This window comes from Pseudomonas muyukensis (genome assembly GCF_019139535.1).
GTDB classification, from domain to species: domain Bacteria; phylum Pseudomonadota; class Gammaproteobacteria; order Pseudomonadales; family Pseudomonadaceae; genus Aquipseudomonas; species Aquipseudomonas muyukensis.
The window spans coordinates 2911494-3372866 of record NZ_CP077073.1; the positions used below are offsets into that span (position 1 = coordinate 2911494).

The following is a 461373-nucleotide window of genomic DNA, read 5'->3' on the forward strand; positions in this document are numbered from 1 at the left end:
TGGTTGCCGGCCTGCAGCTGGCTGTCGGGGATGCAGCTGATGCCGACCCCATTCAGCAGGTAGCAGGTGACGCCGCGCTGGCTGTCGTGCTGAACGTCGATGACGTTTTCAGTGGCGCTGGCGCCGGTGGCCAGCAGCAGGAGGCAGAGGGCGAGGCGGGTCATGGCTGCACCGCCGGGAACTCAATCAACGTCGTACTTCCTTCCTCCGGGTACCTGCGTAACAGCTCGTTGAAGAATCTCGGCATCTACTGCGAAGTCAATGCAGGGCATGGCGTCAACATCAAGCTCGGCGCAACGCTGAATCGCTTCGAAGACGTCAACATCACGGTGCTGAACCCGACGAAGTCCTGCTACCTCGGCATCTGGTCTGGGATCGCACTCGGGCAGCCGCAGGGCGTGTTCGATACCACCTGGGAAGGTGGCGACCTTTACATCACCAGCGCCCACACCGTGTTCGGAATCGACTTCGTTACCAACGGGACGACGTTCAACGAGAACAACTTCCGCCGCATGCGCTGGAACAACGGCAACACGCTGCAGTTCGCGCGGTTCACGAACGTCGACACGGCGACATACCTGGAAGGCAACACCATTGACGGTGTGAACTTCGAGATCTGCTCCGGTGGCGGGATCTTCGCCACGAACATGAAGGGCTGGATCATCAGGACGTGTAAGTTCTGGGATCAAGGCGGGGCATACAAGAACCACCTGGTCCACATGGGTGCCAACTCCGGCCTCCCAAGCATCGGCAACACGCTTGAGACTGTTATGCGAAATGGCGACACGATGACGGCAGGCAAGCGCGACATCTTCATCGAGTCCGGTAACGACACGACGCTCATCAACTGCTACACCGACCCTGGCAACTCGCCGTCGTACGACTTCAACGGGCAGCGAGTGCTGATCATCGGGCCGGCGCTGTCGAACGTATCGAACAGCCAGCGCATGGCTATCGCCAATCCGCGCAATGCGATTACCGCCAGCGCCACTTTTGCCGGTACAACGTCGGCCTGATCACGCGGAGCTCAACCGGCCTGTATCGAGTCACGTTCACTAACCCAAGGACCGATATCAACTACCGGGTTTACACGCAGCTCACTTCCGAAGTTGCCGCCTGGGCACAAGTTTCTAAAACCGCAAGTTACTTCGATATCAAAGTTGTTCGATTCGATGGCGCCGCGGTTGATATGGCGGAAATCGACTTCGACGTGTTTGGCTGATTAGGAGAAAACCATGGATGTCAATGCAAACACTTCCGGCTGGGTGAGCGTCTATGCGTCCAGCGGCATCACTGTCGGTACCGGCCTGGAGGTCCAGAACAAGAATTCCAACCTGCTGACTATCCAGGAGAGCGCGAGCGCGCCTTCGGTCGATGACTTCTCCGGGCGTCTTCTGCGCTACTGTGATGTCGTTGAGGTCTGGCCGGGGTCGCCCGGCGTATGGGTTCGCGGCGCGATGAACGTCATCCAGATCAACGTCCAGGCGGTGCCGGCATGATTACATACCCGAACCGCCTGGCGCGGCAGGCTATGGCCAGGGCTCAGCAGAGCCCGACCACCGCGCAGATGAACGCTGCTGTGGCCACGGCTGGCGTGACGGCCATCAGGTTGACAGCCACGCTGGGCGCCGGTGGTGCGGTGACGCTGACATTCCCGGCGGCCTATTCATCGCCGCCCACGGTTGTCGGTACTGGCCGATTCGTTGGTGACCGTGGCTACTTCGCTGTACCGGGCGTGGTAACCGCCACCACCGTGGCTCTGACTGGGAAGCGGAACAAGGGAACGCTGCTGCTGAGCGATGGGCCGAACGAGGCAGCTACGTCTGGCGATGTGGTGGAGGTGCTGGTGATCGGACGGCTGGCCTGACCGGGGGACAATCTGGGGACACTGGTTGTCCCAAATGGGCCTGAACTACCAGCACCAGGACTTAAGGCCTGGGCTAGTGATTACGCGGGGTTCAGGCTGTAGCCCGCGATTTAATTGAGGTGCTGACCGGATTGCAAATCCGTCTACGCCGGTTCGATTCCGACCTCGGCCTCCACCATTCGAAACCCCGCAGATCTAGGTCTGCGGGGTTTTTCTTTGTGCGCCGGAAACTTTCGAAGTCGCAAAACAAATTACACACAGTCCCAGAACTGGATCACTTGGGGCTTGGCGATGGCACCGGCGCGCGGGGCACTGCAAGGCATGCCAAGCATTCGCGGTCAGGCATGTGTCACTTGCGCGTACTTAGCCAGTGATCAGCAACCTCACCCATGGTGGTCGCGGCCCCGCTCTTGATCCACGCCATGAACGCACGGTCGAACTTGAAGGCCTCGCCGCATTCGCCGACGAGAAACTGCCTGACCTTTTGCGTGTTGCGGTAGTGTGGGTCCAGCGGCGTTGTACGGGTGATCGGGCCTGCGTGCCAATCGAAGCTCATGACCTTCTCCCTGGTGAGCGACATGCCCGGATGAGCGTAGCAGCACTCGCCGTGGGCTACAGTGCAAGCTGTCTCCCTGCGGCCAAGGATCAGCACATGAGCCCGAATCAAACAATTGTTGCATGCGCGACCACCATACTGCTGGCGCTGACCCCCTGCGTGTCGTTTGCCGATCCCGGTAACGGCAAGGGCCATGGCCAGCAACAGCATGGCAACTCAGGTGGCAAGCACGATCCTGGCACCCGGCACGGCGGGCCTTCGGTCGATCGGGGCTATGTGCTCGGTATCCTCGATGGCCACCGTGGCTATTGGCGCTCGAACCCGGCACTGCCGCCCGGCATCCAGAAAAACCTCGCGCGCGGCAAGCCGTTGCCACCCGGCATCGCCAAAAAGCTGGATGGCCGGCTGCTAGGCCAGTTGCCGCGTTATCAAGGGTATGAGTGGATGCAGGCGGGGGTCGACCTGATCCTGGTCGCGGTCGCGACGGGCCTTGTTTACGAAGTGCTCGAGGGGGCATTCGATTAGAGGCTGTGCGACGGGCAAGAAAAGGCCCGCTGGGGAGGGCGGGCCAAGTGTTTCACGGATGAGCCTTCAGCATGCCACGGCCCAGGTGAAAAAGTTGTCAACGCTCAGCCCTTTCACAAAGAAAACTGCAAAAAAAAGAAAACCCGCCAAGGTGGCGGGTTGAACAGAACGTATCGAAGCCAGGCCAGTCTGCCTTCACGAATGTCAGAATTTCGTGAAGGCCATGGCTTTCAGGCCTCAATAACCGTTACTGAATTTTTCATCGATCTTGCGCTTCTCCATGGCGTATTGCCGTGGGTCGATCTCTTCCGAGATCAGTCGGTTGTCGAGCGCGTCCATCTGGCTTTTCTTCAGGCGCGAGACGTGGGCCCGGGTGGCCTGGTAGTTGATCGACTCGGCAGCGTTGTAGCCGCTGATCGGGTCCCACAGGATCGACACCGGCCACAGCAGCAGGTTGGCGATGCCATAGCCGTATGCCCGGCCATAGAAGGAACCGCCCCCAGGCAGCAGGCCCAATGCTGCAGCGCCGCCTGGGCTCTTTTCGCGCACATCGAGGTTCTGTGCGCGGTAATAGCCCAGTTCTTGCTCTTGCACGGAATTCAGGCCGCTGGCGCACCCCGTGGTCAGGAGGATGAAAGCGGCGGCGAGCAGGTGGCGAGCGACGGGCATTGCGGTTTCCTTGATTTTTCAGTGGCTTGCCTCGCATTCCGAAGCGAGGGGCGCGCATCCTACAACAAGTGATGGCATATTGCCTTGCTCTTTATCACGCAAATGAATGGAAGTTGCCCGCGTTACAGGATGGGCGAGTGCGCTCACTGGTGGCTCAAGTCCAGCTGGCTGATCACGCACGCCGAAGCGTCCTCGGCCGGCGTGCTCTCGCTGAAGTCCAGCTGGTTGTACACCCCACCGTGAAAATTGAAGGTACGACCGCTCCAGCTCGGCGCCAACGACAAGGTCCCGGTGCTGGCGCTGCGGCCATTGCAGGCGGCTGTCACCGTCGCCGCGCCTGCCGCGGTCACTTCGATGGTGATATCGAACGGGGCGCCGAGCGGCACCTCGGCCAGCAGGGTGCTGTTGACGGGTGTCACCTGGTTGTAGTCCTGGCGAAAGCCGAGGGTGATCTTGCCCTTGTTCCAGAACACCTTGATCGCCGGGCTGTCGTCGTCTTTCACGTGCATCTGGGCGATCACCACCTTCTGCGCGGCGTTGACTTGCTGCAGCAGCATGCGTTGGTGGTTGCGGTGGTGCGCGGCACTGCCCAGGGCCCAGTAGCCGGGCTCTTTCCATTCGCAGCGGGTGCGGTGGGTGCTCTTGCTTGCGGCGCCACGGGTCGGCGCCACCAGGCGTACAGCGCCATCGGCCAGGCGGCTGACCACCTGTGGCAAGGTCGCCAAGGCCTGGGCGCCTGTCAGTTCGAGGGCGACGGGGTTGGTGGCCGACTTGGCGACCGGGGTGGTGATGGTCAGGTTGTCGATGTTCACGGCCATTGCGGTTTCTCCTTTTTGCAAAGACAGGTCCTACTCTTGTGCGAACCCCTGAGCGGGCGAGCAAGTTCAAGGAAAGCGGCGACGAGCCGACAGGGGCGCTTGCGGGCGCAAAAAAAAGCCCGCCGGGGTGGCGGGCAAGAACGTTTTTGAAGGGAGAGCCTCTAACCTGCGCCTTGTCGGTTAAGTCAGGGTTAACGGTGGGAAAGATTGACCGGCCATGCTGAACGGCCTATACAGGCGGCCTGTTGTTACTGGAGCCTGCGATGCGCGACGAAGACGATCTGCCCGAACCTGAGCACGACCACTTGCTCGATCACGAATTCCACGACCCTTTCGACCCTGAGGCGGATGCCCACGGCGCGATGGATGATGTGGAAGAGGACGAGGAACTGCTCGACGACTTCGATGATGATGAGCACCCGGCCTGGCACGACGACCTCGACGACTGAGGTCGCGGCCATCGACCATGGGCAGCCGCTCAACGGCGGTCGAGGGAGAAGCGCCCAGCGCCGGAAACCGCCAGGGCCAGCAGCCCGCCGACGATGCTCAGGTTCTTCAGGAACTGGGTCATGTTGGCGCTGCGCTCGGGGTCGACCATGTTCCAGAACGGGTGGCCAAGCAGCGCAGTGCCGAGCACGAACAGGGCGAACAGCAGGGCCAGCGGGCGGGTATAGAAGCCGAGAATCAGCAGGATGCCGACCGCGAACTCCATGATCACCGCCACGCCTGCCGCCAGCGTTGGCGCCGGGGCGCCAAGCGAGGCCATGTAGCCGACCGTGCCTTCGAAGCCGGTCAGCTTGCCCCAACCGGACAGCACGAACAGGATCATCAGCAGGATGCGGGCAAGCAGGAGAACGAGATCGCGTTGACCTTCGAGCAGGGTATAGCGCATGGCGGCGCTCCAATGGACAGGGACATTGTCCACTCTAGCAGCTGGATGGCGCATTGCTGGCAGGCCGGCTCAGGCAAAAGACCCACCCACGAAAAAGGCGCCTGACAAGGCGCCTTCGTCGACAGAAGATGGTGCGAGTGGCGGGACTCGAACCCGCAAGGCTCACGCCGACAGATTTTAAGTCTGCTGTGTATACCAATTCCACCACACTCGCACGTTTGACCGCTGCGCTTCATGGGCAGAAGGGCCTGCAAATCAAGGCGGCTTTATAACCCATTGTTATAGAAGCGTCAACCGGGCGCCGACTTCAGGGTTCGATGGCGTCGGCGATCTGGCGCATGTCGTCGGCGCTGTGGCGCAGGTCCTCGGCATGGCTGTGCATGGCCGTGGCATCGGCCTGGTGCACCGAGTGGCGCAGGTACTGGGCATGTCCGTCCAAGGCTTGGCACAGCGTGTCCAGCTCGCCGGCGGTGCGCAGCAGGTCGTCCTGCAAGCCTTGCATGCGAAGGTTCGACATGATCTCGGGTTCCGGGCTGTTGGAGGCGAGGGCACTATAGGCCAATTGACACATTGCCGCCATTGCGCCACTGTTGGCCATTGGATCCAATTGAGCATGCCACCATGTCAGGGACTCCCCCCAACTCCGTCGGGCGTGCCGTGCGTCCCAAGTGGTTCTGGCGACTGCTGTTCATCCAGGTGTGCCTGGTGGGAGCGTTCCTGTATGCCGGTTTCATCAGCCTGGGCGCTTACCTGCTGATGCTGGGCTTCGACCCGCAGCACCCCGAGCCACAGCGTTTCATGGCCCTGGGCGGCGGCGGGTTGATCCTGCTGGTCGGCCTGTGGCTGCTGAAAGTGGCGATGCCGCGCCGCCTGATGCCATCGCTGGTAGAGCGCGACCACTGACGGTCGTCGCCTGACACCCGGCCTTGGCGGGACTTTTTGACTACGCTCAATATGTCCTTTCGCGGTGCTTGCGGAGCTCGCATGGTTGCAACAGGCCGCACCTCCCCATCGGTCATGTCCGAGGCACGCTATGAACAGCTGGTTCAGGCGGTGGTCGACTACGCCATCTACATGCTCGACCCCTGTGGCCATGTGGTGTCGTGGAACGCGGGCGCCGAACGTATCAAGGGCTATCGCGCCGATGAGGTGATCGGGCGGCATTTCTCGCTGTTCTTCACCGCCCAGGACTGCGTCGATGGGCGCCCGCAACGCTTGTTGCAGCAGGCCCTCGAGCAGGGCGGCGCCCAGGATGAGGGCTGGCGGGTGCGCAAGGACGGCACGCAGTTCTGGGCCCTGGCGGCGCTCGATGTCATTCGCGATGCCCAGGGCCAGGTCATTGGCCTGGCCAAGGTCACCCGTGACATCACCGACCGCCGTGAGTCGGCATTGCAACTCGATGCCATGCGCGCCCAGCTGTTTCAGGCGCAGAAGCTCGAGGCCCTGGGGCAGTTGACCGGCGGCCTGGCCCACGACTTCAACAACCTGTTGACCATCATCCTCAGTTCCGCCCGGCTGGCGCTCAACAGCCAGGACCCGGCGCGCATCCAGCGCTTGCTCGAACATGTCCTCGATGCCGGCCAGCGCGGCACGCAACTGACCCGGCAATTGCTCAGCTTCGCTCGCCATCGCCAGTTGAGCGTTACCCGACTGGCACCGGCCGAGGTCATCGCCGCGACCCGCGGCTTGCTCGAACATGCCTTGCCCCGGGATATCGAACTGCAGCAGCAGGTCGCGGATAACCTGCCGATGATCGAGGTGGACGCCGGGCAGTTGCAGATGGTCCTGCTCAACCTGATGTTCAACGCCCGTGATGCAATCGAGGGCGCCGGGTGCATCCGCCTGGTGGTCGAGTGCGTGCAGTTGGCCGGGGAGGTCGAAGGCCTGCAGGGGCGTTTCGTGCGTTTCGAGGTGCATGACGATGGCCAGGGCATCGACCCACAGGTGCTGCCGCGAATATTCGAGCCGTTCTTCACCACCAAGGCCTTCGGCAAGGGCACCGGCCTGGGCCTGAGCCAGGCCTATGGTTTCGCCCGGCAAAGCCTGGGTGCCATTGGCGTGACCAGCCAACCCGGAGTCGGCACCTGCATGAGCCTGTACCTGCCGGCGTGTGCCGACCCGCTGGCGACTGAGGAATAGACTGCCATGGTAGAGCCTCTCAAACGCCTGCCCACCGGAATCGAAGGGCTCGATGCGCTGCTCAAGGGCGGCCTGGTCGCGGGCGCCTCGTATATCGTCCAGGGCCATCCAGGCGCGGGCAAGACCATCCTGGCCAACCAGTTGGCCTGCAACCATGTGCGCGATGGCGGGCGGGTGCTGGTGGCCACGCTGCTCAGCGAGTCCCATGAGCGCCTGTTCCAGTACCTGTCGACGCTGAGCTTCTTCGACCCGACGCTGGTCGGCGACAGCATCCAGTTCGTCAGTGCCTTCGACACGCTGGAGCAGGAGGGCCTGGATGCCGTGGTGCGCTTGTTGCGCCAGGAGATCGCCCGGCAGCAGGCGACGTTGCTGGTGGTCGACGGCCTGCTCAATGCCCGTTCGCGCGCCGAAACCAGCCTCGACACCAAGAAGTTCGTCTCCGAACTGCAAGGCCACGCCGCCTTTGCCGGCTGTACCCTGCTGTTGCTGACCAGCGCATGCCTGGAGGAGGGCAGCCCGGAGCACACCATGGTCGACGGGGTGATCGAGTTGAGTGAGCAGTTGCTCGGCAGCACTGCGCTGCGCCAGCTGCAGTTGCGCAAGACGCGGGGCAGCGCGGCGCTGTCGGGGCGTCACGAATGCCAGATCGACGACAATGGGCTGCAGGTGTATCCGCGCCTGGAAGCGCTCTACAGCCGGCCAAGTCGAATGGGCGTGCAGACCCTGAACCGGGTCGCCAGCGGTGTACCCGACCTGGATGCGATGCTCGGTGGTGGCCTGGCCGAGGCCTCGGTGACCCTGTTGATGGGGCCGTCCGGGGTCGGCAAGACGGCGCTGGGCATCGCTTTTCTTGCGGCCTCCAGCAAGGCGGCGCCTGGCTTGCATTTCGGTTTTTACGAAACACCTGCGCGCTTGCGCCTGAAGGCCTCGGCCCTGGGCTACGACCTGGCTGCGCTGGAAAGCCGTGGCATGGCTCAGCTGAGCTGGCAGCCGACCACCGAGGGGCTGCTGGACCAGGTCGGTGCCCGGCTGCTGGACCAGGTGAGCGCGATGGGCGCCAGGCGCGTGGTGATCGACAGCCTGGGCGCATTCGGCCGCCTGGCCATGGAGCCGGCACGGCTGAACGCGTTCTTCCGCGCACTGACCAGCGAGTTGCGTGGCCGCGGCGTCACTGTGCTGCTGACTTGGGAAATGCGCGATATCTTTGGGGCGGAAATCACCGCGCCGGCCCCGGATCTGTCCAGTATCGTCGACAACCTGGTGCTGATGCGGTTCGCCGAGCTCGACGCGCAACTGCACCGGGCGCTGTCGATCGTCAAGGTGCGTGACAGCGACCACGACCCGGCCTTGCAGGCATTGAACCTGGGTGCAACGGGCATCAGCCTGGCCAGGGCGTTCGACGGTGCCAGCGGGGTGCTCAGCGGTTCGGCGACCACTCCAGGAGATCGCTGATGGGATGAACACCATCCTGATCGTCGACGACGAGTACCTGATTGTCGATATCCTCGGCTTCGCCCTGGAGGATGCAGGCTACCTGGTGGAAAAGGCCGGTGATGGGGAGAAGGCCCTTGAGGCGTTGGCGCAAAAGCGTGTGGACCTGGTGATCACCGACTACATGATGCCCAGGAAGAACGGCGAAGAACTGCTGCATGCGATCCGCGCTAACGCGCTGTTCAAAGACCTGCCGGTCATTCTCATGAGCGGCGCCCAGGCCAGCCAGGGGCGGGTCAGCCCAGACGCGTTCGCGGCCGTGTTCGACAAGCCGTTCGACATCGATCGGATGATCGCCACGGTGCGGGAACTGCTGGAGCGCTGAGGCTCGAAGTGGCACCCCGCGTGGGCGGGCAAGGGATCAGGCGCATCCGTGCGGCATGATGTGGCAGGCTTCAGTGTTGCTCGTCGTTGCCTTTCTCTGGCGCGGGGCTGCCGGCCTGGATTCGCTTGTAGATCTCTTCACGGTGCACCTGGACATCCTTGGGTGCATCGATACCGATCCTCACTTGCATCCCCTTGACGCCCAGAATGGTGACTTTGATGTCATCGTCGATGACGATGCTTTCGCCAACCTTGCGGGTGAGTATCAGCATGTAGTTCTCCTTGGTGGTGTAGAAAACCGCGGGGCCACTGTGCCCAGCGGTGGGAGCCTGTCCCTCTTCCTTCTCATTAAAGACGCTTTCGGCGGATAGTAATTCCCCGGCAGACAAATTCTGTAGCCGGTCTTTAGTCGCAGGGGCCGAACGACATGCGGCGATGGCCGTCGGCGAAGGTGCTCGGTGGCAAGGATAGGGGGCTTGGCCTCATATGGGAAATTTCTCTGCTCGATAGGGTAAATAGGCGGCGTCAATGATCGTCTAGGGCTCCAGCGCTTGCAGGAAGCGCAGCAGCGCCACCTCCTCGCGTTCCAGGCGCTGGCGCTGGCGGGCGCGGGGCAGCGCGGCCAGGCGCCCCAGGTGAAAGTGCTCGAGCACGGCCGGGTGGATATAGCTGCGCCGGCACACTGCCGGGGTGTTGCCCAGGCGCGCGGCCACTTGCCGCACGGTCGCGGCGACCTGGCGCCTGGCTTCGCTGTCCGGTTGCCAGGCCAGCGGCGTCAGCAGCGCCAACGCCAGGCTACTGCCGGCCCAGGTGCGGTAGTCCTTGGCGGTGAAGTCGGCGCCGGTGAGTTGCTGCAGGAACTGGTTGACCTCGGTGGAGCCGACGCTGTGACGCTGCCCCTGTTCGTCGAGGTACTGGAACAGCGCCTGGCCGGGCAGCTCCATGCAGCGCTTGACCAGCCCGGCCAGGCGCCGATCGCGCAGGGTGACGTTGTGCTCCACCCCGCGCTTGCCACGGAACTGGAAGCGCAAGGTGCTGCCCTTGACCTGCACATGGCGGGTATTGAGGGTGGTCAGCCCGTACGAGCGGTTGTCGCGCAGGTACTGGCGGTTGCCGATGCGAATCAGGGTGCTGTCGAGCAGGCTGATCACCAGCGCCATGACTTTCTCCCGGTCCAGGCCGGGGCGGGCGAGGTGGGCGTCCAGTTGCCTGCGCAGTGTCGGCAGGGCCTCGGCGAACGCTAGCATGCGCCCGTACTTGTGCTGGTCGCGCAGCGTGCGCCATTGCTCATGGTAGCGGTACTGCTTGCGCCCGCGGGCGTCTCGCCCGGTAGCCTGCAGGTGACCTTGCGGGTCGGCGCAGATCCACACATCGGTATAGGCCGGGGGAATCACCAGGGCGGCGATGCGGGCCAGGGTCTGCGCGTCGCGCACCCGTTGGCCCTGGGCATCGTAGTAATGGAAGCGCTCACGCCAGCGCCGCCGGCTGAGCCCAGGCTGGGTGTCATCGACATAGTGCAGCGCGGCGGGCAGCGGGCAGTCGGGCATGGGCGCGATCCAGGCAGGGGTGGTGCTGCAATGGACAACAGCCGCCTCGTTGTTGCTCAGCCGAGCAGCGCCACCGATTTGATCTGCGCCCACAGCCGCTGGCCGGGCTGCACGCCAAGCTGCTCAGCCGAGTAGCGGGTGATGCGCGCCAGCAGGGCATTGCCGTTGGCTTCCAGGCTCACCAGCACATGGGCTGGGTTGTCCGCGGCGCGGCACTCGCGCACCCGAACCGGCAGGCGGTTGAGGATGCTCGAGGCGGTGTCCGCGGTCAGCGCCAGGCTGACGTCACGGGCCTGGACCTTGAGCCGCAGGGTGCTGCCGACATGCAGCTCGGGGTGGGCGATGCGCAGCAGTGGGCCATCGCTGCCGGGCAGGCGCAGGTCGAACAGTCCGTAGTGCCGGTCATGGCCGACCACCACGCCTTCGAGCACCACGCCGGCGTCCTCGCCCTGGGCCAGCGACAGGTCGAGGCGGGCCAGGGTCTGGCCGATCGGCCCGCTGGCCAGGGCCTGGCCTTGCTCCAGCAGCACCAGGTGGTCGGCCAGGCGAGCCACTTCGTCCTGGGCATGGCTGACATAGATCAGCGGAATGTCCAGCTCGTCGTGCAGGCGCTCAAGGTACGGCAGGATTTCGCGTTTGCGGGCGCTGTCCAGGGCCGCCAGGGGTTCGTCCATCAACAGCAGGCGCGGGCTGCTGAGCAGGGCCCGGGCGATGCCGACCCGTTGCGCTTCGCCGCCGGACAACGTGGCCGGCTTGCGCGCCAGCAGGTGGCCGATCCCCAGTAGTTGGCAGGCGTGTTCCTGGCTGATCTTGCGCGCCTCGGGCGCGATCCGGCGCCAGCCGAATTCCAGGTTGCCGCGCACCGACAGGTGCGGGAACAGGCTGGCCTCCTGGAACACATAGCCCACCGGGCGCTTGTGCGGGGCCAGGAAAAAACCACGGGCGCTGTCTTCCCAGACCTCGCCGTTGACCTCGATGTAGGCGCTGGCGGCGCGCTCCAGCCCGGCCAGGCAGCGCAGGCAGGAAGTCTTGCCCGAGCCGGAATGGCCGAACAGCGCGCTGATGCCGCGCCCCGGCAGTTGCAGGTCGACACCCAGGGTGAAGTCGTCGCGCGCCAGTTTCAGGCGCGCCTGTATCGATGCACTCATCTCAGCTCCAGCCAGCCTTGCCGCGGCGGCCAGCGTAGAGCATCAGCAGCACCAGGAAGGAGAACACCAGCATGGCCCCGGCCAGCCAATGGGCCTGGGCGTATTCCATGGCCTCGACGTGATCGAAGATCTGCACCGAGACCACACGGGTCTTGTCGGGGATATTGCCACCGATCATCAGCACCACGCCGAACTCGCCCACGGTATGGGCGAAGCCGAGGATGCTGGCGGTGATGAAGCCGGGGCGGGCCAGCGGCAGCACCACGTGAATGAAGCTGTCCCAGGGGCTGGCGCGCAGGGTGGCGGCCACTTCCAGCGGGCGCTGGCCGATGGCGCCGAAGGCGTTCTGCAGCGGTTGCACCACGAATGGCATGGAGTACACCACCGAGCCGATCACCAGGCCGGTGAAACTGAACACCACGCTGCCCAGGCCCAGGGCCTGGGTTGCCTGGCCAATCCAGCCATGGGGCCCGAGGGCCAGCAGCAGGTAGAAGCCGATCACCGTCGGCGGCAGCACCAGGGGCAGGGCCACCACCGCGCCGATCGGCCCGCGCAGCCAGGAGCGGGTGCGCGCCAGCCACCAGGCGATGGGCGTGCCCAGCACCAGCAGAATGGCGGTGGTCAGGCTGGCCAGCTTGATGGTCAGCCAGATCGCGCCCAGGTCACTGGCGTCCAGCGGCATCAGATTTCATAGCCGTAGGACTTGATCACGGCAGCGGCCTTCGGGCCCTTGAGGTAGTCCACCAGGGCCTTGGCGGCGGGGTTGTCCTTGCCCTTGTCGAGGATGACCGCGTCCTGGCGGATGGGGTCGTGCAGCGCGGCGGGGACGATCCATGCCGAACCTTCGCTGACCTTGCCATCCTTGTAGATCTGCGACAGGGCGACGAAGCCCAGTTCGGCATTGCCAGTGGAGACGAACTGGAACGCCTGGGTGATGTTCTGGCCCTCGACGATCTTGGCCTTGGTGGCTTCGGTCAGGTTCAGCTTGGCCAGTACCTGGGTGGCGGCCAGGCCATACGGGGCGGCCTTAGGGTTGGCGATGGACAGGTGCTGGAAGTCGTTGTGCTTGAGCACTTCGCCCTTGGCGTCGACGTAACCCGGCTTGGCCGACCACAGCGCCAGGGTGCCGATGGCGTAGGTGAAGCGCGAGCCGGCGACGATTGCTTTTTCCTGCTCGAGCTTGGCCGGGGTGCTGTCGTCGGCGGCGAGGAAGACTTCGAATGGCGCGCCGTTCTTGATTTGCGCGTAGAACTGGCCGGTGGCGCCATAGGCGGCGACCAGCTTGTGGCCGGTGTCTTTCTCGAAGTCCTTGGCGATGGCCTGGATCGGCGCTGTAAAGTTGGCCGCCACGGCGACCTGGACTTCGTCGGCCCAGGCACTGTTGAGGCAGATAAGGCTGGCGAGGGTGCTGGCGGCCAGGTGGGACAGGCGAATGCGCATGCGAACGGCTCCTGAGGGCGGGGTTATCGTTATGGTTCGAAATATATAGCGATAACCGCCTGTCGGGAAGGCCTCGCCCCTGCAACGCCAGCAAGAGTGACGCCTAGCAGGCGCAAGGGTGGCAGAGATCACCTCGCAGGAACCGGCCTTGCCGACGAACACCGGCGTAGCCGGTGCCATCCACCGCGTTGCGTGGTTCGCCAGCAAGGCTGGCGCCTACGGGTGTTGCAGGCCGTAATCGGCGTAGGAGCCGGCCTTGCCGGCGAACACCGGCGCAGCCGGTGCCATCTTCCGCGTTGCCTGGTTCGCCAGCAAGCTGGCTCCTACGGGTGGGCAGGTCGCAGACGGCGTAGGAGCCGGCCTTGCCGGCGAACACCGGCGCAGCCGGTGCCATCCACCGCGTTGCCTGGTTCGCCAGCAAGGCTGGCGCCTACGGGTGGGCAGGTCGCAGACGGCGTAGGAGCCGGCCTTGCCGGCGAACACCGGCGCAGCCGGTGCCATCCACCGCGTTGCCTGGTTCGCCAGCAAGGCTGGCGCCTACGGGTGTTGCAGGCCGTAATCGGCGTAGGAGCCGGCCTTGCCGGCGAACACCGGCGCAGCCGGTGCCATCTTCCGCGTTGCCTGGTTCGCCAGCAAGGCTGGCTCCTACGGGTGGGCAGGTCGCAGACGGCGTAGGAGCCGGCCTTGCCGGCGAACACCGGCGCAGCCGGTGCCATCCACCGCGGCGCCTGGTTCGCCAGCAGGGCTGGTGTCGGTCGCTCAATTGTAGGCGCCGGCCTTGCTGGCGATCTCCCGGGTCAGTTCGCCAGCGCCCATGTGCCGGCCAAGGCGCAAGGCCTGGCCCGACCACAGGTTGCTGAAATCGCTGTTGCCCTGTGGGTCGGTGATAGCCCGCAGTGGCATCAGCGCGCCGCCGGCCAACGGGAACTGGGGGGCCAGCGCGCTCATCGGCCCCAGTTCGCGCATGATGCGGTTGTTGATGCCCCGCGCCGGGCGGCCGGTGAACAGGTTGGTCAGCGCGGTATCGCTGGCCGCCGCGCTGTCCAGGGCGCGACGGTGGGCGGCGCCGACCTTGGCCTCGGGGCAGAACAGGTAGGCGGTGCCGATCTGCACCGCCGCGGCACCCAGCGCCAGGGCGGCGCGCAGGCCACGGTGGTCGGCGATGCCGCCAGCGGCAATCACCGGCACTGTCACCGCATCGACCACCTGCGGCACCAGGGCGAAGGTGCCGATCTGGCTGGTGATGTCGCTGCTCAAGAACATGCCCCGGTGGCCACCGGCCTCGTAGCCCATGGCGATGATCGCGTCGCAGCCGTGCTGCTCCAGCCAGACAGCCTCCGCCACGGTGGTGGCGCTGGACAGCACTGTGGCGCCACTGGCCTTCACCCGTTGCAGCAGTGCCGGCGCGGGCAGGCCAAAGTGGAAGCTGACCACCTGCGGGCGCAGTTGCTCGACCAACCGGCAACTCTGCTCATCGAATGGCGCGCGGTTGGACACCGGCGTCGCGGCCTCGAAATCGGCACCGACTTCGTCGTAGTAAGGCTTGAGCGCCTGCTTCCAGCGGGCATCGCGTTCGGGGTCGGGGGCGGGCGGCTGGTGGCAGAAAAAATTGAGGTTGAGCGGGCCCTGGCAGGCGGCGCGGAACGCTTCGATCTCGCGCCTGACCTGCTCTGCAGTGAGCATGGCGCAGGGCAGGGCGCCCAGGCCGCCGGCGTTGCCGACGGCGATGGCCATCGCCGAGCCCGTGGCACCGGCCATGGGCGCCTGGAGAATGGGCACCTCGATGCCCAGCAGGTCGAGGATGCGGCGGTCTTGCCAGGTGCTCATGGGCGACTCCTTGAGTGCGACGTCTCGGGCGTGATTACAGGGCCTTGCTGACCTGGATGTCGCTGATCTTCTCGGCGTCCTCGCCATGGATCTTGCGCAGCGCTTGCTGGGCCTGTTCCAGGGAGGCGTCGGGCATCTGCGCGAAATCCCAGCGGCGCTGGCCGTCGAGCTTGTACTTGATCACGTATTTGGTGGTCTGGGTCATGCTGTGGTTATCCGAGTTTCGACGACGAGCGACGAATGATCTTGATCTTGTGGGTCAGGGTCGGTTTGCGCGTGACCGAAATAGGGCGTGTGGTCACGGTGTCGATGGTGATGTTCCAGAAGCCTGTGCTGGGCACGGTGATCTTGGCCGGGAACTTATCGAAATGGCCACCGTGATAGGTGTGTCGACCGCCGTTCTTGAAGCTGCGGAAATTGGCGTCGTTCATCAGGCGGATGTTGCAGCGCTGGGAGCACTCGATGACGACGATGTCGTCCTCGTTCAGATGCTCGCGCTGGTGTACGAATTTCATGGGGTGCTCCGCAAGGATTGGTTCTGCAAACGCGCACGATATCACGATGTGCGGTTACACTTGCGCCCGGCTGGCCTCGCCAGGGAGATTTCTGCCATACCAGGGAGCAAATCGGCATGGATGTGGTCACAGGATGACTTTGAAGGTGGAGAGAGCAGCAATGAAATGGGTGGTAGCAGCAGTGTCGCTGGCGTTGGGTGGTTGTGTCAGCGTTTCTGAGTTGGAGCAGTCCCACGCGACGCTGGACGTGATGTCCGGCAAATCGCCGCGCGAATATGCCGAGTGCGTGAAACGCAAGCTGGCCGATAGCCGCGATCCCTTGCAGGAAGAAGTGCGCGATGACGGCTTGCGCCTGATCGTGCCGCAAAAACTCTCGTCCGGTGCCGGCCCGGCGGCGTTGCTGGACATCGACAAGCGTGGCAGCGGTAGCGCCATCAAGGTCTACGAGCGGCTGAACAACTTCCCGCTGCGCCTGGGCGACGTGCGTACTGCCGCCACCCAGTGCATCTCCGGTTCTTGATCTGGCTCAGTTAAAAAGCGATTAACTGGCTCATTGCCACTTTCCTTCCCGGCGGCACGTTGTCGCAGGCCGGGGAATAAGCCTAGTATTTCTGGGCTTATATCGTTTAAGCCTAAGCTTATAACAAGGAAAATGGAGCCTCCGTCATGAAACTCCTGAGCCCCGTCGTGATTGGCAGCTTGCTGATCCTGGCCTGGCCCTCGGCGCACGCCGCCGACGGCCAGACAATCTTCAACCAGGGCGGGCAGAACCCCGCCGCCATGGCCTGCATGGGCTGCCATGGGCCGGATGGCAAAGGCATCGCCGCCGCCGGTTTTCCCCGCCTGGCCGGCTTGTCAGCCGGTTATCTCGCCAAGCAACTGGACGATTTTCGCAACGGCAGCCGCCAGCAGGCGGTGATGGAGCCCTTGGCCAAGGCCATGGCGCCTGCGGAAATCGAGGCGGTCAGCGCTTATCTGAGCAGCTTGCCCGCCGATGCCGCGCCCGACGTGCGCCGCCAGCAGATCGCCAACGACCCGGTGACCCGCCTGGCGCTGTATGGCGACTGGAGCAGGCAGATCCCCGGTTGCGTGCAATGCCACGGGCCGGGCGGCAGCGGCATCGGCGAGCACTTTCCGCCCCTGGCCGGGCAACCGGCTGGCTACCTGGTGGCCCAGCTCAATGCCTGGCGCGACGGCAGCCGCCGCAACGACCCCAACCAGTTGATGGTCAACGTGGCCAAGGCCATGACCGACACCGAGGTCAAGGAAGTCGCCGATTACTTCGCCAAGCTGTCCAGCCCGGAGGTCAAGCCATGAAGCCGATGATCCCAACCCTGTTGCTGCTGGCCATCGGCAGCGTCCAGGGCGCGCCTATCGCCATGGAAGACCAGTCCCAGCTCAAGGTCCCCGGTGTGCAGGCCGCGCCGCAATTTACCCCGCCGGCGGAAACCGCGATTCCGGACAACGCCTTTGGCAAGATGGTCCGCGAGGGCCATGCGCTGTTCGTCGATACCCGGCGGTTGATGCCCGAAGCTGCGAAAAATGGCCTGAACTGCAGCAACTGCCACCTGGACCAGGGGCGCATGGCGCATTCGGCGCCGCTGTGGGGCGCCTACCCGATGTACCCGGCGTATCGCAAGAAGAACGACAAGGTCAATACCTTCGCCGAGCGTATCCAGGGTTGCTTCACCTTCAGCATGAACGGCAAGCCACCGGCGGCCGACAGCCCGCAGATGACGGCCTTGAGCGTATACGCCTATTGGCTGTCGACCCAGGCGCCGACGGGCGTGGAGATTGCCGGGCGTGGCTACCCCGAGGTGCCCAGGCCGGCAGCTGGCTACGACTTCAAGCGGGGCCAGCAGGTGTACCAGCAGCAGTGCGCAATCTGCCATGGCGACAACGGCGAAGGGCAGAAGGTGGCCGGGGAGTACGTGATGCCGCCGTTGTGGGGCAAGGACTCCTACAACTGGGGTGCCGGCATGCACCGGATCAACACCGCCGCGTCGTTCATCAAGTACAACATGCCGCTGGGCAAGCCTGGCAGCCTGAGCGACCAGCAGGCCTGGGACGTGGCCGCCTGGATCAACCGCCATGAGCGGCCGCAGGATCCTCGCCTGGTGGAGGGCTCGATCGAGAAGACCCGGCTGAAGTTCCATGCCAACGATGGGGTCAACCTGTATGGGCAGAAGGTCGATGGCGTGTTGATCGGGCAGGGCATCGGCGGCTGAGGTGCAGGCCTGTCATCACCTTGCCCCAGCCTTGTCACCGCCCTGCAATCCCCGCTGATGTTCCATGGCCGCAACCTACAAAGGAGCGTGGCCATGGAACTGTGTGTGATCGGGGCGGGTTACGTGGGGCTGGTGACTGCCGCCTGTTTCGCCGAGATGGGCAACCGCGTGGTCTGCCTGGAACACGACAAGGCACGCCTGGCACAACTGCGCGAGGGTCAGTGCCCGATCTATGAGCCCGGCCTGCAGGCGCTGCTGCAAGCCGGCCTGCGCAGCGCCCAGCTGAGTTTCAGCGATGACTGCAGCCTGGCCCTGGCGCGGGCCGAGGTGGTGTTCATCGCCGTCGGCACGCCCAGCCATGAGGACGGTTCGGCCGACCTGCAGCAGGTGCTGGCGGTGGCCGACAGCCTGGGTCGTCACCTGCAACGCGCCTGCCTGGTGGTGAACAAGTCGACGGTGCCGGTCGGGACCGCCGAGCGCGTGGCCAAGCAGATTGCCGCTGGCTTGCGCAGCCGTGGTGCCCGCTTTGTCGTCGAGGTGGCGAGCAACCCTGAGTTTCTCAAGGAGGGTAGCGCCGTCGATGATTTCCTGCGCCCGGACCGGATCATCATCGGCAGTGACAGCGCGCAGGCCATGCAGTGCCTGCAGCGGCTGTACGCGCCTTTTGTGCGCAATCGCGAGCGAATCCTGCTGATGTCGCCGCGGGCCGCAGAATTCAGCAAGTACGCCGCCAACGCCTTCCTGGCCACCAAGATCTCCTTCGTCAACGAACTGGCCGGGCTGTGCAGCCACCTGGGCGTGGATATCGAGCAGGTGCGCCGCGGCATCGGCAGCGATAGCCGCATTGGCAGCCACTTCATCTATGCCGGTTGTGGCTACGGAGGCTCCTGCTTCCCCAAGGACGTGCGGGCCCTGGTGCATTGCGCCGAGCAGCAGGGTTACCAGCCGGCGATCCTCCAGGCCGTGCAGGCGCGCAACAGCGAGCAGAAGACCCTGCTGTTCCAGGCCCTGCGCGAACATTTCGGCGGCGTGCTGCGTGGTCGTCACGTGGCGGTGTGGGGGTTGGCCTTCAAACCCGGCACCGACGACCTGCGCGAGGCGCCAAGCCTGGTGCTGCTGGACGCCTTGCTGGCCGCCGGCGCGCAGGTCCAGGCCTGCGACCCGGCAGCGCTGGCCGGGGTGGCAGGGCGTTATCCGCAGGCCTTGGCCAGTGGCCAGCTGCGCCTGAGCGAGGACCCCTACAGTTGCGTCGAAGGGGCCGATGCGCTGGTGCTGGTGACCGAATGGAAGCAGTTCCGCCAGCCCGATTTCATCCGTGTCAGGGGGCTGATGCGCAGGCCGGTGCTGTTCGACGGACGCAATATTTACGATCCCTCGGAACTATCTACACTGGGATATCTCTATCATGGCATCGGCCGACCACGGGTGGGGCATTGTAAGGTGACCGCCGCCTGATTAGACTGCGCCGAATTTCGTACGCAAAGCCCTTGTTAAGGACGTATATGATCAAGAAATGCTTGTTCCCGGCAGCCGGTTACGGCACCCGCTTCCTGCCCGCTACCAAAGCCATGCCCAAGGAAATGCTGCCGGTGGTCAACAAGCCACTGATCCAGTATGGCGTTGAAGAGGCACTGGACGCCGGCCTGAACGAGATCTCCATCGTCACCGGTCGCGGCAAGCGCGCCCTGGAAGACCACTTCGACATCAGCTACGAGCTGGAAACCCAGATCAAGGGCACCGACAAGGAAAAATACCTGGTCGGCATCCGCCGCCTGCTCGACGAGTGCTCGTTCTCCTACACCCGCCAGACCGAAATGAAAGGCCTGGGCCATGCGATCCTCACCGGCCGTCCGCTGATCGGCGACGAGCCGTTCGCCGTGGTGCTGGCGGACGACCTGTGCGTCAACCTTGAAGGTGACGGCGTGCTTGCGCAGATGGTTGCGCTGTACAAGAAGTACCGCTGCTCGATCGTCGCCATCCAGGAAGTCGACCCGCAGGAAACCAACAAGTACGGCGTCATCGCCGGTGAAGAGATCAAGGACGGCATCTTCCGTGTCGACGCCATGGTCGAGAAACCGAAGCCCGAAGACGCCCCGTCCAACCTGGCGATCATCGGTCGCTACATCCTCACCCCGGACATCTTCGAGAAGATCGAGCAGACCGAGCCGGGCAAGGGTGGCGAGATCCAGATCACCGACGCGCTGATGAAACAGGCTGCCGAAGGCAACGTGATCGCCTACAAGTTCAAGGGCAAGCGTTTCGACTGCGGTGGCGCCGAAGGCTACATCGAGGCGACCAACTTCTGCTTCGAGCACTTCTACAAGGCCGGCAAGGCGTACTGATACGCCCATGCGGGTCCAAGGAGCCACCCTTCGGGGTGGCTTTTTTGTTTGCGGCGGGCAACGGCGGTATGCTGGGCGCCTGCCTAGGAGAGTGAATACATGGCCTACGATTTTGATCTGTTCGTGATTGGCGCCGGTTCTGGCGGTGTGCGCGCGGCGCGCTTCGCCGCGGGCTTTGGCGCAAAAGTGGCAGTGGCCGAGAGCCGCTACCTGGGTGGCACCTGCGTCAACGTCGGTTGCGTGCCAAAGAAACTGCTGGTGTACGGCGCCCACGTCGCCGATGAACTGGAACAAGCCGCCGGTTTCGGCTGGACCCTCGAAGAGGGCCACTTCGACTGGGGCACGCTGATCGCCAACAAGAACCGCGAGATCGAGCGCCTCAATGGCATCTACCGCAACCTGCTGGTCAACAGCGGCGTGACCTTGCTCACCGGCCATGCGCGTATCACCGGCGCCCATGAGGTGGAAGTCGAAGGCCAGCGCTACAGCGCGGCCAACATCCTTATCGCCACCGGCGGCTGGCCGCAGGTGCCGGACATCCCGGGCAAGGAGCTGGCGATCACCTCCAACGAGGCGTTCTACCTCAAGGACCTGCCGCGCCGCGTGCTGGTGGTGGGCGGTGGCTACATCGCCGTGGAGTTCGCCGGCATCTTCCAGGGCCTGGGCGCCGACACCTGCTTGCTCTATCGCGGTGACCTGTTCCTGCGTGGCTTCGACGGTTCGGTGCGCACCCACCTGAAGGAAGAACTGGAAAAGCGCGGCATGAACCTTGAGTTCAACGCCGACATCCAGCGCATCGACAAGCTCGACGACGGCAGCCTCAAGGCCACCCTCAAGGATGGCCGCGTGCTGCTTGCCGATTGCATCTTCTACGCCACCGGGCGCCGGCCGATGCTGGACAACCTGGGCCTGGAGAACACCGGCGTCGAACTGGATCCGCGTGGTTTCATCCGCGTCGACGCGCAGTACCAGACCACCGAGCCGTCGATCCTGGCCATTGGCGACGTCATCGGCCGTGTGCAGCTCACCCCGGTGGCCCTGGCCGAAGGCATGGCCGTGGCGCGGCGCTTGTTCAAGCCCGAGCAGTACCGCGCGGTCGACTACCAGAACATCCCCACCGCGGTGTTCAGCCAGCCGCCGATCGGCACCGTGGGCCTGACCGAGGAGCAGGCGCTGGCGGCGGGGCACAAGGTGCAGATCTTCGAGAGCCGTTTCCGGGCGATGAAGCTGACCCTCACCGATATCCAGGAGAAGACCCTGATGAAGCTGGTGGTGGATGCCGACACCGACAAGGTACTGGGCTGCCACATGGTCGGGCCGGATGCCGGCGAGATCATCCAGGGCCTGGGCATCGCGCTGAAGGCCGGGGCGACCAAGCAGCAATTCGACGAGACCATCGGCGTGCACCCGACCGCCGCGGAAGAGTTCGTGACCATGCGCACCGTCACCCGCTGAGCGCCTCTGTCGCTGGCCTTTGCAGGAGCGGCCTTGCGTCGCGAAAGGGCCGCAAAGCGGCCCCAGGATATCGGCGAGCAAGCTGATGTTGCTGGGGCTGCTCTGCAGCCCTTTCGCGACACAAGGCCGCTCCTACAAGCGTGGGGTCCGCCGGCGCAATCCTTTGCTCAGCCCAATCCCTTCTATTAATAATCCCGCCTTATAGCCAAAACCAATCAGCAGCATGAGCTTTGCCAATGAGCCTTTGGCCGGAGCAATCGGTAGGATTCACTCCATCAACTGATTCCAACCCCATGAAGGAGCGTCTCTCATGCCAATCATCAACAGCCAGGTCAAACCGTTCAACGCCACCGCCTACCACAAGGGCGAATTCGTCCAGGTCAGCGAAGCCGACCTGAAAGGCAAGTGGTCCGTCGTGTTCTTCTACCCGGCCGACTTCACCTTCGTCTGCCCGACCGAACTGGGCGACCTGGCCGACAACTACGCCGAGTTCCAGAAGCTGGGCGTCGAGATCTACGGCGTGTCCACCGACACCCACTTCACCCACAAAGCCTGGCACGACACCTCGGACACCATCGGCAAGATCCAGTACCCACTGATCGGTGACCCGACCCACATCATCTCGCGCAACTTCGACGTGCTGATCGAGGAAGCCGGCCTGGCCGATCGCGGTACCTTCGTGATCAACCCGGAAGGTCAGATCAAGATCGTCGAACTGAACGACGGCGGTGTAGGCCGTGACGCCACCGAGCTTCTGCGCAAGGTCAAGGCCGCCCAGTACGTTGCCGCCCACCCGGGCGAAGTCTGCCCGGCCAAGTGGAAAGAAGGCGAAGCCACCCTGGCACCGTCGCTGGACCTGGTCGGCAAGATCTAAGCCGATGCACAGCCCGCGGGCGGTAGACAGCCGCCAAAGCTGAAGCAGTTACCGCCCCGTAAAAACGCCCGGGCGACCTCGCCTGGGCGTTTTTGTATCCGAGTTTTGTAAAAGGAATCGCCCGTATGTTGGACGCCACGCTTAAATCGCAACTGAAAACCTACCTGGAGCGGGTCACCCAGCCGATCGAGATCGTTGCCTCCCTCGACGACGGCGCGAAGTCCCGCGAATTGCACGACCTGCTGGTGGAAATCGCCGGCCTGTCGAACCTCATTACCTTCAGCGCGGACGGCAGCGATGCCCGTCGCCCGTCATTCTCGCTGAACCGCCCGGGGGGCGATATCAGCCTGCGCTTCGCCGGCATCCCCATGGGCCATGAATTCACTTCCCTGGTGCTGGCGCTGCTGCAAGTCGGCGGCCACCCGTCCAAGGCCAGTGCCGAGGTGATCGAGCAGATCCAGGCCCTGGAAGGTGAGTTCACCTTCGAGACCTACTTCTCGCTGTCGTGCCAGAACTGCCCGGACGTGGTCCAGGCGCTGAACCTGATGGCGGTGCTCAACCCCAACGTGCGCCATGTGGCCATCGACGGCGCGCTGTTCCAGGACGAAGTCGACGCCCGCAAGATCATGGCGGTGCCAAGCATCTACCTGAACGGCGAGTTGTTCGGCCAGGGCCGCATGGGCCTGGAAGAGATCCTCGGCAAGCTCGACACCAATGCCGGTGCCCGCCAGGCCGAGAAGATCAACGCCAAGGACGCTTTCGACGTGCTGGTGGTCGGCGGTGGCCCCGCCGGCGCGGCGGCGGCCATCTATGCCGCGCGTAAAGGCATCCGCACCGGTGTTGCCGCCGAGCGTTTCGGCGGCCAGGTACTCGACACCCTGGCCATCGAGAACTTCATCTCGGTGCAGGAGACCGAAGGGCCGAAACTGGCCAGCGCATTGGAAGAGCACGTCAAGCAGTACGACGTCGACATCATGAACCTGCAGCGCGGCGAGGCGCTGATCCCGGCCACCGCTGGCGGCCTGCACGAAGTACGCCTGGCCGGCGGCGCCTCGCTCAAGGCCAAGACCGTGATCCTCGCCACCGGTGCCCGCTGGCGCGAAATGAACGTGCCGGGCGAGCAGGAATACCGCGCCCGTGGCGTTGCCTACTGCCCGCACTGCGACGGCCCGCTGTTCAAGGGCAAGCGCGTGGCGGTGATCGGCGGCGGCAACTCTGGCGTGGAAGCGGCCATCGACCTGGCGGGCATCGTCGCCCAGGTGACCCTGATCGAGTTCGACGGCCAGCTGCGTGCCGATGCCGTGCTGCAACGCAAGCTGCACAGCCTGGCGAACGTCAAGGTGATCACCAGCGCGCTGACCACCGAAGTGCTGGGCAATGGCGAGAAGGTCACCGGCCTGCGCTACAAGGACCGCAGCACCGAGCAGGTCCACGACCTGGCGCTGGAAGGCATCTTCGTGCAGATCGGCCTGTTGCCCAACACCGATTGGCTCAAGGGCACCGTCGAGCTGTCGCCGCGCGGCGAGATCATCGTCGACGCCAAGGGCCAGACCAGCATCCCAGGGGTGTTCGCTGCCGGTGACGTGACCACGGTGCCGTACAAGCAGATCGTGATCGCCGTGGGCGAAGGCGCCAAGGCCTCGCTGGCTGCCTTCGACCACCTGATCCGCAGCTCGGCGCCAGCGTGAGCCGAACGCCGTAGGTGAAAGCGCCGCCATGCCCTTGGGCTGGCGGCGTTTTCGTATTACTGTTTTGACCGATTCCCACGACATACCCTGCAACCTTCCACTATCGCCGTACCCCTGCGGCCAGCCCCCGCGCTCATGCTAGAATCCGCCCCTTCGAATCTGGAGGTAGACGCGTGCGCAATCTGGCGGTGGTAATGGCGGTGCTGGCCCTGGCGGGCTGTGACAACGAGGTCGAAGGCGTGCACAAGCAGGTGGCCGAACATCTGCACAACCCCAAGACGGCCAAGTTCGCCAACGTGCGCTTCGACACCCAGGGTTCCATCTGCGGCCAGGTGCGTGGCAAGGACGACAGCGGCCAGTACGAGCCTTATCGCAGCTACGTGGCGATCAAGCACGACGGCCGGTACGAGATTCTCATCGACCAGACCGGCAACAACCTGCGCATTCGTGAAGTCTGCGGCGGTGCCGAGCTGCAGCGCCGTGCCGATGAGCTGGCCGAGCAGCCGGCACCGCAAGGCTGGGATGTGGAAGTGATTCAGGGCCCGAACATGGGCGCGCTGAGCGACATGACCGCACGGCTGATCGAGAAGGGCATCCCGTCGTCGGTGGAGTATCGCGAGGGCAAGCCGGTGGTGTTGATGGGGCCGTTCCCGAGCAAGGCCGAGGCCGAGGCGCGCAAGGCCGAGGTAATGGGCAAGCTGGGCACCGATTCGATCGTCATCCAGCACGGCGCCAAGCGCTGAGCCCGCGCGACCTGGGGAACCCGCCTCGGCCCTGCAGGCGCCAGCCTTGCCGGCCAACCAGGTCATGCGCTGGAACACGTGGCCCGGCCCCGCTGTCACAGCTATGCTGACAAGGGCAGGGGCGAGCGGGGGAACACCTCATGGCAACGCTGGAACGGGCCATCGCGGTGGCCATCAAGGCACATGAAGGGCAGTACGACAAAGGCGGGGCGGCCTACATCCTCCACCCGTTGCGGGTGATGGAACGGGTGGTCACCCCCGAGCAACGCATCGTCGCGGTGTTGCACGATGTGCTGGAAGACACCCCGTTCACCCTCTCCGACCTGGCCCGAGAAGGCTTCCCGCTGAAGATCCTCGCCGCGCTGCTGGCCCTGAGCCGTCGTGAAGGGGAGAGCTACGAGGCCTTCGTGATCCGCCTGGGCGTCGATCCCTTGGCACGCCAGGTCAAGTTGGCCGACCTTGCCGACAACAGCGACCTGTCGCGCATTGCCCATCCCGGCCCCGCGGACTTGGCCCGCTTGAGCCGCTACCAGCAAGCCAGCGCCTACCTGCAGGCGCTGGCCTGACCGGCATCAGCCACAGGCCTTGAGGTTGACCGGCCCGACGAACGCGTTGCCATGCCCCATCACGCATGCCACCTGCTGGTTGCGTTGCAGCTCCCAGGCCTGCGGCGGGTAGGTCTTGTTCCAGGCCTCGAACAGTTGCCGGTCCTGCTTGGACAGGCGCAGGTCGTACTGTTTGCTCATGTAGAAGTAGGTGCGTGCGATCATGCCGCGAATCGAGGGTCGCGGCATGACCTTCTTGGCCTTGAAGTCGACCTGGGTCAGGCAGCTGCCGTACTGGCCGTGCTGCTCGGGCAGCCAACCGAAGCTGTAGTTGCTGCGGTCGCCGTTGACCTCGCCAATGCTGGGCACCAGGTTGTGCAGATCAGCCTCGGCGCGCTGGTAGACCTTGTCGTTGCGCGAGCAGTTCTTGCGCCCGCCGCTTTGCCAGCACTGGCGCTGGTGGCCGATCTGCCAGGCCGGGACTATGTGTTCCCACTCGATGCGCGAGGCGCGGTTGAGGTTTTTGCGCGGCGCGTAGCCACATGAGGCGAGGTCGACTTTGTTGCCCTTGTACTTGCAACCGCAATAGAACTCGGTGGACTGCGGCGCGTACAGCTTCCAGGCGACCTTCTTGGCCTCCTGGAAGGTGCGCGGGGCATCGGCGTGGGCGAGCGGGGTGGTCAACAGCAGGCAGGCGACAGCGAAAAGCGAAACTCTCATGCGGGGTCAGTCTTCCTTGGGCACGGTCCAGAAAATCTGCACGCCACCGTCGTCGCGGTGGGCGAGGGTGACGTTGTCGTTCTCGGCGATTTCCTCGAGCAGGGTTGCCCAGTCGTCGGGCGACTCGTGGTCGAGGCGGAAGATCAAGGCGGCGCGGCTGCGCTGGGCGGTGGGGCTGTTGATGATCTTCTGGATGCGCTGACCCAGTTGTTCATAACTGCTCGGCGACGCGGAGGCGGGTTTGGCCACGGGGCTATTCCTTGTTTTGCTGTATGCGCATACAGTATTTCACTGTAAGCCGTTTCGCAACAGCAGGTAGGATGAAAGCCGTATAAGACCGTGGTGGCGGGATTGGTTCCCTGAAGGCAATGTTCGCCGGCAAGCCGGCTCCTACAGTGGATTGCGCCATACCTGCAGGAGCCGGCCGCGAATCAACCGGAACCCCATGGTTCCGGTTGCACTCAAGCGCCGATCAATATTCCCAGAAGATCCGCTGCAGCTCCTTGCTGTCCTGGGTCTTGGTCATTGCGACCATGGCCAGGATTCGCGCTTTCTGCGGGTTCAGGTCGTGGGCCACGACCCAGTCGTTCTTGTCGTCAGGCTGTTCGGCGTTGCGCAGCACGAAGCCACCCTGGTTGACGTGGGACGAGCGAATGATCTGCACGCCGTTCTTGCGCAGCTCCTGCAGGGCAGGGACCACTCGCGAGGACACCGAACCGTTGCCGGTACCGGCATGGATGATTGCCTTGGCGCCAGCCTGGGCCAGGGCCTTGTAGGCGGTGTCGGTCACGTTGCCGTAGCCGTAGGCGATGTCCACGGCCGGCAGCTGGCTGATCTGCTTGATGTCGAACTCGGAGTTGACGGTGTGGCGCTTGGCCGGCAGGCGGAAGAAGTACGACTTGCCTTCCACCACCATGCCCAGCGGGCCCCACTGGCTCTTGAAGGCTTCGGTCTTGATGTTGACCGACTTGCTGACGTCGCGACCCGACTGGATCTCGTCGTTCATGGTCACCAGCACGCCCTTGCCGCGAGCGTCCTTGCTGCTGGCCACGGCCACGGCGTTGTACAGGTTGAGCATGCCGTCGGCGGACATGGCGGTGCCCGGACGCATCGAGCCGACCACGATGATCGGCTTGTCGGTCTTTTCCACCAGGTTGAGGAAGTAGGCGGTCTCTTCCAGGGTGTCGGTGCCGTGGGTGATGACGATGCCGTCGACGTCCTTGCTGTCGGCCAGTTCGGCGACGCGCTTGCCCAGTTTCAGCAGGTCGTCGTTGCCGATGCTCTCGGAGGCGACCTGCATCACCTGCTCGCCGCGCACGTTGGCCAGGTCCTTCAGCTCTGGCACGCCGGCGATCAGCTTGTCGATGCCTACCTTGGCAGCCTGGTAGGTGGCGCTGTTGGCGGCGCTGGCGCCAGCGCCGGCGATGGTGCCGCCGGTGGCCAGGATCACCACGTTGGCCAGCTTCTGTTGTTGCGCGGCTTCCTTGGCGGAAACGGCGGTCGGCAGCACCAGCAGCAGCGCCAGGGCGCTCGGTGCGAAGGTGTTCAGGGCGAATTTCATCATTTCTGCTTCTCTCTTCCTGGGTGAGATGTTCTCGATGTCGCGCAGATACAAAGGCAGGTTTCGTACCAGCAACTACCGTTCGTCGCATTTCATCTTGAGCCCCCCGAAACCGTGGGGTTTTGCGCTCGGCCCGGTACAGGCGCCATGGCCTGTCGTTCGGCAGGCCGAACAAGCGTAGGAAAGGTGTTCGGTTTTTCGGATAAATTGCGGATAATCCGACAGGCGTATCCTTGGCCAGGGCGCGCGAATGGATTTGACAAAAGCGGGGCCTGTTTCCATAGTGAGCTACCGCAAACGTTTGCGATCCGATAAAAACCACAAGATTCGGAGTCATTTCCATGAAGCTGCCGTTTTCCGGCCGTCCCCTGGCCCTCGCCGTCGTTTCTTCGTTGCTGTTCACCCTCCCGGCCGCCCATGCCGAAGACAAGCCCAAGGTTGCGCTGGTGATGAAATCCCTGGCCAACGAGTTCTTCCGCACCATGGAGGACGGCGCCAAGGCCTACCAGAAAGACCACGCCACCGAGTTCGACCTGGTCGCCAACGGCATCAAGGACGAGACCGATACCGGCAACCAGATCCGTATCGTCGAGCAGATGATCGCCACGGGCGCCAAGGCCCTGGTGATTGCCCCGGCCGACTCCAAGGCCCTGGTGCCGGTGGTGAAGAAAGCCATGGACGCGGGCATTACCGTGGTCAACATCGACAACCGCCTCGACCCCGACGTGCTCAAGAGCAAAGGCATCAGCGTGCCCTTCGTCGGCCCCGACAACCGCAAGGGCGCGCGCCTGGTGGGCGACTACCTGGCCCAGCACAAGCTCAAGGCCGGCGACCAGGTCGGCATCATCGAGGGCGTGCCGACCACCACCAATGCCCAGCAGCGCACCGCCGGCTTCAAGGACGCCATGCAAGCGGCGCAGATGAAGATCGTCTCGGTGCAGTCGGGCAACTGGGAAATCGACAAGGGCAACGCCGTGGCCGCCTCGATGCTCAATGAATACCCCGAGCTCAAGGCGCTGCTGGCCGGTAACGACAGCATGGCCCTGGGCGCGGTCTCGGCCGTGCGCGCCGCCGGCAAGACGGGCCAGGTGCAGGTGGTCGGCTACGACAACATCAATGCCATCAAGCCGATGCTCAAGGACGGTCGGGTGCTTGCCACCCTCGACCAGGCGGCCAGCCAGCAAGCGGTGTACGGCATCCAGGCGGCGCTGAAGATGGTCAAGGGCGAGCAGCCGGGCGTGGATGCCGACAATGTCATCCAGACGCCGGTCGAGCTGATCACCCAGTGAAGTGATATCGCGGGGCGTCGCAAGGCGCGGCAAGTGTGTCTGCCCCGACGCTATCGCGGGGCAAGCCCGCGCTCACGAATGCCCGCCTCATGAACGCGTCATGCTTCGTCCTAGGAGAGAATGGCCATGTCAGTAACGGCCAATGAAACCGTGCTAGCCGTCAGCGGCCTGGGCAAGACCTACGCCCAACCGGTGCTCGGCGACGTCACCCTTGAGCTGCGCGGCGGCGAGGTGCTGGCCCTGACCGGCGAGAACGGCGCCGGCAAGTCGACCCTGTCCAAGCTGATCAGTGGCCTGGAAACGCCCAGCGCCGGGCACATGCACTACCGTGGCCAACCCTACAGCCCGGGCAGTCGTGCCCAAGCCGAGCGCCTGGGCGTGCGCATGGTGATGCAGGAGCTCAACCTGCTGCCCACCCTGACCGTGGCCGAGAACCTGTTTCTCGACAACCTGCCCAGCCGTCTCGGCTGGGTCAACCAGAAGCGCCTGCGCCAGCTGGCCAGCGCGGCCATGGCCCAGGTCGGCCTGGACGCCATCGACCCGGACACACCCGTGGGTGAACTGGGCATCGGCCACCAGCAGATGGTCGAGATTGCCCGCAACCTGATCGGCGACTGCCATGTGCTGATCTTCGACGAGCCCACCGCGATGCTCACCGCCCGCGAAGTGGAGCTGCTGTTCACCCAGATCGAGCGCCTGCGCCAGCGCGGCGTGGCCATCGTGTATATCTCCCATCGCCTCGAAGAGCTGCAGCGCGTGGCCCAGCGCATCGCCGTGCTGCGCGACGGCAAGCTGGTGTGTGCCGAGCCGATCCTGCGCTACAACAGCGAGCAACTGGTCAACCTCATGGTCGGCCGCGAGCTGGGCGAGCACATCGACCTCGGCCAGCGCAGCATCGGTGCGCCGCTGCTCAAGGTCGACAAGCTCAGCCGTGGCGACAAGGTGCGCGAAGTGTCGTTCGAGGTCAGGGCAGGGGAGATCTTCGGCATCTCCGGCCTGATCGGTGCCGGGCGAACCGAACTGCTGCGCCTGATCTACGGCGCCGACCGCGCCGACAGTGGCCAGGTCGCCCTCGGCCAGCCACCGGTGCCGGTGACCATCGATTCGCCCAAGGCCGCGGTCAAGGCCGGTATTGCCCTGATCACCGAGGATCGCAAGGGCGAAGGCCTGTTGCTGAGCCAGTCGATCAGCGCCAATATCGCCCTGGGCAACCTTGGCGCGGTGTCCCGCGTCGGGGTGCTCGACCGGGACGCCGAGCGTGCCCTGGCCGAACGCCAGATCAGCGCCATGCGCATCCGCAGCGCCAGCCCTGCCCAGGCGGTCGGCGAGTTGTCCGGTGGCAACCAGCAGAAGGTGGTGATTGGCCGTTGGCTGGAGCGCGACTGCCAGGTGCTGCTGTTCGACGAACCCACCCGCGGTATCGATGTCGGCGCCAAGTTCGACATCTATGGCCTGCTCGCCGAGCTGGCACGCCAGGGCAAGGCCCTGGTGGTGGTGTCCAGCGACCTGCGCGAGCTGATGCTGATCTGCGACCGCATCGCCGTGCTCAGCGCCGGCCGCCTGATCGACACCTTCGACCGCGATCACTGGACCCAGGACCAGCTGCTTGCCGCAGCCTTCGCCGGCTACCAGAAACGTGATGCCCTGCTGCACGACGCAGCTCCCAGGATGGATGCATGAAAACCACAACAAACACCTCGGTCGCCGCGCCCGTGCGCCGCGGCGCCACCTATTTCGGCCTGGGCACCTACCTGGGCCTGGCCGGCGCCTTGCTGGCGATGATCGTGCTGTTCTCGCTGCTGAGCAGCCACTTCCTGTCCTATGCCACCTTCAGCACCCTGGCCAACCAGATCCCCGACCTGATGGTGCTGGCGGTGGGCATGACCTTCGTGCTGATCATCGGCGGCATCGACCTGTCGGTAGGCTCGGTGCTGGCCCTGGCCGCCTCGACGGTCAGCGTGGCGATCCTCGGCTGGGGCTGGAGCGTGCTGCCCGCCGCGCTGCTGGGCATGGCCGTGGCGGCCCTGGCCGGCACTGTCACCGGCAGCATCACCGTCGCCTGGCGCATCCCCTCGTTCATCGTCTCGCTGGGCGTGCTGGAGATGGCCCGGGGCCTGGCCTATCAATTCACCGACTCGCGCACCGCCTATATCGGCGATGCGTTCGCCTGGTTCTCCAACCCCGTCGCCTTCGGCATCTCGCCGGCCTTCATCATCGCCTTGCTGGTGATCGTGCTGGCCCAACTGGTGCTGACCCGCAGCGTGTTCGGCCGCTACCTGATCGGCATCGGCACCAACGAAGAGGCCGTGCGCCTGGCCGGCATCGACCCACGCCCTTACAAGATCCTGGTGTTCGCCCTGATGGGCGTGCTCGCAGGCCTCGCCGCGCTGTTCCAGATCTCCCGGCTGGAAGCCGCCGACCCCAACGCCGGCGCCGGCCTCGAGCTGCAGGTGATCGCCGCCGTGGTGATCGGCGGCACCAGCCTGATGGGCGGGCGCGGCTCGGTCATCAGCACCTTCTTCGGTGTGCTGATCATTTCGGTACTGGCCGCAGGCCTTGCGCAGATCGGCGCTTCGGAACCCACCAAACGCATCATCACCGGGGCGGTCATCGTCGTCGCCGTGGTGCTCGACACTTACCGCAGCCGGCGCGCGAGTCGGCGGAACTGAACCCATGGCTACCATCAAAGACGTCGCGGCACTGGCGGGTATTTCCTACACCACCGTGTCCCATGTATTGAACAAGACCCGTCCGGTCAGCGAGCCGGTGCGGCTCAAGGTCGAGGCGGCGATCGCCGAGCTCGACTACGTGCCCAGCGCCGTGGCCCGCTCGCTGAAGGCGCGCAGCACTGCCACCATCGGCTTGCTGGTGCCCAATAGCGTCAACCCGTACTTCGCCGAGCTGGCCCGGGGAATCGAGGACGCCTGCGAGCGCAATGGTTATTGCGTGATCCTGTGCAACTCCGACGACAACCCGCAGAAGCAGCGCAGCTACCTGAGGGTGCTGCTGGAAAAGCGCATCGACGGCTTGATCGTCGCCTCGGTGGGTGAGGACCAGGACCTGCTCGCCAGCCTCGGCAGCGTGCGCACGCCAATGGTCATCGTCGACCGCGCCCTGGATGGCGTGGCCGCCGACCTGGTGCGCATCGACCACGAGCAGGGTGCCTACCTCGCCACCCGCCACCTGCTGGAACTTGGCCATCGCCAGATCGCCACCATCGCCGGCCCGGTCGATACCGGCGTCAGCCAGCTGCGCCTTGCCGGGTTTCGCCGGGCCATGGCCGAGGCGGGTGCGCCCATCGCCGCCGGCCATGTGCTGCACAGCGACTTCACCAGCCCCGGCGGCCATGCCGCGGCGGCGCGCCTGCTCGATGGCGAGCGGCCCACGGCGATCTTCGCCGGCAACGACATGATCGGCTTCGGCGTGCTGCGCGCCGCCGCCGAGCGCAACATCGATGTGCCTGGCGAGCTGTCGGTGATCGGCTTCGACGATATCGAGCTGAGCCGCTACGTGTACCCGGCGCTGACCACGGTCGGCCAGTCGATCCGCGAGCTGGGCGAAAGCGCCGCCGGGCTGTTGCTGTCGCGCATCGGCACGCCCAGCCGCGGCGAGGCCGAGCAACGCATCGTCGCCCCGCGCATCGTGCTGCGTGAATCCACCGGGCCGCGCCCGGACCTGTTCAACGATTACCGGTAAGGAATAACCATGAATGCCAAGGTGGTTGTGGTCGGCAGCCTCAACATGGACCTGGTGGCCCGCGCCCAGCGCTTGCCCCGCGGCGGCGAGACCCTGGCCGGCGAAAGCTTCTTCACCGTGCCGGGCGGCAAGGGCGCCAACCAGGCGGTGGCGGCCGCCCGGTTGGGCGCCAGCGTGGCGATGGTCGGCAATGTCGGTGACGATGCCTATGGCCAGCAATTGCGCCGCGCCCTGGAGGTAGAGGGCATCGACTGCCAGGGTGTCGGCGTGTGCCGCGGGGTTTCCAGCGGCGTGGCGCTGATCGTGGTGGATGCCGCCAGCCAGAACGCCATCGTGATCATCCCCGGCGGCAATGGCCTGCTTGGGCCTGAGTCGGTGCGCCGCTTCGACGGCCTGCTGCAGCAGGCCGAGGTGATCATCTGCCAGCTGGAAGTGCCTGCCGCCACCGTGGCCTGGACCCTGGCCCGTGGTCGTGAGCTGGGCAAGACGGTGATCCTCAATCCGGCGCCGGCCAGCGGCCCATTGCCGGCGCAATGGTTCGCCCATATCGATTACCTGATCCCCAACGAGAGCGAGGCCGAGGCCCTGTCTGGGTTGCAGGTCCACGATCAGGACAGTGCCCGGCGTGCCGCCGAACGTTTGCGCAAGATGGGCGCGGGCAAGGTGATCGTCACCCTCGGCGCCGAGGGGGCGTTGCGGGTCGATGAAGCCGGGGCGCGGCATTTTCCGACGGACAAGGTCCAGCCGCTGGATACCACGGCGGCCGGGGATACCTTTGTCGGCGGCTTTGCCGCTGGCCTGGCGTGCGGCCTGTCGGAAGAGCAAGCCATTGGCTTTGGCCAGCGCGCCGCCGCATTGTCGGTGACCCGTGCCGGTGCGCAGCCGTCGATACCCTACCTGAAGGAGTTGGCACCATGAAAAAGACGCCGCTGCTGAATATCGCCCTGTCGCGGACCATCGCCGGCCTGGGGCATGGCGACATCCTGGTGATCGGCGATGCCGGCTTGCCGGTGCCGCCTGGCGTGGAACTCATCGACCTGGCGCTGACCCCTGGCATCCCGGATTTCACCCGCGTGCTGCGCGTGGTGCTGAGCGAGATGCAGGTGGAGCGGCATGTGCTGGCCGAGGAAATGTTCCAGGCCGCGCCGCTGGGCCTGGTCGACGTCGAACAGATGCATGCCCGTGGCGAGATCGGCCAGCGTGAAGTGATGAACCATGCCGACTTCAAGGCGCTGTGCCGGCAGGCGCGGGCCGTGGTTCGTACCGGTGAGTGCCGGCCCTACAGCAATATCGCGCTGGTGGCTGGCGTCACTTTCTAACCAGGTACGGTCGCCGCAGGAGCCCCGTTTGCCTGAAACCCTAGCAACAAGGAGTGCTGAATGTCCCTCAAAACCTTGCTCCAAGGAGCCGTGCTCATGTCCGCGCTGGCCGCTACCGCCGTCATGGCCGCCCCGCGCGACCTGATCATCGACACTGACCCCGGTGCCGACGACGTGGTAGCGCTGCTGCTGGCCATGGCTTCCCCTGACGAGCTGAAGATCCGCGCCATCACCACCGTCGCCGGCAACGTGCGCCTGGAGAAAACCTCGCGCAACGCCCGCCTGGCCCGTGAGTGGGGTGGTCGCGAAGAGATCCCGGTCTATGCCGGGGCAGGGCGCCCGCTGGTGCGCACGCCGATCTACGCGGCCAACGTGCATGGCGAGGAAGGCCTCACCGGCGTGCAGGTGCACGAGCCGAAGAAGCCCTTGGCCAAAGGCAACGCGGTGCAGTACCTGATCGACACCCTGGGCGCCGCCGAGCCCCACAGCATCACCATTGCCATGCTCGGCCCGCAGACCAACCTGGCCCTGGCGCTGATCCAGAAGCCCGAGATCGCCAACGGCATCAAGGAAGTGGTGGTGATGGGCGGCGCCCACTTCAATGGCGGCAACATCACCCCGGCGGCGGAGTTCAACCTCTACGCCGACCCCCATGCCGCCGAGGTGGTGCTGAGCAGTGGCGTCAAGCTGACCTACCTGCCGCTGGACGTGACCCACAAGGTGCTCACCAGCGACGCTCGCCTTGAGCAGTTGGCGGCGGTGAACAACAAGGCCAGCAAGCTGGTGGTGGACATCCTCAACGCCTACATCAAGTTCGACATGGACAACTACGGCATGCCTGGCGGCCCGGTGCACGATGCCAGTGTGATCGCCTACCTGCTCAAGCCCGAGCTGTTCAAGGGCAAGCCGGTGCATATGGTCGTCGACAGCCGCGAAGGCCCAACCTTCGGCCAGACCGTGACCGACTGGTACGGCGTGCTCAAGCAGCCGGCCAACGTGACGTGGATCAAGGAGGGCGATGCCCAGGGCTTCTTCGACCTGCTCAGCGCGCGCCTGGCCCGATTGCAATAGCCTCGAGTGGCGCGTGGCGCTCGAGCACCTGCTCGATGAAGCTGCGCGCCGCCTCACCGCCGCGGTCGCGCACCAGCAGGTCGACGGCGATCAGCATCAGCTCTTCGGGGGTGCTGGGGCTGTAGGCGCTCTGGCCCTCGTCCCACTTGACCTTGATATCGGCGTCGATGCTGTGGCTGCTCATGGGGCGGTTCTCGCTGGGGCCTGGGGAATAGGTCGAATACCGCGTCCTGGCGTTCGAAGGGGAGGCGTTTCGCGCTCCGCTTCTTGCAGTAAATCATGCCTTTGCCGCAGGGGCCCTGCGACTTAAGCATAAGCGCAGGCCCGGGCCGAACCGCCGGTTCGGTGCAAAATCCAGTCACGATTGCGTTTCGCGTCTAGCACCGCGGTCAGGCAGAATTGTGCGGTTTTGCAACAAACAGTTGGCGGAACTGTCCGATAGTGCAGTTCCCAGATCGATTTAGGAGGATTCATGTTCCGTACCCGCGCTTCCCTGGCGACCCTGCTGGTGGCTTCCGTCCTGGCAGGTTGCAGCACTGGCGGCTCTTCGGGTGGCAGCAGCAGCGCCCCCGCCGCCCCGGCCGACAACCACGGCCGCTGCGAAGCCAGTGGCGCCGACTTCACCATCGGCAAGCCGGCCAGCCCTGCGCTGCTGGAGCAGGCGCGCAAGGCCAGTGGCTCGCAGATGGCGCGCATCCTCACGCCGCACGATGTGATCACCCTGGAATACCGCTCCGAGCGCCTCAACCTGAACGTCGACGACAAGGGTGTGGTCACCCGCGTCAACTGCGGCTGATCCAAGCCCGGAATTGGCCCCTTGTAGGCGCGGCCTTGTGTCGCGATAGGGGCGCGCAACGGCCCCAGGTTCGTTGCCACAACACAGATCGCCGGGGCCGCTTTGCGGCCCTTTCGCGACGCAAGGCCGCTCCTGCGCAGGCGCTGCGTTGTTCTGTCGGCCCATAAAAAAACCCGCCACAAGTGGCGGGTTTTTTACAGCTATCCGAAATTACTCCGGACGAACCTGTGCAGCCTGCATGCCCTTCTGGCCTTTCTCGGCAACGAAGGAAACGGTCTGGCCTTCTTTCAGGCTCTTGAAGCCGTCGGATTCGATGGCCTTGAAGTGTACGAACAGGTCGTCGCCGCCGCCTTGAGGAGTGATGAAGCCGTAGCCTTTTTCATCATTGAACCATTTGACGGTGCCGGTTTGGCGATTGGACATGAGGTGAATCTCCAGAAACATGATTTTTTATCGGGGTGCAACGTTGCCGAGGCTACAGGAGCACCGGCAACATCATAGTGCATTTCTACGAATCTAGCGCCTTTTACCTTCGCAGGATGTTGATCCAGGGCAAAAGATGCCTATCCAGGGCCTGCGCGCCCCTGTTACTTCGGCTTGCAGGCGGCCTGAACAGCGGTCTGGGCCTTCTGCATCAGGTTGGCGTCGACGCCATCCTTGCTGTCGAGGTCCTCGATCTCCTTGTCGGTGAAATTCTTTTTGATGGCCTGGGCGCCGCACTCGCAGTGCTTTTTCGCCATTGCCGCGTCTACGCCCTGGCCGCTCGCCACTTGTTGGCATTGCGCCATGTAGGCGGCTTCTTTGCCTGCGGGGAAATTGCCTGCGTTGGCCGCCAGAGGCAGCAGCAGGGCGCTCACGGCACAGGCGGCCAGAAGAGACTGAAATCGCATAACCGGACACTCCTTGGTTAAAGGTCTCATCAAGAGTAGGTTGCTTCAGAAGGTCTGATAGGAAATTTTCCGTAAGAGTTCACCGGCAAAGCGCAATTTCCAAATATTTCTGCGAGCCGCACAACCTGCGTGCTAGCATGCCCGGCTTGCAGCTCGCCACTTGCGGCTTGCAGCTTTTACCTTCCAGTCACTCTGGTTCGTCCCTGGCAGGCCGAAAGGTCTCTGCCACTGTGAGGCAGGCTTTCCCGCGGGAAAGGCAGGGCGGATCTTGTACTGGCTCATCCCAACCCACGTGACCTTTGGTAGGGGTCACCACTAGGAGAGGAGGCGCCATGCCCGTTATTACTCTTCCCGATGGCAGTCAACGTACGTTCGACCAGCCGGTATCCGTAGCCGAAGTCGCCGCCTCGATCGGCGCGGGCCTGGCCAAGGCCACCCTGGCCGGCAAGGTCGACGGCAAGCTCGTCGATGCCTGCGACAAGATCGACCACGACGCCACCCTGCAGATCATCACCCCTAAAGATGAAGAGGGACTGGAGATCATCCGTCACTCGTGCGCCCACCTGATCGGCCACGCCGTGAAACAGCTGTACCCGACCGCCAAGATGGTGATCGGCCCGGTGATCGACGAGGGTTTCTACTACGACATCGCCTACGAGCGTCCTTTCACCCCCGAGGACCTCGCCGCCATCGAAAAGCGCATGCAGCAGCTGATCGAGAAGGACTACGACGTCGTCAAGAAGATGACCCCGCGCGCCGATGTCATCGACGTGTTCACCCAGCGTGGCGAAGACTACAAGCTGCGCCTGGTCGAGGACATGCCCGACGAGCAGGCCATGGGCCTGTACTACCATGAAGAATACGTCGACATGTGCCGTGGCCCGCACGTGCCGAACACCCGCTTCCTCAAGGCGTTCAAGCTGACCAAGCTCAGCGGCGCCTACTGGCGCGGCGATGCCAAGAACGAGCAGCTGCAGCGCGTGTACGGCACCGCCTGGGCCGACAAGAAGCAGCTGGCGGCGTACATCCAGCGCATCGAAGAAGCCGAAAAACGCGACCACCGCAAGATCGGCAAGCAGCTCGACCTGTTCCACCTGCAGGAAGAGGCGCCGGGCATGGTGTTCTGGCACGCCAATGGCTGGACCGTGTACCAGGTGCTCGAGCAGTACATGCGTAAAGTGCAGCGCGAGAACGGCTACCAGGAGATCAAGACCCCGCAGGTGGTCGATCGTATTCTCTGGGAGCGTTCCGGCCACTGGACCAACTACGCCGAGAACATGTTCACCACTGCCTCGGAAAGCCGCGACTACGCGGTGAAGCCGATGAACTGCCCTTGCCACGTGCAGGTGTTCAACCAGGGCCTCAAGTCCTACCGCGACCTGCCGCTGCGCCTGGCCGAATTCGGTGCCTGCCACCGCAACGAGCCGTCCGGCGCCCTGCATGGCATCATGCGCGTGCGTGGCTTCGTGCAGGACGATGCGCACATCTTCTGCACCGAAGACCAGGTCAAGAAGGAAGCCGCCGACTTCATCAAGCTGACCCTGGACGTCTACAAGGACTTCGGTTTCACCGATGTTGCCATGAAGCTGTCGACCCGTCCGGCCAAGCGCGTGGGTTCCGAAGAACTGTGGGATCGTGCCGAAGGCGCCCTGGCCGACGCCCTGAACGACTCGGGCCTGGAGTGGGAATACCAGCCGGGCGAGGGCGCGTTCTACGGTCCGAAGATCGAGTTCACCCTGCGCGACTGCCTCGGCCGTAACTGGCAGTGCGGTACCTTGCAGTACGATCCGAACCTTCCAGAGCGTCTGGATGCCAGCTATATCGCCGAAGATAACAGCCGAGTTCGCCCGGTAATGCTGCACCGCGCCATCCTCGGTTCGTTCGAGCGCTTCATCGGCATGCTCATCGAGCACTACGCTGGCGTGTTCCCGGCCTGGCTCGCGCCGACCCAGGCGGTGATCATGAACATCACCGACAAGCAGGCCGATTTCGCCCTCGAGGTGGAAAAAGCCCTGAACGGTAGCGGATTCCGTGCCAAGTCGGACTTGAGAAATGAGAAGATCGGCTTTAAAATCCGCGAGCATACGTTGCTGCGGGTCCCTTACCTTTTGGTTATAGGGGATCGCGAAGTCGAAACGCAAACCGTCGCTGTGCGCACCCGTGAAGGCGCAGACCTGGGCTCGATGCCCGTCGCGCAATTCACTGAGCTGCTGTCGCAAGCGGTTTCCCGGCGTGGTCGCCAAGAATCGGAGTAAAGATTATTAAGCGTGAAATGAGAAACGATAAACGAACTGCACCGAAAGCCCCGATCAACGAGAATATCTCGGCACGCGAGGTTCGGTTAATTGGTGCTGACGGCGAGCAGATTGGCATCGTCTCGATTGATGAAGCGCTGCGTATCGCTGATGAAGCGAAGCTGGATCTGGTGGAAATCTCTGCAGACGCGCAACCGCCCGTCTGCAAGGTGATGGACTACGGCAAGCACCTCTTCGAGAAGAAGAAGCAGGCCAACGAAGCCAAGAAAAACCAGAAGCAGATCCAGATCAAAGAAATCAAGTTTCGTCCAGGGACGGAAGAAGGGGATTACCAGGTAAAACTACGCAACCTGGTACGTTTCCTTAGCGATGGGGACAAGGCCAAGATCTCTCTGAGATTCCGCGGCCGTGAGATGGCCCACCAGGAGCTGGGCATGGAGCTGTTGAAGCGGGTTGAAGCTGACCTCGTGGAATACGGCACCGTTGAGCAGCATCCGAAGATGGAAGGACGCCAGCTTATGATGGTCATCGCCCCCAAAAAGAAGAAGTAATCTCCCGGGCACGGCAGGCCTGATGATTATTGTGTAATTTTTATTCGAATGCGGAGTTCCAACATGCCAAAGATGAAAACCAAGAGCGGTGCTGCGAAGCGCTTCCTGAAGACGGCTTCCGGCTTCAAGCACAAGCACGCTTTCAAGAGCCACATCCTGACCAAAATGTCGACCAAGCGTAAGCGTCAACTGCGCGGTGCCAGCTTGCTGCACCCGTCCGACGTGGCGAAAGTCGAGCGCATGCTGCGCGTTCGTTAATTCTGGTTAAGATAGAGGAAGTTACTCATGGCTCGTGTTAAGCGCGGCGTTATCGCTCGTAAGCGTCACAAAAAAATTCTGAAACTGGCTAAAGGTTACTACGGTGCACGTTCGCGCGTATTCCGTGTAGCCAAGCAAGCGGTCATCAAGGCAGGCCAATACGCCTACCGCGACCGTCGCCAGAAGAAGCGTCAGTTCCGCGCACTGTGGATCGCTCGTATCAACGCCGGTGCCCGCACCAACGGTCTGTCCTACAGCCGTCTGATTGCTGGCCTGAAAAAAGCGTCGATCGAAATCGACCGCAAGGTTCTGGCTGATCTGGCAGTGAACGAAAAAGCGGCGTTTGCTGCGATTGTCGAGAAGGCTAAAGCCGTACTGGCTTAAGTACCCACGACAATCATCCGGCGGCGCCTGCGCCGTCGGGTGTAAAACGTCATCGGATAGGGGAAGAGCCTTCAAAAGCTCTTCCCCTATTTTCGTATCTGGAGTCTGTACATGGAAAACCTGGACGCGCTGGTCGCCCAAGCCCTTGAGGCCGTGGAACGCGCTGAAGACATCACTACCCTGGAACAGATCCGGGTCCAATATCTCGGCAAGAAAGGCGAGCTGACCCAGGTGATGAAGACCCTGGGCAACCTGCCAGCCGAGGAGCGCCCCAAGGTCGGCGCGCTGATCAACGACGCCAAGGAACGCGTCACCGACGTGCTCAACGCACGCAAGGCCGCCTTCGAAGAAGCCGAGCTCAACGCTCGCCTGGCCGCCGAATGCATCGATGTGACCCTGCCAGGCCGTGGCCAGACCACCGGCGGGCTGCACCCGATCACCCGTACCCTCGAGCGCATCGAGCAGTTCTTCACCCACATCGGCTACGGCATCGCCGAAGGCCCCGAGGTCGAAGACGACTACCACAACTTCGAAGCGCTCAACATCCCCGGCCACCACCCGGCCCGGGCGATGCACGACACCTTCTATTTCAATGCCAACATGCTGCTGCGCACCCACACCTCGCCGGTGCAGGTGCGCACCATGGAAAGCACCCAGCCGCCGATCCGCATCGTCTGCCCGGGCCGTGTATACCGCTGCGACTCGGATATCACCCACTCGCCGATGTTCCACCAGGTCGAAGGCCTGCTGATCGACCGCGGCATCAACTTCGCCGACCTCAAGGGCACCATCGAGGAGTTCCTGCGGGTGTTCTTCGAGAAAGAACTGGCCGTGCGCTTCCGCCCGTCGTTCTTCCCCTTCACCGAGCCTTCCGCCGAAGTCGACATCCAGTGCGTGATGTGTTCCGGCAAGGGCTGCCGCGTGTGCAAGCAGACCGGCTGGCTGGAAGTGATGGGCTGCGGCATGGTCCACCCGAACGTGCTGCGCATGTCCGGCATCGACCCGGAAGAGTTCCAGGGCTTCGCCTTCGGCATGGGCGCCGAGCGCCTGGCCATGCTGCGCTATGGCGTCAACGATTTGCGTCTGTTCTTCGACAACGACCTGCGGTTCTTGGCTCAATTCCGCTAGGCCCAATCGACGCAACTTTCAGGAGAACAGCATGAAATTCAGTGAACAGTGGCTGCGCGGTTGGGTAAACCCGCAAGTCTCCCGTGACGAACTGGTCGCCCGCCTGTCCATGGCCGGCCTCGAAGTCGACAGCGTGACCCCCGCTGCCGGCCAGTTCAGCGGCATCGTGGTGGGCGAGATCCTCACCACCGAACAACACCCGGACGCCGACAAGCTGCGCGTGTGCCAGGTGAGCAACGGCGCGGAAACCTTCCAGGTCGTCTGCGGTGCCCCGAATGCCCGCCCAGGCATCAAGATTCCGTTCGCCATGATCGGCGCCGAGCTGCCGGGCGACTTCAAGATCAAGAAGGCCAAGCTGCGCGGTGTCGAATCGTTCGGCATGCTTTGCTCGGCGGCTGAACTGCAGATCAGCGAAGAGAACGACGGCCTGCTGGAACTGGCGGCCGACGCCCCGGTTGGCCAGGACATCCGTCAGTACCTGAACCTGGACGACGCCAGCATCGAGATCGGCCTGACCCCGAACCGCGGTGACTGCCTGTCCATCGCCGGCCTGGCCCGTGACGTCAGCGCCTTGTACGACGTACCGGTCATCCGCCCGACGGTGCCAGCCGTGCCGGCTGCCCACGACGAAGTGCGCCCGGTCGAAGTCAGCGCCCCGGCCGCCTGCCCACGCTACCTGGGCCGCGTGATCCGCAACGTCGACCTGAGCAAGCCGACCCCGCTGTGGATGGTCGAGCGCCTGCGCCGCAGCGACGTGCGCAGCATCGACGCCGCTGTCGACATCACCAACTACGTGATGCTCGAACTCGGCCAGCCGATGCACGCCTTCGACCTCGCCGAAATCAACGGCGGCATCCGCGTGCGCATGGCCGAGGAGGGCGAAAAGCTCGTCCTGCTGGACGGCCAGGAAGTTGCCCTGCGCGCCGACACCCTGGTGATCGCCGACCACACCCGCGCCCTGGCCATTGCCGGCGTGATGGGTGGCGAGCACAGCGGCGTCAACACCGAGAAGACCCGCGACCTGTTCCTCGAGAGCGCCTTCTTCGAGCCGATTTCCGTTGCTGGCAAGGCCCGTTCCTACGGCCTGCACACCGATGCCTCGCACCGCTACGAGCGCGGCGTCGATTCGCAACTGGCCCGTGAAGCCATGGAGCGCGCCACCGCGCTGGTGCTGGAGATCGTCGGCGGCGAAGCAGGCCCCGTAGTCGAGGCCGTGAGCGAGCAGCACCTGCCGAACATCGCGCCGATTACCCTGCGCGACGACCGCATCACCCAGATGCTCGGCATGCAGATGGAAGCCGCCCAGGTCGAGCAACTGCTCAACGCTTTGGAACTGAAAACCAGCGCAAGTGGGGCAGGGCAGTGGACTGTCACCGTCCCAAGCCACCGCTTCGACGTCAGCCTGGAAGTCGACCTGATCGAAGAGCTGGCCCGCCTGTACGGCTACAACAACCTGCCGGTCCGCTACCCGCAAGCCCGCCTGGCCCCGCAAGCCCGCCCGGAAACCCGCGGCGAGCTGCCGAACCTGCGCCGCCTGCTGGTCGCCCGCGGCTACCAGGAAGCCATCACCTACAGCTTCATCGACCCGAAACTGTTCGAGCTGTTCACCCCAGGCGTCGAGCCGCTGCTGCTGGCCAACCCCATCTCCAACGACATGGCCGCCATGCGCGCCTCGTTGTGGCCGGGCCTGGTCAAGGCAATGCAGCACAACCTCAACCGCCAGCAAGACCGCGTGCGCCTGTTCGAAAGCGGCCTGCGCTTCGTCGGCCAGCTCGGTGACCTCAAGCAGCAGCCGATGATCGCCGGCGTCGTCACCGGCAGCCGCCAGCCAGAAGGCTGGGCCAACGGTCGCGACGGCATCGACTTCTTCGATGTCAAAGCCGATGTCGAGGCCCTGCTGGGTTACTCGGGCGCCCTGGGCGACTTCAGCTTCGTCGCCGGCAAGCACCCAGCCCTGCACCCCGGCCAGACCGCCCGCATCGAGCGCGACGGCAAGGAAGTCGGCTACCTCGGTGCCATCCACCCGGAGCTGGCCAAGACCCTCGGCCTCGAGCGCCCGGTATTCGTCTTCGAGCTGGTGCTCAGCGATGTCGTGGAAGGCCGCCTGCCGAAGTTCAGCGAGCTGTCCAAGTTCCCGGAAACCCGTCGTGACCTGGCCTTGATCGCAGGTCGTGATGTGGCTTCTAGCTCGGTGCTTGAAGTAATTCGTGACAATGCAGGCGAATGGCTCACAGACCTCAGGCTGTTTGACGTCTACCAGGGTAAAGGCATTGATCCTGATAGAAAAAGCCTGGCCGTCGGCTTGACCTGGCAACATCCATCGCGCACTCTTAACGACGATGAGGTGAATGAAACCCTGCAAACTATCCTCACCTCGCTTGAACAAAGGTTGAACACCACGTTAAGGAAATAACGGCATGGGTGCTCTGACGAAAGCTGAGATGGCCGAAAGGCTGTACGAGGAGCTGGGGCTCAACAAGCGCGAGGCCAAGGAGCTGGTCGAGCTGTTTTTCGAAGAAATTCGGCACGCGCTTGAAGACAACGAGCAGGTCAAGTTGTCCGGTTTCGGCAACTTCGACCTTCGCGACAAACGCCAGCGGCCGGGCCGCAACCCCAAGACAGGGGAAGAGATCCCGATCACCGCGCGCCGCGTCGTCACCTTTCGTCCAGGGCAGAAGCTGAAAGCCCGGGTAGAGGCCTATGCTGGAACCAAGCCATAACGACGAGCTGCCCCCCATCCCGGGCAAACGCTACTTCACCATCGGTGAAGTCAGCGAGCTCTGTGCGGTAAAACCGCACGTGCTGCGCTACTGGGAGCAGGAATTCCCGCAGCTCAACCCGGTGAAGCGCCGTGGCAACCGGCGGTACTATCAGCGCCAAGACGTGCTGATGATCCGCCAGATCCGCGCTTTGCTGTATGACCAGGGCTTTACCATTGGCGGGGCGCGGTTGCGGCTCTCCAGTGATGAGGTCAAGGATGAGTCCAGCCAGTACAAGCAGCTGATTCGGCAGATGATTACCGAGTTGGAGGATGTGTTGGTTGTGCTGAAGAAGTGACCTGTTGGCGACGAGTGGAAATTTTTGAAAAAAAGCTTCCATTATTCAAAAGGTTAGGTTAAATTCTTCAACGTTCTCAGCGGTATCGAGAATGATGTCGGGGCGTAGCGCAGCCCGGTAGCGCACTTGCATGGGGTGCAAGGGGTCGAGTGTTCGAATCACTCCGTCCCGACCAAAATACTCCAAAGAATCCAGTCACTTAACGGTGGCTGGATTTTTTTATGGTTGTACGATTTATCAATTTGCAAATTTTTACCCCACTTTTACCCCACCGTACTCCAGTTGTATGTTCAGGCTGTTGGGATCATCAGGCTTTGGATTCCTATCTGCCAGAGGGCACCTTCCGACTCTGAGGGGCCGCCTTCCTCTGGCTTGGCTTGGTTGAGCCTTCCAGGGCTCCGCTAGGCTCGAGTTTGATCGAGGGCTCTATGTCGTATATGGGTTGCAGGCATGGGGTGTAGCGAGATAAGCCCCGGTTCGGGCCCCAACTTTTCCGCATCTACCCCCCAGGCAAAGACTGCCGTAGGTGGTGCAGCAGGTAAGGTGAAACGCTGGTTAAGACCGCGCGCTTGGAGGCTAGGGGGGTGAGTTCTCGTCTGAGCAAAAAAAAGGACGCGGCGCCAAGGGGCATGCACCGCGCCAAGAGCAAAGCTTAGAACTGATCGGCGTCTAGTACGTAGAGGCAGGCGCTACCTGCGCGAGCGGCACTGCTTAGTGACTCGATACGCGGTAGGAGGCGGTCGAAATAGAAGTGAGCGGTGGCTAACTTAGCTTGGTAGAAACTGTCTGCCTTGCCAGAAGCGGCTCGTGCCATGCGTGCCCACATGTACGCGTAGGCGATGTAACCAAATACATGCAGGTAGTCGACGGCGGCGGCGCCGGCTTCGTAAGGGTTTGAACTGGCTGTTTCGAGAAGATGAGAGGTGAGGGCCTCCAACTGCCCCAGCGCTTCTGCTAGACGACGACTGAATGCTTCGTGCGGCGATGTTTCGACGAAACTGCGGATCTCGCTTGCGAAAATAGAGAAAAACTCTCCGCCGTTAGCCAAGACCTTGCGTGTTATCAAATCCAGCGCCTGGATGCCATTGGTGCCTTCATAGATTTGAGCAATGCGAACATCGCGAACCAACTGCTCCTGGCCCCACTCGCGAATGTAGCCATGGCCTCCAAATACCTGCTGGCCGTGCACGCAGCACTCTAGCCCGGCATCGGTAAAGAATGCCTTGGCCACCGGCGTAAGCAGCGCTACCAATGCCTCGGCGCGAGCACGCTGCTCGACTTGGGGGGAGTACTTGGCTATGTCAAGCTGCTGCCCGAGATAGGTAGCGAACGCCCGGCCACCTTCGGTCATGGCTTTCATTGTCAGCAACATGCGGCGTACATCGGGGTGGACAATGATCGGGTCGGCGGCAGCATTCTTCAGTTGTGCCCCCTGTGGGGCTCGGCTTTGCTTGCGCTCACAAGCATAGTCCACTGCAGCCTGGTAGGACCTTGCTGCACAGCCGATGCCTTGGATACCAATGGACAGGCGCTCATAGTTCATCATGGTGAACATGGCGGCCAACCCCTTGTTCGGTTCACCCACCAACCAGCCAGTGGCACCGTCGAAGTTCATCACACAAGTGGCTGACGCCTTAATACCCATCTTGTGTTCAATGGAGCCGCAGGCCACCGTATTGCGCAAGCCGAGCTTGCCGTGGTCGTCGACCAATACTTTGGGCACGAGGAAAAGTGAAATACCGCGTGAGCCGGCCGGTGCGTCAGGTAGCTTGGCCAGCACCAGATGGATAATATTTTCAGTAAGGTCCTGCTCTCCGCCGGTGATGAAGATCTTGGTGCCGGTAATGGCATAGCTGCCGTCGGCATTGACCGTTGCCTTCGTGCGGATCAGTCCTAGGTCGCTGCCAGCATGTGGTTCGGTCAGGCACATGGAGCCCGCCCAGCGACCTTCGTACATTGCCGGCAAGTACTTGGACTTGAGTGCGGCACTGGCGTGAGCGTCAAGGGCCAGGCAGGCACCCGCGGACAGCGTGGAATACAGTGCGAAACTGGCATTGGCCGCGTAGGCCATCTCCTCGCACTGTACCGAGAGCATTTTAGGCATGCCCATTCCACCGTACTCAGGATTGCCGGCCAGCCCCACCCAGCCGCCTTCGGCATACGTACCGTATGCTTCACGAAAACCTGCTGGGGTCGTCACTAGGCCGTTTTCCCACTGTGCACCTTGTTCGTCGCCGCTGCGATTAAGAGGGGCGATCAGGCCTGCGGCGAGTTTTGCAGCCTCCTCGAGGATGGCATCAGCCATTGTGCTATCAATGCGTTCAGTCAGTGCTGGTAGCGTCTGCCAGAGGGCTGGAGCATCGAACACTTCGTTGAGCAGGAAGCGCATGTCACGTAATGGCGCCTTGTAATCGTGCATGGTCTGAACCTCTTGGAGAAATATGTAGCGGAAGGTAGGGCGGGCGTAGACGGCCGACGCCGATAAGTCAGTGGTGATGGCTGACCGCGATCCTCTGGCCGTTCTGTATGTGGGTCAGTTGATCGTCGAAGTCGTCTCGGTCTTTCACCGCTCTTACGCCACGGTCGAGATCAGAGACCGCTGCGATGGCCAGGGATGCCAATGACATAGACCGCAGCGCAAGGTAGTCATAGCGTTGGGGCTGACGGGTATTGGAGGTGGTACTGCTCATGCTGGTTCTGCTTGATTTGGTCGTAAGATCGCCCCGTGACTCGCTCAGGAGCTAGTCATTGGGGCAATGGCGCGCAGGCGCTTCGGTCAGTGCTGAACGCAGGTGGCAAAGCGCTCTCGCAGTGCCTTCTTGCTGACTTTGCCGGTTGCGGTATGAGGAAGTTTTTCCAGATATTCACAGCCATCCGGCATCCACCATTTCGGAATCTTGCCGTCCAAAAACGCCACAAGTTCCTCATGAGAGGGAGGGGTTGCCGCATGTCTCGGGACAATGATCAAGAGTGGGCGCTCGCTCCAGCGAGCATGTGGGATAGCAATGACGGCCGCCTCCGCAACCTGCGGATGTGCCATGACTGCATTCTCGATTTCCACCGAGCATATCCATTCACCTCCCGACTTGATCACGTCCTTGATCCGGTCGGTGATCAACATGTAGCCGCGGTGATCGATGGTCGCTACATCGCCGGTGTCGAACCAACCTTCGCAGGGTTCTTCTCCGAAGTATCCATTGCGTACCCAGGGGCCGCGGACTTGCAGCGAACCAGAGGCTTGGCCGTCGTGAGGTAGAGGGCGCAAGGCTTCGTCGACGATGCGCATCTCAACGCCAAACAATGCCCGTCCTGACTTGAGCAACTGCTTTGCACAGTCCTTATCCGATAGCGCGCCATACCAGGGTTGGTGTCGGTTATAACTGCCCATTGGGCTCAGCTCGGTCATCCCCCAGCCGTTTTCCAGCGCCACGCCGTAGTGTTGCATGGCGTTGATCAGTGAAAGCGGGCATGCGGCGCCACCACTGACAGCGCGTTGCAAAGAGGGGATTGTGCCGCCCTGGGCATCGAGATGCTGTGAAATGTTGGCCCAAAGCGTCGGAACTCCCAGAGAGAAGCTGACCTTTTCATCATTGATCAATTTGACCATGGTGCCGGCATCGCCCACCCGAGGCCCAGGGAGGACCAGTTTGGCTCCGACCATTGCTGCGTTGTAGGGCATCCCCCAAGCATTGACATGGAACATCGGCACCATTGGCATTACGACATCAAGCGCCCGTAGTCCTACATTGTCAGCCATGTTCTGGGCCATGCCATGCAGAACCGTGCTGCGATGGCTCGCCAGTACGCCTTTGGGGTTGCCCGTGGTGCCGGAGGTGTAGCATAGCCCGCTGCTTCGATGTTCATCGAGATCGGGCCAGTCATAGGTTTCATCGTGCGACAGCAGCAATGCCTCGTAGCTGACAAGATTGGGCAGTGTGCTGGCGGGTAATGCTTCCGCTGGGCAAAGTACGATGTAGCGGCGCACGCTGCTGATTTCATGCTGAATACTTTCCAGCAGTGGCACGAACTGCGGGTCGACGAATAGCAGATCGTCCTCGGCATGGCGAATGATGTAGCTGATCTGCTCGGGGAACAGCTTGGGGTTGATGGTGTGACAAATACGCCCTGAGCATGGAATTGCATAATGCAGCTCGAAATGCCGATGATCGTTCCAGGCTAGGGTGCCGACCCGTGCATCCATAGGGCAATCCAGCGTATCCAGCACATTGGCTAGGCGGCCTACGCGAGCGAATGCTTCGGCATAGGTGTATCTATGTACTTGGCTATCGGAAAGCAGCGAGACAATTTCGGTGTCGGCAGCAACCATGAGAGCCTGCCGCATGATGGCAGTGATATTCAGGTTGAAGTTCATCATCATGCCTAGCACAGGCACCTCCTGTTTTGTTTTTGTATTTGAATAGGGTTGCGCACCCACTGGGTGCCAAGCCGAAACAGGAGAAAGCAAGCAGCATGCCAAAACTTTGGGGTGGTTTATTATTTTAAGAAAACACTTTTAAATCAGAGGTTTGTATTGATGTTGAAGTAAAGATTCATCCTTGAAGGGGCATTCGGTGGGTTGTTTTTATTTCATTTTTGAAATTAATTTCAGAGTTGAATTTAGGTCTGCTAGTGTGGTCCCATTCTGCATCGGAAAGTTCGTATCGCTTGGGTATGGCAGAATCCTTCGCCTAAAAAGCGAGAACTCTACGGGCAATCAGGCTTCCAGAGGCCTCGGTGAGGTTTCAAAGATTTCATACAGAACCTAGCGGGGCTTTGCTTCGCGCAGCCGTCTCCAGAGCGTGGTACGGCTGATGCCCAGGCGCTTGGCGGCTTCGTCCATATCGCCTTCACAACGTTCAACCATTTCACTGACGCGGGCGCTTTCTTGTGCGCGACTGAGGCTTCGCAAGTCCTGGGCCAAGTGCGGCGCAACCGCTTGGGGCGATGGGATTGATGGCGGTTCGAACAGTTCATCGAACAGCGTTTGCAGTTCCAGAGCGGTACTCGCGTCCTGGAGCACATTGGCCGAAAGCACGGCTCGTTCGACGATGTTCTCCAGCTCGCGAATGTTGCCGGGCCAACTGTACTGTTGAAGGTAAGGCATGAGGCGCTCAAGCAGGACATGGGGAGCAGTGCTAGTCGGCGTCCGCGCCGATAGCTTCGTCAGCAAGAATTGGGCAAGCATTGGTATGTCTTCAGGACGTTCACGCAGGGGGGGGATGACCAAGCGTAAAATGTTAACCCGGTAATAAAGGTCCTCTCGGAACTCACCATCGCGGACACGTGCGCGCAGATCACGATGCGTGGCGGCAATCACACGAATATCTATAGGGGTGGGTTCAGCGGCGCCTAAGCGAAGTACTTCACGCTCCTGCAGCACCCGCAGAAGGCGCGTTTGCAGCGTCACTGGCATGTCGCCTATCTCATCGAGGAATAGGGTCCCCGTGTGGGCGTTTTCTATCAGGCCCGCCTTTCCGCCCTTGCGTGATCCGGTGAAGGCGCCTTCTTCGTAACCAAACAATTCGCTTTCTAGCAATGACTCAGGAAAGGCGGCGCAGTTGATGGCGACGAAAGGCCCGGACTGGCGAGGGCTGGCGTTATGGATGCTTTGCGCCAAGAGTTCCTTGCCGGTCCCACTTTCACCATGGACTAGCACAGTGGCGTCGGCAGATGCATAGCGTTGAGCGAGGTCCAACATGACGCGAAAACCTGAGGCCTGACCAAGCATCTGTTCGAAGCGATAGCGGGCGGTGAATTGCCTTGGCTTGACCTGGCTGCGAATGCGTCGCTCCGTTCGCTGAATCGCGTTCGCCTCCTGGCAGGTAATCACGAGCCCGTCAGGTTTGCCGTTTTCGATGATGGGGGAGACGTTAGCTGCCAGTGTACAGTCAGCTATCTTGAAGATATGGCTTTCTTCCCCTTCAGCGCTGAAATGAACATTGCCGATATCGAGGCCGGGAACGATCTCGTTTATCGGCCGTCCGCGCGCCCAATCGCCAGCAATGCCTAACAGGGACGCCATGCGTGGGTTCAGTGATTGAACGATGCCCTCGGCGTCCACGGCTATCACGCCATCGGATAGATTGCGCAACACTGTATTGAGGCGTTGTTGCTGAATGAGGCTTTGTTGGCGGCTTCGACAAATCGCAAGAGCATCCTCCAGGGCGCGCCGCACGGTATCGGCGTTAAGTGCCAAGACACCCCGTGCACCCGCCGCCTCGGCAGTTTCCACCGCGGTGGAGGAGCCCACCACTACGCGATAACCGTCATCGACCAAGTGATGAATCTGTTGGCGAACACCCTCGTAACTGCTGTAGGTAGCTTGGCGGATGTCGACGGTGAATAACGACGACATGGCCTGAAGTTCGGGGTGCTCGTGCTGGAAGCTGACGATGCCTACTTTGGTGGCCTGCGCCCGAGCAAGGTCGAGCGCACGAATAAGATCGTACTCCCCCATGCGAATTGCCAGGATGGCTATCGAGAGCTGCCGCCTGAGGAACTCGGACGTTGCCCCCGAGCAGATGATTACATCGACGTCATTTCTGGCCTCCAAGGCGTGCCCGGTATCGAGCAGCAGGTCTACCGTTGTCTCGACGACCTCTACCCGGGCTCGGCCGTGATAGTCCGGGATCACCTGTTCGACTATCTGGGCCATCCGACTAGGCCCGTCAGGCAGGCGAAGATGAGTGATCAGCGCAACCACTCTTGGCAGGTACTCTTCGATGTGCATATCCCGCATCCATGATTTTTTCTATATTGAAAAATAAATTTCAAACTTGCAACGGCTGATCCAGCCAGCTCGCAAGACAGATTTCCAATAAAAGACATAACTCATTGATACTAAACGAATTATATGGATTTTAATGAATGTGGCATACCTCTTGCTCTTGAGCTTCGCCTCCCTCCAAATGAGGTTGAGGGCACGATGGACAATGCTCATTCACAGGAGCAGACCAGGACCCTGAGTACCCGTAGCAACACGCTAGGTATCACTCGCGCCCTCGAAGGAGTTTTGGGCAGCGGCCCATCGCCTGAGCAGCAGCGGCACAGCAGGCCGCGGCGTCATGTGGCGACCGGTCGACACCCTTCGCCCCGGCCGCTACCAATCGAACCAGCAACACAAAAAAGGTACACCCATGAATTATCTGCCCACGACGGCGATCGACGCGCTGTTTTCAGCCCAAAAGGCCTTCTTCGCCACTCGCGCAACAGCGGATGTCGGCTTTAGAAAAAATGCGTTGAAGCAGCTCCGAGCCGCAGTAGTCAAGAACCAGGAAGCCCTCTATTTGGCTTTAGCTGAAGACTTGGGTAAAACCAGGGAAGTGGTTGACCTGGCCGAGATCGGTGAGGTTCTGCATGAAATAGATTTCGCTCTGGCGAACCTGGATGAATGGGTCGTTCCGGAACCTGTCCCGACTCCGGAGATCATCGCTCCATCGGAGTGCTACATCGTCCAGGAGCCTTACGGAGTGGCCTACATCATTGGCCCGTTCAACTATCCGGTAAACCTCACACTGACGCCGCTCATTGGTGCCATCGTTGGCGGTAATACCTGCATCATCAAGCCGTCGGAGACCACCCCCGAGACCTCTTGTGTCATCGAGAAAATCATTGCTGAGGCATTCGCCCCAGAATATGTCACTGTCGTTCAAGGTGGGCGGGACGAGAATACCCATCTGTTGAGCCTACCTTTCGACTTCATCTTCTTCACGGGTAGCCCAAACGTGGGGAAGGTGGTCATGAAGGCGGCAGCGGAGCACTTGACACCCGTTGTGCTAGAGCTCGGGGGCAAGTGTCCGCTTATGGTGCTGCCTGATGCTGACCTCGACCACACGGTCGATCAGTTGATGTTCGGTAAATTCATCAATAGCGGCCAAACCTGCATCGCTCCCGATTACCTCTATGTCCACAGCAGCGTCAAAGACGCCCTGCTGCAGCGCCTAGTGGACAGGGTCAAGGTCGAACTACCAGAGGTCAACTCGACCGGCAAGATCGTGACCGCACACCAGGTTGCACGCTTGGATTCTTTGGTTAAGGAGACACGTGGTAAGGTTCTAGTCGGCGCTCAGGCCGACCTAGACAAGCGCGCGTTCAGTGCCACGGTAGTGGACAAGGTTCAATGGAATGACCCGCTGATGGCTGAAGAGCTATTCGGGCCAATTTTGCCAGTGCTTGAGTACGATGACGTTCCCACCGCTGTAAATCTGATTAACCAGCATCACCCGAAGCCGTTGGCAGTGTATGTGTTCGGCAAGGACATTGAGCTTGCCAAGGGCATTATCGACCAGATCCAGTCTGGGGATGCGCAGGTGAACGGCGTGATAGTGCACGCGTTCTCTCCGCACCTTCCTTTTGGTGGTATCGGCGCATCCGGCATGGGCGAGTACCACGGCCGCTTTAGCTACCTCACCTTCACTCACAAAAAATCCGTTCGCGTAGCTCCCTAGGTCTAACCGGCAGTAGGACGCAGCTTTAGTTGCGTCCTTACGGTTCGCCTCAATTGAGCCGTACCTAGTGTGGTGTTTCAGAAATACCCCTGAAAATCATTTGCCCAGCGCTCGCGCCGCGCGAGCGACTGAGGCAAGGATGTCCTCGGCCTTTTTGTGCCACCGAAATGGCTTCGGGTTCTGGTTGTCGGTTTCCAGGTAGTACTCGATCGACGCCTCCAGGTCCTTAACGCTGACATGTGCCTGCCGCTTGATCCACTTCTCGCTCAGTGTTGAGAAAAACCGCCTGTGCCATCCTCCGTTTCGCTTACTCCAAAGCTACGTTGCTCGCCCTCAGACCGCCCGTTCCAACAGTTGGGCTTCAGCGATCTGCCCGTTCTCATAACGCAGCAGTACCTGACGCTCCCCTTGATCGAACAGCGACTGCTGCAGTTGCTGGGTGTCTCGCGGGCCTTGGGTCAACGCGCTGGTCAGGCTGTCCAGTTGCGCCGTGAAGCGCTGTTTCAGCGAGGCGTCCAGGCTGAACATGCGTGAGCTGGTCAGTTCCATCTGCGAGTTGTAGATGCTCCGGCCCTGGTTGCTGATTTCCTCCAGCTGGTCGAGGCTTGCGAGCGCCTTGGCCGCCTGGGCGCGATAGCGTTGCAGTGGCTCGGCCAGGTAGCGCAAGGCACTACTGACCACTTGCAATTGTGCGGTTTGCAGGTAACCGCTGACCCAGCCTTCCATCTTCGTCAGGCTGTCCTGCAATGCCTGGCGGGTGCTGTCCACACCGAACAGCTTGTCAGCCTGCACAGCCTGGGCGCGCTTCAGTTCTTCGTTCATCTTGCGAGCGAAATACTGGGCCAGGGAGGTGATCTGGCTATGGTGATTTTCCAATGTCTGGCGGGCAGTGCTGTCGATGCCTTCTTGCGGATAATGATCGAGCACGCCTTGGGTGTACTCGAACATCCCGGTCAGCTTTTCCCACTGCTTTTCGTCCAGATCGTGCTGCACGGCATCCAGTTGACGCTTGATGGCGTTCAGCTTTTCGTTGATGTCGTGCAGGTGTTTCTGGCCCACCGCCGAGGACACCGCGTTCCACACCGCGCCACTGAGCAGCACGTTCTGCAGGTCTTCAGGCAGCGACAGGCTGGCCTGTTCACTGATCTTGCCGCCGGTACGCACGAAGGCCCGGACGCTGCCGTCGCCGTTGGCGTTCTTGGTCAGTGTCTCGAATGGCAGGCTGCACATCACGTAATTGCCGCTGGCCAGCTCGCCCATGGCGGCCAGGCCGGGCACATTTGCCAGCAGCGGGTTTAGCGCACTGATCTGGTCGGTTGGTAGTGGGCGGTGGGTACCTGCGGGCGGGCGTTGCAGCAGGTTGAGCGTGAGCAATGTGCCACCCTGGCCGTCCTGGATCTCCAGGTCGGCCGTGGTCTGGGAAGCGGTGGCCGCTGGCTGGGTGTCGGGGCCTGTGGCCGGGGGCGCGGCGGGCGTTTCCCGGCGCAGGCGGATCCAGCCCATCTGGGCAACGAAGGGCACGGTCACGCGGTAGGCTTCAGCCACGCTGCTGTGCAGGCCCACGCCCGCTGTGAAGGCGGCGCCAAAGGGGTTCAGGCGCAACCCGGTGGTCGCGGCCATGGTGAACAGTGCCGCGCTGCGCGAGGCGGAAAGGCCGATCACGCTGGCGGCCCCTTTGGGCAGCGCTTCTTCAAGTTTGAACAGCCCGGTCAGCACCTTGGTGCTGGTGGCCCGTTCGAAACGCTCGCTGGCCGGTAGCTCCCGCCAGCCTGCACCGAACAGCGCCAGGGCGATCTGGCGTTCCTTGTCCGCCACGCTGGTTGCGCCGCTGCCATTGAGCTTCTGGTACACGTCGTTGACGATTTCGGCGTAGGGCACCGCCGATTTCTTTAACAGGCGGCGGGCCAGGTTCATTGCCGAATGCCCGCCGAACTGCTGCAGCTCATGGCCCAGCAGATCGAGTTGCTGCTCGGTATAGCCCGCAGGTCGCGAGCTGTGCTTGGCCTGTACCAGTTGCTTCTTGATGTCTGCATCCAGGCCGGCGCGGCCCCGGGAGAAGTCGGTGATGATGTCCACCAGGATGTCCACTTCTTCGGGCGTGGCGCTGATGAGGCTGGTGAACAAGTCGTCGTCGCAATCGATTCCTGAGGTTGCCATCGTGTGTCCTTACCTTCTGAACGGTGTATCGGGAAGAGGGAGCGGGCGCCCCGTGCGGGTTGGGGGGTGTTCAAGGCACCAGCCAGGTGCTGGTCGGCCTGGCCTCTCGCTGAATGGCGACAGCCTGGTAGTGCTCCAGTATCGGCAGGATGTAGGTGATGACGACGGTGCCTGGGCGGCCATTGGGTTGGCGTCGAGCGGCGTGGCAAAGTGGGCCGGCGTTATCTGGTGCTTTATTGGAGCGAATCTCCACAGCGTGTGCTTCACCGAAGTGTCGGTTGCTGGCCAGGTAATCCAGCGTTTGCTGGAAGGCCGCGCGGGTCAGGGTGATCGAGCTGTTGTTTGCGCCGGTTACCACGCGTACGTGGTTGTCGTTGACCGCCGCGATTCTGAAACGGGTATTGCTGGCGTTGCAGGGCGTTTGCAGCTCCGTGCCTTGCAAGCGGCTGATCAGTGCCCAGAGAGTGTTATCGACCTGGGTAATGTGCTGCATGGCGTCACTCCGTGTTGTTCGCTGGCCGTCTTCCTAGCGTAGCGTGGCTTGATGTCCTAATGACATCATCCTTTGGACTTATCCGTGTGACGGTCCAAGGGGGCCTGTAACCGTAATTAGCGTTGCCAAGGGGCCAGACCGCGTGCCGCCTGCAGCGCGGGGCAAGTCCTCTCCCACGATGATTCCCTGTACTGCCGACGGCGCTAGCGCCAATCTGGCAGGCCTGTATCCTTGCCTTCCATCAGCCCGCACGGACCTCTGCCGTCCGTGTCAGGCAATGTAATCAGGGATGATCAATGGAATGCAGCAAAGATGACTACCGAAGCTTTTGCCCCCTTCCAGCACTTGGCTGCTGACCTGTTCAAGCATTTATCGACGGACCAGGAGGATGGCTCCCACGACCTGTCCCATATCCATCGTGTCTGGGTCAATGCGCAGCGGATCCAGCGCGTGGAAGGTGGTGATCTGGAAGTGTTGCTCGCAGCGACGGTGCTGCATGATTGTGTCGCGGTAGAAAAGAACTCGCCGTTGCGGGGGCAGGCATCAACGCTGTCCGCGCAAAAGGCATCGTCGATTCTGGCTGAGAGAGGCTGGCCCTTGCCGCGAATCGAGCAGGTGGCGCATGCCATCAAGACTCACAGTTACTCGGCAGGTTTCCAGCCCTTGACCCTCGAGGCCAGGATTCTGCAAGACAGTGATCGGCTGGACGCGATTGGTGCTGTGGGGATTGCCCGGTGTTTCTACGTTTCCGGGCGAATGGGGGCGGCGCTGTATGATTTCCAGAATCCCAGCGCGCAAGGTAGGGATTACCAAGATGCAAGGTATACGCTCGAGCACTTCCATACCAAATTGCTCAGGCTGGCATCAGGTTTTACAACCCGTGAAGGGGCTCGCCTTGCGGCTGAGCGGCATGCGCGGCTTGAAGTGTTTGTTGCGGATTTCATGGATGAAATCGCGGGGCAGGGCTGAAAATACCGGGACCGTTCGCGATCCTTGCGCGACGCAAGGCCGCCCCTGCAATCAGGGCGGCGTTTAGTGCCTGGTCACGAAAAGCCCGGCGCTTGGCCGGGCTTGGGGACCGCTTTCAAAGCAGTCTTCACCGAAATGCTGCCTGTCTATCTCACCAGAGCAGGCTCCCGAGATTATCGAGCCCCGGCGAGCTGACGATTACTGCTGACATCGTACGAAATACCAACGCCGGGCAACGGCTGTAGCGTTCCTACATAGTGCATTCCGGTGTTGCTGTAGGTCATTTCCTAAAGGCCCATTTCCACCCGTTTGGCCATTGTGGCGGGGTGAGTCCGGGCTTTAGTCTCGCCTTGCCCGTCGCGCTCCAGCGGCAGGGGTCGACCCGGCTACTGGGCAGAGCATCACGCACGGATCGCGTGGTCTGGCCTGGTCGGCTCCAGGCGCTGGGCGTGGCGGGCTCTTGAATTTCCTAGCGGGTATTACAGGGGGCAGCGAGTGAACAAGGACGATTGGCCGCAAGGCCAGGGGCAATTGAAGATCGTCAGCCTGGCGGCACGTGCCGGGCGACATTCGATTCGCAACTGGGTACAGGCGATACCGGGCTTGCCAACGCGGGAGGTGCTGCAGGAAACCTCGGTCATCCTCGGCGTGATCACGGGCCTCACGCAGCAGGCACTGGTCAAGCCACGCGAGGCACAGACGCTGATGCGCGCCACCTACTACCTCAGCGGGCTGGCCAAGGCGATGATCGATGGCCAGCTGTCGGTGGTGCGGGGCGAAAAGGGCGAAGGGGAGTGAGCACCTTTCGATAGCCGCTTTCGAGCAAACGAAAGCGGCTTTTCTGTTGAGTCAGTTCACTGTGGCTTGCCTGGGAGCGGGCTTGCCCCGCGATTGCAGTGTCGGCCGCCATGGCGGGGCAAATCTTGCCATGTGCCAATCGGTGGCTCAGGCCCGGCGCAAGGCTGCGGCCAGGGCAACGGTCAACAGCACCGCCAGCAGCATCGCCAGGGTAATGGTCACGGCAACCCCCAGCGGCTCGAGCAGTGCTGCCACGGCCAGGTAGAACGCAATCACCCCCACCGCGCCAATCGCATTGCCCCGCACCATCGCCGCCATGCCTGCCCGGCCGGCCTGCAGATGGGCGAACACCATCAACGGCCAGGCAATCACCGGGATGGGCGCGAGCATGCCGCTGGTGGCTGGCCCCAGCCAACTGGCCAGGCTGGTGGTGACCATCAGCAAGGTGGTGGCGGACACCATGCGCAAGGGGATTTCCCAATAGCGGTGGCGCGCTCGGGCCAGGGTGTCGGGCTTGGGTTCGCGGCCGCTGGCGCGGATCAGCACACCGATCAGCAGCAGTGCCACGGCCACCGACACATACAGGTTGCCCCAATGGGTAAAGGCATAGGCCGCCAGCCCGTAGAACAGCACTGCCAGCAGCACCGCCGGGGCCAGCTCGACCTTGCGCGTGGCGTACAGGTAGAAGGCATAGGTGGCCTGCACCGCCGCCAGGCCGCCCAGCGCGCCGGGTACCGCGTTCAGGGCGAATGCGCTGCCCTGTTCCAGGCTCAGGAAGGTCATCACCAACCCCGAAGTGATCGGCAGGCCGGACAGCAGGCCGCCCAGCAGGCTGCCCCAGCGGCGCGCGGCGAGGGAGATGGCCCACATCAGCAGCGGGGTGACCAGCAGTTTCAGGTAAAGCAGGGTCATTGCGGGGTATCCAGGCTTGCAGAACGTGCGCCCGCCGTTGGCATTGGGCGGGCGCGGATGGCTCGGCCGCGGCTGGCCCCCAATGCCTGGGCCAGGTCGGCGATGATGTCGTCGCTGTGTTCGATGCCCATCGACAGGCGCGCCATGTCCCGCGGCACACCGGCCTTGGCCAGCGCTGGGTCGTTGAGCTGGCGGTGCGGGGTGGAGGCGGGGTGGCAGGCCAGAGGCTTGGCGTCGCCGATATTGACCAGTCGCATCACCAGTTGCAATGCATCGATGCAGCGCGCGCCGGCCGCCTGGCCGCCCTGGATGCCGCACAAGAGGATCGACGCGGTCTTGCCCGCGTCCATCGCGGTTGCGCTTGCAGGTAATGGGCTGCCGAGGCATGGCCGCGACACCCCGCTAACCTGGCCAAGCGCTTATTCAGTTGGGGCATCAGCACTGGCTTTGGTCAGGCGCGACAAACCCCGCAAGAGGCGCTGCCTGATGCCGTGATGAAGCAACAGTGGCAGGATATTCACCAGCAATACCGCGCCCAGATAGCTTGCCGACAGCGAGGTCGCGCGCAGATGGATGGCAATCGACAGCAGGGCGATCAGCACCAGGGCCCCGCGCCTGACGGGGGTGACCGCTGGGTTGTCGTTCAATAGGTAGCCGCCTAGCGCCAGCAGGAACGCAACGACGAAACCGAGCAGGGCGCCCACATACTGCGCCTGGCACGGTATGGCAATGAAATCGCGGCTGGCCGCGATCGTCAGGCCAACCACGCCAGCCAATGACGACATCATCACGAAGCAAAACAGCGCAGGCAGGTTTCGCCTTAGCCACGCGTACGCCAATGTTTCTTCCTGGGCTTCCCTTCGACGCGACTTGTTGGTGGTGACAAAGGCCGCCAACAGGCCGGCACCATAGCCACCTAGGGTCATGGCGGCGAAGTTGGTCAGCACCCCGGCCAGGTCGATGCGGATGGTATGGTCGTCGGCTTGATCCAACTTGCTCTTTTTCGTTCCGAGCAGGGCGCTGCGAACTTCATCGCTGATGTCTTCGCGCTTGAGTTTTTCATTGATCGCTGTGACTTCCTCCGCAATCACCGTCAAGGCCCGTTTGGCTTGGAGGCTGTCGGCTGTTACCGAGAAGAAGATGAACAGGGCACCTATCGTGGCGATCATGAAGCCCGCGAGATAACTCCAGGAAGTTCTGAGCTTGTACGGGATTGCGGCCGCGACAATCGCGAACAATGCCCAGACCAGGATAACTTGCAGATGGAATGCAGGCCCAGCGTCACTGAGCAATGGGGTAAGCAGGTACTGCTTGAGCACACTTGAAAGTGATAGGGGGCAGCCAGTCGGGATTACGTGCATCGTGCTTGTCTGGTACGCGTGGATACCAGGTTGCTCCTCAGTAGGTGACGCGCTAGCTTAGCGCGAGGTGCTGGCTAAATGATATTGGCTGACGCAGCGTATTGACGCTCGTGGGCGCTCAACGCTGCGCCGAAGGGGTTTGTCGACGCTGGGTTTCCTCGTCGAGATAGCTGAGCAGCGCAGATACTTCGATTTCCCCCAGGCGCATGTTCGGCATCGCCAGCTGGTTGTACTGCGCGTATAGCAACATGGCCAACGGGTCTTTCTCTGCCAGCATCCGGTCCGGTTCCATCAGCCAGCGTTTCAACCAGGCCTCGTCGCGCTGGCGGGTGACCCCGAGCAGGTCCGGGCCAATTGCGCGGGTGGCCCCGGGCTCGGCATCGCCGAGGGTGTGACACGATGAACAGCGGGTCCTGAACAGTTGCTCGCCGGCACTGGGTGGGCGGATCTGCGGGGCCTGGGCCTGGCTGTAGTCGTGGTGCTGGGCGCTGGCGGTCTTCCAGTTGTGCAGGCTGTTGGCCAGGCGATCGGCGAGGATGTACGGGCTTTCGAACGGCGAGGCTTTCATCCAGCGGCCGGTGGCCTGGTTGCCGATGATCAGGCTGAGGTTGTGGTCCTTGCTGCGGCCGTTCTGCAGGCCCTCGATGTACAGGCCCAGGCTGCGGCGCAGTTGCTCGATGTCGGCGGCCTCACCGGTGAGCAGGGTCCAGCCGGGGCCGATGGCGAACTTCTGGGCGTAGCGCTTGAGGGTGGCGGGGGTGTCGTTGTAGGGGTCGATGCTGATGGAGTAGAAGAAGATGTCCTGGCCGACGCGCTCGCCCAGCAGCTTCTGCACCTGGCGCAGGCGCGCGGTCTCCACCGGGCAGGAGTCGCCGCAGCCGGTGAAGATGAAATTGATGGCCACCACCTTGTCCTTGATCAGGTCGTCGAAGAAACGCACCTTGTCGCCGTCCTGGGTGAGCAGGGTGATGTTGGGGAAGTAGTCGGCGCCCCAGGGCGTGGCTTGCGCGGGCGTGGGAGGCAGCGAGCAGGGCAGGCAGAGCATCACCAGCAGCAGGCACAGCAGGCGGCACAGGCGGGGCATGATTCGACCCTCTCGATCGACAAGGACCAGGTGCAAGCGGGATGACCTGGGAGCAGGATGGCGTGGAGCGGGCTTGCCGCGCACGCCGGCAAGCCCGCTCCACGCCCGTCACAACATCAGCGCACGCTCACCGGCACGGTCACGCTCTGCCCCAGTGCCGATTTCACCGTCACCGAGGGTGGCGAGGCCGGGCCGCTGCCGGTGGTGGTCACCGACAACCGCCAACGGCCGCCGCTGCCGCTGGCACTCAGGGTGGCGACGCCCAGCTCCAGCGGGCCGCTGGTGGTGTTGGTGGCCACACGGATGCTGTTGCCGCTGTACACCGTGGTGGTGCCGGCGATCTCCCAGGTCCAGCGGCTGTTGCTGCGCAATTGCACGCTGGCGCTGCTGACCTGGATCTCATCCATCGGCAGCGCTGGCGACACCGCGATGCTCACCGTGGCCGGGGCCGCCGACTCGAGGCCTTTGGCATCGCGGGCGGCGTAGGTGAAGCTGGCGGTGAACGGGCTGGCGACCGTGGCTGGCGGGGTGTAGGTCACTTGGGTGCCGTTGCTGCTGGTTACGCCCTGGCCGGAATCGGGTTGGGCCAGGCTGCTGACGCTCAGCGGCAGGTTGCCGTCGGGGTCGGTGTCGTTGGCCAGCACGTTGAGCACCAGCGGCTTGCCCGCGGTAGTGGCGGCGCTGTCGTTGACGGCCACCGGTGGCTTGTTGGCGTCGTTGCCCGGGCCGCTGCTTGAGGTGCGGAAGCTCGGCAGGGCCGCGGAGTTGACGTATTGCACGCCATCCCAGCCCGGCAGCGGGGTCGGCATCAGCTGGAACTGGCCAGGGTGCTCCAGGTCCCAGCGCAGGAGCATGGACGTATCCTCGTGCTGGGTATTATGGCAGTGCTCCATGTAGGTGCCGGCGAACTCACGGAACCGAATGGCCATTTCCACTTCTTCCGAGGAGTCGGTGTCCGGGCCGATGCGGTAGACGTCCTTGCGCGCCCACTTTTCCCATTCCGGCGGCGCCTTGCCGTCGCGGCTGAGGATCACGCCTTCCTCGAAGTGCACATGCACCGGGTGGCTCCAACCGTTGCCGCCGTTCTTGATCTTCCACACTTCCAGCGTGCCGTCGCCGCTGAAGCCGCCGTCGGTGGCTTCGTTGGCCAGTTGCGGGGCGGCGCTGATACGCCGCGGGTCCATGCTGTAGCCGAAGCCACCGTCGGTCTTGATGGTCCAGGGGGCGCTGTCGGTGCCGTCGGAGCGGCCGAACAGGAACTCGCGATGGCGCGCGGCCTTGATCTTGGCCTGGTCGCTGGCGCTGTTGCGGTCGATCGGCAGCGGGATCATGGTCAGGCCGGCGGCCTTGCCTGGTTTGGCTGGTTCATACAGGGCCGGGTTCATGCTGACATCCTGGCCGCTGTAGGGTTGCACGATCAGTTGCAGGAACTTGCCGACCACCGGGTCGCCGCCGTCCCATTCCGGGCCCTTGCTGGTCTGCTTGATCACCGCCTTGTACTGCCCGGACAGCACGTCGGCCAGGGGGATGGCCCGGTTCGGGCCTTTGCCGCTTTCGTGCTCCATCAGGTTGACGAAATACAGTTTGTCGCCGACGGCAATGCCATTGCGGGCGAAGTTGATGATGATGTCGTAGCGCTCGGCAATGCCTTGCAGCGGCAGGATGGCGTTGTTGTCCTGCAGGTCGCCGTTGCCGTTGAGGTCCATGCTGCCGTCGAACGGCACGGCGTGTTCCATGATGTTGCCGTCGTTGCCGATCATGTGGAACGGCACGCGGTTATAGGACAGGTTGGAGCCGGCCGGGCCCTTGAACTCGCCGCTGTTGCCGGCCACTTCACGGACCACGGCGAACTTGAAGTAGCGCGACACCGAGCCGTTGAGGATACGAAAGCGATAGCTGCGCGCGCGCACCTTCAACTTGGGCTGGTACTGCCAGTTGACCAGGATCTGGTCACCGAGGAAGCCGTCGGTGTTGAACGGGTTGAACCACAGTTGGCCGGCGGCGTCCCAGGCCTTGTCGGCCACCACCAGGTTGACGTCGTAGTCGCGGTTGCCCCAGGGCATGGCGCTACCGCTGGGGAAACGCAGGTTGACGCCGTCCTGCAAGGCTTCGTTGCCGCGGTCCAGCGCCGAGTAGTAGTTCATCATCACCGCGTTGCCCTTGTAGACGTTCTGCGCGGTGAAATCGAGCATGTGGTCGTGGAACCAGTGGCTGCTCATGGTCTCGCGCCAGTCGCCGCGAATCTTGATGCTGCCGTTCTCGCAGGTTTTCAGGCCGGGCGAGGTGTCGTTGACGTACAGGGTTTCGCCCGGCGCGCAGGGGAACGCCGCGCGCGGGTCCTGGGCGCGGGTGTTGATGGTGTCGTAGCCGGCCAGCTGGATCGGCCAGCGGTAGTCGTAGTACTGGCCTGGGAAGAAGTAGGCGTTGGCGAAGCCGTCGCTCTCGGCCGGCGAGTGACCGTTGTGTTCGTGGGTAGAGATGGTGTGCAGGCCGAAGCCATTGTTGGCCGAGGGGTCGATGGGCAGGGCGTTGTAGTGGCGCATCAGCAGCGGCTGGCCGTAGCGCACCATCAGCAGCTTGACCGGGAAGGTGCCGTCGAAGGTCCACAGCGCCTTGTGGTTCTGTAGCGGCATCCTGGGGTGGAAGCGCGTGTCGATGCCCTTGGTGGTCCCCAGGGTGGTGGGGATGTCGGAGGTCTGGTAGTACAGGCCGCCGGGGGCGAATTCGCCCTTGGCGTAGTTGTGCAGTTGCTTGCGGTCGCGCAGGCCCTGGTTGATGCGCGCGCCGGCCTGGGCGGTCTTGAACGCGGCCTGCGGGTAGAACTCGTTCCAGCGCTGGTGCGACCAGCCTTTTCCTGGCGGCCGCCCTTCGGCGGGCGAACCGACGCCGCTGCGGTTGAGGAACATCTCGATCTGCGCTTTCCATGGGTTGCGGTCGAGCACGTTGGCGTACTGCGACGGGAACGGCGTCAGCCCCGGCTGGGTGAGGAAGGCCTCCAGGGCATTGCCGTTGGGGCTGCTGCGCGCGGCGTAGTCGGGGTCTTGCGCGGGCGCGGCACCGATCACGGGGGGCGGGAACGTCAGCGCGTAGGGCGGGGTGGCCGGGTCGAGCTTCTCCGGGCCGAACTCCTCGAACAGCAGCAGTTGCTGGGTGAACGGCTCGGCGCCGAACAGTGGGCTGGGCTTGCCGTTGGTGGGGTATTTGCGCGAGGTCTGCAACGTGGGGGGCAGCACGTTGTTGCTGGTCACCGTGGCCCGGTCGCCATAGGCGCCGTTGCTGAGTTCCAGCGAGCCCTGGTTGGCCTCGGGCATGGTCTTCAGTGCGTCCAGCGCCGCCGCCGCATCCACCGGGTTGGCTGGCGGATCGCTGTAGGCGGACGGGTCGGTGGGTGGTGGCGGGCTCACGTCGTCGAGCGACCCCGCGACCGCGCTGGCCAGCCCGAGGCTGAGCAGCAGTGCCGTGAGGGAGGACAACCTGAACACTGGGAAGGAGGTTGCTGCTGGTTTTTTCATTGCCGTATGCCCCGTGTTGTGCAGACCGGCATCTGGGCCACCGCACGGGGTGGCGATGTGCCTTGTAGGGGCTTGAGCAACGGCTGTGCCAAGAGGAAAATGGCGAAAAGCCACATGTTTCAAGATGTTGCAATAATGCGAAAGAGAGACGCTTCGCGGTTTGCCGCAAAGCTGGGGACAGGCACCCACTCCTGGGTGGGGAATGCCCCCCACATGGCCTTGCCATACCGGTGCCGCCTGCGGCCAAAAGGGGCGACATCATCTGTCGCCCCTTCGCGCTCAAGGCCTCAGCCCGCGTTGCCCAGCTGCTTGAGCAAGGCCTGCAATGTCGCCTTGCCCGAATCATCCAAACCGAACACTGGCCGACGTGGCTCGCCCACCGCCAATCCGGTCATCGCCAAACCGGCCTTGATGGTCGCTGGCAAGCCGCCCTTGAGGATGAACTCGAGCAAGGGCAACTGGCGGTAGAACAGGGCCTTGGCCTGTTCCAGCTCGCCGGCCAGCACGGCCTTGTACAACTGCTGGTTCAGTTCGGGAATCAGGTTGGCCGCCGCGGTGCACCAGCCCGCGGCACCGGCGACGAAGGCCTCCAGCGCCAGCGGGTTGCAGCCGTTGTAGAACGGCACCTGGCCTTCACCGAGCAACTGCAGCTTGTGCATGCGCTGGATGTCGCCGGTGCTCTCCTTGACCATGGTCACGTTGTCCACTTCGCGCACGATGCGCAGGATCAGCTCCACCGGCATGTCGGTGCCGCTGGTGGCCGGGTTGTTGTAGAGCATGATCGGGACATCGACAGCCGCGCCGATGGCGCGGTAGTGCTGGAGGATCTCCGCTTCGCTGAGCTTCCAGTAGGCCGCCGGCAGCACCATCAGCGCATCGGCGCCATGTTGCTGGGCAAAGCGTGCGCGGCGCACCGCGCCGGCAGTGGTCAGGTCGGAAACGCTGACGATGCTCGGCACGCGCTTGCCGATGCGCTCCAGGCTGTATTGCGCCACCTGCTGCCATTCACTGTCGCTCAGGTAGGCGCCTTCGCCGGTGCTGCCCAGCGGGGCGATGGCGTGGACGCCGCCTGCGACCAGGCGGTCGATGGACTGCCCCAGCGCGGGCAGGTCGAGCTGTTCGCCGTCGGCGCTGAACGGGGTGATGGTGTAGCCGATGATGCCGTGGAATCGATTAGTCATTGTGCAAGGCTCCGCAAGCAAGGCGTAAAGGGATCAGTTCAGGCAATCGGCGTGGCTGCGCAGCGCCTGCCGGGCGTAATAGTTGAAGGCGGCGCCGTGGCGCTTGGGCCGGTCGATCCAGTCGTGGGCGTCGCGGCCCAGCGCCGGGGCGATCGGCTTGATGGTGCCGGCGGCCATCGCCAGCAGTTGCAGGCGCGCGGCGCGCTCGATCAGCTGGGCGTAGACGCAGGCCTGCTCGATGCTGGCGCCGGTGGACAGCTGGCCATGGTGCGAGAGCAGGATGGCGCGCTTGTCGCCCAGCGCGGTGCTGATGATCTCGCCTTCCTCGTTGCCCACCGGCACGCCTGGCCAGGCTTCAAGGAACGCGCAGTCCTCGTAGAGTGGGCACAGGTCCATGTGCGAGACCTGCAACGGCACTTCGAGCATCGACAGGGCGGCCACGTGAGTGGGGTGGGTGTGGATGATGCAGTCGACATCCGGGCGAGCGCGGTACACCCAGCTGTGGAAGCGGTTGGCCGGGTTGGGCATGCCCTGGCCTTCGAGCACCTCGAGGTCTTCGTTGACCAGCAGCAGGTTGCTGGCGCTGATTTCGTCGAAGCCCAGGCCCAGTTGCTGGGTGTAGAAGGTGCCAGGTTGCGGGCCGCGGGCGCTGATCTGCCCGGCCAGGCCCGAGTCGTGGCCATGGTCGAAGAGAATTCGGCAGGTCAGGGCCAGCTTTTCGCGCACAGTCCACGTATTATCGGCGAGCGAGCCTTGCATCTGCGTCAGTGCCTTTTGCACCAGCTGGTCTTTGCTGAGGGTAAGGGTGTTGGCCATGGGGTTCTTCCTCTGTGGCGTGATGTTGGGTGCCAGGGCTGGCTCGCCCCCGAGCTTTGGACGGTGAGGGGGCGAACCATCAGATGACACAAATTATCCTATATGACACAAAGTGTCATGCGCAAGTGCGTTTGTTCGGGAAACCCGCGTCACATGTCTATCCGACTGAAACTGCTGAGAAAGAAACTGGGCATCACCCTTGAGCAGCTGGCTGAGAAATCCGGCATGACCAAGAGCTACCTGTCCAAGGTCGAGCGTGGCCTCAACACGCCGTCGATCGCTGCTGCGCTGAAGCTGGCGCGGGCGCTGAACGTCAATGTCGAGGAGCTGTTCGACGGTGAACACGACGGCCAGGCGCGCTACAGCCTGGTGCGCCGTGGCGAGCGCCAGGCGCTGGTGGGCGGTGGCGAGGGGCCGGGCTATGCGGTGTTGACCTCGCAGGTGGGCCAGCGCAGCCTGCTGCCGTTCCTGATCCAGCCGCCGAGCGCGTTCAGCGACCCGACCTTCAAGGAGCACGAGGGAGAGGAGTTCCTGTTCGTTCACGCTGGGCAGGTGGAGGTCGACTTCATGAGCGAGCGGGTGTTGCTGGAGGCCGGCGACGCCCTGCATTTCAATGCCCAGACCCCCCACCGCCTGCGTTCGGTGGGCGAGCACCAGGCGCAGTTGCTGGTGGTGGTGCAGGGCGGCGAAGGCTGAGGGCCGGGCGATGATCGAGGCCTCGCGGTTCTGGCGTGATCCGGCATTGCCCTTTGTCGAGGCCCGGCGTGTCGGCGACGGCCGCCAGGTGTGCTATGCGGCGCATTCCCACGAGAGCTTTTCGATCGGCCTGATCACTGGCGGGCGCAGCCGCTACCTGACCGGCAACGCCCGGCACGAGGTGGCGGCGGGCACCACGGTGTTGATGAACCCGGGGGTGGTGCACAGCTGCAACCCGATCGACGGCCAGCCGTGGTCGTACCTGATGCTGTTCGTCGACATGCCTTGGTTGTGGGCGCGAGGTTTCCAGTTGCCCTCGGCGGCCTTGAGCACGTCGACGGCGTTGTACGGGCAGTTGCTGGGGCTGTTCGCCGCGCTGTTCGAGCCCGGGGGCGAGGGCCGGGAAGCGCAGCTGGAGGGGTTCTTCAGGGCCTTGCCGCAGCTGCTGGAGGCCGATGCGAGCCGCCTGCCGGCAGGTCATCCGCGCCTTGAGCTGGCCGCCGCGTTCATTCGTGCCCATCGCCTCGACCCGCTGACACTGGAGGACATCTGCGCCGCCGCGGGGCTGTCGCGGGCCTACCTGATCCGCGCGTTCTCCAAGCGCTTCGGCCTGACGCCCCATGCCTACCTGCTCGACCAACGGGTGCAGCATGCCCGGGCGCAACTGCGCGCCGGCAGGCCGATCGCCGAGGTGGCGCTGGAGGCGGGTTTCGCCGACCAGGCCCATCTGCAGCGAGCATTCAAGCGACACCTGGCGGCCACGCCGGGGCACTATCGCAACGGCTGAGCCCCGCGATTGGGCCCTGACCGCCCACCTCACACCATCAGGTACAACGCGCTCGCCACCAGCAACCCCGCCAGCAGCCGATTGAGCAAGCGCATTCGCCACGGCTCGCCCAGGTACTGGCGGATCATGCTGCCGGCCCAGGCCCAGCTGGCCACGGAGACAAAGCAGATCGGCGCGTAGATCCAGGTGAACAGCCACAGCAACGGCTGCTCGCCCGCCGTGTAGGCGCCAATGCCGGCCACGGCTGCCAACCAGGCCTTGGGGCTCAGCCACTGCATGGCTGCGCCATGCCATGCGTTGGGTGCCTGTCGGCTATCGTCGCTGCCAAGCCGACCATCGTCACTGGCCAGCTTCCAGGCCATGTACAGCAGAAACAGCACCCCACCCCAGTGCAGCAGGCGTCCCAGCAGTGGCCAGCGCAGCAGCAACTCGTGCACGCCCAGCCCCACCAGCACCAGCAGCAGGCAAAACCCCAGGGTGGCACCTGCCGCATGCCCGAGGCTGGCACGCAGGCCATGGCGGGCACCGCTGCCCAGGGCGACGATATTGACCGGGCCAGGTGAGATGGAGGCAGCCAGGGCGAAGGCGGCCATGGACAATGTCAGGCTCATTGACGGATTCCTTGATTGGGTGGGTGGCGTGGCTAGCCTGGCCGAGGCCTGAGCGTGGGTATTGAACGAAAATGCCCTCTGGCCCATCGAGGTTACAGCGCAAACCCGAGACATGGCAGGGGCCCTGTAGCCGTCGGCTTGCCAGCGAAAGGCTGCAAGGCAGGGCGCAGGCCAGGTGGTGCAACTGCTACAGCTTTTGTAATAGTTTTGCGCTATCAGAGAATTCTGCTTCGATTGTAGGATCGTCATCCCTATTTTCTATCAAGGTCTATATGAGCACCTTCGCGGAGCCCCCCAGTCCCTGGCCATCCCGGCCTTCCTCCCCGCGTCCCCGTGACGCTTCCCCAGTGAGTACCCGCTAATGGAATGGCTAGCCGACCCCACGGCCTGGCTGGGCCTGTTGACGCTTATCGTCCTCGAGCTGGTGCTGGGTATCGACAACCTGGTGTTCATCGCCATCCTGGCCGACAAACTGCCACCCCACCAGCGTGACCGCGCCCGGGTGATCGGCTTGTCGCTGGCGCTGATCATGCGCCTGGGCCTGCTGGCCAGCATCTCGTGGATGGTGACGCTGACCGCGCCGCTGTTCGAGGTCTTCGGCAAGAGCTTCTCTGGCCGTGACCTGATCATGCTGTTTGGTGGTGTGTTCCTGCTGTTCAAGGCCACCATGGAGCTGCACGAGCGCCTCGAGGGCCATGTGGCCCAGGCCGGCGGCGCGGTGCGTCATGCCGCCTTCTGGCCCATCGTCGCGCAGATCGTGGTGCTGGATGCGGTGTTCTCCCTGGACGCGGTGATCACTGCCGTGGGCATGGTCGAGCATTTGTCGGTGATGATGATCGCGGTGATCTTCTCCATCGGCATCATGATCGTCGCCAGCAAGCCGCTGACCCGTTTCGTCAACGAACACCCGACAGTGATCATGCTGTGCCTGGGCTTCTTGATGATGATCGGCTTCAGCCTCACCGCCGAGGGCCTGGGCTTCCATATCCCCAAAGGCTACCTGTACGCGGCCATCGGCTTCTCGCTGCTGATCGAGCTGTTCAACCAGCTGGCCCGCGCCCGCCGCAAGCGCAGCGTGCAGCAGCATCGGCCGCTGCGCGAGCGCACCGCCCATGCCGTGTTGCGCCTGATGGGCGGGCGCCGGGTAGAGGCTGATGAAGTGGGTGAGGAAATCGCCGACCTGGTGGCAGGTGGCGACGAGCAAGTGGTGTTCGACCGCCGTGAGCGGGTGATGATCAGTGGCGTGCTGAACCTGGCCGAACGGCCGATCCGCACGGTGATGACGGTGCGCGCCAAGGTCGATGCCATCGACCTGTCGCAGCCGGCCGAAGTGATTACCCAGGCCCTGGTCAACTCGCCGTACTCACGCCTGCCGTTGATTCGCGATGGCCGTATCGAGGAACCGCTGGGCTTCGTGCACAAGAAGGAGCTGCTCAAGGAGTTGCTGGCCGGCAACCAGCCCGAGCTGGAAACCCTGGCCCGTGCCCCGCTGAACCTGCTGGAGAGTTTCAGCATTCTCAACGCCCTGGAGCAGATGCGCGGGCAGTCGACGCACATCGCCTTCGTGGTCAACGAGTTCGGTGATTTTACCGGCGTATTGACCATGACCGACATCCTCGAGTCGATTGCCGGCGAACTGCCGGACGCCAGCGAGGTGGAGGGCCCGGGCGTGGTCGAGGAGGAGGGTGGTTTTGTCGTCAGCGGCGCCCTGAACCTGGCCCAGGTGCAGGCCCGTACTGGCTTCGTGGCGCGCGCCACCGAGGACTACCAGACCCTTGCGGGCCTGGTGATGAGCTTGCTGGACCGCCTGCCGGTGGTCGGTGATCGGCTGGCCTGGAATGGCTGGGTCATGACCGTGGTCGCGGTGGAGGAGCGCCGGGTGCGCCAGGTGCGTCTTACACCGGGCGCCGACGTTGACGCAGCAGGTGCTTGAAGCCTTCGAGCACCAGCACCAGCACCGCGGCCCAGATCGGCAGGTAGGTCAGCCACTGGTCCGGGCCGATGGTTTCGCCCAGCAGCAGGGCCACTGCCACCAGCAGCACCGGCTCGACGTAGCTGAGCAGGCCGAACAGGCTGAACGGCAATAGCCGGCTGGCCAGCACGTAGGCGATCAGGGCGCTGGCGCTGATCGCCCCGAGCAGCGGGATCAGCCCGTACAGGCCCGGGTGCTCGGCCAGGTCCGCGGCTGACAACGGGCCCTGGATGACGAAGTACAGGGCCCACGGCAGCAGCAGGCACATGTCGCACCACAACCCCCCCAGGTGGTCGGTGCGGCAGCGTCGGCGCAGCACGAAATAGATCGGGTAGCCGATCATCACCAGCAGCGTCTCCCAGGCGAAGCTGCCATGTTGGTACAGCTCGTGGCCGACCCCCAGGGCCGCGCAGCCGACCGCCACCTTCTGCAGGCGCGACAGTCGCTCGCCGTAGACCAGGCGTCCGGTCAGGACCATGGCCAGCGGCAGCAGGAAATAGCCCATCGACACTTCCAGGCTGCGCCCATGCAAGGGGGCCCAGAGGAACAACCACAGCTGCACGCCCATCAGCCACGAGGTGCCGAGCATGCCCAGCAGCAGGATCGGGCTGCGGCGCACCCGGCCAAGCAGTTCGCCGACCCGTTTCCAGTCCTTGGACACCAGCATGAACAGGGTCAGGCAGGGCAGGGTCAGCAGGGTTCGCCAGCCGAAGATCTCCTCGCCGTCGAGGGGCTTGAGGAAGGAGGTATAGAAATACATCACGGCGAACAGACAGGACGCCATGACCGACGAAAGAATGCCTTTTGACACGAATGCCTCGGAAACGGGAAGTGGGCGGGTGGATCAGCCGCGCATGATCTCAGGGGTGTTGCCTTGCGGCAACCGTGGGCTGCCGGGACGCGCGGCCAGGGCCAGGAGCAGCTCGTGGGCGGGCATCGGCCGGGCGAACAGGTAGCCCTGCTGGAAGTCCACCCCGTGGCGCGCCAGGTAGTCGCGCTGCACCTCGGTTTCCACGCCTTCGGCGACGATGCCCAGGCCCAGCTTGGTCGACAGTTCGATGATGGTGTCGAGGATATGCTGGGACAGCGCGTCGCCGCCGATCATGGCGACGAAGCTCTGGTCGATCTTCAGGTAATCGACCTTGAACTGGCGCAGGTAGTTGAGGCTGGACACACCGGTGCCGAAGTCGTCGAGGGCGATCATCACCCCCAGCGCGTGCAGTTTTTCGAACAACTCGAGGGTCACCGGCGTGGGTTCGAGCAACTTGCGCTCGGTCAGCTCCAGGGTCAGCACCACCCGTGCGGGCGGGAAGTGCTGGAGGAAGGTCTGGCAGTCGTCGAGCAGGCTCAGGTCGCGGCAATGGTCGGCGGTGATGTTGACGCCGACATGAAAGCCGTCCTCCAGCAGTGCGACGTGAGGGGCCAGGGCCTGGGCCGTGGCCAGCATCAGGCTGCGGGTCATGGCGACGATCTGGCCGCTGTGCTCGGCATAGGGAATGAACAGGTCGGGGCGCACCAGGCCTTCGCGTGGGTGCTGCCAGCGCATCAGCACCTCGATGCCGGCCCAGTGGTAGTCGCCGTTGCGCACCACGGGCTGGAAGTAGGGCACGAACTCGTTGGCCTCCAGCGCCCGCTCCAGTTCGGCGCGTGGGGAGCTGGCCCTGCGCAGTTGCCAGCGGCAGGCAGCGCCGGCGAGCACGCCCAGTACCAGCAGCAGGCTCAGCAGCGCCGGGTAGCGCGCGCGCATCACCTCGCCGGGCTTGCTGGCGGCATAGCCGCCGTGCACGCTGAACGGATAGCGGGTGGAGGAGAAGGTCACCGCGGCGCTGGCGGCTATCGGCGGGGTGCCGGGGTGAACCTTGCCATTTGCGCCCATCCAGTGGTTGCCCACCTGCACCTGCAGTTCGTCGTCCTCGCCGATCAGGCGCAGGGCGGTGAGCAGGTGGCCGCCGTCCACGGTGCTGATCGCCCCGCGATCCCCCGTGCTCACCCGGTAGACCAGCAGCGGGTGGCCTGGGGTGACCGAGTTGCCGTCCATCAGCCACAGTTGCCCGTCGGTATAGTCACGGGCATCCACCGGCTCGTCGAAATCACCGAACAAGGACGAGCAATAAAGGGTGTCGTGGTCGAACAGGTTGGTCGAGCGCACGAAGGCGTTGCGGGTGACCTCCCCGCGCAGCGCCAATTGCACCTGTTCGCAGGGCAGGCCGGCCATGGGCAGCAGGTGGTTGGCGGCGGTGGAGAGGCTGTCGAGGATCTGCTCGATATGCCCGACCACCTCTTTGGCGGTGGTCTGGCTACTGACGCGCAGGTCATGTTCGGTCTGCCAGCGCATCACCAGTAGCCCGCAGAGCAGCGGCAGCACGCCTACCACCCAGGGCAGCAACGAGCGCCAGCTCCAGCGGGCAGGGCGTTTGGCGGTCAGTGGCATGGGCAGGTAAACCTTGTGGCTCGCAGGCGTGATGAAGCGAAGGATAGCCGTTTGTCGACGCAGGCGGCCAACTAAAGCGCGACAAAGCCATTTACGCCCTGTAGAATCGGTTTACGAATAAAACAATAAGGTTCTCCGCTTCCCGGGGAATCAAGCCCGCCGAGAATGGGTCCATATGACATACCATGGGTTCAAGCTGATCATTGGTGACTTCCTTGCCCGTAGCGTGCGCGGCATTCCCTGCTCACCTCCACCCCTGTTCGACATCCAAAGCAACTAATCAACCGTTATTCGCTGCAGATGAGGACACGAACATGGCAGATATCTTCGAAAACCCGATGGGCCTGGAAGGCTTCGAATTCATCGAGCTCGCCTCGCCGACCCCAGGCGTGCTGGAGCCGGTATTCCAGATACTCGGTTTCACCAAGGTGGCCAGCCACCGCTCCAAGGATGTGCACCTGTATCGCCAGGGTGGCATCAACCTGATTCTCAACAACGAACCCAACAGCATCGCCTCGTACTTCGCCGCCGAGCACGGCCCGTCGGTGTGCGGCATGGCGTTCCGCGTGCGCAACGCCCATGAGGCCTACGCCCGCGCCCTGGAGCTGGGTGCTCAGCCGGTAGAGATCGAAACCGGCCCGATGGAACTGCGCCTGCCGGCGATCAAGGGTATCGGTGGCGCGCCGCTGTACCTGATCGATCGCTACGAAGACGGCAGCTCGATCTACGACATCGACTTCAAGTTCATCGAAGGCGTCGACCGCAACCCGGTCGGTGCAGGCCTGAAGATCATCGACCACCTGACCCATAACGTCTATCGCGGGCGCATGGCTTATTGGGCCGGTTTCTACGAGAAACTGTTCAACTTCCGCGAAATCCGTTACTTCGACATCAAGGGCGAGTACACCGGCCTGACCTCCAAGGCCATGACCGCCCCGGACGGCATGATCCGCATCCCGCTGAACGAGGAATCGTCCAAGGGCGCCGGGCAGATCGAAGAGTTCCTGATGCAGTTCAACGGCGAAGGCATCCAGCACGTGGCCTTCCTCACCGACGACCTGCTCAAGACCTGGGATGCGCTCAAGGCGTGCGGCATGCGCTTCATGACCGCGCCACCGCAGACCTACTACGAAATGCTCGAAGAGCGTCTGCCGGGTCACGGTGAGCCGGTTGACCAGCTGCAAGCGCGCGGCATCCTGCTCGATGGCGCGTCCGAGGCCGGCGACAAGCGCCTGCTGCTGCAGATTTTCTCGGAAACCCTGCTGGGCCCAGTCTTCTTCGAGTTCATCCAGCGCAAGGGTGACGATGGCTTCGGCGAAGGCAACTTCAAGGCGCTGTTCGAGTCGATCGAGCGCGACCAGGTGCGCCGTGGCGTGCTGAGCGTCGAGTAACCCGCTTCAGGCTGCACGCTATCGCGGGGCAAACCCGCTCCCTCAGTCAGGTGGGAGCGGGTTTGCCCCGCGATGCGTTTGTGCAGGTTATCGGTTGTCCAGGAAGCGAATGACGGCTTCGCCAACCTGGCGGGTGGAGGCGGGGTTCTGCCCGGTGATCAGGCTGCCATCCTCGACCACAAAGGCTGCCCAGGGATCATCGGCCTGGTGGTATTCGCCGCCACGGGCAATGAGCTCGTTTTCGGTCAGGAACGGCACCACTTTATCCAGTTCGGCCAGTTTCTCTTCAGTGTTGGAGAAGCCGGTTACCTTGCGTCCCTTGAGCAGTAGGCTGTTGTCGCTGAGCTTGATGTTGAGCAGCCCGACCACGCCATGGCACACCGCCGCCACCGCACCGCCGCGCTCATGGATACGCCGCGCCAGCTCCTGCAAGGGTTGGTTGTCGGGGAAATCCCACATCACCCCATGCCCGCCGGTGTAGTAGATCGCACTGTAGTGCTCGGCCTTGGCCTGGCCGGGGCTCAGGGTGGTACCCAGGCGGTTCATGAAGGCCCGGTCGTTGTACCACTGCCAGTCCAGCTCCGGCGCCATCTGCAAGCTGTGCGGGTCGATGGGCACGTAGCCACCGGCCGGGCTGACATAGTCGACGCTGTAGCCGGCCTGCTGCACCTTGTCGACGAAGTGCACGGCTTCACCCAGCCACAGCCCGGTGGCGCGCTTCAAGTCTGGATATTTGGCGGTGTTGGTCAGCACGACCAGGATCTTCTTGTTCATGTGTGCATACCCGTCGAACCCATGGGAAACGGATGGCCAGGCCAGCGAAAGCCTATAGAGCATAGCCGTGCTATGGCGAGTGTTGTGCTAGTCTGCTGCAAAACAATTGCACCCCCAGGGAAAGACCATGGATCAGGCAACTTGCGCCTTTATGCAGGCCGCTATCGACGAGGCCCGCAAAGGGTTGGAAGAGGGCGGTATACCGATCGGGTCGGTGCTGGTGCACGACGGCAAGATCATCGGTCGCGGACACAATCGACGGGTACAGCAAGGCAGCGCCATCCTGCATGGCGAAATGGATGCCCTGGAAAATGCCGGGCGCCAGCCCGCACGCGTTTACCAGGAGGCCACCCTCTATACCACCCTGTCGCCCTGCGCCATGTGCAGCGGGGCCATCCTCTTGTACGGCATCAAGCAGGTGGTCATAGGCGAGCACGACACCTTCATGGGTGAAGAGCAGTTGCTCAGCGGCCGTGGCGTGAAGCTCGAGGTGCGCCATGACCAGACCTGCAAGACGCTGATGCGCGAGTTCATCGCCCGCAAGCCTGAACTGTGGGACGAAGACATTGGCCGCTGAGCAGGACCCTTTTGCCGAGCAAGTCATCCAATTGCAGCGCTCGGCGGCGAGGGTGAGCGGGCCGAACGAAGTGGTCACCGGTTTCGACTGGAGCACGACCCCCCTCGGGCCTCTGGTGCTGTGGCCCGCGGCCTTGCGTATTGCCGTGGACATGCTGTTGTTGTCGCCGTTTCCCTGCGCGTTGATCTGGGGGCCGGAGCTGACCTTGGTCCACAACCAGGGTTACAAGCTACTGCTGGGCGAAGCCGCGGACATTCAGGGCCAGCGCTTCGATCAGCTGTGGGCGCATGCCTGGGACAGCCTGGGGCCATCGGTGTTCATGGCCCTCGAAGGGCGCGGCAGCCTGCTGGCGGACGCGCCGTTGCCGATCGAGCGTCAAGGCGGGGTGGCAACGGTCTGGGTCACGGGTAGTTTTTCACCCTTGCATGATGACCGCCAGGAGATAGCCGGGTTCCTGCATACCTTGATCGAGACCACCGCCAGTGTCGAAACGACTCGGCAGTGGCGGGAGCTGGCGCAGTCCTTCGAGGCCCGGTTGGCGCATCACCTGGCCAACCCCACGCCCACTTGGCCTTGGTCTGGCGACTTGATGCTGTTGCTCGATGCCGACTTCCGGATCCGTATGGCCAACCCAGCCTGGCAGCGTTTGTTGGGTTGGTCCGAGGACGAATCGCGGGTGTTCGCGTTGCCGGAACTGTTCCACCCCGCCGATCGCACCGAGGCCATGCTTGGGCTGAGCGCGCTGCGCCAGGGCGCCGAAATGGACCACTTCGATGGCCGGGTGCGTCATCGCGACGGCCATTACCTGTGGTTTCGCTGGCGGGGTGCCTGCGACCAGGGTTTGCCGGCCCTGGTCGGGCGCAACCTCACCGAGGAGCGGCAAACCGTGCAGCGCCTGGCACAGGCCACGGTGCTCGATAGCCAGCGCATGGAGCCGCTGGTCAAGGTGGCCGGTGGCATGGGCCATGAAATGAACAACGTGCTTTCCGGGGTCAGCAGCAGCCTGGAGCTGCTGGACCGGCGTCTGGCCCAGGGCCGCCTGGAGAACCTGGCCGCCTACGTGGCCATGGCCCGCGAGGCTGCCGAACGGGCCATAGGCCTGACCCGCAACCTGTTGGCATTTGCCCGCAGCCAGCCGCTTTGCCCCAAGGCGCTGGACATCAAGCCTGTGCTCGAATCGATGGCGCCATTGTTGCAACAGACGCTCGGTAGCGGCATACAGCTGCGCTGGGAGATGGACGTGGCCCCCTGGACACTGAAACTTGATCCAGACCTGTTTCGCAACGCGTTGCTGCACCTGTGCAGCAATGCCCATGACGCCTGCCTCGGCCAGGGTAACGTGACGATCCGCATCGCCAATGAGCGGGTCGAGCAGGGCAATACCGGCCACGCCGAGTTGCTGGCAGGCGACTACGTCATGCTGCAGATCGACGACGATGGGCAGGGCATGTCGGCGCAAGACATGCAGCGCGCGTTCGACCCGTTCTTTACCAGCAAACCCCTCGGTCAAGGCGCCGGCCTGGGTTTGCCGATGGTCCATGGCTTTGTGCGTCAGTCGGGGGGGCAGGCCTGGATCGACTCGAGGCTTGAGCAAGGCACCCGGGTCGTACTGATGCTCCCGCGCTGCCTGGACAGCGTGGCAGAACCGGAACTGCCCACCGATGCCCAGGTCACGGGGGCGCGGCTGCTGGTGGTGGATGACGAAGCCGGCCTGCGGCGGGTGATGACGGAAATGCTCAGCGACCGAGGCTTCGAGGTCTGCGACGTGGCTGACGCCAACAGCGCCTTGGCTGAGTATCGACACCATGGCCCGTTCGACCTGGTGGTGACCGACATCGGATTACCCGGCGGTTTCAGTGGCCGACAAGTCGCCAAGGCCTTGCGCTTGATCGATGCGGATCAGAAGATCCTGTTCATCACCGGTTTCAACGACGATCCGGTAGAGCCGTCGCTGCTCGCCGAGCCAGGTATCGATCTACTGCTCAAGCCCTTCTCGCTGGAGACCCTGGTTGAGCGGATTCGACGCCTGTTGCAGGTGTGAGCGCCTGGCCAGTGCGCGGCCGTCCTCTCAGAGCCCCTGTTGCAGGTAAGGGTCGTCGGGGTTCTGGCGCTCCAGTTCGGCCAGCAGCACCTGGACATTCTGCAATTGTCCGGTTTCTTTCCAGTACTGGATCAGCAGCACCCGCGCCCGGCGATTGGCAGGTTCGCGGCTGAGCACGGCCTCCAGTTGCTTTTGCGCGGCATCCACCTGTTCGAGCTGGTGCAAAGTAGTGGCGAGGGTGTAGCGGTAATCGTTGTTCTCCGGTTCCAGCTCCACGGCGCGGGCGAGGGCCAGCAGGGCGTATTCCTGCTGCTCGTGGCGGCTCAGCCACAACCCCAGTTCATATTGCAGGAACGCCGAATCCGGACGCAGGGCCAAGGCCTTGGCCAGTACCGCGCGCGAAGCGTCGTGCTGCCCCTGGCGCTCCAGCAGGCGGACCTGGGTGGCCAGGGCATCGAGGTTGTCGGGCGCCACCGCCAGGCTGCGCTGCAGGGCCCGGGCAGCGGCATCGAACGCTTGCTCGTGCATGTACAGCCTGGCCAGGTGCACCTGCGCCGCGGCGTCGTCGGGTTGTTGTTCCAAGGTTTGCTCGTATTGCTCCAGGGTGCCCTGCAAGGGGCCGAAGTACAGGCCGATGGCATCGGGATCGAGGCCGAGCAGGGCGTCGACCACGGCGAAGCGCACGCTTTGCTCGTCGTCTTCGAGCAGGGGACCGAGCACCAGGCTGCGCTGGGCGGCCGGCAACAGGCGACGCACGGCGGCGATCGCGGCCCGGCGCACCATTGGCTCATCGTGCTCGAGGTCCTGCTTGGCCAGTTTCAAGGCTTGTGGCGAGGGATAATTGGGCAGCTCGGCATACAGGGCCGCGCGGCGAATCGGCGCCAGGTCGTCGCGCTGTAGTTGTTGGTACAACACCCGCGCGGCACCTGGCTGGCCCTCATGGGCCTGGCGCAGGGCCTTGGCATAACTGTGCGGGGGCAGGTTGGGCACGCTGGGTTGCGGGTCGCGCCACAGGTAGCCGATCACGACGGGCACCAGTACCGCGAGCAGCAGGGCGAGCAGGTAGCGGTGGCGTGTGGGCATCGTGCGCGAGGGTCCGTGGCGAGGGAAGGCAGAGCTTGGGGCACAATGGCCTGGGCTGCAAGCGGCAAGCTCTTGGCCACGTGCCGCCGCGATGGTTGCAGGCGCCAGCCTTGCTGGCGCAGAAGGCGCCGCGGTGCATGGCAGCGGCTTTACGGGGGGCATCGTTCAGGCCGGCTTTTGCCGGTTCATCCTCGAAAAAAAGCCCCGCGGGCCAAGGCCTGCGGGGCAAACGGTTGGGGGAGGAACCAACCAAAGGAGTCTTTACATCACAAGGCAATTACTGCGCGGTGGCGACCACCTCCGGCTGCCAGCCGCCGCCGAGCGCCTTGTAGATTGCCACGATGCCGCTGTACAGCTCGACCTCGCCCTGGGCCTGGGCATCCTCGGCGCTCAGGCGCTCGCGTTCGGCGTCGAGCAGCACCAGGTAATCCACCGTGCCTTCGCGGTAGCGTATCGAGGCCAGCTCGGCCGCCTTGCGGCTGGCATCGCTCTGGCGCATCAACGCCAGCAGGCGCTGCTGGCGCTTGCCATAGTCGCTGAAGGCGTTGGAGGACTCTTCCAGGGCCAGCAGCACCTGTTGTTCGTAGTTGGCCAGCGCCCCTTCGGCATCTGCCTTGGCGCCGCGCAGGCGGGCGCGCACGCTGCCCAGGTCGAACGCCGCCCAGGTAATGCTCGGGCCCAGCGCCCAGGCGTTGGCCGCCGAAGAGCCGATCTGCGAACCGCGTGCGGCGGTGAAGCCAAGGAAGCCGCTGAGGCTGACCCGGGGGAACAGGTCGGCGGTGGCCACGCCGACATTGGCGGTGGCGGCGGCCAGCTGGCGCTCGGCGCTGCGGATGTCCGGGCGGCGGCGCAGCAGCTCGCCGGGGTCGCCCACCGGCAGGGCCTTGGCGATCGCCGGCAGGGCCTTGGGCGACAGATCGACGGCCAGGGCGTCCGGGCGCTGGCCGAGCAGGGTGGCGATGCGGTTCTTCGCCCGCACCTGCGCGGCCTGCAACTGCGGCACGCTGGCTTCGACACCCGCCAGGCGGGCGTCGGCGCGAACCACGTCGAGTTCGTTGCCGACCCCGGTGTCGCGCAGGGTCACGGTGATGTCCCGCGACTGCTGCTGGGTCTTGAGGTTGGCCACGGCGATCTGCTCGCGCAGCTGGGCGCCGCGCAGTTGGCCGTAGGCGTCGACCAGCTCGGCGATCAGGCTGACCTGCAACTGCTGCAGGTCGGCTTCGGCCGCCGCTTCCTGGGCTTCGCTGGCCTCGATCTGGCGCTGGATGCGGCCGAACAGGTCGAGCTCCCAGGCCATGTCCAGGCCCAGGTCATAGCGCTCGCTGTTGACCCGGCGTTCGGTCTGGCCAGGGACCTGGCCCTTGCCCAGGTCGCTGCTGGCGCGGCTGGTGACCACGGGGATCTGGTCGTTGGACACGTCCTCGCGAATCGACCGCGCCGCTTTCAGGCGGGCGAAGGCCACGCGCAGGTCGCGGTTGCCGTCCAGCGATGCCTGCACCAACTGGTTCAGCACCGGGTCGTCGAACTGTTTCCACCACAGGCTCTCGAAGCGGCTGCGGTCATAGGCTTTGGCTTCAAGGCCGGCGTCCAGCTTGGCCGGCTCGGTCAGCGGGGCCTGGTAGTCCGGGCCCACCGCGCAGGCCGCCAGGGCCAGCGCCAGCAGGCTCGGGGTCAGGGGCTTGAGCAGCTTCATGCGTGATTCTCCAGCGGCAGAGCAGGCGTGGCCTTGCGGGCCTGGCGTCGTTCGACGAAACGGCGGATCAGGAAGAAGAACACCGGGGTCAGGAACAGGCCGAACACGGTCACCCCGATCATCCCCGAGAACACCGCCACACCCATGGCGTGACGCATCTCGGCGCCGGCGCCGGAGGAAAACACCAGCGGCACCACGCCCATGATGAAGGCGATCGAGGTCATCAGGATCGGCCGCAGGCGCAGGCGGCAAGCTTCCAGCACAGCGGCCAGCGGGTCGAGGCCCTTGGCCTGTTCATCCTTGGCGAACTCGACGATCAGGATCGCGTTCTTGCACGCCAGGCCCACCAGTACGATCAGGCCGATCTGGGTGAAGATGTTGTTGTCGCCGCCGGAGACGATCACCCCGGTGATGGCCGACAGCAGGGTCATCGGCACGATCAGGATCACCGCCAGCGGCAGGCTCCAGCTTTCGTACTGGGCGGCCAGCACCAGGAAGGCCAGCAGCACGCACAGCGGGAACACGAACAGCGCGGTGTTGCCCGAGAGGATCTGCTGGTAGGTCAGGTCGGTCCACTCGAAGGTCATGCCGTTGGGCAGTTCCTCTTTCAGCAGTTTTTCGATGGCCGCCTCGGCCTGGCCGGAGCTGTAGCCGGGGGCAGCGGCGCCGTTGATTTCAGCGGTGATGAAGCCGTTGTAGTGCATGACACGGTCTGGCCCGGAGGTGTCGCTGACCTTGAGGAAGGTCGCCAGCGGGATCATCTCGCCCAGGTTGTTGCGCACCTTCAGCTGGCCGATCTGCTCGGCATCGAGGCGGAACTGCTGCTCGGCCTGGACGTTGACCTGGTAGGTGCGGCCAAAGCGGTTGAAGTCGTTGGTGTACAGCGAGCCCAGGTAGACCTGCAGGGTGTCGAAGATATCGTTGATCGCCACGCCGTGGGTCTTGGCCTTTTCCCGGTCGATGGCAGCATCGACCTGGGGCACGTTGACCTGGTAGCTGGTGAACAGGCCCGCCAGCTCCGGCACGTTGTGGCTCTTGGCGATGATGTTCTGGGTTTCCTTGTACAGCGCTTCGTAGCCCAGGTTGCCGCGGTCCTCGATCTGCAGGCGGAAGCCGCCGATGGTGCCCAGCCCTTGTACCGGCGGTGGCGGGAAGATCGCGATGTAGGCGTCCTGGATGTCGGCGAACTGTGCGTTCAGCGCGGCGGCGATGGCGCCGGCCGACTGGCTCGGGTCCTTGCGCTCGTCGAACGGCTTGAGCGGGGTGAACACGATGCCGCTGTTCGGGCTGTTGGTGAAACCGTTGATCGATAGGCCCGGGAAGGCCACCGAGTCGGCCACGCCCGGTTGTTTCAGGGCAATTTCGCTCATGCGCTTGATCACCGCCTCGGTGCGGTCGAGGCTGGCGGCGTCAGGCAGTTGGGCGAAGGCCACCAGGTACTGCTTGTCCTGGGCCGGAACGAAGCCGGTCGGGGTGGACGAGAAGCCCAGGTAGGTCAGGCCCATCAGGCCGGCATAGACGAACAGGGCGATGCCGCTGGAGCGGATGACCCGGCGCACGCCGCCGACGTAGCGATGGCTGGCACGGTCGAAGAAGCGGTTGAACGGCGCGAACAGCCAGCTGCCCAGCAGCTTCTCCAGGATCCGCGAGAAACGGTCCTTGGGTGCGTGATGGTCCTTGAGCAGCACCGCGGCCAGGGCCGGCGACAGGGTCAGCGAGTTGAACGCCGAGATCACGGTCGAAATGGCGATGGTCAGGGCGAACTGCTTGTAGAACTGCCCGGTAAGCCCCGAGATGAACGCCGCCGGCACGAATACCGCGCACAGCACCAGGGCGGTGGCGATGATCGGGCCGGTCACTTCGCTCATGGCCTTCTGCGTCGCTTCCAGCGGTTTCAGGCCAAGCCCGATGTTGCGTTCGACGTTCTCCACCACGACGATGGCGTCGTCCACCACGATACCGATGGCCAGCACCAGGCCGAACAACGACAGCGCGTTGAGCGAGAAGCCGAACAGGTGCATGACCGCGAAGGTGCCGATCAGCGACACCGGCACGGCCATCAGCGGGATGATCGAGGCGCGCCAGGTCTGCAGGAACAGGATGACTACCAGGACCACCAGGATCAGCGCTTCGAACAGTGTGTGCACCACCGCCTCGATGGAGCCGCGGACGAACACGGTTGGGTCATAGACGATGCTGTAGTCCATGCCCTCGGGGAAGTCCTTCTTCAGCTCGGCCATCTTCGCCCGGACTTGGTCGGAGATCTCGATGGCGTTCGAGCCTGGGCGCTGGAAGATCGGCAGGGCCACCGCCGGCTGGTTGTTCAGCAGCGAACGCAGGGCGTACTGGCTGGAACCGAGCTCGACCCGGGCGATGTCTTTCAGGCGGGTGATCTCGCCGTCGGCGCCGGCGCGGATGATGATGTTCTCGAACTCTTCCTCGTTGACCAGGCGGCCCTGGGTGTTGATCGACAGCTGGAAGCTGGTCGAGCCCGGGGCGGGCGGGGCACCCAGCTGGCCGGCGGCGACCTGGCGATTCTGCTCGCGGATCGCTGCCACCACGTCGCTGGCGGTGAGGTTGCGCGAGGCGGTCTTGTTCGGGTCGAGCCACACCCGCAGCGAGTAGTCGCCCATGCCGAACAGCTGCACATCGCCCACGCCGCCCAGGCGCGCCAGCTCGTCCTTGATGTTGAGGATGGCGTAGTTGGACAGGTAGAGCATGTCGTAGCGGTTGTCCGGCGAGGTCAGGTGCACGACCATGGTCAGGTCGGGCGAGGCCTTGTCGACGGTGATACCGATGCGCGTCACTTCTTCGGGCAGCTTGGGCTGGGTGCGGGTCACGCGGTTCTGCACCTGCACCTGGGCGTTGTCCAGGTCGGTGCCCAGGGCGAAGGTGATGGTCAGGGTCAGCTTGCCGTCGGCGGTGGACTGCGAGGACATGTACAGCATGTTCTCGACACCGGTGATGGCTTGCTCAAGCGGCGCGGCGACGGTTTCGCCGATGACCTTGGGGTTGGCGCCGGGGAAGTTGGCGCGCACCACCACGGTGGGCGGCACCACTTCGGGGTATTCGCTGATCGGCAGCTGGAACAGCGAGATGGAACCCGCGATCAGCAGCACCAGCGACAGCACCGCGGCGAAGATCGGCCGGGTAATGAAGAATTTCGAAAAGTTCATCGGTGTCGTCCCTTAACCGCGCGGCGCTTGGGCGCTGGCGACTTTTACATTGGCCCCGGCCACTTTCGGCGTCGGGTTGCTGGCCTCCAGGGCCTGGCGCTGCTGGGCGAGGGCGGCGAGGGTCTGCTCGCTGGCCATCGGCGTTTCCTCAGGCGTCACCGGCGAGCCTGGACGGACTCGCTGCAGGCCCTTGACCACGATGCGGTCGTCCTTGCCCAGGCCGCTGCGCACGATGCGCAGGCCTTCGAGCTTGGGCCCCAGTTCCACGGCGCGGTAGGCGGCCTTGTTGTCCTTGTCCATGACCAGCACGAACTTCTTGCCAAGGTCGGTGCCGACCGCTTCGTCGTTGATCAGCACGGCGTCGTACTGGGCGCTGCCGACCAGCTTCAGGCGCGCATACAGGCCGGGGGTGAACTGGCCGTCGCGGTTGTCGAACACGGCGCGGCCACGGATGGTGCCGGTGCGCGGGTTGACCTGGTTGTCGACGAAGTTCATCTGGCCCAGGTGCGGGTTGCCGGTTTCGCTGGTCAGGCCCAGGTACACCGGGGTGCTCTGGCCGCGCTGGCCTTCGCGGGCCAGCTGGGTGTACTTGAGGTACACGCGCTCGTCGGCGTCGAAGTAGGCGTAGACCTTGTCGGTGGAGACCACGCTGGTCAATGGGGTGACGTCGGCCGTGACGATGTTGCCGGCGGTGAACTGGGCGCGGCTGACGCGGCCGCTGATTGGCGCGCTGACCCGGGTGAAGCTCAGGTTCAGCCGGGCCAGGTCCAGTTGTGCCTGGATCGCATCGACCCCGGCACGGGCTTCGGCGGCGGCGCTGCTGCGCGACTCGGCCAGTTCCGCGGAGATCGCGTTGCTGTCGCGCAGGCGCTCGCCGCGGCGCGCCTCGTTGGCACTGCGAATGGCGGTGGCCTTGGCCTGTTGCAGCTGGGCTTCGAGGCGGCGCACTTCGGCCTGGAACGGGCGAGGGTCGATCTGGAACAGTAGGTCGCCTTTCTTCACCTGAGCACCTTCGGTGAAGGCTACCAGGTCGATCTGGCCGGACACGCGGGGGCGTATCTCGACGGTTTCCGGAGCTTCGAGGCGGCCGGTGAACTCGTCCCATTCATTGATTGGCTGTTCGATGACCTTGGCGACGCTGACTTTGGGCGCGGCGGGAGCCTGCACGGCGTCGGGTGTGCGGCCACAAGCGCTGAGCACCACCACCGCCAGGGCAGCGAGGGGGAAGCGCAAGGGTTTGAGTGAGTGATCCATGGAGAACTCCGCCAATGTATTAGTAGTGGGGCGGAGTGTGAGTGTCTTGCGCGTGACGCACGAATCAAACGGAGCGAAGGTTATTATCACGCGCAATGATGGGTCACCTGCCATCATCGATCGTTGCGCATGATTGCAGAGCGGCATCGTACTGTGTAGGAGCGGCCTCGTGTCGCGAAAGGGCTGCGCAGCGGCCCCAGGGTTTCAGCGTTAACACATAGATCGCCGGGGCCGCGACGCAGCCCTTGCCGACCGGTCCGACGCCTCGGCAAGGCCGCGCCTACAGGGGGACGGTGTAGTCAGCGTGGCCCGCCGGATGCCTTTTCGCGCAACGCCTTGGCCACCTGCGCCTCGACCTCGTAGGCCGGCCCTTCCAGCGCCTGGTAGTCGCGGCTATAGCGCCGGGCGAATTCCTCGACCCCCAGTTCCTTGTATTGCTGCACGTGCTTGAGTTCATGGGCCCAGAGCGCCACGTTGTCCTGGGCATCGGCGGTGCGGCGGAAGATGATGGTGTCGATCAGGGTCAGCGCATTGACGTCCGGGTTTTGCAGCAAGGCATTGGCGGCGCTGATCTGTTGTTCGTCACCCACCCGGTAGCGTGCCGCGTCGAGCACGGCGAAGTCATACCAGGGTTCGAGCTGGGCGCGGATGTGCAAGGGAATGGGTTGGGTGCCACTGGCCGTGGCTTCCTCATGGGCCTGGCGCAGGGCGAACACCAGGCTGCCAGTGGCCATGCGCTCGACATCCTGCAGTACCTGGCCGCCTGGTCCAGGGTCCAGGGGCGCGCAGAAGCACACCACCAGGCACACCTGATACTGCCCGGCCGGGCAGCTGTCCTGGGCGCAGGCGGGCAGGGCCAGCAGCAGGCCGAGCAGGGTGCTAGCGAACCTCATCGAAGACGCGCCCGACCAGCTTGCGGCTGGCGGCCAGCACCTGCGCCTGCACGGGCTCGCTGGCCAGCATGCGGCCCACCACCAGTGCGCCGACGCACTGGCTGAGCAGCGCCCAGGCCAGTTCGGGGTCGTCGAGGGTCTCGCTCCACGCCTGATGCAGCGCCACCAACCAGTGCTCGGCCTGCTCGCGCAGCGGTTGCTCGGCGCGGGCGATTTCCACCCCCAGTGGCGGCAGCGGGCAGCCACCTTCGGCATTGTGCAGGTGGGCCAGGCTCAGGTACTGCTCCAGCAGGCGCTTGAGCCGCGCGCGGTCGATGCCATGCTCGGCCTGCCGGCCCAGGGGGCTGTTGCTCAGTTCGCGGCGCACGATTTCGCCGAACAGGTCGTCCTTGGAGGGGAAGTGGTTGTAGAAGGCCCCGCCGGTCAGGCCGATGGCCTTCATCAGTTCGGCCACGCCGGTGGCGGCGAAACCGCCGCGCTTGGCCAGCGCGCCGCTGCTGATCAGCAGTTTTTCGCGGGTCTGTTGTTTATGGTCGGTGGCGTAGCGCATGCGCGAAACCTCGTGGCGCGGGCTTGACGATGAGGTGATCGTAGCATAGCGTTCGTTTACTAAACGATCATTTACCAATGGGGCAATCCATGGCAGAACAACAAAAGGTCGTGCTGGTGATTGGTGCGGGCGACGCTACCGGTGGCGAGATCGCCAAGCGTTTTGCCCGCGAGGGCTACATCGCGTGTGTGACCCGGCGCCAGGCCGAGAAGCTGCAGCCTCTGCTCGACCAGATCCGTGCCGAAGGCGGGCAGGCCCATGGCTTTGGCTCTGATGCGCGCAAGGAAGAGGAGGTGGCCGAACTGGTGGAAACCATCGAGCGCGACATCGGCCCGATCGAAGCCTTTGTCTTCAACATTGGCGCCAATGTGCCCTGCAGCATCCTCGAGGAAACCCCGCGCAAGTACTTCAAGATCTGGGAGATGGCCTGCTTTGCCGGATTTCTCACCGCCCAGGCGGTGGCCCGGCGCATGGTCACCCGCGAGCGCGGCAGCATCCTGTTCACCGGCGCCACCGCCGGTACCCGTGGCGCGGCGGGGTTCGCCGCTTTCGCCGGGGCCAAGCACGGCCTGCGCGCCTTGGCCCAGAGCATGGCGCGGGAACTGGGGCCACGTAACATCCATGTCGCCCATGTGGTGGTCGATGGCGCCATCGACACCGCGTTCATCCGCGACAGCTTCCCCGAACGCTTCGCGCTCAAGGACCAGGACGGCATCCTCGATCCTGCGCATATCGCCGACAGCTACTGGTTCCTGCACGCCCAGCCGCGGGATGCCTGGACCTTCGAACTTGACCTGCGCCCGTGGCTTGAGCGCTGGTAAGCCCCCCTCATACAAGGATCGAATCATGAGCAAGACCGTCGAGTTCTACCTGGACCTGGGCAGCCCGGCCACCTACCTGGCCTGGACCCAACTACCTGGCCTGTGCGCGCGCCACGCAGCGCAACTGGTGTACAAGCCGATTCTGCTGGGCGGCGTGTTCCAGGCCACCGGCAATGTTTCGCCGATCACGGTGCCGGCCAAGGGGCGCTACGTGTTCATCGACCTCGCGCGCTACGCCTGTCGCTACGGTGTGCCGCTGACCCTGCCACCCGGCTTCCCGGTCAACACCCTGACCCTGATGCGCGGGCTGACCGGTGTCCAGTTGTTTGCCAACGAGCGTTTCGAGGCGCTGCTGAAGGTGCTGTTCACAGGGCTGTTCGAGCACGGGCGCAATCTGGCAGATCCTGCGGTTCTGGAGCAGACCCTGACTGACGGTGGCTTCGAGGCCGAGGTGTTCCACCAGCTGGCCGCCCGGCCTGAGGTCAAGGACGCCTTGCGCAAAGCCACCGAGGAGGCGGTGGAACGTGGCTTGTTTGGCGCGCCGACGTTCTTTGTCGACGGGCAGATGTTCTTCGGCCAGGACCGGCTGGATTTCGTCGAAGAGGCGTTGGTCAGGCAGGCATGAAGTTGCGCCTGTGAGATCGAGCGCCGCCCGCGCGGCGCTCGATCTCACAGGCGCCGAGACCCTTTTGGCGAATCAGAAGTTCGCCGGGGTATTGGCGCTGATGATCTCGGCCTCGTCCGGGCCGATGTTCTTGAAACTGTGGGGCAGGGTGGTGGGGATGTAGTAGCCATCGCCGGCGTTGAGCACGCTGACCTGGCCGTCGACCCACAGCTCCAGGGTACCCCGGGTGACCAGGCCGCATTCCTCGCCTTCGGCATGCACGATCGGCTCGCCAGAGTCGGCGCCGGGGGCGTACAACTCGCGCAGCATGCGCATCTGCCGGCCTTCGACGCTGGCGCCGACCAACAGCATGCGCAGGCCGTTGCGGCCCAGGTCCGGCTGCTCGCCGCCACGGAACACATAGCGCTCTTCGCGCACCGGCTCGTCGAAGCTGAAAAATTCCGCCAGGGACATGGGGATCCCTTCGAGCAGCTTCTTCAGGGAACTGACCGAAGGGCTGACCCGGTTCTGCTCGATCTGCGAGATCGTCGAGTTGGTCAGGCCGCTGCGGCGGGCCAGCTCCCGCTGGGAGAGGTTGTTGCGTTCACGCACCAGTTTGAGTCGTGTCCCCGTGTCCATAGCCGCCTTGTTTGCAGAGGTGTCAAAAATAATGGGCGACGCATTAAAACATACTCTGCACGCTTGCGCGCTGTGCGCATCAGTGGCGTTGGTCGGCCGCTGTCGGCCATAGCCCGACCACCAGCAACAGCAGGCCCACGGCCAGGAACGGCAAGCGCGGATCGAGGGCATAGACCAGGGTGCCGGCCAGTGGCCCGACCACCGCGCCCATGCCCTGCGCCGCGCCGATCGAACCGGCGGTGGCGCCCTGTTCGCCGGCCTGCATGGCATTGGCGGCCAGGGCAGAGAAGGCCGGGAAGACGAAGCCCATGCCGAACGCGGCGACGAAGAACGCGCCCCACAGCCAGGATGCCTGGGTGGCCAGCGCCGCAGCAGCGAAACCCAGCCCGGAAACGCTGGCGCCGATGCGGATCATTTTTGCCGGTGGCCACTCCAGCTTGCGCAGGAACACCTGGGCCAGCATCAGCGCCACGCCCACGCAGGTCAGGGCGACACCGGCAGCCTGGGCGGCGGCCCCGGCCTCGAGCTGCAAGCGGTCAAGGGCAAAAAAGCCGACCGCGATCTGCGACACGGTGATGCTGAGCATCGCGCTGAAGGCCACCAGCAAGGGGCGGCGCAGGCGCGGGTCGGACAGCCGCACCGGATTGGGCGCATGGGTTTGTGCCAGTGGCTGCGGCTTGAGCTTGAACAGCAGCACCACGAACGCGCTGGCCGGCAACAGCGACATGGCATAGAACGGCAGGCTCAGGCTGTAGCGCGACAGCAGCGCGGCCAGCGCCGGGCCCACCACCAGGCCGACGGCGTTGGCCGCACCCAGCGATGCCATGGCCCGGGCCCGGCGTTGCGGCTCGACATGGTCGGCGATCAGCGCATTGCCGCCTACCGGCAGCGCGGCATAGAAGGCACCGATCAGGCCACGGGCCAGCATCAAGCCAAAGAACGCCAGGGTCGCGCCCGGCAGCCAGCGCAAGGCGCCGTCGATGAACAGGCACAGCACCCAGTAGGCCAGGGTGAAACCACCGCTGCCCAGCAGCAGCACCCGACGCCGGCCATAACGGTCGGCCAGGCGCCCCCAGGGCCGCGCCAGGATCACCCAGACCACGCCGGCCACGGTCACCGCGGCGCCGGCCTGCCAGGTGGCCATGCCCAGCAGGCGGGCGATTGGGCCGATCAGGGCGACGAAGGCCATCATCGACATGGTGCAGGCCATGTTGACCAGCATCAGCGGACGCAAGTCCAGGGTGCTGGCTGGGGTGAATGCGGCAGGATCCTTTGCGACGTTCATGGGGCAGTCCGGGGCAGTTCGGCGAATTGAGTGCCGATGTTAGTAATAATTATTTACAGTTGTCGACCCCGGCAGTGCTCATTCACCACCACGCAACGGGCCTGGCCACATGCTACGCAAGACGCCGTCGCGGTGCACCAGGGCGTGCAGCAGTGCCGCGCCCAGGTGCAGCAGCACAGTGGCGAACAGCAGGTAGCCGGCCCAGCCGTGGGCCTGGCGCAGCAGGGCATACAACTGTAGATCGTGTGGCGCGATGGCCGGCAATTGCAGCGGGCGTGGATAGCCGCCGGCCGAGAGCATGGCCCAGCCCAGCAGCGGCATGCCCAGCATCAGGGCATAGAGCAACAGGTGCGATGCCCCGGCGGCCAGGCGTTGCGCGGTCGGCAGTTGGCGTGGCAGTGGCGGGTGCGCCAGGGTCAGGCGCAGGCCGATGCGCAGGACCACCAGCACCAGCAGGGCCAGGCCCGTGGCCTTGTGCAGCTCGACCAGCAGCGGGTGGCGAGGCGACAGGTCGGCAACCATGGAGACGCCGATGAACAACATGGCCAGGATCAGCAGCGCCATCAGCCAGTGCAGCAGGCGCGCCAGGGGGTGGAAGGCGGTAACGGTCATGGCTGGGCTCCTTCGCTCAGCGATTCGTGGCTGCGGCGGTTGAACGACACCGAGTAGGCGGCCGAGCGGGCCGCCAGGATCGGGTCGGCGGAGGGCTCGATACCCTGGGGCAGGATCAGCGGATCGAAGTTGAGGTCGCGGCAGGCGCCTTGCTCGGGTCCATCGACCTGTTCCAGGACCAGGGTGCCGGCATCCAGGCTGCGGCGCTCGGCAGGCCAGGGGCGTGCCGGGTCGTCCACCGGGTCGCCCGGCTCGGCCAGGGTCAGGCGCAGGGTCCAGCGCAACGGGCCTTGGGCCAGGCGTTGGTGCAGGTCGTGCTGGAGGAATTGCTTGTCGTCGATTTGCGCGGGCAGGGCGGCGAAGGGGGCCTGGGGCTCCAGGGCCCAGCGCACCGGTTGCGCCTTGCCGTCGGCGGCAATCAGGCGAAAGGCGTTGATGCTGTGGTAGGCGGTGCTGGCGAAGCTGTCGCTGGGCGTGTAGCTGGCCGCCCACTGGCGAAATGCCGCGCTCTCGGGATGGCTGGCGAAGAAGGCTTGCAGCCTTGCCGGGTCGGGCTTGCCGGTGGCCGGATCGGGGGCGCCGGCCAGGACCTGGGCGTAGAACCCTTCGGGGGTGCTGACCGCCAGTACCGGTGGGTTGTTCATGCCGGTGCGCCAGACCTGGCCATCGTCGCTGGTCAGTTGCAGCGCCAGGCTGCGCACCGGTATCGCGGTATCGGCTGCGAACGGGTTGGCGCCGCCGATGGCGAAGCGGCCGATCACCGGCACCCGCTGTTGGCTGAAGACCCGCGCGCTGGACAGCGTCGCGGCCTGGCCGCTGCTCTGGAAGTAGCCGCTCACGCATAGCCCCTTGGCGTGGTTCTTGCGATAGCCTGGGTGATGGCCGGCCTGGGCCTCGAAGGTGTCGATGATGCGTTGCGGTGTCAGTTTGGCGCTGCCGATCCAGCCGGCGGCATAGGCGAAGCCTGCGCCCAGCGCCGCGAGGGTGGCGCCGATGGCGGCCAGGCGCAAGGCTTTGGCGGGGCCGGGCAAAGGGGTATTCATGGGGCGGTCCCTGTTGTTGGAATGAGCCAGTACGACGCGCGAGGCAATGGTTTATTCCTCGGTTGTACCAGGCGTCGGCTTGTCGACGAACAACGGCGGCGCCTGGTTCGCCAGCAAGGCTGGCGCCCACGCTTTGGATTGCTCGATGACAGGGAATAAATTTCGTGCGGGTGCGTCAGCCCCTTACACTGACAGCCCGCAGGGGCCTGGAACCCGACCATGCACGATCTGGATGAGCAACAATGGCGCGAACTGCTGCAACGCCTGCGGCGCTTCGCCCTGTGGCTGACCCGCGAACCCGGCAGTGCCGACGACCTGGTCCAGGCCACGGTCGAACGTGCCCTGAGCCGTCGTGGCCAGCAGCGCGAACGCGAAGGCCTGCGGCCTTGGCTGTTCACCATCCTGTACCGCTTGTTCCTGGACGGTAAGCGCCGCGAGCGCCTGCATGCACGTTGGCTGTCCTGGTTTGGCCAGGGCCTTGCCGAGGACACGGCGGGCGATCAGACCGAGCGCATCGTCCTGGCCCAGGCCGACCTGCAAGCATTCGCGCGCCTGCCCACCGAGCAGCGGGCCTTGCTGTTGCTGGTCAGCGTCGAGGGCTTGAGCTACAAGCAAGCCGCCGAAACCCTTGGCATTCCCATCGGCACCGTGATGTCGCGGCTGTCCCGGGCCCGCGCCGCCCTGCGTCAACTGACCGAGGGCAACCCTGCGCCCTCGGCCTTGCGGAGACTCAAATGACACGCTTGATCCCCACTGAAGACGAACTGCACGCCTACGTCGACGACTGCCTGGCGCCTGCGCGCCGGGCCGCGGTCGAGGCCTGGCTGGCGGCCAACCCGCAGGAGGCGGCGCGGATCGAGGCCTGGCAAGCGGATGCCCGGCGCTTGCGCGCGGCCCTGGCGGGGTTTGGCGAGCGGCCGCTCGACCCAGGACTGGCACTGGCGCCATTGCGCAAGCGCTTGCGCCAACGCCGGCAACGGCGCCTGGCTGCGGCGGCCGTGCTGCTGCTGGCCGTGGGCCTGGGCGGGCTAGGGGGCTGGCAGGCGCGGGAGGCGACGCTGTTCGCCGGGATGTTGCCGATGGCCGATGCCGTGCAAGCCCACCGGATATTCGCCCAGGCCAGCGCACTGGATATCCAGGCCAGTGATCCGGCGCGTTTGCAAGCGTGGCTGGGCCGCCACTTCAACCGGGTCGGCCAGTTGCCGGACCTGACCGGCTTCGGTTTCCAGCCGGTGGGCGCGCGCTTGCTGAGCAACGAAGCGGGGCCTGCGGCCTTGCTGGTGTTCGAGGACGGCCAGGGTAAACGCATCAGCCTGTTCCTGCGCTCGCCCGGCGAGCATTTCGAACGCATGCCCACCGGCCAGCGTACCGAGGGCCAGCTGGCGGCGCGATACTGGTCGCATGGCGACTACAACTTTGCCTTGGTCAGCGCCGCCGATGATGCGCGCGTCGAACCGCTGCGCAAGGCGTTGGGCGTCAGCCTGTAGGTCGGGCAGCGTTCATTCGGTCTTGCGCGCCAGGCCCGAAATGATCGCCGCGGCCAACAGGCCGATGCCCCAGCCGATCAAGGTCTGCAGCCAGATCACCAGGCGCACGGCATGTTGTGCCGTGAGCGCCTGGAACTCCTGGCTGGGGTCGGCCTTGGGCGTGGGAACCAGCGGCGCCCAGTCGGTTTCCTGCTTGAGGTCGACAAAAGGCATCAGCACATCCAGCGAATAGGCCAGGGGGCTGAACCCTGTGTACTCGGCGGGTAGCTCGGCGCACAGGTACCAGTTTTCCTTGAGCCTTGGTTTGATCGCTGGCCAGGCCTCGCTACTGTTGGGACGGCAGGCCTGATAGGCAGGGTTCTGATAGATGCGTGGGTCGGTTGGGGCGAAGATCCCCACCAGCGCGGCGGCCCAGTAGATCGCTGCGCACGCCAGCCAAGTGCCCACGAAGTAGTGCAGCAGCTTGATAGGCCGGTAACCGTAGTCGGTGAATTGCCCGTACGCCCAATGCAGGCAACGGCTCACCAGGCGGCTGACCAGGCCTCGATGTTGGTGCTCGGGATCGAGCGGCTGGTCGATAAGGCCGAGTTTGCGTCTTTCCTTTTCCAGCTCGATGCCAACCCGCCGCGCCTCGGCAAAATGCGCAGAGTCCTCAAGCACTTGCTTGAGTTGCCACCAGGGTTGAGGACGAAAATCCTCGGCGCGCCGCGCATTGAAGCGGCATACCCCCGGCCAGCGCTTGTTCAGCCAGCACTTGATCCGTTGGTACCTGCCTGATGGTTGGGTTGGAGTTGGCGCAGCCAGTTGCGCGACCTGCGATTGCAGCCACTTGAGTCGTCTGGCCAGGCTCAACGGCGGATTGGCGGCCAGTGCGTCGTACTTGAAACCATTGAGGACAATCCGTTCTCCCCAGGTGCCTTCATCGTCATCCAGGCGTCCTACCTGGGCATGTTCGAACGAGGCCCTGCTCAATGGCCTGGCGAACTTGAGAAGCGAGAGCGTGCCCTGGATCCGGGTCTTTTTCAGGCTGAGGGTTTCAGTCGCGTCGGTGGCGAATGTACTGCGATCGCAGCGCAACTCACCTTCGATGCAGGCATCGTTGAATGCAACACTGCCATTGGCCTGAATATTAAGTACGACCTTGCCTAGGATTTTCGATTGGTTGGCATTGAGCGATCGACTGCCAGCATCGCCCTCGAACCGTGCATGGTTGAAGATCAAGTCGCCTTCGAACGTCGTGCACAGCAGCCTTACGGTGCCTTTGGCGTAGAAATCGGCAATGAAATGCGCATCTCTGCCGATGGTCGCGGCATCGGCGCTCAGGGCAGTGCCATTGTCTCCATGCAGCCGAGCCGCTGAGCAGACCAATTGTCCACTGATTCGGGTTGTTATCAGCCGCACCTCGCCAAACACCTCGATTTGAGCCAGCTTGAGGCTGCCGTCAATCGTTGCCCCATCGAACGTGATGGCTTGTCCGCTCGCTTCGAAGCGACCTTCTAACATGACGTTGTCTTTGATTTGCGCTTTGCTGAATCTGACCAGGCCTTTGGCGTTGAAACCTTTGCGCAGGTACAGCCCACCTTGGAGAGTGCAGCCATTGGCGTTAATTGCCGCTCGGCTTCCCCCATCGAATGTGCCGTGGAGGTCGAGGGTGGCACCGATCTGTGCTCTATCGAGCTTGAGTTGGCCTTGCACCTGCGCTTCATGCATTTGCAGGCTGTGCGTTACCCGGCTCCCAAACAAGTCAAGCGCCAACCCCTCATGGCTCATGAATGTGGAGTTGGAAAATCGTAAAGCGCCACCGATCCTGGCATGCTGGCAACGGATGCTGTCGAGCGTTGAATCGTCAATGACGACGTTGGAACCGGTGGTGATGTTGTTGAGAATCAGCGCAGGTTCAGCCCTGGCGTGCAGTGAACACTCCAGGCAATAAAGTACGCCGTTGATCTGTGTACCGGGAAGTGCCAGAGCCTCGCCGCTTCGCACCTTCTGAAGCAGGAGGTTGCCTTGGATGTTGGCATTCCAGGCTTTCAGACCTTTGGCTAGCGAAGTGTCGACGAGGTGAAGATCGCTCTGCAAGGTGCAGCGATTGGCAACGATCGCGGGTAACCGGCAACCACGCAGGCGGAACGCGCCTGCGACGTGGGCTTCGCTGAGCATAAGTTGTTGTTCGAAGGTGCAGTCTTGCAACTCGAAGGGCGCTGTGGTGGTCGTCTTGCGCAGATCGAGACGCCCTGAAATATAAGCCCCGCGCAATAGAATGCCGCGCTCATGGATGGCCGTGGTGTCATCACCGCCGAGGATCAGAAACCTGAGAAACGACCCTCGGACAGTGCGTACAGGGTAGGGCACATGAGGCCTGTCCCGGCCGATACTGATCGGCTCACCAGTGTTGCAACCGCGTAACACCAGTTCTTCCGCAGTGTTGAGCGGCTCGAAGTCACGCAACGACCTTCCTTTGATTCCTTTCTTGCTCACAGCGATCTCGATGACAGGCGCAGGCCCCGCCTATTGGGGCCTGGTGATTCAGATGGGGGTGGGTGACATGTCAGGGCTCAGGCCAGTTCAAGCCAGATCGGCGCATGATCCGAGGGTTTCTCCATGCCGCGCAGGTCATAGTCGACCCCGGCCGCCTTCAGCCGCGGCAGCAGCCCCTGCGAGGCCATGATCAGGTCGATGCGCAGCCCGCGCTTGGGCTCGTCCTCGAACCCACGGCTGCGGTAGTCGAACCAGCTGAACCGATCGGCCACCTCAGGGTGCAGGTGGCGGAAGCTGTCGACCAGCCCCCAGCCCTTGAGCCGCTCCATCCATTCACGCTCCTCGGGCAGGAAGCTGCACTTGCCGGTCTTGAGCCAGCGCTTGGCATTGTCCGGGCCGATGCCGATGTCGCAGTCCTGGGGCGAGATGTTCACATCGCCCATCACCACTACAGGTTGGTCGTTCTTGAACTGCCCTTCGAGCAGCGCTTGCAGGTCGCTGTAGAAGCGCTGCTTGGCCGGGAACTTAGTGGGGTGGTCGCGGCTTTCGCCCTGGGGGAAGTAGCCGTTCATGATGGTGATCGGCGTGCCGTCGGCGTCGGCGAAGGTGCCCCAGATGAAGCGGCGCTGGGCGTCCTCCTCGTCACTGGCGAACCCCTTGAACAGCGTCAGCGGGGCTTGTTTGGACAGCAGGGCCACGCCGTAATGGCCTTTCTGGCCGTGGTAGTGGACGTGGTAGCCGAGCGCCTCGATGTCGGCCAGCGGGAACTGCTCGTCGCTGACCTTGGTTTCCTGCAGGCCGATCACGTCCGGCTGGTGCTTGTCGACCAGCGCCGCCAGTTGGTGCGGACGGGCGCGCAGGCCATTGATGTTGAACGAGACGATCTTCATGGCAAGACGATCCTGGTAAAAGCCTCGGATGCTAGCCGACATCGGCGCTCACGGCCAGCGTGGCGCGGTGTCGGCGGCGCTGCTAACGTGCTGGAAGACGCGCTGAACCACATGCCGTGAAACGGCTCCAAGGCACTGTATGCCCATTCCAGGAGGACTGCCCGCAATGCCTGAGACCATCGCCACCACGGCGCGCACCTGTCTGCTCGACCAGGGCTATGCCCGCGAGGTGCGTTCGCTGCTCTACCATGCCTATCGTCACGAGCCGACCTTTGCCTGGCTGTTCGAAGCCCAGCGCCCAGGCTACGAACGGCGCCTGCGGGTGATGGTGCGCGAATGGGTGCGCCAGCATTTCTACCTGCAACTGCCGGCTATTGGCCTGCTGCGCGACGATCGCCTGATCGGCGTGGCGTTGATCGTGCCGCCGCAGCGGCGCCTGGGCGTGGCGGACAGCTGGGCCTGGCGCCTGCGCATGATCCTCGGCACCGGCCTGCGCTGCACCCGGCGCTACCTGGACTACCAGGCGGCCCTGGCTGGCTGCTTGCCCAGCGAGCAGGTGCATGTGCTGCCATTGTTAGGGGTGCATCCGCAATTCCAGGGGCAGCAGCACGGCGAGCAGTTGCTGCAGGCCGTGCATGACTGGTGCGCCGAGGATCCGAGCACCGACGGCGTAGTGCTCGATACTGGCAATGCCCATTACCTGGCGTTCTATCAGCGCCAGGGCTACCAGGAAATCGGTGAAGTTGCAGTAGGACCAATCCGCGAGCGAGTGTTCTTTCACCCTAATCCCGTATCATCCAAGTCTGCAAACCTGTGACAGGTATTTACCGGCGGGCCCTTTGACCGTTGCGCTCTGGTAGCATGCGCCCCATGACGTATTCAGGAAGACTTGGCTGGGGCCTGCTTTTGTTGGCCGCCAGCTCCATGGCATGGGCGCAGAGCGAATTGCTGGTGCGGGTCAAACCCGCCAACAAGACGCTCAAGTCCAATATCGAAGGTTATATCGGCAGCCTGGGTGACCGCGACGAAGAAGCGCTGCTGCGTTTCAGCCGGGGCGCCGAGGAGCAGGCGCGCAAGGCGGCCCAGGCCCTGGGCTACTATCAGGCGCAAGTCGACAGCGAGGTCAAGGCGCCTGGCGACAAGGACAAACCCGCGCAATTGATCCTGCGAATCGAGCCGGGGGAGCCTGTGCACCTGCGCAACGTCACCGTGCGCATCGAGGGGCCGGCCAGCGAACTCAAGGCCTTTCGCATCCCCGACAGCAAGGCCCTGCGCCCAGGCGAGCAACTTAACCATGGCAGCTACGAGGATGCCAAGCGCCTGATCCAGAACCAGGCCTCGCGCTACGGTTTCTTCGATGGCCGTTTCCAGCGCCAGCGCCTGGCGGTCGATCCCCAGGCCGGGGTGGCCGACATCGAACTCATCTACCAGAGCGGCCCGCGCTATCGCCTGGGCGCGGTGAACTTCGGCGGCGATACGCCGCTGGACAACGACCTGTTGCAACGCATGGTGTCGTTCAAGCCCGGTACCCCCTACGATTCCGAACTGATCGCCGAACTCAACAACGATCTGCAATCGAGCGGCTACTTCGAGGGCGTGCGGGTAGATGCAGCGCCCACCGCCGCGGTGGGCGAGGAGATCCCCGTGGACGTGCGCCTCGATACCCGCAAGCCGCGGACCATGGGCCTGGGCCTGGGCTTCTCGACCGACGTCGGCCCGCGCGGCAAGGCCAACTGGACTCGGCACTGGGTCAATCCGCAAGGCCATAGTTACGGCTGGGAGACCGAGCTCTCGGCACCGCGGCAAAACGTCGGCCTGTGGTACGACATTCCGCTGGACCCGCCGCTCACCGACAAGCTGCGCTTCGCCGGTGGCTACCAGAACGAAGACATCTCCGGCACCGACACCCTCAGCAAGCTGCTGACGGTCGGCCCGGAATGGCACAGCAAGCTGCCCAGCGGCTGGCAGCGGGTCATCTCGCTGAAATACCAGCGTGAAGAGTACCGCCTGGGCGACGACTCGGGCCTGAGCAACCTGCTCATGCCGGGCGTGAGTTTTTCCTACTTGCGCAGCGACAACCGCATCGACCCGCACAACGGCTATCGCCTGCAGTTCGACCTGCAGGCGGCCAAGGAAGGGCTGGGCTCGGACACCAACCTGGTGCATGGCAACGTGCTGCTCAAGGGCCTGACCACCCTTGGCCAGAACCATCGTTTGCTCGGCCGGGTGCAGTTCGGCGGCAGCGCGACCAATGGCTATCAGCAGAACATCCCACCCTCGCTGCGCTTCTTTGCCGGTGGTGACCAGAGCGTGCGCGGCTACGACTACCAGTCGCTGTCGCCGAAGAACAACAAGGGCGACCGCATCGGTGGTCGCTACCTGGTCGCGGGCAGCGCCGAGTACCAGTATTCGATTGCGGAAAAATGGCGCCTGGCAACCTTCATCGACCAGGGCAACTCCTTCAACTCGCTGGAGCTGCCTAGCCTGAAGACCGGTGTCGGTTTCGGCGTGCGCTGGGTGTCGCCGGTTGGGCCGTTGCGCCTGGACCTGGCGCGCGCGCTGGATGACGATGGCGGTCTGCGCCTGCACTTTTCCATGGGGCCTGAGCTGTGATGCGTGTATTCAGAACCTGCCTGATCGTGCTGCTGGGCCTGTTGAGCCTGATCGGACTTGCCCTGGGCCTGCTGCTTGGCACCGATGCCGGCAGCCGTTGGCTGCTGGGGCGGGTGCCGGGGCTTGAGGTCAGTGATTTCAGTGGTCGCCTGGGCGGCCAATGGCAGGCCAGCCAGCTGCGCTGGGTCGAGGGTGACAACCGGGTCGAGCTGCAAGCCGCGCAAATGAGCTGGTCACCGGCCTGCCTGCTGCGTGCCACCCTGTGTATCGAGCGCCTGCAAGCCGAGCGTATCGACATGGCCTTTGCCCCGGGTGAGCAACAGGCCGATAGCGGCCCATTGCAGTTACCGACGCTGCGCCTGCCGCTGGCGATCGAACTGGGCGAGGTCAAGGTGGGCCAGATGCGCCTGGACGGCAGCGATCTGCTCGGCGACCTGCAACTGGCGGCGCACTGGACCGCCAGCGGTTTGCGGGTCGACACCCTGCGCGTGCGTCGTGATGACCTGCTCCTTGATATTTGCGCTGATGTGCAACCGCAGGGCGACTGGCCACTGCAACTGCAAGGCACGCTGCAGCTGCCTGCGGTTGATGGCAAGGCCTGGCAGCTGGCGCTGAACGCCAAGGGGGCGTTGCAGCAGACGCTGACCCTGCAGGCCGATAGCAGCGGTTACCTGGACGCGCGCCTGAGCGGTGAGCTGCAAGCCCTGGCCGAGCACCTGCCGGCACGCTTGAGCATTCGCAGCGATGGGTTCAAGCCTGCTGGCAGCCTGCCCGACACCTTGCAACTGAACCAGTTGAAGCTCGATGCCCAAGGGGATTTGCTCAAGGGCTACCGGCTGTCCGGCAGCGCCACGTTGCCGGCCGAGCAGGGCCCCGTGGGGCTGGTGCTGGCCGGCAAGGTCGATGCCAAGGGGGCGCGCCTGGATGCCCTGGACCTCAAGGCCCGCGACAGCCAGCACCTGAAGTTGCAGGCCAGTGCCGACTGGCAGCAGGGCCTGAGTGCCGAGGCGAGCCTGGATTGGCTGGACTTCCCATGGCTGCGTCTGTATCCGCTGGAGCCCGCGCCCCAGGTCAGCCTCAAGCGCCTTGACGCCCAGGTGCAATACCGCGACGGCAACTACAAGGGGGCCTTCAAGGGTGACCTCGATGGGCCGGCCGGTGCCTTCAGCCTGGCCAGCCCGTTCGAAGGCGACCTCGCTCAGGTGCGCTTGCCGCAGCTGGCGCTGAGCGCGGGGCAGGGCAAGGCGGCAGGCAGCATTGCCCTGCGTTTTGCCGATAGCCTGGCGTGGGATGTCGATCTGCAACTGTCGGCCCTGGACCCGGCCTACTGGCTGGCCGAGCTGCCGGGCAGCCTGGCCGGCCCCTTGCGCAGCCAGGGGGAATGGCACAACGAACAGCTCAGGCTCAAGGCGCAACTCGACCTCAAGGGCCGTTTGCGCGGCCAGCCGGCGTTGCTCAAGGTCGACGCCGAAGGCGAGGGCGATCACTGGACCTTGGGCAGCCTGGCAGTACAGCTGGGTGACAACCGCATCACTGGCAGTGGCAGCCTGCAGCAGCGCCTGGCCGGGCGCATCGACCTGGAGCTGCCGCGCCTCGGCCAGCTGTGGCCACAGTTGCAAGGGCAGGCCAAGGGCCGTCTGGATGTAGCAGGCACCCTGGCAGCCCCGCAGGGCACGTTCACCTTGCAAGGCCAGCAACTCGGGCAGGCCGACAACCGTCTGCAACGCCTGGATCTGGATGCACGCCTGGACAACGCCCAGCGCGCTCAGCTAGCGCTCAAGGTCGGTGGTATTCGCCTGGGCGAGACCGCCTTGGGCAACCTTGAGGTACAAGGCAAGGGCGATATCCGCCAGCAGGCCGCCACCCTCGCCCTCGTGGGGCCCCAGCTCAAGCTCGACCTGGCCGTGGATGGCGCATTGAGCAAAGGTGACTGGCGTGGCCGCCTGGCCAGTGGACGTATCCAGGCCGGGGGCCAGGACTGGCAATTGCAGGCGCCGACGAAGCTGCAGCGCCTGGCCAACGGGCAGCTGGATTTTGCCGCCCACTGCTGGCGCTCCGGCCAGGCCAGCTTGTGTGGCGAGGACCAGCGCCTGGCCCCCGAGCCGCGCCTGCGTTATCACCTCAAGCAGTTTCCGCTGGACAGCCTGGCGCAATGGCTGCCCAAGGACTTTGCCTGGCAGGGCCTGCTCAACGCCGATATCAACCTCGATATCCCGGCCAGCGGCCCCAAGGGCACGGTGCGTATCGATGCCAGCCAGGGGACCTTGCGGGTACGTGACAAAGGGCGCTGGGTCGATTTCCCGTATCAGGTGTTGCGCCTGGACAGCAGCCTGGCGCCCCGGCGGGTCGACACGCGCCTGGATTTCCAGGGGCAGCGGCTTGGTCAGCTAAGCCTGAACACACGGCTCGACCCGCTGGGCCGCAACAAGCCGCTGTCTGGTGATTTCCACCTGGCCGGGCTCGACCTGTCGATTGCCAGGCCGTTTCTGCCGATGGTCGAGCGCCTGGCCGGTCAGCTCAATGGCAGTGGGCGTCTGTCCGGCAGCCTGCTGGCGCCGCAAGTCGATGGCAGCCTGGCCTTGAGCGGTGGCGAGGTCAGTGGCGCCGAGCTGCCGGTCAGCCTCGAGGCGTTGTCGTTACAAGCGCTGATCGCCGGCGAACAGGTGCAGCTCAAGGGCGACTGGCGCAGTGGTGAGGCTGGGCGAGGGCAATTGGCCGGACAGATGACCTGGGGCCAGGCATTGGCCATGGACCTGCGACTGCAGGGCCAGCAACTGCCGGTCAACGTGGAACCCTACGCGGCCCTGGAGGTGGCTCCCGACCTGGTTATCCGTCTGGTCGAGGATCGGCTGGCGGTCACCGGCAAGGTTCACGTGCCCAAGGGCAAAATCACCGTGCGCGAGTTGCCACCTTCAACGGTGAAGGTTTCCGATGACACGGTGATCGTCGGCCAGCAGACTGACGCGGGTAAGCCGCCAATGGCCGTGGCCATGGATATCGACGTCGATGTCGGCCGTGAAAAACTGTCGTTCAGTGGCTTTGGCCTGAGCGCCAACCTGCTCGGCCACGTGCACATCGGCGACAACCTCGACACCCGTGGCGAGCTCAGCCTGGCCGACGGCCGCTACCGCGCCTACGGCCAGCGCCTGACCATTCGCCGTGCACGCCTGTTGTTCGCCGGGCCCATCGACCAGCCGTACCTGGACATCGAGGCGATTCGCCAGGTCGATGATGTGATTGCCGGTATCCGCCTCAGCGGCAGCGCCGAGCAGCCCACCACCAAGGTGTTCTCGGAGCCGGCGATGAGCCAGGAACAGGCCTTGTCCTACCTGGTGCTGGGCAGGCCACTGGGTGGTTCTGGCGAGGACAACAACATGCTGGCCGAGGCCGCCCTGGGCCTGGGCTTGATGGGCAGTGCCGGCCTGACCGGCGGCCTGGCGTCGAACCTGGGTATCGAGGACTTCCAGCTCGATACCCAAGGCTCGGGCAACAGTACCAGCGTGGTGGCCAGCGGTAACCTGACCGAGCGCCTGAGCCTGCGCTATGGTGTTGGTGTGTTCGAGCCGGCCAATACCATCGCGCTGCGCTACAAACTGAGTAAAAAGGTCTATCTCGAGGCCGCCAGCGGCTTGGCCAGTTCGCTGGATATCTTCTACAAGCGCGATTTCTAAGCGCTGTCCCTGACCCGCGCCGGCCATCCCTGGTCGGCTGCGGCTGCTGTTGACCCCATTGAATACTGACGGTTCTGACCTGGCGTGGTGTCGGACGCCGGGTACGTGGTGTGCGGGATTGTTCAACGGGCGTGACAGTCCTGGCGACGGATGTTGCCGATCTGGCGCAGACTCAAACCGTATTTGTCGGCCAGCAGGCTGCGGGACAGGCCGTCGGCGCTTTCTTTCTGGATCTGCTGGTTGCGCAATTGCCGCTGGAAATGGTCGGCCTTGGGAATTTCCAGGGCCAGGCCGGCAAAGCGCTCGATCAGCGCGTCGAGCGCCTGGGGTGGCAGGACGTCTGCCAGCTTGGTGCGATCGCGATGCTTGGGGATGTACTTGGGGCGTCCGCCGAAGGCGCTGGTCAGGCGATAGGCGTTTTGCAAACCGATGCATTCGATCAGTGCTTGCAGCGACTGTGGGAGCTGGTTGGTTTCTATGTTGCTCAGATCTGGCGTTTCCACGTGAAGCTTCCTTTTGCTGGATGGATTTTTCAGGGCGCTTGCCGCTAGAGGTCGCGCCGTGAATCGATTCTTGATCAGCTCAGGAAAGCGTCGCTAGGCGCGAAGCGGACCAGGACTTGTAGCCTTTGAGGCTCATCATTTGAAGGCAGCAATCCAGCTCGGCGTAGGAAATGCCTTCACCCTTACGCTGTAGGCCCCAAACCTCGGGGAGAACGGCTTCCATGATGGCATTTGGGGTGCTTTACCCAACGCGGATGCAGGGGAAAGCCTCCCAAGGGCGTTGGGTGTGAAAGCTCGAGAGAAAGGCAGGAAATTCAGCATAGGAAAAAGCAGCGAGGTATCATGGCGCCGGCTCCCTGGGAGCCCCATGTCCCTGATGTCGCAAGGAACCTCCGATGACACACGTGCAGCGCCTGAAATATTCGATCCTGATCATCCTGGTGGTGCTGGGCATCATGCTCGGCCTAAGTTATCTGCAAAAGCAGGGGACCATCAGCGAGCAGACATTCCAGTACATCGCCATCGCCATCGCGGTGGTCGTGGTGGTGATCAACGGGATCCTGCGGCGCAAGGTCAAGCCTTGACGGGGCGGGCCGGCCTTTGCCTGCCGGCCATGCGCTCAGCGTGCGCTGTGCTGTTCGAGCACGGCGCGGGCCTCGGGGTTGAGGCTGTAGCATTTGTCGTGGCCAAGGCTGATCACGCCTTCGCTGCATAGGCGCTTGAGCACTTCGCGCACGCTCAGGAACGACAGCGGAATGTCCAGTTGCTCGAGTTGCGCGTGGACGCCGCGCACGCCAATGCTGCGGCCGTTGCGGTCGGCGGCGTGCAAGGCGTCGATGACCTTGAGGCGAATCAGGCTGGTGCGCAGGCCATAGCTGCGCAGCAGTTCGCGAATCTGCTCGTTGGCCAGGCGTTCTTCCGGCGCGACCGGCGGCTGGCCCGGGCTGGGGGCGACCGCCAGCGCGCGTTGCGGGTTGTACATGTGAATGCTCCTTTTCGTGGACTGTCCCGAAATCGTGTGTGCCTCACTTATAAAGACGAACGAGATCGACAAAACTGCAACTCCTCGGTAAAAAAATCCGACAACCTCTGTAGAAAACGTTGCGGCACGCCGTTAACCGTAAAATTTTCATGTGGCTGCTCGTCTGTTCGGGATAACCCGAGTTGCATGAGGAATGCCCGTGACTGCCCGTCCCCTGTTCCACCTTGGCCTTGCCGTCGCGCTGACGGGGGCCTGCCTGGTCGCCCAGGCCCGCGAAGCGGTGGGCGATGCCTCCGCGCAAATCCGCCGGACCAGCTTTGGCGTGCCACATATCCTGGCCAAGGATGAGCGCGGCCTGGGCTACGGCATCGGTTATGCCTATGCCCAGGACAACCTGTGCCTGCTGGCGGGCGAGGTGCTGACGGTCAATGGCGAGCGCTCGCGCTACTTCGGTGCCGAAGGCAAGACCGTCGAGCAGCGGGCAAACCTGGCCAGCGATGTGTTCTTTACCTGGCTCAACGCCCCCGCGGCCATCGATGGTTTTTTGCAGGCGCAACCGGTGGCGGTGCGTGACCTGCTGGAAGGTTACGCCAGCGGCTACAACCGTGCCCTGGCTGAGCGTCGCAGCCAAGGGCTGCCGGCTGAATGCGGGGCGGGCGATTGGCTGCGTCCGATCACCAGTCGCGACCTGGTCAAGTTGACCCGCCGGCTGCTGGCCGAGGGTGGGGTAGGGCAGTTCGCCGAAGCGCTGGTGGCCGCGACCCCACCGAAACTGGCCGCGCAGCGCCCGCCGGTCGACTACAGCGTGGCGCTGGCGCGCCAGGCAAGCTTTGCCGCGGAGCGCGGCAGCAATGCGGTTGCCGTGGGCGCGGAACGTTCGGCCAACGGCCGCGGCCTGCTGCTGGCCAATCCACATTTCCCCTGGGTCGGCGGCCTGCGTTTCTACCAGATGCAACTGACCATCCCTGGCCAGCTGGACGTGATGGGTGCGGCCCTGCCGGGCCTGCCGGTGGTGAATATCGGCTTCAACCGTCACCTGGCCTGGACTCACACCGTCGATACCTCCAAGCACTTCACCCTGTATCGCCTAGAGCTGGACCCGAAGGACGCCACCCGCTACCTGTTGGACGGCCAGTCGCTGCCGCTGGAGCGCCAGACCCTGAGTGTCACGGTCAAGGCCAAGGATGGCAGCCTGAGCCAGGTGGAGCGTCCGGTCTATGTCTCGAAGTTCGGCCCCGTGGTGCAGTGGCCGGGCCGCCTGGACTGGGACACCCACGCGGCCTACAGCCTGCGCGACGCCAACCTGGACAATACCCGGGTGTTGCAGCAGTGGTACCGGATCAACCGTGCCGACAGCCTGGCGGCATTGACCGACTCGGTGGCGCAACTGCAAGGCATCCCATGGGTCAACACCCTGGCGGTGGACGAGGCGGGTCAGGCGCTGTACCTGAACCAGTCGGTGGTGCCCTATGTCGACCAGGCGCTGCTCGAACAATGCAGCAATCCCAAGGCCGCGGGCCCGCTGGTGGTGCTCGACGGCTCACGCAGTGCCTGCCAGTGGAAGGTCGATGCGCAGGCGGCCCAGCCGGGGATCTTCCCCGCGCACCTGCAGCCGAGCCTGGCGCGTCGCGACTTCGTGCAGCATGCCAACGACTCGGCGTGGATGGCCAACCCGGCGCAGCCACTCACCGGTTTCTCGCCGCTGGTCAGTCGCGCCGACCAGCCCCTGGGCATGCGCAGCCGTTTCGCCCTGCAGCGTCTGCAAGGCAAGGGCAAGCTGGGTGTCGAAGAGTTGCGGCGCATGGTGTTCGATGACGAGGTCTACCAGGCCAGCCTGCTCAAACCCGACCTGCTGCAGTGGTGCCAGGGCGTCGAGGCCGATCTTGAGGCGGTGTGCGACAGCCTGCAGGCCTGGGATGGCAAGGCCGACCTGGACAGCGGCGTGGGCCTGCTCCACTTCATGAACATTTTCGCGGCATTGTCGGAGCATCCCGAGACCTGGCGGGTGCCGTTCGATCCGGCCGATCCGCTGCATACCCCGCGCGGCTTGGCGGTGGAGCAGGCGGCGGTCGGCAAGCTGCTGCGCGAGGCCGCCCTGGCGTCCCAGGCGCAGCTCGCCAAGGCCGGTATCGCCGCCGACCAGCGCTGGGGGCAGATCCAGCAGGCCGCCGATGGTACGCCGGTGCCGGGCGGTCCGCAGGCGCTGGGCGTGTACAACGCGATGGTCAGCGTGCCGGTGGGGCCGGGCAAGCGCCTGGTGGTCAGTGGTTCGAGCTATCTGCAGGTGGTCAGCTTCACCGAGCAGGGGCCGCAGGCCCAGGGTTTGCTGGCATTCTCGCTGTCGAGCGAACAGGCTTCGGCACATGCCGCCGACCAGACGCGGGCCTTCGCGGCCAAGCAACTGGCGCCGATTCCGTTCACCGAGGCGCAGATCAAGGCTGATCCGCAGTATCGGCAGTATGTGATCAGCGAGCGGGACAAGGGGCAGGTGGTCACCACCCAGTAAGGGGCGGCGCGTTGTAGGAGCGGCCTTGTGTCGCGAAAGGGGCGCGCAGCGGCCCCAGGTTTCAGCGTTTATGCAGTAATCGCCGGGGCCGCTGCGCGGCCCTTTCGCGACACGAGGCCGCTCCTACAGGGGGCTGGCGTTCAGGCGAACTCGAACGGGGCCAGCTGGAAGCCCTGTTCATCCACCTGCAGCGCCCAGCCGCGGCGATCCCAGTCACCCAGCACGATACGCCGCGCCGGCTGGCCATCGACCACCAGCTTGTGCAGCGCCGGGCGGTGGGTATGGCCATGCACCAGGGTGCGCACACCGTGCGCCGCCATCACCTTCGGCACTTCCTCCGGGGTGACATCGACGATTTCGGTGTTCTTCATCCGCGTCTGTGATTGGCTCTCGCTGCGCAGCTTGCGCGCCAGCTTTTGCCGCGTGGACAGCGGCAGGTGCCGCAGGATCCACAGGCTCAGCGGGTTGCGCAGGTAGCGACGCAGCTTCATGTAGCCGACATCGCGGGTGCACAGGGTGTCGCCATGCATCAGCAGCACCGGCTCGCCGCCCAGCTCGACCACGCAAGGGTCGTCCAGCAGGGTGCAGCCGGCCGCTTCGCAGAACGCCTGGCCGATGAGAAAGTCGCGGTTGCCATGCATCAGGTAGACCGCCGTGCCGCTGTCGGCCAGCCGGCGCAGGGCCTGGCAGATCGACTGCTGGAACGGGGTCATGGCATCGTCGCCGATCCAGGCCTCGAAGAAGTCGCCGAGGATGTACAGCGCCTTGGCATGCCGCGCACGGCCTTCGAGCAGATCAACAAACGCCCGGGTAATATCCGGGCGTTCTTCTTGCAGGTGCAGATCGGAGATCAGCAGGATCACTCAATGATCTCGGCTTTCTCGATGACCACGTCGTCTTTCGGTACGTCCTGGTGACCAGCCTTGGAGCCGGTGGCGACTTTCTCGATGGCGTCGACCACGTCCTTGCCTTCGATCACTTCACCGAATACCGCGTAGCCCCAACCCTGCACGTTCTTGCCGCTGTGGTTGAGGAAACCGTTGTCGGAGGCGTTGATGAAGAACTGCGCCGAGGCCGAGTGCGGCTCCATGGTACGGGCCATGGCGATGGTGTACTTGTCGTTCTTCAGGCCGTTGTCGGCTTCGTTCTGGATGCTGGCGCGGGTCTTCTTCTGGCTCATGTTTGCGTCGAAACCGCCGCCCTGGATCATGAAGCCCTTGATCACGCGGTGGAACACGGTGCCATCGTAGTGGCCTTCCTTGACGTACTGAACGAAGTTCTCGGTAGTCAGCGGGGCTTTTTCGGCATCCAGTTGCAGGACGATATCGCCGTGGTTGGTGCTCAGTTTGACTTTGGACATGCTGAAATTCGCTCTTTCAAGGCATACGGGAAATAGGGTGCGCGCTGCGCTCGGTTAACCTGACGCAGCATCAGGTGACCGCGACACACGCCACTGGGTGGTGATTCTGCCGGATTGTAGACCGTTGCGGCGACAAAACGCGCCACTTTGTCAGTGCTCCGGCTGTCAGCAGCTTGACTGCTTCGGCTATGATAGGCGCTTTGATTCAATCGGCCTACCCGGCCGGCTACCTGCATTCAAGGACACTATGAGCAAGCCCACTGCCGACAACGCGCCAAACGCCGCTGCCAAAGGCGCCCCCGCCGTCCCTGTGAACTTCCTGCGGCCGATCGTCCAGGCCGACCTGGACGCGGGCAAGCACCAGAGCATCGTCACCCGTTTCCCGCCGGAGCCCAACGGCTACCTGCACATTGGTCATGCCAAGTCGATCTGCGTCAACTTCGGCCTGGCCAAGGAATTCGGCGGTGCCTGCCACCTGCGTTTCGACGACACCAACCCGGCCAAGGAAGACCAGGAGTACATCGACTCCATCCAGCGTGACGTCAAGTGGCTGGGCTTCGAGTGGGCGGGCCCGGTGCGCTATGCCTCGGACTACTTCGAGCAGTTGCACGACTGGGCGGTGGAACTGATCAAGTCGGGCAATGCCTATGTCTGCGACCTGACCCCCGAGCAGGCCAAGGAATACCGCGGCAGCCTGACCGAGCCGGGCAAGAACAGCCCGTTCCGCGAGCGCAGCGTCGAGGACAACCTCGACCTGTTCGCGCGCATGAAGGCCGGCGAGTTCAAGGATGGCGAGCGGGTGCTGCGGGCCAAGATCGACATGGCGTCGCCGAACATGAACCTGCGCGACCCGATCCTGTACCGGATCCGCCATGCCCACCACCACCAGACCGGTGACAAGTGGTGCATCTACCCCAACTACGACTTCACCCACGGCCAGTCGGACGCCATCGAAGGCATCACCCATTCGATCTGCACCCTGGAGTTCGAAAGCCACCGCCCGCTGTACGACTGGTTCCTCGACAAGCTGCCGGTGCCGGCGCACCCGCGCCAGTACGAGTTCAGCCGCCTGAACCTGAACTACACCATCACCTCCAAGCGCAAGCTCAAGCAGCTGGTGGACGAAGGCCACGTCGAGGCCTGGGACGACCCGCGCATGTCGACCCTGTCGGGCTACCGCCGTCGCGGCTACACCCCGGCCTCGATCCGCAACTTCTGCGAGATGATCGGCACCAACCGTTCCGACGGCGTGGTCGACATGTCGATGCTCGAGTTCAGCATCCGCGACGACCTCGACCGTACCGCGCCACGCGCGATGTGCGTGCTGCGCCCGCTGAAGGTGGTCATCACCAACTATCCAGAGGGCCAGGTCGAGCAGCTCGAACTGCCGCGCCACCCGAAAGAGGACATGGGCGTGCGCGTGCTGCCATTCGCCCGCGAGCTGTACATCGACCGTGACGACTTCATGGAAGAGCCGCCAAAAGGCTATAAACGCCTGGAACCGGCCGGTGAAGTGCGCCTGCGCGGCAGCTACGTGATCCGCGCCGACGAGGCGATCAAGGATGCCGACGGCAACATCGTCGAGCTGCGCTGCTCGTACGACCCGGACACCCTGGGCAAGAACCCCGAGGGCCGCAAGGTCAAGGGCGTGATCCACTGGGTGCCGGCCGCTGGCAGCGTCGAGTGCGAGGTGCGCCTGTACGACCGCCTGTTCCGCTCTGCCAACCCGGAGAAGACCGAGGACGGCGGCAGCTTCCTCGACAACATCAACCCGGATTCGCTGCAGGTGCTCAGCGGTTGCCGCGCCGAGCCTTCGCTGGCCCAGGCCCAGGCCGAGGACCGCTTCCAGTTCGAGCGCGAAGGCTATTTCTGCGTCGACCTGAAAGACAGCCAGCCGGGTCGCCCGGTGTTCAACCGCACCGTCACCCTGCGTGACTCCTGGGGCAGCTGAGGAAACGCCGTGCTTTCGATCTACAACACGCTGAGCAAGACCAAGGAAGCCTTCAAGCCGCTCGATGGCAACAAGGTGCGCATGTATGTGTGCGGCATGACCGTGTACGACTACTGCCACCTTGGCCACGGCCGCAGCATGGTGGCCTTCGACCTGGTCACCCGCTGGCTGCGCAAGAGCGGCTATGCGCTCACCTACGTGCGCAACATCACCGACATCGACGATAAGATCATCAACCGGGCCAATGAGAACGGCGAGTCGTTCGACGCGCTGACCGCCCGCATGATCGATGCGATGCACGAGGACGAGCGGCGCCTGAACATCCTGCCGCCGGACCAGGAGCCGCGTGCCACCGACCACATCGCCGGCATGCATGCGATGATCCAGACCCTGATCGACAAGGGCTACGCCTACGCCCCGGGCAATGGCGACGTGTACTACCGGGTCGGCAAGTTCGCCGGCTACGGCAAGCTGTCGCGCAAGAAGATCGAAGACTTGCGCATCGGTGCCCGCATCGAGGTCGACGAGGCCAAGCAGGATCCGCTGGACTTCGTGCTGTGGAAGGGCGTCAAGCCGGGCGAGCCATACTGGGATTCGCCGTGGGGGCCGGGCCGTCCGGGCTGGCATATCGAGTGCTCGGTGATGTCCACCTGCTGCCTGGGCGAGAGCTTCGACATCCATGGTGGCGGCAGCGACCTGGAGTTCCCGCACCACGAGAACGAGATCGCCCAGAGCGAGGCCGCTACCGGCAAGCCATACGCCAACGCCTGGATGCACTGCGGCATGATTCGCATCAATGGCGAGAAGATGTCCAAGTCGTTGAACAACTTCTTCACCATCCGCGACGTGCTCGACAAGTACCACCCGGAGGTGGTGCGCTACCTGCTGGTGGCCAGCCACTACCGCAGCGCGATCAACTATTCCGAGGACAGCCTGCGTGACGCCAAGGGCGCGCTGGAGCGCTTCTATCACGCCCTGCGTGGCCTGCCGCGGGTAGCGGCGAAGGGCGGCGAGGCGTTCGTCGAGCGCTTTACCGTGGCGATGAACGACGACTTCGGAACCCCGGAAGCCTGCGCTGTGCTGTTCGACCTGGTGCGCGAGATCAACCGCTTGCGCGACAGTGATCCCGAAGTCGCCGCGGGCCTGGCGGGCCGCCTGCGCGAGCTGGGTGATGTGCTGGGTGTGCTGCAGCTGGAGGCCGATGACTTCCTGCGCGCCGGTGCCGAGGGCAAGGTCGATGCCGCCGAAGTGGAGGCGTTGATCCAGGCGCGTCTGCAGGCGCGCAGCGACAAGAACTGGGCCGAGTCCGACCGCATTCGTGACCAGCTGACCGCCATGGGCGTGGTGCTGGAAGACAGCAAGGGTGCCACCACCTGGCGCCTGGCTGACTGATCGGCGCCCGGTTTGCCAGCCAGTTGGCGGTGCGCTCAACTGCGTCGCCTGGTTCGCCAGCAAGCTGGCGCCTACGGGTATTGCAGGCCGTAATCGGCGTAGGAGCCTTGCCGGCGAACACCGGCATGGCCGGTGCCATCCACCGCGGCGCCTGGTTCGCCAGCAAGGCTGGCTCCTACGGGCGGGCAGGTCGCGGGCGGCGTAGGAGCCGGCTTTGCCGGCGAACACCGGCAAAGCCGGTGCCATCCACCGTGGCGCCTGGTTCGCCAGCAAGCTGGCTCCTACGGATGTTGCAGGCCGTAATCGGCGTAGGAGCCGGCCTTGCCGGCGAACACCGGCGCAGCCGGTGCCAGCCACCGCGCCGCCTGTTTCGCCAGCAAGCTGGCGCCTACGGGTATTGCAGGGCATAACCGGTGTAGGAGCCGGCCTTGCCGGCGAACACCGGCGCAGCCGGTGCCAGCCACCGCGTCGCCTGTTTCGCCAGCAAGCTGGCGCCTACGGGTATTGCAGGGCATAACCGGTGTAGGAGCCGGCTTGCCGGCGAACACCGGCGCAGCAGGTGCCAGCCACCGCGTCGCCTGGTTCGCCAGCAGCTGGCTCCTACGGGATCTGCGGTTCAGACCGCCTTGGTGCAGTGCAGCACCAGCCTTGCCCCACCCAATTCGCTGGCCCCCACCTCCAATCCATAGCCATGCAGGTCGACGATCGCCGCAACGATCGACAACCCCAGCCCGAACCCGGCATGACGGTGGCCTTCCTCGCTGCGGTAGAAGCGCTTGAGCACCGCCTCGCGCTCATCCGCCGGAATCCCCGGGCCGCTGTCCTCGACCGAAATCTGCACGCCCTGGGGGTTTTCCAGCGCCTCGATGCGCACCTGCCCGCCTTCGGGGGTGAACTTGATCGCGTTACCCACCAGGTTGGCCAATGCCTCGAACAGCAACTCACGGTCACCATGCAGCGCCGGCAACTGCGCGGGCTGATTCAGTTGCAAACGGATGCCTCCGTCCTCGGCCAGCGGCAGGTAGAAGTCGTGCAACTCCAGCAGCAGCCCCTGCGGGTCGAGCCGGACGAAGCCGGCGCGTCGCTGCCGGTCTTCAAGCTCGCTGATGCGCAATAACCCGCGAAAACGCGCCATCAGCGTGTCGGTCTCGCCAATCGCCTGATCCAGCGCCTCGCCTTCGGCGGAGCCGGCCGGGCTCTGCTGGCGAATGCGGTACAGCTGGGCGCGCAGCCGGGTCAAGGGCGTGCGCAGGTCGTGGGCGATGTTGTCGCACACCCCCTTGACCTCGTGCATCAGCCGCTCGATGCGGTCGAGCATGGTGTTGACGATGGCCGCCAGCATGTCCAGCTCGTCGCGGCGGGCCGACAGCGGCAGGCGGTGGGTGAGGTCGCCGGCGACGATCAGGTCGGCTTGGTCCTGGATGGCACGGATGCGCTTGAGTGGTCGGCGGCGCAACAGGTACCAACCGGCAAAACCGGGGATCAGGGTCAGCGAGATACCCCAGAGCAGCGCATGCAGGATGATCCGGGTCACCACGAACAACGAGCCGTTGTCGCGTACCAGCACCAGCCAGCGGCCGTCCTGGACCTTGATCGCCACCGCGTCGCAGCTGTCGCGGGGCAGATGCGGGTCGTCGGCGTCCAGGCAACGCTTGAGTTCATGGACCTTGCCATCGAGCCCTAGCTCCGCGGGGATGTTGCGGATGCGCCCGCCAATGGGGTTGAGCTGGCGATCGAACAGGCCGTAGGCATCGAAGCTGCGTTCTTCGAAGGCCTGGCTGGCGATCAGCGCATCGTCCAGCTGCTTGCCGCTCATGTGGGCGAACAGGTGCTGGCGTTGCAGCATGGAGTGGCGGGTGAGCTTGTTCAGGTAGCTGGTGACCTCGAAGTACAGCACCCCCATGAGGATGCTGCTCCAGGCCACGAACAGGAAACTGTACAACGCCAGCAGGCGGCTGGTGGAGGAGCTCCAGCCTTTAGACGGGTTCGGCAATGGCATAGCCGGAGCCCCGCACGGTACGGATCAGCGGGCTTTGGCCGGGCGAGTCGATCTTCTTGCGCAGGCGGCCGATATGCACATCGATCAGGTTGGTGCCGGGGTCGAAGTGATAGCCCCAGACCTCCTCGAAGATCATCATCCGGGTGATCACCTGGCCGGAGTGGCGCATCAGGTACTCCAGCAGCTTGTATTCGGTGGGCAGCAGGTTCAGCGACTGCTCGCCCCGACGCGCCTCGTGGCTGATGAGGTCCAACTCCAGGTCGGCCACCTGCAGGCGAGTCTGGGTCATCGGCACGCTGTTGCGCCGCAGCAGCACTTCGACCCGGGCGGCCATTTCGTCGGAGGCGAATGGCTTGGTCAGGTAGTCGTCGCCACCGGCGCGCAGGCCACGGACGCGTTCGTCGACGTCCGACAGGGCGCTGATCATCAGGATTGGCGTGGCGATCTTCAGGTTGCGCAGGGTGGTGACGATGGTCAGGCCATCGACCTCGGGCAGCATGCGGTCGAGGGTGATCAGCTCGTAGCCGCCGGCGATGGCCTTGGCCAGGCCTTCGCGGCCGTTGTCGGCCCAGTCGACTTCCAGCCCGTGGCTGGACAGTTCGGCGACGATTTCCTGGGCAGTGACGGCGTCGTCTTCGATGGTCAGTACGCGAGGCATGCTGGTTCCTGGGCGGCGAGTGGAGACCTGATTGTGCCAAAGAATAGACAAGCGGCGATTTAAGAAAAATTCATCTGGGTCAATGGAGCGGTAGGTGCCATACGCGAAGGGGGCATGCCATCGCTGGCATGCCCCCTTTGTTCACTGCAGGCGCAGGCCTCAGGCGACCTTGACGATCCAGCCCGCTGGCGCTTCGACGTCGCCGCTCTGGATGCCGGTCAGCTCGGCGTAGAGCTTCTGGGTGACCGGGCCGACCTTCTCCAGGTCGTGGAACACGTGCAGCTTGCCGTTGTACTCGATACCGCCGATCGGGGTGATCACCGCGGCGGTGCCGCAGGCGCCGGCCTCGATGAAGCGGTCGAGCTTGTTGATCTCGACATCGCCTTCGACCACTTTCAGGCCCAGGCGCGAGGCAGCCAGTTCCATCAGCGACAGACGGGTGATGCCCGGCAGCACCGAGGCCGATTTCGGGGTGACGAATTCGTTGTCCTTGGTGATACCGAAGAAGTTGGCCGAGCCGACTTCCTCGATCTTGGTGTGGGTCAGCGGGTCCAGGTAGATGGCGTCGGCGAAGTTGGCCTTTTTCGCCTCGGCGCCTGGCTGCAGGCTGGCGGCGTAGTTGCCACCGACCTTGGCCGCGCCGGTGCCTTGTGGCGCGGCGCGGTCGAAGCTGGAAATCTGGAAGTTGTGCGGCTTCATGCCGCCTTTGAAGTACGAACCCACCGGAATGGCGAAGATCGAGAAAATGAACTCGGGCGCGGTGCGCACGCCGATGTTGTCACCGGTGCCGATCACGAATGGGCGCAGGTACAGGGCGCCTTTGCCGTGGGGCGGCACGAACTTCTCGTTGGCCTTGACCACCTGCTTGCAGGCTTCGATGAACACCTCGGTGGGGACCTGTGGCATCAGCAGGCGAGCGCAGCTGCGCTGCATGCGCGCGGCGTTCTGGTCAGGGCGGAACAGGTTGATCGAGCCGTCCTTGCAACGGTAGGCCTTCAGGCCCTCGAAGCACTGCTGGCCATAGTGCAGGGCAGTGGAGCCTTCACTGATGTGCAGCACGTTGTCTTCGGTCAGGGTGCCCTTGTCCCACTCGCCGTTACGCCATACGGACAGGTAACGTTTGTCGGTCTTGATGTAGTCGAAACCCAGCTTGTCCCAGTTAATGCTTTCGTTACTCATGACACCCTCATTGCTCTACGCCCGAACACGGCGGGCTGCTTTTATATGCGCACCCCGCCACCATAATACATCCGGCGCGGATCGGGAACGGCCAGTCACGCAATCCGCCGGGCGAGCCTGAGTTCAGCCTAAACGCAGATAGTCCTGCAGAATCAGGTTGTGCAGAAAAACGTGGTCATGCGAGACCACCAGCAGCGCCCCCTTGAACTGTCGCAACAACTGCTCCAGCGCCTCGAGCGACGGCAGGTCGAGGTGGTTGTTCGGCTCGTCGAGCAGCAGCAGGTCCAATGGCTGTTCCCGGTACAGCACGCCAGCCAGCGCGACCTTAAGCCGTTCGCCGCCACTGAGCAGGGCTCCGGGCAGTGCGATGCGTGCCGCATCGATGCCCAGCTGCGCCAGGCGACGATGCAGTTCGTCGCGCTGCAGGCGAGGGTTGGCGGCGCGCAGGTGTTCCACGGCGCTCTGTCGCGGTTCCAAGCAGCTGCCGTGCTGGTCGAGCAAGGCCACTTCGCCGGTCAGCCGCAGGCTGCCCGCGCGCGGCGCCAGTTCACCGGCCACCACCCGCAGCAGGGTGGACTTGCCGCTGCCGTTGTCGCCCACCACCCCCAGCCGCTGGCCCAGGCACAGGCGCAGGTCCAGCGCATTGGTCGTGCCCCGTGGCAGGCACAAACCCTCCAGGGCCAGCACCTCGCGCCCCGCGTGCCGTTGCGGCGTGGGGACGTGCAGCATGATCGGCACCTCGCGCTCGACTTGGCGCGCTGCCTGGCGCACCTGTTCGTCCAGCGCTACCTTGGCGTCTTGCTGCTCGCGGCATTGGCGCCCGGCAGTGGCCTGGCTGCGCTGTTGCTGGCGGTCGAGCAGAATCTGCGCCTGGTTCGCCTGCCTGGCCTGGCGCCCGGCGCGGGCCTGGTGACGTTCGAGGTTCTCGCGCCGACGTTGCATGGCCAGGGCCTGGCGTTGACGCTGCTGCTTGAGGCGCAGCAATTGCTGCGCGGCCAGTTCGGCCTGCGCGGTACTCTGCTGCCGGTAGAAATCGAAATCGCCGCCATAGGCGCGCAGGCCAAGGGGCGACAGTTCGACGATGCGTGCCATGTGCCCGAGCAGTGCCCGGTCGTGGCTGATCACCAACAGGCCTTTTTCCCAGCCCTGGAGCATCTCCAGCAGCATGGCCCTGGCGCTGCTGTCCAGGTGGTTGCTTGGCTCGTCGAGGATCAGGTAGTCGGCCTCGCTCAGCCAGGCGCCGAGCAGGGCGACGCGCATGGCCTGGCCGCCGCTCAGGCGATTGGCCGGGCAGTGCGGGTCGAGGTGACCCAGGCCATGGCCTTGCAACTGGGCCTGCAATCGCGCGCGGATGTCCCAGCGATCGCCGACTGCGTCGAAGTCCGCCGGATCGATGCTGCCGCGTTCGATCCGTTCGAGGGCGCGCAGGGTGCCACCGACCTGGGCCAGGTCAGCGAGCGTGGCGCTGTTGGCGAGCAGCTGCTGCTCGAGATGATGCACTCGACCATGGCGCAGGCAGCGACCTTGGCTGGGCTCGCGCAGGCCGGCCAACAGTTGCCCGAGCAGGCTCTTGCCAACGCCGTTGCGTCCGACCAGGCCGGTGTGGCGCAGGTCGAAGGATTCGTTGAGGTCGGTGAAAAGCGGGCTGCCATCGGGCAGGACCAGGGTGACGCTGTCCAGCGTCAGGATCGACGAGTTCGTCATGCACAACTCCACTCATGCCGCGACATCCCCGGTGCGAACCGGAGCCTGAAGACTGGCCGTCAGGCTGACGGCGGCATCAATGGCGCATTGGACGAATACCTCGTGGTGTGGCGTGCGTGCAAGACTAGTCCAGCAATGCGTTGGAAGGCAACGTTTTCGCCTATGCGCGTCGTCAGCACATGCGCACCCCCCTGTAGGAGCGGCCTCGTGTCGCGATAGGGCTGCGCAGCAGCCCCGGGATTTCAGGGTTTGCGCATAAATTGCTGGGGCTGCTGCGCAGCCCTATCGCGACGCAAGGCCGCTCCTACAGAACCGCGCAGGGCTTGAAAGGCTCAGCGCAAGCGCCGGTTCCAGTCGCCGCCATGATCGCGCCAGCAGGCCTCCTCGCTGTCGAAACGCAGATGCCAGGCCACATGGTCCAGCGCGATGCCAGCATCGCTCAGCGCCTGGCCAGTCAGCGCGATCATCCGCGCCTTGTCCGCGCCGGCCAGTGCGCGGGCCATGTCGGTGTCGTCGGTGAACACCCAGGTGATGCGCAGGCTGGCGGGGAAGTCATCGAGGTCGACCCGATGGGTGAGCCAGGCAAAGCCGACGATCTCGGCCTGGGCGACGCTGCAGGCGTCGGTCAGGCAGGCGACCATCTCGCGCTCCAGGCGCGCCAGCGCTCGGCGATTGCCCGCCATCAGTCGTCGATCTGCTGGCAGAAGCGCAGACGGTTGCCGAACGGGTCGGCCACCTGCATCTCCAGGCCCCAGTCCACCGCCTCGGCCGTGGGGCGGGCGTAGCCATACCGCTTGGCCAGCAGCTCGTGCTCCAGGGCCTTGAGGTCGGCGACCCGGGCGAACACCGCCGAGCCGGGGGTGGCATCGCCATGGTGTTCGGACAGGTGCAGGATCAGCCCGTCGCGGTGAACCTGCATGTACAGCGGCAGGTCGGCGGCGAAGCGGTGTTCCCAGTCGAGGGTGAAGCCGAGGAAGTCGAGGTAGAACTCCCGGGCCTTGTCCACCGAGAAGATGCGCAGAATCGGAATGGCGGGGGCGAATTGCATAGTCAGGCTCACTGATTGGCGGGTGGCTGGGGCGCCGTCATGCGCTTGCGCGTCTGCTCGTCGATCTGCTCGCGCAGGGCTTGGAACAGCGGCGCGGCGTCAGTATAGCGGCGGCCGTAGTCGAGGTTGAAGGCGTAGTCGAAGTCCGGCGGGTTGGCGCCTTGGGTGTGCTGCAACAGGGTTTCCAGCTTGTCCAGCGCCTTCACCGCAAGGGCCTCGGCACTGCGTGCGGCGGTGTACTCCTGCCACAGGTCGAGGATGCCAGTGCGCAGCGGCTCGTCGAGCACCGCGCACAGTTGCCGCAGGTCGGCGAACTCCTGCTGGTCCTTGTCCTGGCCGGGGTGCTGGGCGACGGCGGGAATGTCGCCGTGCAAGGCCTCGCCCAGGTCGTGGATGACACACAGCTGCACGACCTTCAACAGGTCCAGGCCAGGCATCTGGTCGGCGAACACCAGGGCCATCAGGCACAGCCGCCAGCTGTGCTCGGCGGTGCTCTCGGTGCGGCCGGTGGCGGTGTGGGCGCTGCGTAGCACGTCCTTGAGACGTTCGGCCTCGCGCAGAAAGGCCAGGCGGTTGGCCAGCAGTTGGTGATTCATTGCAGCTCCCAGGGTGGATACAGCCCACTAGCCTAGGCGCGGGGCCGCCCGTGGGCCACGGATAATTTATGCGCGCAGGCTCACGCCAGGGTTTCGACCAGGCGCGCCGCGCTGCCGTCGGCCAGCAGTAGGCGGGTCCAGCGGCAGCGCCCGGCCGTGATCGGCACCACCCGCGAGCGATTGTGGCCGGTGTCGAACTCCAGCGCTGGTGGCGCCAGCTGTTCACGCCAGCCCAGCGCCTGCAGGCTGGCCTCGCGCTGCATGATCGCCTCGCTGCTGAAGCGCCAGAGCGAGCGCCCCAGCAGGTCCGATAGCGGCAGGGCGAACTCGGCGGCGCGAGAGGGCGAGCAGGCCAGCAGGCGGTGGCTGAGGTCGCAGACCAGGTGCACCGGTCGCTGGTTGCCCTCCACCAGGCGGGCCAACGCCTGATCGGCGGCGGCACTCAGGCGGGCGCCGAGCAGTTGCCCGAGACGTGCCTGCTCCTGCGGGCTCATCAGCTGCTGGCCGTTCTCCCAGCGGGAAATGGTCGATTGCGCCACACCGAACAGCTGGGCGGCGTGCGCTTGCTTGACCCGGTGCAGCAGGCGCCAGCGGCGCAGCGCGATACCCAGGCCGGCGGGTTGGGGCAGGGCGGTAGCGGGCATGGGCTGACCTGTCGGGCACCGGAACGGAGCAGCAGTGTCGCGCGGGCTCTACGGCGGGGCAAGGCGCACTGACCGGCGGTTCGCAAGTTTCATCTGCGTTCACCTGCGCAGTTGGCCCGCTCCCTGCTATATCCAGCCAGCGAATTTGATCGAGTGGTCAACCCGGTGCGCTTGCGCGCGACCGGCGCATGACCCTCCAGGCGGCCGCCAGGCCACGGATCTCAGGGGTAGCAGGATGACACTGGGGCAACGGATAGAGGCACCGCAGGCAGACCCAGGCTGGAGTGCCCAGCTGCAGTTGCGCTTCAACCTGCGCGAGGGGGTGACCCGCCTTGGTGCGCGGCGCCATGTCGGACCACTTTTGGTGCAGCGCCCGTTCCATCCGGAAGGCGCGCCGTGCCATGTGTATGTGCTGCACCCACCAGGCGGCATCGTTGGCGGGGACCGGCTGGACCTGGATATCCATCTCGAGACGGGCAGCCATGCGTTGTTGACCATGCCGGGAGCCAGCAAGTTCTACCGTAGCGTCGGCCCGACCGCGCGCCTTGCCCAACGTTTTCACCTGCAGGCCGGCAGCACCCTGGAGTGGCTGCCCCAGGACAGCATTTTCTTCAATGGCGCCCGTGCCAGCCTCGACAGCCATTTCACCCTCGAGCTCGGCGCCCGCCTGCTGGCCTGGGAAACCCTGTGCCTGGGCCGCCCGGTGATCAACGAAGGTTTCGCCCAGGGCGCGCTGGACAACCGCTTGTGCATCGAGCTGCCCGACGAACCTGGCCTGCACGAGCGCCTGCGCATCGAGGGGGGCCACCTGGAGAAGCTCGCTGGCCACCCCTTGCTCGCCACCTTCTGTGCCACGCCCGCCGACCCAGCCGTGCTGGAGCGGGTGCGCCAGTTGCTCGACGGCTTGCCCACGCCGGCCGGGGCCACCTTGCTTGGCCCGCTGCTGGTGATCCGCCTGCTCGACCACGACAACCAACACCTGCAACACAACCTGCAGCGCCTCTGGCACCTGCTGCGCCCGGCCGTGCTCGGCCTGGCGCCGTGCCCGCCGCGCATCTGGGCCACCTGAGAGAGCCGCCATGGAGCTGACCCCGAGAGAGAAAGACAAACTGCTGCTGTTCACCGCCGCGCTGCTGGCCGAGCGCCGGTTGGCCCGCGGCCTGAAGCTCAACTACCCGGAAGCGGTGGCGTTGATCAGCGCCGCGGTGCTCGAAGGCGCCCGCGATGGGCGCACGGTGGCCGAGCTGATGAGCCTGGGCCGCGAAGTACTGGAGCGTGGACAGGTGATGGACGGTGTGCCCGAGATGCTCCCCGACGTCCAGGTCGAAGCGACGTTCCCCGACGGCACCAAGCTGGTGACCGTGCATGACCCCATCGTCTGAGGTGCTGCCCATGATTCCCGGAGAGATCCAGGTCGCCGCCGGCGACATCGAACTCAACGTCGGCCGCCAGACGCTCAGCGTCAGCGTGGCCAACCACGGCGACCGCCCGGTGCAGGTCGGTTCGCATTACCACTTCTTCGAGGTCAACGACACCCTGGTGTTCGAGCGTGCGCCGACCCGCGGCTTTCGCCTGGACATCCCGGCCGGCACCGCGGTGCGTTTCGAGCCGGGCCAGGCCCGTACCGTCCAGTTGGTGGCCTATGCCGGCAAGCGCGAGGTACATGGCTTCCAGGGCAAGGTGATGGGCGCGCTGGAGGGCAGGGCATGAGCCGTATTTCCCGGCAGGCCTACGCGGACATGTTCGGCCCCACCGTCGGCGACCGCGTGCGCCTGGCCGACACCGCGCTGTGGGTGGCGGTGGAGCAGGACTTCACGGTCTATGGCGAGGAGGTCAAGTTCGGCGGCGGCAAGGTGATTCGCGACGGCATGGGCCAGGGCCAGATGCTGGCCGCCGAGGCCATGGACCTGGTGCTGACCAACGCTCTGATCATCGACCACTGGGGCATCGTCAAGGCCGACATCGGCATCAAGCACGGGCGCATCGCCGCCATCGGCAAGGCCGGTAACCCCGATGTCCAGCCAGGCGTGACGATCCCGGTGGGGCCGGGCACCGAGGTCATCGCCGCCGAAGGCAAGATCGTCACCGCCGGTGGCATCGACTCGCACATCCATTTCATCTGCCCGCAGCAGGTCGAGGAAGCGCTGAGCAGCGGCGTCACCACCTTCATCGGCGGTGGCACCGGGCCGGCCACCGGCACCAACGCCACCACCTGCACCCCTGGCCCCTGGTACCTGGCGCGCATGCTCCAGGCCGCCGACAGCCTGCCAATCAACATCGGCCTGCTGGGCAAGGGCAATGCCTCGCGGCCCGAGGCCCTGCGCGAGCAGATCGCCGCCGGTGCCGTGGGCCTGAAGCTGCACGAGGACTGGGGCTCGACCCCGGCGGCCATCGACTGCTGCCTGGGCGTGGCCGAGGACCTGGACATCCAGGTGGCGATCCATACCGACACCCTCAACGAGTCGGGCTGCATCGAGGATACCCTGGCCGCCATCGGCGAACGCACCATCCACACCTTCCATACCGAGGGCGCTGGCGGCGGCCACGCCCCGGACATCATCCGCGCGGCCGGCCAGGCCAACGTGCTGCCGTCCTCGACCAACCCGACCCTGCCGTACACGCTCAACACCGTCGACGAGCACCTGGACATGCTCATGGTCTGCCACCACCTGGACCCGAGCATCGCCGAGGACGTGGCCTTTGCCGAGTCGCGCATCCGCCGCGAGACCATCGCCGCCGAGGACATCCTCCACGACATCGGCGCCTTCGCCATGACGTCGTCCGACTCCCAGGCCATGGGCCGGGTCGGCGAGGTGGTGCTACGCACCTGGCAGGTGGCGCACCAGATGAAGCTGCGCCGCGGCCCGCTGGCGCCGGACAACGGCTATTGCGACAACTTCCGGGTCAAGCGCTACATCGCCAAGTACACGATCAACCCGGCGCTGACCCACGGCATCGCCCATGAAGTGGGCTCGGTGCAGGTGGGCAAGCTGGCCGACCTGGTGCTGTGGGCGCCGGCGTTCTTCGCAGTCAAGCCGGCGCTGGTGCTCAAGGGCGGGATGATCGCCTGCGCGCCGATGGGCGATATCAACGGCTCGATCCCCACCCCGCAGCCGGTGCACTACCGGCCGATGTTCGGCGCCCTGGGCGCGGCGCGCCATGCCACGCGCATGACGTTTCTATCCCAGGCTGCCATGGACCGTGGCCTGGCCGCGCAACTGAACCTGCGCAGCCTGATCGGCGTGGCCCATGGCTGTCGGCGGGTACGCAAGGCCGACATGGTCCACAACAGCCTGCAACCGCGGATCGAGGTCGACGCGCAAACCTACCAGGTGCGCGCCGACGGCGAACTGCTGGTGTGCGAACCGGCCCGTGAACTGCCGCTGGCCCAGCGGTACTTCCTGTTCTGAGGGCGCGATGCCAATCAACGCCGCACGTTCTGGTTTGTTTTGAAGGAGTGAACATGATCGTACTGACCCAAAGGCTCAACGGCGCCGCCAGGGTGACCGGCAGCGTCACCCTCAGTGTCGACAGCCGCATCAAGAGCCGCCTGCGCGTGACCCTCGATGATGGCCGCGAGGCCGGGCTGATGCTCGAGCGCGGCCACCTGCTGCGCGGCGGCGAGTTACTCGCCGATGCCGATGGCGGCCAGGTGATTCGCGTGCTGGCGGCGCCCGAAGCGGTGTCGACCGTGCGCTGCGCCGACCCGCACTTGCTGGCCCGCGCCGCCTACCACCTGGGCAATCGGCATGTGCCGCTGCAGATCGAGCCGGGCTTGCTGCGCTACCAGCACGACCATGTACTCGACGACATGCTGCGTGGCCTGGGCCTGAGCGTCGTTGCCGAACAGGCGCCGTTCGAGCCCGAGGCTGGCGCCTACCAGAGCACCGCGCACAACCATGGCCACCCGTTCGTGCGCCTGAATGCCCCTTCCTGACCTGTGGAGCTTGCAATGAAGAAGACCTTGGCCTTTGTGCTGTTGATGGTGGCCCTGCCGGCCTTCGCCCACCCCGGGCACGATGCCAACCCGTTGCAGGATGGCTTGTTGCACCCGCTGACCGGCCTTGACCACCTGCTGATGCTGCTCGGTACCGGGGTGCTGGCGGCCCTGACCGGACGCCGCCTGAGCTTGCCGCTGGCGACCCTGGCGGCGATGTTCGCCGGCGCCGTGTGCGGCCACCTGTTCGGCGATGTGCTCGGCATGGAACCGATGATCGTCGGTTCGCTGTTGGTGGCCGCCGCCGCCCTGTTGTTGCCCAGCCGCCAGTGGCTGTTGGCGCTGATCATGCCGGTGTTCGCCTTGTTCCACGGTTGGGCCCACGGCGTGGAAGCCACCCCGAGCGCGTTCTGGCTGTTCAGCGCCGGCTTCGTCACCGTCAGTGGCCTGTTGCTGGCGGCAGGTTTCGCTGGCGGTTGCCTGTTGCGCCGTCACACGGGGTTGCAGAAAGCCTTCGCTGGCGGCCTGCTGGCCGGTGCCGCGCTGGTGCTGGCCGGTTGATGCCCAGCGACCTGGCGCTGCTGCGCCTGCTGCAACTGGCCAGCCCAGGGCTGCCGGTGGGTGGCTTCACCTACTCGCAAGGCCTGGAATGGGCCGTCGAGGCCGGTTGGGTGAAGGGCGCCGCAGGTTTTGCCGCCTGGCAACGCGAGCAAGTGCGCGACACCCTGGGCTGCCTCGATTGGCCGCTGCTGGCCCGCCTGTACCAAGCCTGCCAGGCGCAGGATGCGCAAGCGTTCGGCCACTGGACGCGCTTTGTGCTGGCCAACCGCGAGACCGCCGAGCTGCGCCTGGAGGAGTGCCAGCGCGGCAGCGCCCTGGCACGGCTGCTCGACGGCTGGCAGTTGGCCCAGGAGCCGGCCTGGCGGTCCAGCCTGGAACTCAGCCAGCTCGGTGGCATGGCCTGGCTGGGCGCGCATTGGTCGATTCCGCTGCGCCAGCTTGCCCTGGGCCATGGCTACGCCTGGCTGGAAGGGGCGGTGATGGCTGGGGTCAAGCTGGTGCCGTTCGGCCAGCAAGCCGCCCAGACGTTGTTGCGCGACCTGAGCGCGGAGCTGCCCGCCGTGCTCGATCAAGCCTTGCTGCTGCAGGACGACCAGCTCGGCGGCGGCCTGCCACTGCTGGCGATTGCCTCGTCACGCCACGAAACCCAATACACCCGTTTGTTCCGTTCCTGAGGACTGCCCCATGCAAAACTACCAGCAACCCCTGCGTGTCGGCGTCGGCGGCCCGGTCGGCTCCGGCAAGACCGCGCTGCTCGAAGCCCTGTGCAAGGCCATGCGCGATGAGTACCAGATCGCCGTGGTGACCAATGACATCTACACCAAGGAAGACCAGCGCATCCTCACCGAAGCCGGGGCCCTCGAGCCCGAGCGCATCGTCGGTGTCGAAACCGGCGGCTGCCCGCACACCGCGATCCGCGAGGATGCCTCGATGAACCTGGCCGCGGTCGAGGCCCTGGCGCGCAAGTTCGGCAACCTCGAAGTGATCTTCGTCGAGAGTGGCGGCGACAACCTCAGTGCCACCTTCAGCCCGGAGCTGGCCGACCTGACGGTTTATGTGATCGATGTCGCCGAAGGCGAGAAGATCCCGCGCAAGGGTGGGCCGGGCATCACCAAGTCGGATTTCCTGGTGATCAACAAGACCGACCTGGCGCCTTACGTCGGGGCCTCGCTGGAGGTGATGGCGCGTGATACCCAGCGCATGCGCCCACAGCGGCCATGGACGTTCAGTAACCTGAAAAAGGGCGAAGGCCTGCAGGCTGTGATCGATTTTATCGTCGAGCGCGGGATGCTGGGAGCAGGGCGTAGCGGGCGGCAGGACCGCTAGGCCCGGCATGCCAGGTTTTACCCACGAGAACAGGGGAATGGGCGCCTGGGCCATGAGGATGCCTGGGCCGCATCAGCCGCGTGCCAGGGGGTTAGAGTCGTTGCAGCTGCGCTTGCGGTACACGGGCCGGCTCATTCACTCAAGGAAGCCAATATGAATACCATCGCATTGATCGTGCTACTGACTGCCACCGACCCTGATCGAGTCCCACGTGTGGCTGCCCCCTTCGAGGCAGACGTCAGCCTCGGGCACCGTGTCGGCCCGGGGCAACTGGCTGGGCTTGGCCACTATGGCGGCGTTGCGCCGATGCAGTGCCCGAACGACCGGTTCCCGAGCCCGGTAGGGCACTGTCAGCCGGATTGGGACTTCGACTGATCGCCCAAGCCGCGCCAAAGGCGCTGAACCTGCAAGACGACACTGGGCCTGTAACGGTGGCGTCTGCGCAAGCGCCTGGCGGCCACTGGGCGGCGGCAGGCTCGCCTGCAAAAATATGCTCAAGGCATAGGTAAATGCTGGGTCGTCCAGGTCACCATGGGCACCCGCGCCGCGGTACAGTGGCAGGCAAATCCCCGGCGCCGAGCGTGCCAGAGAGGTGCTCATGGCTTCCTACACCTTGCGTCAACTCAAGTACTTCGTCACCACCGTCGAGGCTGGCAGTGTCGCCGAGGCCTCTCGCCAGCTGTATATCGCCCAACCGTCGATCTCCACGGCGATCAAGAGCCTGGAAGAAAGCTTCGGTGTGCAGTTGTTCATTCGCCACCATGCCCAGGGCGTCTCGCTGACGCCGGGCGGCAAGCGCTTCTACGCCAAGACCCGGGCCTTGCTGCAGATGGCCCATGAGTTCGAGCAGAACGCCCTGGCCGACAACGACACTGTGGCCGGGCAGATCGACATCGGTTGCTTCGAGACCGTGGCGCCGCTGTACCTGCCACGGCTGATCGCCGGTTTTCGTGATCGTTACCCAGGGGTCGACATCCGCCTGCGCGACGGTGAGCAGCAGGACCTGATCCAAGGCCTGACCGCCGGCACCTTCGACCTGGCGCTGCTCTATGACCACGACCTCGACGGCACCATCGAAACCGAACCCTTGATGGCACCACAGAAACCCTACGTGCTGTTGCCGGAGAAACACCGCTTCGCCGGCCAGGCCCAGGTATCGTTGCGCGACCTGTGCCCGGAGCCGATGATCCTGCTCGACGTGGCGCCCAGCCGCACCTACTTCGTCAGCCTGTTCCACGACCTGGGACTGACGCCGAATATCGTCTTCAGCTCACCCTCGATAGAGATGGTGCGTGGCATGGTGGGGCAGGGCTTCGGTTTCTCGCTGCTGGTAACCCGGCCGCACTCTGAATTCAGCTATGACGGACAGCGCCTGGTGACCCTCGACATCACCGAGCCGGTGGCCTTGTCCGGGCTGGCTGCGGCGCACTTGAAACGCATGCAACTGACCAAGCCCGCGCAGTTGTTCGTCGAGTTCTGCCGGGAGCAACTGGCCAATCTGTAGCGCCGGCTTGCCGGGGGCCGGCCGAGCCCGCATGATGCGTCGATGACCCGACTTAGCCGTTTACACGCTGTCAGGCGCAGCCTGCGCCCGGACGGCCAGCATCTGCTCTGGCTGCGTTACCAGCGGCCTTATCACTGGCCCTCGACGCTGGCCTTCCTCGCCGCGCGGTGCATCCCCGGCATCGAGACCTGCAGCGAGGGGGTGTACCGGCGCAGCTTGGTCTTTGCCGGGTGCCAGGGGCTGTTGCAGGCCAAGCCGGGGGCTTGCCTGCAGGTGCGTTTGAGTGGGGTGGGCGCGGCGCAGGTGCCAGGGCTGATTGCGCGCTTGCGTCGGGTGTTCGACCTGGATGCGCAGCCGGCGCGGATTGCCGCGGCGCTGTCGAACGACCCGTTGATGGCTCGGTTGCTGGGCGCCCGGCCGGGCCTGCGCGTGCCCAAGGGGTGGGAGCCCTGCGAGCAGGCGATGCGCACGGTGCTCGGGCAGCAGATCAGTGTCGCCGGCGCCATGACCCTGGCCGGGCGGCTGGTGGCGCGCCACGGGCAGCCGCTGCGCGCCGCCGAGCCGTGCCTGAGCCATGTGTTTCCCAGCGTCGAAGCACTGGCGGTGGCCGAGTTGAGCGGGCTGGGCATGCCCCAGGCGCGGGCGACGACCCTGTCGACCCTGGCCAGGGCCTTGCTCGCCCAGCCCGACCTGCTGCGGCCCGGCCAGGCGCTTGAGCAGGCTATCAAGCGCTTGTGCCTGCTCAAGGGTATCGGCCCGTGGAGCGCGCATTACCTGGCCTTGCGCCAACTGGGCGATAGCGATGCACTGCCCCTGGGGGACGTGGCGCTGGTCAAGGCCCTGCGCCTGCATGAGGGCCCCCAGGCCCAACTGGCCGAGCGCGCCCAGGCCTGGCGGCCCTGGCGCGCCTATGCGGCGCAGCACTTGTGGGCCTCGTTGGCCGACTGCAACCCGGCAAGCGGCCGCCAGGACAGGTAAGCGGTCGAATCCGGACCACCTGTCGGGCCAGCCACACTGTCGGTCGAACGACCTGCCTGCGACCAGGTTCTTCCACTAAGGTGCAAGAGGATTGCGCTGCTCTTCATCGCCTGGGCGAAGGGACGGTCGCCGCGGCGTAATCCTACACAACAGGCCAGACAGAGAGGGACGTACCATGTCATTGATTGGCGTTTCGATGCTTGAAATGCGGCAGATGATCGAACAGGCCTGCCTGCCCGATCGCTGCGAGGTGAGCTGCCCGGATGGCGAAAACCTCACTATCCGCCTCGGCCAGGGCCAGAGCCTGGACGATTGCCTGACGGTCACCGGGGTGCCGGTGGCCAGCCTCAACAGTTGCCGCGACCTGGTTGGCCTGGTGACCCAGCTCAAGGAGCAGCGCCACGGCCAGCCGCAGCCGCTCAAGGCCATAGCCTGAGCGGCGACAGCCCGGTCAGCCAAGGCTGGCCGGGCGCACATATTCAGGCATCAGGCCGTTGAACCAGAACAGGATCATCGATACCAGCAGGGTGACCAGCAGCAACAGCCCCACCCCCCAGACGCAGGTGGCGAACAGCATGGCCTGTTCCTTGCGCAGCCGCAGGAAGGTTTGCAGGCCGCCATACAGCAGCACGCTGGCATACGCCGACGCCGCCAGCAACGCGACCACCGCCAGCCAACGCACCGGGACCAGGCCCACCACCCCGGCGAAGAACCAGGGCGTGGCGCAATAGGCGGCAAAGCCGATGCATTGGTTGAGGCTCGGTTGCACATCGAAGCCGCGCGACATCCAGCGGATCATCACCCCCATCAACATCACCCCGACCACGGTCGTGGCATACAGCAGCCCGGCCAACTGTGCCGCGCTGGTCAGGCCCAGGCGTACCCGTGCCTCGGTGGCCAGGCTCCAGCCGAAGGTGCTGGTGCCGACGAACAGGCACAGGGCCGGGATCAGCGCCAGCACCAGCAGCCGTGGCAAGTATTGCTGCGGATGGTCCTCCTCGGCCCGGCGGATCTCGATCCAGGCGTCGGCCGGGTGGGTGAAGAGCTTGAGCAATGGGCTGTTCATGGCGTTCTCCTCGCAAGGCAGGCACTGCCTTTCTGTTATGGAGACGCGGGTTTGCGGCAGGGTTCAGCCGGGCTTGCCGCCGTTGATCGGCTATTGCAGTTCCAGCAGCAGGTTGAGGCCGCCATCGCCGCAGCGCACATGGTCGCGGACCACGCCGTGGTAGCTGCGGCCCTCCCAGACGAACGCGACGCTGTGGGCGCGCTCCACCTTGCCCGGCAGCGGCGGTTCGATATGCAGGCGCAGGGCCGGGCGCCCCTGCAGGTTGAGGGCTGCCACCTGCACCTGGCAGGCGGCGCGCTGCGCCACTGGGCCGAACAAGGTGTCACGGACGAAGTCCAGCTCCAGGCAGGCACAGGGCGCACGGCAGGACATCTTCATGGCGGGCTCCCGATGAAAGAGGCGATACATCAATCATTGGAAGCCTGGCGCAGGAAGGTGTTCAAATTATTTCAATGCCGTTGGGCGGCTTACGGGCGCTGCGGCACTACCGAAGTGCCAAAACTGTTGCCCATGCGCGTGGAGGTTGCCGCCGGGGTGGCCAGCCCCATCTGGTTGGGCGCCTTGCGCTGCAACTGGCGCGCCGGGTCGAGCTGTTCGCGCAGGCCTTTGGCCGCCTGCGGCGCGCCACCCTTGAGTTGCTCGGTGAGGCAGTCGTAGGCCAGCGCGCGTGCCTGGCCGACTTGCACATCGATACAGCCTTGCGCAGGTTTGCGCTGCTCGGCGAACAGCGGCCCGGCAGCGGCCAGCAGCAAAGCGAGGGTGGCAAGCGATAACCGGCCCATGGTGCAGCTCCTCGATCGAATCCTGGCGGCAGTCTAGCCCTCGCGGGCCCTGGGCGGGGTGAAGCTTTGGTTGCCGTGGGCTGTCACCACAGCGTCATACACAGGCCCCAGGATGACGTCTTCCCGGCGACGGCGGCCAGCAAGGAGGCCTGTTCATCCGTGCGTGCATTGCTCGTGGCCGGTGCGCTGATGCTGGCCTGGTCGCTCGTTGCGCCGCCGCTGCGCGGCCAGTCGTTGCTGACCCTGGACATTCCGGCACAAGCCTTGGACCAGGCGCTGGACAGCTTCGCCCGGCAAAGCGGCCTGGCCGTGCTGGTGGACCAGGGCCTGGTGGCCGGGCAACGCTCGAGCCCCGTACGGGGCCGCTATGCCGCGCGCGAAGGGTTGCAGCGCCTGTTGCAGGGCTCCGGGCTACAGGCGCGCTACAGCGGCAGTGGTGGCTTTACCGTGCAACCGCTGCGTTTGAACGCGTTTTCACCACGCAAGCGGGAGGGCGGCGGCGTGGCTGGCAGTTACGCCCTGGCGCTGCAGCAGGCAGTCGAACGGGCCCTGTGCGGCTCGACGCTGACCCGGCCAGGTGCTTACCGGGCAGCCCTGCAAGTCTGGATCGACGGTCGCGGGCAGCTGCTGCAGAGCCGTTTGCTGGCCTCGACCGGCGACCCCTTGCGCGACGCCGCGCTGATCGAACGCTTGCGCGCGCTACGCCTCGAGGCGGCGCCGCCGACATCCCTGGCGCAGCCGGTAACCCTGCTGCTGCGCCCGGTACCCATGGATTGCCCATTTTCGCAAGGAGCTGCGGCGGCATGAACAAACCCCGGGACAGTGCGCTGGTCAAACTGTTTCTGTCCTCCTACGACGCGTTCAGGGTGCGCCTGAAACGCCGACTGGGTTCGGACGACCTGGCCAACGATGTGCTGCAGGAGACCTACCTGCGGGTCGACCGCCTGGAGGCGGTGGACAATGTGCACAAGCCCGGCGCCTACTTGTACCGCATGGCCCTCAACGTTGCCGCCGATCGCCGCGAGGCCGACGCGCGCCTGCTCACCGGCGCCGAAGTGGAGGCCTTGCTGCAGGTTGGCGAGGACCAGGACCCGGCACGTATCGTCGGCGGCCAGCGCGAGATCCAGAGCCTGATGGGCGCCTTGTACGAGTTGCCGGCACGGCGCCGGCGGATTTTCATTGCCGCACGCCTGGAAGAGGCCTCGCACCTGGAAATCGCCCAGCGCTTCGGCATTTCCACGCGCACGGTGGAAAAGGAACTCAAGGCGGCGCTGGGGCACTGCGCGGCGCGCCTGGACAGAAAAGTGTTTCAGCGCTTCGGTCCAGGCGCGGGAAAACCGTCTTGATCAATAGTCGACCCATTCATGTGAGCACCATGCCCAAGATTGCGCCCGATCCCGACTTGCAGCGCCAGGCCCTGGACTGGCTGGTACGGCTGACTTCCGGCCAGGCCACCGAGGCCGATGCCCAGGCCTTGAGGCACTGGTGCGCGCGCAGCCCGGCGCATGCCGAGGCGTTCGTCCAGGCCAGGCAGCTGTGGCAACTGCTGGGCCCGGCGGCGCGCCAGGCTCGCCAGGTGGTGCCGCTGCCGACGCTGAGCCGGCGGGCGCTGCTCGGCGGCGCGGTGGCGGCCTCGGCGGCGCTGGTGATGTGGCGTGGCGGCTGGCTGCAAGGCTTTGCCGCGGCGCCGGCGGCCTTTGCCACCGAGGCGGGTGAGCAGCGCCGCGTCGAGTGGGCCCCCGGCGTCGAGCTGGAGCTGAACGTGCGCACCCAGGTCGGTCGCGAGGCGCACGGGATTGCCCTGTTGAGTGGCGAGATCGAAGTGCAGGCCCGGCGGGCCGTGCAGGTGCGGGCCGGGGAGGGGCTGATCGATGCCGAGCAGGCCCGCTTCAATGTGCGCGAGGATGAGGGTGGCGTCTGCGTCACCTGCCTGAGTGGCGAGTTGCGTATCGTCGCCCAGGGCCAGGCCGAGGTGCTGCCGGCGGGGCGCCAACTGCGCTACGACGCCCAGGGCCTAGGCGCCGCCGGGGCCTTCGATGCCAGCCAGGTCATGGCCTGGCGCGAGCGCATGCTGGTGTTGCGCGACGCCCCGCTGGCCCAGGTCATCGACGAGATCAACCGCTACCGCCCCGGGCGCCTGGTGTTGCTCAACCCGAGCCTGGGCCGACGCCGAGTCCAGGCCCGCTTCAGTTTCGACCAGTTGCCCCAGGCCGCCGAGTTGATCCGCGCCGCTTATGGCGCACGTTGCCTGGAGTTGCCCGGCGGCGTGGTCCTGGTCAGTTGAACGGCCCCAGCACCTGGCGGTAGCGCTCCTCGCCCTGTGGGCCGCGCCAGCTCAGGCGCACTTCAAGCCCTGGCGGATCATCCCGCGCCTCGCCGCCGGGCGCCTGCCACCCGCCCTTGGCTTGCCAGGCCCGCAGGCTGAAGGCTGTCACGTTGTCCAGCACCGCCACCGCCGCCGTCGGTGCTGGCAGTGGGTAACGCGCGCGCAGTGGCGCGGCGGCCCGGTACAGGGTGGTGCCGCGCACGAACCAGCGCACCCGTTGCAGGCCGCTGCCGGACACGGCGCCACCGCGCACCAGCTCCAGGCGTTCGGCGCGCACGCGTACGGCAGGCAGCAGCGGTTTGCCGGGCGCCTCGCGGCCGGGCAGCGGTGGCTCCACCAGCTCGACCGAGGCGCGCAGGGCCAGGTCGCGCTCCAGTTGCTGGAAGACCCGCTGCAGCGCCTGGCTGTCCTCGCTGGCCTGGCGCACATGACGATCGGCACGGCTGACGCTGTCCAGGCCGCGCCAGGCGATCAGGCTGACCACCGCCATCAGCAGGATGGCGATCATCACTTCGAGCAGGGTGAAGCCTTGTTGGCGGCTCATGGCTGGCTGACCCTGATCGCGCCCGCGGCGCTGCGTGCCAGGTCCATGCGCACGGCGCCGCTGCGCAGGTGCAGGGTCAGCGGCGTGCCGATCCATTCGCCGTCCAGCCACAGCGGCCCGGCGGGCTTGACCTGCACCCTGACCGTGTCGGCTTGCCAGCGCTGCGGCTTGAGCGGGCCGTCGGCAAGCGCTTGGCCGTCGGCGCGCAGGAAGCGGTAGCCGTCACGGTCGCTGTGCCAGCGCAGCGGCTGGCCATCGGCCTGGGCCTCGCTCTGCGCCAACGTCAATAGGCGGGCCAGGCGTTCGGCATCGGCGCGCAGCTGCTTGCCCGGGTCGGGGCGGATGTTCAGGCTGATGGCGGCGCTGGCGATGCCGACAATCACCAGCACCACCATCAGTTCGATCAGGGTGAAACCACGTTGTCCTGGCACGGCTGCGCTCCTTGTCCATGTCGGCCAGCTTGCCCGAGCAAGATGATCGCGATGTGAAACAAAACCGTGAGGATTGCCCGCTATGCTCGGGCACAGGCCCACAAGGAGCGCGTGACCATGCCGATTGCCCATCTCAAGCTGTCCCCCGGTCTGCTAATGCAAGGACTGGGCGTGTTGGTGACCGCCGCCGGGCTGGTGACTTGGGCTGCGCTGCTGCTGCCGTCAGCGCCGTCGGTCGCCTCGGCTGAGCCGGTGATGGCGGCGATGTTGACCCAGACCCCGGCGGCGCGCTGGTTCGCCGATATCCCGCTGCACCTGCAGATCAGCGTCAGCGGGGTGATGGCCGGCAGCCAGGGCGCGGTGGCCATCGTCAGCCTCGACGGTGGCCCGGCCCGCGCGGTACGCAGTGGCGAGGAACTGGCGCGTGGCGTGCGCCTGGTCGCCATCGAGCGCAGCGGGTTGGTGGTTGAGCAAGCTGGCCAGCGCAGCCGGGTCGAGGTGCCGGTGCTGGCTCAGGCATCGTTCTGGGGCGAGGCGCCTGGGCCTTCGGCGAACTGACGCAGGCGCTCGCCGTCCAGGCGGTAGCGGATCCACTCGTCCTGCGGCTCGGCGCCCAGGGACTGATAGAAACCGATGGCCGGCTCGTTCCAGTCCAGCACACTCCATTCCAGGCGCCCGCAGTGATTGGCCAGCGCTTCCCTGGCGATATGCCGCAGCAACTGGCGACCGGCACCGTCGCCGCGTTGTTGGGGGCTGACGTAGAGGTCTTCGAGGTAGATGCCGTTGCGCCCCAACCAGGTGGAGTAGCTATAGAAGTACACGGCGAAACCGATCGCCTGGCCGTCGCGTTCGCAGATCAGGCTGTGCACGGTGCTACCGGCGTCGAACAGGCTGTGCTCGATATCGGCGAGGGTCGCCAGCACTTCGTGGCGGGCGCGCTCGTACTCGGCCAGTTCGGTGATGAAGGCAAGGATCTGCGCGGCGTCGTCGCGTGCTGCGCGGCGGATGGTCAGGCTCATGGCGGGGCTTCCTTGTGCAAGGCTCTGGGGCGACAGGCAGTGTCATGCAATTGGCCGGTGCCGCGCCAGTGCTTGTTCAGGCCGGGGGCGCCAGCCTTGCTGCGAATCAGCCTGGCACCGGCTGCGCCGTTGTTCGCCGGCAAGCCGGCTCCTACGGCGAGTGTGACCATATCAATAATGTGTATCTGCACAATTTTTATAAACTGTACCGGTCGTGATTCGCATGGCTCCGTTAGTGTGGCAACACGACAACCCTCCGGAATACGCCGCCATGCTTGCCTCGCTCGACCTGCTCAGCGCCTTCGTGCTGTTCGCCTTCGTTTCATCCATCACCCCGGGTCCCAACAACACCATGCTGCTGGCCTCGGGGGTGAATTTCGGCGTGCGCCGTTCGATCCCGCATGCGCTGGGGATCAGCGTCGGCTTCATGGTCATGGTGCTGGCGGTGGGGCTGGGGCTGGGCGAGGTATTCAAGCTGTGGCCGGCGCTGTACACCGTGCTGCGCTATGCGGGCGCGGCCTACCTGCTGTACCTGGCCTGGAAGATCGCCACCTCCGGGCCGCTGGCGGGCGACGCCAAGGGTACTCGCAAGCCGCTGGGGTTCTGGGGCGCGGCGGCGTTCCAGTGGGTCAACCCCAAGGCCTGGGTGATGGCCGTGGGGGCGATCACCACCTATACCCCGGCCCAGGGCTATGTGTTCAACGTCGTCGTCATCGCGGTGGTCTTTGCCTTGGTCAACCTGCCCAGTGTCGGCGTCTGGGTGATGTTTGGCAGCGCCTTGCGCAACCTGTTGCGCAATCCGCGCGCGGTGGTGCTGTTCAATGTCGTGATGGCCGTGTTGCTGGTGATTTCGCTCTATCCACTGCTGTTTGTAGAATCGACGTTTTCCTGAATGTCGGTGAGTGCTGTAGATGGAGTTGATTCCCTGGTCCCATGACTGCGCCGAAGGCTTCACCCTGCGTGGCTGGCGCACCCCGGCCAGCGGCCGGCCACTGTTGCACTTCGTGCATGGCAACGGTTTCTGCAGCCTGGTCTACGAGCCGCTGCTGCTGCGCCTGGGGGCGCATTTCGACCTGTGGCTGAGCGATGTCCAGGGCCATGGCGACAGCGACCATGGCGGCCCGTTCCGCGGCTGGAACCGCACGGCGGCCTTGGCGCTGGAGGCGTTCCAGGCCGGGCGTGGCGAGTACGGCGAGGTGCCGTGCCTGGCGCTCGGGCACAGTTTTGGCGGGGTGCTGACCGGGTTGATGCTGGCCGCTGAGCCGGGCCTGTTCCAGCGCGCGGTGCTGCTCGACCCGGTGTTGTTCAGCCGGCGCATGCTCGGGGTGATGGGCGCGGCCGCGCTGGTTGGCCTGCATCGCCGTCATGCCTTGGCGCGCAAGGCCGCGACCCGGCGCAGCCACTGGCCCGATCGTGAGGCGGCGCGCGCTTCGCTGCAAGGGCGGGGGATCTTCAAGGGCTGGAGCGATGCCGCGCTGCAGGCTTATGTGGCCCATGCCATCGGCGATTGCGGCGAGGCGGTGGTACTCAAGTGCCGGCCCAGCCGCGAGGTGGAGATCTTCAGTTCGTATCCCGAGCGGATGTGGCGGCAACTGACGAGCATCCAGACGCCAACGCAGATTCTCTATGGCGAACACACCTATCCGTTCGTGCCGCATTCGGCGCAGCGTCTGGCCGCGCTCAACCACCAGGTTAGCGCTCGGCAGGTGGCCGGCGGGCATTGCTTCATGCAAGAGGACCCGGTCGCGGCGGCCGAGCAGGTCCTGGCGTTTCTGCTGGCCCCTTGATGCGCTGCGCCGGAACGGCGCTGATGTCCATTTCGCGACGATCAGCGCCCTGATCGCGTGCGAACGACAGGCGCAGATTCCGTACCCTGAGGCTCCCCCATCGGACGGAGCCCAGCATGAACCAGGCGGTCAGCCCAGATCCCCAGCACACCCTCGAACAATCCCGTGCCCAACGCCGCCAGCGCTTGCTGCGCTTGGGCCTGGCCAGTGGCTTGGGGTTGCTACTGGCGGCCTATGGCGGTCACTGGTGGCTCGATGGGCGATTCCTCGAACAAACCGACGACGCCTATGTGCGGGCCGATTGGGCGCCTGTCAGCGCGCGGGTCAGCGGCTACGTCGCCGAGGTAGCGGTGGCCGACAACGCCACGGTCAAGGCGGGCGATTTGCTGGTGCGCCTGGATGAGCGCGATTTTCGCGATCGCCTGCGCCAGGCCGAGGCACGCCTGGCGGTCAGCGAGGCCGCCTTGCAGGTGCAGGCCATGCGCCTGCGCGCGTTTGCCGCCGAGCAGCACGAGCAGGTCCAGGCCATCGCCCGCGCCGCCGCCGAACGTGGCGGCAGCCGTGGCGAGGCGCAGCGTGCCGAAGCCGACTGGCAGCGTTACCAGCGCCTGGCGCAATGGCAGGCGGCAAGCGTGCAGCGCATGGAGCAGGCACGGGCCACACGGATCCAGGCCCAGGCCCTGCAGCGCGCCGCTGATGCCGAACTGGCCCGCCAGCAGGCGCGCCAGGCGGTATTGGCCGAGCAAGGCAAGCAGTTGCAGGCCGAGTTACGGCAACGCCAGGCCGACCTCGACCAGGCCCATGCCGAAGCCGACCTGGCCCGCAGCGCCCTGGCCGATACCGCGATCCGCGCGCCGTTCGATGGCGTGGTTGGCCAGCGCAAGGTGCGCCAGCAACAGTACGTCACCCCGGGCCTGCCCTTGCTGGCGGTGGTGCCGGTGCGCCAGGCGTATGTGGTGGCCAACTTCAAGGAAACCCAGTTGGCGCACATGCGCCCCGGGCAACCGGTGACCCTCGAGGTGGACACCTTCGGCCGCCACTGGCATGGCACCGTGGACAGCCTCTCGCCAGGCTCGGGGGCGGTGTTCGCGCTGCTGCCGCCAGACAACGCCACCGGCAACTTCACCAAGATCGTCCAGCGCTTCCCGGTGCGTATCCAGCTCGATCCTGAACGCGACGACGCCTGGCGGCTGCTGCCCGGCATGTCGGTGATCGCCACCGTGGACACTCGGCAGGCCGGCGATGAGCGTTGAGCAGAAGGTTTCCACCCGCGCCTGGGTGGCGGTGATCGGCGGGCTGTTCGGCTGTTTCATGGCCGGCATGAACGTGCATGTCACCAGCGCCGCGTTGCCGGAGATCGAAGGCGCGCTGGGCGCCAGCTTCGAGGAAGGCTCGTGGATCTCCACCGCCTACCTGGTGGCCGAGATCAGCATGATCCCGCTGACTGCCTGGCTGGTGCAGGTGTTTTCCCTGCGCCGGGTGATGCTGGTGGGCTCGTCGCTGTTCCTGGCCAGCTCGGTGAGTTGCGCCCTGGCGCCGAGCCTGGAGGCGATGATCAGCTTGCGGGTGATCCAGGGCGCGTCGGGGGCAGTGCTGATCCCGCTGTCGATGCAACTGATCATCACCGAGCTGCCGGCCAGCCGCATCGCCTTGGGCATGGCGCTGTTCAGCCTGTCCAACAGCGTGGCCCAGGCCGCCGGGCCGTCGATCGGCGGCTGGCTCACCGACCTGTACTCCTGGCGCTGGATCTTCCTGCTGCAGCTGCCGCCGGGCCTGGCCTTGCTGGCGGCGGTGGCCTGGTCGATCAAGGGCCAGGCCGGCGATCGCAGCGCCCTGCGCCAGGCCGACTGGCTGGGGATCGTGGCCATGGCCCTGGGCCTGGGGGCGCTGCAGGTGGTGCTGGAGGAGGGCGGGCGCAAGGACTGGTTCGACTCGCGCTTCATCACAGGCTTCAGCATCGTCGCGCTCATCGCCCTGGCGCTGTTCATCCAGCGTCAGTTGTGGGGGGCTCGGCCCTTCATCAACCTGCGCCTGCTGGCCAGTTACAACTTCGGCGTGGCCAGCCTGGCCATGGCGGTGTTCGGCGCGGCGACCTTTGGCCTGGTGTTCCTGGTGCCCAACTACCTGTCGCTGGTGCAGGGCTACAGCGCCAGCGAGATCGGCAAGAGCCTGATCGCCTACGGCCTGGTGCAGTTGCTGCTGGCGCCGTTGCTGCCGCGCCTGATGCGCTGGCTCAACGCCAAGCTGCTGGTGGCCAGTGGCTTTGCCATCATGGCCCTGGGCTGCTGGCTGGGGTCGCAGTTGACGGTGGATGCCGGCAGCAACGTGATCATTCCTTCGACCGTGGTGCGCGGCATCGGCCAGCCGTTGATCATGGTGGCGCTGTCGGTACTGGCGGTGAAGGGCCTGGACAAGGCCCAGGCCGGCTCGGCCTCGGCGTTGATTTCGATGTTGCGCAACCTGGGCGGGGCGCTGGGCACGGCGTTGCTGACGCAACTGGTGTCGCAGCGCGAGCGGTTTCACTCGGTACGGGTGGGCGAGGGCCTGACCCTGTTCGACGGCGCCCTGCAGCAGCGCTTGCCGGGAGGCCTGCTCGAACCACAGTCGCCCGAGGTCATGCAGACCCTGGCGCTGATCGACCAGAGCGTGCGCGAGCAGGCCTACCTGATGGCCTATTCAGATGCCTTCTACCTGTCGTGCGTGGCCCTGCTTGGCTGCGCCGCGGCGTCGCTGCTGCTGCGTAGCCGTTGACCCTCAGGGCTGGCGCTCGGCCACGGCACGCAGGGTCTTGAGGGTGACCATCGGCGCATCCACCACGAACCGGTTGGCCAGCCAGCCCGGCACGTCGCCGGCCGGGTCGGCGCGCAACTGGTAGGTGACCTCGGTGTCGCGCTCGCCCAGCGGGCGCATGATCCATTCGCCGCTGAGCCGGCGCACGCGGATCAAGCCGGGCGTCACCGGTACCCGCCCAGGTTCGGCGCTCAGGTGGCGGACCAGGGTGTCGTCGTCCAGGCGCTCGGTACGCACCTTCAACACCATGTCCCGCGGCTTGGCCGGCCAGGGCAGGGCGGTGCTCAGGTAGACCCAGGTGGTGTCGCCGTCCACCTCCAGCAGGCGCATGTCGGCGCAGGCGTACAGCCACTTGCAGGCCACGCGCAGGTTCTCCTGCAGGTCGGTGAGGGTGCGCACGCTGGCCTTGATCCGGGTGACGCCGCGAAATTGCTGGTAGGACGAGCCTTTGACGCTGCTCAGGTAGACGTCGATGCCGTCTTGCTGGCGGGCGAGTTGCCAGTTGTCGGCCCACGACGCGGCAGCCGGTAGCACGAGCAGGGCAAGCAGGGCGCGGGGGAGGTTCATGGCAAGAAGCCGGAAGAGGGATATGTGCTGAGTATGGCCCAGCAATGTGGGAACGGGCTTGCCCCGTTCCCACAGGTCACGCAGGGGCGATCAACGCTGTGGGTTGAGCGTCAGGTGCACGTGGCGGTTGACGTCCTTGTACAGCAGGTAGCTGAACGGGCCTGGGCCGCCGGAGTAGCAGGCTTGCGGGCAGAAGGCGCGCAGCCACATGAAGTCGCCGGCCTCGACCTCGACCCAGTCCTGGTTGAGGCGATACACCGCCTTGCCTTCCAGCACGTACAGGCCGTGTTCCATCACATGGGTCTCGGCGAACGGGATTACGCCGCCGGGCTGGAAGGTGACGATGTTCACGTGCATGTCGTGGCGCATGTCGGCCATGTCGACGAAGCGGGTGGTGACCCAGCGGCCTTCGGTGCCTGGCATCTCGATGACGGTGGCGTTGTCGCGGTGGGTGACGAACGACTCCGGTGCCGGCAGGCCTTCGACTTTCTGGTAGTGCTTGCGCAGCCAGTGGAAGGTGACGTTGGCCTTGCTATTGTTGCGCAGGCTCCAGTCGGCGCCCGGGGCCAGGAAGGCATAGCCGCCGGGGACCAGGGTGTGGTGCTTGCCTTCGACGGTGATGTCGATCTCGCCTTCGACCACGAACAGTACCGCTTCGGCGTTCGGGTCCAGCTCGGGACGCTCGCTGCCGCCTTCGGGGGCGACTTCGACGATGTACTGCGAGAAGGTCTCGGCGAAGCCGGTCAGCGGGCGGGCGATGACCCACATGCGCATCTTGTCCCAGAACGGCAGGTGGCTGGTGACGATGTCACGCATCACGCCCTTGGGGATCACGGCATAGGCTTCGGTGAACATGGCACGGTCAGTCAGCAGCTCGGTCTGAGCCGGGTGCCCACCGTGGGGGGCGAAGTAGGAAGGTTTCGACATGAACGGTCTCGACTTGTTGTTCTCTCCCCGTGCCTGGGACCACACCGGCCGGTGCGTGCAGGGGATGCCACGGCAGCATAGGGGGCAGTTCGGGATATCCACAAATGAAATGTTGAAATACCCAGTATTTGGTTTGTGAATGCAGTCCTGCCTGGCTTGCCGGTGCGCATGCAAGCCAATTCCTATATCAATGTAGGAGGGATCTGCGAAATTGGATCCACGACATTTTTTTCACATCCCCTTGCTAGCATCGCCGGCACTTTCAAGGAGCCGATTCGATGATGCATGTGCTGCGCAAGCGTGGTGTTCGCCTGGCCTTGGCCGCTACCGCAGGCCTGGTGGCCAGCACCCTGGGCTTCTTCGCCTGGCAAACCTTCTACCCGGTGCAGGCCGCCGACGGCTGGGAAGTGCAGGTGCTGCACAACTCGGTGGCCCGGGCCGCCTCGCTGCTGCCCCAGGCCGACGGCAGCCTGCTGGTGAGCCGCGAGCTCAATGGCGGCAAGGGCAGCATCCTGCGGATCAGCGCCGAGGGTGACCGGGTGGTGTTGCTCGAGGGGCTGTCCAAGCCTGATGGCATGGTCGCCGTCGACGGCGGCTGGGCGTTCAGCCAGGAGGTGGGCGCAGCGCCGGTCAGCGTATCGCGCAGTGGCCAGGTCAGCACGCTGTTCCAGGGCAACAACGTGCAGGGGCTGTACAACGATGGCGAGCACCTGTATGCCATCGAGGACCGCAAGGGCGATGGCCGGCTGCTGCGCTACAACTGGCGCAGCGGCCAGCTCGAGGTGCTGCGCGCGGGGCTGACCGAGACCGAGGGCCTGACCCGCTGCAATGACGGGCGGCTGCTGTACACCGAGAAGAGCACCGGCAAGATCCGCGCGTTGAGTGCCGAAGGCAACGATCCGGTGGTGGTCGAGGGGCTGCGTAATCCCACCTTCCTGCTGTGTGATGCCCGTGGGCTGTGGATCAGCGAGGATTCCACCCATCGCGCGCGGTTGCTGCGGGTCGATGGCGCAGGCGTGCAACACGTCGTGCTCAGTTACCTGAAGGCGCCGCAAGCCATCGTCCCCGATGGCAAGGGCGGCTACCTGCTGGCCGAAGGCGGCCGTGACCGGGTACTGCGCCTGACCCCGCCGGTGCAGGCCGCCACGCTCGCGCAGCGGGTGCCGCAGGCCTGAGCCAGGTGAACCCGCACGGCGCCAGGCCCGGCGACTGCGTACAGAGCCTAGGAGCCCTTGTGCCCGAACCGCCAGGCTCGGCACACTGGGCGCCTTGTGAAGGAGCAGGCCATGGCATGTGCGAAAGCGGATTTCACCACGCGGCTGCTGCTGGACGCCGGCATCGGCCCGGGCATGCGCGTGCTCGATGTCGGTTGTGGCAACGGCGAGGTGAGCCTGCGGCTGGCCGAGCTGGTGGGCGAGGACGGGGCGGTGGTAGGCATCGACCAGTCGACCGCGGCACTGGCCAGCGCCCAGCAGCGCGAGGCCCCCACGGGCGCGGCATCGCTGCTGTTCGTGGCCGCCGACCTGAACGCCCCGCCGGCCTCGCTGGGGCTGTTCGACGCCGTGGTCGGGCGGCGGGTGCTGATGTACCAGGCCGATGCGCCCAAGGCGGTGCGGGCCCTGGCCCGACAACTGCTGCCCGGTGGCGTGATGGTGTTCCAGGAGCATGACACCACCCTGGCCCCAGCCAGCCTCGAACCCTTCCCGCTGCACCGCAAGGCAACCCGCTGGCTGCAGCGCATGCTCGCTGCCGAAGGGGCGGACCTGCAGTGTGGTTTCCACCTGCACGCGACCCTGAGCCAGGCCGGCCTGAAGGTTCAGGAGCTGCGCGCCGAATGCCTGGTGCAGACCCCCGACAACGACACGGGCCTGGCCGCGATCATCCGCGCCTGCCTGCCGCGTATCATCGCCCTGGGCGTGGCCACGCCGCGCCAGGTCGGCATCGACACCCTGCACGCCCGGCTCGAGGCCGAGCGGCGGCAGGCGCAGGGTATCTACATCGGTGACGTGATGTTCGGCTGCTGGGCCCGCAAGCCCTAGTGCGGTGTTGGCAAACGTTGGCGAGTGGTTTTTGCAAAACACCACGCTAGGCCTCGCTGGCTTCCTCCTCCATGCTTTCTGCCAGCAGTTCCACCTGGCCGTGGCCGGGCAGCGAGGCGACGATGTTGTCGATCTTGGTCTGGTCGAGAATCGGCGCCGAGCGCATGCGTTCCTTGGCCGCGGCATGGGTCACGTCGATTTCGTTGAAGCGCCCGTCCAGCTTGCGGTAATGGGCGTAGCAGCCGATGTCGACGGCGAAGGCCTGGAAGGTACCCTCGGCCGACTTGTGGGTCAGGGCGGTGGCGCAGCTGTGGATGATGCGGTAGTCGAGCAGGCGATAGATCAGCGCCCGTAGTGCATCGTTTTGCTGCAGCAGTTTTTCCTCGATGACGAAGATGTTGTTTTTCTTGTCCAGGCAGAAGCTCTTGATGATGTAGATGCCCTTGATCAGGTCGTCCTGCTCGTCGTCCTTGGAGTCCTGCTTGAGCTCCTCGATCTTGCGCTCGAAGTTGTTGCGCGAAAGGATCCGCACCTCGTCCTTGCCAATCTTGCCGCCTTCGTTCTGCACGGTCTCGTTGAGCAGGTGCAGGAACAGCGAGAGCACGTCGCGCGGCACGCCACCGCCGGCCATCACCAGGCGGTCGAAGCCTTCGCCCTTGAACAGGCCCATGATCTGCGCCTCGCTGATGCCGGCCTGGGCGCCGAACTGCAAGAGGATGGCGTGGTTCTGCTTGAGGGTGCGGGGGAAGTTGCTGAAGGTGTAGTCGATGTCGATGGGTTGGTAGTCGTGGCGTTCCTGGGCGCCGATCGGCTGGCCCTCGCGGTCGACGTAGAGGGTGGAGGAGTGGCGCAGGGTGGCGATCTTGAAGTAGATCGGGATGTCCTTGCACAGCCGATGTACGTAGTCGACGACGAAGGCCTGGTCGGTGCGCTTGAGGTGATACAGGTCGTCGATCTGCAGCAGGATGCCCTTGACCGTGCTCGATGCCGCGAACAGCTCGCGCAGGTTGTCCTTGAGCCGCGGTAGCCAGAGGTCGAGTTCCTGCAGCTTTTGCCGGTGGATGCGGAACGAGCGCTCGACCTCCTGGGTTTCCTTGGCCGTGTGCTTGGCGTTGAAGGTGATGTCGTCGATCTTGATGCCGGCGTCGAAGCCGGCATGCTGCTCGCTGGCGCTGCGGCTCCTGACCTCTTCCTCGTGGGCATCGGCGTTGACGTGCAGGGTTTTGAGCTTGTCGAGGATGTCCTTGATGATCTGCTTGAGCTTTTTCTTCTTGCCGAACCAGCCCGAGATGTTCTTGTCCAGTTCGCGGAAGATCGACGCCAGGATTTCCACCAGCACATTGGGGAACGAGTGGCGTTTGAAGTCCTCGCAGTTGAGGTAGATGCTCTTGAGCTCGGGCTTGAGGCTGCGCGAGGAATGGTGCAGCAGCAGGGTCTTGCCACAACCGCGACGGGCGAAGATGGCGTGGTTCTGCTTGGAGACCGCATCCTGCAACGCGGTGCCGACGCTGATGTAGGCCACCGGGTCGTTGTCGCGCTGGACGCGCAGGTTTTCCGAGATGACTTCGCGGAGTTTTTCCAGTTGTGCGGGTTTGAGCATGGCACTGTCCTGTGGCGGGGAAATCCAGGTCAGTAGCAAAACACAACGTCCAATCTGAAATTTCTTGCACTTGTGTAGGCTGTTTCCGAGCCGCTCCTGCCGGGCTCGGTTGCACCCTTCGTCTGCCTGATGCTGCGCGGTAACGCTATACTCGCCGGCTGTTCCACGGGTATCCGAGTATCGCTATGGGTCTTTACATGTCTGCCACACCTGAGCCGCGCCGCCTTGGCGCGCCGTCGATCGCCCTGGCCCTGCTGCTGGCAGGGGCCTGGTTCCTCAACCGGCAAGCCGGCTTCAAGCAGGTGCTGCTGCTGATCGTCGGTGCCGCGCTGGGCCTGACCCTGTATCACGCCGCCTTCGGCTTCACCTCGGCCTGGCGGGTATTCATCAACGAGCGGCGAGGCGCTGGGCTGCGGGCGCAGATGGTCATGCTGGCGCTGGCGGTGCTGCTGTTCTTCCCGGCGCTGGCGGCGGGCAACCTGTTCGGCCAGCCGGTGACCGGGCTGGTCGCGCCGGCCGGGGTGTCGGTGGTGTTCGGCGCGTTCATCTTCGGCATCGGCATGCAGCTTGGCGGCGGCTGCGCCTCGGGCACGCTGTTCACCGTGGGCGGCGGCAATGCGCGGATGCTGGTGACCCTGCTGTTCTTCATCATTGGCTCGGTGAGCGCCACTCACCATGCCGACTGGTGGTTCGCGCTGCCGTCGTTGCCGGCGACCTCGATCGTCCAGGCCTGGGGCGTAGGCCCGGCGCTGCTGGCCAGCCTGGCGCTGTTCGCGGCGATCGGCTGGGCCACGGTGGTGCTGGAGAAGCGTCGCCATGGCGTGCTGGAGGCGGCGCCAGCCACTGAGCACCAGGGGCTGCGCCGCTTCCTGCGCGGGCCTTGGCCGCTGCTGTGGGGCGCCATTGCCCTGGTCCTGCTGAACTACGCCACCCTGGCCCTGGCCGGACGGCCCTGGGGTATCACTTCGGCCTTTGCCCTGTGGGGCGCCAAGGCCTTGAACGGGCTGGGCATCGAGGTGGCCAGTTGGGTGTTCTGGCAGGCGCCGGCCAATGCCAAGGCGCTGGCCGCGCCGCTGTGGCAGGACATCACCACGGTCATGGACATCGGCATCGTGCTTGGGGCGTTGCTCGCCGCCGGCCTGGCCGGGCGCTTTGCGCCCAGCCTGAAGATTCCCCTGGCCTCGCTGCTGGCGGCGGTGATCGGCGGGTTGTTGCTCGGCTATGGCTCACGCTTGGCCTATGGCTGCAACATCGGTGCGTATTTCAGCGGCATCGCCTCGGGTAGCGTGCATGGCTGGCTGTGGCTGGTGGCGGCGTACACCGGCAACCTGCTGGGCGTGCGCCTGCGGCCGCTGTTCTTTGCCGGGGAGCGGCGGGCCGTGGCGTTGAGCGGCTGCTAGGCGATGAACGGCGCTTCGGCCGGGGCGGGGGCTTCGGCATCCTGCAGGATGCTGGCGTAGACCGCGCCGCCGCACAACCCGGCCAGGCCGATGCTGGCCACGACGATATCGCCCAGGAGCAGGCCGGCAAGCAACAACAGCAGGCTGATGCGAAACACGGTGGTCATGGCGCGCTCCCGGGCAGTCGATATGGCGTCCTGGCCCACCATAACGTGCTGGTTCCGACCGTACAGTCCTTTGGCACACTTCGCCTGTGCTTTGGCCGAACGAGCGTCACTTGACGATCGGGGTCATCCCTGATTTCATTGAAACCGTTTTCATCAGCCCTGCATACACACCAATAACAACCGCTGTAACAAGAAGAAGGGTATCGGGTGGACAAGGATCAGGCGCCCGCGCGCACGCGGGTCACCATCAGCGAAGTCGCCAAGGCCGCGGGCGTGTCCAAGGCCACCGTCTCGCGCTACATGGGTGAGGATCGGCAACTGCTCGCCGACGCCACGGCCGCGCGCATCGCCGCGGTGGTCGAGCGCCTCGGCTACCGGCCCAATCGCATGGCCAGCGCGCTCAAGCGCGGCCGCACCGGGCTGATCGGCATGCTCCTGGCCGATATCCGCAACCCCTATTCGGTGGCGGTGATGCACGCTGTCGAAACCGCCTGCCGCCAACAGGGCTACAGCCTGGTGGTGTGCAACACCGATTGTGACGATGCCCAGGAGCGCACCCACCTGCAGGCGTTGCAGGCCTACAACGTCGATGGGCTGATCGTGAACACCCTGGGCCATCGGGCCGGCGAACTGGCCAGCCTGGCCCGCGACCTGCCGATGGTGCTGGTGGACCGGCAGTTGGCCGGGCTGCCGGGCGACCTGGTCGGGCTGGACAATGGCGATGCCGTCGAGCAGGCGCTCGAGCACCTGCAGCAGCAAGGCTACCGCGACATCCTGGCGGTGACCGAGCCACTCGACGGCACCAGTTCGCGGCAGGAGCGGATCGATGCGTTCCTGGCCGGCATCGCCCGGCGCCGAGGGCTGCGTGGGCAGGTGCTGGAGGTCGGCGCGCAACTGGCCGGGCAACTGCAGGGGTTTCTCGCCGGGGCAGGGCATGGGCCACAGGCGCTGTTCACCTGCAACGGCGTCGCGACCCTCGAAGTGGTGCGCCTGCTGCATGCACGGGGCAAGCAACTGTTCGACGAGGCAGGGTTGCTGGCCCTCGATGAGCTGGACTGGTACCCCCTGGTCGGCAGCGGCATCACCGCCCTGGCCCAGCCGACCGCCGAGATTGGCGCCGCCGCCGTGCACTGCCTGCTCGAGCGCCTGCAAGGCAGCCGCGCGCCGGCCCGGCGCCTGGACTTGCGCGCCCGCCTGATTCCCCGAGGCTCAACCCAACCGCGCCCGTGACGGGCTGATCGACGGGTTGTAGCCTGGCTGCAAATGAAACCGGTTTCATTCAACAAGAACAAGGATCACGAGCATGCACAGCAACACGGTCTCCATCAGCCTGTCGAGCTTCGGTGCCGACAGCGTGCGGCACCTCGGCCAGGCGTCCTACCTGCCCTTGCTGGCGGCAGCGGGCGTGCGTCGGGTGGAATGGCGCGAAGAGCTGTTCGACCAGGCGCCCGATTTCGCCGTATGGCGCAGCCAGGCCGCCGAGCATGGCCTGCAAAGCCTGTACTCCACGCCACTGGAGTTGTGGCGTGAGGACGGCAGCCTGGAGCCGGCCATCGGCGAGCGCCTGCAGCGCGCCGATGCACTGGGGGCCGTGGCATTGAAGGTGTCGCTGGGGCACTACCGCGACGGCTGCGACCTGCTGGCCCTCAAGCCACTGCTGCAGGCCCGCGTGGCCTTGTTCGTGGAAAACGACCAGACCGCCCATGGTGGGCGCCTGGAAACCTTGCTGGCGTTTTTCCGCGAGGCTCAGCGCCTGGCGGTGGCGCCGGGCATGACCTTCGATATCGGCAACTGGTACTGGCACGACGAGTCGCCGTTGCTGGCCGCGCAGTTGCTTGGCCCGTGGGTGCGCTACGTACACTGCAAGGCCGTGGCGCGGCGCGCTGACGGGCGCCTGGTGGCGGTGCCGCCCCAGGCCCTGGACCTGGCCCAGTGGCGTGAGCTGATCAAGCACTTTGCCCCGGGCCTGCCGCGCGCCATCGAATACCCGCTGGTGGCCGACGACCTGCTGGCCTACACCGCCCAGCAGGTTGCCCAGCTGGCCGAGCTGGAAGGGCAGGTGTGCCATGGCTGAGCATGACGTGCTGTGTTTTGGTGAAACCATGGCCATGTTCGTCGCCGGCCAGTGCGGCGACCTGGCCCAGGTCGAGGGCTTCGGCAAGCGTATCGCCGGGGCCGACAGCAACGTGGCCATTGGCCTGGCGCGCCTGGGCCTGCGGGTCAACTGGCTGAGCCGGGTCGGTGACGATTCGCTGGGCGCCTTCGTGCTCGCCACCTTGCGCGGCGAGGGGCTGGATTGCGCCCAGGTCGAAGTCGACGCCGAGCACCCTACCGGCTTTCAGCTCAAGGAGCGCCGCGACGATGGGCGCGACCCCAGGGTCGAGTATTTCCGTCGCGGCTCGGCGGCGAGCCGGTTGTCGCCCCAGCACCTGCAGGGGCATTTGCTCAAGGCTCGCCACCTGCATGCCACGGGCATCGCGCCGGCCCTCTCGGCCAGCTGCCGTGCCTTGTCCCACGCGCTGCTCGACGGCATGCGCAGCCAAGGCCGGAGTATTTCCTTCGACCCCAACCTGCGCCCGTCGCTGTGGCCCGACCGGCAGACCATGATCGATGAGATCAACGCCCTGGCGGTGAAGGCCGATTGGCTGTTGCCAGGGTTGGAGGAGGGCCGCCTGCTCACCGGGCGCCAGTCGCCCCAGGCCATCGCCGACTTCTACCTGGAGCGCGGCGTGCAGTGCGTGGCGATCAAGCTGGGCGCCGAGGGTGCCTACTGGCGCGATGCCCAGGGCGCTCATGGCGTGGTGCCCGGCCATCCGGTGGCCCAGGTGGTGGACACCGTGGGCGCCGGCGACGCTTTCGCCGTCGGCGTGGTCAGCGCCTTGCTCGCAGGCTTGCCCCTGCGCCGCGCGGTGGACCGTGGCAACTGGTGCGGCAGCCGCGCGGTGCAGAGCCGCGGCGACATGGAAGGGCTACCGCAGCGGCATGAGCTGGAACGTTATGAAAGCGCCTTGAGCAACCGAGCCTGAACCCGCCGAACCTGATGTGACAAAAACAACAAGACCAGGAGAACCCCATGCACACCGATCGCCTCGCTCCCAGACGCTGGTGGTACATCATGCCCATCGTCTTCATCACCTACAGCCTGGCCTACCTCGACCGCGCCAACTATGGTTTCGCCGCGGCCTCGGGCATGGCCGACGACCTGCAGATCACCCCGGCGCTGTCGTCGCTGCTCGGCGCGCTGTTCTTCCTCGGCTATTTCTTCTTCCAGGTACCTGGCGCGATCTATGCGCAGAAGCGCAGCGTCAAGCAGTTGATCTTCGCCAGCCTGATCCTCTGGGGCGGCCTGGCCACGTTGACCGGGATCGTCCATGACGTCTACTGGCTGATCGTCATTCGTTTCCTTTTGGGCGTGGTCGAGGCGGCGGTGATGCCGGCCATGCTCATCTACCTGTGCCACTGGTTCACCCGTGCCGAGCGCTCGCGGGCCAACACCTTCCTGATCCTCGGCAACCCGGTGACCATCCTGTGGATGTCGGTGGTGTCCGGTTACCTGGTGCAGCAGTTCGACTGGCGCTGGATGTTCATCATCGAGGGCGCCCCGGCGATCATCTGGGCGTTCATCTGGTGGCGCCTGGTGGATGATCGTCCCGAGCAGGCCAAATGGCTCGATGCCCAGGAAAAGGCCGCCCTGCGCCAGGCGCTGGAAGCCGAGCAGCAGGGTATCAAGCCAGTTAAGAACTACGCCGAGGCGTTCCGTTCGCCGACGGTGATCATCCTGTCGTTGCAGTATTTCTGCTGGAGCATCGGCGTGTACGGCTTCGTCCTGTGGCTGCCGTCGATCCTCAAGCAGGCCGCGGCGCTGGACATCGTCACCGCCGGCTGGCTGTCGGCGGTGCCCTACCTGGGCGCGGTGCTGGCCATGCTCGGGGTGTCCTGGGCTTCGGACCGGCTGCAAAAGCGCAAGCGCTTCGTCTGGCCGCCGCTGTTGATCGCCGCCTTGGCGTTCTATGGCTCCTACGCCCTGGGCACCGAGCACTTCTGGTGGTCGTACGCCTTGCTGGTGCTGGCCGGGGCCTGCATGTACGCGCCCTACGGGCCGTTCTTCGCCATCGTCCCCGAACTGTTGCCGGCCAACGTCGCCGGTGGCGCCATGGCGCTGATCAACAGCATGGGCGCGCTGGGTTCGTTCTCGGGCTCGTACCTGGTTGGCTACCTCAATGGCGCCACCGGCGGCCCGGGCGCTTCGTACCTGTTCATGTGCGCCGCGCTGCTGCTGGCGGTGGCCCTGACCGCCGTCCTCAATCCTTTGCAACAGGCGCGCCGGCACAGCCTGGCGCCGAGCCGATAGGAGCCTTACGATGAAAAAACGCATCGTCGTCTACAAACGCCTGTCCGATGAGCTGATGGCGCGCTTGCACGCGCATGCCGAGGTGACCTTGGTGCAAGCGCCGGTTGCCGATGGCCTGGCGCGTTTGCGCGCGGCACTGCCGGGCGCCCATGGCCTGCTGGGTGCCAGCCTGCGCCTGGACCGTGCGCTGCTCGACCTGGCGCCGCAGCTGGAGGTGATCTCCAGTGTGTCGGTGGGGGTGGACAACTACGATATCGAGGCGCTGGATCAGCGCGGGGTGCTGCTGACCAACACCCCCGACGTGCTCACCGAAACCACCGCCGACACCGGTTTCGCGCTGATCCTGGCCTGTGCCCGGCGCGTGGTCGAGCTCGATGGCTGGATTCGCGCCGGCCACTGGCGGGCCGGGATCGGGCCGGCGCAGTTCGGCTGCGACGTGCAGGGCAAAACCCTGGGCATCGTCGGCATGGGCCGTATCGGCGAGGCCCTGGCCCGACGCGCGCATGCCGGTTTCGGCATGCGCGTGCTGTACCACACCCGCAGCCCGCGGCCCGAGGTGGAGGCGCGGTTCGGCGCCGGCTATCGCAGCCTTGACGCGTTGCTGGCCGAGTCCGATTTCGTCTGCCTGTGCCTGCCGCTGACCGGCGCTACGCAAAACCTGATAGGCGCGCGCGAGCTGGCCCTGATGAAACCCTCGGCGATCCTGGTGAACATTTCCCGCGGCCGCGTGCTCGACGAGGCGGCCCTGTTGCAGGCCCTGGCCGCGCGGCGCATTCGTGGCGCCGGGCTGGACGTGTTCGTGCAGGAACCGCTGCCGCTGGATTCGCCGCTGCTGCAACTGGATAACCTGGTGGTCACCCCGCATATCGGCTCGGCCACCTTGGAAACCCGCGAAGCCATGGCCCGCTGCGCGGTGGACAACCTGCTGGCCGCGCTGGCCGGCGAGCGGCCGGCGAACCTGGTCAACCCTGTGGCCTGGGAGCGGCGAAACAACTGAACCTGGTAAGCGTCGCGCTTGCCTCATGTCTACCAAAACAACAGCCTTTGTCTGGTTCGAGATCCCGGGGTCGCACTGCGACCCCTTGGCAATTCAAGGCCGGCTGCGCAAGACAGCGCTGTCTTGCGCGGCCGGCGAGATCTTCATCGGCGAAAAGGGCGACGATTCCCGTATGACCTGATCAACAGAGAGACATCCTCATGTCCAAGGACCATCCCGCCTCCGTGCAACCGGCGCGACGAGCGTTCCTGCGCAAGTCCCTGACCCTGATCCCGCTGGCGACCCTCGCCAGTTCGGGCATGGGCAGCGCAGTGCTCGCCGACAGCGCCACCCCCCAAGCCAGTGAACCCGCCAGCCCGACGCCGGCCCGGGCTTACCAGCCGACATTCTTCAGCGCCCAGGAATGGGCCTTCGTCAGCGCCGCCGTGGCGCTGCTGATCCCCCGCGACGCGCTGGGCCCGGGCGCCGCCGAGGCCGGCGTGCCCGAGTTCATCGACCGCCAGCTCAACACCCGTTACGGCAGCGGTGGGCTGTGGTACATGCAGGGGCCGTTCCACCCCGATGCCCCCAGCGAGCTGGGCTACCAGCTCAAGCTCAGCCCTCAGGAAATCTACCGCCTGGGCATCGCCGAGACCGACGCCTGGTGCCAGGCGCAATGGGGCAGGGGCTTCGCCCAGCTCGATGCGGCGCGCCAGCAGCAAACCCTGGAGGCCCTGGACAACGGCCAGGCCGCCTTCACCGCGGTGCCGCCGGCGACCTTCTTCAACATGCTCTGGCTGAACACCCGCGAGGGCTTCTTCAGCGACCCGCTGCACGGTGGCAACCAGGGCCTGGCCGGTTGGAAACTGGTCGGCTTCCCCGGCGCCCGCGCCGATTTCATGGACTGGGTGGAGCGTGACGAACGCTATCCGTTCCCGCCGGTCTCGATCAGCGGCGAGCGGGGGTGAGCATGAGCCAGATGAAAAAAGTCGATGTGGTCATCGTCGGGTTCGGCTGGGCCGGGGCGATCATGGCCAAGGAACTCACCGAGGCCGGCCTGCAGGTGCTCGCCCTGGAGCGTGGCCCGGCCCGTGACACCTACCCGGACGGCGTCTACCCGCAGACCATGGACGAGCTGACCTACAACTCGCGCAAGAAGCTGTTCATGGACATCTCCCGCGAGACCGTGACCCTGCGCCACAGCGTCAACGACGTGGCCGTGCCGTACCGCCAGTTCGGCGCCTTCCTGCCTGGCACCGGTACTGGCGGCGCCGGGTTGCACTGGTCCGGCGTGCACTTTCGCGTCGACCCGGTGGAGCTGCGCCTGCGCAGCCACTACGAGGAGCGCTACGGCAAGGCCTTCATCCCCGAGGGCATGACCATCCAGGACTTCGGCGTCAGCTACGAAGAACTGGAGCCGTACTTCGATTACGCCGAGAAGGTCTTCGGCACTTCCGGCACGGCCTGGTCGATCAATGGCCAGGTGGTAGGCCGCGACAAGGGCGGCAACCCGTTCGCCGCCGACCGCTCCAGCGATTTCCCGCTGGTGGCGCAGAACAACACCGTGTCGGCGCAGTTGTTCGAAAAGGCGGCCCGGGAGGTCGGCTACCACCCCTACAACCTGCCATCGGCCAATACTTCCGGGCCTTATACCAACCCCTACGGCGCGCAGATGGGGCCGTGCAACTTCTGTGGCTATTGCAGCGGCTACGCCTGCTACATGTATTCCAAGGCCTCGCCCAACGTGAACATCCTCCCGGCGCTGCGCCAGGTGCCGAACTTCGAGCTGCGCAACAACGCCCATGTGCTGCGGGTCAATCTCAGCGCCGACAAGCGCCTGGCCACCGGCGTCACCTACGTCGACAGCCAGGGGCGCGAGATCGAGCAGCCGGCCGACCTGGTGATCCTCGGCGCGTTCCAGTACAACAACGTGCGCCTGATGCTGCTCTCCGGCATCGGCAAGCCCTACGACCCGATCAGCAACCAAGGGGTGGTGGGGCGCAACTTCGCCTACCAGAACATTTCCACGGTGACGGCGTTCTTCGACCGCGACAGCCACCACACCAACCCGTTCATCGGTGCTGGCGGCAATGGCGTGGCGGTGGATGACTTCAACGCCGACAACTTCGACCATGGCCCCCATGGCTTCGTCGGTGGCTCGCCATTCTGGGTCAACCAGGCCGGCGCCAAGCCGATCTCCGGCACCAAGACGCCGCCGGGCACGCCGAAATGGGGCAGCGCCTGGAAGGCCGCGGTGGCCGACAGCTACCGGCACATGCTGTCGATGGACGCCCACGGTGCGCACCAGTCGTACCGCGACAACTACCTGGACCTGGACCCGGTGTACAAGGACGCCTACGGCCAGCCACTGTTGCGCATGACCTTCGACTGGAAGGACAACGACGTGAAGATGAACCGCTTCATGGTCGAGCGCATGGGCAAGATCGCCGAGGCCATGGGGCCCAAGGCGATCAGCGCCGGCAAAAAGGCCTTCGGCCAGCATTTCGATGCGTCCAGCTACCAGACCACCCACCTCAACGGCGGCGCGATCATGGGCACCGACCCTCAGACCAGCGCGCTGAACCGCTACCTGCAATGCTGGGACGTGCATAACGTGTTCGTCCCCGGCGCCTCGGCCTTCCCCCAGGGCCTTGGCTACAACCCCACCGGGCTGGTGGCGGCGCTGACCTACTGGTCGGCGCGGGCGATCCGCGAGCGCTACCTGAAGAACCCCGGCCCATTGGTGCAGGCATGAGGAGGCCGGTCATGAAGCTCAAGACACTGTTCATCGCCATGCTCGGCCTGGGTGCGAGCACGCTGTTGCACGCCGCCGAAAGCGTCGACCCGGCGCTGGTCAGGCAGGGTGAATACCTGGCCCGTGCCGGTGACTGCGTGGCCTGCCACACCGCCAAGGGCGGCAAGCCGTTCGCCGGCGGGCTGCCCATGCAGACACCCATCGGCACCCTGTACTCGACCAACATCACCCCCGATGCCACGGGTATCGGCAACTACCGCTACGAGGATTTCGAACGCGCCGTGCGCCAGGGCATCGGCAAGGACGGCAGCACGCTGTACCCGGCGATGCCGTATCCGTCCTATGCGCGGGTCAGCGACCAGGACATGCAGGCGCTGTATGCCTACTTCATGCACGGCGTGCAGCCGGTGGCGCAGCAGAACCGGGACAGCGACATCCCCTGGCCGTTGAGCATGCGCTGGCCGCTGGCGTTCTGGCGTGGCTTGTTCGCCCCCGAGGTGAAGCCGTTCGAGGCTGGCGGGCGCGACCCGCTGGTGGCGCGCGGCGCCTACCTGGTGGAGGGCCTGGGGCACTGTGGCGCTTGCCATACCCCCCGGGCGGTCAGCATGCAGGAGAAGGCCCTGGAGGCTGGCGAGGGTGAGGCATTCCTGGCGGGCAGCGCGCCGCTTGAAGGTTGGATCGCCAAGAGCCTGCGCGGTGACCACAAGGATGGCCTGGGCAGTTGGAATGAAGCGCAGATCGTCGCCTTCCTCAAGACCGGGCGCAACGAGCGCACGGCGGTGTTCGGCGGCATGAGCGACGTGGTCGAGCACAGCATGCAGTACATGAGCGATGCCGACCTCACGGCCATTGCCCGCTACCTGAAGACGCTGCCGGCGGTGAACGCCGACGATCAGCCGTTCCAGGCCGACCCTGCGGTGGCCAAGGCGCTGTGGCAGGGTGACGACGGCAAGCCTGGCGCGGCGTTGTACGTGGACAACTGCGGGGCGTGCCACCGCAGCGACGGCCAGGGTTATGCGCGGGTGTTCCCGGCACTCGCGGGCAACCCGGTGGTGCAGGGGCAGGATGCCACGTCGTTGATCCATATCGTGCTGCAAGGCGCGACCTTGCCGGCTACGGCGACGGCGCCCTCGACCTTCAGCATGCCGGGCTTCGGCTGGCGCTTGGCGGATCAGCAGGTGGCCGATGTGGTGAACTTCATTCGCAGCAGCTGGGGCAACCAGGCGCCATGGGTGAGTGCGGGGCAGGTGGCGGGGTTGCGCAAGGCCGCGCCGTTGCCGCTCAAGGCCGAGTCGCTGATTGGTGATACCACGGGTATCGCCGAGCCTTGATCGGCGGACTGTGGGGGCGGGTTTGCCGGCGATTGCAGCCCTTGCGCAATCGCGGGGCAAGCCCGCTCCAGGTCCTTAACCTCTAAATAACTTTAAAAAAACCATATAACTATCTGATTTTTAATCATTTATCGCTTGGCGACAGCATGCTGCGCGCACTGCTCGTAGTACGTCTGCTTGATCGCTGCGGGCTTGAGCCGCGAGCGGCTGTTGTAGGTCTGTTCGGTAATGCCGAATGCGGTCATGCGCATCCACGGCTTGGCGAACTTGCGCACCTGCAGCTTCTTGCGGGTGGCGTACAGGGTGACGCCGGAAAGCTTGGCCTGTTGCGCCTCGGCGGCGATCTGCGCGCCCCAGCCGCACACTTGGCGTTCGTTCTGGCTCAGGGCCCGAGCCTGGGCGCCAAAAGCGCTGGTGGCCAGTAGGCAGCTGGTCACGGTTGCTAGAAATAGCCGCATGTTGCTTTCCTAAGCGTCTGAAGGAAAACGAAGTTTGCCTTTGGATTGTGCGGCAGGGGGCCAGCACTTTGCTGTCAGGGGCGTTGTGCGGTAGCGTGAGGCCTCCAGGCGCTCACCCCATACCCAGCATCACCAGCAGCACCCCCGCCAACAACCCCAGGTAGGCCCGGGCGTGCGCCGTATCGGAAATCCGCCCAAGCAGCGGCGCTGCCAGGTGCATGCCAAGCCAGGCACCGACAGTCATCGCCAACGCGGCGCGCAGGTCGACGAAGCCCAGCACGCCCGCCCCAAGATCGAGGCTGGCCGCCGGCACCAATGCATACACCAGCGTCGCCGCCAGCGCCATGGGCAACGACAACGGGTTGGCCATGGCCGTGGCGGTGCGCATGCTGGCGCCGCGGCGGCGCATCAGCGGCACGGTCAGCACGCTGCCGCCTACCCCCAGCAAGGCGGCCAGGGCGCCGATGGGCAGGCCGACCAGGCGCGCGCAGGTGCCGCTCAACTCATTCAGCGGGCGGCGCCCGGCGCGGACGAAGCCGGGACGCAACCAGGCATCGAGCAGGCTCAGCGCCAGGTAAGCGATGAACAGCCAGCGCAACCAGGCACTGGTCACGTACAGCGCGGCCCAGGCCCCCAGCAGCGCACCCAGGGCGATGGCCGGGGCGAGTGGCCGCACCAGGTCCCAGCGCAGGCTGCCAGCGCGATGATGGCGCCAGGTTGCCAGGGCGCTGCTGAAGATCATCACCGTGGCCGAGGTGGCCACGGCCATCTGCATGGCGTGCTCGGCCACGCTGGAGCCGGCGCCGTGGCTGGCCAGCAGCAGTGCATAAAGCAGCGGCACGGCGAAAAAACCGCCGCCGAAGCCGAACAGCAGGGTGGTGACGCCGGCGCACAGGCCGAACACGCCGAGCAGGGGATAGAACATGGCGGGGACCTTTCACAGAGGGCGGGCTGCCAGCGTACGAGGGGGCCAGGCTGGCCTGCTCTCGTGAATTGGCCAATAATCATCGGTTTTCGGCCAGAGTCCATCGCGATGCGCAATATCCCGTTGTCCGACGTCGATGCCACCCCGCGTGCGGTACTGGCCATCGCCACCGACTACCCGCCCGACACCCTGTTGCCACGGCATGTCCATCGCCGCGCGCAGTTCCTGTATGCCATGAGCGGTTTGATGGAGGTGCAGACCGACGACGGCGCCTGGGTCATACCGCCCTACAGCGGGGTGTGGATCCCGCCTGGCAAGCCGCACCAGGTGCGCATGCGCGGGGCCAGCACGCGCAGCCTGTACATCGAGCCAGCAGCGCGACCGCGCGCGGGGAGCGCCTGCGAGGCGTTGCAGGTGGGGCCCTTGCTGCACCAGTTGTTGTTGGCCAGTGCCGAGGTCCCGGCGCTCTACCAGACCCAGGGGCGCGATGGGCTGTTGCTCGACTTGATCTTGCTCGAACTGGGCAGCGCCCGGCGCCTGCCGCTGTTCGCGCCGATGCCGGCGGAGCCGGCGCTGGCGCGCTTGTGCCAGGCGTTGCTGGCCAAGCCCAGTATCACCGTGCGCCCCGAGGCTTGGGCGAGGGCGCTGAACATGAGCCCGCGAACCTTCAGCCGGCGCTTTCGCGAGCAGACCGGGCTGGCGTTCGGCCAGTGGCGCCAGCAGGCCTGCCTGATGGCCGCGGTGACCCGCTTGGCGGCGGGCGATGCGGTGACCGCGATCGCCCTGGACCTGGGCTACGACAGCCCCAGCGCGTTCTCAAGCCGCTATCGGCAAGTGCTGGGGCAGTCGCCATCCAGCGTGCGTCAAGGCCTGTGAAAACCCTCGACGATGTATGTGATCGTACAACTGCTTGCGCTATCATCACGCCTGTCTTTCGCAACCAGATGCACAGGGCATGACAGAGCAGCAGCAACAGGCACGGACCCGGCGCAAACCACGCAGCCTGGCGCAGGAACTGGTCACGGTGCTGACCGAGCGCATTCGCAGCGGCCAGCTCAAGCGCGGTGACAAGCTGCCGACCGAATCGCAGATCATGGCCGAGGAAGGGGTCAGCCGCACCGTGGTGCGCGAAGCCATCTCGCGGCTGCAGGCCGCCGGCCAGGTGGAGACCCGCCACGGCATCGGCACTTTCGTGCTGGACACGCCGAGCGGTGCAGGCTTTCGCATCGACCCGGCGACCATCGTCACCCTGCGCGAGGTGCTGGCGGTGCTGGAGTTGCGCATTGCCCTGGAGATCGAGTCCGCGGGCCTGGCCGCTCAGCGCCGCAGCGACGAGCAACTGGCGGGCATGCGCGCGGCTTTGGACGAGCTCAACGAAGGCGCGGCCCATGCCTCGGACGCGGTGTCGGCGGACTTCCAGTTCCACCTGTGCATCGCCCAGGCCAGCGGCAATCACTACTTCGCCGACATCCTCCATCACCTGGGCACCAGCATCATCCCGCGGACCCGGCTCAACTCGGCGCGCCTGGCCCATGACGACCAGGCCCATTACATGAGTCGGTTGATGCACGAGCACGAGGCGATCTACGAAGCCATCGCCCGGGGTGACAGCGAAGGGGCGAAGATGGCCATGCGCATGCACCTGAGCAACAGCCGCGAGCGGCTGCGCCAGGCCCATGCCGAGGCCGAGGCGCAAGAGGGTTGATGCACGTTGTGCCGGCTCGGGTCCGGTAGCCGATCGCCCAGCCCTGTTGCCGGCCAGCCACCCGGTTGCCGGGTGCGCCAGCAAGGCTGGCGCCTACGGGGCCCGGGTTGGCGCGCTCGAGTGGGCGTTCAGATCGCCCCCTCGCGCCACTGGCCATTGACCAAGCGCCGCAGGCCCAGCGGGTTGCCGTCACGCAGGGCCTCGGGCAACAGCGCCTGTGGGTAGTTCTGGTAGCACACCGGCCGCAGGAAGCGGTCGATCGCCAGGGTGCCCACCGAGGTGCCGCGGGGATCGGAGGTGGCCGGGTAAGGCCCGCCATGGACCATGGCCTCGCACACCTCGACGCCGGTCGGGTAGCCGTTGACCAGGATGCGTCCGACCTTTTCCTCCAGCAACGGCACCAGCCAGGCGAAGGCCTGCAGGTCGTCCGGCTCGCCGATCAGCGTGGCGGTGAGCTGGCCGCGCAAGCCGAGCAGGGCGGCGCGCAACTGATCCTGGTCGGCGACCTCGACGGCCACGGTGGCAGGGCCGAACACTTCTTCCTGCAGCAGCGGATCGGATTCCACCAGCAGCCGCGCATCAGCCTTGAACAGCTGGGCGCGGGCCTGCTGGCCGGCTTGTGGCTGGCCGGCCAGGTGCGCGATGCCGGCATGCGCCTGCAGGTGTTCCAGGCCGGCGCTGTAGCTGCGCAGGCCGCCGGCATTGAGCAGGGTTTGCCCGGGCTGTTGCTGCAGGTGTTGGCCGAGCGCGTCCAGCAGTTGGCTGAAGCCCTGCGAGCGCAGGCCGATGACCATCCCCGGGTTGGTGCAGAACTGACCGCCACCCAGGCACACCGAGCCTGCCAGTTCCTGGGCGATGGCGCTGCCGCGCTTGGCCAGGGCCCCCGGCAGGACGATCACCGGGTTGATGCTCGACATTTCGGCGAACACCGGGATCGGCTGCGCTCGCTCGGCGGCCATGCGGCACAAGGCATCGCCGCCCTTGAGCGAGCCGGTGAAGCCGACCGCCTGGATGGCCGGATGCTTGACCAGCCACTCGCCGACCCCGCCGCCGAAGACCATGTTGAACACGCCCTTGGGCATGCCTGTGCGCTCGGCGGCGCGCAGGATCGCGCAGGCGACCAGGTCGGCGCTGGCCATATGGCCGCTGTGGGCCTTGAACACCACCGGGCAACCGGCGGCCAGGGCGGCGGCGGTGTCGCCTCCGGCGGTGGAGAACGCCAGGGGGAAGTTGCTGGCGCCGAATACCGCCACCGGGCCCACGCCGATGCGCATCTGGCGGATATCCACCCGCGGCAGTGGCTGGCGCTCGGGCAGCGCCAGGTCGATGCGCGCGCCAAGGAAGTCGCCGCGGCGCAGCACCTGGGCGAACAGGCGCATCTGCCCGCTGGTGCGCCCGCGTTCGCCCTGGATGCGGGCGCTGGGCAGGGCGGTTTCGCGGCAGACGATGGCGATGAAATGGTCGTCGAGCTCATCCAGTTCGGCGGCGATGGCCTCGAGGAATTCGGCACGGCGCAGCGGCGACAATTGGCGATAGGCGCCGAAGGCGTCGGCGGCGGCGCGCGCGGCGCGGTCGACTTCGCCTTCGGTGGCCTGGGCGAAGCTGTAGGGCAAGGCTTCGCCGCTGCTGGCATCGAGGCTTTGCAGGCGTTGCGGGCCGGCGGCGCTGCGCGCGCCGGCGATGAAGTTGTGGCCGAGGATTTCAGGCATCAGACATGCTCCTGTCGAGGGAATAAGCCTGTAGGAGCCGGCCTTGCCGGCGAAGGCGCCAGCTTGGTTGGCGGCGCTGTTCGCCGGCAAGGCCGGCTCCTGCAGGGGCAAGGCGTCAGGTAATGGGGGCTGGATTGAACAAGGTGATGTCGTTGTGCAGCCGGTGTTTTTCGGCCCAGGTCCGTTGGCGGCCGCTGGCCACGTCGAGGTAGTAGCGCAGCAGCTCCCAGCCCAGTTCCTCGATGCTCGCCCGGCCGCTGGCGATGCGCCCGGCGTCGATGTCGATGAGATCCGGCCAGCGCTGGGCCAGCTCGCTGCGCGTGCACACCTTGACCACCGGCGCCATGGCCAGGCCGTAGGGCGTGCCGCGGCCAGTGGTGAACACATGCAGGTTCATACCAGCCGCCAGCTGCAAGGTGCCGCAGACGAAGTCGCTGGCCGGAGTGGCGCAGAAGATCAGGCCCTTGCGCGTTACCCGCTCGCCGGGCCCGAGCACGCCCTGGATCGCGCCGTTGCCGGACTTGACGATCGAGCCCAGGGCTTTTTCGACGATGTTGGACAGGCCGCCTTTCTTGTTGCCCGGCGTGGTGTTGGCGCTGCGATCGGCGGCGCCCTGCTGCAGGTAGCGGTCGTACCAGTCCATCTCGCGCACCAATGCTTCGGCGACCTCCGGCGTTTCGGCGCGGGAGGTGAGCATGTAGATGGCATCGCGCACCTCGGTGACTTCCGAGAACAGCACCGTCGCGCCGGCGCGCACCAGCAGGTCGGCGGCATAGCCCAGCGCCGGGTTGGCGGTGATGCCGGAGAAGGCGTCGCTGCCGCCGCACTGCATGCCGAGGATCAGTTCGCTGGCCGGCACGGTCTCGCGGCGGCGCTGGTCGAGCTTTTTCAGGCGGGTCTCGGCCAGGGCCATGATCTGCTCGATCATCTCGCCGAAGCCCAGCGAGGCGTCCTGCAGGCGGTACAGCCAGGGCTCGGCCAGGTCTACCGAGGGGTCGCCCGCGTGCATCACCTGGCCGGCCTGGAGCTTTTCGCAGCCCAGGCTGATCACCAGTGCCTCGCCGCCGAGGTTGGGGTTGCGCGCCAGGTTGCGCACGGTGCGGATCGGGATGTAGGCGTCGCGGGCATTGATCGCCACGCCGCAGCCGTAGCTATGGGTGAGGGCGACCACGTCGTCGACGTTGGGATACTTGGGCAGCAGTTCCTCGCGAATGCGCTTGACCGCGTGGTCGAGCACGCCGGTCACGCATTGCACGGTGGTGGTGATGCCCAGGATGTTGCGGGTGCCGACGGTACCGTCGGCGTTGCGGTAGCCCTCGAAGCTGAGCCCCTCCAGCGGCGGCAGGGCGGCAGGCACGGCGTTGCAGCGCGGCAGGCTGTCGAGCGCGGGGGCGGCCGGCATCTGTAGTTGATCTTCCTTGACCCAGCTGCCCTGGCGCAGGTCCTGCAAGGCGTAGCCGATGACCTGGCCGTAGCGGCGCACCGGTTGCCCACGCTGGATATCGAGGGTGGCCACCTTGTGGCTCTGCGGCACGCCTTCGACCAGGGTCAGGCCGTCGGCGAAGCGGGCGCCTTCGCCCAGGCCGCCGTCATTGACCACCACCACGACGTTGTCGTCGTCGTGCAGGCGCACGTAGCGGGGCGAGGCGGAATGTTCGATCAACTGCATGGTCAGGCCCTTCTTGTCGTTACGTTCAGGCTTGGTTCTGTGAGCCGCGCCCGGCAAGGGGCGCGGCTGTGCTTGGCTTACTGGCGTGCCAGTTCGGCGCGGGGCGCAGGTTCACCCTTGGGCGGTTCCTTGAGCTCGATGCGCTTGATCGGCCCGACGATCACCAGGTAGCTGAACACGGCCACCAGGGCATTGGCACCCACGTACACCAGGGCCCACTTGAACGAGCCGGTGGCGCTGATGATGTAGCCGATGACGATCGGCGTGGTGATCGAGGCGATGTTGCCGAAGGTGTTGAACAGCCCGCCCGACAGGCCGGCGATCTGCTTGGGCGAGGTGTCGGCGACCACCGCCCAGCCCAGGGCGCCGATGCCCTTGCCGAAGAACGCCAGGGTCATGAAGCCGACCACCATCCACTCGGCCTCGACGTAGTTGCAGAACACCATGGTGGTGGACAGCAGCAGGCCGCAGACGATCGGCAGCTTGCGCGAGAAGGTCAGCGAATTGCCACGGCGCAGCAGCCAGTCCGACAGCACACCGCCGAGCACGCCGCCGATGAAGCCGCACACCGCCGGCAGCGAGGCGATGAAGCCGGCCTTGAGGATGGTCATGCCGCGCTCCTGCACCAGGTACACCGGGAACCAGGTGAGGAAGAAGTAGGTGATGGCGTTGATGCAGTACTGGCCCAGGTAGACGCCCAGCAGCATGCGGCTGGTCAGCAACTGCTTGATGTAGCCCCATTTCGGGCCGTCGTTGCCGCGCTTCTGGTCCATGTCCACCAGGCCGCCGTTGCGTTCGATGTGGTCGAGTTCGGCGGGGCTGATGCGCGGGTGCTGGCGCGGGTTGTAGAGGGTCTTGAGCCATACCATCGAGAACAGGATGCCCAACGCGCCCATGACGATGAACACGTGTTCCCAGCCAAAGCTGAAGACGATCCAGCCCATGATCGGGGCGAACAGCGCGGTGGCGAAGTACTGCGCCGAGTTGAAGATCGCCGAGGCGGTGCCGCGTTCCTGGGTGGGGAACCAGGCGGCGACGATCCGGGCGTTGCCGGGGAACGACGGCGCCTCGGCGAAGCCGACCAGAAAGCGCAGGGCGAACAGCGTGACCACTGCCCAGGCCACCGGCATGCCGCCGACGAAGCCCTGCAGCAGGGTGAACAGCGACCAGGTGAAGATGCTGAAGGCGTAGACGTTCTTCGAGCCGAAGCGGTCGAGCAGCCAGCCGCCGGGGATCTGCCCGGCCACGTAGGCCCAGCCGAAGGCGGAGAAGATGTAGCCGAGGGTGACCGCGTCGATGCCCAGGTCCTTCTGCAGGCTGGAGCCGGCGATGGCGATGGTGGCGCGGTCGGCGTAGTTGATGGTGGTCACCAGGAACAGCATCAACAGGATCAGGTAGCGTACATGCGTCTTTTTCGTCGCTTGCATGCTGGTTACTCCCACTAGTTATTTTTGTGCGGGGCGTTGGGGTGTGGTGCGCCTGGGCAGGGCGCGTGGCCGGGGCGCTGTACGGCAAGCGCCCCGGGCCGTGTTACAGGGTTTGCGGGCCCATCTTGTCCATCAGCGCGGCGAGCATTTGGTACTCCTGCGCGCTCAGGTCGGTCAGTGGCGTGCGCACCGGGCCTGCGTCGTAGCCGGCGAGCCTGGCCCCGGCCTTGACGATGCTCACGGCGTAGCCGGCCTTGCGGTTGCGGATGTCCAGGTACGGCAGGAAGAAGTCGTCGATCAAGCGAGCCACGGTGGCGTGGTCGTCGCGGGCGATGGCGTGGTAGAAGTCCATCGCGGTCCTGGGGACGAAGTTGAACACCGCCGAGGAGTACACCGGCACGCCCAGGGCCTTGTACGCCGCAGCATACACCTCGGCGGTGGGCAAGCCACCCAGGTAGCTGAAGCGCTCGCCCAGGCGCCGACGAATCGACACCATCAGCTCGATATCACCCAGGCCATCCTTGTAGCCGATCAGGTTGGGGCAACGCTCGGCGAGCTGTTCGAGCAGGTCGGCGTTGAGCCGGCAGACGTTGCGGTTGTACACCACCACGCCGATTTTGACCGCCTTGCACACCGCCTCGACATGGGCGGCGACACCGTCCTGGCTGGCTTCGGTGAGGTAGTGGGGCAGTAGCAGCAGGCCCTTGGCGCCCAGGCGCTCGGCCTCTTTGGCGTACTCGATGGCCTGGCGGGTCGCGCCGCCGACCCCGGCGAGGATCGGCACCGAGCTGGCGCAGGTGTCGACCGCGGTCTTGATCACCTGGCTGTACTCGCTGGCGGCCAGGGAGAAGAACTCGCCGGTGCCACCGGCGGCGAACAGCGCGCTGGCGCCGTAGGGGGCGAGCCATTCCAGGCGCTTGATGTAGCCGGCGGGGTTGAAGTCGCCGGCCGCGTCGAAGTCGGTGACGGGGAACGACAGCAGGCCGTGGGAGAGGATGGATTGCAGTTCTTGTGGATTCATTGTTGTAGGCATCCTGTGGCGCTTGGAGGGAGGGGAACCAAGGTGAGAGGTAAGTTATCGTACAACTACCGGCATGACTAGCCCTCTGCATCAGGAAATTTGCGCAGGGGAAGTTTCCCCGGTCCCTGTAGGAGCGGCCTTGTGTCGCGAATGGGCTGCGCAGCGGCCCCAGGATTCATGCCTGGACGCCAAGATCGCCGGGGCCGCTCTGCGGCCCTTTCGCGACACAAGGCCGCTCCTACAGGGGGCGATACGTCCGGCGCGAACAGGGTGCGAGGCCAACCAATTATCGTACAACGAGTGACCTGGCTAGCCCTCTGCAACAGGAAATTTGCGCAGGAGAAGTTTCCCCGGTCCTTGTAGGAGCGGCCTTGTGTCGCGAATGGGCTGCGCAGCGGCCCCAGGATTCACGCCTGGACGCCAAGACCTGCGGCCCTTTCGCGACACAAGGCCGCTCCTACAGGGGGCGATACGTCCGGCGCGAACAGGGTGCGAGGCCGACCAATTATCGTACAACGAGTGACCTGGCTAGCCCTCTGCATCAGGAAATTTGCGCAGGGGAAGTTTCCCCGGTCCCTGTAGGAGCGGCCTTGTGTCGCGAAAGGGCTGCGCAGCGGCCCCAGGATTCACGCCTGGACGCCAAGATCGTCGGGGCCGCTCTGCGGCCCTTTCGCGACACAAGGCCGCTCCTACAGGGGGCGAGACGTCCGGCGCGAACAGGGTGCGAGGCCAACCAATGGTGTTGTCGTATGTCTTATGCGGGAAAAAGGATCGCGGAGACAGGCACAAGCCCGCCGCCCGTCTGTCACGGGATGTGTTCTGGGACCAGCAGAGGGTGACCGTGGCAAACGGGGGCGGCCTTGCGCCGCCCCGCGATCAAAGCTAACGAAGCTTCAGTGGCTCAGGCAGCCTGGTGCTGCTTGACCTGGGACTTGCGCACCTGGGCGCGGCAGGCGTCGCCAAAGGCCTGGAACATCTTGATCGAGTCTGGGTTGTTCGCTGCCTGCCACTCTGGGTGCCACTGCACCGCGAACAGGAAGGGCGAAAGGCTCGGGGCGTGGATGGCTTCGACCAGGCCGTCTTCGGCATGGGCGATCGGCTCGATGCCGGCACCCAGGTTGCGCAGGCCCTGGCCGTGCAGCGAGTTGACGCGGATCTGGTCACTGCCCAGGGTTTCGCGCAGCCAGCTGCCCGGCTTGATCTTCACGCTATGTACCTGGGCGTATTGCACCTCGACCGGATCTTCGGGGTTTTCCCGGTGGTCGTTGAAGCCAGGCTCGGCGTAGACCTTCTGGTAGATGTCGCCGCCCAGGGCCACGTTGATTTCCTGCATGCCGCGGCAGATGCCGAAGATCGGCAGGCCGCGCTTGATCGCGGCCTTGACCAGGGGGATGTCGAACAGGTCGCGGTTCTGGTCCTGGCCTTTGCCCGGGGTCTGGTTTTCCTGGCCGTACAGCGCCGGGTCAATGTTGCTGCCGGCGCCGGTCAGGTACACGCCGTCGGCCATGTCGAGGTAGGTCTGGAGGTCCTCGACGCCGCAGCAGGTGGGCACCAGGACCGGGACGCAACCTGCGAAATCGACCAGCGGGGTGATGTATTTGTGGGTCATGACCTGATAGTCATGGCCTTTGCGCTCTTGGCTGCCCATGGTCATCAGGACGACGGGTTTGCGCAGGGAGGGTTGCTTGTTGCCAATGTTGCTGTTGGACATATGTCACCTTGGGACAGGTCATGCCTGTCGTTGTTGTGCAGGCGCACGGCCGGGGCCTTGAGTGCTGCCTGAAGCCCCGAGCACTGCCGGCTCGCCTGGCGGGCGATATCGGTCGGGGCCTGGCTCATAGCTTGCCAGAGCCGTTCGATATGTCAAACGAGTGGCGGGGCGCCAAGGCGGCGGTTTTCGGGGGCTGGGGGCTGGCGCGGCCTTTGCCGGCAAGGGTTTGGCAGGGGCTGAGGTCAATAATATTTAACGACGCAGTCGGGTCTTTGCGTCGCTGCAATGATCGTGTCGGCAGAGGTTGTAAGGGCCATGTCTTGGCGGGGGCCGCGAGCTGTTCGCCGTTAGCGATGCAGCGCCCTTGAGATCGAGCGCCGCGCGGGCGGCGCTCGATCTCAAGGGCGCTGCATAACTAACGGCGAACACCCACCCTCTCAAACCATCTCCAGAAACGTCGCCACCACCCGCCGCATCCGCTGCTCCCTCAGGCAAACCAGCGTTTCGGTCAAATGCCGCTGGCAATCGACAATCGGCAACGCGCACACCCGCGCATCGGCCCCGAACTCCGCCGCCGACACCACCCCCACGCCGATCCCCACCACCACCGCCTCGCGCGCGGCTTCACGGCCTTCGACCTGGATCGCCGGTCGAATCCGCAACCCTGCTCGCTGCATTTCCTCTTCCAGGGTCTGGCGCGTCACCGACCCCGGCTCGCGCAGCACCAACGGCGTGTCGTCCAGGTCCGCGAGGTTGATCGAGCCGCGGCTGGCCCAGGGATGCTGGTGCGAGACAAACGCCACCATCGGGTCACGACGGATGGGCACGCAGTGCAGCCGTTCATCATCGACATCACGCCCGAGCAGCGCCAGGTCGGCCTGGTAGCTGAACAACCGCGCCAGCGATTCATCGGTGTTGCCCGTCTCGATCTTCACCTGGATGCCCGGGTAACGCTGGCAGAACCGCGCCACCTGCGGCAGCACATGCACCGGCGCATCCACCGCCAAGGTCAGGCTGCCGGTGTGCAAGGCCCGGGAGTCCTGCAGCAACTCCACAGCCTCGGTCTCGCAGGCGAACAGGCGCTGGGTCACCCCCAGCAGGCGCTCGCCCAGGTCGGTCAGTTGCACCGAACGCTTGTTGCGGTGGAACAGCAACACCCCGAAGCGTTCCTCGAGCTTGCGCACCTGGTCGGACACCGCCGGCTGGGTGAGGAACAGCTTTTGCGCCGCACGGGTGAAGCTGCCCTGTTCGGCAACGGCGTGAAAGGCCTTGAGTTGAGCGTGCGAGACCGACATCGAGGACTCCGGTTACAAGTTCGGCTTATGTGTGAAATACGATAAATCGATTTTATTTATCAGTCAGCAGCTGTTTCCATGTATTTCAACCCGACGCCTCTGCCACGAGCAGCGGCATGTCGGCCATGGCGGCACCCCCGCCATCTGACCAAGTGACGTCCCTCCGTCACGCAGTGCGCAACACAACAACAAGACAGGCGTTTCTTCACATTCTGCCGGCACACTCACGCAAGAGGTCAGAGTCACATGAATCAGTCCCTGGGCGCCATCAAGCGCTGGCGCATGCAGATCTTCGCCATCACCTGGCTGGCGTACGCCGCCTTCTACTTCACTCGCAAGGCTTTTTCGGTGGCCAAGCTGGGCATCGCCGAAGACCCTGGCTTCATGCTCGACAAGGCCGCCATGGCCAACCTCGACGCCATTTATCTGGCCGCCTACGCGGTGGGCCAGTTCACCTGGGGCATGCTCGCCGATCGCTTCGGGCCACGGGTGGTGGTGCTGGGCGGGTTGCTGATCTCGGCCGCCGCCGCCGTGGTGATGGGCAGCTACGCGACTTTCCCGATCTTCGCCACCTGCATGCTGATCCAGGGCCTGGCCCAGTCCACCGGCTGGGCGGGGTTGTGCAAGAACATCGGCAGTTTCTTCCCGGCGGTGCAACGCGGGCGGGTGCTGGGGCTGTGGAGTTCGTGCTACGCCTTCGGCGGCCTGGTCGCCTCGCCATTCGCCGGCTGGTGGGCCTACACCCTGGTCGGCAGCTGGCATGCGGCGTTTTTCTCCAGCGCCGTGGTGGTGGCCGCGGTGGCCGTGCTGTTCTTCATCTTCCAGCGCAACAAGCCCGAGGACGTCGGCCTGCCGGCGGTGGAACCCGAGCCACAGAGCATGGCACCGGCGGGCAACCTGTGCAGCGTCTGGGCGCCATTGCGCGAGATCCTGCGCAACCGCACGGTACTCACCCTGGGGCTGGCCTACTTCATGCTCAAGCCGGCGCGCTACGCCATCCTGCTATGGGGCCCGGTGATCGTCTTCGAACAGATGCCCACGGTGGGCAAGGTTGGCGCGGCGATCATCCCCACCGCGTTCGAGCTGGCCGGGCTGCTCGGGCCGATCCTCATCGGCCTGGCTTCGGACAAGCTGTTCGGTGCCCGGCGCATGCCGGCCTGCGTGATCAGCCTGGTGCTGCTGACCCTGACCCTGGCCGGTTTCATGGCGGCGATGCACAGCGGTAGCGTGGTGCTGGTGGTGGCGCTGTTGTTCGTCATGGGCCTGACCCTGTATGGCCCGGACTCGATGATCAGCGGCGCCGCCGCCATCGACTTCGGCACGGCCAAGGCCGGTGCCACCGCCGCGGGCTTCGTCAACGGCTGCGGCTCGGTGGGCGCGGTGCTCGGCGGCCTGCTGCCGGGCTACTTCGACAGCGTCACGGTGTTCATCGTCTTCGCCGGCACCGCGCTGTTCTCCGCCCTGGTGCTGCTGCCGCACTGGAACAGTCGTCCTGCATCCACCGCGCAGGCCAATGACGTGGCGCCCAATACCAGCATGGCGATCAAGCCACTGCGTACCTAAAGGAAAGTGAGTAGATGAGACCCTTCTGGCTGCAACAGGCCCTGGACCAGGAAGACCAGGCGCCATGCCCGCCGCTTGTCGGTGAGGTGCGCTGCGATGTGTGCATCGTCGGCGGTGGCTACACCGGCCTGTGGACCGCGCTGATGATCAAGGAACAGGCGCCGCAGCTGGAGGTGCTGCTGCTCGAGGCGGACATCTGCGGAGCCGGGGCCAGCGGGCGCAATGGTGGCTGCGCGCTGTCCTGGTCGGCCAAGTATTTTACCCTCGAGCGGCTGTTCGGGGTGGCCGAGGCGGTGCGCCTGGTGCGCGAGTCCGAGCGCAGCATCGCTGCGATCGGCGAGTTCTGCGCGGCCCACGGCATCGGCTGCGACTACCGCATGGACGGCACCCTCTACACCGCCACCAACCAGGCCCAGCTCGGTGGCACCGACGCGGTGATCGCCGCGCTGGAGCAACAGGGCATCAACTCGTTCCAGCGCCTGGCGCTGGAGCAGGTGCAGCGCCTGGCCGGCTCCGAACGGCATCGCGAGGGCTGGTATTCGCCGGCCGCGGCGACGCTGCAGCCCGGGCGGCTGGTACGTGGGCTGCGGCGGGTGGCCTTGCAGCGCGGCGTGCGCATCCACGAGGGCACCGCGATGACCGGCCTGGAGCATGGTGCGCCGGTGCGGGTGCGCACCCGCGCCGGCAGCGTTCGCGCCGACCGCGTGGTGCTCGGCCTCAACGCCTGGATGGCCCGGGCGTTCCCGCAATTCGAGCGCAGCGTGGCGATCGTCTCCAGCGACATGGTGATCACCGAACCGTGCCCCGAGCTGCTGCGCCGGATTGGCCTGGACAGCGGCGTCAGCGTGCTCGACTCGCGGATTTTCGTGCACTACTACCACAACACCTCCGATGGCCGGCTGATGCTCGGCAAGGGCGGCAACACCTTCGCCTACGGTGGGCGCATGCTGCCGGTGTTCGACCAGCCATCGCCCTACCAGCCGCTGCTGCGTGAAAGCCTGGCCGAGTTCTTCCCCGCCCTGGCCGAGGTGCCGCTGGCGGCGAGCTGGAACGGGCCGTCGGACCGCTCGGTGACCGGCTTGCCGTTCTTTGGCCGGCTCGATGGCCAGGGCAACGTGTTTTATGGTTTTGGCTATTCGGGCAGCGGGGTAGGGCCGTGCCACATGGGCGGGCAGATCCTCGCGTCGCTGGCGCTGGGGCTGGACAACCCCTGGACCCGCTCGCCGCTGGTCAACGGACCGTTAGGGCAGTTCCCGCCGGAGCCGATCCGCTACCTGGGGTCGTTGCTGGTGCGCAATGCCATTCGCCGCAAGGAGCGCGCCGAGGACCGTGGCGTGCCGCCGCGCCGGCTGGACGTGCGCCTGGCGAAGTTCGCTGCGGCGGCGGGGAAGGCGGACAAGGGCTGAGCCACCCCTGGTGGGCGCGGGTTGTGCGATTTCTTGTCGAACCCGGTGCGCAGGGCGTATAAACTCTCCCCACTTTTTGGCCGGTCGCTTCCTGAACCGGCCGCTGAAACAAAGAGAGTCGATATGGGCGCACAGTGGAAAGCCAAGCATAGAGAAACGGCGGCCAACGCCAAAGGCAAGATCATGGGCAAGCTGGCCAAGGAGATCCAGATCGCCGCCAAGTCTGGCGCCGATCCAGACATGAACCCGCGCTTGCGCCTGGCCATCGTCCAGGCCAAGAAAGCCTCGATGACCCGTGAGACCCTGGAACGCGCCATCAAGAAAGGCGCCGGCCTGGATGGCGAGGCCGTGCAATACCATGCGGTCAGCTACGAAGGTTTCGCCCCGCACCAGGTGCCGCTGATCGTCGAGTGCCTGACCGACAACGTCAACCGTACCGTGGCCCAGATCCGCGTGCTGTTCCGCAAGGGCCAGCTGGGTGCCAGCGGTTCGGTGGCCTGGGACTTCAACCATGTCGGCCTGATCGAGGCTACCCCGGAAGGCGACGCCGACGCGGAAATGGCGGCCATCGAAGCCGGTGCCCAGGACTTCGAGGACGGCGAGGAAGAGGGCTCGACCCTGTTCATCACCGACACCACCGACCTGGACGCGGTGCAAAAGGCCCTGCCCGAGCATGGCTTCACCGTCACCTCGGCGAAGATCGGCTACACCCCGAAGAACCCGGTGAGCGCTGCCAGCCTGAGCGCCGAAGCCCTGGCCGAGGTCGAGGCCTTCCTCGAGGCGATCGACGACAACGATGACGTGCAGAACGTCTATGTCGGCCTGAGCGACTGATTCGCGCGTCATCCTCGCGGGGCAAGCCCGCTCCCAGTGCGTCTGTGGGAGCGGGCTTGCCCCGCGATCATTTGCGGACCTAGGCCATGCACCCGACCTTCGCCTCCCTCAGCCTCGCCCACCTGCGCACCCTCGACTGCCTGCTGCAACTGAAGAACCTCAGCCACGCTGCCGAGCGCCTGGGTTGCAGCCAGTCGGCCCTGAGCCGTCAGCTGGCCAGCCTGCGCGAAGCCTTCGCCGATCCGTTGCTGGTCCGCCAGGGCCGTGGCTATGTGCTCAGCGAACATGCCGAGGCGCTGGTCGAGCCGTTGCGCCAAGTGCTGGAGGAGCTCAACGCCCTGCGCCAGCCCGCGGCGTTCGACCCGGCGCGCTGCGAGCGCCGCTTCTGCCTGGCGGCCTCGGACTATGTGGCCGAACACATGCTGCCGCAGCTGGTGAAAGCCTTGGAACAGGAGGCGCCGGGGGTATCGCTGGAGTACCGCACCTGGCAGGCCGGGGAGTACGCCTTGCTTGCCAGCGGCGAGATCGACCTGGCCACCACGCTGTTCGACGAGTCGCCGCCCAACCTGCATGGCCGGCTGCTGGGCGAGGACCGGGCGGTGTGCCTGATGCGCCATGACCATCCGTTGAGCGCGCGCGCCGCGCTGAGCCAGGACGACTACCTGGCCTTCAAGCATGTGCGGGTATCCGGGGGCGGCGACAAGGACAGCTTCATCGATCGCCACCTGCGTGCCCAGGGGCTGCAGCGGCGCATCAGCCTGCAGGTGCCGTTCTTCAGCGCCATGGTGCAGGTGATTGGCAACGGCCAGGGACTGGCCACGGTGCCCGAGCACATCGCCGTGCAGTTGGCACGCCTGCACGGCCTGGCCTGGCGGCCACTGGGTTTCGTCGGCCATACCCAGCGCTACTGGGTGGTCTGGCACCAGCGTCTGCAAGCGTCGGCCGAGCACCGCTGGTTGCGCAACCGGGTATTCGAGGTGTGGCGCCAGTCGCAGTTCGGCGTGCAGGGCGGGCATGCGCCTTTGCCATAGCAGCTATGCGCGAAGCGGGGTTATTCGCCAGCCGGCTGGCACCTAGACTGCGGGCACCGGACACCGCCCAGGAGCGCATATGACCCCCGAACAATTCCGCCAGTACGGCCACCAACTGATCGACCTGATCGCCGACTACCGCCAGACCGTCGGCGAGCGCCCGGTCATGGCCCAGGTCCAGCCCGGCTACCTCAAGGCCGCCTTGCCGCCAGGCGCGCCACAGCAGGGTGAAGCGTTCGAGGCCATCCTCGCCGACGTCGACAAGCTGGTGATGCCCGGCCTGTCGCACTGGCAGCACCCGGATTTCTACGGCTACTTCCCCTCCAACGGCACCCTGTCCTCGGTGCTGGGCGACTTCCTCAGCACCGGCCTGGGCGTGCTCGGCCTGTCCTGGCAGTCCAGCCCGGCCCTGAGCGAGCTGGAGGAGACCACCCTCGATTGGCTGCGCCAGTTGCTGGGGCTCAGTGACCAGTGGAGCGGGGTGATCCAGGACACCGCCTCGACCAGCACCCTGGTGGCGCTGATCTGCGCCCGCGAGCGCGCCACCGACCATGCCCAGGTGCGTGGCGGCCTGCAGGGCCAGGGCAAGCCGTTGGTGGTCTACGTCAGCGCCCACGCTCACAGCTCGGTGGACAAGGCGGCGCTGCTGGCGGGCTTTGGCCGTGACAACATCCGCCTGATCGCCACCGATGAGCAGTTTGCCATGCGTCCCGAGGCATTGGCGGCGGCCATCGCCCAGGACCTGGTCGCCGGCAACCAGCCCTGCGCGGTGGTCGCCACCACCGGGACCACCACCACCACGGCATTGGACCCGCTGCGCGCGATCGGTGAAATCGCCCAGGCCAACCAGCTGTGGCTGCATGTGGATTCGGCCATGGCCGGTTCCGCGATGATCCTCCCGGAATGCCGCTGGATGTGGGACGGCATCGAGCTGGCCGACTCGGTGGTGGTCAATGCCCACAAATGGCTGGGCGTGGCGTTCGACTGCTCGATCTACTACGTGCGCGATCCACAGCACCTGATCCGGGTGATGAGCACCAACCCCAGCTACCTGCAATCGGCGGTCGATGGCGAGGTGAAGAACCTGCGTGACTGGGGGATCCCGCTGGGGCGTCGGTTCCGGGCGTTGAAACTGTGGTTCATGCTGCGCAGCGAGGGCGTCGAGGCCTTGCAGCAGCGTCTGCGTCGCGACCTGGACAATGCTCGCTGGCTGGCCGAGCAGGTCGCGGCGAGTGGCGATTGGGAGCTGCTGGCGCCGGTGCAACTGCAGACCCTGTGCATTCGCCATCGCCCAGCCGGTGTCGACGGTGAGGCGTTGGATAGCCATACCCGCGCCTGGGCCGAACGCTTGAACGCCTCGGGCGAGGCCTATGTCACCCCGGCGACCTTGAACGGCGCCTGGATGGTGCGGGTGTCGGTCGGGGCGCTGCCGACCGAGCGCGAGCATGTGCAACGGTTGTGGCAGCGCCTGCAAGCTGTGGTGGCCTGAGCGGCTGTTCGCCAGCCATGGTGCGTCGTCAGGCGGCGTTATGCAGCAACAGCTGCAGCGACGCGTCGAACTGCCTCAAGGCATCGGCCTGCACGGCCTGCTCTTCAGCCAGCTGGCCGGCCAGCGCCTGAGCGCTCGCCTGCTTGACCGCCAGCCCTTCGGCACGGCCGATATAGGTCAGCTGATCATCGAAGAAGCGCGCTACCACGCTGGCCTCGATGCCTGCGCTGGCTAGCCGGCTGTGGCTGTCGAGCAGCACGATCACGTCGGGGTGGTCCGCCAGCAGGGTGTCGAGGTCGTCATAGAAGGTCACCTCGGCAAACTGCTGCGCCAGCGACTGTGCCAACCAGGCATAGGCCTGGTTGTGGCCCAGGGTCGCCACCGGCGTAGCCGTGGCAGAGCCTGCTCGGGCCTGGTCGCGGTGCCGTTGCAGGTAGTCCAGGGTCGCGGCGGCATTGCGCCCCAGCAGCACCGCCACATGCTGGCCGTGGTTCAAGGCGACGCTGGACAGCTCGGTGGCCGAATAGAAGTGCCCGTATGGTTGGGCAGCCTGCTGGCTGGCCGGCACGGCGCAACCACTCAAGGCGGCGAGCAGGGCCAGCAGGGCGGCGATCATGCCGGTTTTCATGGGGAGTGCCTCGTCGAAAATCCAATGCCGCCATGGTGCGCGTAGCCAAGCGGCAGCGGAACTCGAAGGCAAGCATGATGGCTATCGACCCGGTTGATGATTGCCTGTTTGCCGCCTGCCTGAAAGAGCCGGGCTATCGCCTTGCAACAGCGCGTCTATTAGACCTCTGGGCAGGCTCGGCTAGTCTTTGTGCTGGTCCCGCGAAACGCCGCTGCGCTCAAGCGCCTGGCGCCGCCGGCCAACCCTGATGAGGAGCAGGTTCACGCCTTGGCCGTGGCCGCTCCAAGACCTGGCAGCGCAACGACAATAACGCCCGGAAATCTGGACAGACCCGACCCAAAGGTAGACGCAGATGGCCAACGAATCGAAATGCCCGTTCCATCAAACCGCCGGTGGCGGCACCAGCAACCGTGACTGGTGGCCTGACCAGCTCAACCTGAAGATCCTCCACCAGCATTCGTCCAGGTCCGACCCCATGGACCCGGGCTTCGACTACGCCAAGGCGTTCAAGAGCCTCGACTTCCAGGCCCTGAAACGAGACCTGAACGCCTTGATGACCGACTCCCAGGACTGGTGGCCCGCCGACTTCGGCCACTACGGCCCGTTGTTCATCCGCATGGCCTGGCACAGCGCCGGCACCTACCGTATCGGCGATGGGCGCGGCGGCGCAGGCTCCGGTCAGCAGCGCTTCGCCCCGCTCAACAGCTGGCCCGACAACGTCAGCCTGGACAAGGCCCGGCGCCTGCTGTGGCCGATCAAGCAGAAGTACGGCAACAAGATCTCCTGGGCCGACCTGATCGTGCTCACCGGCAACGTCGCCCTGGAGTCCATGGGCTTCAAGACGTTCGGCTATTCCGGCGGGCGTGCCGACGTGTGGGAGCCGGATGAGGATGTGTACTGGGGCTCGGAGAAGGTCTGGCTGGGCGGTGACACCCGCTATGGCAAGGCCGAGGCTGCCGGCCAGGGCGACCTGGTGGCCGAGCCTGCCAAGCGCCCCGAGGAGCAGAGCCGCGACCTGGCCGGCGAGCGCAACCTCGAGAATCCGCTGGCGGCGGTGCAAATGGGCCTGATCTACGTGAATCCGGAAGGCCCGGACGGCACCCCAGACCCGGTCGCTTCAGCCAAGGACATCCGTGACACCTTCGGCCGCATGGCCATGAACGACGAGGAAACCGTGGCGCTGATCGCCGGTGGTCACGCTTTCGGCAAGACCCACGGCGCAGGCCCTGCCGACAACGTCGGTGCCGAACCGGAGGCCGCGGGCCTGGAGCAGCAGGGCCTGGGCTGGAAAAACGCATTGCGTAGCGGCGTGGGCGCCGATGCCATCACCAGCGGCCTGGAAGTGATCTGGACTTCCACGCCGACGCGCTGGAGCAATGAATACCTGCAGAACCTGTTCAATTTCGATTGGGAGCTGACCAAGAGCCCGGCCGGCGCCCATCAGTGGCGGCCCAAGGCGGGGGCCGGGGCTGGGCAGATCCCCGACGCCTTCGATGCCGGCAAGCGCCATGCCCCGGCCATGCTCACCTCCGACCTGGCGCTGCGCTTCGACCCGATCTACGAACCCATCGCCCGCCGCTTCAAGGACAACCCCGAGCAACTGGCCGACGCTTTCGCCCGCGCCTGGTACAAGCTGATCCACCGCGACATGGGCCCGCTGGCGCGCTACCTCGGCCCGGAACTGCCCAACGAGGAACTGCTCTGGCAAGACCCGCTGCCCAAGGCCGGCCCGCAGCCCAGCGAGGCCGACATCGCTGCGTTGAAGGCCAAGGTGCTGGCCGCGGGGCTGAGCGTGGCGGAACTGGTGTCCACCGCCTGGGCCTCGGCCTCGACCTTCCGCGGTTCCGACAAGCGCGGCGGGGCCAATGGCGCGCGCCTGCGCCTGGCGCCGCAAAAGGGCTGGGCCGCGAACCAGGGCGTGGACAAGGTGCTCACGGCGTTGGAAAAAATCCGCGCCGAGGCTGGCAACAAGATATCGCTGGCCGACCTGATCGTCCTGGCCGGTAGTGCGGCGGTGGAAAAAGCCGCCAGGGACGCCGGGCACAACCTTGACGTGCCGTTCCGTCCGGGGCGGGTGGATGCTTCGCAGGAGCAGACCGACGTCGAGTCGTTCGCTGTGCTCGAACCCCTGGCTGACGGTTTCCGCAACTTCAGCAAGGCGCGCTACAGCGTCAAGGCCGAGAAACTGCTGCTGGACAAGGCCCAGTTGTTGACCCTGACCGCGCCTGAGCTGACCGTGCTGATCGGTGGTCTGCGGGTGCTGGGCGCCAACCATGGCGCCAGCAAGGAGGGCGTGTTCACCGACAAGGTCGGGGTGCTCAGCAACGACTTCTTCCGCAACCTGCTGGACATGGGCGTGGAGTGGCGGCCGACCTCGGCGGACAACGAAACCTTCGAGGGCCGCGAGCGCAAGACCGGGCAGGTGAAGTGGACCGCCAGCCGGGTCGATCTGGTGTTCGGCTCCCACGCCCAGTTGCGGGCCATCAGCGAGGTCTACGGCAGCAGTGACGGCGGGCAGAAATTCGCCAAGGACTTTGTCGCCGCCTGGGTGAAAGTCATGGAGCTGGATAGGTTCGATCTGTAGCCGGTGCCATGTACCGCGTCGGCTGCTTCGCCAGCAAGGCTGGCGCCTACGGGTGTTGCAGGCCGTAATCGGCGTAGGAGCCGGCTTGCCGGCGAACACCGGCATGGCCGGTGCCATCCATCGCGTCGCCTGGTTCGCCAGCAAGCTGGCTGCTACGGGTGTTGCAGGCCGTAATCGGCGTAGGAGCCGGCCTTGCCGGCGAACACCGGCGCAGCCGGTGCCATCCACCGCGGCGCCTGGTTCGCCAGCAAGGCTGGCGCCTACGGGTGTTGCAGGCCTTAATCGGCGTAGGAGCCGGCTTGCCGGCGAACACCGGCACAGCCGGTGCCATCCACCGCGGCGCCTGGTTCGCCAGCAAGCTGGCTCCTACAGGTGTTGCAGGCCGTAATCGACGTAGGAGCCGGCTTGCCGGCGAACACCGGCGTAGCCGGTGCCATCCATCGCGTCGCCTGGTTCGCCAGCAAGGCTGGCGCCTACGGCTGTTGCAGGCCGTAATCGGCGTAGGAGCCGGCCTTGCCGGCGAACACCGGCGCAGCCGGTGCCATCCACCGCGGCGCCTGGTTCGCCAGCAAGCTGGCGCCTACGGCTGTTGCAGGCCGTAATCGGCGTAGGAGCCGGCCTTGCCGGCGAACACCGGCGTAGCCGGTGCCATCCATCGCGTCGCCTGGTTCGCCAGCAACGCTGGCTGCTACGGGCATTGCAGGCCGTAATCGGCGTAGGAGCCTTGCCGGCGAACACCGGCGCAGCCGGTGCCATCCACCGCGGCGCCTGGTTCGCCAGCAAGGCTGGCTCCTACGGGTGTTGCAGGCCTTAATCGGCGTAGGAGCCGGCTTGCCGGCGAACACCGGCGTAGCCGGTGCCATCCACCGCGGCGCCTGGTTCGCCAGCAACGCTGGCTGCTACGGGTGTTGCAGGCCGTAATCGGCGTAGGAGCCGGCCTTGCCGGCGAACACCGGCGCAGCCGGTGCCATCCACCGCGTCGCTTGGCCAGCAAGGCGCTCAGCGAATCGCTTCGCTGGTGATCTCGTCTTGCGCTGTAGCGCCGGGCTCGTCATGCAGCGATATCCGCGATGTCTCCGGCAATGCCAACCCACCTAGCAATGCCAGCAAGGCGATCGCCACCAGGTAGAACGCCGGCGCCAGGCGGCTGCCGCTCTGCTCGATCAACCAGGTCGCCAGCAACGGTGCGGTGCCGCCGAACAGGGTGTAGGCCAGGTTGTAGGTGATCGCCGAGGCGGTATAACGGCTGCGGGTCGGGAAGCACTCCGACAGCAGCGCCGCCGTGACCACGCCGCTCATCAGCGCGCCAACGGCCAGCAGGATCACCCCCAGCAAGGCCCCGGCCAGCGAGCCGGAACTGGCCAGCCAGTAGGCAGGCAACACCGCGAGCATCACCCATAGGCAAGTCAAGCCAATGGTCCGACGGCGCCCGATCCGGTCGCAGAACGCTCCGGCCAGCGGGCAGCCAGCAGCGGCGAACAGCAGCGCCACGGTGGACACCAGCAGCGCCTGGGCCCGGCTGAGCTGGCCGACGGTTTGCAGGTAGGTGGCGAAGTAGGTGGTGAACATGTAGAACGACAGCGCCGTCAGCGAGATGAACGCGCCCAGGTTGCGGATCGTGCGGCCGTGGTGGCGCAGGGTGTCGCCCAGCGGCGAGTGCGCATGGCGCTTGCCTTCGGCCATGGCCTGGCGGAACGCCGGGGTTTCCTCCATGCGCCAGCGCAGGTACAAACCGACCAGGCCCAGGGGTGCGGCGATCAGGAACGGGATGCGCCAGCCCCAGGCGTTCATCGCCTCGGGCGTCAGGCTGGCCTCCAGGGCGTAGGCGATCACTGCCGCGCAAGCAAAGGCGCTGAAGGTCGAGACCGGCACGAAGCTGCCATAGAACGCGCGCCGCTGTTGCGGCGCATGTTCCATCAGGTAGGCGCAGGCCCCGGCGTATTCGCCGCCGGCGGAAAACCCTTGCAGGCAGCGCGCCAGGGTCAGTAGCAGCGGTGCCAGCACACCGATGCTGGCGTAGGTGGGCAGCAGGCCGATCAAGGTGGTGGAGCCGGCCATCAGCAGGATGGTCAACGACAGGATACGCTTGCGCCCAAGGCGGTCGCCCAGGGCGCCGAACACGATGCCGCCCAAGGGGCGCAGGGCGAAGGCCACGGCGAACACGGCGAAGGTCTTGAGCAGGGCGACGCTGGCGCTTTCACCGGTGAAGAACTGGCTGGCGATCAGCGTGGCGAGGAAACCGTAGACGGCGAAGTCGAACCATTCGACGAAGTTGCCGATGGCCGAGGCGGCGATCACCCGACGCAGGGTGGCGGGCGGAACCTCATGGGGGATGGACATGGACGTGCTCTCCGGTGGTCTGGCAGCCTGGGCGAATGCGCCGCGCTCAAGGCGCGCCGTCGTTGTTGTCAGGGCAGTAGACAGGCCAGCGGCAGAGGGCGTTGTGTCGAGGGCGACACCGGGATGTCTGTTAGGGCCTGCAGGGGCAGGGCACAAGCTCATGCCCATGCATCACTCCCGATCACACCCCGCCGTTACCGGCCAGGTATGCACCGGCCGCAAGTCCTTGACCTGGTCGGGCACATCGATCGGCGCCTCGCCCGCCCCAAGCAGTGCCTCTATCTCATGCACGCTGCGCAGGTACGGGTCCAGGTCGGTCCCCAGCCCGGCCTCATGGGGAATCCACCAGCCGATGACCTGGGGCTGGCCCTGATCATCCTCGCTCAGCAGCACTTTCCAGAACGCCTCCGGGGTCGCGATGCCGTGGGATGCGACGAAGTGATCGTTATCCAGCGCCCGGCCCGAGTGCCCGAACACCACGCCGCCGATCACCGTCACCGGGTGCCGGTCGCGGTAGCACTCGGTCAGCAGCTCGGTCTGGTACCAGGTGCGGCTGTTGTGCGCGGCCAACTGCGGGACGATGTTGCTCATCAGGTTGGAGGCGTCCATCGCCGCGCGATCGTCGTCGAAATGGTTGTTCGCCGCCAGGTGACCACGGTGATAACCCTTGGGCGACGAATAGGCCTTGGCCGAGTGTTGGCCCTTGCAGCCGGCGGGCAGGCTGCGGTCGACGCGGAAGTTGTCGATGCGTGGCAGATGGCCTTCGTCCCGGCCCAGGGTAAAGGCGAAGCGGTGCGGCTCGCCGCGCTGGCAGTCGTACCAGAGCTGGAAGCGACCCTGGTCGAGCAGGGTGAGCGGTGTGAAGGCGGGTGTTGGCGCTGGTGGCGATGGCAGGCGCGGGGCGCAGGACGTGAGGGTGAGCAGGAACAGCAGGAACAGCAAACGCATGCAGCGTCATCCATGAGAAAAGCGCCGAATCCTACAGCATGGCAGGGGCAATCTGTAGCCTGGGGCGCGACCAGGCCTAGGCCGCCCGTTCAAGCACATCCAGCAACTCGACGAACTCCCGTGCCAGGCGATGCCGGGGTGCCAGGTGCACCAGGGGCACTGCCGCCTCATGGGACTCGCGCATCTTGATCGAGCTGCTCAGGTACACCGGCAGTACCGGCAGGCCTTCGCCGCGCAATTGTTCGACCAGGGTCTGGTGCAACGCCGTGCGCCCGGCGAACTGGTTGACCACCACGCCCTCGACCGCCAGCCCGGCATTGTGCGCCTGGCGCAGTGCCTCGACCTCGCTCATCACCTTGTGCAGGGCCTGGCGCGAGAAGCTGTCGCAATCGTAGGGGATCAGCAACCGCTCGGCCGCGATCAGGGCGCTGAAGGTATAGAAATTGAGCGCAGGCGGGGTGTCGATGTAGATGCGTTCATAGTCGCCCGACAGCGCCACCAGCAACTTGCGCAGCTTGTTGATCTTGAACTTGCTTTGCAGCTTGCCTTGCAGGTCGGCCAGGTCGGGGCTGGCGGTGACCAGGTGCAGGTTGGCGTAGCGGGTTTCGGTAATGGCCACCCGGTGCTGCTTGCCGCTGGCCGGGTTGGGTGCCAGGGTCTGGCGGAAGAAGTCGGTGATGCCGGCCGGAATCGCGTCGGCACTGAGGCCGGTGAGGTAATAGGTGGCGTTGGCTTGCGGGTCGAGGTCTACCAGCAGGGTTCGGTAGCCTTGCGCGGCACTGGCTGCGGCCAGGTTGCAGGCGATGCTGGACTTGCCGACCCCGCCTTTCTGGTTGAACACGACACGACGCATGGCAGTCATCCTTGAATGGAAAATGTCAGAGCGAGGTCAATCCTATGACCGTAACGTGACAGTTTTAAGACAGGGCTTGTTACATTGCCCCCAAGTCTTACGATGGTTTTTCACATCAGTGCCAGGAGGCAACCATGGGTATGCGCGGCAGCGACCGGCAGATCGACAACATCGAGTTCAACGTGGCCGATATCGCCCGCAGCAAGGCGTTCTATGGCCAAGTGTTCGGCTGGACCTTCACCGACTTCGGGCCCAGCTACACCGAGTTCAGCGATGGCCGCTTGAGCGGCGGCTTCAGCACTGGGGAACCGGTACGCCCCGGCGGGCCGTTGGTGATCCTCTACGCCGCTGACCTGGCCGAAGCGCAGCGCCGCGTGGAAGCGGCGCAAGGGCGGATCAGCCGGGCGGTGTTTGCCTTCCCAGGTGGGCGGCGCTTCCACTTCATCGATCCGGATGGTTATGAGTTGGCGGTGTGGTCGGCGGGCTGAGCGTTACCCGCCTGGGGCATTGGCCTGCGCGCTGAACACTTGGTTGCGACCGTTCTGCTTGGCCATGTACAGGGCGTCGTCCGCGCGCTTGAGTACGGTCGATGGCGCCTCGCCGCTGTTGCCAAGCCCCTGGGCAACGCCCAGGGAGACCGTCAGGTGCCCGACCGGTGCGATAGACGTCTGCTCCACCGACAGGCGCAGGCGTTCAGCCACGTTGCCCGCCGCTGTCAGGCTGGCGCCGGGCAACAGCATCAGGAACTCCTCGCCACCGGTGCGGCACAGCACATCGCCTTCCCGGCAGGCGCCGCGCATCAGCTCGGCCAGGCGCCGCAGCACGGCGTCGCCGACATCGTGCCCGTGGGTGTCATTGACCCGCTTGAAATGGTCCACGTCCAGCACGATGGCGGCGAACGGTTGCGCCTCGGCCTGCCAGTGGCTCAGGGTGGTGGCCAGCCCGCGGCGGTTGACCAGCCCGGTCAGCGGATCGGTCTGGGCGTCGCGGTTGAGGCGGCCGATGCGCTCGTGCAGCAGGTTCAGGCCGAACAACAGGGCGCGCTTGAGCTCGGCGGCTTCGAAGTACCAGGCGCGTACCTGGTGGATGCGCGCGGCGGTGCCGGCGCGGTCCAGGCTTCGTGCGGCCGCGGCCAACTGCCACAGCGGGCGGACGATGATCAGCGCCAGCCACCACAACAGCAGGCAGCCGAGCAGCGCCAGCGGCGCGGAAATACCGATCACGTTGAGAATCAGGTGATGCATCGGTGCGACGGTCGCGGTCAGCGGCTGTTGCGCCACCACGCTCCAGCCGCTGCTCGGTACGCTGGCGAAGCCGGCCAGCATCTCCATGCCCTGGCTGTTGACCACGCGCCGGGTGCCGCTGTCCAGGGTGGCCAGTTCATCCACCAGGCTGTTACCGACCACCAGCGTGCCGACACGGTCGCTATCGGGGTGGTACAGCAGGCGGTGGTTGCGGTCGATCACGTAGAGGTACGAGCCGTCCTGGTAGAAGTGTTCGCCCAACAGGCCCTTGAGGATATTGCGCTCGCGCAGGTACAGGCTGCCGCCGACATAGCCCAGGTAGCGCCCTTGGGCGTCGTAGATCGGTTGCGACAGTACCACCACCAGGTTGTTGGCCGCCGACAGATAGGCCGTGGACACCAGCGTGCGCCGTTCGCGCAGGGCTTGCAGGGCGCCGGGGGAGGTGGAGGGCGTGCCGGTGAGGTGGCGCAACGACGCGGGTGAAATCGCCCGCAGGGTGCCTTTGGCGTTGACCATGAAGGTGGAGTTGAAGGCACTGCTCTGGCGCAGCACACGTTCGGTCTCGGCCTGCAAGGCCGCGTCGTCGTGCAGTTGGCGGCCTTGCACCAGGGCGCTGAACGCAAGTTGCTGCAAGGCATTGCTCAAGGACGTTTCGGTGATGGCGGCCAGCTTGGCGGCATACACGCGGTTGGCCTCCAGCGCATGGTCGATCAGCAACTGGCGCTGCACCCGGTAGCTGGCGAAATAGCTGCTCAGCAGCATCACCACGGCAGTCAGCGCGCAAAGAACGAGGATGAGCGTGCGCAGGTCCAGGCGCAGGCCATGCTTGGCGTGTGGCAATCCAGGTCTCACCGGCGGTAAAAGGGGATCAACCTTACTCGTTTACCGCTTGGCGAACCATGGGCGTGCCGCGCTTTTTCTGCAGGAAAACACCTCAGCCCAAGGTGCGTTCGATACCGCCTTGGACCAGGTTTTCCATCAGGCTCAAGCCCTCGGCCTCGCTCAGGGCCCGCGCGCGCAGCATGCCCGGCAGCTGGTTGAGCAAGGTCGCCAGCACATGCCCGGTGGCCGCCAGCGTTTCACCGGCGCGCCGCGTTTGCGGTGCGATCAGGCGCAGCAGGCCAGCCTCGTAGCGTTCGCGCAAGGCGCCCAGGCGTGCCTGTTGCTCGGCGCTCAGGCAGCAGAAGTCGCGTTCGGCCAGGCGAAACTGCATGGGCCGTTCGGCCTGCAACTGCCAGTGCGCGCCGATCAGGCAGGGCAGCACCGGCTTGCCCTGGGCCCGGGCCCGGCGGCCCTGCTCCAGGGTGGCCTGCAGTTCCTCGTAGAGCTCCTCGATCAGGTCGTAGAGCAGGTCCTGCTTGCTGGGGAAGTGGTGATACAGCGAGCCCGCGGTCAGGCCCACATGCGCCGCCAGCTCACGCATGCTGACCTGGCCGAAGCCTTTCTCGGCGAACAGGGCCATGGCCCGGTCGCGGCGTTCCTCGAAATTGGCGCAGCGCAGCGCCGCGTTGACCGGGGCCATGGCCTGCGCGCCTCAGTAGCTGAAGAAGCCGCGGCCGCTCTTGCGCCCGAGGTAGCCGGCGGCAACCATCTCCTTGAGCAGCGGGGCGGGGCGGTACTTGCTGTCGTTGAAGCCCTCGTGGAAGGCCTCCATGATCGCCAGCAGGGTGTCCAGGCCCACCAGGTCGGCCAGGGCCAGCGGGCCGATCGGCTGGTTGCAGCCCAGGCGCATGCCGGTGTCGATGTCCTCGGCGCTGGCCAGGCCTTCCTGGCGGACGAAGATCGCCTCGTTGATCATCGGCACCAGGATGCGGTTGACCACGAAGCCTGGGCGGTTGCCGGCGGTGATCGGCGTCTTGCCGAGCTTTTCGGTCACCAGCAGCGCCTGGGCATAGGTGCTGTCGCTGGTCTGCAGGCCGCGGATGATCTCGACCAGGGCCATCATCGGCACCGGGTTGAAAAAATGCACGCCGATGAAACGCTGTGGGTTGGCGATGCTTGCGGCCAGTTGGGTCACCGACAGCGACGAGGTGTTGGTGGCGATCAGGCAGTCGGCGCTCACGTTGGCCGCCACCTGCTGGAGAATGCGCTGCTTGAGGGCCAGGTTCTCGCTGGCGGCCTCGATCACCAGCTGGGCACTGGCCAGTTGCCCGTAGTCGGTGCTGGTGCGGATGCGGGCCTTGGCCTGTTCGGCCTGGTCGGCCGCGATGGTGCCTTTGCCGACCTGGCGCTCAAGGTTCTTGGCCAGGGTGGCCAGGCCACGCTCCAGCGCTGCATCGGCCACGTCCACCAGCAGCACCTGGTAACCGGCCAGGGCGCAGACCTGGGCGATACCGTTGCCCATGGTGCCGGCGCCGATCACGGCGATCTGTTCGATGTTCATCCTGCTGGCTCCTTAAACGCGTTCGAAGACGATGGCGATGCCCTGGCCGCCGCCGATGCACATGGTCGCCAGGGCATAGCGGCCCTGGGTGCGGTGCAGTTCGTGAATGGCCTTGGTGGCGATGATTGCGCCCGTGGCGCCAACCGGGTGGCCGAGGGAGATGCCCGAGCCGTTGGGGTTGACTTTTTCCGGGTCGAAGCCCAGCGTGCGGGCCACGGCGCAGGCCTGGGAGGCGAAGGCCTCGTTGGACTCGATCACGTCCAGGTCGGCCACCTTCAGGCCAGCCTTTTGCAGCACCTTCTGGGTCGCCGGAATCGGCCCCAGGCCCATCAGCGCCGGTTCGACGCCGGCATGGGCGTAGGCCACCAGGCGCGCCAGCGGCTTGAGGCCCAGGCGGCGTACCGCGTCGCCCGTGGCCAGGACCAGGCCGGCGGCGCCGTCGTTGATGCTGCTGGCGTTGCCGGCGGTGACGGTGCCGTCCTTCTTGAACACCGCCTTCATGCCGGCGAGTTGTTCGGCGCTGGCGTCGGCGCGCACGTTCTCGTCCACGGCGAACTGCACGGTGCCTTTGCGGGTTTTCAGCTCGATCGGCACGATCTGGCCGTCGAAGCGGCCTTCGGCGATGGCGCGGGCGGCGCGGCGCTGGCTGGTCAGGGCCACTTCATCCTGCATTTGGCGGGTGATGCCATGGGCCGCGGCGACGTTCTCGGCGGTGATGCCCATGTGGAAGTGCTCGAACGGGTCGTGGAGGATGCCGACCATGTAGTCGATGCCTTGCAGGTCGCCCATGCGTGCGCCCCAGCGCGCCTGCGGCAGCAGGTAGGGGCCGCGGCTCATGGACTCGGCGCCGGCGGCCAGGGCGATGTCGCTGTCGCCCAGCAGCAGGCCCTGGGCCGCCGAGACGATGGCCTGCAGGCCCGAGCCGCACAGGCGGTTGACGTTGAATGCCGGGGTTTCCTTGGGGATGCCGGCGTTCATCGCCGCCACCCGGCCCAGGTAGGCGTCGCGTGGCTCGGTGGGGATCACGTTGCCCATCACCACATGGCCGATCTGCTCGGCGGCCACCCCGGAGCGGGCGATGGCGGCGTGGGTCACCTGGCTGGCGAGGTCGGCCAGGGGCAGGTCCTTGAGGGCGCCGCCGAAGCTGCCGATGGCCGAGCGTACCGCGCTGACGACGTAGATTTCTGTGCTGCTCATGAAGGGCTCCGTGTGCGAAGGCATGGCGAGGTGGGGCGAGGCTCTGCGACAATGCGCGCCAGCTTCTTGCAACCCCGTGGGTGGGTCGAGTCTAGGCAATGGCCCGCCAGCGGCCTATGCCGGATCTGCTCAGCCAGCCTGGCATTTTTTGCCACTCAGTCCAGACAGCGAGCTACTTGGCGATGCGCGATAGCGATACGGTCGCGGTGTACTTTCTCAATGCCATGCTGCATGCCCTGCGCGAACGCCCGGCGGCGCGCGACGCGCACCTGCGCGCGGTGGGTATCGACCCGGCGGTGCTGGCCCAGCCCCAGGCGCGGGTGCCGGCCAAGGCCTTCGCCCAGCTGTGGCTGGCACTGATCGACGAACTGCACGATGAATTCTTCCACCTCGATCGCCACGGTATGCCGCTGGGCAGTTTCGCCCTGATTTGCCGCGGACTGATCCAGGAGCCGGACCTGGGCAAGGCCTTGCGCCAGTGCCTGGGTAGCTTCGGCCTGTTCCTGCGCGATGTGCGTGGCAGTGTCAGCGTGCGCGGCGCCCGGGCGGTGATCAGCGTGACCTCGAGCATCGACGAGCCCTTGACCCGGGTGTATGCCGAGGAAACCTACCTGGTGCTGGTGGTTGGCCTGCTGTGCTGGCTGGCCGGGCGGCGTATCGCCATCGACCGCACCGAACTGGCGCTGGCGCGCCCGGCCCAGGAGGACGACGCCCTGCTCTGGGGGCCGGACCTGCGCCTGGGCAGCGGGCGTACCGAGGTGGAGTTCGACAGCGCCTGGCTGCGCCTGCCAGTGGTGCAGGACCTGGCGGCGCTGAAGAGCTTCTTGCGCAGCGCGCCGCAGGGGCTGGTGATCCGCTTTCGCAACCACAACGGCCTGGTGGCGGAGGTCTACCGGCACCTGCGCGCCCGCCACTACGGGCAGTGGCCGACCCTCAACGCCATGGCCGAGCGCCAGCGGCTCAGCGCCAGCAGCTTTCGCCGGCAACTGGAGCGCGAAGGGCGCTCGTACCAGCAGATCAAGGACGAGGTACGCCGGGCCATGGCCTTCGAGCTGCTGCGCGAAGGGCGCCTGAGCATTGCCGAGATCGCCGAGCACACCGGCTTCCAGGAGCCGAGCGCGTTTCACCGGGCATTCAAGAAATGGACCGGGCAGAGCCCGGGCAGCTACCGGGCACGGGTCTCAGCCACCGGCCAGACGCCTTGACGGCTGGCCGATTCAGGCCGGCACCATGGCAAAGCCCACGCCGAAACGGTTCCAGGCATTGATGGTGGCGATGGCCAGGGTCAGGTTGGCGATCTCACGGGCCTCGAAGTGCTCCAGCAATGCCGAGTACTCCTCCTGCGGCGCGCCGCGCTCAGGCAGGCGGGTCAGGCTTTCGACCCAGGCCAGGGCGGCCCGCTCACGCGGGGTGAAATAGCGGGTTTCGCGCCAGACGCTCAAGGTCTGCAGGCGCGCCTCGGTTTCGCCGGCCTTGCGCGCATCGTTGGCATGCATGTTCACGCAGTAGGCGCAGCCGTTGACCTGCGAGGCGCGCAGGCGCACCAGCTCCAGCAGCGAGTGCTCAAGGCCCGAGCTGACCAGTGCTTGCTCGAGGCCGACCATGGCCTTGTAGGCCTCCGGCGAGTGTTTGGCCCATTCGATTCGGTCGTGCATGTCCAGGCTCCAGTGGTTGAGGGGAAGTGGCGTTACCTTAACGCCAGCGCGGGCGACGCCGAATAGCCAATGCGGCGCTTTATCGGGAGGCCAATGCCGCCATTCAGGTGGCCACTGACAGGCATCCAATCTCTTCATTTCTGCCCAGGCGGTGGAGCCGGGATAATGACCCGGTCTTCACTGGAGTAACGCTGCATGCCCATCGAACACTTCATGCGCGAGGCCATCGACCTGGCCCGCGCCAATATCCAGGCTGGCGGCCGCCCATTCGGCGCGGTGCTGGTGTACCAGGGCCAGGTCGTCGCCCGGGCCGTCAACGAAATCCACAGTACCCAGGACCCGACCAGCCACGCCGAGATGCAGGCCATTCGCAAGGCCGCCCAGGCCCTGGGCCGCGCGCGCCTGGACGGCGCCGAAATCTACGCCAGCGGCCATCCGTGCCCGATGTGCCTGGCAGCCATGCACCTGTGCGGCATCGAGCGCGCCTGGTTCGCCTACGACAACGACGAGGGCGAGCCCTATGGCTTGTCCACCGCCGCGGTGTACGCGCAGATGGCCAGGCCGGCGCAACAGCAGAGCCTGCCGTTGCGCCCACTCAAGCCCGTCGGCGAGACGGGCCTGTACGCCGAATGGCAGCAGGCCCGCCAGGCATGAGAAGCGCACTGAACCTGCTGTTGGTCATACTGCTGGCACTGAACCTGCGGCCGATGCTCACCAGCATCGGTCCGTTGCTCGAACCCATGCGCCAGAGCACCGGGCTGGGCTACCAGCAGGCGGCGTTGCTGACCGCGCTGCCGGTGCTGTGCATGGGCCTGGTGCCATTGCTGCAGCCCTGGCTGCGGCGCTGGTTGAGCGAACATGGCGGCATGCTCGCCGGCCTTGCGGCCATCGCCGCGGCCTGCCTGTGGCGCTTGCAGCTGGACAGCGCCTGGGCGTTGATTGCCAGCGCGCTGCTCGCTGGCCTGGGCGTGGCGCTGGTGCAGGGCATGATGCCGGGGCTGGTCAACCGCTGGTTCCCGAGCCGCCTGGCTGCGACCATGGGCCTGTATTCGGCGGCGTTGATGAGCGGCGGTGGCCTGGCCGCGGTATTGGGGCCGTCGATCACCGTCTACAGCGGGCATTGGCAGGTGGGGCTGGGGGTGTGGGCGTTGCCCGCGCTGCTGGCCCTGTTGGCCTGGCTCGCCCTGCGCCCGCGACATGACCTGCCCACGTTGGGTGGCGCCAGCGGCGGCCACTGGTTCGGCAATCGCCGCGCCTGGCTGCTGGCGCTGTACTTCGGCCTGATCAACGGTGGCTATACCAGCATGGTCGCCTGGCTGCCGGCTTATCACCTGGAGCACGGCGGCACGGCCCAGGGCGGTGGCGAGCTGGTCGGGCTGATGACCCTGTTCCAGGTTACCGGTGCCTTGGGGCTGCCCTTGCTGTTGCGCCGCCTGGTCGATCGCCGCCCGGGGCTGTGGCTGGCGCTGGCGATCCAGTTGGGCGGTTTCCTCGGCCTGCTGCTGGCGCCGGCCATGGCCATGGGCCTGTGGGTGGCGATGATCGGCCTGGGCCTGGGGGCCTGCTTCAGCCTCAGCCTGACCTTGACCCTGGAGCACCTGCGCACGCCGGCCGAGGCCGGCAGCCTGGCGGGGTTCGTGCAGGGGGTGGGCTTCATCATCACCGGAACCGTGCCGTACATCACCGGCTGGCTGCGTGATGTCAGCGGCGACTTCCAGGCTTCGTGGACCTTGCTGACCTGCACCGTGCTGGCCATGTTGCTGGTGACCCTGCGCTTCGCCCCGCGCGGCTATGCCAAGGCCATCGCCCGGCCAGGCCCGGCCGGCGCGGCAGCGGCGCTCAGCTGAGGCGCTGCAGGGTATCGCGGACCCGGTCCAGGGCCGGGTCGATATCCAGCAGCTCGATGGCGCCGAAGCCCAGCAGCAGCCCCGGCCTGACCGGGGCCTCGCTGAAGAACGGCGCCAGCGAGTACAACCCCACCTCGACCTTGCGCGCCAGGGTGATCAGCAGCTCGATATCCACCCCCGGTTTGGCCAGTGCGCTCAGGTGAAACCCGGCGCTGGCCGGCACTGCGTCGAACCAGGGCGCCAGGTCGTCGTCCAGGCGTGCCAGGATGCGCGCGCGACGGGCGCTGTACACCTCATGGCTGCGGCGGATGTGCTTGTTCAGGTGGCCTTCGCCGATGAACCGTGCCAGCGCCCATTGCTGCAGGGTCGGGCTGTGCCAGTCGCTCAGGTGCTTGGCCACGCAGGCTGCCTGCAACACCGCCGGCGGCAGCACCGCGTACCCCAGGCGCAGCTCCGGCAGCAGGGTCTTGGAGAAGGTGCCGACATAGGCCACCAGCCCGTGCCGGTCCAGGCGTTGCAGCGCCTCGGCGGCGGGGCCCTGGTAGCGAAACTCGCAGTCGTAGTCGTCCTCGATGACCAGCGCGCCGAGCTCGGCGGCCCGCGCCAGCAGCGCCTGGCGCCGTGCCTGGGCCATGGGCATGCCCAGCGGGAACTGGTGTGACGGGGTGACGTAGATCAGCCGGGTGCCATCCTCGATCTGCGCCACGCACAGCCCTTGCTCGTCCACCGGCACCGCTTGCAAGCGGGCGCCCAGGGCCAGGAACAATTGCCGAGCCGGTGGGTAGCCGGGGTCTTCCATGGCCACCTTGCAGCCTGGCTCGATCAATACCCGGGCGATCAGGTCCAGGGCCTGCTGGGCACCGTTGCACACCAGCACCTCGGCCGCGCTGCATTGCACGCCGCGGGCGAAGGCGATGTGATGGGCGATGGCCTCGCGCAGTTCGGGCAAGCCCTGGGCCGGAAATTGCCGTTCGTTGTGGCGCTGGCTGCGGCGCAGGGCATGGTTCAGGCAACTGCGCCACTGGTCGTAGGGGAATTGCGCCTTGTTCGAGGCACCGCCGACGAAGTCGTAGCGCGAAGGGGCATCCAGTGCCCGTTGGCCGAGGATCGTCGCCCGTTGGTGCCAGCGCTCCAGGGTGGCGGCGGCGGCCAGTGGCGCGGCATCGGTGCTATCGCTGCGCACTGGCAGGCGCGGGGTAATGAAGGTGCCGCGGCCGACCACGCCGCTGAGCAGGTTGTCGTAGGTCAGGCGTGAGTAAGCCTCGGCCACGGTCTTGCGCGACACGCCCAGTTGCTCGGCGAGCAGGCGGGTCGGAGGCAGTTGGGTGCCGGCGGCCAGGTGACCGCTGTCGATACCGGCGCGCAGTTGCTGGTAGAGCTGGTCGGCGAGGCCTTTGCGGCCATCGAGGCGGATGTGCAGTTCCATCGGGGTGTGTCCGAAGCGCGGGGATGGTCAAGCTTCGGGGGTTGCGGGGCAAGGTGCAAGAGGGGCAGGTTCATTGGTGGGCTGGGTAGGGCTTGCAGGTGCTCATTGCAAGGGCGGCAGCGCCTGTCAGAGCGAGCGCCGCGCGGGCGGCGCTCGGTCTGATAGGCACTGCAAGGCCATCGGCGAACACCCTCAAAGCCGCGCCGCGCTGATGGTGATATACCCCTTGTCGGGCAGCGCGATCCGTATCACCGTTTCATCCTCGGCCACCTTGCGCTTCTGCTTGATGCACACGCCATCGACGGCCGCATCGCGCATGCGCGCGGCAATGGCGCGCCCGTTGGCATCGAACAACGCCTCGCTGGCGAGCAGCTCGACCTGCTCGATCAACTGCCGGGTATGTTCGTCGGTCGCACAGAAGAACCGCACGCCCGACAGGTGCGGATTGTCATCGGGGTTGCTGACCTCATGGGCCAGCAACCGGCGCAAGGTATGGCGCAGTTCACGGGTAGGGTGGTTGTCGTTGGGCATGACATGGCCTCGTCTGGCAGGGCTGCCGCGGTGGGCGGTGGTGATGTCTCCAGGCCGGATGATGGTTTGCCGAAGGTGGGGCAACAATCACGAAGCGTCCGTACTTGTGGTAGGAGGTTTCCGAAAATATAGGTAGCACCCTGAACGGTGCCTTGATCCCCGTCAGCCGCGCGCCAGGTACGGCGCATTTTTGCGCCAGGCTGGCGTGCAAGGCCGGCGCCTACAGGGCGGCTTCGACAATCTCTATCCAGTGCCGCACCGGGGTGCGCCCAGCGCCGCCGAGGTGCAGCTGGCAGCCGATGTTGGCGGTGGCGATAAGGTCCGGGCTGCCACTTTCCAGCGCGGCAAGACGGGTATCGCGCAATTGCCGCGCCAGGCCCGGCTGGGTCAGCGAGTAGGTGCCGGCCGAGCCGCAGCACAGGTGACCGTCGGGCACATCGGTGAGGTGAAAGCCCAGGCGTGCCAGCAGCCGTTCGACCGCGCCGCCGAGCTTGAGCGCGTGCTGCAAGGTGCAGGGGCAGTGCACGGCCAGGCGTTGCACGGCGCACAGACCTAGCTGCTCAACCGGCTCGGCCTCGAGCACCTGTACCAGGTCGCGCGACAGCGCACTGACACGGGCGGCCTTGGCGGCATAGCCGGGGTCGTGCGCCAGCAGGTGCGCATAGTCGCGCACGAACGCGCCGCAGCCGCTGGCCGTTTGCACGATGGCCTCGGCGCCGGCCTCGATGGCCGGCCACCAGGCGTCGATGTTGCGCCGCGCCCGCGCCAGCCCCTGGGCCTGGGCGTCCAGGTGGTAGTCCACGGCGCCACAGCAGCCCGCCTCGGCAATCGGCTCGACACTGATGCCCAGGCGATCGAGCAGGCGGCTGGCGGCGGCATTGGTGTTGGGCGCCAGCACCTGTTGCACGCAGCCTTCAAGCAGCAGGATGCGCCGGGGGTGGCGCGGCGCGGGGCGTTGCCCGCCAGCGCTGGCCGCCAGCTTGGCCTTGAGGCTGCCCGGCAGCAGTGGTCTCAAGGTCAAGCCGCCGCGCACCAGGGCCTTGAACAGCGCCGGCCGCGGCAGCACGGCGCGCAGGCCGTGGCGCAGCAGGCGCTGGGCCAGCGGCCGGGCCACCTGCTGGTCGACCACGGCGCGACCAATGTCCAGCAGGTGGTGGTACTCCACCCCCGAGGGGCAGGTGGTCTCGCAGCTGCGACAGCTCAGGCAGCGGTCCAGGTGACCTTGGCTGCTGGCCGTGACCGTTGCGCCTTCGAGCACCTGCTTGATCAGGTAGATGCGCCCGCGCGGCCCGTCCAGCTCGTCGCCGAGCAGTTGGTAGGTGGGGCAGGTGGCAGTGCAGAAACCGCAGTGCACGCAAGCGCGCAGGATGCGCTCGGCCTCCTCGGCGCGGGGCAACTGGCGGGCGGCGTCGCTCAGGTGGGTTTGCATGGCGGGTTCTCACAGGTCGGCATACAGGCGGCCCGGGTTGAACAGGCCCTGGGGGTCCAGCTGCGCCTTGAGCGCCTGGTGATAGCGCAGCAGTACCGGGGCCAGTGGCGCGCTGCTGTGGTCGCCTGGGCTGTAGGCGGTGGCATGGCCACCGACCTTGGCTACCCGCTCGCGGATCAGCGCGGCCGGCGCTGTGGACTTGAGCCAGCGCTGGGCGCCGGCCCAATCGAGCAGTTGTTGTCCAGGCAGCTCCAGCAGCCCGGTGGCTACAGGCAGCGACAGGCGCCACAGCGGTGCCGGGTCGTCGAAAAACGCCAGGCGCTGTTCGCGCAATTGCTGCCAGAAGTGATTGTCGATCACTTCGCCGCCCAGCCGCTCATGGGCCGAGCGGACCGACCCCGGCCCGCCTTCGAGGCGCAGGTGCAACGCATCATCGGCATGGCAGGCGGCGCTGATCGGCAGCGCCTGCTGGCCCCACTGCGCCAACGCGGCCAAGGCTTGCTGCGCCGGCATCGGCAGGCGCAGGCTCAGGCACTGGCGTGGCTTGGGCAGTACCTTGAGCGAGATCTCGGTCAGCAGCCCCAGGCAGCCGAAGCTGCCGGCCATCAGCCGCGAGACATCATAGCCGGCGACGTTCTTCATCACTTCGCCGCCCAGACGCAGCTGCTTGCCGTGGCCACTGATCAGCCGTGTCCCCAGCACCAGGTCGCGAACCGCGCCGGCCCAGGGCCGACGCGGCCCCGACAGCCCGGCGGCAACCATGCCGCCGAGGGTGGCGTGGGGCCCAAGATGCGGTGGCTCGCAGGTCAGCATCTGCCCGGCCTGCTCCAGCGCCGCCTCGATTTCCCGCAGCGGCGTGCCTGCGCGGGCGGTCAGCACCAGTTCGCTCGGGTGGTAGCTGAGGATGCCGCGATGCTCGCGCAGGTCGACGATCTCGCCGGCCACCGGCCGGCCCAGCATGGCCTTGCTGTTGCCACCCTGGATGCGCAGTGGCGTGCCCAGGTTCAGCGCCTGGTTGACCTGCTCCAGCAGGTGTCGGCTGCGGTCGGCATCCATTTCAGAAACGCTCCAGGTCGGGGAAGGGCAGTTGCCCCTGGTGCACGTGCAGGGCGCCGAATTCGGCGCAGCGCTGCAGGGTGGGGATGTGCTTGCCGGGGTTGAGCAGCCCCCTGGGGTCGAAGGCGGCTTTTACCGCGTGGAACAGGCTGATCTCGTCGTGGTTGAACTGGGCGCACATCTGGTTGATCTTCTCGCGGCCCACGCCGTGCTCGCCGGTGATGCTGCCGCCCACTGCCACGCACAACTCGAGAATCTTGCCGCCGATCGCCTCGGCGCGCGCCAGCTCGCCCGGCCGGTTGGCGTCGAACAGGATCAGCGGGTGCAGGTTGCCGTCGCCGGCGTGGAACACGTTGGCCACCTGCAACCCATAATGCTCGGCCAGCGCGGCGATGCCGCGCAGTACCCGTGGCAGTTCCCGGCGCGGGATGGTGCCGTCCATGCAGTAGTAGTCCGGCGAGATTCGCCCGACGGCCGGGAAGGCATTCTTGCGCCCGGCCCAGAAGCGCGTGCGCTCGGTTTCGTCGCAGGCCAGGCGTACTTCGCCGGCGCCGGCCCGGCGCAGCACGGCATCGACCCGCGCGCAGTCGTCGTGCACATCGGCCTCGACGCCGTCCAGCTCGCACAGCAGGATCGCCGCGGCGTCCAGCGGGTAGCCGGCCTGGATGAACGCCTCGGCGGCGCGAACCGCCAGGTTGTCCATCATCTCCAGCCCGGCGGGAATGATGCCGGTGGCGATGATCTCGGCCACCGCGCGGCCGGCAGCCTCGACGCTGGCGAAACTGGCCAGCAGCACCCGCGCCAGCGGTGGGCGGGGCAGCAGCTTGACGGTCACTTCGCTGACGATGCCAAGCAGGCCTTCGGAACCGGTGAACAGCGCCAGCAGGTCGAAGCCGGGGCTGTCCAGGGCGTCGCTGCCCAGCTCCAGGCATTCGCCCTCGACGGTGAGGACCTGCACCTTGAGCAGGTTGTGCACGGTCAGGCCGTATTTCAGGCAATGCACGCCACCGGCGTTCTCGGCGACATTGCCGCCGATCGAGCAGGCGATCTGCGACGAGGGGTCCGGCGCGTAGTACAGCCCATGGGGCGCCGCCGCCTGGGAGATCGCCAGGTTGCGCACCCCAGGCTGGACCCGGGCGAAGCGCCCTTGTGGGTTGATTTCGAGGATGCGATTGAAGCGCGCCATCACCAGCAGGATGCCCTGGCTCAGGGGCAGGGCGCCGCCGGACAGGCCGGTGCCGGCGCCGCGGGCGACCACCGGCACGCCGCGCTGGTGGCACAGTTGCAGCAGCGCTTGCACCTGCTCCAGGCGTTCGGGCAGCACCACCAGCAGGGGGAGCGTGCGGTAGGCCGAGAGGCCGTCGCATTCATAGGGCTTGAGCTCCTCGGCGCGGTGGAGGATTTGCAGGTCGGGCAGGGCCGCGCGCAGGGCCGCCAGCAACGCGGGCTTGTCGACCACCGGCAGCGCGCCGTCGATGCGCTCGTCGTGGAGGATGCCCAGGGTGTCGGCGTGGCTCACTGCCCCAGCGCCCGAATCAGGGCCACGCTCAAGTACAAGCGCGGCGCCACGCTGTCGACGTCGATGTACTCGTCGTCGCCGTGCAGCCCGGCCCCTACCACGCCCAGGGTTTCCAGCACCGCTGGCTTGTCGCTGCCCGGGACGTAGGCGTAGCCGGCATCGGTGCCAAAGCGCATGGCGATGGGCTCGAGGCTGCGGTCGATCTGGCGGTAGAGCTGTTGCGCCGTGGCTGCCAGTTGTGTCGAGGCTGGGTTTTTCGCCAACGGCGGCCGGCCTTTTTCCAGCACAAGCGTGACCTGGGTGTCGGCAATGCGCCGTTGCCCGATGATCCGTTGCGCATCGGCTTGCACCCGCGCGGTCTCGGCCAGGTCGGTGTAGCGCATGTCCGCTTCGGCGCTGGCCAGGGCCGGGATGATGTTGGCTTTTTCCCCGGCCTTGGCCAGGGTCCAGTTGACCGTGGTGCCCTTGGCCGGGTCGCCCAGGGCATCGAGTTGCAGCACCTGGTGCGCCAGTTCCAGCAGCGCATTGCGCCCCTCTTCGGGGGCCGAGCCGGCATGCGAGGCGCGCCCCTTGACCTCGAGTTTCAGGCGGTTGATGCCGTTGGTGGCCACGGTCACCGCGTCCTTGTCGGGTGGCTCGTAGGAGAAGACGAAATCATGCTGGCGCGCCAGTTCGCCGATCAATGCCTTCGAGCCCGCCGAGCCCATTTCCTCGTCGGGGTTGAACAGCACGGTCAGGGTGCGGTAGCCCTTGAACTGCTGGGCCTGCAACAGGTTCAGCGCATGCAGGATCATCGCCACGCCACCCTTGGCGTCGGCCACGCCAGGGCCATAGGCGCGCGCGCCGTCCAGGCGCCATGGGCGCTTGGCCGCGGTGCCGGGGCCGAACACCGTGTCGTAGTGGACCATCAGCAGAAAGTCCTTGCTGCCGCTGCCCTTGAAGGTGCCGACGATGTTGTCGCCCACCGAGGGCGTGGCCGCTGTGGTCTTCACCTCGGCGCCCAGGGCCTGGAGGCGTTTGGCCAGTTCGCCGCCGAGCTGCTTGAGGCCGGCCTCGGTACCGGTGCCGGTGTCGACCGCGACCAGGTGCTTGAGGGTTTCCAGGTAGTGGGGTTGTTCGGCTTGGGCCTGCTTGAGCAAGTCTTGTGGCGTGATGTCGGCGGCCTGGGCGCTGGCGCAGGCCAGGGCAAGGCTGAGGGTGGTGGCGAGCAAACGCATGGGCAGGGCCTCGGTCCATGATGAAGGGCGTGGTCATGAACCGTTCAGCGTAGACCCTGAACGCCCGTTGGGGGCCAGTTTGCCGGTGACGCGCTGGCTGGCACCTGCGACGAGGGCGTCCAGGGCAATGACGAAAAAGGCCGGGCCCGCAAGCCCGGCGGGGCGCATCAGTCCTGCGAGAGCAGGGCGCGGGCCAGGTCTTCGTCGCTGATCTGCATGCCTGGGTGGGCCTGGCGCGCCTGATCCAGCGCCGATTCCAGGTAGGCCCCACGAATGGCGCCGCCGCTGGCGACGAAGGCCGCCAGCTCGTCGCGGGCGGGGATGATGCGTTTGTCGTCCTTGAAGGTCGAGTACAACGAGGCGGAGACCCCGGCCGAGGTGGCGACGTCTCCGGCATCGACGCGGGCCAGCGCGGCGCCGGCAGGGAGCAGCAGCAACAGCGAGGAAACAAGCAGTAAACGGCGCATGGTGAGTCCTCCAGCAGGGTGAAGCCCAAGGGAATGACTGCATGTTGTTAAGAGCGCCAGCCTTGCCCGGGAGTTCCCGCGCGCTGCGCAGGCCCCCGCACCTAGCATTTCTACCAGTTTTTTTGCCGCGCGCGAGGCGCTAGCGTGCATCCAGAGCGTAATCAATGCCTGCCTTGTGCAGGCCGGCGCACATTGATGGAGGCACGGCGGTGGCAAAAGCTGACGACAATCGCAAGGAACTGCTGGGGCGTGTGCTGAAGACGCTGCCTGGCCTGCCGGAGATGGGTGACAACCAGGCCCTCGTCCAGGACTCGATGTTCAATTGGCAGCGGGCAGACCTGGGCTACTTGATGGCTCGCCTGCCAGGGCTCGACGCCAAGCAGGCCAAGCAACTGAGCGAGCGCCTGAATGTGGCGTTCTTCGCCCTGATGCGCAGGTTCCGCGAGGCGCGCCTGAGCGCCGGCAGCGGCCAGGCCGCGGGCCAGCGCAAAGGCCTTTTGGCGCAGCCAGGCGCGCCGGTCCTGGAGCAGTTGCTCGGTTATGGGTGGAACGGACAAGTCCAGCCAGGCGCCATCGAAAGTACCGGATCGCCGGTGGCCTGGCTGGTCGATCTGCAGTTGTTCATGCGTGAGCTCGAGCAGCGCGCCAACCCGCGCACCGCGGTGAAATTCGCCCAGCGCCGGCCTGATGTGCTCGCCCTGCAGCTCGATGAACGAGCCGTCAACCGTGTGGTCACCCAGGTCGAGGTGGTCATCAACATGCTCAAGCATGCCATCGCCGGCGACTCGGCGAGCGGGACCTACGACCCCATCGCGGTACAAAACCAACTGCTCGAGAAGCGCTACCCCTACCAGCGCTTTCCATACGAGTTCTATACCGCCCAGGTCAAAACCGTACTGACCTACAACCAGTTTTACATCAGCGACCTGGCGGCAGTGGGTGACATCGACGCCCCTTATTTCATTCACCCCGGCGGTCATGCGCGGTGGTCGGATACGGCGTTGGTACAGTATTCGGGCCTGGGACCGATCCTGCGCGGCATGCTGCTTGACGACCCGTACTTCGACGAAGGTGTGGCGCTGCATGCCAATCGGGCGCAGGCGCAGGCCGATGCCAGGTTCTTCAGGGAAAACTTTGGCGTCCAGAGCTATGCCGACCTGCAGACCACGCAGAGCTTCTGCCAAGCGCTGAACATGGACGAAGGCCAGATGAACGCCCTGTTCGCCCTGGCCGAGCATACGCCCATCGTCTCCGGCAATCTGCAGCCGGCCCCCACGGTGAAGGCCGCGATGCAGTTTGGCGCACGCTTCATCAACAGCGATGGTGCGCAGCCCGTCGCGGTGGCGCGCCCGATCAAGGAGGAAGAGGAGGAGGAAGAAGGAGAAGGGGAGGAGAAAGAGGAGGACAACGACAACTACTTCCTCGGTTTGACGCCGGCACGTTGTGATCGGCTCAACCGCTTGATCCGGGTGGCCAATGCCATGCAGCTGCCATTCGCGCAGGCGGACCAGGTGCTCTGCGCGGCCATCGATGCGCAGCGACGTGGCGAACCGGCCGGGCGCCGAGCCCGTGTCGAGGCCACGCCGTTGCGCATTGGCACCGCGACCCTTCGCGCCTTGGGGCTGTTCCAGTACCTGCGGGAACAGTTCGCGTGCACGGCAGAGGACTTCGCCACCTTGCTTGGCGACATCGCGGTGTACGGCCCAGGCGAGACACCCAGCCATTTCGATCGGGTGTTCAATTTCGACGACAGCCTGCCGCTGGTGCTGGACGACAAGCCATTCAGCCTGGCGGGCAGCGACGACGCCAGCAGGCGGACCGTGCAGCAATTGTGCCGGGGCCTGGGCTTGAACATGGAGGGGTTCCGCTACCTGGCGCGCGCGGTCATGCAGTTCCATCAGCAACCGTGGCTGCAACGTTCCGTGCAAACGGTGAGCACCCTCTACCGGGTGACATTGCTGGCCCGCTTGCTCGGTATCGGCCTGATCGAGCTGCTGGCCCTGCTGGAAGTGCTCAGCCCCGATGGTCGGTTCATCAAGCAGCTTACCGGCCAGCCGCATAACACCCCGTACCAGTCTGCCTCGCACACCGACACGGTGAGTGTCATTCATGCCGTCAGCCAATGCGTGCTGTGGTGTCGCGAGGAAGGGGTGAAGGTCAGCTGGCTGGTGGAACAGCTCAAGCCGCTGGAAGTACTGGATGTCACGCCGCTTGAGGTCAGAGGCTTACTCCTCGAGTTGGCCACTCAGGTGTCGCCGTTCAGGGATATCGACAAGCTGTTGCTGGAGGCCGGTGTTCCGGCACTGCAAGGCAAGCGTTGGCAAACCGAGCTGGGCAGGGTCGTCGATGCCCTTGGCCTGGTTATCAGAAGCGGTCGTGGGCCGCAGGATTTCGACCCGGTGCTGTACGAAGACTTTGCCAGGCGGGAAATCCAGCTGGTGGCCATGCGGGAGCTGCCTGAGGCGGATGTCGAGCGCGTCGTCGAGCTGGTCCTGGGGGTGGTGTTGCGGGTTCGCACGCAGCAGTGGGAGTTGGTGCAACAGAGCGTTTCCCAGTTGCTCAAAGTCGACGCCACCTTGGCGGTGCCGATCCTGTACTGGGCCGCTGGCACCGTGCATGACCTGTTGGCCCATGCGGTGGAATACGTCCCCGCTGGGCGAAGCTCCGAGACCATGAAGGACATGTTGCCGCTGGTGCGCCGGATGCAGCGGCTCAAAGAGGTCGTGGTGCAGTTCGACTTGAGTCCGGCAATGCTCTCCAGCCTGCTGTCACGCCCACAACGCACGCGCTTCAGCCTTCTCTCCCTCGACCTGACCCTGCACACCCTGTACTTCCTGTCACGCTATACCCGCTGTGTGCGTCAGGCACGCAAAGGCGAAGACGCGCTGCTGGACTATTTCCGGTTGATCGAGGAGCTGGGCCCGCTGAGCGGCAACGAACTGCGCCTGGTGCGCGAGGCTGCCGCCGAGGAGGTGGCTGACTTGCTGGGCTGGGGCATCAATGAAGTGTTCGACGTCGCCAGGCAAGCCAGCGCCGATGGCATCGTGCGCAACGTGGCGCAGTTGTGGATGGTGGTGCGTATCCAGCAGTTTTGCGCGAAGACCGGCCTGAGCGCCGCGTCGGTGATGAAGCTGAGCCGGCTCAGCGTGCATGACAACGACCAGCTTCACCGTGAGGCTGCGCAAGAAATGCTGGCGAGCCTGGAGCGTAAGGTCGGCGATGTGGCTAGCGACCCGGAACTGCGGCAAAGCCAATTGCCAGAGTGCAAGCCCGCGAAAGATTATCTGATCGCCAACCCTGAGGCGACCGACGCGACGACCATCACCTTCACCTTGCTCGACCGGGATGGTGTTGCGGTCTCGGGCCTGCCAGTGAAATGGGCTACCAACCTGGGGTACTTGAAGGGCGACCAGAGCACCACCGACCACAATGGCGTCGCGACAATCGAGTTTGAGGGGCGCAGCATGATGGGCGTAGCCACCATCACCGCGACCTACCTGTTGGGGCGTCAGGTGAGCACGGCCGTGACCGTTGGCTTCGATGCTGACAGCCTGAATGTGGATGATATCGAGAATCGTCCCCAGGCGCCTTGGCCACTGGCCGGCAACCGCGGGACGCATCTGCTGCGCGTCCGGGTGATGGACAGGCACGACAACTCGGCAGCTGACCAGAAAGTCATCTGGACCACGGACAGGGAAGACTGGACGTTCAGGGACAGCGACGGGCACACGCTTACGGACCATGAAGGCTTCAGTACCGTCAGGTTGAGGGGCTTTTCCAAAGGTACTGGGGTCGTTCACTGCCATTGCCCGGATATCGAAGGCTCAATGCAGGAAGTCACTGTCGGCTTTGACGACAAGCCCTCTGTCAGCGCGTTCATCCTGACCACCCATGCCGTTGCCGGCGAAGACATGAGGGTCCGGGCCATGTTGACTGGCCTGGATGATAAGCCGGCCGCAGGGGTAGTGGTCTCCTGGGGCGTACCGGCGGGCACGGTTATCAAAGACGAGCAAAGTGAAAGCGATGGCAGTGGCTGGGTCTGGGCAACGCTGGTTGCCAGCGCCGCAGGCACGCTGACGGTCACGGTGAGCCCTGAAGAGGGCCATGCCGATTCGGCGGGCAGGCTGCAGATCGATGTCTTGAAAGACGCCGCGAACATCGAATGGGTCGATCCGAAAACATGGCCGGTACGCGGGGGCGATGATGTTGTCAGGTATGCCGTCAAGGTGTTCAGCTCCGATGGCAAGCCAGTCATCAATTTCCCCGTGATCTTTACGCCGCCAGGGGTTCCGTCTGACGATGTCTACGTTGGCCCCGACGGTTATGCCCGCGCACAGTTCGTAGCATTGCCAGAACCGCAATCCACCATGGAAATGGAGGGACATCTACGCAAGTGGCAACAAGATCCCGCTGATCGCCATCGCTTCCCGTCAATCCCAATCGTGGATGCGCTGTATGCACGTATTGAATGGTTCCACGAATCCCAGCGGGTCGGCGAAGGTGCGTCGTTCACCCTCCATGAGCCGGAGGGGGACGACGTCCAAACCTACTACCTGGACTACATCCTGCCAATAGATCATCCAGTGCTGGAGCTCGGGGAACGCGTGCACCTGGTATCCGGAGACGGCCCCTCCGCAGGGGCGTTGGGTTTGACATTCGACAAGGGCTTTGGCGAATGGCTGGACCTCGAGAAGGGCAAGCCCAAACTGCGCTGGACCATCACCAGCAGATACAAGGCTTTGAAATTCCAGACCACCACGCGCTTCGCCATCCGGTACGAACATGCCCAGGAGATTGTCCAGTGCGCGATCACGGTGGTACCTGCTGCCGAGGCGCCCGCCACGGCACGCCCCCGCTAAGCCAACGTTACAGCATCTTGCGAGGCCACCATGGACACAGCACTGCGCAATCTACTGAACGAGCAAGAGCGGGATGCCTTGCGCGATCTGTACATGCACCATTACATGCCGGACATCCTCGGCGTATCGGGGTTGAACATGATCACCCCCGATCACCTGGACCGCTATTTCAAGACCGACACCCAGGCCACCTCGGCGGTCACCACCAGTTTCGTGGCCGAGGCCCAGGCCTGCACCGTCAGCCATATCCACTCGATCTTCGACAATATCGAGCCCGGTTACGACACCGACTTCCCAGCGCAACTGAAGGTGTTCTGGGCACAGGCCATGGCGAATTTCTCGGTGTGGGCGGCGTATCAGCTGCTGGAAGACTATCCGGAAAACTACCTGCGTTACGACCTGCGTCTGGATGCCACGGCATTGTTCAAGCAGTTGCTCGTCGACCTGGGCCAGGGGCGCCTCAAGGACGAGACCATTTACAGCGCCGTGCGCACTTACCTGAAAGGGTATGAGCAACAAAACAGTATTCGCGTCCTGTCCGGCTTCATCGATTACCGGGGTGGCTACCAGGATGGCGATCACTATACCGGGTATACCTTTGCCAACTCGGACTACTACTTGCTGGGCAGCGACACCGCCAGCCCACCGCGCTACTCCTGGCGCAAGGCCAAGGTCCGCCTGGACCAGGGCTCCACGCATATCCTGCCGGATGCCTGGAGCGAATGGCAGGACATCAAGCTGCCCGCGGGGGGGACGGTGCTCGAAGCACGGCTGCTGCGATTCGCTGGGCGCTTGCAGTTGGTCTGGCTGCAGCATGATGCGCGGGTCGAGGTGCCTGTCGATGCGTCGGAGGAACCGCCTGAGGATCCGCTACAAGACCCGGCAAAGTTCTGGCGCTACCCGCTGAAGTTGCAGCTGATCTATTGGGGCCTGGATGAACAGTGGTCCGCGCCAGAGGTGCTGTGGGCGCATGATGAGCTTGTGCCGGTAAAACAGCAGAACGGCGAAGAAGTGGCGCCCACGTTCGTCGCGCAGCTCCTGGCCACGGCGGTGGAGCGTGTGCGCGGCAGCGATGACCAGATGCTCGTCGCCCTCAAGTTCGGTGTCGACGTCGCGATGGCTGCCGCCAAGGAAGTGTTCACCCTGCAGCGTGACGTGCTCAAGCGTGTCATACCCACGGACACTGCGTTCTCGGCTGTCGCCAGGGGCAAGCTGTTTGAATACTTCTTCCCTGGGGCGGCCGCCGGCAAGCGCTACCTGCAGCGTCGCCTTGCGGACGCCGAGTATGAGTTGAAGACCGTCAAGCGCGACCCCCCGCTCGCTGAAATAGATCCTAGAAACCCCTACTTGAGCCTGGAGGCCTACCTCGAGCAGCGCGGCACCAAGCACTGGCTGTCCTTGCGTGGCCGCAGCAGCGAAGTGCGGACAGTCCAGGCACCGGCATGGGTGTACCTGTCTCATGTCACCGCCCTTGGCAACGGCAATCAGCTGCGCGTTGAAGTCAGCACAGGGCCGAACAATGAGCTGTGGTTCAGTTGCGCTATTGCCACGGCACCGACGGGGTTGACGGTGGTGCTCAAGCATGCCGGGCTGGCAGCCGACGTGGTTCTGGACACATTCAGTGCCAGCGCCTATGGCTGGGCGCAGTCGAGCAAGCCGGTCAAGCTGACGAACCCGAGTCAACTTGCCACCTATACCTTGGAGCAAATCCAAGACGGTGCGGGTTTTGAGTTCATGGTCGCCGGCGGCACCTTTACAAAGCTGGTCAACGCCAACAATTTCATCACGGTGCACCCGCAAAGCGATGCCTCCGTGAAAATGAAGCTGAGCACGAGCGGCTCCAAGCCGTGGGAAGGTGAAGTGACGCTCAACGGTGCGGCGGCCTCGGCCTGGATAGAGCATGAATGGGACAGCAACCAGACCGAGCCACTCAAGGTCACCTGGCGGCCCAGCGCAGACAACAATCCGGAGGACGACTTCAGCGTGACCGTGGTCAAACATACAGACCCCACGGGCGCCTGGGTGCCTTATCTGGAATCGCAGGGTAGCGGCGTTGATTTCCTGGTCTTCGACAAACTGGGCAATTCGACCAATTCACTGGCCGTGCGGCTTAATTCGCTACAAGTCACCGACCTGATCAATCGAGCTGAGGTCTCGCCCCAGGCCGTGTTTGCCTGGGAGGCGCAAAACCTGCGCGAGCCGCTCTACCAGCCAACGCTGCGAGGCGATACCTACCTGGGCTGGCAACGCAGCGACGAGGATCCTGCCCTGGGCTATTTCGATGCCTATGGCCTGTACCTGCGCGAGCTGTTTTTCCACGTTCCCCAGGCCATCGCCTCGCGTTTGCAGGAAGAACAGCGCTTCGCCGAGGCCCGTGACTGGCTGGGGCTGATCTTCAATCCGCAACGCCGGCAGCCGGCAACCGAAATGGCGGGCGTCGACTACTGGGGGTGTGCCTGGCTGCTACTGGGCAATACCGAGGCGCCTGGCCTGGAGCATGAGTTGGTCGACCCCCATGTCATTGCCTTGCACGCACCCATTCATTACTGCAAAGCGGTATTCCTCCAGTACGTGCAACTGCTGATCGATGAGGGGGACCTGGAGTTTCGCCAGCAGACGCGTGCCAGCGTGAAGCGGGCCGAGGACCTTTACCTGCGGGCCAAGGGCTTGATGGGCGAGGCCCCGGATGCGCGAACGGTCAGCACCTGGGAGCCGGCCACACTCGCGCAAGTGCTGGAAACCGGGCTCGACGAGGCCGCGCTGTTGCGTCACGAGCAAGGGCTGCAGCCTGCGGACCTGCCCAAGCGCCTGGACACCTTCCTGTGGGTTGGCGCAGCGGCGCACCCTGCATTTCGACTCCCGATCAACCAGCAATTGCTGGATGTATGGCAAGTGCTCGACCATCGTCAATACAACCTGCGGCACTTCCTCAGTATCGACGGCAACCCGATGCAACTGCCGTTGTACGACCCGGTGGCCAACCCCTTCGACCTGCTGTTGGCGCGCATGGGCGGTGCCGGTGGCCCCTCGCACCTGCAAGGTCATCGCATGCTGGTGCCGCCGTATCGCTTCCGCACGGTGGTGGCCAAGGCCCAGGAGACCGTGGCGGCGCTGATGCAGTTCGGCGAGCAACTGCGCGGCTTCATGGAGATGGAGGAGCGTACCCAGCTCGAGGCCTTGCAGTTCGAGCATGCCGCGCAGATCGCCGGTTATGTCATCGGCATTCAGGAGCAACTCCACGAACAGCAAGCGAAAACCCTGGAGGCCCTGGAGGCCCAGCGCAGTGTTGTTGCAGTGCAACGCGATCATTACCGGGGCCTGCTCGAAAAAGGCTTGAGTGCCCAGGAAATCGCGGCGATGACCCTGACTGCCCACGCCCGCTTGCTGTCTACGACCGCTGGCGTGATGCAGTCGGCCGGGCAAGCGCTGACTGCGGCGCCCAATGTATTCGGGCTGGCCAATGGCGGGATGAACTTCGGTGCCGCGTTGATGGCCCTGGGGTATGGCGGGCAGATCTGGGCAGGGGCCGAGGATGTTGCCGCAGGCATACTGCGCGAAACGGCAGGCTACCAGCGTCGTGAGCAGGAGTGGCGCTTGCAGCTCGGCCTGGCGGAAAAGAACCTGCAGGCCATCGACAAGCAACAGCAGGCGCAGAAACATGCCACCTTGGCCGCCAGCCGCGCGCTGTTGCACAGCCGCCAGCTACTGGCACAGGCCCAGCAGCTTCACCAGTTCTATCAGAACAAGTCGACCAGCGCGTCGCTGTACGGTTGGCTCCGGGCGCAGGCCTCTGGTTGGTATGCGACCTGTTTCGATGTGGCCGTCAGCCTGTGCAATGCCGCCGAGGCCTGCTGGCAATTTGAAACCGGTCGCTATGACACGCGGATCCTGCGCCCGGTGGTATGGCGCGCCGACCGCTACGGCCTGAATGCCTTCGGCGACCTGAAGATGGACCTGGAGCGCCTGCTGCAAGAGTGGCTGATGCGCAACGAGCGGCAGCTGGAAATCCGCAAGGACGTGTCGCTGCAAGCGTTGCTCCACGCAGGCTTGGTGTGCAATGAGAAGGGTGAGGCCTATGACCCCGAAAAGGACACGCTGCAATCGATCCTGACCGGCAAAGGCGAGTTGTACTTCACGCTGTCCGAAGACCTGTACAACGAAGACTACCCCGGTCACTACCAACGCCGGTTGCACAGTGTGGCCTTGAGCATGCCGGCATTGGTGTTCCCTTACCAGAACATGCGCGTCGAGTTGCGCCAGAGCCAAAGCCAGTTGCTGACCAAGGCGGATATCGAGGGCGTGAGGTACCTCTCGGCAAAAGCAACCTCAGACCCGGTGAGCGATCGCAACGTGATGCTGAGCCTGCGCCCTGGGCAGCGTACGTGCCACTCCACGGCAGACCGTGACACGGGCATGTTCAACTTCGACCCGGGCGATGAACGCTACTTCCCGTACGAGGGTAGCGGGGCCGTGTCGACTTGGCATCTGCGCTTGCCGCGCCATGCCAGCCAGGGCGAGCTGCTCGCGAGCCTGACCGACATCATCGTGCATGTCGCCTATCACGCTTTGCGTGGCGATTCGCAGTTTGAACAGGCTGTTGAAGACCTGCTCGAAGCAGTGCCACCGAGGGCTGCGGGTGATGCGGCGGTGTATTGAACAATTCAGGGTTCGGCGCCCCAGTTGGCGCGCAGAAAACCTGCGATGACGGGCTGGGAACAAGGGGATGGACATGTCCAACATTAATGAGCTGCAAGTCGCCAACAACGTCGGTGAGGCTACGCAAACGCCGGGTCACAATATCGTACAGGCGCCTAACTTCCCATCGGACAGCATTGGCTGGCCGAGCCCATGGTTCACGCGCGTGTGGCGTTCGCTCCTGGGGTTGTTCCGCTCACAACGGCAAACGACCGAGGACAAACCTTGGTTATGCAAAAGTAACAACTTCACGACCGGGCCAGGAAGCGATCCCTACATCAGAATCAACGCAGATACCTGGCTGCGACAGGATATCGATCTACCCATTGCCTATGACCCCGGGGCGCTGACGCCACCTGCGTACTCCTTGGGGTGCAAGTACGATGTACTGTATTTCGATACTTGCTCCCTGACGGTCTGGGCGCTCAGGGAAGGCAAGCCCGCCGAGCAACTGTTCTACCAGCCCTTGCACGGCCTGGGCACGCCAGGGGAAGGCGAGGGCGAGCAGGTGCGCGAGTGGCAGACGCTGGCGCCATTGGCCTTGGACATGAGCAAGGTAACCGACAAGCTGGAACGTGTCCGGGTGCAGTTCGACACACCTGTTAAAACCGGCAGGCCATTTCTGTACCTCACCGCTGTGCAGTTGCATGCGCACCTGGGCGAGCCCGGTGTGGAGAAACTGACGCTGCGCACCGATCCGCCGGACGCGGCCGTGCCTGATCAGGCCAAGGCGCCTTACCTGCTGTGCCATGGTGCCAAGCCAGTCTTGAGCGTACAGGTTGCCAAGGGTGATGCCTGGGAAGTACAGCGCTGCAGTTTGCAATGGCTGGATGAGAACGGCTTGCCACCTGGGAACTATGGCTTGACCGCGCGCCCGTTACTGAATGTCGACGACGCCGACCAGCCTGAGTCTTACCAGCTGTTGTCCGCAGGCGTGGATACCGATTGGCAGCTTGCACTGACTGACGAGTCTTGGCTGCAGTCCGGTGCGACCACCCTTGGCTTGGGCAGTTACTGGGTAGCGCCCAAGCATGCGTTTGCGGTGAAGGTGGGCCACTTCAGGTACGCCATCAGCAAGCTGGACGCCAGCAACGCCGCGTTGATCATCGACGAGGGCGACGAAGCGCAAGTGATCGCCAGCGTGAAGTCGCCATTTTCCGCCGCCGGGCTGGCAGGTATCGAGGTGCGCTGGAAGATCAACGGCAAGGAGCACACAACGATAGTCACAGACGATAAGGGACAGTCGCTATTCAAGTACAAGCCGACCCCCGGGGATATCGATGGCAACGGGCAGATGGTGATCGAAGCCGAATGTACCGATGACTTCAAGCTGCCAAGCAGTGAAACGCATGCATTCAATGTGTTCGAGACCAGTCCATGGCCTGCGCAAATGGAGTTCCTGCTTGATGGTGAGCGGCTCAAAACGTTCGATTGGGGGGCGTTGCAGCTGATCTGTGGCCAGCAATATAAGCTGACGCTGCGCCCCAGCGATAAAGAAAAGGACTTCGTTGGGAAGGACGTGTGGCTGGAGTGGGTGGACGGTGAAAACCTGGGGGTCGACCTGGGCTTCAATGAACCACGGAAGATGGAAAAGGGCGGGTTGGATTGGACGATTACGGCAGGTAAGGATGCGCGCGGCATTTTTAGCCTGCAGGCGCGGGTTGAAGGCATGCTCGTAGGTTACCTGCTCAAAGGCGTGCAGATGCGTCCGCTGGCAGAGGAGCTCGAAGCGTTCGAGGCACCCATTTGCCGCAGAGGTACTGCCTATACCCTGGCGTTGCGCGCCTTGGCTGATAGCCCCTTGGCCCAGATGCCGCTCGAGGCATGCCTGGTGTTCGAAAAGGATGGTGCGTTGGTGGCTGGGGATATCAAGCCTGATCCCGCATTTGACGATTGGGCTGAGTTCAAGGCAGGGACTGCCGAGTGGGCGCTTACCGGCCAAACGAAAAGCGGTTGGTTCAAGTTGCGGATCGAGGTCCGGGGACTAGGCGCGGTCACCTTGCCGCGTTGCGCGATGATCTCGTCGCGCCTGGAGGACGAATTCGTGATTACGCTGGGCGAATGGTCCAGCACCAAACCGTTCATCCTCTGGTACGGCGACACGGCCAGTACGCAGATCCTGCGCATCGAGGCCAGGCCCGACAGCCCGGTAACAGGGTTGGGTTTCGACTATCGACTGCAATTCGACGAACAGGCCAGTACGACGCGCAAAGAACATGTCAAACCAGACCCCGAGTATGGAACGCCGCAAAAATTGTCGAGCAATGCCGCGTTCTGGAAATTGACGGGGCAACGGGGTACTGGAGAACAACTGCCAAGCGGTACCTTTGGCTTGACCCTGCTCAGTGACGCGTTTGCACAAGCCTGGGTGATGGGCGCTGGGATCCTGATGTCTGAAAATCTGGCGGACGAGGCTGGTCTGACATCGGCTGGCGACACGATCAATGGCACCGATATTTACTGGCGCAAAGAAACCAAAGAGTTGCTATTGAAGGCCCGTGCCGGCAGCCCATTGGCCAAGGCGGGGTTGAAAGCGCAGATCGAGTTCATCGAAACCGGTGTTCTTGTTAAGGCCGACGTGGGTGCTGTGCCTGGTTACAGCGAGGGCGCGGATCTGAAGGAAAACGGTGTGCCCTGGAAAGTATCCGCGAAAGAAAAGAGCGGAACATTCGGGTTGAAGGTCACGATTCCAGGGTTCAAAAAGCCACTGTTGTGGGAAAAGTGTGCGGTGTTGGCCAGAAACCTGGGGGATGAAGGCCAACTGGTGGTGACCGGCTCCGAGGCATTGGCAGGCGGATGTTTCTGGCTGGAAACACCGGGGGAAATTAAATATATCCCCCACAAAGGCAGTGCGCTTTATGGCCTGGGCCTCAAAGCGAAGTTGTATTTTGTCAGCGTCGCGAATGGTGGGGTGGGACAGGGCGATATAACGCCATCGCCGGGCTATGGAAGCGGAAATGATATTAATGTGGATGGCGCGACCTGGAAAATGCAACCCCAGATAAAAACCAGCGGCATTTTTAACCTGGAAGTCGAGCTGGACAAGTTTGCGGGTCGGCTCCCGTTGGGGGTGGCGGTGCTGATGTCGAATGACTTGGGGAAAGAAATTGCCTGGGAGGCTGATTACGATCCTCTGATCAGTCATCTGCCTCGCGACATGCTCGTCAAGCATAAGAAGAATTCGCCGTTGGCAGCGCTTAAGTTGAGCTTGGTGTTGACCATCAAAGACGACAAGTACCCGACAAGTTGGCAGGCGGTGCCAAGCCTTGGCGGGGACAATCCAGTGGATGCGGCAAAGGACGCTACCCGGTGGAGTGTGACTGGCACAGTAGGTGGTGCGCAGGGGGAGTTGAGCTTTAGTTGTGAACTGTTCAAAGCACCGGTCAAGGCTGGTCCTATACATGTGCTCTGAGGCGGCGCGGCTGTATGCCCTTGGCGCTTGCCTGCGCTGAACGCTGTTCATTACCTTGCCCGTGCAGGAGTCAAACATGCTGGAACCAGTGAGCGCCGCAGCCCCTGGCGCAGATGAACGTGGCGTTTCAGGCGCATCCGCACTTGCCTTGCCCAAGGGCGGTGGCACCGTCTCCATCGGTGGCGGCATGCTGTCTGCCGGTGGCCCCGACGGCGCCGCCGGCTGGCAATTGCCGCTGCCATCGCCCCAGGGGCGGCGTTTGTCCGCCGAGCTGACCCTGCAGTATTCCTCGGGGGGGGGGCAATGGCCCCTTCGGTGCCGGTTGGCACTGCCCGTTGCCCGCCGTGTTGCGCATGACGCGCTTCGGTTTCCCCCAGTACGACGGCAACGATCGTATGGTCGGGCCCAGTGGCGAGGAGATCCTGCGCGCAGGTGCCGGCAAGACCGGGCAGTTACCGTTCTGGGCGGATTCACCGGACTTCACGGTCACCCCCTGGCAGGGGCGTACCGGCGGCCCGGCGCAGCGCCTGGAGCACTGGGTGGCGAGCGGCGTGGCAGAGGATCCGGGCTTCTGGCTGCAACGATCGGCGGACGGTAGCTTGTCGCTGTATGGCTGGTCGGATACCGCGCGCCTGCGTGACCCGCAGGCGGCAGGGCGCGTGGCCGGCTGGTACCTGGAAGAGACCGTCTCGGCGGTGGGCGAGCACGTGGTGTATCGCTACCGCCTGGAGGACGAAGCGGGCTGCGACGCCGCCGAGCGTGGCGCCCATCCACAGGTCCGCCATGTCTATCCCGAGGCGGTGTATGCCAAGCCTCAATCACCGTCGTTGGCCTTTTTGCTGCCACAGGACGCCTTCGACCCAGGCCAGTTCAAGGAATTCACGCTGTTCGATTACGGCGAGCGCGGCGCCGATACCAGTGCGCCACCCTTGCTGGAAACCGCTCAGCAATGGCCGCTGCGCCCGGACCTGCATTCGTTCTGGCGCTATGGCTTCGAGGTACGGATCCGCCGGCTGTGCCGCGACGTGCTGTTGTGGCGGCGCATGGGCAACACGCCGTACGAGGAAGGGGATACCCCGGTACTGGTTGAGCGGCTGCACCTGAACTACGCCAGCAGCAGCGTGAGCAGCCTGCTGCAGTCCGTGCAGCAGGTCACCTACGACGCCCATACCCGGATGCCGCCGATGGAGTTCCAGATGACCCTTCCAGGCCGGGGGGCGCCTCGCTGGGAAGCCATGCCGGCCCTGGAGGGGTTCTGGGAGCACGCCTGGCAACTGGTGGACTTGTTTGGCGAAGGTGTACCGGGGCTGCTGTACCAGGACCGCGATGCCTGGATGTATCGGCGGCCCCAACGCTTGACCAGGCCAATCTGGCGGGGATTGACACCCGTGCACGGCGGCCCGTGGCGCCATGTGGCCTTTAAGCGCCTGGAAGCGCGAGCCCGCGCGGGGTGGCTGGCATTCAAGCCGGGCCGGGTGGCGCTCACGGATGCCATCACCTGGGGCCCGCCACAGCGGTTGCCGCTGCGCCCGAGCATGAACGGCACCTTGACCGACCTGGATGGCGACGGGCGACTGGAGTGGCTGGTCACCGGCAGCGTGCGTGGCAGCATCACCCTCAAGCCGGATGGGCAGTGGAGCGCGCTGACGGCGCTGGCGGTGCCCTCGGAACTCGGCCACCCCCAGGCGCGCCTGGCCGACCTGACCGGCAACGGCCTGCAAGATGTCGTGCTGCTGCCGTTAGGCCCCAGGACGGTGCGGGTTTACCCCGCCAACGGCAAGGCCGGCTGGTCCGGCGCGGTCACCCAGCAGTACCGGGGTAAAGCACCCTTGCCGTCGCTGGCGGCATCCGAGCTGCAACTGGTGGCGTTCGCCGACCCGTGCGGCAGCGGCCAGCAGCATCTGCTGCGGGTCACCGGCGAGGGGGTGACCCTGTGGCCGTCGCTGGGCTACGGCAAATTCGCCGACGCCGTGGCGATTCCGGGGTTCGCGGTGGCCAACTTCAATGCCTCGCGGGTGTGGCTGGCCGACACCGACGGTGCGGGCACCACGGATATCCTGTATCTGGAGCCCGACCGTATCCGGGTGTTCGTCAGCCAATGTGGCAATCGCTATGTCGAAGGCGACAGTATCCTGGCCCCGCTCGGGGTGAAATTCGATGCGACCTGCCAGCTGCAGGTCGCCGATATTCGCGGGCAGGGCACGGCCGAGCTGCTGCTGACCGTGCCCCATGGCGGACCTAACCTGCGCCCGCGCAGCTGGCTGTTCCGCTTCAACGACCGGCGACCCTGGCTGCTCGAGCAGGTGGTGGACAATGCCGGTTCGCGCACCTTGCTCGAATACCGCAGCTCGGCGCAGGCCTGGCTGGACGAAAAGGCCGCGGCCGGCACCGCTGCGGTCAGCTACCTGCCGTTCCCTGTCCACACCGTCAGCCGTGTGACCAGGGTCAACGAGATCACCGGCCTGTGCCTGGGCAGCCAGACCACCTACCTGGGCGGCGTCTGGGATGGCGAGGAGCGCGAGTTCGCCGGCTTCACCCGGCTGGTGCAGGTCGACAGCCACGAGCGGGCAAGCACCAGCGCCGCCGAGCTGTCGCCGCCGATGCGCACCTGCACTTGGTTCTACACCGGCCTGGAGGCCCACGATGGCAGTGCGCAGGGGGCTTTCAGCGAAATCGACCAAGACTTCGCCGCCGACACCCCGCGCTTCACGCGCTGGACCGCCCAGGGCGAGCAGGAGGATGTGCCCGCCCCGGGGTCGCCCTTGCGGGCCTGGCTGTACCGGGCCGTGCGCGGCCAGGTGATGCGTACCGAGGTGTATGGGCAAGATGGCGCGCAACACGCCGAGCGACCCTACAGTGTCACCCGCCAGCGCTTGCAGATCCGTGCCTGCGCGATGCCCGACGCGCAACGCCCCGCGGCGCTGGTCAGCAGCGTGCAAGCGTTGTCGTTCATGTGTGAGCGAATCAGCGAGGATCCGCAGATTGTCCAGACCCTCACGCTGCAGGCGGATGAGTACGGCAACCCGCTGGACAGTGTCGTCATTCACTACCCGCGGCGGCTGAGCGAGAAGGACCTGGCCGCCGAGGAAAGTGCCCGCAAGATTTACCCCAAGGACCTGCCGCAAGGGCTGATCGTCGACAGCGTCGATCCGCAGCAATATACCTGTTGGCTCAACCTGACCCGGAGCACGCTGCACAATGTGGTGGCGGGCGACGATTTCGTCATCGGCCTGCCGGGCGCGACGCGCCGGGACGTGGTTCGGCTGGCGGCGGGCGAGGTGCCCAAGCCAGGCTTCACCGTGGAAGGCTTGGCGGACTTCAAATGGGACGAGCCAGGCCGCAGCACCTTCGCCGGTTACGAAAAGGTCATCTGGCGCAAGGCCGATGGCACCGGTGTGAGCAGTACGCCATCGCGCCAGGCGCTCACGGCCTATACCCGTACCGCGATGCTCGACCAGGCCGCGCTCGAGGTGCTGCGGCCCACCTTTGCCCAGACCTTGCGGCAACTGCTCAGGGACGGGCTGAAGACGCCGGATACGGCCATGGACATGCTCGAGCGGATGCGCCTGCGTGTGCCTTGTCCGCCAACACTCCAGGCGCTGTATGCGCTGGTGGCGGCTTATGCGCCCGTTGCGGCGAAGGATGAGGCGGCGTGCCGGGCGATGCGCGACGCGCTGACGTCTGTCATTCGCGTACCAGACTTGCAGCGAGAGTTATTGGCTGCCAAGGCACACGAGCTTCCCTCAGGGTTGCAAGCACTCGTGGATAAAGAAAGTCGCGTGCCGGATGAGCATCTTTGCGCGGTGATGGCCTGGTACGTCGCCGCAGAAGGGGCCGGTAGCGCCAAGGCGAACAGCCTGTACAAGGCATTGGCCGAATCACTGTACGCAGCTCGCGCGCAAGCCTTGTACTGGCGCATCGTGCTGTGGCTGAGCGAGTCAGCCGAGCTGGCGATGCCAGCAGCGGCCAGGCAATGGCTGGACGATGTCGGCGCCGAACTGGATGGCCGGGTGCAGGAGGAATCGCTCGAGGCGTTGCTCAAGCGCGGCGGCTATGTCGCCATGAACCGCTTGCCCGAGGATGAGGAGCTGGAAGATCCCCATGACCCGGACGATCGCGGCGCACCGGGCATTCCCTGGGGGCCTGCGGTCGAGGAGGCCTATTGCGGCCATCACGGCATTACCGAGTACCTGCCTGCTGCGCGCTTCTGCTTGCCTGCGCACACTCAGGCCAGCACCCAGGTCGGCCCCAGCGAGTTGCGCTACAGCACCCACGATATCGCCGTGCAGGCGGTGACCGACGCGGCAGGCCTGACGACCCATGTTGAAGCCTACGACTGGCGCTTTGGCGTCCCGGTGCGGATCAAGGACCCCAACGACAATACCCACGAGGTCGAGCTCGATGCGCTGGGGCGGGTCATGTCGACACGCTTCTACGGCAGCGAAACCCCCGGCAGTAGCGAGAGGCCGGTCAAGCCGGTGCAGCCGGTCGAGGTGGGGTATAGCAAAGACAAGGCGTTCCTGGCGCCGCTGAGCGTCGACGCGGCGGTGGCGTTGAACGCAACCAAGCAGGTCCCGGTGGCCGAGGCATTTACCTATGTCGCCGACACCTGGATGCCCTGGGCGCTACGCGCCGATGGCAGTGCCGACCTGGAGCGGCGCTGCGGTGCCCTGGCCTGGCAGCGCGATGCGCAACGCCTGGGCAAGGATGGCATCGCGCCCCGGATGAGTGGGCAAGCACCGCCCCATGTGATCCATATACAGACCGATCGCTACGACACTGACCCCGAGCAGCAGGTGCGGGTGGCGGTGCTGCTCAATGGCGGCGGGCAAGTGTTGCAGACTGCCCGGCTCAACCCACCTGGCGAAGCCTATGTGCGCACCGAGGCAGGCGGTCTGCAAACGGACGATCAGGGCCGTGCGGTGCTGGTGGATGCGCCTGTGCGTTGGGCCGTTAGCGGCAAGACCGAGTACGACAACAAGGGCCAGGCGGTGCGCCAGTGGCTGGCGTTCTACCTGGATGACTGGCGTTGGGTGCGTGATGACAGCGCCCGTGAGGGGATCTACGCCGACACCCATGTGTATGACGCCCTGGGGCGCGAGATCAGGATCATCCGCGCCAACGGCGAGCAGGTTGGGCAGGCCTGGGTCAACTACGAGTACCGCACGCAGCTATATCCCTGGTTCACCGTGGTGTACGACGAGAATGACACCTGGGCCGAGCTCATCGAGCGCGCGGGCGCCGGCTCCTGAGCTGGCGTCATTGCCACGCTGTAGGCGCCAGCGTGGCTGGCGAACCCGGCGCCGCGGTGGATGGCACCGGCTGCGCCGGTGTTCGCCGGCAAGGCCGGCTCCTACGCCGTCTGCGACCTGCCCGCCCGTAGGAGCCAGCCTTGCTGGCGAACCAGGCGCCGCGGCGGATGGCACCGGCTGCGCCGGTGTTCGCCGGCAAGCCGGCTCCTGCGCCGTCTGCGACCTGCCCGCCCGTAGGAGCCAGCCTTGCTGGCGAACCAGGCGCCGCGGTGGATGGCACCGGCTGCGCCGGTGTTCGCCGGCAAGCCGGCTCCTACGCCGTCTGCGGCCTGCCCGCCCGTAGGAGCCAGCGTTGCTGGCGAACCAGGCGCCGCGGTGTCAGTACCTCAACTCGAGCCCGACATAGGCGCCAATTCCATCCCCTGGCCAGAACGACGCGGTGTCCTGCCCTTGGGCGTTGTACACCGGCGTCACCGCCGTCACGTAGGCCTTGTTCGCCAGGTTCTTCACATCCAGCGAGACCTTCCAGTCGCCCTTCGGCGCCTGGTAGCCCAGGTTCGCCCCCCAGATCGTGTACGACGGCGCATACAGGCTGTTGGCATAGTCCACCGCCGTGCGCGACGCCGACTGCACATTCACCCCGGTGTACCAGCCGCTGTGGTCCTGGTACTGCAGCTCGCCCTGGTAGATGTGCTTGGGCACGCCCGGCAACTGGTTGTCGCCGAAGGTGCTGTCGTGGCGGTAGTAGAAATCGTTATAGGTGTAGACCTGGCGCCAGCGCACCAGGTCGCCCTGGTCGTTCTCCCACAGGCGGGTATTGAGCCCGGCCTCGATGCCCTGGTGGATGGTCGGCGAGGCGTTGAACGCGCCGGTGACCGCGGCCGCGGTGGCGGTGGCGGGGATGATCTGCACGTTCAGCAGTTCGTCGTGGATCCACGAGCGGTACAGCGCCAGGCTGCCGTCGAAGATGCCATGGCTGCCCTTGATGCCGACCTCGAAGGTGTTGGCCTTCTGCTCCACCAGCGGGCGCACGTAGGGCAGGGTCGGGCCGGAGCCTGAGTATTCCCACGAGGCGGGCGGGTCGATGCTGCGGCTGAAGTTGCTGAACACCTGCAGGTTCGGCGCGAACTCGTAGCGCAGGCCGATGCGCGGGGCGACGCTCCAGTTGTCGTAGTCGACGTGCTGCGGGAAGTCGGTGCGATTGGCGTTTACCGCGTAGTCGATGTCGACTTTGCGCCGCACATTGATGAACGACACGCCGCTGGTCAGCCATAGGCCGTCGACCAGGTTGAGGTCGTTGCCCAGGGCGATGACCCGGTCGAACGAGTCGGTGTAGTCGACTTTCTTCAACGTCAGCTTGTCGCCGGTGGCCGAATTGACCCCGCCGCGCAAGTGCTGGGTGGAGGTGAAGGCGATATTGCTGCGGCTTTCATGGCCGAACAGGTAGTCGCTGCGGTCATAGCCCAGCAGCAGGCCGAGGTCGTGCCAGTCCCAGTAGCTGGGGTTGCTCGGGCTGCGCGGGCTGTTGGCGTGGCGGTAGTCGTGGTAGGACAGGCCGACGGTCAGGCGGCCGTCGTCGTCGAAGGTGTAGGTGGTCTTGCTGCCCAGCCAGATACTGCCGGGACGACGGGCGCCGTTGCCGCTGCTTTCGGCGGTGGCGCTGGCACGGCGCGGGTGGTGCAGGGCGGCCTCCAGGGTGGTGGCGCTGGGGTCGTTGTGCACCTCGTCGCGGTAACGCAGCAGCAGGCGGGTTTCCAGCTTCGGGCTGAAGCGGTAGCCGGCGTTGGCGACGATGCCGGCACTCTTCGACAGGCTGAAGTCGCGGTAGCCGTCGTTGCGGTAGTTGTCGGCCTGCAGGTAGTAGTCCAGGCCACCTTCGACGCCGCCGTAGCTGATGCTCTGCTTCTGGTAGTGGTAGCTGCCGGCCTCGGCGCGCAGGCGTAGGCCAGGGGCGCTGTAGCCGCTGTGGTTGACGAAGTTGACCGCGCCGCCGAGGGTCAGCGCACCGTACTGGAAGGCGTTGGCGCCACGCAGGATCTCGGTGTAGTTGACCCCGCTGGCGTTGAGGAATTCGTACGGGGTGCCGCCGGGGCCCGTCAGCGGCAGGCCGTCGAAGAGGAACTTGAGGCCTTCGCGAAAGTAGCCGGGCGAGGTATTGGCGCCCGAGCCGCGCACCGAGATTTTCGCCGCATCGTTGCCGCCGGTGGACTGCACGAACACGCCGGGCTGGTAGGCCAGGGTGTCCTGCAGCGTGGCGGTACGGCCTTTGGCAACCTCTTCGCTGTCGACCACGCTGGTGCCACCGGGCACCTCCGCGAGGGCGCTGGCGGCCTGTTGCACTTCAGTCTGCTTGGCAGCCTGCACGGTCACCGTGCCAAGGGTCGGGTCAGCGGCCAGTACCGTGACCGGGGCCAGCAGGGTGGCCAGGGCGGCGTGGCGGATGGCCAGGCGCAGGGGGTAGGGGTGAATCGCACGCATCCTTGTATTCCTTGAAAGTCATCGTAGGTCCTCGGCGTTCTATGGGCATAGTCAGGCCTGTCGAAATCGGTAAGAGCAGTTTCTGTGCCAGTTGGCGCAAGGCCGGAAGTTGCGGCTGTGACAAGTTGTTGAGTGTGCGGCGATGAACGAAACGGCAAGTTTTGTTGTGGTTGTGTTGAATCCGAAACAGTGCCGGTTATATGCAAATATCCCAATCAAACGGTAAACCCGCTCCTACAGGGCCCTGCATTGCCTGACTGTCTGCACTCCAACAGGCGGTGAACAGTTTGTTGGGTTGGCGTGTTCGGAAAATTGCTGAAGCCCAGTAAAAGCGCAGGAAAAGGCTGGCACGACATCTGCAACACCCCTTTGTGTAGCCGTCTATATAAAGGGCCTGCTGTGCAGCCAAACTTTCGATTATTCAATGCATGCCTGTTGGCCAGCGCGCTGTCAGTTGCCGCCTGTTCACCCGCCACGCCCCCGCCAAGCCAAACTACCCTCAAGGGCGAAGCGGTCAGCGAGGTGAACGGCGTGATGCGCTACCCGGCCAGCGACTTCGTCGAGCAGCAGGTCGGCCAGCGTGGCGGCACCTTGCGCGTGTCGGCGGCGAGCGACGCCGGCAGCTTCGATATCCACGCGTTGTCCAACGGCAACATGCAGTGGATGGGCCGCCTCCTGTTCGACTGCCTGGTGTACCAGGCCGAGGACGGCAGCCTCACGCCGTGGCTGGCGAAAAGCTGGGACATCAGCGCCGATGGCCTGACCTACACCTTCCACCTGCGTGACGACGTCACCTTCAGCGACGGCGAACGCTTCGACGCCGAAGCGGTACGGGTCAACCTCGAGCACATGCGCGACCCCAGGACCAAGTCGCCGCTCGCCGCTGCCTATATCGCGCCCTACCTGCAGGGCCGGGTGGTCGATGAATACACCTTCCAGGCCAGCTTGCGCACGCCCTATGCGCCGTTTCTCGATGTGCTGTCGCAAGCCTGGCTGGGAATGATCTCGCCACGGCAGATCCGCGAGGCGCCCGCGACCATCGCCAGCCAGCCGATCGGCACCGGGCCGTTCGTGCTGACCGGCTGGGTGCGCGACCAGCGCGCCAGTTTCGCCCGCCGCCCGGGCTACCACTGGGCGCCACCGGCGATCAACCACCAGGGCGAGGCTTACCTCGATGGCATCGAACTGAGCTACGTGCCCGAGGCGATGATCCGCTACACCTCGTTGGCAGCGGCCGACAGCGACATGGCCCTGGACGCCCCGGCGCAGAATGCTGCGGCGATCCGTGCCAACCCGCGGCTGACCCTGCGCAACCGCATCCGCAAGGGCAACCCGGCGCGTAGCATCACCTTCAACGTCGAGCGCGTGCCGTTCGATGACCTGCGGGTGCGCCAGGCCGTGGCCAAGGCCATCGACCGCGACGGCCTGGCCTGGATTTCCGGCTTTGGTGAATACCTGGCCAAGGGCGATTTTCTCGCCGTGAATACCCCAGGCTACGACCCGGTGGCGCGCGATGCATTGGCCTTCGACCCGACTGAGTCGGCGCGCCTGCTCGATGCCGCCGGCTGGACCGGGCGCGATGCCGAGGGTTATCGCACCCGCAACGGCCAGCGCCTCGGGGCAACCTTGCTGACCTACGACAACCCGGCGTTCCCGGCCAATGTCTCGGTGGCGGCCCAGGCGGACCTGCGCAAGGTCGGCTTCGACCTGCGCATCGAGCTGCTGCCGATCAGCAAGGTCATGGAGCTGCGCTACCGCGGCAACTTCGATGCCCTCGGCGGCGGCTACTGGCACACCAACACCGCCGACGGCCTGTACATCCTCTACCACAGCCAGTCGATCCCCAGCGCCAGGATGATCGGCCAGAACGTCGGCCACTTCCGTGATGCCAGCCTCGACCAGCTGCTTGGCCAAGCCCGCGCCAGCACCGACCCGGCGCAACGCCGGGTGCTGTATCGCCAAGCCCAGCAGCGCCTGGGCGAGACCGTGCCGGCCGTGCCCTCGGTGGAAAGCCAGATGCTCCTGGCCTACCGCAACGCAGTCGGCGGCGTGCTGTTCGACGGCTCGCACAACGTCCCCCTGTTCACCAGCGTGTGGCTGGCGAAGGCACAACCATGAAGTTGTTCACCACCTTGCTGCGCCGCCTGCGTGACGGCGTGATCGTGCTGTGGGCGGCGGCCAGCCTGACCTTCCTCGGCATGCAGCACAGCGGTGGCGACACCGCCCTGGCGATTCTCGGCGGCCCGGATGCCATGCCCAGCGAAGCGCTGCTGGCCCAGGTGCGCGCCGAATACGGCCTCGACCAACCGCTGTGGGTACAGTACGGCCATTACCTGCTGCGCCTGGCCAGGGGTGAGTTGGGCGAGTCGTACCGGCTGCGCATCCCGGTTGGCCAGGCGATTGCCGAACAGGCCGGCGCGACCCTGGCCCTGGCCAGCAGCGCGGCCGTGCTGGCGGTGCTGCTGGCGCTGGCCTCGGCGCTGCTCACCGCCAACCGTGGGCGGCGCTTGCGGGCGCTGGTGTCAGGCATCGAGCTGGTGTTGTCGTCGGCGCCCAACTTCGTGATCGGCACCGTGCTGCTGCTGGCCTTCGCCTTCTACTTCCATGTGCTGCCGCCCTCCGGTTCAAGCGGCTGGCGCTCGCTGATATTACCGAGCCTGGCCCTGGCGCTGCCGATCGCGGCAGTGCTGGCCCAGGTGCTGCGCCAGTCGCTGGAGCAGGTGCTGGAGCAACCCTTCATCACCCAGGCCCGCGCCCGCGGCATGGGTGACACCGCCGTGCGCCTGCGCCATGCCCTGCGCCACGCCCTGGTGCCGCTGGTGACCCTGGCCGGCTACGTGTTCGCCAGCCTGCTCGGCGGTGCCGTGGTGCTCGAACTGTTGTTCGGCCGCCAGGGCATCGGCCGGCTGATGCTCGACGCCACCGCCACCAAGGACGTGCCGCTGGTGCTCGGCGTGACCCTGCTGGCCGCAGCCCTCTACGTGCTGGTCAACCTGCTGGTGGACCTGGCGACCCAGGCCATCGACCCGCGCACCGCGCGCCCCTGAATTCACCATGAAGGAGTCGTCATGAGTCAAACCCCGATTACCGACGCTGAACTGGACGCGCGTTTTGCGCCGCTCTACGCGCGCATAGCCGAAGGCGCGGTGGCCCGCGAGCAGCAGCGCACCTTGGCCCATGAACCGGTGGCCTGGCTGCGCGAAGCCGGCCTGGGCGCCCTGCGCGTGCCACGCAGCCACGGCGGCCTAGGCGCAACCTTGCCCCAGCTGCTGCGCCAGCTGGTGCACCTGGGCCAGGCCGACGCCAACCTGCCGCAGATCTTGCGCGCCCACTTCGGCTTTGTCGAAGGGCGCCTGTCGTCCAACGACGCCGCTTCCCAGGACTACTGGTTCGCCCGCGTGGTGGTCGGTGAGCTGTGGGGCGCGGCCATGGCCGAGCGCACCGACAGCACCGGCAATACCGTGCAGCTCACCGAAGGCGAGGGCGGTTTTCGCCTGGACGGTGAGAAGTACTACTGCACCGGCACCCTCTACGCCGACTGGGTCGCGGCGGTGGCCAACCACGGCGAGGACTTGGTCAGCCTGGCGGTGCCGACCCGTGCGCCGGGGGTGGAACGGGTCGATGACTGGGATGGCTTCGGCCAGCGCCTGACCGGCAGCGGTACCACGCGCTTTACCCAGGTGAAGGTTCAGCCGGAGCACCTGTTACGCCGCTTCGCCAAAGGCGAGTTGCGCGCCGAGTCGTACCTCACGGCGTTCTACCAGGCCGTGCACCTGGCGACGCTGGCGGGCATCAGCCGTGCGGTGCTGGCCGATGCCGTGGCCTTCGTCCAGGGCCGCACCCGCGCCTTCGGCGTACCGGGGCAAGCGCAACCGGCTGCCGACCCCTTGGTGCAGGCGGTGGTCGGTCGACTGTCGAGCCTGGCGTTCGCCGCCGAGGCCCAGGTGGCCGCCGTGGGCCAGAGCCTGCAGGTGGTGTTCGAAGCGGGGCAGCAAGGCGAGGTGCCCGAGCAGCTGTACACCGACGCCGAAATCCACGCCTTCCAGGCCCAGCAAATCGTCCTGGCGCAAGTGCTGCAAGCCAGCACCTTGCTGTTCGAGGTCGGCGGCGCCTCGGCCACCAGCAACACCCGGCGCCTCGACCGCCACTGGCGCAACGCCCGCACCCTGGCCTCGCACAACCCGGCGATCTACCGCGAGCAGGCGCTGGGCGACTACTACCTCAACGGCATCAGTCCGGCCCAGGCCTGGCGCGCCCGCCACGCGGCGGCCAGCCAAGGGCAGGGCAGTGGCGACGAAGCCAGCGCAGTCTGATCAGGAGAGCCTGCATGAGCAGCAAACAGATGAGCCTGGGCATGAACATCCTCGGCTTTGGCTCGCATGCCGGCGCCTGGCGCCAGGGCGAGGCGGCACTCGATGCCTATATCGACGTCAACTACTACCGCGACATCGCGCGCATTTGCGAGCGCGGCTGCCTGGATGCGATCTTCCTCGCCGACGGCCCGGCGCTGCCGCCGGATGTGTCCGCGCAACCGGGCGGGCGCCTGGAACCGACCGTGCTGCTCACCGCCGTGGCCGCCGCCACCGAGCGCATCGGCGTGATCGCCACCTGTTCCAGCACCTACAACGAACCGTTCAACCTGGCCCGGCGCATCGCTTCGCTGGACCATATCAGCGGCGGTCGGGCGGCCTGGAACCTGGTCACCAATGCCGGTGACGCGGCGGCGCAGAACTTCGGCCTGGCCGGCGCGCCCTTGCACCTGGACCGCTACGGACGTGCCGAAGAGTTCGTCGACGTGACCCTGAAGCTGTGGGACAGCTGGGAAGACGACGCGATCATCGGCGACCGCGCCGGCGGCCGCTTCGCCGACCCGCGCAAGGTCCACACCCTGGACTTCCAGGGCAAGCACTTTCAGGTCAAGGGCCCGCTGAACCTGCCGCGCTCGCCCCAGGGCCGGCCGGTGCTGGTCCAGGCCGGTTCCTCCGAAGGCGGCAAAGCCCTCGGCTCACGCTATGCCGACGCGATCTTCACCACCCAGACCACCCTGGCTGACGGCCAGGCGTTCTACCGCGAGATGAAGGCACGTGCGAAGGCCTGGGGGCGTGACCCGCAGCACCTGAAGATCATGCCCGGCCTGTCGACCGTGATCGGCAGCACCGAGGCCGAGGCCCATGCGCGTTTCGACGCGCTCAATGCCTGGCAGGGCGAGCATGGCCTGTTGCAGCAGGTGGCGGGGCGCATCGGCATCGACGCTCGCGAGCTGGACCCGGACGCGCCGTTGCCCTGGGATCGGATTGGCGCGGTGGCGGATTTCGAGCGCGGTTCGCACGGGTTTCTGCAAGCCCAGCTGAACCTGGCACGCAGCGAGAACCTGAGCATTCGCCAACTGTCGCGGCGGATCCTGGTCGGCCATCGCCTGGCGGTCGGCACACCCGAGCAGGTCGCCGACACCCTGGCCGAGTGGTTCCTGGCCGGGGCCGGGGATGGCTTCAACATCATGCCCGACATGTTCCCGTCGGGCGCGCGGGTGTTCGTCGAGGAAGTGGTGCCGCTGCTGCACAAGCGCGGACTCTTCCGCACCGCGTACACCGGCACCACCCTGCGCGAGCACCTGGGCTTGCCCAAGGCCGTGAACCAGTTCGCCGCCGCGCGTAGCGCAAACCGCGATTCCCTGTAGGAGCGGATTGATCCGCGCTGAGGCCGGCAAAGGCGCCAAAAAAGGACAATCATGAACGCGATTGCACTGACACCCACCACCCTGACCCGCAACTGGCAGCTTCGCCCTGGCATCACGCTGGCCTGGCTCATCCTGGCCCTGATCCTGCTGGCCGTAGCCTTGCCCAACGGGCTCTCGCCAACCGACCCCCTGGCCGCCGACGCCCGCCTGGCCTACCTCCCACCCAACGCCACCTTCTGGCTCGGCACCGACGAAAACGGCCGCGACGTCCTCAGCCGCCTGATCCACGGCACCCGCCCATCGCTCTACATCGGCCTGGCCGCCACCCTGGTCGGCCTCGGCCTGGGCACCTCGCTCGGCCTGCTCGCCGGCTTGGCCCCCGCCTGGCTGGACAACCTGCTGATGCGCGCCGTCGATGTGCTGCTGGCGTTCCCCGACCTGCTGCTGGCGCTGGTCATCATCACCCTGTTCGGCCAAGGCACCAGCAACCTGATCCTCGCTGTCGGCATCGCTTCTGTACCACGCTACGCTCGCCTGGTCCGCGCCCAAGCCCTGACCATCCGCCACGCCGGCTTCGTCGAGGCCGCCGTCACACTGGGCCGCAGACGCTCGGCGGTGCTGCTGGCCCACGTGCTGCCCAACGCCGTGCAGCCGGTGCTGATCCTGGCCTGCATCGGCCTGGGCGGCGCCATCACCGCCGCCGCCGCGCTGAGTTTCCTCGGCTTCGGCGCGCCACCGCCCGCGCCCGAGTGGGGCGCGATGATGGCCGTGGCGCGCAACTTCATGGCCAACGCGCCCTGGCTGATGGCCTGGCCGGCGCTGGCGATCACCCTGACCGTCATTTCCATCACCGTCATCGGCCGCGACTGGCTGCGCCGTAGCGAGGGCAGAAACCCATGAGCATCTTCGAACAGCACCCAGCCCCCTTGGTGGACATCCGCGACCTGCGCGTAAGCTTCAACGGCGTGCCGGTGGTACACGGCGTCGACCTGCATCTGCACGCCGGGCAGTGCCTGGCACTGGTGGGCGAATCCGGCTCGGGCAAGAGCGTGACGGCACGCACCCTGGTTGGCCTGACCGGCGCCGGCGCCCAGGTGCAGGCCCAGCGCCTGGCGTTTGCCGGGCAGGACCTGCGCCGGCTTGGCGAGACGGACTGGCAGCGCTTGCGCGGTGGGCGCATCGGCTTCGTCATGCAGGATGCGCTGGGTTCGCTCGACCCGCTGCGCAGGGTTGGCGCCGAGATCGAAGAGCCGCTGCTGTTGCACACCGACCTGGCCGCTGAACAGCGTCGCTTGCGCGTGCTCGAACTGCTGCGCCAGGTCGGCGTGCCCGAGCCCGAAGTTCGCGCCCGGCAATACCCGTGGCAGTTGTCCGGCGGCCTGCGCCAGCGCGCCCTGATCGCCTCGGCCATCGCCTGCCAGCCGCGCCTGTTGATCGCCGACGAGCCCACCACCGCGCTGGACGCCACGGTGCAGGCGCAGATCCTCGACCTGCTGGAGCACCTGCGCGCCCGCGACAACAGCCTGCTGATGGTCAGCCACGACCTGGCGGTGGTGGCGCGCCTGGCCGACCGGGTGGCGGTGATGCGCCATGGCGTGGTGGTGGAGCAGGGCACGGTCGAACAGATCCTGCAGGACCCGCAGGAGCCTTACACCCAAGGCCTGCTGAGCGCAGCGCGGGCGGTGCATGTTCAGCGTCCGTCGGTCCCGGCGCTTGCGCTGGTGGAGGCGGTTGTCGACGAGCAACCGGTGGTGCTGGAGGCGCGTGGCCTGCACAAGGCGTTCGTTGGGCCGGACGGCCAGGCGCGTCAGGTGCTGAACGACGTGTCGTTGCAGTTGCGTGCCGGGCAGACCCTTGGCGTGGTCGGTGAGTCCGGCTCTGGCAAGAGCACGTTGGGCCGCATCCTGCTGGGGCTGGAGCGGGCGGAGCAGGGCAGTGTGCACTTGGCCGGGCAGGACTGGCTGGCGCTGTCCGCCGCGCAGCAGCGTCAGGCCCGGCAGGGCATTCAGGTGGTGTTCCAGGACCCGCTGGCCTCGTTCGACCCGCGCTACACCGTGCTGCGGGTGCTGGCCGAAGCGCTGGCCCAGGCCGGCGTGCCGCGTGGGTTGCGGCGTACCGAGGCGGCTGCGTTGCTGGAGCGGGTGCAGTTGCCGGTGGGGCTGCTCGACCGCCGTCCGCTGGAATTGTCGGGTGGGCAACGCCAGCGCATCGCGATTGCCCGGGCGCTGGCGATGAAACCGCGGGTGCTGGTGCTGGATGAACCGGTGTCGGCGCTGGATGTGTCGGTGCAGGCGCGGATTCTGGCCCTGCTCGCCGAGCTCAAGGCCGAGTTGAACCTGGCTTGCCTGTTCATTTCCCATGACCTGGGGGTGGTCGAGCAGGTCAGCGACCAGGTGCTGGTGATGCAGGGTGGCCGGGTGGTGGAGCAAGGCGCCGCGCGCCAGGTGCTGGGCCAGCCGCGGCACGCCTATACCCGGGCATTGCTGGATGCCGTGCCGCACCTGCCAGCGGCGCGGCCGGCGTGGGCCTGGCGGCTTGCGCTGTGACGGTGACGGGGCACGCTTGCAGGCGAGGCGGCGCCAGCCGGGGTCAAATCGATAGCCGCATCACCCGGTTGGCCAGCTGCGCGGGTGCCGCTGCCCGGCGCTTGTTCACCACCAGCTCGCCAATGGCGATCAGCCGCGTGCGCGTGACGTTGCGCGACAGCCCCAGCAACTGCGCGGTATGCACCTGGTTGTAATGGCAGAAGTGATAGGCCGAGCGCAGCAGCGCATGCTCGACCTTCTCGTGCAGGTCGCCTGGCTGTTCCTCGTACAGTCGGCTGAATGCCTGTTGCAGCAGGTCCTCCCCGCTTTTGCCGGTGCTGCTGCCGGCCTGGCGCTCCAGGCGCAGGTGGGACAGGCGCAGGTCCTGGGCCTGGACCACCCCGTCGGCGCAGGTCAGCAGGCTGTGGTGAATGACGTTTTCCAGCTCGCGAATATTCCCCGGCCAGGCGTAGTCGACCAGCTTGGCCTGGGCCTCGGCGCCAAGCGCCACCGGGCCATGGCCAAGGCGTTCGCTGTAGCTGCGGATGAAATGCCGGGCCAGCGGCAGGATGTCGCCGGGGCGCTCGCGCAGCGGATGCAGGCGCAGGCTCACCACGTTCAGGCGGTAGAACAGGTCTTCGCGAAAATGCCCGGCATTGATCGCCTTCTCCAGCTGCACGTTGGTCGCCGCCAGCACCCGCACATTGATCGGGAGGCTCTTGCGCGAGCCCAGGCGCACCACTTCGCGCTCCTGCAGCACGCGCAGCAGCTTGACCTGGATCGGCAGCGGCAGGTCGCCGATCTCGTCGAGGAACAGCGTGCCGCCGTTGGCCTCTTCGAACCAGCCGGCCTTGGCCGTCAGGGCGCCGGTGAAGGCGCCTTTGTCATGGCCGAACAGCTCGGCCTCGACCAGTGACTCGGCGAATGCACCGCAGTTCACCGCGATGAACGGGCCGTTGCGCCGGGCGCTGAGGTTGTGGATGTGGCGCGCGACCAGCTCCTTGCCGGTGCCGGTTTCGCCAATGATCAGGACGCTGGCCTCGCTGGGGGCGACCTGTTGCAGGTGGGCGAGCAGCGCCTGCGACCTGGGGTCTTCGAAGACCTGTGCGCTGGCCCTGATCGAGGTAGCCAATGACGGTGACGGCGGGAGGGTCAGCAACTGCATGAACGGTCCTCAGCAATAGAAAGAAGCGGCGGGGACTTTGCGGGTGCAATCGTCTTGGCGAGGGTTGGGGTGTTGCGCTGCGGACAGTTGGCGAGGGAGTGGGCGGCTGCGCAGTAGGGCGGTTATAAACGGGCTCGAGTTGGTTGAAAATGAATAAAAAACGATATGTTTATTCTATTTGTTGATAGCACGCTGTCCGGCATCTGCGCTGTCGGGGGGCTTGCACACCTGTGGCAAACACCTGCCAGCCCCGGTCCGGCCAGCCCCGGCCAAGCTCCAGAGGCTTTGTCCCCCCTTCCCATGTCAGCCGTCTGTCGCCCAATCCATTAGCGTTCCGAGCATTTCCGATTGGCAAAAGCAGGATGCTTACCGATGCTCTTCAGCGAACTCATGGCAGCGCTTTCCACCCGTGCGATCCGACTCCAGCGCGAGGAGGCCGACCTGCTGGTCGACGGCGCCGATGATGCCCTCGACGATGCCCTGTGGGACGCCTTGGCCGCCCACAAGCCGGCCCTGCTGGAGATGCTCGCGAACCACGGCGACGACTGGCACAGCCCGGCGCTGCGCGCGACCCCCGAGATGCTGCCGCTGGCCGAACTGGACCAGGCGGCGATCGACCGCATCGTCGCCAGCGTGCCCGGCGGGGTGGCCAACCTGCAGGACATCTACCCGCTGGCGCCGCTGCAGGAGGGCATGCTCTACCATCACCTGAGCGCCCGCGCCGGCGACCCCTACGTGCTCCAGGCGCAGTTGCGCTTCGCCAGCCCGGCGCACCTGGAGGCCTTCGCCGAGGCCCTGGACTGGGTGATCCAGCGCCACGACATCCTGCGCACGGCGATGGCCTGGGAACGGCTCGATGCCCCGCGCCAGGTGGTCTGGCGCCAGGCCCCGCTGGTCCGCGAAAGCCTCCAGCTGGCGGTGGGCGAAGCGCCGCTGGGCCAGTTGCGTGCGCGCTTCGACAGCGGCCACTACCGCATGGACCTGCGCCAGGCGCCGCTGCTGCGCCTGGTCGATGCCCGGGGCGCAAACGGCGAGGTGGTGGCCCTGTTGCTGTTCCACCACACGGTCATGGACCACACCGGCCTGGACATCGTCCGCCGCGAGATCCACGCGCGCCTGGCCGGCGAGGGCGAGCGCCTGCCCGCCGCGGTGCCGTTCCGCGACCTGCTGGCCAGGACCGTGCTGGCCCGTGACGAGCAGGCCCATGAGACGTTCTTCCGCGCCATGCTGGCGGATATCGACGAGCCGACCCTGGCCTTCGGCGTGGCGGAGCTGGCCGGCCACGCCGTGCAAGAGGCGCGGTTGACCTTGCCCACGGCCCTCAGCCGGCGCCTGCGCGCCCAGGCCAGGCAGTTGGGGGCGAGCCCGGCGAGCGTCATGCACCTGGGCCTGGCGCGGTTGCTCGGGGCGCTGTCCGGGCGCGACACGGTGGTGTTCGGCAGCGTGCTGCTCGGGCGCATGGCCGCAGGCCTTGGCGGCGAACAGGCGCTGGGCATGTTCATCAACACCTTGCCATTGCGCGTCGACCTGGCCGGGCAGGGCGTGCGCGACGCCCTGCTGGCCACCCACCGCCAGCTCACCGCGCTGCTCGACCACGAACAGGCGCCGCTGGCCCTGGCCCAGCGTTGCAGCGCGGTGGCGGCACCGGCGCCGCTGTTCAACAGCATGCTCAACTACCGCCACAGCGGTGCCGCCGACGCCGCCGAGGTGATCGCCGTGGCGCCGGGCATCGATGTGGTCGGTGCCCAGGAGCGTACCAACTACCCGCTGGCGGTGGCGGTCGATGATCTGGGCGAAGACCTGCGCCTGACCGTCCAGGCCCTGGCCGCCTGGGGTGCCGAGCGCCTGTGCGGGCAATTGCTGCAGGTGTTCGGCGAGCTGGCCGAGGCCCTGGAGCGCGAGCCTGGGCGGCCGCTGTTGCAGCTGTCGGTGCTGCCCGCCCAGGAACGCCAGTTGCTGCTGGTCGACTGCAACGCCAGCGCCGCGGCGCCGGCGCCTGATCTGCCGCTGCATGGTTTGTTCGAACAGCAGGCCGCCGCGCGTCCCGCGGCCATCGCGGTGCAGGCCGAGGACGGCGAACTGAGCTATGGCGCGCTCAACGAGCAGGCCAACCGCCTGGCCCATCACCTGATCGGCCTGGGCGTCGGCCCGGACCTGCGCGTGGCGATCTGCGTCGAGCGCGGACCGGCCCTGCTGGTGGGCTTGCTGGCGATCCTCAAGGCCGGTGGCGCCTATGTGCCGCTCGACCCCAGCTACCCCGCCGAGCGGATCCGCCACATGCTCGCCGACAGCGCGCCGTTGGCGGTGCTGGTGCAAGGCGCCACCCGTGACCGGGTGGGCCAGGGGGCTGCGCCGCTGGTCGATCTCGACCAGCCGAGCTGGGCCTCGCTGCCGTCCAGCAACCCTGAGGTGCCGGGGTTGACTGCGCAGCACCTGGCCTACGTGATCTACACCTCCGGCTCCACCGGCCAGCCCAAGGGCGTGATGGTGGAGCACCGCAACGTGGTCAACCTGGTGCACTGGAGCGACCAGTTGATCGCCGCCAACCCCCAGGGGGCGCTGCTGCACAAGACCCCGGTGAGCTTCGACGCCTCGGTGTGGGAGCTGTTCTGGCCACTGTGCACCGGCTTGCGCCTGGTGTTGGCGCGGCCAGACGGCCAGCGCGAGCCCGGCTACCTGATCGAGCTGATCCGCCAGCGCCAGGTCAGCGTGGTGCAGTTCGTGCCGGCGCTGCTGCAGCAGTTCCTCGATGAACCTGACAGCGCCTGCTGCGAGAGCCTCGGCGATATCGTCTGCGGTGGCGGCGAACTGACCGAGGCCCTGGCGCGCCAGGTGCGCGAGCGCCTGCCGCAGGTGCGCCTGCACAACGTCTACGGCCCCACCGAGACCACGGTCGACTGCACGTCCTGGACCCTGGAACCCCAGGCGCCGCTGCCTGAGGGCGCCTTGCCGATCGGCCGGCCCATCGCCCACACCCGCTTGTATGTCCTCGACAGTGCCGACCAGCCGCTGCCGTGGGGCGTGGCCGGGCACCTGCATATCGGCGGCGCCGGCGTGGCCCGGGGCTACCTGGGGCTGCCCGAGCAGCAGGCCGAGCGTTTCATCGCCAGCCCGTTCGTGGCCGGCGAGCGCCTGTACCGCAGCGGCGACCTGGTGCGCCAGCGCGCCGACGGCGTGCTGGAGTTCCTCGGGCGCAACGACCATCAGATCAAGCTGCGCGGCCTGCGCATCGAGCCGGGCGAGATCGAGGCGGCCCTGGCGCGTGTTGCCGGCGTGCGCGAGGCGCTGGTGCGGGTGCATGAGCATGCCCACGGCGGGCCGCAACTGGTGGCCTACTACAGTGGCGCGGCGCACGCCGCCGAGCAGCTGCGCGCGGCCTTGCTCGGCCAGTTGCCGGAGTACATGGTGCCGGCGCTGTTCATCCACCTGGCGGCGATGCCGCTGACCGCCAACGGCAAGGTCGACCGCAAGGCCCTGCCGGCACCCGAGGCGCCGCTGCGCCAGTACCAGGCCCCGCAGGGCGAGGTCGAGCAATGCCTGGCGGCGATCTGGGCCGAGCTGCTGGGTGTCGAGCGGGTGGGCCGGGACGACAATTTCTTCGAACTCGGCGGCCATTCGCTGCTGGCGGTGCGCCTGGTGGAGCGCATGCGCCGGCAGGACCTGCACGCCGACGTGCGCGTGCTGTTCGGCCAACCGACCCTGGCCGCGCTGGCTGCCAGCGTCACCGGCCAGGCGCGCATCGAGGTGCCGGCCAACCGTATCGTCGCCGGTTGCACGCGGATCACCCCGCAACTGCTGCCCCTGGCCAGCATCGACCAGGCCGGCATCGACCAGGTGGTGGCGCAGATTCCTGGCGGCGTGGCCAATATCCAGGACCTCTATGCCTTGGCGCCGTTGCAGCAGGGCATCCTCTACCATCACCTGGCCAGCGCGGGCGCCGACCCCTATGTGGTCCAGGCCCGCTTCGCCTTCGCCGGGCAAGGGCAACTGGACGCCTTTGTCGCGGCGCTGAACCAGGTGATCGCGCGCCACGACATCCTGCGTACCAGCCTGCACTGGCAGGGCCTGGAGGCGCCGGTACAGGTGGTCTGGCGCCAGGCGCCGCTGAGCCTGAGCCCGGCATTGGCGGTGCCGCGCCTGGACCTGGGCCACGCGCCGTTGCTGCGCTTGAGCCGCGAGGTGGTGGACGGCCGCTTGCAGGGGACCTTGCTGCTGCACCATATCCTGCTCGACCACACGGCGGTGGAGCAGCTGGTGGCCGAAGTCGGTGCCTTGCTGCAGGGCCAGGCCGAGCTGGCGCCGAGCATTCCCTATCGCAACTACGTGGCCCAGGCGCGCCTGGGCGCCGATAGCCAGGCCGACGAGGCGATGTTCCGCGAACTGCTGGGCGATATCGACGAACCGACCGAGGTGTACGGCCTGCGCGAGGCCAGTGTCGACCAGCGGCCGGTGCGCGATACCCGCCTGGCGCTGGCGCCGGCCCTGGCCCTGCGGCTGCGCGAGCAGGCACGGGCATTGGGCTTGAGCGTCGCCAGCCTGTTCCATCAGGCCTGGGGCCAGGTGCTGGCGCAGTTGTCCGGGCGTGAGGAGGTGGTGTTCGGCACCGTGCTGTTGGGCCGCCTGCAAGGCGGCGAAGGCGCTGACCGGGCGCTGGGCATGTTCATCAACACCTTGCCGCTGCGGGTGAGTGTCGGCAGCGCCAGTGCGGTGCAAGGCGTGCGCCTGACCCACCAGCGCCTGGCGCGCCTGCTTGAGCGCGAGCAGGCCTCGCTGGCCCTGGCCCAGCGCTGCAGCGGGGTGCCGGCGGCGCGGGCGTTGTTCACCAGCTTGCTGAATTTCCGCCAGAGTGCCGGCCAGTCGTCCCAGGGACCGAGCTGGCAAGGCATCGAACTGCTGAGCGCGCAGGAGCACAGCAGCTACCCGCTGGTGGTCAGCGTCGACGACTATGGCAGCGATTTCAGGTTGACCGTGCAGAGCGTGGCGCCGGTCGATGGCGAGCAGGTCTGCCAACTGTTGCAGATGGCCCTGGTGCGCCTGGTGACGGCGCTGGAGCAGACGCCCGAGCGCGCATTGCACAGCCTGCATGGCCTGCCCGCAGCCGAGCACGACAGGGTACTGCGCGGCTTCAACGGCACTGCTCGCGATTATCCACGCGAGCAGCCCGTGCATCGGCTGTTCGAGGCCCACGCCGTGCGCACGCCAGCGGCGCTGGCGGTGCTGCAGGGCGAACGCCGCTGGAGCTATGCCGAGCTCGAGACCCAGGCCAATCGCCTGGCGCAGCACCTGGTGGAACTGGGCGTGCAGGCCGGCGAGCGGGTGGCGTTGCTGCTGCCGCGCTCGTTCGACCTGCTGGCGGCGCAGTTGGCGGTGAGCAAGTGCGCGGCGGTGTTCGTGCCGCTGGATGGCAATGCGCCGCTGGAGCGCCAGGCGTTCATGGTCAGTGACAGCCAGGCGCGGCTGCTGCTGACCCACAGCGACCAGGCGCTGATCGATGCGGCGCGACGGGTCGAACTCGACCAGCTCGTGCTCGATGGCTACCCGGACCAAGCACCGCAGCGTACGGCAGATGCCGGCAGCGCGGCCTACATCATGTACACCTCCGGCTCCACCGGCACGCCGAAGGGCGTGCCGGTGCCGCACCGGGCCATCGTGCGCCTGGTGATCAACAACGGCTTTGCCGATTTCAACAGCCAGGACCGCGTGGCCTTCGCCTCCAACCCGGCATTCGACGCCAGCACCCTGGAAGTCTGGGCGCCGCTGCTCAATGGCGGCGCGGTGGTGGTGATCGAGCAGGACCAGGTGCTGTCGCGCCAGGCCTTGCGCGAAGCGCTGCTGAGCCAGGGCGTGACGGTGCTGTGGTTGACGGCGGGCTTGTTCCACCAGTTCGCCGACGACCTGCTGCCGGCCTTTAGCCAACTGCGCTACCTGATGGTGGGCGGCGACGTGCTCGACCCGGCGGTGATCGCCCGGGTGCTGCGCGACGGTGCCCCGCAACACTTGCTCAACGGCTATGGCCCGACCGAGGCCACCACCTTCAGCACCACCCATGAGATCACTCAGGTGGGCGAGGGCAGCATTCCGATCGGCAAGCCGATCGGCAACGCCCGCTGCTATGTGCTGGACGCCCGCCAGCAGTTGCTGCCGGTGGGTGCCGTTGGCGAGCTGTACATCGCCGGCGACGGCGTGGCCCTGGGTTACCTGGGCCAGCCGGAGCTGACTGCCGAGCGCTTCCTGGCGGACCCGTTCAACGGCGGCACTATGTACCGCAGTGGCGACCTGGTCTGCTGGCAGGCCGACGGCACCTTGCGCTACCTGGGCCGGGCCGACCAGCAGGTCAAGCTGCGCGGCTTCCGTATCGAGCTGGGCGAGATCGAGGCACGCCTGGGCGAATGCCCGGGGGTGCGCGACACGGCGGTGGTGGTGCGCGAGGACGAACCGGGCGACAAGCGCCTGGTGGCCTACTTCACCGGTGACGCGCCGGCGCTTGCCGCGCTGCACGAGCGCCTGCAAGGCCAGCTGCCGGACTACATGCTGCCTGCGGCCTACGTGCACCTGGACGAACTGCCCCTGACCGCCAACGGCAAGCTCGACCGCCGGGCGCTGCCGGCCCCGGGCCGCGAGGCCGTGGTCAGCCGCGCCTTCGAGGCGCCCCAGGGCGAGATCGAGGCGGCCTTGGCGGCGATCTGGGCCGAGGTGCTCAAGGTCGAGCAGGTGGGGCGCCACGATCACTTCTTCGAACTGGGTGGCCACTCGCTGCTGGCGGTGAGCCTGATCGAGCGCATGCGCAAGGCCGGCCTGGACGCCGATGTGCGCGTGCTGTTCGCCCAGCCGACCCTGGCCGCCCTGGCGGCGGCGGTCGGCAGTGGCCGCGAGGTCGAGGTGCCGGCCAACCGCGTGCCGGTCGATGCCACGCAGATCACCCCCGCCATGCTCAGCCTGATCGCGCTGGACCAGGCCAGCATCGAGCGCATCGTCGCCACGGTGCCGGGCGGCGCGGCCAACGTGCAGGAAATCTACCCGCTGGCGCCGTTGCAGCAAGGCATCCTCTATCACCACCTGAGCGCCGAACAAGGCGACCCATACCTGCTGCAATCGCGCCTGGGGTTCGACAGCCTGGCGCGCTTGCAGGCCTGGGCCGCGGCGCTGCAGCAGGTGATCGACCGCCACGATATCCTGCGCACCTCGGTGGTGTGGGAGGGGCTGGCCGAGCCGGTGCAGGTGGTCTGGCGCCAGGCGCGTCTGGCGGTGACCGAGGTCACCGGGCTGGGCGAAACGGCAGTGCTCGAGGCGCTCCAGGCGCGCTTCGATGCCCGCCAGCAGCGCCTGGACCTGACCCAGGCACCGCTGCTGCGGCTGTTGTTCGCCGAGGACCGGCGCCACGGCGAATGGGTGGCGTTGCTGCAGTTCCACCACCTGACCCTCGACCACGCCGCCATGGCGGTGATCGGCGAAGAGCTGCAGGTGCTGCTGGAGGGCCGTGGCGACACGCTGCCGGCGGCGGTGCCGTACCGCAACTATGTCGCCCAGGTGTGCCTGGGCGAGGACCTGGCCGGCCACGAGGCGTTCTTCCGCGCGCAACTGGGCGATGTCCAGGCGCCGACCCTGCCGTATGGCCTGGCCGATGTGCAGGGTGATGGCGCAGCGTTGGCGCAGGCCCAGTTGCAATTGGCCCCGGCCCAGGCCCAGGCCGTGCGCGAACTGGCCCGGCAACAGGGCGTCAGCGCCGCCAGCCTGATGCACCTGGCCTGGGCGCGGGTGGTGGGGATGCTCGCCGGTCGCCAGGACGTGGTGTTCGGCACCGTGCTGATGGGCCGCCTGCAAGGCGGCGAGGGCGCCGACCGGGCCCTGGGGATGTTCATCAACACCCTGCCGTTGCGGGTGGATGTGGCGCAACCGGTGGCCCAGGCCCTGCACACGACCCACCAGCGCCTGTCGGCACTGCTCGGCCACGAGCATGCGCCGCTGGCCCTGGCCCAGCGCTGCAGCGGTGTGGGGGTTGGCGCGCCGCTGTTCAGCGCCTTGCTCAACTACCGGCACAGCGCCGACCCTGTTGCAGGCGATGGCGAGGGTATCTGGCAGGGCGTGCGCCTGCTGGGCGGCGAGGAACGCAGCAACTACCCGCTGACCTTGAGCGTCGATGACCTGGGCGAGGGCTTCAGCCTCAGCGTGCTGGCCGCCGGCGGAATTTCGCCGGCACAGGTAGGGGGCTGGATGGTCAATGCCCTGGGCCAGTTGCTGCAGGCGTTGCAGCAGGCGCCGGAGCAAACCTTGCAACAGTCCTCGGTGCTCGATGAGGCGGCGTTGCAGCAGGTGCTGGTGGACTTCAACGCCAGCACCCAGGCCTATGCGCAAGGGCAGGTGATCCAGGCGCTGGTCGAAGCCCAGGCACCGCACGCCCTGGCGCTGGTGCAAGGCGAGCAGCGCCTGAGCTATGGCGAGCTGAACCGGCGCGCCAATCGCCTGGCCCATCACCTGATCGCCCGGGGTGTGAAACTCGCTGACCGGATTGCCCTGTGCCTTGAGCGCGGTCCGCAGCGCGTGATCGCCATGCTGGCCGCGCTCAAGGCCGGCGCGGCCTATGTACCGGTCGACCCGGCCTATCCGGCAGAGCGTATCGCCTACCTGCTCAGCGACAGCGCGCCGACCTGGGTGCTGGTCGAAGCCGCCACCGCCGGGTTGGTGGGGGAGGTGGCCAGCGTGGCAATCGACAGTGATGCCTGGCTGGATCAGCCGGACAGCAACCCGGTCGTCGAAGGGCTGGATGCGCAGCAACTGGCCTACGTGATCTACACCTCTGGCTCCACCGGCCAGCCCAAGGGCGTGATGGTCGAGCACCGCACCCTGGCCAACCTGGTGCATTGGCACTGCCAGGCCTTCGACGTGGGGGCCGGCAGCCAGACCTCCAGCGTCGCGGGCTTCGGCTTCGACGCCATGGCCTGGGAAGCCTGGCCGGCGCTGTGCGCCGGCGCAACCTTGCACCTGCCGCCCGCGCACATTGGCAGCGAGCACGTCGACGAGCTGCTGGACTGGTGGCTGGCGCAACCGCTGGAGGTCAGCTTCCTGCCGACACCGGTGGCCGAGCAGGCGCTGCGCCGCGAGCAGCAACACCCAAGCCTGCGCACGCTGCTGGTCGGTGGTGACCGTCTGCGTCATTTCGAGCGTGACCCCGGCTTCCAGCTGGTCAACAACTACGGCCCGACCGAAACCACGGTGGTAGCAACCTCCGGCCTGCTTCTGCCAGGCGGGGCGCTGCACATTGGCAAACCGACCGCCAACACCCGGGTCTATGTGCTGGATGAGCAGCGTCAGCCGGTGCCAGTCGGCGTGGTCGGCGAGCTGTATATCGGCGGCGCCCAGGTGGCGCGCGGTTACCTCAACCGCCCGGAACTGACCGCCGAGCGCTTCCTCGCCGATCCGTTCAACGGCGGCCGGATGTACCGCAGCGGCGACCTGGTGCGCTGGAACGCCGACGGCACCCTGGACTACCAGGGCCGCAACGACGACCAGGTGAAGATCCGTGGCGTGCGGGTCGAGCTGGGCGAAATCGAGGCCGCGCTCAAGGCCCAGCCGGGCATCGCCGATGCCGTGGTGCTGGTGCGCAACGAGCGCCTGCTGGCCTGGTTCACCGCAACCGACGAGGCGCTGGACAGCGAGGCGCTGCGCCAGGGCCTGCAAGCCCGCTTGCCGGCTCATCTGCTGCCGCAAGCCTTGGTTCAGCTGCAAGCGCTGCCACTGACCGCCCACGGCAAGCTAGACCGCAAGGCATTGCCGGAGCCTGCCGTGCTCGGCAGCCAGGCGTACGTCATGCCCGAAGGCCCGGTGGAAACCGCCATCGCCGCGCTTTGGGCCGAAGTGCTGGGCCTGGAGCAGGTCGGCCGCCACGACAACTTCTTCGAGCTGGGCGGCCATTCGCTGCTGGCGGTCAGCCTGACCGCGCGCCTGCGCCAGGCCGGCCTGGAGGCCGATGTACGCACGCTGTTCGGCCAGCCGACCGTGGCGGCCCTGGCCGCCACCCTCGGCCAGGGCCGCCGGGTCGAGGTGCCGGCCAACCGCATCCCGGCGGGCTGCACGCAGATCACCCCAGACTTGCTGCCCCTGGTCAGCCTGGAGCAAGCCGCCATCGAGCGCATCGTCGCCACGGTGCCGGGCGGCGCGGCCAACGTGCAGGACATCTACCCCCTGGCACCCTTGCAGGAGGGCATTCTCTACCACCACCTCAGCTCGCCCGAGCACGACCCTTACGTGCTGCAATCGCGCATGGCCTTTGCCAGCCACGAGCGCTTGCAGGCCTTCGCCGCCGCGCTGCAAAGCGCCATCGACCGGCATGACGTGCTGCGCACCGCGGTGCTCTGGGAAGGCCTGGCGCAGCCGCTGCAGGTGGTCTGGCGCCAGGCCGCGCTGCAGGTGGCGCCGCTCGCCGGGCAAAATCTGCAAGGCATGGACCTGGGCCAGGCGCCGCTGATCCGCCTGCTGCATCAGCAGGTGGATGGGCGGGTCGAAGCCTTGTTGCAGTTCCACCATATCGTCCTCGACCACACCGCCCTGGAGATCGTCGGCGCCGAGTTGCTCGGCTACCTGCGCGGTGCGCCGGCCCCGGGGCAAGCGCCGGTGCCGTACCGCAACTATGTGGCCCAGGCGCGGCTGGGCGTCAGCCAGGCCGAGCACGAGGCGTTCTTCCGCGCGCAACTGGGCGATATCGACGAACCGACCCTGCCGTACGGCCTGAGCGACGTGCAAGGCGACGGCCAGGCCATCGAGGAGGCCCAGCTGTGGCTGGACGACGCCTTGGCCTTGCGCCTGCGCCAACAGGCCCGGCAGTTGGGCATCAGCGTCGCCAGCCTGTTCCACCTGGCCTACGGGCGCCTGCTGGCGGCCGTCAGCGGCCGTGACAGCGTGGTGTTCGGCACCGTGCTGCTGGGGCGGCTGGAAGGCGGCGAGGGCGCCGAACGGGCGTTGGGCATGTTCATCAACACCCTGCCACTGCGCCTGGACCTGGCCGGCGTCAGCCTGGGCGATGCGCTCCAGGCCACCCAGCAGCGCCTCAGCGCGCTGCTGGCCCACGAGCACGCCTCGCTGGCCCTGGCCCAGCGCTGCAGTGGCGTGCCGGCCCCGGCGCCGTTGTTCAGCGCCATGCTCAACTACCGTCACGGCCAGGTGGCCGACGAGGCGCGGCGCCTGGACTGGCAAGGTATCGAGTTCCTCGACGGCCAGGAGCGCAGCAACTACCCGCTGAGCCTGAGCGTCGATGACATGGGCGAGCGCCTGCGCCTGGTGGCCATGGCCCCGGCCACGGTGGGCGCGATGCGCGTGTGCGAACAACTGCAACAGGTGCTGCAGGCGCTGGCCGACGGGCTGGACAGCCAGCCTGGGCAGGCGCTGCTGGCGCTGCCGGTGCTGCTCGCCAGCGAGCGTGAGTACCTGCTGCGAACCTGCAATGCCACGGCGCAGCCCCATGACCTTGGGCAACCGATCCAGCGGCTGTTCGAGCAGCAGGCCGCGCGTACCCCGGATGCGATTGCCGTGCAGGCCGCGGGCCAGGCACTGAGCTACTCGCAGTTGAACGCCCAGGCCAACCAGCTGGCCCACCACCTGATCGAGCTGGGGGTGGGCCCCGATGCGCGGGTGGCAATCTGTGTGGCGCGTGGCGTGCCGCTGGTGGTCGGTTTGCTGGCCATTCTCAAGGCCGGCGGCGCCTACGTGCCGCTCGACCCGGACTACCCGGCCGAGCGGGTGCGGCACATGCTCAACGACAGCCAGCCCCGCGCGGTGCTGGTGCAGGGCGCCACCCGCGGCTTGCCAGGCGAACTGGCAGTGCCGCTGGTCGACCTCGACCAGCCGGGCTGGGCTGCCCAGGCCGAGGATAACCCCATGGTCCCTGGCCTGAGCGCCAGCCACCTGGCCTATGTGATCTACACCTCCGGCTCCACCGGGGTGCCCAAGGGCGTGATGGTCGAGCACCGCAACCTGGTCAACCTGGTGCGCTGGAGCCAGCGCCAGTTCCCGGTCGAGGGCGCGGTACTGCACAAGACGCCGGTGAGCTTCGATGCCTCGGTGTGGGAGCTGTTCTGGCCGCTGTGCAGCGGCCTGCGCCTGGTGCTGGCGCGCCCGGATGGCCAGCGCGATCCGCAGTACCTGGTCGAGCTGATCGAGCGCCAGCAGGTCGGCGTGGTGCAGTTCGTGCCGGCCTTGCTCCAGCAGTTCCTCGAGCAGCCGGACAGCGCCCGTTGCACCCACCTCAGCGATATCGTCTGTGGCGGCGGCGAACTGACCGAAGCCCTGGTGCGCCAGGTGCGCGAGCGCCTGCCACAGGTGCGCCTGCACAACGTCTACGGCCCCACCGAAACCACCGTGGATTGCAGCGTCTGCACGCTGCACCCCGACGCCCCCGTGCCCCAGGGCGCGCTGCCGATTGGCCGGCCGATCGACAACACCCACTTGTATGTGCTCGACGCCCACGACCAGCCCGTGCCCTGGGGCGTGGCTGGCCAGCTGCACATCGGCGGCGCCGGTGTCGCCCGTGGCTACCTTGGCCTGGCGCAGCAACAGGCCGAGCGTTTCATCGCCAGCCCGTTCAACCCCGACGAGCGCCTGTACCGCAGTGGCGACCGGGTACGCCAGCTGGCCGACGGCACCTTGCAGTTCCTTGGCCGTATCGACCACCAGGTCAAGCTGCGCGGCCTGCGCATCGAGCCTGGCGAGATCGAAGCCTGCCTGAACCGGGTGCCCGGTGTCGGCGAGGCGCTGGTGCTGGTGCACGAGCACCCGCACAGTGGCCCGCGGCTGGTCGCCTACCACACAGGTCAAGCGCAGGCCGCCGACAGCTTGCGCGCAGCGCTGCTGCAGCAGCTGCCGGAGTACATGGTGCCGGCGCTGTTCGTCCACCTGGCGGCCATGCCGCTGACCCCCAACGGCAAGCCCGACCGCAAGGCCTTGCCAGTGCCTGACGTGCAGCCGAGCCAGTACCAGGCGCCCGAGGGCGAGACCGAAACCTTGCTGGCCGACATCTGGGCGCAGTTGCTGGGCGTCGAGCGGGTCGGGCGCCACGACAACTTCTTCGCCCTCGGTGGCCACTCGCTGCTGGCGGTCAGCCTCACCGCGCGCCTGCGCCAGGCCGGGTTGCAGGTGGATGTCCGCACCCTGTTCGGCCAGCCGAGCGTGGCGGCCCTGGCGGCGACCCTCGGCCAAGGTCACGAGGTGCCGGTAGCGGCCAACCTGATTCCGGCGGGCTGCACCCGCATCACCCCCGAGTTGCTGCCGCTGATCGAGCTGGACCAGGCGGCGATCGAGCAGATCGTCGCCTGCGTGCCGGGCGGTGCGGCCAACGTGCAGGATATCTATCCGCTGGCACCGTTGCAGGAGGGCATCCTCTACCTGCACCTGAGCAGCGCCGCCGCCGACCCCTATGCCTTGCGCGCGCAGCTGCGCTTCGACAGCCCGGCGCGCCTGGACGCGTTCGCCCAGGCCCTGGAGCAGGTCATCGCACGGCACGATATCCTGCGCACCGCGGTGCTCTGGGAAGGCCTGGCGCAGCCGGTGCAAGTGGTCTGGCGCCAGGCGCCGCTGCAGCTGCTGCCACTGGAGGCGCGCCACCTGGCACGCCTGGACCTGGCCCAGGCGCCGCTGATCCGCCTGTTGCATCGCCCCGAGGCGGGCAGTACGCGGGTCGAGGCGGTGTTGCAGTTCCACCATATCGTCCTCGACCACGTCGCCATGCAGGCCGTGCAGGCCGAGATGCGCAGCTACCTGCTGGGGCAGGACCTGGCGTTGCCGCCTTCGGTGCCCTACCGCAACTACGTGGTGCAGGCGCGCCAGGGCGTCAGCGAAGCGCAGCACGAGGCGTTCTTCCGCGCGCAGCTGGGCGATATCGACGAACCGAGCCTGCCGTTCGGCCTGCGCGAGGTGCAGGGCGACGGCCCGGCCAGCGAGCTGGCCGAGGTGGCGTTCGCCGGCCAGCGCTACCAGCGCCTGCGCGAACAGGCGCGGCAATTGGGGGTGAGCAACGCCTGCCTGCTGCACCTGGCCTGGGCGCGGCTGCTGGCGGCCGCCTGCGGCAAGGACCGGGTGGTGTTCGGCACGGTGCTGCTGGGCCGCCTGCAAGGCGGCGAGGGCAGCGAGCGGGCACTGGGGATGTTCATCAATACCTTGCCGCTGCGCGTCGAGCTGGCGGGGGTCAGCGTGCGCGAAGGCGTGCAGGCGCTACAGCGCGACCTGTCGGCGCTGCTGGTGCACGAGCACGCCTCGCTGGCCCTGGCCCAGCGGTGCAGCCAGGTGGCCGCGCCGTTGCCGTTGTTCAGCGCCATGCTCAACTACCGCCAAAGCACGCGGGCGAGCGTGCAGGCGCAGGCCTGGCAAGGCATCGAGACCCTGGGCAGCGAAGGGCACAGCAACTACCCGCTGGCCCTGGATGTCGACGACTTCGGCGACGGCCTGCGCCTGGGCGTGCGGGTGACGCCACAGGTCGGCGCGCAGCGGCTCTGCGGGCAGTTGCTGCACGTGCTCGACGGCCTGTTGCAGGCCCTGGAACACCAGCCCAACGGCGCCTTGACCGGGGTGTCGGTGCTGGAGCCGGCCGAGCGCCGCCAGCTGCTGCAAGGCTTCAACGACACGGCGCGGGCTTACCACCTGGAGCAAACGCTGCATGGCTTGATCGAGGCCCAGGTACGGCGCACGCCGGACGCGCTGGCGGTCACGGCCGAGGAGGGCGTGCTCACTTATTGCCAGCTGGATGAACAGGCCAACCGCCTGGCCCATCACCTGATCGAGTTGGGGGTGAAACCCGATGATCGGGTGGCGATTTGCGTCGAACGCGGCCTGTCGATGGTGATTGGCCTGTTGGCCATCCTCAAGGCGGGCGGCGCTTATGTACCGCTCGATCCTGAGTACCCGGCCGAGCGCATTGGCCATATGCTCAGCGACAGCGCGCCGGTGGCGGTGCTGGTGCAGGCGGCCACCCGCGCGGTGGCCGCGGGCGCACGCCAGGTCGATCTCGACCAGCCCACCTGGCTGGCGCAGCCGGCCACGGCGCCGCAGGTAGCCGGGCTGACCCCGCGCCACCTGGCCTATGTGATCTACACCTCCGGCTCCACCGGCCTGCCCAAGGGCGTGATGAACGAGCACGCCGGGGTGGTCAACCGCCTGTTGTGGATGCAGGACGCCTATCCGTTGGGCGCCGCCGACGTGGTCCTGCAGAAGACCCCGTTCAGCTTCGACGTGTCGGTGTGGGAGTTGCTCTGGCCGCTGCAAACCGGCGCCCGGCTGGTGATGGCCCGCCCCGGTGGGCACCGCGACCCCGAGTACCTGCGCGAGGTGATCCGCGCCGAGCAGGTCAGCACCTTGCACTTCGTGCCGTCGATGCTGGATGTGTTCCTCGCCCATGGCCAGGTGCAGCCTGAACGCCTCAAGCGCGTGCTGTGCAGCGGCGAAGCGCTGCCCGGCAGCCTGGTGCGCAGGTTCCAGGCGCAGCTGCCGAGCGTCGAGCTGCACAACCTCTACGGCCCGACCGAAGCGGCGGTGGACGTCAGCGCCTGGCACTGCCTGACGGCGCCGGACAACACGCCGATCGGCAAGCCGATCGCCAACACCACCCTGTACGTGCTCGATGCCCATGGCCAACCGGTGCCGCGCGGCGTGCCGGGCGAGCTGTACATCGGCGGCGTGCAGGTGGCCCGTGGCTACCTCAACCGCGCCGAACTGACCGCCGAGCGCTTCATCGACGACCCGTTCGCCAACCATGCCGGTGCGCGCCTGTACCGCACCGGCGACCTGGCCCGGCACCTGGCCGATGGCAACCTCGAATACCTCGGGCGCAACGACGACCAGGTCAAGATCCGCGGCCTGCGCATCGAACTGGGCGAGATCCAGGCGTGCCTGACCCGTGTCGAGGGTATCAAGGAAGCCGTGGTGCTGGCCCGCGACCAGCGCCTGGTGGCCTACTACACCGGTGCCGCGCAGGCGCCCGACACGCTGCGCGCCGCGCTGCTGGAGCAGTTGCCGGCGTTCATGGTGCCTGCCTCGTTCACCCACCTGCAGGCACTGCCGCTGAGCCCCAACGGCAAGCTCGAGCGCAAGGCCCTGCCGGCGCCCGAGCTGGCGCAACAGGCCTACGAGGCGCCGCAGGGCGAGGTCGAGACGCTGTTGGCGCAGCTGTGGAGCGAACTGCTGGGCGTGGCCCAGGTGGGTCGGCATGACAACTTCTTCGAACTGGGCGGCCACTCGCTGCTGGCCGTGACCCTGACCGCGCGGCTGCGCAAGGCCGGCCTGCACGCCGACGTGCGCGTGCTGTTCGGCCAGCCGACCCTGGCGGCGCTGGCCGCGGCGGTGGGCGGCGAGGCGACGGCGCAGGTGCCGGCCAACCGCATCCCGGCGGGCTGTACGCGCATCACCCGCGACATGCTGCCGTTGGCGAGCCTGGACCAGGCTGCCCTCGACCGCCTGGTGCAACGCATCCCCGGCGGCGCGGCCAATGTGCAGGACCTCTACGCCCTGGCGCCGTTGCAACAGGGCATCCTCTATCACCACCTGGCCAGCGCCGAGGTCGACCCCTATGTGCTGCAGATGGGCTTCGCCTTCGCCGGCCAGGCCGAGCTGGACGCCTTTGTCGCCGCGCTCAACCAAGTGATCGCGCGCCACGACATCCTGCGTACCAGCGTGCACTGGCAAGGGCTGGACGAGGCCGTGCAGGTGGTCTGGCGCGAGGCGCGCCTGGCCATCGAGCCGGCACTGGACGAGGTGCGCCTGGACATGGGCCGCGCGCCGTTGCTGCACTTGAGCCGCCAGGTGGCGCAGGGCCGCGTGCAAGCGACCTTGCTGCTGCACCATATCCTGCTTGACCACGCCGCCCTGGAACTGCTGGTGGCCGAAGTCGGCGAGGTGCTGCTGGGCCGTGAACCCCAGGGCGACAGCGTGCCGTACCGCAACTACGTGGCCCAGGCCCGCCTGCGCGACGATAGCCAGGCCCAGCAAGCGCTGTTCCGCGAGCTGCTCGGCGATATCGACGAGCCGACCCAGGTGTTCGGCCTGCGTGACGCCCTGGGCGATGGCCGCCAGGTGCTGGATTACCGCCAGCGCCTGGACGAGGACCTGGCCGGGCGCCTGCGTGAGCAGGCCCGGGCTTTGGGCATCAGCCTTGCCAGCCTGGTCCACCAGGCCTGGGGCCAGGTGCTGGCGCAACTCTCCGGGCGTGAGGAGGTGGTGTTCGGCACCGTGCTGCTGGGCCGCCTGCAAGGCGGCGAGGGCGCCGAGCGGGCGCTGGGCATGTTCATCAATACCTTGCCGTTGCGGGTCAGCGTCGGCTCGGCCAGTGTCGCCGATGGCGTGCGCCTGACCCACCAGCGCCTGGCGCGGCTGCTCGCCCATGAGCAGGCCTCGCTGGCCCTGGCCCAGCGTTGCAGTGGCGTGCCGGCGGCGCAGGCGCTGTTCACCAGCCTGCTCAACTACCGCCATAGCGCGGCGGGCAGCGCCGAGCAGGCGCGGGCCTGGGACGGCATCGAGCTGCTGGCCGCCCACGAGCGCAGCAACTATCCGCTGGTGGTCAACGTCGACGACCTGGGCAGTGGCTTGCTGCTGACTGTGCAGGCGGTGCCCGAGGTGGATGGGGCGCAGGTTGCCCAGCTGTTGCAGGCCGCCCTGGCGGGCCTGGCCGAGGCACTGCAAGCGGCACCGGCGACGCCGTTGCACGCTGTCGTCGCGCTGCCCGCCGCAGAGCGCGAGCGGGTGCTGCGCCAATTCAACGACAGCCGCCGCGAGTACCCGCACCAGGTGGTGCTGCACGGGCTGTTCGAAGCCCATGCCAAGGTCAGCCCCGAAGCGCTGGCGGTGGTCCATGGCAGCCGGCGCTGGAGCTACCAGGCGCTGAACCAGCAGGCCAACCGTCTGGCAGGCCACTTGCTGGAACTGCGCGTGCAGGCCGGCGAGCGAGTGGCATTGCTGTTGCCACGTTCGTTCGACCTGCTGGCGGCGCAGTTGGCGGTGAGCAAGTGCGGCGCGGTGTTCGTGCCGCTGGATGGCAATGCGCCGCTGGAGCGCCAGGCGTTCATGGTCAAGGACAGCCAGGCGCGGCTGCTGCTGACCCACAGCGACCAAGCGCAAGTGGAGGGCGCGCGGCGCGTAGAGCTGGACCGCCTCGAGCTGGACGGCTATGCCTGCGAAGACCTGGGGCTGGCGGTGGAGGCCGGCAGCGCGGCGTACATCATGTACACCTCCGGCTCCACCGGCACGCCGAAGGGCGTGCCGGTGCCGCACCGGGCCATCGTGCGCCTGGTGATCAACAACGGCTTTGCCGATTTCAACAGCCAGGACCGCGTGGCCTTCGCCTCCAACCCGGCATTCGACGCCAGCACCCTGGAAGTCTGGGCGCCGCTGCTCAATGGCGGCGCGGTGGTGGTGATCGAGCAGGACCAGGTGCTGTCGCGCCAGGCCTTGCGCGAAGCGCTGCTGAGCCAGGGCGTGACGGTGCTGTGGTTGACGGCGGGCTTGTTCCACCAGTTCGCCGACGACCTGCTGCCGGCCTTTAGCCAACTGCGCTACCTGATGGTGGGCGGCGACGTGCTCGACCCGGCGGTGATCGCCCGCGTGCTGCGCGACGGTGCGCCGCAGCACCTGCTCAACGGCTATGGCCCGACCGAGGCCACCACCTTCAGCACCACCCATGAGATCACCCAGGTGGGCGAGGGCAGCATTCCGATTGGCAAGCCGATCGGCAACGCCCGCTGCTATGTGCTGGACGCCCGGCAGCAGCTGTTGCCAGTGGGGGCCGTAGGCGAGTTGTATATCGCTGGCGACGGGGTGGCCCTGGGTTACCTGGGCCAACCTGAATTGACCGCCGAACGTTTCCTGCCCGATCCGTTCAACGGCGGCACCATGTACCGCAGTGGCGACCTGGTCTGCTGGCAGGCAGACGGCACCTTGCGCTACCTGGGCCGGGCCGACCAGCAGATCAAGCTGCGCGGCTTCCGCATCGAACTGGGTGAGATCGAGGCGCGCCTGGGCGAATGCCCAGGCGTTTGTGACACGGCCGTGGTGGTGCGTGAGGACGAGCCGGGCGACAAGCGCCTGGTGGCCTACTTCACCGGTGACGCTCCGGCGATTGCCGCGCTGCACGAGCAGTTGCAAGGTCAGCTGCCGGACTACATGTTGCCAGCGGCCTACGTGCAGCTGGACGCGCTGCCCCTGACCGCCAACGGCAAGCTTGACCGCCGGGCGCTGCCGGCCCCGGGCCGCGAGGCGCTGGTCAGCCGTGCCTTCGAGGCGCCGCAGGGCGAGATCGAGTCGGCCTTGGCGGCGATCTGGGCTGAAGTACTCAAGGTCGAGCAGGTGGGGCGCCACGATCACTTCTTCGAACTGGGTGGCCACTCGCTGCTGGCGGTGAGCCTGATCGAGCGCATGCGCAAGGCCGGGCTTAACGCCGATGTGCGCGTGCTGTTCGCCCAGCCGACCCTGGCGGCCCTGGCGGCGGCGGTCGGCAGTGGTCGCGAGGTCGAGGTACCGGCCAATCGCGTGCCGGTCGATGCCACGCAGATCACCCCGGCCATGCTCAGCCTGATCGAGTTGGACCAAGCCAGCATCGAGCGTATCGTCGCCACGGTGCCGGGTGGCGCGGCCAACGTGCAGGAGATCTACCCGCTAGCGCCGTTGCAGGAGGGCATTCTCTACCACCATCTCAGTGCCGAACAGGGCGACCCGTACCTGCTGCAGACCCGCCTGGCCTTCGACAGCCTGGACCGTCTGCAAGCCTGCGCCGGGGCCTTGCAACAGGTGATCGACCGCCACGATATCCTGCGCACCTCGGTGGTGTGGGAGGGGCTGGCCGAGCCGGTGCAGGTGGTCTGGCGCCAGGCACGCCTGGCGGTGACCGAGGTCACCGGGCTGGGCGAGGACGCGGTGATCGAGCGCCTGCACGGGCATTTCGATGCCCGCCAGCAACGCCTGGACCTGACCCAGGCGCCGTTGCTGCGCCTGACCTACGCCCTGGACCCGGCGCAGCAGCGGGTGGTGGCGATCCTGCACTTCCATCACCTGGCCCTGGACCACACGGCCATGGAAGTGATCGTCCACGAGATGCAGGCCTTGCTGGCCGGGCGCGGGGCGCAACTGGCCGCGCCGGTGCCGTACCGCACCTATGTCGCCCAGGTGCGCCTGGGCGCCGCGCAGGCCGGGCACGAGGCGTTCTTCCGCGAAATGCTTGGCGATGTCGAGGAACCGACCCTGCCCATGGGCCTGGCCGATGTACAGGGCGATGGCCGCGATATCGAGGAAACCCGGCAAGCGCTCGACCTGGCCCTGGCACGGCGGGTTCGCCTGCTGGCACGCCAGCTCGGCGTCAGTGCCGCGAGCCTGATGCACTTGGCCTGGGCACGGGTGGTGGGCGTGCTGGCTGGGCGCCAGGACGTGGTGTTCGGCACCGTGCTGATGGGGCGCCTGCAAGGTGGCGAGGGCGCTGACCGCGCGCTGGGCGTGTTCATCAATACCTTGCCGCTGCGCATCGATACCCGCGTCAGCGCCAAGGAGGCGCTGCGTGTCACGCACCAACGGCTCTCGGCGTTGCTCGGCCATGAGCATGCCTCCCTGGCCTTGGCCCAGCGTTGCAGCGGCGTGCCGGCTTCGGCACCGTTGTTCAGCGCTTTGCTCAACTACCGGCACAGCCCGGCGGGAATCGCCACCGACACCACCGACAGCTTCCAGGGCATGCACCAGTTGGGCGGCGAGGAGCGCAGCAACTATCCGCTGACCCTGAGCGTGGACGACCTGGGCGAGGGCTTCAGCCTGAGTGTGCTGGCCCAGCAGGGGATTGGCGCCGTGCGTGTGGCGAACTGGATGGCGGCGGTCGTGACCCAGTTGACCCAGGCCTTGGAGCAAGAGGGTGCGGTTCGCGTTGATGCGCTGCCGATCCTCGATGCCCAAGAGCGACTGCAACTGCTTGAAGGTTTGAACCCGCCAGCCGTGGCCTATGCGCAAGGACAGGTGATTCAGGTGTTGATCGAAGCCCAGGCGCCACAAGCCCTGGCGCTGGTGCAGGGCGAGCAGCGCCTGAGCTATGGCGAGTTGAACCAGCGCGCCAACCGCCTGGCCCATCACTTGATCGCCCATGGTGTGCTGCTCGGTGACCGGGTGGCCCTGTGCCTTGAGCGCGGCCCGCAGCGCTTGATCGCCATGCTGGCGGTACTCAAGGCCGGCGCGGCCTATGTACCGGTCGACCCGGCCTATCCGGCAGAGCGTATCGCCTACCTGCTCAGCGACAGCGCACCGACCTGGGTGCTGGTCGAGGCGGCTACCGCCTCATTGGTGGGGAATAAGGCCAGCATTGCTGTGGATGGCGATGCCTGGCTGGCCGAGCCGGACAGTAACCCAGTGGTTGCCGGGCTGGACGCACAGCAACTGGCCTATGTGATCTATACCTCCGGTTCCACCGGACAGCCCAAGGGGGTGATGGTCGAGCACCGCACCCTGGCCAACCTGGTGCATTGGCACTGCCAGGCCTTCGAGCTGGGCGCCGGCAGCCAGACTTCCAGCGTGGCGGGCTTCGGCTTCGATGCCATGGCCTGGGAAGCTTGGCCGGCGCTGTGTGCCGGCGCGACGCTGCACCTGCCGCCCGCGCACATTGGCGGCGAGCACGTCGACGAACTGCTGGACTGGTGGCTGGAACAACCGCTGCACGTCAGCTTCCTGCCGACGCCAGTGGCCGAGCAGGCGCTGCGCCGCGAGCGTCAGCACCCGACCTTGCGTACCTTGCTGGTCGGCGGTGACCGCCTGCGCCACTTCGAACGTGATCCAGGCTTCCAGCTGGTCAACAACTACGGCCCGACCGAGACCACCGTGGTGGCGACCTCCGGGGTGCTTCAGCCGGGCGGGGCGCTGCATATCGGCAAACCGACCGCCAACACCCGGGTCTATGTGCTGGATGAGCAGCGTCAGCCCGTGCCCGTCGGTGTCACCGGTGAGCTGTATATCGGCGGCGCCCAGGTGGCGCGCGGTTACCTCAACCGCCCGGAGCTGACCGCCGAGCGCTTCCTCGCCGACCCGTTCAACGGCGGGCGGATGTACCGCAGCGGCGACCTGGTGCGCTGGAACGCCGACGGCACCCTGGACTACCAGGGCCGTAACGATGACCAGGTGAAGATCCGCGGTGTACGGGTCGAACTGGGCGAAATCGAGGCCGCGCTCAAAGCCCAGGCGGGCATCGCCGACGCCGTGGTGCTGGTGCGCGACGAGCGCCTGCTGGCCTGGTTCACCGCAACCATGCCGGTGGACACCGACGCGCTGCGCCAGGACCTGCAAGCCCGCTTGCCGGCTCATCTGCTGCCGCAAGCCTTTGTTCAGCTGGATGAGCTGCCACTGACCGCGCACGGCAAGCTCGATCGCAAAGCGCTGCCAGAGCCGGATGCCTCTGCGCTGGCGGGACAGCCCTACCAAGCGCCACTGGGCGCCACCGAAGCTGCCATGGCAGCGATTTGGGCCGAGGTGCTGGGCCTGGAGCAGGTCGGTCGCCATGACAACTTCTTCGAACTGGGCGGCCACTCGCTGCTGGCGGTCAGCCTGACTGCACGCCTGCGCCAGGCCGGCCTGGAGGCCGATGTGCGCACGCTGTTCGGCCAGCCGACGGTGGCGGCGTTGGCCGCCACCCTCGGCCATGGCCGCCGGGTCGAGGTACCGGCCAACCGGATCCCGGCGGGCTGCACGCAGATCACCCCGGAGTTGCTGCCCCTGGTCAGCCTGGAGCAAGCCGCCATCGAACGCATCGTCGCCACGGTGCCGGGCGGCGCGGCCAACGTGCAGGACATCTACCCGTTGGCACCGTTGCAGGAGGGCATTCTCTACCACCACCTCAGCTCGCCCGAGCACGACCCTTATGTGCTGCAATCGCGCATGGCCTTTGCCAGCCATGAGCGCTTGCAGGCGTTCGTCGATGCTCTTGGCAAGGTCATCGCCCGGCATGATGTGCTGCGCACCTCGGTGCTCTGGGATGGCCTGCCGCAGCCGGTGCAGGTGGTCTGGCGCAGCGCGCCGCTGGCGGTATTCGAAGTGGCCGGCGAGGCCCAGGTACCTCACGCACTCGCCCTGGATCAGGCGCCGCTGGTGCGCCTGTACCACTGGCCCGATCCACAAGGCGCAGGACAGTTGGCGGCCCTGCAGTTCCACCATATCGTCCTCGACCACACCGCGCTGGATGTGCTCGGCCAGGAGTTGGTGGGCTACCTGCAAGGCCTGCCAGTGCCCGCCGAGCCGGGCGCGCCGTACCGCAACTACGTGGCCCAGGCGCGCCTGGGCGTCAGCCAGGCCGAGCACGAGGCTTTCTTCAGCGCGCAACTGGGTGATATCGACGAGCCGACCCTGCCGTTCGGCCTGGGCGATGTGCAACTGGATGGCCAGGCCACCGAGGAAGGCCAGCACTGGTTGGACGACAGCCTGGCGCTGCGCCTGCGCCGGCAGGCCCGGCAGCGGGGCTTCAGCGTCGCCAGCCTGTTCCACCTGGCCTACGCGCGCCTGCTGGCGGCCACCAGTGGTCGCGACAGCGTGGTGTTCGGCACCGTGCTGCTGGGGCGGCTGGAGGCCGGCGAGGGCGCTGAACAGGCCCTGGGCATGTTCATCAACACCTTGCCGCTGCGCCTGGACTTGGCGGGGGTCAGCCTGGCCGAGGCGCTGCGGGCGACCCAGCAGCGTCTCAGCGCCTTGCTCGGCCACGAGCACGCCTCGTTGGCCCTGGCCCAGCGCTGCAGCGGCGTGGCCGCGCCGGCGCCGTTGTTCAGCGCCATGCTCAACTATCGCCATGGCAGCCAGGTCGACGAGGCCCAGCGCCAGGCCTTGCAAGGCATCGAGACCTTGCAGAGCGAGGAGCGCAGCAACTACCCGCTGAGCCTGAGCGTGGACGATATCGGCGAGCGTTTCCGCCTGGTTGCCCTGGCCCCGGCCAGCGTCGGCGCGGCGCGGGTGTGCGGGCAGGTGCAGCAGGTCTTGCTGGGGATGGCCGAGGCGTTGGAGCAGCAGCCGCAGCGGCTGTTGCTCGACTTGCCGGTGCTGCACGCCGAGGAGCGCCACCAGGTGCTGGTCGACTTCAACCGCAGCGAAGTGCCCCATGATATCAGCCAGACCTTGCATGGCCTGTTCGAGGCCCAGGCACTGCGCAGCCCCGACGCGGTGGCGGTCAGCGCCGAGCAGGGCGATTTGAGCTATGGCCAGCTCAATCAGCAGGCCAATCGCCTGGCCCGCCACTTGATCGCCCTCGGCGTGCAGCCTGACGATCGTGTGGCGATCTGCGTCGAGCGCGGCCCGGCACTGGTGCTCGGCTTGCTGGCCATTCTCAAGGCCGGCGGCGCCTATGTACCGGTCGACCCGGACTACCCGGCCGAGCGTATCCGCCACATGCTCAGCGACAGTCAGCCGCGTGCGGTACTGGTGCAGGCGTCCACCCGGACCCTGGCGGATGTGTCGGCGCTGGTGCAAGTGGACCTCGACCAGCCGAGCTGGACCGCCTTGCCGGCTGATAATCCCCAGGTGCCGGCGCTGAACGCCAGCCACCTGGCCTATGTGATCTACACCTCCGGCTCCACCGGGGTGCCCAAGGGCGTGATGGTCGAGCACCGCAACGTGGTCAACCTGGTGCACTGGAGCCAGCGCCAGTTCCCGGCCGCTGGCGCGCTGCTGCACAAGACCCCGGTGAGCTTCGACGCCTCGGTGTGGGAGCTGTTCTGGCCGCTGTGCAGTGGCCTGCGCCTGGTGCTGGCACGCCCGGACGGGCAGCGCGATCCGCACTACCTGGTCGAGCTGATCGAGCGCCAGCAGGTGGCCGTGGTGCAGTTCGTGCCGGCCTTGCTCCAGCAGTTCCTCGACCTCGAGGGCAGCGCCCGCTGCGCCAGCCTCACCGACATCGTCTGCGGTGGCGGCGAGCTGACCGAAGCCCTGGCCCGCCAGGTGCGCGAGCGCTTGCCACAGGCGCGCCTGCACAACGTCTACGGCCCGACCGAGACCACGGTCGATTGCAGTGTCTGGACCTTGCACCCGCGACAACCGGTGCCGCGTGGCGCGCTGCCGATTGGCCGGCCCATCGACAACACCACGCTGTACGTGCTCGACGCCCATGATCAACCCGTGCCGCTGGGGGTCGCCGGCCAGTTGCATATCGGCGGTGCCGGGGTGGCGCGCGGCTACCTCGGTTTGCCACAGCAGCAGGCCGAGCGGTTCATCGCCAGCCCGTTCAACCCCGGTGAACGCCTGTACCGTAGTGGCGACCTGGTACGCCAGCGCGGCGACGGCAGCCTCGAGTTCCTCGGCCGTAGCGACCACCAGATCAAGCTGCGCGGCCTGCGCATCGAGCCCGGCGAGATCGAAGCCAGCCTCATGCGCCTGGCCGGTGTGCGCGAAGCCGTGGTGCTGGTGCACGACGCCGCACCCGCGGGGCCGCGGCTGCTCGCCTACCACACAGGCGAGCCGCTGGCCGTCGAGGCCCTGCGCACGGCGCTGCTGGCGCAGCTGCCGGAATACATGGTGCCGGCGCTGTTCATCCACCTCGACGCCCTGCCACTGACCCCCAACGGCAAGCTCGACCGCAAGGCCCTGCCGGCCCCGGACCTGGCGCACCTGCCAGGCCGCGAGTACCAGGCGCCGATCGGCGACACCGAAGCGCTGCTGGCGCGGGTCTGGGCCGAACTGCTGGGCGTGGAGCGGGTAGGGCGGCAAGACAACTTCTTCGAACTGGGCGGCCACTCGCTGCTGGCCGTGACCCTCACCTCGCGCCTGCGCGAAGCCGGCCTGGAAGCCGACGTGCGCAGCCTGTTCGAACAACCGACGCTGGCCGGCTATGCCGCCATCACAGACAGAATGGAGATCGTCCTGTGAGCATCAACCAACTACTGGCCACCCTGGCCGCCCACGATGTCCAACTGGCGCTCAAGGACGGCCAGCTGGCAGTCCAGGGCAACCGCCAGGCGCTGAGCGACGCCAACCTGGTGGCCCAGCTGCGCGAGCACAAGCCGGCGCTGCTGGCCTTGCTGGCCAGCGGCGAGTACGTGGCCAGCCGCCACGGCGCGGTGGTGGTGCCGGACAACCGTATCCCGGCCGACTGCACGCGCATCACCCCCGAGCTGCTCAGCCTGGTCGAGCTCGACCAGGCCAGCCTCGACCGCCTGGTGGCCGCCGTGCCTGGCGGCGCGGCCAATGTGCAGGACATCTACCCGTTGCTGCCATTGCAGCAGGGCATGCTGTTCCACCACGCCAGCGCCGGCGAGCACGACCCCTATGTGATGCAGGCGCGCTTCGTGTTCGCCGACGAATCGCGGGTGCAGGCCTTTGCCGAGGCCTTGCAGGGGGTGATCGACCGCCACGATATCCTGCGCACCTCGGTGCACTGGAAGGAGGTCGAGACCCCGCTGCAGGTGGTCTGGCGCCAGGCTCGCCTGCGGGTCATCCAGCTGGCGCCCGGACAAGCGCCCGAGAGCGGCTTCGACCTGGCCCAGGCGCCGCTGATTCGCCTGCAATGCCAGGCGCCGGACAGCGCTGGGCGCATCGGCGCGATCTTGCAGTTCCACCACCTGGCCATGGACCACAGCGCCCTGGAGGTGGTACGCCACGAAATGCTCGCCTACCTGCTGGGCGACACCACGCAACTGGGCCGCCCGGTGCCGTTTCGCAACCATGTCGCCCAGGCCCTGCTGGGCGTCGGCGAGGCCGAGCACGAGGCGTTCTTCCGCGATATGCTCGGCGCCATCGAGGTGCCGACCTTGGCCTATGGCCTGGCCGACGTGCAGGGCGACGGCGCGGCGCTCAACGAGCATGCCCTGGACCTCGACCTGGCGCTGTGCCAGGCGCTGCGCGGCCAGGCCCGGGCCCAGGGGGTCAGTGTCGCCAGCCTGTTCCACCTGGCCTGGGCACGGGTGCTGGGCGGCCTCACCGGGCAGCAGCAGGTGGTCTTCGGCACGGTGCTGATGGGCCGGCTGCTGGGCGCCGAGGCCACCGACCGGGCCTTGGGCATCTTCATCAACACCTTGCCGCTGCGGGTGGACCTGGACGGTGCCGACCTGGGGGCGGCGATCAAGGCCACCCACCAGCGCCTGAGCACCCTGATGCGCCACGAGCACGCGCCGTTGGCCCTGGCCCAGCGTTGCAGCGGCGTGGCCGCGCCGACGCCGCTGTTCAACGCCTTGCTCAACTACCGCCACAGCGCGGCCTCCGGCGCCGAGGACGTGCGCCGGGCCGGCTGGGCCGGCATCGAGATCGTCCATGCCGCCGAGGCCACCAACTACCCGCTGACCCTGAGCGTCGACGATTTCGGCGAGGCGTTCCGCCTGACCCTGCTGGCCAGCCCCGAGGTGCCGGCGCAGCGGGTCTGTGCCTACCTCGAGCACACCCTGCGCAGCCTGCTGGCGGCCCTGGCCCAGGGCGGCAGCGCGGCGGTAGGGGCGCTGCCGATGCTGCCGGCCAGCGAGCGTGCCGAGCTGCTCGAAGGCTTCAACCAGACGCCGGGCGGGGCGACCACCCCGGGCACGCTGCACGCACGCATCGAGGCCGTGGCCCAGGCTCATCCCCAGGCCAGCGCCGCCACCTGCCAGGGGCAGACGCTGAGCTACGCCGAGCTGAACAGCCGCGCCAACGCCCTGGCCCATCACCTGATCGGCCTGGGCGTGCGCGCCGATGACCGGGTCGCGGTGCTGGCCCGGCGCGGCCTGGACACCCTGGTCGGGCTGCTGGCCGTGCTCAAGGCCGGCGCCGGCTATGTGCCGGTGGACCCGGCCCATCCCGACGAGCGCGTGCACTACCTGCTGGCCGACAGCGCCCCGGTGGTGGTGTTGACCCAGCATGCCCTGCGTTCGCGCCTGGGGCCGTTGGACGTGCCGGTGCTGGCCCTCGACCAGGCCGACTGGCCGGCCCGCGCGGACGATCCCCAGGTTAGCGGGCTGCACGCCGGGCACCTGGCCTATGTGATCTACACCTCCGGCTCCACCGGCCAGCCGAAAGGGGTGATGGTCGAGCACCGTACCCTGAACAACCTGGTGGACTGGCACTGCCGCGCCTTCGACCTGTGCCTGGGCCGGCACACCTCGAGCCTGGCCGGTTTCGGTTTCGATGCCATGGCCTGGGAGCTCTGGCCGGCGCTGGCCAGCGGCGCGCTGCTGCACCTGGCGCCGCCTGGCGAAGGCCATGAGGACCTCGACGCCATGCTCGCCTGGTGGCGCGCACAGCCGCTGGACGTGAGCTTCCTGCCGACCCCGGTGGCGGAGTATGCCTTCAGCCACCAGCTGGGCCACCCGACCCTACGCACCCTGCTGATCGGCGGCGACCGCCTGCGCCAGTTCAACCGCACCCAGACCTTCGCCGTGGTCAACAACTATGGCCCCACCGAGACCACCGTGGTGGCCAGCTCCGGGCTGGTCGCGGCCGAGGGCGCGCTGCACATCGGCAGGCCGGTGGACAACGCCCGGCTGTACGTGCTCGATGCCAACCTGCAGCCGCTGCCCCTGGGCGTGCCGGGCGAGCTGTACATCGGTGGCGCCGGGGTGGCCCGGGGCTACCTGAACCGCCCCGCGCTGACCGCCGAACGCTTCCTTGACGACCCGTTCGACCCAGGCCTCGGCGCGCGCATGTACCGCACCGGCGACCTGGTGCGCTGGCTGGCCGACGGCACCCTGGACTACCTGGGGCGCAACGACGACCAGGTGAAGATCCGCGGCGTGCGCATCGAGCTGGGCGAGATCGAAAGCCGCCTCGCCAGCCTGCCGGGGATCAACGAGGCGGTGGTGCTGGCCCGCGAGGACCAGCCCGGCCAGCCACGCCTGGTCGCCTACTTCACCCCGCAGGCGGGCGTCGAGGCGCCGCAGCCCGAGCAACTGCGCGGGCAACTGCTGGCCCACCTGCCGGAATACATGGTGCCGCTGGCCTTCGTGCTGCTGGCGGCCTTGCCGCTGACCGCCAACGGCAAGCTCGACCGCCGTGCCTTGCCGGCACCGCAGCGTTCGGCGCTGTTCGAACAGGCCTACGTGGCCCCCGAGGGCGAGCTGGAAACCGCCCTGGCCGGGCTATGGGCCGAGCTGCTGCAGGTGGAGCGGGTCGGCCGGCATGATCACTTCTTCGCCCTGGGCGGGCACTCGCTGCTGGCCATGCGCATGGTCTCCCAGGTGCGCCTGCGCCTGGGCGTGGAGCTGGCCTTGGCCGAGCTGTTCGCCAATGCCGAGCTGGCGGCGGTCGCCCAGGTGCTGGCCGGGGCCGGGCGCAGCACGCTGCCGGTAATCGTGCCGGTGGCCCGCGACCAGGCGCTGCCGTTGTCGTTCGCCCAGCAGCGGCTGTGGTTCCTGGCCCAGCTCGAAGGGGGCAACCAGGCCTACAACGTGCCCCTGGCTCTGGGCCTGCGCGGCGAGCTCAACGTCGATGCGCTGGAGCGCGCGCTGCTGTGCATCGTCGCGCGCCATGAAACCCTGCGCAGCCGCTTCGTGGCGCGCGGCGACAGCGCCGAGGTCGAGCTGCTGGGCACGCCACAGGCGGGCTGGCTGCGGCGCCAGGTCCTGGCTGCCGATGCCCTGGGCGCCTGGTTGCAGGACGAGGCCTTGGCGCCGTTCGACCTGGTGGCCGGGCCGCCAGTGCGTGCCAACCTGCTGCAACTGGGCGAACAGCAGCATGTGCTGGTACTCACCGTGCACCATATCGCCGCCGATGGCTGGTCCCTGGGCGTGCTCACCGGCGAGCTCGGCGCGCTGTACCCGGCCTTGCGCGCCGGCCACGCCGACCCGCTGCCGGCGCTGGCGATCCAGTACGGCGACTACGCCGTGTGGCAGCGCCGCTGGCTGGCTGGCGAGCAGTTGCAGCGCCAGGCTGATTACTGGCGCGAGGCGCTGGACGGCGCGCCGACCCTGCTGAGCCTGCCCTGCGACCGGCCGCGCCCGGCCCGCCAGGACTTCAGCGGCGCCAGCCTGGCGCTGCGCCTGGACGAGCGTCTGGGCGCCGGCCTGCGCGCCCTGGCCCAGCGTCACCAAGCCACCTTGTACATGGTGCTGCTGGGCGCTTGGGCCACGACCCTGGCGCGCTTGGCCGGGCAGCCGGAGGTGGTGGTCGGTTGCCCGGTGGCCGGGCGCGGCAGTGCCGAGCTGGAGCCGCTGGTGGGGTTGTTCGTCAACACCCTGGCGGTGCGTGTCGACACCACTGCGGCGCCCAGCACCGAGGCCTTGCTCGGCCAGGTCAAGGCCCGCCTGCTGCAAGCCCAGGCGCACCAGGACCTGCCGTTCGAGCAGGTGGTGGAGATCGTGCGCCCGGCGCGCAGCCTGGCGCATACCCCGCTGTTCCAGACCACCCTGAACTGGCAGGCCGGCGCCGCTGCCGCGCTGAGCCTGGAAGGCGTGCAACTGGAGGCGGTGGCGCAGACCAACCAGGTGGCCAAGTTCGACTTGTCGCTGAGCCTGGGCGAGCAGGGCGAGGCGCTGGTCGGCAGCCTGGAATACGCCACGGCGTTGTTCGACGAAGCACGCGTGCAGCGTATCGCCGGCTACTTCCAGACCCTGCTGCAAGCCATGCTGGCCAACGACCAGCAAGCGCTGGCCGAGGTGGCGCTGGTCGGCGAGGCCGAACGCCAGCGCCTGCTGCACGGCTTGAACAACAGCCGCCGGCTGTTGCCCCAGGGGCAGACCGTGCATGGCCTGATCGAAACCCAGGCGGCCCGCGCCGGGCAGGCCGTTGCCGCGGTGGTCGACGGGCAGTCGCTGAGCTATGGCGAGTTGAATGCCCGGGCCAACGCCCTGGCCCACCACCTGATCGCCCAGGGCGTGCGGCCCGACCAGCGGGTGGCGGTGGTCGCCCGCCGCGGCCTGGACACCCTGGTGGCGCTGCTGGCCGTGCTCAAGGCCGGCGCCGGCTATGTGCCGGTGGACCCGGCGCACCCGGACGAGCGCCTGCGCTACCTGCTTGCCGACAGCGCCCCGACGGTGGTGCTGGCCCAGCAGGCGCTGGGCGAGCGCCTGCAAGGCCTGAGCGTGCCGCTGCTGGCCCTGGACCGCCCGGACTGGCCGGCGCGGGCCGACAACCCGCGCGTCGCGGGGCTGGGGGTGAACCAGCTGGCCTACGTGATCTACACCTCAGGCTCCACCGGCGAGCCCAAGGGGGTGATGGTCGAGCACCAGAGCTTGGCCAACCTGGTGCATTGGCACTGCAAGGCCTTCGAGCTGGGCGCCGGCGACCACACCGCCAGCGTCGCCGGTTTCGGCTTCGACGCCATGGCCTGGGAAGTGTGGCCGGCGCTGTGCGCCGGTGCCGTGCTGCACCTGCCGCCGGCCACGCTGGGCAACGAGCAGCTCGACGCGCTGCTGGCCTGGTGGCTGGAGCAGCCGCTGAAAGTGGCCTTCCTGCCGACCCCAGTGGCCGAGTACGCCTTCGCCCAGGGGCTGCGCCACCCGACCCTGCGCACCTTGCTGATCGGTGGTGATCGCCTGCGCCAGTTCCACAGCGACCCCGGCTGCGTGGTGGTCAACAACTACGGCCCCACCGAGGCCACGGTGGTTGCCAGCTCCGGGCTGGTGGTGCCCGGCGGCACCCTGGACATCGGCCGGCCGATCGCCAATGCCCGCCTGTACCTGCTGGACGAAGCGCGCCAGCTGGTGCCGATGGGCAGCACCGGCGAGCTGTACGTCGGCGGTGCCGGGGTGGCGCGCGGTTACCTGCACCGCGCCGAACTGACCGCCGAGCGTTTTCTCGACGACCCGTTCAGCGAGGTGCCCGGGGCGCGCATGTACCGTACCGGCGACCTGGCCCGCTGGAACGCCGATGGCACCCTGGATTACCAGGGGCGTAACGACGACCAGGTGAAGATTCGCGGCCTGCGCATCGAGCTGGGCGAGATCGAGGCGCAGTTGCTGCGCTTGCCGGGCATCGACGAGGCACTGGTGCTGGCCCGCGAGGAGGCGCCAGGCCAGCCACGGCTGCTGGCCTGGTTCATCGCCCAGGGCGAGGCGCCATCAGCCGCCGAGCTGCGTGCCAGCCTGGCCGAGCACCTGCCGGCCTACATGCTGCCGGCGGCGCTGGTGCGCCTGGACAGTTGGCCGTTGACCGCCAATGGCAAGGTCGACCGCCGCGCGCTGCCGATGCCGGAGCGCGAGGCCCTGGCCAGCCAGGCCCACGAAGCGCCTGAAGGCGCGTTGGAATGCGCCCTGGCTGAACTCTGGGCCGAGCTGTTGCAGGTCGAGCAGGTCGGTCGCCACGACCGCTTCTTCGAACTGGGCGGCCATTCACTGCTGGCCATGCGCATGGTCGGCCAGTTGCGCCAGCGCCTGGGCCTGGAGCTGGGCCTTGGCCAGCTGTTCGCCGACGACCGCCTGCTGGCGCTGGCCGCCGCGCTGCAAGGCGCGGCATCCAGCACCTTGCCGGCCATCGAGGCGGCGCCGCGCGGTCAGTCGCAACCGCTGTCGTTCGCCCAGCAGCGCCTGTGGTTCCTGGCGCAGATGGACGATGCCAGCGCCGCCTACCATATTCCCCTGGGCCTGGAACTGCGCGGGCCGCTCGACCGGCCGGCGCTGGAGCGCGCGCTGGCGCGCATCGTCGAGCGCCACGAGAGCCTGCGCAGCCACTTTGCCCAGGAGGGCGCCGAAGCGCGGGTGCGCGTAGCCCCCGGCAACGGCGGCTTCAGCCTCGGCTGGCACGACCTGCGCGGCCAGGGCCAGGCCTTGGCGGGGCTGCTGCGCGAAGAGGCGCTGCTGCCGTTCGACCTGGCGCACCAGTTGCCGATCCGCGGCCGCTTGCTGTGCCTGGACAGCGAGCGCCATGCGCTGCTGCTGACCCTGCACCATATCGTCGCCGATGGCGGGTCGATGGGCGTGTTCACCCAGGAGCTGGCGGCGCTGTACCAGGCCTTCAGCTCCGGCTTGGCCGACCCGCTGCCGGCGCTGGCGATCCAGTACGGCGACTACGCCATCTGGCAACGCCGCTGGCTGGCCGGCGACGAGCTGCAACGCCAGGCCGAATACTGGCGCCAGGCCCTGGCCGCTGCGCCGCTGCTGCTGACCTTGCCCAGCGACCGGCCGCGCCCGGCGCGCCAGGACTATCAGGGCGAGCGGGTCGAGGTGCGCCTGGACCGGCGCCTGAGCGCCGAGCTCAAGGCGCTGTGCCAACGCCACGCGATTACCCCGTTCATGCTGTTCGGCGCCGCCTGGGCGGTGCTGCTGGCGCGGCTGTCGGGCCAGGCCGAGGTGGTCATCGGCACCCCGGTGGCCAACCGCAGGCATGCCGAGGTCGAGGGCCTGATCGGCCTGTTCGTCAACGCCCTGGCCCTGCGCATCGACACCGCCGGCAGCCCCGATGTGGCGGCGCTGCTGGCCCGGGTCAAGGCCTGCGTGAGCCAGGCCCAGGACCACCAGGACATCCCCTTCGAGCAGGTGGTCGAGCTGCTGCAACCTCCGCGTAGCCTGGCCCATACCCCGCTGTACCAAGTGTCGCTGGCCTGGAATGGCGCGCCGGGCGAGGCGCTGCGCCTGGGCGAGCTGCAACTGGCGCCGCTGGGCACGCCCCAGGCCATCGCCAAGTTCGACCTGACCCTGAGCCTGGGCGAGACCGCTGATGGCTTTGCCGGCGCGCTGGAGTACGCCACCGCGCTGTTCGACCGCGCCACCATCGAGCGCCATGTCGGTTACCTGGAGCAACTGCTCTGGGCCTTCGCCGGCAGCGACCAGGCCGTGCCGGCGCGGGTCGAGCTGCTCAGCGCCAGCGAACGCCGCCAGGAGCTGGTCAGCTGCAACGCCAGCGAGCTGGTGGGCGGCCTGCAACAACCGCTGCAGGCACTGTTCGAAGCCCAGGTGGTGCGTGCGCCCCAGGCCATCGCGGTGCAGGCCGAGGACGGCCAGCTGAGCTACCAGCAGCTCAACGAGGCGGCCAACCGCCTGGCCCATGAACTGATCGCCCGCGGCGTGCAGCCCGACAGCCGGGTGGCGGTCTGCCTGGCCCGCGGGCCGCAGCTGCTGGTCGGTCTGCTCGCCGTGCTCAAGGCCGGTGGCGCCTATGTGCCGCTGGACCCGGGCTACCCGGACGAGCGCCTGGCCTACATGCTCGCCGACAGCGCCCCGCTGGCATTGCTGGTGGACGCCAGCAGCCGTGGGCGCTTCGCCGCCAGCCTGCTGCCCCGACTGGACCTCGACCAGCCGAGCTGGGCCATGCGGCCGCCGCACAACCCGCAGGTCAAGGGCCTTGGCGCGCGCCAGTTGGCCTATGTGATCTACACCTCCGGCTCCACCGGCACGCCCAAGGGGGTGATGGTCGAGCACCGCAGCCTGTGCAACCTGGTGCACTGGAGTTCGCGGCTGATCGCGCCGAGCGCCGAAGGCGCGCTGCTGCACAAGACCCCGGTGAGCTTCGATGCCTCGGTGTGGGAGCTGTTCTGGCCGCTGTGCGCCGGCCTGCGCCTGGTGCTGGCGCGGCCCGACGGGCAGCGCGACCCGGCCTACCTGGCCGAGGTCATCCAGCGCCGCCGGGTTGGCGTGGTGCAGTTCGTGCCGGCGTTGTTGCAGCAGTTCCTGGCCCTGGAGGCCAGCGCGGCCTGCGACAGCCTCACCGATATCGTCTGCGGTGGCGGCGAGCTGACCTCGGCCTTGCTGCAACAGTTGCGCGCGCGCCTGCCCAAGGTGCGCTTGCACAACGTCTACGGGCCGACCGAGACCACCGTCGATTGCAGTGTCTGGACCCTGGAACCGAGCCAGCCGCTGCCGGCCGGCGCACCGCCGATTGGCCGGCCGATCGCCAACACCCGCCTGTATGTGCTCGACGCTCAGGGCCTGCCGGTGCCCCGTGGCGTGGTTGGCGAGCTGTACATCGCCGGCGTGGGGGTTGCCCGTGGCTACCTGGGCTTGCCTGAGCTGGACGCCGAGCGTTTCGCCGACAGCCCGTTCGTGCTGGGCGAACGCATTTACCGCAGCGGCGACCTGGTGCGGCGCCGCGCCGATGGCGAACTGGAGTTCCTCGGCCGCAACGACTTCCAGGTCAAGCTGCACGGCCTGCGCATCGAGCTGGGCGAGATCGAGGCCTGCCTGGCCCGCCACGGCGCGGTGCGCGAGGTGGCGGTGCTGCTGCGTGGCGAGCGCCTGGTAGCCTGGCTGACCCTGCGTGAAGGGGCCAGCGCGCCGGGTATCGAGGCGCTGCGCAAGCACGCCCTGGCGCAGTTGCCGGACTACATGGTGCCGGCGGCCTACGTGACGTTGCCGGCCATGCCGCTGAGCGCCAACGGCAAGCTCGACCGCCAGGCCCTGCCGGAGCCGGGCGCCGAGGCGGTGCTCAGCCGTGCCTACGAGGCGCCACGGGGCGAGGCCGAAATCCAGCTGGCGGCGCTGTGGGCCGAGCTGCTCAACGTGCCGCGGGTAGGGCGCCACGACCACTTCTTCGAACTCGGTGGCCACTCGCTGCTGGCGGTGACCCTGATCGCCCGCCTGCGCGCCCAGGGGCTGCAGGCGGATATCCGCGTGCTGTTCGCCGAACCGACCCTGGCCGCCCTGGCTGCGACCCTTGGCCATGGCGCCGGGCCGCAGGTGCCGGCCAACCGGATCGCCGCCGACTGCCAGCACATCACCCCGCAACTGCTGCCATTGGTGCAACTGGAGCAGGCCGCCATCGACGGCATCGTCGCCCAGGTACCCGGTGGCGCCGCCAATGTCCAGGACATCTACCCGCTGGGGCCGCTGCAAGCGGGCATCCTCTACCACCACCTGGCCAGCGAGGGCGACGACCCGTACCTGTTGCAGGCGCGCTTCGCCGTGGCCGACCGTGGACGCTTGCTGGCCCTGCACCAGGCGCTGGAGCAGGTGATCGCCCGCCACGACATCCTGCGCAGCGCACTGGCCTGGGAGGGCCTGGCGCAGCCGCTGCAGGTGGTCTGGCGGCAGGCGCCATTGCCGCTGGTGGAGGTTGCCGATGACCAGAGCCCGGCCTTGCGCCTGGACCTGACCTGCGCGCCGCTGCTGCGCCTTCAGTACAGCCAGCACCGGCAAACTGGGGCGATCACCGCGACCCTGCTGTTCCACCACCTGGTGATGGATCACGTTGCCCAGGATGTGCTGCGCGCCGAACTGCAAGCCTGCCTGCTGGGCCAGCAACACCAGCTGCCGGCGCCGGTGCCGTACCGCAACTACATCGCCCAGGTGCTGCAAGGCGCGGGCGAGGCGCAGCACGAGGCGTTCTTCCGCGAACAGCTGGGTGACATCGACGAGCCGACCTTGCCCTACGGCGCCCAGGCGCAGCCGCACCCGGATGGCCTGGCCGAGGCGCAGCACTGGTTGCCGGCCGGCATGGCCCTGCGCGTGCGCGAACAGGCGCGCCAGCTGGGGGTGGGCGCCGCCAGCCTGATGCACCTGGCCTGGGGCCTGGTGCTGGGGCAATTGTCCGGGCGCACCAGCGTGGTGTTCGGCACCGTGCTGCTGGGGCGCCTGCACGGCGGCGAAGGCATCGAACGGGCGCTGGGGGTGTTCATCAACACCTTGCCGCTGCGCCTGGACGTTGGCCTGCTGCCGGTGCGCGAGGCGCTGCTCGACACCCACCGGCGGCTGACCGGCCTGCTGGTGCACGAGCACGCCCAGTTGGCCCTGGCCCAGCGCTGCAGCGCGCTGCCAGCCGGGGCGCCGCTGTTCAGCGCCTTGCTCAACTACCGCCACAGCGCCAGCGCGCTGGCAGGCGATACGGCGGCGGGGCAGGCCTGGGCCGGCATCGAGCTGCTGCACGCCGAGGAACGCAGCAACTACCCGCTGGCGTTGAGCATCGATGACCTGGGCGAGGCGTTCAGCCTGAGCGCCCAGTGTGCGCCGGGGATCGATGCGCAGCGCCTGTGCGCTTACTTCGAGCAAGCCTTGGCTGGGCTGCTCGAGGCGTTGGCGCACGACCCCGAGCAGGGCATGGAAGGTATCAGCATCGTGCCGGACGCGGAGCGTCAGCGCCTGGTCGGCGACTATAACGCCACCGCCCGCGACTACCCCCGCGAGCTGCCGGTGCAGCGCCTGTTCGAACAGCGCGTGGCCCGTCACCCGCTGGCCCTGGCCGCGGTGCACGATGAGCGCCAGCTGAGCTATGGCGAACTCAACGAGCAGGCCAACCGCCTGGCCCACTGGCTGATCGGCGAGGGGCTCAAGCCCGGCGAGCATGTGGCGATCCTGCTGCCGCGCTCGCTGACCCTGCTGGTGGCGCAACTGGCGGTGCTCAAGTGCGCCGCGATCTATGTGCCGCTGGACAGCAACGCCCCGGCCGAGCGCCAGGCGTTCATGGCCCAGGACTGCCAGGCCGTGGCGCTGCTGACCCTCGCCAGCATGGCCGGCGATTGCGCGGTGCGGCGCATCGACCTGGACTGCCTGGCGTTGGACGACCAGCCGGGGCACAACCCGGGCCTGGCCGTGGACGCCGGCGCGGTGGCCTATGTGATGTACACCTCCGGCTCCACCGGTACACCGAAAGGGGTGCGCGTGGCCCACCGCGGTATTGCCCGGCTGGTGCTGAACAACGGCTACGCCGACTTCAACGCCGAGGATCGCCTGGCCTTTGTCGCCAACCCGGCGTTCGACGCCGCCACCATGGATGTCTGGGGCGCGTTGCTCAACGGCGGGCAGGTGCTGGTGATCGACCAGCAGACCCTGCTGGAGCCCGCGCAGTTCGGCGCGGCGCTGCGTGATGGCGGCGCCAGCGTGCTGTTCGTCACCACGGCGCTGTTCAACCAGTACGTGCAGCTGATTCCCGAGGCCCTGGCCGGGCTGCGCATCCTGCTGTGCGGCGGCGAGCGTGGCGAGCCGGGGGCGTTCCGTGCCTTGCTGGCGCAGGCGCCGGGCTTGCGCCTGGTGCATTGCTACGGGCCTACCGAGACCACCACCTACGCCACCACCCATGCGGTCACCACGCTGGCGCCGGGCGCCGAGCATGTACCGATCGGCCGGCCCATCGGCAACACCACGGTGTATGTGCTCGACCCGCAGGGCCGGGTGGTGCCCGAGGGCGTGACCGGCGAGCTGTACATCGGCGGCGACGGCGTGGCGCTGGGCTACCTGAACCGCCCGCAACTGAGCGCCGAGCGCTTTGTCGACGACCCCTTCGCCCAGCATGCCGGCGCGCGCCTGTACCGGACCGGCGACCTGGCCCGCTGGCGCGCCGATGGCCTGCTGGAGTGCCTGGGCCGCAGCGACGACCAGGTCAAGATCCGCGGCTTTCGTATCGAGCTGGGCGAGATCGAGCAGCAACTGGCCCAGTGTCCGGGGCTGGACGAGGTGGTGGTCATGGCCTTGCGCCTGGAACAGGGACCGTTGCGCCTGGTGGCCTGGTTCACCCGCCACGACCCGGCCCTGGACGGCCCGGCGCTGCGCGCCTTCCTGCGCGAGCGCCTGCCCGAGTACATGCTGCCGGCGGCGTTTGTCGCCTTGCCGGCGCTGCCGTTGACCAACAACGGCAAGGTCGACCGCAAGGCCCTGCCGCTGCCCGGTGCGCAGGACCTGGCGGTGGCCGCCTTCGAGGCGCCGCTGGGCGAGCGGGAGCAGGCCCTGGCCGCGCTGTGGGCGCAGGTGCTGGAGGTCGAGCGGGTCGGGCGCCATGACAGCTTCTTCGAGCTGGGCGGGCATTCGCTGCTGGCGATCCGCCTGGTCAGCGCCATGGAGCACGCGGGGCTGTGCACCACCCTGGCGGAGCTGTTCCAGTACCCCAGCGTGGCCGCCCTGGGCGAACGCCTGGGCCAGCGCGCGGCACCGCAGCAGGACCCCAGCCTGGTCACCGTGCGAGCCAGCGGCAGCGGCCCGGCGTTGTTCCTGATCCATGAGTTCAGCGGCCTGGACCTGTACTTCCCGGTACTGGGCCGGCATATCCCCGGCGACTTCCCGATCTACGGCCTGCCCGGCGTGCCCGTCGGCGAGGCGCAACTGCAGACCCTGGAATGCCTGGCGGCGCGCCTGGTGCAACGGCTGCGCGCGGTACAGCCGCAAGGCCCGTACCGCCTGGCCGGCTGGTCGTTCGGCGGGGTGCTGGCCTTTGAAGTGGCCGCCCAGTTGCTGGGCGCCGACCAGGCGGTGGCCTTCGTCGGCCTGATCGACACCTACGTGCCGCGCCTGAGCGACCAGGGCAAGGCGCGCTGGCACGGCCCGCACCTGGCCGAGGCGCAACTGCTGCTGCATTGCCGCGAGCACTGGCGCGCCCAGGGCGCGGCGGGGGCCGCGCAGTTGGCCGACGTCGAGGCGCTGGAGCCGGGGGCGCTGGCCTTCGACGCCTTGCTCGGCCATTGCCGGGCGCGCCAGTTGCTGGTACCGGGCCTGGCCCAGGCCAGCGATGCGCAACTGCGGCACTTCTTCGCCCGGCATGTCGCCCACGGCCATGCCCTGGCGCATTACCACCTGGCGCCATTGCCGATACCGCTGCACCTGTTCCAGGCCGAACTGCGCACCGGCGCCATCGCCTGCGACAGCCCGACCCTGGGCTGGGCCGAGGCGTTGCCGGGGCAGGTGCTGCATTGCCACGGCGTGCCGGGCGATCACCAGAGCATGGTGCAGGAGCCGCAGGTGGCGGTGCTCGGCCAGGCCATCGGCCAGGCCCTGGCCGCCGCCCAGGCCCCGGCCTTGCCGGCGCACCAGCCGTTGCTGGCGATCCAGAGCGGCAGCCCGGGGCATGTCCCGGTGTTCTGCGTGCCGGGCGCCGGCGACAGCGTCACCAGTTTCATCGGCCTGGCCGAGGCGCTGGGCCCGGACTGGCCGGTGCTGGGCTTGCAGGCCCGGGGCCTGGCCGCCGGCGAGGTGCCGCACTGCGAGGTGGAGGCCGCCGCCGAGTGCCATCTGCAAGCCATCGAGGCGTTCCACCCCGACGGGCCGTTGAACCTGGTCGGGCATTCGTTCGGCGGCTGGGTCGCCCATGCCCTGGCCCTGCGCCTGCAGGCCAAGGGCCGCGAGGTACGCTCGCTGACCCTGATCGACAGCGAGGCGCCGGGTGGCGCTGGCAGTTGCGCCAAGCCGCACACCTTTACCGCGGCCCTGCAGCGGCTGGTGGCGTCGTTGCAGCTGTCTACCGGCAAGTCGCTGGGCATCGATGCGCAAGCCTTTGCCGAGGCCGATGACCAGGCGCAGCTGGCGCAGTTGCATGCGGCGATGGTGCGCATCGGCCTGATGCCGGCGCGCTCCACGGCGCAGGCGTTGGCCGGGGTGACCCGCACCTTCGCCACGGCGCTGCGCACGGTGTATCGGCCAGTGGCGGGTTTCAATGGCCTGGCGCGCCTGGTGCTGGTGGCCGACCCGAGCCTGGACGCCGCCGGCAACCAGCGCGAGCAGGTGGCGATGCAGGAGGGCTGGCGGCAGTTGCTGCCGCAATTGGAGGTATGGCAGGGGCCGGGCAACCACTTCAGCATCCTCAAGGTGCCGGATGTGTTCAGCCTGGCGGCGTGGTGGCATGACGGCCAGGCCCTGGCCGCCAAGGCGGGATTGAACTGAGGCCGGGCGAGGGCAGTGCCCTCGAGGATGAATGTCTGTAGGAGCGGCCTTGTGTCGCGAAAGGGCCGCAACGCGGCCCCCCTCTTCGATCAGTAGTAGGCACTCATGGAAAACAGCAAGTTTCGCAAGATCACCCTCGGCGCCGCGGCGGCCCTGGTCGCCGGCATCGTGCTGTACGCCGTGCAGGCCCCGGCCAAGGCACCGCAGTACATCACCGCCCGTGTCGAGCGTGGCGATATCGAGAACGCGGTGCTGGCCACCGGTACCTTGGAGGGCATCCGCCAGGTGGACGTCGGCGCCCAGGTGTCCGGGCAGTTGAAGTCGCTCAAGGTCAAGCTCGGCGACAAGGTCAGCGAAGGCCAGTGGCTGGCCGAGATCGACCCGCTGGTGCCGCAGAACACCCTGCGCCAGGCCGAGGTCGACGCCGAGAAGCTGCAGGCCGAGCGCCGTTCGGCGCAGGCCAAGCTCAAGCAGGCCAAGCGGGTCTACCAGCGCTATGACCTGCTCCAGGCCGACGAGTCGATCTCGCGCCAGGATTTCGAGAACGCCGAGTCGGAGTTCGAGGTGCAGCAAGCCAACCTGCGTTCGCTGGATGCGCAGATCAAGAGCGCCCAGGTGCAGATCGACACGGCCCGGGTCAACCTCGGCTACACCCGCATCGTCGCGCCGATCGATGGCCATGTGGTGGGCATCGTCACCCAGGAAGGCCAGACGGTGATCTCCAACCAGCTGGCGCCGGTGATCCTCAAGCTGGCCGACCTCGACACCATGACCATCAAGGCCCAGGTGTCCGAGGCCGACGTGATCCACATCAGCCCCGGCCAGCAGGTGTACTTCACCATCCTCGGCGACGACCAGCGTTACTACGCCAAGCTGCGCGGCACGGAGCCGGCGCCGCAGAACTACCTGGAGAGCAGCGACAAGAACAGCGGCGCGGCCAAGCAGGCCAGCGCGGTGTTCTACAACGCGCTGTTCGAGGTGCCCAACCCCGAGCATCGCCTGCGTATCTCGATGACCGCCCAGGTGCGCATCGTCCTCGACACCGCCCAGGGCGTGCTCACCGTGCCGGTGGCGGCGCTGGGCCCGCGCGAGGCCGACGGCAGCTTCCCGGTGCGGGTGCTCGACAGCAAGGGCTTCGCCCAGGTGCGCAAGGTCCAGGCGGGGATCAACAACAACGTCAAGGTGCAGGTCAAGGACGGCCTGGCCGAGGGCGACCGGGTGGTGATTGGCGAACCGGTGTCGGGCGAGGCGGGGGCATGAGCATGAACTTGAATGTCGAGCTGGCGCCGCAGCGCGCGGTGCCGGCGGGCAGCGCGCAACCGCTGCTGCATCTGCAAGGGGTCAGCCGCAGCTTCAGGGCCGGTGACCGCGAATTCCTGGCGCTCAAGGGCATCGACCTGCAGATCCAGGCCGGCGAACTGGTGGCGATCATCGGTGCCTCGGGCTCGGGCAAGTCGACCCTGATGAACATCCTCGGTTGCCTGGACCACGCCAGCGCCGGCAGCTACCAGGTCAGCGGCCAGGAAACCCGTGAGCTCGACGACGATGCCCTGGCGGCGCTGCGCCGCGACCATTTCGGCTTCATCTTCCAGCGCTACCACCTGCTGCCGCACCTGGATGCCCTGCGCAACGTGGAAATCCCGGCGGTGTATGCCGGCATGCCCCAGGGCGGGCGCCACCAGCGGGCCCGCGAGCTGCTCACGCGCCTGGGCCTGGACGGCCACCTGGCGCATCGGCCCAGCCAGCTGTCGGGCGGGCAGCAGCAACGGGTGAGTATCTGCCGGGCGTTGATGAACGGCGGCGAGGTGATCCTCGCCGACGAGCCCACCGGTGCCCTGGACACCGCCAGTGGCAAGGAGGTGATGAACATCCTGCTGGAGCTGCACGGCGCCGGGCACACGGTGATCCTGGTGACCCACGACCCCAAGGTGGCGGCCCATGCCGAGCGCATCATCGAGGTCAGCGACGGGCAGATCGTCAGCGACCGACGCAGCGTGCGCGAGGTGCCGGCGCCGGCAGGCGCCGGGCAAGCGCCCCGCGAGGCCGCGCCGCGGCGCCTGGTGGCCAGCCTCGGGCTGTTCCGCGAGGCTTTCAAGATGGCCTGGATCGCCCTGGTGTCGCACCGCATGCGCACCTTGCTGACCATGCTCGGGATCATCATCGGCATCACCTCGGTGGTGTCGATCTCGGCCATCGGCGAAGGCGCCAAGGGCTATGTGCTCAAGGACATCCAGGCGATCGGCAGCAACACCATCGACATCTATTCGGGCACCAGCTTCGGCGACAGCCGGGCCAAGGCCATCGAGACCCTGGTACCGGCCGATGTCAGCGCGCTGAACGAACTCTACTACGTCGACAGCGCCACCCCGGTGATCGGCCAGAGCTCGCTGGTGCGCTACCGCAACATCGACGCCGACGTGCAGCTCAACGGTGTCAGCGAGCAGTACTTCCAGGTGCGCAATATCCCCCTGGCCGCAGGGATCGTCTTCAGCGCCGACGACGCACGGCGCCAGGCGCAGGTGGTGGTGATCGACCACAACACCCGCAAGCGCCTGTTCGGCGCCGGGGTCAACCCGCTGGGGCAGGTGATCCTGGTGGGCAAGCTGCCGTGCACGGTGATCGGCGTGACCGCCGAGAACAAGAACCTGTTCGTCGCCGGCAACACGCTCAACGTGTGGATGCCCTACGAGACCGCGGCCGGGCGGGTGCTCGGCCAGCGCCACCTGGACAGCATCAGCGTGCGGATCAAGGACGGCATGCCGAGCAAGCGGGTGGAGGAGGAGGTCAACAAGCTGATGCTGCAGCGCCACGGTACCAAGGACTTCTTCACCAACAACCTCGACAGCATCATGCAGACGGTGCAGAAGACCAGCCGCTCGCTGACCTTGCTGTTGTCGCTGATCGCGGTGATTTCGCTGGTGGTGGGCGGGATCGGGGTGATGAACATCATGCTGGTGTCGGTCACCGAACGGACCCGCGAGATTGGCATTCGCATGGCGGTGGGGGCGCGGCAGTCGGATATTCGCCAGCAGTTTCTGGTGGAAGCGGTGATGGTCTGCCTGATGGGCGGGGTGGTGGGGATCGCGTTGTCGTATGGGATTGGCTACCTGTTCGCGTTGTTCGTCAAGCAGTGGGAGATGGTGTTTTCGCTGGGCTCGATCGTCACGGCCTTTGTCTGTTCGACATTGATCGGGATCTTGTTCGGCTTTGTGCCTGCGCGCAACGCGGCGCGGCTGGACCCTATCGAGGCGCTGGCGCGGGATTAGCAACGGGCGCAGGGCGCAAGATAGGTGGGGCGGCGGCAACTCCTGGGCAAAAACCGCGTCGAGCGCACCAGGCTGACAACCATGGCCTCTCAGGCATGGCCACGTTGCAACGAATGTGGGCGCGGTTTCATAGGCGCTGCTTCGCTAACGGCGGACAGCTTCGAACGCCAACACCCGCCATGCCGCGCCCACCCCCCTTCCCGCCAGCCCCGGCGATCGCCAATAATTCCCCCTCACCACCACCAGGCCCGCGCCCATGTCCCGCCCGATCATCCTGCCGCTCGCCGAGAACTATCGCCACGGCGAGCACATCGCCCCGCACTGCCACGACCGGGCCCAGCTGATCCATGCCATCAGCGGGGTGATCACGGTCAACGCCCGCGAGGGCAGCTGGGTGGTGCCGCCAGGGCGCGGGGTGTGGGTCCCGGCGGCGGCCGAGCACGAGTTGCGCATGGCCGGGGTGGTGCGCATGCGCACGCTGTTCGTCGACCCCGCCGCGCGCCCCGACCTGCCACGCCAATGCCAGGTGATCGAGATCTCGGCGCTGCTGCGCGAGCTGATCGTGCGGGCCATGGACATTGGCCCGCAACACCCGGCGCAAGGGCCCGAGGCGCGAATCATGCAACTGATCCTCGATGAGATCCGCGTGCTGCCGGTGTTCGCCCTGCATGTGCCCAGCCCGCGTTCGGCGCAGCTGCAAGCCCTGTGCGACGCCTTGCGCCAAGCCCCGGCCGACGCCTGGAGCCTGGCCCGCGCCGCGGCCTACAGTGGCCTGAACCCGCGGACCCTGACCCGCGCCTTCCAGCGCGAGACCGGCCTGAGCCTGGTGCAATGGCTGCGGCGCATGCGCCTGTTGGCCAGCCTCGATGCCCTGGCGGCCGGGCAATCGGTGCTGGCAGTGGCGCTGGACCTGGGCTACGACAGCCCCAGCGCGTTCAGCGCGATGTTCCGCCGCACCCTGGGGGTGTCGCCCTCGGTCTATTTCGGCAGGGCCGCCGAGCGCTGGTAAGCCAGCGCCGACGCCTGCTGCCAGCCACCACCCAGCGCGGCATACAGGTTGACCTCGGCCAGCAGTTGGGCCAGGCGGTCGCTGATCAAGCCTTGCTGGGCGCTGAACAGCGAACGCTGCGCGTCGAGAAAGGTCAGGCTGCTGTCGATGCCGTTGCGGTAGCGGTTTTGCGCCAGGTCGTGGTAGCGCTGGCTGGCCGCCACCAGGTCGCGCTGGGCCTGCAACTGATGCTGGTAGGTGCTGCGCGCGGTGAGGCCGTCGGCGACTTCCTGGAACGCGGTCTGGATCGATTTCTCGTAGCGCGCCACCTGCATGTCCTTCTGCAGCTTGGCGTAGTCGAGGCTGGCGCGCAGGCTGCCGGCGTTGAACAGCGGCAGGTTGATCTGCGGCTGGAACAGCCAGCTGCCGGAGCCGGCGTCGAACAAGTCGGCGAGCTGGCGGCTGCTGCTGCCGGCATTGGCGGTCAGGCTGATGCTTGGGAAGAACGCCGCCCGCGCCGCGCCGATGTTGGCGTTGGCCGCCTGCAACTGGTACTCCGCCTGGCGGATGTCGGGGCGCCGCTGCAGCAGGTCGGCGGGCAGCCCGGCGGGCAGGCGGGCGATCTGTTCGTCGGCCAGGGCCATGGCCGGCAGGTCGTCGCGTACCGCGACGCCGACCAGGCGCTCGAGCTGGTTGAGGTCCTGGGCGGCCAGGCGGGTGTAGCGGGCTACCGCGGCGCGGGTGCTGTCGACGCGGGTGGTGGCCTGGATCTGGTCGAGCGCCGACAGCGTGCCGGTGCGGCGCTGGCGCTGGGTCAGGCGCAGGCTTTGCTCGTCGGCTTGCAAGGTCTGCTGTGACAGTGCCAGCAGCTCCTGGTCGGCACGCCAGGTGAGGTAGGCACCGGCAACGCTGGTGATCAGGCTCAGCTCGGCGCTGCGCCGGGCCTCGTCGGTGGCCAGGTAGTTGAGCAGCGCCTGGTCGCTGAGGCTGCGCAGGCGGCCGAACAGGTCGAGCTCATAGGCGCTGATGCCAAGGGTGGCCGATTGCTGGCTGCTGATCATGCCGTCGGCCCCGGTGCGTCGGCGCGGCAGGTACTGGCGAGTGCCCTGGGCGTTGGCGGAGACCTTCGGCAGCAACTCGGCGCGCTGGATACGGTACTGGGCGCGGTAGGCCTCGACGTTGAGCACGGCCACCCGCAGGTCGCGGTTGTTGGCCATGGCACTGGCCAGCAACTGGCGCAGGGCGGGGTCGTGGAACACCGCCTGCCAGTCGCGCGGCAGTGCCGAGGCGGCGGCGTCCTGGTAGGCGGCGCCGGCGGGGTACTGGCCGGGCGCGGGCGAAGCCGGGCGCTGGTAGTCCGGCGCCAGGGTACAGCCGGCCAACAGGGTGGCCAGCAGGGGCAAGGTGATTCGCGGCATGACGGGTCTCGGCGGTCAGCGCCCGGCCAGCCAGCGCGCCAGGCCGTGACGGCCACTGACACCCAGCTTGGCCGTGGCGCGCTTGAGGTAGGTTTCGATCGAGCTGTTCTTGACGTGCAGGCGCAGCGCCAGTTGCGGCACGGTGTCGCCGGTCAGCAGCCCGATGCAGACCTCCTGCTCGCGGCTGGACAGGCGAATGGCCTCCTGTTCGAGGCGGTCGGCAAACAGTTGGCGCAGGGTGCCCGCTTCATCGGGCAGGAGTTGCCCAGGCCGGCGCTGGCCGCCCGCCTGGAGCAGCTGCGCGTGGTGTTCGACCAGCGGCAGCAGGGTGTCCGACAAGGTCTTGAGCAATGACAGCTCGGCCAGGGAGAACCCGCGCTGGGTCGGCTGGCGAAAGCAGCAGATCACCCAGCGGCGGTTGCCGCTGCGCGAGACCAGCTTGCACTGGTGGGCATCGCCTTGGGCGCCTACCGGGGTGTTGATCTGGATCAGCAGCGGATCTTCCATGCGCATGATGCTCTGCAGCAACGGATGGCGCAGCGGCCGCGTGTTGACGGCCTGGGGATGGCCGGCGCTACCCAGCACCTTGACCGCCTGGATGCGGGTCTGTTGGCTGTCGAGGGTCCATTCGCTGAGGTCGAGCCGATGCATCGGTACCAGGTCGCCAACCAGCTCGAACATCTGCTCGGCGAAGGTGCTGTCGCCGGTGCTGGCGACCAGCGCGCCCAGCTGCAGGTACAGCAGCGGGTCGTGGCGGTGTGCGGGGCTGTCGGTCAGCTTCATGTGCTTTCTTCCTTGATTCGCTAACGCTGCGGGTGGGGCTCGCGGGCGCTTCCTCTCTGCGGGGCGGGTTTGGCGGTATTGAATAGCAGGCTCCAAGCCTGCGTCTGTAATGGAAACCGGGGACAGCAAATGCCATTTTTCGCGTTGGGAAAAGGCGTCAGGTTTGCCGTTGACCGGGCACTTGCCTGTCGGTTTGTCGGACAATTGGCGCCAGAAAGCCACTGGATCGCCGGCAATGGCCACCACACGCGCTGCGGGTAGGGCGCGGCGGACGTTGCAGGGTGGTCAATGTCCTACAAAAAAATCAGTGCGTTGGTTCGACGGTTTAGGCGATGAGCAGGGGACGCCGGTGACATCGAGTGCCGCGCTGTCCGGGTTTGTCGGGCCATACAGGCGCCCCGGGGCGATGCTTGAATACGCGGACGACCCCGTTTCAAGGATGAAGTCCCCATGTTCGCCGCCGACAGCTTTGCCCTGACCTGCGCCCAGCGCGACATCTGGCTGGACCAGTTGAGCCATGGCGACTCTCCGCTGTACAACATCGGCGGCTACGTCGAACTGGCAGGGACGCTCGACCCGGCCCGGCTGCGCCAGGCCCTGGCCCACCTGGTGCACGTGCATGATGCGCTGCGCTGCGTGCTGGTCGACGACCCGGCCGGCAGTGGCCTGCCGCGCCAGCGCTTCGTCGACGCTCTGGTGGTGCCCCTGGACGAGCACGACGTGCGCGGCGAAGACGACCCGCCTGCCGCCGCGCAACGCCTGATCAAGGCGCAGATGCGCCAGGCGTTCACCCTCGACCAGGGCCCATTGCTGCGGGTGGCGCTGATCCGCCTGGGCGACCAGCATTATCGGCTGGCTGCCCAGGCCCATCACCTGATCCTCGATGGCTGGGGCTTCGAGCAGTTCTTCCTGCAACTGGGGCAGTACTACGGGCTGCTCGAGCAGGGCCTGGCGTTGCCGGTTGCAGCGCCTTCCTACCGCGCGTACATCGACGAAGACCACGCCTACCAGGGCTCGCTGCGCGAGCAGCGCGACCGTGACTACTGGTTGGCGCAATACCGCCAGCTGCCCGACGCCTTGCTGCGCCCGCGCGAACGCGCGGCGCCCGGGGCCTCGCCCAGCCAGGCCTGCGAGCAGCCGTTCGATGGGCAACTGCTGGCGCGCATGCAACAGCTGGCCAGCGCGCAGCAGGCCTCGGTGTTGCACGTGCTGTTGGCCGCGCTGCATGTCTGCTTCACCCGCAGTGCCCAGCGCGACGACTGGGTGGTGGGGCTGCCGCTGCGTAACCGCGGCGGCGCCCGGCACAAGGCGACGCTCGGGCTGTTCGCCCAGGTCAGCGCGCTGCGCATGGATTTCGGCCGCGAACTGAGCTTCGCCGCCTTGGTTCGTGCCATTGCCGACACACTGCGCCGCGACCTGCGCCACCAGCGCCTGCCGGTGAGTGAACTCAACCGCGCCTTGGGCCTGCTGCGCGAGGAGCGCGCGCAACTGTTCGAAGTGACGGTGTCCTACGAGGAGGAGGGCAGCGACTTGCGCTATGGCGCCTTGCCGGCGCATACGGTGAAGGTCAGCAACGACCACGAACCCACGCCGTTGTCGTTGTACCTGCGCAGCAACCGCCACAACGGCAAGGCCTGGCTGCACCTGGTGCACAACCTGGCCTGGCTGGACCGCGACGAGGTGCAGGCCCTGGGCGAACGCCTGCTGTGGGTGCTGGCCCAAGGGGTGGCGCAGCCGCAGCGCAGGGTCGAGGCCTTCGACATCCTGTTGCCGGCCGAGCAGCAGTTGCTCGAACAATGGAACGCTACCGCCACCCAGCCCCCGGCGCAGTGCCTGGTGCACCGCCGCATCGAAGCCCAGGCCGCCCGCCAGGCGGATGCCGTGGCCGCCCGGCAGCAGGGCCGCCAGCTGACCTACGGCGCCCTCAACCAGCAGGCCAACGCCCTTGCCGCGCAACTGATCGAGCTGGGCGTGGGGCCCGAGCTGCGGGTGGCGGTGATGGCCCGGCGCGGGCTCGACACCCTGGTTGGCCTGCTGGCCGTGCTCAAGGCCGGCGGCGCCTACGTGCCCATCGACCCGGCGCATCCGCGCGAGCGCCTGGACTACCTGTTGCAGGACTGCGCGCCGCAGGTACTGCTGACCCAGTCCGACCTGCGCCAACGCCTGGGCGCTTGCGCGCTGCCGGTGATCGAGCTGGACCGCCTGGAGCAGACCGCGTCGGCGCTGAGCAACCCCGAGGTGGCGGGCCTGTCTGGTGCCAGCCTGGTCTATGTGATCTACACCTCAGGCTCCACCGGCCAGCCCAAGGGCGTGATGGTCGAGCAGCGCATGCTCGCCAACCTGGTGGATTGGCACTGCGAGGCCTTTGATGTGCGGCCCGGCAGCCATGTCTCGAGCCTGGCCGGTTTCGGTTTCGATGCCATGGCTTGGGAAATCTGGCCAGCGCTGTGCGCTGGCGCGACCCTGCACCTGGCGCCGGTGGGCGAGGGCAGCGAGGATATCGACGGGCTGCTGCGCTGGTGGCGCGCCCAGCCGTTGCAGGTGAGTTTCCTGCCCACCCCGGTGGCCGAGCACGCCTTCGCCCAGGGCCAGCCGCACCCGACCCTGCGCACCTTGCTGGTGGGCGGTGACCGCTTGCGGCGCCTGGGCCGTGAACGCGGCTATCAGGTGGTCAACAACTATGGGCCGACCGAGGCGACGGTGGTGGCCAGCTCGGGGCGGGTCGAGGCCGGGGCGCCGCTGCACATCGGCGGCGCCATCGCCAACACCCGCTTGTATGTGCTCGATGAGCGCCAGCGCCTGCTGCCGATCGGTGCTGTCGGCGAGCTCTACATCGGCGGGCTGGGGGTTGCCCGGGGCTACCTGAACCGGCCCGGGCTGAGCGCCGAGCGCTTCATCGACGACCCGTTCGCCAGCCAGGCCGAGGCACGCCTTTATCGCACCGGCGACCTGGTGCGCTGGCGCGCCGACGGCACCTTGGATTACCTGGGGCGCAACGATGACCAGGTGAAGATCCGCGGCGTGCGGGTGGAACTGGGCGAGATCGAAGCCGCCCTGGCCAGCCACGAGGCGGTGCGCGAGGCGGTAGTGCTGCTGCGTGACGGGCAACTGGTGGCCTGGTTCCTCGACGCCGGGCCCACCAGCCCGCTGGCCTTGCACGCGCACTTGCGGGCCAGGCTGCCTGCGGCCCTGTTGCCATCGGCCTATGTGGCCGTGGCCAGCTGGCCGCTCACCGCCAATGGCAAGCTTGATCGTCGCGCCTTGCCGGCGCCGACCCTGGACGCCCAGTTGCGCCGCGCCCACGAGCCGCCCCAAGGGCCGCTCGAACAGCGCCTGGCGGCGCTGTGGGTCGAGCTGTTGCAGGTCGAGCGAGTCGGCCGCCAGGACCATTTCTTCGAGCTGGGCGGCCATTCGCTGCTGGCGGTGCAGTTGATCGAGCGCATGCGCCAGCAGGGCCTGCAGGTCGAGGCCCAGGTGCTGTTTGGCCAGCCGACCCTGGCCAGCCTGGCAGCCGCCGTCGCCACGGAACAGGCCCAGGTGATACCGGCCAACCGGGTGCCACCGGGCTGCGCGCGGATAACCCCCGAAATGCTGGCCCTGGCGCGCTTGGACCAGGCCGCCATCGAGGGTATCGTCGCCACGGTGCCCGGCGGTGCGGCCAATGTGCAGGAGATCTATCCGCTGGCCCCGCTGCAGGAGGGCTTGCTCTACCACCACCTCACCGAGGCCTGCGACCCCTATCAGCAGGACGCCTTGTTCAGCTTCGCCCGCCGCGAGGACCTGGATGCCTTCAGCCGGGCGCTGGAGCAGGTGATCGCCCGTCACGACATCCTGCGCACGAGCCTGGCCTGGGAGGGCCTGGAGCAACCGCAGCAGGTGGTGTGGCGCCAGGCCAGCCTGCCTCTGAGCGTGCTCGAGGCAGGGCCTGGGGATGCCTTGACGGCGTTGCGCGCCGAGGGCCGGGCACTGGACTTGCGCGTGGCACCGATGATGGCGCTGGCCTGTGTCGAGGCCCAGGGCCGTTGGCTGGGTTTGCTGCGTTTCCACCACCTGGTCAATGACGCGGTGTCGGTGCAGGTGCTGCTCCATGAACTGCGGGCGCTGATGCTCGGCCAGGCGGATGCCTTGCCTGCGCCTGTGGCGTACCGCAACTATGTCGCCCGTAGCCGCGACCCGGCCCGCCAGGCCAGCCACGAGGCGTTCTTCAACGCCAGCCTGGCCGGTGTCGAGGCCCCGGCGCGGCTAGCGGGGATGGGCGAGGGCGGGACGCCGGACAGCCGCGCGGTCACGCTCGCGGCGCCGCTCGCCGCCAGGCTGCGGCGCTTGGCCCGCGCCCAGGATGTCGGCCTGGGCAGCCTGCTGCACCTGGCCTGGGCCCAGGTGCTGGGGGCCTTGGGCGGGCGTGACGAGGTGGTATTCGGCAGCGTGCTGCTGGGCCGGGTGATGGCTGGCGAGGGTGCCGACCGGGCACTGGGCATGTTCATCAACAGCCTGCCGCTGCGGGTGAGGCTGGGCGGATGCAGTGTTGGCCAGGCGCTGGCGGCGACCCATGCGCAACTGGCCGCCTTGCTGGCCCATGAGGATGCGCCCCGAGTGCTGGCCCAGCGTTGCAGTGGTTTGCCGGCTGGGGTGGCATTGTTCGACAGCCTGCTCAATTACCGCCATGGCCCGGCTGTCGAGTGCCTGGCGTTGCCGGGCGTGACGCTGGAAGAGGCCAGCGAGGTGCACAGCCACCCGCTGGTACTGACCGTGGACGATGACGGCGACACCCTGCGCCTGGCCGTGCGCGCCCCCCGCGAACTGGGCGCGGCGCGGGTGCTGGGGCATGTCGAGTGCGCATTGCAGGCCTTGGCCGCGGCGCTGGCGGACGACCCGGCACTGGCATTGGACAGCCTGAGCACCTTGCCCGACGATGAACGCCGCTACTTGCTGGACACGCTGAATGACACCGAGGTGGCGCTGGACCCTGGCTGCCCGCACCTGCCTGCCCTGTTCGCCGCCCAGGTGCGGCGCACGCCGGATGCCGTGGCAGTGCAGGGCGAGGACGCTCAGCTCAGCTACCGCGAGCTGGACGCCCAGGCCAACCGTCTGGCCCATCACCTGATCGGCCTGGGCGTCGGGCCGGACCTGCGGGTCGCGGTGTGCCTCGAGCGCGGTGCGCAGCTGCTGATCGGCCTGCTGGGCGTGCTCAAGGCCGGCGGCGCCTATGTGCCGCTAGACCCCGGCTACCCCGATGAACGCCTGCACTACATGCTGGCCGACAGCGCGCCCGTGGCCTTGCTGGTGCATGGCGCCACCCGAGGCTTGTGGGTAGACGTGGCCACGCCACGGGTCGACCTCGACCTCGCCGATTGGCAGGCTCACCCTGCGCAGGCCCCGGCGCTCGAGGCGCTGGCCGGCGAGCACCTGGCCTATGTGATGTACACCTCGGGCTCCACCGGCACGCCCAAAGGGGTGATGGTCGCGCACCGCGGGCTGTGCAACCTGATGCACTGGGGCTCGAGCCTGTGCCCGCCGCAGCCCGACGGCGCCTTGCTGCAACGGGCGCCATTTAGCTTCGACGGTTCGGTATGGGAGCTGTTCTGGCCCCTGTGCGCCGGCCTGCGCCTGGTGCTGGCGCGCCCTGACGGTCACCGCGACCCCGAGTACCTGGTGCAGCTGATCCAGGCCCGGCGGGTGAGCATCGTCAAGTTCGTCCCAGCCCTGCTGCATGCCTTCCTCGATGCCCCAGGGGTGGCGCAGTGCAGCAGCCTGACCGACATCTTCTGCGGTGGCGGCGAGCTGACCCTGGCCCTGGCCCGGCGCGTGCGCGAGCGTTTGCCGCGGGTGCGCCTGCATAACGTCTACGGCCCCACCGAGGCCACCGTCGACAGCACCGCCTGGACCCTCGAGGCGGATGCGCCGCTGCCCCTCAGCGCGCCGCCGATTGGCCGGGCGATCGGCAACACCCGCCTGTACGTGCTCGACGCCCAGGACCGTCCGGTGCCGCTGGGTTGCAGCGGCGAGCTGCATATTGGCGGTATCGGCGTGGCCCGGGGCTACCTGGGCTTGCCGGCGCTGCAGGCGGCGCGCTTTATCGCCAGCCCGTTCGTGGCGGGGGACCGGCTGTATCGCAGCGGAGACCTGGTGCGCTACCGCGCCGATGGCGAGCTGGAGTTCCTTGGACGCAATGATTTCCAGGTCAAGCTCAACGGGCTGCGGATCGAACCGGGCGAGCTCGAGGCGCTGCTGGTGGCCCATCCGGCGCTGGAGCAGGCCGTGGTGCTGGTGCGCGACGAGCGCCTGGTGGCCTATGTAACCTGCCGCGAGGGGCAGGTGGCGCCAGCGCTGGAGGCACTGCGCAGCCACTTGCTGGCGCGCGTGCCGGCCTACATGGTGCCGTCGGCCTATGTGGTGCTTGGCGCGTTGCCGCTGAGCGCCAATGGCAAGGTCGACCGCAATGCCTTGCCGGCGCCCGGGGTACAGGCCCTGATCAGCCGCGCCTATGCCGCGCCACGGGATGCGCTGGAGCGCACGCTGGCGCAGATCTGGACCGAGGTGCTCAAGGTCGAGCAGGTAGGGCGCGACGACAACTTCTTCGAGTTGGGCGGGCATTCGTTGCTGGCGGTCAACCTGGTGGCGCGCATGCGTCAGGCGGGGTTGCATGCCGATGCGCGCCTGTTGTTCAGCCAGCCGACCCTGGCGGGCTTGGCGGCGCATACCCAGCGCCAGGCGCGGCAGGTGGAGATTCCGCGCTCGACGGTGCCAGGGTTGGCCGGGCGGCGGCGAATCTGAGGGGGCGGGCAGTTTCCAGGCGCCAGGGCGCTCGCGCGCAGCATGCCTTGCGCCGAGCCCCCGGTAGGCCCTCTATTGCAGGTGGCCCAGGCCCTGCATCCGCCAGGCCTCAGGCCTTTTGCAAAACAGGGTAATCGGTATACCCCTCGGCCCCATTGGCATAATCGAACTGTGCCCGATGCGGGTTCAGCGGCGCCTGCTGCTGCAACCGCTCGACCAGGTCAGGGTTGGCGATGAACGCGCGGCCGAAGGCCACGGCATCGATCAAGCCGCGTTCGAGCAACCCCTCGGCCTTGTCCGCGGTATAGGCCCCCGCCGCGACGATCACCCCCGGATAGGCCGCGCGAATCGCCGCGCGGAATTCGTCGCGCAGCGGCTTGCCACCGGCCCAGTCCGGTTCGGACAAGTGCAGGTAGGCCAGGTTGCGCTTGGCCAGCTCGCCGATCAGGTACAGGCCCGCAGCCTCCTGGTCCTCGCCATTGTCGATGCCGTTGAAGCCGCCCAGCGGGAAGATGCGGATACCCACGCGATCGGCGCTCCACTGGGCAATGGCGGCATCCACCGCTTCGAGCACGATGCGCGCGCGGTTCTCGACACTGCCCCCGTAGCGGTCCTCGCGGGTGTTGGCACTGGGGGTGAGGAACTGGTGCAGCAGGTAGCCGTGGGCGGCGTGCAGCTCGATGAAGTCGAAACCCGCCTCGCGGGCATTGGCCGCGGCCTGGCCGAAGTCGGCGACGATGCCGGCGATCTCGGCCGCGCTCAAGGCGCGTGGGGTCGAGGTTTCGACCCGGATCACATTGCGGTTTTCGTCTCGCAGGCTGGTGCGGGCATTGGCCGCCAGCGCCGACGGCGCCACCGGTGCCTGGCCCTCGGGCTGCAACGAGGTGTGCGAGACCCGGCCGGTGTGCCACACCTGCACGGCGCTGTGGCCGCCCTCGGCATGGATGCCGTCGTTGACCCGGCGCCAGCCGGCAATCTGTTCGGCGGTGTGGATGCCTGGCGAGCCGGAATAGCCCTTGGCCTGGAACGAGATCTGCGTGGCCTCGCTGATGATCAGCCCGGCACTGGCGCGCTGACGGTAGTACTCGGCCATCAGCGGTGTGGGAATGTCGCCTGGCTCCTGGCTGCGCAGGCGGGTCAGCGGCGCCATGAACACCCGGTTGGGCAGGGTGAGCGGGCCAAGTTGCAGGGGTTCGAACAATTTCATGGAAGCACCGTTTCAAGGAGGATTCGATGCCGCGCACGATACCGAGGTGATTGGGGAAAGGGGGGACCGGGTGACTGGCACAACGGGCGCCAATGGGGATTAGCGGGTGCATACAGCCGCTCATCACTGGCCTGTATTGACTTGCCAGCCGGGCCCAGGCTACTTTTCCACCCCATGAACACACGCCTGCAGTGCCGCGCCCCAAGCATTATTACCGCCATTATCGGATTGGCGGGCTAGCGCACACATGCACGAAACCCGCCCTGGAGGCGGGTTTTTTCTCTCTGACTCCTGGGCCCTTGAAAACAACCAGGAGTCATCGATGACCAGCCTCAGCCTTCCCTCGCGTACCCCCGTAACACCGCAACAACTGCTGTCCGAGCAGGTGCGGCGGATTCTCTCGGCGCCGGTGTACGACCTGGCCATCGAAACCCCGCTGCAAGGCGCCCCGGCGCTGTCGGCCAGCCTGGGCAACCAGGTGCTGCTCAAGCGCGAGGACCTGCAACCGACCTTCTCCTTCAAGATCCGTGGTGCCTACACCCGGCTCTCGCGCCTGAGCCCCGCCCAGCGCGCCCGCGGCGTGATCACCGCCTCGGCCGGCAACCACGCCCAGGGCGTGGCCCTGGCCGCCGCGCACCTAGGGCTGAACGCCACCATCGTCATGCCCACCACCACGCCCTCGCTCAAGGTCGAGGGCGTGCGCTCGCGGGGTGGCCAGGTCGTGCTGCATGGCGAGAGCTTCCCCCACGCCCTGGCCCACGCCCTGGCGTTGGCCGATAGCCAGGGGGCGACCTTCGTGCCGCCGTTCGACGACCCTGATGTGATCGCCGGCCAGGGTACGGTGGCCATGGAGATCCTGCGCCAGCACCCGGGCCGGCTGGACGCGATCTTCGTGCCGGTGGGCGGCGGCGGGTTGATCGCCGGCATCGCCGCCTACGTCAAGTACCTGCGCCCCGAGGTCAAGGTGATCGGTGTCGAGCCGCAGGACTCCAACTGCCTGCAGGCGGCCATGGCCGCTGGCGAGCGGGTGGTGCTGGCGCAGGTCGGCACCTTCGCCGACGGCGTGGCGGTGGCGCAGGTTGGCGCGCACTGTTTCGAGCTGTGCCGGCACTTCGTCGACGAGGTGGTGACGGTCAGCAGCGATGAGCTGTGCGCGGCGATCAAGGACATCTACGACGATACCCGCTCGATCACCGAACCCTCCGGCGCCCTGGCCGTGGCCGGGATCAAGAAGTACGTGGCCCGCACAGGCGCCCAGGGGCAGACGCTGGTGGCCATCGACTCAGGCGCCAACGTCAACTTCGACCGCCTGCGCCATGTGGCTGAGCGCGCCGAGCTGGGCGAGCAGCGCGAAGCGGTGATCGCCGTGACCATCCCCGAATGCCCCGGCAGTTTCCGCGCCTTCTGCCTGGCGCTGGGCAAGCGCCAGATCACCGAGTTCAACTACCGCTACTACCCGGGCAGGGCGGCGCGCCTGTTCGTTGGCGTGCAGACCCACCCCCAGCACGACCCGCGTGAAGCGCTGCTGGCCAGCCTGGGCGCGCAGGGCTACCCGGTGCTCGACCTGACCGACAACGAGCTGGCCAAGCTGCACGTGCGCCATACCGTGGGCGGGCACGCGGCGCCAGGGGCCAGCGAGCGGGTGCTGCGCTTCGAGTTTGCCGAGCGGCCCGGGGCCTTGCTGGGCTTTCTCGAACGCTTGGGCAAGCGCTGGAACATCAGCCTGTTCCACTACCGCAACCACGGCGCGGCGCAGGCGCGGGTGTTCGCCGGGCTGGAGGTGCCGGACGCGGAACTGGCCGGGTTGCCGCAGGCGCTGGAAGCGATGGGTTATCCGTATTGGGACGAGACGGATAACCCGGCGTATCGGTTGTTCATGGGGTAGCCGGTTTGCCCAAGGGTTGCCCTGGATCAACGCCGCACAGCGCGTTCAGGCAGATGCTCAAGCCCTACCATTCGCTTGAGAGGGCCTGGCCATGAGCAGCACGTTCTTCATCCCCGCCGTCAATATCATGGGCATCGACTGCCTGGAGGAGGCGATGGCCGCCATCGCCGGTTATGGCTTGCGCAAGGCGTTGATCGTCACCGACGCGGGCCTGGTCAAGGCCGGCGTGGTCGAGCGGATCGCCGGCATGCTGGCCATGCGCGATATCGACGCGCGGGTGTTCGACGGCGCCAAGCCCAACCCGAGCATCGCCAACGTCGAGGCAGGGCTGGCCATGCTGCGCCGCGAGGGCTGTGACTGCGTGGTGTCGCTGGGCGGCGGCTCGCCCCACGATTGCGCCAAGGGCATCGCCTTGTGCGCGACCAACGGCGGGCATATCAGCGACTACGAGGGCGTCGACCGGTCGAGCAAGCCGCAGCTGCCGCTGATCGCGATCAACACCACCGCCGGCACTGCCAGCGAGATGACCCGCTTCTGCATCATCACCGACGAGGCGCGCCATGTGAAAATGGCCATCGTCGACCGCAACGTCACGCCGCTCCTGTCGGTCAACGACCCGGCGCTGATGGCCGGCATGCCCAAGGGCCTGACCGCGGCCACTGGCATGGATGCGCTGACCCATGCCATCGAGGCCTATGTCTCGACCGCCGCCACGCCGATCACCGATGCCTGCGCGCTCAAGGCCATCGGCCTGATCAACGACAACCTGCGCCAGGCGGTTGCCGACGGCGCCGACCTGCAGGCGCGGGAGAACATGGCCTATGCCCAGTTCCTCGCGGGGATGGCGTTCAACAATGCATCGCTTGGGTATGTGCATGCCATGGCCCACCAGCTGGGCGGCTACTACGACTTGCCCCATGGCGTGTGCAACGCGGTGTTGCTGCCCCATGTACAACGTTTCAATGCCAAGGTCAGTGCCGTGCGCTTGCGCGATGTGGCCAAGGCCATGGGCGTCAAGGTGTGCGGGCTGGATGCCGAGCAGGGCGCCGGGGCGGCGATTTCGGCCATCGAGCACCTGGCCGCGGCCATCGGTATCCCGGCCGGGCTGGCGGAGCTGGGGGCCAAGGTCGAGGACGTGCCGGTACTGGCGGCCAATGCGCTGAAGGATGCCTGTGGCCTGACCAATCCGCGGGTGGCCAGCCAGGTGGAGATCGAGGCGATCTTCAAGGCGGCGTTCTAGAACGGCGTGGTAAGTGGCTGGCGCCTACGGGCATTGCAGGTCGCAGACGGCGTAGGAGCCGGCCTTGCCGGCGAACACCGGCGTAGCCGGTGCCAGCCACCGCGTCGCCTGGTTCGCCAGCAAGGCTGGCGCCCACGGGCATTGCAGGCCGCAACCGCCGTAGGAGCCGGCTTGCCGGCGAACACCGGCGCAGCCGGTGCCAGCCACCGCGTCGCCTGGTTCGCCAGCAAGGCTGGCGCCCACGGGCATTGCAGGCCGCAACCGCCGTAGGAGCCGGCCTTGCCGGCGAACACCGGCGCAGCCGGTGCCAGCCGCCGCGTCGCCTGGTTCGCCAGCAAGGCTGGCGCCCACGGGCATTGCAGGCCGCAACCGCCGTAGGAGCCGGCCTTGCCGGCGAACACCGGCGCAACCGGTGCCATCCACCGCGTCGCCGGGTTCGCCAGCAAGGCTGGCGCCTACGGGGCCGGGACAGACTCCAAACGCGCTGGCTAACGCTCGCGCATGAAGAACCCCGCCACGTACTTGCGGAAGGTCTCCAGGCTCTTGAAGTCGGCATAGCGCTTGAAGTTCTCGGCATCCGGCTCCGGCCCCAGCGGTTGCTCGAGCAACGACACCGACAACACCCGGTCCTGGTCCGAGGTCAACACCAGCTCGTCCATCACCTGGCCGCCGATCACCGGGCGGCGCATCAGCACCTTCACCCCCTTGCTGGCCATCCAGTCGATCAGCGACACCAGCGCCTTCAGGGGCTCGCGCTCTTCGTCGCGGTATACCGGGAACAGCTGCCCGCGCGACAGCACCGGCACGCTGGCGACATGGATCAGCTCGTAGAAATGGCTGCCGGCGGTGGCCGGTGAATACAGTGCCAGGGCCAGCAGCGGCCCGCTGGCGCGGCTGCCACCCCAGTACTGGTGGTGGCCCTGGAAGTCGAAGCCGTCCTCGCTGCGGTTGTTGAACAGCTTGCGGCCCTTGATCTGGTCGACGCAGTCCAGCAGCAGGCCATGCCGACGGTGGTTGCCGAACACCGTGGCTTCACGTAGCCGGGCCTTGAGCATCATCATGTGCTTCATGTCCAGGCGCGTTTCCAGGTAGTTGCTGGCCGGCACCCGCTCCAGCAGCGGGTAACGGCCGGCCACCCCGCGCAGCTCGGCGAACTGGGCGGTGAGGTCCTTCTTCAGGTGCGTGGCATAGACGTTCAGGCCACTGGCCTCGATCCAGGTCAGCAGCAACGACAGCAGGCGTTGCTGCTCACGGCGTTCGCCGGGCTCGCGCGGCCCGCCGGTGGTGTCGCCGTCGCCTGCACGGCGATAGTCGCCCAGCAGGCGCAAGGGGGCATCCGGCGCCAGCCAGGCGGCGGGGGGGGGGTGGTCCTGGGCGCTGGCGCCGGCCTCGCGCTCATCCTTGCTGAACGGGCAGCCCGGGGTGTGTTCGGGGGTGTCGGGGTTGTTGCGCAGGAACAGGGTGCCGGTGTTGCCGTTGAGCGACACATTGAGCACCGGCAGGGCATCCTGGCGGCAATCGCAGGCCAACCACTGGTTGGCGCTGCGCACTTTCATCAGCCATTGGTTGGCCTGCAGCAGGCGGGGGCCGGCCAGGGTGCCAGCGGCAAAATCGGCCAGCAGTTCCTCTTCGGCCAGGGTCAGGCTGCGCACTTGTGCTCCGGATTTTTCGATGATACGCATTGAGAAGCAGCTCCAAGCTACGAGCCTCAAGCTTCAGGCAAAGCGCGGCGGCTTTCAACTTGAAGCTTGCAGCCTGGAGCCTGCCGCTCACTGGCCGCCGAACAGTTTGGCGGCGCGGGCGCGGATTTCCTCGGGGCTGAGGTCTTCCTTGTGGGTGGAGACGAACCACAGGTTGTTGAACGGATCCTTCAGGGTGCCGCTGCGGTCGCCGTAGAACTGGTCCTGGACTTCGCGCACCTGTGTCGCGCCGGCGCGCAAGGCCTGGGCATAGACTTTGTCGCAGTCCTCGACATACAGGTGCAGGCCAACTGCTGGCGTTTCGATGGTCTCGCTGGGTTTGAGGCCGCCCTCCATGTCGCAGGGCGAGCCGAGCATCAGCGAGGAGTCGCCGATTTTCAACTCGGCATGGCCGATGCTGCCGTCAGGGCCTTCGAGGCGGAACATTTCCACGGCGCCGAAGGCGCTCTTGTAGAACTCAATGGCCTTGGCGGCCTCCTTGATGCCGAGGTAGGGGGTGAGGCTGTGCTGGCCTTCGGGGATGGGCTTGGCTGCCATTTGCGTAATCTCCTTTCACGTGGGGTGGGTTGCAACGCCTTGGTGATTAGAGTCGTCTGCGCGGGCGGAAAATCGACTGTCGCCTTATATCGATTGTCTCTAAAAAAGCGAAGGGGCCGCGATGTGGCCCCATTTGCTCGTCAGCTTCAGAAGATGTAGTCGGTGGTCAGGAAACTCGACTGGCGATTACGGATGATCTCGCTGATCAGTTCTTTATTCGCCGCCTGGAACTTGGTCGCCACCAGGGTGCGAATGGAGAACACCCGCAGTGCGTCATGCACCGACAAGGTCCCCTCGGCACTGTTCTTGCGGCCGTTGAACGGGTAGGTGTCCGGCCCGCGCTGGCACTGGGCGTTGAGGTTGATCCGGCCGACCTGGTTGGCGAAGGTGTCGACCAGCGCGCCGATGGTCGCCGGGTCGTTGCCGAACAGGCTCAGCTGCTGGCCATAGTCGGAGTCGAGCACGTAATCGACCACCGTCTGCAGGTCGCGGTAAGGCACCACCGGCACCAGCGGGCCGAACTGCTCTTCGTGGTACAGGCGCATGTCGGCGCTCACCGGGTACAGCAGGGCCGGGTAGAAGAACGAACCGCGGCTGAGCCCGCCGCCTGCGTTGAGCACCCGCGCGCCTTTGCCTGTGGCGTCGGCCACCAGGCCGTCGAGGTAGTCGAGTTTGCCCGGCTCCGGCAGTGGCGTCAGCGCCACGCCTGGCTCCCACGGCATGCCTGGCTTGAGTGCGGCGAGCTTGCGCTGGAACTTGTCGAGGAAGGCCTCGACCACGTCTTCATGCACGAACAGGATCTTCAGCGCGGTGCAGCGCTGGCCATTGAACGACAGCGCGCCGGTGACGGCTTCCTCGACGGCGTTGTCGAGGTCGACCTGGGGCAACACGATCCCTGGGTTCTTGGCGTCCAGGCCGAGGGCGGCGCGCAGGCGGTGCGGGCGTGGGTGGAGCTTTTTCAGGTCGCTGGCGGCCTTGTGGGTGCCGATGAAGGCGAACACGTCGACCTTGCCGCTGGCCATCAGCGCGCTGACAGTCTCGCGCCCGCGCCCGTAGATGACGTTGATCACCCCGGCCGGGAAGCTGTCGCGGAAGGCCTCGAGCAGCGGGCGAATCAGCAGCACGCCGAACTTGGCTGGCTTGAACACCACGGTATTGCCCATGATCAGCGCCGGGATCAGGGTGGTGAAGGTCTCGTTGAGCGGGTAGTTGTAGGGGCCCATGCACAGCGCCACGCCCAGCGGTGCGCGGCGGATCTGGCCGAGGGTGCCTTGCTCGAGCTCGAAGCGGCTGGAGCGGCGGTCGAGGTCTTTCAGGGCATTGATGGTGTCGACGATGTAGTCGCAGGTGCGGTCGAACTCTTTTTCCGAGTCCTTGAGGTTCTTGCCGATCTCCCACATCAGCAGCTTGACCACCGCCTCGCGCTGCTCGCGCATGCGCGCCAGGAAGGTCTCGACATGCTGGATGCGCTCGGCCACGCGCATCGTCGGCCAGGCGCCGCGGCCCTTGTCATAGGCCTGCACGGCAGCGTCCAGGGCGCTGAGGGCGGTATCGGCGTCGAGCAGCGGCGCGCTGCCGAGGATCACCTGGCGTTCGCTGTCGCCGTCCTTGAGCCACACCGGGCTGCGCACCGTGGCCAGCGGGCCATCCCAGCGCCGCAGTTCGCCGGCCACCAGGTAGTCGCGTTGCTCCAGGGGTTGGCCCAGGCGCCACTGCGCCGGGATGTCCTCGGGGGTGGGAAACAGCGAATCGAGCAGGCGGTCCATGGTGTACTGCACCTCTTGTAGATGGCGGGGTGAAACGCTTCAGCCATGGAGCATGCACCCCGCGTCGGAAAAACACCAGTCTGGCTCAACATCGCCGCGACTGCGCCGATACACAAGGCATCGCTTCCGACCTCAGACCTATGATCCGCAACGAACGTTTTTCCTTCGACGACCCGCCAGCCCCACCGGGGGCGCTGCGTCGCACGCTCTATCGCCTGCTGCCGGTAGGTTTCGCCGTGATCGGCATCGGTCTGTCGCTGGTGTTGGGCCACCTGGATGCGCGGCGCGAGGAAAGCGAGCAGATCGCCAACCTCGCGGCCAGGCTGTCCGGGCTGCGCAGCGCGCTGGAGGCGCAACTGCGCGCATCGTTCGCCGAAGCCGAGGGCATTGCGCAACTGATCAGCACCGACGGCAGCATCAGCATCGACCACTTCCATGGCATGGCCCGCGATGCCCTGGACTCGGTGCCGTACATGCACCACATCGCCCTGGCGCCCGCCGATGTGATCCGCGATGTCTACCCGCTGCAGGGCAACGAGCAGATCGTCGGCCTGAACTACCGTCGCCTGCCCGACCAGTTCCCGCTGCTGGCCGTGGCCCGCGACAGCGGCCAGCCGGTGCTGGCCGGGCCGCTGCAGCTGTACCAGGGGGGGCGGGCGCTGGTGTACCGGCGCCCGGTGTTCATCAGCGCCAAGCGTGGGGTCAAGCTGTACTGGGGCAATATCTCGATCGTCGCCGATATCGACCGCCTGCTGCTGGCCGCCGGCCTGCGCCCGGAGACCGGCTTCGAGCTGGCGGTGCGCGGCAGCGATGGCAAGGGCGCCGAGGGTAGTTTGATCTGGGGCGACCCGCAGTTGTTCGACGACCCGCAGGTGACGCTCGATGTCGAGGTGCCGGGAGGCGTCTGGCAACTGGTGGCCGCGCCGCGTGGCGGCTGGGCGGAGCTGAACCTGTTCGGCTCGCCGCTGTTCCTGTTCGCCCTGACCAGCACGGGCTTGTTCAGCCTGTTCGTGGCCCAGCTCAATCGCAAGCAGCGTCAGCTCGAACAGCGCAACCGCGCGTTGCGCCAGTACCAGGCGCAGCTCGAGCGCCTGGCCCATTACGACACCATCACCGGGCTACCCAACCGCGTGCTGTTCCAGCGCCAGTTGGGCGAGGCGATCGTGCACGGCCATGGCCTGGCCGTGCTGATGCTGGATATCGACGGCTTCAAGCAGGTCAACGACAGCCTTGGCCACCCGATGGGCGACCTGCTGTTGCAGCAGGCCACCGCGCGCTTCCTGCAGGAGCTCGATAGCCAGGATCAGGTCTGCCGCCTGGGCGGCGATGAGTTCGTGTTCATGCTGCAGGGCACCCAGGGCCAGGTGAACCACCAGGTCCGCGCCTTGCTGCGCAGTTTGCAGCGGCCTTTCGACCTCAATGGCAACGCCGCGCTGGTCACCGGCAGCATCGGCCTGGCCTGGTGTCCGCAGCATGGCGAAGACCCCGACAGCCTGCTGCGCCATGCCGACACGGCCATGTACGCGGCCAAGGAAAGTGGCCGGGACGCCTGGCGGCCCTATCATCCGGACATGACCGCGCGGCTGCAGCAGCGCCTGGAGCTGGAGCGCAACCTGCACCGGGCCCTGGAACACAACGAGTTCGAGCTGTGGTACCAGCCCAAGGTGGACCTGTTCAGTGGCCGCCTGGAAGGCGTCGAGGCGCTGTTGCGCTGGCGTGACCCGGAGCATGGCCTGGTTTCGCCAGGCGAGTTCATCCCGTTGGCCGAGCGCACCGGGCTGATCATCCCCCTCGGCGAGCGGGTGCTGGAGCTGGCCTGCGCCCAGCTGGCCGCCTGGCGCGACGGCGAAGGTGTGCCGGGGCCGCTGGCGATCAACGTCGCTGCCTTGCAGATCGAGCGCAGTGACTACGTCACCAGCCTGGCCTCGGCGCTGCAGCGCCATGGCCTGGCGGCCAGCCTGCTGGAGGTGGAAATCACCGAGAGCCTGCTGATGGAAAGCCAGCAGCAGGCCTGCGCGGTGCTGGCGCAGTTGCGGGCGATGGGCGTGGCCACCGCGGTGGACGACTTCGGCACCGGCTATTCGTCGTTGGCCTACCTGCGGGCGCTGCCGATCGATCACCTGAAGATCGACCGCGCGTTCATCAAGGACCTGCCAGGTGATGACGACGCCATCGCCGTGGCCCGGGCGATCATCGACCTGGGGCATGCCTTGGGTTTTCGCATTACCGGTGAGGGTATCGAGACCCAGGAGCAGTACGACTTCCTGCGCAACGCCGGGTGTGACCAGGGGCAGGGCTTCCTGCTTGGCCGGCCGATGCCGGCGCAGGCCTTGCGGCGCTGGTTGCGCGACCACCAGGAGCGTCAGCGGCAACCGCTGCGCTGAGTGTTTGCAGGGGTGTTCGCCGAGCGTGTTGCAGCGCCTATCAGACCGAGCGCCGCCCGCGCGGCGCTCGGTCTGATAGGCGCTGCAAGGGTCGTGGCGGGCCCCTGCTGGCCTTGATGCGATCCTCTCCCTACACCACCGGCGCACGCTGCACCAGGCTGGTGTAGCTGACCCGGGGTCGGTCGCCCAGGCGCTGCTCGATCAGCGCCTTGAGCGATTCGCCGCGGGCCAGGTAGGCGTCGCCGAAGTCCTGGCTGCCCAGGGCACTGGGGTGGGCCACCACCTCCAGCACGCCATGGGCCGGCGCCAGGCCCGCGCGCACATCGGCCGGGGTGCACACATGGTCGGCGGTGACCCCGCACAGCTGGTGCAGGCGCCGGTTGAGCAAGGTCTTGAACAGCCGTTTCAGCGGGCCGATGTTGTGGCCGATGTTGCGCGCCAGGCGGATCGGCACGCCCTGGCTGCGGGCGAAGCGGGCGACCACCTCGCCGACCGGCCAGATATTGTGCACGTGCTGGTGCGAGTCCAGGTGGCTGGGCATCAGGCCATGGTCCAGGCAGTGCTTCCACTGCGCCTCCAGCTCCTGCGCCACCGCCGCCCGCTCGCGCCGCGACAGGCGCAATGTGCGCTGTTTCAGGCGCAGGTCGAACTCGCCGTGGGGCGTGCAGAAACGCGGCTCGGCAAGGATCGCCCGGCTCAGCGGGCGGCCGTAGGTCAGGTTGAAATGCAGGCCCACCCGGCCCTTGAGCGCCGGTTGCTGGGCCAGCGTGCAGGCGGCGGCGAAAGCCGGCATGTTGGCCATGGCCGTGGCCGAGCTGATCAGCCCGGCCTGGAAGGCATGCAGGATCACCGCGTTGGTGTGGGCGCTGAGGCCGAAATCGTCAGCGTTGACTATGACCTGGGAGGGCATCCGGGTGCTCCTGTGGTGGGGTCGGGGCAAGGGTGCCAGGTGTGCCGGTCTTGCGCAGGCGCGGCTTGAGCCATTGCCAGGTACGTTGCGCCAGGCCCAGCAGCAGGCCGTCGGGGCGCCAGCTGTAGCTGCTCAGGCGCCAGTGTTCGAGGTGGCCGGTCTGGCGTTCGTGGAGCTGGTGGCTGGAATTGTTCAGGCTGACCCGCGAGGCGTCGACCCACTTCCAGTCCTGGTCCAGCCCCCAGTGAATCCACTCCTCGAGCAGCACGCGGCCACTGCCCAGGTCGCGGTGTTCGGGCGCGAAGGCGAGGTTGTAGTCGTACACCCGGCCGCGTTCGAGCAGGCCCAGGCGGTAGCTGATGCAGCGTCCGTCCAGTTCCAGCAGCACCAGGCAGACCAGGCCCTCGGCGGCCAGGGCGGTGAACGCCTGGTACATCCATTGGCGCTGCAGCTCGCCCGAGAAGATGCCGACCTCGTCGTCGCCTTTCCAACTGGCGGCCTCGACGGCGCTGATGGCGTCGAGCAGTGCGCCGATGTTCTCGGGGGTGGCGATGACCCGCCGGACCTGGGCACCGCAGGCGCCGATGCGCTTGCGCGCGCGGCGCAGTTTGTAGCGCGGGTCGCCGCTGACTTCCTGGCGATCGCCTTCGTTGATGCGGTGCACCGGCACACGGCAGCTCAGGCGCTGCTGCCAGGTGGAGCTGGCCGCAGCCCATTGGCGTAGCCAACCATCGGTCTCGGGGTGGTCCGGCACTTCGCTCAGTTGCAGCAGGGCATGGGGCAACTGCCTGCGAATGGCCTGCAGCACCTGCTCGGCGTACAGCGCCGGCAGGTCGATGAGCAAGGCGATGCGATCGCTCAGCGGGTGGCCGAGGTGGCGCACCACCGGGGCCAACAGCGGGCCGAAGGGTTCCCGGCAGCGAATCAGCGGCAGGCACAGGCACAGGTGTTGGTCCTGGTAGCCGAGCAGCACTTGCAGCTGCTGGCCGGGCGCCAGCGCGGCCTCGGCGGCGCGCAGCCAGCCGAGGTGGTTGAACGGCGTGCTGGCAGGCAGGCGCTTGCGCAGCGCCTCGTACTCGCCGGCGGGGAAGTCGTGGCTGCGCAACGACGCGCACCACTTCAGCACCAGGCTCACCGGCTCAACTCGCGGTGGCCGCAGAGGCTTGCGGCTCCGGCTTGCGCAACGGTTCCAGGCGCGACTCGCTGTAGCGGCTTTCGCGGAAGAACTTCCAGCGACCGAACAGGCAATACACGTTCATGATCCGTCCTTGTTCCTGGTAGCCCATGCGCAGGTGCAGCTTGAGCGCCGGGATATTGTGCTGCTCGCAGACATCCACCACCTTGTTGCAGCCCTGGGCGGCCATGGCTTGCCACAGCGCCAGTTGCAGGTCCACCGACAGCTCGGTGCCCCAGTACTTGCGGATCAGTTCGCCGCCGAACTCGAAGAACTCGCCGGGCCCGACCGGGAACCAGCAACCGTAGTAGTGGCGGTCGTGGTAGTGGCGGTTGCTGCCCCAGATGAACGCCACCGCGTCGTTGTCGTCGTCGACGAACATCAGCCCGGTGTGGCCCTCGGCCGCCAGTTCGCGCATGGTATCGACACGGTCGCCAAAATGCCGGGCGAAGGCCTGCGCGTTGTGCACGTTGATGGTCTCGACGCGCAACGCGCCATAGGGTTTGAGGCGGTGCGGCGGCACCGGGCTGACCAGGTCGCGCTCCATCCACAACAGTTGCCAGTGGTAAAAGACGTAGTGCCGCCAGGCGCTACCGAGGGTGTTGCGCAGTCCTTTGCGCTTGATGCGCTCCTGGAGCTTGGTCAAAGCACTCATGGTGCCTCCTGTACGTGGCAGGTCGAGATGCGTCTCATGACGCCTTCCAGGTCAGGGCGAACACGGTTTGCCCTGGCAATTGAAAACGTAGCTGACCGTCGCGGCAGTCGTAGTGGCCGCGGCGGCTCTGGTTGTCGGGGCCGAACAGTTCCAGCTGGCCGGCAGGGCAGTTGCCCAGGGTGAGCGCGACCTGTTGCAGGCGCTCGGCCTTGTTCACCCCCAGCAGGCTGCGTTGCCGCTGGCGGGCCATGGCCAGGGCGTCGACTTCGAAGGCGTCGTTGTCCAGCGCCAGCACCTGGTCCAGCCAGTGGCGCTGGATGAACTGCTGGGCCAGGCCCACCGGCTTGAGTTCGTAGCGCTCGCCGCCGGCGTCGCGCAGCATGCCCTTGGGCCACTCGGGCTCGTCGGCGACGTGGAACCAGTTGAGCATGTCGAGCAGGCCGTCGCTGGCGGCGTTGATCACCACCGAGGTCCACCACAGGCCGGCGTAGTGGCTGTTCTGCTCGTAAGGGCTCAGGCTCGAGCCGCTGGACAGGTTGGTCTGGTCCAGCAGCAGCGCCTTGCGCGGCCGGCCCTGGCCGTCCAGGCCGACCAGCGCGGCGGCCTGGCGCACGCTGTCGCGGTAGCTGCGAGTGGCGAGCAGGTCGCGGACCATCCACTCGTGCCAGGCCAACGCGTCGATCTGCGCGTCCTGTTCGGCGAGCAGGCGCCGCGCCCAGTCGATGCCACGGCGTTGCTTGCCGTCCTCGGCGAAGGGGCCGCCGGTGAAGCGCGACGAGGCCGGCATGGCGATGCGGACCCCGGCCTGATGGGCGCCGGGGTAGTCGCGCACGCGCTTGGCCATGGCCTGGAAGAAATCCCGGTAGCTGGCATAGTCGCGGTAGTTGAGGTTGGGTTCGTCGGCGAAGGCCAGGTAGTGCAGGCCCTGGCCGCCAAGGGCCTTGGTCGCCTCCAGCCAGGCGCCGAGGGCGTCGTGGCTGGTACGGTCGCTGCGCAGGTCGGCCACCCGGGCGCTGCCGGCCAGCAGGGTGATGTCCTGGCGAATGCCGAAACGTTGTTGATAGAGCTTGCGCCAGGGGTTCTCGAAATCGGGCTGGCGCTGCAGCACATCGACGAAGCTGTAGTAGCCGGCGGCCTGGGGGCGCAGGGCATCGAGGGCGGCGAAACTCGAGGCTGGCGGCAGCACGTAGGGCAAGGCTACCCCCAGCTTCGGGGTGGGGCCGAGGACCTTGTCGGCCAGCTTCAGGCGCACCTGGCCGGGGGCCTGGGGCAGGTCGCCGAGGTCTTCGGCGCGCTGGGCGAACAGGTTGGCGCTGCCATCGAGCCAGAACGCCGCCTTGCCGCTGCCTTGCAAGGACAGGCGCCAGGTCTCGTCGCGGTTGCTGGTGGGCAGCGCCTGCTGGTCGAAACGCCAGTAGGCAGGGTAGGGCTTGAGCGCCAGTTGCACGCGCCGACCATCGCCCAGCCGCTCGGCGAACAGGCCATGCACGCCGCCGTGGTACTTGCCGGCGAGGATCGCCTGTTCGCCAGCCTTGACCCGCAAGTACAGGGTCACCCCGGGGCCGACCTCGGCGCTGAAATGCACCTTGGTCGGGGCGAACAGCGCGCGGGTGCTGGCGGCGTGCTGGATGCGGTAGTCGCGAAAGCTGTAGCCGGGAATTTCCAGGCGGTAGGTGCCCTGGCCCGGCGCCAGTGGCCAGCGTTGCGTGCCGCGGACTTGCTCGGCGCTGATGGGCCGTTCGCCGACCAGGCGGCCCTGGCCGTCGAGCAGGAACAGCCGCTCGGCGTTGGCGTCGGCCTGCCAGGCTGGGCGCCACTGGATGCGCACTTGGTCGTCGCGGGTCGGCAGCAGGTACAAGCTGCCATCGCGGATCTCGCCCCATTGCAGCGGCGCCGCAGGCAGCGCGGGCGGGAGCAGCATGGCGAGCAGCAGCAGGGCCCTCATGCCGGCCTCCGTTGCAGCATCTGGCGCAGCGGCGCCAAGTCGCTGGGCAGGATGATCAGCGTGCGCGCCACTGGCACGCCGCTCAGGCGGCAGTACAGCGCCAGCATGGCCACGGTCACCGCCAGGTAGGCGATCGAGGAGGCCGCCGCGGCGCCGACGATGCCCCAGGTCGGGATCAGCAGCACATTGAGCAGCAGGTTCAAGGCGGCCCCCGCGCCCATCAGCAGCGACACCGTGCCGGGGCGGTTCTTGCCCAGCAGGTCCAGGCGCAGGATGCTCGCATAGCACAGCCCCAGCAGCCCGGGCAGCAGCGCCAACAAGGCCGGGTAGGCCGGCGCGTAGTCGGCGCCGAACAGGGTGACGATCAGCCATTGGCCGATCAGCGCCATGCCCAGGCAGGCGCCGAGCATCACCGTGGCGGTCAGGCGCAGGGCCAGCGGGGTCAGGCGTTCCATGCCGGTATCCTGTTGCAGCAGGCGTTTCATCAGCGGCGTGGTGACGGCCTCGGGGACGATCAGCAACAGTTCGGCGGCGGCGCTGGCCATGGCGTAGTGGCCCAGGGCGGTGCTGCCGAGCAGGGCGCCGATGAACAGGTAGTCCGAGCGCAGGATCAGTTGCTGGAACAACAGGTCCGGGTGGCTCTTGGCGCTGTAGGCCAGCAGTTCGCGCTGGCCGCCGCGGTCCCAGCGCAGGCGCAGGCGATGCTGGCGGCCGAGCCACCACAGGCCCAGCACCAGCACCAGGGCGATGCCGGCCAGCCAACTGATCAGCGCGGCTTCCAGGGCCTGCTCGCGCCACATCCAGAACAGCCCGAGGAACAGCAGCAGCGGCGCCAGCGATTCGCTCAGGCGCAAGGCATTGAAGGCGCCGACGCCGCCGCTGGCGTTGTGCAGGGTCAGCAGGCCGCTCTTGAGCACGGTCATCGGCACCGCCAGCAGCAACAGCCAGGCCAGCAGGCCCAGTTGCACGGTCACTGCCAGGTCGGCGCCGAACGAGCGCACCAGCACCACGCAGAGCAAGGTCAGCAGCCCGGCCAGCAGGCTGCCGTAGACCAGCACCTGGGTCAGCAGCAGGCCCATGTCGCGCTGCTTGGCCGCCTGGTAGCCGACCGCGCTGTTCAGGCCGCCGCTGGTGGCGGCGCTGATCAGCTCGGGCAGGGTGCTGAGCAGGGCGAACAGGCCGCGTTCGCTGGGGCCGAGGATGCGCGCCAGGAGCACGTTGCGCAGCAGGCGCAGGGCGATCATCGCCAGCTTGGTGGCCATGCTCAGGGCCAGCTGGCGCAGGTAGCTGTTGCGCATCATCCGCGTGCTCCGCGGCTGATGCGCCAGGCCAGCAGCGATGGGCGGCTGGCGTTGCGCTGGCTGACACCGATGCGCGGCAGGGCCAGGGGGTCGTCCTGGCCCTGGCAGATCCCCGGGCGGGTGCTCAGGGCGTAAGGGTAGCGGTGCGCGGCGACCCGCGCGCGCACCCGTGCGTCGTGGTCGCCGTTGGGGTAGCAGTACACCGGCAGTGGCGCGCGACAGCCGGCGCCGAGCGCGGCATGGCTGCGCTGCAGTTCCTCGTTGAGGCGGTGGTCATCCAGGTGCGGCAGCAGGGCGTGGCTGGCACCGTGCGGGCCGAAGCGCACCAGGCCGGAATCTTCCAGGGTGCGCACTTGCTGCCAGTCCATGGCCTGGGGCAGCGACTCCGGCGGGCAGGTGTCGGTCAGCAGGTGCAGGGCCTGGGGGCTGAGGCTCTTGAGCGTTTGCAGGTAGCGCGCCAGCACCAGGCTGCGGGCCTTGCTGTGGTCGTGCATGAAGTACGCCGCCGGCAATGGCCGGCCGAGCTTGCGCAGGCGCTCGATCAACAGCCGGCGGGCGTCCTCGCCATGGCTGCCCCACAGCGTTTCGCCGACGCTTTCCCACCAGAAGCGCTGGCGGCTGCCAATGTAGTCGGTGGACAGGAAGATGCTCGCCGGCACCTGGTGGCGCTGCAGCAGCGGGAAGGCATTGACCGCGTTGTCGCGCCAGCCGTCGTCGAAGGTCAGGGCCACCTTGGGCCGGGCATCGCCGCGGGGCGCCTGGTGGCTTTCCAGCAGGTCCATCAGGCTGACGCAGTCGAAGTGCCGTTGCAGCCAGCGCAGCAGCCCTTCGAAGGCGCGCGGGCCGACGCACAGCTCGTTGCGATGGGGCAGCGCGGCACTGGCGTCATCGGCCAGCACCCGGTGCAGCATGAGGATCACCCCGGCGCCGCGCAGTTCGGCGCGCCCGCGCGGCGACTTGAAGTACAACCAGCCACTGGCCTGCTTGATATGGGTCTTGATCGGCATGTCCGTCGCTCATCGATTCTGGTCGGGGTTCCATTGGCTGTAGCTGTGCCCGCGCAGGAACTGCCACAGGCCCACGCTCATGCCGGCCAGGGTGACCAGCACGAAGGCGGCCAGGCGGAACGGGCGCGGCAGCCGTCGCGGGCGTCGAGCAGCCCGGCGACGGCGGCGGCGTAGCCGAGCAGTTGCAAGGCCAGGGTCAGGCGGTAGAAACCGGGTTCGGCGGCCAGCCACAGGTTGGCCAGCAGCAGCGGCAGCAACAGCACCGGGGCCAGGCGGCGGATCAGCTTGTGGCTGAGCAGGGCAATGGCGTACAGCCCGTGGCGCGCGGGGTTGAGCAGCTCGCGGCGGGCGGCCAGGCTCAACAGGCCGCCGACGGTCACCCGCTGGCGGCGGCGGAACTGCTTGTCGGCCTCGTCCACGCCCTGGTCGATGACCAGCGCCTCGGGCACATAGACGATGCGCAGCCCCGCGGCGGGGGCGCAGGTGCTGATGTAGAAATCGTCGTTGACCTGTTTGGGGATAGGCTGGTACAGCGCACGGCGCAGGGCGAGCAGGGCGCCGTCGGCCGAGACCATGCAGCCGGTGCGGTTCTCCACCTTGCGCACCCAGGCCTCGTAGTGGCGGTACAGGCTGTCGCCGATGCTCAGGCCCTTGCCCGGGTCGGGGATGACCATGTGCCCGGCGCTGGCGCCGACCTGCGGGTCGGCGAAGGGTGCCAGCAGCAGGCCGAGGGTGTTGCCGGCCCATTGGTTGTCGGCGTCGGTGAACACCAGCAGCTCGCCGCTGCACTGCGCCACCGCGCTATTGAGCGCGCCGGCCTTGCCCAGGCGCGGCAGGTCCAGCACCTGCACCCGTGGATCGCCCACGGCCTGGGCCTGGGCCAGGGCCACGGTGCGGTCGCTGGAGCCGTCGCTGGCCACCACCACCTGCAGTTCGGCGGCGGCGTAGTCCTGGCCGAGCACACTGGCCAGCTTGGCCGCGATATGGCGCTCCTCGTTGTGCGCGGCGATCACCACGCTGACCCGCTGCGGCGCCAATGGCCCCGGTGTGCGGCGCGCGAAGCAAGGCGCGGCCAGGGTCAGCAGCAGCGGGTAGCCGACCCAGGCGTACAGCGGCAACAGCAGGCAAAGCCAGAAGATGATCTCAGCCACGGGCGGGCCTCCTTGCAGTGCGGTTGAACAGGCTGAGGATGAACGCCGCACCGGCCAGGTGCAGGCGCAACCAATGCAGGCCCCAGAGCTGCACGGTCAGCAGCAGGTCGCGGTGGCGACGGCTCTGGCGCAGGCTGAGGAACAACGCGGGCAGGGCGCTGAGCAGCAGCAGGCCCAGCGCCACGTGGGGGAAACCGTCCAGCAGCGCCGACAGGGCCATGGCGTCGAGCACCCAGGCGCCGACCGAAAGCAGCGGGAAGCGCAGCAGGCGCAGGCTCAAGCCGTGGCTGCGCAGCAGTTGCAGGTGGCTGCCCTGGCGCCACATTTCCTTGCCCAGCCATTCGCGCCAGCTGGCTTCGAAACCCCAGTGCAGCACCGCCGGTGCGCGCAGCACCCGCAGGCGCGCGCCGGCCGCGTGCAGGCGCAGGGTGAAGTCCTTGTCCTCGCCGGTGCGCAGGCGTTCGTCGAAACCGCCCACCTGCGCGAACCAGCTGCGGCGCATCAGCAGGTTGGGGGTCGGCAGCCAGGCGCTGTCCTGTACCGTCTGCCCGCAGCGCAAGGTGCGCCGTTGCCAGGCCTGGGCGAACCACGGCGCCTGGCGCGGGGTGTCGCAGTCCAGGGCGAACACATCGCCGTCGCCGCGACGCTGCAAGTCGAGCAACAGGTCGAGCCAGTGCTCGGGCACTTCGATGTCGGCGTCGAGGAAGGCCAGCCAGTCACCGTGGCTGGCAGCCACCCCGGCGTTGCGCAGGGCGCCGATGGCCACCCCTGGCAGCACCAGCACCTCGGCGCCATGGCCGCGGGCGATCGCCGGGCCTGCGTCGCTGGAACCGTTGTCCACCACGATCAGTTCGCAGGCCAGCCCCGCGGCGCTGGCGGCGCGGCGCGCGGCGTCGAGGGTGCGGCCAATATGGCGGGCCTCGTTGAACATCGGGATGACGATGCTCACCTGGCTCATCGGGCCACCCCCAGCGGCTGCGCGGCGCGGGCCTGGCCCAGCAGCACGCTGGACAGCGCCAGCATCAGCCACAGGTACTTGTGGCTCGGCGCGCTGAGGAACATCAGGAACAAGCCGATGGCCAGCATGCTCATGCTCAGGTGGGTCATCAGGTCGGCCTGGTCAGGGTCGCCGGCGGCCCGGAACGCGGCACGGGCCCGCCAGAAGTTGCGCAGGGCCAGGGCGATCATGCCGACGAACAGCAGGCCCGCCGGCAGGCCGACTTCGCTGAACAGCTCGAGGTAGGTGTTGTGGGCGCGCCGGTAAAGGTCGGTGGTCTTGCTGTTGACCGGGGCGAAGGCCTTGGAAAACCCGGTGTCGGCGTAATGCAGCGGGAAGGTGCCGGGGCCGGTGCCGAGCAGCGGGCTGTGGCTGATCATTTCCTTGCCCACCACCAGGTACGAGGCGCGCCGGCCCAGGGACTCGTCCTGGTGGGCGTTGACCCCGGACTTGAGCAGCATCAGCGACTGGATGCGCTCGGCGTAGCCGGCGGGCATCAGGGCCACGCCCAGCGGCAGGACGATGGCCAGGCCGAGCATGGCGAAGCCCAGGTGGCGCGGGCGGATGCGCGCCAACTGCTCGCGGTAGTTGTGCAGCACGATGCCCAGGCTGATCAGCAGCACCACCAGCCCCGAGCGTGATTCGGTCTTGGTCATGCCCACCAGCAGCAACAGGCAGCAGCCGGCCCAGAACAGCTTGACCGGCAGCTGCCGCGCCTTGATCGCCAGCCACAGGCCCAGGGGCATGGCGATGGTAATCAGCAGGGCGAAGGCGTTGGGGTCGAGCATGGCCGAGGCGCGGCCCTGTTCCTGGTATTTGCTGGAGAAGATCGCGAACAGGCAGGTGACGCAGACGCTGACGGTGATCAGCCGCGCCAGCAGCGGCAGGTTGAGGTCGCGGCCCACCAGCAGGGTGATGACGAACACCACCAGGCCCACCAGCAGCTCGCGCAGGTGGCCGCTGGACAGGGCCAGGTCGTCGCTGGTCCACAGGCTCAGCAGGTACAGGGCCATGAACGCCAGCAACAGGCGCCACTGGTTGCTGCGCAGCCGCTCGGCGGGCAGCTGGCGCACCGCCAGTTGCAGGCTGAGGATCAGCACCAGGCCGATGCCCACCAGTTTGGCGCCGGACACCAGGCCGTCCTTGAGCAGGCCCTCCAGTGGCACCAGGGTAGCGATCGCCAACAGGCCCCAGGCCGGCTTGCGGTACAGCGCCAGGGCGCCGGCCAGGCCGATCACCGCGCCGGGGGCCAGGTATGGGTAGGGGCTGGCCAGCAGGCCCAGGCTCAGCAGGGCCACCAGGCCCACCAGCGACAGGGGAATGATCATGCGACAACCTCCTCGGCCGTGCCCCGGTACACCAGGGCCCAGCGTTGTGCCAGGGTCGGCAGGTGGTAGCGTTCGCGTTGCGTGCGGCGGGCCCGGGCAATCAGCTCCGCGGCTTGCTCGGGGTCTTGCAGCAGGGCTTCGAGGTGCGCGCCCAGCTCGGCGGTGGCCAGGGGGCTGGCCAGCAGGCCGTTGCGACCGTGCTCGATGACATCGGGAATGCCGCCGACGCCGAAGGCCGCCACCGGTACGCCTTCCTGCATGGCCTCGAGCAGGATCATCGGCGTGCCTTCGGTGCGCGAGCTGATCACCAGGGCGTCGAGGCGCGCCATCCAGCCGCGCATGTCGCGCTGGAAGCCGGGCAGGGTGATGCGGGTGGTCAGACCGGCAGCGTCGATGCGGGCTTGCAGGAGGTCGCGTTCGGGGCCTTCGCCGAGCATCACGGCGTGGACCTGCGGGTGGCGCTGGCACACCGGGATCAGGGTGTCGAGGAACAGGTCGGGGCCTTTTTCGCTGGACAGGCGGCCGACATAGGCGGCGAGCCAGGTGTTGTGCTCGTGATCGCGATCCCTGTAGGAGCGGCCTTGTGTCGCGATCGGGCGCGAAGCGGCCGCCGGGGCATGGCAATCCGATGTGCCTGGATTATCGGCGTGAGAGGCCTTGGGGCCGCTGTGCGGCCCATCGCGACGCAAGGCCGCTCCTGCAGGGGCGTCAGCAGTTGTACTGGCCTCGGGCAGGCCGTTGGGAATCACCTGCAGCTTGACCTCGGGCACCCCGGCATCGCGGTGGATGCGGGCGATGCTCTGGGCCACGCAGACCACCGTCGCGACCGTCGGCGTGCGGCACAGCTGCAGGCTCAGCCAGGTGTAGAAGCGTTGCTTGCGGCTGCGCGGGGTGAAGCCGTGCTGGGTGCTGACCATCGGCAGGCGCCACAGGGTGGCGCCGATCCAGCCAAACAGCTGGCCCTTGAAGTTATGGCTGTTGACCAGCGGCCGCTGGCCGCGCTGCGCACCCAGCACCTTGAGCACCGCCAGCAGCCCATGGCAGGTTTCGCAGGCCACCCCGGCCTGGCGAAACCGTGCCACCAGCTCGGCCGGGGCATCGAGAAACAGCACGCGATGCTGGCCCGGCATGGCCTGGCAGTGGTCCAGGAGCATGCGTTCGGCGCCGTAGAACCCGCCACTGCTGAGCAGGTGCAGGATCGGCCGCTCGCAGGCCCGCAGCGCCGCGTTCAATTGCGCACCCAGTGCCACAGGCGGGGCAGCGACCAGGTCTTGTGCGGGTTGGGCAGGGCCGGGGTCTGGTCGTTGATCACCAGCAGTACCGGCAGGCCCAGCTGGTGGCCAATCTGCGCCGGATGCTTGAAGCGGTGGTCGAAGAACTCCTTGACATAGACCACGGCGATGGCCAGCAGCAAGCCGGTGATCAGGCCGAATGGAATGATCAGGCCGGGTTTCGGGAAGCTGGCGGCGGTCGGCTGGTAAGGCGCGCTGAGGATGCGCGCGTTGGACTGGCTGCCGTCGAGCAGGCCCTGGCCACGGCTTTCTTCATAACGCTGGGCATAGGTGGAGAAGGCCTTGTGCAGGGCGTCGATCTCGGTGTCCAGCTGGCGGGTCTTGCTCTGGGTCTCGCGCAGTTGCAGGATGCGCTGGCTGTAGTCGGCGATGCGCTGGGTCTTCTGCGCGATCACCTGCGCGGTCACGGCCAGGTCCTGCTGGCGCTCGCGAATGCGGTTCTCGACGATCTTGAGGAACTGCGCGCGCAACTGGGCAATTTGCTGGCGGGCCATGACCATCTGCTCGGCGCCGGGCTGGAACACCGTGGCATCACCGTTGTAGCGGGCCAGCTGGGTGGTCAGCTGCTCGCCGAGCTGCTTGATCTCGCGGTCCTCGAAGGCGATGTTGTCGACCGTGGTGGTGAAGGTGTAGGGGAACGCGTAGTCAGCCATCTTCGCTTTGCTGGCCGCGGCCAGGCTGGATTGCAGGTAGTCGAGCCACTTCTGGTTCTGCAACTGGCGGTCGCGTTGCAGGTTGAGCGCCTGCTCCTCGGTGTTGATGGCGTTGAGGCGGAAGGTGATCTCCTCTTTCGGATCGGACGAGCCGATCGCCGTCAGCAGGCCCAGGCGCTGGTTTTCCAGGTCGCCCAGGCGGGCCTGGTAGTGCAGCTTCTTCTGTTCGTAGAAGGTTTCGGGCAGCTCGTTGGATTGCAGGTCCTGGCGGTTGGTCAGGAAGTTTTCCAGCAGGCGGCTGACGAACAGCGTGCCGAGCTTGGGGTCGGCGGCGTTGTAGGTGATGGATATCACGTTGGAGCCAGGCAGGGTCTCGACCTTGAGGTCTTTCACGGCCTGGTCGGTGAGGGTGTCCAGCTGGGTGTCGCGGTCATCGGCCACGTTGTTGCCGAACACCCGGTGCAGTGGCGCTATCACGGCGTGGCGCAGCGGATCGAGCAGCAGCCGGCGCAGCAGCCCGGGCTCGTCGGGGTAGTGGCCTTCCTTGCGCAGCTCGCCGAGGGTCTGGCGGATCAGGGTGGGCGAGCGCAGGATATTGCTCTCGGTCTCCATGTCGGCCAGCGACGGCGGGATGAACTGGTCGGCCTGCTGGGACAGCGCCGAGGAGGTGTCGCTCTGCGAGAGCTTCTTCGACTGCACGATGACTTCGGCGGTGACGTCGTAGCTCTGCTTGAGCACCAGCGGCAGCAGCACGGCGATCAGCGCGAACACCAGGAACACCCGTTTGACCAACTGGCGGTTGGCGAAGAAGATGCGGAAGAACTCATGCACATAGTTTTCTTTCGGTTGCGTGATCATGGTGCGTCCCCCGCTCAGTCGTTGCTTTCTTTGTTGTCGACGCGGTAGCTGAAGCTGAAGCCAAAGCCCTGGAACAGCACCACGTCGGCCAGTTGCCGGGACAGCTCGGCGGCGCTGGCCAGGGTGGTCTTGGGCACGTAGAGCATGTCTTCGGGCTGCAGGTAGGCCAGTTGCTGGCTACCGCCGGAGAGCGCCTTGTCGACGTCGTAGTGCTTGGCGTGCACGGTGTTGCCTTCGCGGCGCATGATCACCACCGAGCCGAGCTTGGCCTTGAGGGTCGGGCCGCGGGCCAGGGTCAGCGCCTCGAGCACCGAGATCGGCCGGCGGATCTGGAAGGCGCCAGGTTGGCCGACTTCGCCGAGCACGTAGATCTCGTTGGCGGCGGTAGACTTGAGCAGCACGTCCACGCTCATGCGCCCCGGCAGGCTGGCGTAGCGTTCGTTGAGGTAGTCGCGCAGCTGGTTGACGGTCATGCCTTGCAGCGGCACCGAGCCGATTTCCGGGAAGGTGGCGCGGCCGTCGTTGCCCACGGTGATGTCGCGGCTCATGCCGGTACCGGGGTGGGTCAGGGCGTTCTTCAGGTTGATCTCGTCGGTCATGGGGCTGAGTACGCGCACGGTGACCTGGTCGCGGTTGGGCTTGAACACCCGCTTGTCCTGGTAAGCCTGGCGGATCGCGCCTTCGGCCTCGGCGGTGGTCATGCCCTCGACGCGTACCGCGGCGTTGGTGCTGGGCAGGGTGATGCTGCCGTCGGGCTGCACCAGCTGGTTGCCGTTCAGGCCGCTGGCGGCCATGAAGTTCAGGTCCAGGGTGTCGCCGGACTGGATGCGGTACACCCCGGCCGAGCGGTTGCTGACATGGAAGATCACCTCCAGCACGTCCTGCGGGCGCAGTACCTGCTCGCGGCGGGCAACTTCGGTGGCCTGGCTTTCGGCCGGCGCCGCGGTGAGGATCTGCACCGGCATCTCGCGGTCATCCTGGCTGGCGCAGCCGGCCAGGGCCAGCAGGCACAGGGCAATCGATGGGTATCTCATGGCGTTCATCCTGTGCGGCCTCTCAAAGATTTTCGTACAGCCACTTGGGCATGTAGTACTTGCGCTTGTTGAACACGCTGCCGATCAGCCGCGCGCCGGCCTGGGTCAGGCGCTGGGCGGCGGCCTGGGCCACTTCCCAGCGGGTCTCCTCGGCGCTGACCACCAGGATCACGCCGTCGACCAGGGTGCCGATCACCAGGCTGTCGGCGCTGGCATAGATGGCCTCGCCGTCGATCACCACGAAGCGGTACTGGGCGCTCAGCTGGCGCAGCAGCACCCGAACCAGCTCGGGGTCGAGGCGGTCGCGACCGCGCTTCCAGGTGCCGGCCGGGAGCAGGTCGAACGGCTGGTCGGACAGGCGCACGATGCAGTCCTGGGCCAGCGGCGGGGTGTCCTGGTCGAACAACAGGTCGCTGTAGCCGCGCAGCTTGGCCAGGCCCAGCTGCTGGCTGAGGCCGCCGGGGCTGAGGCTGGCGTCGATCAGCAGCACGTTGCCGGCGCTCATCAGGGCCAGCTGGCCGGCGAAGGCCAGGGCGCTGGTGCTGGTGCCACTGCCGGTGTTGGCCGCGGTCAGCAGCAGGGTGCGCTGGTCGAGGTCGAGCACGGTGGCGGTCAGGTTGGTCTCGCTTGGGGTAGCGATTGTCAGGCTTCTTGAGGATGAACCGTCCATCTCAGCTTGCTCCGTGGCCAGTGAAGACTTTGAACGGGGTCTTGAGCAGGATCTTCAGGTCCAGCATCAGGCTCTGTTCGTTGATGTAGCTCAGGTCGAGCTCTACACGTTGGTCGAAGTCGATGTCGCTGCGCCCGGAGATCTGCCACAGGCCGGTCATGCCGGGGTAGATCGACAGCCGCGCCAGGTGGTTGTCCTGGTAGCGGTAGGCGTTGAACGAGGTGGGGCGCGGGCCGACCAGGCGCATGTCGCCGCTGACCACGTTGAGCAGGTTGGGCAACTCGTCGAGGCTGCTGCGGCGTAGCCAGCTGCCCACCGAGGTGATGCGCGGGTCCTTGTCGATCTTGAAGTCGATGGCGTCGGCGCCGTGCTTGTTGAGGTGGCGCACCGAGTCTTTCAGCGCCTCGGCGTTGGCCACCATGGTGCGGAACTTGTACATGCCGAACAGCCGGCCCCGGTAGCCGGTGCGCTTCTGCACGAAGAACACCGGGCCTGGGCTGGAGCGCTTGATCAGCACCGCCAGCACCAGGAACAGCGGCGACAGCATCAGCAGCAACACCAGCGCGGCCAGGCATGACAGCACGCGGTTGGTCCGCGACAAGGTCCAGGGCCGCCCACCGGCGCGGCCGCTGATCCAGCCGCGGCCCTGCATGTGGATGGCCGCGTCGATGCGCTGACGGTGCGCCGGGTCCATGCGTTTGTCCTGGTACAGCGCCTGTAGTTGCGCGCTTTTCGGTTGTCCTGTCATATCGCCCTCCGTTGATCCGACTGCTCGCCGGCGGGCGCCGCTTCGCTGGCGGCAGGCGAGTAGTAGTGCTTGAACCAGGCGACGAAGCGCCCGAGCCCTTCATCGAGGCCTATCTGTGGGGTGAAGCCGGTGACCCGGGCCAGGGCGCTGGCATCGGCGCAGGTGGCCAGCACATCGCCTGGCTGCAGCGGCAGCAATTCGATCACGGCCTTGCGGCGCAGGTGCTTTTCCAGCAGGGCCAGGTAGTCGAGCAGTTCCACCGGGCGCTGCCCGCCGATGTTGTACAGGCGCCAGGGCGCGTGGCTGCTGGCCGGGTCGGGGGTGAGCGGGTCCCACTGCGGGTCGCCGACCGGGGGCCGGGGGATCAGCCGCACCAGGCTCTCGACGATGTCGTCGATGTAGGTGAAGTCACGCTGGTGGCGGCCATGGTTGAACAGCTGGATCGGCCGCCCTTCGCTGATCGCGCTGGCGAACTGCATCGGCGACATGTCTGGGCGCCCCCAGGGGCCGTACACGGTGAAAAAGCGCAGGCCGCTGCAAGGGATGCGGTACAGGTGGCTGTAGCTGTGGGCCATGGCCTCGTTGGCTTTCTTGGTGGCGGCGTACAGCGACAGTGGGTGATCCACTGCGTCTTGCACGCGGTATGGGCTGCGCTGGTTGGCGCCGTATACCGAGCTGGACGAGGCGTACAGCAGGTGCTGAACCGGGTAATGGCGGCAGCCTTCGAGAATGTTGAGAAAGCCCGCCAGGTTGCTCTGCAGGTAGGCCTGGGGATTGTCCAGCGAGTAGCGCACCCCGGCCTGGGCGGCCAGGTGCACCACCACCTCGGGGCGCTCGCTGGCGAACAGCCTGGCCATGCCATCGCGCTCGCCCAGGTCCAGGCTGTGCAGCGGGAAGTCGCCGGCGCTCTGGCGTACCCAGTGCACGCGGGCGTGCTTGAGCGACGGCGCGTAATAGTCGTTGAAGTTGTCCAGCCCCACCACCTGGTGGCCGTCGAGCAGCAGCCGGCGGCAGGTGTGGGCACCGATGAACCCGGCCGCGCCGGTGACCAGCACCTTCATGGCGCGTCCGCCTGCGGGCTGACCTGGCGCAGGCCGATGCCGCTGTAGTGCAGGCCGTGGGCGGCCACTTGCTCGGGGTTGTACAGGTTGCGGCCATCGACGATCACCCGCGCGCGCAGCTTGCTGGCCAACAGGGCGAAGTCGACCACGCGGAAGTTCTTCCACTCGGTGCAGATCACCAGGGCATCGGCGTCCTGCAGGGTGTCGTCGCGGGTGGCGCACAGTTGCAGGTCGTCGCGGTAGCCGTACAGCCGCCGGCATTCATCCATCGCCTCGGGGTCGTAGGCGCGCACCGTGGCGCCTTCGGCCCACAGCGCTTCCATCAGGTAGCGGCTGGGTGCTTCGCGCATGTCGTCGGTGTTGGGCTTGAAGGCCAGTCCCCACAGGGCGATGGACTTGCCGGCCAGGCCTGCCAGGCGTTGCTTGAGCTTGGCGAACAGGATGCGCCGCTGCTGGTCGTTGACCTCGTTGACGCTTTGCAGCAGGCGCAGCGGCATGCCGCTATGGGCGGCGGTGTGCAGCAGGGCCTTGATGTCCTTGGGGAAGCACGAGCCGCCGAAGCCGCAACCGGGGTAGATGAAGTGGTAGCCGATGCGCGGGTCGGAGCCGATACCGCGGCGCACGGCCTCGATATCGGCGCCCAGGTGTTCGCTGAGGTTGGCCAGTTCGTTCATGAAGCTGATGCGCGTGGCGAGCATGGCGTTGGCGGCGTACTTGGTCAGTTCGGCGCTGCGGTTGTCCATGAACATCAGTTTTTCGTGGTTGCGGCAGAACGGTGCGTACAGCTCGGCCAACTGGTCATGGGCCACCTCGTCGAGGGTGCCGACGATGATCCGGTCGGGGCGCATGCAGTCGGCCAGGGCGCTGCCTTCCTTGAGGAATTCTGGGTTGGACACCACGCGCACCTGCAACTGGCTCTTGCCCAGGCGCTGCAGCTCGTCGCGGGCCAGGGCCATGACCTGGTCGGCGGTGCCCACCGGCACCGTGGACTTGATGATCAAGGTGCGGTCGGCCTCCATCAGCGCGGCGATCTGCCGGGTGACGTTGAGCACGTGGCTGAGGTCGGCCGAGCCGTCTTCGTCGGGCGGGGTGCCGACGGCGATGAAGATCAGCTCGGCATGGCTGACGGCGTCGCTGGCCTGGGTGCTGAACAGCAGGCGGCCTTCCTTGATGTTGTCCTCGAGCAGATCCGACAGGCCGGGCTCGCTGATCGGCGGCACGCCCTGGCGCAACTGGTTGATCTTGTGGGCATCGACATCCACGCACAGCACGCGATGGCCGACGTCCGCCAGGGCGGCAGCCTGTACCAGTCCTACATAACCTGTGCCAAAAACGCTCACGTCCATGCGCTGTGCCTCGATGGATGAGTAAGGGAGATGAAACAGTGGTGTGAATTCGGTATAGCTCAGCGCCGGGGATTTGCGTCAAAGCAATGGCATGTTTCGTCGAATTTACAGACCCTAAGTAAACGGGCCATGTGCCACCAACCCTTTTCCAATCCGTGTGTTAGCGAACAAAGCTGCTGGCAATTGGCCGTTCCGTGTCCCGATGAACGGTTGGATGCAGCGTAATAAGCGGGCTGTAGACGATAGGGATAATCATCAGCGACTACTGTGAGGTGCCAGAATCTGGCGTCGGAATATCGTCGGAAAATTGACTTTTCTGTGTTGTGGTTTGTTTCACAGCTGCTACGGTTTGAAGAGCAATCCATGACGGGAGTGACCGGGACATGCGGAGCTGGATCAAGATTTCGCTGCTGCTCATCTACCTGATCAGCTTTCACGCCTACTACCGCGAACGCATAGAAGCGTTGGCTATTGGCCTGCCGCTGGTGTTGTACCTGGGGGTCTTCGCGGTGCTGGCGACGACCTTGCTGCTGGCGGCGTTCACCCGCCTGGCCTGGCTGCGCTGGCTGTTGGCGGCGACCCTGGCGGTGAGCGCGGTGTTCCTCGACGCTTATCACCAGATCACCGATGCCTACCTGACCTATAGCGCGTTCGTGTCGATGGTCTATGCCGGCGCCTTCGTGCAGGAAGCCTTGCAGCAGTACCACTACGCCATAACCTTGGCGGCGGCTCGGGCGTTGCTGCTGCTGTTGGGCATCGGCCTGCGCCCCGCGCGCTGGCCACGCCTGCCGCGCGCGTTGCCACCGTTGGCCCCGGTGCTGGGCGTGCTGATGTTGATGGCGATCCTGTTCGTGCGCGCAGGCGAGGGCGCCCGGGGCCTGCCGGTGATGTACACGCCGCTGGCCTACCTGGGGCTGTTCGGCTACGAGAGCGTGCATGACCGGGTCGGCCCGCGCCAAGCGGTGACGCTGGCGCGCACCGGGCCGCCCATGGCCCGCGATATCGTGCTGCTGATCGACGAGAGCATCTCGGGCAACTACCTGGACCTGAACACCCCGGCCGGGGTCACCAGCCATCTGGCGCAAGCGCAACCGGGGGTGGCGATCGTCAACTTCGGCTATGCCGCCTCGATCGCCAATTGCAGCGCCGACACCAATGTCACCTTGCGCTATGGCGGTACCCGCGACGACTACCTGCGCATCAACACCACCCAGCCATCGATCTGGCAGTACGCCAAGCAGGCGGGGCTGGGCACGGTGTACATCGATGGCCAGCGCACCGGCGGCAACTTGCAGAACCTGATGAGCGAAACCGAAAAGCGCGATATCGACCAGTTCATCCAGTTCGATGACACGCCGGTGGTGCAGCGCGACATGGCGGTGCTGGAGCGTTTGCTGGCGTTGCTGGGTGATGGCAAGCCGCAGTTGATCGTGGTCAACAAGGTTGGCGCGCACTTTCCGGTACACGACAAATACCCCGACGATTTCCTGACGTTCAAGCCGGCCTTGCCCCGTGGGCGTTTCGTCGATATCGCCGACACCGGCACGCGCGAGGGTTTCGACGGCAGCCCGCAGGATTGGGTGCTCTATCGCAACGCCTACCAGAACACGTTGCTGTGGAATGTCGGCGAGTTCTTCCGCCGGTTGTTTGCCCAGGCGGATCTGAGCCATGCCGTGCTGCTCTATACCTCTGATCATGGTCAGGATCTGCACGAGCGCGGCAACCCGGGGCTGAACACCCACTGCGACAGCGACCCGGTGCCGGAGGAGGGCCTGGTGCCGTTGGTGGTGATCCAGGGCCAGGGGCTGAAGACCCTCGACTGGCAGGCGCACCTGGCGCAGAACCGCAATGCCTCGAGCCATTACAACCTGTTTCCCACCTTGCTCAAGTTGATGGGCTATGACGGCGCGGCGGTGAGTGCATTGTATGGCCGGGCCCTGGATATGCCGACGGACGATCCGTTTACCTTCAATGTGCGGTTCAATGCGCGGTTGGGGGCGAAGCCGGATTTTCGGCATATAGACCTGGGGCAGGTGGTTACACCAGGGGTCTATATGCCGGTTGGCAGAGCGGATTGATTAAATAGACCGCTTCTAGGCTCTGCTGTTGCTCTGCTGTTGCTCTGCTGTTGCTCTGCTGTTGCTCTGCTGTTGCTCTGCTGTTGCTCTGCTGTTGATGTTGATTTTGCTTCTAAGCGCGCGATAGTTCAGGCGCCGCTGTTGCTCTGCTGTTGCTCTGCTGTTGCTCTGCTGTTGCTCTGCTGTTGCTCTGCTGTTGCTCTGCTGTTGCTCTGCTGTTGCTCTGCTGTTGATGTTGATGTTGCTTCTAAGCGCGCGATAGTTCAGGCGCCGCCAATTGCGACTTCAGGAGGCCGAGTGGAGTTCTTGCGTAGTGGGGCGACGGCCATGGATGGCCGTCGAGCGCTGCGCCCCAGGATGGGGCGTACAGCGCGGTACCCACGGGAGCAAGAACGGAGCGAGGGGACCCCGGAGCGCAGCGTAGGGGCCGGATGAATGGAGCCAGCGGTTTTTGCCTACTTTTGCCCGCGTGCAAAAGTAGGTCGCCGTAAAGGCGAAAAGGTGACTGTGCGTCGACATAGCTAATGAATGCGCCTATAGCTTTCAAAACCCACGCTCTGAAAGTCAAAGTCAAAGTCAAAGTCAAAGTCAAAGTCAAAGTCAAAGTCAAAGTCAAAGTCGATCGGCGTGGGTATTCACAGAGGTAAGCGCATTCATTGGCTATATTGACGCTTAGTCACCTTTTCGCCCTTACGGCGAGTCACTTTTTGTCAAACGCGACAAAAAGTAACCAAAAAACGCTGCGCTCCATTCATCCGGCCCTACGCTACGCTCCGGGTTCCCTCACTCCGGCCTTGCTCCCGGGAGGGCCGCGCTGTAGGGCCCATCCTGGGCCCCAGCGCTTGACGGGCATCCATGCCCGTCACCTCCCTACGCAAGGCCTGCGTTCGGCCTCCTGAAGTCGCGAAGTTACGCGCGGCGCCTGCACTGGCGCAGCTGTCGCTCGCTGGGGTTGACGCTAGCCTCTTGATCGACAAAGTCAACGGCAACGGCAACGGCAACGGCAACGGCAACGGCAACGGCAACGGCAACGGCATCTGCCGTTAACTGCGTTCCCACATCGACCTGAATCCTTGCGCTTCTTCAACCAGCCAGTCATGCACCGCCCGTGCACCTGGCTGGTTCAGCCCTCCCGGCGGGTATAGCAGCACATAGCGCTTGTGGTTGGCGATCGGCACGCCGAACGGCACGATCAAGGCGCCACGCTCGAGCTCGTCGTTGAGCAGCGTGCGCCGGGCGATGGCCACGCCGATACCGGCAATGGCCGCCTCGATGGTCAGATGGTTGCGGTTGAACGTATGCCCACGCCGCACGTCCAGCCCGGCGGCACCGATACCCTCGAGGTAGAACTCCCATTCCGCGTACTCCGAACTGCCGCGCCAGGCCGTGATGTCGTGCAGCAGCGGATAGTGGGCCAGGTCGGCCGGGCCATGCAGCGGCGGCCGCCCACGCAGCAGCGCCGGGGAGCACACCGGGAAGATCTGCTCGTCCAGCAGCGGGGTGGAGAGCATGCCCGGGTAGCTGCCATCGTTGAGGTCGATGGCCAGGTCGAAGTCCTCCGGATGCAGGGCCTGGTTGCTGTCCTCGGCCACCAGGCGCAGTTCGATGTCCGGGTAGCGCTGCTGGAAGCGCGGCAGGCGCGGCGTCAACCATTTGGCCAGGAACGAGGGGATCGAGCGCAGGCGCAAGGTGCCACGGATCTCCCCGGCATCCAGGCGCAGCAGCTCGGCCTCGATGCTGCCGTAGGCCTCGGCCACGGTCTGGGCCAGGCGCTGCCCCTCCGCCGACAGCTCGACCCCACGGGCACGGCGCAGGAACAGGCGAAAGCCCAGGCGCTCCTCGAGCTGGCGCATCTGCTGGCTGACCGCGCCGGGAGTGATGTGCAACTCCTCGGCACAGCGGGTGAACGACAAGTGCCGCGCGGCGCAGGAAAACACATGCAGCCAGACGAACACCTGGCCATTGAGTGGCCCTTTCATCGTTTAGTCCTGCTAAAGGCTTGTGTAGGAAGTTTCGTTGGTCAAGCCGACCTGAGCGCGGCAGTATCGCGCAACTTTGTAATACCGTTCAATTTTTCCAGAGAGCCATGGCGTGTTTCTATTGCACGTCATGGCCAGGCATTAGCATGGCTATCAGTGTTTTCGACCTTTTCAAGATTGGCATCGGCCCGTCCAGCTCCCATACCGTCGGCCCGATGCGCGCCGCCGCAACCTTCGCCCAGGCCCTGCGCGAGCGCGGCCTGCTGGCCCAGGTGACGCGGGTCGAGGTGCGCCTGTACGGCTCGCTGTCGGCTACCGGCGTCGGCCATGCCACCGACCGCGCCTGCCTGCTGGGGTTGATGGGCCAGTGGCCCGACCGTATCGATCCGCAGAGCATCGAGCCACGCATCGACCAGTTGCTGCAGGAGAACTGCCTGTTGCTCGATGGCAGCCACCCCGTCGAATTCCAGTATGCCCGCGACATGCGCCTGCTCGACGAGAACCTGGCCTACCATCCCAATGCCATGACCGTCGAAAGCTTCGCCGGCCACGACAGCCTGTTCAGCCAGACCTATTATTCGGTCGGTGGCGGTTTCATCGTCGAGGCCAGCGAGATCGATGCGCCGCAGGGCAGCGGCGCTCAGGTCGAACTGCCTTACGAATTTTCCAGCGGCGCCGAGCTGCTGGCGCTGTGCAAGGCCCACAACCTCAGCGTCAGCCAGCTGATGCTGGCCAACGAATGCGCCTGGCGGCCAGAAAGCGAAGTGCGCGAAGGGCTGCTGAAGATCTGGGCGGCGATGGGCGAGTGCGTCAGCAACGGCTTGCGCAACGAGGGCATCCTGCCCGGAGGGCTCAAGGTCAAGCGCCGCGCCGCGCGCCTGCACCGCAGCCTGCAGGAGCTGGGCAAGCCCAACGTGATCGGTTCGACCCTCAGCGCCATGGAGTGGGTCAACCTGTTCGCCCTGGCGGTCAATGAAGAGAACGCCGCGGGCGGGCGCATGGTCACCGCGCCCACCAATGGGGCGGCAGGGATCATCCCGGCGGTGCTGCACTACTACATGAAGTTCAACCCCGGTGCCTGCGACGACGATGTGGTGGCGTTCCTGCTGGCCGCTGCCGCGGTGGGCATCCTGTGCAAGAAGAACGCCTCGATTTCCGGTGCCGAAGTCGGTTGCCAGGGCGAGGTCGGTTCGGCCTGCTCGATGGCCGCCGCCGGCTTGGCCGAGGTGCTCGGCGCCACTGCGCCGCAACTGGAGAACGCCGCCGAGATCGCCCTGGAGCACAACCTGGGGCTGACCTGCGACCCGGTGGGCGGCCTGGTGCAGATCCCCTGCATCGAACGCAACGCGATCGCCGCGGTGAAGGCAATCAATGCCGTGCAGATGGCCCTGCGTGGCGATGGCGAGCACTTCATTTCCCTGGACCGGGTGATCCGCACCATGCGCGACACCGGCGCCGACATGCACGCCAACTACAAGGAAACCTCCCGCGGCGGCCTGGCCGTCGCTTTCGTCGAGTGCTGAGCCACAAGCGCTTTGCTGTGCGGGGCGGCTTCCACGAAGCCGTTCCGACGACCCTGATTGAACCTGCAACACCCGCTGTACCTGCGACAAAAACAACTACAAGGCGATACCCATGACTGATGTACAAAGCACCACGCGCATGCGTGCGGATTCGGCTGCCCCGGCTGCGGGCTCGAGCACCTGGAACCGTCACGACACCACCTGGGCCCTGGGCCTGTATGGCACGGCCATCGGCGCCGGCACCCTGTTCCTGCCGATCAACGCTGGGGTAGGGGGCTTCTGGCCATTGCTGATCCTGGCATTGCTGGCCTTCCCCATGACCTTTTTCGCCCACCGGGCCCTGACCCGCTTCGTGCTGTCCGGGCGCAAGGGCGGCAACGAAGACATCACCGAGGTGGTCGAAGAGCACTTCGGCACCGGTGCCGGCAAGCTGATCACCTTGCTGTACTTCTTTGCCATCTTCCCGATCCTGCTGGTCTACAGCGTGGCGCTGACCAACACCCTGACCAGCTTCTTCGAGCACCAACTGCACATCGAGCCACCACCACGGGCCTTGCTCGCGCTGCTGCTGATCTGCGGGTTGATGATCGTGGTGCGCTGCGGCCAGCAGATCATCGTCAAGGCCATGAGCGTGCTGGTCTATCCCTTCGTCGCCTCGCTGCTGTTGCTGGCCCTGAGCCTGATCCCCAACTGGAACGGCGCCTTCTTCGCCCAGGCCAACGAAGGCTTGAGCGCCTCGAAACTGCTGCTGACCCTGTGGCTGGCGATTCCGGTGATGGTGTTCTCGTTCAACCACTCGCCGATCATCTCGGCCTTCGCCGTCGACCAGAAGCACCGCTACGGTGGCGATGCCGACCGCAAGAGCGGCCGCACCCTGGCCACCGCCCACGTGATGATGGTGCTGACGGTGATGTTCTTCTGCTTCAGCTGCGTGCTGGCCCTGAGCCCCGGCGACCTGGCCGCGGCCAAGGCGCAGAACATCTCGATCCTGTCGTACCTGGCCAACCACTTCCAGACCCCGGTGATCGCCTTCGTCGCGCCGCTGATCGCCCTGGTGGCGATCACCAAGTCGTTCCTGGGCCACTACATCGGTGCCAGCGAAGGCTTCCAGGGCATGATCGTCAAGAGCCTGCGCGGGCGTGGCAAGGCTTGGCCAGCCAAGCGCCTGGAGCGCGTCACGGCGCTGTTCATGGTGCTGAGCTGCTGGGCGGTGGCGACCCTGAACCCGAGCATCCTTGGGCTGATCGAGAGCCTGGGTGGCCCGGTGATCGCCTGCCTGCTGTTCCTGATGCCGATGTACGCGGTACACAAGGTACCGGCGCTGCGCCAGTATTCGGGCAAGCTGTCGAATGTGTTCGTGGTGCTGATCGGCTTGATCACGCTGTCGGCGATCGTCTACAGCTTCATCGCCTGAGGCGCTGAAGCATCGCCGGAAGAGCCCGCTCCCACGCCATGATCACGGCGTGGGGCGGGTTTTACCGCTCAGGCGCTGTGCGCACTCACTTGGCTTTCTGTTGCAAGGCCACGAAGCTGCGGCGCATGTCGCTGGCCCAGCCGTCGAGCACCGGCTTGACGTCGTTCAGGGTCAGCTGGGTGGTTTTGTTTTCCAGCTCCTTACCGCTGCCCTTGCGCACCACCTGGGCCACGACCTTCTGGCTGGCACCGTCGAGGAAGGCCGCCTCCACGGCGATGTCGACCTGCTGGTCGCGGCCACCGGCGGCGGTGTTGACCGCGGCGGCGACCAGTGCGATAGGGATCACTTCATAGGGCTTGAGGCCTTCGGTGCTGGTGGACACGGCAGTGATCGCCGGGCGCACCACGATGGTGTTCGGCCCGGGAGTCTTGACCAGGGTCAGCACGCTGCCCAGCTCCCGGCGCATCGCATCGTTGAAGTAGCGGGTGATTTCTTGCAGGGTCTGCGCCGAGATCACCTCGGTGGGTTGGGGCTTGGGATAGAACTGGCTCGGTTCGATGAACACCTTGGTGTACTGGCTGGCCTTGATGTCCGGGTCGATCCAGCGCATCACCGGCGCGCCGGAGACGCTTTCGGCGGGTTTCAGGCGGCTGTAGTCCTTGAGAAATCCGGAGTAGTCCTTGGGGTCGACGCGGTTGCTGGAACAGGCAACCAGCGCCAGCAGGGCAGCGCACAGCAGGGTGGTGCGAGACAGTTGCATCATGATCGAAGGTTCCATGAGGGAAGTGGCCAGAACAACGCTAGCAGGTGGTTGGCGGTTGGCCAGCAGTTGCAGCATCCCTTTGAAGGTCTTTGCGACTTTTCGCAGATGGCCGTTTCAACTCAAGATTGCCGGGGCTGCTTTGCAGCCCTATCGCGACACGAGGCCGCTCCTACAGGTGATCGCACGTTACTGGAGCAGCGACCCCGGCTCCTCAAACGCTTACCCCAACGCTTCACGCAATCGGTACCACAACATCCCCATGGCCAACAGCGGCGAGCGCAATGCCTTGCCGCCGGGGAAGGTCAGGTGCGGCACGCTGCTGAACACATCCAGCCCGTAACTGGCCTGGGTGGCGATGGCCTCGGCCAGCAGTTTTGCCGTCCAGTGGGTGACGTTGAGCCCATGCCCGGAGTAACCCTGGGCATAGAACACGTTGCGCTGCTGGCGCAGCCGCCCGACCTGGGGGAAGCGGTTGGCGGTGATGCCGATCATGCCACCCCACTGGTACTCCAGGCGCACCTCGGCCAGTTGCGGGAACACCTTGAGCACCTTGGGTCGCATGTAGGCGCCGATGTCGCTGGGGTCGCGCCCGGAGTAGTGGCAGGCACCGCCGAACAGCAGGCGATTGTCGGCGGTCAGGCGGTAGTAATCCAGGCCGACTTTCTGGTCGCACAGCGCCATGTTCTGCGGGATCAGGCTGCGCGCCAGGCGCTCGGGCAGTGGCTCGGTGGCCACCACGTAGCTGCCGGCGGGCAGCACCTTGCCGCTCAGGCGCGGCTCCAGTTCGTCGAGGTGGGCGTTGCAACCGAGCACCAGGTGCTCGGCGCGGACCTTGCCGCGGGCGGTGTGCAGGGTCACGCTGGCGCCGTGCTCGATGCGCAGGACCGGGCTCTGCTCGAAGATGCGTGCGCCTTGTCCGCTGGCAGCGCGGGCCTCGCCCTGCACCAGGTCGAGCGGGTGCAGGTGCCCCGAGCCCATGTCCACCAGGCCGCCGGCGTACAGGTCGCTGGCGACGATTTCATCCAGGCGCGCCTTGTCCACCAGGCGGGTTTCATGGCGATAGCCCAGCTCGGCCAGGTCACGCTGTTCGGCGGCGAAGGCGGCGAACTGCGCCGGGGTGTTGGCCAGCTCGCAGAAGCCCCAGCGCAGGTCGCACGGGATGGCGTACTGCTCGATGCGTCGGGCCACCAGCGCCACCGAGTCGATGCCGGCCTGCTGCAGGTAGCGCACGCCCTCCTGGCCGACGTGGCGGGCAAAGCCCGAGACGTCATGGCCGATGCCGCGGATCAGCTGGCCGCCGTTGCGCCCACTGGCGCCCCAGCCGATGCGCCGGGCCTCCAGCAGGATCACCGACAGGCCGCGCTCGGCCAGTTCCAGGGCCGTGTTGACCCCGGTCAGGCCGCCGCCGACCACGCAGACATCGGCCTGCAGGTCTTGCTCCAGCGCGGGGTAGACCGTGCCCTGGCGCGCGCTGGCGGCGTAGTAGGAGGCGGTGTGTTCATTGATGTGTGGCATGGGCGGGCTCGGCTCAGCGGTTGGACTTGATCTTGCTCCAGGAGCGGGTCATCTGCCGCAGGATCCCGGGGCTGGGCATGGTCGAGACATACAACTTGTCCAGCACCTGCTGGGGCGGGTAGATCTCGGGGTTGTCGACCAGGCTGGGGTCCATGTCGGCCTTGGCATCCGGGTTGGCGTTGGCGTAGCCGACCGTGGCGCTGACCTTGGCGATGACCTTCGGCTCGAGCAGGTAGTTGATGAACGCCAGGGCCTGGTCGGGGTTCTTGGCATCCTTGGGGATGGCCAGCAGGTCGAACCACAGGTTGCTGCCTTCCTTGGGAATGCTGTAGGCCACTTTCACCCCGTTGCCGGCTTCCTCGGCGCGATGGGCGGCCTGGAACACGTCGCCGGAGTAGCCGAAGGCCACGCAGACATCGCCGTTGGCCAGGTCCGAGACGTACTTGGAGGAGTGGAAGTAGGTGATGTACGGGCGCAGTGCCAGCAGCCGCGCCTCGGCCTTCTTGTAGTCTTCGGCCTTCTCGCTGCGTGGGTCCATGCCCAGGTAGTTGAGCATGGCCGGGAACAGCTCGTCGGGGGAGTCCATGAACGCCACGCCGCACTGCTTGAGCTTCTGCAAGTTCCCGGGCTCGAACAGCACCGCCCAGGAGTCGACCTTGTCGATGCCGAGCACGGCCTTGACCTTGTCGACGTTGTAGCCGATGCCGTTGGTACCCCACAGGTAGGGCACGGCGTACTGGTTGCCGGGGTCGTTCTGCTCCAGCTGCTTGAGCAGCTTCGGGTCCAGGTGCTGCCAGTTCGGCAGCTTGCTGCGGTCCAGGGGCAGGAACGCGCCGGCCTGGGCCTGGCGGGCGAGGAAATGGTTGGAGGGCACCACCACGTCGTAACCGGTGCGACCGGCCAGCAGCTTGCCCTCCAGGGTCTCGTTGGAGTCGAACACGTCGTAGACCACCTTGATGCCGCTGCTGGCCTGGAAGTCGGCGAGGGTGGTGTCGCCGATGTAGTCGGTCCAGTTGTACACGCTCACCGTCGGCTGGGCCTGGACGGTGGCGGCGAACAGCAGGGCGAAGGTTGCGGGAAGCAGGGCTTGCGGATGACGCATGTCGACACCTCGTTGGTCTTGTTCTGGGTCGTGGTCTGCACGATGTTCGGTGTTGTGGCGTTCGTTGTAGGAGCGGCCTCAGCCGCGATGCAGGCAACACGGTGCCGGGCACCCGCTTCGCCGGTGATCGCGGCTCAAGCCGCTCCTACAGAGGTCGTTCGAACCAATCAGGGATCAGACGCTGAGCAGCAGGAACTCCCGCTCCCACGAGCTGATCACCCGCTTGAAGTTCTCGTGCTCGGCGCGCTTGACCGCGACGTAGCCCTGGACGAACTGCTGCCCCAGGTATTCGCGCACCTTCTCGCAATCCTCCATGTGCTGCAGCGCGTCCTCAATGGTGATCGGCAGGCGCAGGTTGCGCCGTTCATAGGCACGGCCCTGCACCGGCGCGCTCGGCTCGATCTTCTCGACCATGCCGATGTAGCCGCACAGCAGGCTTGCGGCGATGGCCAGGTAGGGGTTGGCGTCGGCGCCTGGCAGGCGGTTCTCCACGCGCATCGCCTCGGGGCTGGAGGTCGGCACGCGCAGCCCGGCGGTGCGGTTCTCCTCGCCCCACTCGACGTTCACCGGCGCCGAGGTGTCGGGCAGGAAGCGGCGGAACGAGTTGACGTTCGGCGCGAACATCGGCAGCAGCTTGGGGATGTACTTTTGCAGGCCACCGATGTGGTGCAGGAACAACTCGCTCATGCTGCCGTCGGCGTTGGCGAAGATCGGCTTGCCGCTGGCGATGTCGATCACGCTCTGGTGCAGGTGCATGGCGCTGCCGGGCTCGTCGGTGATCGGCTTGGCCATGAAGGTGGCCGTCACGTTGTGCTTGAGCGCCGCCTCGCGCAGGGTGCGCTTGAACACGGTGATCTGGTCGGCCAGGTCCAGCGCATCGCCGTGGCGGAAGTTGATCTCCATCTGCGCCGGGCCGTCTTCGTGGATCAGCGTGTCCAGGTCCAGGCCTTGCAGCTCGCACCAGTCGTAGACGTCTTCGAACAGCGGGTCGAATTCGTTGGCCGCGTCGATGGAGAACGACTGGCGACCGCTTTCGGCGCGGCCCGAACGGCCCATTGGCACTTGCAGCGGCAGGTCCGGGTCTTCGCAGCGCTGGGTCAGGTAGAACTCCATCTCCGGCGCGACGATCGGCTGCCACCCCTGGTCGGCATACAGCTTGAGCACTTTTTTCAGCACGTTGCGCGGCGACAGCTCGATCGGCTTGCCCTGCTTGTCGAAGGTGTCGTGGATGACGATGGCGGTCGGTTCGATGGCCCAGGGGATCTGGTACACCGCCGTGGGGTCGGGGCGGCAGACCATGTCGATGTCGGCGGCGTCGAGCAGGCTGTAGTAGATGTCGTCGTCGACGTAGTCGCCGGTGACGGTCTGCAGCAGCACGCTTTCAGGCAGGCGCATGCCGCGCTCGTGGAGGAACTTGGCGGTCGGGGCGATCTTGCCGCGGGCGATGCCGGTCAGGTCGCTGATCACGCATTCGACTTCGGTGATCCGGTGTTCTTTCAGCCAGGTGGACAGCTGATCGAAGGGGGCGTTCATACAGACCTCTTGGTTGGGTTGTTGTGGTGGGACGCAAGGCGCGCTGTGCCGTGGGGCACTTCCCACAGGTGACGCTGAGGGCTATCTTGGGCGCAGCCCTGCGGGGCGATCTATCCACTTTCTTCGCCGTTGAATGCACCAAAAGAGTGCAATAGGACCGTGCGTGAATACGCCAACCGCCTTGCAGGTCCAGGATTTACGGACCACCGACGTGACCGAACAGATCCGCGCCACCCCGGGTTGGCAGCAGCAGTACCGGCAGATGTCCCCGGGGCATTTCAACGGGCAGTTGCGCTGGCTCGCGCTGGAGGGCGTGGAGGTCTACGAAGAGCGCCTGAACACCCGGGTCGAGCAGTTTTTCCGGGCGCCGAGCGGTGCCTTGGCGTTCTGCTTCGACCGCAGCGAGAACAGCCTGTACCTGCTCAACGAAGACAGCCGCAATATCTGGATCACCCCGGAGAACTACCAGGAGGTGGCGGTGGTGTTCGAGCAGCCGTTCCTGGCCAGCCATGGCCTGGACCTGGAGCGCTTGCGCGGGCTGTTCATGGTGCCGTTGAGCTGCCAGCAGAACGCCCTGTTCGGCAACTGGCTGAGCGCCACGCTGACGCGCCTGGGCCAGGCTGAGCGCCCGCTGGAGGGGCGGCTGCTGGCCGAGCAACTGCTGGAGGATTGCCTGTTCATCCTCGACAACGCCGGCCAGCGCCTGCAAGGCCAGGCCCTGGGGCGGCGCGACGAGGAGCGGGCGATCATGCGCCGGGTCAGCGAATGGGCCGCCGATTGCCCGGAGGAAACCCTCAACCTGCTGGAACTGGCCCAGGTTGCCGGGGTCTCGCTGCGCCAGTTGCAGCAGGCGTTCAAGGCCTTCACCGGCTTGCCGCCAGCGCACTGGCTGCGTTTGCGCAGGCTCAATGGCGCGCGGCGCGACCTGCTGCGCGAGGACGGCGTGACCGTGGCCGAGGTGGCCATGCGCTGGTCGTTCTGGCACCTGGGGCGGTTTTCCGAGAGTTATCGGCAGCTGTTTCGCGAGTTGCCGAGCGAGACCCTGCGACGGGCGCGCGGGTTGTGACGCGCGGGGCAAATGGCTGGCAGCCTGCATGGGCAACCACCGCGCTGGCGCCAACAGCTTGCTGCAACTCGGCGGATCGCCCCCGCCGTGGACCGCAGGCGGGGGCGAGGACGCTCAGGTGCGCAGGCCAAGCGCCTTGAGCTGCGCCTTGCGGTTCGCCTCGTAGGCCTCGCGCGCCATCGGCCGCGCGTGGGGATCACCCAGGTCCTCCATCGCCAAGCGGTGGGTTTCCGGCGCCAGGTAGGCGGCGAGGGCGCACACGCAGGTGATCACGAACGCCAGTCCCCCGACCACCAGTGGGATGTTATCCGACCCAGGTGGCGCCACGGTGGCGAACAGCGCCGGCAGCATGGCGGTGATCATGGTGCCGATGTTCTGGGCGATGGCCATGGCCGAGACCCGGTGGCGGGTGTGGAACAGCTCCGGATAGAAACTGGGGAACACCGCGTTGTACCCCTGGTAGACCATGCCCCACATGACGATCGAGGCGGCGAACGCCAGCGGCACGTGCTGGATGCTGATCGCGTACAGGTAGACGAATGCCAGCAGCCCTGAACCCAGGCAGCCGGCGATCATGGTCGGGCGCCGGCCAATCCGGTCGGAGAGATTGCCGACGAAGGGTATCACCAGCACCGCGACGATATTGCCCACCACCGGGATCCACAGGTACAGGCTCTTGTCGAAGCCGATGCCGTAGGCCGGCTGTACCGCGTAGGCGGCGCCGAAGATGGTGGCAACCACCGGGATCACGTTCATCAGGGCCATGAACATCACCAGCAGCATGTGCCGCCAGCTGTGACGCAAGGCCTCGCTGATCGGTGACTTGACCACCTTGGCCTGTTGCTCTTGCTGGACGAACGCCGGGGTTTCGTGCACCTCCTTGCGGATGATGAAACCGGCGATCAGCACCACCGCGCTCATCAGGAAGGGAATACGCCAGCCCCATTCGTTGAAGGCTTCGCTGGGCATGAAATAGGCCAACGGCAGGAACACCGCCGCGGCCATCACCTGGCCGGCCTGCACGCCTTGCAGGGTATAACTGGCGTAATAGCCGCGGCGCCCGAACGGCGCATGCTCCATGATCATCGAGCTGGCCCCGGAAATCTCGCCGGCCACGGCGAAGCCCTGGATCAGCCGCAGCACCACCAGCAGCGCCGGGGCCAGCAGGCCGATGTCGTGGTAGGTGGGCAACAGCCCGACGGCCATGGTCGACAGGCCCATCAGGAACATGCACAGCAGCAGCACGTTCTTGCGCCCGCGGGTATCGCCCCAGTGGCCGAGCACGAAGGCGCCGACCGGGCGCGCCAGGTAGCCGACGCCGTATGTGGCCAGCGAGGCGATGATGGCCATCTTCGGGTCGCTGGAGGGGAAGAAGATCTGCGGGAAGATCAGTGCCGCCGCCTGGGCATAAATGAAGAAGTCGTAGTACTCCAGGGCAGAACCGATCCAGCCGCTGGCAGTGGCTTTGCGCGCTTGGGAGCTTGAATGGGCCATGTTGTCTCCGTTGTTCTTGTCAGGGGCCGGTGGGTCAGTGCTGGGGGCACGAACGACGGCTATGGGGAGAAGACGAACGAGGCATTGCGGAGCGCAGGGCGAGCAAGGTGTGCATAGGTCGGTACCCGTTTTCTTGAACTTATTATGTGGTGACGTTGGGCGTTGCAGCGCAGGGCCTGCCGAATGACCGGAGCTGACCTGCGACTGCTGCTCATGGTTGTGCACGAGGACCGCTGAAGCAATTCGCCAGACGGGGTTTTGTTCGATAATCGAACGAAAACTAACTGTTCCGTACAAAGTTCGTTGCGAGGGCGACTTTACCTGCGAATAATCGATCGTGCCAGGCGCGAGGTGGCAGGTCCGGGTCTTTTTCCTGGGCGCGCAGGCTAGCCCGGTGACAACACCAACGCGCCACTGGCCATCCCCAACAACAAGGAACTCCCCCATGCAGCGTTCGATTGCAACCGTGTCCTTGAGTGGCACCCTGCCTGAAAAGCTCGAGGCCATCGCCGCCGCGGGCTTCGATGGTGTCGAGATATTCGAGAACGATCTGCTGTATTACGCCGGCAGCCCCCGCGAGATCCGCCAGCGCTGCGCCGACCTGGGTATCGCCATCACCCTGTTCCAGCCGTTTCGCGACTTCGAAGGCTGCCCGCGCGAGCGACTGCGCAAGCACCTGGACCGCGCCGAGCGCAAGTTCGACCTGATGCACGAGCTGGGCACCGACCTGGTGCTGGTGTGCAGCAATGTGCAGGCCGATGCCCTGGGCGATGAGCAACTGCTGGTCGACGACTTGCGCCTGCTGGCCGAGCATGCCGGCGCGCGCGGCCTGCGCATCGGCTACGAAGCCCTGGCCTGGGGCCGTCATGTCAACACCTACCAGCAGGCCTGGAACCTCGTGCGCCAGGCTGACCAGCCGGCGCTGGGGGTGATCCTCGACAGCTTCCACACCTTGTCGCTCAAGGGCGACCCAGGGGCCATCGGCGACATCCCCGGCGAGAAGATCTTCTTCGTGCAGATGGCCGACGCGCCGATTCTGGCCATGGATGTGCTGGAGTGGAGCCGGCATTTCCGCTGTTTCCCAGGGCAGGGCGAGTTGGACTTGGCGGGCTTTCTGGCACCGATCCTGGCCCGTGGCTACCAGGGCCCCTTGTCGCTGGAAATCTTCAACGATGGCTTTCGCGCAGCACCCCCCCGGCAGACGGCGGCCGACGGCCTGCGCTCCTTGTTGTACCTGGAAGAAAAGACCCGCCTGCACCTGCAGCGCGAAGCGCGCAGCCTGGCGCCGGACGTGCTGTTCGCGCCGCCTGCGGCCAGCCGCTACGAAGGCGTGGAATTCCTTGAGTTCGCTGTCGACGAAGCGGTTGGCGCGCGTCTGCAGGGTTGGCTCAAGCGCCTGGGGTTCGCCACGGCCGGCCACCACCGCAGCAAGGCCGTGAGCCTGTTGCGCCAGGGCGATATCAATATCGTGCTCAATGCCGAGCCTTATTCGTTCGCCCACAACTTCTTCGAGGCCCATGGGCCGTCGCTGTGCGCCACTGCGCTGCGGGTCAGCGATGCTCAGGCGGCGCTGCAACGCGCCACAGCCTATCGGGGCCAGCCGTTCCGTGGCCTGGTGGGCCCCAACGAGCGCGAGATCCCAGCGGTGCGCGCGCCGGATGGCAGCCTGTTGTACCTGGTGCAAGGGGAGGGCGCGGGGCAGGGTATCTACCACAGCGACTTCCACCTGGACGGCGCCGCCCAGGCCAGCGGCGGTCTGCTGCGGATCGACCATATGGCCCTGGCGTTGCCGGCCGAGGCATTGGACAGCTGGGTGCTGTTCTACAAGAGCCTGTTCGACTTCACCGCCGACGATGAAGTGGTACTGCCCGACCCTTACGGCCTGGTCAAGAGCCGGGCGTTGCGCAGCCCCTGCGCCAGCCTGCGCGTGCCGCTGAACATTTCCGAGAACCGCAACACCGCCATTGCCCACGCCTTGTCCAGCTACCGAGGCTCGGGCGTGCACCATGTTGCCTTCGCCTGCGACGACATCTTCGGCGAGGTGGCGCGGGCCAAGGATGCTGGCGTGCCATTGCTGGAGATCCCGCTGAACTACTACGACGACCTGGCGGCGCGCTTCGAGTTCGATGACGAGTTTCTCAGCGAGCTGGCGTACTACAACGTGCTGTACGACCGCGATGCCCAGGGCGGCGAGCTGTTCCATGTGTACACCGAGGCGTTCGAGGGGCGCTTCTTCTTCGAGATCCTGCAGCGCAAGGGCGGCTATGGCGGCTATGGCGCGGCCAACGTGGCGGTGCGTTTGGCGGCAATGGCCAAAGCACGCAAGGGCATCGCCTAGGCGCTGTTCGCCTGCAAGGCTGGCGCCTGCGCCGCAGGGGCCGGCCAACACCGCGCTTCCCTGCATCGCCGCGCTCACGGATAATCGCCCGGATTCCCAAAACGAGCCTGTGAGTCGGTATGAGTGATTCGGTAGCCAAGCCTGAAGTCGAAGGGCTGCGCAAATCGCGCAAGAACAACCCGGAAAAGACCCGCGAGAACATTCTCCAGGCCGCCATCACCGAGTTCGTCCAGCAGGGCCTGGCCGGCGCCCGGGTCGATGCCATCGCCGAGCGCACCGCCACCTCCAAGCGCATGATCTACTACTACTTCGGCAGCAAGGAGCAGCTCTACGTCGAGTGCCTGGTCAAGCTCTACGGCGATATTCGCAAGACCGAGCACAGCCTTGATCTGGAGTCGCTGCCGGCCGAGCAGGCGATCCTGCGGCTGGTGGAATTCACCTTCGACCACCATGACCGCAACGTCGATTTCGTGCGCATCGTCTGCACCGAGAACATTCACTACGGCGAATACGTCAAGCAGTCGCCGGCCATTCGCCAGATGAGCAGCCTGGTGCTGCAGGCCTTGGGCCGAACCCTGGCGCGCGGGGTGCAGGAGGGGGTGTTCCGGCCTGGCATCGAGGTCATCGACCTGCACATGCTGATGAGTTCGTTCTGCTTCTACCGGGTGTCCAATCGCCACACCTTTGGCGATATCTTCCAGATCGACCTGGCCGACGAGCAGGTCAAGGACCGCCACAAGCAGATGATCTGTGAGGCGGTGATGCGTTACATCAAGGCCTGATCAGTGGGTCATTGCAGGTGCAGCGCATGACGTGAGGTTGGCACGGTCACTGTGGGAGCGGCTTTAGCCGCGAACACCGGCGCAGCCGGTGCCAGCCATTACGCGGCGTTATCCCAAGCAGGCAAAGTGCGCCTGCATGCGCCCGGCATCGGCTGCCCGGCCGCTGAACAGCTCGAACGCCTTGACTGCCTGGAACACCGCCATGCTGCCGCCATCGAGGGTGCGGCAGCCCAGCGCCCGGGCGTGGCGCAGCAGCTCGGTCTGCAACGGGAAGTAGATGATTTCCGCCACCCACAACCCGGCATGCAGCAGTGCCGGCGGCAGTGGCGTGCCTGGCAACTTGGCCATGCCGACCGGCGTGGTGTTGACCAGGCCGTCGGCCTCGGCCAGGGCGCCCGCCAGGTCGCTGCCAAGCATGGCCCGGCCGCTGCCGAAGCGTTGGCAAAGGTTATCGACCAAGCCTTGGCCGCGGGCCAGGTCCACCTCGAACACCAGCAGCCGCTCGACCCCTTCGCCCAGCAGCGCATGGGCCACCGCCGCGCCAGCACCGCCCGCGCCCAGTTGCACCACCTGGCGCCTGGCGACATCCGGCAAGCCCCGGCGAAAGCCCTCGGCAAACCCCAGGCAGTCGGTGTTGTGCCCGATCCGCTTGCCATCGCGCAGCACCACGGTATTTACCGCGCCGATGCCGCGGGCCTCGTCCGACAGCTCATCGAGCAGCGCCAGGATCGCCTGCTTGAACGGGAAGGTGATGTTCAGCCCGGTAAAACCGGTGCGTTGCGCCGCCTCGAGCAGCTGCGCCAGGGCGCTGTCGGGTAGCCCCAGCTGGTCGACGTCGATCAGCCGGTACAGGTAGCGCAGGGCCTGGGCGTCGCCCTCGTGCTCGTGCAGCGCTGGCGTGCGCGAGGCCTGGATACCACGGCCGATCAGGCCGGCGAGGATGCCTTGGCTGCTCATGCCGCTTGCTCCTTCAGGGCCTGGCGCAAGTAGCTCAGGGCCATGACGTAGCCCTGGCTGCCGAGGCCGCAGATCACCCCGACGGCGATCCCCGAGACGAACGACAGATGGCGGAACGGCTCGCGCTTGTGCACGTTGGACAGGTGCACTTCGATCACCGGCAGCTCGGCGGCGACCAGGGCGTCGCGGATGGCCACCGAGGTGTGGGTCCAGGCGGCGGGGTTGATGACGATGCCGTGACAGTGGCCACGGGCAGCGTGGATCCAGTCGAGCAGCTCGCCTTCGTGGTTGGTCTGGCGAAACTCCAGCTCAAGGCCCAGGTCGCGGGCGCTGGCGGCGCACAGGCTGGCCAGGTCGGCGAGGCTTTGCTGGCCATATTGGGTGGGTTCGCGGCAGCCCAGCAGGTTCAGGTTGGGGCCGTTGAGCACGAGGATTCGGGGGGTCATGGCGGGGCATCGCTTTGTTGTTTTTGGATGCCTTGAATATTTGTACTATCTGGTTAGTTTTGTAAATGGCTGCTGCCATGAATCGGGCGGTAATCGCACATCGTAGGCGCCGGCCTTGCTGGCGAACGGCTAGCACTCGCTGTCAGGCCCTTTCGCCAGCAAGGCTGGCGCCTACACCTGGGCGTGGTGTTGATTACAGAATTGTAATGTTCATGCCACCGCCCCGATAACCTGCGCTGCCTAAAGTCCCACGCCAAAGCATTCCGCCGCTTGCCGACGAGGACTTCCGCCGTGCCCATTCCCCGCAAGATCGCCTGGCTCTGCCTGCTCCTGGCTGGCCCCGCCAGCGCCCAGAGCCTGAGCCTGGACCAGGCGCTCAGCGCCGCGTTCGCGCAAAACCCCGAACTGGCCGCTGTCGGTCGTGAAATCGGCATTGCCGAGGGCGAGCGCCGCCAAGCCGGGTTATTGCCCAACCCCGAGCTGGCCTGGGAGGTCGAGGACACTCGACGCAACACCAGCACCACCACCGTGACCCTCAGCCAGGCCCTGGAACTGGGCGGCAAGCGCGGCGCGCGCATCGAGGTCGCCGAGGCCGGCCAGGCCGTGGCCCGGCTTGAACTGCAGCGCCAGCGCAACGGCCTGCGCGCCGACGTGATCCAGGCCTTCCATGCCGCCCTGCGCGCGCAGACTGCGCTGGAGCTGGCGCAGCAGTCCCAGGCCTTGACCGAGCGCGGGTTGCGGGTAGTGGAAGGGCGGGTGCGGGCTGGCCAGTCTTCGCCGGTGGAAGCGACCCGTGCCCAGGTTCAGTTGGCCCAGGCCCAGGCAGCGGTACGCCGCGCCCAGGCCGAACGCAGCGTCGCCCGGCAAGCCCTGGCACGGCTGACCGGCAGCGCCGAGGTTGGCTTCGACCGCCTCGACAGTGCCAGCCTTTCGCCTGGCCCGGCGCCACGTGCCGAACGGCTGCTGGCCAAGGTCGAGCAAACCGTCGACTGGCGCCTGGCTGCCGCGCAGGTCGAGCGCGGCGAGGCCGGCCTGGGCTCGGAAAAGGCCCAGCGGATCCCCAACCTGACCGTCAGCCTGGGCAGTCAGTACAGCCGCGAGGACCGCGAGCGGGTCAACGTGGTGGGGTTGTCGATGCCACTGCCGTTGTTCGACCGCAACCAGGGCAACGTGCTGGCGGCTGCGCGGCGCAGCGACCAGGCCCGCGACCTGCGCAACGCCGTCGAGCTGCGCCTGCGCAGCGACACCCGCAGCGCCCTCGAGCAGTGGGCCACGGCCATGGGCGAGGTGCAGGCCTACGACCGCACCATCCTGCCGTCGGCGCAGCAGGCGGTGGATACCGCCACCCGTGGCTTCGAGATGGGCAAGTTCGCCTTCCTCGATGTGCTCGATGCGCAGCGCACGCTGATCGAGGCGCGGGGGCTGTACCTGGACGCACTGGCTTCGGCCACCGATGCGCGGGCGCAGGTGGAGCGGATTTATGGCGATCTGGCCCTAGACCGGTGATGCATTCGTTCGCCGGCAAGCCGGCTCCTACAGAACCCGTAGGAGCCGGCTTGCCGGCGAAAGGGCCGCACAGTGGCCCCGGCGATTCGACTGACGACCCTTCCCAGCAGGAACGACAATGACCAACCCACGCAAACTCGCCATCCTCGCCGCCGCCATTGCCGCCCTCGGCCTGGGTGGCCTGGCCTGGACCGGCAATCTCGGCCAGGCCTCCAGCGGCCAGGCCCAGCAAGACGACCACGGCCATGCCGAAGAACAGGACGATGGCCACGGCGCCGCTGCAGAGGAGGGCGAAAACCACGCCGAGGAAGAGGGCAAGCTGCACCTCAGCGCCGAGCAGATCCAGGCCGCCGGCGTGCAGCTGAGCACCGCCGGCCCGCAGACACTGGGCACCGCCATCAGCTTCCCCGGCGAGATCCGTTTCGACGAAGACCGCACCGCCCATGTGGTGCCCCGGGTGCCAGGCGTGGTCGAGTCGGTGCAGGCCGAACTCGGCCAGGCAGTCAAGCGCGGCCAGGTGCTGGCGGTGATCGCCAGCCAGCAGATCTCCGAACTGCGCAGCGAGCAGCAGGCCGCCCAGCGCCGCCTTGAGCTGGCCCGGCTGACCTTCAGCCGCGAGCAGCAACTGTGGCAGGAGCGCATCAGCGCCGAGCAGGACTACCTGCAAGCCCGCCAGGCCTTGCAGGAGGCCGAGATCGCCGCCGCCAACGCCAGGCAAAAGGTGGCCGCCGTGGCCCCGGCCGGCCAGGGCAACCGCTTCGAGTTGCGCGCGCCCTTCGACGCGGTGGTGGTGGAAAAGCACCTGACCGTGGGCGAGGTGGTGGACGAGACCAGCAACGCCTTCACCCTGTCCGACCTGAGCCGGGTCTGGGCCACCTTCGCCGTGGCCCCGCGTGACCTGGACAAGGTGGTCAGCGGCCGCGGCGTCACCGTCAGCGCCCCGGACCTCGGCGCCCAGGTGCAGGGCAAGGTCAACTATGTCGGCAGCCTGCTCGGCGAGCAGAACCGCGCCGCCACCGTGCGCGCCACCCTGAACAACCCCAACGGCGCCTGGCGCCCGGGCCTGTTCGTCAATATCGCGGTCACCGTCGAGCGTTTCGATGCCGCCGTGGTGGTGCCGCAAAGCGCCTTGCAGACATGGGAGGCGCAGACCGTGGTGTTCGCCCGCACCGCCGAGGGCTTCGAGGCCCGTGCGGTCACCCCCGGGCGCCGCGATGGCGACCAGGTGGAGATCCGCGAGGGGCTCGAAGCCGGCACGGTGGTTGCCGCCGCCGGCAGCTTCGTTCTCAAGTCCGAGCTGGGCAAAGGCTCGGCCGAACACAGTCACTGATCGGGGACACCTTTCATGTTCGAACGCCTTATCCAGTTCGCCATCGAGCAGCGCCTGGTGGTGATGCTCGCCGTGGTGCTGATGGCCGCCGTGGGCATCCACAGCTACCAGAAACTGCCCATCGACGCGGTGCCCGACATCACCAACGTGCAAGTGCAGATCAACACCGCCGCGCCCGGCTATTCGCCGCTGGAGACCGAGCAGCGCATCACCTACGCCATCGAGACCGCCATGGCCGGCTTGCCCGGCCTCAAGCAGACCCGTTCGCTGTCGCGTTCGGGGTTGTCGCAGGTGACGGTGATCTTCGATGACGCCACCGATATCTTCTTCGCCCGCCAGTTGGTCAACGAACGCCTGCAGGTGGCCCGCGAACAGTTGCCCGAGGGCATCGAGGCGGCCATGGGGCCGATTTCCACGGGCCTGGGCGAGATCTTCCTGTGGACGGTCGAGGCCAGGGACGGCGCGCTCAAGGACGATGGCACGGCCTATACCGCCACCGACCTGCGGGTGATCCAGGACTGGATCATCAAGCCGCAACTGCGCAACGTGCCGGGGGTGGCCGAGGTCAATAGCATCGGCGGCCACGCCAAGCAGTACCTGATCGCCCCGGACCCCAAGCGCCTGGCGGCCTACAAGCTGACCCTCAACGACCTGATCGCGGCGCTCGAGCGCAACAACGCCAACGTCGGCGCCGGCTACATCGAGCGCAACGGCGAGCAGTTGCTGATCCGCGCCCCAGGCCAGGTAGCCTCGGCCGAGGACATCGCCAACATCGTCATCTCCAGCGTCGACGGCGCGCCGATTCGCGTCAGCCACGTGGCCCAGGTCGGCCTGGGCCAGGAGCTGCGCTCCGGCGCCGCCACCGAGAACGGCCGCGAGGTGGTGCTGGGCACGGTGTTCATGCTGATCGGCGAGAACAGCCGCACGGTGTCCCAGGCGGTAGCGGCCAAGCTCGAGGAGATCAACCGCAGCCTGCCCAAGGGCGTGGTGGCGATCACGGTGTACGACCGCACCAACCTGGTCGAGAAGGCCATCGCCACGGTGAAGAAGAACCTCATCGAAGGCGCGATCCTGGTCATCGCCGTCTTGTTCCTGTTCCTGGGTAACATCCGCGCGGCGCTGATCACCGCCATGGTCATTCCGCTGTCGATGCTGTTCACCTTCACCGGCATGTTCAGCAACAAGGTCAGCGCCAACCTGATGAGCCTGGGGGCGCTGGATTTCGGCATCATCGTCGACGGCGCGGTGGTGATCGTCGAGAACGCCATTCGCCGCCTGGCCCATGCCCAGCAGCGCCACGGGCGCATGCTGACCCGCGCCGAGCGCTTCCACGAGGTGTTCGCCGCCGCCCGCGAGGCCCGTCGGCCGTTGATCTACGGGCAGTTGATCATCATGGTGGTGTACCTGCCGATCTTTGCCCTGACCGGGGTCGAGGGCAAGATGTTCCACCCCATGGCGTTCACCGTGGTGATGGCGCTGCTGGGGGCGATGATCCTCTCGGTGACCTTCGTTCCGGCGGCGATTGCCCTGTTCGTCACCGGCAAGGTCAAGGAAGAGGAAGGCGTGGTCATGCGCACCGCCCGCCGCCGTTACGCGCCGGTGCTGGACTGGGTGCTGGGCCGGCGCAACCTGGCGTTCGCCGCCGCTGCCGCGGTGGTGCTGCTGTCGGGCGTGCTGGCCAGCCGCATGGGCAGCGAGTTCATCCCCAGCCTCAGCGAGGGCGATTTCGCCTTGCAGGCCCTGCGCGTGCCGGGCACCAGCCTGTCGCAGTCGGTGGACATGCAGCAGCGCCTGGAACAGGCCATCATCGCCCAGGTGCCGGAAGTCGAGCGGGTGTTCGCCCGTACCGGCACCGCCGAGATCGCCTCCGACCCGATGCCGCCGAACATCTCCGACGCCTATGTGATGCTCAAGCCGCGCGAGCAGTGGCAAGACCCTGGCAAGCCGCGCGAGGCGCTGATCGCCGAGGTGCAAAAGGCCGCCGCCAGCGTGCCGGGCAGCAACTACGAGCTGTCGCAGCCGATCCAGCTGCGTTTCAACGAGTTGATCTCCGGGGTGCGCAGCGATGTTGCGGTGAAGGTGTTCGGTGATGACATGGCGGTGCTCAACCGCACCGCCGCGCAGATCGCCGCCAGCCTGCAGCAGGTGCCGGGGGCTTCGGAGGTGAAAGTCGAGCAGACCACTGGCCTACCGGTGCTGACCATCGATATCGACCGGGACAAGGCCGCGCGCCACGGCCTGAACGTGGGCGATGTGCAGGACGCCATCGCCATCGCCGTGGGCGGGCGCAGCGCCGGCACGCTGTACGAGGGCGACCGTCGCTTCGACATGGTGGTGCGCCTGTCCGAAGCGCTGCGCACCGATGTCGATGGGCTGTCCAGCCTGCTGATCCCGGTGCCCGCCAATGCCGCGAGCGGCGCGACGCAGATCGGTTTCATCCGGTTGGCGCAGGTGGCCACGCTGAAGCTCGAGCTGGGCCCGAACCAGGTCAGCCGCGAGGATGGCAAGCGCGTGGTGGTGGTCAGCGCCAACGTGCGCGGGCGTGACCTGGGGTCGTTCGTCGAGCAGGCGTCGCAGACCTTGATCGACCAGGTGCAGATCCCACCCGGCTACTGGACCCGCTGGGGTGGCCAGTTCGAGCAGTTGCAGTCGGCTGCCGAGCGCCTGCGGGTGGTGGTACCGGTGTCGCTGCTGCTGGTGATGGCCTTGTTGCTGATGATGTTCAACAACCTCAAGGACGGGTTGCTGGTGTTCACCGGCATTCCCTTCGCCCTCACCGGTGGCGTGCTGGCGTTGTGGCTGCGCGACATCCCGTTGTCGATCTCGGCGGGCGTGGGCTTTATCGCGCTGTCGGGGGTGGCGGTGCTCAATGGCCTGGTGATGATCGCCTTCATTCGCAGCCTGCGCGAAGAGGGGCGCGGCCTGCGCACCGCGGTCGAGGAGGGCGCACTGACCCGCTTGCGCCCGGTGCTGATGACTGCGCTGGTGGCCTCCCTGGGTTTCATCCCGATGGCCCTGGCCACCGGTACCGGCGCCGAGGTACAACGGCCGCTGGCGACGGTGGTGATCGGCGGCATCCTGTCGTCGACGGCGCTGACCTTGCTGGTGTTGCCAGCGTTGTACCAATGGGCGCATCGGCGTGACGAGGCCGAGCCTGCCTGACCCTGCCTGTAGGCGCCAGCCTTGCTGGCGCCTACAGGCAGGGTGCCCTTGAATCAGCGTCGGCGCCGCAACCCGTGATCCAGGCTCAACCTTCCGGCGCCTTTCAACAGCAGCGGCAGCAACGCCACCAGGTAGATCAACGGCAGCTTGAAGTTGCCATACCCCTGGTCGGTGATCGCATAGCCGCGGCCCAGTTCCGCCAGGCTCGACCATTGGCTCGGCCAGTGCACCGCGGCAATCGCCACCACCGTCACCACCATCAGCACCGCCGACGCCAGTCGGGTCCCCAGCCCCAGCAGCAGGAGCAGCGGGCAGATCAATTCGGCCCACATCGACAGTTGCCAGTTCAACCCGGCCGGCAGCAGGTCGAAAGGGAATGGAAAACTGCCTTGCAGGTCGGCGAACCAGTTGTTGCCGTTGTACTTCTCAAGGCCCGATTCGAAGAACTCCCAGGCCAGGAACAGCCGTAGTGGCAGGTCGGCGCCCCAGTTGCCGGCACGCTCGAGGGCGCTGAAAGGGCGGGTGAGGGTTTGCGTCAGCATGTCGAGGCTCCTTGCATTGAGTCAGTGGGACAACGAGGGGGCGGCGCGGCGCAGGCGCTGGGCTTGCTTGGCGATCAGCTTGAGGGCGATGGCGGCGAACATCAGGGCGAAGGCCAGGGGATACCAGCCGCCCAGGGCAATGCGCTTGTAGAACGACAGGCAGAACACCGCGGCCAGCACCCAGGTGCCGGTGCTGTGCAGGTGCTTCCACAGGCGTGGCCCGAGCAGGCGCATGGGCGCCTTGAGCGAGGTTAGGGTCAGCAGCAGGATGAACAGATAGCCTAGCGATCCGGGGATGTTCGCCACGGCCGTGCGGCCTGCCCAGAACAGCTCGGGGTAACGTTGCGCGTACAGGTAGATCAGTGCCCCATGCACGCTGTGCGAGAAGGCGAAGGCCAGGCCGATGTAGCGCCGCTCACGCAGCAGTTGGCGGCTGGCCGCGCCCGGCAGCAGGGTGACCAGCGCCGAGGCGAGGAAGGCCGCCAGAAACAAGGCGAACGAACTGCGTGCGGTGGCGCGGATGGCACTGCGCAGGCCTTCGACGCCAAGCGGTTGGCTGAGCAGCACTGCGCCCGTCATCAGTAGGGTGAGGGCGGCAAGGGCAGTGAACAGCTTCCAGCCGGAGGGCAGGGCTTTCATGGGTGTTTTCCCCGGAGCAGGCGGCGAGGGCGGGCTGCCTTCGCGCTGTGGTGGCCGGGAGTGTGCGGTGGCGGGGTATCTGCAGTGTGTCGCGCTACAGCGGGTTATGTATCACTGTGTAGGCGCCGGCGAACACCGGCATAGCCGGTGCCATCCACCGCGGCGCCGGGTTCGCCAGCAAGGCTGGCTCCTACGGGTATTGCAAGCCGCAACCTGTGTAGGAGCCGGCTTGCCGGCGAACACCGGCATAGCCGGTGCCATCCACCGCGTTGCCTGGTTCGCCAGCAAGGCTGGCTACGGGTGTTGCAGGTCGCAGGAGCCGGCTTGCCGGCGAACACCGGCATAGCCGGTGCCATCCACCGCGGCGCCTGGTTCGCCAGCAAGGCTGGCTCCTACGGGTGTTGCAGGTCGCAACCGGTGTAGGCGCCGGCTTGCCGGCGAACACCGGCATAGCCGGTGCCATCCACCGCGGCGCCTGGTTCGCCAGCAAGGCTGGCGCCTACGGGTGTTGCAGGCCGTAATCGGCGTAGGAGCCGGCCTTGCCGGCGAACACCGGCGTAGCCGGTGCCATCCACCGCACCGCCTGGTTCGCCAGCAAGACTGGCGCTTACGGGGAGGTTGGTGCGGGAGCGGGCGCTCACTTAGCGCTGGCTGGCCAGGCGTTGCTGGGCGGCGGCGCAGCCATTGATCTCCACCGCCTTTTGCAGGAAACCCTGGCGTTGCTGCGGGTCGAGCTCGCCAAGCAGGCGGTAGATTTCCGCCTGATAATCGCGTTGGCGTCCCCACTGCATCTGCAACCCCTGCGGCCGGGCGCGGCTGCAGGCCAGGCGCGTCGCCGGTTGCGGGTAGTAGGGCGCGTACAAGGTGGCCATGCTGGGCACCGCTGCCAACGCCTCGCGGTAGGCAGGGCTGGCATTGTAAGGCGTACACCAACGGGCAATGGCCAGGGCCGGCGGCGCGAAGCCCTGCTTGAGGCTGGCCTCCAGCAATGGGCAGGCAGCGTCGGCGATCTGCCCGGCAGGCAGGTAGGTGGTGTAATACAGCGCCAGGCGATACTGGGCCACCGGATGGCCAAGGGCGACCGAGCGCTTGAGCAATGCCACGGCCGACGGCAGGGTATGGGCCATGGCCTGGCCCTGGCGGCTCAGCTCGGGGTCGCTGGCCGAGGCGCGCAGCGGGCTGGCACTGTCGTCCTGGCTGTCGGCCTGCTCCAGCAACGGCAGGGCCTGGCGATACAGCAGGTCGGCATGGGGGTCGATGTTCACCTCCAGCGCCTGCGCGGCAAAAGCCGCCAGCATCAGTGGCAAAAGGGTCATGCGACTGGTGCGCATGGCCAACAGCTGGGGGGCGACAGGGGAAGTCATGGCAGGTACGCGTATGCCTCAGGCGGATCAGGAGCGACGACGGCGTATTCTAGCCAGCCAGCGTGCTTCGCCGAAAGCCCGATACGTCGCTATCAGGCCGGCTTGATCGGTGAAACCTTGCGCAGGGCGTGGTTTTCCTGGGCCAGGCCGAGCTTGGCGGTGATCACTTTGGCTAACGCGTTGTTACCCAGGTCGTTGAAATGCAGGCGGTCGACGAACAGGTCCTGGGTAAAGGCCGGCGAACTGCCGAGCATGCAGTTCATGTCGTAGCAGGGGATCGGCTCGGCCTGGCTCTTGATGCGACGGAAGAAGGCCATGTGCAGTTGGCTGTCGAAAGCGCCACCGATCAGGCGGTCGAAGTTCGACGGTTGGCGCTCGAGCGCGGCCAGCATGGCCTGCTCGCCGCCCGGCAGGGTCTCCCGGCACCAGGGCAGCAGTGGCTGGAGGATGAAGGTGAGGGTGGTATGGCCGTCGGCCAGCAAACGGTCCCATTGCCGCAGGGTGCGGCCGATGCTGTCGGCGGCGCGGATCAGGCGTTTGTCCGGGCTCGACAGCGCTTCGATGTCTGGCCATGGCGGCACGCGGCGTGGCGCCAAGGCCTGGCCCAGGCGTTGCCAGAGCGATTCGCGGCGCGCGGGGGCCGTTGCCTGCACGCCTTCGTTGAAGCGGTTGAGGAAGTCCTGGTAGGCCTGGGCCCTTTGCGGGTCCTGGCTGCCGGCCAGCACTTCGCCGAGGGTCTCCTGGGCCAGGGTGTTCAGGCCGCTGAGCAGCACCACATGGCCGATCTGGCCAAAGCGGTGCTGGTGGGTGAGAAACATCAGCAGTTCCTGGGTCGCGTTGAGCCCACAGCCGGCCAGGCTCAGCCAGACCTCGCCGGTCAGCTGCGACAGGTACGAGGCCACCGTGTGCTCATCGGAACTGGCGCCGATGCCCATGGCCGTGGAACCGCCCACCAGCACATTGACCCGCGCCGCGCCACCGCGTTCGGCCACCGAAAAGCGCTTGCCAGCGCAGTGGCTGTAGCGCAGCCCCAGGGCATCGGTGTTGATGGTGCCGGAGCGGTAGCCGCGCTCATGCACGTAGAGCATCTGCGGCGCCCGCCGACTGCCCCGTTGCACAAAGCGCTGGTAGTCCTGGGACAGTGGGCTGCCTGGCGGGGTGTCGTCGATTGGGGTCACGGGCGCTCCTTGGGCGCAGCTCGGCTCAGGCCGCCAGCGCCTTGAGGTTGTAGGCCAGGCCGACGCCGGCGATCAGCAGCAGCGCCACGCCGGAGGCCAGGCTGATGACACGGTTGCTGCGCGGCGAGGCGAGCTTGCCGATGGCGAAGATGTACAGGCTGAGCACGGCGAAGTCGATGGCGATCCACAGCAGCGACAGCACCAGCATGCTTTTGCCGAACGATTCGGTGATCTGGATGAACTGCGGGAAAAAGGAAATGAAGAAGATGATGTCCTTGGGGTTGGAAATACCCACCATGAAGCCCTGCAGCAAGCCGCCACGCCCCGGCTGTTGCACCGGCGTATCCGCTGCGGCGCGGTCGGCCGTGGGCTGCATGGCTTCGCGCAGGGTGCCCAGGGCGATGTAGCCGATGAACAGGCAACCCAGCAGGCTCATGCCATTGAGCCAGGTCTTGTCGATGGCCGCGCTGGTCATGATGATCCAGGCCGCGGCGCCGATCAGCACCAGTGACGCCCAGTTGGTGCCCACGGCGGTGAACAGCGCCTTGCGCGAGCCCGAGGCGGCGGCGGTATTGACGATCAGCGCCACCACCGGGCCAGGGGTGGCGATCAGCAGCAGGACGGTGAGGGCGTAGGTGGCGGTCAGTGCGGTATTCACGTTCAGTTCTCGATCAGGGGGGCAGCAGTTGCGGTATGGAACGGGCAGCGCGCCGGGTTCAGCGAACCGGGCTCCTGCAGTTGGTATTGGCGCCACTCGAAATTGTCGTCCTGGCCGAAGAAGCCAAGGGAGTCTGGCATTACGCCGTCGTTGTAGTGGTGCACCCGGTCGCGAATCCGCGCGCGGATGCGCTGGCCGCTTTCGGTACCGGCGCTGGCCACTTCGTCGAAGCTTTCCCGGGGGTTGATGACGAAGGCGATGTGCTGGCCCAGGTTGCGGCTTTTCATCAGCTGGTGGCCGGGGAAGCTCATGTTGACGAACAGCGGCATGCCGGCGAAGCAGAACGCCCAGCGCGGGTCGTGGGGGTCTTGCGGCACCTCGGCTGGCCAGGGTTGCGGGTCGCGGGCGTGAACCTGGTGCAATACCTCCCAGGCCAGGCCCTGCTGGGCGGCGAGCGTGCTGGCCGGGTCGGTTTGCAGAAACACCAGCAGCGGGTGACCGATGCGCTGCTTGAGCGGGAGCGGTTCGACGGTGCGGATGTAGTCGGCCAGGCCCCGGGCGATATCGTCGGCCAAACGCTCGGCACGGGCGAAAATCACATGGCAGGTGCGCGCGGTGACCGCCTTGCGCCCGAACAGGCAAGGGAAGTCGGGGTTGGCCAGGGTCTGCTTGAAGTGTTCTATGGTCTTGTGCGTCCAGTGGTGCCGGTTGTGCACATGTTCATCGGCCAGCTCTAGCGCATCCAGGCGGTAGCAGTTTCCATAACCCGTAAACATGATTTCCCCAGGTCTATCGATGTGACCGCGTCAAGGTGATTTTTCCGTCATATCCATGCGGGTTGGCTATATAAAATTGTTATTTAGCGGCATTTTCCGTGAGGGTCGCTGCGTTGTAAAACGCCTGGAACTATGACCTACTATGAGCCTTGCTAATGCTCTGGAAGGCGCTCATGTCGGAACGGATTCAAGCCTTGCATGCCCTGCGGGCCTTCGAAGTGGCCTCGCGCTACGGCTCTTTCACCCGCGCCGCCCAGGAACTGGCCCTGACCCAGGGCGCGGTCAGCCATCACATCAAGACCCTCGAGGCGTTGTTCGGTTGCGACCTGTTCGAACGCCGCGGCCCCAAGTTGCGCCTGACCGAGCACGGCCGGCTGCTGGCCCAGGAGCTCAAGGTCGGTTTCAAGATCATCGAGAACGCCTGCGCGCTGTTGCGCCAGGACCGTTACGGCATCCGTCTCAAGGCGCCGTCGACGCTCACCGTGCGCTGGCTGCTGCGGGCGTTGGACGGGTTCAAGAAGGCCGACAACAGCTGCGCGGTGCAACTGTCCAGCGTGTGGATGGACATCGACGCGGTGGATTTCTATTCCGAGCCCTACGACTGCGCCATCCTGCTGGGCAATGGCCGTTTCCCGGCCGAGGTCGAGAGCCTCAAGCTGTTCGACGAGTGGCTGATCCCCGTGTGCCACCCCGGCTACCTTGGCAACCCCGCGCCGCCGCTGTCGGTACTCGACGATTGCGAGCTGCTGCACCCCTCGCCGGACCGGCGCGATTGGCGGCGCTGGCTGGCGCGCCTGGACGCCCTGGAGATCGGCATCGACCAGGGCCAGGTGTTCGACACCCTCGACCAGGGCATCTCGGCGGCCCAGCAGGGCCTGGGCATTTCGGTGGTCGACCTGGTGCTGGCCAGCGCCGACCTGGCGGCGGGCAACCTGGTCACGCCATTCCCCCAGGCGGTGGCCACCGGCGACGGCTACTACATGACCTGGCTCAAGGCCAGCCCCAAGGCCCACCAGATGCACAAGCTGCGGGATTATCTGGTGGCGCAGGTGCCGGCGTTGGCGCACAAGGACATCAGTTATCTGTATGGGTGATATTGCATTGTAGTGACGGCTATCGACTCATCCAGGCCGTAGTGTCTAATGCGATGGCGTGCGTTGCTTGATCTTGCCGGGCGTTTGGTACGTAAAACGTCTGCTCTTCTCGTATTCAAAAAGGTTCACCTGTTAATTTTACTAGTTTCTGATCCCCCTTTTTCGGCGTGACAATAGCGTTGAATCGGCGTTGTGCCGAATGCAATGAGAGGGTACGAAAATGTCTACTGAAATAAGCGCTGTCGCTGCGGCTGATGGACGGGGTGTAAGTGAGAGCTGGTATGTTGAAAACGGCTTCCCTTTTACTGTTTCACACACACGGCTGCCAACGAAGAACGGTGTGTTTTACGTGGTGCAGGTGCAGTTGTACAGTGGAGAGATTGCTTCGGTAACTACCATTCCTGAAGGGGATAAAAAATTTGTTAATTGCAGGCCGGTGGATTTGGTTAATACTTATGGAGCCTGTAGATTTTACAAGTTTGGACCGGCGAGGAGTATTCGCAAACCTTCGCTCGACGTGGATGGGCCGATCGATATCAGGGAGAATGTGCTTACGTTGAGTAGTCATCTCCTATGTAGATCTGACGAAGCTGGCTCGTATACTCACCCGATGGATATGGTGATCATTGATAAAGGCTACTATAAGAAAATAAAAGATTCTTACCCGGATGAGTCAGTTGAAACCATTATGGCTGACCGCGATCATCGCGCGCACAAGGAATTTTCTACACTCTCTGGACGATACGACTTTGGCGTTAGATTTTCCTATGAAGTGAGGGTGGACGAAAATGGCTATCATTTTGTGATGAAGTTGGAGTACATCTCCTCAGGAAAAAAAGCCATTTTTTCGGTGTCTTGAAGGTTGATGAACTGGCCACCATGCAGGAACGGATTGAGGGTTTTCTAAAAAGTTTCCGGTGGCGATCAGGCAAGGCAGGCGTATGCAAAGCATGACGATGGGCACGCTTAAATATTCTTTCTGACCCAGCACGCTGGCGTATAGCGGTGACGCCAAGTGCCGAGCTACCGTTCCAAGTGCCTGCAGCTCTACCGCCCCCCCTGATCACGCCCGGTTTTCAGCAATAGCTGCTCCACCATGAAGTCGATGAACACCCGCAACTTCGGCGGCATCTGCCCGCCCGAGGGCCACAGCAGGTAAAAACTGCCGCGCCGCTCCATGAACCCATCGAGCACGCTCACCAGCCTGCCGGCCGCCAGTTCCTTGTGCACGCTGAAGTCCGGCAGGCAGGTGATGCCGCGATCATTGAGGGCAAAGCAGATGCGCGTCTCGACATGGTTGCAGACCATGGCGATCGGAATGCTGTAGTCCTGCTCGGGGTGCTCCCGGCGCAGCGGCCAGACTTCCAGCTTGCCGGTGCTGGGGAAGCGATAGTGCAGGCAGCGGTGCCCGGCCAGATCGCGCGGGTGCTGCGGTATGCCGTGTGCGGCCAGGTAGGCCGGGGAGGCGACCAGGCGGTGCTGGAAGTGCCCGAGAAACTTGGCGTTGAGGCGCGAATCCAGCGGCTGGCCACCGCGCATCACCACATCGAAACCTTCGCCGACGATATCCACCATGCGGTCGCTGAAGTCCAGGTCCAGCTCGATGTCGGGGTAGCGCGCCATGAATTCAGCCAGCGCCGGCATCACCAGCCCGGTCACCTGCGGCAGGCTGACGCGCAAGCGCCCGCGTGGGGTGCTGCTGGCCTGGGACAGCGCCTGCTCGGTGGCTTCGATCTCGGCCAGGATGCGCTGGCTGCGCTCGAGAAACAATGCGCCTTCGGCGGTCAGGGTAATGCTGCGAGTGCTGCGGTGGAACAGGCGCACCCCCAGGCGTTGCTCCAGGCGTGCCACGCGCTTGCCCACCGCCGAGGCGCTGATGCCCAGGGATTGGCCGGCGGCGACGAAACTGCCGGCTTCGGCGATTCGGTTGAACACCACGAAGCCGCTGAGGCTGTCCATGTTGCGCTCCTATTGCGGACATTGGTGTCCGGTATGAATGGCATTCTAACCGTCTTTTTCCGTAATGCCCCGCTGTCAGAAGATACCCGCCTTGATCGACAGTTGGAGGCATCCATGCATACACCTTCCCCCGCGGCATGCGCCGCCGAACCTAGCGCCCAGGCGGCGCGGCTGCCCTTGGGTGGGCTGCTGGCCCTGGCCCTGACCGGCTTCATCGCCATCCTCAGCGAGACCCTGCCGGCCGGCCTGCTCGACCAGATCGCCACGGGCATGGGCATCAGCCAGGCCATGGCCGGGCAGTGGGTCACCGCCTACGCGCTGGGCTCGTTGCTCACGGCGATTCCGCTGGTGACCTTGACCCAGGGCTGGTTTCGGCGCCGGGCCTTGTTGCTGGCCATCGGTGGTTTCGTGCTGGGCAACGGGCTGACCGCTGTTTCAGCGGATAACACCTTGACCTTGCTGCTGCGCTTTCTGACCGGCGCCGCCGCCGGGCTGGCCTGGGGCCTGATCGCCGGCCATGCCCGGCGCATGGTGGCGCCGGCGCAGCAGGGCAAGGCGATGGCTGTGGCGATGCTGGGGCAGCCCATCGCGCTGTCGCTGGGGTTGCCGATCGGCACCTGGCTAGGCGCCTGGCTGGGCTGGCGCGCCACGTTCGTGTTGGTGACGCTGGCGGCACTGTTGCTGGTGGCTTGGGTGCTGCGGGCGGTGCCGGATTTCCCCGGCCAGGTGGCGGGCCGACGCCCGGCGGCGCTGGGGGTGTTGCGCACACCTGGGGTGGCGCGGGTGTTGCTGGTGATCCTGGCGTGGATCCTGGGACACAACATTCTCTATACCTACATCGTGCCGCTGTTGGCGGCGCTGGGCATGGCGGGCGCGGTCGGCCAGGTGCTGATGACCTTCGGCCTGGCATCGTTGGCCGGCATCGTTCTGGTTGGCCTGGGCGTGGACCGTCACCTGCGCGCGCTGGTGCTGGCATGCCTGGCAGGCTTTGCCCTGGCCACACTGGCGTTGGGCCAGGTGCAGGGCTCGGCGTGGCTGATGCATGCCAGCGTGGCGCTGTGGGGCTTGACCTATGGTGGCGCGCCGACCTTGCTGCAGACCGCCTGTGCCGATGCAGCGGGCGAGGGCGGCGATGTGGCGCAGTCGATGCTGGTGACGGTGTGGAACAGTGCCATCGCCCTGGGCGGGATCATCGGCGGCTTGTTGTTGACCGGGGCCGGGGTGGCATCCTTTGGCGCGGTGGTGCTGGGGTTGGTCGCCGTGGCCGGGTGGCTGGTGCTAGGCGGGCGCCGGGCCGGGTTCGCCAGTGGCGCCCGGCGGGGATGATGCGCGCCAGCCAGGCTGGTGCCTACGGGCTGGGAGGGCAAGGCTGTAGGAGCCGGCTTGCTGGCACGGTAGAATCGGCATTTGCGCTCCAGCTTTGCGAGGTTCACGCGGTGCAGTTGCAACGGGGCTTTGTCCTCACCCGTCATTGGCATGACACGCCCGAAGGCGCCTGCGTGGAATTCTGGCTGGCCACCGACCAGGGCCCCAGGCGGCTACGCCTGGCGCCCCAGCCTTCGGTGGCGTTCATTCCTGCGGCACAGGCCGATCACGCCCGGGCGCTGCTGGCCAACGAGCCGGGCGTCGAGCTCAAGCCCCTGCACTTGCGTGATTTCGACCAGCGCCCGGTGCTTGGCCTGTACTGCCGTCAGCACCGTCAGCTGATGGCCCTCGAGAAGCGCCTGCGCGGCGCCGGCATCGAGGTGCTGGAGGCCGATATCCGTCCCCCCGAGCGCTACCTGATGGAACGCTTCATTACCGCCCCGGTGCGTTTTGCCGGCCATCCCGATGCACAAGGCACGCTGTGCGACGCCCAGCTCAAGCCCGACCCCGACTACCGCCCGCCACTGCGCCTGGTGTCGCTGGATATCGAGACCAGCGAGCGCGGCGAGCTGTACAGCATCGCCCTGCAAGGCTGCGGGCAGCGCACGGTGTACATGCTCGGTGCGGTGGAGGGTGAACACCCCGCGGTGGACTTCGAACTGCACTATTGCGCCGATCGCGTGGCCATGATCGACAGCCTCAACCGTTGGCTGGCCCTGCACGACCCGGATGCGATCATTGGCTGGAACCTGGTGCAGTTCGACCTGCGTCTGCTTTTCGAACATGCCCGCCAGCTCGAGGTACCCCTGTGCCTGGGCCGCGATGGCGCGCCGCTGCACCTGCGTGAGCATGGCAGTCGCCATCACTTTTTCGCCGAAGCGCCCGGGCGCTTGCTGATCGACGGTATCGAGGCGTTGCGCTCGGCCACCTGGAGCTTTCCATCCTTCAGCCTGGAAAGCGTCGCCCAGCAGTTGCTCGGTGAAGGCAAGGCCATCGACACCCCGTACGCGCGCATGGAGGAGATCAACCGGATGTTCGCCGAGGACAAGCCGGCGTTGGCCCGCTACAACCTCAAGGACTGCGAACTGGTCACGCGGATCTTCGCCTATACCCGGCTGCTCGACTTCCTGCTGGAGCGCGCGTCGGTCACGGGCCTGGCGGTGGACCGCAGTGGCGGCTCGGTGGCCGCGTTCTGCCACCTGTACATACCGCACATGCACCGCCTGGGCTATGTCGCCCCCAGTCTGGGCAGCCGTCCGGACGAGGCCAGCCCTGGTGGCTTCGTGATGGATTCGCGCCCAGGCTTGTATGACTCGGTGCTGGTGCTGGACTACAAGAGCCTGTACCCGTCGATCATCCGGACTTTCCTGATCGACCCGGTGGGCCTGGTCGAGGGCTTGCGTCAGCCGCAAGACGCTTTTTCGGTGGAGGGCTTTCGCGGTGCGCGCTTTTCCCGCACCGCGCATTGCCTGCCGGCCATCGTCGAGCGCGTGTGGCAGGGCCGCGAGGCGGCCAAGCGCGACGGCAACGCGCCGCTGTCACAGGCGCTGAAGATCATCATGAATGCCTTCTACGGGGTGCTCGGTTCCAGCGGCTGTCGCTTTTTCGATCCTCGCCTGGCGTCGTCGATCACCCTGCGCGGACACCAGATCATGCGCCAGACCCGGGCCTTGATCGAGGCGCAGGGCTACGACGTGATCTACGGCGACACCGACTCCACGTTCGTCTGGCTCAAGGGCGCGCAGGCCGAAGACGACGCCGCGCGCATTGGCCGCGCGCTGGTCGCGCAGGTCAACCAGTGGTGGCGTGAGCACCTGCGCGACACCCTTGGGCTGGACAGCGCGTTGGAGCTGCAGTTCGAGACCCACTACGCGCGCTTCTTGATGCCGACCATTCGCGGCGCCGAGGAGGGCAGCAAGAAACGCTATGCCGGCCTGGTGCGCCGTGGCGAAGGCGACGGCGACATGGTGTTCAAGGGCCTGGAGTCGGTGCGTACCGACTGGTCGCCACTGGCCCGGCAGTTCCAGCAGGAGCTCTATGGGCGAATCTTCCGCGGCCAGCCTTATCGCGAGTATGTGCGCCAGTACGTGCAACGCACCCTGGCAGGCGAGCAGGACGCACTGCTGGTGTATCGCAAGCGCCTGCGCCGGCCATTGGCCGACTACCTGCGCAATGTGCCGCCGCATGTGCGCGCCGCGCGCCTGGCGGACGACTACAACAGCCGCCTGGGGCGGCCCAGGCAGTACCAGCGCGGTGGCTGGATCAGCTACCTGGTCACCACGGCCGGGCCCGAGCCGCTGGAAAACCTGCAGGCGCCGATCGACTACGAGCATTACCTGAGCCGGCAATTGCAACCGGTGGCCGATGCCATTCTGCCCTTTGTCGGTGATGACTTCAGCGCCCTGATCGATCAGCAATTGCCGCTGTTTTGACAGGTGGTAGTCATCTAGCGCCTGAACAAGCCAGCCAGCCAGTAGTTTCGCGTTCTCAATCATTGAGGAGAAGGCGAAATGACCAGCACGCTCGACCAGCCGCGCAACGCGGTGGATACGCTCGCACTGGAGCAGGCCTATCAGGATGGCCTGATCGCCAAACGCTTGCCGGCCTGGATCGGCAAACTGACAGTGGCCAAGCCAACGGACCAGAACATCCCTGCCACCGGCCTTTACCAGGCACAACACACCGCCCTGCACGAGGCCTTCAAGACCAGCTTGCGCTGTCGCCATCGCTTGGCCGCCGAGCTCAAGCGCATCCAGGGCATCGACCAGTTTGCCAAGCCGTTGTTGCAGCGGGCAATGCGTGAGCGGTTTGGCACGGGGGGTGATATCGACCAGCTGTTCTTGCGTATCTATTACTTTGCGGTCTCCTCCAAGCCTGAAGGGGCTGCGGGGCGTCAGCCACAAATGGAGAAGGATTACTACGACATCCCCTTGCTTGAAGCGGCGTTGTACAACTTTTCCCAGGTCGAGACGACCGCCGCTGGGCAGCCGCGAGACAATTGCGTGGTCGACAGCAAAGGCGTCACCTTGCAGCGACCGACAGCCGTCGAGTTTGCCGGCCTGTGTCGGGTGCTGGACCTGGGCGAGCGCTACCAGCGGCACCTCGATGGCATCCTCCAGGCATCCACCGCGCATACCGCCAGCGGCCATGCGGTCGCTGCAAGCTTGCAGGAGCGTTACCGCAGCGAGATGTTGATCGCCGCGTGCAAGGCCAAGTCCGAAGGCGTGTTGCAGGCCGGTGAACTGGCGCTGATCATCGAGCTGTGCCAGAAGGGCAAGCCAGGCACGCTGAGCGAAGCACCGGTGATCGCCAAGCAGATGCAGGCGTTTGGCTGCGACCTGCAGCAGATCGTGGTACTCGATGTTGTCCGCCAGGGATGGCTGTTCGATTCCAGCCAGAAGGTACTGGTGTACATCCCCGGCGACCCCCAGGGCCCCTGGAGTGTGGCCGCCGACCTGGAGGCGTTCACCCGCAAAGTGCTGGGCAAGCGCCTGCGCAACAAGCCTTACCGGCAGTTCTTCAGCCGCTTCGTGCGGCGTCGCGACAGCCGCAGGTTCTTCGCCAAGGTGGCCGAGAAACTGGAGGGCGTCGCCGCCTTCGCCACCCGCGAGATGGACCAGCATATGCGTGGTTACGCGCTGCCGCTGTTCGATCAGTTGGCCAAGGACGCTATCGCGCAGATCAAGGACGATGCCGCGGTGATCGCCGTGCCCGCAGGCAAGATCGATCGGCAACTTCAGCGCGAGCATCGCCAGCAACTGGAGACCGAAGGTTGGACGCTGCTGGGCTTGGCGGCGCTGTTTGTCCCGGCCTTGGGCGCCTTGCTGCTGGCCGTCATGGTCTGGGATCTGCTCGATGAGCTGTTCCAGGCGGTCGAGGACTGGCGAGAGGGCGACACCAGTGCGGCCTTGGATCATGTGCTGAACATCGCCAGGACCGTGGCGGCGATCGGCGTCACCGCCGCGCTGGTCGGTGGCGTGAGCCGTGCTTGGAACGCGCTGGACAAACTGGTGCCAGCGCGCCTGGAAACGGGCGGCGAGAAGCTGTGGAACGGTGATGTCACGCCGTTTCGCGCGGCGCCGCCACCCGCGCTTGCCAGCCTCGACGAGCAAGGCGTGTATCGGCTGGGTGAGCGCAGTTGGGTAAGCATGGAGGGGCAGTACTACGCGGTGCGTCAGCGCGCCAGCGACGAGCAGTGGCAACTGCTGCCACGCCAGGGCCATGGCCCAGTGCTGCGTGGCAATGGGGCTGGGGCCTGGCGGGTATGGAGCGAGCAACCGGTCGAGTGGAATGACACCTACCGCATGTTTCGTCGCCTCGAAGGGCCGTTCAGCCAGCTGGACGATGGCCAGATCGACCAGGCGATGCGTATTCATGGCTTGAATGCCGATCACCTGCGCGCATTGCATGTGTACGGCAAGGCGCCGGAGCCCGGGCTGGCGGATACCGTGAGCCGGCTGTTGCTCCAGCGACGGGTGGAGGACCTGGTCGGCGCGCTGCGTGCCGCGCAGGATACCGACGACCTTGAACTGTTGGACAAGGTCAAGGCGCTGCCGGGCGCGGCCGGCAAGCAAGGGCAGGCGTTGGCCGAACACGCCTGGGAACAGCGGCGCACATTGCTGCGGCAACTGTACGATGAAACACAGGCCACCGATGATCAGGCCACCCTGGCACTGCGCAAGGTGTTTCCCCGCCTGCACCGGTTTGCCGTGAGGCAATTGCTGGGGGCGGCCACGCAGGCCGATCGCGATTACCTCGACAGCACACACAAACTGCCGTTCCAGCTGGTCCAGGCCGCACGGGTCAGCATGCTGCACATCAGGGTCACCCGGGCCTGCGAAGCCCTGTACTTCGACGTGCCGCAGACCCTCGACCTGGCCAGGGTGGTCCTGGGCATGCTGGAAACACGCAGCGCCTGGGCGGCCAGGCCGCACGTGCGGCTGTTCGACGGCGAGGCGTTGCAACCCTTGCTGAGCATGGCCGGCGCTGGACGCAGCTACCGACTGATCCACCAGGATGGCCTGTTCAGCCTGGAGGATGCCCTGGGTATTGGCCTGGCAGGGCCGGATGAGTTGTTCAATGTACTGGTCAGCGCCCTGCAAGCGCAGGACTTCTCGACACTGGGCGTGGAGGCGCCTCATGCCCTTAATTTGCGCCGGATGCTGGCCCGGCAATTGCCTGGGCAAAGGCCATTGATCGCCAAGCTGTTAGGCAAGGACGAGGCGGCGACGAGCTTTGTCGCGCCTCAGCGTCTTGATGACGGCAGGCTTGGCTATCCCCTGGGCGGCAATACCCTCAGTAGCCAGGGCCGGGCGGGTGAGCGTCCGCGCTCGCTGGCGGCGCGGTTGCGTGATTTGTACCCTGCGTACAGCAATGCGCAGATCGAGCAGTGGCTACTGCGGATGCACCTGGCAGGGCGTCCGGCCAGCGAGGAACTGGCGGTGCTCGAGCAGCAGGCGCAGCTGTTGGGCGATAGCTTGAAACAGTGGGAGCGAGGGGGGCTGCTGGGCGGCGACCGGCAGTCACGGGGCCGTTTCAGGAAGGCGATCTTGGAATGCTGGCGAGAAATCATCCCGGGTCGCATCCACGGCGATGATCTGCACGTGGAAGTCACCTGGACCTTTACTGGAGAACCGTTGCGGTCGCTGCCGCCGTTGCCGGTGCAGGTGAGCTTGCCCCATGTACGCAACATCGCCCTGCGGGCATTGAAACTCAAGGAAGTGCCTGATGATTTTCTGCGCGCCTTCCCCAACTTGCGCGCCTTGGAAGTGACGGGCAGCAAGCTGCAGCGCCTGCCTTTCAGCTTGATCCTGAGGCCTGCGCTACGGGTGCTGGATTTCTCGGATAACCGCATCACCCTGGACGGGGCGCAGGCCGCAGTGCTCGGCGGATGCAAGTCGCTGGTCTATCTCAATCTGTCGGGCAACCCCCTGGGGGACGGACTTTCGGTGACCACCATGACCCAACTGAGCGAACTGCACCTGCGCAGGACGCAGCTCGAGCAGCTGCCTTTGGGGGTGCTGGCCAACCCTAATCTGTATCTGCTCGACTTGACAGGGAACAACATCGGCGAGCTGCCGCAGGGCTTCTTGCGCTCGGCCTTGTGGCGCGAAGGCTACGTGGACCTCACGGACAACCCGGTGACTGTCCGGCAGAACACCAGTTGGCAGGAAGAATGGGAGACGCCCTACGACAGCCAGGTGCCTTATCACTTGCACTGGCTTGACCGCGTTGACGTGGAGTTGCGCGACACCCTGGCGTCCGCCTGGGCGAGTATCGAAATCATGGAGGGGTCGGACAACTTCCTGCAGTTGCTGGCGGCGCTGACACGTTCGGCCGACTTCAAGGGCGCCGACACCTTCAAGTACCTGGCTGCGCGGGCCCTGGATCTGATGGAAAGCATGATCGACAACGCCCAACTGGCCAAGGAACTGTTCGATAACGCGCTGGTGGAAAACTGCGCGGACAATTCCACGGCGGTGTTCAGTGACCTGGAGGTGCGCAAGCTGTTGTGGCAGACCACCCATGACCTGCCCAAGGCCCAGCGCGGCCAGGCCCTGGTCAGGCTGTCACGGCGGCTGTGGCGGTTGGAAATGGTCAAGCACTATGCCTGGCTGGATGCGTCGCGAACCCTGCAGGGGCAGCGCGAGTCGCTTGAAGTGGCGCTGATCTATTGCCTGCAATTGCGCGATGCACTGGACCTGCCCATCGGTGTGCGCAGCATGCGATTCGCCAATGCCGTGGTGGTCGCGGCTGAAGACATCGCGCAAACCCGGCACTTGGTCCTCAGTGGCGAGACGCCGGATACGCTGGCGGTGTGGATGCTTGAGCGCAATTTCTGGCAGGAGTATGTCGCCGAGACCTACGCAGACCTGCTGAAACTCCCCCAGTCGTTCCACGACCAGTCGGCGGCGCTGGCCGCGCAATCGGCACCGGACTCAGCGTTCGACGTGTTGCAGGCGCAGACCGAGCAGTGGACTTACCAGCAGAAGTACAGCCTGACGATCGAGGCGCTGAACCGCTGGCCCTAAGGCGCACCCGCGCGGTCAGTTGGACTATGCTCAGTGCGTAAAGGCGTTGCCGCAGGAGCCGGTAATGGCCAGTAACCTTTTGCCCGCGCCGAAGGCTGGCCAGCTGGTTTAGGCTCCCGCGTCGGATCTTTCTCCCGGATCCGTAGTCTTTTGGTTTATCGACAACACAAGGAGATGCGCATGCTCGTCCGGTCACTGACCCTCGCCACCTTGCTCGCGGTAGCCGGCCCTTTGTACGCCGCCGACAGTGACGCACCATTGGCCAAGGAACTGGGCAAGGCCAGGCCGTTGGTGGTGATCGCGCCCAGTAGCGCCGACCCGACCCTGCGTGGCCTGGAAGAGGCGCTGAAGGACCCCGCCACCAAGGCCGGCTTCACTGAGCGCAACCTGGTGCTGTTCAGCGTCGCCCAGATGATGGGCAAGCGCGAGGACAAGAACCTCGAGCAGCAGGCCACCATGGCCCTGATCCGCGAACTCAAGCTGGGCGCGAGCAAGGGCACCAAGGTCATCCTGGTGGGCAAGGACGGTGAGCGGCATATGCTCAAGGACGACGACAGCGGCGAGAAACTCGACCCGCAGGTGATCTTCAAGGCTGTCGATGAGCTGCCGGCCAGCGAAAAGGCGGTGACCGTGCCAGAGCCGGTAGCTGCCGCCCCCGCCGAGCCCAAGGCCAAGGACAGCAAGGCCAAGCCTGGCAAGCCCGCCAAGCCTGCCGCGCCGCCCAAGCCACTCGAGGATTGACCGCCAGGGCGCGGCTCGCCCTGTGCCGGGCCGTGCTCTGTATCACTGTGTATCTACCCGCCGCCACGACCTACTGGCATACAAAACCCCCTCTGTCGCGATACACCGACGACACACTGCTGCGGCCAAATGGCTCCACTTTCCAACCAAGTGGAGCAACACCATGAAAACGCGCAATACGCTCGGCCTGCTCGGCGCCACCCTGATCGGTGGCATGGTCCTGGGCAACACCGCCTTTGCCGTGGAACCGCTGGCCCAGGGTTACCAGCTGGCCGCCGCCAAGACTCCGGGGGAGGGCAAGTGCGGTGAAGGCAAATGCGGCGCCAGCGGCAAGGCCACCCAGGGCGAAGGCAAGTGTGGCGAGGGCAAATGTGGTGCCAGCGCCAAGGCCGGTGCCGAGGGCAAGTGCGGGGAAGGCAAGTGCGGCGATGCCTCGTTCGCCCGCACCGACAGCAACCACGATGGCAAGGTTTCCCGCGAGGAGTTCCTCGCCGTGGCCAAGGATCGTGCCGGCGACTTCGAGAAGATCGACCGCAATCACGACGGCTTCATCTCCGAACAGGAAGCCTATGACCACCTGGCCGGGATCTTCAAGGCCAATGGCAAGGCCATGCCTGATGGGCTGTTCAGCCACCTGAGCAACAAATCCTGACGCCTTCGCCGTAGGCGTTGCCCGGCGAACACCGGCGCAGCCGGTGCCATGCACCGCGCTGCCTGGTTCGCCGGCAAGGCAGGCGCCTACGCCGCAAGACCCTGCGAGAGACCTGGCAATGACTCACACCACCCCCTTGTATACCGGGCTCGGCCTGCGTCGGGGCTTGCTGCCCGAACTGCTGAGCATGGACAGCGCCAAGCTGGACTTTCTCGAGTGCGCCCCGGAAAACTGGATCGGCGTCGGCGGCACCTTTGGCCAAGGCCTGGAACGCCTGGCGGAACGCTTTGCCATGGCCTGCCACGGCCTGTCGTTATCCCTGGGCGGGACACAGCCGCTGGATACGGCGTTTCTCGGTCGGACCCGGCAGTTCCTGGAGCGTCACCGGGTACGCCTGTACAGCGAGCACCTGAGTTACTGCTGCGACGACGGCCACCTCTACGACCTGTTGCCGATCCCGTTCACCGAAGAAGCCGTGCGCCATGTGGCCGCGCGCATTCGCCAGGCCCAGGATGTGCTCGGGCGGCGCATCGCGGTCGAGAATATCAGCTACTACGCCGCGCCCTACCAGGCCATGGATGAGCTCGATTTCATCCGCGCCGTGCTCGCCGAGGCCGACTGCGATCTGCTGCTGGACGTCAACAACGTCTTCGTCAATGCCTGCAATCACCGCTACGACGCCCAGGCTTTCCTCGACGGCATCCCGCGGGAGCGGGTGGTGGGCATGCACGTGGCCGGCCACTACGACGAAGCCCTGGACCTCAAGGTCGACACCCATGGCGCGCCGGTCAAGGAGGCTGTCTGGAGCCTGTTCGCCAGTGCCTGCCAGCGCTTCGGCGCACAGCCAACGGTGCTCGAGCGTGACTTCAACTACCCGCCGCTGGCCGAACTGCTGGCCGAGACCGCGCGCATCCGTGCGCTGCAACTGGCCCATGGAGGGTGCTGACATGTCCGCGACCTTAGTTGCGCAACAATTCACCTTGGCCCGTCACCTGCGTGATCCGGCCAACAATCCTGCGCCGCCGGGCATCGAGGCCCGACGCCTGAACATCTATCGCGAGCTGTTCTACGGCGCCATCGAAGGGCTGCTGGCGGGCAGCTTCCCGGTGCTGCGCGCGACCCTCGGCGACGGGCGTTGGCATGCCCGGGTCGCGGACTTCTACGCCCATTACCGCAGCCAGACGCCGCTGTTCACGGAAGTCGCCGAGACCTTCATCGACTACCTGCAAACTATCGAGCTGGATGCCCCTTGGCAGCTCGAGCTGGCGCATTACGAATGGATCGAGGCGCAGTTGTTCCTGAGCGATGCCGAGGATCCCTGCCACGACCCTGCCGGGGATCTGCTCGACGGTGAGCCGCTGTTGTCGTGCGTGGCCCGGGTGTTGGCCTATCGCTGGCCGGTGGAGCGGATCGGGCCGGGCTACCAGCCTGACGAGGTGCCCGCCGCCTGCACCTTGTTGCTGGTGTATCGGGGTACTGACCTGCAGGTGCGTTTCGCGCGTCTGGCGCCGATGGCCTGGCAACTGCTGGCCGGCTTGCCCGGCAGCGGCCGCGAGCGCTTGCGGGCGCTGGGCAATGACGAGGTCCAGCGCCAGGGGTTGAGGTTGCTGGAGCAGTTGCGCGAACAGGGCATCATTGTCGGCACCGCTGCAGGCGCCGGCCTTGCCGGCGAACACGTGCACAGCTGAAGCCTAGGCTCGACCGGCACTGGCCTGCGCCTCGGTTTTTTTCGCCGGCTTCAGGCGCGACACGCCAAACAGCACCAGTGCCAGGCCCATCACCTGGTACAGCGAGATCGCCTCGCTGAGAATCGCCCACGACGCCAGCACCGTCAGCACCGGCCCCAGGTTGCCTACCGCCGCGGTGTGGGTCGGGCCCATGCGCTGGATCGCCAGGGCCACCAAGTAGATCGGCAGCACCGTCGAAAACAGCGCCATCAACGCCGCATTGGCCCACACCGCGCGCGGCAGTTGCAGCAAGGGGGCAACATCCGCCACCAGTAGGTAGTGGGCCAGCACCATCAGCGACGACGCCGTGCCGCACAGCCCGGCCAGGCGCATCGAGCCCATGCGCTTGAGCATGATGCCGGTGCCGGCGTAGTACAACGCGTAGGTGACCGCGCTGGCGAACACCCACAACGCGCCGACCAGCACCTGGCTGCCGCCACTGGCGCTGCCGATGTCATGCACGAAGGCGATCCCCAGCCCCAGGTAGCACAGGCCCATGGCCGCCAAGGTGCGCAGGGTCGGGCGCTCCCGCTGGAGCACGGCCTGGATCACCAGCACCAGGGTGGGGTAGGTGAACAGGATCAGCCGCTCCAGGCCGGCACTGATGTATTGCAAACCGTAGAAGTCGAACAGGCTCGCCAGGTAGTAGCCGAACAGCCCGAGCAAGGCCACGCGCAGGCCGTCGCCCAGGGTCAGGGCGGCGGCGCCCTGGCTACGGCTGGACCACACCAGCCAGGCGAACAGCGGCAGGGCCAGGGCCATGCGCAGGGCCAGCAGGGCGATGGCATCCACCGGGCCGGCGGCATAGGCGAGCTTGACGAAGATGGCCTTGAAGCTGAACCCCAGGGCCGCCAGCACGGCGTACAGGCTGCCGTTGGCGAGGGCGCGGTGGAGCGGGGCGGGCAGGTGGGTCATGGTCAGTCCGTAACATAATGAGTCGCGGCTTATTCTGAACAGAAGGATGACGGGCTAGAATCGCTTTTTCTCGAACATACCCTTCTGTTTTGGAGAACGCATCATGCACTTCGACCTGGCGGACCTGCGCCTGCTCGCCGCCATCGCCGCCACCGGTAGCTTGAGCAAAGCGGCGGCGAGCTTCCCGGTGGCGGTTTCGGCCGCCAGCACCCGGCTGCGGCAGTTCGAGGCCCGTAGCGGCCTGGTGTTGTTCATGCGCAAGGCCGACGGCATGCAGTTGACCCCCGCCGGGCGCCTGGTGCTGGAGTCGGCCCGTGGCGTGCTGGGCGAGGCGCAGAAACTGCACGACACGCTCAAGGAGCTGGCCGGGCAGCGGCGTATCGACCTGCACCTGGCGGTGTCGACGGTGACCAACAGCACCTTGTTGCCCGCGGTGCTCGGGCCGTTCCTGGCCGACTACCCGCAGGTCGACCTGCAACTGGTCGAGCACAAGAGTGTCGATGTGGTGCGGGCGGTGCTGGCGGGCGACTGCGAGATTGGCGTGTATGACGGCAACCTGGTCAACGATGGCGTGGTGTCGCTGCCGTTTCGCACCGAGCGCCTGGTGCTGCTGGTGCCGACCGAGCATGCCCTGGCCAGCCGTGAGCAACTGCGCCTGGCCGATGCCCTGGGCTTTGCCTTCGTCTGCCTGCCCGCCGAGCGGGCCATGCAGCGCTTCGTCGAGGAGCTGGCGATGAGCCTGGCCATGCCGCTGAAAGTGCGCGTACGGGCGCCAAGCTTCGAGGCCATCGCCCAGTTGGTGGCCCAGCACGCAGGCATCGCCATGCTTCCAGAGACCGCGGCGATCCGCGCCGAGCAGGAGCTGGCCGTGCGCCGGGTGGTGCTGGAGGAGCGCTGGGCGACCCTGGAGCTGCGTATTTGCTTCCGTGGCTGGGAGCGGCTGAGCAGCCACGGGCGAGAGCTGGTGAGTTTCCTGTCGGGGCAGTGATGAGTGGTCATTCGCAGGGTCTTTTCGTCAGAATGACATCATTTGGATATCATCCAGCCCTGCGTAACCGTCGCCGAACGCATACAATCCCCTGCCTTGAACCGTATTGCACAGGTTGTACCCTTCATGGCGTTCGACGCTTCCACCATGCTCACCCTGACCATCGCCTTGGCCGCCGCCGCTGCGCTTTACCTGGCCATCGAGTGGCGCAGTGTGCGCGAGTCATCGCTGCTGTACTGGAGCGCCGGCTTCGCCACCATCTGCGTCGGCTCCAGCCTGGCCTTGCTGCGCGGCAGTGGCTACCTGTTCGTCGGTATCTGGTTCGCCAACGGCATGCTGGTCGGCGCCCACGGGCTGTTTTTGCTGGGGGTGGCGCGCTTCACCGAGACGCGGCTGTCGCGCCTGTGCCTGCTGGCGCCGCTGCTCTGGGCAAGCCTGCTGTTGCTGCCGCAGTGGCCGCAGTGGTCGAAGACGTTCCTGGTGGCCAACTCGCTGCTGGTCGGCGCCTTCACCTTGTACGCCAGTTGGCTGCTGCGCCTGCATGGCAAGTCCCTCAGCGTGGGGGCTGTGCAACTGCGCTATGTATTGCGCCTGCATGGGCTGTTCTACCTGGGCAAAACCCTGCCGGCGCTGCTGCCGGGCACCTTGATCGACCTGGCGGCGTTTCGCGGACAGATCATCCAGGTGTCGCTGGTGGAGGGGGCGATGGCGATCATGCTCATTGCCCTGTCGATGACCGGCACCGTGCGCTATCGCCGCGAGGAGCGCATCGAGCGCCTGGCCGCCCGCGACCCGCTGACGGCCCTGTACAACCGGCGCGCCCTGCAAATGCGCGCCGGCAACCTGTTCAAGGAGGTCTCGGCCAGCAGCCCCGGGGCCCTGTTGCTGATCGACATCGACCACTTCAAGCTGGTCAACGACCTGCATGGGCATGCCGCTGGCGACCGCTTGCTGGTTGCCCTGAGCGAGATGATTCGCGCCTTGCTGCCGGAGCGCGCAATCGCGGCGCGGCTGGGCGGCGATGAGTTCGTGATCCTGTTGGGCGGCACCTCGCGCGCGGCCATCGAGCACTTGGCCGAGGCCTTGCGCCAGCAGTTCCAGCGGGCCGCCGCGCAGTCGTTCAGCACCCCCGAGGCGGTGACCCTGAGCATCGGCGCCAACCTGTTCGACCGCCCGCCGGCGAGCCTGGCGGCGTTGATCGAGCAGGGCGATGTGCTGCTGTACGCCTCCAAGCGCGGCGGGCGCAACAGCCTGCAACTGGTGGATGGCCTGCGCGGCTGAGTTACTTGTTGTTGATGCATTGCGACAGTACTGAGTAGCGCACGGTGCGCAAGGTGCCTTGGCTGTCTTCGAAGGTCATCAGTCGTGGCACCACCTCGCAGGTGCGCGGGTCGCCCGATTGGCGCACGAAGCGGGCGACGTCGAGCTTCATGCCGTAGCGATAGTCGACGATCTCCGGCATCGGCTTGGCGCGGCGTTCGGCGTAGGCCGCCACCGCCTGCTGGTGATCTTCGATCAGTTGTTCGTTGCGTTGCTGGGCGAAACCTGTGGCCTGGGCCGAAAGCGACAGGGCCAGCAGCGCGGCAATCAGGGTCGGTCGTAGCATGGTGGGTGTCTCCGCGGGTGGGGTTCGCAGTCCACGCTAGCGACGACCGGCCAACAGGGGCATGACGCTGGGGTTACAGATCTGAAAGGTTGTCGGCGGGCAGCGGGCTTGCCGGTGTACGCCGGCAAACCCTGGGTCGTGCAGGTCAGACGCGGAACTGGTCCATCAAGCCCTGCTGCTGGTTGGCCAGGCTGTTCAGCGACTGGCTGACCCGCGCCGATTCGTTGGCCTGGCCGCTCAGCGACTCGGTGACGTCGCGGATGGTGGCGACGTTGCTGTTGATCTCCTCGGCCACCGCGCTCTGCTCCTCGGCGGCGCTGGCGATCTGCAGGTTCATGTCGGTGATCACTGTCACCGCCTGGCCAATGCGCTGCAACGCGCTGACGGCCTGGCCGACCTGCTCGACGCCACCCTGGGCCTGGCGATGGCTGCTGTCCATGGCGCCGACCACTTCCTGGGTGCCGGCCTGCAGGGCCTCGATCACCTGGCGGGTCTCTTCCACCGACTCCTGGGTGCGGCGTGCCAGGTTGCGCACTTCGTCGGCGACCACGGCGAAGCCGCGCCCGGCCTCGCCGGCCCGGGCGGCCTCGATGGCGGCGTTGAGCGCCAGCAGGTTGGTCTGCTCGGCGATCGAGCGGATCACCTCGAGCACCGAACCGATCTTCTCGCTGTTGTGCGCCAGGCCCTCGACCTGGGCCATGGCGCTGCTCATGTCGGCGGCCAGGGTGTCGATGCTGGTGGTGGTGCGGTCGATCACCGCCAGGCCTTCGCGGGTGGCCTGGTCGGCTTCGCGTGCGGCCTGGGCGGCTTGCGCCGCGCTGCGGGCGACGTCCTGGGCGGTGGCGCTCATCTCGTGGGAGGCGGTGGCCACCTGGTCGACCTGGCGGTACTGCTGCTCCATGCCGGCGCTGGTCTGGGCGGCGATCGCCGCGGACTGGTCGGCGGTGCCACGGGCGGCCTGCACCGAGCGTTTCACTTCGGCGATGGTCGGTTGCAGCTTGTCGAGGAAACGGTTGAACCAGCCCGCCAACTCGCCCAGTTCATCGCGCTTGTCGTATTGCAGGCGGCGGGTCAGGTCACCTTCGCCGCTGGCGATGTCCTTGAGCATGGCGGCCACGCCGAGGATCGGCCGGGTCACGCTGCGGGCCATCAGCCAGACCAGCAGCAGGCCGGCGATGGCGGCGGCCAGGCCCAGGCCCAGTTCGAGCAGGGTGCCGCTGGTGTTGAGGGTGTCGAGTTCCTGCTTGAGGGCTTCGGCCGGGCCGGTGAGGGCGTTTTCCGGCACATCCAGCAGCACGCCCCAGGGCTTGCCGCCGGGGATCGGCTCGAAGGCGGCCAGCACTTTCAGGCGCTGTTGGTCGTGGAGGATCTGCAGCTTGCCGTCGGCGAGCTTGCGCACCAGTTCGGCGCCCTGGGCCTGGTCGACCTGGTCGAAACGCTTGGCCAGCAGGCCGGCATCGGCGCTGTAGCCGGCCAGCAGGCCGACCGGGCTGAGGATGCCGACCGTGGTGCGGCCTTCGTAGAGGCTGCGGCTGGCGGCCTGGCTCAGGGCCTGCAGGCTGTTGAGGTTGATGTCGATGGACAAGGTGGCGATCACCTTGCCGTTGGCCTTGAGCGGGAACACGATGCTGGTCATCAGCACGCGCTGGCCATCGATGTCATAGAAGTAGGGCTCGACCACGCACACCGCGCCGGTGCTGCGCGGGCATACCCACCAGGTGTTGGCCGGCTGGCCGCTGGGGCCGATCTCGGTGTTGGCCATGTCGTGCTCGGGCAGGGCCATCGAGGTCAGCTGGCCGGCGCGCGGCTGCGACCAGTACAGGGCGAAGCGCCCGGTTTCGTTGCTGCCCAGCTCGCTCTGCCCGGCGAACAGCTTGTCCTTGGCATCCAGCGCGCCTGGCTCGAACACCAGCGACAGGCCCAGCAGGTCGGGGTTGGCCTGCAAGGCCGCACGCACCTGGGCGGTCATGTCCTGGCGCAGGTCGTAGGCGTCGAGGAAGCGTTTTTCCGCCTGCTCGCGCAGGAACAGCACCTGGCGGGCAAAGCCGGCGCCGTACTGGTAGGCGTCCATGAACTGGCGGCGGATATTCAGGGCCTGCACTTCGCCCTGGGACTCGATGCGCGATTGGGCCGCCTCGGTGAGCATCTGCATGCTGCTGGCCTTGACCAGGTCCGAACTGTGGTCCATGCGGTACAGCGAAAGGCCGACGAGCAGGGTGACGATGGCAGCCAGGCACAGGCCCGCCAGCAGGGTGATCTTCCATTGGATGGAGAGTTGTCGCAGCAAAGGCATGGGGAAAATCCCTTGTAATAGGTTTGATGCTGCCGACTGTGTCGGCCCTCGCGCGGCTTTCTTTATTCAAACGTTCAATTTAATCCTCCGACTTTCGTCTATAAGCGGTGCAGGTGCGCGGCGCAGACCCTTTTGACTTATGCCGGCCCGTGCTTCAGAGTGTGCGCCCTTCACAACAACATCCCCTGGTCCGGCCGCTGCCTGCGCGCAGCCTGTCGCCGGAGCGTCCCGCTTTTGTCTGTCGTAACGAGGTTTGCACACCATGAATGCAGTGATTGCCGCGGTTGGGCTCATGCTGGTCCTGAGCCTGTCCCGCGTGCATGTGGTCATCGCGCTGATCATCGGCGCCCTGGCCGGGGGCCTGGTCGGTGGACTGGGTATCGAAGGCACGCTCAAGGCCTTCAACGGCGGCCTGGGGGGCGGTGCCACGGTGGCGCTCTCCTATGCGTTGCTCGGCGCCTTTGCCGTGGCCATCGCCAAGTCGGGCCTGGCCCATGCCCTGGCCGACCGGGCGCTGGCGATGATCGACCGGCAGGGCCACGCCGAAGGCGGCAAGGTCAAGTGGCTGCTGATCGGCCTGATGCTGGTGGTGGCGGTGTCGTCGCAGAACATCCTGCCGATCCATATCGCCTTCATTCCGTTGCTGGTGCCGCCGCTGCTGTACGTGCTGACGCGCCTGCGCATCGACCGCCGGCTGATCGCCTGCGTGATCACCTTCGGCCTGATCACCCCGTACATGTTCCTGCCGGTGGGTTTCGGCAACATCTTCCTCAACGAGATCCTGCTGGCCAACGTGGCCCGCGCCGGGGTCGATGTGAGCGGTGTCAATGTCACCCATGCCATGGCCATCCCCGCCGCCGGCATGCTCGCCGGCCTGTTGCTGGCGGTGTGCTTCAGCTATCGCAAGAAGCGTGACTACGACCTGGCGCGTATCGAGCAGGTCGAGCAAGTGAGCGTGCAATACAACCCGGTGACCCTGCTGGTGGCTGGCCTGGCCATTGCCGCGGCATTCGTCATCCAGCTGTGGCTGGACTCGATGATCATCGGTGCCATGGTGGGTTTCCTGATCTTCTCGTTGTCGGGCATCGTGCGCTGGAAGGACACCGACGACCTGTTCACCGAGGGCATGAAGATGATGGCGATGATCGGTTTCATCATGATCGCCGCCTCGGGCTTTGCCGAAGTGATGAAGGCCACCGGCGAGGTGAAGTCGCTGGTCGAGGCCTCGGCGCAGTGGATCAACCACAGCAAGGGCGTCGGCGCGCTGCTGATGCTGCTGGTGGGGCTGCTGGTGACCATGGGCATCGGCTCGTCGTTCTCCACCGTGCCGATCCTGGCGGCGATCTTCGTGCCGCTGTGCGTGCAACTGGGCTTCGACCCGCTGGCCACTGTGTGCATCGTCGGTACCGCCGGCGCCTTGGGCGATGCCGGCTCGCCGGCCTCGGACTCGACCCTGGGGCCGACCTCGGGGCTGAACGTGGATGGCCAGCACCACCATATCTGGGACACGGTGGTGCCGACGTTCCTTCACTACAACCTGCCATTGCTGGCGTTTGGCTGGCTGGCGGCGATGTCGCTGTAACGCTTCGCGCCGCGCCTGCAGGCAACCGTGCATCCCTGTAGGCTGGCGCCTACAGTGTGCTGGATGCCGCGCGGCTGGGCGGTGCCTTGATGTGGTTGAGCACGGTGCTGCCATCCTTGCTGCGGGTGAGGTAGACCGGCAGCACCTTGGGCAGGGTGTCGACCAGGCGCTCGACCTCGGCGGTGTTGTAGATACCGCTGATGCGAATATTGCCGGTGCTCTCGTCGGCCAGCCGCAAGGGCTGCTCGAGGTAGCGATTGATCACCGGCAGGGCCTGGGCCAGGCTCAGGTTGTCGAGCACCAGCTTGCCCTTGCGCCAGGCCAGGCTGTTGAGGTAGTCGTCGCTCTGGTTGAGCTCTGGATCGAAATCGCCCTGGTGGTAACTGGCCTGCATCCCCGGGCCCAGGCGATAACCGCCGTTGTGGCCATTGCTGCTGACCAGCACCGAACCTTCCACCAGGGTGACCTTGACCTGGTCCTGGTACTTCCACACGTTGAACTGGGTCCCGGTGACCCGGGTCTGGCCGTTGGCGGCGCGGACGATGAACGGGTGGCTGGCGTCGTGGCTGACCTTGAAGAACGCCTCGCCCTTGACCAGGGTCACGCGGCGCTCGTCCTTGAAGTTCAAAAAGCGCAATTCGCTGTTGAGGTTCAGTTCGACCCGGCTGCCATCGCTCAGGCGCACTTGCTGGCGTTGGTTGCCGGCCTCGAAGTGTTGATAGCTGTCCGGCAGCCAGCCTTGTTCCCAGCCCATCCAGCCGGCCAGTGGCAGGGCCAGCAGGGTGACGGCCGCCGCCGTGGCCAGTGGCTGCCAACGGCGCGCACGCGGCCGGGGCGCAAGCGGCGGCTTGAGTTCGACCACCTGGGCGCTGCGCGGGAGCAGGTCGGCGGTTTGCCAGATCTCCAGCATTGCCTGGTATTCCTCGGCGTGCCGTGGGTCGGCCGCCTGCCACTGCGCGAAAGCGCGCTGTTCGGCCGCCGTGCAATCTTCGGCGTGCAGGCGCATGCACCAGTGCGCGGCGGCATCGGTGATGGCATCGTCTTCGCTGGGGATGTGGCGGTCGTGGTTCATTGCGGCTCCCGGTTTTGCGGCATTCTACCCTTGGCGCGGGGTTCCGAGAACGTGTTAATGGCGAATGACTATCAATTATCCCGAATTTCGCCGTATCTGCGGTTGGGTTGCATCTGTATCCGGCTGCCTGTCGCTGCAACGCTCGCCATCTCGCGCCATCCCCCTGATGAACCTTTCATGACAAAAGTTCGGTAGCAAAGCGCCATCCCCGTCAAAGCCATGGACACGCAAAGGGCGTCGGGCCACCAGGCCAGGCACAGCGTAGGAGCGGGGCGATGGGATCTATGGAACGCTACACGAAAGTGGGAATGCAGGAGCTCGACCAACGCCTGGCGAAGATTGTCGAGGCCGCGCGCAAGCAGCCGGTTTCGGTGTACCGCTACGGCGCGCCCTGGGTCTGGATCGTCTCCCAGGAGGACTGGCAGGGTGCCCTGCGCGAGGTCGCCAGCTGCGTGCCCCCCGGGCACTCGCTGGCGCTGCTCAAGCCGCGTATCGAGGCGTTGCTGGTCGAGCACCAGGGGCCATTGGCGAGGCTCGCCGAGCAACAGGGCATGATCATCGCCCCGCACACCCTGATGCAGGTGTTGCTGTTGCAACTGCTGTATTCGGTGCCCAGCGAAAAGCAGCTCTACGAGCAGCTCACCTACAACCTGCTGTTCCGCTGGTTCGCCGGCCTGGAACTGAAATCGCGGGTGTGGAACTTCAGCCTGTTCAGCCATGACCTCGGCGTGCTGCTGGCCAGCCCCATCGCCGTGTCGCTGTTGCAGCGCATGGTCGACGAGGTGCTCGGCGCCAGCCTGCAGGCGATGCCTGAGTTCAGCCTCAACCTGGGCCTGCTGCACAGCTGGCTGGCACGTCACGACAACCACTAGAAACCCAACCAACTGCAGGCGCTCAAGGGGGCGGTGTGGAGCATTTTTTCTTCAAACGATGCGGCGTTGGCGCAGGGGTGCTGCTGTGCCTGCTGTCGGCCACGGCGATGGCCGAGGCGCCGGCGAGCGCGCCTGAACGGCGGGTCGAGATCAACGAATACGTGGTGCGCGGCAACAGTGTGCTCGATGCCCAGGCCATCGAAGAGGCGGTGTACCCGTACCTCGGCCCGGACCGGACCCTGGCCGACCTGGAGGGCGCCCGCGAAGCCTTGCAGAAAAGCTACCAGGCCCGCGGCTACCAGTCGGTGTTCGTCGAGCTGCCGGAGCAGAAGGTCGAGGGCGGCATCGTCTACCTGAACGTGACCGAGACCAAGGTCGGGCGGGTGCGCGTGGTCGGCGCCAAGCACTACTCGCCGGTGGAAATTCGCGAGCAGGTGCCGGCGCTGGAGGAGGGCAAGGTGCCTGACTTCGCCCAGGTCCAGGATGAACTGGCGAGCCTCAACCGTACCCCTGGCCGCCAGGTCATGCCCTTGGTGCGCGAAGGCCAGCGCCCCGGCACCATGGACGTCGACCTGCAAGTCGAGGACAAGCAGCCCTGGAGTTTGACCCTGGGCCTGAACAACGACCACAGCGCCGACACCGAGAAACTGCGCAGCATCGTCAGCCTTGGCTACAACAACCTGTGGCAGGCCGGCCACAGCGTGTCGCTGACCTGGTTCACCGCCCCCGAAGACCGCGACAATGCCGAGGTCTGGTCGGGTTCCTACGCCATGCCGCTGAACGCGCGCTGGACCTTGCAGTTCTCCGGCTACCAGTCCGACAGCGACGTGGCCACCGTGGGTGGCAGCAACGTGCTGGGCAAGGGGCATTCCTACGGCGTTTCGGCCATCTACAACCTGCCGGGCGTCGGCGCCTGGGCCCATGCCTTGTCGCTGGGCGTGGACTTCAAGGACTTCGACGAGCAAGTCGCCCTGGGCAACAGCCGCGACAAGGTGCCGCTCAAGTACGCACCGATCACCCTGGGCTACAACGGCTACCGCTTCACCGAGCAGGACCAGTTGAGCCTGGGCCTGAACCTGGTGGCCGGCACCCGCAGCCTGTTCGGCTACGGCAGCGACGACCAGGCGTTCGACAACAAGCGCTTCCGTGCCGACTCAAGCTTCGCCCTGATCAAGGGCGACGGCAGCTATGCGTTCGACTTTGCCGGCAACTGGCAAAGCGCATCCAAGCTGGCCTTCCAGCTGGCTTCCGGGCCGCTGGTGTCGAACGAGCAGTTCGCTGCCGGTGGCGCCACTTCGGTGCGCGGCTACCTGGCCGCCGAACGCACCGGCGACGACGGCGTGCTGTTTTCCCAGGAGCTGCGCAGCCCCTCCATCGGCCGCTATGTCGGCAGCTACATCAGCGACTGGCGCTTCTACCTGTTCGCCGAAGGCGCGCAACTGCGCTTGCAGGACGCCCTGCCCGAACAGGACGACAGCTACAGCCTGGCCAGTGTCGGTATCGGCACCCGCGCCAGCCTCAACGACTGGCTGTCCGGCAGCCTCGACTGGGCCGTGCCGCTCAAGGATGGCCCCAACACCGACAAGAACGACCCGCGCCTGCACTTCAGCGTGCAGGCGACCTTCTGAGCTTTCGAGCTTGTGAGCTTGCAACCTTCCGACCGGCATCGACCTGGAGACCTCTCATGCAACGCCTGATCTTGACCTTGCTGCTGTGCCTGGGCTTCGCCCTGCCAGGCAGCGCCAGCGCCTGGTGGCAGGACGACTGGATGTACCGCAAGCAGATTGCCGTGGACACCACGCCCCAAGGCGCCGGGCTGACCCAGGCACTGGGCCGCACGGCGCTGCTGGTGCGCCTGCACACCGGCAATTTCAGCTTCGATGGCGTCAGCGAGACCGGCGCCGATATCCGCTTCGTCAGTGCCGACGACAAGACCGTGCTCAACCACCACGTCGAACAGTTCGACCCGCTGATGGGCATGGCGCTGATCTGGGTGGATGTGCCGCGCATCGAGGCTGGCCAGCGCCAGGAGCTGTGGATGTACTACGGCAACCCCAAGGCCCAGGCCGCCGCTGGCCAGCCGAGCTTCGACGCCGACTACACCGCGCTGTACCACTTCGACGGCGCCACGCCGCGCGATGCCAGCCCCTACGCTAATCCGCTGCAAGGGCCGACGGTCAGCGTCGATGGCGTGATCGGCCGGGCCATCCAGCTCGGCGGCCAGGCCTTGCAGCTGCCGGCCAGCGCCTCGCTGCAACTGCCGGTCGGCGCGGCCTTCACCTTCAGCACCTGGTTGCGCCAGGACCAGGCGTTGGGCGAGCAGCTGTTGCTGGCCCGGCGCGAGGCCGGTCATAGCCTGCTGCTGGGCCTGGCCCAGGGCGCGCCCTTCGTCGAGCTCGACGGCCAGCGTGCCACTGCCAACCAGGCGCTCAGCGCCGGGCAATGGCAGCATTTGGCCCTGGTGGGCGAGGGCGGCAACCTGAGCGTGCTGGTCGAGGGCCAGCCTGTCGCGCGCCTGGGCGCCAGCCCGGCGGCCTTCAGTGGCGCAATCGGCATTGGCGGCGACCTGCCGCTGGCCGCGGGCGAGGCCGCCAGCCCCTACGCCGTCTTTGTCGGGGCCCTGGACGAGCTGCGGCTGTCCCGGGTTGCCCGTACCCCGGCCAGCCTGCAGGCCGACGTGCTGGCCCAGGGCGCCGAGTCGCGGCTGGTGGTGTACGGCGTCGACGAGCAGCAGTCGGGCTTCGGCTTCGGCGGCCTGGGCTTCCTGCTCAAGGCGGTGCCGGTGGATGCCTGGGTGATCATCGCCATCCTGGTGCTGATGATGGTGCAGTCGTGGGTGATCATGCTGCGCAAGCAGCGCAGCCTGAACCGCGTCACGGCGGCCAACGCGCAGTTCCGTGAGCAGTTCGCCACGGTCGGCACGCGCCTGGAGCAGTTCGCCGACGACCGCGACCTGCAGGCGCGCCTGCACGACTCCTCGCTGTGGCGCCTGTACCTGGTGGCCGTGCAGGAAATTCGCACCCGCCGCGCCCAGGGCGCCGACACCAGCGAGGTGTCGGCGGCCACCATCGAGGCGATCCGCTGCTCCATGGACGGCGTGCGCACCCGGGAAAACCAGGCGTTGTCGGCGAAGTTGTCGAGCCTGTCCAACGCCATTGCCGGCGGCCCGTACATCGGCCTGCTCGGCACCGTGCTGGGGATCATGGTGGTGTTCCTCGGCACCGCCATGGCCGGTGACGTCAACATCAACGCCATCGCCCCGGGCATGGCCGCCGCGCTGCTGGCCACCGCCATGGGCCTGTTCGTCGCCATCCCGGCGCTGTTCGGCTACAACCGCCTGACCACCCGCAACCGCGAAGTCAGCGCCGACATGCGGGTGTTCGTCGACGAGTTCATCACCCGCCTGGCCGAGCTGCATGGCCAGGGCCAGGCCGGCGAAGCCGCGCAGCGCAGCAGCGCGCGCGGCGTCAGCCCGTCGGTTCCAGCGTGAGGGCGCAGCCATGGCATCCGTGAACAACGCCCATGACGACGACACCGACGCGGCCGTGGACAGCATCAACATCACCCCGCTGGTGGATGTGCTCATGGTGGTGCTGGTGATGTTCATCCTCACCGCCACCGCGCAGGTCTCGGGGATCCAGGTGCAACTGCCCAAGGCCAGCGCCTCGGTGTCGCTGGCCCAGCCCAAGACCAAGGCGATCTCGATCAACGACGCCGGCCAGGTGTTCCTCGACGCCTACCCGGTGACCTTGCAGGAGCTCGAGGACCGCCTGCGCAGCGAGAAGGCGCGCAACCCGGACTTCCCGCTGATCGTGCGCGGCGATGCCGGGGTGCAGTACCAGAAGGTGGTCGAGGTGCTCGACCTGCTGCGTCGCCTCGAACTGGCCCAAGTTGGGCTGGTTACCGGCAAGCCGAACCAGGGGTGAGGGCGGGTATGCACGCTAAAGCCAACCCCCGTCGCCTGCTGAGCTGGGCCGTGCTTGCCGTGGCCGGCGTAGGCCTGGCCTGGCTGCTGTGGCAGTGGGCCAACGACATGGCCGGGGTGCGCCGCGAGGCGCCCAAGGTGCCGGCGATCATCCCGCTGCCACCGCCGCCGCCACCGCCGCCACCGCCGCCGGAGCCACCGAAGCCGCCGGAGCCGCCGGTGGAGGAAAAGCTCGTCGAGCCACAACCGGTGCCGGAGGCCGAAGAGGTCAAGCCGGCCGAAGCGGCGCCGGACCCGGCCCAGGACCTGGCCGACCCCATGCAGATGGACGGCGACGCGCAGGCCGGCAGCGACAGTTTCAACGTCGGCGCCGGCAAGGGCGGCGGCATGGCCGGCGCTGGCGGCGGGGGCCTGGGCAGCGGCACCTACAGCCAGTACCTGGCCTACGCCTTCCAGCGCTTGCTGCGCGACAACCCCGAGCTGCGCAACCTGGTGTTCAACCTGCAGGCCGAGATCTGGCTCAGCGCCGCCGGGGAAATCACCCGGGTCGAGCTGCTGCGCGGCAGTGGCGAGCCTGAGGTCGATGCCCAGGTGCTCGCCGCCCTGCGCGCCGCCCGCGCCCTCGACCAGCGCCCGCCCGCCAGCCTCACCTTGCCGGTGAAAATCGCCCTGCAGGGGCGCCGGCCATGAACAACGCAGCCGCACAGACCAACAGGAGTTGCACACCCATGAAGTGCCCAGTGAACCGATTGACCCTGGCGCTCGGCCTGCTGGCCGCCGCCACCGCGGTCGGTCCGGCCGTCGCCCACGCCTCGCCGTCGGAAAACGCGACCGTCAACCTGATCCGCCTGCTGGTGGAGCAGGGCGTGCTCAAGCAGGACAAGGCCGCTGCCTTGATCGCCCAGGCCGAGCGCGAGGCCCAGCAGGCGCGTGCCGCCAGCAGCGCGCCCATCGTCGCCCAGGCCCCGGCGGCCAACGGCGAGGTGCGGGTGCAGTATGTGCCGGCCATCGTGCGCCAGCAGATCCGCGACGAGATCAAGGCCGAGGTGCTGAACACCGCCAAGCAGGAACAATGGGCCGCGCCCAATAGCTTCCCCGACTGGGCTTCGCGCATCAGCTTCGATGGCGACCTGCGCCTGCGCGGCGAATCGCGCTCATATGCCGACAGCAACAGCAACGAGATCGTCGACTTCGCCAAGCTCAACGACAAGGGCCCCTACGACGTCAATCCCAACAGCAGTTCGAGCCTGCCGCCGCTGCTCAACACCCGCGAGGACCGCGACAGCATCCTGCGTCTGCGCGCGCGCTTCGGCCTCAAGGCGCAACTGGCCGAGCACTGGGTGGCGGGCATCCGCATCGCCACCGGCTCCAACAACAACCCGGTGTCGACCACCCAGAACCTCGGTGGCGGCTTCGGCAAGAAAGACCTGTGGCTCGACCAGGGCTATGTCAGCTGGAGCCCGAGCGAGCGCCTGACGCTGACCGGCGGGCGTATCGCCAACCCGTTCATGTCCACCGATATTCTTTATTCCCACGACCTCAACTTCGACGGCCTGGCGGCGATCTTCGACCAGCCGCTGAATCGCGACCTCAGCGTGTTCGGTACCGTCGGCGCGTTCCCGGTGCAGTACAGCGACGACAACGCCACCAGCAATGGTTTCGACAAGCAAGACAGCGACAACAAATGGCTGTATGGCGCCCAGCTCGGCGCCAAGTGGGCGATCAACGAGCACAACCGGCTCAAGGGCGCGGCCGCCTACTACCGCTTCGACGATATCGTCGGCGAGCGTTCAAGCCCCTGCGCGCCCTGGGATGGCCAACCCGGCTGCGACACCGACGAGACCCGCCCGACCTTCATGCAGAAGGGCAACACGGTGTTCCTGCTGCGCGATATCACGCCGAACCCGGCCAACCCGGCCGCCACGGCGCAGCCGCAGTTCGTCGGTATCGCCTCGCAGTTCGAGCTGCTCGACCTGAACCTGGTCTGGGACAGCGACCTGCCCCATGACTTCAAGCTGCGCAGCCAGGCCAACTACATCCACAACCTGGCCTACGACGAAGGCGAGATGCGCAAGCGCTCGGCCGGCCAACTGGCCAACAACGTCGATGAAAACGGCAACATCAAGAGCGGCAGCGACGCCTGGATGTTCCAGTTCACCCTGGGCAACGCCCTGGACATGCGCAAGGCGGGCGACTGGAACCTGTTCGCCGGCTACAAGCGCATCGAGCCCGATGCGCTGCCGGACGGCTTCAACGACTCCAGCTTCCACCTGGGGGGCACCAACGCCAAGGGTTATTTCCTCGGCGGCAACTACGGCCTGGCCGACAACGTCTACGCTACAGCGCGCTGGCTGAGCAGCGAGGCGGTCTACGGCGCGCCGTTTGATATCGATGTGCTACAACTTGAAGTCAACACGCGTTTCTAGGGAAGGAGCACGGGCATGAACAAGGGAGCTTACCGCCGTCGCTGTACCTGGCTGATGCTGGCCCTGGGCGTAAGCCTGGCGGCCTCGGTGTCGGCCGATACCCTCGAGGAACGCCTGCGCGCCCAACTGCGCAGCACCACCCAGCAACTTCAGGCGCTGCAGAGCGAACAGGCCCAGGCCAGCGCCGCCCGCCAGGCCGCCGAGCAGCAGCGCGATGCCGCCCTGGGCCAGGTGCGCGAGCTCACCGCGCAGTTGGCCAAGGCCCGCGGCCAGAGCGAGCAACTGGCCGGGCAGCAGCAGGCCGTGCACAGCCAGGCCCAGGCCCTGGTGGCCAGCAGCAACGCGCAGCTGCACAAGTACAAGCAAGCCTATGACGAACTGCTGGGCATGGCGCGGGCCGAGCAAAGCGAACGCGCCGGCCTGCAGGCGCAACTGGCCGAGCGCGATGGCCAGGTGCAGCAGTGCCAGGCGCGCAACCAGCAGATGTACGCGGTGGCCAAGCAGATGCTGGCCGCCTACGAGAAGGTCGATATCGCCGATGTGGTGAAGATGCGCCAGCCGTTCGCAGGTGGTGCCCGGGTGCGCTTCGAGGAGCTGGCCCAGGCCTATGGCGACAAACTCTACGAAAGCCAGTTCGACGCCCCAGCGGGCGTGACCCAGTGATGTTTTCTCAACGCAAGGAAGTAAGCACATGACCGCAGTCACCCTGATCGAAACCGTTAGCGCCGACTCCCTGACCCAGCTGCTGCAGGACGCCGGCTGCCGGGTCAATCGCACCGAACAGAACGCCGTGGTGCAACTGCTTAGCGCCAGCCAGGGCGTGGGCTATGCCGTACGCTTCGGCAACCGTGCCGTGGGCAAGGAGGGCGAGTTCCTCGACTTCACCTTCAGTTGCGCCCTGCGCATCCAGGGCGAGCTGCCGGCGGGCCTGGCCGAGCACTGGAACGCCAGCCGTCGCTTCGCCCGCCTGTCGGTGCAGGGCGAGTTCCTGGTGATGGAACAGGACGTGGTGGTCGCCGACGGCGTCAGCCAGCAGCACCTGCTGGGCAGCCTGGTGCTGTGGGATCGGTTGCTGCAGGAACTGATCGTCTACCTGCGCGACTACAGCCGCAACGTCGCCGACCCGCAGCCGGCCCAGGTCGGCGCAGACCAAGAGCACGCCTCGTGACGGCGCGCACTTTCTGGGCCAGCGCCGGCGCGCTGGCCGTGGTCGCGGTGGCGGTCGCCCTGGCCTTGCGCCCGGGCGATGAACCGGTGGCGGCGGCGCGCTCGGCGTCGGCGTCCTTGCAGGCCAGCAGCGACAGCGGCCCGGCCCTGGCCAGCCTGGGCCAGCAGAAGGTCGGCAGCGGTGAGCTCAAGGCCCTGATTGCGCAGTTGCCCGAAGACGCCCGGGCCAACCTGCGCGGTGATCGCCCGGCCCTGGAGGCATGGATCCGCGCGCGCCTGGCGGAAAAGGCCCTGTACCAGCAGGCCGAAGCCCAGGGCTGGTTGCAACGGCCCGAGATCCAGGCACAGACCCGCGCGGCCACCGAGCAGATCGTGCTGCGCGACTACCTGAACTCGGTGAGCCAGGTGCCCGACGACTACCCCAGCGAGGCTGAGCTCAAGCAGGCCTACGAGACCGGCAAGGCCGGGCTGCAACTACCGGTGCGCTACCGCCTGAGCCAGATCTTCCTGCGGCTGGAGAACCCCAGGGATGACGAGGCGCTGCGCAAGCAGGCTCAGGCCCTGGCCAAGCAGGCCCAGGCCGGCGATGCCGATTTCGCCGCGCTGGCCCGTGAGCACTCGCAGGATGCCGGCACTGCCGCCAAGGGCGGCGACACCGGCCTGCAAGCCTTGGCGCAATTGTTGCCCGAGGTGCGCGGGGTGGTGCCCAGGCTCAAGGTTGGCGCGGTCAGCGAGCCGGTGCAGAGCGCGGCGGGGTACCACATCATCAAGCTGGTCGAGCAGCAGCCGGCGCGTGCGGCGACGCTCGAGGAGGTCGCCCCGCGCCTGCGCCAGCTGCTGCGTGCCCAGCGCCAGGAACAGGTGGCCAAGGCCTACGTCGAAGGCATGTTCGACAGCGCCACCCTGAGTATCGATGGCGCGGCGCTCAACCAGGTGCTCGAGAGCAGCCGCTGAACCTCAACAACCATGGAAGAACCGGGCCTGCCCAGGCAGGCCCGCGGGAGGCGAGGGATGCCGATCGATCTGTCCCGGGGGCGACCCCCGGAAACTGCCATGCCTGTCGTTCGCCCCCAGGTGCCGTTGGCCCTGGACGAACAGACCCTCAACTGTTTTCTGGTCACCGCCCGTTGCGGCTGCTTCATGCAGGCGGCGCGGCGGTTGAACCTCAAGCCGGTGGCGCTGCGCAAACGCCTGGCAGCGCTGGAAGCGCGCCTGGGCTACAGCCTGTTCGTCAACCGCAACAACAACCCAGTGCTCAGCCAGCAGGGCGAACGTTTGCTGCTGGTGCTGCAGGCCCGCGAGCCCGCGGTGCCGGCGAAGTTGCCGCAGGAGGCGGGCGCCCGGGTGCGCCTGGCGGTGGCCGAACCGCTGTTGCAGGACCTGCTGGGGCGCAACCTGATCAACTTCGTGCGCCAGCATGCGGGCATGCGCCTGGAGGTGGCCACGCTCGACGGCTGCCAGGCGCCGCAGCCAGGCGCTGACATCGCGCTCTGGCTGGGCGACCTGCAACCGGCTAGCTGCACCCAGGGTGGCGCGCCCGAGGCGTTGGCCACGCTGGACTATCTACCGCATATTGCCAAGCGCTATGCCCGCGAGGCGAATCGGCCGAGCAGCCTGTCCGACTTGCAGGACTACATGCTGGTGCAGTGGCAGGGCGAGGTGGGCGTCGAGGCGCTGAGGCCTTGGCAGGCCCTGCTGCAGAGCCGTAGCGCCGGGGTGACGCAGATCCAGGACTACGAGATGTACTGCCAGTTGATCAAGTGCAGTGCCAGCGTGGGCTTGCTAGCGCACTATGCCGGGCACCTGGACCGTGGCCTGCTGGCATTGCCGGGGCTGTTCGGCGAGCCGATGCGCCGTCGGGTCTGGCTGGCGGTCAACGCCGACACCGAGGGTGACCCCTTGGTGCAAGTGATGGTCGCGGCGATCCGCGCCGCGTTCGACGAGCGCCGCGAGTGGTTCCGATAGACCTGCGGCCACCCGCACCGGTAGGCGCCAGCCTTGCTGGCGAAGCAGGCGACGGGTTGGCTGGGCTGGCAAGGTGGTCAGCCGGCCTTGCGCAAGGTCAGGTTGATCCGCCGCTCGCCCATGCGCGGGTGCACGCCCGGCTTGATCGGCAGTACCCCATGAAAGCGCAACCGGTCCTCGCCGCCCCACACCAGCACATCGCCATGGTTCAGGGCGATGCGCTGGGTGCGGTCCGCGCGCTGCATGCCGCCGAACAGGAACACCGCCGGCAACCCCAGGGAAATCGACACGATCGGCTGCCCGTAGTCCTGCTCGTCGCGGTCCTGGTGCAAGCTCAGGCGCGTGCCGGGCAAGTAATGGTTGACCAGGCAGGCATCCGCCACGAACCCCTCGAAACCGGCCAGCGCCGCCGCCCGTGCGGCCAGTGCCAGCAGCATGGGCGGTAGTGCTGGCCACGGCTTGCCACTGAGCGGGTCCGTGGCGCTGTAGCGGTAGCCTTCGGCATCGCTGACCCAGCCCAGTGCCCCGCAATTGGTCAGCGCAACCGCCATGTGCTGCCCGCCCGGCGTGCGCATGTGCCGAAACGGCGCCGCGCGCAGCACCGGGCGCAGGGCGTCGAGCAGGGCCTCGAGCTCGGCCAGGGCGAAGCCGGGCAGCAGCACGGTATGGCTGGCCAGGCGTTGCGGCTGGGTGCCGAACAGGTCGAGGTCGGATTGGATCATGGCGCACCTGGACGCGAGAGTTGCCGAGCATTCTATCCCCTTCATGAATTTTTAATTAGCCCGCTAATCAAGGCTTTGACATTCACTGCCTAGGCAGTAATATTTGTACACAATTGCCCGAGCAGATCCTCCATGTCCCATTTCACCCCGGAAAACTTCCAGACCTGCACCATCGGCATGCTGCTTGGCCGCGCCGCGCTGCTCAAGGACCGTATCCTCGACTGGCACCTGGAAGCCGACGGGGTCACTGCCGCGCAGTTCAAGGTGTTGATCATCGTCACCCAGTACCAGGTCGATACCCCGGCCGAGCTGTGCCGTTACCTGGGCCTGGACAGTGGTTCGATGACGCGCATGCTCGACCGCCTTGAACACAAGGGCCTGATCCTGCGCCACCGCTGTCCCGACGACCGTCGCCAGGTGCGCCTGGCGCTTACCGCCGACGGCCAGCGCCTGGCCGATCGCCTGCCCCAGGTAGGCGCGGCGGCAATGAACGAGCTGGTCGGGGTGCTTGAGGCGCAGGAGCTGAAAACCCTCGAAGGCCTGCTCGCCAAGATCCTGCTGCACGCCGGCGACCCCCTGACGATCCGCCGCTTCGCCGATCGTTGATCCTCAGCCACTTTTTTCCAAGGTACTGTCATGGCCACTCCCGCCGACACTTCCACTCCGGCCGTCGCGCCGGACAACACGCGCAAGCGCAAGGCCTGGCTGCTGGCCCTGCTGCTGCTTCTGCTTGTCGCCGGGGCCGGCACCTGGGCCTGGTACAGCCTGGTCGGGCGCTGGCATGAAAGCACCGACGACGCCTATGTCAACGGCAACGTGGTGGCGATCACCCCGCTGGTGACCGGCACTGTCACCAGCATCGGCGCCGATGACGGCGACCTGGTGCAGGCCGGGCAGGTGTTGCTGCGGTTCGACCCGGCCGACAGCGAAGTCGCCTTGCAGGCGGCCGAGGCCAAGCTGGCGCGCACCGTGCGCCAGGTGCGCGGGCTGTACAGCAATGTCGATTCGCTCAAGGCGCAACTGGCCACCCGCCAGGCCGAGCTGCAAAAGGCCCGGCAGGACTACAACCGCCGGCGCATTCTCGCCGACAGTGGCGCCATCGCCGCCGAGGAAGTGTCCCATTCGCGCGAGGACCTGAGCGTGGCCGAGGCCGCCGTCAACAGTGCCCGCCAGCAACTGAACACCAGCACCGCCCTGGTCGACGACACCGTGGTCTCGTCGCACCCCGAAGTCATGGCCGCCGCCGCCGACCTGCGCCAGGCCTACCTGGACCATGCCCGTACCACCTTGGTGGCGCCGGTCACCGGCTATGTGGCCAAGCGCACCGTGCAATTGGGCCAGCGCCTGCAACCGGGCACCGCGACCATGGCGGTGATCCCGCTGGATGAGGTGTGGATCGACGCCAACTTCAAGGAAACCCAGCTGCGCGACATGCGTATCGGCCAATCGGTGCAGATCAGCGCCGACCTGTACGGCAGCGAGGTCGAGTACAACGGTACCGTCGACAGCCTCGGTGCCGGCACCGGTAGCGCCTTCGCCTTGCTGCCGGCGCAGAACGCCACCGGCAACTGGATCAAGATCGTCCAGCGCGTGCCGGTGCGCATCCACCTCGACCCCGAACAGCTCAAGGCGCACCCGCTGCGCATCGGCCTGTCCACCGTCGCCGAGGTCGACCTGCACGACCAGAGCGGCCCGGCCCTGGCCCAACAACCGCCGCAGCAGGCCAGCTACACCACCCAGGTGTATGACCGCCAGCTGGTCGAAGCCGACCAGCTGATCGCCCGCTTGATCCACGACAACAGCGCCACCGGCAAGACGGCCCAGCGATGAGCCAGCAGGCACCCGCGCAGTTCACCCCGCCAAGCCTGCTGCTGACCACCATCGGCCTGTCGCTGGCGACCTTCATGCAGGTGCTCGACACCACCATCGCCAACGTGGCGTTGCCGACCATCTCCGGCAACCTCGGCGTGAGCTCGGAGCAGGGCACCTGGGTGATCACCTCGTTCGCGGTGAGCAATGCCATTGCCTTGCCGCTGACCGGCTGGCTCAGTCGGCGCTTCGGCGAGGTCAAGCTGTTCATCTGGGCCACGCTGCTGTTCGTGCTGGCCTCGTTCCTGTGCGGCGTCGCCCAGTCGATGCCCGAGCTGGTGCTGTTTCGCGTATTGCAAGGGGTGGTGGCCGGGCCGTTGTACCCGATGACCCAGACCCTGCTGATCGCCGTGTATCCTCCGGCGAAACGGGGGATGGCCCTGGCATTGCTGGCGATGGTCACGGTGGTGGCGCCCATCGCCGGGCCGATCCTCGGTGGCTGGATCACCGACAGCTACAGCTGGCCGTGGATCTTCTTCATCAACATCCCGATCGGCCTGTTCGCCGCTGCTGTGGTGCGCCAGCAGATGCGCGCGCGGCCGGTGCTCACCAGCCGCCAGCCGATGGACTACATCGGCCTGCTGACCCTGATCGTCGGGGTCGGGGCGCTGCAGGTGGTGCTGGACAAGGGTAACGACCTGGACTGGTTCGAGTCCTCGTTCATCGTCATCGGCACGCTGATCTCGGTGGTGTTCCTGGCGGTCTTCGTGATCTGGGAACTGACCGATCGCCACCCGGTGGTCAACCTGCGCCTGTTCGTGCACCGCAACTTCCGTATTGGCACCCTGGTCCTGGTGGGCGGTTATGCCGGCTTCTTCGGCATCAACCTGATCCTGCCGCAGTGGCTGCAGACGCAGATGGGCTACACCGCGACCTGGGCGGGCCTGGCGGTGGCACCGATCGGCCTGCTGCCGGTGCTGATGTCGCCGTTCGTGGGCAAGTACGCGCACCGTTTCGACCTGCGCGTGCTGGCCGGGGTCGCCTTCCTGGCGATCGGCACCAGTTGCTACATGCGCGCTGGCTTCACCAACGAGGTGGACTTCCTGCATATCGCCCTGGTGCAGCTGTTCATGGGGATCGGCGTGGCGCTGTTCTTCATGCCGACCTTGAGCATTCTGCTCTCGGACCTGCCGCCGCAGCAGATCGCCGACGGTTCGGGGCTGGCGACCTTCCTGCGCACCTTGGGCGGCAGTTTCGCCGCCTCGCTGACCACCTGGATCTGGATCCGCCGGGCCGACCAGCACCATGCCTATCTGAGCGAGCACCTCAGCAGCTTCGACCCGGCCACCCGGCAGACCCTCGAGCAGCTGGGCGGCGCTGGGCCGCAGGGGTATGCCAAGCTGGAGCAGATCCTCAACAGCCAGGCCTACATGATGTCGACGGTAGATTACTTCACCCTGCTGACCTGGGTGTTCGCCGGGTTGATCCTGCTGGTATGGCTGGCCAAGCCGCCGTTCACCGCCAAGGCCGGCCCCGCCTCGGCGGGACACTGAGTGCAGGCGCCAGCAAGGCTGGCGCCAGCGGTTACTCATTGCTCCTGACAGATCTTTTCCCCTAATCTTGCAAGCCTATTCCACGCAACTTGGCAGACTCATGGACAAGGTTATCGTCATCACCGGCGCCAGCCGGGGCATTGGCGCCGCCACCGCGTTGCTGGCGGCGCAACAGGGTTACCGCATCTGCATCAACTACCACGCCGATGACCAGGCCGCCGAGACGGTGCTGGCGCAGGTTCGCGCGCTGGGCGCCGAGGCCATCGCCGTGCGCGCCGACGCCAGCGTCGAGGATGAGGTGGTGCGCTTGTTCCAACGGGTCGACCAGGAGCTGGGCAGGGTCACCGCGCTGGTGAACAACGCCGGCACCATCGGCCAGCAGAGCCGGGTCGAGGAGATGTCCGAGTTTCGCTTGCTCAAGGTGATGAAGAGCAACGTTGTCGGCCCGATCCTGTGCGCCAAGCACGCGCTGCTGCGCATGGCCCGGCGCCATGGCGGGCAGGGTGGGGCGATCGTCAATGTGTCGTCCGTGGCCGCGCGCCTGGGCTCGCCCAACGAGTACGTGGACTATGCCGCGTCCAAGGGCGCGCTGGATACCTTCACGGTCGGCCTGGCCAAGGAAGTGGCGGGCGAGGGCGTGCGGGTCAATGGCGTGCGGCCTGGCTACATCCACACCGGCTTCCATGCTTTGAGCGGTGATCCCGACCGGGTCACCAAGCTCGAGCCGGGCCTGCCGATGGGACGCGGCGGTCAACCCGAGGAGGTGGCCGAGGCCATCCTCTGGTTGCTGTCGGACAAGGCCTCGTATTCGACCGGCAGCTTCATCGACCTGAGCGGTGGGCGCTAATGTGCCAGGTCGCCGAGTAGCCCGGCGACGCTGTCGATCAGGTCGGGCAGCTCGAAGGGCTTGAGCAGGACCTGGGTGCGCGGCGGCAGCTTGCCGTCGCTCAGTGCCGCGCTTTCGTCGTAGCCGGTGATATACAGCACGGGCAAGCCTGGGAAGCGGGCACGGCAGCGCTCGGCGACTTGCCGGCCGTTGAGCCCTGCGGGCAGGCCGATGTCGCTGATCAGCAGTTGCGGCACATAGCCGCTTTCCAGCAGCTTCAGCGCGGCGGGGCCGTGCTCCACGCTTTCGACGCGATGACCGAGCTCTTCGAGCACATCGCCGATGACCAGGCGCAACGCGGCCTGGTCTTCGACCAGCAGGATCCGTGCTGCGGCGCGTTGCACCTGGGCGGGCGCCGCGCTGGGCGCAGGCTGGGCGATGGCGGCTTCGCCGTGGCGCGGCAGGTACAGGTCCACCCGGGTGCCAGCGCCCGGGCTGGAGGTGATCTGCAACTGACCACCGGACTGGCGCACGAAGCCATAGGCCATCGACAGCCCCAACCCGGTACCCTGGCCCAGCGGCTTGGTGGTGAAGAACGGATCGATGGCTTTGGCCAGCACTTCTTGCGCCATGCCGCGGCCATTGTCCTGGACGCTCAGGCACAGGTACGGGCCGCAGGGCAGGTCGAGGGTGGCGGCATCGGTGTCGCCCAGCCAGCGGTTGTCGCATCTGATATCGATCATGCCGCCGGCCGGTAGGGCGTCCCGGGCGTTGATGCACAGGTTGAGCAGTGCGCTTTCCAGTTGCGGCGGGTCGATGAAGGATGGCCACAGGTCGGTAGCGCACTGCACCTGCACGCTGATGGCTGGTCCGACACTGCGATGGATCAGGTCTTCCATGTCCTTGACCAGTTCGCCCACCGCGGTGGCCTGGGGCAGCAAGGTCTGGCGTCGGGAGAAGGCCAGCAGGCGGTGGATCAGCGCGGCGGCGCGCTTGGCCGAGTGCCCGGCAGTGTCGAGCAGGGCCGGGATTTCGGCGTGGCGCCCTTGTTCCAGGCGTTGGCGCAGCAGTTCCTGGGCGCCGAGTATGCCGCCCAACAGGTTGTTGAAATCGTGGGCGATGCCGCCGGTGAGCTGGCCCACCGCTTCCATTTTCTGCGCCTGGCGCAGGGCGTCCTCGGCCTTGAGCCGACGTTGCTGCTCATCGACCTGGCGGCTGATGTCATAGATGAACAGGTAGGCGCCGATGATCGTGCCACAGGTATCGCGTAGCGGGTTGAAGCGCAGATCGTAATGGCGCAGGCGAGCACCACGGCCGTACTCGATGGTCTCGATGTAGCTTTCGCCGTCCAGCGCCCGCTGCCACATGGCTTCGGACCGCGCACGCTCCTCGGGGAAACTGGCCAGGCATTCGGGCAGGCTGTCTCCTGCCTTGAGGCGATGCCCGAAGAGGAACGCGAAGTCTTTCACCGCGCGCTGATTGACGGCCAGCAAGCGCAGTTCGGTATTCACCACATACACCCGTGCCACGCTGTGCTCGACCAGCTCGGCGAACAGGCCGCGCTCGGCCAGGGCCTCTGCGACCCGCTGTTCGAGCTGGTCGTTGAGCGCTTGCAAGGCGTGTTCGGCACGCTTTCGCTCGGTGACATCCTTGAACAGCACTGCCACCTGACGACGTTCGGGCGGCTCGATACGGAACGTGGTGACCGCCAGTACCCTGCCAGTGGCCACCAGCTCCTGCTCGAACTGCAGCGGCTCGCCGGTACGCAGGACCGCGCCATAGCGCGCCACCCAGCCGTCGGCTTCGTCGGGTACCATTTCCCGCAGCTTCTGCCCGACCACATTGGCAATGCCGGCATGGCGGGCGTAGGCGGCGTTGGCCACGACATGCACATAGTCGCTCAGTGGCCCATGGGGACCGTCGAAGAACTCGATGACACAGAACCCTTCGTCCATGGTGTCGAACAGGAAGCGGTACAGGTTGTCGTCGCTTTCCCGCTGGGCCAGGCGGAGCTCGAGTTCGGCGTTGCGCTGGCGCAACGCGAGGATTTCAGGTTCGGGCATGCAGGTGTCCGGGGCTGGGCGGTGCCCAACTGTAGCCTGCTTGCCCGTTGGTCGGCTAGAACGAGCGCACGATGCGCCCGAGGGTCTCCATGGCCTGTTCCGGGGCGTCGCCCCAGGGGCTGCCGTAGTTCAGGCGGATGCAGTTGCCGAAGCGCCGGGTCGGCGAGAAGATCGGCCCCGGGGCGATGCTGATGCCCTGGGCCAGGGCCATGTGGAACAGTTTCAGCGCGTCCATTTGCTCGGGCAGCTCCAGCCACAGGAAGTAGCCGCCGGAAGGCTGGCTGACCCGGGTCTGCGCCGGGAAATGCCGGCCGATGGCGGCGAGCATGTTGGCCTGCTGGCCCTCGAGGGCATAGCGCAGCTTGCGCAGGTGGCGGTCATAGCCGCCATGCTGCAGATAGTCGGCGATGGCGGCCTGGGCCGGCATCGAGGCGCACAGCGAGGTCATCAGCTTGAGCCGTTCGATCTTCTGGGCGAAGCGCCCGGCGGCGACCCAGCCGATGCGATAGCCCGGTGCCAGGCTCTTGGCGAACGAACCGCAATGCATCACCAGGCCCTCGGTGTCGAAGGCCTTGGCGGGTTTGGGGGCCTGTTGCGCGTAGTACAGCTCGGCGTAGACATCGTCCTCGATCAGCGGCACCTGGTGGCGACGCAGCAGTTCCACCAGTTGCTGTTTCTTCGCCTCCGGCATGCTCGCGCCCACAGGGTTCTGGAAGTTGGTCATGCACCACACGGCCTTGACCGGGTGCTTCTCCAGGGTCTGGGCCAGCACCCCCAGGTCCATGCCTTCGCGTGGGTGAACCGGGATCTCCACGGCCTTGAGCTTGAGGCGTTCGAGCACCTGCAGGCAGGCATAGAAGGCCGGCGCCTCGATGGCCACCAGGTCGCCCGGCTGGGTGACCGCCTGCAGGCACAGGTTGAGCGCTTCCAGCGCGCCGTTGGTGATCAGCAGTTCCTCCATCGGCAGCATCAGCCCGGCGACCATGTAGCGCAGGGCGATCTGCCGGCGTAGCTGCGGGTTGCCCGGCGACAGGTCGGTGACCACCATGCGTGGGTCCATGGCGCGGCTGGCGCTGGCCAGCGAGCGGGCCAGGCGCTGCAGTGGGAACAGCGCCGGGCTGGGGAATGCCGAGCCGAACGGCACGGTGTGCGGGTCCTTGATCGAGTCGAGGATCGAGAACACCAGGCCGCTGACGTCCACCTCGGTGGACTCGCTGGCCGGTGCCTGGGCCTGGGGTTCGTTGAACGGGCGTGGCGCATGGGCGTTGACGAAGTAGCCCGAACGCGGCCGGGCACGGATCAGGCCGCGGCGTTCCAGCAGGTAGTAGGCCTGGAATACCGTGGACGGGCTGACCCCGTGGGTCTGGCTGGCATAGCGCACCGAAGGCACCCGCTGGCCGGGGCCCAGGACCCCGGAGCGGATCAGTTCGGCAATGTCGTCGGCAAATCGTTCGTAGCGTTTCATTGTGGTTTCGGCAGGCAAGGTCGGTTCAGTGTAAGGGATCAGCGGTTCATCGGCGCAACGAAACGGCTGTTGGCGGTGCTGCGCACGCCCGGCTGGTCGCTGTCCTGGATCTCGAAGGTCAGCGTCTGCGAGCTGCTGGCCGGGCGCTCGGCCAGCATCGCCACCGACACCGGCAACTCGCTCATCTCACCGGCGGCCAGGGTGACTTCGGTACGCCCATGCAGCTCGAAGCCGTCGGCGTCCACCAAACGCAGGCGATAGTGCTGGGGTTCCTGGGTCTTGTTGATGATCTTGAGCAAGTAGATGTTCTCGATCTGGCCCAGGGCGTTTTCGCGGAACAGGCCGCGGTCCTTGATCACATCCATCGACACCATCGGGCGCATCTGCAGGGCGACCAGCAGCGCGCCGATCATCACCGTCAGGGCCGTGGCGTAGCCCAGCAGGCGCGGGCGCAGCCAGTGGGTCTTGCCGCCTTGCAGGTTGTGCTCGGACTTGTAGCCGATCAGGCCGCGGGCGTAGCCCATCTTGTCCATCACCCCATCGCAGGCGTCGATACAGGCGGCGCAGCCGATGCAGGCCATCTGCAGGCCGTCACGGATATCGATGCCGGTGGGGCAGACCTGCACGCACAGGGTGCAGTCGATGCAATCGCCCAGGCCCTGGTTGCGCGGGTCGCTGCCTTTCTTGCGCGGGCCACGGGCTTCGCCGCGGCTGGGGTCGTAGGCCACCGCCAGGGTGTCCTTGTCGAACATCACGCTCTGGAAGCGCGCGTAGGGGCACATGTGCATGCACACCGCCTCGCGCAGCCAGCCGGCGTTGAGGTAGGTAGCGGCGGTGAAGAACAGGATCCAGAACAGTGCCACGCCACCCAGCTCGAGGCTGAACAGTTCTGCGGCCAGGGGCCGGATCGGGGTGAAGTAGCCAACGAACGTCAGGCCGGTGAGCAGGCCGATGGCCAGCCACAGCCCGTGCTTGAGGCTGCGCCGGGCGATCTTCTCCACGCCCCAGGGCGCGGCGGCCAGCTTGATGCGCTGGTTGCGGTCGCCTTCGGTGATTTTCTCGCACCACATGAACAGCCAGGTCCAGGTGCTCTGCGGGCAACTGTAGCCGCACCAGACGCGGCCGGCGAACACGGTGATGGCGAACAGGCCGAAGGCGCAGATGATCAACAGTGCCGACAGGAGGATGAAATCCTGCGGCCAGAAGGTGGCGCCGAAGATGTGGAACTTGCTTTCGGCCAGGTCCCAGAGCACCGCCTGGCGGCCGTTCCACTGCAACCAGGCGGTGCCGAAGAACAGCACGAACAGCGCGCCGGCGAAGAGGATGCGCAGGTTGCGGTAGAAGCCGCTGAAACTGCGGGTATGGATGCCGCCAGCGCTCTGGCTTTTGCTCTTGTGGCTGGCGGCGGGGTCAATCTCGATGACTCGGAAGGGGATTCTATCGCTCATGGTTCATCGCTCATCAGGCCTCGATCAGGCCCGGGCACTATGGCCCCCAATCTGTTTGCAGCACAGACTCAGACATGTCGATAAAAACCGTATCAGATTCCCCGTGTTTGGCATCCGGCCCTTAAATTACCGAGCCTGGAGCGCTGCTCTTCAGATGCCTGCGGCTATCCACCGCACCTGCGACAGTCAACGCGTCGGCTTCGCTTTCGGTGATGGGAATGCGCTCGCCGGCCAGGATGGCCAGCGACATGCGCAACTGTTCATCGGTGACGATCTCGATTTCAGGGCCGCTGCCTTCCAGGCGTATATGGTCGCCGATCAAGGTGCAACGACGGGTGCTGGGGTCGACTTCAACGGGCATGGGGGTGACCTCCGGTGGGTGGTTACAGCAGTGGACAGCAGCGCAAGGGCAGATGCTGCATCGTTGCGCTGGGTGGTGCGCTGGGCACTTGGCGCGCGCGCCAGGGTCATCTGTGTAGGCGCCGCGGTGCCTGGTTCGCCAACAACGCTGGCTGCTACCGGCTCTGCTGGAGGTTGGGATGGAAACGCTCATGCAAACGATAGGCGCGGTCATTCAGGCCGAATTCGCCGATATCACCGACGAAGGCGAAGTGACGCGCATCCTCTTACGCCTGCTGATGGCCGCCGTACTGGGCGCGGTGCTGGGCTTCGAGCGCGAAAGCAAGGGCAAGTCGGCCGGGGTGCGCACCCACATGCTGGTGTCCATGGGCGCGGCGCTGTTCGTGCTGGCGCCGGGCATGGCCGGCGCCGATGAGCAGGCCCTGAGCCGGGTGATCCAGGGTATCGTCGCCGGGATCGGTTTTCTCGGCGCGGGCACCATCCTCAAGGGCAACGGCCAGGACACCAGCCACGTGAAAGGATTGACCACCGCCGCCGGGCTGTGGATGACCGCAGCCATAGGTACCGCCGCCGGCATGGGCCGTGAAGCCACGGCACTGATCAGCACGGTGCTGGCGCTGCTGGTATTGGCCAGCATGCCGGTGCTGGTGGAGAAGGTGGAAGGGGAACAGGAGGAGAAGCGCCGGGAGGAGGAGGGCAAGGAGGAGGGCAGGAAGCACTGAGGGGAGCCGAAGCTCCCCTCATAAGCGTTGTTGCTTGCTCTTTTATTATTATTGGAGACGGGCCCGTTGTTGTTTTTGTCAGCCGTGGTCTCGGTGTTGCGGGGCCCCCAACCGGGGCCAAGAGCAAACGTATTTTTTTGAGCGCTGACCTGCGTTCATCGCACGTGATCCAACCTGGACGGTCGCTACCTCGGAGGTAGTTTTATTGTTCTGTGTCCGGCTGCGGGGCCTGTACCCCAGGAAAGCACGTCGACTCCAAAAAAATCTGCTTGCTACGCCTCTGCCGTGTTGTTCTTGTTATGTCAGAGCCGTTCTCTGTTGTTTTTATTAGGTATCGCGTTTTTTGTTCTTGTTATGCCAGAAGATATAGCAGGTGCCGTGCCAACTTTTTAAAAGCCTTTAAAATCAACGGCTTGGACATTTTTGAAGCATTCGTGGCACGTGAAATTTTGTCGATTTGTTTCCCTGTTACCCGATTTTTCGCTGGCGGGCGTGTAGGCGGTAACACTCCACCCACACTGCTGTGACAATCGTGTGAATCAGTGCGCGGTCCGTGCGCGCGCCACGCGCGAACCGGTGACGCGGCCCAGCACCTCGCTGATGCGCAGGCCGGCGGCAATCAGGCGGTCCAGGTCGATGCCGGTGTCGATGCCCAGTCCTTGCAGCAGGTACACCACATCCTCGCTGGCGACGTTGCCCGTGGCGCCCTTGGCATACGGGCAGCCGCCCAGGCCGGCCACGGAGCTGTCGAACACGCTGATGCCTTCGAGCAGGCTGGCGTAGACGTTGGCCAGCGCCTGGCCATAGGTGTCGTGGAAATGCCCGGCCAGCTGCGCGCGGGGCACCTGCGCCGAGACCACCTCGAACAGCCGGCGGGTAGCACCGGCGGTGCCGGTGCCGATGGTGTCGCCCAGCGATACCTCGTAGCAGCCCATCTGGTGCAGGGCGCGGGCCACTGATGCGACCTGTTCGGCGCGAACAGCCCCCTCGTACGGGCAGCCGAGCACGCAGGAGACATAACCGCGCACCCGTATGTCATGGTTGCGCGCCGCCTCCATGATCGGCTCGAAGCGCTTCAGGCTCTCGCTGATCGAGCAGTTGATATTGCGTTGCGAGAATGACTCCGACGCGGCGGCGAACACCGCCACTTCCTTCACCCCGGCGGCCAGGGCGTCTTCGAAGCCACGCAGGTTGGGGGCCAGCGCGGCATAGGTAACACCTTCGCGCTGGCGAATGCCGGCGAACACTTCGCTGGAACCCGCCATCTGCGGCACCCACTTGGGCGACACGAAACTGCCCACCTCGATATACCCCAGCCCCGCCTCGCTGAGGTCGTCCACCAGGCGCACCTTGTCGGCGACACTGATGGGCTGGGCTTCGTTCTGCAGGCCGTCGCGCGGGCCGACTTCGACCAGGCGGACTTTCTCGGGCAATGTCATGGCAGGCTTCCTGTGACGGATCAACGGTGGTTGTGCGGTGTGTTCAAGGTGGCGGCCAGGGCCTGCTCGCAGCGCTCCTGGGCGGTGTCCAGCTCCAGGTGCATCTGCTGGATATCGAGCATCTGCTGCTCCAGCTGGGCGCGGCGCTCGGCGATCTTGGCCAGCATGCTGTGCAGCTGCTTCTGGTTGCCGCCGGAGGGGTCGTAGAGCTCGATCAGTTCGCGGCATTCTGCCAGCGAGAAACCAATGCGCTTGCCGCGCAGGATCAGCTTGAGGGTGACCTTGTCGCGCGCCGAGTAGATGCGCTCCAGGCCGCGTCGTTCGGGGCTGAGCAGGCCCTGCTCCTCATAGAAGCGGATGGCGCGGGTGGTGATGTCCAGTTCGCGGGACAGGTCGGAGATGCTGTAGGTCTGGCTGCTCATGCTCGTGCTCGGGGCAAGGAATGCCGCTAACCTAATGCCAGCTTGACGTATACGTCAAGCTGGCGGCAGGTCCAGGCCAGCCACCAGGCCTGCGGTTCACCAGCGCGGTGGGCCGTAGTAGACCGCTGGCGGTCCGTAATAGCGCCGATAGACCGGCGGTGGCGGAGCCGGGGCATAGCGCTCGACCACATAGGGCTGGTAGTACACCGGCGGCGGGGGCGCCTGGACATAGACCGGCGGCGGCGCATAGTAAGCCGGCTGGCGCTCCACATACAGCGTGCGGTCATGCCCACCGCTCACGGCCGCGCCCACCACTGCGCCAACCACGGCCGCGCCGATCACCGGCCCCGGGCCATACCAGCCGCCACCATGGGCGGCGGCCTGGCCGCTGATGGCCAGCGCGCCAACCAGCAGGGCGATACCGGGGAGTAGACGTTTCATGCTGACACCTCGCAGGACGACCCCAGGCTTGGGGCCTGACTACTATGACCGCGCCCCCGGTCAAGCGAGCGCAGGCAAAGGGTAAAGGTTGTGTAAGGGGCGACCGGCGGCAGGGTCTGCTACGCTGGCGCAATCGTTTCAGCCATGTTTGCAGGAGTCGCGATGATCATTCCACCCAGCCGGGACACGGTCCTGTGCATTTCCTTGGCCGGTCGCCCCGGTACCTTCGGCGTGCGCTTTCACAACCACCTGTACCAGCAGTTGGGCCTGGACTACTACTACAAGGCCATGACCACCCAGGACCTGCCGGCGGCGGTGGCGGGCATCCGCGCCCTGGGGGTGCGTGGCTGTGGTGTGTCGATGCCGTACAAGGAAGCCTGCATGGCGCTGGTGGATGAAGTCGACCCCTCGGCGGCGGCCATCGAGTCGGTCAATACCCTGGTCAATACCGCTGGGCATCTCAAGGCCTATAACACCGACTACCTGGCGGTGCGCCAGTTGCTGGCGCAGCATCAGCTCGACCCGGCGACCGGCTTCGCCCTGCGCGGCAGTGGTGGCATGGCCAAGGCCGTGGCCAGCGCGCTGCGCGACGCCGGGTTCGCCGAGGGCACCATCGTCGCGCGCAATGAGCAGGCCGGGCGCCAGTTGGCGGATGTCTGCGGTTATCGCTGGTTGCCCGAGCTGGGCGACCTGTGCCCGCCGATGCTGATCAACGTCACCCCGATCGGCATGGCCGGTGGGCCCGAGGCGCAGCAGCTGGCCTTTGCCGAGACGGCCATCGCCGCAGCCGAGTGGGTGTTCGACGTGGTGGCGATGCCGGAGCGCACGCCGTTGATCCAGGCGGCTCAAGCGCTGGGCAAGCCGCTGATCACCGGGCTGGAGGTGATTGCCCTGCAGGCGCTGGAGCAATTCGTGTTGTACACCGGCGTGCGCCCAAGCGATGCACAAGTGGCGGCGGCGGTGGCGTACGCCCGGGATATCTAGCCCAGCCTCATGCCGTAGGCGCGCACCGGCTACGCCGGTGTTCGCCGTCCTACCTAGAACGTCTTCTGGCCCTGGTCCAGCTGCTGGTCGACCAGCGCCCGGCCATGGGCCAGGGAGACGTGCTGGGCATTTTCCAGGTCGCTGAAGAATTTCATCGGCATGGAAATGCGCTTGCTGGTGTGGCCATGGGGATCGGTGATCAGGCAGCCGGCCGCATAGGGCAGGGGGGAGTCGGGGTGGGGCATCACGCTGGCGGTGATGTGGTGATCGCGGTATTCACAGTGAAGGGTTTGCATCGTCCTGACCTCGCTGTGGCTGGAAAGCAGTTCCTTCCGTATACCACAGCGAGGGGCCGCAGGTGTTCGGCCCGACGAGCGTGACGCGCGGCTTCAGCCTTGCAGGTCGGTCGGCTGGATCACTTCGACCCAGTAGCCATCCGGGTCCTTGACGAAGGCCAGGTGGTTCATGCGGCCATCTTGCAGGCGCTTCTGGAAGGGCACGTCCAGCGCCTCGAAACGCGCGCAGGCAACCCGCACGTCCGGCACCGAAATGCAGATGTGGCCAAAACCGCGAGGGTCGGTATTGCCGTTGTGGTAGGCGAACGCCGGGTCGTTCTCGGTGCCGTGGTTGTGGGTCAGCTCGAGCACGCCCGGGATCGACTTCATCCACCGGTGGCGTTCGGCATCGTCGGTCGGAATCTGCGCCGGGTCGACCAGGGCCAGGAAGTACAGGCTGAAGGCCGCCTCCGGGAAGTCGCGTTTGTCCACCAGGCGAAAGCCCAGGACACGGGTGTAGAAGTCCAGGGACTTCTCGATGTCCTTGACCCGCAGCATGGTGTGGTTGAAGACGAACTGGGCGGTGGCGGTGTCTGGCTGGGCGGTGACGCCGGGCAGCGCTTGAAGATCGTGCAGGCTCATGGGGTACTCCAGAATCAGGGCCTTGGTAGAGGCGGGTCATGATACGGGAGTCAGCCGGCAGCGCAAATGAAAGCGCCCCGCACGAAGGCGGGGCGCTGGAATTAGAGGCCCGCATGTGCGGGCGCGTGATGGGGTCGCTAGTCCTTTAGCTGGTTCGATACTGAGCCTGTGCTTGTGAAAAAAGTGTGAAGCGGGTGTCGAGGTTTCATCAGCGCACCCAGGTTTCCACCGTCTGTGCGCCGTACTGTTGCTTCCAGGCCTTCAGGCCACGGTGGTTGCCACCCTTGGTTTCGATCAGCTCGCCGGTATGCGGGTTCTCGTAGACCTTCACCACCCGCGGGCGGCGCTGCTGCTTGGCGGCCACGGCCGGGGCACGCTGGCTGGCTTTTGGGTCGAGGATGGCGACGATGTCGCGCAGGCTCTTGTCGTAGCTTTTCATCAGGCCGACTAGTTTCTGCTCGAATTCGATTTCGCGTTTAAGGCCGGCATCCTTTTTCAGCGCCTCCAGTTGTGCCATCTGTTCCTGAAGCGCTTTTTCGGCAGCACGAAACTCTGCAAGTCTGGACACTGTCATCACTCCTGTAAGTCTGCGGTGGCATGACGTGACGAACATAAACTGGACTAAACGCCGGCCACGCGGATGGGTATAGCTGTTCGCTGAGTGTCAGTGTAGACATCGCCTGCACAGGGGTAAACAGCAAACTTTCAATCAATAAGCCGGGAACTTTGGCGGTTTTTCGCGCGGTATTCGAACTTCCCTGCAAGGGTATCTGGCCGGGGCCTTAGACCATGGTCCCATGGTGCGGGCTAGAGGCCCTGGGTGAAAATTATGGATGATGGTCGAAATGTATTCGCTCATCCCGTAGTGCCGGTGCAGTCGATTGCCCGGATCGTTTTTTGCCCTTCTTTTGGATGTTTTGTTCGCATGTTTGCCCCTTTTCCCCTCGCCCCCGGGCGCCGAGTTGCCGGCCTGTTCTTCCTGTGTGTCGGTGCCAACGCCCAGGCCGCTGGTTTTCTTGAAGACAGCAGTGCCAAGGTCGAAGCACGCAATGTCTATTTCAACCGGGACTTTCGTGACGGCCACAGCAGTTCCAGCCAGGGCGCGTCGAAACGCGAAGAATGGGCCCAGGGGTTCATCCTCAATGTCCAGTCCGGTTATACCCAGGGCCCGGTAGGCTTCGGCGTCGATGCCCTGGGCATGGTCGGTTTCAAGCTGGACTCGAGTCCGGCCGACAGTAACAGCGGCCTGTTGCCGTCGTCCGGCCACGATCCGCGCCACTCGGCCGACCAGTACGCCAAGATGGGCATCGCCGGCAAGGTCAAGGTTTCCAAGACCGTGCTCAAGTACGGCTCGATGATGCCCGATGTGCCGTTGCTCAAGTACAACGACGGCCGTCTGCTGCCGACCATGTTCCATGGTGCCTGGCTGACCAGCGAGCAAGTGCGCGACCTGAAGTTCACCCTGGCCCGCCTGAACCAGTACACCGCGCGGGACTCCACCGACCGCCAGGACATTCGCGTCCACTGCAAGAACAAGCGCTACGCCTGCGACATCGAGGCCGATCACTTCGACCTGGCTGGCGTCGACTACCGCTTCAACGAGCGCCTCAGCGCCCAGTACCAGGTCTCCAAGCTGGAAAACATCTACCGCCAGCACTTCCTCGGCCTGGTAGCCAGCCAGCCACTGGACGTCGGCACCCTGTCGGCCGACCTGCGGGTGATCAAGAGCGACGACATCGGTAACGCCCGCGCCGGCCAGATCGACCACCGCGCCTTCAGCGGCATGCTCGGCTACAGCCTGGGCGGCCACAAGATCAGTGCCGGCTGGCAGCGCATGTACGGCGACAGCGCCATGCCGTACCTCGATGGCACCAACCCGTATCTGGTCAACTACGCCCAGGTCAATGACTTCGCCGCCGCCCAGGAGCGTTCCTGGCAGCTGCGTTACGACTATGACTTCAAGGCCCTGGGCGTGCCTGGCCTGACCTTCTTCACCCGTTACATCAACGGTGACAACATCAAGGTCCCGGGCAGCAACGCCGAAGGCAAGGAATGGGAACGCGACACCGAGCTCAAGTACCAGGTACAGAGCGGTACCTTCAAGGATGTCAGCGTGCGCCTGCGTAACTCCACCTACCGCAGCAACTACGAGAAGTGGGCGCGCGACATGGATGAGACCCGCGTCATCGTCAGCTACAACTTCTCGATCTTCTAAGGCGCCTTTACCCCGGCCGCTGGTCGGTCGACAATGACCACCGGTTCATGGTGTGGTGCTTTGCAAATACGCCCCATAATTGGCGCGTCATTTGTGAAGCACCACACTCGGCGGGGCAGGGGATGAAAAAGCTTCTACTGATCGGCATCGGCCCGGGCGATCCGCGGCAGATCACCTACGAGGCCGTGGATGCGCTACGCCGTGCCACGGTGTTCTTCGTGCTCGACAAGGGCGCGGACAAGCAAGACCTGGTGCGCATGCGCCGGGCCATTCTCGAACGCTACCTGCCCCAGGGCGGTTATCGCCTGGTGCAGGTCGCCGACCCGTGCCGGGATGGCGCGGCCAGCGACTATGTCGGCGCCGTGCAAGACTGGCACGGCCAGCGCGCGGCACTGTACGCCCGGTTGCTGGAACAGGAGCTGGCTGGCGACGAGGTCGGTGCGTTCCTGCTTTGGGGCGAGCCAGGCCTTTACGACAGCACGCTGCGCATTCTCGAGCGGGTGCGCCTGGCTGGCGTGGCCTTGGCGCTGGAGGTGATCCCTGGGATCAGCAGCATCCAGGCCCTGGCCGCCCGCCATCAGATCCCCCTCAATCGCATCGGCGAGCCGCTGACCGTGCTGCCGGGGCGACGCCTGGGCGAGCAGGCGCGAATCGACAACGTGCTGGTGATGCTCGACGGCCAGTGTGCATTTGCCGCGTTGGACGATCCGCACTTGCTGATCTATTGGGGCGCCTACCTGGGCACGGCGGATGAACTGCTGGTGCAGGGGCCGCTGCAGGAGGTCAAGTCACGCATCGTGCAATTGCGCGAGGCCGCCCGCCGGCGCAAGGGCTGGATCATGGACACTTACCTGCTGCGCCGCGCGCTGTAGGCACCTACAGGGGGCTACAGCGCCGCAGCATGGCACCGGTGAAGCCCGGCGCTGCCGGCGCACGGAGTGGGCCAGGCATGGGCAATGACCAGAAGATGAGGCATGGCAGAGGGCCTTGAGGCAAAAGTACCCATTTAAACACGGGTGGGCTCAAGGCGTGCCGAGGATACTCACTACCTTGTCGCGCAATTGCTCAATGCTAAAGGGCTTGCCGATCAGGTGCATACCCGGCGGTACCTCGACGCTCTCGGCATAGCCACTGGCGAACAGCACTGGCAGCAACGGGCGGATTTCCCGGGCCTTGCCCGCCAGTTCCTCGCCGCGCATATCGGGCAGGCCGACGTCGGTCATCAACAGTGCCAGGGGCTGCTGCTGGTCTTGGAGAATCTTCAGGGCGGTGCTGGCGCTGTCCGCCTCGATGGCGGTGTAGCCCAGTTCGTCGAGCACTTCGACTATCAGCATGCGAACGATGTCGTCGTCTTCGACTACCAGAAGGTGCATGGGTGGATCCTGTTTCGGTGAATGGTCTCTACTCTGTGCCCGCGGCAAGGGCAGAAGTTCCCAAGCTTACCGGCATGGACAAATAGATGGAACGATTGGCGGCACGCGCCTTCAAATACTGGCTAAATGCCCTGCCAGAATGGCGAAAGCTGGTTAGACTCGCTGTATTTCCCGGTCGGTCTGGCGCAGGGCAACACCTACAAGACGTATCGCCACACTGTTCAATGGACTTTTTCACGCGGGCATTTTCTGATGATTCAAGCAGCCTCGATGGACCAGCGCAGTTTTCGCAAGCTGCTCAGCCGCAACGTTGGCCTGCCTCTGGCGGTGGGGCTCCTGGGCGCCGTGGCGTTCGTCGCGGTGATCAACTACCTGCTCTCGGCCATGCAATGGGTGGAGCACACCGACCGGGTCATTGGCAATGCCAACGAAACGGTCAAGCTGTCGATCGACATGGAAACCGGCATGCGCGGTTTCCTGATCACTGGCGACGAGCGCTTCCTCGACCCCTATGAAGTGGCCAAGCCACGCATCTTCAGCAGCCTCGAGGGCTTGAAGGGCATGGTCGCGGACAACCCCCAGCAGGTCGAGCGGATCGATCGTCTGGTGGCCTTGCAACGTGCCTGGAACGATTTCGCCAGCGAGATGATCAGCCTGCGGCGCAGCAAGGGTGACTTCCAGCTGTCCATTGGCAATGGCCGTGGCAAGCGCATCACCGACGAGATCCGCAAGGAGTTCGATGGCCTGATCGGCACCGAGCAGCAGTTGCGCATGGCCCGTACCGAGACGGTCAGCAGCGTCACGGTGATTGCCATCAGCGCCTTCGTGCTGTTCATCGTTGCCCTGAGCGCCTTGCTCGCCTACCTGGGGCGTCGCGACCTGCTGGCGTTGTCGGCCAGCTACGTCGACAACTTGCAGGCCCAGCAGCGCAGCGCCGAGCGCCTGGAGCACCAGGCCTGGCTGCGCACCGGGCAGACGCAACTGGCCGAGCAGGTGCTGGGGCAACTGACCCTGCCGATGCTGGGCGACAATATTCTGCGCTTCTTCGCCGGCTACCTGGGCAGCGTGGTGGGCGCGCTGTATGTGCGCGACGAGCACGGTAGCCTGGTGCGGGTGGCCAGTTACGGCCTGACGGCCGAGCAACAGGCCAGCGAACAGGTAGTGGGCGAACATGGCGGCCTGTTGACCCAGGCCCTGCGCCAGGGGCGCCTGCTGCGCCTGGATGCGCTGCCCGAGGACTACTACCGGTTGAGCTCGGGCCTTGGCAGCGGCCTGCCACGCAGTGGTGTGCTGCTGCCGGCCAGTGACGACGGGCAGATCAACGGCGTGCTGGAGCTGGGCTTTTTGCGGCCCCTGCACGAGCGCGACCTGGAGATGCTCGAGCGGGTGACCGGCAACCTGGGCATCTCCATCGAGAGCGCACGCTATCGCCAGCGCCTGCAGGAGGTGCTGGCCGAGACCCAGCAGCTCAACGAAGAGCTGCAAGTGCAACAGGAAGAGCTCAAGACCGCCAACGAAGAGCTGGAGGAACAGTCGCGGGTGCTCAAGGAGTCCCAGGCCCACCTGGAAACCCAGCAGGCCGAGCTTGAGCAGACCAACGAACAGCTGGCCGAGCGCACCGAGGCCCTGGACCGCAAGAACGGCGAGCTGAACCAGGCCCAGGTGGAGTTGCAGGCCCGCGCCGACGACCTGCAACGTTCGAGCAAGTACAAGTCCGAATTCCTCGCCAACATGTCCCACGAGCTGCGCACACCGCTCAACAGCTCCTTGATCCTGGCCAAGCTGCTGGCCGAGAACGCCGAAGGCAACTTGAGCGCGGACCAGGTCAAGTTCGCCGAGTCGATCTATTCGGCCGGCAACGACTTGCTCAACCTCATCAACGACATCCTCGACATTGCCAAGGTCGAGGCCGGCAAGCTCGAAGTGCGCGCCGAGACCACGCCCCTGGCGCGACTGGTCGAAGGTTTGCAGGGCATGTTCCGGCCCCTGGCCCAGGACAAGGGCCTGGGCTTCGAGGTGCACCTCGAGCAGCCCTTGCCGGCGACCTTGTTCACCGACCGCCAGCGCCTGGAGCAGATCCTCAAGAACCTGCTGTCCAACGCCATCAAGTTCACCGAGCGCGGCCAGGTCAACCTGCGCATCAGCCACCAGAACGGCGTGGGCATCGTGTTCGCCGTGCGCGACACCGGCATCGGCATTGCCGCCGACCAGCAGCAGGCGATCTTCGGCGCGTTCCACCAGGTCGACGGCACCAGCAACCGCCGCTATGGCGGCACCGGCCTGGGGCTGTCGATCTCCCGCGACCTGGCGCACCTGCTCGGCGGCCAGATCAGCGTCGACAGCAGCCCGGGGCAGGGCAGCGTGTTCAGCCTGATCCTGCCCGAGCACTTCGAACCCAACGCGCAACAGGCCGAGGTTCACAGCCTGCGCCCGGCGGTCGATGAACTGCCGCCGGCACCGCCGGCCAGTGCCCCGGTCCGGACCGAGCGCCCGACCCCGACCTTCGCCGACGACCGCGAGCGAGCGCCGTTCGGCAACCGCTGCATCCTGGTGATCGAGGACGAGCCGAACTTCGCCCGCATCCTCTACGACCTGGCCCATGAACTGGGCTACAGCTGCCTGGTCGCCCACGCCGCCGACGAGGGCTTCGAGCTGGCCGCGCACTACCTGCCCGACGCCATCCTGCTGGACATGCGCCTGCCCGACCATTCCGGGCTGACCGTGCTGCAACGCCTCAAGGAGCAGGCCAGCACCCGGCATATCCCGGTGCACATCATTTCCGTGGAAGACCGGGTCGAGGCGGCGATGCACATGGGTGCGGTGGGCTACGCGGTCAAGCCCACCAGCCGCGAGGAGCTCAAGGCGGTGTTCGGCCGCCTGGAGGCCAAGCTCACGCAGAAGCTCAAGCACATCCTGCTGGTCGAGGACGACGACCTGCAGCGCGACAGCATCGCCCGCCTGATTGGCGACGACGACATCGAGATCACCGCCGTGGCCCTGGCCCAGGACGCCCTGGCGCTGCTGCGCGAGAATATCTACGACTGCATGATCATCGACCTCAAGCTGCCCGACATGCTCGGCAACGAGCTGCTCAAGCGCATGACCGCCGAGGACATCCGCAGTTTCCCGCCGGTGATCGTCTACACCGGGCGCAACCTCACCCGCGAGGAGGAAGCCGACCTGCTCAAGTACTCGCGCTCGATCATCATCAAGGGCGCGCGCTCGCCCGAGCGCCTGCTCGACGAGGTCACGCTGTTCCTGCACAAGGTCGAGTCGCAGCTGTCCAACGAACGCCAGCGCATGCTCAAGACCGCGCGCAGCCGCGACAAGGTGTTCGAGGGGCGGCGGATTCTGCTGGTGGACGACGATGTGCGCAACATCTTTGCCCTGACCAGCGCCCTGGAGCACAAGGGCGCCATCGTCGAGATCGGCCGCAACGGGCGCGAGGCCATCGAGTGCCTGGAGGCCAACGACGACATCGACCTGGTGCTGATGGACGTGATGATGCCGGAAATGGACGGCTACGAGGCGACCCGGCTGATCCGCCAGCAGCCACGCTGGCGCAAGTTGCCGATCATCGCCGTGACCGCCAAGGCGATGAAGGACGACCAGCAGCGTTGCCTGCAGGCCGGCGCCAACGACTACCTGGCCAAACCGATCGACCTGGACCGCCTGTTCTCGTTGATCCGGGTCTGGCTGCCGCAATTGGAGCGAATCTGAAATCTTGACCAGCGAACGCAACACCGATATCGAGATCCGGCTGCTGATCGAGGCGATCTACCTCAAGTACAGCTACGATTTTCGCGATTACTCCGGCGCATCGATCAAGCGCCGGATCCTCCATGCCTTGCGCCAGTTCGATTGCCGCACGGTGTCGGCCTTGCAGGAACGGGTGCTGCACGACCCGGGCATGTTCCTCGAGCTGCTGCAGTTCCTGACGATTCCGGTCAGCGAGATGTTCCGCGACCCGGGGCACTTTCTGGCGCTGCGCAACGAGGTGGTGCCGCTGCTGCGCACCTGGCCGTCGCTGAAGATCTGGATTGCCGGTTGCAGCACGGGCGAGGAGGTGTACTCCATGGCCATCCTGCTACGCGAGGAGGGGCTGCTGGAGCGCACCATCATTTATGCCACCGACATCAACCCACATTCGCTGGAGCGCGCCAAGCAAGGCATCTACTCGATGCAGAGCATGCGCGATTACCAGGAAAACTATCGCAAGGCCGGCGGCCGCCGCGATTTCAGCGAGTACTACACCGCCGCCTATGGCAACGCGATCATCGATTCCAGCCTGCGCGAGAACGTCACCTTCGCCGACCACAGCCTGGCCACCGACAGCGTGTTCTCCGAGACCCAGCTGGTGTCGTGCCGCAATGTGCTGATCTATTTCAACAAGGGCCTGCAGGACCGGGCCCTGGGCTTGTTCCACGAGTCGCTGTGCCACCGTGGCTTCCTGGTGTTGGGCAGCAAGGAATCGGTGGACTTCTCGGCCTATGGCGAGCGCTTCGAGCCGCTGGTGCGGCCCGAGCGGATCTACCGCAAGGTATGAGCGGCGTGCGCGCGATCGTCATCGGCGCCTCGGCGGGGGGCGTAGCGGCGTTGTTCAGCGTGCTCGGCGCGCTGCCGGCCGCCTTCGCCGTGCCGGTACTGTGCGTGCTGCACCTGCCGGACGACCGCCACAGCCAACTGGCCGAGGTGCTGCAGCGGCGTTTGCGCCGACCTGTGCGCGAGGCGCAGGACAAGGCCGCCATCGAGCCTGGCCTGATCTACGTGGCCGGGCCGGGCTACCACCTGTCGGTGGAGCGTGACCTGAGCTTTTCCCTGAGCCAGGAGGAGCCGGTGCATTTCTCGCGACCGGCAATCGATCTGTTGTTCGAGTCGGCGGCCGATGCCTATGGCCCGGCGCTGCTCGGCGTGCTGCTCACCGGTGCCAACGAGGATGGTGCCCGCGGGCTGCTGCGGATCAGACAAAGTGGAGGCCGGACCGTGGTCCAGGACCCTCGCGACGCACAGGTTGCGCTGATGCCGGAGGCCGCCTTGGCCCTGCACAGCCCCGACCACATTCTTCCCCTGAGCGGTATCGGGCAGTTGCTCGCTACCCTGGAACCCAGCGCATGCTAAGCCATATCACCGCCAAACTGCTGATCGTCGACGACTTGCCGGAAAACCTGCTGGCCCTCGCTGCCCTGATCCAGGGCGAGGACCGTGAGGTGCACCAGGCCCAGTCCGCCGAGCAGGCCTTGTCGCTGCTGCTCGAGCACGAGTTCGCCCTGGCCATCCTCGATGTGCAGATGCCGGGCATGAACGGCTTCGAGCTGGCCGAGCTGATGCGCGGCATGGAAAAGACCCGTAGCATTCCCATCGTCTTCGTCAGCGCCGCCGGGCGCGAGATGAACTACGCCTTCAAGGGTTACGAAAGCGGGGCGGTGGACTTTTTGCACAAGCCGTTGGATACCTTGGCGGTGAAGAGCAAGGTGTCGGTGTTCGTCGACCTGTTCCGCCAGCGCAAGGCCCTCGACCGCCAGTTGCAGGCCCTGGAGCGCAGCCGCGCGGAACAGGAGCAGTTGCTGGCGCAGTTGCAGGTTGCCCGTGGCGAACTGGAGCATGCCGTGCGCATGCGTGACGATTTCATGTCGATCGTCTCCCACGAAGTGCGTACCCCGCTCAATGGCCTGATCCTCGAGGCCCAGCTGCGGCGCATGCACCTGGCGCGGGGCAACCTGGCGGCGTTCAGCGAGGACAAGCTCAAGGCCATGGTCGAGCGCGACGAGCGCCAGATCAACAGCCTGATCCGCCTGGTCGAGGACATGCTCGATGTGTCGCGGATTCGCACCGGCAAGCTGTCGATTCGGCCCAAGGCCTTCGACCTCGGCCAGCTGGTACGCGGGCTGGTGGAGAACTTCGCCGCCCAGGCCCATGCCCTGGACACCCATATCGAACTGCAAGTCTGCGAGGCCCTGCAGGGCGAGTGGGACGAGTTCCGCATCGAGCAGGTGCTGGCCAACCTGCTGTCCAACGCCTTGCGCTACGGCGAGCGCAAGCCTGTGATGGTACGGGTGTTCGCCAACGACAGCATGGCCTGCGTGCAAGTGCAGGACCAGGGTATCGGCATCGATGCGCAAAACCAGCAGCGGATCTTCCAGCAGTTCGAGCGGGTGGCCGCCCAGCAGGCCAGCGGCGGGCTGGGGTTGGGGCTGTATATTTCCGAGCAGATCGTGCTGGCCCATGGCGGGCGGATCCAGGTCGACAGCCAGGCCGGCGCGGGGGCGATGTTCAGCGTCTACCTGCCGTTGTCCGGGGTGCTGCAACACTGCGATCAGACCCAGGCAACCTCTGCCTGAGCCTGGGGTCTGATAGCCAACCTACCGAATGTGAAGGCGTTGACATGAGTGAAGATGCACAAGATGTGGTGCTGGTGGTCGAGGACGAACCCGCGATCCGCATGATCCTGCGGGACTACCTGGCGGGCGAGGGCTACCACGTGCTGGTGGCCGAGGACGGCGAGCAGGCGTTTGCCATTCTTGCCAGCAAGCCGCACCTGGACCTGATGGTCACCGATTTTCGCCTGCCCGGCGGCATCTCGGGGGTGGAGATCGCCGAGCCGGCGGTGAAGCTGCGCCCGGACCTGAAGGTGATCTTCATCAGCGGCTACCCGGCGGAGATCCTCGAATCCGGCAGCCCGATCGCGCGCCAGGCACCGATCCTGGCCAAGCCGTTCGACCTGGACACCTTGCACGCGCAGATCCAGGCGCTGCTGCGCTAGGGCGTAGCCGCCGAGCTCAGGGCGCAGCCTGCTCCAGGGCCCGCAGGTCATCCTCCACCTGCTGCATTCGTTGTTCAGCCAGCGCTTGCACTGTCGGGTCGCTGGCGCTTTCGCGCATGTACCCGGTCAGCTTCTCGCTCAGGCGCTTGCCTTCGTCGGTATCGCCCAGCGCCTTGGCCTTGGCAGGGTCGCGGGTGGCGGCGACGATGCTGGCGAATTCGGCATCGGTGAAGTGCTGCTCGCTGTACAGCTTGAACAAGTCCTGGCGTTGGTCCTCGACGGTCAGGTGCTTGCGCAGCACTTCGCGAATCTTGTCCTCGGGCACTTGCCGGTGGGTCATGGCCAGCAGCCCGGCCATGCGCTCGATGTTATGGCTGTAGGCGTCCTGCAAGGGCAGCTCGGCGAGGATCTTTTCCTCGCGACTGGGGGGCTGGTCGCAGCCGGCGAGGGCGCCGAGCAGCAGGGCGGGGAGCAGCAGTTTGCGCAGGCGGGGCATGGGTGGGCCTTGGGTGCGGGGAGGCCTGGGAGTTTACTGCAAGCAGAAGGCCTGCGGGTATGGACATGCCTTCAAGTCAGGAAACCAGCAGGCTACTCACGCAGGCAACATGCTGAAAACAACCGACCTTTTCCTTTGTACTTGTCCTGCTAGGCTTGGTTGTTCGTTTGGACAGCACATACAAGGATGATGTAATGGAGCGAAGTACTCGTGATCACTGGCAAGCGTTGCTCAATACCGGGCGACGCAAGGCCGATGGCAAGCAGGCAGCGGTGACGGAGGAAAAGGATGTCGAGTACCGAACCGCAATTGAACGGGATCATGACCGAATTCTGTTCTGTACACCGGTCCGACGCATGGCCGACAAGACCCAGGTTTTTCCGCTGGATCGCAATGACAGTGTGCGCAATCGATTAACCCACTCCCATGAGGTGTCCAACCTGGCCAGAAGCGTTGGCATCACGCTGGCTGTGCATCTCGATTCGCTTAAACCTCACGATCAGGCTTTTCGGAACATTCCAGCACTGCTTGCCGCCGTCGGGCTGGTTCACGACCTGGGTAACCCGCCCTTCGGCCACCAAGGGGAAGCTGCCATACGTAGCTGGTTTGTGGATAACCGCGCAGAACTGACTGGCACAGGGTTCGACCCAGCGTTGTTCGAGGATTTTCTCAAGTTCGAAGGCAATGCGCAGACATTCCGCCTGGTGACTCGTCTGCAGTTGCTCAACGACAACTACGGTCTCGACCTGACCTACGCGACCCTTGCGGCGATGATGAAATACCCGGTGGCCTCGACGTCCGTGAGCAAGACTGCTGGTGTCGCGTGCAAGAAACACGGTTTCTTCCATTCAGAGCAAAGCATCGCCGAGGATGTGCTGAGTAAGGTAGGGTTGGCGGTTGGTCGTCGCCACGCCATGGCGTACATCATGGAAGCGTGCGACGATATCGCCTATGCGGTGCTGGACGCCGAAGATGCAATAAAGAAGGGCCTCGCGTCCTTTTATGATTTGATGGCCTACCTCCGGCACCACCATCACCATAATGACCTGGTGAAACGGGTTGTTGACCTGGGCGAGGCAAAGCACGGCGAGTACCGAGAGGCCAACCTGTCACCGAGCGAACTGAACGATGTGTCAATGCAGCGCTTCCGTGTTTACGCGATCGGTGAAATGATCAACGCGGTAACCAAGGCCTTTATCGAGAATGAGGGGGCGTTCGCCGCAGGCGATGAGAAGCGCACGCTGCTGCAGCTATCGACAGCGGCCGAACTGCGTAATGCTTTATGCGATTTTTCTCGTAAGTATGCTTTCGTCCACCGGACTGTGCTGGAGGTCGAACTGCGTGGATACAATACGATTCATCAGTTGATGGATATTTTCTGGGCTGCCATCGCCGAGACGGACCCTGACGATTCTGACAAGGTACTGCCAGAAAACCCCTATAATCGTTACGTCTTTACCAGGATTTCTGAGAACTACCGCCGTGTATACCGAGATCCAGCAGCCGAAGTGAAGGCCTTACCTGCACGTTATAGGCAGTTCCTACTGCTGACGGACATGATTTCAGGCATGACTGATACCTATGCGGTCAATCTGCTCGAAGAGTTGAACGCTTTCAAAAAACCGACCCTGCAATGTAGATGATCAACACGCGCCAAAAGCTGATCACGTACCTGCGCAAACGCGACGGCGTCAAGCCGTCGCTTCAGGCTACCCTGGTCAACATCCGATGCAAGCTGCCCGATGTGGTGATCTTCGGTGGGATGGTCAGGGACTTTGGCTTGGGTGTCAGGCACTTTTCATCAGACATCGACATGGTGACCACGGCCCCGGCCGAGGAAATCCGTCGTGCCCTTGCCGGCCTGAACCCGATCATGAACAAGTTCGGCGGTTTCAGATTTTCCGAGAATGGGCGCCTGTTTGATATCTGGTCGTTACACGACACCTGGGCTATCCGCGAGGGGCATGCCCAAGCCAATAGCCTGACAGATTTGTGCAAGACCACATTTTTCAACCTGGACGCGATCATCTTCGACGTGCGAGCGTTGAAGGTCTGCACCCTTCGGGGCTATGACGATGACTTGCTCAGGCGTGTACTGGATATCAACCTGCAAGCCAACCCAAACCCCCGGCAGATGGCCATCCGTGCGGTACGCATGGCCATTCAGAAGGATCTCCAGTTGGCTCCGGCGCTAGTGGACTACGTGCTGGGACAGTTATATGGCAGCTCGTTAAACCTGACTTTCGAATCCTATGTACGCCAGTTGCATGACCACACAACCCGCAGTGCCGACTCTCCCTTCCGATTCGAGCCGCAACTGAAAATCTGGTAAGTGCCGCACTCAGCGCTGGAATGGATTGCGCAGGCGCACCCAGACGATGGCTGGCAGCGCCATCAACAACCATTTCAGGTATTGATTCACCCCGTAGTACTCGCAAGCGGTACCAATGAGCGTGCACAGCACGACCACGGCAATAAATTGAATCATTCTGTCCATCAAGCAGGTTCCACTGTCTCTGTGTATCAGGGCGGGCACTCTAGCAGTGGGGCATGCCGGGTGCAGTCCTCGCCTGCGCCCATGCCATATGGTGTAACACTTTATCCGTCCAACAATCGCTGCGCCCTTGGCTATCGTGCCAGCTCCCGTCAGTGCAGGAGGTGCGTGCGATGACCCGCTTTACTGGTGGCTGCCTGTGTGGCCGCATCCGTTTTATCGCCGAGGGCGAGGCCGATTTTCCCCATACCTGTTCCTGTTCCCAGTGCCAGCGGCACTCGGGTGGCTTGACCCTGTGCTGGGTCGAGTTCGACAAGGCAGCGGTCAGCTGGGTCGGGGAGGGGCGTGCGCCTGCGCTGTACCGTTCCTCGTCAGCGTCCAGCCGTGCCTTCTGCGCCACCTGCGGCAGCTCCCTGGGCGCCGTCGACGATGGGCCGACCGTGGCCTTGTTGCTGGGCTGTTTCGATGACCCACAGGCGCCGGGCCTTAGACCGGTTGCGCATGCGTTCGAAGGCAGCCGGCCGGCTTGGTGGAAGGTCGATGCCGGTGGCTGATCAGTCGCGACGCTTGGGGCGATCAACTAGGGGCGGCGTCGCCAGTGCGCCAGCAGGCAGCACGGGCAGCTCCGCCAGCTCGTTTGTCAGACCCTTCCCGTATCAGGCGGCATCCCTCAACACCGCGTTCATTTCCAGCCCAAGCGCAATCGCCTACCGTCTCCTTCCCGTCAACGCCAAGGAGCTAACCCATGCCAGAGCTTGCGTTATACAAAGTGAAACTGCTGGACGAATTCGAGGCCCGTGCAGATGAGTGGACCTGCGGGCATTTCGAGCGGCGCCTGACCGAGGTCAAGCCTGCAGCCTACTACCAGGACGCCAAAGGCATCATCATCGCCGCGCACAAGGCCGGAAACTGGCCAAACACGGTCAAGCGCTACCTGCTCAGCAACTACAAGGCGTTTGGCAATGTCAGCAGCGAGTTCAGCGAGATTTTCGTCCAGGTACTGGCCAGCTTGACGCCGCAGGAGCTGGCGTACTGGCAACTACCCCAGGCCACTGAGCCGGCATGATCCCGACACACCTCGACCTGGCCCGGTTCCCGGCAGGCTGAATCACCATCCCCCCGCCAGTGGCCACTCCACCGCCAGGCGGATCTGGTCCCCATCCAGTTCCGCCTGCGCGGTGTTGCCTCGATGCACATTGTGCCGCAACGAGAACGCGACCCCCTTGGCCTTGCCGTCCTGCACCACATAGCGCGCCTCCAGGTCACGTTCCCAATGCCGGCCGTCCTTGCCATAGCCCAGGTAGGCATAGCCGCCGCGTGGGTCCAGGTGCGTCCCGTCGATGGCGAACCCCCGCACATACAGCGCCGTCAGGCTCAACCCCGGCAGGCCGTATCCGGCCATGTTCAGGTCATAGCGCGCCTGCCACGACTTCTCGTTCGGCGCATTGAAATCGGACATCTGTACCGCGTTGCCGAGGAAGATCGCACCGCGGGTCACGTAGTCGAACGGGGTATTGCCATCCACTTGCTGCCAGCCGAGGCTGAAGGCATGCGGCCCCTCGGCGTAGCGCGAGACCAGGCTCCAGGTGGTGTTGTCGATACGCCCGGACAGCGCCTTGCCGGTGTCGGTGGTGCGGTACAGGTTGAGGTCCAGGCTGAGGCTGCGTCGCGCATCCAGGGCGTGGCTCAGGGTGCTGGCGAAATAATGCTGGTTCCAGCTGTCCTGGTAACGCGAGGTGTAGAGACTGGCGCTGAGCGTGGCGGACGGGTTCCATACCGCGCCGGCCAGGTCGAACTGCTTGCCCTGGCGGGCATTGGAGTAGTTGACCACGAAGCCCTGGTCGTGGCTGGAGGCGTTGCGATCGGTGCTTTCGTTGAAGTGCCCGGCCACCAGCTTGAGGGTGTCCAGTTCCTGGCTGGTGAGGAACAGGCCGGTGGCGGTTTCGGGCAGCAGGCGGCTGTCGGATGAGCTGAACACAGGCGTTTTGACCCGCTGCTCGCCATAGGACAGCACGGTGTTGGAGGCCCGTAGCTTCAGCGCCGCGCCGCCACGGCTGTAGTCGCGCTTGGGATGGCCTTGGTTGTCCAGCCCCAGCAGCCGCGCCTTGCCGGCACGGCCACCGCCGCTGTCCAGCTGCATGCCGAGGTAGGCATGGGCATCCACGCCGACACCGACCAGGCCCTGGGTGAAGCCCGAGTTGAACGTGCCCATCACGCCATAGGCCCATTCCTCGGCCTTGCCGTTGCGCTCGGCGCGCGGCTTGTAGGCGTTGCGCGCGCCGCTGTTGCGCCCGCCATGGCGATAGTCGCGCTGGTCGAAGACGCTGCGGTTGAGCAACTGCCAACGGCTGTCGGCGAGCCAGCCTTTGCCCTGGGACTGGCTGGAATCGGCCAGGGCCAGGGGCGTCAAGCTCAACAGGGGCAGGGCGAGGACGAGGGGCTTCACGGGCGGTTTCCGCGCTCAGGGGCGCGAAAGCGCAGGATGCGCGCGCCATCGAAAGGGTCGATGAGGTAATGGGCGTGCACGCCGAAGGTACTGAGCAGGCGTTCGGCTGTCAGTACCGCCGCCGGTTTGCCGAGGGCCACCAGGCGGCCCTGATCGAGCACGGCCAGGCGGTCGCAGGTCAGCGCCTGGTTGAGGTCGTGCAACGCCACCAGGGTGGTTATCGGCAGCGCCTGGACTTGGCCGAGCAAACTCAGCTGGTGCTGGATGTCGAGGTGGTTGGTCGGCTCATCCAGCAACAACACCTGCGGGCGTTGCGCCAGGGCCCGGGCGATATGCACGCGTTGGCGTTCGCCGCCGGACAGCTCGGCCCAGCGGCGTTGGGCCAGGTGGCTGGCGTCGACGTCGGCCAGTGCCTGCTCGACGATGGCACGCTCGCCGGCTCCGAAGGGGGCCAGGGCCGATAACCAGGGGGTGCGGCCCAGGGCGACGGCGTCGAACACGCGGATCGCATCCAGGGTGTCGGCTTGTTGTTCGACCAGCGCCAGCGCCTGGGCGATACGTCGGCGGGGCAGGGCCGCCAGGGGCGTGCCGAGCAACTGGACGCTGCCGCTGCTGGGCGCGCGCAGCCCGGCCAGCAGCTTGAGCAAGGTGGATTTGCCGGAACCATTGGGGCCGACCAGGCCGAGAGTCTCGCCGGGCTTGACGGCCAGATCGATACCATGCAGCACCTCGCGCCCGCCCAGACGCAGGCGCAGGCCCTGGCAACTGACGGGGGCCATTGCGGGGCTGTGCAGCGCGGTCATGGGCGCCCCCGACGGCTGACCAGGATCAGGGCGAACAGCGGCGCGCCGATCAACGCGGTGACCACCCCCACAGGGATCACCTGGCCGCTGATCAGCGTGCGCGAGAGGATGTCGGCGACGATCAGGAACAACGCCCCGCCCAGCGCGCTGGCCGGCACCAGGCGGCTGTGCCCGGGGCCGAGCAACAGGCGCAGGGCATGGGGGATGACCAGCCCGACGAAACCGATGGCACCGACGATCGACACCATCACCGCGGTCACCAGCGCCGCGCAGCTGATCAGCAGCAGTTGGGTGCGGCGCACCGGCACGCCGAGCGAGGCGGCGGAATCGGCGCCGAAGGTGAAGGCATCCAGGGCCCGGCGATGGCCGAGGCAGACCAGCAGCCCCAGCACGGCCACCGGCACCGCCAGGGTCACCGCCGGCCAGCGCACGCCGCTGAGGTTGCCCAGCAGCCAGAACAGGATGCCGCGGGCCTGTTCGGCGGTGGCGGACTTGGTGATCAGGAACGCGGTGAGCGCGTTGAACAATTGCGAGCCGGCGATCCCGGCAAGGATCACCTGGGCATTGTCATGGCGGCTGGCGCTGGCCCGCGACAGCGCCAGCACCAGGGCAAAGGCCGCCAGCGCGCCGAGGAAGGCGCCGCCGGACAGCGACAGCGCCGCGCCACCCAGGCCGAGCAGGCCGACCGCCACGGCACCGGTCGAGGCCCCGGCGGACAGACCCAGCAAATACGGCTCGGCCAGCGGGTTGCGCAGCAACGCCTGGAGAATCACCCCGCAGGTGGCCAGGCCAGCGCCGCAGGCAGCGGCCACCAGGGTGCGTGGCAAGCGGTAGTTCCAGACGATGCCGGCGTCGATCGGGTCGAGCGGATAGCCCGCCTGCCACAGGTGATTGGCCAGCACCTGCCAGACCACTTCGGCGCCCACCGGGGTTTCGCCGATGGCGATCCCGGCGAGCATGGCCAGGCTCAGGGCGAGCAGCGCGAAGGCGCCAAGGGGCAGCAGGCGACTCATGGTTGCGCCGCACTACCGCTGGCGAAGGCCGTGGACAGCACTTGCAGCCCGCGGAACAGGCGGATGCCGGCCTGCATGGCGTCGGCGTCGAGGACGATGATGCGGCCCTGTTTCACCGCATCCATGTTGCGGGTCAGCGGGTCGCTGCGCAGAAATTCGAGTTTCTTGCGATAGTCATCGGCGGGGTAGCGGCGCCGGTCCATGCGCGCGATGATCAGCCAGGTGGGATTGGCCTTGGCCAGGGTTTCCCAGCCGACGGTCGGCCATTCCTCGCTGGACTCGACCACGTTGCGCACGCCGAGGGTCTGCAGCATGAAGTCGGCCACGCCCTGGCGGCCGGCGACGTAGGGGTCGAGCGCCAGGTCGGCGCTGGAGAACCAGAACAACGCGCTGGTGTGCGTCAGGTCCTTGCCCGCCAGTTGTTGCTGCGCCTGCTGCAGGCTGCCCTGGAGCGCCGCGTTGAGGACGGCGCCGCGCGCCTGCACGTCGAAGATCTCGGCCAGTTGGCTGATGCTCTTGTAGATGCTCTGCACCTTGAACGGTTGCAGGCGGGTGCCATCGGCGCCCACCAGGTTGTCCTTGCCTTCGCAATCGGACGGCAGCAGGTAGGTGGGAATCTGCAATTCGGCGAACTGTTCGCGGGTGGCGACCGCGCCTTGGGCACCGACCATCCATTCGAACTGCACCGCCACCAGTTGCGGACGCTTGGCCACCACCGCCTCGAAGCTCGGTTCGTTGTCGGCCAGGCGCTCGACCTTGTCGTTCTGCGCCTGGAACTCGGGCAGCACGTTGTTGAACCACAGCGAAGTGCCGGCCAGGCGTTCGCCCAGGCCCAGGGCATAGAGCAGTTCGCTACCGGCCTGGCCGATGGTCACCGCGCGCTCGGGCGCCTGGGCGAAGGTCTGGGGCACGCCGCAGTTGTCGAGGGTCAACGGATACTGGGTGGCACTGGCCTGGCCATTATCGGCCTGGGCCAGCGCGGACAGGGTCAAGCCGGCGACTACGGTGGCGAGGTGGGGCAACATGGTGGGGCGGTCTCCTGTCTTGCGCTGTGCGGTCATGGGCACGGACAGGCATCGCCGGGCGCGAGCCAGAGGCTGCAAGCGCAAGGCGGATGACCATCCCGGACACCCCGCCGGTTGGTGAACACGTGCCGGCAGGTCTCCTGACTAGTGCGTCCAGGCCCGGCGCCGGCCTTCCCGGATGGATCATCCAGTGGCATCGATGGCGAGGGCTCGGCACCTACAGTTGCGGGGGCAGTTCCGTTCGGCGCGCTGGGCGCGCCTGGGATTCCCTTTTGATTCCGTGTGGAAACCGGCGGGCGGCATGGTAGACCATCGCACCGCCGGGCGAAACGCCTTTACAGGTACTTGAGCCAGGCCAGGTCGCGGCGCCGCGCCTTCAGCCGGGCAAAGCCACGCACCGGCAGGTACAGCGCGGCGGCCAGCAACAGGGCCAGCAGCCAGACCGCGGCGATACCCTCGAAACCGAAATAGTCGCCCTGGTTGCGGCCGAACAGGGCGACGCTGGCCAGGTACAGCCCCTTGAGCACATACAGGTGCAGCAGGTAGAAGAACATCGGCGCCGCGCCGAACACCGCCAGCACGCCGATCCAGCGCGTGCTGCCAGCACGCTCGAAGCCGCGTAGCAACAGCAGGCCGGTGCCCAGGGTCAGCGCCAGGAACAACAGCGAAGGCGGGTACTTGGTGATGTTGAAGAAGCTCATCAGCGTCTGCGTAACATTGGGGTAACTGTTCCAGGGCGTTTCGCCGTAACCGTTGAGCAGGCGCAGTGCGACGAAACCCAGCAGGGCCAGAGCCCCGGCCAGCAGCAGCCGCCGTTGGCGGGTATCGGCCTGGCTGGCGCGGGCGAACCATGGGCCAAGGGCGTAGCCCAGGGCAATCACGCCGATCCACGGCAACAGCGGATAGGATGTGCGCAGGCGCAGGCTGTCGGTGACCACCCACCAGCCGCGATCGTGCAGGACCGCCCACGGCACATGCAGGGCCGATGCCGGCGCGAAGTGCAGGCCATCGAGCAGGTTGTGCCCCGCGACGATCAACACGCCCAGGGTGATAAGCGCCGGACGTGGCAGCCATACCAGCAGCGCCAGGGCGATCATGCTCAGGCCGATGGCCCAGATCACTTGCAGGTAGACCACGGTGGGTGGCAGCTGGAAGGTCCAGGCGAAGTTGACCAGGGTGAACTCCAGCACCACCAGGAACAGCCCGCGCTTGAACAGAAACGCCGAGACATCGCCACGGCCCTGGTGCTTTTCGCCGTACAACCAGGCGGACAGCCCGGTGAGCAGCACGAACACCGGGGCGCACAGGTGCGCCAGGGTGCGGCTGGCGAACAGGCTGGGGTCGGTGGCGTCGATGGTCATCGGGTCGCTGACCTGGCGGTGCAGGAAGAAGGTTTCGCGCACGTGGTCCAGGAGCATGAACAGGATCACCAGGCCGCGCAGGGCGTCGATGCTTTGCAGGCGTTGGCTGGGCAAGGGGGAAGGGGTAATGGCGCTGGTCATTGGCTGGGATCGTAGGCAGGAATGGCGTTCAAATGAAATGTTATCGTATTACATTTTATCAGCGCCTGAATAGTTCGATTTCGCCTGGCGGGCCACCAGGTGTTCGCCGTGGGTGATGCAGCGCCTATTAGACCGAGCGCCGCCCGCGCGGCGCTCGATCTGACAGACGCTGCATCACTCACGGCGAACACGCCCTGCACTGAAACTTTTTTCGCTGCCTGGCCAAGCTCCCGAGTGCGTTGCGGGCAATCCTCCAGATCACCACCACCCATAACCGCTGGCCTGCCTCCATCACACCCCGGCAAAACCGCCAGAACCACCCCGCGACACCCGAGGTTTTCCCCCTCGAACTCCCGATGTTTTTTCCTTTGCCTGTCACCACAAGCTGCGAATGTTGCCTTCGTGGACAGGCCACCAGCCCCTCTGGATCAGGGTGTACGGCCTCGGCCACAGCAATGCGCGACCCACTCAACGTACGAACACGACGATAGGAGATTGCTTCATGTTTAAGCGTACTGTGATCGCCGCCTCCCTGGTGGCTGCTACCCTGGCTTCGGCCCAATCCATGGCCGCTGTGGTCGGCGGCGGTGCCACCCTGCCTGAGCCGCTGTACAACGGCAACGCCACCTGGGAAGGCATCCTGCCGAGCGGCTTCAGCTACACCGGCGTGGGCAGCGGCGGTGGCAAGACCGCTTTCCTGACCAACGCGCCTGCGTCGATCAACCAGCCTGCCGGCACCAACGTCGACTTCGCCGGTTCCGACTCGGTGCTCAGCGCCAGCGAACTGTCGACCTACAACAGCACCCGCGCCGCTGCCTGGGGCAAGCTGGTCCAGGTACCGGCGGTCGGCACCAGCGTGACCATTCCTTACCACCGCAACGGTGTCAGCAACCTGCAGGTCAACGCCACGCAACTGTGCGGCGTGTTCTCCGGCAGCATCGCCACCTGGGGCGCCCTGCTGGGCAACGGCGACACCACCCCGATCAAGGTGATCTACCGTGCCGGCAGCAGTGGCACCACCGAACTGCTGGCGCGCTTCCTCAACGACTCCTGCCCGACCGCCTTCTCGGTCAGCAGCACCTTCACCAGCGCCAACGTCGGCGCCGAGCCGAGCACCTGGCAAGCCGTGGCCGGCAGCGCCGATGTGGTCAATGCGGTGAACGCCACCGATGGTGCCATCGGCTACGTCAGCCCTGACTTCGTCGACACTGCCAACAACGCCCAGGTCGCCCGTGTCAGCAAGCTGGCCACCGGCACCGCCGTGCTGCCGACCGTCGACCAGGCGCAGATCGCCCTGGGCAGCGCCACCGCGCCGAGCGCCGACCGTGCCAACCCAGCCAGCTGGGCGGTCACCTTCGGCCGTGGCGCTACCGACAAGCCGGTCCCGACCACCGGCTACCCGATCGTCGGCTACACCAACCTGCTGGTTGGCCAGTGCTACAAGGATGCCGCCGATGCCACCGCAGTTCGCGGTTTCCTCGACGACCTGTACAGCGGCAACCACGACCTGGCCATCGGCATTCACTCGTTCGTGCCGGTGCCACCGGCCTTTGCCGCAGAAGTCAAGAAAGCCTTCATCAGCAACGCTGGCAACGAAGGCCTCGATATCGGCAACAGCAACGTCTGCAACGGTATCGGTCGCTCGTAATACGGCTGTTCCCCAGTGGCCCGCATCCGCTGGATGAGGGCATGACCCTGGCGGTGCCCGTGGGCGCCGCCAGGGTTTTCTTCGTGTGCATCAGGAGCCCGACACGTGTTCAAGCAAAGATCCCTGCAACTGGCCGTACTGGCTTGCGCCGCGCTGGTGGCCGGCAGCGCCTGCGCCGAGGTCAACGGCGGCGGTTCCACGGCGGTGAAGCGCCTTTACACCGGCAATCCGCTGTACCCCAAGCTGCCACGGTTGTTGCCCGATGGCTTCAGCTACAGCGCCGTCAACAGCCTGGCCGGCAAGCAGGCGTTCCTGGCCAACGATCCGACGCTGATCTGGCAGGCGGCCGGTGGCACTGTCGATTTCGCTGCGGGCGAGGCCGTGCTCACGGCCAGTGAACTGGCCAGCTATCGCAGCACCCGGCAAAGCGCCTATGGCCCGATGATCCAGGTGCCGGTGGCCGGCATGGCGGTGGCCATTCCCTATCAGAAGAGCGGGCTCGATGCGCTCCAGCTCAGCGCTCAGCAGTTGTGCGGGGTGTTCTCCGGGGCTTTGGCCACCTGGGGCCAGGTGCTCGGCACTGCCGACAGCACACCGGTGCGGGTGGTGTATCGCGCGGGCGACAGCGGCACCACCGAGGTGCTGTCGCGGTTCCTCAACGACAGCTGCCCGTCGGCCTTCAGGGTATCGTCCCGCTTCACCACGGCCAGCCTCGCCACCCCGCCTGGCCATTGGCTGGCGGTTGCCACCAGCGCCGACGTGACGGCCCAGGTCAGCCTCAACGAAGGGGCCATCGGCTACGTGGCCGCCAACTACACCGAGGCGGGCAAGAACAGCAAGGTCGCCCGGGTCAGCAAGCAGCCCATGGCCGCCGGGATGGCAGCGCTGCCCACGGTGCTGGCTGCCCAGGCCGGGCTGGGCACCCCGCAGGCGCCGGCCAGCGCCGCCGAGCGCGGCAATCCGCTGCGTTGGGTACCGACCTATGGCAGCGCTGCCGGCGACTTGCCGGTGGCCGGCACGGGTTACCCCATCGTCGGCTTCAGCAACCTGCTGCTCGGCCAGTGCTACCAGAGCGCCGCGGATACCCGGGCGATTCGCGACTTCCTCGGCGAACTGTTTGCCGGCCAGCGGCGGATTGCGGTGATGGGCCATATCTTCGTGACCTTGCCACAGCCATTCGCCGATGAGCTGCGCCGCACCTTCCTGTTCGATGCCTATGGCGAAGGCACCGATATCGGCAACCCGTCGGTGTGCAACGGCATCGGCCGGCCTTGAGCCGCCCGTGTGCGTTGCCATACCCCAGCCAGATGAACTTTGCATGACAAAGCTTCGGTCGCCCAACGGCCGGAGCGCCTTATGGCAAAGCGGCATCAGCGCCGCCTGACGACTTTCTAGAACCCGCACAAGGAACCCTGCGATGTCGCGCGGCATGCCCCAGCCAGCCCTCCCAGCCACCGCCGCCCTGCATCGCGGCAAGCCTGCCGGCGGCGAGCCGTTGCGGCTCAAGCCCCTGGCCCAGGCCATCGCCTTGTTGCTGCTGGCCGGCAGCGCCCAGGCCGGGCAACCGTTCAGTTCGGCCTGGTTCGCCGCCAAGGGTGCCTCCAGCGCACCGGCCGGCAGCGGCGGTGTGGGTGGGGCCGGGCAGGTGCTGCCAGGCTCGCCGCCGCCGCTGGCCCAGCAGCAACGGCTGAACCAGCAGTTCCAGCGCACGGTGAGCAACTTCAACAGCACGGTGGCCGCCATCGCCGCCCAGCAGGCGGCCCAGGCCAATGGCCGGACCTTGGCCCAGGTGCAGCCGCAAGTGATCCCCAACGGCCTGGGCGAGGGCGGCCTGAAGGTCGACGAGAACCCGCTCACCCAGGGCTGGCGCAATGCCAAGGCGCCACAGCAGAGCCAGGCCGGTGGCAAGACCCAGGTGCGTATCGAGCAGACGGCCGACAAGGCCATCCTCAACTGGGAGACCTTCAACGTCGGTCGCGACACCACCGTGCGTTTCGAGCAGCAGGCCGACTGGGCCGTGCTCAACCGGGTCAACGACCCGGCTGCCCGCCCGAGCCAGATCCATGGCCAGATCGAGGCGCCGGGCACGGTGATGCTGATCAACCGCAACGGCGTGGTGTTCAACGGCACCAGCCAGGTCAATGTGCGCAACCTGGTGGCCGCGGCCGCGCAGATCAGCGACGAGCAGTTCAGCCAGCGCGGCCTATATGTCGATAACAACGGCAGCCAGGCCACCTTCACCCAGGCCGCCGGCAAGGTGCTGGTCGAACGCGGCGCGCAGATCCGCACCCAGGAACCGGCCAGCTCCACCAGCGGCGGCGGCTACGTGCTGCTGCTGGGCAGCGAGGTGGGCAACGATGGGCAGATCATCACCAGCAAGGGCCAGGCAACCCTGGCGGCGGCGGACGATTTCTACATCCGTCGCGGCCAGGGCACCGAGGCCAACCGCTACTCGACCACCCGCGGCAACGAAGTGGCCGGCAGCCTCAAGGCCGGCAGCAGTGCCGGCACGGTGGTCAACGATGGCCTGATCCAGGCCGCCGGCGGTGACATCACCCTGACCGGGCACCAGGTGCGCCAGCAGGGCGTGGCGTTGGCCAGTACCTCGGTGGACCGACGCGGCAGCATTCACCTGCTCAACGCTGCCAGCGACACCACCGGCAGTGTCAGTTTCGGGCAGGGCAGCGTCAGCGCCGTGTTGCTCGACGACAGCGCGGCGCTCGACAGCCAGCGCGAAGCTTCGCGGGCGGTGGTCAACGGCAGCAACGGCAACCTGGCCAGCGGGCGCTTCGACAACCTCAGTACGGTCATCGACCGCCCGGAACAGTCGCGGATCGAGGTAGTCAGCGGCGGCACGGTGCACTTCCAGGACGGCTCGCTGACTTTGGCCAGCGGCGGCCAGGTGGCGGTGAGCGCGGGCCGGCGCAGCCTGGTCGACGACGGTGCGCGCCTGGATGTGGCCGGCGCCCTCGGGGTCAAGGTGGCGATGGAAAGCAACGTCATCAAGGTCAACGTGCAGGGCAACGAGCAGCGCGATGCGGCGGGCAACCGGGACCAGGGCGGGCTGGGCAGTCGCGATGTGTGGGTCGATGTGCGCGAACTGGTGCACGTGGCGGCGGGGGTCAACGGCTATGCCAACGACCGCTGGTATACCGCCGGTGGCCTGCTGGAGGTCGGCGGCTACCTGGGCACGCGCAGCCACGGCGTGGGCGAGTGGATGGCCCAGGGCGGCACGTTGACCTTCACCGGCCAGGACCTGGTGACCCGCGCTGGCGCCCAGATCAACCTGTCCGGCGGCACCTTGGCGGTGCAGGATGGTTATGTCCGGCAAAGCTGGCTGCGCGGCGCCGACGGGCGCCTGTACGAGCTGTCCAAGGCGCCGGGCGACTTGCTCTACAGCGGCATCTATCAAGGCTTCGAGGACAGCTCCACGCGCTGGAACCAGACCCGCCTGTTCTACAACCCGCTGATCGCGCCGCAGCAGCGCTTCGAACAGGGCTACAGCGTCGGCCGCGACGCCGGCAGCCTGGTGGTGGCCACCCAGAGCGCCGTGCTCGATGGCCAACTGATCGGTGAAACCTGGCAGGACGAGCGCCAGTTGCAGGCCCCGGTGGCCGGCCTGGATGGCTACAAGCAGGTGCACAGCGCCCGTGCCCGGGGTGCCCAGCTGGTCATTGGCCAACAGCTTCCAGGCTATCTGAGCGCTAGCAAGGACCTGGCCTTCAGCCTGTCGCCGGTGCTGCGCCAGGTCACCCTCGGCGCCGGCGGTCGTGGCGCCAGTGCCCAGGTGCTGTTGCAGGCGCCGTTGGACGAGCAACGCCGTGGCCAGTTGCTGCTCGACAGCAGCCTGCTCAACGGTTTTGCCCTGGGCGGCCTGAGCGTGGCCGCCAGCGAGTCGGTGCAGGTCGACGAGGCGCTGCGCCTGGCCGATGGCGGCCAGTTGACCCTGTATGCAGCGCAGGTGCGGGTGGCCGCCGACCTCACCGCCAAGGGGGGGCAGGTGACCTTGGGCGATGTGCTGTATCAGCGCGACGGCGCCGACCTGCGCGACCGCGTGCTGGCCACCCCGGCCGGGGTGCGTGCGCAGGTCGTGGTGGACGATGGCGTGCGCCTGGATGTCAGCGGTGTGCGCAGCGAACGCAACGATGCCGCGGCCATGGCCTGGCGCAATGGCGGCAACCTGTCGCTGCGCAGTTCTGGCGACGTGCTGTTGGGGCAGGGCAGTCTGCTGGATGTGGCCGCCGGGGTCGTGCGCGGTGCGCGCCACCAGTTGAACGGCGGCCATGGCGGCAACCTGACGCTGCACGCCAGTGCCTACAACCCCGGTGAGGGCGGGCGCCTGCAACTGGCCGGGGAACTGCGTGGCCATGGCAGCCAAGGCGCCGGCACCCTCGACCTGCAGGCGGACACGGTGCGCATTGGCGGGCCAGCCGATGGCGCCGGTCTGCACCTGGGTGAAGATTTCTTCAGCCGCGGCTTTGCCCACTACAGCGTGCGCGCCGCGCGCCAGCTGACCGTGGCCGAGGGCGCCCAGGTGCAGGTCACGCGGCCGGTGCAATGGCTCGATGGCAGCCAGCCCGTCAGCGACCAGGCCACCACATGGCTGCCACCGCTGCAGCAGGACGACGCCGTCAAGGGCGTGCTGGGCCTGCGCGGCGGTGCCAGCCTGAGCCTGGCCGCGGGCGATACCCGGCAGGCCCAGGCCCAGCGCGAGGCCGCCGTGCTCGACGTGCAGCGTGGCGCGCGCATCAGTGTCGACCCGTTGCAGGCGATCGAGCTGAGCAGCACCGCGCAACTGAACCTCGAAGGTGCCTTGCAGGCCGTTGGCGGCAAGGTCAGCCTGCGCCAGGCGCTACCGGAAAGCGCCGCCTCCGGGGTGCGCGAGCGCCTGCATGCGCGCGCCATTCGCCTGGGCGAGGCGGCATCGATCGATGTATCCGGCCAGGCCTTCACCGCCCTCGACAGCCAGGGCCGGCGTTACGGCCAGGTGATCAGTGGCGGCAGCATTGTCATTGGTGGTCAGATCGACCACGCCAAGGGTATCAGTGACGGCGCCTACCTGTTCGTCGACATCGCCCGTGGCGCCCGCTTGCGCGCCGATGGCGCCAGCGCGGTGCTGGATATCCGTGAACAGGGGCCGCTGAGGGTGGCCAGCGCCGGTGGCAGCATCAGCCTGGCCTCCAGCTATGGCCTGCGCCTGGAGGGCAGCCTGAGCGCGCTGGCCGGCGGCGCCAACGCTGCCGGGGGCAGCCTCGGCGTCGCCCTCGACACCGGGCTGTACTACAAGGATGGGCTCGAAGATGGCCTGAACGCGCCCCGCGAACTGGTCCTGGGGCGCGGGGCCGGCGATGACGGCTTGCGCTACGGCCATGGCCGGCTGGACCTGGACCAGGTCGAACGCGCCGGTTTCACCAGCCTGGCCCTGCTCAGCGACGGTGTGCTGGCCTTCGACGGTGGCTTGGACCTGGCCATGGCCCAAAGCCTGCAACTGTACGCCGGCTCGCTGGTACTGGCCGAAGGCAGCGCCGACGATGCGCGCATCCACCTGCGCGCGCCCTACGTGCGCCTGGCCGGCAGCAACCACCTCAGTGGCGATTTCACCCTGCGTCCGACGGTCAAGGGTGGCTTGTCGCAACAGGCGTCCAATGCCCTGTTGCAGGTCCAGGCCAACCTGCTCGAGGTGCGTGACGAACTGAGCCTGGGTGCCCATGGCAGTCTCGACCTGGGCAACGGCCAGCCATTGACGTTCGATCGCCGGGGCTTCGCCCTGGCTCGGCTGCGCAGCGAAGGCGACATTCGCTTCCTTGGCCGCGACGCCACCGCAGGGCCGACCACGCTGAGCAGCAACGCCGACCTGGAACTGCTGGCCGCCCAGCTGTACCCGGTGACCGGCGCCTACGCCCGGGTCCAGACCGGCGGCGATGCCAGCCTGCGCATCGGCAAGGTTGGCGAAGGCATACCGGCGTTGCCGTTGTCGGTGTTCGGCCGCCTGCACCTGAGCGCCGGCACGGTGGAGCAGGGCGGCGTGGTGCGCGCGCCGCTCGGCCAGGTGCTGCTGGGCGACACCCTTGAAGCGGGCCAGGACCTGCGCCTGTTGCCCGGCAGCATCACCTCGGTCAGCGCGGCAGGCTTGCGCATGCCCTATGGCGGCACGGCCGACGGCTTGAGCTACCTCTACGGCGGCAAGCCGGTGGAGCTGATCGGCGGCAGCGGCGACAACGACCATGGCGTGGTGCTGGCCGGCAGGCGCGTCGAGGTCCAGGCCGGGGCGTTGCTCGACCTGGCCGGCGGTGGTGAACTGAGCGGCGCCGGTTTCGTGTCCGGGCGCGGGGGCTCCACCGATGCCCGCTACCACCCCTTGCTGCAACTCGACGGCAATGGCCGCCTGGTGTTGCCGACGCTCTCGAGCAACCCGGTGTACGCCATCGTCCCGGGGCTTGCCGGTGACTATGCGCCCCTGGCGGGCGAGGCTGGGGTAGCCGACCCGGCCATCGGCCAGCGCATCACCCTCGACCAGGGCATCCCAGGCCTGGCGGCGGGCACCTATACCTTGCTGCCGGCCAGCTATGCCCTGCTGCCGGGCGCCTTGCGCCTCGAGCTCAACGGCCTGGCCATGGCCGGCCAGCGCAACGCCAGCCAGGCCATGCGCAACGGCTCCTGGACCACCTCGGGCAGCCTGTCGGTGGCCAATACCGCTATCGCGCAACCATTGTCGGGGCAGGTCATCCTCACCGCCGCCGACACCCTGCGCCGTTACAGCCAGTACAACGAGATGTCCTACGCCGGCTTCGTCAAGGCCGATGCGCTTGCCAAGGGTGTGCCGCGCGCGGCGCTGGAGGCCGATGGCAAATGGCTGACCTTGCGCCTGAAGCCCAACAGCGACCCTGAGCGTACTTTCCGTTTCGCCGGCCAGGCGCGCTTCGACGCGGCCAGCGGCGGGCGCGGCGGTAGCGTCACGGTGCTGGGGCTCGATGCCATCGAGCTGCTTGCCGATGGCCAGGCGAGCACCTGGGCGCAACCCAACCGCGTGGCCCTGCGTGCCAGCGACCTCAGCGCGCTCAAGGCGCCACGCCTGAGCATCGGTGCTCGCCCGGAGGTGCGCTACGGCCAGGGCGGCAACATGCTGCGCTTCATGGAGTCGTCCACCGACATCCTGCTGCGCAGTGGCGCCGAGCTGCGCGCCGCTGAGGTGTTCCTGGCGACCAACAAGGGGCAAGGGGCGATCGTCGTCGAGCAAGGCGCGGGGATCATCACCCTGGGCCAGGGCAAGGTGCCGTTCGATGCCAACGATGGCTACCTGCTCGACCCCAATGCCCACGGCCTGCTGGCGCTGTCCAATGGCCGCCTCGACGTGCTGCCGTCGCAGGCCGACGACTTCTTCGCCCCAGGCAGCATCCTGATCGGTGGCTGCGTGTCGAGCCGCTGTGACGGCGTGACCGGCCTGTACGCCGAGGGTTCGCTGTTCGCCGCCACCGACCGCACCTTCAACCTCGATGACCAGGTGCTTTTTGGCACGCGCCACCTGGGCTTGGCAGTGGGGCGCATCAACGTCGGCTCGGCGGCCGCGCTGGCGGCCGCGGCCAACGCCGGGGTGCTGGGGCAGGGGTTGACGCTCAACCAGCAGGTACTCGACCGCCTGTTCCAGGGCAGTACCGAGCAGGGTGTGCCGGCACTCGAGAGCCTGACGCTGACGGCGGCGGACTCGCTGAACTTCTTCGGCAACAGCCAGCTCGACACCTACGACCCACTGACCGGGCGCAACCGGGTGCAGCAACTGATCCTCGGCGCGCCGGCGCTGTATGGCCTGGGCCAGGCCGATGAGCGGGCGCTGATCCGCACCGGCAACCTGGTGTGGAACGGTGCCCGCACGCAGCCCGGCGCGCCGATTGCTGGCGGCGCCGGCAGCGGCGACGGCGTGCTCGAGCTGCAGGTGGCGGACCTGACCTTCGGCTACGGCCCGGCCAGCCAGCCGGACGGCAGCGCCAGCATGAGCCGCCAGACCCTGGGCTTCCGCCAGGTCAATATCCGCGCCAGCCACCAGGTCAGCGCCAACCATGCCGGCGCGCTGCAGGTCTACCACCAGCGGGGTGCCTGGCAGGCCGAGGGCGGCTTCCAGTACAGCGGCGGCGATCTGCTGGTGGACACGCCGTTGTGGACCGGCAGTGCCGGGTCGATCAACCGTATCAGCGCCGGCGGCCAGTTGCGCGTGACCGGCGGCGGCGCGGCATTGGCCAGTGGCCGCGACGGGCTGGGCGCGGAGCTGGCGCTCAGTGCTCGCCAGGTGAGCCTGGACGGCACCTTCAGCCTGCCCAGCGGCAAGCTGAGCGTCGCCGCCCAGGACGACCTGCTGCTGGGCGAGCGAGCGCGCATCGACCTGGCCGGGCGAACCCTGAGCTTCAATGACGTGACCCAGTACAGTTGGGGCGGCGAGCTGCTGCTGAGCAGCCGCGACGGTGATATTCGCCAGGCGGCCGGCAGCCTGGTCGACCTCAGCGCCCGCAACAACCGTGCCGGGCGCCTGAGCGCCACCGCCCAAGGCGCGCAGGGTGGCCAGGTGGCCTTGCTGGGGCAGATTCTCGGCGCTGCCAGCGGCGAGTACGATGCCGGTGGCGCCTGGGTGCCTTATGCCCAGGGCGCGGTGCAGGTGCGTGCCCGCCAGCTCGACGACTTTGCCGGGTTCAACCAGCGCCTGAACCGTGACCAGGTGTTCGGTGCGCGCAGTTTCCAGATCAGCCAGGGCGACCTGCTGATCGGCAACGAACTCAAGGCACGGGAGATCAGCGTCTCGCTGGACAACGGCCACCTCACCGTGGCCGGTACCGTCGACGCCAGTGGCGCCCAGGTCGGCAGTATTCGCCTGGCGGCCAAGCATGGCCTGACCCTGGCCGCCGATGCGCTGCTCGACGCCCATGGCAGCCTGCTGCGGGTCGACAGCCAGGGCGCGATCATCGATGCGCCCAACCGTGCCTTGATCGAACTCGACAGCGGCGACGGGTTGCTGACCCTGCGCCCCGGCGCGCGCCTGGACCTGCGCCACGGCACCGCGGCGGCGGCCGCCCAACAGGATGGTAAAGCCCGTGGCTCGCTGGTGCTGACGGCGCCACGGGTGGGGGGCGATATCGCCGGCGATATCGCCATCGACGCCCATGGCCGGGTAGACATCCTCGGCGCCAAGACCATCGCCGTGGTCGGCAACCAGCGCTACAGCGACGCCGCGGACGGTGGCACCGCGGCCAGCGGCCGGCCCTACCAGTACATCGACCAGGCCTATCTGGATGCCAAGCACGCGCGCAGCCTGCTGTTCGTCGATGCCGCGCTGGCCAATCGCGACTTGCTCGACAAGCGCCTTGCCGGCCTGAACAACGCCAGCTACGCCCAGGCCCTGCACCTGCGTCCGGGCCTGGAAATCGCCAGCCGCGATGCCGGCACCGACCTGATGGTGCGCGGGGACCTCGACCTGTCTGGCCATCGCTATGCCAGCCTCAACCCGAACACGCCGCAGACCCCGGTCCGAGGCTCGGGCGAGGTCGGCCACCTGGTGCTGCGTGCCGGTGGCAACCTGGAGGTCCATGGCAGTATCAGCGACGGCTTCCTGCCGCCGGAGCTGGCCAGCGGCAGTGACCGCCTGGACGGCCGTGGCTGGATCCTGGTCCCTGGCAAGCAGCCGTTCCAGAGCGATCTGGTCATCCCGCGCAGTGGCGTCGAGTTGGCCGAGGGTACCCGCTATCCGGGTGGCAGCCGCTTGAACTTCGACCTGCCGTTCGCCGCTACCGCGCTGCCGGCCAATACCCGCTTGAGCAACCCGCTGAGCCTGGCCAGGGCGCTGATCTTGCCGGCCGGCACCGTGCTCGACGCCGCCGTGCGCGACGCTGCCGGCAATGTGCTGTACGCGGCGGGCACCTTGTTCGAACAGGCGGTGACCCTGGCCGCCGACACCCAGCTGGACGCCGGCAGCCGCCTGCCGGTCGAGATCGCCGTGCGCGGCGGGGTGTGGCGCAAGGGCACGGCCTTGCCCAGCGGCGGCCTTGCCCAGCGTGGCAGCTTGTCCCTGGCGGTTGGCGCGCTGCTGCCGGCCGACACCGACGTCAAGCTGCCCAGCGGCGTGTTCTGGGTCGACCTGCGCCAGGAAATCGCCGGCCAGCAGGGGCGCAACTGGGCGCTGGGACAGATGCTGGCTGAGGGCTCGCAGTCCTGGTCGATACGCCTGGTGGCCGGTGCCGACCTGGGCGCGGCCGACAGCCGCACCACCCAGGTCGAGCCCGAGGCCGGCGCGTTGCGCCTGGCCGACCAGCACTACATCGCCACGCGGGTGATCGAGACCACGCCGCCGACCATCAGCTACGTGTGGACCAAACTGGCCGTGGGCCGGGTGCCCGGCCAACCGGTGCCGGCCAACTTGCTGCCGTTGTGCACCGCGCGGCCGACCTGGTGCCAGAAGATCGAGACCCCTGGCGGGATCACCAAGGCCCAGATCACCCCGCAGACCCAGTTGTTCAGCGTACTGCGCACCGGCACCGGCGACCTCGAGTTGCTCAGCGCCGGCGATTGGCGCATGGACTCGCTGTATGGCGTGTACACCGCCGGTACCCAGGCGCCGGCGCTGCTCGCCGAGGGCCGCGACCCACACCAGCTGGCCCGTGGCCGCCAGGCCAACGGCAGTGTGCTGGGCCCGCTGGGGGCGGCCTACGAGGCGAGCACAAGCGATTATCGCGCCTGGTACCCGCACCAGGGCGGCAACCTGCTGGTGATGGCCGGTGGCGACCTGACCGGCAACCTGGTCGGGGCCAAGAGCAATGACCGCCTGACGCGCCGTCAGGTGCCCTCGGCCGCGGTCGGCAACTGGCTGTGGCGCCAGGGCCAGAGCGATGCCGGCACCCCGGCCGCCTGGTGGCTCAACTTCGCCAGCTTCGCCCAGGACCCGGCCAGCGACCCTGGCTTGCCCTACCTGGTCGGCTTCACCGGCCTCGGCACGCTGGGCGGCGGCAACCTGGACGTTCGGGTCGCGGGCGCGGCCGGCCTGCTGCAGGCCAATAGCGCCGCCGCCAGCGAAGTCGAGCGCAGCCAGGGCCTGAACCTGGTGGTGGCCAGCACCGGGCGGATGAGCGCCGACGGGCGTCTGCTGCAAACCGGTGGCGGTGACCTCGACCTGCGGGTCGGCGGCGGGCTCAACCCAATGCTGGCCGCCGCCACGGCCGCCGATGCCCTGGTCGACCTGCAAGGCACCTTGGTCAACCTGCGCGGTGCCTTGCAGGTGGACGCCGCCAGCATCGGGCTGCTCAAGTCGATCTACGGCAGCTACGGCTTCCAGCACGACAACAGCGAATCCCGTGCCTATGACCCCTACACCGCCACCCGTGCCCAGGCGCTGGGCGGCATCACGCTGATGCCGGGTGACAGCGGCGTGCGCTTGCGCAGCCGTGGCGACCTGGTGGTGAAGGGCGTTGGCGATCCGGGGCGGGTACCGCAGTTCAACAGCACGCCGTTCAGCGCCGACAGTGGTGCTTCGATGGCGGGGCGCGGCAATAGCTGGTTCACGCTGTGGACGCCGCAGACCTCGGTCGAGCTGATGAGCCTGGGCGGTAACCTGGCGCCCAACGCCTACAACAACGTGACGATGCCCACACGCAACCTGACCATTTATGGTGGCCGGGTGTTCTACCCGACCGCACTGAGCGCCACCGCGGTCAACGGCAGCCTGTACTACGGCGACTCGGTGCGCGACAGCGACGGGCCGTCCTCGCTGTACAGCCTGATGACCGCGCCTTCGGCCAAGACCCGCTTGCAGTTGCTGGCCGGGGACTCGATCTATGCCGGCGGCTACGTGGTCAGCCAGGGCGGCACCGACGACAGCGCGCTGGCCACGCCATGGCGCCCGGCGTTCGTGGGCACCAGTACAGGCAACCTGGTGCTTTCGAGCAACCTGCACGGCGACCTGCCGCGCGAGCCCTGGTCGGCGCCGTTGTACAGCTTCGGCGTCAACACCTACAGCGATCGGGGCGGGCGGCCGGTCAGCCCGGTGCGCTTCTATGCCCTGGACGGCGATATCGTCGGCTTGAACACCGGCGAGATCATCGAGTACCCCTTGCTCGGGTTGAAGCTCTACCAGGGCAGCGGGCCGGTGCGCATCATCGCCGGCCGTGACATCGTCAACGCCGGTACCACCCTGGACAACCAACGCCAGGCCGCGGCTGGGCTGGTGGAGACCCGCGGTGGCGGCGAAAGCCGCTCTGCCGGCAACCTGTTCATCCATGGCGACCGTCACGAGGTGTCGTTGGTCAGCGCTGGCCGCGACATTCGCCTGAGCAGCTTCAATGTCGCCGGCCCCGGCCAGCTCGAGGTGCTCGCCGGGCGCAATATGTACCAGTCCGGTCCGGGGGTGAATTCGGCCTACCAGGAAGCGGCGATCAGCAGTATCGGGCGGGTGGGCGGCGGCGGCGCAGGCAACGATGGCGCAGCCATCGCCATCGTTGTCGGCGCAGGCCAAGGGCCGGACTACGCCGGGCTGCTGGCGCGCTACCTGGGCCAGGAGCAGTTGGCCGACCCGTCGCGGTCGCTGGCTAGCCAGCCGGGCAAGGTCGCCAAGGTGTATGACCAGGCGTTGCTGGCCTGGCTGCGCGAGGGCTTTGCCTTCGACGGCGACGGCGAGGCGGCGAGTAGCTATTTTGCCGCGCTGCCAGCCGAGCAGCAGCGCATTTTCGCCCGCCAGTTGTACTTCGCCGAGCTGCGCGAAGGCGGGCGCGAGTACAACGACGCCGACGGCCCGCGCACCGGCAGCTACTTGCGTGGCCGCCAGGCCATTGCCGCCTTGTTCCCGAGCAAGGACGTGGCCGGCAACCCGATCAGCTACAGCGGCAATGCCACCTTCCATGGCGGCGCCGGTATCCACACCGACTTTGGCGGTGCCATCCAGGTGCTCACCCCGGGCGGCCAGCAGGTGTTCGGCATCGAGGGCGAGGCGCCGCCCGCCACGGCGGGGGTGATCAGCCAAGGCAGCGGCGATATCCAGTTGTACGCCCAAGGCAGCATCCTGCTCGGCCAAAGCCGGATCATGACCACCTTCGGTGGCTCGATCCTCGGCTGGTCGGCCAGTGGCGACATCAACGCCGGGCGCGGCTCGAAGACCACCGTGGTGTATACCCCGCCCAAGCGCACCTACGACCTGTGGGGCAACGTCGGGCTGGCGCCGAGCGTGCCGAGCACCGGTGCCGGGATCGCCACGCTCAATCCGATCGCCGAAGTGCCACCGGGGGATATCGACCTGATTGCCCCCCTGGGCACCATCGATGCTGGCGAGGCGGGGATCCGCGTGTCGGGCAACGTCAACATCGCCGCCTTGCAGGTGGTCAACGCCGCCAACATCCAGGTGCAGGGCGATGCCAAGGGCATGCCGGTGGTGGCGGCGGTCAATACCGGCGCGATTGCCTCGGCCAGCGCCGCGGCGTCTTCGGCGACCCAGGCGGCAGAAGAGGCAGGACGTCAGCAGCAGGCCGCGGCGCGGCAGCGCCAACCCTCGGTGATTACCGTGCAGGTGCTAGGCTTTGGCGCCGAACGCTTGCTGCCGGGGCAGGAGGGGGCCAGCCTGAACCCGCAGTACAACCGCCACAGTCCGGTGCAGGTGCTGGGGGCGGGGACGCTGGATGAGCGGGCCAAGGCGCAGTTGACCGAGGAGGAACGGGGGAACTTGTTGCTTTGAGCTGCACCTATGCGCGGAAGCGGCAGGCGCGCATGGTTTTTTCGATGGCCTTGCAACGCCCCTGAGATCGGGCGCTGCAAGGCCGTCGACGTGTTACCCGGGGCCGCCCGCGCAGCGCCTCAGTGGCGATCCAGCCACAGGGTCTGGGCATTGGTGAACTCGCGCACGCCAAAGTGCGAAAGCTCACGGCCGAAACCGCTTTTCTTCACCCCGCCAAACGCTACCCGAGGATCAGACGCGCAGTAGCCGTTGATGAACACAGCGCCGCTGTCCAACTGTGCAGCCATGCGCTCGGCCAAGGCATAGTCGGCGGTGTAGAGGGTCGCCGCCAGGCCGAACTCGCTATCGTTGGCCAGCGCCAGCGCATGATCGGCATCGCGCGCACTGATGATCGCCGCCACCGGGCCGAACAGCTCCTGCCTGAAGGCGGTCATGTCCGCGGTCACATCGCCCAGCACGGTCGGCGCATAGAAGTTGCCGACGCCGTCGAGCTTGTGTCCGCCCAACAGCAATGTGGCGCCTTCGGCCAAGGTCGCCTGGACCTGGCCGTGGAGCTCGTCACGCAGATCGGCGCGAGCCATCGGGCCGATGTAGGTTGCCTCTTGCAGCGGGTTGCCGAGCACCAGTGCGCGGGTAGCCTCGACGAACTTGCGGGTGAAGGCATCGACGATGCTCGCCTCGACGATCAAGCGCTTGGCCGCGGCGCAGACCTGGCCAGTATTCTGATAACGGCCGACCACTGCAGCTTTCACCGCGGCGTCGAGGTCGGCATCGGCCAGTACGATGAACGGGTCGCAGCCGCCCAGTTCGAGCACGCACTTCTTCAGCGCGGCACCGGCCTGTGCACCAATGGCCATGCCGGCGCGCACGCTGCCGGTGAGGGTGACGGCGGCGATGCGCGGGTCGTTGATAGCGCGGCTCACGCCCTCAGGGGTGACGTTGAGCACCTCGAACACCCCGGCGGGCAGGCCGGCGCGCTTGAACAGGTCGGCCAGCAGGTAGGCGCTGCCCATCACGTTGGGGGCATGCTTGAGCACATAGGTGTTGCCGGCCAACAGCGCCGGCACGGCGCCACGCAGCACCTGCCAGACCGGGAAGTTCCACGGCATCACGGCGAGGATCGGGCCCAGCGGACGGTACTCGATGCGGGCCTTTTCGATCTGCGTCGGCTCCGGGGCGAGCATCGCTGGGCCGTGCTCGGCATACCAGCGGCACAGGTCGACGCATTTGTCGACTTCGCCACGCGCCTGGCTGATCGGTTTGCCGATCTCGCGGGCGACCATCTGCGCGAATGCCTCGGCATTGGCCTGCAGGGCATCGGCCAGGGCAACCAGGTATTCGCTGCGCTGCCCCAGGGCTACCCGGCGCCACTGGTTGTAGCCCACCTTGGCGCGTTGCAGCGCCGCTTCCAGTGCTGCATCGCTGTCGAAGGCATAGTGGCCGATTCGCTCGCCGCTGTAGGGGTCGACGGAAATGGCATGGGTCAGGTTGCTGATCGCGCTCATGGCTGAAGGCTCGTCGTGGGTCATCGGTGCGGTAAGCCTAAGGGTGGCGATCTTTAATGAAAACTGAATAATAATGAGCGAAATATTCACGTATGGAGAATGGTTGTGGACCTGGTGCAACTCGAGATGTTCAAGGCTGTGGCCGAGCACGGCAGCATCAGCGCCGCGGCCCAGCAGATCCACCGGGTGCCGTCGAACCTGACCACCCGCATCAAGCAACTGGAGCAAGACCTGGGCGTGGACTTGTTCATCCGCGAAAAGAGCCGCCTGCGCCTGTCGCCGGCAGGCTGGAACTTCCTTGAATACACCCGGCGCATTCTCGACCTGGTGCAGGAAGCCCGTTGCAGCGTGGCCGGCGATGACCCGCAAGGCACCTTCGCCCTGGGCTCGCTGGAAAGCACTGCGGCGGTGCGCATTCCGGCCTTGCTGGCGGCCTACAACCAACGCTACCCCAAGGTCGACCTGGACCTGTCCACCGGGCCCTCCGGGACCATGCTCGAAGGCGTGCTGTCCGGGCGCCTGGTGGCGGCCTTCGTCGACGGGCCGGTGCTGCACCCCAGCCTCGAAGGCATGCCGGTGTTCGAGGAGGAGATGATGCTGATCGCGCCACTCAACCATGCGCCGGTCAGGCGTGCCCGCGACGTCAATGGCGCAAGCATCTATGCCTTTCGCGCCAACTGCTCGTACCGCCACCATTTCGAGCGCTGGTTCGTCCAGGACCAGTCGGTGCCGGGCAAGATCCACGAGATGGAGTCGTACCACGGCATGCTCGCCTGCGTCAGCGCAGGTGCCGGGCTGGCGATGCTGCCGCGCAGCATGCTCGACAACATGCCGGGCTGCAGCACGGTCAGCGCCTGGCCCATGGCTGAAAAATTCCGCTATCTGCAGACCTGGCTGGTATGGCGACGGGGCACGGTATCGCGCAGCCTGGGCATGTTCATCGAGCTGCTGGAGACGCTTGAGCCGGCGAACCGGTCCCGATTGGACTAATGGTGCGCGGTTGGCCGAACGGCGCGCGCGCGGCGGCATCAAAACTGTGTAGACCATCCCTCGAAGGGAGGAATGCACCATGCGTACCCATCATTACCGCCTTTGCGCGGCGCTGCTGGTGGCCCTGGCCATGCCCTGGAGCTTGGCTGCGGCCGCCGACCTGAACGCGCCGATCGACCCGCAGGGCGTGCACTTGCAGGCCCAGGAACAAAACGGCATCCGCTACCTGCAAGGCGGCATCGGCCAGGACGAGGCCAATGCCTTGCGCCAAACCCGCGGCTACGACCTGCACATCACCCTGTCGACCGGCGCCGACGGCAAGTTCCAGAGTGGCGCGGCGCTGGCGATCGAATCAGCCCAAGGCCAGCAGGTGCTGGCCTTGCAGGATGTCGGGCCGCTGATCTTCGTGCAGTTGCCACCCGGCCACTACCGGGTCACCGGCAGCGCCGAAGGCCAGACTGTGCAGCAGCAGGTGACAGTCGATGGCAAGACCCCCGCGCGGGTCGACCTGCACTGGCGCTAGCGGGGCGGGCGCCTGCCTCGCTGTCGAGCAGAAGCAGATGAAAGCCAAAAATAATTGAACCATCGTGCCAATTAAAGGCACTTAGCCAATAGTGGCAAAGCACTTTCAACTTTCAGCCTATCCAGACCATAATCGAGGAAGTATTACCACTTGTAACTTGGCTGGATGCGCCAGGAAACAAGGGCACAAACGAGGGGCGCAGCCCCCACATGCCACAGGCCCGCGCCCCTTGGTCGCGGGCCTGTCCGTGAAGACCATCAGGAGTAGTCATTGATGAAAACCCGTCTCGCCACCTCGCTGGCCGCCGCCGTGCTTGCACTCGCCGGGGCCAGCACGGCACAGGCCGCGCAAATCTCGGGGGCCGTCGGCGCCACCGGCCAGGGCGACATGACCTACCGTATCGGCCTGTCGTTCGACTGGGACAAGAAATGGCTGCAAAGCAGCACTGGTCACCTGACCGGTTACTGGGACGCGGCCTACACCTACTGGGAAGGCGGGGAGGCCAGTGGTGCCCACTCGCTGTCGTTCAGCCCGGTGTTCGTCTACGAGTTCAGCGGTTTCACCTACACCCCGTACATCGAGGCCGGTATCGGCCTGGCAGCGTTCTCCAAGACCGATGTCGGCGACCAGCGCCTGGGCTCTTCGGTCAACTTCGAGGACCGTATCGGTTTTGGCCTGAAACTGCCGGCCGAGCAAAAGATCGGCATTCGCGCCATGCACTACTCCAACGCTGGTATCAAGCAGCCTAACGACGGTATCGAGTCGTACTCGCTGTTCTACAGCAAAGCCTTCTGATCCAGGCCCCCCACAGGCAAATCGTACCGATACCCAATCGGCCGCTTTGCCTGCGGGGCACCGGCTAGCGCACCGACTTGATCGCCAGCACATTGCACAGCGGATGTTCCAGCACATGCGCGGTGGTGCCGCCGAGGAACGCGTGCAGCGCATCATGGCGATGGTTGCCCATGACGATCACATCCACCCGGCCATGGGCGATGTACTGGGTGATCGCCTTGATCGCGGGGCCTTCGAGAAAATGCCGGCGTTCCAGGGCAATCTGATGATGGTCGCCCAGGCGGTTGAAAGCTGCCCGCTGTGCGGTGCGCACACTGCCGTCGAAGCCGGGCATGGTCACGGTGCCAGCGCCGAAGTCGGCGATGTGGGTCTTGGCCGCGTCGCACACATGCAGCAGGTGCAGGTCGGCGTTGCATTGCAGGGCCAGGGCATGGGCGCTGCGAATCACCTGTTGGTCCAGGTGCTCGCCGTCGCCATGGCTGTTGAGGTCCACTGCCGCGGCGATCTGCCGGGGCAGGGGCAGGCGGATGTCGCTGACCAGGTGCACGGCCACCGGGCTGTCCTTGAGCAGTTGCCAGTCCAGTGGGGTGACCAGCAGGCGCTTGAGAATCGGTTCGTGCTGCACGTCCTTGACCAGCAGGTCGCAGCCCAGCCGCTCGACCTGTGCGAGCACGCTGCCCAGTGGGTCGCGGGTCAGCAGCAGTTCGGTGGACACATCGAGGCCGGCGCCTCGCAGTTGCTCGGCCTCATCGGCCAACCACTGGCGGTTGTGCTCAAGCAGCCGTTCGCGATCGCGGCTGTCGGCCATCAGGCCGAAGGTGTCGACATCGTCGACGCAGACGTTGACATCCAGCAGGGCCCCGCTGGATTCGGCCAGCGCCGCGGCGCGCTGCAAGGCAGGCGTGTGGCGCATCTGCGGGCCGAGCATGACCAACAATCGCTTGAACTGGCTCATCTCACACCTCCACGTGTGGCAGCCCCCTGTTCAGTCTAGACCCTCCGTTCCCACACCCTCCATCGCGGCGCCTGGTTCGCCAGCAAGGCTGGCGCCTGCTGGTGTTGCAGGTCGCAGACGGTGTAGGAGCCGGCCTTGCCGGCGAACACCGGCGCAGCCGGTGCCAGCCACCGCGACGCCTGGTTCGCCAGCAAGGCTGGCTCCTACGGGTGTTGCAGGTCGCAGACGGCGTAGGAGCCGGCTTGCCGGCGAACACCGGCGCAGCCGGTGCCATCCACCGCGACGCCTGGTTCGCCAGCAAGGCTGGCGCCTACGGGTGTTGCAGGTCGCAGACGGCGTAGGAGCCGGCTTGCCGGCGAACACCGGCGTAGCCGATGGCATCCATCGCGGCGCCTGGTTCGCCAGCAAGGCTGGCGCCTACGGGTGTTGCAGGTCGTAATCGGCGTAGGAGCCGGCCTTGCCGGCGAACACCGGCGCAGCCGGTGCCAGCCACCGCGTTGCCTGGTTCGCCAGCAAGGCTGGCGCCTGCTGGTCAGGCGTGTCGTAGGCGCCGACAAAACCTGCAGCGGTCACAGCGGGTAGTGCTTGAGCTCCCGGGCGATCAGCATGCGCTGGATCTCGCTCGAGCCTTCGTAGATCTGGGTGATCCGCGCATCCCGGTAGTATTTTTCCACCGGGTAGTCCTCCAGGTAGCCATAGCCGCCATGCACCTGGATCGCCATCGAGCAGACCCGCTCGGCCATCTCCGAGGCGAACAGCTTGGCCTGGGACGCCTCGGACAGGCACGGCTTGCCCGCTGTGCGCAGGCGCGCGGCGTGCAGGATCAGCAGCCGGGTGGCGTTGATCTGCAACTGCATGTCGGCCAGCAGGTTGGCAATGCTCTGGTGCTCGTTGATCGGCTTGCCGAACTGGATTCGCTCGCGCGAATACCGCAGCGCCGCTTCGAACGCCGCACGGGCGATACCCAGGGCCTGGGCGGCGATGCCGATGCGCCCGCCTTCGAGGTTGGACAGGGCGATGGCCAGGCCCTTGCCGCGCTCGCCGAGCAAGTTGGCCGCCGGGATGCGGCAATTGTCGAGGGTCACCGCGCAGGTGTCGGAGGCGCGGATACCCATCTTGTGTTCGCTGCGATCGACCTTGAAACCCGGATTGTCAGTGGGCACCAGGAACGCCGACAGGCCTTTCTTGCCCAGCTCCGGGTCGGTCACGGCGAAGACGATGGCCAGCTTGGCCCGACGGGCGTTGCTGACGAATTGCTTGGCGCCGTTGATCACCCAGTGGCCGTCGATCAGTTCGGCGCGGGTGCGCAGGTTATGCGCCTCGGAGCCGGCCTGGGGCTCAGTCAGGCAGAAGCAGGCGATCACCTCGCCACTGGCCAGCTTCGCCAGCCAGGCCTGTTGCTGCTCGGGGTTGCCGTAGGCCAGCAATGGGCCGCAGCCCACCGAGTTGTGAATGCTCATCATCGCCCCGGTGGCGCCGTCGCCGGCGGAAATCTCCTCCACTGCCAGGGCATAGGCCACGTAGTCGGTGTAGCTGCCGCCGAACTGCTCCGGGGCGACCATGCCGAGCAGGCCCAGCTCGCCCATCTTGCGTACCACCTCGTCGTCGATCCAGCCGGCCTTTTCCCAGGCCTGGGCATGGGGCGCGATCTCGCCGCGGGCAAAATCCCGGGCCATGTCGCGGATCATGATCTGTTCTTCGCTCAGTTCCAGGTCTTGCATCTGTGTACTCCCGGGCTCACAGGCCTTCGAAGAATTGCTCGACACGCTGCTGGGTCAGCCCGGCCAGGGTCGGCGGGTTCCAGCGCGGTTGCTTGTCCTTGTCGATGATCAGGGCGCGCACGCCCTCGATGATGTCGCCGTGGGCGAACCACTGGCGGTCGATGTGCAGTTCCATGGCAAAACAGTCTTCCAGCGCCAGGCGGCGGCCGCGGCGCAGCAGTTCGAGGGTCACGGCCATGGCCAGCGGCGAGCGGCTTTCCAGCAGCGTGGCGGTGTCCAGCGCCCATTGCCGGCTGTCGCCGATGGTCACCGCGCGCAGCTGCTCGATGATGCTGGGCAGGTCGGGCAGGGCGAAGAAGTGGTCGATCACCGGGCGCAGGGCGGCCAGCGGCGCATCCTCGAGCACCTGGGTGCCGAGGCGGGCCAACAGGCCTTGCAGGTCCTTGAGCGGGTGCTCGCCGAACTGCAGAGTGTCCAGGCCTTGGTCGAGCGCGGCGAGCTTGGCACTGTCCAGGTACCAGTCGGCCAGGCCGCAGTACAGGGCGTCGGCCGCCTTGATCTGGGTGCCGCTGACACCCAGGTAGATGCCCAGCTCGCCAGGCACGCGGGGCAGGAAGTAGCTGCCGCCGACATCGGGGAAGTAGCCGATGCCGACCTCGGGCATGCCCAGGCGGCTGCGTTCGGTGACGATGCGCAGGTCGCAGCCCTGGGCCAGGCCCATGCCGCCACCGAGGGTGAAGCCGTCCATCAGCACCAGCACCGGCTTGCGGTAGCGGTGAAGGCACAGGTCCAGGGCGTACTCCTCGACGAAGAAGTCTTCATGCAGCGTTTCGCCGGCCTTGAAGCTGTCGTGCAGCGAACGGATATCGCCCCCGGCGCAGAAGCCCTTGGGGCCTTCGCCGCGCAGCGCCACCGCGTGCACCTGCGGGTCGTCGGCCCACTGGTCGAGCTGCTGGCGCAGGCTGCGGACCATGTCCAGGGTCAGGGCGTTGAGGCCGGCGGGGCGGTTGAGGGTGAGGTGGCCGATGTGGTTGCGGACCTCGGCCAGTACCTGATCCGTTGCCGAGGGTTGAGCGTGCGCGGTCATCGCGGTCTCCCTGCTTTGTTATTGATTTTCCAAGTGAAGTCTGGAATTCGCGGGCGGATCGCAGGATCCTGTCATGCGAATTTACCTTGCACAATTGGCAAATCTGCAGGGCGTTTCTGCATTTTTACCTTGAGTGGCTTGGCCAGACGCCGATGCAGCCACTTTAGCGCCGTGACGCCAGGGTACAAGGGGCGATCATGGATCCTGCGGGTCATGCCCCAAGGATTGCAGAAACAATGAAAACAGCTCCGGCTGCGACGAGATATCCAGCTTGGCGTACAGGTGCCGGCGGTGCACCTTGATGGTCTCCGGCGAAATCGCCAGGCGCTCGGCCATGGCCTTGGACGAGTAGCCACGCAAGATCAACCGGGCAATCTCCAGCTCGCGCTCGGACAACACCTTCGCCCCGAACAGGCTCATGGCATCGCGCACCTGGCTGGCCATCGCCGGGGCAGGGCGCAGCGCCTGGCGGTGCCAGTGCTGGGTGATCAGGGCCAGCACCCACGGGCAGATCAGCGCCAGCAGGCCATGGCGCGCCGGGTCGAAGCGCTCGCCGCTGCCCAGGGACAGCGACAGCGCGCCACTGTCGCCAAGCTGGACGATGAACTGCACCTCGTCCTCCAGCACATGGTCGTGGAAATACTTGAGGTAGTACTCGCTCTGGCGGAACTGGTCCGGGGCCACTTCTTCGAGCCGGTGCAGGCCATCGCCGATGCGCTCCTGGCAGGCCTGGTAGAACGGGTCGAGCTGGTACAGGCCGCTGAGGTACAGGGCCATGGCCTCGGGGTTGCCTTCGCCGCGCGCATCGAAGATCTCCAATGCCCGCGGCAGGCCGTCGCGCGGGTAGAACATGGCCAAGGCATTGTCGAAGGCCAGCCACTGCTGCAACAGCAGCATCAACTGGCGCCAGAAACGCGGCTGGCCGAGTTGCTCGACGGTGCGCGCCAGGCCGGTGTGGGCACTGGCCTCGGTGAAAAGGTTGTGCATGCGCGGGCTCTATCAGCTGGATGTGCAATTCGGATGCCCTTTGTAGGAGCGGCCTTGTGTCGCGATAGGGCTGCAAAGCAGCCCCGGGATCTGAGCATCGAAGCAAAAATTGCCGGGGCTGCCCTGCAGCCCTATCGCGACACAAGGCCGCGCCTACAGTTGGCGGTGTTGCGGGATAAAAGGTGACGCAGTCTTGGAATTTTTCGGCCATCCCGTCAAGGGGCGTACCCCCATAGGGTAATTGGCGCCCACCACCGGCCAGCCTACAGTCCAGCCAGGTCCTGCGGCCGCCCGACCGGTTTTCCCCTCACAACCAATAACAACCAGAGGAAAAACGCCATGAGCTCCAGTGCAGAGCCCGCAAGCGCGCTCAAGCAGCGCCTGGGTGTGTTCGATGTGGTCGCCATCACCGTGTCGGCGGTAACCCCGGCCAGTTCCGTGTTCGTCATCGCCCCGTTCGCCATCCAGCAGGCCGGCAGCGGCGCCTTCCTGTCGTTCATCATGGCCGGCGCCCTGGCGCTGATGTTCGCCTGGTGCTACGCCGAACTGGGCCGCGCCCACAGCTGCGCCGGTGGCGAATACGTGTACGCCAAGCGGGTGTTCGGCGGGCTCGCCGGCTATGCCACCTTCCTCACCGTGCTGGCCTCGATGCTGTTCATCCCGCCAGTGCTCGCCGCCGGCGCCGCCGCCTACCTGAACAACGCCCTGGGCACGCGCTTCGATACCCAGGCCGTGGCGCTGGTCATCGTGGTCTCCAGCTATGCCCTGGGTATCCTCAACATTCGCCTCAATGCCTGGATCACCGGCCTGTTCCTGTTCTGCGAGGTCGCCGCGCTGCTGGTGATCGTGGTGCTGGGCTTCGGTAACGCCAGCCAGCCGGCGGCGAGCCTGTTGCAGCCGCAGATGCTCGAGCAGGGGACGCTGGTCGCCGTGCCCTGGGCATTGGTGCTGGGGGCGGTGGGCATGGCGCTGTTCGCCTTCAACGGCTATGGCGGCGCGGTATTGCTGGCCGAGGACATGAAGGACCGTGGCCGCACCGTGCACCGCGCCGTGCTCTGGTCGTTGGCGGTGGTGGTGGCCATCGAGGTGATCCCGCTGGCGGCGTTGCTGATCGGCGCGCCTTCGCTCGAGGCGATGCTGGCCAGTGGCGACCCCATCGGCTACCTGCTCACCGCCCATGGCAACGAAACCCTGGCGCGGCTGGTCAGCGCGGGGATTTTCCTGTCGGTGTTCAACGCCATCGTCGCCATCGTCATCCAGGTCGGACGGGTGGTGTACAGCAGTGGCCGCGATGCGATCTGGACACCCATGCTCAACCGCGCCTTCACCGTGATCCACCCGCGCTGGGAGTCGCCCTGGCTGGCCACGCTGTTCCTCGCCGCGCCCTCGGCACTGCTGAGCCTGTCGGGCAGCCTGGAACAGCTGACCTCGTTCACCGTGCTGCTGTTGCTGCTGATCTACCTGGTGGTGGCGGCCTGCGCGCTGTGCAGCCGGGTGCTGCGCCGCGACCGCGAACACCCGTACCGCATGCCGCTGTGGCCGTTGCCGGCGTTGCTGGCGGTCAGTGGCGCCGGCTGGCTGCTGGTGACCCTGCTGCGCGAGGCATCGGTGCGCGACCTGTTGATCATCCTCGGGCTGCTGGCGGTGTCGGTGACCCTGTACAGCATCCACGGCCGGCTCAGCCCGACCTTCCAGAAATTGTGAGAACCAAGGAGTACACATGCGTGCGCGTCAACTGGGCATCACCCTCGGCCACGGCACCCCGGGCCCGTTCAATGCCATTACCGATGTGCCTGGGGTGCGGGTCGGCCACAGCACCCTGATCGATGAACAGCGCCCGGCGCCGGTGCGCACCGGGGTCACGGTGATCGAGCCACGTGCCGGGGCGGCGCGCCTGGCGCCGTGCTTCGCCGGCTGTCATGTGCTCAATGGCAACGGCGACGCCACTGGGTTGGAGTGGATCCGCGAGGCCGGCCTGCTGACCACGCCGATCGCCATCACCAATACCCACAGCGTTGGCGTGGTACGCGACGCGCTGATCGCCGCCGAGCGCGAGCGCCTGGCCGATGAGGCGGTGTACTGGTGCATGCCGGTGGTGATGGAGACCTTCGACGGCGTGCTCAACGACATCTGGGGCCAGCATGTCACGCCGGCACAGGTGCGCCAGGCGCTGGACGACGCAGCCACCGGGGTGGTGGCCGAGGGGCCGGTCGGGGGCGGCACCGGCATGATCTGCCACGAGTTCAAGGGGGGTATCGGCACGGCCTCGCGGCGGCTGGCGGACGAGCAGGGCGGCTGGACCGTTGGCGTACTGGTGCAGGCCAATCATGGCCAGCGCCGCGAGCTGCGGGTCGATGGCTACCCGGTGGGTCGCCAGCTGGGGCATTTGCCGTCGCCATTCGCCGAGCGTGAACAGGGCGCCCCTGGCATGGGCTCGATCGTGGTGGTGATCGCCACCGATGCGCCGCTGTTGCCGCACCAGTGCCAGCGCCTGGCGCAACGGGCGTCCATCGGGATCGCCCGCACCGGTGGCGGCACCGAGGACTCCAGTGGCGATATCTTCCTGGCGTTCTCCACCGGCAACCAGGGCTTGCCGCCGGCTGACTACGGGCGCAAGGACCTGGCCCAGTGCACGGCGGTGCGCATGCTCAACAACGATCATATCTCGGCGCTGTTCATGGCGGCGGCGGAGGCGGTGGAGGAGGCGATCGTCAATGCGCTGCTGGCAGGAAGGGCGATGGTTGGCAAGGGCGGGGCGCGGGTGCCGGGGCTGGATGGGGATACGTTGTTGACGGCGTTGCATGAGGTGGGGTGGAAAGCGCAAGCCCGGCGTTGAACGTATCGCAGGGCTTGCCCGCTGCCACCCATTGGCGTGCCCGAAGGCACCCTGGCGCGTGGCGGCGGGCAAGCCCGAGAGCGGTTTTGCTAGCGTGCGCGGGCGAACGCAGGCTTGCCCGAGCGCGAAACCCGCAGCGCCACCACGCTACCCAGCACGATCAACCCGGCCAGCGCATACAGCGCCGCGTCGGTCGACCCGGTCTGGTCCTTGATGAACCCCACCAGATAAGGGCTGAGGAAGCCCGCCATCTGCCCCACCGAGTTGATGATCGCCAGGCCCGCCACGGCGGTGCCGGCGCTCAGCAGCGCGGTCGGCATCGGCCAGAACATCGGCAGGCCGGTCAGCGCGCCCATGGTGGCGATCGACAGGCCAAGGATGGCGATGCTCGGGTTGGCGGCGAAGTTCACCGCGATCACCAGGCCCAGGGCGCCCATCAGCATCGGCACCACAAGGTGCCAGCGGCGCTCGTTGCGCAGGTCCGCCGAACGGCCGACGAGGATCATGAACACCCCGGCCAGCAGGTACGGGATGGCGCTCAGCCAGCCGATCAGCAGCGGGCTGTCGAAGCCCATGTTCTTGATGATCGAGGGCAGCCAGAAGTTGATGGCGTAGACCCCGCTCTGGATGCAGAAGTAGACGAAGCCGAAGGTCCAGATCAGCGGGTTGCTCAGCACGGCCAGCACGCTGTCGCCTTGGGAGGCCGGCTTGCCGGCGGCGTCGGCCTTGAGGTCGGCCGCGATCAGTTGGCGTTCGGTCGGGCTCAGCCAGGCGGCCTTCTGGTAGCCGTCGCTGAGCAGCACGATGGCCAGCGCGCCCAGGGCCACGGTGGGCAGACCCTGGATCAGGAACATCCACTGCCAGCCCGCCAGGCCATGCTGGCCGGCGGCGAAGTGGTCGAGAATCCAGCCGGAGAACGGCCCGCCGAGCAGGCCCGAGACCGGGATCGCCGACATGAACAGGGCCATGATCCGCCCGCGACGGTCTGCCGGGAACCAGCGCGAGAGGTACAGCACCACGCCGGGGAAGAAGCCCGCTTCGGCGGCGCCGGTGAGCAGGCGCAAGGTGTAGAACTCGCTGGGCGTGGTGACGAACAGCAGGCAAGTGGACAGGCTGCCCCAGGCGATCATCATCAGCGCGATCCAGCGCCGCGGGCCGAAGCGGTTGAGCGCCAGGTTGCTGGGCAGGCCGCAGAGCACGTAGCCGATGAAGAAGATACCGGCGCCCAGGCCGTACACGGTTTCGCTGAATTTCAGCGCGTCGAGCATCTGCAACTTGGCGAAGCCGACGTTGACGCGGTCCAGGTAGTTGAACAGGTAGCAGATGAAAATGAACGGGATCAGCCGCAAGGTGATACGCCGGTACAGCGCGTCGCGGGTGAGGTCGGTGCCTTGGTCAGGGGCGGGGCTGTGTGCCATGATCGGGTTCTCTTTTGTTATGGTTGTCGCCGCGTCGCCTGTGCCGGCGCTCGCCATGAAAAGTCTCGGGGAGTGTAGCGCGGCTGTCTTTGTGCTTTTGCACAGCGGCGGCACCTGGCTGCTGTGCCGCCGACCAAAGCCGAAGGATTCTGTGCATGTTCGAACTGGACCACGACCTGGCCCAGGACATCGTCGACCGGGCGATGGCCATCCTGCCGTGCAACGTCAATGTGATGGACAGCCAGGGGTTGATCCTCGGCAGCGGCGAAGCCGAGCGCATCAATACCCGCCACGAAGGGGCCCAGTTGGTGCTGGCCAACGGGCGCATCGTCGAGCTCGACGGCGAGGCCGCCAAATGCCTGAAGGGCGTGCAGCCGGGGGTCAACCTGCCGCTGATGCTCGATGGCCGGCTGATCGGCGTGCTCGGCCTGACCGGCGACCCGCAGCAACTGCGCACCTATGGCGAGCTGGTGCGCATGACCGCCGAAATGCTCCTGGCTCAGCGCCACCTGCAGGTGGAGCAGCAATGGCGCCGGCAGCGCTGTGACGATTTGCTGGCCTTGCTGCTGGGCGGCAGCGGCGAGTCGCCGCGCCTGGTCGACGAGGCGCAGCAACTGGGCCTCAAACCTAACCTGGCGCGTGTTCCCTGCCTGTTCGAACTGCAAGCCGGACCACCGGCCGAGGCGCTGTCGGCCTGGTTGATGGGCCGTTACCCGGATAGCTGGTGCGTCAGCCCGGCGCGCCAATCGTTGCTGTGGTGCCGCCCGGCGACGGCGCAACTGGACGAGCCGCGCTTGCTCGAGCGCCTGCAACGCCATGGCTGGGTGGTCGAGCGCCTGGCCTTGGGCAGCCCGGCGCAAAGCCTGGAGCAATTGCGCCGGGGCTATCGCCGGGTGCGTGACCTGCTGGCCTACGGGCGTGAAGTGCTGCCCGCCGAGCGCCTGTTGAGCCTGGCGCGCTATCGCTTGCCAGCGCTGCTGTGGCGCCACCGCAACGACGATGCGCTGGACGAGTTGCTCGAGCCACTGCAACGCATTCGCGCCAAGGACACCAGCGGCCAGCTGCTGGCCACCCTGCGTGCCTGGTGCGCCCATGATGGGCAGAGCCAGGCGTGCGCCGAAGCCTTGGGCATCCATCGCAACAGCTTGCGCTATCGGCTGGAGCGGATTGCCGAGGTTGGCGAGGTGGATCCGCTGCGCATGGAAGGCATGCTCAGTTTGTACCTGGGCCTGCAGTTGCTGCCGGTCGATTGACCAGCGCCTTCGCTGTAGCAGCCAGCCTTGCTGGCAAAGCGGCCAACAGGGTGGCTGGCATCGGCTATGCCAGTGCTCACCGGCAAAGGCGCGGCAGGCATTCGCCCAAACAAGCCCCTAGGCTTTTGTGCATTCGACCGAGGCCGCTGCGCCGCGCACCTGTCAGCATGCGCGGTAACAGGACAGGAGAATCCCATGAAGATCGTCATCGCCCCCGACTCGTTCAAGGACAGCCTTGACGCCGCCGGCGTCGCCCAGGCCATTGCCGCTGGCCTGGCCGAGGTCTGGCCGAGCGCCGAACTGCGCGAATGCCCCATGGCCGACGGGGGCGAGGGCAGCATGGCCGCTATCGTCGCCGCCAGCCACGGCGAGCAGCGCCGTCAATGGGTGCGCGGCCCGTTGGGCGAGCCCGTGCAGGCCAGTTGGGGCTGGCTGGCGGACAGCCACACCGCGGTGATCGAGATGGCCGAGGCCAGCGGCATCCAATTGCTTCCCAGCGCCCAGCGCGATGCCTGCCGCAGCAGCACCTGGGGTACCGGCGAGCTGGTCGGCGCAGCCCTGGCGGCCGGGGCCCGGCGTATCGTCCTGGCCATTGGCGGCAGCGCCACCAACGACGCCGGCAGCGGCATGTTGCGCGCGCTGGGCCTGCGGCTGTTCGACGCCGCGGGTCAACCGCTGGCCGAAGGCGGCTTGGCCCTGGCGCAGTTGGCACGGATCGACGCCAGCGCGCTCGACCCGCGCCTGGCCACTGTGCACGTGGAGGTCGCCGCCGATGTCGACAATCCGCTGTGCGGCGCCAATGGCGCCTCGGCCATCTTCGGCCCGCAGAAGGGCGCCAGCCCGGCGCAGGTACAGGCGCTGGACCAGGCCTTGGGGCATTTTGCCGACCACTGCGCGCGCTTGCTGGGCAGGGACCTGCGCGACGAGCCGGGCAGTGGCGCGGCCGGCGGCATGGGTTTTGCCGCCAAGGCGTTCATGGCCGCGCGGTTTCGTCCGGGGGTCGAGGTGGTGGCCGAGCTGGCCGGGCTGGAGGCTTTGGTGCAGGGCGCCGACCTGGTGATCACCGGCGAGGGGCGCTTCGACGCCCAGACCCTGCACGGCAAGACCCCGCTGGGCGTGGCGCGGGTGGCCAAGCGCTACGGCGTGCCGGTGGTGGTGTTGGCTGGAACCCTGGGGGCCGGTTATGAACAGCTGTACGCCCACGGCATCGACGCCGCGTTTGCACTGGCCAATGGGCCGATGAGCCTGGAGCAGGCTTGCGCCGAGGCCGACAGCTTGCTCAGGGCGCGTGCGGCCGACGTGGCGCGGCTGTGGCAGGTGGCCCGTAGTAGTCGGGCCTCATGAGCACAAGGTAATGGCTAGTGGCGTATGACGAGGATCTTGCAGCGCCTATGAGATCGAGCGCCGCCCGCGCGGCGCTCGATCTCCCAGGCGCTGCAAAACCCACGGCGATCCTCCCCCCCCGCGACAAGTTGTCTGCTTGACTAAAGCAAGCTATAGCCGATCGTCATCTTGACTTAATAGTCAGATTTTGTGATCGTGCGCGCCCTTCCAGTATCCCAAGCACCAGAAAAAGCATGGGCAGCCCACGAGCTACCCAGAGGATCAACCATGTCCAACCGTGATATTTCCCGGCGCTCGTTCCTCCAAGGCGGGCTGATCGCCGGTGTCGGCGTGACCATGGCGCCGCTCGGCAGCCAGGCGTTCGCCGCCCTGATGGAAAGCCAGGTCACCGCCTCGCCGCAAAAGTGGATGAACCACGACGGCAAGGTCCGCGTACGCAACGATGCGCTGTCCAAGGTCTGCGGTGAAAAAGTCTTCGCCCGCGACATCCGCAGCAAGGACATGCCAGGCTGGCCCCAGCAGCAAGGCCACGCGCTGTTGCTCAAGGCCACCAAGGCCGACCGTCTCTATGCCGGCTACGACCTGTCGATGCTGGGCGCCGACCTGCAGCCGGATCGCATCGTCACCGCCGACGACCTGAAGAAGGACGGCATCGCCTGGCCCGAGGCGCATTCCCCGGACCCGCTGCTGCCGCCTGGCCAGGTGCCGATGTTCATCGGCCACCCGGTGGCGATCCTGATCTGGCACGACTTCGAGCGCTTTCGCAAGGCCAAGCTCAAGCTGCAGTTCAACGAAGCGGCGATCCGCTACGGTGCGCAAGCCCCGCTGTACCAGCGCGACCCCTATGGCAGCTTCCGTTTCGTGCGCGTGGCCGGCAAGACGCCGTTCGACGAGGACACCTTCTCGAGCCTGAAGGACTCGCCGCTGTTCCCCACCATCCTGGCCCGTAAACCGGTATGGAACGTCGCGCCCAAGCAGCATGGCAGCCTCACCGAGCAGGGCATGTATCACGCCCAGCGCATCGACGAGCAGCTCAAGCAGCCAGCGCAAGACTGGCTGCTGTTCGACGAACGCTACAAGACCCAGTCGATCGAGCCGGCCGCGCTGGAACCGGACAACGGCAACGGTTGGTTCGACGCCGCCACCGGCACCTTGCATTTCGTCGTCGCCAGCCAGTGCCCGTTCGAGGTGGCGCAGGAATGCGTGCACATGATCAAGCCGTCGCGCTTCGGCCTGAAGCACTTGAACATGCACCCGGGCTACACGGTCGGCTACGGCTCCAAGGACAACAACATCTTCCCGTTCTACGCCGCTGTCGCCGCCCTGTACGGCGCGGGCGTGCCGATTCGCCTGGCCAACGACCGCTACGAGCAGTTCCAGAGCGGCATCAAGCGCCACCCGTTCGACATCCGCTACCAGCTGGCGGTGGACAAGAACGACCTGAGCTTCCAGATCTTCCGCGCCGAGATGACCGTCGACGGCGGCGGGCGCATCAACTACAGCCCGTCGGTGGCGGCAGTGGGGGCCACCGCGGCGCAGTCGATCTACTACATGCCGCAGAACGACCTAGCCGTGACCGCCTACCACTCGCGCGGGGTCGAGGCCGGCTCCATGCGCGGCTACGGCACCCTGCAGAGCATGGCCGCCACCGAGATGATGGTCGATGAAATCGCCAACCGCCTGGGTGTCGATGCCATCGAGCTGCGCCGCAGAAATGCCCTCAAGTCGGGCATGAAGAACACCCAGGGCGCGGTGCCCGCCGGCGCCCTGCGCCTGCACGAGATCCTCGACAAGGCCAGCCAGCACGAGTGGTGGCAGAACCGCCAGGCGCGCAAGCAGGCCGAAGACGCCAAGGACCACGACAACTGGTACGGCGTCGGCTTCGCCATCACCCAGAAGGACTTCGGCACGGGCGCCGAGGCGCCGCTGGCGGCCATCGAGTTCAACGCCGACGGCCAGATCAGCCTGCGCCATATCGGCACCGAACTGGGCACCGGTATGTCCACCTCCCAGGCCTTCGTGGTCAGCGACTTCCTTGGCCGCGCTGCCGACGAGGTGAAGACCGCGCAGACCGAATGGCCGGAGCTGGCCCTGAGCACCAGCGGCAACCCGTACCTGATGAGCCAGGCCGAGCAGGACGCGGCACTGCGCAACCCGCGTTGGGTGGCCAAGCTGGCCTCGCCGTCGTCGGCGACCAACTCGGCGTTCTACTTCAGCCACGCCACCCGCGAAGCGGCCCGGGTGCTGTTCAACCACGGCCTGTGGCCGGCGGCCGTGGCGCTGTGGCGCCAGGGCCCGTTCGGCGGCCAGGCCAACCCACTGGTGGTGCGCCGCGAGAACGCGGTGTGGGTCAACGGCGAACTGACCGGCAACGGCCTGGCGCCGATCCCGTTCGCCGTGCTGGCCAAGAAGGCCCATGAAATGGGCCTGGTCACCGGTGTCAGCGTGCACGCGTTCAACCGCTGGAGCTGGGCCGAGGCCGACTACGTCATCGACGGTGTGCGCGAGCGCCTGCCGCTGGACGGCCTGGCGGTGAAATACGGCGACGGCGCGGTGAACGCCAAGAAGGCGCAGATGACCAGCGCCGGCTTCCACCTGCTGGACCGGCAGAACACCGCGTACCCGGCCACCCAGCTGAACAACGCCATGGTCACCTACTACAGCCCGGTGGCGACCATCGTCGAGGTCAAGGTCAACAAGGGCAGTGGCGAGGTGAGCGTGCTCAACCACCACAGCTGGGTCGAGTGCGGCCGGGTGCTGGTGCCGGAACTGGTCAAGGGCCAGCTCGAAGGCGGTATCGCCATGGGCATCGGCCATGCCCTGCTGGAAGAAATGCCGTTGTACGAGGGTGGCCCGGGTGAGGGCGACTGGAACTTCAACCGCTATCGCCTGCCGATGGCCAAGCATGTCGCGGTGTGGAAGCAGACCTCGGAGATTCTGCCGCCGCTGTCGCCCACCGACCCGTCCAAGGGCATCGCCGAGGTGGTGATGATCCCGGTGGTCGGTGCCATCGCCAACGCCGTGGCCCACGCCATCGGCAAGCGCGTGCGCGACCTGCCCATCACCCCCGCCCGCGTCAAGGAGGCCCTAAATGGCTGAGCGCAAGCTGCAACTGACCCTCAACGGTCAATCCGTCGTCACCGAAGTGGTCCCCGATGACCTGGCGATGATCGACTACCTGCACGAATACCAGAACCTCACCGGTTCGCGCCTGGGCTGCGGCCAGGGTATCTGCCATGCCTGCGTGGTGATCGTCGACAACCCCGACGGTACCAGCGAGGAGGTGCGCACCTGCATCACCGGCGCGCACTACTTCGAGGGCAAGAAAGTGCGCACCATCGAAGGCCACGCCAAGCGTGACGAGGCCGGCAACCTGGGCGAGCTGAGCCCGATCCAGCAGAAGTTCGTCGAGCGCTTCGCCTTCCAGTGCAGCTACTGTGCCCCAGGCTTCGTCAACGCCGCCACGGTGCTGGTGGAGAAGGCCCAGCGCCAGCCGCTGAAAAACAGCGAGCTGGAGGGCGCCATCGAGGCCAGCCTGGGCCACCACGTGTGCCGCTGCACCGGCTACGTGCGCTACTACGAGGCGACCCGCGATGTGCTGACCGATCTCGGTCTGGTCAAGGAGGCTTGAGCATGATGCGCGTTTTCAACGGCCTGGCATTGGCCATTGGCGCGGCGCTGGCCTTCAGCGCCCAGGCGGCCGACCAGGACCAGGTCAAGCGCGGCGAATACCTGGCCCGCGCCGCCGACTGCATGGCCTGCCACACCGCCGAAGGTGGCGCGCCCTACGCGGGCGGGCTGCCGATCCATTCGCCGTTCGGCACCATCTACGGCACCAACATCACCCCGGACAAGCAGTACGGTATCGGCAACTACAGCAGTGACGAATTCTTCGCCGCCCTCACCGAGGGCAAGCGCAAGGACGGCGCCAACCTGTACCCGGCCATGCCGTACACCTCGTACCACCTGGTCAAGCGCGAGGATGCCGACGCCATCCACGCCTACCTGATGACCGTGGCGCCGATCAATCGCCCGGCCCCTGAAACCAGCCTGAGCTTCCCGTTCAACGTGCGCGCCGGCCTGATGGGTTGGAACATGCTGTACGGCAAGAGCGTGCAGCTCGAAGAGGGCAAGGGCAACAGCGAGGCCTGGAAACGCGGCCAGTACATGGTCGAGGTGCTCGGCCACTGCGGCGAGTGCCACACCCCGCGCAACCCGATCGGCGCGCTGGAGCAGGACAAGCGCCTGACCGGCGGCCTGCTCGGCGGCTACCTGGCCCCCAGCCTGCTGGCCAACGACCTGGCCGAGCGCGGCTGGAACCAGCGCGACCTGGCCACCTTCCTCAAGCACGGCATGAGTGCCCAGGGCAGCATGTTCAACGAGATGTTCCCGGTGGTGCACCACAGCACCCAGCATCTTGAAGACAGCGACCTGGCGGCCATGGCCACCTACCTGCTGGGCGACCAGCCGCCGGCGGCCAAGGTGGTCCAGGCCGTGGCCCACGAGACCCTGGGCGAGAGCGCCAAGCGTGGCCGCCAGCAGTACCTCAACGTCTGCGCCGGTTGCCATGGCGGCGACGGCGAGGGCAAACCGCACATCGCCGTGGCCATGCAGGGCAACACCATCCTGCGCCAGGCCGACTCGCGCAACCTGGTCAAGGTGATCGTCGAGGGTATCCGCGAGCAGCAGTTCACCGGCTTCGAGCGCATGCAGCCGATGCCGGGCTTCGCCGGCAAGCTCGACGACCAGCAGCTGACCGACATGGTCAACTACCTGCGTGAAGCCTGGGGCGGTTTGCCGGGCGACTTCAGCACCCAGCAGCTGGCCCAGCTGAAGGCGGACTGAGGTGCAGCATCTGGACCTGCAGGTGGTGCGCCAGGCCGCGCAGTGGTCCCGCGACGGGCTATCGGTGTGGCTGTGCACGGTGCTCTGCACCTATGGCTCGGCGCCGCGCGCGCCGGGCTCGCTGCTGGCGGTCAACGGCCAGGGGCGCTGGATCGGCTCACTGTCCGGCGGTTGCGTCGAGGAGGACTTCCTTGAGCGCCTCGACGCGGGCGAGTTCAGTGCGACCGTGGCCGTGGTGCGTTACGGCGACGGCAGCGACACGCGCTCGAACATCCGCCTGCCCTGTGGCGGCATCCTCGACGTGCTGGTCGAGCGCCTGCCGGCCGACTGCGCCACCCAGGCGCACCTCGGCGAGCTGGAGGCGGCGTTGTCGGGCCGCCGCCGGCTATTGCGCGAAGTCGACCTGAACAGCGGCGAGCGCCGCCTGAGTGATGACCACAGCCAGGGGCCAAGAGTGGAGCAGGGCGAGCATCAGGTGCGTCTGCGCATCGGCGCCGCCCAGCGCCTGCTGCTGGCGGGTTATTCGAGCGTCGCGCAGTGTTGCGCCGAGTTCGCCAAGGGCCTGGGCTTCGAGGTGGTGCTGTGCGATCCACGGGACGAAGTGATGGACAACGTGGTGCTCGACGGGATAGAAATCCGCCGTGAACTGCCTTCGCTGTTCATCGCCAATGGTGGCTGCCACCGCGATACCGCGGTGGTGGCGCTTACCCACGACCCGAAGATCGACGACCTGGCCATGCTCGAAGCCGTGCGTACCGAAGCTTTCTACATAGGCGTGATGGGCTCGCAGGCCACCTCGGAAAAACGCCGTGAACGCCTGCGCCGTATTGGCGGGCTGGACGACGCCGAGATGGCGCGTATTCACGCGCCCATTGGCCTGAACCTGGGCAGCAAGACCCCGGCGGAGATCGCCCTGGCGGTGCTCGCCGATATCCTGCGTACCCGCAGCGGCATTGCCCGCGAGGCCTTGTGAACGTCGTCGCGCTGGTACTGGCGGCCGGCCAGGGTTCGCGCTTCGGCGCGGACAAGCGCCGGGCGCTGTTGGGCGATGGCCGCAGCCTGTTGCAGCACAGCGTCGAGCGCGCCCTGGCGGTGTTCGACGAAGTGCGCGTGGTGCTGCGTGAGGGGGAGCGGGGCGAGGACCTGGGGTTGCCGGCGGGCTGTCGAGTCATCCATAGCCGCGATGCCGGGCTTGGCATGGGCCATAGCCTGGCGGCGGGCGCGGCCTCGCTAGGCAATAGCCAGGCACAGGCGGTCGCCATCCTGCTGGGGGACATGCCGTGGATTGCGCCTGCGACCTTCCAGCGTCTGATCAGTGTCGCTGCTCCTGCGGTCATCGTGGTGCCTCGTCATCAGGGACACAATGGGCATCCGGTGCTGTTCGGGCGGGCGTTCTGGGGCGAGCTCGGTGGGCTGTCCGGTGATGAAGGGGCGCGCTCCGTGTTACGGCGACATGCCGAACGCATCGTTGTGCTGGAGCTGGACGATGGCGGGGTGGTGCGCGACGTCGATACGCCGTCTGCGCTCGACTAGACTGCTCTGGGTCAATTTCCGGCACTACGTGACGCAGCGGATCAATACCGATAGCGTGGCCTGATTTACCGATGCCACAGGCAGCCATTGAGGGAAAACCCTCATTGCCGCTCGTCCGGTGGCCTCCTAGCATGGATCCGGTTTCCCATCCCAAGCCCAGGAGCACAGCCATGACCAACACCAACGACGACAAACGCCCAACCCCCGATCCGGCCGAGGACAACGCCTTCTTCCCCTCGCCGTATTCCCTCAGCCAGTTCACCTCGAGCAAGTCCGACCTCAGCGGCGCCGACTATGCCGATGCCTACCAGGGCGGGCGCTGGAAGATCCTGATGATCGGCGCCGACGAGCGCTACCTGCTCACCGACAACGGCACCCTGTTCTCCACCGGCAACCACCCGGTGGAAACCCTGTTGCCCATGTACCACCTGGACAAGGCCGGGTTCGCCTTCGACGTCGCGACCCTGTCGGGCAACCCGGTCAAGTTCGAATACTGGGCCATGCCCCGCGAGGACCAGCAGGTGCTTGGCCTGTTCGATCGCTACAAGCAGGCGTTCAAGCAGCCGCGCAAGTTGTCCGAAGTGCTCGCCAGCGCACTGGGTGACGATTGCGACTACATCGGCGTGTTCATCCCCGGTGGCCATGGCGCGTTGATCGGCTTGCCGCAAAGCGAGGAGGTCGGACAGGTGCTGCAATGGGCTGCGGACAACGACAAATTCGTCATCACCCTGTGCCATGGCCCGGCGGCACTGCTGGCTGGCGGCAAGCTCTACGATGGCTACAAGATCTGCGCCTTCCCGGATGAGCTGGACGCCAAGACCCCGGACATCGGCTACATGCCCGGCCACCTGACCTGGAAATTCGGTGAGCGCCTGGGTCGGCAGGGCGTGACCATCATCAACGAAGGTATATCCGGCGCCGTGCACCAGGACCGCAAGCTGCTCACCGGCGACAGCCCGCTGGCTGGCAATGCGCTGGGCAAGCTGGCCGCAGGCGCCTTGCTCAAGGCGGTCAACGGCCAGTGAGCGACATGCCGTTCGACAAGCTGGTGCAAGCGGTCCAGCACATCGAGCAAGCCACCACCCTGGCCATTGTCCAGGCGGCCGTGCGCAGCGTTGCGCGGCCGCTGGGCTATGACCGCTACGTGCTGTTCAGCGCCAGTGCCGCGCGCGACGAAGTGGTCGAGCGCATTCTCTGGGTGGAGGGGGCCTGGTTCGGCGAGGGGCAACCTGTCGATGCGCAGACCTACATTCGCCATTGCCCGGTCAACCGTCACCTGCTGAGCGCGCGCGCGCCGTTTTTCTGGAGCAAATGCCAGGAGGCGGACGGCGAGCGTTATCACGTGGTGAGGACACCAAGCGGGCCGGGCGTGCATGGCTTGCAGGTGCCGGTGTTCGGCCCGGCAGGGTTGGAGGGCGCCATGAGCCTGGGCGGGCAGCGCATCGAGGCGAGCGCCGGTGTGCGCCTGGGTTTGGCCTTGCTGGCCAATGCCGCCTTCAGCAACGCCCGGCGGCTGCTGGAAGCGCCACCGGGGTTGGGGCCGTTGTCCGAGCGCGAGCGCCAGGTGCTGGCCTGGACCGCCGCCGGCCAGCGCCAGGCCGATATCGCCGCCACCCTGGGGTTGTCGCTGCGCACCGTGGAGAACCACCTGCGCGCAGCGCGCCGACGCCTGGGCGTCAGCACCACCGCCCAGGCGATTCGCCTCGCCCTGGGCAGTGGCGCGCTCGACTGACTCAGCCCTTGTGCGCGACGTTCAGCACCACTTTGCCGACGTGCCGGCCAGACTCCATCAGCGCATGGGCCTGGCTGGCCGCCGCCAAGGGGAAGGTGGCGTGGATCAGCGGCTTGACCGCGCCGCTGCGCACATGGGGCCAGGCCTTGGCCTGCAGCTCGGCGAGGATCGCCGCCTTGTCGTCGGCGCTGCGCGCGCGCAAGGTCGAGCCGATATGGGTCAGGCGCTTGGTGAGCATGGGGAACAGGTCGAGCTCGGTGGCCGGGCCCTTGATCACGCCAATCTGCACGATGCGCCCGTCCATGGCCGCAGCCTTGAAGTTGCGCGCGACATAGTCGCCGGCAATGATATCGACGATCACATCGACGCCACGGCCTTCGGTGTGCAGCAGCACCTGCTCGACGAAGTCCTCGCGGCTGTAGTCGATGGCGACATCGGCGCCCAATGCAAGGCTCGCCGCCTGTTGCCCAGGGCCGTTGACCGTGGTGAATACCTGCGCCGCGCCCAGGGCCTTGGCCAGTTGCGTGGCGGTGGTGCCGATGCCCGAGGCGCCGCCGTGGATCAGCACGCGCTCGCCGGCCTTGAAGCCGCCGCGCTGGAACAGGTTGACCCAGACGGTCATGAAGGTTTCCGGCAGCGCCGCGCCCTCGACCATCGACAGGTTATCGGGCAGGTGCGCGGTGGTACGCTCGTCGGCCACGGCGTACTCGGCGTAGCCGCCGCCCTGGACCAGGGCGATGACCGCGTCGCCCAGGGCGAAGCCCTTGACCTGCGCGCCGAGCGCGACCACCTTGCCGGCGATCTCCAGGCCGGGGATGTCCGGGGCGCCGGCAGGTGGATCGTACAGGCCCTTGCGTTGCAACAGGTCGGGGCCATTGACGCCAGCGGCGTGAACCTGGATCAGCACCTCGCGTGGGCCAGGTTGCGGCGTGGCGTGGGTGGCGGCTTGCAAGACCTGCGGGCCGCCAGGCTGGGTGATGTCGATGGCGGTCATGTGACTGGGAACGGTGTGACGCATGAGGACCTCTGTCATTCTGAAGAAAGGTGCGTCACAGGGTATGGAACACGGCCGCAGCCGTCGCGCGGCGATTTTGCGCCGCACCCTTGCAGATTTTCTTCAACCAAACGCACGTGTAGGTAGGAGCCAGCCTTGCTGGCGAAGCAGGCGGCGCGGTGGATGCCACCGATGCAGCCCCTCTTGGAGTAAACGCATGAATTGGGATGACGCCCGCATGCTGCTGGCCTTGAGCCGTGAGCAGACCCTGCGCCGCGCCGCGCGGCTGCTGCGAGTCGACCAGGCCACGGTGGGCCGGCGCGTGGCGGCACTGGAGGCAGACCTGGGATCGACGCTGTTCCTGCGCACCCCTGGCGGCTACCAGCTGACCGCCATCGGCGAGGTGGCGGTGGAAATGGCGCAGAAGATGGAGCACGCCGCATTGGAGCTGGCTCGGCGTACCCGCGGCGCCGACAACGAAGAGGCCGGCGAGGTACGTATCGCCACCACCGACTCGCTGGCCCACGAGTTCGTCATTCCCGCGTTGCGCGCGCTACGCCAGAGCCACCCCGAGGTCCGCGTGGTGCTCAGCGGCGGCTCGGATATCGTCAACCTGTCGCAACGCGAGACCGACATTGCCATTCGCAACCAGCGGCCGGACAGCCCCGACCTGGTGCTGCGCAAGCTGGCCAGTTGGCAGATGGGCTTGTTCGCCGCAGAGGACTATCTGCAGCGCCACGGCCTGCCGCAAGACGGCAGTTTCGCCGGGCATGACCTGGTGGTGTACGAGCCTTACTGGCGCGGCCAGGCGCAGCCGACCCTGGTGGACGTGCCGATCAGCGAGGGCCGGGTGGTGATGGCGGCCAACGCCAGCATGCTGTTGCGCCGGGCTATCCATGAGGGGCTGGGGATCGGCGAGATTCCGCTCGAGCTTGGCCAGCGCGATGGTTTGCGCCGGGTGTGGCCGCAACGCACCCGGGCGCAGCCCTACGAGGTATGGATGGTCACCCACCAGGACCTGCGCCACACCGCGCGGGTACGCGCGGTGATCGAGCGGTTGGTGGCGGCCTTCGAGTGACGATCTGGCGCCTACAGCAAGCGGCTTTAGCCGCGAACAGCGAAAGGATCAGTACACCGAGCGTGCAGCCGTGCTCGGCGCGCTGTCCTTGAACGTGCCCAGCAACCCCTGCAAGCCACGCATCAGCACCGTGGTATCCACCCCCACCGCGACGAATGCCGCGCCGAGCTGGATATAGCGACGTGCCAGCTGCTCGTCGGCACTGAGGATCCCCGCCGCCTTGCCGGCCTGGCCGATGCGCAGGATGGCCTGCTCGATGGCCGCCTGTACCTCGGGATGCCCAGGATTACCCCGGTGGCCCATGGCGGCGCTGAGGTCGGCCGGGCCGATGAACACCCCGTCGACACCGTCCACCGCGCAGATGGCGTCAAGATTGGCCAGGCCCTCGCGGTTTTCGATCTGCACCAGCAGGCAAACCTGGTCGTCGGCGCGATCCAGATAGTCAGGAATGCTGTTCCAGCGTGAGGCGCGGGCCAGGGCGCTGCCAACCCCGCGTATACCCGCCGGCGGGTAGCGGGTCGCGCGTACCAGTTGGCGGGCCTGTTCGGCGCTCTCGACCATCGGCACCAGCAAGGTTTGCGCGCCGATATCGAGCAGTTGCTTGATCAGCGCGATATCGCCGATGACCGGGCGTACCACGGCCTGGCCAGGGTAGGGCGCCACGCCCTGCAGTTGGCCGAGCAGGCTGCGCAGGTCATTGGGGGCGTGCTCGCCATCGAGCAGCAACCAATCGAAGCCGACGCTGGCGGCCAGCTCTGCGCAGTACGGGTCGGCCAGGCCCAGCCACAGGCCGATTTGCGCCTGGCCGCCGCGCAGCCGTTGCTTGAAGCTGTTGATAGGCATGTCCATGGATTGTCCTTACACAAAACGGCAGGCGATCGAACCGAGCTGGTCGTAATCGACATGGAAGGTGTCGCCGGGGCGCGCTGCCACCGGGCGGGTGAAGGAGCCGCCGAGAATCACCTGGCCGGCCTCCAGGCCGACGTCGTGGGCCGCCAGTTTGTTGGCCAGCCAGGCCACGCCCTTGGCCGGGTGGTTGAGCACGGCGGCGGACACCCCGGACTCTTCGATCACGCCGTTGCGGTAGAGCACCGCCGGCACCTTGCGCAGGTCGATCTGGCCGGGCCGCACGGCCCGCCCGCCCAGGACCACCCCCGCGTTGGCGGCGTTGTCGGAAATAGTATCGAACACCTTGCGGGTGGCCCCGGTGTGCGGGTCGATCTGCTGGATGCGCGCGTCGATGATCTCCAGGGCCGGCATCACCCATTCGCTGGCCTCGAGCACATCGAACAGGGTCACGCCGGGGCCCTTGAGTGGCTTGCCGAGGATGAACGCCAGTTCCACCTCGACCCGCGGCACGATGAAGCGCGCGAAGGGGATGTCGCTGCCTTCGTCGAAGAACATGTCGTCGAGCAGCGCGCCGTAGTCAGGCTCGGTGATGTTCGAGGAGACCTGCATGGCGCGGGAAGTAAGGCCGATCTTGTGGCCGACCAGGCGGCGGCCATCCTTGATCTTCTGGTTCACCCAGGCGCGCTGGATGGCGTAGGCGTCCTCGATGCTGATCGCAGGGTATTCCAGGGAAAACTGGCCGACCTGTTCGCCGGCGCGCTCGGCCTGGTCGAGGCGCGCGGCGGCTTGCTGGATGATAGGGGCGTCGAGCATGGAAACCTCAGGGCTGGCGGCTGAACAAGGGGTGCAGGCTGCTGTGCTTGGCGTCGTACACCTGGGCCTGGCTTTCGTCGATCTGCACGGTCAGGCCCACCGGGCGCCGCGCGAGCAACGGGTCCAGGTGCCGGCGCAACACGCCCAGCAACTGCTCGCCGACCTGGCGATGGACACTGGCGCTGCGCCCCGCGCCCATGCGCAGGTTGGCGTAGACGAAGCCATAGTCGCCCTGGCCGTCGGCGATCGCCGCATGGGCCGCTGGGTAGGCCAGCACCCGGGTGCCGCCGGTGGGGAACACCTGGCGGTCGCTTTCATCGCGCTGGGCGAGCATGCAGTCGGCGAGGGCGCGGCACAGCGCGGGCAGGTCGCTGTCGGTTTCGATGTCCGGGCTGTAGAGCAGGACCAGATGGGGCATGCGGATGCTCCTTAAAGGCGGCTGGTGGAGGCCACGCCGGCCGGGTTCGAGGCCTGGGCGGCGGGGATGGCGGCGCCGTCCTGCGCGGTGACCGGAAAGATCGCGTTGATCTGGCCGGTACCGGACGAGCCGAAGTAGGGCGTGACCACTTCGGCCTTGCCGTCGTAGCGCGACCAGCCCAGGGCGCCGAGGAGCATGGCGGTGTCGTGCATGAAGCCCTCGCCATGGCCCTTGACCGCGTATTCGGGCAGCATCGCGCAGAAGTCGGCCCAGTCGCCGTCCTGCCACATGCGCACCACGCGGTGATCGAGGGTTTCCAGGAACGGGCTCCAGACCTGGGTGGCGAACGCTGGGGCCTGGCCGTTCTGGGCGAAGCGGTGCGACAGCGAACCGCTGGCCAGGAAGGCCACGTTGCCGTCGTAGTGATCCTCGACCGCGCGGCGCATGGCCCAGCCCAGGCGCGCGCTGTCGTTGAGGTAGTGCGAGGTGCACAGCGCCGAGACCGAAATCACCTTGAAATGGCGGTCGGCGTTCATGTAGCGCATCGGCACCAGGGTGCCGTATTCCGGGGCCAGGGTGGTGGCGTCATGGGCCATGGTCTCCACGCCCAGGCGGTTGCATGCCTGCGCCAGCAGGTGGCCCAGCTCGGGGTTGCCGGGGAAGCCGTAGTTCATGTTGGCGATGAAATGCGGCAGTTCGTTGCTGGTGTAGAGGCCTTCGAACTGCGCTGCGCAGTTGATGTGGTAGTTGGCGTTGACCAGCCAGTGGGTGTCGAACACGACGATGGTGTCCACGCCCAGTTCCCGGCAGCGTCGGCCGATCTCGTGGTGGCCGTCGATGGCCGCCTGGCGAAAGCCCTGGCGCGGGCCGGGCAGCTCCGACAGGTACATCGACGGCACGTGGGTGATCTTGGCGGCGAGCGCGAGTTTACCCATGGGAATCTCCTGTGATTGTTGTTGTGCTCCGAGGGTGGCGGGGCAAGTCGCCGTTGCGGCTTGCCCCGCGATGCCGTCAGACGCCCCAGCGCGGAATGTGATGGCTACCCATGGATATACACACGTTCTTGATCTCGGCGAAGACCTCGAAGCTGTATTGCCCCCCCTCGCGGCCGGTGCCCGAGCCCTTGACCCCGCCGAATGGCTGGCGCAGGTCGCGCACGTTCTGGCTGTTGATGAACACCATCCCCGCCTCGATCCCGCGGGCCAGGCGGTGGGCCTTGCCGATATCCTGGGTCCAGATGTACGAGGCCAGGCCGTACTCGGTGTCGTTGGCCAGTCGCAGCGCCTCGGCTTCGTCTTTGAACGGGATCAGGCACACCACCGGGCCGAAGATTTCCTCCTGGGCGATGCGCATCTGGTTGTTCACATCGGCGAACACGGTCGGCTGGATGAACTGCCCCTTGGCCAGGTGCGCCGGCAAGCCCGCCGGGCGCTCCAGGCCACCGGCCAGCAGGCGCGCGCCTTCTTCCAGGCCAATGCGGATATAGCCGGTGACCTTGTCGTAATGCTGCTGGGTGATCATCGAGCCGACCTGGGTCTTCGGGTCGGTCGGGTCGCCGACGAGCAGGCGCTTGGCGCGGGCGGCGAATTCGGCGACGAACTGCGGGTACACACTTTCCTGGATGAAGATCCGGCTGCCGGCGGTGCAGCGCTCGCCGTTGAGCGAAAAGATGGTGAACAGCGCGGCGTCCAGGGCGCGCTCGAGGTCGGCGTCCTCGAAGATCAGCACCGGCGACTTGCCGCCCAGTTCCATCGAGTACTTCTTCAGGCCCGCGCTCTGCATGATCTTGCGGCCGGTGGCGGTGCCGCCGGTGAAGGAGATCGCCCGCACGTCCGGGTGACGCACCAGGGCATCGCCCGCGGTGGCGCCATAGCCCTGGATCACGTTGAGCACGCCGTCAGGGATGCCGGCCTCGACCGCCAGGCGGCCCAGTTCGTTGGCGGTCAGCGGCGACAGCTCGCTCATCTTCAGCACTGCGGTGTTGCCCAGGGCCAGGCATGGCGCGGTCTTCCAGGTGGCGGTCATGAATGGCACGTTCCACGGCGACACCAGGGCGCACACGCCCACCGGCTGGTACAGGGTGTAGTTGAGCATCTGGTCGTCCACCGGGTAGCTGTGGCCATCCATGCGCGTGCACACCTCGGCGAAGAAGTCGAAGTTGTGCGAAGCGCGGGGGATCAGCACATTGCGCGTCTGGTGGATCGGCAGGCCGGTGTCCAGGGTTTCCAGTTCGGCCAGCTGCGGCACGTTCTGCTCGATCAGCTCGCCCAGGCGGCGCATCAGCCGGGCCCGCTGCCTGGCCGGGGTATTGGCCCATTTCGGGAAGGCCGCCTTGGCCGCGGCCACGGCCTGGGCGACTTCCTCGGCAGTGCCACTGGCGACCTCGGCGATCGCCTCGCCGGTGGCGGGGTTGTAGTTGACGAAGGTGTCGCGGCTCTCGACTTCGCGGCCGTCGATCCAGTGCTTGATCATGCTGTTGCCTCTTGTGCGTGACGGGCGAAGAACTCGGCTTCGCTGACGATTCGGTTGACCAGGCGAGCGACGCCTTGCACCTCCACCACCACTTCATCGCCCGGCACCACGTCGGCCAGGCCTTCCGGCGTACCGGTGGCGATCATGTCGCCAGGTTGCAAGGTCATGAAGCTGGAGAAGTATTCGATCAGGTAGGGGATGTCGAAGATCATGTCCGCGGTGCTGCCTTCCTGCTTCAGCTCACCGTTGACCCAGGTGCGCAGCTTGAGGTTGGACGGGTCCGGCACATCGGCGCTGTCGACGATCCACGGGCCCACGGGGGTGGTGGCATCGCGGTTCTTCACCCGCAGGTTGGGGCGGTAGTAGTTCTCCAGGTAGTCGCGGATGGCGTAGTCGTTGCACACCGTGTAGCCGGCCAGGTAGTCCAGGGCATTCTCGCGACGCACGTTGCGCGCCGGCTTGCCGATCACGGCCACCAGTTCGCACTCGTAGTGCATGTACTTGACGTTGTCCGGGCGCCAGGTCACCTGGTCGTGGCCGGTGTAGGTGCCTGGCGACTTGATGAAGGCAAGCGGTTCGCTGGGCGCGGTGAAGGCCAGCTCGGCGGCGTGGTCGGCGTAGTTCAGGCCCAGGGCGAACATGCTGCCGGTGGCCGGTGGCAGCCAGGTGACCTGGTCGGCCTGGATCAGGCGGCCGTCGGCCAGGCGCAGTTGCTGGTCGGCCTCGACGATGGCCTGGTGGACCCGGCCATCGAACTGGATACGAGCGTGCTTCATGGGGCGAGTCCTTGTTCGGCGACGATAGGGGTGCTGAGCTGGCCAAGGCCGTCGATCTCAACCGTCACCTGGTCGCCCGGCAGCACGTCGACGCGGCCTTCCGGGGTGCCGGTGATCAGCACGTCGCCGGCATGCAAGGTCATGAACTCGCTGATCTCGGCGATCAACTGCGCAACGCTGCGCACGCAGTTGGCGGTGTTGTTCTGCTGGCGCAACTCGCCGTTGACCCACAGGCGAATACCCAGCGCATCAGGGTTGGTGACCTGCGCCGCCGGCACCAGTGCTGGCCCCAGCGGGCAGAAGCCATCGCGGCACTTGGCCTTGACCGCCGGGCGGTAGTAGCTGTCCTCGGGCAGGCTGAACTCGTTGACCAGGGTGTAGCCGGCCACATGCTCCAGGGCCTTGGCCACGCTCACGCGGCTGGCGTCCTTGCCGATCACCACGCCCAGGGCAGGGCCAGGTTGCAGGCGTTCGACTCCCGAGGGGTAGGTCAAGGCCTGGCCGTGCCCGTTACGGGTGTTGGGGGTCTTGATGAACAGCACCGGCTTGACCGGCGGTTGCCGGTAGGGCGCTGCATGGAAGGACGCCAGGTGCTGCTGGAGCAGGCCCTGGTAGTTCAGGGCGACGCCGAACAGGCTGCCGCTGGCGACCTCGTGCAAGGCACGGCTCATGCTTTTCTCCTGCGCTCTGCGAAGCATGGGGGTATGCTTCATGGTGTTTTTGTTAATGTGTTAACGTTATATTTAATATGTTAACGATCGTCAAGGCATCGACGCTGCCAAGGTGACGATCGCGGGCAGTCCAACCGGCACGAGAACAACAATGAAAGCGCGACAGCCGATCCCCAACATCAATATCGGGCAGGTCTACGACCAGCGTTACAGCGACAGCGAGGTGCACTACGACCGGCTCGGCAACCTGGCCGGTTTCTTTGGCCGCAACATGCCGGTGCATCGCCATGACCGGTGCTTCCAGGTGCATTACGTCAAGACCGGCAGCGTGCGGGTGTTGCTCGACGACCAGCGCTTCCACGAGGCCGGGCCGATGTTCTTCCTGACCCCGCCGACCATCCCCCATGCCTTCGTCACCGAGGCGGACGCCGACGGCCATGTGCTGACCGTGAGCCAGCAACTGGTCTGGCAACTGTTGCAGGCCGAGCCGGGGCTGGGCAGCAACCCGCGCTTGGCGCCTGCCTGTGTCGCCCTGGGGCCGTTGCAGGGCCAGGCCGGCGAGCAGGCGCGGCGCCTGGAGCAGTTGCTCGACCTGCTGGGCAGCGAGGTTGGCCAGGGCCAGGTGGGGCAGGGCACGGCACTGCAGGACCTGGCGCGGCTGGTGATGATCAGCCTGTTGCGCCTGAGCGCCAATGCGTTGCCGGCCAACCCGGCGCGGCACGAGGACTTGCAGGTGTTCCGCCGCTTCAACGAGCTGATCGAGCGCCACTACCTGGACCACTGGACGCTGCCGGCGTACGCGGCGGCGCTGGGGGTCACCGAGGCGCGCCTGAACGATGTGTGCCGGCGAATCGCCGACTTGCCGTCCAAGCGCCTGGTGTTCGAGCGGCTGATGCAGGAGGCGCGGCGGCTGCTGTTGTATTCCGGCGGTTCGGCCAATGCGATCTGCTACCAGCTGGGGTTCAAGGATCCGGCGTACTTCAGCCGGTTCTTCCAGCGCCATGCTGGCACCACGCCGGGGGAGTACCGCCTGCGCCAGGCGGGGTTGCGCTGAACGGCTCAGGTGGGTGCCGGGTGTTGCCAGGGGGCTGGACAGGGTGGGGGCAAATGGTTTTCACTTTATTAATATCTTAATAAAACCAGCCCTTTATCCTGATGACTCAACCTAGACCCTCACTGACCTTGACCTTGTTGCAGGCCCGCGAAGCGACCATGGCGTTCTTCCGTCCGGCCCTCAATGCCCACGACCTGACCGAACAGCAATGGCGGGTGATCCGCATCCTGCGCCAGCAGGGCGAGCTGGAGAGCCACCAGTTGGCGGATTTGGCGTGCATTCTCAAACCCAGCATGAGCGGGGTGCTCAAGCGCCTGGAGCGCGATGGCCTGGTGGGGCGGCGCAAGTCGCCGGAGGACCAGCGGCGGATCTTCATCAGCCTGACCGTGCGTGGGCAGCAGGCGTTTCTGGCGATGAGCGAGGAGATGGAGCGTAATTACCAGGAGATCCAGCGACAGTTTGGCAGTGACAAGTTGGAGCAGTTGATGGGATTGTTGAACGAACTGAAGAAGGTCAAGCCCTGAGCAGGGGACTGCCGTAAATCATGCAGCGCCTATTAGACCGAGCGCCGCCCGCGCGGCGCTCGGTTTCACAGGCGCTGCAAGGGTTGTGGCGAACCCCTGGTGCTGCTCACGCGGTCAATGCCCCTCACAAACAACATCGACCTGGCTGCCGCCGCCAATCACCGACTCGCCATCTGCAATGAATCGTCGAGGATCTTCAGCAAGGACGCCGCCCGCCGGGCAAACACCGCTGGGTTCGCGTACAGCAACTCCACATGCAGGCTGTCGATGATCCCCAGGTAAGCATCCCCATAAAGCTCCAGCTTGTTGCCATCGCTGCGCGCCCAGCCATGACGTTCGCGCAGGGCCTGGCAGAAGCCCTGGCGAATCTGCTCCAGGTAAGCCTCGAAGCCCCCCGTGACCACCGCACGTATCGACACCGGCGGCAAGAACGCCGTGCGCAACACAAACCGCAGGTTGGCCGAGCCAGCATAGCGCTCGGCCAAATGCAGCGGATGCCAGTGCCCCGGCGCCTCGCCAGCCGCCGATTCCTGGCTGAAACCCAACGCCACATAGGCCGTTTCCGCCGCCAGCGCCCGCTCGAACGCACACACGAACAACGCGTCCTTGTTGGCGAAATGGGCATACAGCGAAGCCTTGCGCATCCCCGCCAACGCCGCGATCTCGCTCAGCGACGAGCCGTCGTAGCCATGCTCGGCGAAATGCTCCACCGCGTGATCGCAGACACGGGCGGCAGAAGGGGTCAGGGCTTTCAAGGCGGTCACTCCGGGTTGGCACTGCAGGACGAGGCGCTGATTGTGTTGGCCCGGGCCGCGCGGGTCAAACCCACGATCAACAGCGCCGATGCCGCCAGCAACCAAGCCCAGGCTTGCGGGCCGAGGGTCGCCAGGTGGCCGGCCAGGGGGGTCGCGCTCGAGGCGATCACCAGCTGCAAGGCACCGAGCAACGCCGCGGTGGAGCCAACATCACGCTGCTGCGAGGACATCGCCAAGGCCATCAGCGTGGCTTCGCAGATGCCCAAACCAAACAGCGCCAGCACCACGCCGGCCAACAGCAGCGGCAAGCCAGCGCCGGTGATCCCGGCCAGCACCATCAGCACGGCGCCAGCCCCCATGCACAGCGCGCCCCACCAGGCCACCTGTGCCACGCCGTGCGCCACTACCCAACGCCCGGACAACGCCGCGCCGAGCAGGATGGCCACGCCACAGCTGCCGAACAGCAAGCCGAAGTGCGCGCTGGATAGCCCGAAATGCTGCTGGTAGACGTAGGCAGAGCCGGCAATGTAGGCGAACAGGAAGAAGAACACCGCCGACAGCGCCAGGGCCGGACGCAGGAATGCGCCGTCGCCACCGATGCGTGCGTAGGTGCGCAGCACCGTGTCCGGCGCCAGGCGCACCCGCGCGCTGGCGGGCAGGGTTTCGCCAAGGCTCAGCAGCGAGTTGACCAGGGTCAGCAGGCCCAGGCCCGCCAGCACCAGCATGACCGCCCGCCAACCATAGGCGGCATCCACCAGGCCACCCACCGCTGGGGCGAGAATCGGCGCCAGGCCCTCGATGGTCATCAGCAGGGCGAAGATCTGCGCGGCGCGGGCACCGTCGGCGACATCGCGGACCATGCTCATGATCACCACCAAGGTCAAGGCACTGGCCAGGCCCTGCACCAGCCGCGCTATCAGCAGGGCCGGCAGCGAGTCGGCCGCGGCGGCGGCGAACGATGCCAGGGTGAACACCAGCAACCCGGCGAGCAGCGGCCGGCGACGCCCCAGGGCATCCACCAACGGGCCGAACAGCAACTGGCCAGCCCCCATGGCCAGCAGGAACACCGTCAGGGTCAGTTGCACCTGGGGATAGCCAGTGCCGAAGTCACGGGCCATTTCCGGCAGGCTGGCCAGGTACATGTCGACGGCCGAGGGGCCAAGGGCGCCGATCAGGGCGAGGGAGGCGGCGAAGCGCAGGTTGCAGGTGCTGGGCATGACGGGTGTATCCACAAGGTGAAAATGATACCTACCGACCGGTAGGTTGTGCGCAGGTTAGCCAGCTGGCCGCTGGCGGTCAATACACCGCTGCTGGATGGCCAGCAACTCGCGCCCCGGCAGCTGCTTGCGCGCCAAATGCATCCTTGCCGCTTGTTTAGCGCCACCGGTCCGACGGCCTGGGAAAAAACCGAATCTGCCGTGCTTGCCCGCACTCCCAATGCTGTACGGCACTGCCGTGCATTCATTCCCCAAGCCACATGAGGTTTTGCAACCATGGCCAACAAAGACAGCAACATGACCGGCCGTCAGGACAGCAACAAGACCGGCAGCCAGGGTGGAACGAAGAACCCCGGCAACTTTGCCAATGACCGCGAGAAAGCCTCCGAAGCCGGCCGCAAGGGCGGGCAGAGTTCCGGCGGTGGCAACCGCCAGAGCGAGTCCGGTCGCAAGGGCGGGCGGGCGTAAGTGAGGCCACGCAGTGCCAGGCGGCCTGGCACTGCGCACACCGGCAAAGGAGAATCCCATGCGCATCACCCCCGTGCTCTGCCTGCTGGCCAGCCTGACCCTGCTCGGCGGTTGCTTCGATCGCGACAACGATCACCCGGCCAAGGATGCCGACCCGAGCAAACCGTCGCTGCAGATGCAGCAACCCGACACCCCCAGCCCAGCGCCCGAAACCAAGCCGCAGCAACCCTGAGCGAGGTACCTGGCATGACGGCGATGGCCAGCAAGGGTGCACGCACTGCTTCCGAGGCCTTGGCGCGACGCTATCGGGCGCTGCTGGCGGGGGGCTGCGGGCGAGCCTGGCTCGAGCGCCAACTGCGCCACGTCCAGGCAATGCCCGACGACCTGCCCGACGATCCGCAGCAGTTGCCAGGCTGGGCCCTGGCCCACGTCAGCGCGGTGGCCGAGGCACACGCCGCTTATCTGCGGCAACGCCAGGAGGGCGGGCCCCGGCGCTACTTCGCCAATCGCGCCCACGCCCTGTGGTTCCTGCAACAAGTGGCCCCGACCAAGGCGGTCGACGGTGCCTGGCTGCACGGCACCCTGCGCCACTGGCGCGACCCGCGTTACCACGGGCTGATCCGCACCTTTCTCGAGGAACTGGGCAATGGCGACCCGCGGTGCAACCATGTGTTGATCTATCAGCGCCTGCTCAGCCGCCTCGGCTGCCTGCAAGGCCCGCCGCTCAAGCCCGAACGCTACCTGCAGGGGGCCCTGCAGCTGGCCCTGGGGCAGCAGTGCGAGCAGCGCTTGCCCGAAGTGATCGGCTACAACCTCGGCTACGAACAACCACCACTGCACCTGCTGATAACCACCCACGAACTGGCCGAGCTGGGCATCGACGCCCATTATTTCCAGCTGCACGTAACCATCGACAACGCCGCCAGCGGCCATGCCTGCCGCGCGCTGGAAAGCCTGCGCCTGCTGCAACCCAGCAGCGCCGGCGAGGCGTTCTACCAACGGCTCAGGCAAGGCTATCGGCTCAACGACCTGGGCCTGGACACGCCTTCGTTGATCGCCACCTTCGACCTCGAACACGAACTGCTCGGCGCCCTGGAGCGCAAGCGGGTGTATGGCCAGTTCATGCATTCGGACCGTTGCCGCCTGCAAGGGCGCACCATCAACCAATGGCTCGCCGAGCCGGGGGCCATGGCCGCCTTTCTCGACGCCTTGCAGGCCCAGGGCTGGGTCGAGCGCAATCGCAACCCGCTGCACAGCCGGTTGTGGGCGCTGATCGAAGGGCCGACGGCAGCCATGTTCGGGGTCTTCAGCGCCTACGAGAAACAACTGTGGCACGACTGGATCGCCGGTAGCTGGCAAGGCCCCAGTGTCCGCCGGGTAATGCCGGGCCAATGGGAACAGGACCTGGCGCTGGAACCCGCAGTTCCTTGCGCGGCGCCAGCATCGACAATCGACGGGCTGATCGCCGCCATGGCCGGCAACCGTCATGCCGAGCCCGCGGGCCTGCGCGCCACCCGCGACTACATCCGCGCCACCGGCCTTGCCCAGGGAGGACCCTGCTGATGCTGCTCGACCAGACCCAGGCCCGCGCCGACCAGGCCTTGCTGCAATTGGGCCGGCGCCTGCGCGCCGATGGCTACCACTTCACCTGCGTGAGCCCGGCGACCCAGGCCCGGGTCAACGCCCGCCCTGGGGCGCAACGGGCAGGCAACCTGCGCGAGGTGTTCGGCTGGAGCCGGCCGTTTGCAGGCGCGCTGATCAGTGCCGATGAGCTGGAGCAACTGCAAACGGCTGGCGTACTGGTGACGCAGGGCGAACTGCTGCGCAGCACGGTGCGCTGGTCGAGCCTGGATGATTTGCTGCTACTGCATTCGGCCTGGCCCACCGAACGCCGCGACGCGGTGTTCTTCGGCCCGGACAGCTATCGCTTCGCCCAGGTCATCCGCGATCACCTGCAACACGGCCCCAGGCGCGTGCAACATGCCGTGGACATTGGCTGCGGCGCCGGTGTCGGCGCGCTGCTGATCGCCCAGGCGGCGCCCCATGCCCAGGTCAGCGCGGTGGACATCAACCCCCTGGCCCTGCGCTATACCGCGATCAATGCCGCGCTGGCCGGCGTGGCCAACGTCTCGGTGGAACCCAGCGACCTGCTCGACGGCATCAGCGGCCACTTCGACCTGATCGTCGCCAACCCGCCGTACATGCTCGACGCTGCCCGGCGCACCTACCGGCATGGCGGCGGTGCGCTGGGCGCGGAACTGTCGCTGCGTATCGTCGAACAGGCCCGCGAGCGCCTGGCCCCCGGTGGCACCTTGCTGTTGTACAGCGGCGTGGCCATGGTCGAAGGCCATGACGCGCTGCTCGAGGCGATCCGCCTGCGCCTGGCGGGGCCCGCATTCAGCTGGCACTACCGCGAGCTCGACCCGGACGTGTTCGGCGAACAACTGCTCGAACCCGGCTACGAGCACGTCGAACGCATCGCCGCGGTGGCCCTGACCGTCACCCGCATGGCGTGACGCGGCCATGGCTCGGCCCTGCACCTTCGGCATCGAGCAAGAGTACCTGCTGGTCGACGCGGCCAGTGGCCGGGTGCTGGCCAAGCCACCGGCGGCGGTGGAGCGGCGCTGTCGGCAGATCCTCGGTGGCCACTTCGCTGAAGAAATGTTCCGCTGCCAGGTCGAGCTGGTCTCTCCAGTGTTCGACACCTTGCACCAGGCCCAGGGTTTCTTCGCCGAGCGTCGCCAGCAGCTGGACGCGGCCTTGGGCACCCTGGGCGTCGGCCTGTATGGCGCGGCCAGCCATCCCGGCGCGCAGTGGTCGCGCCAGCAGCCACGCGCTACGCCGCATTACCGGCAACTGTTCGACGACTACCGCCTGGTGGCCCGGCGCAGCCTGCTCAACGGCCTGCATGTGCATGTCGGCGTGCCGCCCGGCATCGACCGCATGCAGGTGATCAACCGCGTGCTGTACTGGTTGCCGCTGTTCTTGTTGCTGAGCACCTCGTCGCCGTTGTGGGGTGGGCAGGTCAGCGGCTACATGAGCTACCGGCGGGTGATCTGTGGCGAGTGGCCGCACATGGGCCTGCCTGAGCCCCTGGCCGACTGGAGCGCTTACCAACGCTACCGGGCGCTGCTGCAGCGCACCGGCACGCTGGCCGAGGACGGCGACTTCTGGTGGGCGATACGCCCGTCGCGGCGCTTTCCCACGGTGGAACTGCGCATCTGCGATGGCTGCCCGCGGCTGGCGGATGCCCTGGCCATCGCCGGGCTGTTCCGGCACCTGGTCGAGCAGTGCATCCGGCCAGCGAGCGAGCCGCAGCCAAACAGCCGCGAGTGGCGCTGGGTCACCCAGGAAAACTACTGGCGGGCCATGCGTGATGGCCGTCACGGCAGCTTCATTGGTTTGCACGAGCAGTTGCCGGT

Annotated in this window: 365 protein-coding genes, 2 tRNA genes, 4 pseudogenes and 1 riboswitch (2 of these 372 running past the window's edge); of the genes and pseudogenes, 192 read left to right on the forward strand and 179 right to left on the reverse strand. The window is 66.4% G+C overall.

The genetic code is table 11. The features are described 5' to 3' along the window. Nucleotides 1-164 carry the 5' portion of a hypothetical protein gene (locus tag KSS95_RS24585; RefSeq protein ID WP_225935499.1) on the reverse strand. Its footprint begins 88 nt before the window's first position, so the window shows 164 of its 252 coding nt (coding positions 1-164); its start codon is at nt 162-164; its stop codon lies beyond the left edge, outside the window. A gap of 66 nt (nt 165-230) precedes the next feature. Here KSS95_RS24585 and KSS95_RS13225 point away from each other — a divergent pair, with 66 nt between their 5' ends. The 3 genes from KSS95_RS13225 to KSS95_RS13235 all read left to right on the forward strand — a co-directional run bounded on the left by KSS95_RS13225 (nt 231) and on the right by KSS95_RS13235 (nt 1867). After that, nucleotides 231-1016, forward strand: a complete 786-nt coding sequence (locus tag KSS95_RS13225) for a hypothetical protein (protein ID WP_225935500.1) — start codon at nt 231-233, stop codon at nt 1014-1016. Between the two features lie 219 nt (nt 1017-1235). Further along, nucleotides 1236-1499 (forward strand): hypothetical protein, encoded by a 264-nt coding sequence (locus tag KSS95_RS13230; RefSeq protein WP_217847547.1) that lies wholly within the window; start codon nt 1236-1238, stop codon nt 1497-1499. Further along, entirely contained in the window at nt 1496-1867 is a 372-nt protein-coding gene (locus KSS95_RS13235) for a hypothetical protein (RefSeq protein WP_217847548.1), read from the forward strand. Before KSS95_RS13230 ends, KSS95_RS13235 begins: the two co-directional genes overlap by 4 nt. Before the next feature lie 349 nt (nt 1868-2216). On the opposite strand, the gene KSS95_RS13240 is transcribed toward KSS95_RS13235, so the two are convergent. After that, nucleotides 2217-2423 (reverse strand): DUF6434 domain-containing protein, encoded by a 207-nt coding sequence (locus KSS95_RS13240; RefSeq protein ID WP_217847549.1) that lies wholly within the window; start codon nt 2421-2423, stop codon nt 2217-2219. 96 nt (nt 2424-2519) lie between these two features. Between KSS95_RS13240 and KSS95_RS13245 the strand changes: the two genes are divergently transcribed. Then, nucleotides 2520-2948, forward strand: a complete 429-nt coding sequence (locus KSS95_RS13245; protein ID WP_217847550.1) for an anti-virulence regulator CigR family protein — start codon at nt 2520-2522, stop codon at nt 2946-2948. A gap of 237 nt (nt 2949-3185) precedes the next feature. On the opposite strand, the gene KSS95_RS13250 is transcribed toward KSS95_RS13245, so the two are convergent. Continuing rightward, complete coding sequence (locus tag KSS95_RS13250; RefSeq protein WP_217847551.1) at nt 3186-3617, reverse strand: hypothetical protein; 432 nt, start codon at nt 3615-3617, stop codon at nt 3186-3188. 143 nt (nt 3618-3760) lie between these two features. Then, nucleotides 3761-4435 (reverse strand): polysaccharide lyase family 7 protein, encoded by a 675-nt coding sequence (locus KSS95_RS13255; protein ID WP_217847552.1) that lies wholly within the window; start codon nt 4433-4435, stop codon nt 3761-3763. A gap of 263 nt (nt 4436-4698) precedes the next feature. On the opposite strand from KSS95_RS13255, the gene KSS95_RS13260 reads away from it, so the two are divergent. Continuing rightward, complete coding sequence (locus tag KSS95_RS13260; RefSeq protein ID WP_217847553.1) at nt 4699-4884, forward strand: hypothetical protein; 186 nt, start codon at nt 4699-4701, stop codon at nt 4882-4884. A 29-nt stretch (nt 4885-4913) separates the two neighbouring features. On the opposite strand, the gene KSS95_RS13265 is transcribed toward KSS95_RS13260, so the two are convergent. The 3 genes from KSS95_RS13265 to KSS95_RS13275 form a co-directional block, all read right to left on the reverse strand. Next, a complete protein-coding gene (locus tag KSS95_RS13265; protein WP_217847554.1) occupies nt 4914-5327 on the reverse strand; it encodes a DoxX family protein in 414 nt (137 codons plus the stop codon). 129 nt (nt 5328-5456) lie between these two features. Continuing rightward, nucleotides 5457-5541: transfer RNA gene (locus KSS95_RS13270), tRNA-Leu, on the reverse strand. Between the two features lie 93 nt (nt 5542-5634). Next, nucleotides 5635-5844, reverse strand: coding sequence for a hypothetical protein (locus KSS95_RS13275; RefSeq protein ID WP_217847555.1), 210 nt, complete (start codon nt 5842-5844; stop codon nt 5635-5637). A 104-nt stretch (nt 5845-5948) separates the two neighbouring features. Here KSS95_RS13275 and KSS95_RS13280 point away from each other — a divergent pair, with 104 nt between their 5' ends. From KSS95_RS13280 to KSS95_RS13295, 4 genes are all read left to right on the forward strand, one after another. Continuing rightward, on the forward strand, nt 5949-6230 hold the full coding sequence (locus KSS95_RS13280; RefSeq protein WP_217847556.1) for a hypothetical protein: 282 nt from the start codon (nt 5949-5951) through the stop codon (nt 6228-6230). An 81-nt stretch (nt 6231-6311) separates the two neighbouring features. Next, entirely contained in the window at nt 6312-7466 is a 1155-nt protein-coding gene (locus KSS95_RS13285; protein WP_225935501.1) for a two-component system sensor histidine kinase NtrB, read from the forward strand. A 6-nt stretch (nt 7467-7472) separates the two neighbouring features. After that, nucleotides 7473-8918: an ATPase domain-containing protein gene (locus tag KSS95_RS13290; RefSeq protein ID WP_217847557.1), complete on the forward strand. Its 1446-nt coding sequence runs from the start codon at nt 7473-7475 to the stop codon at nt 8916-8918. Between the two features lie 4 nt (nt 8919-8922). Beyond that, nucleotides 8923-9282, forward strand: a complete 360-nt coding sequence (locus KSS95_RS13295; RefSeq protein ID WP_217847558.1) for a response regulator — start codon at nt 8923-8925, stop codon at nt 9280-9282. Nucleotides 9283-9352: 70 nt separating this feature from the next. Here the strand turns inward: KSS95_RS13295 and csrA are convergent, their stop codons facing one another. From csrA to KSS95_RS13335, 8 genes are all read right to left on the reverse strand, one after another. Beyond that, the gene (gene csrA / locus KSS95_RS13300; RefSeq protein WP_134693679.1) at nt 9353-9553 is read right to left on the reverse strand and encodes a carbon storage regulator CsrA; all 201 of its coding nucleotides are present in this window, start codon (nt 9551-9553) and stop codon (nt 9353-9355) included. 264 nt (nt 9554-9817) lie between these two features. Then, nucleotides 9818-10828 carry a DNA topoisomerase IB gene (locus KSS95_RS13305; protein WP_217847559.1) on the reverse strand — a complete coding sequence of 337 codons (1011 nt, stop codon included), beginning with the start codon at nt 10826-10828 and terminating at the stop codon, nt 9818-9820. Between the two features lie 56 nt (nt 10829-10884). After that, entirely contained in the window at nt 10885-11976 is a 1092-nt protein-coding gene (modC, locus tag KSS95_RS13310) for a molybdenum ABC transporter ATP-binding protein (protein WP_217847560.1), read from the reverse strand. A gap of 1 nt (nt 11977) precedes the next feature. Further along, nucleotides 11978-12658, reverse strand: a complete 681-nt coding sequence (gene modB / locus KSS95_RS13315) for a molybdate ABC transporter permease subunit (RefSeq protein ID WP_217847561.1) — start codon at nt 12656-12658, stop codon at nt 11978-11980. Beyond that, nucleotides 12658-13416: a molybdate ABC transporter substrate-binding protein gene (modA, locus tag KSS95_RS13320; protein WP_217847562.1), complete on the reverse strand. Its 759-nt coding sequence runs from the start codon at nt 13414-13416 to the stop codon at nt 12658-12660. Before modA ends, modB begins: the two co-directional genes overlap by 1 nt. Nucleotides 13417-14175: 759 nt before the next feature. Further along, on the reverse strand, nt 14176-15243 hold the full coding sequence (locus KSS95_RS13325; protein WP_217847563.1) for an NAD(P)H-dependent flavin oxidoreductase: 1068 nt from the start codon (nt 15241-15243) through the stop codon (nt 14176-14178). Between the two features lie 34 nt (nt 15244-15277). Continuing rightward, entirely contained in the window at nt 15278-15448 is a 171-nt protein-coding gene (locus KSS95_RS13330; protein ID WP_167659519.1) for a hypothetical protein, read from the reverse strand. A 7-nt stretch (nt 15449-15455) separates the two neighbouring features. Further along, entirely contained in the window at nt 15456-15758 is a 303-nt protein-coding gene (locus KSS95_RS13335; RefSeq protein WP_134693685.1) for a DUF1883 domain-containing protein, read from the reverse strand. Between the two features lie 160 nt (nt 15759-15918). Here KSS95_RS13335 and KSS95_RS13340 point away from each other — a divergent pair, with 160 nt between their 5' ends. From KSS95_RS13340 to KSS95_RS13385, 10 genes are all read left to right on the forward strand, one after another. Further along, a complete protein-coding gene (locus tag KSS95_RS13340) occupies nt 15919-16278 on the forward strand; it encodes a hypothetical protein (protein ID WP_217847564.1) in 360 nt (119 codons plus the stop codon). 146 nt (nt 16279-16424) lie between these two features. Further along, a complete protein-coding gene (locus KSS95_RS13345; protein ID WP_217847565.1) occupies nt 16425-17075 on the forward strand; it encodes a c-type cytochrome in 651 nt (216 codons plus the stop codon). After that, nucleotides 17072-17986 (forward strand): c-type cytochrome, encoded by a 915-nt coding sequence (locus KSS95_RS13350; RefSeq protein ID WP_217847566.1) that lies wholly within the window; start codon nt 17072-17074, stop codon nt 17984-17986. The genes KSS95_RS13345 and KSS95_RS13350 overlap by 4 nt, the downstream gene beginning before the upstream one ends. A 93-nt stretch (nt 17987-18079) precedes the next feature. Next, nucleotides 18080-19441, forward strand: a complete 1362-nt coding sequence (locus KSS95_RS13355) for a UDP-glucose dehydrogenase family protein (RefSeq protein WP_217847567.1) — start codon at nt 18080-18082, stop codon at nt 19439-19441. Nucleotides 19442-19488: 47 nt separating this feature from the next. Continuing rightward, complete coding sequence (gene galU, locus KSS95_RS13360) at nt 19489-20328, forward strand: UTP--glucose-1-phosphate uridylyltransferase GalU (protein ID WP_217847568.1); 840 nt, start codon at nt 19489-19491, stop codon at nt 20326-20328. Nucleotides 20329-20427: 99 nt separating this feature from the next. Then, complete coding sequence (gorA, locus tag KSS95_RS13365; RefSeq protein ID WP_217847569.1) at nt 20428-21783, forward strand: glutathione-disulfide reductase; 1356 nt, start codon at nt 20428-20430, stop codon at nt 21781-21783. 310 nt (nt 21784-22093) lie between these two features. Next, on the forward strand, nt 22094-22657 hold the full coding sequence (gene ahpC, locus KSS95_RS13370; RefSeq protein ID WP_133330622.1) for an alkyl hydroperoxide reductase subunit C: 564 nt from the start codon (nt 22094-22096) through the stop codon (nt 22655-22657). 125 nt (nt 22658-22782) lie between these two features. Next, nucleotides 22783-24345: an alkyl hydroperoxide reductase subunit F gene (gene ahpF, locus KSS95_RS13375; RefSeq protein WP_217847570.1), complete on the forward strand. Its 1563-nt coding sequence runs from the start codon at nt 22783-22785 to the stop codon at nt 24343-24345. Nucleotides 24346-24518: 173 nt separating this feature from the next. After that, a complete protein-coding gene (locus KSS95_RS13380) occupies nt 24519-25088 on the forward strand; it encodes an SPOR domain-containing protein (RefSeq protein WP_217847571.1) in 570 nt (189 codons plus the stop codon). Between the two features lie 140 nt (nt 25089-25228). Then, nucleotides 25229-25654 carry a GTP pyrophosphokinase gene (locus tag KSS95_RS13385; protein WP_134693695.1) on the forward strand — a complete coding sequence of 142 codons (426 nt, stop codon included), beginning with the start codon at nt 25229-25231 and terminating at the stop codon, nt 25652-25654. A 6-nt stretch (nt 25655-25660) separates the two neighbouring features. Here KSS95_RS13385 and KSS95_RS13390 read toward each other — a convergent pair whose 3' ends face one another. The 3 genes from KSS95_RS13390 to KSS95_RS13400 form a co-directional block, all read right to left on the reverse strand. Next, nucleotides 25661-26353, reverse strand: a complete 693-nt coding sequence (locus KSS95_RS13390) for an endonuclease (RefSeq protein WP_134693696.1) — start codon at nt 26351-26353, stop codon at nt 25661-25663. A gap of 6 nt (nt 26354-26359) precedes the next feature. After that, nucleotides 26360-26602 carry a DUF1654 domain-containing protein gene (locus KSS95_RS13395; protein ID WP_217847572.1) on the reverse strand — a complete coding sequence of 81 codons (243 nt, stop codon included), beginning with the start codon at nt 26600-26602 and terminating at the stop codon, nt 26360-26362. A gap of 223 nt (nt 26603-26825) precedes the next feature. Continuing rightward, the gene (locus tag KSS95_RS13400; RefSeq protein ID WP_217853981.1) at nt 26826-27914 is read right to left on the reverse strand and encodes an asparaginase; all 1089 of its coding nucleotides are present in this window, start codon (nt 27912-27914) and stop codon (nt 26826-26828) included. Nucleotides 27915-28255: 341 nt separating this feature from the next. Between KSS95_RS13400 and KSS95_RS13405 the strand changes: the two genes are divergently transcribed. The 7 genes from KSS95_RS13405 (at nt 28256) to KSS95_RS13435 (ending at nt 35289) form a co-directional block, all read left to right on the forward strand. Continuing rightward, nucleotides 28256-29203: a sugar ABC transporter substrate-binding protein gene (locus KSS95_RS13405; RefSeq protein WP_217847573.1), complete on the forward strand. Its 948-nt coding sequence runs from the start codon at nt 28256-28258 to the stop codon at nt 29201-29203. Nucleotides 29204-29329: 126 nt separating this feature from the next. Beyond that, nucleotides 29330-30883 carry a sugar ABC transporter ATP-binding protein gene (locus KSS95_RS13410; RefSeq protein ID WP_217847574.1) on the forward strand — a complete coding sequence of 518 codons (1554 nt, stop codon included), beginning with the start codon at nt 29330-29332 and terminating at the stop codon, nt 30881-30883. After that, nucleotides 30880-31872, forward strand: coding sequence for an ABC transporter permease (locus tag KSS95_RS13415; protein ID WP_217847575.1), 993 nt, complete (start codon nt 30880-30882; stop codon nt 31870-31872). Before KSS95_RS13410 ends, KSS95_RS13415 begins: the two co-directional genes overlap by 4 nt. 4 nt (nt 31873-31876) lie before the next feature. Continuing rightward, entirely contained in the window at nt 31877-32899 is a 1023-nt protein-coding gene (locus tag KSS95_RS13420) for a LacI family DNA-binding transcriptional regulator (RefSeq protein ID WP_217847576.1), read from the forward strand. A gap of 9 nt (nt 32900-32908) precedes the next feature. After that, entirely contained in the window at nt 32909-33817 is a 909-nt protein-coding gene (gene rbsK, locus KSS95_RS13425) for a ribokinase (protein WP_217847577.1), read from the forward strand. Then, entirely contained in the window at nt 33814-34218 is a 405-nt protein-coding gene (gene rbsD / locus KSS95_RS13430) for a D-ribose pyranase (protein WP_217847578.1), read from the forward strand. Before rbsK ends, rbsD begins: the two co-directional genes overlap by 4 nt. Nucleotides 34219-34278: 60 nt before the next feature. After that, complete coding sequence (locus KSS95_RS13435; protein ID WP_217847579.1) at nt 34279-35289, forward strand: nucleoside hydrolase; 1011 nt, start codon at nt 34279-34281, stop codon at nt 35287-35289. Here KSS95_RS13435 and KSS95_RS13440 read toward each other — a convergent pair. Then, on the reverse strand, nt 35261-35473 hold the full coding sequence (locus tag KSS95_RS13440) for a hypothetical protein (RefSeq protein WP_217847580.1): 213 nt from the start codon (nt 35471-35473) through the stop codon (nt 35261-35263). The two genes, KSS95_RS13435 and KSS95_RS13440, sit on opposite strands and share 29 nt — an antisense overlap. Before the next feature lie 288 nt (nt 35474-35761). On the opposite strand from KSS95_RS13440, the gene KSS95_RS13445 reads away from it, so the two are divergent. After that, nucleotides 35762-36085, forward strand: coding sequence for an I78 family peptidase inhibitor (locus tag KSS95_RS13445; protein WP_217847581.1), 324 nt, complete (start codon nt 35762-35764; stop codon nt 36083-36085). A 210-nt stretch (nt 36086-36295) separates the two neighbouring features. On the opposite strand, the gene KSS95_RS13450 is transcribed toward KSS95_RS13445, so the two are convergent. Then, a complete protein-coding gene (locus tag KSS95_RS13450; RefSeq protein WP_042126302.1) occupies nt 36296-36508 on the reverse strand; it encodes a cold-shock protein in 213 nt (70 codons plus the stop codon). 164 nt (nt 36509-36672) lie between these two features. Further along, nucleotides 36673-36975 carry a hypothetical protein gene (locus KSS95_RS13455; RefSeq protein ID WP_217853982.1) on the reverse strand — a complete coding sequence of 101 codons (303 nt, stop codon included), beginning with the start codon at nt 36973-36975 and terminating at the stop codon, nt 36673-36675. 332 nt (nt 36976-37307) lie between these two features. Here KSS95_RS13455 and thrS point away from each other — a divergent pair, with 332 nt between their 5' ends. The 9 genes from thrS (at nt 37308) to KSS95_RS13500 (ending at nt 44783) form a co-directional block, all read left to right on the forward strand. After that, on the forward strand, nt 37308-39230 hold the full coding sequence (gene thrS / locus KSS95_RS13460) for a threonine--tRNA ligase (protein ID WP_217847582.1): 1923 nt from the start codon (nt 37308-37310) through the stop codon (nt 39228-39230). Between the two features lie 17 nt (nt 39231-39247). Further along, nucleotides 39248-39781, forward strand: a complete 534-nt coding sequence (gene infC, locus KSS95_RS13465; protein WP_031314567.1) for a translation initiation factor IF-3 — start codon at nt 39248-39250, stop codon at nt 39779-39781. 63 nt (nt 39782-39844) lie between these two features. After that, nucleotides 39845-40039 (forward strand): 50S ribosomal protein L35, encoded by a 195-nt coding sequence (gene rpmI, locus KSS95_RS13470; RefSeq protein ID WP_003250667.1) that lies wholly within the window; start codon nt 39845-39847, stop codon nt 40037-40039. A gap of 27 nt (nt 40040-40066) precedes the next feature. After that, nucleotides 40067-40423 (forward strand): 50S ribosomal protein L20, encoded by a 357-nt coding sequence (gene rplT, locus KSS95_RS13475; protein WP_003250671.1) that lies wholly within the window; start codon nt 40067-40069, stop codon nt 40421-40423. Nucleotides 40424-40534: 111 nt separating this feature from the next. Further along, nucleotides 40535-41551, forward strand: a complete 1017-nt coding sequence (gene pheS / locus KSS95_RS13480) for a phenylalanine--tRNA ligase subunit alpha (protein ID WP_217847583.1) — start codon at nt 40535-40537, stop codon at nt 41549-41551. Nucleotides 41552-41582: 31 nt separating this feature from the next. Next, the gene (gene pheT, locus KSS95_RS13485) at nt 41583-43964 is read left to right on the forward strand and encodes a phenylalanine--tRNA ligase subunit beta (RefSeq protein ID WP_217847584.1); all 2382 of its coding nucleotides are present in this window, start codon (nt 41583-41585) and stop codon (nt 43962-43964) included. Between the two features lie 4 nt (nt 43965-43968). After that, nucleotides 43969-44271 (forward strand): integration host factor subunit alpha, encoded by a 303-nt coding sequence (gene ihfA, locus KSS95_RS13490; RefSeq protein WP_009394049.1) that lies wholly within the window; start codon nt 43969-43971, stop codon nt 44269-44271. After that, entirely contained in the window at nt 44252-44608 is a 357-nt protein-coding gene (locus tag KSS95_RS13495; protein ID WP_138221014.1) for a MerR family transcriptional regulator, read from the forward strand. The genes ihfA and KSS95_RS13495 overlap by 20 nt, the downstream gene beginning before the upstream one ends. Nucleotides 44609-44706: 98 nt before the next feature. Next, a tRNA-Pro gene (locus tag KSS95_RS13500) sits at nt 44707-44783 on the forward strand. A 477-nt stretch (nt 44784-45260) separates the two neighbouring features. Here KSS95_RS13500 and KSS95_RS13505 read toward each other — a convergent pair. The 4 genes from KSS95_RS13505 to prpR form a co-directional block, all read right to left on the reverse strand. Continuing rightward, nucleotides 45261-47027 carry an acyl-CoA dehydrogenase C-terminal domain-containing protein gene (locus KSS95_RS13505; RefSeq protein ID WP_217847585.1) on the reverse strand — a complete coding sequence of 589 codons (1767 nt, stop codon included), beginning with the start codon at nt 47025-47027 and terminating at the stop codon, nt 45261-45263. Nucleotides 47028-47094: 67 nt separating this feature from the next. Beyond that, nucleotides 47095-47298 carry a hypothetical protein gene (locus tag KSS95_RS13510; protein ID WP_217847586.1) on the reverse strand — a complete coding sequence of 68 codons (204 nt, stop codon included), beginning with the start codon at nt 47296-47298 and terminating at the stop codon, nt 47095-47097. Between the two features lie 86 nt (nt 47299-47384). Beyond that, entirely contained in the window at nt 47385-48986 is a 1602-nt protein-coding gene (locus tag KSS95_RS13515) for a long-chain fatty acid--CoA ligase (RefSeq protein WP_225935502.1), read from the reverse strand. A 384-nt stretch (nt 48987-49370) separates the two neighbouring features. After that, nucleotides 49371-51338: a propionate catabolism operon regulatory protein PrpR gene (gene prpR, locus KSS95_RS13520; protein WP_217847587.1), complete on the reverse strand. Its 1968-nt coding sequence runs from the start codon at nt 51336-51338 to the stop codon at nt 49371-49373. A gap of 406 nt (nt 51339-51744) precedes the next feature. Here prpR and mdlD point away from each other — a divergent pair, with 406 nt between their 5' ends. Further along, a complete protein-coding gene (gene mdlD, locus KSS95_RS13525; protein WP_217847588.1) occupies nt 51745-53055 on the forward strand; it encodes an NAD(P)-dependent benzaldehyde dehydrogenase MdlD in 1311 nt (436 codons plus the stop codon). A gap of 96 nt (nt 53056-53151) precedes the next feature. Here the strand turns inward: mdlD and KSS95_RS13530 are convergent. The 3 genes and pseudogenes from KSS95_RS13530 to KSS95_RS13540 form a co-directional block, all read right to left on the reverse strand. Then, a pseudogene (locus KSS95_RS13530) lies at nt 53152-53340 on the reverse strand (IS630 family transposase); the annotation flags it as partial. A gap of 48 nt (nt 53341-53388) precedes the next feature. After that, complete coding sequence (locus KSS95_RS13535) at nt 53389-55212, reverse strand: YaaW family protein (RefSeq protein ID WP_217847589.1); 1824 nt, start codon at nt 55210-55212, stop codon at nt 53389-53391. A gap of 70 nt (nt 55213-55282) precedes the next feature. Continuing rightward, on the reverse strand, nt 55283-55705 hold the full coding sequence (locus KSS95_RS13540; RefSeq protein WP_217847590.1) for a hypothetical protein: 423 nt from the start codon (nt 55703-55705) through the stop codon (nt 55283-55285). A gap of 312 nt (nt 55706-56017) precedes the next feature. On the opposite strand from KSS95_RS13540, the gene KSS95_RS13545 reads away from it, so the two are divergent. Both KSS95_RS13545 and KSS95_RS13550 read left to right on the forward strand, forming a co-directional pair. Continuing rightward, complete coding sequence (locus tag KSS95_RS13545) at nt 56018-56674, forward strand: HD domain-containing protein (RefSeq protein WP_217847591.1); 657 nt, start codon at nt 56018-56020, stop codon at nt 56672-56674. A gap of 495 nt (nt 56675-57169) precedes the next feature. Continuing rightward, nucleotides 57170-57472 carry a DUF3077 domain-containing protein gene (locus KSS95_RS13550; protein WP_217847592.1) on the forward strand — a complete coding sequence of 101 codons (303 nt, stop codon included), beginning with the start codon at nt 57170-57172 and terminating at the stop codon, nt 57470-57472. Between the two features lie 147 nt (nt 57473-57619). Here the strand turns inward: KSS95_RS13550 and KSS95_RS13555 are convergent, their stop codons facing one another. From KSS95_RS13555 to KSS95_RS13585, 7 genes and pseudogenes are all read right to left on the reverse strand, one after another. After that, complete coding sequence (locus KSS95_RS13555) at nt 57620-58384, reverse strand: hypothetical protein (RefSeq protein WP_217847593.1); 765 nt, start codon at nt 58382-58384, stop codon at nt 57620-57622. A 65-nt stretch (nt 58385-58449) separates the two neighbouring features. After that, nucleotides 58450-58725, reverse strand: a pseudogene (locus KSS95_RS13560) (PLP-dependent transferase); the annotation flags it as partial. Between the two features lie 78 nt (nt 58726-58803). Beyond that, nucleotides 58804-59622 (reverse strand): hypothetical protein, encoded by an 819-nt coding sequence (locus KSS95_RS13565; protein WP_217847594.1) that lies wholly within the window; start codon nt 59620-59622, stop codon nt 58804-58806. Between the two features lie 241 nt (nt 59623-59863). Then, a complete protein-coding gene (locus KSS95_RS13570; protein ID WP_225935588.1) occupies nt 59864-60790 on the reverse strand; it encodes an SCO family protein in 927 nt (308 codons plus the stop codon). 155 nt (nt 60791-60945) lie between these two features. Then, the gene (locus tag KSS95_RS13575) at nt 60946-64341 is read right to left on the reverse strand and encodes an Ig-like domain-containing protein (protein WP_217847596.1); all 3396 of its coding nucleotides are present in this window, start codon (nt 64339-64341) and stop codon (nt 60946-60948) included. 287 nt (nt 64342-64628) lie between these two features. Next, nucleotides 64629-65522 carry a dihydrodipicolinate synthase family protein gene (locus tag KSS95_RS13580; RefSeq protein ID WP_217847597.1) on the reverse strand — a complete coding sequence of 298 codons (894 nt, stop codon included), beginning with the start codon at nt 65520-65522 and terminating at the stop codon, nt 64629-64631. Nucleotides 65523-65555: 33 nt separating this feature from the next. Further along, complete coding sequence (locus KSS95_RS13585) at nt 65556-66338, reverse strand: aldolase (protein WP_217847598.1); 783 nt, start codon at nt 66336-66338, stop codon at nt 65556-65558. A 153-nt stretch (nt 66339-66491) separates the two neighbouring features. On the opposite strand from KSS95_RS13585, the gene KSS95_RS13590 reads away from it, so the two are divergent. Continuing rightward, complete coding sequence (locus tag KSS95_RS13590) at nt 66492-67034, forward strand: helix-turn-helix domain-containing protein (RefSeq protein ID WP_217847599.1); 543 nt, start codon at nt 66492-66494, stop codon at nt 67032-67034. A 10-nt stretch (nt 67035-67044) separates the two neighbouring features. Next, a complete protein-coding gene (locus KSS95_RS13595) occupies nt 67045-67821 on the forward strand; it encodes an AraC family transcriptional regulator (protein ID WP_217847600.1) in 777 nt (258 codons plus the stop codon). Between the two features lie 29 nt (nt 67822-67850). On the opposite strand, the gene KSS95_RS13600 is transcribed toward KSS95_RS13595, so the two are convergent. Beyond that, nucleotides 67851-68432, reverse strand: a complete 582-nt coding sequence (locus KSS95_RS13600; RefSeq protein WP_217847601.1) for a LysE family translocator — start codon at nt 68430-68432, stop codon at nt 67851-67853. 361 nt (nt 68433-68793) lie between these two features. On the opposite strand from KSS95_RS13600, the gene KSS95_RS13605 reads away from it, so the two are divergent. Then, nucleotides 68794-70365: a TerC family protein gene (locus KSS95_RS13605; protein WP_217847602.1), complete on the forward strand. Its 1572-nt coding sequence runs from the start codon at nt 68794-68796 to the stop codon at nt 70363-70365. Here the strand turns inward: KSS95_RS13605 and rarD are convergent. Next, the gene (rarD, locus tag KSS95_RS13610; protein ID WP_134691995.1) at nt 70328-71215 is read right to left on the reverse strand and encodes an EamA family transporter RarD; all 888 of its coding nucleotides are present in this window, start codon (nt 71213-71215) and stop codon (nt 70328-70330) included. The two genes, KSS95_RS13605 and rarD, sit on opposite strands and share 38 nt — an antisense overlap. A gap of 33 nt (nt 71216-71248) precedes the next feature. Then, nucleotides 71249-72835, reverse strand: coding sequence for an EAL domain-containing protein (locus KSS95_RS13615; RefSeq protein ID WP_217847603.1), 1587 nt, complete (start codon nt 72833-72835; stop codon nt 71249-71251). A gap of 314 nt (nt 72836-73149) precedes the next feature. Between KSS95_RS13615 and hppD the strand changes: the two genes are divergently transcribed. Continuing rightward, on the forward strand, nt 73150-74226 hold the full coding sequence (gene hppD, locus KSS95_RS13620) for a 4-hydroxyphenylpyruvate dioxygenase (protein ID WP_217847604.1): 1077 nt from the start codon (nt 73150-73152) through the stop codon (nt 74224-74226). 87 nt (nt 74227-74313) lie between these two features. Here hppD and KSS95_RS13625 read toward each other — a convergent pair whose 3' ends face one another. Then, nucleotides 74314-75000 carry a type 1 glutamine amidotransferase domain-containing protein gene (locus KSS95_RS13625; protein WP_217847605.1) on the reverse strand — a complete coding sequence of 229 codons (687 nt, stop codon included), beginning with the start codon at nt 74998-75000 and terminating at the stop codon, nt 74314-74316. A 127-nt stretch (nt 75001-75127) separates the two neighbouring features. On the opposite strand from KSS95_RS13625, the gene KSS95_RS13630 reads away from it, so the two are divergent. Both KSS95_RS13630 and KSS95_RS13635 read left to right on the forward strand, forming a co-directional pair. Then, nucleotides 75128-75577, forward strand: coding sequence for a nucleoside deaminase (locus KSS95_RS13630; RefSeq protein WP_217847606.1), 450 nt, complete (start codon nt 75128-75130; stop codon nt 75575-75577). Beyond that, complete coding sequence (locus KSS95_RS13635) at nt 75567-77618, forward strand: hybrid sensor histidine kinase/response regulator (protein WP_225935503.1); 2052 nt, start codon at nt 75567-75569, stop codon at nt 77616-77618. The genes KSS95_RS13630 and KSS95_RS13635 overlap by 11 nt, the downstream gene beginning before the upstream one ends. A 27-nt stretch (nt 77619-77645) precedes the next feature. Here KSS95_RS13635 and KSS95_RS13640 read toward each other — a convergent pair whose 3' ends face one another. From KSS95_RS13640 to KSS95_RS13665, 6 genes are all read right to left on the reverse strand, one after another. After that, complete coding sequence (locus KSS95_RS13640; protein WP_217847607.1) at nt 77646-78701, reverse strand: tetratricopeptide repeat protein; 1056 nt, start codon at nt 78699-78701, stop codon at nt 77646-77648. 277 nt (nt 78702-78978) lie between these two features. Beyond that, on the reverse strand, nt 78979-80394 hold the full coding sequence (locus tag KSS95_RS13645) for an efflux transporter outer membrane subunit (protein ID WP_217847608.1): 1416 nt from the start codon (nt 80392-80394) through the stop codon (nt 78979-78981). Next, entirely contained in the window at nt 80391-83570 is a 3180-nt protein-coding gene (locus KSS95_RS13650) for an efflux RND transporter permease subunit (protein ID WP_217847609.1), read from the reverse strand. The genes KSS95_RS13645 and KSS95_RS13650 overlap by 4 nt, the downstream gene beginning before the upstream one ends. 12 nt (nt 83571-83582) lie before the next feature. Further along, the gene (gene mexE / locus KSS95_RS13655) at nt 83583-84824 is read right to left on the reverse strand and encodes a multidrug efflux RND transporter periplasmic adaptor subunit MexE (RefSeq protein WP_217847610.1); all 1242 of its coding nucleotides are present in this window, start codon (nt 84822-84824) and stop codon (nt 83583-83585) included. Between the two features lie 299 nt (nt 84825-85123). After that, nucleotides 85124-85717 carry an eCIS core domain-containing protein gene (locus KSS95_RS13660; RefSeq protein WP_217847611.1) on the reverse strand — a complete coding sequence of 198 codons (594 nt, stop codon included), beginning with the start codon at nt 85715-85717 and terminating at the stop codon, nt 85124-85126. Then, entirely contained in the window at nt 85704-86267 is a 564-nt protein-coding gene (locus KSS95_RS13665; RefSeq protein ID WP_217847612.1) for a TetR/AcrR family transcriptional regulator, read from the reverse strand. Before KSS95_RS13665 ends, KSS95_RS13660 begins: the two co-directional genes overlap by 14 nt. An 89-nt stretch (nt 86268-86356) precedes the next feature. Between KSS95_RS13665 and KSS95_RS13670 the strand changes: the two genes are divergently transcribed. Then, entirely contained in the window at nt 86357-87088 is a 732-nt protein-coding gene (locus tag KSS95_RS13670; protein ID WP_217847613.1) for an SDR family oxidoreductase, read from the forward strand. Between the two features lie 25 nt (nt 87089-87113). Beyond that, a complete protein-coding gene (locus tag KSS95_RS13675) occupies nt 87114-87713 on the forward strand; it encodes a 2-hydroxychromene-2-carboxylate isomerase (RefSeq protein ID WP_217847614.1) in 600 nt (199 codons plus the stop codon). Nucleotides 87714-87785: 72 nt separating this feature from the next. Here the strand turns inward: KSS95_RS13675 and KSS95_RS13680 are convergent, their stop codons facing one another. From KSS95_RS13680 to KSS95_RS13695, 4 genes are all read right to left on the reverse strand, one after another. Further along, a complete protein-coding gene (locus KSS95_RS13680) occupies nt 87786-88331 on the reverse strand; it encodes a cupin domain-containing protein (RefSeq protein WP_134692009.1) in 546 nt (181 codons plus the stop codon). 79 nt (nt 88332-88410) lie between these two features. Continuing rightward, nucleotides 88411-89616 carry an MFS transporter gene (locus KSS95_RS13685; protein WP_217847615.1) on the reverse strand — a complete coding sequence of 402 codons (1206 nt, stop codon included), beginning with the start codon at nt 89614-89616 and terminating at the stop codon, nt 88411-88413. 78 nt (nt 89617-89694) lie between these two features. Beyond that, complete coding sequence (locus tag KSS95_RS13690) at nt 89695-90228, reverse strand: cytochrome b (protein WP_217847616.1); 534 nt, start codon at nt 90226-90228, stop codon at nt 89695-89697. After that, nucleotides 90225-91271, reverse strand: a complete 1047-nt coding sequence (locus tag KSS95_RS13695) for a catalase family peroxidase (RefSeq protein WP_217847617.1) — start codon at nt 91269-91271, stop codon at nt 90225-90227. The genes KSS95_RS13690 and KSS95_RS13695 overlap by 4 nt, the downstream gene beginning before the upstream one ends. Nucleotides 91272-91490: 219 nt before the next feature. Between KSS95_RS13695 and KSS95_RS13700 the strand changes: the two genes are divergently transcribed. Both KSS95_RS13700 and KSS95_RS13705 read left to right on the forward strand, forming a co-directional pair. Next, nucleotides 91491-92009, forward strand: a complete 519-nt coding sequence (locus KSS95_RS13700) for a sigma-70 family RNA polymerase sigma factor (protein WP_217847618.1) — start codon at nt 91491-91493, stop codon at nt 92007-92009. Then, nucleotides 92006-92758, forward strand: a complete 753-nt coding sequence (locus KSS95_RS13705; protein WP_217847619.1) for an anti-sigma factor family protein — start codon at nt 92006-92008, stop codon at nt 92756-92758. The genes KSS95_RS13700 and KSS95_RS13705 overlap by 4 nt, the downstream gene beginning before the upstream one ends. Before the next feature lie 12 nt (nt 92759-92770). On the opposite strand, the gene KSS95_RS13710 is transcribed toward KSS95_RS13705, so the two are convergent. Beyond that, complete coding sequence (locus tag KSS95_RS13710; RefSeq protein ID WP_217847620.1) at nt 92771-95206, reverse strand: hypothetical protein; 2436 nt, start codon at nt 95204-95206, stop codon at nt 92771-92773. A 107-nt stretch (nt 95207-95313) separates the two neighbouring features. Next, the gene (xthA, locus tag KSS95_RS13715; protein ID WP_217847621.1) at nt 95314-96126 is read right to left on the reverse strand and encodes an exodeoxyribonuclease III; all 813 of its coding nucleotides are present in this window, start codon (nt 96124-96126) and stop codon (nt 95314-95316) included. Between the two features lie 166 nt (nt 96127-96292). Here xthA and KSS95_RS13720 point away from each other — a divergent pair, with 166 nt between their 5' ends. Genes KSS95_RS13720 through KSS95_RS13730 form a run of 3 tightly spaced genes read left to right on the forward strand, consistent with a single transcriptional unit; the run spans nt 96293 to nt 102410 of the window. Further along, nucleotides 96293-96943: a GNAT family N-acetyltransferase gene (locus tag KSS95_RS13720; RefSeq protein WP_217847622.1), complete on the forward strand. Its 651-nt coding sequence runs from the start codon at nt 96293-96295 to the stop codon at nt 96941-96943. A gap of 53 nt (nt 96944-96996) precedes the next feature. After that, nucleotides 96997-98739 (forward strand): autotransporter assembly complex protein TamA, encoded by a 1743-nt coding sequence (locus KSS95_RS13725; protein WP_217847623.1) that lies wholly within the window; start codon nt 96997-96999, stop codon nt 98737-98739. Then, nucleotides 98739-102410, forward strand: coding sequence for a translocation/assembly module TamB domain-containing protein (locus KSS95_RS13730; RefSeq protein ID WP_217847624.1), 3672 nt, complete (start codon nt 98739-98741; stop codon nt 102408-102410). The genes KSS95_RS13725 and KSS95_RS13730 overlap by 1 nt, the downstream gene beginning before the upstream one ends. Before the next feature lie 122 nt (nt 102411-102532). On the opposite strand, the gene KSS95_RS13735 is transcribed toward KSS95_RS13730, so the two are convergent. Beyond that, nucleotides 102533-102913: a Mor transcription activator family protein gene (locus KSS95_RS13735; protein ID WP_217847625.1), complete on the reverse strand. Its 381-nt coding sequence runs from the start codon at nt 102911-102913 to the stop codon at nt 102533-102535. Between the two features lie 395 nt (nt 102914-103308). Here KSS95_RS13735 and KSS95_RS13740 point away from each other — a divergent pair, with 395 nt between their 5' ends. Then, nucleotides 103309-103497, forward strand: coding sequence for a hypothetical protein (locus KSS95_RS13740; protein ID WP_011533313.1), 189 nt, complete (start codon nt 103309-103311; stop codon nt 103495-103497). 35 nt (nt 103498-103532) lie between these two features. Here the strand turns inward: KSS95_RS13740 and KSS95_RS13745 are convergent, their stop codons facing one another. Then, nucleotides 103533-103895: a fe2+ zn2+ uptake regulation protein gene (locus tag KSS95_RS13745; RefSeq protein ID WP_217847626.1), complete on the reverse strand. Its 363-nt coding sequence runs from the start codon at nt 103893-103895 to the stop codon at nt 103533-103535. Nucleotides 103896-104094: 199 nt separating this feature from the next. Here KSS95_RS13745 and pvdQ point away from each other — a divergent pair, with 199 nt between their 5' ends. Beyond that, entirely contained in the window at nt 104095-106401 is a 2307-nt protein-coding gene (pvdQ, locus tag KSS95_RS13750) for a bifunctional acylase PvdQ (protein ID WP_437179546.1), read from the forward strand. Between the two features lie 140 nt (nt 106402-106541). Here the strand turns inward: pvdQ and KSS95_RS13755 are convergent, their stop codons facing one another. Both KSS95_RS13755 and KSS95_RS13760 read right to left on the reverse strand, forming a co-directional pair. Then, nucleotides 106542-107264, reverse strand: a complete 723-nt coding sequence (locus KSS95_RS13755) for a UDP-2,3-diacylglucosamine diphosphatase (RefSeq protein ID WP_217847628.1) — start codon at nt 107262-107264, stop codon at nt 106542-106544. Further along, entirely contained in the window at nt 107261-107761 is a 501-nt protein-coding gene (locus KSS95_RS13760; RefSeq protein ID WP_217847629.1) for a peptidylprolyl isomerase, read from the reverse strand. Before KSS95_RS13760 ends, KSS95_RS13755 begins: the two co-directional genes overlap by 4 nt. A gap of 247 nt (nt 107762-108008) precedes the next feature. Between KSS95_RS13760 and KSS95_RS13765 the strand changes: the two genes are divergently transcribed. Together KSS95_RS13765 and cysS are read left to right on the forward strand one after the other, a co-directional pair. Continuing rightward, on the forward strand, nt 108009-109712 hold the full coding sequence (locus KSS95_RS13765) for a glutamine--tRNA ligase/YqeY domain fusion protein (protein WP_217847630.1): 1704 nt from the start codon (nt 108009-108011) through the stop codon (nt 109710-109712). Nucleotides 109713-109721: 9 nt separating this feature from the next. Next, a complete protein-coding gene (gene cysS, locus KSS95_RS13770) occupies nt 109722-111104 on the forward strand; it encodes a cysteine--tRNA ligase (protein WP_217847631.1) in 1383 nt (460 codons plus the stop codon). A 616-nt stretch (nt 111105-111720) separates the two neighbouring features. Here the strand turns inward: cysS and KSS95_RS13775 are convergent. From KSS95_RS13775 to KSS95_RS13810, 8 genes are all read right to left on the reverse strand, one after another. After that, a complete protein-coding gene (locus KSS95_RS13775) occupies nt 111721-113103 on the reverse strand; it encodes a sensor histidine kinase (protein ID WP_217847632.1) in 1383 nt (460 codons plus the stop codon). Beyond that, entirely contained in the window at nt 113081-113761 is a 681-nt protein-coding gene (locus KSS95_RS13780; protein WP_217847633.1) for a response regulator transcription factor, read from the reverse strand. Before KSS95_RS13780 ends, KSS95_RS13775 begins: the two co-directional genes overlap by 23 nt. A gap of 159 nt (nt 113762-113920) precedes the next feature. Further along, nucleotides 113921-114940 (reverse strand): branched-chain amino acid aminotransferase, encoded by a 1020-nt coding sequence (locus KSS95_RS13785; protein WP_217847634.1) that lies wholly within the window; start codon nt 114938-114940, stop codon nt 113921-113923. A 123-nt stretch (nt 114941-115063) separates the two neighbouring features. Beyond that, entirely contained in the window at nt 115064-116644 is a 1581-nt protein-coding gene (locus tag KSS95_RS13790) for an ATP-binding cassette domain-containing protein (protein ID WP_217847635.1), read from the reverse strand. 332 nt (nt 116645-116976) lie between these two features. After that, nucleotides 116977-117330: a hypothetical protein gene (locus KSS95_RS13795; RefSeq protein WP_217853985.1), complete on the reverse strand. Its 354-nt coding sequence runs from the start codon at nt 117328-117330 to the stop codon at nt 116977-116979. Next, nucleotides 117327-117692: a glyoxalase superfamily protein gene (locus tag KSS95_RS13800; RefSeq protein WP_217847636.1), complete on the reverse strand. Its 366-nt coding sequence runs from the start codon at nt 117690-117692 to the stop codon at nt 117327-117329. The genes KSS95_RS13795 and KSS95_RS13800 overlap by 4 nt, the downstream gene beginning before the upstream one ends. A gap of 8 nt (nt 117693-117700) precedes the next feature. Beyond that, the gene (locus KSS95_RS13805; protein ID WP_217847637.1) at nt 117701-118288 is read right to left on the reverse strand and encodes an HD domain-containing protein; all 588 of its coding nucleotides are present in this window, start codon (nt 118286-118288) and stop codon (nt 117701-117703) included. An 80-nt stretch (nt 118289-118368) separates the two neighbouring features. After that, nucleotides 118369-118932: a helix-turn-helix domain-containing protein gene (locus KSS95_RS13810; RefSeq protein ID WP_217847638.1), complete on the reverse strand. Its 564-nt coding sequence runs from the start codon at nt 118930-118932 to the stop codon at nt 118369-118371. A gap of 235 nt (nt 118933-119167) precedes the next feature. On the opposite strand from KSS95_RS13810, the gene KSS95_RS13815 reads away from it, so the two are divergent. From KSS95_RS13815 to KSS95_RS13865, 11 genes are all read left to right on the forward strand, one after another. Next, complete coding sequence (locus KSS95_RS13815; protein ID WP_217847639.1) at nt 119168-120001, forward strand: urease accessory protein UreD; 834 nt, start codon at nt 119168-119170, stop codon at nt 119999-120001. 10 nt (nt 120002-120011) lie between these two features. Beyond that, nucleotides 120012-120314 (forward strand): urease subunit gamma, encoded by a 303-nt coding sequence (locus KSS95_RS13820; protein ID WP_217847640.1) that lies wholly within the window; start codon nt 120012-120014, stop codon nt 120312-120314. A gap of 10 nt (nt 120315-120324) precedes the next feature. Continuing rightward, nucleotides 120325-120642, forward strand: coding sequence for an urease subunit beta (locus KSS95_RS13825; RefSeq protein WP_217853986.1), 318 nt, complete (start codon nt 120325-120327; stop codon nt 120640-120642). After that, complete coding sequence (ureC, locus tag KSS95_RS13830) at nt 120639-122342, forward strand: urease subunit alpha (RefSeq protein WP_217847641.1); 1704 nt, start codon at nt 120639-120641, stop codon at nt 122340-122342. Before KSS95_RS13825 ends, ureC begins: the two co-directional genes overlap by 4 nt. Nucleotides 122343-122395: 53 nt before the next feature. Continuing rightward, nucleotides 122396-122869, forward strand: a complete 474-nt coding sequence (gene ureE, locus KSS95_RS13835; protein WP_217847642.1) for an urease accessory protein UreE — start codon at nt 122396-122398, stop codon at nt 122867-122869. A 15-nt stretch (nt 122870-122884) separates the two neighbouring features. Continuing rightward, nucleotides 122885-123430, forward strand: coding sequence for a HupE/UreJ family protein (locus KSS95_RS13840; protein ID WP_217847643.1), 546 nt, complete (start codon nt 122885-122887; stop codon nt 123428-123430). Next, on the forward strand, nt 123430-124104 hold the full coding sequence (locus tag KSS95_RS13845) for an urease accessory protein UreF (RefSeq protein WP_217847644.1): 675 nt from the start codon (nt 123430-123432) through the stop codon (nt 124102-124104). Before KSS95_RS13840 ends, KSS95_RS13845 begins: the two co-directional genes overlap by 1 nt. 10 nt (nt 124105-124114) lie before the next feature. Further along, nucleotides 124115-124756 (forward strand): urease accessory protein UreG, encoded by a 642-nt coding sequence (gene ureG / locus KSS95_RS13850; RefSeq protein WP_217847645.1) that lies wholly within the window; start codon nt 124115-124117, stop codon nt 124754-124756. A gap of 598 nt (nt 124757-125354) precedes the next feature. Further along, nucleotides 125355-126260: a LysR family transcriptional regulator gene (locus KSS95_RS13855; RefSeq protein WP_217847646.1), complete on the forward strand. Its 906-nt coding sequence runs from the start codon at nt 125355-125357 to the stop codon at nt 126258-126260. 42 nt (nt 126261-126302) lie between these two features. Then, nucleotides 126303-127238 (forward strand): DNA-3-methyladenine glycosylase family protein, encoded by a 936-nt coding sequence (locus KSS95_RS13860; protein ID WP_217847647.1) that lies wholly within the window; start codon nt 126303-126305, stop codon nt 127236-127238. 175 nt (nt 127239-127413) lie between these two features. Continuing rightward, nucleotides 127414-127674 (forward strand): DUF1652 domain-containing protein, encoded by a 261-nt coding sequence (locus tag KSS95_RS13865; RefSeq protein WP_217847648.1) that lies wholly within the window; start codon nt 127414-127416, stop codon nt 127672-127674. Nucleotides 127675-127689: 15 nt separating this feature from the next. Here the strand turns inward: KSS95_RS13865 and KSS95_RS13870 are convergent, their stop codons facing one another. From KSS95_RS13870 to KSS95_RS13880, 3 genes are all read right to left on the reverse strand, one after another. Continuing rightward, nucleotides 127690-128304, reverse strand: coding sequence for a Yip1 family protein (locus KSS95_RS13870; protein WP_217847649.1), 615 nt, complete (start codon nt 128302-128304; stop codon nt 127690-127692). 90 nt (nt 128305-128394) lie between these two features. Then, complete coding sequence (locus tag KSS95_RS13875; protein WP_134692047.1) at nt 128395-128682, reverse strand: hypothetical protein; 288 nt, start codon at nt 128680-128682, stop codon at nt 128395-128397. A gap of 89 nt (nt 128683-128771) precedes the next feature. Then, a complete protein-coding gene (locus tag KSS95_RS13880; RefSeq protein ID WP_217847650.1) occupies nt 128772-129086 on the reverse strand; it encodes a hypothetical protein in 315 nt (104 codons plus the stop codon). Nucleotides 129087-129245: 159 nt separating this feature from the next. Here KSS95_RS13880 and KSS95_RS13885 point away from each other — a divergent pair, with 159 nt between their 5' ends. Genes KSS95_RS13885 through KSS95_RS13895 form a run of 3 tightly spaced genes read left to right on the forward strand, consistent with a single transcriptional unit; the run spans nt 129246 to nt 131370 of the window. After that, nucleotides 129246-129893: a secretin and TonB N-terminal domain-containing protein gene (locus KSS95_RS13885; protein ID WP_225935504.1), complete on the forward strand. Its 648-nt coding sequence runs from the start codon at nt 129246-129248 to the stop codon at nt 129891-129893. After that, complete coding sequence (locus tag KSS95_RS13890) at nt 129890-130432, forward strand: RNA polymerase sigma factor (RefSeq protein WP_217847651.1); 543 nt, start codon at nt 129890-129892, stop codon at nt 130430-130432. Before KSS95_RS13885 ends, KSS95_RS13890 begins: the two co-directional genes overlap by 4 nt. A gap of 29 nt (nt 130433-130461) precedes the next feature. Then, the gene (locus tag KSS95_RS13895; protein WP_217847652.1) at nt 130462-131370 is read left to right on the forward strand and encodes a FecR family protein; all 909 of its coding nucleotides are present in this window, start codon (nt 130462-130464) and stop codon (nt 131368-131370) included. Here the strand turns inward: KSS95_RS13895 and KSS95_RS13900 are convergent. Together KSS95_RS13900 and gspH are read right to left on the reverse strand one after the other, a co-directional pair. After that, complete coding sequence (locus KSS95_RS13900; protein WP_217847653.1) at nt 131363-131956, reverse strand: type II secretion system protein GspJ; 594 nt, start codon at nt 131954-131956, stop codon at nt 131363-131365. The genes KSS95_RS13895 and KSS95_RS13900 overlap by 8 nt on opposite strands. Continuing rightward, nucleotides 131953-132387, reverse strand: coding sequence for a type II secretion system minor pseudopilin GspH (gene gspH, locus KSS95_RS13905; protein WP_225935505.1), 435 nt, complete (start codon nt 132385-132387; stop codon nt 131953-131955). Before gspH ends, KSS95_RS13900 begins: the two co-directional genes overlap by 4 nt. A gap of 117 nt (nt 132388-132504) precedes the next feature. Between gspH and KSS95_RS13910 the strand changes: the two genes are divergently transcribed. Further along, nucleotides 132505-132945: a general secretion pathway protein GspC gene (locus KSS95_RS13910; protein ID WP_217847655.1), complete on the forward strand. Its 441-nt coding sequence runs from the start codon at nt 132505-132507 to the stop codon at nt 132943-132945. Here KSS95_RS13910 and KSS95_RS13915 read toward each other — a convergent pair. After that, complete coding sequence (locus KSS95_RS13915; RefSeq protein WP_217847656.1) at nt 132900-133406, reverse strand: GNAT family N-acetyltransferase; 507 nt, start codon at nt 133404-133406, stop codon at nt 132900-132902. The two genes, KSS95_RS13910 and KSS95_RS13915, sit on opposite strands and share 46 nt — an antisense overlap. Nucleotides 133407-133677: 271 nt before the next feature. Between KSS95_RS13915 and KSS95_RS13920 the strand changes: the two genes are divergently transcribed. From KSS95_RS13920 to KSS95_RS13935, 4 genes are all read left to right on the forward strand, one after another. Beyond that, complete coding sequence (locus KSS95_RS13920) at nt 133678-134298, forward strand: LysE family translocator (RefSeq protein ID WP_217847657.1); 621 nt, start codon at nt 133678-133680, stop codon at nt 134296-134298. Nucleotides 134299-134317: 19 nt separating this feature from the next. After that, complete coding sequence (locus KSS95_RS13925) at nt 134318-135193, forward strand: alpha/beta fold hydrolase (RefSeq protein ID WP_217847658.1); 876 nt, start codon at nt 134318-134320, stop codon at nt 135191-135193. A gap of 116 nt (nt 135194-135309) precedes the next feature. After that, nucleotides 135310-136446, forward strand: coding sequence for an HlyD family secretion protein (locus KSS95_RS13930; protein WP_217847659.1), 1137 nt, complete (start codon nt 135310-135312; stop codon nt 136444-136446). After that, nucleotides 136436-137944, forward strand: coding sequence for an MDR family MFS transporter (locus KSS95_RS13935; RefSeq protein ID WP_217847660.1), 1509 nt, complete (start codon nt 136436-136438; stop codon nt 137942-137944). Before KSS95_RS13930 ends, KSS95_RS13935 begins: the two co-directional genes overlap by 11 nt. 3 nt (nt 137945-137947) lie before the next feature. Here KSS95_RS13935 and KSS95_RS13940 read toward each other — a convergent pair whose 3' ends face one another. After that, complete coding sequence (locus tag KSS95_RS13940) at nt 137948-138550, reverse strand: START domain-containing protein (protein WP_217847661.1); 603 nt, start codon at nt 138548-138550, stop codon at nt 137948-137950. A gap of 90 nt (nt 138551-138640) precedes the next feature. Then, on the reverse strand, nt 138641-139477 hold the full coding sequence (locus KSS95_RS13945; protein WP_134692064.1) for a bifunctional allantoicase/(S)-ureidoglycine aminohydrolase: 837 nt from the start codon (nt 139475-139477) through the stop codon (nt 138641-138643). A 278-nt stretch (nt 139478-139755) separates the two neighbouring features. On the opposite strand from KSS95_RS13945, the gene KSS95_RS13950 reads away from it, so the two are divergent. Then, the gene (locus KSS95_RS13950; protein WP_217847662.1) at nt 139756-140652 is read left to right on the forward strand and encodes an NHL repeat-containing protein; all 897 of its coding nucleotides are present in this window, start codon (nt 139756-139758) and stop codon (nt 140650-140652) included. 111 nt (nt 140653-140763) lie between these two features. Next, the gene (locus tag KSS95_RS13955; RefSeq protein ID WP_217847663.1) at nt 140764-141516 is read left to right on the forward strand and encodes a methyltransferase domain-containing protein; all 753 of its coding nucleotides are present in this window, start codon (nt 140764-140766) and stop codon (nt 141514-141516) included. A 46-nt stretch (nt 141517-141562) separates the two neighbouring features. Here the strand turns inward: KSS95_RS13955 and KSS95_RS13960 are convergent, their stop codons facing one another. Further along, entirely contained in the window at nt 141563-143116 is a 1554-nt protein-coding gene (locus tag KSS95_RS13960) for a P-loop NTPase family protein (RefSeq protein ID WP_217847664.1), read from the reverse strand. A gap of 185 nt (nt 143117-143301) precedes the next feature. Here KSS95_RS13960 and KSS95_RS13965 point away from each other — a divergent pair, with 185 nt between their 5' ends. Beyond that, nucleotides 143302-144516 carry a YeeE/YedE family protein gene (locus KSS95_RS13965; protein ID WP_217847665.1) on the forward strand — a complete coding sequence of 405 codons (1215 nt, stop codon included), beginning with the start codon at nt 143302-143304 and terminating at the stop codon, nt 144514-144516. Here the strand turns inward: KSS95_RS13965 and KSS95_RS13970 are convergent. Then, a complete protein-coding gene (locus KSS95_RS13970; protein WP_217847666.1) occupies nt 144513-144683 on the reverse strand; it encodes a hypothetical protein in 171 nt (56 codons plus the stop codon). The two genes, KSS95_RS13965 and KSS95_RS13970, sit on opposite strands and share 4 nt — an antisense overlap. Before the next feature lie 207 nt (nt 144684-144890). On the opposite strand from KSS95_RS13970, the gene KSS95_RS13975 reads away from it, so the two are divergent. The 9 genes from KSS95_RS13975 to KSS95_RS14015 all read left to right on the forward strand — a co-directional run bounded on the left by KSS95_RS13975 (nt 144891) and on the right by KSS95_RS14015 (nt 154096). After that, on the forward strand, nt 144891-145913 hold the full coding sequence (locus tag KSS95_RS13975) for a LacI family DNA-binding transcriptional regulator (protein WP_217847667.1): 1023 nt from the start codon (nt 144891-144893) through the stop codon (nt 145911-145913). A 73-nt stretch (nt 145914-145986) separates the two neighbouring features. Further along, the gene (locus KSS95_RS13980) at nt 145987-146757 is read left to right on the forward strand and encodes a sugar phosphate isomerase/epimerase family protein (RefSeq protein ID WP_217847668.1); all 771 of its coding nucleotides are present in this window, start codon (nt 145987-145989) and stop codon (nt 146755-146757) included. Then, nucleotides 146750-147709 carry a sugar kinase gene (locus KSS95_RS13985; protein ID WP_217847669.1) on the forward strand — a complete coding sequence of 320 codons (960 nt, stop codon included), beginning with the start codon at nt 146750-146752 and terminating at the stop codon, nt 147707-147709. Before KSS95_RS13980 ends, KSS95_RS13985 begins: the two co-directional genes overlap by 8 nt. A 47-nt stretch (nt 147710-147756) precedes the next feature. Further along, entirely contained in the window at nt 147757-149034 is a 1278-nt protein-coding gene (locus KSS95_RS13990) for an MFS transporter (RefSeq protein ID WP_217847670.1), read from the forward strand. A 10-nt stretch (nt 149035-149044) separates the two neighbouring features. Continuing rightward, nucleotides 149045-150031 (forward strand): 2-hydroxyacid dehydrogenase, encoded by a 987-nt coding sequence (locus tag KSS95_RS13995; RefSeq protein WP_217847671.1) that lies wholly within the window; start codon nt 149045-149047, stop codon nt 150029-150031. Nucleotides 150032-150056: 25 nt separating this feature from the next. Further along, a complete protein-coding gene (locus KSS95_RS14000; protein WP_217847672.1) occupies nt 150057-150212 on the forward strand; it encodes a hypothetical protein in 156 nt (51 codons plus the stop codon). A gap of 19 nt (nt 150213-150231) precedes the next feature. Then, nucleotides 150232-150978 (forward strand): gluconate 2-dehydrogenase subunit 3 family protein, encoded by a 747-nt coding sequence (locus KSS95_RS14005; RefSeq protein WP_217847673.1) that lies wholly within the window; start codon nt 150232-150234, stop codon nt 150976-150978. A gap of 11 nt (nt 150979-150989) precedes the next feature. Next, nucleotides 150990-152765 (forward strand): GMC family oxidoreductase, encoded by a 1776-nt coding sequence (locus tag KSS95_RS14010; RefSeq protein WP_437179613.1) that lies wholly within the window; start codon nt 150990-150992, stop codon nt 152763-152765. A gap of 11 nt (nt 152766-152776) precedes the next feature. Continuing rightward, nucleotides 152777-154096 carry a cytochrome c gene (locus KSS95_RS14015; protein WP_217847675.1) on the forward strand — a complete coding sequence of 440 codons (1320 nt, stop codon included), beginning with the start codon at nt 152777-152779 and terminating at the stop codon, nt 154094-154096. Nucleotides 154097-154224: 128 nt separating this feature from the next. On the opposite strand, the gene KSS95_RS14020 is transcribed toward KSS95_RS14015, so the two are convergent. Next, nucleotides 154225-154554 carry a hypothetical protein gene (locus KSS95_RS14020; protein WP_217847676.1) on the reverse strand — a complete coding sequence of 110 codons (330 nt, stop codon included), beginning with the start codon at nt 154552-154554 and terminating at the stop codon, nt 154225-154227. A 112-nt stretch (nt 154555-154666) separates the two neighbouring features. Beyond that, nucleotides 154667-155479, reverse strand: a complete 813-nt coding sequence (locus KSS95_RS14025; RefSeq protein ID WP_217847677.1) for a sulfite exporter TauE/SafE family protein — start codon at nt 155477-155479, stop codon at nt 154667-154669. A 108-nt stretch (nt 155480-155587) separates the two neighbouring features. On the opposite strand from KSS95_RS14025, the gene KSS95_RS14030 reads away from it, so the two are divergent. Further along, nucleotides 155588-156355, forward strand: coding sequence for an AraC family transcriptional regulator (locus KSS95_RS14030; protein ID WP_217847678.1), 768 nt, complete (start codon nt 155588-155590; stop codon nt 156353-156355). A gap of 79 nt (nt 156356-156434) precedes the next feature. Then, complete coding sequence (locus KSS95_RS14035; protein ID WP_217847679.1) at nt 156435-157184, forward strand: FadR/GntR family transcriptional regulator; 750 nt, start codon at nt 156435-156437, stop codon at nt 157182-157184. A gap of 128 nt (nt 157185-157312) precedes the next feature. Here KSS95_RS14035 and KSS95_RS14040 read toward each other — a convergent pair whose 3' ends face one another. From KSS95_RS14040 to KSS95_RS14065, 6 genes are all read right to left on the reverse strand, one after another. Next, nucleotides 157313-158893, reverse strand: a complete 1581-nt coding sequence (locus KSS95_RS14040; protein WP_217847680.1) for an aldehyde dehydrogenase (NADP(+)) — start codon at nt 158891-158893, stop codon at nt 157313-157315. 115 nt (nt 158894-159008) lie between these two features. After that, nucleotides 159009-160562: a galactarate dehydratase gene (garD, locus tag KSS95_RS14045; RefSeq protein ID WP_217847681.1), complete on the reverse strand. Its 1554-nt coding sequence runs from the start codon at nt 160560-160562 to the stop codon at nt 159009-159011. 77 nt (nt 160563-160639) lie between these two features. Further along, nucleotides 160640-161989: an MFS transporter gene (locus KSS95_RS14050; RefSeq protein WP_217847682.1), complete on the reverse strand. Its 1350-nt coding sequence runs from the start codon at nt 161987-161989 to the stop codon at nt 160640-160642. 103 nt (nt 161990-162092) lie between these two features. Continuing rightward, on the reverse strand, nt 162093-163010 hold the full coding sequence (kdgD, locus tag KSS95_RS14055) for a 5-dehydro-4-deoxyglucarate dehydratase (RefSeq protein ID WP_217847683.1): 918 nt from the start codon (nt 163008-163010) through the stop codon (nt 162093-162095). A gap of 901 nt (nt 163011-163911) precedes the next feature. Continuing rightward, nucleotides 163912-164721, reverse strand: a complete 810-nt coding sequence (locus tag KSS95_RS14060) for a gamma-glutamyl-gamma-aminobutyrate hydrolase family protein (protein ID WP_217847684.1) — start codon at nt 164719-164721, stop codon at nt 163912-163914. Nucleotides 164722-165158: 437 nt separating this feature from the next. Beyond that, nucleotides 165159-166016 carry a LysR substrate-binding domain-containing protein gene (locus KSS95_RS14065; protein ID WP_217847685.1) on the reverse strand — a complete coding sequence of 286 codons (858 nt, stop codon included), beginning with the start codon at nt 166014-166016 and terminating at the stop codon, nt 165159-165161. Nucleotides 166017-166262: 246 nt separating this feature from the next. Between KSS95_RS14065 and KSS95_RS14070 the strand changes: the two genes are divergently transcribed. The 5 genes from KSS95_RS14070 (at nt 166263) to KSS95_RS14090 (ending at nt 172339) form a co-directional block, all read left to right on the forward strand. Next, nucleotides 166263-167579, forward strand: a complete 1317-nt coding sequence (locus KSS95_RS14070; RefSeq protein ID WP_217847686.1) for an MFS transporter — start codon at nt 166263-166265, stop codon at nt 167577-167579. 14 nt (nt 167580-167593) lie between these two features. Further along, a complete protein-coding gene (locus KSS95_RS14075; protein ID WP_217847687.1) occupies nt 167594-168985 on the forward strand; it encodes an FAD-dependent oxidoreductase in 1392 nt (463 codons plus the stop codon). A 123-nt stretch (nt 168986-169108) separates the two neighbouring features. Beyond that, nucleotides 169109-169819: a YebC/PmpR family DNA-binding transcriptional regulator gene (locus KSS95_RS14080; RefSeq protein ID WP_217847688.1), complete on the forward strand. Its 711-nt coding sequence runs from the start codon at nt 169109-169111 to the stop codon at nt 169817-169819. Between the two features lie 86 nt (nt 169820-169905). Beyond that, complete coding sequence (locus KSS95_RS14085; protein ID WP_217847689.1) at nt 169906-170850, forward strand: LysR family transcriptional regulator; 945 nt, start codon at nt 169906-169908, stop codon at nt 170848-170850. 79 nt (nt 170851-170929) lie between these two features. After that, entirely contained in the window at nt 170930-172339 is a 1410-nt protein-coding gene (locus tag KSS95_RS14090; RefSeq protein ID WP_217847690.1) for a DOPA decarboxylase, read from the forward strand. Between the two features lie 28 nt (nt 172340-172367). Here KSS95_RS14090 and KSS95_RS14095 read toward each other — a convergent pair whose 3' ends face one another. Next, entirely contained in the window at nt 172368-172967 is a 600-nt protein-coding gene (locus KSS95_RS14095; protein ID WP_217847691.1) for an ATPase, read from the reverse strand. A 352-nt stretch (nt 172968-173319) separates the two neighbouring features. Between KSS95_RS14095 and katG the strand changes: the two genes are divergently transcribed. Beyond that, complete coding sequence (gene katG / locus KSS95_RS14100) at nt 173320-175551, forward strand: catalase/peroxidase HPI (RefSeq protein WP_217847692.1); 2232 nt, start codon at nt 173320-173322, stop codon at nt 175549-175551. 999 nt (nt 175552-176550) lie between these two features. On the opposite strand, the gene KSS95_RS14105 is transcribed toward katG, so the two are convergent. The 3 genes from KSS95_RS14105 to KSS95_RS14115 all read right to left on the reverse strand — a co-directional run bounded on the left by KSS95_RS14105 (nt 176551) and on the right by KSS95_RS14115 (nt 179692). After that, nucleotides 176551-177891, reverse strand: a complete 1341-nt coding sequence (locus KSS95_RS14105; protein ID WP_217847693.1) for an MFS transporter — start codon at nt 177889-177891, stop codon at nt 176551-176553. Nucleotides 177892-178062: 171 nt separating this feature from the next. Further along, nucleotides 178063-178839: a DNA/RNA non-specific endonuclease gene (locus KSS95_RS14110; RefSeq protein ID WP_217847694.1), complete on the reverse strand. Its 777-nt coding sequence runs from the start codon at nt 178837-178839 to the stop codon at nt 178063-178065. A 76-nt stretch (nt 178840-178915) separates the two neighbouring features. Further along, nucleotides 178916-179692, reverse strand: coding sequence for a ParA family protein (locus KSS95_RS14115; protein WP_217847695.1), 777 nt, complete (start codon nt 179690-179692; stop codon nt 178916-178918). A gap of 134 nt (nt 179693-179826) precedes the next feature. Between KSS95_RS14115 and KSS95_RS14120 the strand changes: the two genes are divergently transcribed. Then, entirely contained in the window at nt 179827-180180 is a 354-nt protein-coding gene (locus KSS95_RS14120; protein ID WP_217847696.1) for a VOC family protein, read from the forward strand. Nucleotides 180181-180183: 3 nt separating this feature from the next. On the opposite strand, the gene KSS95_RS14125 is transcribed toward KSS95_RS14120, so the two are convergent. From KSS95_RS14125 to KSS95_RS14140, 4 genes are all read right to left on the reverse strand, one after another. Then, nucleotides 180184-181776 carry a sensor domain-containing diguanylate cyclase gene (locus KSS95_RS14125; RefSeq protein ID WP_217847697.1) on the reverse strand — a complete coding sequence of 531 codons (1593 nt, stop codon included), beginning with the start codon at nt 181774-181776 and terminating at the stop codon, nt 180184-180186. Between the two features lie 94 nt (nt 181777-181870). Further along, complete coding sequence (locus tag KSS95_RS14130; protein WP_217847698.1) at nt 181871-182458, reverse strand: TetR/AcrR family transcriptional regulator; 588 nt, start codon at nt 182456-182458, stop codon at nt 181871-181873. 12 nt (nt 182459-182470) lie between these two features. Next, the gene (locus tag KSS95_RS14135) at nt 182471-183319 is read right to left on the reverse strand and encodes a 3-hydroxybutyryl-CoA dehydrogenase (RefSeq protein ID WP_217847699.1); all 849 of its coding nucleotides are present in this window, start codon (nt 183317-183319) and stop codon (nt 182471-182473) included. Between the two features lie 12 nt (nt 183320-183331). Next, nucleotides 183332-184516: an acetyl-CoA C-acyltransferase family protein gene (locus KSS95_RS14140; RefSeq protein ID WP_217847700.1), complete on the reverse strand. Its 1185-nt coding sequence runs from the start codon at nt 184514-184516 to the stop codon at nt 183332-183334. A gap of 182 nt (nt 184517-184698) precedes the next feature. On the opposite strand from KSS95_RS14140, the gene KSS95_RS14145 reads away from it, so the two are divergent. Then, entirely contained in the window at nt 184699-185721 is a 1023-nt protein-coding gene (locus KSS95_RS14145; RefSeq protein ID WP_217847701.1) for an AraC family transcriptional regulator, read from the forward strand. A gap of 12 nt (nt 185722-185733) precedes the next feature. Here KSS95_RS14145 and KSS95_RS14150 read toward each other — a convergent pair whose 3' ends face one another. Next, nucleotides 185734-186171 (reverse strand): carboxymuconolactone decarboxylase family protein, encoded by a 438-nt coding sequence (locus KSS95_RS14150; RefSeq protein WP_217847702.1) that lies wholly within the window; start codon nt 186169-186171, stop codon nt 185734-185736. 195 nt (nt 186172-186366) lie between these two features. Between KSS95_RS14150 and KSS95_RS14155 the strand changes: the two genes are divergently transcribed. Next, entirely contained in the window at nt 186367-186825 is a 459-nt protein-coding gene (locus tag KSS95_RS14155; RefSeq protein ID WP_217847703.1) for a nucleoside deaminase, read from the forward strand. Further along, on the forward strand, nt 186822-188018 hold the full coding sequence (locus KSS95_RS14160) for a cyanate transporter (RefSeq protein WP_217847704.1): 1197 nt from the start codon (nt 186822-186824) through the stop codon (nt 188016-188018). The genes KSS95_RS14155 and KSS95_RS14160 overlap by 4 nt, the downstream gene beginning before the upstream one ends. Here KSS95_RS14160 and pdxR read toward each other — a convergent pair. From pdxR to KSS95_RS14195, 7 genes are all read right to left on the reverse strand, one after another. Next, nucleotides 188011-189444, reverse strand: a complete 1434-nt coding sequence (gene pdxR, locus KSS95_RS14165; RefSeq protein WP_217847705.1) for a MocR-like pyridoxine biosynthesis transcription factor PdxR — start codon at nt 189442-189444, stop codon at nt 188011-188013. The two genes, KSS95_RS14160 and pdxR, sit on opposite strands and share 8 nt — an antisense overlap. Before the next feature lie 192 nt (nt 189445-189636). Continuing rightward, the gene (locus KSS95_RS14170; RefSeq protein WP_217847706.1) at nt 189637-189975 is read right to left on the reverse strand and encodes a hypothetical protein; all 339 of its coding nucleotides are present in this window, start codon (nt 189973-189975) and stop codon (nt 189637-189639) included. Nucleotides 189976-190195: 220 nt separating this feature from the next. Beyond that, nucleotides 190196-191404, reverse strand: a complete 1209-nt coding sequence (gene glcF / locus KSS95_RS14175; RefSeq protein WP_217847707.1) for a glycolate oxidase subunit GlcF — start codon at nt 191402-191404, stop codon at nt 190196-190198. A gap of 9 nt (nt 191405-191413) precedes the next feature. Beyond that, entirely contained in the window at nt 191414-192460 is a 1047-nt protein-coding gene (gene glcE, locus KSS95_RS14180) for a glycolate oxidase subunit GlcE (protein ID WP_217847708.1), read from the reverse strand. A 1-nt stretch (nt 192461) separates the two neighbouring features. Beyond that, a complete protein-coding gene (glcD, locus tag KSS95_RS14185; protein ID WP_217853988.1) occupies nt 192462-193961 on the reverse strand; it encodes a glycolate oxidase subunit GlcD in 1500 nt (499 codons plus the stop codon). Between the two features lie 14 nt (nt 193962-193975). Then, on the reverse strand, nt 193976-195196 hold the full coding sequence (locus KSS95_RS14190; protein WP_217847709.1) for a M20/M25/M40 family metallo-hydrolase: 1221 nt from the start codon (nt 195194-195196) through the stop codon (nt 193976-193978). A 167-nt stretch (nt 195197-195363) separates the two neighbouring features. Continuing rightward, entirely contained in the window at nt 195364-195663 is a 300-nt protein-coding gene (locus tag KSS95_RS14195; protein ID WP_217847710.1) for a DUF2388 domain-containing protein, read from the reverse strand. A 209-nt stretch (nt 195664-195872) separates the two neighbouring features. Between KSS95_RS14195 and KSS95_RS14200 the strand changes: the two genes are divergently transcribed. From KSS95_RS14200 to KSS95_RS14215, 4 genes are all read left to right on the forward strand, one after another. Further along, a complete protein-coding gene (locus KSS95_RS14200) occupies nt 195873-200522 on the forward strand; it encodes an Ig-like domain-containing protein (RefSeq protein ID WP_217847711.1) in 4650 nt (1549 codons plus the stop codon). A 30-nt stretch (nt 200523-200552) separates the two neighbouring features. Beyond that, nucleotides 200553-205178: a Tc toxin subunit A-related protein gene (locus KSS95_RS14205; protein WP_217847712.1), complete on the forward strand. Its 4626-nt coding sequence runs from the start codon at nt 200553-200555 to the stop codon at nt 205176-205178. A 73-nt stretch (nt 205179-205251) separates the two neighbouring features. After that, nucleotides 205252-208629, forward strand: coding sequence for a hypothetical protein (locus KSS95_RS14210; RefSeq protein ID WP_217847713.1), 3378 nt, complete (start codon nt 205252-205254; stop codon nt 208627-208629). A gap of 284 nt (nt 208630-208913) precedes the next feature. Further along, the gene (locus tag KSS95_RS14215; protein ID WP_225935589.1) at nt 208914-213881 is read left to right on the forward strand and encodes a SpvB/TcaC N-terminal domain-containing protein; all 4968 of its coding nucleotides are present in this window, start codon (nt 208914-208916) and stop codon (nt 213879-213881) included. A gap of 378 nt (nt 213882-214259) precedes the next feature. On the opposite strand, the gene KSS95_RS14220 is transcribed toward KSS95_RS14215, so the two are convergent. Further along, nucleotides 214260-216359 carry a TonB-dependent receptor family protein gene (locus KSS95_RS14220; RefSeq protein ID WP_217847715.1) on the reverse strand — a complete coding sequence of 700 codons (2100 nt, stop codon included), beginning with the start codon at nt 216357-216359 and terminating at the stop codon, nt 214260-214262. 534 nt (nt 216360-216893) lie between these two features. Between KSS95_RS14220 and KSS95_RS14225 the strand changes: the two genes are divergently transcribed. The 6 genes from KSS95_RS14225 to KSS95_RS14250 are packed head-to-tail and all read left to right on the forward strand — an operon-like array spanning nt 216894 to nt 224582. Next, nucleotides 216894-218477 (forward strand): ABC transporter substrate-binding protein, encoded by a 1584-nt coding sequence (locus KSS95_RS14225; RefSeq protein ID WP_225935590.1) that lies wholly within the window; start codon nt 216894-216896, stop codon nt 218475-218477. Then, the gene (locus KSS95_RS14230) at nt 218474-219406 is read left to right on the forward strand and encodes an ABC transporter permease (protein ID WP_217847717.1); all 933 of its coding nucleotides are present in this window, start codon (nt 218474-218476) and stop codon (nt 219404-219406) included. Before KSS95_RS14225 ends, KSS95_RS14230 begins: the two co-directional genes overlap by 4 nt. Nucleotides 219407-219427: 21 nt before the next feature. After that, on the forward strand, nt 219428-220672 hold the full coding sequence (locus KSS95_RS14235; protein WP_217847718.1) for an acyl-CoA dehydrogenase family protein: 1245 nt from the start codon (nt 219428-219430) through the stop codon (nt 220670-220672). 14 nt (nt 220673-220686) lie between these two features. Further along, entirely contained in the window at nt 220687-222036 is a 1350-nt protein-coding gene (locus KSS95_RS14240) for an LLM class flavin-dependent oxidoreductase (RefSeq protein WP_217847719.1), read from the forward strand. Nucleotides 222037-222087: 51 nt separating this feature from the next. Continuing rightward, nucleotides 222088-222936 (forward strand): ABC transporter permease, encoded by an 849-nt coding sequence (locus KSS95_RS14245; protein WP_217847720.1) that lies wholly within the window; start codon nt 222088-222090, stop codon nt 222934-222936. After that, a complete protein-coding gene (locus KSS95_RS14250) occupies nt 222933-224582 on the forward strand; it encodes a dipeptide ABC transporter ATP-binding protein (protein WP_217847721.1) in 1650 nt (549 codons plus the stop codon). The genes KSS95_RS14245 and KSS95_RS14250 overlap by 4 nt, the downstream gene beginning before the upstream one ends. Before the next feature lie 43 nt (nt 224583-224625). On the opposite strand, the gene KSS95_RS14255 is transcribed toward KSS95_RS14250, so the two are convergent. After that, complete coding sequence (locus KSS95_RS14255; protein WP_217847722.1) at nt 224626-225726, reverse strand: sigma-54 interaction domain-containing protein; 1101 nt, start codon at nt 225724-225726, stop codon at nt 224626-224628. A 372-nt stretch (nt 225727-226098) separates the two neighbouring features. Here KSS95_RS14255 and KSS95_RS14260 point away from each other — a divergent pair, with 372 nt between their 5' ends. From KSS95_RS14260 to KSS95_RS14280, 5 genes are all read left to right on the forward strand, one after another. Further along, the gene (locus KSS95_RS14260; protein ID WP_217847723.1) at nt 226099-251553 is read left to right on the forward strand and encodes a non-ribosomal peptide synthase/polyketide synthase; all 25455 of its coding nucleotides are present in this window, start codon (nt 226099-226101) and stop codon (nt 251551-251553) included. Continuing rightward, nucleotides 251550-266096 (forward strand): non-ribosomal peptide synthetase, encoded by a 14547-nt coding sequence (locus tag KSS95_RS14265; protein WP_217847724.1) that lies wholly within the window; start codon nt 251550-251552, stop codon nt 266094-266096. Before KSS95_RS14260 ends, KSS95_RS14265 begins: the two co-directional genes overlap by 4 nt. Nucleotides 266097-266201: 105 nt before the next feature. Further along, nucleotides 266202-267356, forward strand: a complete 1155-nt coding sequence (gene macA / locus KSS95_RS14270) for a macrolide transporter subunit MacA (RefSeq protein WP_217847725.1) — start codon at nt 266202-266204, stop codon at nt 267354-267356. Nucleotides 267357-267358: 2 nt separating this feature from the next. Continuing rightward, nucleotides 267359-269362 (forward strand): MacB family efflux pump subunit, encoded by a 2004-nt coding sequence (locus tag KSS95_RS14275; RefSeq protein WP_217853989.1) that lies wholly within the window; start codon nt 267359-267361, stop codon nt 269360-269362. A 256-nt stretch (nt 269363-269618) separates the two neighbouring features. Next, nucleotides 269619-270371 (forward strand): AraC family transcriptional regulator, encoded by a 753-nt coding sequence (locus KSS95_RS14280; protein WP_217847726.1) that lies wholly within the window; start codon nt 269619-269621, stop codon nt 270369-270371. On the opposite strand, the gene KSS95_RS14285 is transcribed toward KSS95_RS14280, so the two are convergent. Continuing rightward, nucleotides 270341-271768, reverse strand: coding sequence for an efflux transporter outer membrane subunit (locus KSS95_RS14285; RefSeq protein ID WP_217847727.1), 1428 nt, complete (start codon nt 271766-271768; stop codon nt 270341-270343). The genes KSS95_RS14280 and KSS95_RS14285 overlap by 31 nt on opposite strands. A gap of 15 nt (nt 271769-271783) precedes the next feature. Next, the gene (locus KSS95_RS14290; RefSeq protein ID WP_217847728.1) at nt 271784-272551 is read right to left on the reverse strand and encodes a helix-turn-helix transcriptional regulator; all 768 of its coding nucleotides are present in this window, start codon (nt 272549-272551) and stop codon (nt 271784-271786) included. 450 nt (nt 272552-273001) lie between these two features. Between KSS95_RS14290 and KSS95_RS14295 the strand changes: the two genes are divergently transcribed. Then, a complete protein-coding gene (locus KSS95_RS14295; RefSeq protein ID WP_217847729.1) occupies nt 273002-279325 on the forward strand; it encodes a non-ribosomal peptide synthetase in 6324 nt (2107 codons plus the stop codon). A 109-nt stretch (nt 279326-279434) separates the two neighbouring features. Here the strand turns inward: KSS95_RS14295 and KSS95_RS14300 are convergent, their stop codons facing one another. After that, nucleotides 279435-280532, reverse strand: a complete 1098-nt coding sequence (locus tag KSS95_RS14300; RefSeq protein ID WP_217847730.1) for an alkene reductase — start codon at nt 280530-280532, stop codon at nt 279435-279437. Between the two features lie 322 nt (nt 280533-280854). Between KSS95_RS14300 and ilvA the strand changes: the two genes are divergently transcribed. Further along, complete coding sequence (ilvA, locus tag KSS95_RS14305) at nt 280855-282417, forward strand: threonine ammonia-lyase, biosynthetic (RefSeq protein ID WP_217847731.1); 1563 nt, start codon at nt 280855-280857, stop codon at nt 282415-282417. A 91-nt stretch (nt 282418-282508) separates the two neighbouring features. After that, entirely contained in the window at nt 282509-283657 is a 1149-nt protein-coding gene (gene yiaY, locus KSS95_RS14310; protein ID WP_217847732.1) for an L-threonine dehydrogenase, read from the forward strand. Between the two features lie 24 nt (nt 283658-283681). Here the strand turns inward: yiaY and KSS95_RS14315 are convergent, their stop codons facing one another. From KSS95_RS14315 to KSS95_RS14330, 4 genes are all read right to left on the reverse strand, one after another. Beyond that, entirely contained in the window at nt 283682-283900 is a 219-nt protein-coding gene (locus KSS95_RS14315) for a hypothetical protein (protein ID WP_217854083.1), read from the reverse strand. A gap of 245 nt (nt 283901-284145) precedes the next feature. Then, nucleotides 284146-285339, reverse strand: a complete 1194-nt coding sequence (locus KSS95_RS14320) for a DUF8534 domain-containing protein (protein WP_217847733.1) — start codon at nt 285337-285339, stop codon at nt 284146-284148. Between the two features lie 87 nt (nt 285340-285426). Then, nucleotides 285427-285894: a VOC family protein gene (locus tag KSS95_RS14325; RefSeq protein ID WP_217847734.1), complete on the reverse strand. Its 468-nt coding sequence runs from the start codon at nt 285892-285894 to the stop codon at nt 285427-285429. A 146-nt stretch (nt 285895-286040) separates the two neighbouring features. Further along, a complete protein-coding gene (locus KSS95_RS14330; protein ID WP_217847735.1) occupies nt 286041-287660 on the reverse strand; it encodes an NADP-dependent glyceraldehyde-3-phosphate dehydrogenase in 1620 nt (539 codons plus the stop codon). A 140-nt stretch (nt 287661-287800) separates the two neighbouring features. Between KSS95_RS14330 and KSS95_RS14335 the strand changes: the two genes are divergently transcribed. Next, the gene (locus KSS95_RS14335) at nt 287801-290044 is read left to right on the forward strand and encodes a putative bifunctional diguanylate cyclase/phosphodiesterase (RefSeq protein WP_217847736.1); all 2244 of its coding nucleotides are present in this window, start codon (nt 287801-287803) and stop codon (nt 290042-290044) included. A gap of 130 nt (nt 290045-290174) precedes the next feature. Here the strand turns inward: KSS95_RS14335 and KSS95_RS14340 are convergent, their stop codons facing one another. The 16 genes and pseudogenes from KSS95_RS14340 to KSS95_RS14415 all read right to left on the reverse strand — a co-directional run bounded on the left by KSS95_RS14340 (nt 290175) and on the right by KSS95_RS14415 (nt 308174). Further along, entirely contained in the window at nt 290175-290954 is a 780-nt protein-coding gene (locus KSS95_RS14340; RefSeq protein ID WP_217847737.1) for a ChbG/HpnK family deacetylase, read from the reverse strand. Then, complete coding sequence (locus tag KSS95_RS14345; protein ID WP_217847738.1) at nt 290926-292089, reverse strand: GNAT family N-acetyltransferase; 1164 nt, start codon at nt 292087-292089, stop codon at nt 290926-290928. Before KSS95_RS14345 ends, KSS95_RS14340 begins: the two co-directional genes overlap by 29 nt. A 4-nt stretch (nt 292090-292093) precedes the next feature. Then, complete coding sequence (locus KSS95_RS14350) at nt 292094-292783, reverse strand: GNAT family N-acetyltransferase (protein WP_217847739.1); 690 nt, start codon at nt 292781-292783, stop codon at nt 292094-292096. A gap of 34 nt (nt 292784-292817) precedes the next feature. Next, a complete protein-coding gene (locus KSS95_RS14355; RefSeq protein WP_217847740.1) occupies nt 292818-294728 on the reverse strand; it encodes a hypothetical protein in 1911 nt (636 codons plus the stop codon). Then, the gene (locus tag KSS95_RS14360; protein WP_217847741.1) at nt 294725-296029 is read right to left on the reverse strand and encodes a lipopolysaccharide biosynthesis protein; all 1305 of its coding nucleotides are present in this window, start codon (nt 296027-296029) and stop codon (nt 294725-294727) included. Before KSS95_RS14360 ends, KSS95_RS14355 begins: the two co-directional genes overlap by 4 nt. Beyond that, a complete protein-coding gene (locus KSS95_RS14365) occupies nt 296026-297036 on the reverse strand; it encodes a polysaccharide deacetylase family protein (RefSeq protein ID WP_217847742.1) in 1011 nt (336 codons plus the stop codon). The genes KSS95_RS14360 and KSS95_RS14365 overlap by 4 nt, the downstream gene beginning before the upstream one ends. A 9-nt stretch (nt 297037-297045) precedes the next feature. Then, a pseudogene (locus KSS95_RS14370) lies at nt 297046-298187 on the reverse strand (glycosyltransferase). Beyond that, nucleotides 298180-299145 carry a glycosyltransferase gene (locus KSS95_RS14375; protein ID WP_217847743.1) on the reverse strand — a complete coding sequence of 322 codons (966 nt, stop codon included), beginning with the start codon at nt 299143-299145 and terminating at the stop codon, nt 298180-298182. Before KSS95_RS14375 ends, KSS95_RS14370 begins: the two are co-directional and overlap by 8 nt. Next, on the reverse strand, nt 299142-300512 hold the full coding sequence (locus KSS95_RS14380) for an O-antigen ligase family protein (protein ID WP_217847744.1): 1371 nt from the start codon (nt 300510-300512) through the stop codon (nt 299142-299144). Before KSS95_RS14380 ends, KSS95_RS14375 begins: the two co-directional genes overlap by 4 nt. Next, complete coding sequence (locus KSS95_RS14385; RefSeq protein WP_225935506.1) at nt 300509-301744, reverse strand: glycosyltransferase family 4 protein; 1236 nt, start codon at nt 301742-301744, stop codon at nt 300509-300511. Before KSS95_RS14385 ends, KSS95_RS14380 begins: the two co-directional genes overlap by 4 nt. After that, nucleotides 301741-303315, reverse strand: a complete 1575-nt coding sequence (locus tag KSS95_RS14390) for a GumC family protein (RefSeq protein ID WP_217847745.1) — start codon at nt 303313-303315, stop codon at nt 301741-301743. Before KSS95_RS14390 ends, KSS95_RS14385 begins: the two co-directional genes overlap by 4 nt. A 14-nt stretch (nt 303316-303329) precedes the next feature. Further along, nucleotides 303330-304349 carry a polysaccharide biosynthesis/export family protein gene (locus tag KSS95_RS14395; protein WP_217847746.1) on the reverse strand — a complete coding sequence of 340 codons (1020 nt, stop codon included), beginning with the start codon at nt 304347-304349 and terminating at the stop codon, nt 303330-303332. Nucleotides 304350-304371: 22 nt separating this feature from the next. Further along, a complete protein-coding gene (locus KSS95_RS14400; protein ID WP_217847747.1) occupies nt 304372-305019 on the reverse strand; it encodes a CpsD/CapB family tyrosine-protein kinase in 648 nt (215 codons plus the stop codon). A gap of 1 nt (nt 305020) precedes the next feature. After that, nucleotides 305021-305767 (reverse strand): sugar transferase, encoded by a 747-nt coding sequence (locus KSS95_RS14405; protein WP_217847748.1) that lies wholly within the window; start codon nt 305765-305767, stop codon nt 305021-305023. Next, complete coding sequence (locus KSS95_RS14410; RefSeq protein ID WP_217847749.1) at nt 305764-306828, reverse strand: NAD-dependent epimerase; 1065 nt, start codon at nt 306826-306828, stop codon at nt 305764-305766. The genes KSS95_RS14405 and KSS95_RS14410 overlap by 4 nt, the downstream gene beginning before the upstream one ends. Next, nucleotides 306825-308174 carry a UDP-glucose dehydrogenase family protein gene (locus KSS95_RS14415; protein ID WP_217847750.1) on the reverse strand — a complete coding sequence of 450 codons (1350 nt, stop codon included), beginning with the start codon at nt 308172-308174 and terminating at the stop codon, nt 306825-306827. The genes KSS95_RS14410 and KSS95_RS14415 overlap by 4 nt, the downstream gene beginning before the upstream one ends. A 383-nt stretch (nt 308175-308557) precedes the next feature. On the opposite strand from KSS95_RS14415, the gene KSS95_RS14420 reads away from it, so the two are divergent. After that, nucleotides 308558-310252 (forward strand): sulfatase-like hydrolase/transferase, encoded by a 1695-nt coding sequence (locus tag KSS95_RS14420; RefSeq protein ID WP_217847751.1) that lies wholly within the window; start codon nt 308558-308560, stop codon nt 310250-310252. Nucleotides 310253-311107: 855 nt separating this feature from the next. Then, a complete protein-coding gene (locus KSS95_RS14425) occupies nt 311108-311299 on the forward strand; it encodes a hypothetical protein (protein ID WP_217847752.1) in 192 nt (63 codons plus the stop codon). Here KSS95_RS14425 and KSS95_RS14430 read toward each other — a convergent pair. Continuing rightward, a complete protein-coding gene (locus KSS95_RS14430) occupies nt 311296-312231 on the reverse strand; it encodes a LysR substrate-binding domain-containing protein (RefSeq protein WP_217847753.1) in 936 nt (311 codons plus the stop codon). The genes KSS95_RS14425 and KSS95_RS14430 overlap by 4 nt on opposite strands. A gap of 146 nt (nt 312232-312377) precedes the next feature. Between KSS95_RS14430 and KSS95_RS14435 the strand changes: the two genes are divergently transcribed. Then, a complete protein-coding gene (locus tag KSS95_RS14435) occupies nt 312378-313754 on the forward strand; it encodes an L-serine ammonia-lyase (RefSeq protein WP_217847754.1) in 1377 nt (458 codons plus the stop codon). Nucleotides 313755-313893: 139 nt separating this feature from the next. Beyond that, the gene (locus KSS95_RS14440; protein WP_225935591.1) at nt 313894-315168 is read left to right on the forward strand and encodes a serine/threonine transporter; all 1275 of its coding nucleotides are present in this window, start codon (nt 313894-313896) and stop codon (nt 315166-315168) included. An 85-nt stretch (nt 315169-315253) separates the two neighbouring features. On the opposite strand, the gene KSS95_RS14445 is transcribed toward KSS95_RS14440, so the two are convergent. From KSS95_RS14445 to KSS95_RS14460, 4 genes are all read right to left on the reverse strand, one after another. Beyond that, the gene (locus KSS95_RS14445) at nt 315254-315931 is read right to left on the reverse strand and encodes a DUF3313 domain-containing protein (protein WP_437179548.1); all 678 of its coding nucleotides are present in this window, start codon (nt 315929-315931) and stop codon (nt 315254-315256) included. A 219-nt stretch (nt 315932-316150) separates the two neighbouring features. After that, entirely contained in the window at nt 316151-317446 is a 1296-nt protein-coding gene (locus KSS95_RS14450) for an NAD(P)/FAD-dependent oxidoreductase (protein WP_217847757.1), read from the reverse strand. 13 nt (nt 317447-317459) lie between these two features. After that, nucleotides 317460-318548 (reverse strand): polyamine ABC transporter substrate-binding protein, encoded by a 1089-nt coding sequence (locus tag KSS95_RS14455; protein ID WP_217847758.1) that lies wholly within the window; start codon nt 318546-318548, stop codon nt 317460-317462. 174 nt (nt 318549-318722) lie between these two features. Beyond that, nucleotides 318723-320081 (reverse strand): glutamine synthetase family protein, encoded by a 1359-nt coding sequence (locus KSS95_RS14460; protein ID WP_217847759.1) that lies wholly within the window; start codon nt 320079-320081, stop codon nt 318723-318725. Between the two features lie 163 nt (nt 320082-320244). On the opposite strand from KSS95_RS14460, the gene KSS95_RS14465 reads away from it, so the two are divergent. Continuing rightward, nucleotides 320245-321147, forward strand: coding sequence for a helix-turn-helix domain-containing protein (locus KSS95_RS14465; protein ID WP_217847760.1), 903 nt, complete (start codon nt 320245-320247; stop codon nt 321145-321147). 114 nt (nt 321148-321261) lie between these two features. Here KSS95_RS14465 and KSS95_RS14470 read toward each other — a convergent pair whose 3' ends face one another. Continuing rightward, complete coding sequence (locus KSS95_RS14470; protein ID WP_217847761.1) at nt 321262-322641, reverse strand: MFS transporter; 1380 nt, start codon at nt 322639-322641, stop codon at nt 321262-321264. 445 nt (nt 322642-323086) lie between these two features. Here KSS95_RS14470 and quiC point away from each other — a divergent pair, with 445 nt between their 5' ends. Then, the gene (gene quiC, locus KSS95_RS14475; RefSeq protein WP_217847762.1) at nt 323087-324979 is read left to right on the forward strand and encodes a 3-dehydroshikimate dehydratase QuiC; all 1893 of its coding nucleotides are present in this window, start codon (nt 323087-323089) and stop codon (nt 324977-324979) included. Nucleotides 324980-325098: 119 nt separating this feature from the next. Then, the gene (locus tag KSS95_RS14480) at nt 325099-325761 is read left to right on the forward strand and encodes a TetR/AcrR family transcriptional regulator (RefSeq protein WP_217847763.1); all 663 of its coding nucleotides are present in this window, start codon (nt 325099-325101) and stop codon (nt 325759-325761) included. A gap of 108 nt (nt 325762-325869) precedes the next feature. Here the strand turns inward: KSS95_RS14480 and KSS95_RS14485 are convergent, their stop codons facing one another. Together KSS95_RS14485 and aroQ are read right to left on the reverse strand one after the other, a co-directional pair. Continuing rightward, on the reverse strand, nt 325870-326718 hold the full coding sequence (locus KSS95_RS14485; RefSeq protein WP_217847764.1) for a shikimate dehydrogenase: 849 nt from the start codon (nt 326716-326718) through the stop codon (nt 325870-325872). Continuing rightward, entirely contained in the window at nt 326715-327164 is a 450-nt protein-coding gene (gene aroQ / locus KSS95_RS14490; protein ID WP_217847765.1) for a type II 3-dehydroquinate dehydratase, read from the reverse strand. Before aroQ ends, KSS95_RS14485 begins: the two co-directional genes overlap by 4 nt. A gap of 291 nt (nt 327165-327455) precedes the next feature. Between aroQ and KSS95_RS14495 the strand changes: the two genes are divergently transcribed. The 3 genes from KSS95_RS14495 (at nt 327456) to KSS95_RS14505 (ending at nt 333162) form a co-directional block, all read left to right on the forward strand. After that, nucleotides 327456-328670, forward strand: coding sequence for a TolC family protein (locus tag KSS95_RS14495; RefSeq protein WP_217847766.1), 1215 nt, complete (start codon nt 327456-327458; stop codon nt 328668-328670). A gap of 118 nt (nt 328671-328788) precedes the next feature. Beyond that, complete coding sequence (locus KSS95_RS14500; protein WP_217847767.1) at nt 328789-330000, forward strand: efflux RND transporter periplasmic adaptor subunit; 1212 nt, start codon at nt 328789-328791, stop codon at nt 329998-330000. Between the two features lie 15 nt (nt 330001-330015). Next, nucleotides 330016-333162, forward strand: a complete 3147-nt coding sequence (locus KSS95_RS14505) for a CusA/CzcA family heavy metal efflux RND transporter (RefSeq protein ID WP_217847768.1) — start codon at nt 330016-330018, stop codon at nt 333160-333162. 53 nt (nt 333163-333215) lie between these two features. Here the strand turns inward: KSS95_RS14505 and KSS95_RS14510 are convergent, their stop codons facing one another. The 6 genes from KSS95_RS14510 to KSS95_RS14535 all read right to left on the reverse strand — a co-directional run bounded on the left by KSS95_RS14510 (nt 333216) and on the right by KSS95_RS14535 (nt 338319). Then, nucleotides 333216-333704, reverse strand: coding sequence for an HvfX family Cu-binding RiPP maturation protein (locus tag KSS95_RS14510; RefSeq protein WP_217847769.1), 489 nt, complete (start codon nt 333702-333704; stop codon nt 333216-333218). Between the two features lie 21 nt (nt 333705-333725). Next, nucleotides 333726-334343: a ferric reductase-like transmembrane domain-containing protein gene (locus KSS95_RS14515; RefSeq protein ID WP_217847770.1), complete on the reverse strand. Its 618-nt coding sequence runs from the start codon at nt 334341-334343 to the stop codon at nt 333726-333728. Between the two features lie 641 nt (nt 334344-334984). Further along, nucleotides 334985-335674 carry a sel1 repeat family protein gene (locus tag KSS95_RS14520; protein ID WP_217853991.1) on the reverse strand — a complete coding sequence of 230 codons (690 nt, stop codon included), beginning with the start codon at nt 335672-335674 and terminating at the stop codon, nt 334985-334987. A gap of 125 nt (nt 335675-335799) precedes the next feature. After that, the gene (locus KSS95_RS14525; protein ID WP_437179614.1) at nt 335800-336849 is read right to left on the reverse strand and encodes a hypothetical protein; all 1050 of its coding nucleotides are present in this window, start codon (nt 336847-336849) and stop codon (nt 335800-335802) included. Between the two features lie 61 nt (nt 336850-336910). Then, nucleotides 336911-337543, reverse strand: a complete 633-nt coding sequence (locus KSS95_RS14530) for a LysE family translocator (RefSeq protein WP_217847772.1) — start codon at nt 337541-337543, stop codon at nt 336911-336913. 2 nt (nt 337544-337545) lie between these two features. After that, on the reverse strand, nt 337546-338319 hold the full coding sequence (locus KSS95_RS14535) for a YqcI/YcgG family protein (protein WP_217847773.1): 774 nt from the start codon (nt 338317-338319) through the stop codon (nt 337546-337548). Nucleotides 338320-338492: 173 nt separating this feature from the next. Between KSS95_RS14535 and KSS95_RS14540 the strand changes: the two genes are divergently transcribed. Then, nucleotides 338493-339413 (forward strand): LysR substrate-binding domain-containing protein, encoded by a 921-nt coding sequence (locus KSS95_RS14540; RefSeq protein WP_217847774.1) that lies wholly within the window; start codon nt 338493-338495, stop codon nt 339411-339413. Between the two features lie 220 nt (nt 339414-339633). Next, nucleotides 339634-340272: a hypothetical protein gene (locus tag KSS95_RS14545; RefSeq protein ID WP_217847775.1), complete on the forward strand. Its 639-nt coding sequence runs from the start codon at nt 339634-339636 to the stop codon at nt 340270-340272. Between the two features lie 188 nt (nt 340273-340460). On the opposite strand, the gene KSS95_RS14550 is transcribed toward KSS95_RS14545, so the two are convergent. Beyond that, the gene (locus KSS95_RS14550) at nt 340461-341372 is read right to left on the reverse strand and encodes a LysR substrate-binding domain-containing protein (RefSeq protein WP_217847776.1); all 912 of its coding nucleotides are present in this window, start codon (nt 341370-341372) and stop codon (nt 340461-340463) included. A 114-nt stretch (nt 341373-341486) separates the two neighbouring features. Between KSS95_RS14550 and KSS95_RS14555 the strand changes: the two genes are divergently transcribed. The 7 genes from KSS95_RS14555 to KSS95_RS14585 all read left to right on the forward strand — a co-directional run bounded on the left by KSS95_RS14555 (nt 341487) and on the right by KSS95_RS14585 (nt 352849). Further along, nucleotides 341487-342698, forward strand: a complete 1212-nt coding sequence (locus tag KSS95_RS14555) for an MFS transporter (RefSeq protein ID WP_217847777.1) — start codon at nt 341487-341489, stop codon at nt 342696-342698. A 110-nt stretch (nt 342699-342808) separates the two neighbouring features. Then, nucleotides 342809-345169, forward strand: a complete 2361-nt coding sequence (locus tag KSS95_RS14560) for a DNA polymerase II (protein WP_217847778.1) — start codon at nt 342809-342811, stop codon at nt 345167-345169. Nucleotides 345170-345247: 78 nt separating this feature from the next. Then, entirely contained in the window at nt 345248-349768 is a 4521-nt protein-coding gene (locus tag KSS95_RS14565) for an NEL-type E3 ubiquitin ligase domain-containing protein (RefSeq protein WP_217847779.1), read from the forward strand. Nucleotides 349769-349948: 180 nt separating this feature from the next. Beyond that, nucleotides 349949-350509, forward strand: a complete 561-nt coding sequence (locus KSS95_RS14570) for a DUF4174 domain-containing protein (RefSeq protein ID WP_217847780.1) — start codon at nt 349949-349951, stop codon at nt 350507-350509. Nucleotides 350510-350672: 163 nt separating this feature from the next. Further along, nucleotides 350673-351161 (forward strand): HvfA family oxazolone/thioamide-modified RiPP metallophore, encoded by a 489-nt coding sequence (locus KSS95_RS14575; RefSeq protein ID WP_217847781.1) that lies wholly within the window; start codon nt 350673-350675, stop codon nt 351159-351161. A 118-nt stretch (nt 351162-351279) separates the two neighbouring features. Beyond that, the gene (locus KSS95_RS14580; protein WP_217847782.1) at nt 351280-352107 is read left to right on the forward strand and encodes an HvfB family MNIO-type RiPP peptide maturase; all 828 of its coding nucleotides are present in this window, start codon (nt 351280-351282) and stop codon (nt 352105-352107) included. 1 nt (nt 352108) lies between these two features. Further along, a complete protein-coding gene (locus KSS95_RS14585; protein WP_217847783.1) occupies nt 352109-352849 on the forward strand; it encodes an HvfC family RiPP maturation protein in 741 nt (246 codons plus the stop codon). A 3-nt stretch (nt 352850-352852) separates the two neighbouring features. Here KSS95_RS14585 and KSS95_RS14590 read toward each other — a convergent pair whose 3' ends face one another. Continuing rightward, nucleotides 352853-353803: a DMT family transporter gene (locus KSS95_RS14590; RefSeq protein WP_217847784.1), complete on the reverse strand. Its 951-nt coding sequence runs from the start codon at nt 353801-353803 to the stop codon at nt 352853-352855. A 103-nt stretch (nt 353804-353906) separates the two neighbouring features. Between KSS95_RS14590 and KSS95_RS14595 the strand changes: the two genes are divergently transcribed. Then, nucleotides 353907-354791 carry a LysR substrate-binding domain-containing protein gene (locus KSS95_RS14595; protein WP_217847785.1) on the forward strand — a complete coding sequence of 295 codons (885 nt, stop codon included), beginning with the start codon at nt 353907-353909 and terminating at the stop codon, nt 354789-354791. A gap of 126 nt (nt 354792-354917) precedes the next feature. After that, nucleotides 354918-356072: a GGDEF domain-containing protein gene (locus KSS95_RS14600; RefSeq protein ID WP_217847786.1), complete on the forward strand. Its 1155-nt coding sequence runs from the start codon at nt 354918-354920 to the stop codon at nt 356070-356072. A 1-nt stretch (nt 356073) separates the two neighbouring features. On the opposite strand, the gene KSS95_RS14605 is transcribed toward KSS95_RS14600, so the two are convergent. The 3 genes and pseudogenes from KSS95_RS14605 to KSS95_RS24825 form a co-directional block, all read right to left on the reverse strand. After that, entirely contained in the window at nt 356074-356397 is a 324-nt protein-coding gene (locus tag KSS95_RS14605) for a DUF2790 domain-containing protein (RefSeq protein WP_217847787.1), read from the reverse strand. Nucleotides 356398-356542: 145 nt separating this feature from the next. Next, complete coding sequence (locus KSS95_RS24820) at nt 356543-357298, reverse strand: methyl-accepting chemotaxis protein (RefSeq protein ID WP_437179615.1); 756 nt, start codon at nt 357296-357298, stop codon at nt 356543-356545. A gap of 102 nt (nt 357299-357400) precedes the next feature. Further along, nucleotides 357401-358690, reverse strand: a pseudogene (locus tag KSS95_RS24825) (methyl-accepting chemotaxis protein); the annotation flags it as partial. A gap of 262 nt (nt 358691-358952) precedes the next feature. Here KSS95_RS24825 and KSS95_RS14615 point away from each other — a divergent pair. Further along, nucleotides 358953-360272, forward strand: a complete 1320-nt coding sequence (locus tag KSS95_RS14615; protein ID WP_217847789.1) for a Na+/H+ antiporter family protein — start codon at nt 358953-358955, stop codon at nt 360270-360272. Between the two features lie 49 nt (nt 360273-360321). Here the strand turns inward: KSS95_RS14615 and KSS95_RS14620 are convergent, their stop codons facing one another. Beyond that, on the reverse strand, nt 360322-361344 hold the full coding sequence (locus KSS95_RS14620; protein WP_217847790.1) for a FecR family protein: 1023 nt from the start codon (nt 361342-361344) through the stop codon (nt 360322-360324). Nucleotides 361345-361628: 284 nt separating this feature from the next. Between KSS95_RS14620 and KSS95_RS24830 the strand changes: the two genes are divergently transcribed. From KSS95_RS24830 to KSS95_RS14670, 10 genes are all read left to right on the forward strand, one after another. Continuing rightward, nucleotides 361629-362216, forward strand: a complete 588-nt coding sequence (locus KSS95_RS24830; RefSeq protein ID WP_437179549.1) for a transposase — start codon at nt 361629-361631, stop codon at nt 362214-362216. 35 nt (nt 362217-362251) lie between these two features. Continuing rightward, nucleotides 362252-363844, forward strand: coding sequence for a ShlB/FhaC/HecB family hemolysin secretion/activation protein (locus KSS95_RS14630; RefSeq protein WP_217847792.1), 1593 nt, complete (start codon nt 362252-362254; stop codon nt 363842-363844). A gap of 56 nt (nt 363845-363900) precedes the next feature. After that, a complete protein-coding gene (locus KSS95_RS14635) occupies nt 363901-365706 on the forward strand; it encodes a DUF2341 domain-containing protein (RefSeq protein WP_217847793.1) in 1806 nt (601 codons plus the stop codon). 10 nt (nt 365707-365716) lie between these two features. Continuing rightward, nucleotides 365717-366142 carry an ExbD/TolR family protein gene (locus tag KSS95_RS14640; RefSeq protein ID WP_217847794.1) on the forward strand — a complete coding sequence of 142 codons (426 nt, stop codon included), beginning with the start codon at nt 365717-365719 and terminating at the stop codon, nt 366140-366142. Between the two features lie 8 nt (nt 366143-366150). After that, nucleotides 366151-366831, forward strand: a complete 681-nt coding sequence (locus KSS95_RS14645; protein ID WP_217847795.1) for a TonB family protein — start codon at nt 366151-366153, stop codon at nt 366829-366831. Between the two features lie 38 nt (nt 366832-366869). Beyond that, the gene (locus KSS95_RS14650) at nt 366870-368567 is read left to right on the forward strand and encodes a putative porin (RefSeq protein ID WP_217847796.1); all 1698 of its coding nucleotides are present in this window, start codon (nt 366870-366872) and stop codon (nt 368565-368567) included. Nucleotides 368568-368582: 15 nt separating this feature from the next. After that, entirely contained in the window at nt 368583-369230 is a 648-nt protein-coding gene (locus KSS95_RS14655; protein WP_217847797.1) for a DNA repair protein, read from the forward strand. Between the two features lie 28 nt (nt 369231-369258). Continuing rightward, entirely contained in the window at nt 369259-369735 is a 477-nt protein-coding gene (locus KSS95_RS14660; protein WP_217847798.1) for a YbjN domain-containing protein, read from the forward strand. After that, nucleotides 369732-370688, forward strand: coding sequence for a peptidylprolyl isomerase (locus KSS95_RS14665; RefSeq protein ID WP_217847799.1), 957 nt, complete (start codon nt 369732-369734; stop codon nt 370686-370688). Before KSS95_RS14660 ends, KSS95_RS14665 begins: the two co-directional genes overlap by 4 nt. A gap of 99 nt (nt 370689-370787) precedes the next feature. Next, on the forward strand, nt 370788-371699 hold the full coding sequence (locus tag KSS95_RS14670; protein WP_217847800.1) for a LysR family transcriptional regulator: 912 nt from the start codon (nt 370788-370790) through the stop codon (nt 371697-371699). Nucleotides 371700-371776: 77 nt separating this feature from the next. Here KSS95_RS14670 and alkB read toward each other — a convergent pair whose 3' ends face one another. Continuing rightward, on the reverse strand, nt 371777-372421 hold the full coding sequence (gene alkB / locus KSS95_RS14675) for a DNA oxidative demethylase AlkB (protein WP_217847801.1): 645 nt from the start codon (nt 372419-372421) through the stop codon (nt 371777-371779). A 132-nt stretch (nt 372422-372553) separates the two neighbouring features. Between alkB and KSS95_RS14680 the strand changes: the two genes are divergently transcribed. The 4 genes from KSS95_RS14680 to KSS95_RS14695 all read left to right on the forward strand — a co-directional run bounded on the left by KSS95_RS14680 (nt 372554) and on the right by KSS95_RS14695 (nt 376630). Beyond that, the gene (locus KSS95_RS14680; protein ID WP_217847802.1) at nt 372554-373027 is read left to right on the forward strand and encodes a MarR family winged helix-turn-helix transcriptional regulator; all 474 of its coding nucleotides are present in this window, start codon (nt 372554-372556) and stop codon (nt 373025-373027) included. A 30-nt stretch (nt 373028-373057) separates the two neighbouring features. Then, nucleotides 373058-374251 carry an HlyD family secretion protein gene (locus KSS95_RS14685; RefSeq protein WP_217847803.1) on the forward strand — a complete coding sequence of 398 codons (1194 nt, stop codon included), beginning with the start codon at nt 373058-373060 and terminating at the stop codon, nt 374249-374251. Then, on the forward strand, nt 374248-375783 hold the full coding sequence (locus KSS95_RS14690; RefSeq protein ID WP_217847804.1) for a DHA2 family efflux MFS transporter permease subunit: 1536 nt from the start codon (nt 374248-374250) through the stop codon (nt 375781-375783). The genes KSS95_RS14685 and KSS95_RS14690 overlap by 4 nt, the downstream gene beginning before the upstream one ends. Nucleotides 375784-375883: 100 nt before the next feature. Further along, the gene (locus tag KSS95_RS14695) at nt 375884-376630 is read left to right on the forward strand and encodes an SDR family oxidoreductase (protein ID WP_217847805.1); all 747 of its coding nucleotides are present in this window, start codon (nt 375884-375886) and stop codon (nt 376628-376630) included. Here KSS95_RS14695 and KSS95_RS14700 read toward each other — a convergent pair. The 4 genes from KSS95_RS14700 to KSS95_RS14715 form a co-directional block, all read right to left on the reverse strand. Continuing rightward, nucleotides 376627-378672 (reverse strand): hybrid sensor histidine kinase/response regulator, encoded by a 2046-nt coding sequence (locus tag KSS95_RS14700; RefSeq protein ID WP_217847806.1) that lies wholly within the window; start codon nt 378670-378672, stop codon nt 376627-376629. The two genes, KSS95_RS14695 and KSS95_RS14700, sit on opposite strands and share 4 nt — an antisense overlap. A 55-nt stretch (nt 378673-378727) precedes the next feature. Beyond that, nucleotides 378728-380137, reverse strand: a complete 1410-nt coding sequence (mapR, locus tag KSS95_RS14705; protein ID WP_217847807.1) for a GntR family transcriptional regulator MpaR — start codon at nt 380135-380137, stop codon at nt 378728-378730. Nucleotides 380138-380175: 38 nt separating this feature from the next. Beyond that, the gene (gene ccoG / locus KSS95_RS14710; RefSeq protein ID WP_217847808.1) at nt 380176-381585 is read right to left on the reverse strand and encodes a cytochrome c oxidase accessory protein CcoG; all 1410 of its coding nucleotides are present in this window, start codon (nt 381583-381585) and stop codon (nt 380176-380178) included. Nucleotides 381586-381706: 121 nt separating this feature from the next. Continuing rightward, a complete protein-coding gene (locus KSS95_RS14715; protein WP_217847809.1) occupies nt 381707-381946 on the reverse strand; it encodes a DUF3203 family protein in 240 nt (79 codons plus the stop codon). Between the two features lie 190 nt (nt 381947-382136). On the opposite strand from KSS95_RS14715, the gene KSS95_RS14720 reads away from it, so the two are divergent. Further along, the gene (locus KSS95_RS14720) at nt 382137-382667 is read left to right on the forward strand and encodes an MgtC/SapB family protein (RefSeq protein ID WP_217847810.1); all 531 of its coding nucleotides are present in this window, start codon (nt 382137-382139) and stop codon (nt 382665-382667) included. A gap of 539 nt (nt 382668-383206) precedes the next feature. Here the strand turns inward: KSS95_RS14720 and KSS95_RS14725 are convergent. From KSS95_RS14725 to KSS95_RS14735, 3 genes are all read right to left on the reverse strand, one after another. Beyond that, a complete protein-coding gene (locus KSS95_RS14725) occupies nt 383207-384106 on the reverse strand; it encodes a hydroxymethylglutaryl-CoA lyase (protein WP_217847811.1) in 900 nt (299 codons plus the stop codon). Nucleotides 384107-384126: 20 nt separating this feature from the next. Further along, complete coding sequence (locus KSS95_RS14730; RefSeq protein WP_134689603.1) at nt 384127-384528, reverse strand: MerR family transcriptional regulator; 402 nt, start codon at nt 384526-384528, stop codon at nt 384127-384129. Between the two features lie 96 nt (nt 384529-384624). Beyond that, nucleotides 384625-384969, reverse strand: coding sequence for a hypothetical protein (locus KSS95_RS14735; RefSeq protein WP_217847812.1), 345 nt, complete (start codon nt 384967-384969; stop codon nt 384625-384627). Nucleotides 384970-385131: 162 nt separating this feature from the next. On the opposite strand from KSS95_RS14735, the gene KSS95_RS14740 reads away from it, so the two are divergent. Next, on the forward strand, nt 385132-385953 hold the full coding sequence (locus tag KSS95_RS14740; RefSeq protein WP_217847813.1) for a shikimate 5-dehydrogenase: 822 nt from the start codon (nt 385132-385134) through the stop codon (nt 385951-385953). A gap of 53 nt (nt 385954-386006) precedes the next feature. Here the strand turns inward: KSS95_RS14740 and KSS95_RS14745 are convergent, their stop codons facing one another. The 3 genes from KSS95_RS14745 to KSS95_RS14755 all read right to left on the reverse strand — a co-directional run bounded on the left by KSS95_RS14745 (nt 386007) and on the right by KSS95_RS14755 (nt 387438). Further along, nucleotides 386007-386249, reverse strand: a complete 243-nt coding sequence (locus KSS95_RS14745) for a hypothetical protein (protein WP_217847814.1) — start codon at nt 386247-386249, stop codon at nt 386007-386009. A gap of 93 nt (nt 386250-386342) precedes the next feature. Continuing rightward, on the reverse strand, nt 386343-386870 hold the full coding sequence (gene gloA / locus KSS95_RS14750; RefSeq protein ID WP_217847815.1) for a lactoylglutathione lyase: 528 nt from the start codon (nt 386868-386870) through the stop codon (nt 386343-386345). 208 nt (nt 386871-387078) lie between these two features. After that, entirely contained in the window at nt 387079-387438 is a 360-nt protein-coding gene (locus KSS95_RS14755; RefSeq protein ID WP_217847816.1) for a histone-like nucleoid-structuring protein, MvaT/MvaU family, read from the reverse strand. A gap of 357 nt (nt 387439-387795) precedes the next feature. On the opposite strand from KSS95_RS14755, the gene KSS95_RS14760 reads away from it, so the two are divergent. Together KSS95_RS14760 and cobF are read left to right on the forward strand one after the other, a co-directional pair. Next, the gene (locus tag KSS95_RS14760) at nt 387796-389085 is read left to right on the forward strand and encodes an OprD family porin (RefSeq protein WP_217847817.1); all 1290 of its coding nucleotides are present in this window, start codon (nt 387796-387798) and stop codon (nt 389083-389085) included. Between the two features lie 122 nt (nt 389086-389207). Further along, on the forward strand, nt 389208-389957 hold the full coding sequence (cobF, locus tag KSS95_RS14765) for a precorrin-6A synthase (deacetylating) (RefSeq protein WP_217847818.1): 750 nt from the start codon (nt 389208-389210) through the stop codon (nt 389955-389957). A 150-nt stretch (nt 389958-390107) separates the two neighbouring features. Here cobF and KSS95_RS14770 read toward each other — a convergent pair whose 3' ends face one another. Continuing rightward, nucleotides 390108-390458: a response regulator gene (locus tag KSS95_RS14770; RefSeq protein ID WP_217847819.1), complete on the reverse strand. Its 351-nt coding sequence runs from the start codon at nt 390456-390458 to the stop codon at nt 390108-390110. Nucleotides 390459-390710: 252 nt separating this feature from the next. Between KSS95_RS14770 and KSS95_RS14775 the strand changes: the two genes are divergently transcribed. From KSS95_RS14775 to KSS95_RS14795, 5 genes are read left to right on the forward strand one after another with little or no spacing between them, the layout of a single operon-like run. Beyond that, a complete protein-coding gene (locus KSS95_RS14775) occupies nt 390711-394178 on the forward strand; it encodes a response regulator (protein WP_217847820.1) in 3468 nt (1155 codons plus the stop codon). A gap of 4 nt (nt 394179-394182) precedes the next feature. Then, on the forward strand, nt 394183-395004 hold the full coding sequence (locus KSS95_RS14780) for a CheR family methyltransferase (RefSeq protein WP_217847821.1): 822 nt from the start codon (nt 394183-394185) through the stop codon (nt 395002-395004). Continuing rightward, nucleotides 395001-395576, forward strand: a complete 576-nt coding sequence (locus tag KSS95_RS14785; RefSeq protein ID WP_217847822.1) for a chemotaxis protein CheB — start codon at nt 395001-395003, stop codon at nt 395574-395576. The genes KSS95_RS14780 and KSS95_RS14785 overlap by 4 nt, the downstream gene beginning before the upstream one ends. Beyond that, nucleotides 395570-396796, forward strand: a complete 1227-nt coding sequence (locus tag KSS95_RS14790; RefSeq protein WP_217847823.1) for a hybrid sensor histidine kinase/response regulator — start codon at nt 395570-395572, stop codon at nt 396794-396796. Before KSS95_RS14785 ends, KSS95_RS14790 begins: the two co-directional genes overlap by 7 nt. Nucleotides 396797-396840: 44 nt before the next feature. Continuing rightward, nucleotides 396841-397218, forward strand: a complete 378-nt coding sequence (locus tag KSS95_RS14795; RefSeq protein ID WP_217847824.1) for a response regulator — start codon at nt 396841-396843, stop codon at nt 397216-397218. 16 nt (nt 397219-397234) lie between these two features. On the opposite strand, the gene KSS95_RS14800 is transcribed toward KSS95_RS14795, so the two are convergent. Then, entirely contained in the window at nt 397235-397714 is a 480-nt protein-coding gene (locus KSS95_RS14800; RefSeq protein ID WP_217847825.1) for a hypothetical protein, read from the reverse strand. 194 nt (nt 397715-397908) lie between these two features. Here KSS95_RS14800 and dgt point away from each other — a divergent pair, with 194 nt between their 5' ends. Continuing rightward, nucleotides 397909-399357 carry a dGTP triphosphohydrolase gene (gene dgt / locus KSS95_RS14805; protein WP_217847826.1) on the forward strand — a complete coding sequence of 483 codons (1449 nt, stop codon included), beginning with the start codon at nt 397909-397911 and terminating at the stop codon, nt 399355-399357. Beyond that, the gene (locus tag KSS95_RS14810) at nt 399354-400046 is read left to right on the forward strand and encodes a hypothetical protein (protein WP_217847827.1); all 693 of its coding nucleotides are present in this window, start codon (nt 399354-399356) and stop codon (nt 400044-400046) included. Before dgt ends, KSS95_RS14810 begins: the two co-directional genes overlap by 4 nt. 9 nt (nt 400047-400055) lie before the next feature. Here KSS95_RS14810 and KSS95_RS14815 read toward each other — a convergent pair whose 3' ends face one another. Further along, complete coding sequence (locus KSS95_RS14815; protein WP_217847828.1) at nt 400056-400211, reverse strand: hypothetical protein; 156 nt, start codon at nt 400209-400211, stop codon at nt 400056-400058. 170 nt (nt 400212-400381) lie between these two features. Between KSS95_RS14815 and KSS95_RS14820 the strand changes: the two genes are divergently transcribed. Both KSS95_RS14820 and KSS95_RS14825 read left to right on the forward strand, forming a co-directional pair. After that, nucleotides 400382-400762: a GFA family protein gene (locus KSS95_RS14820; RefSeq protein ID WP_217847829.1), complete on the forward strand. Its 381-nt coding sequence runs from the start codon at nt 400382-400384 to the stop codon at nt 400760-400762. Between the two features lie 191 nt (nt 400763-400953). Further along, nucleotides 400954-401274 carry a hypothetical protein gene (locus KSS95_RS14825; RefSeq protein ID WP_217847830.1) on the forward strand — a complete coding sequence of 107 codons (321 nt, stop codon included), beginning with the start codon at nt 400954-400956 and terminating at the stop codon, nt 401272-401274. Between the two features lie 42 nt (nt 401275-401316). Here the strand turns inward: KSS95_RS14825 and KSS95_RS14830 are convergent, their stop codons facing one another. The 5 genes from KSS95_RS14830 to KSS95_RS14850 form a co-directional block, all read right to left on the reverse strand. After that, nucleotides 401317-402654 (reverse strand): OprD family porin, encoded by a 1338-nt coding sequence (locus KSS95_RS14830; RefSeq protein ID WP_217847831.1) that lies wholly within the window; start codon nt 402652-402654, stop codon nt 401317-401319. Next, nucleotides 402651-403457, reverse strand: a complete 807-nt coding sequence (locus KSS95_RS14835; RefSeq protein WP_217847832.1) for an ABC transporter ATP-binding protein — start codon at nt 403455-403457, stop codon at nt 402651-402653. Before KSS95_RS14835 ends, KSS95_RS14830 begins: the two co-directional genes overlap by 4 nt. Further along, the gene (locus KSS95_RS14840) at nt 403454-404470 is read right to left on the reverse strand and encodes a FecCD family ABC transporter permease (protein WP_217847833.1); all 1017 of its coding nucleotides are present in this window, start codon (nt 404468-404470) and stop codon (nt 403454-403456) included. Before KSS95_RS14840 ends, KSS95_RS14835 begins: the two co-directional genes overlap by 4 nt. Continuing rightward, the gene (locus KSS95_RS14845) at nt 404467-405495 is read right to left on the reverse strand and encodes an ABC transporter substrate-binding protein (RefSeq protein WP_217847834.1); all 1029 of its coding nucleotides are present in this window, start codon (nt 405493-405495) and stop codon (nt 404467-404469) included. The genes KSS95_RS14840 and KSS95_RS14845 overlap by 4 nt, the downstream gene beginning before the upstream one ends. 113 nt (nt 405496-405608) lie before the next feature. Next, nucleotides 405609-405804: riboswitch (cobalamin riboswitch) on the reverse strand. Nucleotides 405805-405830: 26 nt separating this feature from the next. Next, a complete protein-coding gene (locus tag KSS95_RS14850) occupies nt 405831-406997 on the reverse strand; it encodes an acetyltransferase domain-containing protein (protein WP_217847835.1) in 1167 nt (388 codons plus the stop codon). Between the two features lie 502 nt (nt 406998-407499). On the opposite strand from KSS95_RS14850, the gene KSS95_RS14855 reads away from it, so the two are divergent. The 3 genes from KSS95_RS14855 to KSS95_RS14865 all read left to right on the forward strand — a co-directional run bounded on the left by KSS95_RS14855 (nt 407500) and on the right by KSS95_RS14865 (nt 422338). Then, nucleotides 407500-408645, forward strand: coding sequence for a substrate-binding domain-containing protein (locus tag KSS95_RS14855; protein WP_217847836.1), 1146 nt, complete (start codon nt 407500-407502; stop codon nt 408643-408645). A 105-nt stretch (nt 408646-408750) separates the two neighbouring features. Then, nucleotides 408751-409920, forward strand: a complete 1170-nt coding sequence (locus tag KSS95_RS14860) for a substrate-binding domain-containing protein (RefSeq protein WP_217847837.1) — start codon at nt 408751-408753, stop codon at nt 409918-409920. A 142-nt stretch (nt 409921-410062) separates the two neighbouring features. Further along, nucleotides 410063-422338 (forward strand): filamentous hemagglutinin family protein, encoded by a 12276-nt coding sequence (locus tag KSS95_RS14865; RefSeq protein WP_217847838.1) that lies wholly within the window; start codon nt 410063-410065, stop codon nt 422336-422338. Between the two features lie 119 nt (nt 422339-422457). Here the strand turns inward: KSS95_RS14865 and KSS95_RS14870 are convergent, their stop codons facing one another. Next, entirely contained in the window at nt 422458-423843 is a 1386-nt protein-coding gene (locus KSS95_RS14870; protein ID WP_217847839.1) for an aldehyde dehydrogenase family protein, read from the reverse strand. A gap of 105 nt (nt 423844-423948) precedes the next feature. Between KSS95_RS14870 and ptrR the strand changes: the two genes are divergently transcribed. The 3 genes from ptrR to KSS95_RS14885 all read left to right on the forward strand — a co-directional run bounded on the left by ptrR (nt 423949) and on the right by KSS95_RS14885 (nt 426151). Further along, on the forward strand, nt 423949-424833 hold the full coding sequence (ptrR, locus tag KSS95_RS14875; protein WP_217847840.1) for a putrescine utilization regulator PtrR: 885 nt from the start codon (nt 423949-423951) through the stop codon (nt 424831-424833). 79 nt (nt 424834-424912) lie between these two features. Further along, the gene (locus KSS95_RS14880) at nt 424913-425356 is read left to right on the forward strand and encodes a peptidase associated/transthyretin-like domain-containing protein (protein ID WP_217847841.1); all 444 of its coding nucleotides are present in this window, start codon (nt 424913-424915) and stop codon (nt 425354-425356) included. A 273-nt stretch (nt 425357-425629) separates the two neighbouring features. Continuing rightward, nucleotides 425630-426151 carry an acyloxyacyl hydrolase gene (locus KSS95_RS14885; RefSeq protein WP_217847842.1) on the forward strand — a complete coding sequence of 174 codons (522 nt, stop codon included), beginning with the start codon at nt 425630-425632 and terminating at the stop codon, nt 426149-426151. 64 nt (nt 426152-426215) lie between these two features. Here the strand turns inward: KSS95_RS14885 and KSS95_RS14890 are convergent, their stop codons facing one another. From KSS95_RS14890 to KSS95_RS14915, 6 genes are all read right to left on the reverse strand, one after another. Continuing rightward, nucleotides 426216-427106 (reverse strand): universal stress protein, encoded by an 891-nt coding sequence (locus tag KSS95_RS14890; protein ID WP_217847843.1) that lies wholly within the window; start codon nt 427104-427106, stop codon nt 426216-426218. 35 nt (nt 427107-427141) lie between these two features. Further along, nucleotides 427142-427300, reverse strand: a complete 159-nt coding sequence (locus tag KSS95_RS14895; RefSeq protein WP_217854084.1) for a hypothetical protein — start codon at nt 427298-427300, stop codon at nt 427142-427144. A 223-nt stretch (nt 427301-427523) separates the two neighbouring features. After that, the gene (locus KSS95_RS14900; protein WP_217847844.1) at nt 427524-427679 is read right to left on the reverse strand and encodes a hypothetical protein; all 156 of its coding nucleotides are present in this window, start codon (nt 427677-427679) and stop codon (nt 427524-427526) included. Then, the gene (locus tag KSS95_RS14905; protein ID WP_217847845.1) at nt 427676-428827 is read right to left on the reverse strand and encodes an acyl-CoA dehydrogenase family protein; all 1152 of its coding nucleotides are present in this window, start codon (nt 428825-428827) and stop codon (nt 427676-427678) included. Before KSS95_RS14905 ends, KSS95_RS14900 begins: the two co-directional genes overlap by 4 nt. 16 nt (nt 428828-428843) lie before the next feature. Next, on the reverse strand, nt 428844-429914 hold the full coding sequence (locus KSS95_RS14910; protein ID WP_217847846.1) for an enoyl-CoA hydratase/isomerase family protein: 1071 nt from the start codon (nt 429912-429914) through the stop codon (nt 428844-428846). Nucleotides 429915-430109: 195 nt separating this feature from the next. Next, nucleotides 430110-430901: a helix-turn-helix transcriptional regulator gene (locus KSS95_RS14915; protein WP_217847847.1), complete on the reverse strand. Its 792-nt coding sequence runs from the start codon at nt 430899-430901 to the stop codon at nt 430110-430112. A gap of 339 nt (nt 430902-431240) precedes the next feature. On the opposite strand from KSS95_RS14915, the gene KSS95_RS14920 reads away from it, so the two are divergent. Further along, nucleotides 431241-432605, forward strand: coding sequence for an APC family permease (locus KSS95_RS14920; protein WP_217847848.1), 1365 nt, complete (start codon nt 431241-431243; stop codon nt 432603-432605). 16 nt (nt 432606-432621) lie between these two features. Continuing rightward, a complete protein-coding gene (locus KSS95_RS14925) occupies nt 432622-433737 on the forward strand; it encodes a DmpA family aminopeptidase (RefSeq protein WP_217847849.1) in 1116 nt (371 codons plus the stop codon). A gap of 89 nt (nt 433738-433826) precedes the next feature. Here KSS95_RS14925 and KSS95_RS14930 read toward each other — a convergent pair whose 3' ends face one another. Then, nucleotides 433827-435155, reverse strand: coding sequence for an MFS transporter (locus tag KSS95_RS14930; protein ID WP_217847850.1), 1329 nt, complete (start codon nt 435153-435155; stop codon nt 433827-433829). 155 nt (nt 435156-435310) lie between these two features. Here KSS95_RS14930 and KSS95_RS14935 point away from each other — a divergent pair, with 155 nt between their 5' ends. The 9 genes from KSS95_RS14935 (at nt 435311) to KSS95_RS14975 (ending at nt 445862) form a co-directional block, all read left to right on the forward strand. Beyond that, complete coding sequence (locus tag KSS95_RS14935) at nt 435311-436408, forward strand: sugar diacid recognition domain-containing protein (protein WP_217847851.1); 1098 nt, start codon at nt 435311-435313, stop codon at nt 436406-436408. A gap of 195 nt (nt 436409-436603) precedes the next feature. Then, on the forward strand, nt 436604-437752 hold the full coding sequence (locus tag KSS95_RS14940; protein WP_217847852.1) for a glycerate kinase: 1149 nt from the start codon (nt 436604-436606) through the stop codon (nt 437750-437752). Between the two features lie 267 nt (nt 437753-438019). Next, on the forward strand, nt 438020-440851 hold the full coding sequence (locus KSS95_RS14945) for a xanthine dehydrogenase family protein molybdopterin-binding subunit (RefSeq protein WP_217847853.1): 2832 nt from the start codon (nt 438020-438022) through the stop codon (nt 440849-440851). Next, nucleotides 440844-441383 carry a (2Fe-2S)-binding protein gene (locus KSS95_RS14950; RefSeq protein ID WP_217847854.1) on the forward strand — a complete coding sequence of 180 codons (540 nt, stop codon included), beginning with the start codon at nt 440844-440846 and terminating at the stop codon, nt 441381-441383. Before KSS95_RS14945 ends, KSS95_RS14950 begins: the two co-directional genes overlap by 8 nt. Nucleotides 441384-441385: 2 nt before the next feature. After that, the gene (locus KSS95_RS14955; protein ID WP_217847855.1) at nt 441386-442597 is read left to right on the forward strand and encodes a cytochrome c; all 1212 of its coding nucleotides are present in this window, start codon (nt 441386-441388) and stop codon (nt 442595-442597) included. 1 nt (nt 442598) lies between these two features. Continuing rightward, nucleotides 442599-443570, forward strand: coding sequence for an XdhC family protein (locus KSS95_RS14960; protein WP_217847856.1), 972 nt, complete (start codon nt 442599-442601; stop codon nt 443568-443570). Further along, nucleotides 443567-444130: a nucleotidyltransferase family protein gene (locus tag KSS95_RS14965; protein WP_217847857.1), complete on the forward strand. Its 564-nt coding sequence runs from the start codon at nt 443567-443569 to the stop codon at nt 444128-444130. Before KSS95_RS14960 ends, KSS95_RS14965 begins: the two co-directional genes overlap by 4 nt. Nucleotides 444131-444300: 170 nt before the next feature. Next, nucleotides 444301-445155, forward strand: coding sequence for a glyoxalase III HchA (gene hchA / locus KSS95_RS14970; protein ID WP_217847858.1), 855 nt, complete (start codon nt 444301-444303; stop codon nt 445153-445155). A gap of 5 nt (nt 445156-445160) precedes the next feature. Continuing rightward, nucleotides 445161-445862, forward strand: a complete 702-nt coding sequence (locus tag KSS95_RS14975; protein WP_217847859.1) for a PA1136 family autoinducer-binding transcriptional regulator — start codon at nt 445161-445163, stop codon at nt 445860-445862. Between the two features lies 1 nt (nt 445863). Here KSS95_RS14975 and KSS95_RS14980 read toward each other — a convergent pair whose 3' ends face one another. Continuing rightward, nucleotides 445864-446856: an NAD(P)H-quinone oxidoreductase gene (locus KSS95_RS14980; protein ID WP_217853992.1), complete on the reverse strand. Its 993-nt coding sequence runs from the start codon at nt 446854-446856 to the stop codon at nt 445864-445866. A 217-nt stretch (nt 446857-447073) separates the two neighbouring features. On the opposite strand from KSS95_RS14980, the gene KSS95_RS14985 reads away from it, so the two are divergent. After that, nucleotides 447074-447934 carry a LysR family transcriptional regulator gene (locus tag KSS95_RS14985; RefSeq protein WP_217847860.1) on the forward strand — a complete coding sequence of 287 codons (861 nt, stop codon included), beginning with the start codon at nt 447074-447076 and terminating at the stop codon, nt 447932-447934. Between the two features lie 48 nt (nt 447935-447982). Here KSS95_RS14985 and hpaI read toward each other — a convergent pair whose 3' ends face one another. The 7 genes from hpaI to KSS95_RS15020 all read right to left on the reverse strand — a co-directional run bounded on the left by hpaI (nt 447983) and on the right by KSS95_RS15020 (nt 453933). Next, complete coding sequence (hpaI, locus tag KSS95_RS14990) at nt 447983-448783, reverse strand: 4-hydroxy-2-oxoheptanedioate aldolase (protein ID WP_217847861.1); 801 nt, start codon at nt 448781-448783, stop codon at nt 447983-447985. Nucleotides 448784-448792: 9 nt separating this feature from the next. Next, entirely contained in the window at nt 448793-449596 is an 804-nt protein-coding gene (gene hpaH / locus KSS95_RS14995) for a 2-oxo-hept-4-ene-1,7-dioate hydratase (protein ID WP_217847862.1), read from the reverse strand. Nucleotides 449597-449603: 7 nt separating this feature from the next. Continuing rightward, the gene (locus KSS95_RS15000; protein ID WP_217847863.1) at nt 449604-450014 is read right to left on the reverse strand and encodes a 5-carboxymethyl-2-hydroxymuconate Delta-isomerase; all 411 of its coding nucleotides are present in this window, start codon (nt 450012-450014) and stop codon (nt 449604-449606) included. Nucleotides 450015-450025: 11 nt separating this feature from the next. After that, on the reverse strand, nt 450026-450949 hold the full coding sequence (gene hpaD, locus KSS95_RS15005) for a 3,4-dihydroxyphenylacetate 2,3-dioxygenase (protein ID WP_217847864.1): 924 nt from the start codon (nt 450947-450949) through the stop codon (nt 450026-450028). A 76-nt stretch (nt 450950-451025) separates the two neighbouring features. Then, nucleotides 451026-452486 (reverse strand): 5-carboxymethyl-2-hydroxymuconate semialdehyde dehydrogenase, encoded by a 1461-nt coding sequence (hpaE, locus tag KSS95_RS15010; protein WP_217847865.1) that lies wholly within the window; start codon nt 452484-452486, stop codon nt 451026-451028. Next, nucleotides 452483-453262, reverse strand: coding sequence for a fumarylacetoacetate hydrolase family protein (locus KSS95_RS15015; protein ID WP_217847866.1), 780 nt, complete (start codon nt 453260-453262; stop codon nt 452483-452485). Before KSS95_RS15015 ends, hpaE begins: the two co-directional genes overlap by 4 nt. Next, nucleotides 453259-453933, reverse strand: a complete 675-nt coding sequence (locus tag KSS95_RS15020) for a fumarylacetoacetate hydrolase family protein (protein ID WP_217847867.1) — start codon at nt 453931-453933, stop codon at nt 453259-453261. Before KSS95_RS15020 ends, KSS95_RS15015 begins: the two co-directional genes overlap by 4 nt. Before the next feature lie 151 nt (nt 453934-454084). Between KSS95_RS15020 and hpaA the strand changes: the two genes are divergently transcribed. Beyond that, entirely contained in the window at nt 454085-454987 is a 903-nt protein-coding gene (gene hpaA, locus KSS95_RS15025; RefSeq protein WP_217847868.1) for a 4-hydroxyphenylacetate catabolism regulatory protein HpaA, read from the forward strand. A 101-nt stretch (nt 454988-455088) separates the two neighbouring features. Continuing rightward, entirely contained in the window at nt 455089-455511 is a 423-nt protein-coding gene (gene hpaR, locus KSS95_RS15030; protein ID WP_217847869.1) for a homoprotocatechuate degradation operon regulator HpaR, read from the forward strand. 158 nt (nt 455512-455669) lie between these two features. On the opposite strand, the gene KSS95_RS15035 is transcribed toward hpaR, so the two are convergent. Together KSS95_RS15035 and KSS95_RS15040 are read right to left on the reverse strand one after the other, a co-directional pair. Then, nucleotides 455670-456275, reverse strand: coding sequence for a TetR/AcrR family transcriptional regulator (locus tag KSS95_RS15035; RefSeq protein ID WP_217847870.1), 606 nt, complete (start codon nt 456273-456275; stop codon nt 455670-455672). Further along, the gene (locus KSS95_RS15040; protein WP_217847871.1) at nt 456272-457483 is read right to left on the reverse strand and encodes a multidrug effflux MFS transporter; all 1212 of its coding nucleotides are present in this window, start codon (nt 457481-457483) and stop codon (nt 456272-456274) included. Before KSS95_RS15040 ends, KSS95_RS15035 begins: the two co-directional genes overlap by 4 nt. 276 nt (nt 457484-457759) lie before the next feature. Here KSS95_RS15040 and KSS95_RS15045 point away from each other — a divergent pair, with 276 nt between their 5' ends. The 5 genes in view from KSS95_RS15045 to KSS95_RS15065 are tightly spaced (at most 58 nt apart) and all read left to right on the forward strand, a layout consistent with a single transcriptional unit that may run on beyond the window. After that, a complete protein-coding gene (locus tag KSS95_RS15045; protein ID WP_217847872.1) occupies nt 457760-457951 on the forward strand; it encodes a con-10 family general stress protein in 192 nt (63 codons plus the stop codon). 58 nt (nt 457952-458009) lie between these two features. Beyond that, nucleotides 458010-458183 (forward strand): hypothetical protein, encoded by a 174-nt coding sequence (locus KSS95_RS15050; RefSeq protein WP_217847873.1) that lies wholly within the window; start codon nt 458010-458012, stop codon nt 458181-458183. A 14-nt stretch (nt 458184-458197) separates the two neighbouring features. Next, on the forward strand, nt 458198-459514 hold the full coding sequence (locus tag KSS95_RS15055; protein WP_217847874.1) for an iron-containing redox enzyme family protein: 1317 nt from the start codon (nt 458198-458200) through the stop codon (nt 459512-459514). Beyond that, the gene (locus tag KSS95_RS15060) at nt 459514-460467 is read left to right on the forward strand and encodes a methyltransferase (protein ID WP_217847875.1); all 954 of its coding nucleotides are present in this window, start codon (nt 459514-459516) and stop codon (nt 460465-460467) included. Before KSS95_RS15055 ends, KSS95_RS15060 begins: the two co-directional genes overlap by 1 nt. A gap of 7 nt (nt 460468-460474) precedes the next feature. Next, nucleotides 460475-461373, forward strand: partial view of a carboxylate-amine ligase gene (locus KSS95_RS15065; RefSeq protein ID WP_217847876.1) — the 5' portion only. Its footprint extends 202 nt past the window's final position; only the first 899 of its 1101 coding nucleotides appear in the window; the start codon lies at nt 460475-460477; the stop codon falls past the right edge of the window.

Excerpts from the sequence above, each read along its gene's own strand:
- KSS95_RS14350 (WP_217847739.1), bottom strand. The coding sequence starts at position 292,783 with ATGAGTGCTTTGACCAAGCTCCAGGAGCGCATCAAGCGCAAAGGACTG.
- KSS95_RS14130 (WP_217847698.1), bottom strand. The coding sequence starts at position 182,458 with ATGGCCCCGGTCAACGCGGCGCTGCGCTGCGCCAATTTCGAGGAACGC.
- hpaH (WP_217847862.1), bottom strand. The coding sequence starts at position 449,596 with ATGCTCGACGCCCCTATCATCCAGCAAGCCGCCGCGCGCCTCGACCAG.
- KSS95_RS13340 (WP_217847564.1), top strand. The coding sequence starts at position 15,919 with ATGAAATGGGTGGTAGCAGCAGTGTCGCTGGCGTTGGGTGGTTGTGTC.
- hpaA (WP_217847868.1), top strand. The coding sequence starts at position 454,085 with ATGAAAGCGCGACAGCCGATCCCCAACATCAATATCGGGCAGGTCTAC.
- KSS95_RS13960 (WP_217847664.1), bottom strand. The coding sequence starts at position 143,116 with ATGCTCAAACCCGCACAACTGGAAAAACTCCGCGAAGTCATCTCGGAA.
- KSS95_RS13690 (WP_217847616.1), bottom strand. The coding sequence starts at position 90,228 with ATGACCGTTACCGCCTTCCACCCCCTGGCGCGCCTGCTGCACTGGCTG.
- KSS95_RS14985 (WP_217847860.1), top strand. The coding sequence starts at position 447,074 with ATGAATTGGGATGACGCCCGCATGCTGCTGGCCTTGAGCCGTGAGCAG.
- KSS95_RS13940 (WP_217847661.1), bottom strand. The coding sequence starts at position 138,550 with ATGAACCTCCCCCGCGCCCTGCTTGCCCTGCTCGTGCTACCGGCTGCC.
- KSS95_RS13785 (WP_217847634.1), bottom strand. The coding sequence starts at position 114,940 with ATGAGTAACGAAAGCATTAACTGGGACAAGCTGGGTTTCGACTACATC.
- gloA (WP_217847815.1), bottom strand. The coding sequence starts at position 386,870 with ATGAGCCTGCACGATCTTCAAGCGCTGCCCGGCGTCACCGCCCAGCCA.
- KSS95_RS14085 (WP_217847689.1), top strand. The coding sequence starts at position 169,906 with ATGCACCCGACCTTCGCCTCCCTCAGCCTCGCCCACCTGCGCACCCTC.
- KSS95_RS14390 (WP_217847745.1), bottom strand. The coding sequence starts at position 303,315 with ATGATCACGCAACCGAAAGAAAACTATGTGCATGAGTTCTTCCGCATC.
- KSS95_RS13860 (WP_217847647.1), top strand. The coding sequence starts at position 126,303 with ATGACCCGACTTAGCCGTTTACACGCTGTCAGGCGCAGCCTGCGCCCG.
- KSS95_RS24820 (WP_437179615.1), bottom strand. The coding sequence starts at position 357,298 with ATGGAGCAGCAGTACCGCCAGGTCGACCAGGTGGCCACCGCCTCCCAC.
- KSS95_RS13805 (WP_217847637.1), bottom strand. The coding sequence starts at position 118,288 with ATGAATCACCAACTGCTGGCCAACCGCCTGGCCTTTCTGCGCGAGGCC.
- mapR (WP_217847807.1), bottom strand. The coding sequence starts at position 380,137 with ATGAAACGCTACGAACGATTTGCCGACGACATTGCCGAACTGATCCGC.
- KSS95_RS13590 (WP_217847599.1), top strand. The coding sequence starts at position 66,492 with ATGTCTATCCGACTGAAACTGCTGAGAAAGAAACTGGGCATCACCCTT.
- KSS95_RS14210 (WP_217847713.1), top strand. The coding sequence starts at position 205,252 with ATGTCCAACATTAATGAGCTGCAAGTCGCCAACAACGTCGGTGAGGCT.
- KSS95_RS13505 (WP_217847585.1), bottom strand. The coding sequence starts at position 47,027 with ATGCACGATTACAAGGCGCCATTACGTGACATGCGCTTCCTGCTCAAC.
- ccoG (WP_217847808.1), bottom strand. The coding sequence starts at position 381,585 with ATGAGCGATAGAATCCCCTTCCGAGTCATCGAGATTGACCCCGCCGCC.
- KSS95_RS14975 (WP_217847859.1), top strand. The coding sequence starts at position 445,161 with ATGCCGTTCGACAAGCTGGTGCAAGCGGTCCAGCACATCGAGCAAGCC.
- KSS95_RS14105 (WP_217847693.1), bottom strand. The coding sequence starts at position 177,891 with ATGTCCATCCCCCATGAGGTTCCGCCCGCCACCCTGCGTCGGGTGATC.
- KSS95_RS14585 (WP_217847783.1), top strand. The coding sequence starts at position 352,109 with ATGTCCGCGACCTTAGTTGCGCAACAATTCACCTTGGCCCGTCACCTG.
- KSS95_RS13725 (WP_217847623.1), top strand. The coding sequence starts at position 96,997 with ATGACGTATTCAGGAAGACTTGGCTGGGGCCTGCTTTTGTTGGCCGCC.
- modA (WP_217847562.1), bottom strand. The coding sequence starts at position 13,416 with ATGCGCATTCGCCTGTCCCACCTGGCCGCCAGCACCCTCGCCAGCCTT.
- KSS95_RS14205 (WP_217847712.1), top strand. The coding sequence starts at position 200,553 with ATGGACACAGCACTGCGCAATCTACTGAACGAGCAAGAGCGGGATGCC.
- KSS95_RS14980 (WP_217853992.1), bottom strand. The coding sequence starts at position 446,856 with ATGACCGCCATCGACATCACCCAGCCTGGCGGCCCGCAGGTCTTGCAA.
- KSS95_RS14285 (WP_217847727.1), bottom strand. The coding sequence starts at position 271,768 with ATGCCGCGAATCACCTTGCCCCTGCTGGCCACCCTGTTGGCCGGCTGT.
- KSS95_RS13415 (WP_217847575.1), top strand. The coding sequence starts at position 30,880 with ATGAAAACCACAACAAACACCTCGGTCGCCGCGCCCGTGCGCCGCGGC.
- rpmI (WP_003250667.1), top strand. The coding sequence starts at position 39,845 with ATGCCAAAGATGAAAACCAAGAGCGGTGCTGCGAAGCGCTTCCTGAAG.
- KSS95_RS13980 (WP_217847668.1), top strand. The coding sequence starts at position 145,987 with ATGCACAGCAACACGGTCTCCATCAGCCTGTCGAGCTTCGGTGCCGAC.
- KSS95_RS13925 (WP_217847658.1), top strand. The coding sequence starts at position 134,318 with ATGGAGTTGATTCCCTGGTCCCATGACTGCGCCGAAGGCTTCACCCTG.
- KSS95_RS13705 (WP_217847619.1), top strand. The coding sequence starts at position 92,006 with ATGACACGCTTGATCCCCACTGAAGACGAACTGCACGCCTACGTCGAC.
- KSS95_RS14650 (WP_217847796.1), top strand. The coding sequence starts at position 366,870 with ATGAAGTGCCCAGTGAACCGATTGACCCTGGCGCTCGGCCTGCTGGCC.
- KSS95_RS13845 (WP_217847644.1), top strand. The coding sequence starts at position 123,430 with ATGCCCAGCGACCTGGCGCTGCTGCGCCTGCTGCAACTGGCCAGCCCA.
- hpaE (WP_217847865.1), bottom strand. The coding sequence starts at position 452,486 with ATGATCAAGCACTGGATCGACGGCCGCGAAGTCGAGAGCCGCGACACC.
- KSS95_RS13910 (WP_217847655.1), top strand. The coding sequence starts at position 132,505 with ATGCCGATTGCCCATCTCAAGCTGTCCCCCGGTCTGCTAATGCAAGGA.
- KSS95_RS13870 (WP_217847649.1), bottom strand. The coding sequence starts at position 128,304 with ATGAACAGCCCATTGCTCAAGCTCTTCACCCACCCGGCCGACGCCTGG.
- KSS95_RS13600 (WP_217847601.1), bottom strand. The coding sequence starts at position 68,432 with ATGAGCCTGACATTGTCCATGGCCGCCTTCGCCCTGGCTGCCTCCATC.
- KSS95_RS14955 (WP_217847855.1), top strand. The coding sequence starts at position 441,386 with ATGATGCGCGTTTTCAACGGCCTGGCATTGGCCATTGGCGCGGCGCTG.
- KSS95_RS13730 (WP_217847624.1), top strand. The coding sequence starts at position 98,739 with ATGCGTGTATTCAGAACCTGCCTGATCGTGCTGCTGGGCCTGTTGAGC.
- KSS95_RS14440 (WP_225935591.1), top strand. The coding sequence starts at position 313,894 with ATGCGTGCGGATTCGGCTGCCCCGGCTGCGGGCTCGAGCACCTGGAAC.
- hchA (WP_217847858.1), top strand. The coding sequence starts at position 444,301 with ATGACCAACACCAACGACGACAAACGCCCAACCCCCGATCCGGCCGAG.
- KSS95_RS13435 (WP_217847579.1), top strand. The coding sequence starts at position 34,279 with ATGTCCCTCAAAACCTTGCTCCAAGGAGCCGTGCTCATGTCCGCGCTG.
- KSS95_RS15015 (WP_217847866.1), bottom strand. The coding sequence starts at position 453,262 with ATGAAGCACGCTCGTATCCAGTTCGATGGCCGGGTCCACCAGGCCATC.
- KSS95_RS13245 (WP_217847550.1), top strand. The coding sequence starts at position 2,520 with ATGAGCCCGAATCAAACAATTGTTGCATGCGCGACCACCATACTGCTG.
- KSS95_RS14840 (WP_217847833.1), bottom strand. The coding sequence starts at position 404,470 with ATGAGTCGCCTGCTGCCCCTTGGCGCCTTCGCGCTGCTCGCCCTGAGC.
- ihfA (WP_009394049.1), top strand. The coding sequence starts at position 43,969 with ATGGGTGCTCTGACGAAAGCTGAGATGGCCGAAAGGCTGTACGAGGAG.
- KSS95_RS14450 (WP_217847757.1), bottom strand. The coding sequence starts at position 317,446 with ATGCCACACATCAATGAACACACCGCCTCCTACTACGCCGCCAGCGCG.
- KSS95_RS14145 (WP_217847701.1), top strand. The coding sequence starts at position 184,699 with ATGCGCGATAGCGATACGGTCGCGGTGTACTTTCTCAATGCCATGCTG.
- KSS95_RS13790 (WP_217847635.1), bottom strand. The coding sequence starts at position 116,644 with ATGACGAACTCGTCGATCCTGACGCTGGACAGCGTCACCCTGGTCCTG.
- gorA (WP_217847569.1), top strand. The coding sequence starts at position 20,428 with ATGGCCTACGATTTTGATCTGTTCGTGATTGGCGCCGGTTCTGGCGGT.
- KSS95_RS14715 (WP_217847809.1), bottom strand. The coding sequence starts at position 381,946 with ATGCCCGTTGAAGTCGACCCCAGCACCCGTCGTTGCACCTTGATCGGC.
- KSS95_RS13350 (WP_217847566.1), top strand. The coding sequence starts at position 17,072 with ATGAAGCCGATGATCCCAACCCTGTTGCTGCTGGCCATCGGCAGCGTC.
- KSS95_RS13240 (WP_217847549.1), bottom strand. The coding sequence starts at position 2,423 with ATGAGCTTCGATTGGCACGCAGGCCCGATCACCCGTACAACGCCGCTG.
- KSS95_RS14360 (WP_217847741.1), bottom strand. The coding sequence starts at position 296,029 with ATGATGCGCAACAGCTACCTGCGCCAGCTGGCCCTGAGCATGGCCACC.
- KSS95_RS13800 (WP_217847636.1), bottom strand. The coding sequence starts at position 117,692 with ATGCAATTCGCCCCCGCCATTCCGATTCTGCGCATCTTCTCGGTGGAC.
- KSS95_RS14880 (WP_217847841.1), top strand. The coding sequence starts at position 424,913 with ATGCGTACCCATCATTACCGCCTTTGCGCGGCGCTGCTGGTGGCCCTG.
- KSS95_RS14155 (WP_217847703.1), top strand. The coding sequence starts at position 186,367 with ATGCCCATCGAACACTTCATGCGCGAGGCCATCGACCTGGCCCGCGCC.
- KSS95_RS13280 (WP_217847556.1), top strand. The coding sequence starts at position 5,949 with ATGTCAGGGACTCCCCCCAACTCCGTCGGGCGTGCCGTGCGTCCCAAG.
- rbsK (WP_217847577.1), top strand. The coding sequence starts at position 32,909 with ATGAATGCCAAGGTGGTTGTGGTCGGCAGCCTCAACATGGACCTGGTG.
- KSS95_RS14250 (WP_217847721.1), top strand. The coding sequence starts at position 222,933 with ATGAGCATCTTCGAACAGCACCCAGCCCCCTTGGTGGACATCCGCGAC.
- ahpF (WP_217847570.1), top strand. The coding sequence starts at position 22,783 with ATGTTGGACGCCACGCTTAAATCGCAACTGAAAACCTACCTGGAGCGG.
- KSS95_RS14790 (WP_217847823.1), top strand. The coding sequence starts at position 395,570 with ATGCTAAGCCATATCACCGCCAAACTGCTGATCGTCGACGACTTGCCG.
- KSS95_RS13420 (WP_217847576.1), top strand. The coding sequence starts at position 31,877 with ATGGCTACCATCAAAGACGTCGCGGCACTGGCGGGTATTTCCTACACC.
- KSS95_RS13995 (WP_217847671.1), top strand. The coding sequence starts at position 149,045 with ATGAAAAAACGCATCGTCGTCTACAAACGCCTGTCCGATGAGCTGATG.
- KSS95_RS14590 (WP_217847784.1), bottom strand. The coding sequence starts at position 353,803 with ATGACCCACCTGCCCGCCCCGCTCCACCGCGCCCTCGCCAACGGCAGC.
- KSS95_RS13385 (WP_134693695.1), top strand. The coding sequence starts at position 25,229 with ATGGCAACGCTGGAACGGGCCATCGCGGTGGCCATCAAGGCACATGAA.
- KSS95_RS14605 (WP_217847787.1), bottom strand. The coding sequence starts at position 356,397 with ATGCTACGACCGACCCTGATTGCCGCGCTGCTGGCCCTGTCGCTTTCG.
- KSS95_RS14340 (WP_217847737.1), bottom strand. The coding sequence starts at position 290,954 with ATGCCCTCCCAGGTCATAGTCAACGCTGACGATTTCGGCCTCAGCGCC.
- KSS95_RS14325 (WP_217847734.1), bottom strand. The coding sequence starts at position 285,894 with ATGGCAGCCAAGCCCATCCCCGAAGGCCAGCACAGCCTCACCCCCTAC.
- KSS95_RS14430 (WP_217847753.1), bottom strand. The coding sequence starts at position 312,231 with ATGAAAGGGCCACTCAATGGCCAGGTGTTCGTCTGGCTGCATGTGTTT.
- KSS95_RS14330 (WP_217847735.1), bottom strand. The coding sequence starts at position 287,660 with ATGGACCGCCTGCTCGATTCGCTGTTTCCCACCCCCGAGGACATCCCG.
- KSS95_RS13720 (WP_217847622.1), top strand. The coding sequence starts at position 96,293 with ATGCCTGAGACCATCGCCACCACGGCGCGCACCTGTCTGCTCGACCAG.
- KSS95_RS14635 (WP_217847793.1), top strand. The coding sequence starts at position 363,901 with ATGCAACGCCTGATCTTGACCTTGCTGCTGTGCCTGGGCTTCGCCCTG.
- KSS95_RS14485 (WP_217847764.1), bottom strand. The coding sequence starts at position 326,718 with ATGAGCAGCCAAGGCATCCTCGCCGGCCTGATCGGCCGTGGTATCCAG.
- KSS95_RS14735 (WP_217847812.1), bottom strand. The coding sequence starts at position 384,969 with ATGAAACGTCTACTCCCCGGTATCGCCCTGCTGGTTGGCGCGCTGGCC.
- KSS95_RS13540 (WP_217847590.1), bottom strand. The coding sequence starts at position 55,705 with ATGCAGCACATTACCCAGGTCGATAACACTCTCTGGGCACTGATCAGC.
- KSS95_RS14680 (WP_217847802.1), top strand. The coding sequence starts at position 372,554 with ATGTCCCATTTCACCCCGGAAAACTTCCAGACCTGCACCATCGGCATG.
- KSS95_RS14470 (WP_217847761.1), bottom strand. The coding sequence starts at position 322,641 with ATGGCCCATTCAAGCTCCCAAGCGCGCAAAGCCACTGCCAGCGGCTGG.
- KSS95_RS13605 (WP_217847602.1), top strand. The coding sequence starts at position 68,794 with ATGGAATGGCTAGCCGACCCCACGGCCTGGCTGGGCCTGTTGACGCTT.
- dgt (WP_217847826.1), top strand. The coding sequence starts at position 397,909 with ATGGAGCGAAGTACTCGTGATCACTGGCAAGCGTTGCTCAATACCGGG.
- infC (WP_031314567.1), top strand. The coding sequence starts at position 39,248 with ATGAGAAACGATAAACGAACTGCACCGAAAGCCCCGATCAACGAGAAT.
- KSS95_RS13495 (WP_138221014.1), top strand. The coding sequence starts at position 44,252 with ATGCTGGAACCAAGCCATAACGACGAGCTGCCCCCCATCCCGGGCAAA.
- KSS95_RS14795 (WP_217847824.1), top strand. The coding sequence starts at position 396,841 with ATGAGTGAAGATGCACAAGATGTGGTGCTGGTGGTCGAGGACGAACCC.
- galU (WP_217847568.1), top strand. The coding sequence starts at position 19,489 with ATGATCAAGAAATGCTTGTTCCCGGCAGCCGGTTACGGCACCCGCTTC.
- KSS95_RS13775 (WP_217847632.1), bottom strand. The coding sequence starts at position 113,103 with ATGCCATTGCCGAACCCGTCTAAAGGCTGGAGCTCCTCCACCAGCCGC.
- KSS95_RS14275 (WP_217853989.1), top strand. The coding sequence starts at position 267,359 with ATGAACTTGAATGTCGAGCTGGCGCCGCAGCGCGCGGTGCCGGCGGGC.
- KSS95_RS14120 (WP_217847696.1), top strand. The coding sequence starts at position 179,827 with ATGGGTATGCGCGGCAGCGACCGGCAGATCGACAACATCGAGTTCAAC.
- KSS95_RS14540 (WP_217847774.1), top strand. The coding sequence starts at position 338,493 with ATGTCGGAACGGATTCAAGCCTTGCATGCCCTGCGGGCCTTCGAAGTG.
- KSS95_RS14025 (WP_217847677.1), bottom strand. The coding sequence starts at position 155,479 with ATGTTCTATCCCCTGCTCGGCGTGTTCGGCCTGTGCGCCGGCGTCACC.
- alkB (WP_217847801.1), bottom strand. The coding sequence starts at position 372,421 with ATGATCCAATCCGACCTCGACCTGTTCGGCACCCAGCCGCAACGCCTG.
- KSS95_RS14010 (WP_437179613.1), top strand. The coding sequence starts at position 150,990 with ATGAAAAAAGTCGATGTGGTCATCGTCGGGTTCGGCTGGGCCGGGGCG.
- KSS95_RS14395 (WP_217847746.1), bottom strand. The coding sequence starts at position 304,349 with ATGAGATACCCATCGATTGCCCTGTGCCTGCTGGCCCTGGCCGGCTGC.
- KSS95_RS14380 (WP_217847744.1), bottom strand. The coding sequence starts at position 300,512 with ATGATCATTCCCCTGTCGCTGGTGGGCCTGGTGGCCCTGCTGAGCCTG.
- rbsD (WP_217847578.1), top strand. The coding sequence starts at position 33,814 with ATGAAAAAGACGCCGCTGCTGAATATCGCCCTGTCGCGGACCATCGCC.
- macA (WP_217847725.1), top strand. The coding sequence starts at position 266,202 with ATGGAAAACAGCAAGTTTCGCAAGATCACCCTCGGCGCCGCGGCGGCC.
- KSS95_RS14375 (WP_217847743.1), bottom strand. The coding sequence starts at position 299,145 with ATGAGCCAGGTGAGCATCGTCATCCCGATGTTCAACGAGGCCCGCCAT.
- KSS95_RS15000 (WP_217847863.1), bottom strand. The coding sequence starts at position 450,014 with ATGCCCCATCTGGTCCTGCTCTACAGCCCGGACATCGAAACCGACAGC.
- KSS95_RS14000 (WP_217847672.1), top strand. The coding sequence starts at position 150,057 with ATGTCTACCAAAACAACAGCCTTTGTCTGGTTCGAGATCCCGGGGTCG.
- KSS95_RS14050 (WP_217847682.1), bottom strand. The coding sequence starts at position 161,989 with ATGCAAGCGACGAAAAAGACGCATGTACGCTACCTGATCCTGTTGATG.
- KSS95_RS13765 (WP_217847630.1), top strand. The coding sequence starts at position 108,009 with ATGAGCAAGCCCACTGCCGACAACGCGCCAAACGCCGCTGCCAAAGGC.
- modC (WP_217847560.1), bottom strand. The coding sequence starts at position 11,976 with ATGAGTGCATCGATACAGGCGCGCCTGAAACTGGCGCGCGACGACTTC.
- KSS95_RS14575 (WP_217847781.1), top strand. The coding sequence starts at position 350,673 with ATGAAAACGCGCAATACGCTCGGCCTGCTCGGCGCCACCCTGATCGGT.
- KSS95_RS14520 (WP_217853991.1), bottom strand. The coding sequence starts at position 335,674 with ATGCGCACCAGTCGCATGACCCTTTTGCCACTGATGCTGGCGGCTTTT.
- KSS95_RS13900 (WP_217847653.1), bottom strand. The coding sequence starts at position 131,956 with ATGAGCCGCCAACAAGGCTTCACCCTGCTCGAAGTGATGATCGCCATC.
- KSS95_RS14865 (WP_217847838.1), top strand. The coding sequence starts at position 410,063 with ATGTCGCGCGGCATGCCCCAGCCAGCCCTCCCAGCCACCGCCGCCCTG.
- KSS95_RS14915 (WP_217847847.1), bottom strand. The coding sequence starts at position 430,901 with ATGCACAACCTTTTCACCGAGGCCAGTGCCCACACCGGCCTGGCGCGC.
- mdlD (WP_217847588.1), top strand. The coding sequence starts at position 51,745 with ATGAATTATCTGCCCACGACGGCGATCGACGCGCTGTTTTCAGCCCAA.
- KSS95_RS14190 (WP_217847709.1), bottom strand. The coding sequence starts at position 195,196 with ATGCGTTTGCTCGCCACCACCCTCAGCCTTGCCCTGGCCTGCGCCAGC.
- ureG (WP_217847645.1), top strand. The coding sequence starts at position 124,115 with ATGCAAAACTACCAGCAACCCCTGCGTGTCGGCGTCGGCGGCCCGGTC.
- KSS95_RS14815 (WP_217847828.1), bottom strand. The coding sequence starts at position 400,211 with ATGGACAGAATGATTCAATTTATTGCCGTGGTCGTGCTGTGCACGCTC.
- KSS95_RS13510 (WP_217847586.1), bottom strand. The coding sequence starts at position 47,298 with ATGAGCAGTACCACCTCCAATACCCGTCAGCCCCAACGCTATGACTAC.
- aroQ (WP_217847765.1), bottom strand. The coding sequence starts at position 327,164 with ATGACCCCCCGAATCCTCGTGCTCAACGGCCCCAACCTGAACCTGCTG.
- KSS95_RS14910 (WP_217847846.1), bottom strand. The coding sequence starts at position 429,914 with ATGACCGCGCACGCTCAACCCTCGGCAACGGATCAGGTACTGGCCGAG.
- KSS95_RS14510 (WP_217847769.1), bottom strand. The coding sequence starts at position 333,704 with ATGCTGACGCAAACCCTCACCCGCCCTTTCAGCGCCCTCGAGCGTGCC.
- KSS95_RS13990 (WP_217847670.1), top strand. The coding sequence starts at position 147,757 with ATGCACACCGATCGCCTCGCTCCCAGACGCTGGTGGTACATCATGCCC.
- KSS95_RS14140 (WP_217847700.1), bottom strand. The coding sequence starts at position 184,516 with ATGAGCAGCACAGAAATCTACGTCGTCAGCGCGGTACGCTCGGCCATC.
- KSS95_RS14445 (WP_437179548.1), bottom strand. The coding sequence starts at position 315,931 with ATGATGCAACTGTCTCGCACCACCCTGCTGTGCGCTGCCCTGCTGGCG.
- KSS95_RS14950 (WP_217847854.1), top strand. The coding sequence starts at position 440,844 with ATGGCTGAGCGCAAGCTGCAACTGACCCTCAACGGTCAATCCGTCGTC.
- KSS95_RS14825 (WP_217847830.1), top strand. The coding sequence starts at position 400,954 with ATGCCAGAGCTTGCGTTATACAAAGTGAAACTGCTGGACGAATTCGAG.
- KSS95_RS14035 (WP_217847679.1), top strand. The coding sequence starts at position 156,435 with ATGACAGAGCAGCAGCAACAGGCACGGACCCGGCGCAAACCACGCAGC.
- KSS95_RS13640 (WP_217847607.1), bottom strand. The coding sequence starts at position 78,701 with ATGCCCACACGCCACCGCTACCTGCTCGCCCTGCTGCTCGCGGTACTG.
- KSS95_RS13405 (WP_217847573.1), top strand. The coding sequence starts at position 28,256 with ATGAAGCTGCCGTTTTCCGGCCGTCCCCTGGCCCTCGCCGTCGTTTCT.
- KSS95_RS14720 (WP_217847810.1), top strand. The coding sequence starts at position 382,137 with ATGCAAACGATAGGCGCGGTCATTCAGGCCGAATTCGCCGATATCACC.
- KSS95_RS13660 (WP_217847611.1), bottom strand. The coding sequence starts at position 85,717 with ATGAGGTTCGCTAGCACCCTGCTCGGCCTGCTGCTGGCCCTGCCCGCC.
- KSS95_RS13820 (WP_217847640.1), top strand. The coding sequence starts at position 120,012 with ATGGAGCTGACCCCGAGAGAGAAAGACAAACTGCTGCTGTTCACCGCC.
- KSS95_RS14855 (WP_217847836.1), top strand. The coding sequence starts at position 407,500 with ATGTTTAAGCGTACTGTGATCGCCGCCTCCCTGGTGGCTGCTACCCTG.
- KSS95_RS13595 (WP_217847600.1), top strand. The coding sequence starts at position 67,045 with ATGATCGAGGCCTCGCGGTTCTGGCGTGATCCGGCATTGCCCTTTGTC.
- KSS95_RS13330 (WP_167659519.1), bottom strand. The coding sequence starts at position 15,448 with ATGACCCAGACCACCAAATACGTGATCAAGTACAAGCTCGACGGCCAG.
- KSS95_RS14040 (WP_217847680.1), bottom strand. The coding sequence starts at position 158,893 with ATGCCTGAAATCCTCGGCCACAACTTCATCGCCGGCGCGCGCAGCGCC.
- KSS95_RS13815 (WP_217847639.1), top strand. The coding sequence starts at position 119,168 with ATGACACTGGGGCAACGGATAGAGGCACCGCAGGCAGACCCAGGCTGG.
- KSS95_RS15060 (WP_217847875.1), top strand. The coding sequence starts at position 459,514 with ATGCTGCTCGACCAGACCCAGGCCCGCGCCGACCAGGCCTTGCTGCAA.
- KSS95_RS14800 (WP_217847825.1), bottom strand. The coding sequence starts at position 397,714 with ATGCCCCGCCTGCGCAAACTGCTGCTCCCCGCCCTGCTGCTCGGCGCC.
- KSS95_RS14730 (WP_134689603.1), bottom strand. The coding sequence starts at position 384,528 with ATGAGCAGCCAGACCTACAGCATCTCCGACCTGTCCCGCGAACTGGAC.
- rplT (WP_003250671.1), top strand. The coding sequence starts at position 40,067 with ATGGCTCGTGTTAAGCGCGGCGTTATCGCTCGTAAGCGTCACAAAAAA.
- KSS95_RS14480 (WP_217847763.1), top strand. The coding sequence starts at position 325,099 with ATGAGTGATTCGGTAGCCAAGCCTGAAGTCGAAGGGCTGCGCAAATCG.
- hpaI (WP_217847861.1), bottom strand. The coding sequence starts at position 448,783 with ATGGACATGCCTATCAACAGCTTCAAGCAACGGCTGCGCGGCGGCCAG.
- KSS95_RS14600 (WP_217847786.1), top strand. The coding sequence starts at position 354,918 with ATGGCGTTCGACGCTTCCACCATGCTCACCCTGACCATCGCCTTGGCC.
- KSS95_RS13250 (WP_217847551.1), bottom strand. The coding sequence starts at position 3,617 with ATGCCCGTCGCTCGCCACCTGCTCGCCGCCGCTTTCATCCTCCTGACC.
- KSS95_RS13515 (WP_225935502.1), bottom strand. The coding sequence starts at position 48,986 with ATGATGATGAACTTCAACCTGAATATCACTGCCATCATGCGGCAGGCT.
- KSS95_RS13895 (WP_217847652.1), top strand. The coding sequence starts at position 130,462 with ATGCCCAAGATTGCGCCCGATCCCGACTTGCAGCGCCAGGCCCTGGAC.
- KSS95_RS13935 (WP_217847660.1), top strand. The coding sequence starts at position 136,436 with ATGAGCGTTGAGCAGAAGGTTTCCACCCGCGCCTGGGTGGCGGTGATC.
- KSS95_RS13285 (WP_225935501.1), top strand. The coding sequence starts at position 6,312 with ATGGTTGCAACAGGCCGCACCTCCCCATCGGTCATGTCCGAGGCACGC.
- KSS95_RS14810 (WP_217847827.1), top strand. The coding sequence starts at position 399,354 with ATGATCAACACGCGCCAAAAGCTGATCACGTACCTGCGCAAACGCGAC.
- KSS95_RS14405 (WP_217847748.1), bottom strand. The coding sequence starts at position 305,767 with ATGACAGGACAACCGAAAAGCGCGCAACTACAGGCGCTGTACCAGGAC.
- KSS95_RS13955 (WP_217847663.1), top strand. The coding sequence starts at position 140,764 with ATGGCATGTGCGAAAGCGGATTTCACCACGCGGCTGCTGCTGGACGCC.
- KSS95_RS13985 (WP_217847669.1), top strand. The coding sequence starts at position 146,750 with ATGGCTGAGCATGACGTGCTGTGTTTTGGTGAAACCATGGCCATGTTC.
- KSS95_RS13575 (WP_217847596.1), bottom strand. The coding sequence starts at position 64,341 with ATGAAAAAACCAGCAGCAACCTCCTTCCCAGTGTTCAGGTTGTCCTCC.
- KSS95_RS14555 (WP_217847777.1), top strand. The coding sequence starts at position 341,487 with ATGCATACACCTTCCCCCGCGGCATGCGCCGCCGAACCTAGCGCCCAG.
- pheS (WP_217847583.1), top strand. The coding sequence starts at position 40,535 with ATGGAAAACCTGGACGCGCTGGTCGCCCAAGCCCTTGAGGCCGTGGAA.
- KSS95_RS13535 (WP_217847589.1), bottom strand. The coding sequence starts at position 55,212 with ATGGCAACCTCAGGAATCGATTGCGACGACGACTTGTTCACCAGCCTC.
- KSS95_RS14335 (WP_217847736.1), top strand. The coding sequence starts at position 287,801 with ATGATCCGCAACGAACGTTTTTCCTTCGACGACCCGCCAGCCCCACCG.
- KSS95_RS14745 (WP_217847814.1), bottom strand. The coding sequence starts at position 386,249 with ATGCAAACCCTTCACTGTGAATACCGCGATCACCACATCACCGCCAGC.
- KSS95_RS14890 (WP_217847843.1), bottom strand. The coding sequence starts at position 427,106 with ATGAGCCAGTTCAAGCGATTGTTGGTCATGCTCGGCCCGCAGATGCGC.
- KSS95_RS14255 (WP_217847722.1), bottom strand. The coding sequence starts at position 225,726 with ATGCAGTTGCTGACCCTCCCGCCGTCACCGTCATTGGCTACCTCGATC.
- KSS95_RS13970 (WP_217847666.1), bottom strand. The coding sequence starts at position 144,683 with ATGACCACCGTGTTTCGCATCAGCCTGCTGTTGTTGCTTGCCGGCCTG.
- KSS95_RS13450 (WP_042126302.1), bottom strand. The coding sequence starts at position 36,508 with ATGTCCAATCGCCAAACCGGCACCGTCAAATGGTTCAATGATGAAAAA.
- KSS95_RS15055 (WP_217847874.1), top strand. The coding sequence starts at position 458,198 with ATGACGGCGATGGCCAGCAAGGGTGCACGCACTGCTTCCGAGGCCTTG.
- KSS95_RS13875 (WP_134692047.1), bottom strand. The coding sequence starts at position 128,682 with ATGAAGATGTCCTGCCGTGCGCCCTGTGCCTGCCTGGAGCTGGACTTC.
- KSS95_RS13630 (WP_217847606.1), top strand. The coding sequence starts at position 75,128 with ATGGATCAGGCAACTTGCGCCTTTATGCAGGCCGCTATCGACGAGGCC.
- KSS95_RS14670 (WP_217847800.1), top strand. The coding sequence starts at position 370,788 with ATGCCTGTCGTTCGCCCCCAGGTGCCGTTGGCCCTGGACGAACAGACC.
- KSS95_RS13920 (WP_217847657.1), top strand. The coding sequence starts at position 133,678 with ATGCTTGCCTCGCTCGACCTGCTCAGCGCCTTCGTGCTGTTCGCCTTC.
- KSS95_RS14415 (WP_217847750.1), bottom strand. The coding sequence starts at position 308,174 with ATGGACGTGAGCGTTTTTGGCACAGGTTATGTAGGACTGGTACAGGCT.
- KSS95_RS14580 (WP_217847782.1), top strand. The coding sequence starts at position 351,280 with ATGACTCACACCACCCCCTTGTATACCGGGCTCGGCCTGCGTCGGGGC.
- KSS95_RS14595 (WP_217847785.1), top strand. The coding sequence starts at position 353,907 with ATGCACTTCGACCTGGCGGACCTGCGCCTGCTCGCCGCCATCGCCGCC.
- KSS95_RS14940 (WP_217847852.1), top strand. The coding sequence starts at position 436,604 with ATGAAGATCGTCATCGCCCCCGACTCGTTCAAGGACAGCCTTGACGCC.
- KSS95_RS13685 (WP_217847615.1), bottom strand. The coding sequence starts at position 89,616 with ATGAACGTCGCAAAGGATCCTGCCGCATTCACCCCAGCCAGCACCCTG.
- KSS95_RS14420 (WP_217847751.1), top strand. The coding sequence starts at position 308,558 with ATGCGGAGCTGGATCAAGATTTCGCTGCTGCTCATCTACCTGATCAGC.
- KSS95_RS14925 (WP_217847849.1), top strand. The coding sequence starts at position 432,622 with ATGCGTGCGCGTCAACTGGGCATCACCCTCGGCCACGGCACCCCGGGC.
- KSS95_RS13840 (WP_217847643.1), top strand. The coding sequence starts at position 122,885 with ATGAAGAAGACCTTGGCCTTTGTGCTGTTGATGGTGGCCCTGCCGGCC.
- KSS95_RS14075 (WP_217847687.1), top strand. The coding sequence starts at position 167,594 with ATGAGACCCTTCTGGCTGCAACAGGCCCTGGACCAGGAAGACCAGGCG.
- KSS95_RS14135 (WP_217847699.1), bottom strand. The coding sequence starts at position 183,319 with ATGAACATCGAACAGATCGCCGTGATCGGCGCCGGCACCATGGGCAAC.
- KSS95_RS14885 (WP_217847842.1), top strand. The coding sequence starts at position 425,630 with ATGAAAACCCGTCTCGCCACCTCGCTGGCCGCCGCCGTGCTTGCACTC.
- KSS95_RS14515 (WP_217847770.1), bottom strand. The coding sequence starts at position 334,343 with ATGAAAGCCCTGCCCTCCGGCTGGAAGCTGTTCACTGCCCTTGCCGCC.
- KSS95_RS14945 (WP_217847853.1), top strand. The coding sequence starts at position 438,020 with ATGTCCAACCGTGATATTTCCCGGCGCTCGTTCCTCCAAGGCGGGCTG.
- KSS95_RS14725 (WP_217847811.1), bottom strand. The coding sequence starts at position 384,106 with ATGACATTGCCCGAGAAAGTCCGCCTGGTCGAAGTCGGCCCGCGCGAC.
- KSS95_RS13695 (WP_217847617.1), bottom strand. The coding sequence starts at position 91,271 with ATGAATACCCCTTTGCCCGGCCCCGCCAAAGCCTTGCGCCTGGCCGCC.
- KSS95_RS13545 (WP_217847591.1), top strand. The coding sequence starts at position 56,018 with ATGACTACCGAAGCTTTTGCCCCCTTCCAGCACTTGGCTGCTGACCTG.
- KSS95_RS14070 (WP_217847686.1), top strand. The coding sequence starts at position 166,263 with ATGAATCAGTCCCTGGGCGCCATCAAGCGCTGGCGCATGCAGATCTTC.
- KSS95_RS13345 (WP_217847565.1), top strand. The coding sequence starts at position 16,425 with ATGAAACTCCTGAGCCCCGTCGTGATTGGCAGCTTGCTGATCCTGGCC.
- KSS95_RS14615 (WP_217847789.1), top strand. The coding sequence starts at position 358,953 with ATGAATGCAGTGATTGCCGCGGTTGGGCTCATGCTGGTCCTGAGCCTG.
- KSS95_RS14570 (WP_217847780.1), top strand. The coding sequence starts at position 349,949 with ATGCTCGTCCGGTCACTGACCCTCGCCACCTTGCTCGCGGTAGCCGGC.
- KSS95_RS14460 (WP_217847759.1), bottom strand. The coding sequence starts at position 320,081 with ATGAACGCCCCCTTCGATCAGCTGTCCACCTGGCTGAAAGAACACCGG.
- csrA (WP_134693679.1), bottom strand. The coding sequence starts at position 9,553 with ATGCTGATACTCACCCGCAAGGTTGGCGAAAGCATCGTCATCGACGAT.
- KSS95_RS14905 (WP_217847845.1), bottom strand. The coding sequence starts at position 428,827 with ATGCAAGACCTGGAACTGAGCGAAGAACAGATCATGATCCGCGACATG.
- KSS95_RS13780 (WP_217847633.1), bottom strand. The coding sequence starts at position 113,761 with ATGCCTCGCGTACTGACCATCGAAGACGACGCCGTCACTGCCCAGGAA.
- KSS95_RS24830 (WP_437179549.1), top strand. The coding sequence starts at position 361,629 with ATGGAACGCTACACGAAAGTGGGAATGCAGGAGCTCGACCAACGCCTG.
- KSS95_RS14290 (WP_217847728.1), bottom strand. The coding sequence starts at position 272,551 with ATGAAGCTGACCGACAGCCCCGCACACCGCCACGACCCGCTGCTGTAC.
- KSS95_RS13810 (WP_217847638.1), bottom strand. The coding sequence starts at position 118,932 with ATGCCCGCTACCGCCCTGCCCCAACCCGCCGGCCTGGGTATCGCGCTG.
- KSS95_RS13230 (WP_217847547.1), top strand. The coding sequence starts at position 1,236 with ATGGATGTCAATGCAAACACTTCCGGCTGGGTGAGCGTCTATGCGTCC.
- KSS95_RS14365 (WP_217847742.1), bottom strand. The coding sequence starts at position 297,036 with ATGCCGATCAAGACCCATATCAAGCAGGCCAGTGGCTGGTTGTACTTC.
- cobF (WP_217847818.1), top strand. The coding sequence starts at position 389,208 with ATGAAAAAGCTTCTACTGATCGGCATCGGCCCGGGCGATCCGCGGCAG.
- KSS95_RS14355 (WP_217847740.1), bottom strand. The coding sequence starts at position 294,728 with ATGAGGGCCCTGCTGCTGCTCGCCATGCTGCTCCCGCCCGCGCTGCCT.
- thrS (WP_217847582.1), top strand. The coding sequence starts at position 37,308 with ATGCCCGTTATTACTCTTCCCGATGGCAGTCAACGTACGTTCGACCAG.
- hppD (WP_217847604.1), top strand. The coding sequence starts at position 73,150 with ATGGCAGATATCTTCGAAAACCCGATGGGCCTGGAAGGCTTCGAATTC.
- KSS95_RS13570 (WP_225935588.1), bottom strand. The coding sequence starts at position 60,790 with ATGCTCTGCCTGCCCTGCTCGCTGCCTCCCACGCCCGCGCAAGCCACG.
- pdxR (WP_217847705.1), bottom strand. The coding sequence starts at position 189,444 with ATGGAACTGCACATCCGCCTCGATGGCCGCAAAGGCCTCGCCGACCAG.
- KSS95_RS14280 (WP_217847726.1), top strand. The coding sequence starts at position 269,619 with ATGTCCCGCCCGATCATCCTGCCGCTCGCCGAGAACTATCGCCACGGC.
- KSS95_RS13580 (WP_217847597.1), bottom strand. The coding sequence starts at position 65,522 with ATGACTAATCGATTCCACGGCATCATCGGCTACACCATCACCCCGTTC.
- KSS95_RS14090 (WP_217847690.1), top strand. The coding sequence starts at position 170,930 with ATGACCCCCGAACAATTCCGCCAGTACGGCCACCAACTGATCGACCTG.
- KSS95_RS14150 (WP_217847702.1), bottom strand. The coding sequence starts at position 186,171 with ATGCACGACCGAATCGAATGGGCCAAACACTCGCCGGAGGCCTACAAG.
- KSS95_RS14870 (WP_217847839.1), bottom strand. The coding sequence starts at position 423,843 with ATGAGCGCGATCAGCAACCTGACCCATGCCATTTCCGTCGACCCCTAC.
- KSS95_RS14195 (WP_217847710.1), bottom strand. The coding sequence starts at position 195,663 with ATGCGCCGTTTACTGCTTGTTTCCTCGCTGTTGCTGCTGCTCCCTGCC.
- katG (WP_217847692.1), top strand. The coding sequence starts at position 173,320 with ATGGCCAACGAATCGAAATGCCCGTTCCATCAAACCGCCGGTGGCGGC.
- KSS95_RS14295 (WP_217847729.1), top strand. The coding sequence starts at position 273,002 with ATGTTCGCCGCCGACAGCTTTGCCCTGACCTGCGCCCAGCGCGACATC.
- KSS95_RS13335 (WP_134693685.1), bottom strand. The coding sequence starts at position 15,758 with ATGAAATTCGTACACCAGCGCGAGCATCTGAACGAGGACGACATCGTC.
- KSS95_RS14400 (WP_217847747.1), bottom strand. The coding sequence starts at position 305,019 with ATGGACGGTTCATCCTCAAGAAGCCTGACAATCGCTACCCCAAGCGAG.
- KSS95_RS13745 (WP_217847626.1), bottom strand. The coding sequence starts at position 103,895 with ATGTACAACCCGCAACGCGCGCTGGCGGTCGCCCCCAGCCCGGGCCAG.
- KSS95_RS15020 (WP_217847867.1), bottom strand. The coding sequence starts at position 453,933 with ATGAGCCGTGCCTTGCACGAGGTCGCCAGCGGCAGCCTGTTCGGCGTC.
- KSS95_RS14020 (WP_217847676.1), bottom strand. The coding sequence starts at position 154,554 with ATGCGGCTATTTCTAGCAACCGTGACCAGCTGCCTACTGGCCACCAGC.
- KSS95_RS13295 (WP_217847558.1), top strand. The coding sequence starts at position 8,923 with ATGAACACCATCCTGATCGTCGACGACGAGTACCTGATTGTCGATATC.
- KSS95_RS13260 (WP_217847553.1), top strand. The coding sequence starts at position 4,699 with ATGCGCGACGAAGACGATCTGCCCGAACCTGAGCACGACCACTTGCTC.
- KSS95_RS14225 (WP_225935590.1), top strand. The coding sequence starts at position 216,894 with ATGCGCTACCCGGCCAGCGACTTCGTCGAGCAGCAGGTCGGCCAGCGT.
- KSS95_RS14230 (WP_217847717.1), top strand. The coding sequence starts at position 218,474 with ATGAAGTTGTTCACCACCTTGCTGCGCCGCCTGCGTGACGGCGTGATC.
- KSS95_RS14080 (WP_217847688.1), top strand. The coding sequence starts at position 169,109 with ATGGGCGCACAGTGGAAAGCCAAGCATAGAGAAACGGCGGCCAACGCC.
- KSS95_RS15045 (WP_217847872.1), top strand. The coding sequence starts at position 457,760 with ATGGCCAACAAAGACAGCAACATGACCGGCCGTCAGGACAGCAACAAG.
- pheT (WP_217847584.1), top strand. The coding sequence starts at position 41,583 with ATGAAATTCAGTGAACAGTGGCTGCGCGGTTGGGTAAACCCGCAAGTC.
- KSS95_RS14770 (WP_217847819.1), bottom strand. The coding sequence starts at position 390,458 with ATGCACCTTCTGGTAGTCGAAGACGACGACATCGTTCGCATGCTGATA.
- KSS95_RS14410 (WP_217847749.1), bottom strand. The coding sequence starts at position 306,828 with ATGAAGGTGCTGGTCACCGGCGCGGCCGGGTTCATCGGTGCCCACACC.
- KSS95_RS13440 (WP_217847580.1), bottom strand. The coding sequence starts at position 35,473 with ATGAGCAGCCACAGCATCGACGCCGATATCAAGGTCAAGTGGGACGAG.
- KSS95_RS14660 (WP_217847798.1), top strand. The coding sequence starts at position 369,259 with ATGACCGCAGTCACCCTGATCGAAACCGTTAGCGCCGACTCCCTGACC.
- KSS95_RS13740 (WP_011533313.1), top strand. The coding sequence starts at position 103,309 with ATGACACACGTGCAGCGCCTGAAATATTCGATCCTGATCATCCTGGTG.
- KSS95_RS13700 (WP_217847618.1), top strand. The coding sequence starts at position 91,491 with ATGCACGATCTGGATGAGCAACAATGGCGCGAACTGCTGCAACGCCTG.
- modB (WP_217847561.1), bottom strand. The coding sequence starts at position 12,658 with ATGCCGCTGGACGCCAGTGACCTGGGCGCGATCTGGCTGACCATCAAG.
- KSS95_RS13625 (WP_217847605.1), bottom strand. The coding sequence starts at position 75,000 with ATGAACAAGAAGATCCTGGTCGTGCTGACCAACACCGCCAAATATCCA.
- KSS95_RS14930 (WP_217847850.1), bottom strand. The coding sequence starts at position 435,155 with ATGGCACACAGCCCCGCCCCTGACCAAGGCACCGACCTCACCCGCGAC.
- KSS95_RS13275 (WP_217847555.1), bottom strand. The coding sequence starts at position 5,844 with ATGTCGAACCTTCGCATGCAAGGCTTGCAGGACGACCTGCTGCGCACC.
- hpaR (WP_217847869.1), top strand. The coding sequence starts at position 455,089 with ATGACTCAACCTAGACCCTCACTGACCTTGACCTTGTTGCAGGCCCGC.
- KSS95_RS15050 (WP_217847873.1), top strand. The coding sequence starts at position 458,010 with ATGCGCATCACCCCCGTGCTCTGCCTGCTGGCCAGCCTGACCCTGCTC.
- KSS95_RS13390 (WP_134693696.1), bottom strand. The coding sequence starts at position 26,353 with ATGAGAGTTTCGCTTTTCGCTGTCGCCTGCCTGCTGTTGACCACCCCG.
- KSS95_RS14550 (WP_217847776.1), bottom strand. The coding sequence starts at position 341,372 with ATGGACAGCCTCAGCGGCTTCGTGGTGTTCAACCGAATCGCCGAAGCC.
- KSS95_RS14245 (WP_217847720.1), top strand. The coding sequence starts at position 222,088 with ATGAACGCGATTGCACTGACACCCACCACCCTGACCCGCAACTGGCAG.
- ahpC (WP_133330622.1), top strand. The coding sequence starts at position 22,094 with ATGCCAATCATCAACAGCCAGGTCAAACCGTTCAACGCCACCGCCTAC.
- KSS95_RS13325 (WP_217847563.1), bottom strand. The coding sequence starts at position 15,243 with ATGAGCACCTGGCAAGACCGCCGCATCCTCGACCTGCTGGGCATCGAG.
- KSS95_RS14260 (WP_217847723.1), top strand. The coding sequence starts at position 226,099 with ATGCTCTTCAGCGAACTCATGGCAGCGCTTTCCACCCGTGCGATCCGA.
- glcE (WP_217847708.1), bottom strand. The coding sequence starts at position 192,460 with ATGGATGCCGACCGCAGCCGACACCTGCTGGAGCAGGTCAACCAGGCG.
- kdgD (WP_217847683.1), bottom strand. The coding sequence starts at position 163,010 with ATGAATCCACAAGAACTGCAATCCATCCTCTCCCACGGCCTGCTGTCG.
- KSS95_RS13455 (WP_217853982.1), bottom strand. The coding sequence starts at position 36,975 with ATGCGATTTCAGTCTCTTCTGGCCGCCTGTGCCGTGAGCGCCCTGCTG.
- KSS95_RS14695 (WP_217847805.1), top strand. The coding sequence starts at position 375,884 with ATGGACAAGGTTATCGTCATCACCGGCGCCAGCCGGGGCATTGGCGCC.
- KSS95_RS14455 (WP_217847758.1), bottom strand. The coding sequence starts at position 318,548 with ATGCGTCATCCGCAAGCCCTGCTTCCCGCAACCTTCGCCCTGCTGTTC.
- KSS95_RS14235 (WP_217847718.1), top strand. The coding sequence starts at position 219,428 with ATGAGTCAAACCCCGATTACCGACGCTGAACTGGACGCGCGTTTTGCG.
- KSS95_RS14505 (WP_217847768.1), top strand. The coding sequence starts at position 330,016 with ATGTTCGAACGCCTTATCCAGTTCGCCATCGAGCAGCGCCTGGTGGTG.
- KSS95_RS13650 (WP_217847609.1), bottom strand. The coding sequence starts at position 83,570 with ATGAACTTTTCGAAATTCTTCATTACCCGGCCGATCTTCGCCGCGGTG.
- garD (WP_217847681.1), bottom strand. The coding sequence starts at position 160,562 with ATGCAGTTGATCGAACATTCCGCCTCGCCCCGCTACGTGCGCCTGCAC.
- KSS95_RS13675 (WP_217847614.1), top strand. The coding sequence starts at position 87,114 with ATGAGCAAGACCGTCGAGTTCTACCTGGACCTGGGCAGCCCGGCCACC.
- glcF (WP_217847707.1), bottom strand. The coding sequence starts at position 191,404 with ATGCAAACCCACCTGAGCGACGCCGCCCGCCAGTTGCCCCGCGCCGAG.
- KSS95_RS14655 (WP_217847797.1), top strand. The coding sequence starts at position 368,583 with ATGAACAAGGGAGCTTACCGCCGTCGCTGTACCTGGCTGATGCTGGCC.
- KSS95_RS13855 (WP_217847646.1), top strand. The coding sequence starts at position 125,355 with ATGGCTTCCTACACCTTGCGTCAACTCAAGTACTTCGTCACCACCGTC.
- KSS95_RS14170 (WP_217847706.1), bottom strand. The coding sequence starts at position 189,975 with ATGCCCAACGACAACCACCCTACCCGTGAACTGCGCCATACCTTGCGC.
- KSS95_RS14850 (WP_217847835.1), bottom strand. The coding sequence starts at position 406,997 with ATGACCAGCGCCATTACCCCTTCCCCCTTGCCCAGCCAACGCCTGCAA.
- KSS95_RS13305 (WP_217847559.1), bottom strand. The coding sequence starts at position 10,828 with ATGCCCGACTGCCCGCTGCCCGCCGCGCTGCACTATGTCGATGACACC.
- KSS95_RS14785 (WP_217847822.1), top strand. The coding sequence starts at position 395,001 with ATGAGCGGCGTGCGCGCGATCGTCATCGGCGCCTCGGCGGGGGGCGTA.
- prpR (WP_217847587.1), bottom strand. The coding sequence starts at position 51,338 with ATGCACATCGAAGAGTACCTGCCAAGAGTGGTTGCGCTGATCACTCAT.
- KSS95_RS14775 (WP_217847820.1), top strand. The coding sequence starts at position 390,711 with ATGATTCAAGCAGCCTCGATGGACCAGCGCAGTTTTCGCAAGCTGCTC.
- KSS95_RS13915 (WP_217847656.1), bottom strand. The coding sequence starts at position 133,406 with ATGAGCCTGACCATCCGCCGCGCAGCACGCGACGACGCCGCGCAGATC.
- KSS95_RS13880 (WP_217847650.1), bottom strand. The coding sequence starts at position 129,086 with ATGGGCCGGTTATCGCTTGCCACCCTCGCTTTGCTGCTGGCCGCTGCC.
- KSS95_RS14060 (WP_217847684.1), bottom strand. The coding sequence starts at position 164,721 with ATGTCCAACAGCAACATTGGCAACAAGCAACCCTCCCTGCGCAAACCC.
- KSS95_RS14015 (WP_217847675.1), top strand. The coding sequence starts at position 152,777 with ATGAAGCTCAAGACACTGTTCATCGCCATGCTCGGCCTGGGTGCGAGC.
- KSS95_RS13950 (WP_217847662.1), top strand. The coding sequence starts at position 139,756 with ATGATGCATGTGCTGCGCAAGCGTGGTGTTCGCCTGGCCTTGGCCGCT.
- KSS95_RS13760 (WP_217847629.1), bottom strand. The coding sequence starts at position 107,761 with ATGTCCAAAGTCAAACTGAGCACCAACCACGGCGATATCGTCCTGCAA.
- KSS95_RS14920 (WP_217847848.1), top strand. The coding sequence starts at position 431,241 with ATGAGCTCCAGTGCAGAGCCCGCAAGCGCGCTCAAGCAGCGCCTGGGT.
- KSS95_RS14500 (WP_217847767.1), top strand. The coding sequence starts at position 328,789 with ATGACCAACCCACGCAAACTCGCCATCCTCGCCGCCGCCATTGCCGCC.
- KSS95_RS13585 (WP_217847598.1), bottom strand. The coding sequence starts at position 66,338 with ATGGCCAACACCCTTACCCTCAGCAAAGACCAGCTGGTGCAAAAGGCA.
- KSS95_RS14535 (WP_217847773.1), bottom strand. The coding sequence starts at position 338,319 with ATGTTTACGGGTTATGGAAACTGCTACCGCCTGGATGCGCTAGAGCTG.
- KSS95_RS13255 (WP_217847552.1), bottom strand. The coding sequence starts at position 4,435 with ATGGCCGTGAACATCGACAACCTGACCATCACCACCCCGGTCGCCAAG.
- yiaY (WP_217847732.1), top strand. The coding sequence starts at position 282,509 with ATGAGCAGCACGTTCTTCATCCCCGCCGTCAATATCATGGGCATCGAC.
- KSS95_RS13400 (WP_217853981.1), bottom strand. The coding sequence starts at position 27,914 with ATGAAATTCGCCCTGAACACCTTCGCACCGAGCGCCCTGGCGCTGCTG.
- KSS95_RS14685 (WP_217847803.1), top strand. The coding sequence starts at position 373,058 with ATGGCCACTCCCGCCGACACTTCCACTCCGGCCGTCGCGCCGGACAAC.
- KSS95_RS14845 (WP_217847834.1), bottom strand. The coding sequence starts at position 405,495 with ATGTTGCCCCACCTCGCCACCGTAGTCGCCGGCTTGACCCTGTCCGCG.
- KSS95_RS13410 (WP_217847574.1), top strand. The coding sequence starts at position 29,330 with ATGTCAGTAACGGCCAATGAAACCGTGCTAGCCGTCAGCGGCCTGGGC.
- ureC (WP_217847641.1), top strand. The coding sequence starts at position 120,639 with ATGAGCCGTATTTCCCGGCAGGCCTACGCGGACATGTTCGGCCCCACC.
- KSS95_RS14700 (WP_217847806.1), bottom strand. The coding sequence starts at position 378,672 with ATGCCCGAACCTGAAATCCTCGCGTTGCGCCAGCGCAACGCCGAACTC.
- KSS95_RS14110 (WP_217847694.1), bottom strand. The coding sequence starts at position 178,839 with ATGCGTTTGCTGTTCCTGCTGTTCCTGCTCACCCTCACGTCCTGCGCC.
- KSS95_RS14160 (WP_217847704.1), top strand. The coding sequence starts at position 186,822 with ATGAGAAGCGCACTGAACCTGCTGTTGGTCATACTGCTGGCACTGAAC.
- KSS95_RS14835 (WP_217847832.1), bottom strand. The coding sequence starts at position 403,457 with ATGACCGCGCTGCACAGCCCCGCAATGGCCCCCGTCAGTTGCCAGGGC.
- xthA (WP_217847621.1), bottom strand. The coding sequence starts at position 96,126 with ATGAAGATCGTCTCGTTCAACATCAATGGCCTGCGCGCCCGTCCGCAC.
- KSS95_RS13865 (WP_217847648.1), top strand. The coding sequence starts at position 127,414 with ATGTCATTGATTGGCGTTTCGATGCTTGAAATGCGGCAGATGATCGAA.
- KSS95_RS14435 (WP_217847754.1), top strand. The coding sequence starts at position 312,378 with ATGGCTATCAGTGTTTTCGACCTTTTCAAGATTGGCATCGGCCCGTCC.
- KSS95_RS13355 (WP_217847567.1), top strand. The coding sequence starts at position 18,080 with ATGGAACTGTGTGTGATCGGGGCGGGTTACGTGGGGCTGGTGACTGCC.
- KSS95_RS15040 (WP_217847871.1), bottom strand. The coding sequence starts at position 457,483 with ATGCCCAGCACCTGCAACCTGCGCTTCGCCGCCTCCCTCGCCCTGATC.
- KSS95_RS14740 (WP_217847813.1), top strand. The coding sequence starts at position 385,132 with ATGATCATTCCACCCAGCCGGGACACGGTCCTGTGCATTTCCTTGGCC.
- mexE (WP_217847610.1), bottom strand. The coding sequence starts at position 84,824 with ATGGATCACTCACTCAAACCCTTGCGCTTCCCCCTCGCTGCCCTGGCG.
- KSS95_RS14935 (WP_217847851.1), top strand. The coding sequence starts at position 435,311 with ATGTTCGAACTGGACCACGACCTGGCCCAGGACATCGTCGACCGGGCG.
- KSS95_RS14690 (WP_217847804.1), top strand. The coding sequence starts at position 374,248 with ATGAGCCAGCAGGCACCCGCGCAGTTCACCCCGCCAAGCCTGCTGCTG.
- KSS95_RS14095 (WP_217847691.1), bottom strand. The coding sequence starts at position 172,967 with ATGAAAACCGGCATGATCGCCGCCCTGCTGGCCCTGCTCGCCGCCTTG.
- KSS95_RS14115 (WP_217847695.1), bottom strand. The coding sequence starts at position 179,692 with ATGCGTCGTGTCGTGTTCAACCAGAAAGGCGGGGTCGGCAAGTCCAGC.
- KSS95_RS13665 (WP_217847612.1), bottom strand. The coding sequence starts at position 86,267 with ATGCGCTACGCCACCGACCATAAACAACAGACCCGCGAAAAACTGCTG.
- ureE (WP_217847642.1), top strand. The coding sequence starts at position 122,396 with ATGATCGTACTGACCCAAAGGCTCAACGGCGCCGCCAGGGTGACCGGC.
- KSS95_RS13890 (WP_217847651.1), top strand. The coding sequence starts at position 129,890 with ATGAACAAACCCCGGGACAGTGCGCTGGTCAAACTGTTTCTGTCCTCC.
- KSS95_RS14640 (WP_217847794.1), top strand. The coding sequence starts at position 365,717 with ATGGCATCCGTGAACAACGCCCATGACGACGACACCGACGCGGCCGTG.
- KSS95_RS14240 (WP_217847719.1), top strand. The coding sequence starts at position 220,687 with ATGAGCAGCAAACAGATGAGCCTGGGCATGAACATCCTCGGCTTTGGC.
- KSS95_RS14425 (WP_217847752.1), top strand. The coding sequence starts at position 311,108 with ATGCCCGTCACCTCCCTACGCAAGGCCTGCGTTCGGCCTCCTGAAGTC.
- quiC (WP_217847762.1), top strand. The coding sequence starts at position 323,087 with ATGCAGCGTTCGATTGCAACCGTGTCCTTGAGTGGCACCCTGCCTGAA.
- KSS95_RS13645 (WP_217847608.1), bottom strand. The coding sequence starts at position 80,394 with ATGAAGCTGCTCAAGCCCCTGACCCCGAGCCTGCTGGCGCTGGCCCTG.
- KSS95_RS14820 (WP_217847829.1), top strand. The coding sequence starts at position 400,382 with ATGACCCGCTTTACTGGTGGCTGCCTGTGTGGCCGCATCCGTTTTATC.
- KSS95_RS14645 (WP_217847795.1), top strand. The coding sequence starts at position 366,151 with ATGCACGCTAAAGCCAACCCCCGTCGCCTGCTGAGCTGGGCCGTGCTT.
- KSS95_RS13670 (WP_217847613.1), top strand. The coding sequence starts at position 86,357 with ATGGCAGAACAACAAAAGGTCGTGCTGGTGATTGGTGCGGGCGACGCT.
- KSS95_RS13945 (WP_134692064.1), bottom strand. The coding sequence starts at position 139,477 with ATGTCGAAACCTTCCTACTTCGCCCCCCACGGTGGGCACCCGGCTCAG.
- KSS95_RS13445 (WP_217847581.1), top strand. The coding sequence starts at position 35,762 with ATGTTCCGTACCCGCGCTTCCCTGGCGACCCTGCTGGTGGCTTCCGTC.
- KSS95_RS14545 (WP_217847775.1), top strand. The coding sequence starts at position 339,634 with ATGTCTACTGAAATAAGCGCTGTCGCTGCGGCTGATGGACGGGGTGTA.
- KSS95_RS13290 (WP_217847557.1), top strand. The coding sequence starts at position 7,473 with ATGGTAGAGCCTCTCAAACGCCTGCCCACCGGAATCGAAGGGCTCGAT.
- KSS95_RS14300 (WP_217847730.1), bottom strand. The coding sequence starts at position 280,532 with ATGAAATTGTTCGAACCCCTGCAACTTGGCCCGCTCACCCTGCCCAAC.
- KSS95_RS13825 (WP_217853986.1), top strand. The coding sequence starts at position 120,325 with ATGATTCCCGGAGAGATCCAGGTCGCCGCCGGCGACATCGAACTCAAC.
- KSS95_RS13555 (WP_217847593.1), bottom strand. The coding sequence starts at position 58,384 with ATGACCCTGCTTTACCTGAAACTGCTGGTCACCCCGCTGCTGATGTGG.
- KSS95_RS14220 (WP_217847715.1), bottom strand. The coding sequence starts at position 216,359 with ATGCGTGCGATTCACCCCTACCCCCTGCGCCTGGCCATCCGCCACGCC.
- KSS95_RS14320 (WP_217847733.1), bottom strand. The coding sequence starts at position 285,339 with ATGCGTATCATCGAAAAATCCGGAGCACAAGTGCGCAGCCTGACCCTG.
- KSS95_RS14760 (WP_217847817.1), top strand. The coding sequence starts at position 387,796 with ATGTTTGCCCCTTTTCCCCTCGCCCCCGGGCGCCGAGTTGCCGGCCTG.
- KSS95_RS13235 (WP_217847548.1), top strand. The coding sequence starts at position 1,496 with ATGATTACATACCCGAACCGCCTGGCGCGGCAGGCTATGGCCAGGGCT.
- KSS95_RS13615 (WP_217847603.1), bottom strand. The coding sequence starts at position 72,835 with ATGCCACTGACCGCCAAACGCCCTGCCCGCTGGAGCTGGCGCTCGTTG.
- KSS95_RS14005 (WP_217847673.1), top strand. The coding sequence starts at position 150,232 with ATGTCCAAGGACCATCCCGCCTCCGTGCAACCGGCGCGACGAGCGTTC.
- KSS95_RS14065 (WP_217847685.1), bottom strand. The coding sequence starts at position 166,016 with ATGTCGGTCTCGCACGCTCAACTCAAGGCCTTTCACGCCGTTGCCGAA.
- KSS95_RS14030 (WP_217847678.1), top strand. The coding sequence starts at position 155,588 with ATGCGCAATATCCCGTTGTCCGACGTCGATGCCACCCCGCGTGCGGTA.
- KSS95_RS13265 (WP_217847554.1), bottom strand. The coding sequence starts at position 5,327 with ATGCGCTATACCCTGCTCGAAGGTCAACGCGATCTCGTTCTCCTGCTT.
- KSS95_RS13965 (WP_217847665.1), top strand. The coding sequence starts at position 143,302 with ATGGGTCTTTACATGTCTGCCACACCTGAGCCGCGCCGCCTTGGCGCG.
- ilvA (WP_217847731.1), top strand. The coding sequence starts at position 280,855 with ATGACCAGCCTCAGCCTTCCCTCGCGTACCCCCGTAACACCGCAACAA.
- KSS95_RS14620 (WP_217847790.1), bottom strand. The coding sequence starts at position 361,344 with ATGAACCACGACCGCCACATCCCCAGCGAAGACGATGCCATCACCGAT.
- KSS95_RS13930 (WP_217847659.1), top strand. The coding sequence starts at position 135,310 with ATGAACCAGGCGGTCAGCCCAGATCCCCAGCACACCCTCGAACAATCC.
- KSS95_RS13680 (WP_134692009.1), bottom strand. The coding sequence starts at position 88,331 with ATGGACACGGGGACACGACTCAAACTGGTGCGTGAACGCAACAACCTC.
- hpaD (WP_217847864.1), bottom strand. The coding sequence starts at position 450,949 with ATGGGTAAACTCGCGCTCGCCGCCAAGATCACCCACGTGCCGTCGATG.
- KSS95_RS14565 (WP_217847779.1), top strand. The coding sequence starts at position 345,248 with ATGACCAGCACGCTCGACCAGCCGCGCAACGCGGTGGATACGCTCGCA.